We start from the raw sequence: 461,373 nt of genomic DNA, 5'->3' as shown, positions 1-461,373 counted from the left end.
TCGCCGACGACGAATGGTCGGCGTACGCCCAGACGCAGATTCGTGGCGTGGCACCCCACCCGGCCGAGAACCCTTTCGAACACGGTGCCTTCCCGGCGCAGCCGCCGTACGAGAACGCGGCTCCGCCGCCTCAGCCGTCACCGGTTCAGCCGGCGCAGGCATACGGCTACGGGTACGGATACGGGTATCCGGTGGCCGGTGGGGCGCCGGCTTCTCCGCAGTACCCCGCCGTGCCCGGCTACCAGTCCCCGTATACGCAGGGGCCGCCGCCGGAGTCGAGCGCCACATCGGCGATCCTCGCCACCGTGTTCGCCGGCCTCTTGCTCGTGAGTTGCTATGGATCTCTCATCGGCATCGCTCCGCTGATCTTCGGAATCATCGGCATCAACAAGAGCAACGCGGTGGCCAAGCACTGGTACGTGGGTCAGCGCGAGGCCGCCTACGCGGCTGTCGAATCCGCCCGCAAGATGTCGATGTGGGCCTGGATCAGCATGGGAATCGGATTCCTGGTCGAACTCGTCGCGGTCCTGGTGATCGTCGCAGTAGCTGTCAATGCCGGCTGACGAGGGCCTCGCCCGGCGTCGCGGTGAACCCGCGCCGCAGACGATGTCCCCCGATCGTCCGCTTGGGGCAGATTGTGACATGATCGCCGGATGACGGGTTTCGGGAGTGAGTCACAGTACGGGCACGGCGCGCAGGGCTATCCGCCCCATATGGGCGCCGCACCGCAAGTGAATCCGTATGCGGGGGCTCCGCAGGCGCCGTACCAGCAGGGATGGTACCCGCAGCCCGGCCCGTACCCCGGCGCTCCGGGCGGACCCGTCTCGCCGCAGATGATGCCGCACGATCAGCGAATGAATCCGGTCGTGCCTGCGATGTTCGTCGGTGGTGCGCCCTACGGGATCGATCCCGCGACGGGGATCCCGTACTCCGACAAGTCGAAGGTGGCTGCCGGGCTGCTGCAGTTGTTCTTGGGCGGGTTCGGCATCGGACGCTGGTACATCGGCACCCACGGCGTCGCCGCGGGACAACTCGTGCTGTGGTTCCTGGCGTTTGTGACGTCATTCATCTTCGGTATCGGACTGGTGCTCTTCGTCGGTCTCGGAATCTGGGTGTTGGTCGACGCGATCATGATCTTCACCGGGTCCGTTCGCGACGGCGACGGGCGAGTGCTCCGATAGCGGAAGCCCCATTTCGGCGCGCAGCCGCCGTTCCTTCCGCGGTCAGCCGTCGGCCATCCGCGCCATCGCGGCGTCCAACGCCCGCTCGGCCTCTTCCCGCGGCGTCCCGCCACCCACGGCGAGCGAGATCAGCGCGCCTCGGGCGACGAGATCGTGCGCGCCGGTCAGGTGCCCGGCGATCGACAACATCGCGAGGCCGTGCACGGTGCTCCAGGCGACGCCGGATCGGATGAGAAGCGCGGCGTCGTCGGTCTCCGGGGTCGCGACCCGCCGGATCGTCTCGGCCATCACCCCGAATGCCGCGCGCCCCATCGGGGAGTCGGTTGGATTCCCGTGCTGCAGCAGCGCCTTCCGTTGCGAGGCCGCCCACTCGGGCGAGGAGTACTGGAACATCAGGGTGTAGAGCAGCGGATGGTCGGTGGCGAACTGCAAATAGGCCAGACCTTGGCACATGAGGTCGGTCAGCGGTTCGTCGGTGCGGCCGGCGGCCGAGAGCGCATCGCCGAACTCCGCGAATCCGCGCTCGCAGACCTCGGCGGCGACGGCCCCGATGCTGCCGAACCGCGAGTACACGGCCATCGTCGAGGTGCCTGCCTCCTGGGCGAGTCTGCGCACGGTCAAGGCTTCGACACCCTGTTCTGTCACCAGTCGGTAGGCGGCCGCGGACAGAGTCTCGCGCACGGGATCGGGACGTGCCTCTTCACTATTGCTCATAACAGCGTTATTATCGCCGTATAACAATGTTATAGGCAACCTGGAGGTGACGGGAATGACCACGAACCGATTTCTCGACGGCGAGTACGCACCGGTCCGCGCCGAGCTGACCGAGCACGCGCTCCCGGTGACGGGAACGCTGCCGGACTGGCTCGACGGCCGGTACCTGCGCAACGGTCCCAACCCGATCGCGGACGTCGACCCCGACACGTACAACTGGTTCACCGGTGACGGAATGGTGCACGGCGTCCGGCTCAGCGGCGGCGACGCTCTCTGGTACCGGAACCGCTGGGTCGATTCGCCCGCCACCGAACGCAGACTGAGCAGGCCCGCACCCGACTCGGCCGGCCGGGCCTTTCTGCACGGCCTCGGCGCGAACACCAACGTGATCGGGTTTCAGGGGCACACCCTGGCGCTCGTGGAGGCGGGGCTGCCGTGCGCGGAACTGTCCGAAGAACTCGACACTCTCGGTGTCTGGGACTTCGACGGCACGGTCCGCAGCGGCTACACCGCGCACCCGCTCGAAGATCCGGCGACCGGAGAACTGCATTCGGTCAGCTATCACTTCGGGCTCGGGAACAAGGTCCGATACTCGGTGATCGGGGTCGACGGTCGCGAACGCCGCCGCGTCGACATCACCGTCGGCGGCAGCCCGATGATGCACGCGTTCTCGTTGACCGAGTCGACGGTGGTGATCTACGACCTTCCGGTCACCTTCGACGTGGAGACGGCGGCCTCGTCCGCCGTTCCGCGCAGGCTCCGGCCGATCGCCGAACTCGCGATGTCGGCAGTCGTGGGGCGAGTGCCGATGCCCCACCTGCTGTCGGAGCGTCTGCCGCGGAATCGGGCAGGGTCTCTGCCGTACAGCTGGGACCCCGACTACCGACCTCGGGTAGGGCTGATGCCGCGCGAGGGCGGCGACGCCGACGTCGTCTGGATCGACGTCGACCCGTGCTTCGTGTATCACCCCATGAACGCGCACGAGGAGAACGGTGCCGTGGTGATCGACCTCGCGGTGCACGACCGCACCTTCGATCGGGACCGCACCGGGCCCATCGACGGCGGGCACCGCATGGAGCGGTGGACCCTCGACCCGCTGCGCCGGACCTGCCGTCGGGAGCAGCTGTGGGACGCCGCCGTCGAGTTCCCCCGAGTGGACGACCGCTTCGTGGGCCGGGCCCACGACTGCGGGTGGGTCGTCGGAGACGAGGGCGGCGGGCTCTTCGGTTCGCTGTTGGCCCGGATGGGCGGCAGGCTCGGCGAGCCCGTCGTGCGCAGGTTCGGCGACGGCGTGTTCGCCGGCGAATTCACCTTCGTGCCCCGGAGTTCCGACGCCGCACAGGGCGACGGTGCCGTCATCGGACTGGTGACCGACATGGCGAACGAATCGACACGGCTCGCCGTCCTCGACGCGCAGACACTCGAGGACATCGCGTACGTGGACCTGCCGCAACGCGTGCCCGCGGGCTTCCACGGGAACTGGCTGCCCACCGCGTCTTCCTGAACGGGGTCCGCGCGGCCGGGCCGCCGCCTATCCTGGCGCGCATGGCATTGCGAGTCGTGGAATGGTCGACCGGAACCGTGGGCAGGCACGCGATCGCCGGCATCGACGCGCATCCGGACCTGGAACTGGTAGGTGTGTGGGTGTCGGACCCGGCCAAGGTCGGAGTGGACGCCGGGCGGCTGGCCGGTCTCGACCGCGACCTCGGAGTCGTCGCGACCTCGGATCGTGACGCGCTGCTGGCGCTGCGTCCCGATGCGATCGTCCATACGGCGATGACCGACGATCGGGTGGCCGAGGCGATCGCCGACCTCACCGCCTTCGTGGCCGCCGGAATCAACGTCGTCTCCTCCGGGCCGGTGATCCTGCAGTACCCGTACGGTGTCCTGCCCGATGCGATGGTGCAGTCGGTGGTCGACGCCGCCCGGACCGGCGGCGCGAGCCTGCACGTCAACGGCATCGATCCCGGATTCGCGAACGACGTCCTGCCGCTGTCACTCACCAGTCTGTCGCAGGAGATCGACGAAGTCCGATGCCTGGAGATCGCCGACTACTCCACGTACCGGCAGCCGGTGGTGATGGGGGAGTTGTTCGGCTTCGGCAAGCCGATGGACGATCAGCCGATGCTGTTGACGCCCGGAGTGCTGTCCCTCGGCTGGGGCAGCGTGGTCCGGCAGATCGCCGCGGGCCTGGGACTGACGCTCGACGAGCCGCTCGTCGAACGCCATGAGCGGATCGCCGCCGACCGAGACTACGAGACGGTGTCGGTGCCGATTCCGGCGGGCACGATGGCCGCCCTGCACTTCGAGGTGATCGGTCAGGTGGACGGCGTCGACCGAGTCGTCCTCGAGCACTACACGCGCACGCATCCCGAACAGTGTCCGGACTGGCCGCGTCCGGCCGACGGCGACGGCTGCTACCGCATCGTGGTGAGCGGCGAGCCGGAGATGAGGGTGGAAGTCGCGCATCACGCGCGCCACGGCGACCACAACGTCTCCGGCATGATCGTGACCGCCATGCGGTTGGTGAACTCGGTACCCGCCGTGGTGGCCGCCGAGCCGGGGCTCGTCACGGCGCTCGACATGCCGCTGGTGACCGGACGAGGGCTGGTGAGCCGGGGCTGAGCGGGCGTCACACCGGCCAGTTGTGCACCGGCTCGCCCTCGTGCATCAGCGTCGCGTAGTCGCGGACCATTCCGCGCAGAGCGGCCGAGCGCGACTCGCCGGCGTCCTCGCGGGCCCGGACCGCCGCTCGTTGCCAGACCGATCCGGACTGACGTGTGGCGGCGCGCCCCTCGATCACTCCCAGATAGCGTCGCCTGGCCCGATCGGAGACCCCGTAGGCGATGAGTCCGCGTTCCGCGATCGGCAACAGGCGACGCAGGACCAGTTCGTCGGGTCGTACCCATCCGATGTTCGGCCAGTACAGCTGTGCGCCCAATCCCCAACGCGCTCCGGCCGCGAGGTTCTCCCTGGCGGCGTCGAAGGACATCTGTGACCACACCGGCAGTTCGCTCTCGACGAGTCCGCGCACCAGACCGTAGTAGAACGCGGCGTTGGCCATCACGTCGACGACGGTCGGACCGGCCGGCAGCACCCGGTTCTCGACGCGTAGGTGCGCGCGGCCGTCGATGACGTCGTAGACCGGCCGGTTCCAGCGGTACACGGTGCCGTTGTGCAGGCGGAGCTCCTCGAGTTCCGGAATGCGGCCGGCGTCGAGTTCGACGAGCGGATCGACGTCGGTGGACACCGGGAGCAGAGCGGGGAAGTATCTCGTGTTCTCGGCGAACAGGTCGAAGATGGTGTTGATCCAGCGTTCTCCGAACCACACCCGCGGCCGGACCCCCTGGTTCCTGAGTTCGAGGGGCCGGGTGTCGGTCGCCTGCTCGAAGACCGGGATGCGCGTCTCGTGCCAGAGCGCCTTCCCGTCGAGGAACGGTGCGTTGCCCGCGATCGCCACCTGCACGCCCGCGATCGCCTGCGCGGCGTTCCAATGGGTGGCGAAGTCCTCGGGCGCCACCCGCAGGTGCAGTTGCAGAGAAGTGCACGCGGCCTCGGGGAGGATCGAGTCGCTGGTGGTGGCCAGGCGTTCGGCGGGTCCGCCGATCACCATCGGGACGCCGGTGATGTCGAGCTCCAGATCCTCTCCGCGTGCGGCGAAGATCTGCTCGTTCAGCAGGCTGTAGCGCGGGTTGGTGGAGATCCACTGGTGCGCGAAGTGCTCGCGGCCGAGAGTCGGCAGCATGCCGACCATCAGGAGATGATTGCCGGTCGAGGCCGCGCGTGCCTCCGCGCGGTTCAGCGATGCGCGCAGCCCCTGCTCCAGCCCCACCGTGTCGGCGCCGACGAAGGGCCGGGGCGAGACGTTGATCTCGATGTTGAACTGGCCGAGTTCGGTCTGATAATCCGGATCGGCGATCGCATCGAGCACCTCGGCGTTCGCCATCGCGGGCTCGGCGTTCTCGTCGATCAGATTGAGCTCCACCTCCATGCCGAGCAGCGGCTCGGGTGGCCGGCCGTGATCGGTGAACAATCCGTCGGTCAGCATCCGCGCGATGGCCTCGGTCCCCCGGGACACCTGCGACCGGAAGCGCACGCGATCGGCTCCACTGAACTTCTGATGGCTCACTTCGGCGCCCATGCGGCAATCGTGCCGGAGACGGCCCCGGTGCGCGAGGGTTCGGGCCATTCGACCGCTGACTACAGTGTTCGCATGGCACCCGAGATGACCGCCGACCTGCACACCCACACCGCGTTCTCCGACGGCACCGACACTCCGGAGGAACTGCTCGCGGCCGCACGGGAGGCGGGCCTGCGGACGATCGCACTGACCGACCACGACACGGCGGCCGGCTGGGACGAGATCGCGGCCCGGGTTCGGTCGGGGATGCGCGTGCTGCCGGGCGCGGAGTTCTCGACCAAGCATCCGCGCGAGGACGGGAGCCTGGTGTCGGTGCATCTGCTCGGCTACCTCTTCGATCGCGACGACGCGGGGGTCGCCGGCGAGTGGCAGCGGATGAAGGACGAGCGCGCGGGCCGCGGTGCGCGGATCGTGGAGAACCTCGTGACCGCCGGTTACCCCATCACGCTGGCGCGCGTGCGGGAGATCGCCGGAGTCGGCAGTATCAGCCGCCCGCACATCGCGAGGGCGTTGATGGAGGCGGGAGTCGTCGCGTCGGTCGGGGAGGCCTTCGATGAACTCCTGCACGACGGCAGTCCGCACTACACCGCGCTGCGGTCGACCTCCCTGGTGGAGGGAGTCGAGATGATCGCCGCGGCGGGCGGTGTCCCGGTGATCGCTCATCCGCGTGCCCGGGCCGCGGCGACGGTGTTGACCGCCGACGTGATCGAGTCGCTGGTCGCGGTCGGACTCGCCGGCCTCGAGGTCCGCCATCCCGACCACGACGATGCGGCGCGCGCCGAACTGGCCGACATCGCGTCGAACCTGGGACTGCTGGCGACGGGCTCGAGCGACTACCACGGCGCCAACAAGACCCTGCGGATCGGTCAGGAGCGGACCGACGACGAGGTGGTGGAGCAGATCGTGGAGCGCGGAACGGTGGCACCCTTCACCGCGTGACGGCGCCGTTCACCGTGTGACGGGGGCCGCGGGCGGGCGGTCCGGGGAATGGTCGCCGGCTCGTCGGCGTTGGTGATGCCGTGGCACCACGAGACAGAGCTGATCCGGCGCAGACACGCGCGGCCGTCCTCGCCGTCGCGGACTGGCTGCGCGACGAGACCGCGCCCGCGCCGGGGCGGTCGGCGCTGGCCGCGGCCGTGCGGCTCACTGCGAGGACCGTCGCGCAGGAGGCTCCCGGCAACTCGGTGGAACTGCGCGTTCCTCCGTTCGTCGCGGTCCAGTGCATCGAAGGGGTGCGGCACACCCGCGGCACCCCGCCGAACGTGGTCGAGTCGTCGCCGCGCGAATGGCTGCTGCTGGCCACCGGACTCCTCGACTTCGACGACGCGCTCGCCGCGCACCGGATCAGCGTCTCCGGACACCGCGCCGGCGACGTCGCGAGCAGACTGCCGGTGGTCCCGCTGAACTAGCGGCTCCCAGCGCGGCGCTGCAGCGCGCGCCGCGCTGGATTTCGAGTTGTCCCGAGCGAAGCCGTAGACTGTGGTAACGGTAACGCCCGCCCAGCCCACGAAACCGGAGCGTATTACGTGACCGAGATGTCGATTCACTCTCCGAACCTGCTGAATCAGACCGGATGTGGCGGACCGTCGCACCCGAGCCCCGATGCGGATCAGCCCGAGAACGAGCCCCGCGAGGAATGCGGTGTCTTCGGTGTCTGGGCACCCGGGGAAGACGTCGCGAAGCTGACGTACTACGGCCTCTACGCTCTTCAGCACCGCGGTCAGGAAGCAGCCGGCATCTCCGTCGGAGACGGCTCGCAGGTACTGGTCTTCAAAGACCTCGGGCTGGTGAGTCAGGTCTTCGACGAGCAGACCCTTGCCTCGATGGTCGGTCACGTCGCCGTCGGTCACTGTCGGTACTCGACCACCGGATCGACGACGTGGGAGAACTCCCAGCCGATCTTCCGCAACACCGCGGCCGGCAGTGCCGTGGCGCTCGGTCACAACGGCAACCTCGTGAACACGGCCGAACTCGCCGAACGGGCACGGGAGTTCGGCATCTACGGCAGCGGGCCGCACGGCACGGCCACCTCCGACTCCGACATCCTCGGCGCATTGCTCGCGCACGGCGCGACCGACAAGACGCTCGAGCAGTCGGCGATGGAACTGCTGCCGACTGTCAAGGGCGCGTTCTGCCTCACCTTCCAGGACGAGAACACGCTGTACGCGGCACGCGACCCGCACGGGGTGCGGCCGCTCTCGCTCGGCCGCCTCGACCGCGGGTGGGTCGTCGCCTCCGAAACCGCGGCGCTGGACATCGTGGGAGCTTCCTTCGTCCGCGACATCGAGCCGGGCGAACTCCTGGCCATCGACGCCGACGGCGTCCGCAGCCGGCGCTTCGCAGAGCCGACCCCTGCCGGATGCGTTTTCGAGTACGTCTACCTGGCCCGGCCCGACAGCGTCATCCACGGACGTTCGGTGCATTCGACGCGAGTGGAGATCGGACGCCGGCTGGCCCGGGAACGTCCGGCCGAGGGCGACCTGGTAATCCCGGTCCCCGAGTCGGGTACGCCCGCGGCCGTCGGTTACGCGCAGGAGTCGGGCATCCCCTACGGGCAGGGCCTGATGAAGAACGCCTACGTGGGACGCACCTTCATCCAGCCCTCGCAGACCATCCGCCAGCTGGGCATCCGCCTGAAGCTGAACCCGTTGCGCGAAGTGATCCGGGGTAAGCGGCTCGTCGTGGTCGACGATTCGATCGTGCGCGGCAACACCCAGCGCGCGCTCATCCGGATGCTGCGCGAGGCCGGCGCCGCCGAAGTCCACGTGCGCATCGCCTCTGCGCCGGTCAAATGGCCGTGCTTCTACGGGATCGACTTCGCCTCGCCCGCGGAACTGATCGCCAACGGCTCGGACTCCAAGGAAGCGATGGTCGAGAGCGTCCGCCAGGCCATCGACGCCGACTCGCTCGGGTACATCAGCATCGACGAGATGATCAACGCCACGGAACAGCCGCGTGCCCAGCTCTGCGCCGCGTGTTTCGACGGCCGCTACCCGATCGCGCTGCCGCAGGAGACGACGATGGGCAAGGCCGTGCTGGAGAGCATGCTCAAGGGCTCGATGAACGGCGCCGATCCGCTGACGGCGTCGAATGACAACGTCAGCGCAGTGATGCGGCCCTGACCTTCGGCGCCTCGCAGCGCTCCCGGATCCCCTCTGCACTCAGGTACCGTGAGTGCGTCCCACCGCCCGAACGGCTGACTGTCAGCTGCAGAATTTCAGGAGAATCAAGAATATGACCGACGGGTCTGTCGACAAGCCGACGGCCGGCGCATCTTATGCGGCAGCGGGCGTGGACATCGATGCCGGCGAACGCGCCGTCGAACTCTTCGCACCTCACGCGAAGCGCGCGACCCGTCCCGAGGTCCTCGGCGGGCTGGGCGGCTTCGCCGGCCTGTTCTCCCTGAAGGGCGACTACCGCGAGCCCGTTCTCGCGGCCTCGAGCGACGGCGTGGGGACCAAGCTGGTCATCGCACAGGCCATGGACAAGCACGACACCGTCGGGCGCGATCTGGTCGCGATGGTCGTCGACGACCTCGTGGTCTGCGGCGCCGAACCGCTGTTCCTGCAGGACTACATCGCCGTCGGCAAGGTGATCCCCGAGATGGTCGCCGACATCGTCAAGGGCATCGCCGACGGCTGCGTCGACGCCGGATGTGCGCTGCTCGGCGGCGAGACCGCGGAGCACCCGGGTGTGATGGAGGACGGTCACTACGACATCTCCGCCACCGGCGTCGGTGTGGTCGAGGCCGATTCCATCCTGGGGCCGGATCGTGTCCGCGCGGGTGACGTGGTGATCGCGATGGGTTCGTCCGGCCTGCACTCGAACGGCTATTCGCTGGCGCGGAAGGTGCTGCTCGACTGGGGGCACATGGATCTGGCCGGTCACGTCGAGGAGTTCGGTCGGAGTCTCGGTGACGAATTGCTCGAGCCGACCCGCATCTACGCCAAGGACTGCCTGGCACTGGCTGCCGAGAGCGACGTCCGCACGTTCGCGCACGTCACCGGCGGCGGCCTCGCCGACAATCTGGCACGCGTGCTTCCGGCGGGCCTGTCCGCTGAGCTGGAGCGCAACACGTGGAGCCCGGCCCCGATCTTCTCGTTGATCGCCCAGCGCGGCCGAGTGGAGCGGGCCGAGATGGAACGCACCTTCAACATGGGCGTCGGCATGGTCGCCATCGTCGCTCCCGAGGACACCGACCGTGCGCAGGCGATCCTCACCGCACGTCATGTGGACAACTGGGTGCTCGGCACCGTCAAGCGCGGCGAACCCGGGGCTCGCGGCTCGGTGGCTCTGGTCGGCGATCACCCGAGGTTCTGAACCCGGCGCCGGTCCGGCGGATGGTTGTGAGGAACGGCACTTCATATGTTGACGCCGTTAACCTAGCGGGTTAGTCTCGCGTTGTCAGTGTAAACATCTTCTGGTGTTCCCCCGTGCCGTCGGTGTCGATCGCAGGCGGTGCTGCGCTGACGGGATCCGCACGCACTCGACCGTCAACAGATGGAGATCGACGATGCCCGACCTTCCCCAGAACCGCCGATTCGACCTGGTGCTCTTCGGCGCCACCGGATTCACCGGTGAACTCACCGCGGAGTACCTCGCGGAGCATCTGCCGGACGGGGCGCGGTGGGCGCTCGCCGGCCGGAACCGGGACAGACTCGATGCCGTCCGAACCCGCTTGGCGGCGATCGCTCCCGCGGCCGCCGAGCTCGAACTGCTCATCGCCGACACCACCGACCCCGAATCGTTGCGCGCGGTGGCCGAATCGGCTCGGGTCGTCATCACCACCGTCGGCCCCTACCTCCAGCACGGTGCGCCGCTCGTCGCAGCGTGCGCGGCCGCCGGTACCGACTACGTCGACCTCGCCGGTGAATCCGAATTCCTCGATCGGATGTACATCGCTCATCACGCCACGGCGGTCCGGACCGGTGCCCGTCTGGTGCACGCCTGCGGATTCGACTCCATCCCGCACGATCTCGGTGCATTCTTCACGGCCAAGCAACTGCCCGACTCCGCGCCCGCGGCCGTCCGCGGTGTGGTCCGCAGCAATGCGATGATCTCCGGCGGGACGCTGCACTCCGGACTCGGTCAGATCGCGCGGCCGCGGCAGATCCGTCGGGCCGCGGCCGACCGTGCCAGGCTAGAACCGCCGACGGTCGGGCGCCGCGCACGGGTGCGGGCCGGCGCTCCCCGCAGGGACGGCGTGCTCGGCCTCTGGCTCCTGCCACTCCCGACGATCGATCCCCAGATCGTCAAGCGTTCGGCCGGTGCGCGCGATGAATACGGGCCCGACTTCACGTACTCTCACTACGCGGGTTTCCGCAGGCTGGTGATGCTCGCGGCCGCGGCCCTCGGCGTCGCGACAGTCGCCGTCGCCGCGCAGATCCCGCCGCTGCGCCGCCTCATCGGCGCCTGCCTTCCCCAGGGCAGCGGACCGTCGCCGGCTCGCCGCGCACGCTCCTGGTTCTCCGTCGACTTCATCGGTGAAGGCGGTGGCCGGACGGTTCACACGCAGGTGCGGGGCGGCGACCCCGGCTACGGTGAGACCGCGAAGATGCTGGCCGAATCGGCCATGTGCCTGGCCTTCGACGACAATCCGAAGGTGAGCGGCCAGGTCACCACGGCCGCGGCGATGGGCGACAACTTGGTGCGGCGCCTGACCGATGCCGGGATGACCTTCGCCGTTCTGGACACCGACGGCGCACCGGTCGACGGGGTGCGATCGTGAGCTGGTCGACCGCGGACATCCCGTCTCAGTCCGGTCGGGTCGCGGTGATCACCGGGGCCAACGGCGGACTCGGGCTGGCCACCGCTCGAGCGCTGGCCGGGAAGGGCGCCCATATCGTGATGGCAGCCCGCAACCAGAGCAAGGCGCGCGACGCCGAGGAGACGATCCGGCGAGCCGCACCCGGTGCGTCGGTGGAGATCGTTCCCCTCGACCTCGCGTCGCAGGCGTCGGTGAAGCAAGCCGCCGAGACGGTCCTGGCCGGTCACGACCGCATCGATCTGTTGATCAACAACGCCGGAGTGATGGCGACACCGGAAGGCCGGACGGCCGACGGTTTCGAGACCCAGCTGGGCACGAATCATCTCGGACACTGGACGTGGACCGCGCTTCTGCTCCCCGCGGTGCGCCAGGCTCCGGCCGGGCGGGTCGTGACGCTCACCAGCATCGCCCAGCACCAGGGCGGCAACCTGGACCCGGCCGATCCGCATCTGCACCGCCGCTACCGTCCGTGGAAGGCGTACGGCAACTCCAAGCTTGCGAATCTGCACTTCGCGATCGGCCTCGACCGCAGGCTGCGCGCCTCCGGCGACCGGGCAATCGCGCTGTCGGCGCATCCGGGTCTCACCGACTCCGAACTGCAGTCCACCACCCATGCCTCGGGAGGCGGGGGAATCGCTGGGTGGCTCGGTGATGTGGGAGCCGACCTGGTCGGGATGACGACCGACCGCGGTGCGCTCAGTCAGTTGCGGGCCGCCACCGATCCGACGGCGCGCGGCGGAACCCTCTACGGTCCGGCCTTCGTCTCCTTCGGTCCGCCCGTGCGCAAACCGCTCTTCCCGTTCGGCGTCGACGCCGGGATCCGCGCACTGTGGGAGATCTCGGAACGCGAGACCGGGGTGCCGATCCGGCTGTGAGGCCGGTCGACACTCCGGCGGGTCCACTCACACCGGTCGCCGTGACCGAGGGTCTGCGCCGACGGTCAGCCCCATCTCGGCTCCCGCGGCGAGGATCGTCTCGAGGCCGAATGCTTCGACCGGTCCGACGACGCCCGGCTGCTCGCCGTGGCCCGAAGCGAGACGGTCGGCCGCCCACGCCATCAGCTCAGCGGTGAGGTCGTAGACGTTCGGGCCAGTGGCGTGGACCTCGGCCAGCACGGCGCCGCCGCGGTCGCGCGCCACCGCGACGGTGTGCGCGCCGCTGCGGGAACGCTCGGCGGCGTCCGGACCGCCGGGCGCTCCGCCGGAGCGGCCGGTCACGGCGGCGACGAGTCGTCGGCCGGGTTCGATGCGGACCGCGGTGTTCACGACGGCGGACAGCAGGCTCATGGCCCGGCTGAGCTCGGGGAACCAGCCGTTGTACACCTCGACGGATTCGAGGTGCGGAAACGCCGGAGGCAGGAACAGCACCTCGGTGCCGGTGGCGAGCATCGCCGCCTTGCGGCGAGCGCCGGCGTCGAAGGTCAGCACCCGGCTCGCGGCCCGCTGGTCCTCCAGCCGCCCGTTCTTCCAGACGGTGACCGGCAGCGTGATGGCGTCCGACATCGTGGCGCGGGTGCCGGAACTGAGACCGCGCCCGCGGCGCAGTGAGCCGTCGACGAAGTAGCCGATGTCGAGCGACCGCGCGGAGTCGCCGGCCTCCCGGGCGGCGACGGCTCCGGCCAGGACCCCCGGTACGTAGTCGTTGCCGAAGGCCGGAACCATGACGGCGCCGGTCTTGCGGGCCACGGCGTCGTGACGTTCGTGGATCGCGCGCACGAATCCCACTTCGCCAGTGGAGTCGACGTAGTGGGCACCCTGCTCGGCTGCCGCACGTGCGGCAGCGAATCCGAGCCGCTCGAACGGTCCGACGGTGGTCACGAGCACGTCACCCGGTTCCACCAGAGCCCGCACGCTGTCGAAGTCGGTGACGTCGGCGACCTGGGTGTCGAGTCCGCCGAAGCGTTCGGCGGTGGCGGCCAGCGCCTGCGGCCGCAGGCCGGCGATCACGGGTCGGGCGCCGCGGCGGACGAGCGCCTCCACCGCCAGCCCGCCGGCATAGCCGGTGGCGCCGAGTACAACGATTCTTCCGGTCATGTGAGCCCTCCTCGGGGGGATGGTAGGTCGCGGTCATCCGCCGGCGCGGGTGAACCGGTCAACGAACGCCGATTCTCTTGAGGGTCTTCAGTGCGACCGTCAGCATCGTCGCCCACGCCCGGTGAGAGATGCCACGCGGGGGAGTGAAACCCAGAACTCGCTGGTGAGCGATGGTTTGCGCTTCGGTGTACTTGAGCAGGCCCTCGGATCCGTGCCTGCGCCCTACGCCGGAGTCACCCATGCCGCCCATCGGCGAGTCGATGCTTCCCCATGCCGCGGCGAAGGCATCGTTGACGTTCACGGTGCCGGCGTGCAGGCGTGACGCGACGGCATGGCCGCGGGCCGCATCGCGGCTCCAAACGCTGGCGTTGAGTCCGTACGGTGTGGCGTTCGCGCGCGCGATCGCCTCCTCGACGTCGCTGAAGGAGTAGATCGAGACGACCGGACCGAAGGTCTCGTGATCGTAGAGCGTCATCTCCGAGGTGACGTCGGTCAGAATAGTCGGCTCGTAGAACAGCGGTCCGAGATCCGGGCGGGCCCGGCCGCCGGCGAGGACCGTCGCGCCTTTCGCGACCGCGTCTTCGACGTGCGTTGCGACGGTCTCGAGCTGCGACTGCGTGGTGAGGCAGCCGACGTCGCTCCGGAAGTCGTAGTGTCCGCTGAGTTGCAGTGCGCGGGTGCGCTCGACGAATGCGGCGACGAATTCGTCGCGGACGCTTTCGGCGACGTAGAGGCGTTCCACCGACACGCACAGCTGACCCGTGGATGGGAAGCAGGCGCTGACGGCACCGTCGGCGGCACGGGCGATGTCGGCGTCGTCGAGCACGAGCATCGCGTTCTTCCCGCCGAGTTCCAGCGACGCTCCGATCAGTCGCTCGCCGGCCTCTCGCGCGATGTGCCGGCCTGCGGCGGTGGAACCGGTGAACATCATGTAGTCGGCGTTGCGCATCAGTGAGTCGCCGATGGAGCTGCCGCGTCCGACCACCATCTGCCAGAGGTCGTCGGGCAAGCCGGCCTGATGCATCAGATCGAGGGCCCACAGCGCCGTGAGCGCTGTCTGGGTGTCCGGCTTCTGCACGACGGCGTTGCCTGCGAGCAGTGCCGGGATCGCGTCTCCCGCGGCCATGCTGAGCGGGTAGTTCCAGGGCGAGATGATGGTGACCACGCCCTTGGGATGGCGGAGTTCGGTGGTCCGGGTCAGCAGGGGGATCGCGCCACGACGACGCGCGGGTGCGAGCAGTCGGCTCGCGCTTCGCGCGTAGTACCGGGCGGCGATGGCGATGTCGGTGACTTCGAGGAAGGCGTCGCGCCTGGTCTTGCCGCTCTCGGCTTGGATGAGGTCCATGACCTCGTTCCGACGGTCGAGGACGAGGTCATGGAAGCGCAGGAGAATTCGCTTGCGTTCGCTGACGGGAGTCGCGGCCCACGATGCCTGGGCGTGCCGGCCGCGGGTGAAGGCCTCGTCGACATCGGACGGCGTGGAGACCGGCAGGTCGGCGAGGGGCGCGCCGGTGTAGGGGATCGTCGTACCGACGCGCGCGGCTGTCGGAGCCGCCGCGATACGGCTCGTCAGGTGCGCGATGCGGGGCGGCGTCAGCGATGCGGGCAGTCCGGAACTGCGGGTTCGGACGTCGAAGGGGAAGATGAACGGACTGTCATCGGTGGGCTCCCATGAAGGTTATCGGTGTTAACATACGAGGGTAGCGATGGATGTTAGCACTGTCAACAAGGAGGGTGGGGCTGTGGCTGCTCCGGCGTGGAGAAGTCTGCGGCGCGGCACGTCGGGCGGCGTCGCGAGTCTGGTGGAACTCGGTGAGGGTCATGGGCTCGATCCGGCTGACTGTCTGCAGGGAAGCGGACTGCGAGAGAGTGACCTGCGTGTCGACGGGGCGGTGGTCCTGGCGGAGCAGGAACTGGCAGTGATCGCCAACATCGTCTCGCTGCTGAACGACCCGCCCGGTCTCGGCATCGAGGCCGGGCGGATGGTGAATCTGGGAAATCTCGGCATCTTCGTGTTCGCGATGCTCTCCAGCGAGACGCTCGGGGACGCGGTGGAGGTGGCGACGAGGTTCGCGAGTCTGACCAATACCTACTCCGACCTGTCGGTGACCTACGACGAGAGCGGCTCGGACGTCCGGCTCGAATGCTCGTTCGGCGACGTGCACGACGACGTCCGGCCCTTCATCCTCGAGCGTGATCTGACGGTCATCGCCGGTCTGGTGCCGATGGTGCTCGGCGACGTCGTCCTGCCGCGGGTGGAGGCGGAGGTCGATCGGGCGCGTGGGGCTCTCCTCGCCTCGGTGCTGCCGACGGAGGAACTCGTCTGCGACGCGGGACGCACGGCGCTCGTCGTGCCGCGCGAATGGATGAGCCGCGGCCTTCCCCACGCGGACGCCGAGACCGCACGCCGGTGCATCGCCCAGTGCGAGCAACAGCTCGAGCAGCGCCGCCTCGGTGCGCGATCGCTCGTGTGGGCGAGGCTGCACGCCAGTGACGAGCCGGTGCAGTCGCTGACCCGACTGGCCGGCGAACTGCACGTCGATCGCCGGACCCTGCAGCGCCGTCTCGCTCGCGAGGGCACCACGTTCCGGGCGTTGCTCGAGGAGTCCAGACGGATCCGCGCCGCCGAGGCGTTGACCGGCACCGACCGTCCGGTGGCGGAGATCGCGGCTGGGCTCGGAGACGCCGAGACCGCGGCCTTCACCCGCGCCTTCACCCGGTGGTACGGCGTCACGCCGACCCGCTACCGGGCGCGGAACGCGTGAGCTCGCCCGCGGAACCTGCGGGCCGGACCGCGGTGTGACGATCGGGGAGCACTTCGCGGACCATGAAGAACGCCGCCCGGACCACGGCTCGCATCGTCGTCGTCACGACGGGCCGCGGCTTCGGCAGGCCGAGCGCCTCGAGTACGTGGTCGTCGTGCAGAGAAAGAATGAGAGGCTTTGCGAGCCAACGGAACCCGCGCGGGAAGACCCGTTCGCCGAACTGTGCGACGAGGGTCTCGCTCACCCGGTGGCCGGCTTCGGAGGGAGCGAACCAGGCGGGGTCGGCCTCGTAGGCCCGCATCGCCCGGATCATGCCGTCCCATGTCTCGGGCATGTCTCGGACGCCCAGATACTCGCCGATCGTCCGCCAATGCCGCACCTGAGCTTCCTTCTCCACGTCGGTGAACCCGGGCGCGCCGACGATCTCGGTGAGGCATTCGATCTGCACGGTGAAGTAGGCGATGGTGTGGATGAAGGTCTCGTTCGACATCGAGTAGTGCCGCGCGTAGCTGTCGTGGATGCGCTTGATCTCGGCGGCGGAGCTGCGGGCCTGCGGGCTCCCCGCACCGTCGTACATCCATCCGGTGAGATAGCGGATGGTGTCGTCGGTGCGCCGGTCGCCGTGGTGATAGACCTTTCCCTTCCCGTCGCGATCGACGGCGGCGGCTCCTTCGAGCTCACCCATCACCCGCATGAGGGACACGGTGAACAGCAATTCGAGGAAGACCCGTTCACCGACGGGCGGAAGCAGCGACTCGAGCGTCAGTCGGACGATCCGTTCGCTGTCGGCGACCGGGTCGAGGGTCGCGATCTCGCGGCGTATCCATTTGCGGGGAACTGCTCGGCGGGTGTTCGTCATGTCAGTCGACGCTAGTGGCGGCCGGGGCGGCACTGAAGGCTGCGAGGCGACCGATATTTGATACTTTGCGACACTTCGTGACGCTCGCGGCGGTGCCACGGCCTGCGGTGGCCGGGTCAGGCACAGACGAGTCGAGACCGCGGCGATTGTTAGGGTTGTTGACTGTGCCGACCTCGTACCACCACGGTGACCTGCCCGCAGCGCTCGTCCGGGCGGCGGTGGAGATTCTGGAGGAGGGCGGTGCAGGCGACCTCTCGCTCCGCGCGGCGGCACGGCGCGCCGGCGTGTCGAACGCGGCACCGTACCGTCATTTCGCCGATCGGCGCGCCCTTCTGTCCGCCGTGGCCGCGGTGGGATACCGGGACCTGGCGATCGAACTGGCCGCAGTTCATCCCGCGCCCGCATCCGCGGACGATCTGGCCGACGTCGGGATCGCATACGTACGGTTCGCGCTGTCGCGGCCGGGCCTGTTCCGGGTGATGTTCGCCGAGCCGTGCGACCCGGCCGATGAGGAACGGACCTCGGCCGCCGAGACCATCAACGCGTACGTCGAATCCATCGTGGCGCGGGTCTTCCCCGATGCCGAGCCTGAGCCGATGGCCGTCGCAGTGTGGGCGCTCGTGCACGGCCTGGCGTTCCTGTATCTCGACGGCAAGTTCGATTCCGGAACGCCGGGCGACGTGGACGAGCGAGTGCGCGCGGCGGTTCACGCGGTGCTCTCGGCGACCCCGCGGACATGACGACCGCGCGGGTCGGCGCGACGCGAGAAACCCCGCGTCGCAGGACGACGCGGGGCTCTACGAATGTCAGGCCATCAGTCTGGGCATGAGCGCCCGGGCTGACCGCCCGTACGAGCGGGTGCGTGCGACAGCGCCGTCAGGCGTGTCGCCACTCCTCTTCACTGTTCCAGCTCTCGCTGTCCGACCACGAGTCGTGGGACTCTTTCCTGCCACCAGAGAGTTCACGCTGGAGACTATCGAAGTCGGTACTCGGAGCGGAGTACTTCAGCTGACGTGCAACCTTCGTCTGCTTTGCCTTTGCCCGGCCGCGGCCCATGTGGGACCCCCTCGCACAGTGACGGGGCGGCCATCGGTGTGGCGGCCCCGTTCTATTCGTTAATAGTTTTCGTACCGACAGTCTAGCGCGGAGTACGGATTAAGTCTCATCGCCTGACCGTCGAACATCGAAAACGCTCGAACCAGCGGCTTCCCGTGGCCGCACGTGTCAGCCGCGGCCCCGCAGACGGTCGACGGCGGCGCGGCCGGGCGGCACTTGGTCGTCGGGCGTGTACAGCACGGGGTCGATGCGGGCGGTCGCGGAGGTGTCGGGCGAGGCGGCATCGCCGACGACGAGTTCGGCGTCGGCCGGAACGTTGCGCTTCACCAGCGCGAGCGCGATGGGACCGTTCTCGAAGTGATCGACGACGGTGCCGACCCGGCCCACGGTCCGGCCGCCGGCGCTGACCTGATCGCCCGTCGCCGGGCGGTACGCGGAGCTGCCGTCCAGATGCAGCAGCACCAGCCGCCGCGGCGGGCGTCCCAGGTTGGCGACGCGGGCGACCGTCTCCTGACCGCGGTAACAGCCTTTGTCCAGATGCACGGCGCCGGCCTCGTCGGGGCCGCCGATCCAGTCCACCTCATGCGGAATCGTCCGCTCGTCGGTGTCGATGTGCAGGCGCGGTCGCAGGGCGTTCACCCGCAGCGCTTCGTAGGCCCACATGCCGGCCGGCGCGGCGCCCGCCTCGGTCAGCAGTCGCCACCACTCTCGGAGATCGGGTTCGGGGACGATGAGATCGACCACAGGTGTCGAGCCGTTCTCGCCGATCCGCGGCATCACGCGCCAGAAGCCGAGCGGCTCGTCGTCGTGACGGAGCTCGGGCAGGTCGCCGGCCTGGTAACGCTCGGCGTCGGGCGGGAGCGCGATCGCCTCGGCGACCGGGCCGGTGAGGATGTCGGGACCCAGCAGGGTCAGCACCGCCATGTCGGGGCGCGCCGTCGGCGTCACCTTGGCCCAGAAGACCATTCTGGTCAGGAATTCGGTGAGCGCCTGACCTCGCGCGGCCTCGGTGTCGATCCATGTGGTCTCGTCGATGTCGGTGAGGACGAAGTGGTCCTCCACCCGTCCGTTGCCGTCGAGCGAGAGGTCCTCGGCACTGCGCCGATCGCCGAGCGCGGTCAGATGCTGCGAGGAGATGGTGTGCAGCCAGGTGAGCCGCTCCGGGCCCGACAGTTCGATCACGGCGCGATCGGAGCGGTCGACAATGGCCGCGCCGCGTGTCGCCGCCCGTTGCTCGCCCAGCGGGTCGCCGTAGTGCCAGGCCACGCCGGGACTCGGGTCTCCCTCCGGAGTGGGGACGGCACTGGGATGCGAATTGAGGATCGGCGACACGGAGGTCATGTCCCGAGTGTACGAGGCCGCCCGCTGGTTCAGTCGATGACGGCAGAGGAGAATTCGGGTGGGTCGCCGAGGAAGGGCCGATGCGACGGGGGAGTGCTGCCATCGACGTCGGTGATCCCGTACTCCTGCGCGAGCTCCGCAGCCACCAGCACCCGCCCCGAGTACTTCATCCGGTCCCGATCGCGGGACAGTGCGTCGATCACGCGTCCCGGGAACTCCACCGACTCGGCGGTCGCGACCAGCCCGTCGTAGAGGTCGGGCCGGGCACTGAAGGCGGCCATGTTCACCTCGGTCTTGAGCAGCCCCATCCACAGCGAGACGACGGCGACGTCGAAGGGCTTGAAGTCGACAGCCATGTCGTGCGCCATCTTGTCGACGGCGGCCTTCCCGGAACCGTAGGCCGGACCGTGCATGTAGCAGGTGCCGCCGAACGAGGAGGTGTTGACGACGAGCCCGCCGCCGGACTCGGTGAGGAGCGGCGCCGCGTAGTAGGTGGCGACATAGGTGGAGCGCAGGCCGACGCCGTGCAGGCTCAGGAGGTCGAGTCCCTTGGTCCAGAACGGTCCCTTGTCGGTGAGCCCGGCGGGCAGGGCGATGGCATTGTTGACCAGGACGTCGAGCCGTCCGTGGTCGTTGCCGATCCGGTCGAAGAGGGCTTGGACCCGAGTGTCGTCGTCGTGGTCGACGGCCACCGCGATTCCCGTCCCGCCGCGCTCATCGATCTCAGCCGCGGTCTGGGTGATGGTGCCCGGCAGACTGGTCTGCCCGGCGGCCGTGGTGCGTCCGGTCACGTAGACGGTGGTACCCGGCTGTGCGAGCGCGAGGGCGATTCCCTTGCCCGCTCCCCGGCTGGCGCCGGTGACGACGACGATCCGTTCATTGCTCATCTGTCGGTGGTACCCGGTGTCGGACGCATTCGCCAAGGGATTCTCCCGATGAGCGGAATGTCGGCACGCAGATTCCGGCGCGCGGAATTCAGCCGGCCGCACGCCGTTCCATGACATCGTTGTCGCATGCAAGTCGTCCTTGTGTCGCCTGAGGGCGAGGTCGCTGACCCGGATTCACCCGTCCTGCACGCGGACGATCTCGGAATCGTGCACGGCGACGGGCTCTTCGAGACCATGCTCGTGCGCGAAGGGCGAGTCTGCGGGCTCGACCGGCATCTCGCGCGGCTCACGGCGGCCGCGCCCGTCGCCGGCCTGCCCGCGCCGGATCCGGGGCGAATCGAGGCGATGGTGCGCACGGGCGTCCGCGAGTGGCGGTCGGTCCATGCCGGTGAGGGCATGCTGCGGCTGGTGTACACGCGTGGACGCGAACACGATCCGTCGGGTGATCCGACCCTGTACCTGACGATCGCGCCCGTCCCGGACCGCGTCGAGTCCGCTCGGCGGCACGGCGTCCGCGCGCTGACGCTGCCGACCGCGTATCAACCCGGGCTCGCCGCCACGTCGCCGTGGCTGCTCTCCGGGGTCAAGTCGCTCAGCTACGCCGCCAACATCGCGGCCCTGCGTCACGTCCGCGGACTGGGCGTCGACGACGCGATCTTCGTCTCGGCGTCGGGCACGGTGCTGGAGGGTCCGCGCAGCACGGTGGTCGCGGTGATCGACGGCGCACTCGTGACGCCGCCGCGCGACGACGGCGTGCTGCCCGGAACCACACAGGACGCACTGTTCGAACTCGCCGAGAGCGAAGGGATCGGGACGGACCAGCGGCCGTTGACCGTCACGGAGGTGTACTCCGCCGACGAGGTGTGGCTGCTGTCGTCGGTCACCCTCGCCGCGCGTGTGCGCGAACTGGACGGGCGGGCCTGCGGAGCCGGATCGGTGATCGACGTCGCTGATCTGGTGCACAGGTCAGCGGGGTCATAGGCCCAAAGGCCGTTGCCTGCATCACGCACGCTTTACAACTGAACAAGGGCTACTACCGTGTGTAGTAACGCCCATCCTCGGGACGAATTGAGGTCGCAGTGAGTGTTGTAGACATATCCAGATGGCAGTTCGGTATCACCACCGTCTACCACTTCATTCTGGTGCCGCTGACGATCGGCCTCGCGCCGCTCATCGCGATCATGCAGACGGTGTGGCACCGCACCGGCAACGAGCAGTGGCTCCGGGCCACCAAGTTCTTCGGCAAGATCTTCCTCATCAACTTCGCCCTCGGCGTCGCGACCGGCATCGTGCAGGAATTCCAGTTCGGCATGAACTGGAGCGAGTACAGCCGGTATGTGGCCGACGTCTTCGGCGCACCGCTCGCCCTCGAAGGGCTGATGGCCTTCTTCCTCGAGTCCACGTTCATCGGTCTGTGGATGTTCGGCTGGGGACGGCTCTCGCGCCGGCTCCATCTGGCGTGCATCTGGCTCGTCGCGATCGGTGTCAACGCCTCCGCCTACTTCATCATCGCGGCCAACTCGTGGATGCAGCACCCGGTCGGCGTCGAGTGGGATCCCGAACGCGGACGGCCCGCGATGAACAACTTCATCGCAGTGATCACCAACAACACCACGCTCGTCGCGTTCCCGCACGTCATCATGGGCGCCCTGCTGACGGCGTCGACGGTGGTCGCCGTGGTCGGTCTCTGGTGGATGGCGCGCAACACCTACCGCGCGTCGAAGATCGAGGAAGCCGCCAAGATCGGTGACGAGTCGATCATCCCGGCGACCACGTCGCCGAGCCAGGTCGGTGCGTCGCCGGAGAAGCTCCGCCACGACAACGCCACCCTGTGGAGACCGGTGAGCATCTTCGCACTCTGGGTGATCATCGGCTCGGGACTGGGATTGTTCATCACCGGCGACATGCAGGGCCAGCTCATGTTCAAACAGCAGCCGATGAAGATGGCCGCGGCCGAGTCGCTCTGCGAGACCGAGACCGGAGCGTCCTTCTCCGTGCTCAGCATCGGACGGCAGAACAACTGCGACAACATCGAGCACATCATCACCATTCCGAACATGCTGTCGTTCCTGTCCGACCACAGCTTCGACTCCGAGGTGAAGGGCGTCAACGAGCTGCAGAAGCAGTACCAGGAAGCGCTGAACATGCCGGGCCAGAACTTCGCGCCCAACCTGTTCGTCACGTACTGGAGCTTCCGCGCCATGATCACCTGGGCGCTCGGCTCAGTGGTCGTCGCCTTCGGCGGACTGTGGTTCCTGCGGAAGAAGCGCACGGAGGTTCCGAGGTGGTTCGGGCGTCTGGCGCTGTGGACGCTGCCGACTCCGTTCCTGGCGAATGCGTCCGGCTGGATCTTCACCGAGATGGGCAGGCAGCCGTGGGTGGTCGTCCCCAACTGGGCCGACGCCGACGGAGATCCGCTCAGGATCCACATGCTGGTGCAGGACGGTGTCTCGAACCACACACCGCCCATGGTGTGGGCCACGCTGATCGGGTTCACGCTGCTGTACGGCGCGCTCGGGGTGGTCTGGTTCTACCTCGAACGGCGCTACGTGATCGAAGGTCCCAGCGACAAGGACGCCGCAGCGCCCGACGTCGGCTCGGACGACGACGAATCCGCCGAACTCTCGTTCGCGTACTAAGAGGAGCATCCGATGAGTCTTGAGAACTTCTGGTTTCTGGTCATCGCGGTCCTGTTCACGATGTACTTCGTCCTCGAGGGCTTCGACTTCGGCGTCGGCATGCTGATGTCCTTCCTCGGACGACGCTCCGAGCCGGACGGCGACAAGCGCAGGCGAGTGCTGCTGAACACCATCGGACCGGTGTGGGACGGCAACGAGGTGTGGCTGCTCACCGGCGGCGGCGCGCTGTTCGCGGCCTTCGGCGGCTGGTACGCGACGATGTTCTCCGCGTTCTACCTGCCGCTCTTCCTGATCCTGATCGGCCTGATCGTGCGCGTGGTGGCCATCGAGTGGCGGGGCAAGATCAACGACCCGCGCTGGCGCTGGTGGTGCGACTTCGGCATCGGACTCGGATCGTGGATCCCGGCGATCCTGTGGGGCGTGGCATTCGCGAACGTGGTGCGCGGACTGCCGATCGACGCCGACCACCAGTACACGGGCGGCTTCTTCAACCTGCTGAACCCGTACGCGTTGCTCGGCGGCGCGACCACCCTGCTGGCCTTCCTCACTCACGGTGCGGTCTTCGTCGCGCTCAAGACCGCCGGGCAGATGCGTGACGATGCGCAGACCTTCGCGGCCCGGCTCGCCGTGCCGACCGCCGTGGTCGCAGCGGTGTTCCTGATCTGGACGCAGCTGGCGTACGGGCACGCCTGGACCTGGGCGATCGTCGTGGTGGCCGCTGTCGCGGCGGTGGGCATGGTGATCGCGACGGCCGCACGGCGCGAGGGCTGGGCGTTCGTCGCCACCTGCATCGCCATCGCCGGAACCGTGGCGATGCTCTTCGCGTCGCTGTTCCCCGCGGTCCTGCCGTCCACCACGGACGCCGCGTACGACCTGACGATCGCGAACACGTCGTCGAGCCACTACACGCTGGTCATCATGACGTGGGCCGCGGCGATCATGACACCGGTGGTCATCGCCTACCAGGCCTACAGCTACTGGGTCTTCCGCAAACGGCTGTCGGTGGACCAGATCCCGCCGTCGGTGGGCCTGCCGCTGCAGAGCTCCGGTAAGTGACCGAGCCCCGGACCACGTCTCGTCGCCGCCCGCCGCTCGACCCGCGACTGCTCCGCGCGTCGCGGTCGGCGCGGCGGTACGTCGTGGCCTCGGCGGCGTTCGCGATCGGCAACGTCGTCGCGGTGGTCGCCTCGGCCATCGCCCTGGCCGGCCTGCTGTCGGAGGTGATCACCGATCCGGCGGCGCGCGGGTTCGCTGCTCAGTCGGTGCACCTCACGGTGCTCGCGGTGGCACTGACCGCCCGCGGCGCGATGAGCTACTTCGGTGATCGGGTGAGCCGGCGCGCCGCTCACGCGACCATCGACGAACTGCGCGTCGCAGCGCTCGACACTCTCACCGATCCCGGGCAGACGAGTCCGCGGCGGTTGCTCGACGAGCGCGAGCACGCGCTGACGGTGGTGCTGCGCGGACTCGACCGGCTCTCCGACTACCTGTCGGGGTATCTGCCGGCCCTGCTGTCGACGGTCGTCATCACCCCGCTCATCGTGGTGGTGGAACTGTGGACCGACCCGATCTCCGGCGTCATCATCATCGTGACCCTGCCGCTCATCCCGGTGTTCATGGTGCTCATCGGACTGGTCACACGAGACCGCACCCGGCGGAAGCTGGCGGCGATGAGCCGGCAGAACGCACAGCTGGTGGACCTCATGACCGGATTGCCGACGCTGCGTGCGCTCGGTCGTGCACAGGGGCCGGCGGGGCAGGTCGCCGAGCTGGGGGAGCGTCTGCACCGCAGCACGATGGGTTCGCTGCGGATCGCCTTCCTCTCCGGGGCCGTCCTGGAACTTCTCGCCACTCTCAGCGTGGCCCTGGTCGCCGTCAGTATCGGATTGCGGCTCGTCTTCGGTGAGATGAGCCTGTACGCGGGAGTGCTCGCATTGGTGCTGGCGCCCGAGGCCTACCTGCCTCTGCGCCAGATCGGCGCGCAGTTCCACAACGCCGAGGACGGTGTCGCGGCGGCGGATGACGTTCTCGATCTCATCGAGTCCGGACGCGCTGCTTCGCGTGGAACAGCGCGCGCAGCCGCGAGCGGCGAGGCCGAGGCGAGCAGTCGGCCCGGTGAGGTCGGCGTCACGGTAGAACTCGATCGGCTCGGCATCCGCGGCCGCGACGGCTGGGCGCCGCGGGGCTTGTCGGCGACGGCGCGGCCCGGAGAACTCACCGTCTTCACCGGCCCCAACGGCGCGGGCAAGTCGACCGTGCTGGCCGCGGTGCTCGGACTTCACACGCCCGACGAGGGGCGGGTGCTGATAGCCGGTCGCGACCTCGCCTCGCTCGATCGGGACGCCCACTACGGTCGGCTGGTGTGGCTGCCGCAGCATCCGGTGATCGTCCCCGGAACCGTGGCCGAGAACCTGGATCTGTTCGGCGAGCTGCCGAAGGAAGCCGTCGCCGAAGCGATGCGCGCCTCGGCCTTCGACGAGGTCCTCGCCGATCTGCCCGACGGAATGGACTCGGTGCTCGGCTCCGGCGGCGCCGGACTGTCGGCGGGCCAGCGACAGCGACTGGCGCTGACCCGAACGCTGGCCTCACCCGCGCCGCTGCTGTTGCTCGACGAGCCGACGGCGCATCTCGACGAGGGCACCGCCGGCCGGGTGATCGCCGCACTCGTCGACCGCGCGAGAGCAGGCGACACGGTGATCGTCGTCTCGCATCAGAAAGGCGTTCTGTCGGCGGCCGACGCGGTGGTCGACTTCGCGAAGGAGCTCTCCGATGGCCGCTGACCGCTCGCGCGATCCGATGCTCGCCGCCCTCGCCTTCGCCGGGATGCGCGGGCGCGTTCTGGTGATCCCGATCCTGCTCGGCGCCGCCGGAGCGCTCTCGGCGCTCGGGCTGGCGGCACTGTCCGCCTGGCTGATCACGCGCGCGTGGCAGATGCCACCGGTGCTCTACCTCTCTGTCGCGGTCACCGGGGTCCGGGCGCTCGGCATCTCACGCGGCGTGTTCCGCTACGTCGAACGGCTCGCCACGCACGACGTGGCACTGGCGGCGATGGCCGACGCACGCACACGGATGTACCGGGCGCTGGCGCAGGGCTCGCCGGGCTACACCGTCGGCCTCCGGCAGTCGGAGCTGATGGCGCGTACCGCCGACGACGTCGATGAGATCGGCAGTGCGGTGATCCGCGGGCTCGTCCCGATGGCGGTCGGGGCGGTGACATCGGTGTCGGCCGTGGCGATCATGGCCTTCGTCTCGATTCCCGCCGCGATCGTGCTCGCGGTCGCATTGCTGGTGAGCGGTGTGCTCGCGCCTTGGCTGGCCGCGCGCGGGGCGGCCGATAAAGTCGCTGCCGCGGCGCGCGCCCGCGACGATGTGGTCGAAGCCACGTCGTCACTGCTGTGGCACGGCCCGGAACTGGCGGTCGCGGGGGTGCGCCGATCCGTGCTGGGGACGGTCGCCGCAGCCGATCGCCGTGCCGCGGACGCCGAGAACGCCGGTATGCGCCGGCAGGCGGCGGCCCAGGCGGTGACGCCGATCTCGATGGGCGTGAGCGTGGTCGCTGCGGCGATCATCTCGGTGCAGCTGGCGTCCGGGCTTCCCGGATCGCTGGCCGACGTCGCGTCGGGCACGGGTGTGACGCCGATGGTCTTCGGCATCCTGTTGCTTCTGCCGTTGTCGTCGTTCGAGACGACCGCACCGCTCACCGAAGCCGGCATGGCGTGGGAGAGCGGCCGCCAGGCCGCTCGGCGGGTGCTGGCACTCGTCGACGGGGCATCCGACGGTGACCGCGAGGCCGCCGACCCGGTCGTCGACCCGCGTCCGGTGACTCTGGCCGCGGAGTCACTGCAGTGGGGATGGACCACCCCGCTGGGGGAGACGGACGACTTCCGCGTGGGCCCCGGGGAGCGTCGGGTGGTCGTCGGACCGAGCGGTGTCGGCAAGTCGACGCTGCTGATGACCTTGGCGGGGCTGCTCCCGCCGCTGTCCGGGACGGTGAGCGCCGGCCCCGGGGAACTACGCGAGCACGTCTGCTACTTCGCCGACGACGCGCACGTCTTCTCCACCACCGTCCGGGAGAACCTCCATGTGGCACGCGGCGACGTCTCCGACGACGAGATGCGCGCAGCGCTCGAGAGGGTGGGGCTGGGTGAGTGGCTCGGCGGTCTGCCAGACGGGTTGGGAGAGAAGCTGACCGGTGGGGGCGGAGCGTTGTCGGGCGGTCAGCGGCGCCGACTGCTGCTGGCGCGGGCCCTGCTGCACCCGGCTCCGGTGGTGCTGCTCGACGAACCGACCGAACACCTGGATGCGGGCGATGCGGAGCGACTGCTGTCGCTCATCTGCGGTGATCTCTTCGGCGAGCGCGCCGTGGTGGTGGTGACGCACCAGGACGTGTCACGGATCGACGTGCCGGTGGTGCGGTTGTGAGACCCGAGGGTCAGCCGACGACGCGGCGGAGCTTCGCGGACAGTCGCGGCGTCAGTTCGCCCTCGGCGTCGACGCGCTCCTCCACGTAGGCGAGGTCGCCGTCGGGGACCAACCCGAACAAGCGCTTCGCTCCGCCGGTGTGCGACCCGGTCTCGGAGCGGATGGTGACGTCGGTGGTGAGATTCCACGACGTCTGAGTGAGCGGACGGCCGTAGTAGAGCTCGATGGAGCCCTCGGCATGGGTCAGCAGCAATTCGATCTCGTCGTCCTCGCTGATCCGCCAGAAGCCGGACTCCCGGAGGTCGGGCCGCACGTACGCGCCGTCGTCGTCGATGACCCAGGATCGGGCCTGCCAGACGAGGTAATTGCCGCCGTCGTGCGAGACGATGATCTGCTGACCGAACTGATAGTCGTCGCCGGTCACCGGATCGTGCCCTTCGCCCTGTCCCTCCCAGACACCGACCATCGGCAGGAGAGCGAGCAGGCCGGAATGGAGATCGGGACCCTCGCGGAGGTTGGCGGTGTCCGGAGGAACGGGCAGATCGCCGACCGGCGTCAGGTTCTTACCTGCGGTCTGCTGAGCGCGTTGCTCGGCGTCGGAGATCGCTTCGTTCCCGGAGCGCGTCATGACTCGTCGTTGACCAGTCGGTAGACGGTGTACAGCGCGAACCAGATGATCAGCAGCGAGGCCAATCCGAGCAGGATTTCAAAGAAGAGGACCACGCTGCCGATAGTACCGCGCGCCGGTGGCGTCACCGAAACGAGTCGTCCGACTGCTTCCTAGATCACAGTGGTCGCCACGCTCGCCGAATAGTGAAATCCATCAGGTATCAATAGTGCCTCAATGAGTAATTGCCAGTCTGAATCGGGAGGCATAGCGTCGTAGGGGTAGCACTCGGACCGCCGGAACGGAACGCGTCCCGACGGCCGACCGACCGAGGAGGGCACCAGTGAGCGCCACCGTCTTCTGCGGAGACGTCGACGAAGCCGTGGCCGGCATCGCCGACGGGTCCACCGTTCTGATCGGCGGATTCGGACTGGCGGGTATGCCGTTCGATCTGATCGACGCGCTGATCCGGCAGGGGGCCACAGACTTGACGGTGGTGAGCAACAATGCGGGCAACGGCGACCACGGACTCGCCGCGCTGCTCGCGGCCGGCCGGGTCAGGAAGATCCTCTGTTCCTTTCCCCGGCAGTCGGACTCCTGGGTCTTCGACCGCCTGTACCGCGCGGGCGAGATCGAGCTCGAAGTGGTGCCGCAGGGCAACCTCGCCGAACGGATGCGGGCGGCCGGTGCGGGTATCGGTGCGTTCTACTGCCCGACGGCGGTCGGCACTCCGATCGCCGAGGGCCGGGAGACCCGCGAGATCGACGGTCGGACGTATCTGCTGGAGTACCCGATCAAGGGCGACGTCGCTCTGATCGGCGCGCACCGCAGCGACCGCGCGGGCAACCTCGTCTACCGGAAGACCGCACGCAACTTCGGGCCGGTCATGGCCGCGGCCGCCGCGACCACCGTCGTCCAGGTGGACGAGGTGGTGCCGGTCGGCGGCATCGATCCGGAAACCGTCGTGACGCCCGGCATCTACGTCGACCGGGTGGTCGCGACTCCCACTCGCCGATTCGCCGTGGAGGGCGCACGATGACCGATCGACTGATTCACGCTTCCGGGGCGCTTCGGATGGCCGACGCGCCGATGACGAAGGAGCGTCTCGCCGCGCGTATCGCCGCCGACATCCCGGCCGGCTCCTACGTCAACCTCGGCATCGGTCAGCCGACCCAGATCGCCGACCATCTCGACCCCGGCGCCGGAATCACCCTGCACACCGAGAACGGGATGCTCGGGATGGGGCCGCAGGCGACGGGTGACGATGTGGACCTCGACCTCACCAACGCGGGCAAAGTACCCGTCACGGAGTTGCCGGGCGCCTCGTACTTCCACCACGCCGACTCGTTCGCGATGATGCGGGGCGGTCACCTCGACGTATGCGTCATGGGCGCCTTTCAGGTCTCCTTCGGCGGCGACCTGGCGAACTGGAGCACCGCTGCGCCGGACGCGATCCCGGCGGTCGGCGGAGCGATGGACCTCGCGATCGGCGCCAAGCAGGTGTTCGTGATGATGACTCTGTTCGCCCGCAACGGTGATCCGAAGATCGTGCCGCAGTGCACGTACCCGCTGACCGGACTGTCGTGCGTCGATCGCGTCTACACCCCGGAGGCCATCATCGACGTCGGGGACGACGGCGCACAGATCGTCGAGACCTACGGTGTCGATCCCGTGGAGCTGCTGGACCGGTTGACGTAGCTCTCGTCGGAGAGTGCGGCTGTCCGCTCAGTTCGCGCGGGTCCGCTCAGTCGCTCACCGAGCGGAAGCCGCTCGCTTGAGCGGATTCCCATTCGCGTACACCGTAGGTCGGTAGGTGCTGCTGGAGGAGCCGCACCAGCGTGCGCTTCTGAAGATGCTCCCATCGCCATCGGACGACGCCGAGGCCCAAGCCGCGAAGAGCATCCTCTCTGATCTTCTCGCGGATCACGATGTCGCCCGCGTCCTCGTCCGTGTCGATGACCTCCCTGCGGTACTTGCCGAATCCGTCGAACTCGCCGATGACCAGTCCGTCCCAGTCGTAGTCGCAGATCGCGAGATGCCCATCGGGCAAGACGTACTCCGACTGCAGCTTCGGCGCGGGGACACCGGCTTCGATCATCTGTGCCCGGCTCCACGACTCCCCGGGGTTCGCTGACAGCCCGCTCGCGAGGCTCAGTGCGAATCTGGCTCTGGCGACACCGCGCCGGGGCATCGCGAGTCGTCGTTCCAGGTCGGCTCGGGACACTCCGGCGCGTAGCGCACCGTCGAAGACCGTCAGGATCTTGGCGAAGTCGGTCTGGCTGAGCGCGACGTCGACGGCGGTGCGGGGGAGATTCGTCAGGCGCAGTCGGCCGATTTCGATGACGTCGTCGTCGGCGACCAGACCCGAATGGATCATCCGTTCCCTGGTGCTGTTGCCGCCGCCGCTCCGGCCGTTGGTGAGGTGAACGAGCCGCCGATCGGGGAGCAGCAGGTCCAGCCCGAGGATCGCCGCGGCCGACTGATGGCTGACGACTCGACCGTCGCTTTCGCGACGGGCCGCTGCGGCTCCTGCCGCCAGACATCGGAACCGATAGTGCTGACGGGCCGCTGCGCTGGGCTCGGCGGGATACGCGCTCGCCAAGGCGAAAGCGCCGCGCCCGACGTCGTAGATCCGGCGTTCTCGACGGGCCTGTCTCAGCTCCAGCTCGGTGACACCGCAGTCGAGGGCGTCGGCACGCCAGATCAGTCCGTGTTCGTCGATAGGCCACATATGAATTGGACGCAGGCGCCGACGCATCGGTTCCGTTGTTCGCGACGTGGCGGGGTATTCGCTCAGTTGAGCGGTGAACGCGCGGTGAGGGAGCGAGCGTCGGCCGGTGAACTGAGCGGATGCTGCGTAGATTGCCGCACAGACGACGAGGCCCCGGTCAGCAGCAGCGGACCGGGGCCTCGTCGAACAGCTACGCGCGAATCACTTCGCGACGGTGACGTCCTGGTTGTGGACGCCCGGCCCCTCGGGCGAGACGGTCACGTCGCCGTTGCCCTGCGAGCTCAGCGCGCGCAGAGTCCAGGTGCCCGGGGCGGCGAAGAAGCGGAAGTCGCCGGTGGCCGAGGCGACGACCTCGGCGGTGAACTCGCCGGTGCCGTCGAGCAGACGGACGAAGGCGCCCGCGACGGGGTTGCCCGAACCGTCCACGACCTGACCGGTCAGGACGGTCTCCTTCTCAGTGTCGACGCCGGCGGGGAGGGTCTGACCCTGCTTGGGTGCTGCGCACATGTCACTAGTCCTCTCAGAGACTGTCGATGGGGGAGTTTGCGGGGCGGCTCAGCGCTCGATCGGAGCGCCGACCAGCGAGCCGTACTCGACCCAGCTGCCGTCGTAGTTCTTGACGTTCTTCTTGCCGAGCAGTTCCTGAAGGACGAACCAGGTGTGGCTGGAGCGCTCGCCGATACGGCAGTAGGCGATGGTCTCCTTGGCGTCGTCGAAGCCCTTGTCCGCGTACAACGCGGTGAGATCTGCGTCGGACTTGAAGGTCCCGTCCTCGTTGGCGGTGGTCGACCACGGGATGTTGATGGCGCCCGGAACGTGACCGCGCTGCTGCGCCTGCTCCTGCGGCAGGTGCGCCGGAGCGGCGATCTTGCCGGAGAACTCGTCGGGGCTGCGGACGTCGACGAGGTTCTTGGAACCGATCGAGTCGATCACCTCGTCGCGGAAGGCGCGGATCGAGTTGTCGGCGGCCTGGGCGACGTAGTCGGTGGCCGGGCGGGTCACAGCGTCGGCGCTGAGCGGACGGCCGTCGAGCTCCCACTTCTTGCGGCCGCCGTCGAGCAGACGGACGTCCTTGTGACCGTAGATCTTGAAGTACCAGTACGCGTACGCGGCGAACCAGTTGTTGTTTCCGCCGTACAGGACGACGGTGTCGTCGTTCGCGATCCCGCGCTCGCTGAGCAGTGCGGAGAAGCGCTCGGCGTCCAGGAAGTCGCGACGCAGGCCGTCCTGCAGGTCCTTACGCCAGTCGAGGCGGATGGCGCCCGGGATGTGGTTGCTGTCGTAGATCGAGGTGTCCTCATCGACCTCGACGAACACGACCTTGTCGGTGTTGAGGTTCTCTTCAGCCCAGTCAGCGCTGACGAGCACATCGGAGCGTGCCATATTTCGGTTCCTTTCGAAATGATCACCGCGCGCGGCGTGAGGCCGCGCCAGACGGCGAGTTCGTCGCACTGGGCGACGGGTGTTCCGGGCCGGGGACGGCGGTCGTCTGCGACGAGACGGTGGAGGATGCGGCTGAGATCGTCAGCGGTGCATCACACCCGGTGCGTCACCGGCAAGCGACAGCAGCAGTCGACGACGCGACAGAGGTCGATCGCCAGTCGGCGGGTGAGCATCAGCCCACGTCGGTGCTGCATGGACCCGACCCTACAACAGAAATCAGGGCCTGCTCGGGAGCGGTTTCGCGTAGTCGACGGCGCGCACCGACACCGGTCCGGTCTCGCTGACGGCCACAAGGTCGCTTCCCCTGCTCAGGGCATGTTTCGCGGTGGTTCCCCAGGCCATCTGGAGGGCCGGAAGAGTGGTTGAAAACCTTTTTAATACCGCTGATCGAAATTCCTCTGGGACGTCGGCGGAGTAGTGCTCCTCGGGTCCGGTGTAGAAGTCGGTGGCTTCGATGCGGACACGGCCGTCGACCACCGACACGCGAGCCTTCACGCTCACCTTGACCTTCGGCGCGGTGTACTTCGCGGCCGACGGGGGATAGCCGTTCTGCGTCTCCGGCGAGCCGGGCAGAGGGACGGTTCCGCTCAGCATGATGCCCTCGGTGCGCTCGAGCAGGCCGTCGCCCGGCCCGCCGCCGCCCACTTTGTCCTCGGGAGCCGGGGTATTGATGTAGAGATCGACGATCCCCATCAGCCGTCCGAGGGTGGGGGAGTTGATTCGTGTCTCGGTCCGCATCGACTGCGCCCGCAGCTCCGTCCGCGGGCCCAGATCGCCGGTGGGGCCGAGGTCGGTGCTCTGCAGCCGAGCGTCGACTGTCGAGGTGCACACCGGCACGCCGGAGCAGCCCTCGATCGGGACGCCGTCGGCGCTGATCAGCACCGAGCTGAAGTTCCCCTCAGAGCGGTGCGCGAGGAACGGGAAGCCGGCCATGATCACATCCGGTTCGAAGGGGACTCCGGGTGAGGCCTGGACGGCGCGTGCGAGGCGGTGCTCGGCGCGGGACGCCGCGAAGTCGTCGGCGATCAGCGCCAGGACGCCCACGACGACGAGGACGACTGCGATCCAGGCACCGATTTGCAGGTACCGGCGGGACGCGGGTTTCGGGGGGTCGTGGGCGGTGAGGAGCATCGGCGCTATTCTGTCATCTGATAACCGGGTGCTGCGACCAGCGTCGATCGACAGCCCACAGTGCTGAGGCCACGACGAGATCGGAGTGGTGTGTGGACCTGTTGCTGCTGACCGAAGAGCAAACTGCCGAAGCCGTCCTGGGATCGCTCTCCCTGCTGTCCCATCAGGTGGCCGTGCTGCCTGCCCAGACGTCCTCGCTGGTGCAGCTGGGCGAACCACAGGTGATCCTGGTGGACGCGCGCAGCGATCTCGCGGGTGCGAGAACCATGTGCCGGCTGGTGTCGGACACCGGCACCGCCCCGGTGGTGGCCGTCGTCGGCGAGGGCGGACTGGTCGCGGTGAACGCCGATTGGGGCGTCGACGACTTCCTGCTGCCGACCACCGGACCCGCGGAGCTCGACGCCCGGCTGCGCCTGGTGTCGACGCGCGTGACCGGTGGCGTGGACGAGCAGCCGGACAAGGTGACGCTGGGCGAGTTGGTGATCGATGAGTCCACCTACACGGCCCGATTGCGGGGCAAGCCGATCGATCTCACGTACAAGGAGTTCGAGCTGCTGAAGTTCCTCGCGCAGAACGCGGGCCGGGTCTTCACCCGGGCCCAACTGCTGCACGAGGTGTGGGGTTACGACTACTTCGGCGGCACCCGCACAGTCGACGTCCACGTCCGGCGTCTGCGAGCCAAACTGGGCAGTGATCACGAGTCACTGATCGGCACGGTGCGCAACGTCGGCTACAAGGCTGTGCGGCCGACGCGCCGGGGCGACCGCGACGCCGGCGACGGAGCCGAGCAGGGCGAGACAGAGCTGCACGACACCGAGCAGGACGAGACAGGGTAGGACGAGTGGTCGCCGGCTGCCGATACATTGGACTGTGATGAATGAGCAGATCCGGCACCGCGTCGTCTCCGACTCCCTGACCGCCGACGACTCGGCGTTCGCGCGCGAGGTGTGCGAACGCGCCGAACGCGTCGACGGTATCGCGCCGCTCGCCGAGCAGGCGCGCCTCGCGATCGACTCGGGGGCGGACCTGCATGTCCTCACCGATCATGGATACGCCAACGTCCTCGCGGCGCGCGACGGCGGTGCGGCGATGGTGGAAGCGGTGGTGGACCCCGACCACCGGGGCCACGGGGAGGGTCGTGCTCTCGTGGACGCCGCCCTGACCGCCGCCGGCGATCTGCCGGGCTCGGAACCGCCGCAGGTGTGGGCGCACGGCGACCTGCCCGCAGCCGCCGCCGTCGCCGCGGCACTCGGTCTGGTACGTGCCCGCGAACTGCTGCAACTGCGCAGGCCCGTGGCACAGCCGCTGCCCGATCTCCCCCGGCGCGAGGACATCGCGCTGCGTACGTACGCGGGACCGTCCGACGACGCGGAGATCCTCCGGGTGAACAACGACGCCTTCTCCTGGCACCCGGAGCAGGGCGGATGGACGCTGCGCGACATCGCCGCCCGCACCGGCGCGGACTGGTTCGATCCCGACGGTGTATTCCTGGCGTTCGACGCCGCCGACCCGGACGTCCTGCTGGGATTCCACTGGACGAAGATCCATCCCGCCGCCGACGGAGCCGCGCCCCTCGGCGAGGTGTACATCGTCGGCGTCGACTCCGCCGCGCAGGGCCGTGGCCTCGGCGCGCTGCTGACGCTCGCCGGCCTGCGCTATATGGCCGACCTGCGCCCCGGCGGCCGCGGGCTCGACGAAGTGGAGTTGTACGTCGAGGGCGACAACTCTGCGGCGTTGCGCACGTATTCGCGGCTCGGATTCACCCGGTACACCGCCGACATCGCCTATCGCCGGGGCTGAACCCGGCGTCAACCAGCCGTTCATTTTCGTGCCCGGACTGTTACCCGGGCCGTCACTCGCCGGTCGCTCTGTCCTAACCGGGCGTCGATAGTTTCGCCTCGATACCTGAACAGATCGAAAGGCACCCCGACTCCCATGAGCGCGTCACCGAAGCTCGTCCGCACCGCAGGCGCCGCCGTTGCCGGCATCGCCGCGGCCTCCCTCGTCCTCACCGCGTGCGGTGACGGCGACTCCTCGTCCGGCACCGTCACCGGTGAAGGGTCCACGGCCCAGCAGAAGGCCATGGAGCACTTCTCGCAGGTCCTCACCGACAACGGCGGCGTCATCCTCGACTACACGGGCTCCGGCTCCGGCGACGGAATCAAGAAGTTCATCTCGGGCGACGTCGACTTCGCCGGCTCCGACTCGCCGCTCAAGCCGGCTGAGGCCGCCGACGCCAAGAGCCGGTGCTCGGGCAACGAGGCCTGGCACCTGCCGCTGGTCGCGGGGCCGGTCGCGATCGCGTTCAACCTTCCCGGTGTGGAGAAGCTGAACCTCAACGCGCCCGTACTCGCGAAGATCTTCGACTCCAAGATCGCCAAGTGGAACGATCCCGCGATCGCCGCGCTCAACCCGGGCGTCAAGCTCCCGGCCACGACCATCGTGCCGGTGCACCGCAGCGACAGCTCCGGCACCACCGACAACTTCACGCGCTACCTGAACACCGCCGCACCGGCCGACTGGCCGTACGAGCACAGCAAGGAGTGGGCCGGCCACGGCGGCTCGGGTGCCTCGAAGTCGACCGGCGTCGGCGACACGGTCAAGAAGACCGAGGGCTCGATCAGCTACGTCGAGTGGGGTTTCGCCACCGAGAACGAGCTGAGCGTGGCGGCCGTCGACTTCGGCGCCGGACCCACTCAGCTGACCAAGGACACCGCCGCGAAGGCTCTCGACGCGGCTCAGTTCGTGGACCCGTCCAGCAAGAACCTGGTGGTCGACACCGACGCCCTCTACCGACTCAAGGAGACCGGCGCCTACCCGCTGGTGCTCACGACCTACGAGATCGTGTGCTCCACCGGCTACTCGGACTCGGCGGTCTCCGACAACCTGAAGTCCGCGTTCACCACGATCCTGGACAAGGGCCAGGACGGCCTCGACAAGCTCGGTTACGTCCCGCTGCCTGAGGCCTTCCAGGCCAAGCTGCGCGGAACGATCAACGCGCTGTGACTCGTTCGGACACTCCCGTGACCTCCCGCGCAGATGCCGACGGGGACCCGGCCGTGTCCGAAACGCCCGTGGCCGGCGGAACCCCGTCGCCGCGGGCGGCCGGTGAGCGATTGCTGACTGCCGAGTCGGGCCCCGCGCCCGGCTCGGCGGTCAGCCGTCTCGGCGACCGCGTCATGTCGTCGCTCGCCACCGGCTCGGGCCTGTTGGTCTCGATCGTCATCGGGCTGATCGCGCTGTTCCTGCTCGTTCAGGCGGTCCCTGCGCTCGCGAAGAACACCGTCGGCTTCTTCACATACACCGGGTCGTGGGTGGTGGCGGGCAGTGAGATCGAGTTCGGCATCCCTCAGCAGCTCTACGCGACGGTGCTGGTGTCGGTGATCGCACTGGTGATCGCGATGCCCGTGGCGCTCGGCGTGGCACTGTTCGTCAGCGAGTACGCGCCCAAGCGGCTCGCGACGGTGATCGCGTACGTCGTCGACCTGCTGGCCGCGATCCCGTCGATCGTGTACGGCCTGTGGGGAATCCTGGTGCTCGGTCCGGCGATGGTGGGGCCGAACCAATGGCTGGTCGATCACCTCGGCTTCCTCCCGTTCTTCCGGCAGCCGGCGAACGTCGCGAACATGTCGACCGGCGGCACCCTCCTCACCGCGGGCATCGTGCTGGCGATCATGATCCTGCCGGTGATCACCGCGGTCACCCGCGAGGTCTTCGCGCAGACGCCGCGAAACCAGCGTGAGGCCGCCCTGGCCCTCGGCGCCACCCAGTGGGAGGTCGTGCGATACGCGGTCCTGCCCTTCGGCCTCTCCGGCTACATCAGCGGCGCCATGCTCGGACTGGGCCGTGCGCTGGGCGAGACGATGGCGCTGCTGCTGATCATCTCCACGGCCGGACCGATCAACTTCAACCTGATGGAGAGCGGTCAGACGCTGGCGACCGTGATCGCGAACAACGCGGCCGAATTCGACTCGCCGATCAAGACCGGCGCCTACATCTCAGCCGGTCTGGTCCTGTTCGTCTTGACCTTCCTCGTGAACGCCGCGGCCCGCGGTGTGATCGCGCGCAGGGTTCGAGGCTGAGGAATCACGATATGGAACTGACACAACTCTCGCCGCGCCGGAAGGTCGCCGACACGACCGTGCGCGGCGCGGTGATCGCCGCGGTGGCCGTGGCGGTGCTTCCGCTCGGCTGGCTGGTGTACACGCTGATCGCCCGCGGCATCGGACCGGTGCTCGACATCGACTGGTGGACGCGATCGGAACGCTACGGCGGCGCGGCCAACGCGATCGTGGGGACGCTCGTACAGACGGCGATAGCGGCGGCCGTCGCGATCCCCTTGGGCGTGCTCGTCGCCGTCTATCTCGTGGAGTACGCGGACACCGGGAAGAGGCGCGGACGGTTCTCGCTCGTGCGCGTCACCACCTTCATGGTCGACGTGCTCTCGGGTGTGCCGTCGATCGTCGCCGCGTTGTTCATCTACGCGGTCTGGCGGACCACCCTCGATCTTCCTCGTTCCGGCTTCGCGGTGGCGCTGGCGCTGGTGCTGCTGATGGTGCCGCTGGTGGTCCGGTCCACCGAGGAGATGCTCAAGATCGTCCCGCAGGACCTTCGCGAGGCCGCATACGCGCTCGGCATCCCGAAGTGGAAGACGATCCTTCGGGTGGTGCTGCCCACGGCGATGTCGGGGATTATCACCGGGATCATGCTGGCGGTGGCCCGCGTCATGGGCGAGTCGGCTCCGGTGCTGATCCTGGTCGGCGCCACCCGGGCGATGAACCCGAATCCGTTCTCCGGCAACCAGCAGTCGTTGCCGCTCATGATGCTGCAGGAATACAACAAGGGGCCCAGCGGCTACGAGACCGTCTGGGGCGCCGCGCTGACGCTGGTGATCGCCGTCGCGATCGTCTACGTGCTCGCACGAGTGCTGTCACGGTTCACCGGGCCCCGAATGGAGAGAAGCTAGACATGGCCAAGAGTCTGACCATCGAGGATCTGAACGTCTACTACGGCGACTTCCACGCCGTGAAGGATGTCTCCCTGACGATCGCGCCGAAGTCGCTGACCGCCTTCATCGGTCCGTCGGGATGCGGTAAGTCCACCGTCCTGCGCACACTCAACCGGATGCACGAGGTGACGCCAGGGGCGTACACCACCGGGTCGGTGAAGCTCGACGAACTCGACCTGTACGGCAGGGGCGTGGACCCGGTGGGGGTGCGCACCACCGTGGGCATGGTGTTCCAGCGGGCGAATCCGTTCCCGACCATGTCCATTCGCGACAACGTGGTGGCGGGGCTCAAACTGGCGGGCGTGCGTGACAAGGCCAGACTCGACGACGTGGCCGAGGCCAGCCTGCGCGGGGCCAACCTGTGGAACGAGGTCAAGGATCGGCTCGACAAGCCGGGCGGCGGACTGTCCGGCGGCCAGCAGCAGCGGCTGTGCATCGCGCGGGCCATCGCGGTGTCACCGCAGGTGCTGCTGATGGACGAGCCGTGTTCGGCGCTCGACCCGATCTCGACCCTCGCGATCGAGGATCTGGTGGCCGAGCTGAAGAACAATTACACGATCGTGATCGTCACGCACAACATGCAGCAGGCGGCGCGGGTGAGCGATCAGACCGCGTTCTTCAATCTCGCCGGTGCGGGACGGCCCGGGGAACTGGTGGAGGCCGGCGCCACCGCCGACATGTTCTCGAATCCGGTTCGGAAGGAGACCGAGGACTACATCTCGGGACGGTTCGGATGACGGTGCGCGTGCGCGCCCGGTGCGGCTCTCGAGGCAGCATCCCCCGGATCTGACATCGACCGGTCGGATCTCACACCGACGGATGCGACGGCGACCCCGGCCACTCTCCGCAGAGAGTGGCCGGGGTTGCCTTTTGCCTAGCCGGTGACTACGGTCACCACAGAACAGTTTCGATCAATTGATCAACTTCGAGGGCAGATGGCGCGACTGACGGTGGAACAGCGGCGCGAAGCAGCGATCGACGCAGCGATGCGGGTGATCGCTCGCGACGGCGTCGAAGCCGCCACTACGCGTCGGATCGCTCTGGAGGCCCAGGTCGGACAGTCGAGCCTGTTCTACGCCTTCGCATCCCGCGACGATCTGCTCGCCGCGGTCGTCGAGACCGGGATCGCGCAAGAGCTGGCCGGCATGGGCGAATGGCTCCGCGAGGCGTCGGCGATGTTCACCACCTCCCAGATGAACATCGCGGATGTCGCGCGGGCCGCATTCGACTCCTTCATGCACGACCTCATCGAGAATCGGGACCGCGAATACGCGTTGGTGGAGCTGGCGCTCTACGCCCGACGAACCGAAGGTCTGGAGCACCTCGCCGAGAGTCTTTACCGCGGCTACAACGAGCTCGTCTCCGGACTGCTCGTGGTCGCGGCCGAGACCACCGGTGTCACGTGGACGCTCCCGGCCGAGGAATTGGCCACGATCGTCGTGGCCATGACCGACGGCATGACTCTCAGCTATCTGTCCACCGGCGACCGTGAAGCGGTCCGACGGATCGCGGACGGCGGTGTGCAGCTGCTGCTGGGTTACGTCGCGCAGTGACCCGTGCGCTGCGGGAGCGCCGGGAGAAGAACAGAATCGGGGATCAGATGTTCTCAGGAAGACGCGCGTTGCGCCGGACCGCGGCCGCGGTCGCCTCGGCGACCGTGCTACTCGCCGCGGTCGGGACGGTGGGCGAATCCGCCGCGGCACAGCCAGTCCACGTCGGCGGCGGGGTGTCGCAGGCGTATCTGACCGACGCGCGGCCGGGTACCGCGCTGACACTCGTCGACGACGCGGGCAATCGTGCGGGCTCGGGCGTCGCCGATTCGCTCGGATCGTTGATCGTGCGCGACCTGCAGCCGGGGCGCTACCGCTTCGTCGGGGCCGGGATCAAGAGCGCGCCGGTCGAGGTGACCGGCAAGGACTCTCCGCCGCCCGCGCCGTCGCTGTACGGGCAGACCCTTCACGAAGGGCTCAACTACATCACGATGCGCGACGGCGTCTCGCTCGCCGCCACGGTTCGGCTGCCGTACGGCAAGAAGCTCTCGGACGGGCCCTTTCCGACCGTGATCGAGTACTCCGGCTACCAGAACGCCGCACCGGACGACCTGGTGGTCGGCGCGGTCGGGGAGAAGGTCGGCCTGAAGGACCCGCAGGCCCCCGACACCTCCGTGATCGTCGGCTCGACGCTGGCGACGCAGATGCTCGGCTTCGCCTCGGTGAGCCTTCAGATGCGGGGAAGCGGTTGCAGTGGAGGAGACTTCGGCCTCTTCGACGATGTCGCGGCGTTCGACGCGTACGACGCGATCGAGACCGTGGGACGCCAGCGATGGGTGTCGGGGCATCGGGTCGGCATGGTCGGCATCTCGTTCTCCGGCATCTCGCAGATGTTCGCCGCGGGTACGCGACCACCCCATCTGGCCGCGATCGCGCCGATGAGCACCACCGATGACCTGTACTCCACCGGTCTGCCGGGCGGCATCTACAACAAGGGTTTCGCGAACTCCTGGCTCCGCGAACGGGTGCAGCAGGCGCAACCCGGGCCGGCAGGCGGACAACCGTGGGTGCGGGCGCGCATCGAGGGCGGCGACAAGACCTGTGCGAACAATCAGAAGCTCCGCCGTCAGACGCAGAACGTGTTCAAGCTGATCCGCGACAACCCGACGCGTGCGGCGAAGGTGTACCAGGAACGCTCCATCCCGGACTGGGCCGACCGCATCGACGTCCCGGTGTTCCTGGTCGGTGCCGCACAGGACGAGCAGACCGGACCCAACTGGGTCAATCTGATCAAGCATCTCGATCACAACCCGAACGTCTGGGTCAACATCATCAACGGGCATCACTTCGATTCGCTCGGACCGCAGATCCTCTCGCGCTGGGCGGAGTTCCTGCAACTGTTCGTCGCGAACCAGGTGCCGCACACGCCGCCCAACATGCAACCGCTGGGCACCGTCGTGTTCCCGGCGGCCACCAATGCACCCGGCCAGCAGATCCCGCCGGTGCGCTTCAGCGATTCGCGCACCGTCGCCGCTGCGAAAGCTCGTTTCAAGGCGCAGACGCCGCGACTGTGGGCACTCTTCGACAACGGCGGTGGCGCAGCCGGTCCCGGCGGGCTCTCGTCGGCGTGGCAGCGATCGCTGTCCGCGTGGCCCACGAGCACCGAGCGGATGTTCCTGAACGACAAGGGCCGGCTCGGTTCCCGGCCCGCCGGCGGAACCGTGTCGTTCGCGCCCAATCCGCTCAACCGGCCGCTGAACACGCTCAAGAACGCCTCCACCGACACGGCGGCGGCATGGGGCATCCACCCGGACTACGACTGGCGGCCCGCACCGGGCCGCAGCGGGCTGGGCTTCATCAGCGCTCCGCTTTCCCGTGACAAGGTGGTTCTCGGGAACGGTTCGGTGACCCTCCGGCTGAAGAGCACGGCGAAGGTCACCGATCTGCAGGTCACGGTCTCTGAGGTGAACGGCAGGGGACAGGAGACATCGGTCGGGACAGGTGTGCTGCGCTCGAGCTTCCGCGGCGACGGCACCGCCCCCGATTTCACCACTCAGACTCCGCTGGCCGACGGATTCAACCAGATCACGATCCCGATCAACCCGTTGATGCACGGGTTCCGAAAGGGCTCACGGATCCGGGTCACGGTCTCCGCACCCGGCGGTGACCTTCCCTCATGGCAGTTCAGCACGCCTGCCACCGGCGGCAAGGTGATCGACACCGTCGACCTGAGCAAGTCGTACGTCACGATCCCGGTGATCGCGGGCGAGGTGCCCGGCGCCGGACCGGATTGCGGCTTCCTGCGCGGTTCGGCCTGCCGCGCCTACAAGCCGGCCTTCAACGGCGGCTGATCGCGCGGAGTGCATTCGTGCGCGAAAGCGCCCTCCGGCTCCGCTGATGCGGATCGCCGGAGGGCGCTTTCGTCGGGTCAGCTCGCCTCGAGCAGTTGTTCGGGAGTCTTCCCGGTGGCTTGGAAGACGACGCGGCGGGCGATGAGGACCGCGTGGTCGGCGAACCGCTCGTAATAGCGGCCCAGGAGAGTGACGTCGACCGCTGCGGCGACACCGTGCGACCACTCGCGGTCCATCATGACGGTGAACAGATGGCGGTGCAGATCGTCCATCGCGTCGTCGTCGTCCATCAGGGTCAGCGCGTCGTGGTAGTCCTGGTTCTCGAGCACGCGGCGTGCGTTCTGCGCGAGCTCGACGGCGAGCCGGCCCATCTCCTCGAAGTACCCCGCGACCTCGTCCGGCAGGACCTTGGCGGGGTGGCGGCGGCGCGCGACCTTCGCCACGTGCAACGCCAGCGCCCCCATCCGGTCGATCTCGGACACCAGCTGGAAGCCGCTCACCACCGAGCGCAGATCACCCGCGACCGGCGCCTGGAGCGCCAGCAGCTGAAACGCCTGATCCTCTGCCTCGGCCGACTTCTCGGCGACCGAGTCGTGGTTGGAGATCACTTCTTCGGCCAGTTCGAGATCGCCCTCGAGCAGTGCCTGGGTGGCCTGAGCCATCGCCGCACCCACCTCGTCGACCATGTCGCCGAGAGCCTTGTTCAGTGCAGCCATCTGCTCCTGATAAGCGTCACGCATGCAACCCAGCTTACGTAAACCGGCCGGCCTCGCCCTTCACCGACGGTGAAGTCGGCGTGAACACTCGGCGCGCAGGTTGTCGCAGCGGTGGCCGACGGGCTACGCGCAGGTCGTGTCGCCTGCGTTGGTGACCGAGAGGTCGTTGGGCAGGTCGCTGTTATCGGTGTTGGCCGGCAGTTCGCCGACGGAGAGCACCGAACCGGCGGTCGGGACCGAACCGATGGTCTGCGTGCCGCCGAAGTCGGACCCGACGATCACCTCGACGCCGGCCTTCACCGTGCTGTCCTCCTGGATCTGCGCTCCGGGGAACATCTTCGCGATCGTCGCCGCGGAGTCCTTCTCGCCCGGACCGTAGCGGACGACCGTGTCGGTCCGCTTCTCCGAGGAGTCGGCGATGCCGGACACGTCGATGCCCTGACGGACCAGTTCCTCCATCACGGACCCCGCGACGCCCGACTCGTCGGTGCCGTTGAGCACGCGCACGCTCATGTTGGACGCGTGCTGAGCGGTGAGTTCGGTCCTCGGCGCCGGGGGCTTCGGGGAAGCGGAGGGCTTCTTGGTGCTCGACGGCTTGGCCTTCTTCTCGCCGGGCAGCGGCTTGTCGTCGATGATCGCGTTGAAGATCGCGTCGATGTCGTCCATCCGCGGGATCTCGTTGTTCTGTCCGTCGGTGGACGTGCCCGAGGTCGGAATGGTCAGGAACGTGACACGCCCGGCTTCCATGCCCTGCATCGACTCGGCGAGCTGGATCAGCGAGTCGGTGTCGACGTTGTCGACGTAGCTGTTGGCGATGAACGAGCGCGCCACCTTGTTGAGCTTCGACGGGTTCGACAAGACGTCGCCCGACAGCGACGACCGCAGCAGCGACGACATGAACAGCTGCTGCCGCTTGATGCGACCGTAATCGCCGTTGCCCTCCGCGGAGATGTGCCGAGCGCGGACGTAGTTGAGGGCCTGGCGGCCGGTGAGCTTCTTGGTGCCGGCCTTCTTGAGGATGGTCCCCAGCTCGTAGTCGTAGAGCGGGACGGTCGAGCACACCTGGACTCCGCCGACCGTGCGGACCACGTCCTCGAACCCGGAGAAGTCCATCGCGATGAAGTGATTGATGTTCAGCCCGCTGATCTGCGTGAGCGTCTTCACCAGGCAGTTGGGGCCGCCGTCGGCGTAGACGCCGTTCAGCTTCACCGAACTCGCGGCCTCGAGCGTCCCGGAGTACTTCTGCGTCGAGTTGTCCCAGTTCTGGCATTCGGGACGGTCGACGGCGAGGTCGCGAGGCCACGACACCGCGACCACCCGGCTGCGGTCGGCGGGGATGTTGACCAGCAGGACGGTATCGGAGCGGGCGCCCTCGACGACGTCGGCGTCGCCCGCGCCCAGCTTGGAGTTCTTTCCCGCGCGGGTGTCGGTGCCGACGATCAGGTACGTCTCGTCGCCGGTCTGATCGCCCGGTTTGCGGACGTTGGAGTTCTCCGGGTCCAGGGCGTTGACGATGTTCCAGCCGCCGTTGATGCTGCGCATCATGTTCCATGCGTAGCCGGTGCCGACCAGCGACAGCACGCAGGCGAGGCCGAGCAGGATGCGCCCGGTGTTGGTGGCGATTCGCGTCGTGCGTTCCTTGCCGGTGGGCTTCGTCCGGCGACCGCCGCGCACGCGGGACAGCGCCGCGGTCAGATCGGGAGTCGGTTCCAGCGGGCGCTTGCGAGTCGGTTCGCCGTTGCCGGGATCGGTCGGCGCGCCGCTCGCGGCGGCACCCGCGGCGGCCGCCGGGCTGCGAGGAGGCGCTGGCGCCGGAGTGGCAGCCGGAGGCGGGGGGACGGACGGGCGTTGCGCTCGGGACTCCTGAGACAAGCGCGCGGCCGTAGTGGTGTCTGAGAGGTCGACCGCCGACGAATCGGCGACCGGCGGGATCATCGCCGTGACCTCGGAGGCCGTCGGGTCGTCAGTGCTCGTCCGGGACGGCTGTGCGGGCGGGGCCGGCGGCTGCGGACGTTGTTGCGGCGCCGGGCGAGGGCTCGGCTGCGCGCGGCGCGGGGGCTGCGGCTGTGCGGCCCGTGCCGGCCCGGAGGCGGTCTCGTCCACCCCCATCTGCTCCATCAACTGGCGGACGGTCAGCCGGCCCCGCGGACGGACGTATCCCTCGCGGGACGACGGCTCCCGCAGACCCTCGGCGCGCTGACCGGCCGCACCGGGCTGTGACGGAGCGGCGTCGCCGAACCGTTCGCGGAAGTCGTAGGCACCGGATGTCCGGCCCGCCCGACGGGGTCGCCGGGGCTGTGCCGACTCGTCGTCATCGGGCTCGGGAGAGCCTGGGCGGTCAGAACTCACAGTGCTTCTTTCGTATGCGGCAGTGGTCTCGCAGTGGTCGCCGGGCAGGCCCGGAGTGCACACGCCACGCGTGCTCGGCACATCTTAATGCCGAGACCTGAGAACTCTCTGCGGTGCGCCCCGTCGGCGAGGGCTCAGCCGCCCGAGTGCATGATCTCGGCACCCTCGGGGACGACGTCCTCTTCGGGGTCGTCGAGCCATCCTTCGGGCAGCGCCACCGACGCGGGCGAACCCTGGCGGCCCCGCGGGCCATGACCGTCAGCGGGAAAGGGGACGTCGGAGGGCAGCTCGGCGACGAGTTCGCGCAGGTCGTCGAGGGTTTTCACCAGAGAGAGCGAGGAGCGCAGGTCGGAGCCGGCTGGGAAGCCGCGCAGATACCAGGCGACGTGCTTGCGAATCTCCCGCATGCCCTTGTCCTCGCCGTGGTGCGAGGCGAGCAGTTCGCCGTGCCGGATCATGATTTCGCCCACTTCGCCGAGGTCGGGCGGAGTGGGCGCATTCACACCGGCCAACCGTGCTGACAGCTCGGCGAACAGCCACGGGCGGCCGAGACAGCCGCGGCCGATGACCACGCCGTCGCAGCCTGTCTGCTCCATCATGCGGACGGCGTCCTCGGCCTCGAAGATGTCGCCGTTGCCGAGCACGGGCACGGTGGTGACATGCTCCTTCAGGCGCGCGATCTCGTCCCACGCCGCCGTGCCCGAGTAGCGCTGCGATGCGGTGCGGGCATGCAGCGCCACGGCTTGGGCGCCTTCCTCGGCGGCGATCCGTCCGGCGTCGAGATGCGTGTGGTGCTCATCGTCGATGCCGATGCGGAACTTGACGGTGACCGGGATGTCGGTGCCCTCGGTGGCGCGCACGGCGGCGGCGACGATGTTGCGGAACAAGCGTCGCTTGTAGGGGATCGCCGACCCGCCGCCCTTGCGGGTGACCTTCGGGACCGGGCAGCCGAAGTTCATGTCGATGTGGTCGGCGAGATCCTCGTCGACGATCATCTTGGCCGCGCGGTAGGTGTATTCCGGATCGACCGTGTAGAGCTGCATCGATCGCGGTGACTCGCTCGGATCGAAGGTCGTCATGTGCATCGTGACCGGATGCCGCTCCACGAGCGCCCGCGCCGTGACCATCTCGCAGACGTAGAGGCCGGAGACGGTTCCGGTCCGTGCGAGTTCGAGCTCACGGCAGAGCACGCGGAAGGCCACGTTGGTGACGCCGGCCATCGGTGCCAGCACCACCGGGCTGTTCAACTCGATCGACCCGATCCGCAGCGGGGTGCGATCAGTGGACGGACGCTGGAGAGACGACGGCGCACCGGCGCCCTCGGAGGTCTCCGAAGGCGCCGGTGCAGTCAGTGCGGTGGTACTCAGGATGCTTGCTTCTCCCGCTTGGCCGCCTCGCGAGCGAGCGCGCGGTCGCGCATCTCCTCGAAGCGGGTCGCGTCCTTGTCGAGCTGGTCGAGGAAGGCCGCGAGCTCGTCGCGGGTCTTCTCGCCGGCGGGGCTGAAGTCGTTTCGCTCGAAGACGTTCCATTTCCGGAGAACCGGCTGGACGACCTCTTCGAGGTGCTGGCGCAGATCGTAGATGCCGTGCTTGGCCATCAGCACGCCGTGGCGCCGGAAGTTCGGCATACCCGCTCCGGGCATCTGGAAGTTGGTGACGATGTCGGTGACCGCGCGCAATGTCTGGTCGGGCGCCAGATCCATGCCGGCCCCGCAGATGTTGCGGTAGAAGATCATGTGCAGATTCTCGTCGGCGGCGATGCGCTGCAGCATCCGGTCGGCGATCGGATCGTTGCACGCCTTACCGGTGTTGCGGTGGCTCACGCGGGTCGCGAGTTCCTGGAAGGTGACGTACGCGACCGAGTGCAGCAGCCCGATCTCCTCGCCGTTCGCCTTCATCTCGTCGGCGCGGTCCGCAGCCGCGAGCATCGGATCGTAGCCGTTGGTCATGTGGATCATGCGCGCCTCTTCGAGGGCCACCGGGTCGACGCCGCGGGTCACGACCAGGTAGTCGCGCATCACGATGCCGTGACGGTCCTCCTCGGCGGTCCAGCGACCGACCCAATGGCCCCAGGCGGAGTCCATCGAGAAGTTCTCGGCGATCACGCGGTGGTACGAGGGCAGGTTGTCCTCGGTCAGCAGGTTGGTGATCATCGCGGCCTTGGCGACCTCGTCGAGCTGCGAGTCCTCGGGCTCGTAGTCCCTGCCGCCCAGAGCCGCGTAGTTCTTGCCCTCGTCCCACGGCACGTAGTCGTGCGGGTTCCAGTCGCGTGCCGTCTTGAGGTGGCGATTGACGTTGGCCTCTGCCGTCGGCTCCAACTCCTTGAGGAGTTCGAGTTGTGTGAGTTGACGTGCCATCGGTGTTCCTCTGGTCGGGTTCAGGTCGTGTCGGGTCGCGGCCGAGCACCGCCGCGACGTGCCCGACATGCATATTCGGACTCCAGGCTACGTCACATGGACGCATGCCCCAAGTCTCCGCGCGCCCTGTGGGGGCGCTGAGAAACCGCAGCCCTCGGTGCGTAGATCGTCTGCCCGGGGCAGATCCGTTAACGTGCGGCCCGGTGGGTTACGTCACCGTAGGTTACCGCGAGGTCGGTAGTGAGGAGCGGTCGAAACGCCGGTCACCGCCGACCGAACATCGGGCCGGTCTTCTCCAGCCACCGGCGTCCGGCGTCGTCGAGCGTGCCCAGTTCGGCGGCGCGGTCACACCACGCCAGAGCCATCTGAGCGAACTCCATCGGGTTGTAGATGTCCTCCTCGCAGCTCCACAGCCCGTCGCCCGCGTAGGTGAGGATGGTGATGTTGGTGGCCGTGAACACCGAACCGTCGCCCGGATCGATCATCGGGTTGTCGATCTCGCAGATCACTCGGCCGGTCGCCGGATCGGCGACGTGCCAGAGCGACGGGTACTCGGCCATGTGGCTTCCGGGGAACGAGTGCATCGTCTTGTTCACCCAGGTGCGGATCGCCTCGCGGCCGTCGAATCGGCCGTAGGCGTGCTCGATGTACGTCGCGTCGACGGTGAACTGATCGGCCCATCGATCCCAGTCCTTACTGATCGCCACATCGGCGACGGTCTGCTGGAACTGAGCGAACGCGGTGTCGAGCTCGTCTGCGGAGAAGGATGCGGTCATGTCGGCCGATGGTAGGGGCGGGCCGCGGCGGACGGCCGTCATTCGGCGGGGATAGGCGCACATCTGATCTCCACGCCGCGCAGGTAGCATTCGGCGCGAACGGCAGTCACCTGGTGAAACGGCGGAGGAATGTTCGGAATCGGCGACGACATCGCGGGCTACCGCGTCCAAGCGGTGCTCGGCGCCGGAGGGATGGGCGAGGTCTATGAGGCGGCCCACCCGCGCCTGCCGCGCAGCGATGCGATCAAGGTGCTCCGGTCGGCACACGGCTCCGATCCGGTGGTGCGCCGGCGGTTCGAACGCGAGGCCGATCTGATGGCGCCGTTGACGCACCCGAACCTCGTGCGCGTCTACGACAGGGGCGGATTCGGCGACGTCCTGTGGATCGCGATGGAACTCGTGCCGGGCACCGATGCGTCGAAGATATCGAAGGCGTCGCCCGCCGGGATGGATCCGCGGCTGGTCGTCAACATCGTCAACGGCGTGGCCGCCGGCCTCGACGTCGCCCATCGTCACGGTGTACTCCACCGTGATGTGAAGCCCGCGAACATCCTGATCACCCCCGGCGGAGATCCGGTGAACCCGGAGGCGGTCAAAGTGACCGACTTCGGCATCGCTCAGGCGCTCGGCGAAGCGGGAGCGGGACTCACCAGCACCGTAACCACGGTCGGCACCATGCGGTACTGCTCGCCGGAACAGATCGACGGCCGCCGGGTGGACGCCCGCAGCGACATCTACTCGCTCGCGGCCACCACGTTCGAACTGCTGACCGGCAGCGCACCGTACGACTCGACCAGTCTGCAGGGACTGATGACGGCACATCTGTTCGCCGAACCGCCGCGGGCGTCCGAGCGGACGCGCTCGCTGCCGCCGGCCGTCGATGACGTGTTGCGAGCGGGCCTCGCGAAGGATCCCGCCGCCCGGCCACCGACGGCGACGGCTTTCGCCCGCGCGTTGTACTCGGCGTTCACCGGAGGACCGGTGAATGTGACGCCCAGCGGTCCGATGTTCGCGAACACTCCCGGTGCACCCGTCCCCGGACCGCACCGGGCGGGTGGCCCGTCCGGCCCGGCACCGGTGCCCACGGGGAGCCCGGACCGCTCGCACGGGGATCACTGGTACCGGCGGACTCCCGCGCTCGCGACCGTCGCGGTCGTTGCGGCACTGGCCCTGGGAGTGGGTGGAGCGTTCGCGTGGAACAGTGCGTCGGGCCTGTCGACACCGTCGTCACCGGAGGCGAAGATGACCGCCGAGGGCGTCGACCTGTCGTGGCCGGCGGTGAGCGGGGCCGAGCAGTACCTGATCAAACAGGACGACGTCGTCATCGACGTCACCGACGACAATTCCTATGTGGTCCGGTCTCCGGTCCCCGGCGAGCACTCCTACTCGGTGGCGGCCCGCTCGACGTCGTCGGGCGGTTCGGCGTTCTCCGACCGGGCCGAGCTGACGGTCACCCAGACGTGGGGCGAGTTCCTCGACATGGCGAAGCTCTATCCGGAACTCGTACCGGCCACCCCGGTGAATTCGAACGGCTTCGAATCGCTCTGGTGCCGCGGACTGGGGCCGTACCCGGTGGACGACGACCAGAAGACGTCCCGGCCGATCGTGTGCGACAAGATCGACGGCGCCGATCGGCAGTACTCGGTGCAGATCGCCGCGTACGCGAACAGTGATGATGCGGGGACGGCCGCCGTAGGCCAGTTGCCGATCACGGCTCCGACCGACTTCGGCTTCAAGACCGCCCAGGGCACCAAGGGGCGGCTCTCGACGGGCGTGCAGAGCTCCGAGGCGAGAGCGGTATTCGTCTATTCCAGTTCGGACGATCCGCGCGCGCGTACCTACGTCGAGGTGGCCGTGCCGGACTCCAAGGACCCGAAGCAAGCGCGGGCGATCATGGAAAGGCTGCCGTTCTGATGAACGAACCGAGCGCACCCGGACGTGCCCGGACACCCGCCAGGCCCGTGCTGATCATCGCCGCGGTCGCCGTGCTGGTGCTGCTGGCATCGTTGTTCGCCGTGCGGGCGATGCTGGGCGGTTCGGCCCCGGACGCACCGGGCGGACTCAGTCTGTCGGCGGACGGCGGCCAGGTGAAAGCGGTCTGGAACGGCGTCTCCGGTGCGGACGAGTATCTGCTGATCCGGGACGACGGGGTGGTCGTCTACTCCGGGCCCGACACCACCGCGGTCGATCGGACCGCGGGCACCGGCGACCATCGCTACCGCCTGCGCGCCGCGGATTCGGGCCGGTGGTCGGCCGACGGTGCCGAGAGCAAGGTGACGGTGGTGTCCGGCTGGGGCGAGCTCGGCCCGCTGGCCGCACAGTTCCCCCGGCTGCTTCCGCAGACACCCGAGGCGACGGGATGGCAGGACCTCACCTGCCGCTCGATGGTCCGGGCGATGCCCGCCGAGCGCGGCCCGTCGAACACCGGATCGGGGCGAGCGCTGGTGAAGAGCCGCATGCACTGCTTCAACTCGGAAATGGTGATCCAGCCGGCGTGGATGACGTCGAAGGACGCCACCGACCAGGTGTTCACAGACATCTCGAAGAACGCCTCGCCGGAGTCGATCGGCTGGCGTCACGGTACCGGCTACGTGGTCGAATCCGAGCATGCGGCGTACCTGCGTCTGGCCGACCGCGACGACGTCGTGTTCACCGTTCTCCTCGACCGGGGCGGCAGGAGGGAACTGCTCGACGTCGCCAACCGACTGCCGATCGACGAGTAGCAGTCCGGCCGCGGTCGGTGATCGGGCAGGCCCCGCCCGGGCGGCGCCTGCCTTCGTGCACGCACTGTCGGTCCACGGCGCTACTGTGAATAAGCACCTGTGAGAACCCGTTTCAGGCGCTCGGGAACAGTGGAATACAGGACAGTGGCATACAGAACAGTGGCAGACACGGACTGTGGCAGACACGGACTGTCATACAAGGATTGGGGGCCGTCGTGCAGAGGTTGAGCGGTCTGGACGCGTCGTTCCTCTACTTGGAGACGCCGTCTCAGGTGATGAACGTCGCCGCCATCGTGGAGGTGGATCCCTCGACCATCCCGGGCGGATACACGTTCAATTCGCTGCGGCTGGAGATGGAGCGCCGGGTCCGCGGTCTCCCGATGCTGCGCCGCCGGCTCGCCGACTCGCTGACCAATGTGGACCACCCGGTGTGGGTGGAGGACGAAGACTTCGACATCGAGCGGCACGTCCACCGGATAGCGGTGCCCGCACCCGGAGGCATCGAGGAGATGGCGGCCCTCTGCGGGCACCTCGTGGCCCAGGTGATGGATCGGAAGAAGCCGCTGTGGGACCTGTGGGTTCTGGAGGGATTGTCCGAAGGGGCGATCGCGCTGGTGCTGCGCATGCACCACGCCTGCGTGGACGGTGCCACCGTCGCCGAGATCCTCGGCGAACTCGCGACGTCCACTCCCGAACCATCCGCGCTGGACGCTGCTCGGGTGAAGGAGAGCGCCGGAGGCGCCTCGCGACCCGGCATGGCTTTCGGCGGTGCGGTCAACTTCTTCGTGCAGCGTCCGATCGCAGCGATGAAGCTGATCCCGAAGACGCTCCCGGTGCCGTTCGAATGGTTCAAACGAGTACGGTCCGGCGACGGCATGCCCGCACCCTTCCTCGCTCCGCGGACCCGGTTCAACGGGCCGTTGACTCCGCGCCGGAACCTGGCCTTCGCGCGGTTGCCGCTCGGTGACGTCAAGCGTGTCAAAGACCACTTCGGTGTCAAGGTGAACGATGTGGTGCTGGCGATGGCGGGCGGCGCGCTCCGCGAGTACCTCCAGACGCGCGGCGAACTCCCCGAGGAGCCGTTGGTCGGGCTCGTCCCGGTCTCGCTGCGCGGGGTCACCGAGGACGATCTCATCGAGACCGGCACCAACAAGGTCACCGGTATGTTCACCCGTCTCCCGACGTCGGTGGCCGATCCGGTGGAGCGCATTCGGCTGGCGGGCAAGTACGCCAGGCAGGCGAAGGGGCATCACCAGGGCATCGATGCGAATCTGCTGCGCGCATACGCGGAGTTCGCGCCGGGCAACACCCTCGGCGCTCTGATGCGCCTCTACTCCGACCGCCGTCTCTCCGGCCTGCACCCGCCGATCTTCAACGCGGTCATCTCCAACGTCGCGGGGCCGGACTATCCGATGTACCTGCTCGGCGCGAGAGTGAAGGCGGTGTACCCGATGGGGCCGATCTTCCACGGCCTCGGGCTCAACATCACGGTGATGTCGGTGGACGGCGAGCTGAATGTCGGGCTGCTGTCGTGCCCGGATCTCTCACCGGATCTGTGGGACCTGGTCCGCGGATTCGGGACGCAGCTCGAGGAACTGGTGGCCGCGGTCGAGGCCGATGCGAACGGCGATTCGTCCGACGACGGCCCGTCGGATACCGGCCGACAGAGCGAGTAGAACGAACCCTCACGGGAGACGGCAATGGAATTCGACGACGTGGTCAAGACGACGTTCGCAGCGCGCAGTTTCACCGACGATCCGGTTCCGGACGAGCGGCTGTCGGAGATCCTCGACATCGCGAGGTTCGCGCCGAGCGGCGGCAACCGACAGGGTGTGCGCGTGATCGTGGTCCGGGATCCGGGTACGAAAGCTCAGTTGGCCGAGTTGAGCAAGCCCGCGGCTCGGCGGTACCTGGCTCAGCGCTTCGCGGGAGAGAACCCGTGGAACCCGGTGCACCCGAGTGCCGTCACCGCGACCGATCTCGCTGAGACGCCCGGAGTCGACGAGTTCGTCGCGCCGATCGCGGCTGCGCCGGTGGTCTTGGTGGTGGCCGTCGACCTGGCGGTGGTGGCGGCCACCGATTCCGAACTCGACCGGGTGGGCGTGGTCTCCGGAGCGTCGGTGTATCCGCTCGTGTGGAACATCCTCACCACCGCCCGGTCGCGGGGATACGGCGGGACGATCACGACGATGGTCAGCGCGCAGGAGCCCGCGGTGCGCGAACTGCTTGGCATCCCCGAGACCTTCGCCGTGGCCGCCGCCGTACCGATCGGCCGGCCGGTGAAGCAGCTCACCCGGCTCCGGCGACGGCCGGTGAGCGATTTCGTCACCCTGGAGCGCTTCGACGGAACGGCTCTGGCCGGCCCGGCGGATCGGTGACCCCGCGACTCCCGCTCTGACTCGCGACTCCGCACGGCAGCCGATCGCACCGGGGAACGTGCGACGAGGGGCGCGCGGACATGCCGCGCGCCCCTCGTCGTCAGCTGGAACTAGTCGCTGCTGCCGCCGCCGAGCAGGCTGGAGAGGCTGCCCAGGTCGCTGGAGCCGCCGCTGCTGCCGCTGTCGCCGCCGCCGAGCAGACTGAGGATGAGGTTGATGATCTCCATGCGAATGTCCTTCCGAGACAAGTGAATTGGGAGGGTGAGGGCGATTGCGTCAATCGCCGACGGGTGTGACACTACGTACTCTCGCAGCAGTTAGTGAACTGCATCACGGAATGTTTCACGCGATCGGGCGACATATGGCGGCACGGAATCGACGTTTCGCGTGTCGGGCGTCCCGAATCTGGCTTCTGTCTGGGGCCTATCCTGGTGCGATGCGCGTGATTCACAGTGCCGACCCGGCGGAACCCGACCTCGCGGTCGACGTCTCGGGGTGTCCGACCGCCGGTGGGCCGCCGGTGGTCCTGGTACACGGAATGGGTGGCGACCACACCACGTGGCATTCAACGGTTCGCACGCTACGTGCCACCTGTCGTGCCACCGTGGCCGTGGACCTGCGCGGTCATGGGCGCAGCGGGCGCGCCGCGGACTATCGCCTCGACGACTTCGCGGCCGATCTCGGACGCGTGGTCGATGAACTGCGCCTGGTCCGGTTCGACCTCGTCGGGCATTCCCTGGGCGCGCACACCGCACTGCGCTATGCGATGAACCGGCCCGACCGCGTCCGTCGCCTCGTACTGGAGGAGATACCGCCGATGCCTCGCGATGAGGCGGATCTCGCCGAACAGATCGCACCGACCGCGACTCTGGGCGAGCGGATCCGCGGTGTCGGCGCGCTGCTCGCACGTCCGGGCCCGTTTCTTCGCTTCGACCGTTCGCTGCCCGACACCGTGCTGCGGCAGTTCGACGTCCCCGAACCCGAATGGTGGGCTCGGCTCAACACTGTGCCGGCGTCGGCATTGGTGATCTCCGGAGGCGCCCGCAGCTTTCTGCCGGGCCGGCATCTGCAGTCTCTCGCCGATGCGTTGCCGCGTGGCCGAATGGTCACGATCGATGCTGGGCACAGTGTTCACCGCGACCGCGGTCCGGAGTTCCTGTCCGCGCTGGTGGCGCATCTCGATGAGCCGGACGGGCAGGACTGACGCAGTCGGTGCGATCGAGCGATCCGAGTGTCAGCCGCGCAGGGCGGAGGCGAGGATTCCGGGAACCAGGGAGTAATCGAGCGTGTCGAGATCTGCATGAGTGTTGTCGTCGGACAAGTAGTTTCGACTCGCTGCGCTCGTTCAACCGGCCTGCGGGGAGGCCCAGGGTAATCGAGCGTGTCGAGATCAGCACGAGTGTTGTTGTCGGACGACTAGTTTCGACTCGCTGCGCTCGCTCAACCGGCCTGCGGGGAGACCCAGGGTAATCGAGCGGTCGGGGAGGCCGGGTCAGCCCTTGATCAGATCCGCGGCGCGTTCGCCGATGACGACCGTCGGCGCGTGGGTGTGGCCGCGGACGATCTTCGGCATCACGGAGGCGTCGGCGACGCGCAGACCCTCGACGCCGCGGACCTTGAGGTCGGGCGTCACGACGCTGGCGCTGTCCGAGCCCATCCGGCACGTGCCGGTCGGGTGGTAGAGCGTGTGCGAATGCCAGGTCAGCGCATCTTCGAGAGTGGCTTCGATGGTGTCCAGCTCCCGCTTCGGCTGCAGGAACCGGCCGATCTTCGACGCCAGCGGCTCCGACGTCGCGATCCGGTGGGCGGCGCGCAGACCTGACATCAGGGCCGCGCGGTCGGCGCCGTCGGCGTCCGACAGGTAGCGCGGGTCGATGAGGGCCTTGGCGGTCGGGTCCGACGACGCCAGTGAGACTGTGCCGCGACTGCGTGGGTCGACGAGGATCGGACCGAGACCGATGCCGTGACCTGGCGCGTCCCCGATGCCCTCGTCGTAGAACGGCGCCGGACCGAAGATGATCTCGATGTCGGGCAGCTCCAGGTCGGGGCGGCTGCGGATGAAGCCGTAGGCCTCACCGACATTCGAGGTGAGCATGCCGCGGCGGCGCGTCAGATAGTTGAGCAACTCCAACGGCTTCTCGGCGCCGTAGAGGGTGTCGGAGTCGACGGCGAAGCCGATCAGCGACATCAGGTGATCACTGAGGTTGCGGCCGACCTCGGGCAGATGCTGTGCCACGGCGATGCCGTGCGCGCGCAGTTGCTCTTGATCGCCGATGCCCGACAGCAGGAGAAGCTGCGGCGTGTTGATCGCGCCGCCCGAGAGGATCACCTCCTTGCGGGCGCGGACGGTGTGGGTGACGCCGTCCTTGAGGTACTCGACGCCCACTGCGCGCGAGCCCTCCAACAGCACCCGGGTTGCGTGCGCATCGGTGAGCACCGTCAGGTTCCGGCGCGACCGCGCGGGCTTGAGGTACGCGTCGGAGGCGCTCCAGCGCGACCCGTTCTTCTGGCACACCATCGTCTGCGTGAAGCCTTCCGGCTGAGGCAGATTGGCACGTTCGCGCTTGAATCCAGCCTGTTCGGCCGAGGCGAGGAAGTCGGACGTCCAACCGCGCGGGCTGCGCTGGTGGGCGACGTTGAGCGGCCCGTCGCGTCCCTCGTCGCCCTCGACGGCGCCCTCGATCGACTCGATGCGCTTGAAGTACTCGACGACGCTGGCGAACGACCATCCGTCGCCGGCCTCCAGCGCCCATGCGTCGTAGTCGGCGGCGTATCCGCGCACCCACATCATCGCGTTCATCGACGACGATCCGCCGATCATCTTGCCGCGCGGGAAGAACACCCGGCGGTCGCCGAGCTCTGGCTGCGGCTGGGTGAGGTAGTTCCAGTCGAGGTCGGTCTGGAACTGCTTGGAGAAGGCGGCGGGAATGCGGACGGACTGGCTCTTGTCCTCACCGCCGGCCTCGAGTGCGACCACCGTGTCGGCCGACCGCTCGCTCAGACGGGCAGCGACGACGGCTCCGGCGGAACCGGTGCCGACGACGACGTAGTCGGCGTCCATGGAAGTGGTTGTCATTGAGTCCCTTTCAGTCGAACGGTCAGCCGCGCAGGGCGGAGGCGAAGATTCCGGGCAGACGACTCGCCCGCGGATCGGCGGCGAACTCGGTGAGCCGCTTGCCGGTCGTCGCGGCGGTCTTGTTGTTCACGAACCATGGCGGCTTCGGCGACAGTGCGAGTTCTCCGCGGATCACCGATCGCGGGGCGGGGCGGAACGGCCCGCGGACCACGGTGCGCTCGATTCCGTCCATCAGCCAGGCGTTGTGCACCACGCCGATGCCGCTCTGCACGTCGTCGATGGTGTGGCCGGGGTACGCGCCCCACGACGCGGTCGGCGTCAGGTAACCGACGCCGGTCCAGGCGTTGATGGCGATGGTTCCGTAGTGGAGATCTTCGACGAGGTCGTCGAACGCCGCGCCGAGTTCCTTGACGCTGGCCGGCGCCGCGATGATGTTGACGCCGAGGGTGCCTGCGAAGACCTCGTTGGCCGTGCGCGCCGCGGCACCGGTGAAAGCCGCACCGGTGCAGGGGATCTCGACGACGCCGTAGACCGGTGAGAAGTACTCGCCGGACAGGATGGGTTCGGTCGCATCGGGGCGGACGTCGTCGACCAGCAGGCGACCGCCGCCCGGGCCCAGGCGTTCGGCGTTCGGGTACGACTCCAGCGCGCTCGCGACGCGGTCGTCGCTCCCGGGGTAGTAGGCGGCGCGCTCGGGTGCGGCGGCGATGGCGTTGCGCACCTCGGCGAGGAACCGGTCCTTCTGATCCCGGTCCGACGAGATGATGAGGGCCTGCGATGCCACGCAGTTGTATCCGCCGTTGTGCAGACGCTGAGTGGCCACGTGCTGTGCCTGGAACTTCAGGTCGGCGTTGCTCCACCGGCCGGGGATCACGATGGTGGGGGAGACTCCGCCCAGCTCGCTGGTGACCGGCTTGGTCAGCTTGGGGTCGCTCGCGCGCTTGCGCTCGACGGCCTCGTCCCCGACACCCCACACGATAGCGTCGTGGGTGCGTGCACTGCCGGTCATGTGCACGTGGTTCACGAGATCGTGCTGGACCAGCGCGCCGCCGACCTCGGCCCCGCCGGTGACGATGCGGACCGCGCCGACCTCGATCAGCGGGGCGAGGACCTTGCCGAAGACGGGAAGCAGCGGATCGGTGATCGGGTTGAGCTTGAGCACCACCACGCGGTTGTGGGCGATCAGCTCGTACAGCACGTCCAGCGGTGCGATCGACATGATGTTGCCTGCGCCCAGCACCACGCCGATGCCCGCGGTCCGCGACGGGTCGAGCTGCGCGAGCCCGGCCTCGGCCTTTGCTGCGGCGCGACTGACTCCCCGGCGCAGCCACACCTCGGCGCTGAAGCCGCTGAGCAGCAGCCCGTCGTAGACGCTGGTCGGCAGGACGTTGACGGCGACGCGGTCGCGGACGTCGTGGAACTTGACGTCGGCGAGCGGACTCCGGCCCTGTGCGAGGTGGTCGAGGGTGTCGGCGAGGACGCCGAGGCTGGCGGCCATCACATACGGTCCAGACATCCATTCCTCGCCGACCAGCGGCGAGTTCGGGTCGAGGCCCTTGATCTGCACGGCCGTGTCGACCCACTCCTGGGCGTGGGCGCCGGTCAGATCGCGCATGCGCATCAGGAGGTCGCGACGCTGCTCGAGCGTCGTCGTCGCCCAGCGGCGTTCGCCGTCGACGAGGTCGGTCAGCGCGGACTCGACCGCCTGCAGTTCGAGGTCTTGCATTTCTGCTCCATTCGCCAGGTGAGCGTGCACGCTCGGCAGTGATCGCTCCATTGTGTGAGTGGGGTCACCGACGGTGCCAGGTATGGCGGCACAGGGTTGATCCGGCCGACTTTGTGCCGGTGCACAATGGCCGCGTATCGTGGGTCACACTGCGATTGATTGGACGTGCACGCGTGAACTCCCCGACCACTCCGCGGTTGAACTCACCCGCGCTTCTGCTGCTCAGCGACGTCCCGCATCACCCAGGCCGACCGTTTCTACGTCGACGGCGGCCCGCTGGCGGAGGAGGAGTTGCGGGGCGCGTGCCGGGACAATCTGGCGGAGATCATCCGGGCGCTCGCCGGGGCGGAGCCGAACCTCAAGCCGGCGCTTGCGGTCGGCCGACTCAAAGCCGAGCGAGGGGTGCCCTTGGCGGCGCTGCTGCACGCGTTCCGGCTCGGCGGCCGACTGATCTGGGAACAGCTGACGGCGCTGTCGAAGGGGCCGGGTGACCCGGAAGTCCATGAATGCGCGACCCTGCTCTGGGAGTTGATCGACGCATTCTCCGACGCCGCGGTCGAGGCGTACCGGGACACCGAGACCCTCCTCGCGCACTCCGACGCGCAGGCGCGCTACCGCCTGATCAGGATGCTCTTCGACGACCACGCCGACGGTTCGGTGCGTTCGCTCGGTGCCCTGCGAACGCTCGGGGTGCCTGAGGACGGCGTGTTCCAGGTGGTGGTGATCATTCCGGCGGATCCGGGCCAGGCGCTGCCGGCACCGGTCACGTCATCCTTGCGCGACGCCGGGGCTCAGACGGTCTGGGACAGCCAGGCGGACGTGCACATCGGGCTGCTGCGCACCGCGTCGTCGCGAGAGGCGGTGCGGGCGGTCGACAGACTCGGGCAGGCAGTCGCCGGGCGGATCGGCGTCAGTGCCGAGTTCGGTACTCCGCTGGGGATTCCGGAGGCTCTCGGACAGGCGCGGCTGGCGGCGCGCAGCACGCCGCCGGGCACGGAGGGGCTGGTGCGGTTCGGCAGTGACCCGATGGCCCATCTGCTGGTGACCGCGTCCGGCGCGGCGCGAGTGTTCACCGAGTCGGTGCTGGGCGGTGTGCTTCGGCTTCCCCCACCCGACCGCGACGATCTGCTTTCGGTGCTGGCGGAGTGGTATCGCTGCCACGGGGCGGCCGGCGATGTCGCCGAGGCGCTCCACTGCCACCGGAACACGGTCCGCTACCGATTGCGCAAGGTTCGGGACCTCACTGGACGCGACGTGACCGACCCGGTGCAGTCGGCCGAACTGTACGCCGCCTTGCGGTCAGTTGAAGTGCTGGGGATCGTGGCAGATGAGTGACTGGCGCTCGCTCACCCGTTGTGGATCCGGCGCGGATCCACGCCGGTGCGTTCCCAGCCCTCGGCCGCCCACGGTGTGTACAGCATCCGAATCGGAAGCCGGTTGAACAACGGGTTCGCTGCGCGCATCCCCGCTGCGAAGCGATCGAAACGGCGCTGCTTCCGGTCGTCCCAGTCGAGTTCGCAGACCTCGCGCATCTGGCGGGGGAGGGTGCCGACGATGACGGTTCGTAGAAAGGCGTTGATCGGGGCGGAGATCACGCGCCACAGCGGCCGGGGCATCCAGCGCGGTCCGGGAACGCCCTTACGCAGGTACCCGGTGGCGTAAAGGATGGTCCTGGTGGGGACGAACTTGTCGCACATCGTCTCCCAATAGACGCAGAAATCCTCGTAGGTCTCCGGCTGGCTGCGCGCGGAGACGCCGTACAGCTGATACCACGTCTTGCCCTCTTCGAAGATCTGCTCCTTCTCCTCGTACGACAACCGCCGGATGAATGTGTCTGTGATAGTCAGGACTTGATCGACGAACGTCGCGTGCGCCCAGTAGTAGAGCTCGGGGTTCAGCGCGTGATACCGCGAGCCGTCGGGCACCGTTCCCTTGATGTCGCGGTGGAAGTCGCGGACCCGTCGGCCCCACTGGTGCGGCTGGTCGGAGTACACGGTCCGCATGATCGGCGGGCCTGTGCGCCGGGCGCGGCCGAGGAAGTCGGAGAAGATCACCGAGTGGTCTTCCACGCCCTGCGCGAGTTGTTCGATGCAGTTCTCCGTGCCGGCCAGACGCTGGAAGCCGAGGACTCCCCGGATGTCGCCGTAGAACTTCCACACCAGGGAGTCGGCGCCGAGGCGCAGATCGATGGAGTCGATGTCGACGTAGGCGGGTTCGGCCTCTCCGACGCCCGCCTCGAACACGTCCGGTGAGTTCATGCGGTCTCCTATGACGCGTGCGGCGTGATGACGTCGACTGTAGCGCCGCGTTGGAACAGATGTAAATATTTGTGTCAAAGTTTGCGAGGAGACCTCAGGGTTATCGAGCCGGGAGGCGCCGCAGGCGCCGAGCGTGTCGAGATGGGCGTGACTGTTATTGCCTGGCGGGTGGTTTCGACTCGCTGCGCTCGCTCAACTGGCCTGTGGGGAGACCTCAGGGTGATCGAGCGTGTCGAGATTGCGTGAGCGTTGCCTGGCGGGTGGTTTCGACTCGCTGCGCTCGCTCAACCGGCCTGTGGGGAGACGCCAGGGTTATCGAGCCTGTCGAGATGGGCGTGACTGTTATTGCCTGGCACGTGGTTTCGACTCGCTGCGCTCGCTCAACCGGCCTGTGGGGAGACCCCAGGGTTATCGAGCCTGTCGAGATGGGCCTGCGAGGCGACCCCAGGGTGATCGAGCGTGTCGAGATCAGCGCCGGGTCAGCAGGTCGTGGCAACGACGCAGGCGCTCGTGCCACCATCGAGTCCGCTCAGCGGACGCCAGCGGAAGGTCGATTCCCGGCTCCACACGTCGCGGCCGAACCGTGCCGTGTTCGATCCGGAACGACCGTGCGACGTCGCGGACGAAGAACTCGCCGGTACCCAACCCGCACGCGCGGTCGAGGTCCGGGAGTGCGGCGGCCGCTCCGATTCCGGCGGCCATGCCGACGGCGGTGTCGAGGGCGCTGGAGACGACCACGTCCATCGGGAGCCGTTCCGCCAACGCGACCAGCGCCCGCATACCGCCTAGTGGCGCCACTTTGAGTACGGCGATGTCGGCGGCGTCCAGCGCGGCCACCCGCATCGGATCGCCGGCCCGGCGGATGGACTCGTCGGCCGCGATCGGGACCGAGACGGCGCGGCGCACCTGCGCGAGTTCCTCGACCGTCGCGCACGGCTGCTCCACGTACTCCACGTCACCGATCGCGGCGACGGCCTCGATCGCCTGTTGCACGCTCCAGCCGCCGTTGGCGTCGATCCGGACGGTGCCGACGAGGTCACGGGCGGCCGCGACCCGCTCGACATCGTCGGCCAGACTCTGTCCCGGTTCGGCGACTTTCACCTTCACCGTGTCGACGCCGGGATACCGCGCGATTAGGCCGGCCACCTCCTCGGCGGGAACCGCGGGCACCGTCGCATTCACTCGCACCGAGTCGCGAACGGGCGCCGGCGGACCGAGGTAGGCGGCCTCGATGCCCGCCGCGAGCCAGGTCTTGGCCTCCGCGTCCTCGTATTCGACGAACGGGGCGAACTCGCCCCAGCCCGCGGGACCGGAGAAGATCAGCGCCTCGCGGACCTTGACCCCACGGAATCGGGTGTGCATCGGCAGCGCGACCACCTTGGCCGATTCCAGCAGGTCGTCGGCCGACGGCATGCTCGGCGGCGGCGGGTTCTTCGGCTGCAGCCGGAAGGTCGGCACACCCTTCTTCCGGTCGTCCGACGTACCGAACGGCGACTGCTTGTTACGGCCGGTTGGCGAGGAGAAGACCATGTCGGCCAGCGTATCGCCCGACTGCCCCTCGGTTCCGCGGGAAGTGTCGGGGAGACGGTTTCGGCTCGCTGTGCTCGCTCAACGAGCTTTGAGGGCGGACGCCGGCCTGAAGTGAGGGGACGTCCACGGCGTGCGACGGATTCGCAAATATGTCCCACGAACTATAGACACAGATCTACCTATTTGTTTCAATCGAGATATGGGCCGGATCACAACTGAGGCGGCCGGTATCGAGGAGGAACGATGGTTGCAGTGCTCGCCCAGCCGGAGGCCGGCAGCGATCTGAAGGCGGTGCCGCTCAGCGATCGCAATGGAGTGCTGGAGATCCTTCAGATGCGACGGGATCCGTTCGGCTACTCCGACCGCAAACGTCTGCAGTACGGCGACGTCTCGGGAATGAACGCCTTCGGCGTCCGCATCGTCACGTGCATGGGCGCCGAGGCGGCGAACGAGATCCTCATGAACAAGGACCGCGCGTTCGCGAACGCTCCGGCATGGAGCTACTTCATCGGACCGTTCTTCAACCGCGGCATCATGCTGCTCGACTTCGAGGAACACCGGAACCACCGGCACATCCTCCAGCAGGCTTTCACGCCCAAAGTCCTCAAGGGCTACATGGACGAACTCCAACCGATGGTGGCCGACCGCGTGTCCCGGTTCCCGACCGGCCGAGTGAAGCTGTTCTCCGAACTCAAAGCGCTCACGCTGGACGTCGCACTCGAAGTATTCCTCGGGCTCGAACTGCCGCAGCACGAGGCGGACCGGCTGAACAAGGCCTTCATCGAGACCGTCCGCGCCGGCGTCGCATACGTCCGCAAGCCGGTCCCGGGCGGTCGCTGGTGGAAGGGCGTCCGCTCGCGCAAGGTCCTCGAAGACTTCTTCTACGAGCACATCGCCGCCAAGCGGGCCAACGCGACCCCCGACCTCTTCTCCGTGCTCTGCCACGCCGAGGGCGACGACGGCGAGACCTTCACCGACGAAGACGTGGTCAACCACATGATCTTCGTGCTCATGGCGGCGCACGACACGTCGACCATCACGATGACCCAGATGGCGTACTGGATGGCGAAGTACCCCGAATGGCAGGAGAAGGCCCGCGCGCAGTCGTTCGAGTTCGGACCCGACCTCGATTACGCAGACCTGAGCGGGTTGACCGTCTTGGACTCGATCATGAAGGAGTCGCTGAGACTGTGTCCGCCGGTTCCGGCGCAGCCGCGCATGGCAGTCAAGGACACTCAGGTCCAGGGCTTCTTCATCCCGGAGGGGACGATGGTCTCGGTGCCGCAGCTGATCAATCACCGCGACCCGCAGTACTACACGCACCCGGCGATGTTCGACCCCGAGCGCTTCTCCGCCGAGCGCGCCGAGGACAAGGGGCACCGGATGGCGTGGATGCCCTTCGGCGGAGGCGTGCACAAGTGCATCGGACTGTACTTCGGCCAGATGGAGATCAAGACCGTGATGCACCACCTGCTCCGCGGCTACGAGTGGTCGGTCCCCGCCGCGTATCAGGTGCCGATGGATTACAGCGCCCTGCCGGTGCCGAAGGACAAGCTCCCGGTGCAGATGCGGAAGCGGTAGTCGTGCCTGCGACGCGAAAGGCCAGGATCACCGCCTCGGTGTCCGAACAGGAACGCGACATCCTCGACGCTGCGGCCGCGGAGTTCGCCGCTGTCGGCGTCCGGAAGGCGGGGATGGACGAGGTGGCGCGGGCCGCGGGAGTGAGCCGGTCGACGCTCTACCGTCGTTTTCCGAACAAAGAGGCGTTGTTTCGGGCGGTCGCGCTGGAGACCTTCGAGGCCGGCCTGTCACGTCTCGAGGAAGCCGTCGAGGGGATGCCGCCGCGAGAGGCGGTCGCCGAAGCCTTCGCGCGCGGGGCCGAGATGGTGCAGACAGATCCACTCCTGCGACGGGTGGTTCACGAAGACCGGACCGTACGCGAAGTGACCTCCGGTGTCAGCGCACTGTTCATCGAGATGGTCACCGCGAGGATCGCCGCGACCCTCCGTTCGGCCGGCGCCACGATGGCCGACGACGACCTGCTGCAGGCCGTGGAGATCCACGTGCGCGTCGTCATGTCGTATCTCGAAGTCCCAGCGAGCGACCCGGCTCACTCGACCTCCGACTACGCGCGTGCGGTGGCTCGCAAGCACCTCGCGCCGATGATCCACTGAGTACCCATCGGGCATCCGGCCGGATGCCGCCCCTCGACCCAGGAGCACCCATGTCTGTTTCGCTGACCAGCCGGTTGTCGCGTGATCGACGGCGCACGGCGCGTCTGGCCCGGATCCGCGCGCGGCTGGCGGGGAAGGTCGTCGCGATCACCGGCGGAGCACGCGGCATCGGCTTCGAGGTCGCGACTGAGCTCCTCGACGCGGGTGCGAAGGTGGCGATCGGTGACGTCGATGTCGATGCGGTCGGTAAGGCGGCGGCAGATCTCGGCGTGGAGGGAATCGAACTCGACGTCACCGACCGCTCGTCGTTCGAGAACTTCCTGGACACCGTCGCCGACCGGATCGGTCCCGTCGACGTGCTGGTCAACAACGCCGGAATCATGCCGGTGGGCCCCTTCCTCGACTACCGCGAGACGCTGATCCGGGCGACGCTCGACGTGGACCTGCTCGGGGTGATCCTCGGCAGTCAGGCTGCGGCGACTCGCATGGTGGCCCGCGGACACGGCCAGATCGTCAACATCTCGTCGGTGGCCGGACGTCTGCCCACACCGGGGTTGACGGTGTACAACGCGGCGAAGGCAGGCGTCATCGAGTTCTCGGAGGCACTCGATTCGGAGCTCGCCGGCCACGGTGTGCGGGTCGGAGTGGTGATGCCGACCTTCACCCAGACCGGACTCATCGACGGGCTCGCGACCAACTCGATGGTCACCTCCGTGAATACAGCCGTCGTCGCCGAACAGGTGCTCGCCTCCATCGCCGGCGTCCGGGTGCGTGCCGCTGCCCCGCGCTCCATGGGCTGGGTGAACGCCTACCCGATTCTGCCGCGGAGCCTGAAACGCGCCTTGCTGCGCACCACACGCTCGGGCGAGATCTTCATGAACCCCGATGCCGAGTCACGATCCGCTTACAGCAGACGGATAGGCCAGAGCTGAATCAGTACGCTCGACCGGGTGGGGTTCAGATCAGACGACCGCCTCAGACAATGGAGGCGCGCGCGCAGCGAACTGCGCAGTGCGCGTGACGATTTGGCGGAGGCCGAGGCGTCGGCCGGGTTGCGTTCGCGGATGTCGCGCCGCACGCGGTGGATTCTCGCGACGGTCGCCGTCCTCGCGCTCGCAGCTGCGGGGGCCGGAATCTGGTACGCAGCGGCAGCACCCCAGCGGTATTCGGACGAGGACTATCTGAAAGCGGCGACGGCCGAGGTGGAACTGCTGCTGGACGTCGACGCGAACGACCCCGCACGTGCCAAGCGCATCCTCGCCGGCGCCACCGGCTCCTTTCACGACGCCTTCGCGCAGTCGGCGGACGCCTACAGCTCATATGTCAAGGACTCCGGCGCCCACGGCCAGGGCCGCATCGACGCGGCCGCCGTGCAGTCCAGTTCGGCCGACGGCGCCGAGGTGATGGTCGCCGCCAGTGTCCAGGTCGGCGACCGTGACACCGAGCAGGACGCGGCCCCGCTGCAGAATCTGCGCCTGGTCGTCAGCCTGGTCCCCGAAGACGGAGACCTCAAGGTCGACGGGTTGGTGATGGTTCCGTGAACCGCTTCCTCACCTATCTCGAGAAGCCGATGTCGACGTGGGGAACGGTGCTCCGACTCGGCGTGACCGCCGTCGTCTTCACCGCGGGGTTGATCTTCTGTATCAGCGGACTCGACGACCACGCTGAACAGCGCGACGCCGCGCAGGCGCGGCAGACGCTGCAGGAGAAGGCCGGAACCATCGTCGCCGACGTCTTCTCCGTCGACTCGCGAACCTGGGCCGGCGACCGGAAGACCGCGCGCAGCCTGGTGGCGCCACCGCTGTCGATCGCGTCGGGCCCCGCACTGAACGGGCCTCCGCCCGACGGCACCGCGTCGGTGAGTTGGGTTCCGCAGAACGTCGCCGTCTCCTGGGCCGACGGTGACGCGGGAGAGGCGCTGGTGATCGTGCAGGTCACGGTGACCTCGCGCAGCGGGCACAGTGAGAGCAGAACCAAGGCGGTCCAGGCGTCGTACGTCCGCTCCGACGACCGCTGGCTGCTGAGCGGATTGGAGGAACTGCAGTGACCGACGACGCCGCCGACACCCGACGACTGCAGCAGGCCCGCGAGCGGTACGACCAAGCCGTCCGGTCGGAGCGGCAGGCGCGGGCGGCCGCTGAACCCGCGCTGGTCAGGCGCTCCCATCGCCGGGCCGCGGGGGTCCGATTGGCTGTGGTCGCCGCGGTGATCGCCGCGCTCGGACTCATCGGCGTGGGCTGGTGGGCGCACAGTTCGGCGGACTCGATGGCTACTTCGGCGAGCGAGGAGCAGGCGGCGCGCGAGGCCGCCGAGCACGCGATCGTCACGATGCTCACCTCCGATCCGGCGCACGCCGACCGATATGTCGGCGACATCCTGGCAGTCAGCACCGGCGACCAGCGGATCCGGATTCAGGGCGCCCGCGAGCAACTCCAGTCGACGGTGGCGTCGCAGCCGCGCCCCAGTTCCGGTCAGATCCTCTCCTCGGGCGTCGTGGGTACCGAGGACGGCAAGACGTCGGTGCTGGTGGTCGCGCAGGCCACCAGCCCGGAACTGATCGGCGGTGATCCGTCGCAGAGCCGGGTCGGCGTCAGCGTGACGATGGCCGAGGTCGACGGGCACTGGCTGGTGCAGCAGACGGAGGCGGTGTCCTGATGGGAACTCACTCGAGGGACGACGCGGGCGTGGGTGCCGTCGCCGAACCCGAGCGTCCAGCGGCCGGGTCGGGCCCCTGGTCGCGGTGGCGGGCGCAGGTGCCCGGTGACCGTCGGTGGCAGACGGCGTGGGCGCTGGTGACGGTCGCGGCGCTGGTGGTCGCGGTCGTCGGATGGATCGTCGGAGTGCAATCGCGTGCCGAACCCGCCGTACCGGACCATACGGCCGTGCGTGCGGCGTCCGAGGGCGTGGCGGCTCTGATGACCTTCACCCCGGACGACTCCGCCGCGCAGCGTGCCGAAGTCCAGAAACACCTGACCGGCGCGCTGGCCGCAGACTATGCTGCTCGCGGCCCCGACGTGGTCTTTCCCGACGCGGTCTCCGCGAAGGTCTCGATGCGAACCACCGTCTCGAGCGCGGCTCCGGGGGAGCGGCACGACGAACAGATGTCGGTGCTGGTGTTCGCCACTCAGGAAGTGACGGTGGGCAAACAACAGGACTATCCGACGAGAACGGGTATCGCACGATGGGCCACGGTCACTAGAGTGGGCGATGTTTGGCGGTTGTCGCGGGTGGAGAACGTTTCGCCGCAATGAGATTGGGATGTGACGCAGTGGTCGAGGCACCAGTGGTGGTCGTGGGGGCGGGACTCGGCGGGGTCCGCCTGGCGGAGAACCTGCGCAACGGCGGATACGACGGGCCGATCACGCTGCTCGGGGCCGAGCAGCATCCGCCCTACGACCGTCCGCCGTTGTCGAAGACCGTCCTCACCGGCGACGACGAACGCGTCGACCTCAAGCCCGCGGAGTTCTTCCGGGACTCGAACATCGATCTGCGCACCGGTACCCGGGTGGTCGCCGTCGACCCGACGTCCCACACGGTCTCCGTGGAATGCGACGGAACCGTCGCGCCGTTGCCGTACGGCACGTTGGTCCTGGCGACCGGGCTGGCCGCACGGCGCTTCCCGGGGTCGGAGGGCGTCGCCGGAGTGCACGTCATCCGGACCGTCGAGGACGCGCTGGCACTGCGGGCGGAAGCGACGTCGGCGAGCCGCGCGGTCGTGATCGGCGCCGGGTTCATCGGCTGCGAGGTGACCGCGAGTCTGCACTCGATGGACATCTCGGTGACTCTGGTGGAACCCACGCCGGCGCCGCTCTCGGGGCCGCTCGGCCCCCGGATCGGTGAGATGGTCACCCGCCTTCACGTGGAGGCCGGGGTCGACCTGCGGGTGGGCGTGGGCGTCGACGAGATCGTGACGGAGGACGGCCGCGCGGCGGGCGTCGTCCTGTCCGACGGCAGCCGGGTGGACGCGGATCTGATCGTGGTCGGCATCGGCGGCTACCCGGAGCTGGAGTATCTCGAAGGATCGGGTATCGAACTCGCGGACCGTGCGGCCGGAGGCGGCGTCGCGTGCGACGGTGTCGGCCGCACCGGGGTCGCGGACGTGTACGCCCTCGGCGACTGCGCCAACTGGCACGACGTGGACGGTCACGGCCACCGCGTCGAGCACTGGACCCACACGGTCGATCAGGCCGCGATGGTGGCCGCGCACCTGTTGGGTCACGCGATCCCGCATCAGACAGTGCCGTACTTCTGGAGTGACCAGTACGGGCTCAAGTTCCAGATGCTCGGCACGCCGCGCCCGGACGACGAGGTGCATCTGGTGGACGACGACGGCCGCAAGTTCTTGGCGTACTACAGCCGGGAGGGGCTGCTGACCGGCGTCGTCGGCGCCGGCCGAGTGGGCAAGCTGATGAAGGCACGACAGTTCCTGCTCACCCCTACGCCGATCTCCACGCTGCTCGGCGGATGAACGCCGACTCCGGTGCCTCTGAGATCGTCTCGGCCGTCGAGGCGCTCGGGGATCCGGAGCGCGCGGCGTCGTCGCAGCGATTCTTCAAGACCGGACCGGGCCAGTACGGAGAAGGCGATCGTTTCGCCGGTGTGCCGGTGCCGAAGCTTCGGGCCCTGGCCCGGAGTCTGCGTGGACTTCCGCGGTCGGTGATCGTCGACCTCCTCGGCGACCGGACCCACGAGGTCCGTCACCTCGCACTGTTGATTCTGGCCGACAACTACTCGCGCGAGAGCGGCGATCCCGAACGGTGGGTGGACGTCTATCGGGACGCCGTGCGCGGCGGTCGAGTGGACAACTGGGATCTGGTCGACGTCTCCGCGTACGCGATCCTCGGGGATCGGTGCCTGCGCTCGGGCGACTGGTCGGAATTGCTCGAGTGGGCAGCATCGGACGATCTGTGGCAGCGCCGCGCCGGTATCGTCGCGACGTTCGCGTTCATTCGGGCGGGGCGCTGGGAGCAGATCGAGGCGGTGGCTCCATTGGTGATCGACGACCGGCGCGATCTGATCCAGAAGGCGTTCGGCTGGATGCTGCGCGAGGCGGGCAAGCGCGCCGACGAGCAGACGCTGCTCCGCTATCTGGAGGTCAACGCCTCGTCGATGGGCCGTACCGCGCTGTCGTACGCCGTGGAACGACTGTCGACGGAACGCAGGGCTCACTTCCGCTCGCTGTGAGCGGGATCGGAACGCTACCCCTCACTCAGCGGCGGCGCGGCGCGGCGCACCCCGTCGTACCAGGAGAGCGAGGGCGATGAGCGGCACCTGCAGGGGCAGGCGGGCCCATGCGACAGCCTTCAGCGCCGGGCTCTTGTCGACCCACAGACGCACCATGTTCACGTTCGCGGGAAAGACGGCGATGAACAGCATCGCTGCCAGTCCAGCTGCGGTGCGTCGGGTACGCGGAGCGAGAACCGCTGCGCCCAAACCGATCTCGGCCATGCCCGAGGCATAGGTCCACGCGCGCGCGTCGCCGGGCACCTCATCGGGAACGATGGCGTCGAACGGCTTCGGCGCGGCGAAATGCAGTGCGCCGGGGACCAGCAGGATCAGCGACAGGACTCGGGCCAGACGTTCGTTCGTCATGGGCCGAGTCTAGTGCCTGACTCCGGCGGGCCGGTCGCGCGAGTCGGTTCCCCGCGAGTCAGAACTCGATCTTGAGCTTGTCTGCGGTGGGCCGGGCCTGGCAGCCGAGGATGTAGCCGTCGGCGATGTCGTCGGGATCGAGGGCGCCGGTGACCTCCATGTCGACCGTGCCCTCGACGAGCGTGCAGGCGCACGAACCGCACTCGCCCTCCTGGCACGAGTACGGCGCGTCGAGTCCGGCGGCCAGCATGATGTCGACCAGGGTGCGCGACCGCGGCCACGCGAGGGTGTGCGTCTCGCCGTCGAGTTCCACTTCCACTTCGGCGGCGGCTGCGGCCTCCTCGGCCGAGACCTCGCCCAGTTCGACGTCCGCGAACGGGTCGCCCGAGAGCGAGTTGTAGATCTCGACGTGCACCCTCTTGCTGTCGAAGCGGGCCTTGATCAGGGCGCTGTGGGCGGCGTCCATGAACGGGCCCGGCCCGCACATGTACGCGGTGTGCGTGGCCGACATCGGGGCGAAGAGCGTCGCCAGGGTGCGGTCGCTCGGCAGACCCTGTACCGATTCGAGCCAGTGCAGCACCGTCAGCCGGGCCGGGTACTTGGCCTGCAGCCGGCGCAGTTCGTCGGCGAAGATCACGTCGTTCTCGCTGCGGTTGGCGTAGAAGAACGTGATCTGACCGGTTCCGGTGAGCAGGGCGTGCTTCAGAATCGACATCACCGGGGTGACGCCCGACCCGGCTGCGATCAGCAGCAGCGGGGTGTGGAAGTTCGCCGGGGTGAAGACGCCCGAAGGCGGCAGTGCCTCGATCTGCGAGCCGGCCTCCAGGTTGTCGCAGATCCAGTTGGATCCGTAACCGTCGGCGGTGCGCTTGACGGTGACCTTCGGCAGTTTGTCGTGGCGGGGCGCCGACGACAGCGAGTAGCACCGCGCCACGGAACCGGTCTGATCGCTCGGGATCCGCAGAGTCAGGAACTGCCCGGGCAGGTAGTCCTCGAACTTCTCCCGGTGGGTGTCGGGGATGTCGAAGACGATGCTGCGCGCGTCGGCGGTCTCATCGATCACCTCGGAGACGGTGAGGATGGCGCTGCGCGCGCTGTGCGGGGTCAATTCGGTCATCGGTTGACTCTCTGTGGAATCGGGCCCGGCGCTCGGCCGTGGCAAAACTGAAACGTGTTCTATTTAGGATATCAGCGCTTCGAAGTCTGTCACAGACCTCGTTCCGGATGGCGGGAGCCGGGTGTGCGGCGGCGAGTCCGCCGGGGCGGTCGGGCTACGTCTGCGTGAGTGATGCGACCCCGTCGATCAGGATGCGGCTGCCCGATCGCAGCAGGTCGGTGAGGTCGGCCGACGGGTCCGGGAGCCATTGGTCGTATGCGGCCAGCGCGGTGCCCAGCGTCTGCCAGGCGATGGTCTGCGGAACGTGCGACGCGGGGGCGAGTCCGAGTCTGGCACCGCAGTGGTCGGCGATGACCTGTCGCCAGTCCTGGTACATCAGCATCGAGTGGGCCTGGAGCGCCGGTACGCCCAGGAGCAGTGCCATCCGGCGGCGATGTTTGTCGATCTCGGATGCCGGGACGGTGTTGAAGGCGATCAGCGCATCGCGGAGGGTGGCGCCGAGCGGGACGTCGTCGGAACTGTTCCGCAGAAGGTCCCGGAGACCGTCGAGGTGCTCGTTGAACTCACCCCAGGCCAGAGAGTTCTTGGACGGGTAGTAGCGGAACAGCGTGCGGCGGGCGATTCCGGCGGCGGCGGCGATGTCGTCGACGCTGGTCTCGTCGAAGCCGTGCTCGGTGAACAGATCGATCGCGATGGCGCTGAGTCGGCCGCGTGTGGTTGCGGCCGGCCGGCCGCCGAGCACTCCCGCACGCCCAGATCTGGTCATCGCTCATCATCTCCGATCCAAGAAACCGCCGGTCACGATCTTACGACGCACAATTCTCGCCAACCCCTAGAGATTCTGCACCCAGTGCCATTATGGTGTGAAGCGAACCACATCAGTACTCGTGAAGGAGGATGGTTCATATGGCCGATCAGGCGAATGCGACTCAGCAGGATCTCGTGGCTGAGTCTCTGGTGGAGGAAGTGTCCATCGACGGGATGTGTGGCGTCTACTGATGACGACGGCATCGACCACTGTTCCCGGCGGCCCTGCGGCCGCCGGGAGCGGTACCCCATTCGACGTATCGCGTGCGTGGCGGATGAATCCGAAAGTCGCTCTGCGACCGGAGCCGTTCGGCGCGCTGCTGTATCACTTCGGGACGCGCAAGCTCTCGTTTCTGAAGAACCTCGAGGTGGTCCGGCTGGTCCAGTCTCTGGACGACCACGACAGTGCCGACGCTGCGATGACCGCGACCGGCATCGGCGACGGCGATCGCCCGCTGTATCTGCAAGCCCTCTCCGCGCTGAGCGAGTCCGGAATGATCATCGAACGGCAGGCCCCGGACGCCGCCTCTCGACCCGCGCCGGCGCACCCGACCGAGGAGTGACCCTGTGACCACCCTGGAATCCCGCCCCGGCGCCGAGGCTCTCGGCATGCCGTCCCTCACGCCGCCGCTGACGGTGCCCGCGCCGCCGAAGGTCGGGCGCCTCGTCGACCAGTTCGAGCGGGGGCTGGACGCGCCGATCTGCCTCACGTGGGAACTGACGTACGCCTGCAACCTGTCGTGCGTGCACTGCCTGTCGAGCTCGGGCAAGCGTGATCCGCGTGAGCTCTCGACCGAACAGTGCAAGGCGATCATCGACGAGCTGCAGCGCATGCAGGTGTTCTACGTCAACATCGGCGGCGGCGAGCCGACCGTGCGGCCCGACTTCTGGGAGCTCGTCGACTACGCGACCGATCACCAGGTCGGCGTGAAGTTCTCGACCAACGGGTTGCGGATCACTCCGGAGGTGGCGGCGCGGCTGGCCGCGTCCGACTACGTCGACGTCCAGATCTCGCTCGACGGCGCCAACGCCGAGGTGAACGACGCCGTCCGCGGTCCGGGGTCGTTCGACATGGCGGTCCGTGCGCTCGAAAACCTCGCCGACGCGGGATTCCGCGACGCCAAGATCAGCGTCGTGATGACCCGTCACAACGTCGCGCAACTCGACGAGTTCAAGGCTTTGGCCGACAAGTACGGTGCCACGCTGCGCATCACGCGCCTGCGTCCCTCCGGGCGCGGCGCCGATGTGTGGGACGATCTGCACCCGCTTCCCGAGCAGCAGCGCGAGCTCTACGAATGGCTGGTGGCCCATGGCGACCGGGTGCTCACCGGAGACTCGTTCTTCCACCTCTCGGCGTTCGCCGGAGCGGGTGGCAGCGGTCTGCCGGGTCTGAACCTGTGCGGAGCCGGCAGGGTCGTGTGCCTCATCGATCCGGTGGGCGACGTGTACGCCTGCCCGTTCGCGATCCACGAGAACTTCCTCGCCGGAAACATCACCACAGACGGCGGATTCCAGGAGATCTGGCAGCGGTCGGAGCTGTTCACCGAGCTCCGGGAACCGCAGAGTGCCGGGGCATGCGCCAGCTGCAACCACTACGACGCGTGCCGCGGTGGATGCATGGCGGCGAAGTTCTTCACGGGACTGCCGCTCGACGGTCCCGACCCCGAGTGCGTCCAGGGCTACGGTGAGTCGCTGCTGGCCGGCGAACGGTCGAAGCCGACCGCCAACAAGGACCACTCCCGCGGGGTGCCGCTGACCTTGATGACGCGCCCGCCGTCGCGCGACTGCGACGAGAACCCGCTCGCCGGATTCATGCCGACCACCGCGACCGGCTGCTCGTCGTCGGGCTGCTCCTGAGCGATTGCCTTTTGCGCCAGTTGAGCGAGCGTCTTCCCCCCCAGGCTTGTTGAGCGAGCGAAGCGAGTCGAAACATCGGCGAGCTTCCAGCGGGCACGCGGGCGGTTTGCCGTTTCGACTCGCTTCGCTCGCTCAACTGGCCTGAGAAGGACGCTCGCTCAACTGGCCTGGGGGAGGCGCTCGCCCAGCAAGCCTGGGAAGGACGCTCGCTCAACTGGCCTGAGAAGGGCGCTCGCTCAACTGGCCTGAGAAGGACGCTCGCTCAACTGGCCTGGCGAGACGCTCGCTCAACAAGCCCGCCCAGCACAACGCGAACTCTCACATCATTCACAGCAGGAAAGAGACTGATCATGTCCAAGTTCTCCGAACTCATGGAGAAGAACCCGTGGCGTCAGAACCCGTGGTTCGAGACCATCGGCGAGGCGCAGCGTCGAGCCAAGAAGCGGTTGCCGAAGACGGTCTACTCGTCGCTGATCGCCGGCACTCAGGCCGGTATCACCGTCAACGACAATGTGGACGCCTTCGGGGAGCTCGGGTTCTCGCCGCACGTCATCGGGGTGAAGCCGGAGCGCAATCTCGCCACCCGCGTCATGGGGCAGGACCTCCCGTTCCCGGTGATGATCTCGCCCACCGGTGTGCAGGCGGTCAATCCCGACGGCGAAGTGGCGGTGGCGCGAGCCGCGGCCAACCGCGGAACCGCGATGGGACTGTCCAGCTTCGCGTCGAAGCCCGTGGAGGAAGTGACCGCGGTCAACGACAAGATCTTCTTCCAGATCTACTGGCTCGGCAGTCGTGAAGACATCCTGGCGCGCGCCGAGCGCGCCCGCGCGGCCGGCTGCAAGGGCCTGATCGTCACCACCGACTGGGTGTTCAACGTCGGTCGCGACTGGGGCAGCCCGGAGATCCCCGAGCAGGTCGACTTCAACGCCGTAGCCAAGCTGGCGCCTGAGATGATCACCAAGCCCCGGTACGCGATGAGCTGGTTCCGCGACGGCAAGCTCATCATCCCCGACCTGAGTGCGCCGAACATCGCGCACAAGGGCGAGCCGGGACCGACCTTCTTCGACGTCTACGGCCAGTGGATGAACACTCCGCCGCCCACCTGGGAGGACATCCAGTGGCTGCGTGAGCAGTGGGGCGGCGAGTTCATGGTCAAGGGCATCACCCGAATCGACGATGCGCGCCGCGCGGTCGACATCGGCGCCACCGCGATCTCCGTCTCCAATCACGGCGGCAACAATCTCGACGGCACGCCGGCCACGATCCGCGTCCTCGGACCGATCGCGGATGCGGTCGGCAACGAGGTCGACGTTCTGCTCGACGGTGGCATCCGCCGCGGCAGCGACGTGGTCAAAGCGCTCGCGCTGGGCGCCAAGGCCGTCATGATCGGCCGCGCCTACCTGTGGGGTCTTGCCGCCAACGGGCAGACCGGCGTGGAGAACGTCCTCGACCTGCTTCGCATGGGCGTCGACTCGGCGATGATGGGTCTGGGTAAATCCGACGTCGCCGATCTCTCGCGAGCCGACCTGATCATCCCCGAAGGATTCGAGCAGATTCACGGCGCGTGAGTCACGGGGCGACCCGTCGACGGCGATTCGGCCGGCGGCCCTGATCGGGGCCGCCGGCCGATCACATTCGCCGAGTCACCGTCGTCAAGTCATCGCCTGGCCGTCACGTCTTCGCGTGAGTGAACCGACCCCATACGGTGTCGACGACGCCGACCGCGGGCCGCGGCGTCACGCCCCGCGGCTTCTCCCGGCCCTTCGACGGCGGTGCGATCGCGGCAGCCCGTTCGGTGGCGGGCGGCGGGAACCTCCGCAGGAGCCGCTCGCGTCGCGACGGCTGCACGTTGGCGCGCATCACGTCGCCGCGGTAGTGAGCCACCACGCGCGGGTCCATCACGCGTCGCCACAGGGGAGGCATCAGTGCCAGCAGCAGCATCGCCGCGTAACCGGCCGGCATCTGCGGCGCGGTGTCGTACGACCGCAGCGCTTGATAGCGGCGCCGCGGATTCGCGTGATGGTCCGAGTGGCGCTGCAGATGGTAGAGGAACAGGTTGCTGCAGATGTAGTCGCAGTTCCAGCTGTGCTCGGGAAGAATCTTTCCCGGACGTCCGTTCTCACCGACGGGCCGGAGGAGTCCGTAGTGCTCGATGTAGTTGACGCCTTCGAGGATCAGTGCCGAGATGGCTGCCTGCAGGACGAACCAGGGAAGAACGCCGGGGCCGAAGGCGATCGCGACGGCCGCTGCCAGCACCGCGGTGAGCAGCCAGGTCTGGACGACGTCGTTGCGCAGCGTCCAGAAACCCTTGCCCTGCCGCCGGAGCCGGTCGCGCTCGAGCCGGATACCCGAGCGCAGCCCGCCGAAGATCGCGCGGGGCCAGAACGCCCACAGCGATTCGCCCAGCCGTGCGCTCGCCGGATCGCCGGGTGTCGCGACCAGGACGTGATGTCCGACGTTGTGCTCGATGTAGAAGTGCCCGTACGCGCTGGGAGCGAGCGCGATCTTGGCCAGCGACTTCTCCAGCCGCGGCTTCTTGTGACCGAGTTCGTGCGCCACATTGATCGCGATGGCGCTCGAGACCGCGATCGTCATCGACATGGCGATGCGCTCACCGGTGGCCATCGGCGCGTGCGCCAGACACCAGAAGCCGAAGAAGAATCCCGCGTACTGAACCGGAAGATAGGCGTACACGCACCAGCGGTAGTACGGGTCCGCTTCAAGACGCGCCAGAACCTCGTCGGGCGGATTCACTTGATCGAGCCGGACGAGTAGGTCGATCAGAGGAATCAGTACCACGAAAACGAGGAAACCGACGGCCCAGAAGATCCCCCACGACAGATAATGAACCAGCAACCACGCGATGCCGGGGCCGAAAGCCGCCACGATGCCGAGAGGCCAGAGATAGCGTTTGCGGTCGCGCCATCGGTCGGCCTGATCCGGTTGCCGCCCCTGTCGTCGCATACCCCTCGCCTCCCCACCGGTGCCCCCGACGGCCGGTGATTTCAAGACTTACTTCACATCGGCGTCGGATACTCGGATATCGACGAGGAAAGCAGGTTCGTTACCCGGTTTTCACGCCGATGATGACCGCAGGCACGGATCTGACAGACACCGTCTTCGCATGTCAGACGAATGAGACATGCTCGGCGGACGCGGCTGCGATCGAGTCAGACCTTCGAATGACCCATGTCGATCTGGAACTCGGCGCCGGTGACCGACTGGGCCGTCGAGAGGTACAGCACGGCGTCGGACAGATCGTCGAGGCTGGCGACCGGGTAGTGGCCGAGCATTGACGGGAAGTGCATTCCGTACTCCTCGAAGGCCTTCATCGCGGAGGTGTCTTCGAGCCCCATCGGGGTGTGCACCGCGTACGGGTGGACGGTGTTGACGCGGATGCGCTTGGGCCCGAGCTCCTTGGCGGCGGTCTGCGCCAGGCCGCGCAACCCGAACTTGGACGCCGAGTACGACGCCTGCACCGGCATCGCCTTGAGGCCGGCGACGGACGAGATGATGGTGATGCTGCCGCCGTTGCCCGCGTCCAGGATCGCCGGAATGGACGCCTTCAACGTCTTCCAGGTGCCGACCAGGTTCACATCGATCACATCGGTGAACTGCTCCTCGGACAGTTCCCACGTGAGGCCCCAGGTGAGAATGCCGGCGTTGGCCACGACGTGGTCCAGGCGACCGAACTGTTCGACGCCGTCGGCCACGAGCTGCTCCTGGAAGGCGAGGTCGCGGGTATCGCCCTGCCGCGCGAGGATCTTGCCGCCCGCTTCTTCGACGAGCCGGACGGTCTCGGCGAGGTCGTCAGCGGTCGACGGCGGGTAGGTCATGTGGTCGGCCACCGGGCCGGCGAGGTCCATGCCGATGACGGACGCGCCTTCGCGCGCGAACCGGACCGCGTGGTTGCGCCCCTGGCCGCGTGCGATGCCGGTGATGTAGACGACCTGACCGTCGAACTGTCCCATGCTGGTATGCCTCTCGTCACAATGCCCTGAGAGCCAAACTGTAACACGTTCTAGTCAATCGGAAACGGCCGGGACGCACGACGCCGGAGGGCGTGCGTCCCGGCCGTCGGGCCGAGTCGGAGTAGGTCTCAGTCCTGCCAGACCGTCGCCGGGTCGGTGGCCTCACGTGCGGGGCCGACGGGGGTCTGCGTGGCCGATCGCTGGAACCGCGGTGCCACCTGCGCCTGCGTGACGCCGTCGATCTCGACGAGCGTGCCGCGGGCGGCCAGGTGCGGATCGTGAGGAGCCTCGGTGAAGTCGAGGATCGGGGACGTGCAGGCGTCGGTGCCGTCGAAGATCGCCGCCCACTCGTCGCGCGTCTTGGTCTTGAACGTGTCGGCGAAGATCTGCTTCAGCTCGCCCCACTTCGCGGTGTCGAGCTGACTCGGCAGCGACGCCGGGTCGAGTTCGAGACCTTTCAGGAGTTCGGCGTAGAACTGCGGTTCGATGGCGCCGACGGCCATCCACTTGCCGTCGGAGGTCTCGTACACCTCGTAGAACGGGGCGCCGGTGTCCAGGAGGTTGACTCCGCGCCGGTCCTGCCAGAGTCCGGTGCCGCGGAAGGCCCACATCATCTGCCCGAGGACCGACGCTCCGTCGCACATCGCGGCGTCGATGACCTCGCCCTTACCTGAGGCGGCACGCTCGACCAGCGCGGCGAGGACGCCCATGACCAGGAACATCGAGCCGCCGCCGAAGTCGCCGACCAGGTTCAACGGCGGGGTCGGCTTCTCGTTCGGGCGGCCGATGGCGTGCAGCATTCCGGTGAGCGAGATGTAGTTCATGTCGTGTCCGGCGAGGTCGGCGCGCGGACCGTCCTGACCCCAGCCCGTCATCCGGCCGTAGATCAGCCCGGGGTTCACCGCGTGCAGATCGTCCGGACCGAAGCCGAGCCGCTCCATGACGCCGGGGCGGAAGCCCTCGATGACCACATCGGCTTTGGCGACCAGGTTGAGAATGGTCTCGCGATCGGCCGGGTTCTTCAGATTGGCTTCGATGACGCGGCGGCCGCGCAGCATGGCGTCGGCGTTCCGCTCCGGAGACGGCAGTTCGCCTGGCCGCTGGACGCGCACGACGTCGGCGCCGAGGTCGGCCAGCAGCATCGCGGCGTGCGGTCCGGGGCCGATGCCCGCGAACTCGATGACGCGGATGTCGGCGAGGGGGCCGGAACGTCCGGACGGCCGGCGGGTGGGAGTAGACACGGGGAGGACTCCGTTCACAGGTATCACCACGACCTGACGGCGTGGTCTGGGTCACGTGCGGTCGTCACTATACACGTGTACCGGATTCGCACTGATGGTGTCAGTGGTTCGGATGAGGCGCGCAGACCGGCAAAAGGGCCCCAACGGTTCCCTAGCCAGGGGGCACGTCGGTAACGTTGTCGCAATGACACCGGCGACCGAATTGGCGTCCCGGACGTGGCATGAACTGGTCGGGGCCGAGCCGACGTTAGTCGTGCCGGTCGGGGCTGTCGAACAGCATGGCCCGCATCTGCCGCTCGACACAGATGCGCGCATTGCAGACGCCGTGTCGCGCGAAGCGGTTGCCGCACTGGATGATTCGTCGGATGTTCTGGTGGCGCCGTCGATCTCGTACGGCGCTTCGGGCGAGCACGAGGGCTTCCCGGGGACCGTCTCGATCGGGCGTGAGGCCCTCCGACTGCTGGTTCTCGAGTACGGGCGCAGCGCGATGCGCTGGGCCGGTCGGCTGCTGTTCGTGAACGCCCACGGCGGCAACGCGCACGCGATCGCGGACGCCGTCGCGCGGTTGCGCTACGAGGGACGCGACGCGGCCTGGTTTCCCTGTGCGTTCCCGTCGGCCGACGCGCATGCCGGCCTCACCGAGACGAGCGTGGTACTGGACCTCGCGCCGGAGTCGGTCCGCCGGGACCTGCTCGCGGCCGGGAACACGGCGCCGATCGCCGAACTGCTCGATCCGATGCGAAAGGGTGGCGTCGCGGCCGTCTCGGCCACCGGAGTGCTCGGCGATCCCACTGCCGCGAATCCGGCGCTCGGTCGTCGGCTCCTTGCGGACCTGGCCGGGCAGTTGGCGGAATCGGTGCGTGCCTGGGACGTCGACGAGGCGGGGAGGCTTCGGTGACGCCACCGGTGAACGCCGACCTCCCGGTAGGGTTCCAGGTCCAGATCGATCCGCGCTGCGTTCGGCGCGGCGACCTCCGCAACCTGGTCGGCGGCTCGCCGCTGCGGGTGCTGAAGCTCTCGGATGCAGCGCTGGGGATGACTTCCGCGGACGGTCGGATCGAAGTCAGCGACGCCGGGACGCGCAGCCTCGCCCGAACCCTGCTCGACGCCGGAATCGCACACCCGCGCCCGATGGTCGGACCCAAGGAGTGCGAGGTCACGGTGGTGATCCCGGTGCGCGACAATCAGGCGGGTGTGGACCGACTCGTCGAAGCGCTTCCCGGGCTGCGGGTGATCGTGGTGGACGATGCCTCGTCGCGGCCGATGACTGTTCCCGACGACGAACGCCTCCGTGTGATCCGGCTGGAGGTGAACGCGGGGCCCGCGGCCGCGCGCAACGCCGGTTTCGACGCCGCCGACACCGAGTTCGTCGCCTTCCTCGACTCAGACACCCGCCCGTGCGGTGAGTGGCTGACGATGCTGCTGAGTCACTTCTCCGATCCCGCGGTCGCGATCGTCGCACCGCGGATCGTCGGACTCGGCGACACCGCGGGCCGCGACGGACGGACGCCGGTGGCGGCCTACGCGAACAGGTACTCCTCACTGGACATGGGGCCGAATGAGGGCCCGGTGCGGCCGGGCACTCCGATCGCGTACGTGCCGAGCGCGGCGATGGTGGTGCGTCGCGCCGCCTTCGCCCGGTTCGATGAGTCGCTGCGTGTAGCTGAGGACGTCGATCTGTGCTGGCGCACGCACGCGGCCGGTTGGGTGGTCCGATACGACCCGGTCGCGCACGTCGCACACGACCATCGGCAGTCGCTCCGGGCGATGCTCGACCGCCGTCGCTTCTACGGCACCGGCGCGGCTGAACTCGCGAGTCGGCATGATCGGTTGGCCGCTCCGGTGATGACGAGCATTCCGCTGGCGGTCGCGGTGGTGTCGCTGCTGACTCGGACCAGGATCGGCCTGGGAGTGGCGATGCTGGTCTCCGGCTGGATCTTCGGTCGCATCCGGAAGCCGCTCGCAGGCGTGCCGGCGCGTGACCTCATCGCAGCGCGCAACGTCGGCCGAGCGCTGGGCTACGGTGTCCTGCAGATCTGGTCGGCGGCCCTGCGTCACTACTGGCCGCTGTCGCTGCTCGGTCTGGTGGTCTCGTCGCGATTCCGACGGTGGTTCCTTGAGGCCGCGGTGGCCGAGGCTGCGGTGATGTGGTTGCGATCCCGGATCGCCGAGCCGTCGTCGCCGATGGTGGAACCGGTGGGGTACTCGGTGATCCGGCGGCTCGACGACTTCGCCTACGGACTCGGCCTGTGGCAGGGTGCGGTGACCAATCGCGACTGGTCGGCGCTGCGGCCTGTCGTCACCCGCTGACACGGACCGCGTGAGGCGATGAGCGGCCACCGGGCGCGTGCCGTCGAGACCGCCGACGTGGTCGTCGTGGGAGCGGGCAGCGCCGGGTGCGTGGTGGCCGATCGGCTGTCGCGCGATGCTGGCAGGAAGACCCTGCTTCTCGAGGCGGGGCATGCCCTACCTCCGCGTACGGCGGTGACCGCGATGAGCCGGCTGCCGATCGCGCCGGGAAGCGAGCGCGTGCGGCGAGTGCGGGAGCGGCGCGGACGCGATGTGGTGCGCGGCTATGGCGCCGGCGGGTCGTCCGCGGTCAACGGCGGCTATTTCCTGCGCGGACACCGCGACGACTATGCGGCGTGGCCGTGGCCGGCGAGCCGGATCGACGACGCCTTCGACGTGCTCGACGGCGGTGCCGCCGGGGGCGGGGTGATGCGCGTGCGGGAGGTTCTCGACGGCGAACTCGGTCCGGCGGGGTCGGCCTTCGAGACTTATTGGCGAACCCGCGTGGCCGCGGGACCCGAGGGCGCTTGGCCGGTGGTCGGCGTGAATCGGGTCCGCAGCAACAGCATCCGCGACGGGGGAGTGTTACGGCGGTGGACGGCGATGGATGCCTTCGCCCCCGCGGTCCGAGGCGGGAGCGAGGTGATATCGCTGGCCTCTGCGGGTGGACGGGTGACGGGAGTGCACACCGCCGCCGGGCGCATCGACGCCGCCACCGTGGTGCTCACCGCGGGCACGCTGGGCACGGCAGAGCTGGTGTTGCCGCTGCTGGGCGGGGAACTGTCGGTGTACGAGCATCCCGAATCGCTGGTGCGCTTCGCCGCTCGGCGCCCCCTCCGGACGCAGGTGCTGCTGCCGACCGTGGTGCACACCGCAGACGGCCTCGAAATCCGCTGCTACAGCGATGATTTCGCGTCGTTCATCGATGGGATTCCAGCCGGGGGCGTCCCGATCGGAGTCGCGGACATGACTCACGGCACCACCGGGCGCATCGGCATCGAGGGCGATGAGGTGGTGATCGATCTCGGTGTGCCCGACGCCGGCGGTCTCGAGCGGTTGTCGGAGGGAGTTGACGAGGTGCTGGAGATGCTGCACTCGCCGGCGTTCGACGGCCTCGTCGAGCCGGGATCGGTGACGGTGGATCCGGTGGTCGGGCTGTCGTCACATGCCTGGGGGACGCTCCCGCTGGGGGCGACCGTGGCACCGGACGGTTCCGTTCACGGCGTTCCCGGGCTCCACGTCGCCGACGGGTCGGTGCTGCCCGCGCCGCTGCGTTCGGGGCCGCACGCGAGTGTGATGGCGACGGCGGCGCTGATCGCCGAGGAACTGGTGGCGGGCGAGTCGGTCTGATCTGCCCGCGCCGAGTCGGGCGATCAGATGAAGTTCGTCGCGCCGCTTCCGGAAGGTCGGAGAAGGTCGGCACCGGATCGGCCGGAAACCGCAGTTCACGGGGGTTCTCTGCTGTAAAATCCGTTGGCCTGCCTGGTCAGCGCATTATCCGGCTGAACGACCGATTCTGATGGTCCACACCGGCCATTAGCGTCGGCGCGATGATGAGTGAGCGCGATTACCAAGAGCGGTCGCTGGCGGCGGTGATGAGCGGTGAGGCGAGGTGTGCCTTCCTCTTCGCACACTACGACGACAGCGTCTTCGACGCCTTTCACGCCATGGCGCATGCGAGCGGCGGAGCCATCGACATAGTCCTGTGCACCGAGTGCCCACGGGGTCGATGGGGCGAGTTCCGTCGACGATCGCTGCCGCCGGCGCTTCGCAACTCATTGCCGGTGAAGGTCGCGGCCAGATTCGTGGGCCGTCCGGTATTCGCCGAGTGGGACTACTACTGCGGACTCGCACTGACACCGGCCGAAGTGATCGACGTGCGCAGAGCCGAGCACGCCGCGGCGTGTGCAGCGGCGGGCGTACCGACGTTCGCCCTGGGCGATTACGAGGTGCAGTACTCGCGGTCGAGCCGCACGCGCTATCGACACGCGGTCGACGCGGCGACGGCACTGCTTCGGGATCACGATGTTCAGACGATCGTCACGCACCCCGCCTCCGCTCGTCATCCGGATCACCGACGCACGCATCGGTTGGCGCAGGAATGCCGCGAGCGCACCGGCGTCGATCTGGTGACGGTGTGCGAGCGGCCGTACACGGTGTGTTCGGAGGCCGACGGGTGCCGGGAGGTCGAGACCGACTCGGCGCTCGTCGCCTCACTGCTCCCGCTGGCGGATGAGGAGTGGGCGGGAAAGCTGGCCGCGACCAACGAGTACCGTACCCAGATCGGCGGACTCGAGAAGACCTTCGGATCGGCGTGGATGGACCGTGACCGACTCGGCGTCGAGTGCTATCACAGCCTCTGCGGCTCTCAGATCAGCGTGCGCCAGTAGTCCCAGAACTGGACGGTGATCATGGCGATCACGACCACGTAGTAGACGGGCAGCGCGATCCACAGCCACTCGCGGGCCGACCGGCCGCCGCGCGAGTCGGGCAGCACGCGCGAGATGCTGAGGATCAGCACCACCGGCATCAGCGTCCACACCACCATGCAGTACGGGCACAGCGCGTGAATGCGGTAGAGGCTCTGGAAGATCAAGTAGCCGACGAAGACCTGGCCGAGTGCCGAGACGACGGCCTGTCCGGCCCAGTACCAGCGTGGCAGTCGGACTCGTGCGATCGACAGCACGGCGGTCACCAGGATCACCGCGAAGGCGGGCAGGCCGAGCAGCGGATTCGGGAATCCGAAGAACTTGCCCTGATCGGTCACCATCACCGATCCGCACGAGATGATCGGATTGATGCTGCACGCGGGCGTGAACGACGGATCGATGAGCAGTTGGATGCGGTCGAGCGTCAGTGCGACCGCGGCAGCCATCCCGAGAACACCGCACACCAGCAGCACCCAGGCGGCCACCACGGGCACCGGGCGACGCTCTCGCCAGAAGCCCCGGGGGGCGGGCGGTGCGGTCTCAACGTCGCTCGCCGTGACTACGGGCGAACCGTCCTCGATCTCGGCCGGCGTCTCATCCGTCATGGCGGGCTACTTCGCGAGGGCCGCGTTGACGGCGTCGGTCAGGCCCTGCGGTCCCGCCTGCGGGTCGAACTGCTGTCCGTTGATGCGGATCCACGGAGTGCCCTGGAACTCGGGATTGCTTGTCGTGTCGGCGGTCTGCTTGGCCACCCACTGACCGAACTGGTTGTTCTCGATGCAGTCGGTGATGCCTTCCGCGCCGGCCTGCTTGGCGAGCGAGATCAGTTCGCTGTCCGGGAGTCCGGCGCCGCCCTCCTCGGGCTGGTTGGTGAAGAGGAGATTGTGGAACTTGAGCCAGATGCTCCAGTCGCCGTTCTTGGCGGTCGATTCGGCGACGCACGTGGACGCGTTCATGGCGCGGCTGGAGTAATTCGTGGTCGACATCCGGTCGAGGAATGCGATCGGGTGGTAGTCGACAGCGACCTGCGGGTTCTTCTCGAGTTCGGCGAGGGTGCCGCCGAAGCTCTGCTCGAAGGCACGGCACCCGGGGCACTGGAAGTCCTCGACGGTGGTGATGACGACCTTGGGCTCCGTGCCCGCCGGCGCACTGGTGATCCGGATGGAGCCGTCCGGCCGCATCACGGTGGGCGTGTCGGAACCGCCGGTGGTCGAGGCGCTGTCCTTGTTGTGGTTGATCGCCCAGAACGTGACGCCGACTGCGATGACGATCAGCACCACCGCCGCACCGATTTTGTAGATGAGGGAACGGCGGCGCTCGGCCTGCCGAGGATCGATGACGGTCCGGTTCTTCTGGGCCACGATTCTCTTCCTCCGCTATTGCTCAGCGAGTCTCCGGCCACCCTGTGTGTCCGGCGGTTACGAGTGCAACCCTACTGGCAGTCGACTGAGAAACTCATTACAGACCTGCGGAAAGGACCAAGGGCGTGCCTGATTCGGTCACTTCGGCGTCACCCAGGTGGTGATGTCGCAGTGGACCACCTCGGTTCCCGCAGTATCGAGGATCCGGATCGTGACCATCACTTCACGACCCTCGGTGATGGTCGAGAAGTCCACCGGTTCGGCCAACTCCGCGTGGGCGGTCAGTCGCGTGGTGGCCTTGGCGAGGTACTGCGTGCTCATCGCCTTGGGGATCCAGCGGTGCCCCGTCGGCACGGTGGCCTCCATCAACATCCCCATCGCGGTCTCGGCGAGATTGCAGGCCGCGATGGCGTGAAAGGTTCCGAGGTGGTTGTGAACGCCGAACCAGTTGGGCGCCGAGACACGGCAGTATCCGGGTTCCATCTCCTCGACGAGCGGGAGAATGGTGCCGAAGTACGGCACGCGCGCGACCATGCCGAGCGAGAACAGTGCGTTGCCGAGCCGACCACCGGGCAGACGCTTGCGGAGGGAGTACGTCGCACTGTTGGTGTTACCGGGAGTTGCAGTCATGAGTCCCGATGCTATCGGGCAGTCGCGCCGAGCGCGGCGTCGCGCAGTCCCTCATACGAGCTCCGCAACGCGGCTGCATACCGCTCGGGGTCGGGAATCAGATCGCGGTCGCAGAGAGCGGTGATCCCCATCCATTCACCTGCCACATTGTGGGCGTGTGAGAGGCCTGTGCCGTTGAGCGGACCGAAGACGACGCTGCACGCGCGGGAACGGCCGAAGAACTGCGGGTCGAAGGGCAGCCGAAAGCTGGTCATGACGGAGGTGTTGAACGGTTTGCCGTCGGGTTCCGTGCGCCTCGGATACCCGCGAGCGTCTTCCCTCAGTCTGCGCAACGCGCGGGCGACGAACCCCGGCGGCACATATCTCGCGGTGATGTCGTCGGCCGTGGCCTCGATCGGGTGACTCAGCCGCTCGCGTTCCCCGAGCACGGCGTCATGGACCGCTCGAAGCCGTTCGAGCGGGTCGACAACCGTGCTGTGCAGGTCCACCGTCATCATGACGAACCGGTTGTTGCCTTCGGTCGTGTCGTCTGACGCGAGCGAGCCGTCCGCGGTCTTCGGTCGCACGGTCATTGGAACCGAAGCGACCAGAGATCCCGCAGGTGTTGAACCGATCGCGTCGAGGTAGTCGTGCATCGCCCCACCGATCACGGTGAGGGCGATGTCATTGATCGTCGCCGAGCCGGCAGCACTGCGAATGTCGCGTACCTGCTGCCAGGGAAGGTGAGTGGCCACTACTGCCCGGCGCGGTCCGACGGGCCCATCGATCGGCGTAGGCGTCGGTTCCGAAGGAGGCAATGGATAGTCGGCGTCGCCGCGCGCCGACTCCAACTCGGCGAGAGTTCGGCGGTGTTCATCCGCCGCGCTGATGAAGTCGCCGACCGAGCGGCGGATCCGGCGGAGTATCGCGTGGCCGCGGTCGCCGGGGACGGAGATCGGGGCGAACGGTCCATTCGCGCCGGGGAGTTCGGAGCCGAACAGCGCGGCGTAGATGGTCTGCATCTCGATTCCGTCGGCCGCGGCGTGGTGCACGCGCAGCGTGATCGCGACGCCCGATCGCCTGACCGGGCCGAACCCGTCTGGGCAGGGAATGACGTGGACCTCCCACAGCGGTCGCGTCAGGTCCATCGGGGTCTCGGCCAATTCCCCGAGCAACCCGAGCACGCCGCTTTCAGAGACGGCAGGGTGAAGGAACACGTGGTGCTCGAATCGGAAGTCGTCGTCTTCGATCCACACGGGATAGTCGAGGTCGAGAAATGACCGCTTGAGACATCTGCGGAAGATCATCCCGGTGGTTCGAGCGCGGAACCAGTCCGTCACGGCCTCGGCGGGCAATTCCGTGGCAGGGTCGTCGACGACGAAGAATTGGGTGGCGACGTTCATTTGGCGCGACCGCGGTCCGTCCGTGTATACGAACAGGGCGTCTTTGGGTTGCAGACGTGCCATCGAGGACTCTTCCGATCGTGACGGTGGGGAGTCTGCGGACGTGGGCCCGGGGCGGAGAGCAGGCACGGCCGGTGGACTTGGGGCGATCGCCCGATGTTATCCGGCAGTGGTGCCGAGGATGGCGTTCCGGAGATCTGCGTATGCCGCATCGAGCGCTGACGCGTACTCGGACGGGTCCGGTACGAGATCGGTGTCGCACAGCGCCGTGACCCCGCACCAGTCGTCGCCGGCACCGTGCGCGTGGGAGATGCCCGTGCCGTTGATCGGCCCGAATCCCAGCCCGCAGGCCTGCCGACAGTCCAGGAGGCGGAGTTCGAACGGCAGCCGGTAAGCAGTCATCACCGACGTATTGAAAGGTCGGTCGTCGGGCTCGTCACGCCGTGGATAGCCGCGGGAGTCTTCTGTTCGTCGTCGCAGTGCCCGGATCAGGAAGCCGGGCGGTACGTAACTGACGGTCGCATCCGCGGATGCCTCGGCCCGGTGGCTGAGCCTGAGGCGCTCGCCCAGCACTGCGTCGTGGACCGCTCGCAGCCGGGCGATCGGGTCCGGTTGGGTGCTGTGGAGGTCGACCGTCATCATGACGAACCGGTTGTTGCCCTCACCATCGTCGTCGGTCACGGTGCCGTCGGCCTCCCGTGGCCGTACCGTCATGGGAACCGACGCCACCAGTGAGCCTTCCGGCGGGCTCCCGACAGCGCAGAGGTAGTCGTGCATCGCCCGGCCGATCACGGTGAGAACAAGGTCGTTGACGGTGGCCTCGCCGGCACTGCGGCGGATCTGTCTGACCTCCGTCCACGGCCAGTAGACGACGGCCACGCCACGCTTGGGGCCGACCGGACCGTCGATCGGGGTGACGGTCCGGTCTGTCGGCGGCACCGGGTAGTTTTCGGCGGCGCGCACCGTTGTTCTCTCATCGAGCGCGGCGCGATAGTCGCGAACGGCCCGACGGAAGTCAGTGATCGATCGAACCACCTGCGTGAGCGCTCCCGCCGCGGTGTGGCAGTCGGACCCCGGTAACAGCTCCCGTTCGGAGTTTCCGGCCGACGATTCCTGCCCGAAGAGACTGGCGAGGATCGCCTGGACGGCGATCCCGTCCGCAGCGGCGTGGTGGATGCGGACGGCCACGGCGAAGCCCTGGTCCGCTATCGGGCCGAATCCGTCGGGGCACCGGCTCACATGGATCTCCCACAGTGGACGGGACAAATCCATAGCGGATTCGGCCAGTTCTCCGAGGAACTCGAGGAAGCCGTCCGAGGTCATCGGGTCGTGCATGAACAAATGGCGATCGAGACGGAAGTCGTCGTCGTGCACCCAGACGGGGTACTCGAGGTCGAGCATCGACCGTCGGAGCCTGCGACGAAAGAGTGGCCCGCGCGTGCGTGCGGCGAACCACTCGTGCACGGCGGACTCCAGCGGCAGGTCGTGATCAGCGGCGCTCACGAAGAAACCACAGCACACGGTGATCTGACGAGATCGCGGTCCGTCGGTGTAGACGAACATCGCGTCCTTGGGCTGTAGGCGTTCCATCGTGGGACCTCGGTTCAGTGGCGCAGCAGTGCGCGGACGGAGTTCGCCGGAGCCCACCGAAACCAGTCCAGGTCGGGGTTGGCGATGACAGGACGGCGGCGCAATGCCGCTATGCCAGGCGACCGGGCCATCGTCATGAGGACGTGGTCGGCGGTGTCGAGCAGCACGGTGCGGAGCCTGCTGACGGGACGTTGGTAGCAGCCGACGTAGTCGACGACGTTCTTGCTGAAGCTGAGCTTGAATTGACCCACCCCGTGGAGTGGGTGCTCGGGTGTGTCGAGATGAGCGCGAGAGGGCGACCCGTACAAGTCGTACTCGGTGCAGCCGTTCTCGCGCGCCCACCTCATGATCTCCCATTGGACGGCGTGCCCGGCGCCGGTGGTCCCGAGGCCGCTCGAGGAACTGTCGTCCGATGCACTGCGCACGGAGGCGCCGGTCAGGTAGAGGGCGCGATGACCGAATCTGAGTGCGAAAGCCGTGGCGACCACCTCTCCTCGCCGGCGGGCGAAGAACAACTGACCGGCGCCGGACTTCTGCAGGTGCTGGTACGTCGTCGTCGCAGTGTGGAGATCGGGTATCCCGAATCGTCCGTTCGCGGTGGATCGGAGGAGATCGAAATTGATTCGGCAGTTCGCATCGGTCGCCTCGACCCGCTCCACCACCACATCCTCACGGGTCGCACGCTTGATCCATCGCCGGGCCCGCGTGCTGAATCTGGCCAGGACATCCTCGTCCGTGCCACTCAGATCGACCAGGATGGTGTGCTCGATGGTCCAGGTCATCGTCCGACTCAGACCGTGTGCGATCAGGGTAGCCTCAGCCTGCTCGGAGGCGGGAATATACGGATCGACGCGAATCGTCATCACGCCGAGTTCAGCAGCCAGCGGGGTGAGTGAATCGACGACGAGAACGAGGTCCTCGACCGAGGTGACACCCGGACCGGGGATCTGCCAGTAGTCGCCGAGCGTCGGGACAGTCGCGACCACAGCCAACACAGCCAGGTCGCCGACCATCAGATATTCGACGTGATGCCCTGCGAGCTGCTGGGTGTGTGCGAACGCGCGAGACCGGAAGACCGAACCTCCATCGGGGTTGGCGCGGATCAGGTCGTCCCATCGCTCGATCTCGCCGGCTGTCGCCTGTCTGGCCTCGCCGAGGGCGAACGTCGCGTTCTTCACATCTGTATCCGACTTACACATCCCGCGCTTCTCGGTGCTGCTCCTCTTTCTGAAAACGCATGAGAATGCAGCCTATCGCCGCCCTGGGTACGCGGTCAGTCGCACGTTCGGCCCAATTCCGTCCGCGGAGACGGGGCGGGCGCCCGGAGTTCAGTGGATGGTGTTCACGCAGGCGTCGGTGAGAACGGCAGCGTGATGACGGAGCTTGCCGAGGTAGTCGTCCAAGTCGCGCAACGCGCTGAGGTCTGCCGTCACGTTGATCGTCAGCCGGTCGCCGAGCGAGGTGACCACATGCTGCAACGTCATCCGATCGCCGATGTTGAGCCACATCAACTGGTCGATCACCGGATCACCGAGGAAGGTGGCGTCGACGAGATCGCTGCGGACGTTGGAGATCAGCGTGGCGGCGGTGCTCGCGGCCGGGGAATCGACGCCTGCTTCGGCGACGCCGGATCGCTGAGCCCGTTTCCTGGACAGACCGAGGACAGTCGGTGCGAGCCGAGTCTGCAAGGCGCGGAAGGCGATCGCATCCTCACTGCGGACCCGCGCCTTGGCAGCCGCGGTCGAGGCGTGTACTCGCCGGAGCCGCTCGATCGGGTCGGATTCGTCGCCGTGCAGTTCCACGATCTCCTCGGAGAACGAGTTGGCGTCAGCGGTCAGATCGTCGGCCTGGAAGGGCGACGCGGCGTACAGCGGCACCGCCGGCTCGCCGCCGTCGAGCTCCGTCAAGGTCTCGAACAGCGCCCGGCCGATGATCGCGGTGACCGCATCGTTGACGGTGGCTCCCGGAACAACGTCGCGGACCGCGCGGACCTCGCGCAGACTCAACGGCACCGAACCGATGTGAATCGGTCCGCGCAGGGCGTGGTTGAAGCGCGTTCCCCGGGGGAGTTCGACCGACTTCAGGTTGGCCGCGTGCCGTGACAGACCCGGCAGCGCCGCGAGATGACGCACCAGTGCGGCCGGGATCGACAGCGCCGATCTCAGGTTCCCGGGCGGTCGGTGGCCGGGGACGGCCGGAGCGGGCACCGGCTCGTCGCGCATCGCGCGGCGCATGACCGCGGCGATCTTGGTTCCGTCGCCGGCCGCGTGATGGGTGCGCAGCACCACCAACGTGACAGGTTCGGAGTAGTCGAGACCCATGCCGGTCACGCCGGTGATCACCGTCAGATCCCACGGCGGCCGCGACAGATCGACCGGCGAGGACACCAGTTCCGCCACGATCCGCTCCGCGCCCGCCGGCTCGCCGCCGTCGACGACCCGGATGTGCGCGGCGACGTCGACCGACGGATCCGTGACCCAGTGCGGCAGGGCGGCGTAGCCCCATGAGTGCCGCAACGTGCGGGTGAACATCGGCCAGCAGTCGAGTCGCTCTCTCATCCAGGCGGCGACACGGGAGACGTCGAGTGACTCCCCGGTGGTGGCGACGACGTCGCAGTGAATGACGGACGTGACGGCGGGGGTCAGAGCGACGGTGTCGCGGACGCTCAGCGGGACGGCATCATGAATGTCGGTCATGCAGACGACAATAGTGTCGTCTGTTCGGACTATGTCGAGAAGTGCGAGACGTCAGTCGCGAGTCACGCACGGGATCGGGCGCGTCGGCGGATTTGAGCTCATCGGCGGGGTGGTGCATACTATTCAGGTTGCCTCGCGTAGGGGCGAACAAACTTCCAGGACCGCAAAGCGCGGATCCGGGCGTGTAACGCGGGACCCACAGTGTGGGCTCGGATGAATTCTCATCCGGGGAACCGGACCGACACGCCCGACCGCGGGTGCCGGAGGCGAAGCCGACGAGAGTCGGCAGCCGGACGAGAGTCCGGCACCGTACAACGACAGTAGAACAGCGTCGATCCGCCAAATGTCAAGGCGTGGTCATGTGGCATCAGTTGCCGCCCGTGAGTGATCTCGGGTGTGGAGTCACGCGGTGTTGTGCTGTCGAGAGATGAACAGACGGAAGAGGACACAGCGTGGCGGGACAGAAGATCCGCATCAGGCTCAAGGCCTACGACCACGAGGCGATCGACGCTTCTGCGCGCAAGATCGTGGAGACCGTGACCCGCACGGGTGCGCGCGTGGTCGGCCCGGTGCCGTTGCCCACCGAAAAGAACGTGTACTGCGTCATCCGTTCGCCGCATAAGTACAAGGACAGCCGCGAACACTTCGAGATGCGCACGCACAAGCGACTCATCGACATCCTCGACCCGACGCCGAAGACGGTCGACGCGCTGATGCGCATCGATCTCCCGGCGAGTGTCGACGTCAACATTCAGTGACGGGGGATTGGATCAAATGAGCAATCAGAATGCAACCAAGGGCATCCTGGGCACCAAGCTCGGCATGACCCAGGTTTTCGACGAGAACAACCGGGTCGTCCCGGTGACCGTCATCGCGACCGGCTCCAACGTCGTCACCCAGCTGCGCACCGCAGACCGTGACGGCTACACCGCCGTTCAGCTCGCGTACGGCGCCGTCGACCCCCGCAAGGTGAGCAAGCCGGTCGCCGGCCAGTTCGCCAAGGCCGGCGTCACCCCGCGCCGCCACCTCACCGAGATCCGTGTCAACGACATCTCGGAGTTCGAGGTCGGCCAGGAGCTGGGTGCCGACATCTTCGCCGAAGGCGTGAAGGTGGACGTGACCGGTACTTCCAAGGGCAAGGGCTTCGCCGGTGTCATGAAGCGTCACGGCTTCGCCGGTCTGGGTGCCAGCCACGGTGCGCACCGCGTGCACCGTTCGCCGGGCTCCATCGGTGGCTGCGCCACGCCGGGTCGTGTCTTCAAGGGCACCCGCATGGCAGGCCGCATGGGCTCCGACAAGGTGACCACGCAGAACCTGACCGTCCACAAGGTGGACGCCGAAGCCGGTCTGCTGTTGATCAAGGGCGCGATCCCCGGCCGCAAGGGCGGCATCGTGGTGGTCCGCGACGCAGTGAAGGGTGGCGCCAAGTGAGCACCGAAACCGCAACCAAGCTGACGCTCGACGTCCGCAACGCCGACGGCACCACCAATGGCACCGTCGACCTGCCGGCCGAGCTCTTCGACCAGACCGCGAACATCGCGCTCATGCACCAGGTGGTCGTGGCCCAGCAGGCCGCCGCCCGCCAGGGCACGCATTCGACCAAGACGCGTGGCGAGGTCTCCGGCGGCGGCGCCAAGCCGTACCGCCAGAAGGGCACCGGCCGCGCTCGTCAGGGCTCGATTCGCGCTCCGCAGTTCACCGGCGGCGGCACCGTTCACGGTCCGCAGCCGCGTGACTACACGCAGAAGGTCAACAAGAAGGTCAAGGCCGCTGCGCTGCGCGGCGCCCTGTCGGACCGTGCTCGCAACGAGCGCATCCACGTGGTGACCGAGCTCGTCGCCGGCCAGACCCCGTCGACCAAGGCTGCTCGCGAGTTCCTGGCGAAGCTGAGCGAGCGTCGCAAGTTCCTGGTGGTGCTGTCCCGTGAGGACGTCACCGCGTGGAAGAGCGTCGCCAACCTGGGCAACGTCCTGCCGATCGCGCCGGATCAGCTCAACACCTACGACGTCCTCGACTCGGATGAGGTCGTGTTCAGCGTTGAGACCCTGAACGCCTTCATCGAGCAGAACCAGAAGAAGGAGGCCTAGGAATGGCTACGCAGGCAGACCCGCGTGACATCATCCTGGCGCCGGTGATCTCGGAGAAGGCTTACGGGCTGATCGAAGACAACGTGTACACGTTCCTGGTGCACCCGGATTCGAACAAGACTCAGATCAAGATCGCCATCGAGCAGATCTTCGATGTGAAGGTCTCCAGCGTCAACACCGCCAATCGTCAGGGCAAGCGCAAGCGCACCCGTTACGGCTACGGCAAGCGCAAGAACACCAAGCGCGCCATCGTGACGCTGTCCGCTGACAGCAAGCCCATCGAGATCTTCGGGGGAGCGGTCTCCTGACCGCCCGCGAAGAAGAGTAGGGACTAAGACTCATGGCAATTCGTAAGTACAAGCCGACGACGCCGGGCCGTCGCGGATCGAGCGGTGCCGACTTCTCCGAGGTCACCCGTTCGCATCCGGAGAAGTCGCTGGTTCGTCCGCTGCACAGCACCGGCGGCCGCAACGCTCACGGCCGGATCACCACCCGCCACAAGGGTGGCGGCCACAAGCGCGCCTACCGTCTGATCGACTTCCGTCGTAACGACAAGGACGGCATCAACGCCAAGGTCGCGCACATCGAGTACGACCCCAACCGCACCGCGCGCATCGCGCTGCTGCACTACGTGGACGGTGAGAAGCGCTACATCCTGGCGCCGAAGAACCTGAAGCAGGGCGACGTCGTCGAATCCGGCCCCAACGCCGACATCAAGCCGGGCAACAACCTGCCGCTGCGCAACATCCCGACCGGTACCCAGATCCACAACGTGGAGCTGCGTCCGGGCGGCGGCGCCAAGATGGCTCGTTCGGCCGGCGCCTCGATCCAGCTGCTGGGCAAGGAGGGTCCGTACGCGACCCTGCGCATGCCCTCCGGTGAGATCCGCCGCGTCGACGTGCGCTGCCGCGCCACCGTCGGCGAGGTCGGCAACGCCGAGCAGAGCAACATCAACTGGGGCAAGGCCGGCCGTATGCGCTGGAAGGGCAAGCGCCCGACCGTCCGCGGTGTCGTCATGAACCCGGTCGACCACCCGCACGGCGGTGGTGAGGGCAAGACCTCGGGTGGTCGCCACCCGGTGAGCCCGTGGGGACAGCCTGAGGGCCGCACCCGCAAGAACAAGGCCAGCGACAAGATGATCGTCCGTCGCCGTCGTACCGGCAAGAACAAGCGATAACTAGGAGGAGGTAAAAAATGCCACGCAGCCTGAAGAAGGGCCCGTTCGTCGACGACCACCTCCTGAAGAAGGTGGATGCACAGAACGAGAAGGGCACCAAGCAGGTCATCAAGACCTGGTCGCGCCGCTCGACCATCATCCCCGACTTCATCGGTCACACCTTTGCGGTCCACGACGGTCGCAAGCACGTGCCCGTGTTCGTGTCCGACTCGATGGTGGGTCACAAGCTGGGCGAGTTCGCTCCCACCCGTACCTTCAAGGGTCACATCAAGGATGACCGGAAAGCGAAGCGCCGGTAACCATGACTACTGAGACTGAAAACGCAGTGCAGAGTGCACGGGCGACCGCGAAGTTCGTTCGCGTGACCCCGATGAAGGCACGCCGCGTCATCGACCTGGTTCGCGGAAAGAACGTGGACGAGGCTCTCGACATCCTGCGGTTCGCGCCGCAGGCGGCCAGTGAGCCGGTCTACAAGGTGCTCGCCAGCGCGGTCGCGAACGCTGAGAACAACGTGGGCCTGGACCGCCGGACGCTCGTCGTCTCGGAGGCCTTCGCCGATGAGGGCCCGACCCTGAAGCGGTTCCAGCCGCGTGCACAGGGCCGCGCCTTCCGCATCCGCAAGCGCACCAGCCACATCACCGTGGTCGTCGCCGCTGCGGAGAACGGCGGACGTGCTCGTTCGCGCCAGCAGAAGAAGAAGGGAGCCTAAACAGTGGGCCAGAAGATCAACCCGCACGGCTTCCGGCTGGGCATCACCACGGACTGGAACTCACGTTGGTACGCCGACAAGCAGTACGCGGAGTACGTCAAGGAAGACGTCGCGATCCGCAAGCTGCTGAGCACCGGCCTCGAGCGCGCCGGCATCTCCAAGGTGGAGATCGAGCGCACCCGTGACCGCGTCCGCGTCGACATCCACACCGCTCGTCCGGGCATCGTCATCGGCCGCCGCGGCGCCGAGGCCGATCGCATCCGCGGCGACCTGGAGAAGCTGACCGGCAAGCAGGTGCAGCTGAACATCCTCGAGGTCAAGAACCCCGAGGCCGACGCACAGCTCGTCGCGCAGGGCGTCGCCGAGCAGCTCAGCAACCGTGTGGCGTTCCGCCGCGCGATGCGCAAGGCCATCCAGTCGGCCATGCGTCAGCCGGGCGTCAAGGGTATCCGAGTCCAGTGCTCGGGTCGTCTGGGCGGTGCCGAGATGAGCCGCAAGGAGTTCTACCGCGAGGGACGCGTGCCGCTGCACACGCTGCGCGCCGACATCGACTACGGGCTCTACGAGGCACGTACCACCTTCGGCCGCATCGGCGTGAAGGTGTGGATCTACAAGGGCGATATCGTCGGCGGCCGTCGTGAGCTGGCCGCAGCCGCGCCCGCCGAGGATCGTCGCGGACCGCGTCGTCCGAGCCGTCCGCGCCGCGACGCGCGTGGTGGCCAGGGCGGTCGCAGCAGCGACGCTGCGCAGGCTCCGGCCGCCGACGCCACCGCGTCCGCTCCGGCGTCTGCAGAGAACCAGGAGGGCTGAGGCCATGTTGATCCCTCGCAGGGTCAAGCACCGCAAGCAGCACCACCCCAGCCTGAAGGGCCGGGCCAAGGGCGGAACCAAGGTCACCTTCGGTGACTACGGCATCCAGGCTCTGGAAGGTGCGTACATCACCAACCGTCAGATCGAGTCTGCTCGTATCGCGATCAACCGCCACATCAAGCGTGGCGGCAAGGTCTGGATCAACATCTTCCCGGACCGCCCGATCACGAAGAAGCCCGCCGAGACCCGCATGGGTTCCGGTAAGGGCTCGCCCGAGTGGTGGGTGGCCCCGGTGAAGCCGGGCCGCGTGCTGTTCGAGATGAGCTACCCCAATGAGGAGACCGCTCGCGAGGCACTGCGCCGCGCACAGCACAAGCTCCCCATGAAGACCCGAATCGTGACCCGAGAGGAGCAGTTCTGATGGCACTCGGAGTCGCTGCTTCTGAGCTCCGTGAGCTCAGCGATACCGACCTGGTCGCGCGCCTGAAGGAGTCGAAGGAAGAGCTTTTCAACCTTCGCTTCCAGATGGCCACCGGTCAGCTCGACAACAACCGTCGTCTGCGCACCGTGCGCCGCGAGATCGCGCGTGTCTACACCGTGATGCGTGAGCGCGAGCTGGGCCTCGCGTCCGGACCGGAGGGTGAAGACGCATGAGTGAGGACCAGAAGGTGAACACCGAAGATCGCGCCAGCCGCAAGGAGCGGATCGGCTACGTCGTCAGTGACAAGATGACCAAGACCATCACGGTCGAGCTGGAGGATCGTACGCGTCACGCGCTGTACGGCAAGATCATCCGCACGACCAGCAAGGTCAAGGCGCACGACGAGGAGCAGATCGCCGGCGTCGGCGACCGCGTCCGGATCATGGAGACCCGACCGCTGTCGGCGACCAAGCGCTGGCGTCTGGTCGAGGTGCTCGAGAAGGCCAAGTAGGCCCGATCGGCGCTTCGCGTACGACGAACATACGACCGCCCGTCCCGGGATTCCGGGGCGGGCGGTCGTCGTCGGAGTGGATGATCGTTCGCGTCGATCTGGCGGCGCCGGCCGATACCGTGGTGCACTGTCGATATACTGCGCCGGGTACCGCTTAGCGGCACCGGGCATCGACAGCCGATTGCCGCAACCGACTAGTTAGGACACCATGCCGGACGCTGGCCACAGGCGTGACGACGAATCGAATGCTCTTCGAAGCGGCGCGGAGCCACTGACGTCTGGCTCGGATGAGCTGTCCGACGTGCCCGGATGGGGATCCGACGAAGACGATCCCGTCGCCGAACAGTTGCGGGCATGGCGCTCCGAACTCGGTACGGGGACGGCCGGACCCGCGCCGTCGGCTGAGCGGGCGACTCCGACCCCGGTCCCGCGCGACGAGCCGCAGGAGACGGTGCACGAGGCGCGTCACTCCACGCCGAAGGAGGAGTGGACGCAGAATCCGATGACGGCGCCGTGGCTGCTCAACGGACTCGGCTTCCGCAAGGAGGAGCCGGAACTGGTGGAGCAGCGGCCGCGCCGCGCGCCGCGGATGCCCGAGGGCCGCAGCGCCGCGTGGGACGTCATCTCCGCGCAACAGCCGGTGGTGAAGCCGGCCGAACCGGAGATCAGCCCGGAGGAGGCTGCGCTCTCCGCTGCCCGTACGGTCTCGTTTCCGGCGCTCGACATGGTGCCCATCGGGGAGAAGGCCGGTCCGGTCGAATACGCGATCGAGGTCGATGGCCTGCGCAAGGTCTTCAACGACATGGTCGCCGTCGACGATGTGAGCTTCAAAGTGCCCAAGGGCAAGATCGTGGCACTGCTCGGACCCAACGGCGCCGGGAAGACGACCACGGTGAGCATGCTGTGCACCCTGCTGCGACCCACCTCGGGTACGGCGACCGTCAACGGATACGACGTCCTCAAGGACGCGGCGCAGGTCCGGCGGTCGATCATGCTCACCGGGCAGTTCGCCGCGCTGGACGAGTCGCTGACCGGGCGTGAGAACCTCGTGCTGTTCGGCCGGCTGATGGGACTGCGGAAGCCCGCGGCTCGGGCCCGTGCCGACGAGCTGCTGGAGTTCTTCTCTCTCGTCGCGGCGGCCGACAAACGGGTGGGCCAGTACTCCGGTGGCATGCGGCGGCGCATCGACATCGCCTGCGGGCTCGTCACCGAACCGAAGGTGGTGTTCCTCGACGAACCGACCACGGGCCTGGATCCGCGCAGTCGGCAGGACGTGTGGGAACTGGTGGAACAGCTGCGCGATTCCGGCGTCACCATCTTGCTGACCACCCAGTATCTCGAGGAAGCCGACATGCTGTCGGACAACATCGTGGTCATCGACAAGGGCCGGGTGATCGCCGAAGGCACCTCGGACGAGCTCAAAGCAGCGACCGGTGCGGCCTACTGTGAGGTGACACCCGCGCACCCGGCGTACCTGCCGCGGCTGCGGGCCCGCCTGGCCGATCTGCTCGGCGCCAACGCCAAGGACGACGGAGAGACGATCTCCGTCCCGGCGCCCGACGGTCCGGACACGCTCGCCGAGGTGATCCGGCGGACCGAGGCGGCACGGATCCCGCTGGCCGACATCGCCTTGCGCCGGCCTTCGCTGGACGAGGTGTTCCTGGCGCTGACTGATCCGAACAAGGACCGGGGCGCCTGATGGCCCACGAGGCGACCGTCGCTCCGCGGTTGTTCGGTCCGGACGGCGCGACCGCGCAGATCAGTCCGGTCCAGCAGTGGTGGACGCTGACCGGACGCGGACTGCGCAAGGTGGTCCGCAACGGCGAGATCGTGCTCGCCTTCCTCTCGCCGGCGCTGCTGGCGCTGTGCTTCTATCTCCCGCTGCGCAAGATCATGAATGCGCAGATGGACATGAACTATGCGCAGTACCTGATGCCGATCATCTTTCTGCAGTCGCTGGAGTTCACTGCCTCGTCGGCGGCGATGCGCTCGTCCTTCGACGGCTCGGAGGGCGTCAACACCCGCTTCCGCGCGATGCCGATGCGACCCGCGGTGCCACTGCTGGCGCGCACGGCCACCAATGCCGTGCTTCTCACGGTCTCGCTCGTGTGCGCCACCGTCGCGACCCTCATCATGGGGTGGCGGCCCGGCGGGGGAGTCACCGGAACTCTCGCGCTCTACGGAATCGGGGCGTTGATCGGTCTGCTGCTGGCGACGGTGGCCGACGGCATCGGCCTGATCGCGGGCAGCCCGCAGGCCACCAGCCAGACGATGGGTCTGCCGACGCTGATCCTGGGCATGCTGTCGACGGGATTCGTTCCGGAGGAACGGTTCCCCGAGTGGATCCGGCCGTTCGCTCGAAACCAGCCGATCTCCCAGTTCGCGGGAGTGATGCGTTCGGCCGACGACGGCACGCTGACGTGGCACCAGTTGTTCCCGTCGGTGTGCTGGATGATCGGGCTCGCGGTGGTCGCGGCCATCCTCCTCGGGATCTACATGCGGAGGAACGCGCGATGACCGATCAGTCGAGCACGGCGCCGGGCGCCGGGGAGACACAGGAAGCGATGGAGTTCCCGCCGGTGCAGTCGCCCGCGGAGACATCGCTGCGCGCCTGGATCACGCAGTCGGCGATCCTGACCGGCAGGCAGGTGATGGTGCTGGCGCGAGACATTCCGACACTCACCCAGATCCTGCTGTTCCCCGCGCTGAGCATGATCATGTTCAAGGTGGTGCTGGGCGACGTGATCGGTCAGGCGACGGGACAGAACAGCGCGTACGGCACCGTGCCGCTGGTGGTCCTGGTGGCGGCGATGTTCGGTTCGGTGGCGTCGGCCACCCGGCTCAACGTGGAGCGGCGCAGCGGGTTGCTGAGCCGGTTGTACGTGATGCCGATCAACCGATCGGCGGATCTCGCATCGCGGGTGGCCGCCGATTCGGTGCGAGTCCTGATCACTTCGGCGATCCTGCTCGCGGCGGGCCATCTCATCGGATTCCGGTTCACGCAGGGTGTGGGACCGGCCGTGGGACTGTTCGTGGTCGCGATGGCCTACGGCGCCGCGTACGGGATGCTCGCGCTCGCCTTGGCGGTGAACGCCGCCCCCGGTGCGCCGCTGGTGCCCTATCTCGGACTGTTGTCGAGCCTGCTGATGTTCTTCAATTCCGGATTCTCGCCGGTGGAGGCGTACCCCGATTGGCTTCAGCCGGTGGTGCAGAACCAGCCGATGACGCCTGCGATCGAACTGATGCGTTCGCTCGCCGCGGGCGGGCCGCTGATGGACAACGCGATCAAGGTGGCGTGCTGGGTGATCGGCATCTTCGCGGTCACGATTTATCCCGCTTTGCGCGGGTATCGCAAGGCTGCGGTGGGACACTGAGCGGTGTCGTGAGACGCGAGGCGGCCGACTCCGGCCCGGGGGTGGAATCCAGGCGGTTTCCGTCTACGCCGTAGGCGGGCTTAGAATTGACCACTTTGGGTACGAATATTTACGAGGTGATGCGCTAGTGACGGGCGATGCTCATGAGACTGACGACACACGAACAACTGTTCGTGCGGGTCAGGATGATGCTGCGGCCGGCATGGGGGAGTCGGCGCCCGGGCAGCGGGGTGTGCCCGCCGGAGCGTTCCCACTCTCCGCAGCGCAGTTCGGGCTGTGGCTGTCGCAGCAGCTGCATCCCGAAGTGCCGATCAACATGGCGCAGTACGTGGAGCTGCGCGGTCAGCTCGATCTCGACCTGCTCGAAGAATGCCTGATCGCCACCGGCAAGGAGATCGGATCCGGCTACCTGCGGATCATCGACGTCGACGGCCGCCCGTACCAGCTCGTCGACCGCGACATCGAGCAGTCGCTGGTCCGCGTCGATCTCTCTGAACGCCCCGATCCGGAGGCCGCGGCGCACGAGTGGATGCGCGCCGAGTACACGGCGCCGATCGATCTCGAGACCGGTCCGCTCTTCTGCTGTGCGGTCATCACGATCGGCCCCGACCACCACTACTGGTATGCGCGAGTGCACCACGTGGCGCTCGACGGCGTGGGTGCCATCACGTTGATGACCCGCGTGGCGGAGCTGTACACGCAGGCGCTCGACGGCGCGCCGCTGCCGTCCGATCCGGCGGACCACCTGCGCGAGCTGTACGAGGTCGAGGACGCCTACCGGTCGTCGCGCCGATTCGAATCCGACCGCGAGTACTGGGCGCAGGTCGTCGACGACATGCCCGAACCCGAGTCGTTCGCTTCGCGTCACGCCGCGCCGCAGGCGCTGAGCACCGTCGCGAGCACTGCACTGCCGCGCGATCTGGCCGAGGCGATGACGACCGACGGAGCCTCCTTCGCACCGGTCACCATCGCCGCGTTCGCGGCGTACTTCGGCCGGCTGACCGGAACCGACGACGTCCTGCTGTCGCTTCCCGTCTCGGCGCGCACCACCGCGCTGATGCGCCGGGCGGGCGGCATGGTCTCGAATGTGGTGCCGCTCCGGATCGCCGTGCCCGCGGACGCCACTGTCGACGCCCTCGTCGAATCGGTGCAGGTCCAGCTGGTGGGCGCGCTCCGCCACCAGCGCTACCGCACGGAGGACATCCGTCGCGACGCCGGTTCGCTCGGCGCGGACCGCGCCTATTTCGGCCCGGTCGTCAACATCATGATGGGTCTGGGCGACCTGCGCCTGGGCGCCATCGAATCACGACTGCACGTCCTCTCGTCCGGTCCGGTCGACGACCTGATGCTCAACCTGTACGAGACGGGTACCGGCAGCACCCACATCGACTTCATCGCGAACCCGGCCCGATACACCGAGGCCGAGAACGAGCGTCACCACGCCCGCTTCGTGGACTTCCTCAAGCGTTTCGTGGCCGCCGGAGCCGACACCGCGATCGGCGACCTCGAGGTCCTCGGCGCCGGCGAGCGCGAATGGCTGCTCTCGCGCGAGGGCGGCACCGCCGCGGAGCCACGCGGTTTCGGCGACATCCTGGCCGCTTCGGCCGCGGTGTACCCCGACCGGGTGGCCGTCGAGTTCGGAGGCACCGTCTGGACCTACCGGGAACTCGACGAACGCTCGAACCGCCTGGCACGTGTCCTGATCCGGCGAGGGGTGGGACCGGAGAGCCTGGTGGCGCTGGCGGTCCCGCGCTCGCTCGAATCGGTGCTGGCGATCTGGTCGATCGCGAAGGCCGGAGGCGCCTACCTGCCGATCGATCCGGGCTATCCGTCCGACCGCATCGCCCACATGGTGACCGACTCCGGCGCGGAGCACGGTCTGACGACCATCGCGAACCGCGCCGCCCTCCCGGACGGCGTCGATTGGCTCGCGCTCGACTCGCTGGAGGCGACCACCCTCGCCGACGCGGAGTCGGCCGCGCCGATCACCGACGCCGAACGGCTCGCCCCGGTCCGGCCCGACAACCCCGCTTACGTCATCTACACGTCCGGTTCCACCGGACTGCCGAAGGGCGTCGTGGTGCCCAACCGCGGGTTGTCGACGCTCGCCGAGGACCTGCGAGTGGTGTACTCGGTCTCATCCGACGCCCGGGTTGCCCAGTTCGCCTCCCCGAGCTTCGATGCGGCATTCGGTGAGATGCTCGCCGCGTGGGCTCATGGCGGAGCTCTCATCGTCGTACCGCCGACCGTGACCGGCGGCGACGAACTCGCGGGACTGCTCGCGGCCGCACGCGTGACCACGCTGGTCTCGACCCCGCCCGCCGCGCAGACGCTCGACCCGACCGGCCTGGACTCGATGCGCCGGGTGGTGACCGGCGGCGACGTGCTGCCCGCCGAACTCGCGGCGCGGTGGGACGGCCGGTTGCGCAACGCCTACGGTCCCACCGAGACCACGGTGATCGTCACGATCACCGAGCCACTGGCCGCCGGGACGCCGATCACGATCGGCGCGCCGATGAGCGGGGTTCGAGCGCTGGTGCTCGACCACCGCCTGCGGCCGGCGCCGGTCGGTGTCGCGGGCGATCTGTACATCGCCAATCCCGGTACTGCGCGCGGCTACCACGCCCGCCCGTCGCTGACCTCCTCGCGCTTCGTCGCCGATCCGTACGGCCCACCCGGCAGCCGCATGTACGCCACCGGCGACGTGGTCCGGTGGACCGACGACGGCGAGCTCGACTACATCGGGCGCTCGGACTTCCAGGTCAAGATTCGCGGCTTCCGCATCGAACTCGGCGAGATCGACGCCGTGATGGAGAACTGCCCGGGCGTCGACTTCGCCACTACGCAGGTCCGTACCGGTTCAGCCGGTCAGCCACAGCTGGTCACCTACGTGCTGGCCGAGGACGGCGTGGATCTGGACCCGTCGGGTCTGCGGATCGCCGCCGGACAGGTGCTGCCCGAATACATGGTGCCCGCCGCGGTGGTCGTGCTCGACGAGGTGCCGCTCACGGTGAACGGCAAGCTCGATCGCGCCGCCCTGCCCGATCCCGACTTCAGCGCGAGCACGGCGGAGTACCGCGAGCCGTCGACCGAGCTGGAGAAGCGGATCGCCGAGGTCTTCGCCGACGTCCTCGGTCTCGACCGTGTCAGCGCCGACGCGAGCTTCTTCGAGCTCGGCGGCGACAGCATCATCTCCCTGCAGTTGGTGTCGCGGGCCAAGAACCTCGGCATCGTCTTCACCGCGCGCGAGGTCTTCGAACAGCAGACGGTGGCCGGTCTGGCCCAGGTGGCGCGGACCGCCGACTCGGCAGAGGCGGAGCTGACCGAACTTCCGGGCGAGGGCGTCGGGCCGATGCCGCTGACCCCGGTGATGCACCAGATGCTCGAACTCGGACGCTACGAGGCGTTCGCACAGGCGCTGACCCTCGTCCTCCCGGCGGGCGCGAGCGATGAGGGCGTCGCCGCCACCATCGCCGCCGTCGTGGATCATCACGACATGCTGCGCGCGGTGCTGCGCGCGGACGGCCCCGAACCCGTCATCGTCACGCGACCGGCGGGCAGCGTGGACGCGACATCGCTGATCTCGAACGTTCCCGCCCGGGGACGCGCCGGATCGGCCGAGCTCGCGGAGCAGATCGGCCGAGTCGCGGCCGAGTCGGCGCGCCGCCTGAGTCCGGACACCGGTGTCATGGCGCAGTTCGTCCGACTCACGGGATCGGGCGAGACCGACGGAGACCGACTGGTCGCCGTCGTGCACCACCTCGCCGTCGACGGTGTGTCGTGGCGCACGCTGGTCCCCGACTTCGCACTCGCGTGGGTGAGCGTCTCCGCCGGCGCGACCCCGTCCCTTCCGCCTGTCGGAACCTCGATGCGCCGATGGGCGCACGGACTCGCCGAGGCCGCCCGCCGCGCCGACCGTGAGGCCGAGCTCGAGCACTGGCGGCGGATCGTCGCGGACGGCGACCAGCCGGTGGGCCGGCGCCCGCTCGATCCGCGGGTCGATGTGGCCGCCACTGAACGGCGGCTCGAGGTCCGGCTCAGCCCGGAGACCACGAGAGCCGTGCTCGCGGTGATTCCGCGGCAGTACCGTGCGGGCGTCAACGACGGTCTGCTCGCGGCGCTGGCGCTGGCGGTCGCCGCATGGCGCGGCGCGGACGGGCGACGCAGCATGCTCGTCGATCTCGAGGGCCACGGCCGTGAGGAGTCGGCGGTGCCCGGTGCCGATCTGGCACGGACCGTCGGCTGGTTCACCAGCGTGTACCCGGCTCGGCTCGACGTCGGCGACGTGGATCTGGACGCCGCGTTCGAGGGCGGGCCGAGTACGGCGGCGCTGCTCAAGACGATCAAGGAACAGCTGCGGCGGATTCCGGGTGAGGGCGTCGGCTACGGCCTGCTGCGGCACCTGAATCCCGATTCGCGCGCCGAGATGATGCAATGGCACCGCCCCGAGATCGCGTTCAACTATCTGGGCCGGCTGTCGTCAGGTGAGATTCCCGCCGAACTGCGCGCCGTGGGCTGGCTGCCCGACGGCGAGATGCTCGGCGCGGGTGCCCAGCGTCACGAGGACATGCCGCTCTCGGCCGCGCTGACGATCGATGCGATCGCCGCCGAAGACGGAGACGGCGTCGCACTCACTGCGACCTTCAGCTACGCCTCGGAGCTGCTCAGCGAGACCGAGGTGGTCGAACTCGCCGATCTGTGGGCGCGCGCCCTCGACGCGATGGCATCGCTGTCGCAGTCGCAGACCACGGGCGGCTTCACGCCCGCGGACCTTCCCCTGGTGAACCTCTCGCAGGAACAGATCGATGCGTGGGAGCGCGACTTCGAGTCGCTGTCCGACATCTGGTCGCTCTCACCGCTGCAGGAGGGTCTGCTGTTCCACGCCGGCCTCGCCGAGCACTTCGTGGACGTCTACACCGCGCAGATCGTGCTCGACCTGAGCGGCGAGGTCGACGCCGAACGCATGCGCGCGGCGGGCCAGGCGCTCGTCGACCGGCATCCCAGCCTGCGTGCCGCCTTCGTCTACGACGACACCGGCGTCCCCGCTCAGATCATCGTCGACGACGCGCGGCTGCCCTTCGAGTCGACGGATCTGTCAGACCTCGACGAGCAGGAGGCGCAGCGGACGGCGCGCGATCTGGTCACGTCGGATCGGGAGACTCGCTTCCGTCTCGACCGGCCGCCGCTGATCCGGATGCGGCTGATCCGCTTCTCGGACGGCGCGTACCGTCTGGCGCTGACCAATCACCACCTCCTGCTGGACGGCTGGTCGCTGCCTCTGGTGCTGACCGACCTTCTGGCGCTGTACGGCGCCAACGGCAACGGCTCGGGCATGGCCGCCGCGCCGAGTTACCGCGCCTATCTCGACTGGCTGTCGGGCCAGGACCCGCAGGCCTCGCTGGACGCGTGGTCGCGGGCCCTCGCCGGCCTCGACGAGCCGACCGTCCTCGCCCCGCAGTCGAGCGAGCTCGCGATGCCGACGCCCGAGGAACTTCTTCTGGACCTCGACGAGGATGTCGAGGCGGCGCTCGCCGCCGCCGCCCGGACGCTCGGTGTCACGGTGAACACCGTGGTGCAGGCCGCGTGGGGTGTGCTCCTGGCCCGCCTGACCAGTCGCTCGGACGTCGTGTTCGGCGCCACGGTCTCCGGCCGGCCGCCGCAGCTGCCGGGCGTGGAATCCACCGTCGGTCTCTTCATCAACACCGTTCCGGTCCGGGTTCGGCTCGACCGCACCGAATCGATCCGCGATCTCCTGCGCCGGGTGCAGGTCGAGCAGGCCGACCTGCTCGACCACCACTACACCGGACTCACCGATATCCAGCGGGCGGCGGGTCTCGGCCCCCTCTTCGACACGTTGACCGTGTTCGAGTCCTACCCGATCGACCGCTCGGTGCTCGCCGACGTCGACGCGGTCGCGGGCATGAGAGTGGTGGACGTCGAAGTCAACGATGCCACCCACTACCCGTTGACACTGGTGGCGCTGCAGGACCCGCGACTGCGGTTCAAACTGAAGTTCCTGCCGACGGCGTTCAGCGCCGAGGCCGCCGACCGACTGCTGACGAGGCTGGTCCGGGTGCTGGCGACCGTCGCCGCGGACCTCGACCGACCGGTCGCGTCCATCGACGTCCTCGACGAGGGGGAACGCGCGGCCCTGGCACCGATGACCCGGATGCCGGCGTCCGTCTCGGACACCGGGTTCGACCTCTTCGACACGGTCCGCAACGAACACGCCGACCGCCCCGCGGTGCGGTTCGACGGCGAAGAACTGACCTACCGGGAACTGTCCGGCCGCGCGGCGCGACTGGCACGGGCACTGCTCGACCGCGGCGTCGGCCCGGAGAGCTTCGTCGCCCTCGCGCTGCCCCGTTCGCTCGACTCGGTGGTCGCGATGTGGGCGGTGCTCGAGTCCGGAGCGGCCTTCGTGCCGGTGGACCCGAGCTATCCGGCCGACCGCATCGAGCACATGCTGACCGACTCCGGTGCGAGTGTCGGCATCACCGTCGCCGCACACGCCGCCGATCTTCCCGATGAGAGCACCGACTGGCTCGTGCTCGACGACTCCGTGCTGCGGGTGGAACTGGTGGGCCGATCGGCCGAACCGGTCACCCCCGCCGAGCGCGGCGGGGCATGCCGCCCGGACCAGGCCGCGTACATGATCTACACCTCGGGCACCACGGGTCTGCCCAAGGGCGTCATCGTGCCGAGGCACGGTCTGGAGAGCTTCGCGCTCGAACAGCGCGAGCGCTACCGCGTCACGCCCGATTCGCGGGTGCTGCACGTCGCCTCACCGAGCTTCGACGCCTCCGTCCTGGAGTTCGTGATGGCCTTCGGTACCGGCGCGCTCCTGGTCGTCTCACCGCCGACCGTCTTCGGCGGCACCGAACTGAGCGACCTGATCACACGCGAATCACTGAGCCACGTCTTCCTCACACCGTCGGCGCTGGCCACCATGGACCCCGAGCGGTTGGGCGAGCGTCCCGAGATCCTGGTGCTCGGAGGCGAAGCCGTCTCCGACGACCTCGTCGCCCGCTGGGCTCCCGGCCGCCAGGTGTTCAACGCCTACGGTCCCACCGAGACCACCGTCGTGGCCGCCGGCACCGACGCGCTGGTCGCGGGACGCCCGGTGACCATCGGCGGACCGATCCGCGGCACCGGCCTGCTGGTGCTCGACGAGGATCTGCGTCCGGTGCCGGTGGGAGCGGTCGGCGAACTGTACGTGACCGGCGCCGGTCTGGCTCGCGGTTACCACGCGCAGGCGGCACTGACCGCCGCTCGTTTCGTGGCGAACCCGGTCGGTGCTCCCGGCGACCGGATGTACCGCACCGGCGATCTGGTGCGGCCGAACGCCGACCTCGAACTGGAGTACATCGGCCGTTCGGACTTCCAGGTCAAGGTGCGCGGCCTGCGCATCGAGCTCGGGGAGATCGACGCGGTCCTCGCCACTCATCCGGACGTCGACTTCGTCGCGACCCTCGGGGTGGACGACGAACGCGGACAGACACAGCTGGTGGCGTACGTGCGGCCGGTGGGCGGCCGCGACGTGGACACCGCCGAGCTGATCGACCATGCGGCCCGTTCCCTCACCGGATACATGGTGCCGTCGGCGATCGTGGTCCTCGACGAGGTGCCGCTGACTCCGGTGGGCAAACTGGACCGGCGTGCGCTCCCGAAGCCGGAGTTCGAGTTCGCGGTGTCCGAGTACGTGGCTCCGGTGACGCCGCCCGAGGAGATCGTGGCGGCGGCCTTCGCCGACGTGCTCGGCCTCGACCGCGTCGGCGCCACCGATGAGTTCTTCGACCTCGGCGGCAACTCGCTGATCGCCACGCGGGTCATCGCCCGGGTGAACGCCGAACTCGGCACCGACATCGGCGTCCGCGATCTGTTCGAGGCACCGACGGTGGCCGCACTCGCCCTACGCGCCGAACGGTCGGCCGCCGGGGCGGGCAGGCTCGCGCTCACGGCGATGGAGCGGCCCGCGCACATTCCGCTGTCGCTCGCGCAGCAGCGCATGTGGTTCCTCAACCGCTACGACCCGGCCTCGGGGAACTACAACGTTCCGCTCGCCATCCGTCTGACCGGAGAACTCGACGTCGACGCGCTGCGTGCCGCGGTGCGCGACGTGATCGAGCGCCACGAGTCGTTGCGGACGGTGTTCCCGGATTCCGACTCCGGCGCCTACCAACAGGTGCTCGACGCCTCGCAGGTCGCCTTCCGGCTCGATCCGATCGCGGTCTCGGAGGACGAACTCGCCTCGCGCGCACTGGAACTCGGTGCGACTGGCTTCGACGTGACCGCTCAGGTCCCGATCCGCACGGCGTTGTTCCGGATCAGCGACGACGTTCACGTCCTCGCTCTGGTGATGCACCACATCATCGCCGACGGTTTCTCGATGGCGCCGCTGGCGCGCGATCTGGTCATGGCGTACACCGCCCGGACCCGGTCGAGTTCACCCGGCTGGGCCCCGCTGGAGGTCCAGTACGCGGACTTCGCGATCTGGCAGCGCGCGATGCTCGGCGACGAGTCCGATCCGCACTCGGTCGCGGCCGCCCAGATCGGATTCTGGCGCGAGGAACTCGCCGGTGTCCCCGAACTCCTGGAACTTCCGGCCGACCGACCGCGGCCCGAGGTGGCCTCGGGATCGGGCGGGCGCACCCGCGTCCGGATCGACGGGGCCCTGCGCGCCCGAGTCGAAGACGCCGCACGGCGTCACGGCGCCACTCCGTTCATGACCCTGCACGCCGCGCTGGCCGTCCTGCTCGCACGCGTGTCGGGGGAGAGCGACATCAGCGTCGGCACCCCGGTCGCGGGCCGCGGTGAGCGGCTGCTCGACGACGTCGTCGGCATGTTCGTCAACACCCTCGTCCTGCGGACACGAGTCGACGGCGCCGATTCGTTCAGCGACCTGCTAGCGAAGGTCAAGCACACCGATCTGGAGGCCTTCGAGCACGCCGACGTGCCGTTCGAACGGCTCGTGGAGATCCTCAACCCGGCCCGATCCACCGCGCACGCCCCGCTGTACCAGGTGCAGTTCGCCCTGGAGAACTTCGAGACCCCGACAGTGGACCTTCCGGGCTTGACCGTGGAGGCCGAGGGCATCGAGACCACCGTCTCCAAGTTCGACCTCGAGGTCACCGTGACCGAGCGCGCCGCCGGCTACGACGTGACGTTCGTCTACGCGACCGATCTCTTCGACGAGGACACCGCCGCCGGGTACGCGGAGCGATTCGTCCGCGCCCTCGACGCGCTGATCGCGGCACCGGACCGGCCGGTCGGCGACGTGGACCTGTTGCGGCCTCGCGAGCACGAGTTGCTCGAATCGTGGACCGCTGGACCGCAGGCACCTGCGCGCGCGACGCTCGTCGAGCGGTTCGAGGAGCAGGCCGCCCGGACTCCGGACGCCGTCGCCCTGGTGACGGGCGATGAGGTCCTGACCTACGCGGAGTTCGCGGCACAGGTGCACCGCCTCGCGCGGGAACTCCTCGCGTCGGGCGTGCGACCGGGCGACCAGGTCGGTCTGGCGATGCGCCGGTCCCGTCACCTGGTGGTCGGCATGTACGCGATCCTGGCGGCGGGCGGCGCCTACGTCCCGCTCGACCCGGCCCACCCAGCCGAGCGCAACGCGCATGTGATCGACACCGCCGATCCGCGGCTGATTCTGACCACGTCCGCCGACTCGGCCGCGCTGCCCGTCGATCGCGAGCTGCTGCAGATCGACGGACTCGACCTGGGCGCACACCCGGACGGGCCGCTCACCGACGCCGAGCGCGGCGGTGTGCTGCGTCCCGAGTCGGCGGCGTACACGCTGTTCACCTCGGGTTCCACCGGGCTGCCGAAGGGCGTCACCGTGCCACATGCGGCGGCTGCCAATCAGCTCGACTCGATGCAGCGCGAATACCGTCTCACCGCAACCGATGTGGTGCTGCAGAAGACACCGATGACGTTCGACGCGTCCGTGTGGGAGTTCTTCTGGCCGCTTCAGGCGGGCGCACGACTGGTGCTGGCGGGGCCCGACGGTCATCGGGACCCGGCTCAGCAGGCGCAGTTGGCGGCCGAGCACTCGGTGACCGTGGTGCAGTTCGTGCCGTCGATGCTGCCGCTGGTGGTCGAGACCTTCGCCGAGCGCGCAGTGACCTCGTTGCGGCTGCTGTTCTCCGGCGGCGAGGTGCTGCCGGCATCGGTCGCAGAAGACGTCATGGAACGCCTGCGCACCGAGGTGCACAACCTGTACGGCCCCACCGAGTCGGCGATGCAGGTGACGCGCCGCGCGGCCGGTGCCGGAGCCGGTTCGGTGCCCATCGGTTCGCCCGTCGAGGGCGTGCGCGTGCACGTGCTCGACACCCGGCTGCGTCCGGTCCCGGTCGGCACGCCCGGCGAACTGTACCTCGCGGGCGCGCAGCTGGCTCGGGGCTACGCGGGCCGTCCCGACCTGACGGCCGAGCGATTCGTCGCCGCACCGTACGACGCGGCGGGCGAGCGGATGTACCGCACCGGCGACCTGGTCCGGTGGACCGCGGACGGCGAACTCGAGTTCCTCGGCCGCACCGACGACCAGGTGAAGCTGCGCGGCCTGCGCATCGAGCCGGGCGAGATCGAGGCGGCGCTGGCCGCCCATCCCGGAGTCGATCAGGCGGTGGTGACCCTGCACCACGGGGAGCACACCGGCGATGCGCTCGTCGCATACGTCTCGGCCGCTCCCGGTACCGAGCGGGTGACTCAGGAAGATCTGAAGTCTCATGTGTGCGCTCGGGTGCCCGGCTACATGGTGCCGTCGCTGTTCATCGTGCTCGACGAACTGCCCGTCGGTGCCAGCGGCAAGATCGACCGCCGTGCGCTCCCGGCACCGGAGCTGGTGCTCAGCGCCGGGGTGTACGTCCCTCCGCGCAACCCGGTCGAGGAGATCATCGCGACGATCTTCGCGGAGACGATCGGCGTCGAGCGCGTGGGTGCGACCGACGACTTCTTCGCCGTGGGCGGCAACTCGCTCGTCGCCACCCGGGTGATCGCGCGACTCAACGACGCGTTGGGCACCGACGTCGGAGTCCGCGAGATCTTCGAGGCCCCGACCGTCGCCGAACTCGCCGTGGTGGCCGAGCAGCGGACGGGTGCGGTACGGCCCAAGCTGGTGGCGCGCGAGCGCACCGAACCGGCACCGTTGTCGCTGGCTCAGCAGCGCATGTGGTTCCTGAACCGATTCGATCGGGATTCCGCGGCCTACAACATGCCCTTCGCCATCCGGTTGACCGGTGCGCTGGACGTGTCCGCGATGCGCGCGGCGATGCTCGACGTCTGCGAGCGTCACGAGGCCCTGCGCACCGTGTACCCCGATTCCGCCGACGGACCCCGACAGGTGGTGCTGCCGGTGCGAGATGTGGCGGCGACCGCCGACCTCGTCGAGGTGGCGGTCGCGGAGGCCGACCTCGAAGCGGAAGTCGTCGCGCTCGCGACGGCACCCTTCGACGTCACCGCCGCACCGCCGGTCCGCGTGCACCTGTTGGCCGTGGGCCCCGACGAACACGTCTTGGTCTTCGTCCTGCACCACATCGCCTTCGACGGGTGGTCGTCGGCTCCGCTGGCCCGCGATCTGATGATCGCGTACGTCGCACGGACCGCCGGACAGCCGCCGGAGTGGTCGCCGCTGCCCGTGCAGTACAGCGACTTCGCCGTCTGGCAGCGGGAACTGCTCGGCGACGAGAACGATCCGGCATCGCTGGCCGCGCAGCAGCTGGCCTACTGGCGCGCCGAACTCGCCGATCTTCCCGACGTGCTGGAGCTGCCGACCGATCGGCCGCGGCCGGCACAGCAGTCGTTCCGAGGCGGAGACGTCGCCTTCACCTTGAGCCCCGAACTGCATGCGGCGCTGCTCGAGGTGGCTCGCTCCACCGACACGACGCTCTTCATGGTGGTCCATGCGGCACTGTCGGCGCTGCTCGGACGACTCTCGGGCAGTGACGACATCGCGATCGGCACGCCGATCGCCGGCCGCGGTGAAGCCGCGCTCGACGATGTGGTCGGCATGTTCGTCGGCACCCTGGTGCTGCGCACGGAGATCGACGAGAACGCGGCCTTCACCGATCTGCTGGCGCAGGTGCGCGAGCGAGACCTGGGTGCCTTCACCAACACCGAGATCCCGTTCGAGCGTCTCGTGGACGCGCTCAACCCGACCCGGTCCGCGGCGTACCACCCGCTGTTCCAGGTCTCACTGTGGTTCCAGAACATCGCGCGCGCCGAGCTGGAGCTTCCCGGGCTCACCGTCTCCCCCGCCGAGTTCGAGACCGGTCTGTCGCGGTTCGACCTGCAACTCACCGTGACCGACCGGACCGACGCCGAAGGCGCGCCGGGGGAGATCGACGTGGTGCTCACCTACGCCGAGGATCTGTTCGACAGGTCGACGGCGGAGCGTTTCGGCGACCGATTCACGTCGGTGCTGACACAGGTGGCGGCCGATCCCGCGGTGGTGGTCGGCGACATCCCGATCATCGGCGACCAGGAGCGGACCCGGGTCCTGGAGACCTGGAACGCCACCGATCACCGGATCGAATCCATCGATGCGGACAGCGACACGCTCGTGTCCCTCTTCGACGCGCAGGTGGCGCGATCGCCCGAAGCCACCGCCCTCGTATACGAGGGCGAGCAGATCACGTACGCGGAGTTCGACGCGCGAGCCAACCGTCTGGCACGGCATCTCATCTCGATGGGTGTCGGTCCGGAGTCGTTGGTCGGCCTGTCGATCCGCCGTTCGATCGATCTGCTCGTCGGCATGTACGGCATCCTCAAGGCCGGCGGCGCCTACGTGCCGCTCGATCCGGACCACCCCGCGGAGCGCAACGGATACGTTCTGGAGAGCGCCTGCCCGGTGACGGTCGTGACCACGACCGCCGACTCCGGAGCGGTCCCCGCGGACGTGCCGACGCTCGAGATCGACGTCCTCGACCTGTCCGGCGTCGCGGGCACCCCGGTGACCGACGCGGACCGCCGTTCGCCGCTGCGCCCGCAGAATCCGGCGAACCTGATCTACACCTCCGGCTCCACCGGCCGTCCCAAGGGCATCGCGGTGCCGCATGCCGGTCTGGTCAATCAGCTGTGCTGGATGCAGGGCGAATACCAGCTGACCGCCGACGACGCGGTGATGCTCAAGACCCCGATGACCTTCGACGTCTCCGTGTGGGAGTTCTTCTGGACCCTGCAGACCGGTGCCCGCCTCGTCATCGCCCGTCCGGACGGCCACCGGGACCCCGAGTACCTGTCGACGCTGATGCGCGAGCAGAACGTCACCGTGGTCCAGTACGTCCCGTCGATGCTGGCGATGTTCGTGTCGAGCTCGTCCGCGCGGATCCCCGACACCGTCCGCGCCGTGATCGCGATCGGCGAGGCGCTGCCGATCGAGACCGCCGAGGCCTTCCGCGAACTCTCCGCCGCGCCGCTGGACAACCTGTACGGACCCGCGGAGGCGTCGCTGGCCGTCACCTACTGGCGTCACACCGAAGCCGACCAGGGCGTGGTCCCGATCGGCGTCCCGATGTGGAACACCCGCCTGTACGTGCTCGACTCGCGCCTGCAGCCGGTGCCTCCGGGCGTCGCGGGAGAGCTGTACCTGTCGGGCGTCCAGCTGGCGCGCGGCTATCACGGTCGTCCCGACCTGTCGGCGGACCGGTTCGTCGCCGATCCGTTCGGCGCCCCGGGCGAGCGGATGTACCGCACCGGCGACCTGGTCCGGCACCGCGCCACCCCGGACGCCGACGACGCGGGGGTCCTCGAGTACATCGGCCGCACCGACTTCCAGGTCAAGGTGCGCGGAAACCGCATCGAGCTCGGCGAGATCGAGGCGGCCCTGCTGTCCGCGCCCGGCGTCACGCAGGCGGTGGTGCTGGTGCGCCACGACCCGCACACCGGCGACCAGCTGGTCGGCTACGTGGTGGCGCCCGCGGACGTGACCGGCGAGTCGGTCGCGGCGCATGCGGCGGGATCGCTGCCCTCGTACATGGTCCCGGCGGCCGTGGTGGTGATGGACGAGTTCCCCCGGAACAGCAGCGACAAGCTGGACCGGAAGGCGCTGCCCGAGCCGTCCTTCGACCTGCTCGCCGCCGAGTACGTGTCTCCGCGCGACCCGGTCGAGGAGATCATCGCGGGCGTTTTCGCCGGCGTCCTCGGTCTGCCGCGGATCAGCGTCGAGGAGAGCTTCTTCGACGCCGGCGGCAACTCTCTGATCGCGACCCGAGTGATCTCGCAGGTCAGCGACGCACTCGGCGTCGACCTCGGGGTACGCGACCTGTTCGACGCGCCGACGGTCGCCCAACTGGCCGCCCGCGTGGAGCAGAGCGGGGGCGCTTCGCGGCCCGCACTGACCCGGGCCGACCGCGGCGACACCGCACCGCTGTCGCTGGCACAGCAGCGGATGTGGTTCCTCAACCGGTTCGATCCGGCCTCGCCGGCCTACAACCTCCCCCTGCCGGTCCGGATGACCGGTCCGCTCGATGAGCCCGCTCTGCAGGCCGCAGTCCGCGACCTCCTCGACCGGCACGAGTCGCTGCGGACCCGGTTCCCCGACTCCGACAGCGGTCCGTACCAGCAGATCCTGCCGGTCGGCGACGCGGTGCCCGACCTGCGCCCGATCGAGGTCACCCGGGACGGCGTGCAGCAGGCGGTCGCGAAGGCCGTCATGACCGGATTCGACGTCACCGCCGAGGTGCCGCTGCGGGTTCGGCTGCTCCGGGTCACCGACGGTGACCCGCGCGGCGAGCACGTGCTCGTCCTGGTGCTTCACCACATCTCCGGCGACGGTCTGTCGATGGCGCCGCTGGTGCAGGACGTGATGGTGGCCTACGGCGCGCGGGCGGCCGGCGAGCAGCCGGCCTGGGCGCCGCTGGAAGTGCAGTACGCCGATTACGCGATCTGGCAGCGCGACGTGCTCGGCGATCCCGCGGACTCCTCGTCAGTGGCCGCCGCCCAGATCGATTACTGGCGCGAGACCCTCGCCGGGCTGCCCGACCGCCTCGAACTGCCCACCGATCACGAACGCCCGCAGGTGCAGTCGATGCGCGGCGCCATCCATCGCACCCCGATCGGCGCCGAGCTCTACTCCGCGATCGGCGCGTACGCCCGCGCCCGGGGCGTCACGCCGTTCATGGTCCTGCACGCCGCCTATGCGACCGTCTTGGCCGGGTTGACGGGTACCGCGGACATCGCTGTCGGCACCCCCGTCGGCGGTCGTGGCACGCGTGCGCTCGACGACCTGATCGGCATGTTCGTCAACACGCTCGTGCTGCGCACCCGGGTGCGTCCGGACGAGAGCTTCGATGCGCTCGTGGCTCAGGTCCGCGCCGCGGACCTCGCGGCCTTCGAGCACGCCGAGGTCCCGTTCGAGCAGCTGGTCGAGGTTCTCGACGTCACGCGCTCCACCGCGCATTCGCCGCTGTTCCAGGTGGCGCTCGCACTGCAGTCCGAGGCCCCGACGAGCTTCGAGATGGCGGGGCTGGACGTCGAGGCCGTCGACGTCTCGACCGACACGGCCAACATCGATCTCCAGCTCACGGTGCGCGAGAACACCGAGGTCGGCGCCGAAGCCGTCTTCACCTACGCCGCCGATCTCTTCGACGAGCCGACCGTCGAGTCGTTCGGCGACCGCCTGGTCCGCATCCTGCGGGCAGCGGTCGAGGCTCCCGAGACCGCCGTCGGCGATCTTCCTCTCCTCGGCGACGCCGAGCGCGCCGACCTCGTGGACCGGCGCGGCGGGGACGCGGCGGAGCCGCGGACCCTCGCCGATCTGTTCGGCGCCACCGCCGGGCGGCACGCCGACCGCGTCGCTGTCGAGTTCGACGGGCAGAGCCTGACCTACGCCGAGCTCGCCGAGCGCTCCAACCGGCTGGCGCGACGGCTGATCGACCACGGTGCCGGCCCCGACACGGTGGTCGCCCTCGCCATGACCCGATCGATCGACGCGATGGTCTCGATCTGGGCCGTGGCGGCCGCCGGAGCGGCCTACCTGCCGATCGATCCGAAGCTGCCCGCCGACCGCATCACGCACATGGTCTCCGACTCCGGCTCGGTGATCGGTCTGACGCATTCGGCCACCGCCGACACCCTGCCGTCGCAGGCGCGGCCGGTCGACGGCTGGACCCTTCTCGACGACGCAGCGCTGGCGGAGGATCTGGCGGGCCGCTCGGGCGCACCGCTCACCGATGCGGACCGGCGTGCGCCGCTGACCGTCGACGACCTCGCCTACGTGATCTACACGTCCGGCACCACCGGTCTGCCCAAGGGCGTCGCGGTGCCGCACCGCGGGCTGTCGACGCTGGCCGACGACGTCGTCGGGTACTACGAGACCTATCCGGGCGCGCGGATGCTGCAGTTCGCGGCGATCAGCTTCGACGCCGCCGTCGGCGAGATCCTCGCGACCTTCTGCGCGGGTGCGACGATGGTCATCGCCCCGACCGACCTCTACGGCGGTGCCGAACTGGCGGGCTTCATCCGCGATCAGCGGATCACGTCCTTCGTCGGCGCGCCGAACGCGGTGCAGACGGTCGACGCGAGCGAACTCGACCTGGTGACCCGCGTGGTGGTGGGCGGCGACGTGTGTCCGCCGGAACTGGTCGCCCGCTGGGGCGGGAGGCTGCGCAACGCGTACGGGCCCACCGAGACCACCGTGATCGTCACGATGACCGATCCGCTCGCCGCGGGCGAGCCGATCACGATCGGCTCGGCGATGAGCGGCGTGCACACCCTGGTTCTCGACGACCGGCTGCGGCCGGTCCCGGTCGGGACGCCGGGCGAGCTGTACATCACCAACGCCGGCCTCGCGCGCGGCTACCTCGGCCGGCGCGGTCTCACCGCCGAGCGGTTCGTCGCGAACCCGTACGCGGTGGGGAAGCGGATGTACCGCACCGGCGACGTGGTGCGCTGGACCGCAGACGGCGAACTCGCCTACATCGGCCGATCCGACTTCCAGCTGCAGATCCGCGGCTTCCGCGTCGAACTCGGCGAGATCGACGCCGCGCTCACCTCGCACCCCGACGTGGCCTTCGCCGTCACGTTGGGTGTCCCCGGACCGGCCGGCGACACCGTGCTGGTCGGCTACGTCCAGCCGGTGGCCGGAGCTGTCGTCGACACCGATGCGCTGGCGGCGCACGCCGCGCACCGGCTGCCGCCGTACATGGTCCCCGCGGTCATCATGGTGATCGACGAGGTGCCGTTGACCCCGATCGGCAAGGTCGACCGCAAGGCGCTGCCCGCACCGGAGTTCACCCGCGCGGCGGTTCACGTCGCGCCGGTGGGCGAGGTGGAGGTCGGCGTGGCCGAGGTGGTCGGCCGGGTGCTCGGTGCCGAGCGCGTCGGCGCCACCGACGACTTCTTCGACCTCGGCGGCAACTCGCTGATCGCGACGCGCGTCGTCGCGCAGATCAACGCCGAGTTCGGCTCCGACCTGGGAGTGCGGGATCTTTTCGAGGCACGGACCGTCGCCGAACTCGCCACCCGCGTGTCTCGAGGCTCGGCCGACGGCCGCCCGGCGCTGACGCCGCGTGAGCGGGCGGCGCGGGCACCGCTGTCTCTGGCGCAACAGCGAATGTGGTTCCTCAACCGGCTCGACCCCTCGTCGGCGGCGTACAACATCCCGCTGGCGGTCCGGCTCACCGGTGAGCTCGACGCCGATGCCTTCGGCGCCGCGCTGGGCGACGTGGTCGCGCGGCACGAGACGCTGCGCACCGTCTACCCCGATGCGGGGGACGGCGGGCACCAGCAGATCCTCGACGCGGAATCGGCGGGACTGGACCTGATCCGTGACCGGGTCGGCCCGGACGAGGTGGCGGGCCGCGTCGCGGCGCTGGCCACCGAAGGCTTCGACGTGACCGCCGAGGTCCCCATCCGCGCCGCTCTGCTGCGGGTGGCGGAACCGGGCGAGGACGTGACCGATCACGTCTTCGTGCTGGTCCTGCACCACATCGCGTCCGACGCGTCGTCGCTGGCACCGCTGGTCCGCGACGTCATCACCGCCTACACCGCCCGCGCAGCGGGTCACGCCCCGGACTGGGCGCCGTTGCCGGTGCAGTACGCCGACTACGCGATCTGGCAGCGTGAGCTCCTCGGAGACCTGGACGACCCGCACTCGCGCGGTGCACGCCAGCTGGCCTACTGGACCAAGGCGCTCGCCGGGCTCCCCGATCAGCTCGACCTGCCCACCGACCGGTCGCGCCCGGCGCGTCCGTCGATGCGCGGTGGCCGTGTGGAGTTCACCATCGACGGTGAAGTGCATCGCGCGGTCACCGAGATCGGTCGCGCGCACGGCGCGTCGACGTTCATGGTGATGCATGCGGCGCTCTCGGTGCTGCTGGCCCGACTGTCGGCCACCACCGACATCGCGATAGGCACCGCGGTCGCCGGCCGCGGGGAACCCGAACTCGACGGGCTCGTCGGCATGTTCGTCAACACCCTGGTCCTGCGCACCGTGGTGGAGCCCGAAGTCGACTTCGCCGGTGTCCTCGCTCAGACGCGCGCCACCGACCTGGCCGCGTTCGGGCACACCGAACTGCCCTTCGAGCGTCTGGTCGAGGCGATCAGCCCCACCCGCTCGCAGTCGCACCATCCGCTGTTCCAGGTGGCGCTCGACTTCCAGAATGCGGGCGAGGTCGCGGTGGAGCTGCCGGGCCTGGCCATCGCGCCGGAGCAGATCAGCGCCGACGTCGCGAAGTTCGACCTGCAGCTGACGGTCGCCGAGACCGTCGACGAATCGGGTACTCCGGCCGGGATGCGGGCCTCGTTCGACTACGCCACCGACCTCTTCGACGCGTCGACCGTCCAGGTCTTCGCGGAGCGGCTCGTGCGCATCCTGTCGACCGTGGTCGTGGACCCGACGGTGCCGATCGGCGACGTCCCGATCCTGTCGCCGACCGAGAGCGACGAGTTGAGCGCGGTCGCCGGCCCGGCGTCCGTGGCGCCCCGCACCTTCCCGCAGATCCTGGCCGACGCCGTCGCCGACGATCCGAACCGGATCGCGGTGGAGGAGGGCTCCGCGGCGCTCACCTATCGTCAGCTCGACGAGCGGTCGAACCAGCTGGCCCGGCTGCTGGCCGAGCGCGGCATCGGCACCGGCGATTACGTCGCGGTCGCCATGCCGCGATCGATCCGCACCGCGACTGCCGTCTGGGCGATCGTCAAGACCGGCGCGGCGTTCCTGCCGATCGATCCGAGCTATCCGGCCGACCGCATCGCGCACATGCTGACCGATTCGGGTGTACGGATCGGTCTCACGACGTCGACCGAGCGTCCCGAGCTCTCCGGTGAGGTCGACTGGATCGTCTTCGACGAGATCGATGCGCTGCTGGCGGCCGAGTCGGTCGCCGAGGTGACCCCGGTGCGCCGCATGCGCGTGGACTCGCCGGCCTACGTCATCTACACCTCCGGGTCCACCGGTCTGCCCAAGGGCGTCGTGGTGACCCATCGGGGACTGGCGAACCTGGTCGCGGAGCAGCGCGCGCACATGCAGCTGGTCCCCGGCTCGCGGTCGCTGCAGTTCGCGTCACCGAGTTTCGACGCCTCGGTGTTCGAGATGATGATGGCCTTCGGCAGCGCGTCGACGATGGTCGTCGCGCCCGCGGGGCTGCTGGGCGGCGTGGAACTGTCGGACTTCCTGCGCGCGAACCGGGTGACCCACGCCTGCATCACGCCGGCCGCGCTGGCCGCGGCCGATCCGCAGGGACTGGACGACCTGCGCGTGCTGGCCGTGGCGGGCGACGCCTGCCCGCCCGAACTCGTGGCCCGCTGGGCACCCGAGCGCACCATGCTGAACCTGTACGGACCCACCGAGACCACCGTCTGGTGCACGGTGTCCGAGCCCCTGCGTGCGGGTGCGCCGATCACGATCGGCGCACCGACGCGCGGCTTCCGGCTGACCGTGCTCGACGGCCGCCTCCGGCCGGCTCCGGTGGGAGTGGCCGGTGAGCTCTACCTCGCCGGACCGGCCTTGGCCGCCGGCTACCACGATCGCGCCGGGCTGACCGCCGAGCGATTCGTCGCGAACCCGTTCAGCGAGGGCGAGCGGATGTACCGCACCGGCGACGTGGTCCGGTGGACGCGCGACGGGCGGCTCGAGTACGTCGGCCGCTCGGACTTCCAGGTCAAGGTCCGCGGCTTCCGCATCGAACTCGGCGAGATCAGCGGCGCGCTCTCGTGCCACGACAGCGTCGGATTCGTCACCACGGAGGGCGTCACCGCACCCGACGGCGGCACCGCGCTGGTGTCGTACGTGCTGCCCGCTCCCGGACACGTGGTCGACGAGGTCGCGCTGAAATCGTTCGCGGCGGAGTTCCTGCCCGCGTACATGGTTCCCGCTCAGGTCGTCGCACTCGACGAGGTCCCGCTCACGCCTGCGGGCAAGCTGGACCGCCGGGCACTGCCCGCGCCGTCGTTCACCATCGAGGAGGGCGACTACCAGGCGCCCCGCAGCCTCACCGAGGAGATCGTCGCAGGCGTCTTCGCCGAGGTCCTCGGCCTCGAGCGCGTCAGCGTCAGCAGCGGGTTCTTCGACCTCGGCGGCAACTCGCTGTCGGCGACGAAGGTCACCGCGCGCGTCGGCGCGGCGCTCGGCGTGCGCGTCGGGGTCCGCGACCTGTTCGACGCCCCGACGGTGGCCGAGTTCGCCGCCCATCTGGAGACGGCGACCGCCGACGAGCGGCCTCCGCTCACGGCCCGCCCGCGTCCGGATCGGATTCCGCTGTCGCTGGCCCAGCGCCGGATGTGGTTCCTCAATCAGTTCGACACGGAGTCGGCCGCGTACAACGTGCCCCTGGCCGTGCGGTTGAGCGGCGAACTCGACGTCGCCGCCCTCGAACAGGCAGTGGAGGACGTGCTCGCGCGTCACGAGGTGCTCCGCACCGTGTACCCGGACTCCGCCGACGGTCCCTACCAGGAGATTCTCCCGGCCTCTCGCGTGGACATCACGCCGATCCCGGTGACCGAGGCCGAGGTCGTCGCGCGCGCGGTCGACCTGATCTCCGAGGGCTTCGACGTGACCGCGCGGCCGCCGGTGCGGATCGCGCTGCTGGAGCAGAGCCCCCGCGAGCACGTGCTCGTGGTCACCATGCACCACATCACGGCCGACGGTGCGTCGGTCGCGCCCCTCGCCCGCGACATCATGGTCGCGTACACCGCGCGTGCCGCCGGTGCGGCGCCGCAGTGGTCGCCGTTGCCGGTCCAGTACGCCGACTACGCGCTCTGGCAGGGCGAGACGCTCGGCGACGTGGACGATCCGGAGTCACTGCTGGGGCGCCAGCGCGATTACTGGACCGATCGCCTCGCCGGTCTGCCCGAGGTGCTGGACCTGCCGATGGACCGGCCGCGTCCGGCGGTCCAGTCGACGGCCGGTGCGGGCAGCCCGTTCACGATCGACGCCCGCCTGCACAGGCGGCTCCTCGAGGTCGCGGAGGCGCACGACGCGACCCTGTTCATGGTGCTGCACGCGGCCTTCGCCGCGCTGCTGTCCCGGTTGGGCCGCGAATCCGACATCGCGATCGGCACGCCCGTGGCCGGGCGCGGCGAGCAGTCACTCGACGAGTTGGTCGGCGTGTTCGTCAACACCCTGGTGCTGCGTACCCGCGTCGACGGCGGTGCGAGCTTCGCCGACCTGCTGGCGCAGGTCCGGCAGAACGATCTCGCCGCGTTCACCCACGCCGACATGCCCTTCGAGCAACTCGTCGACGTGCTGGCGCCGTCGCGGTCGACGGCGGTCTCGCCGCTGTTCCAGGTGATGTTCACCATGCAGAACAACGCCCCGGCGAGCTTCGACCTGCCGGGTCTGTCGGTGAGCGGACTCACCTCCGACTTCGATGTCGCCAAGTTCGATCTGCAGCTGACCGTGACCGACCGGCGGGACGCCGACGGGTCGCCCGCCGATCTGCCCGCGACGTTCAGCTACGCCACGGCGCTGTTCGACCGGACGACCGTCGAACGCTTCGCCGAGGCCTACCTCGCGGTCCTGCACGGGATCTGCGACGACGCCGACCGCATCGTCGGCGACGTGCCCGTCACCTCCGCGCAGGACCGAGCCGACCTGGCCGCGGTCAACACGACCGCTGCTCCGGTGGAACCGGGCACGCTCGCGGGAGTGTTCGCCGCGCAGGCCGCGCGCACTCCGGACGCCACGGCGCTGGTGTTCGGCTCCGGCGCCTCCCGGCAGAGCCTCACCTACGCGGAGTTCGACGCCCGGACCAACGCGCTCGCACGGATGCTGATCGACGCGGGCGTGGGACCGGACGTCCCGGTGGCACTCGGCCTTCCGCGGTCGCTGGAACTGCTCACCGCGATGTACGCGATCGTCAAGGCCGGCGGCGCCTACGTCCCGGTCGATCCCGACCATCCCGCCGAGCGCACCCTGTACGTGCTCGACTCCGCCTCGCCCGCCGTGCTGCTGACGGCGTCGGACACCGACCTTCCCGCGCCCGACGGGTTGCCGGTGTGGACCGTCGACACGGTGGACCTCGACGGATGGTCGACAGCGCCGATCACCGATGCCGAGCGGTCGGCGCCGCTGCGCGGGACGAACACCGCGTACGTCATCTACACCTCCGGTTCCACCGGCCGCCCCAAGGGCGTCGCGGTGCCGCATTCGGCGATCGTGAATCGCCTCGCCTGGATGCAGCACGAGTACGCGCTCACCCCGGACGACGTTGTGGCGCAGAAGACCCCCGCGACCTTCGACGTGTCGGTGTGGGAGTTCTTCTGGCCGCTGCAGGTGGGCGCGTCGCTCGTCATCGCGCAGCCGGACGGGCACCGCGACCCGCTGTACCTCGCCGAGCTGTTCGAGGCGGAGTCGGTCACCACCGCGCACTTCGTCCCGTCGATGCTGTCGGCGTTCACCGGGGCGGTGGCTCCGGGATCGGTCGGCTCGCTGCGCCAGGTGTTCTGCTCGGGCGAGGCACTGACGCCGCGGGCCGCGCAGGCCTTCGCGGCGTTGAGCGATGCGCGTCTGCACAACCTCTACGGCCCCACCGAGGCGGCCGTCGACGTCACCTACCACGAGGTCACCCCGGCCGACACGGCCGCCGTGCCGATCGGCGCCCCGGTGTGGAACACCGGAGTCCACGTCCTCGACGACCGTCTGCATCCGGTGCCGGTCGGCGTGGCAGGCGAACTGTATCTCGCCGGCGTGCAGCTGGCGCGCGGTTACGTGGGACGCGCGGACCTCACCGCCGACCGCTTCGTGGCGAACCCGGCGGCCGACGGGGAGCGGATGTACCGCACCGGCGACCTGGTCCGATGGGTCCGGACCGACGGCGGGCTGGAACTGGACTACATCGGCCGCACCGACTTCCAGGTCAAGCTTCGCGGTCTGCGCATCGAGCTCGGCGAGATCGAGGCGGCGCTGCTCGATCAGCCGACGGTCGCGCAAGCCGTCGTGGTGGTGCGCGAAGACGTTCCGGGCGCACAGCAGCTCGTCGGCTACGTCGTCGGCGACGTCGCGTCCGGTGAACTCGATGTCGACGCTCTCACCGAGGCGATCTCGGCTCGCCTGCCGGAGTACATGGTGCCCACGGTGCTGATGCCGCTCGACGAGTTCCCGTTGAACGCCTCGGGCAAGCTCGACCGCAAGGCGCTGCCCGCGCCCGACCGGACCGAGTCGGTCACGCAGTACCGCGCACCGGCCGACCGTGTCGAGACCGTGCTCTGCGATCTGGTCGCCGAACTGCTCGGTCTCGACCGCGTGGGTGTGGACGACTCCTTCTTCGCGCTGGGCGGCGACTCGATCATGGCCATTCAGCTGGTCTCGCGCGCCAAGCGCGAGGGCATCGTCCTGCGTCCGGCCCAGGTCTTCGAGCACCGCACCGTCGCCGCGCTGGCGCGGGTGGCCGCCGCCGAGGCCGCAGCCGGCCTGGACGAGCTGCCGGGAGGCGGGGTCGGCGAGGCACCGCTGACGCCGATCATGCACTGGATGATCGAAGACCTCCGTGCGTACGACGAGTTCTCCCAGGCCGTGCTCCTGACGCTCCCCGAGTCCGTCGAGGAGTCGGATCTGGCGGCCGCGATCGCCATGCTGCTCGACCACCACGACGTCCTGCGCGCCCGCCTCGTCACGAGTACCGGAACCGCTGCCGACGCCACCGGTCTGTCCATCGGCCCGGTGGGCTCGGTTCCGGCGGCCGGACTGCTGACCCGCGTCGACGTCGACGCCGCTCCCGGAACCGAGGCCTTCGCCGCGGCCGCGGAGGAACAGATGCGCCGCGCCGGTGCCCGGCTCGATCCGCGGTCCGGCGTGACGACCCAGTTCGTCTGGCTGCACCGCACCGACGGCGGGCGCGACCGTCTGCTGGTCCTGGCCCACCACCTCGTGGTGGACGGTGTCTCGTGGCGGTCGCTGGTTCCCGACCTCGCGCTGGCCTGGTACCGCGTCACCGAGGGGGCCACGGCGGAACTGTCGCCGGTGGCGACGTCGTTCCGCCGCTGGGCCCACGCCCTCGCCGAGGCCGCACCGTCGCGGGCCGGGGAACTCGAGTTCTGGCGTTCCACTCTGACCGGCGACGATCCCGCGCTGGGTGCGCGGTACGCCGACCCCGAGATCGACACCGTCGAGACCGTCGATGACCTGCGGATCGAGTTGCCGCCGCAGATCGCCGAGGCCGTCCTCGGCCGGGTACCGGGAACGGTCCACGGCTCGGCGACCGACTCCCTGATGACCGCGCTGGCACTGGCCGTCGCGGCGTGGCGAGCGGCGCGGGGAGTCCACGCCCCGAGCGCACTCGTCACGCTGGAGGGGCACGGCCGCGAAGAGCAGGCCGTCCCCGGCGCCGACCTGTCCGGCACGGTCGGCTGGTTCACCAGCTCGTACCCGGTGCGCGTCGACCTCTCGGGACTCGACGTCGACGACGCGCTGGCCGGTGGTCCGGCGGCCGGCGCCGCGCTCAAGCGGGTCAAGGAGCAGTTGCGCGCGGTGCCCGACAACGGCATCGGCTACGGCATGCTGCGCTATCTGACCGAGGAGGGGCGCTCGGCGCTCGCCGGACTGCGCACGCCGCAGATCGGCTTCAACTACCTCGGCCGCGTCTCCGCGGGCACCGGGACAGTCGACGACGCCCCGTGGCAGCTCGACGGCGACTCCGGAAGCCTGGGCGGCACGCGTGATGCCGCGATGGCCCTCCCGGCCGCGCTCGACATCAACGCCTCGGCGGTCGACTCCGCCGACGGCACGCGCCTGGGCGCCACTTTCTCCTACGCCACCGGTGTCTTCACCGCCGAACAGGTCCGCGAGATCGCAGATCTGTGGGTGGAGGCGCTCACGGCTCTGACCCGGTACGCGGACGCGCCCGGTGCCGGCGGTCTCACCCCGTCGGATCTGCCGCTGGTGCGGCTCGACCAGCGAGCCGTCGAGGCCGTCGAGGAGCGTCACGGCGACGTGGCCGACATCTGGTCGCTCTCGCCGCTGCAGGAGGGACTGCTCTTCCACGCGCAGTTCGCGGGTGACGAACTCGACGCCTACATGGTGCAGACCGTCCTCACGCTGGAGGGCGTGGTCGATCCCGCCCGCCTCCGCGCGGCGGGCGAGGCACTGCTGCGCAGGCATGCGAACCTCCGGGTCGCTTTCGACTCGATCGACGGACTGCCCGTCCAGGTGGTGCCCGCGGCCGTGAGGCTGCCGTGGGCCGAGGTGGACCTCCGGGCCGCCGCGGACCCGCAAGCGGCCTTCGACGATCTGCTGGCCGCCGACCGCCGGCGCGGCTTCGACATGGCGACGCCGCCGCTGCTGCGGTTCACCCTCGCCCGACTGGGCGAGTCCGACTACCGGATGCTCTCGACCAACCACCACGTCCTGTTGGACGGCTGGTCCACACCGCTGCTGCTCAAGGACCTGCTGTTCCTGTACGCGGCCTCCGGTGACGGCTCGGCGCTGCCCGTCGTCGGCGAGTACCGCGAGTTCCTCGTGTGGCTCTCGCACCGCGACCACCGGTCGTCGCTGACCGCCTGGGCCGCCGCGTTCGACGGACTCGACGAGCCGACACTCGTCGCCGGCGAGGCGACGGCGGCATCGGCCGACTCCGCCGACACCGAACGGCTGCTGCCCGCCGGGTTGACGTCCACCCTCGGCGCACTGGCGCGGGCTCACGGCATCACCCTCAACACCCTCGTCCAGGCGGCGTGGGGTCTGGTGCTGTCGGCGCAGACCGGTCGCAACGACGTCACCTTCGGTACCACCGTCTCCGGCAGGCCCGCGGACCTTCCGGGCGTGGAATCGATGATCGGCCTGTTCATCAACACCCTGCCCGTGCGTGTCACGGTGCGTCCGGGGGAGTCGGCGCAGGAGTTCCTGCGGCGCCTGCAGGCCGAACAGGCGGCACTGCTCGACCACCACTACCTGGGTCTCTCGGAGATCCAGCGCGCGGTGGGCGCGGGCGCGGGATTCGACACGCTGAGCGTCTTCGAGTCGTACCCGGTCGATTCCGAGGCCCTCGCGCAGGCCGCCGACATCGACGGCATGCGGGTCACCGGACTGCGCGGCATGGACTCCACCCACTACCCGCTGACGCTGGTGGCGAGTTCAGCCGACCGTCTCCACCTGCAGCTCAAGTACCTGACCGATCTGTACGACGCCGCCGCGGCGGAGACCGTGCTCGACCGCGTGGAGAGGGTGCTCACCGCATTCGCCGAAACGCCGGAGGCACCGATCGCGTCGATCGGCGTGCTGAGCGACGCCGAGCGTTCCGACGTGCTGGGACTGGGCTTCGTGCCCGGTGTCGCGCCCACGGCCGACACGCTGGCCGATGCGTTCGCCGCGCAGGCGGCGGCCCACGCCGACCGGACCGCCGTGGTCGCGGGCGGCGAGCGGCTGACCTATGCGGAACTGGCCGGACGGGTCGACCGTCTGGCCCGGGTGCTCATCGCCGAGGGCGTCGGGCCCGAGTCGCTGGTCGCGGTCGCCATGCCGCGGACGGCCGACCTGGCCGTGGCGTTGCTCGCGGTGGTCACCGCGGGCGGCGCATACGTGCCCGTCGACGTCACGTACCCGCAGGACCGGCTGTCGTACATGCTCGCCGACGCCCGTCCGACGGTGGTCGTGTCCACCGCCGCCGACGCGGAGTCCCTGCCCGCGCACGAACTGCCCGTCCTGCTGCTCGATTCGCCGGACCTCGCCGAGCGGATGGCGGCGCAGCCGGAGGGCCCGGTGACCGACGCCGACCGACTGGCACCGCTGCGCCCGCAGCATCCCGCGTACGTCATCTACACGTCGGGGTCCACCGGGCGACCCAAGGGCGTGGTGATTCCCCACGTCGACGTGCTGACGCTGATGGCCGACACCCAGCTCGACTTCGGCTTCGACGAGACCGACGTGTGGACCATGTTCCACAGCTACGCCTTCGACTTCTCCGTGTGGGAGCTGTGGGGCCCGCTGCTGCACGGCGGCGCCCTGGTGATCGTCGACTACCTGACCTCGCGTTCGCCGGACGAGTTCCTCGAACTGCTGCGTCGCGAGCGCGTCACGGTCCTCAACCAGACGCCGTCGGCCTTCTATCAGCTGGCCGAAGCCGACCGCGTAGCGGGCGCGGGGGAGGAGTCCGTTCCCGATCTGGCGCTGCGCTACGTCGTCTTCGGCGGCGAGGCGCTCGACCTCGCGCAGTTGGAGCGCTGGTACGAGCGGCACGACGACCAGGAGGTCGCGCTGGTCAACATGTACGGCATCACCGAGACCACGGTGCACGTCAGCTATCTGCCGCTCGACCGCGAGTTCGCCCGCGCGTCCAAGGCCAGCGTCATCGGGCGCGGACTGCCGGGCATGGGCGTCTACGTCCTCGACTCCCGGCTGCAGCCCGCACCGGTGGGCGTCGTCGGCGAGATGTACGTCCACGGCGGCCAGCTGGCGCGCGGCTATCTCGGCCGTCCCGACCTGTCGGCCGAGCGATTCGTGGCGGATCCGTTCGGTGCGCCCGGCGAACGCATGTACCGCTCCGGCGACCTGGCCCGCTGGAACGCCGACGGACAGCTGGAGTATCTGGGCCGCAGCGACTTCCAGGTGCAGTTGCGCGGATTCCGGATCGAACTCGGTGAGATCGAGTCCGCGCTGATGCGGTATCGCGGTGTGGCCGCCTCCGCGGTGGTCGTGCACACCGACGAGCACACCGGCGACCGCCTCGTCGGCTACGTGGTGCCCGAGGCCGGCGCCCACGTGGAGCCCGGCGCGGTGCTGGACCACGTCAGCGGATTCCTGGCCGCGTACATGGTCCCGTCGACGATCGTCGTGCTCGACGAGTTCCCGCTGACGGCCAACGGCAAGCTCGACCGCCGAGCGCTGCCCGCCCCCGACACGGCAGGTGCCGCGACGGAGTTCGTCGCCCCGCGCGATGCGGTCGAGCAGGCGATCGTCGACGTCTTCGCCGAGGTGCTCGGAGTCGACCGCGTCGGCGTTCACGACGGCTTCTTCGATCTGGGCGGCAACTCGCTGGTCGCGACCCGGGTGGTGGCGCGCGTCAACGCGGCGCTCGACGCCGAGTTCGGCGTGCGGGACCTGTTCGACGCGCCGTCGGCCGCCGAGTTGGCCCAGTGCTACGAGCGGACCGGCCGGACCGCCGAGCGCCCGGCGCTGGTCGCCGGGCCGCGACCGGACCGGGTGCCGCTCTCGCTGGCTCAGCAGCGGATGTGGTTCCTCGCGCAGTTCGACCCGTCGTCGCCCGCATACAACATTCCGATGGCGATTCGCCTCACCGGCGATCTCGACGTGGATGCCCTCGCCGCCGCGATCACCGACGTGCTGGAGCGGCACGAGTCGCTGCGCACCCGCTTCCCGGACTCGGCCGACGGGCCCTACCAGGATGTGCTGCCGACCGCGGCGGTCCCGGTGGACCTGACACCGGTCGCCGTCGACGCGGCGGATCTGCTTCCCGCGGTCGCGGACGTCCTCGGCTCCGGCTTCGATGTGACGGCCGCTCCGCCGGTGCGGGTGCGGCTGCTCCAGGTGGCCGACACCGACGTCGCCGAGCACGTGCTGGTGATGGTGGTCCATCACATCAGCGCCGACGGCATGTCGATGGCACCGCTGGCGCGGGACGTGATGGTGGCCTACACGGCGCGCGCCGCGGGCGAGGCGCACGGCTGGTCGCCGCTGGAGGTGCAGTACGCCGACTACGCCGTCTGGCAGCGGGCGGTCCTCGGCGACGAGAACGATCCGGAGTCGGTGGCCGCGCGGCAGATCGGCTTCTGGCGGAGCGAACTCGCCGGCCTGCCCGACGCACTCGACCTGCCCACCGACCGTCCGCGTCCGGTGGAGCAGTCGATGGCCGGAGCCCGGCACGTGTTCGAGATCGGCGAGGACGTGCGCCGAGCGGTGGCCGACCTGGCGGCCGCGCATCGTGCGACGCCGTTCATGGTCGTGCACGCGGCGCTGGCGGTGCTGCTCTCGCGGCTGGCTCGGGAGACCGACATCGCCGTCGGCACTCCGATCGGCGGCCGCGGCGAGGCCGCGCTCGACGATCTCGTCGGCATGTTCGTCAACACCGTCGTGCTGCGTTCGCAGATCGACGGCGACGAGACCTTCGCCGGATTGCTCGATCGCGTGCGCCAGTCCGACCTCGCGGCGTTCGGGCACGTCGACGTGCCCTTCGAGCAGCTCGTCGAGGCGCTCAATCCGGTGCGCTCGACGTCGCATCACCCGTTGTTCCAGGTCTCGCTGTCACTGCAGAATCAGCAGCGGGCCGAGCTCGAACTGCCCGGGCTCACGGTCGGTGCGCTCGACCCGGGCGTCGAGGTGACTCAGTTCGACCTCGACCTGACACTCGGCGACGCCGTCACCGAGGACGGCGAGCCGAATGGGATGTACGCCTACTTCGTCTACGCCACCGAACTGTTCGACGCCTCGACCGTCGCGACGATCGCCGAGAGGTTCGTCCGGCTGCTGACGTCGCTGACCGCCGATCCCGAACAGCGGGTGGGCGACGCGGCCTGGCTGTCGGAGGCAGAGCGCGCCGCGGTGCTCGCCGACGGCGCGGGCCCGGCCGTCGAGGTCGCCGAGCGGACTCTGCTGGCGCGCTACGAACGTCAGGTGGCCGCCACCCCGGATGCGGTCGCGGTCGTCTACGAGGGCCGCGAGATCAGCTACCGGGACTTCGACGCGCAGGCCAACCGCTGGGCGCGCCGGCTCATCGGCGCCGGCGTGGGACCGGACACGGTGGTCGCGATCGCCGTGTCGCGGTCGGTGGAGATGCTGACCGCGATGTACGCGGTCGCCAAGGCCGGCGGCGCCTACGTCGCGATCGACCCGGAACAGCCGCGCGAGCGTTCGGCCTACGTGCTCGACTCGGCCGAGCCGGCCGTCGTGATCTCCACCGAGGCCGACCGCGGGGCACTGCCCGACGGCGTCGAGCCGATCCTCCTCGAGGACGAAGCGGTCGCGGGTCTGTCGCCGGAACCGGTGACCGACGCCGACCGGATCGTTCCGCTGCGCGGCGACCACCTCGCGTACCTGATCTACACCTCCGGCTCCACCGGCCTCCCCAAGGGCGTGGCACTCACCCAGCAGGCGATCGCGAACTACCTCGCGTGGATCGTCGACCGGTACTCGCTGGACGAGTCGTCCCGAGTGGTGCAGAAGGCTCCCGCGACCTTCGACGTCTCGGTCTGGGAGACGTTCGCGGTCACCCAGGTGGGCGGTCGCGTCGTCGTGGCCGCTCCGGGCGGACACCGCGACCCGGACTATCTGGCCCGACTCATCGCCGAGCAGCGGGTCACCGTCGCGGAGTTCGTTCCGTCGCTGCTCAGCGCGTTCCTCACCGCGGGCCACGCATCCGCACTCGACTCGCTCGAGTACGTCGTGGCGGGCGGCGAGGAACTGTCGGCCGGACTCCTGAAGGAGTTCACCGCGGCCACCGGCACCGTCATCGACAACACCTACGGTCCGACGGAGACCACCGTCGGCATCCTGTTCGAGCCAGCGGTCCAAGCGCTCGGCGAGGTCGCGACGGTGCCGATCGGGCGTCCGTCGTGGAACGCCGGCGCTCTGGTGCTCGACGACCGTCTGCACCCGGTTCCCGTGGGCTCGGCGGGCGAGCTGTACCTGACCGGCGTCCAGTTGGCCCGCGGGTACCTCGGCCGCCCCGATCTGACGGCCGAACGGTTCGTGGCCGATCCGTTCGCGGCCGACGGCACCCGGATGTACCGCACCGGCGATCTGGTGCGATGGAACCACGCCGGACGGCTGGAGTTCCTGGGGCGCACCGACTTCCAGGTGAAGCTGCGCGGCCTGCGCATCGAGCTGGGCGAGATCGAGGCGGCGCTGGCGAGCCACCCCGAGGTGGACCAGACGGCCGTGATCCTCCATCACGATGACCACGTCGGCGATCAGCTGGTCGCGTACGTGGTCGCAGCCGGCGTCGAGGCTCTCGACGCGGGCGAACTGAAGACGTACCTCGGGACGCGACTGCCCGCGTACATGGTGCCCGCCGCATTCGTCGCGCTCGACGAGATGCCGCTGGGCGCCAGCGGCAAACTCGATCGACGCGCTCTCCCGGCGCCGCACCTCGAGGCGGACGCGGGCGAGTACGTGGCTCCGCGGTCGCCGGTCGAGGAGGTCGTCGCGGGAGTGGTGGCCGAGGTGCTCGGCCTCGATCGGGTCGGCGTCACCGACGACTTCTTCGCGCTCGGCGGCAACTCGCTGGTCGCCACCCGGGTGATCGCTCGGGTCAACGAGGCTCTCGGCTCCGACCTCGGCGTGCGCGCCCTGTTCGACGCACCGACCGTCGGCGGGCTCGCCGAGACGGCCGAGCGGACCGGCACCGGCCGGACCCGCCCCGCACTGGCGCCGCAGCCGCGCCCGGAGCGGATCCCGCTCTCGCTCGCGCAGCAGCGCATGTGGTTCCTGAACCGGTACGACCCGGAGTCGGCGGCGTACAACGTCCCGCTGGCCGTGCGATTGTCGGGCGAACTCGACACCTCGGCGATGGCTCAGGCCGTCCGGGACGTGGTGATCCGGCACGAGTCGATCCGCACGGTCTTCCCGGCCGGAGACGACGGCCCCTACCAGTCGATCCGGCCCGCCGACGAGGTCCTCGGCGACCTCGCACCGGTCGACGTGGCCGCCGGCGAGATCGCCGGTGTCGTCCGAGACTTCGCGCTGGCGCCCTTCGACGTGACGGCTCAGGCCCCGCTGCGCGTGGCCCTGTACCGGATCGCCCCCGACGAGCACGTGCTGGCGTTCGTGGTCCACCACATCGTCGGCGACGGCTCGTCGACGGCGCCGCTGGCACGTGACGTCATGGTGGCGTACCTGGCGCGCTCGGCGGGCTCGGAGCCCGGCTGGGCGCCGCTGCAGGTCCAGTACGCCGACTTCGCGATCTGGCAGCGGTCGCTGCTGGGGGCGGAGGACGACCCGGCGTCGCTGGCGGCACAGCAGGTGCAGTACTGGCAGAGCACGCTCGCGGGCCTTCCCGAGGTTCTCGACCTGCCGACCGACCGGCCGCGTCCGGCGGACCGGTCGCAGCAGGGCGCGAGCGTCGGCTTCGAACTCGACGCGCGGGTCCACGACGGCCTGCGGAACATCGCGTCCGAGGGCGGCGCCACCATGTTCATGGTGGTCCACGCGGCGCTGGCGACACTGCTCGCGCGACTGTCGAGCAGCTCCGACATCGCGATCGGCACGCCGATCGCGGGCCGCGGTGAGCGCGCCCTCGACGATCTGATCGGCATGTTCGTCAACACCCTGGTGCTGCGCACCCAGGTGGAACCGGACGCCGGCTTCGCCGATCTGCTGTCGCAGACCCGGGGTGCCGACCTCGGTGCCTTCGCCAACGCCGACCTGCCGTTCGAGAGGCTGGTCGACATCCTCGATCCGGTGCGCTCCAGCGCGCATTCGCCGCTGTTCCAGGTGGTGCTGTCCACCGAGGACATCGGCGAGGAGCGGTTCGAGCTCCCGGGGCTCACGGTCACCGGGCTGGCCGACGACACCCACGTGGAGAAGTTCGACCTCGAACTGTCGTACCGTGAGCGCTTCGACGACGACGGTCGTCCGGCCGGGCTCGCGCTGACCTTCGGCTACGCCACCGACATCTTCGACGAGAGCTCCGTCCGGGCGTTCAGCGACCGCCTCACGCGCATCCTGGCCGCGGTGGCTGCGGACGCCCGGGTGCGGATCGGCGACATCGAACTCCTCGAGGACGCCGAGATCGAGGCGCTCGCACCGGTCCGCGGCGCCGCACCGGCCGGACCGGCGACCCTCGCCGAGATGCTCACGTCCACGGCCTCGGCGAACTCCGCGTCCACCGCACTGGTGCTCGGCGACGAGGCCATCGGCTACGCCGAACTCGACGAACGCTCCAACCGGCTGGCGCGGGTGCTGATCGCCCGCGGCGCGGGCCCGGAGACCGTGGTCGCGCTCGGCATGGCGCGCTCGATCGACTCCGTCGTGGCCATGTGGGCCATCGCCAAGTCCGGCGCGGCCTTCCTGCCGGTGGACCCGGGATACCCGGCCGACCGCATCGCACACATGCTGACCGATTCCGGTGCGGTCCTGGGCGTGACGACATCGGCCTGGCGCGACGCCTTCGGCTCCGTCGGCCGATGGCTCACACTCGACGACGCGGACACCGCGAGCGCGGTGGACGCGGCCTCGGCCGCGGCGATCACTGATGCCGAGCGCACAGCCGCGCTGCACGTCGCGCAGACCGCCTACCTCATCTACACCTCCGGCTCCACCGGTCTGCCCAAGGGCGTCGCGGTGACCCACGAGGGCCTGATGAACTTCGCGACCGAACTGCGGGAGCGCTGCGGAACCAGGCCGGGTTCGCGGGTCCTGCACTTCGCATCGCCGAGCTTCGACGCGTCGGTGCTGGAGTACCTGCTGGCCTTCGGGGCCGGTGCCACCTTCGTGATCGCACCGACCTCGGTGTACGGCGGCGACGACCTGGCCGAGCTGCTGCGGCGTCACGATGTGACGCACGCCTTCATCACTCCGGCCGCGCTCGCCTCCGTCCACGAGACGGGCATGGACCAGCTGGAGATGATCGGCGTCGGCGGCGACGTCTGCCCGCCCGAACTGGTCGCCCGCTGGGCGCCCGGGCGCCGCATGTTCAACATGTACGGTCCCACCGAGGCGACTATCTCGGTCACGATCGACGGGCCGCTGCAGCCCGCCGAACCCGTCACCATCGGGTCGCCGAACCGCGGTGTGGAAGCACTCGTGCTCGACGCCCGGCTGCGGCCGGTGGCCGTCGGCGTGCCCGGTGAGCTGTACGTGGCGGGGCCGGCTCTGGCGCGCGGCTACCACGATCGACTCGGTCTGAGCGCCGAGCGATTCGTCGCGAATCCGTACGGCGGGAACGGGGCGCGCATGTACCGCACCGGCGACCTCGTTCGCTGGGTCGAGGCTGAGCGCGGACTGTCCCTGGAGTACCTCGGCCGCTCCGACCAGCAGGTCAAGGTCCGCGGCTTCCGTATCGAACTCGGCGAGATCAACGCCGTGCTGGCCGCCCACACGGCGGTGGAGTTCGTGCACACCAGCGGTCACGTCACCGACGGCGGCGACACCCTGCTCGTGTCGTACGTGCTGCCCTCGAACGGCGAGGAGCTCGCAGTGCGTGAACTTCTGGCGTTCGCCGGCGAGCGGCTGCCGGGCTACATGGTGCCCGCCGCGATCGTGATTCTGGACGAGATTCCGCTGACCCCCGCGGGCAAGCTCGACGTCCGGGCGCTGCCCGCCCCCGAGATCACCGAGACGGCCGGAACCTATGTGCCGCCGCGCACCCCGACCGAGGAGATCCTCGCGGGCGTCTTCGCCGAGGTGCTCGGCGTGTCCCGCGCCGGATCGACCGACGGGTTCTTCGATCTCGGCGGCAACTCGCTGTCGGCCACGCGCGTCACGGCGCGCGTCAACGCGGTGCTCGGCGCCGACCTCGCGGTTCGCGACGTGTTCGACGCACCGACGGTGGCCGGTCTGGCCGCGCTGATCGACGCCCGGCGCGGCTCGGGAGCGGACCGCCCCGCGCTGGTCCCGGTCCATCGCCCGCACCGGATCCCGTTGTCGCCGGCGCAGCGACGGATGTGGTTCCTGAACCAGTTCGATCCCGAGTCGGCCGCGTACAACATCCCGCTCGCGGTGCGTCTGACGGGCGAACTCGACGTGGACGCGCTGCGTGCGGCGATCGCCGACGTGGTCGCGCGGCATGAGACGCTGCGCACGGTGTACCCGGCCGTCGGCCGCGAACCGCATCAGGTGATCCTGCCCGCCGACACCGTTCCCGATCTGCCGGTGATCGAGGTGTCCGCCGACCGGATCGTCGACGAGGTGACCGCGTTCGCGGCCCGCGGCTTCGACGTCACAGCGGCGCCGCCCCTGCGGATGGAACTGCTGGAGGCGGCACCCGACGAGCGCGTGCTAGTGGTCGTGATCCATCACATCTCCGGCGACGGCTCGTCGACTGCACCGTTGGTGCGCGACGTGATGGTCGCGTACGCCTCCCGTGCCGCGGGCATGGCGCCGCAGTGGACGCCGCTTCCGGTGCAGTACGCGGACTTCGCCGTCTGGCAGCGGGAACTCCTCGGCGATGAGCGCGACCCGCAGTCGCGTGCGGCACGTCAGCTGGCCTTCTGGACCGAGGCACTCGCCGATCTGCCCGCGCAGATCGAGCTGCCCGCCGATCGGCCGCGCCCGCGCGTGCAGTCGCTCGACGGCGGCGCGGTGGCGGTCACCGTCGACGCGGACACCCACCGCGGCCTGATCGAGGTGGCGCGGGATCGCGGGGCGAGCGTCTTCATGGTCGTCCACGCCGCGCTGTCGGCGCTGCTCGCGGGGCTGTCGGGGTCGTCGGACATCGCCGTCGGCACCCCCACCGCGGGCCGTGGAGACGCCGCGCTCGACGATCTCGTCGGCATGTTCGTCGGCACCCTGGTGCTGCGTGCCCAGGTGGAGCCCGGCATCACGTACGCCGAGTTGATCGACCAGGTTCGCGAGTTCGACCTGGCGGCGTTCGGCAACGCCGACATCCCGTTCGAACGTCTGGTGGAGGTTCTCGATCCCGAACGGTCGACCGCGCACTCGCCGCTGTTCCAGGTGATGCTCTCGTTCCAGAACCTCGAGCGCGAAGACCTGGAACTGCCGGGCCTGACGGTCTCGGCGGTCGGCTCGGGACCGGAACCGGCGAGGTTCGATCTGTCGATCGGCGTCGAGGAGGGATACGCCGACGACGGCAGCCCGGCGGAGATCGCGGTCTCGTTCGGCTACGCGACGGCGTTGTTCGACGAGTCCACCGTGCGCGGTTTCGGCGACGCCTTCGTCCGGGTGCTGCGGGCACTGGTCGCCGATCCGGACGCGGCGGTCGGCGATGCGCCGCTCGCCGGCGAGGACGACCGTTCGGCACTCGCCGCGGTCAACGCCACCGGGCACGATCTCGTCCCCGCGACGCTCGCGGACCTGTTCGACGCGCAGGTCGCGCGGACGCCGGACGCCGAGGCACTGGTCTTCGAGGGCCGACGACTGTCGTACGCGGACTTCGACGCTCAGGCCAATGCCCTGGCGCGGAAGCTGATCGACGCCGGTGTGGGACCGGACGTGCACGTCGCCCTGGCGGCGCGCCGCTCGCTCGACCTGCTGGTCGGCATGTACGCGGTGATCAAGGCGGGCGGTGCGTACGTGCCGGTCGACCCGGACCACCCCGCCGAGCGAACTCAGTACGTCCTCGAATCGGCGGCACCGCAGGTGGTGCTCGCCGGCACAGGCGTGGACCTCGAGGTGCCCGACGGTGTCCCGGTGTGGACGCTGGGTGCGATCGACGTCGACGGCTACCCCGACGGTCCGGTGACCGATTCCGAACGGCTCGCACCGTTGCGCGGAACGAACATCGCGTACGTGATCTACACCTCCGGGTCCACGGGGCGCCCGAAGGGCGTCGCGGTCCCGCACTCCGGTGTGGTCAACCGGCTCGCGTGGATGCAGTCGGCCTACCCGCTGACCTCGGACGATGCGGTGGTGCAGAAGACGCCGTCGACCTTCGACGTGTCGGTGTGGGAGTTCTTCTGGCCCTTGCAGGTCGGTGCGTCCCTGGTGATCGCCCGGCCGGACGGCCATCGCGACCCGCAGTACCTCGCCGATCTCATCGAGGCCGAGTCGGTGACGACTGCGCACTTCGTGCCGTCGATGCTCTCCGCGTTCACCTCGCTCGTGGAGCCCGGTCGGGTTCCGTCGCTGCGGCAGGTGTTCTGCTCGGGTGAGGCGCTGACCCCGCAGGCCGCACAGGCCTTCGCCGCGCTGAGTCCGGCGCGACTGCACAACCTGTACGGTCCCACCGAGGCGTCGGTGGATGTGACGTTCCACGAGTACACCGCCGCAGACACCGTGACCGTGCCGATCGGCCGGCCGGTGTGGAACACCCGACTGCACGTGCTCGACGCACGCCTGAACCCGGTGCCGATCGGGGTGGCCGGTGAGCTGTATCTGGCGGGCGTGCAGTTGGCCCGCGGTTACGTCGGACGCCCGGATCTGTCGGCGGACCGCTTCGTGGCGGACCCACATGCGCCGGGCGAGCGGATGTACCGCACCGGTGACCTCGTCAAATGGGTGCGGACCGCGGACGGTGAGGGCATCGAGTTGGTCTACATCGGGCGCACCGACTTCCAGGTGAAGCTGCGCGGACTGCGGATCGAGCTCGGCGAGATCGAGTCGGTCCTGCTGGAGCAGCCGGGTGTGGCACAGGCCGTGGTGCTGGTGCGCGAAGACATCCCCGGCGCTGCGCAATTGGTCGGCTACGTGACGGCCGCTGCGGGGGAGAGCCTCGACGTCGACGCGCTCACCGCGGCACTGTCGGTGCGGTTGCCGGAGTACATGGTTCCCGCGGTGCTCATGGTGCTGCCGGCGTTTCCGCTGAACGCCTCGGGCAAACTCGACCGGAAGGCGCTGCCTGCACCCGACACGCAGTCGCGGTCGCAGACCTACCGTGCGCCCTCCACCCACACCGAGGCGGTCCTGGCGCAGCTGATCGCCGAACTCCTCGGCGCCGAGCGAGTCGGTGTGGACGATTCGTTCTTCACCCTCGGCGGCGACTCGATCATGGCGATCCAGCTCGTGTCGCGGGCCAAGAGCGCGGGGATCCTGCTCACGCCGAGGATGGTCTTCGAGCACCGCACGGTGGCCGCGCTGGCGGTGGCCGCCGAGGCGGCGGAGCTGGTGACCCTCGACGAGTTGCCGGGAGGCGGGGTCGGCGACGTTCCGATGCCGCCGATCGGCCGGTGGATGATCGAGCACGGGCGCAGCTACTCGCGGTTCTCGCAGGCCGAAGTGTTGGCGCTGCCGCGCACCGCCGCGTTCGAGGATCTGACCGCGGCGCTCGGCGCGGTCGTCGACCATCACGACATGCTGCGTGCCCGTCTGGTGGACGCCGACGGCGTCACCTCGCTGCACGTGGCGGAGGCCGGGTCGGTCGATCCGTCCGGCATCCTGACGCAGGTGCGGTACTCGGGAGAGTTCACCGCCGCGGCGTCCGCCGCACTCGAGGCGGCCGGCACCCGGCTCGATCCATGGGCCGGCCGGATGGTCCAGGCCGTGTGGCTGGTCGGCGACGACGCCGACGGGCTCGGCCACCTGCTCGTGGTGGTCCACCACCTCGCGGTCGACGGGGTGTCGTGGCCCATCCTGGCCGCCGACCTCACGGTGGCCTGGGGGCGCATCGCGAGCGGAGAACCGGTGCAGTTGCCCGAGGTGGGAACCTCCTTCCGGCGCTGGATGCACGGACTCGCCGACCTCGCCTCGACCGACGATGCGGCCGATCGCGCCCACTTCTGGGAGTCGGTGCTCGAGGGCCCCGACCCGGATCTGGGCTCGCGCCCGCTCGACCCGGCGCTCGACCTCGTCGAGACCGTGGAGGAGTTCCGCGTGGTGGTTCCCGACGACGTCACCGACGCCGTTCTGAACCGGGTGCCCGAGGCCTTCCACGGATCGGTGGACGATTCACTGCTGACGGCGCTGGCCCTGGCGCTGGTCGCCTGGCGAGCCGAACGCGGTGTCGACGAGTCGACGGCACTGGTGACGCTGGAGGGCCACGGCCGCGAGGAGCAATTGCTCCCCGGCGCGGACCTGTCGCGGACCGTGGGCTGGTTCACCTCGCAGTATCCGGTCCGGCTCGACGTCTCCGGCATCGACCTGGACGACGCCTTCGCCGCGGGACCCGAGCTGGGACGGGCGGTGAAGGCGGTCAAGGAGCAGTTGGCCGCCGTACCCGATCGAGGCGTCGACTACGGTCTGCTGCGCAGGATGAACCCGGAGACGGCGGCACGTCTGTCCACGCTGCGCACACCGCAGATCGGGTTCAACTACCTCGGACGGCGCGCCGGCGAGACACCGCAGGCAGCCGAGCAGCGGGGCGAGGCCGTGAATCTCGGCGGCACGCGCAACCCCGACATGGTGGTGCCTGCGCTGCTCGACGTGAACGCGGTCGCGGTCGGTTCGTCGCTGACGGCCGACTGGGCGTACGCCGGTGGCGTCCTGACCCGCGACGAGGTGGCGCGCCTGGCCGATCTGTGGGTGGCGGCGCTGACGGCTCTCGCGCGGCACACCGACCGGGCCGACGCGGGTGGGCACACCCCGTCGGACTTCGACCTGGTGTCGGTGAACCAGCGTCAGATCGACGCCTGGGAGAGCGCCTACGGCGGCGTCGACGACGTGTGGTCGCTGTCGCCGCTGCAGGAGGGTCTCGTCTACCAGTCGCAGATCGCGACCGACGACGAGGACTTCTACCAGGTCCAGATGGTGCTGAAGCTCGGTGGCCGGGTGGACGCCGACCGGCTCCGCGCTGCGGGGCAGGCGATCCTGGACCGCTACCCGAACCTGCGCGTGGCCTTCAGCTACGACGCGGGTGTCGCGGCACAGGTGGTGCTCGACGGAGTGGAACTGCCCTTCCGATCGGTGTCGATGACGCAGGTGCCCGAAGCCGAACGGGATGAGGCGCTGCGGCGTCTGCTCGACGACGACCGGCGGAGCGGATTCGATCTGTCCCGGCCGCCGATGCTGCGCTTCACCCTCGTCGAGATGGCCGACGGCGATCACCGGCTGGCGGTCCTGGTCCATCACGCACTGGTCGACGGCTGGTCGACGCCGCTGTTCCTGCGGGAGCTGTTCGTGCTCTACGCGACGCACGGCGACGCGACCCACCTGCCGCCCGCGCGGTCGTACCGGGACTTCCTGGTGTGGCTCTCGAAGCAGGACCGCGCACAGTCGCTGTCGGTGTGGCGGGACGTCCTCGACGGCGTCGACGAGCCGACCCTGGTGGTCGGCGACGCGGTCGACCACGGATCGTCGTCCCGTGAGCTCGCGGTGACGCTGGACGCCGAACTGTCGCAGCGACTCAACGCCCTGGGCCGCGACCGCGGGTTCACGATGAACACCGTGGTGCAGGCGGGATGGGCACTCGTGGTGTCGGCGCTGACCGGACGCGACGACGTCGTCTTCGGCGCCACCGTCTCGGGACGGCCACCGCAGCTCGACGGCGTCGAGGAGATGATCGGCCTGTTCATCAACACCCTGCCGGTGCGGGTTCGCATCCGCGGCGGGGAGCGGCTCGAGGATCTGCTCGCACGCATCCAGACCGAACAGACCGATCTGCTCGACCATCACTACGTCGGCATGCCGGAGATTCAGGCGGTCGCCGGGCCGGGCGCCGGGTTCGACACCCTCGCGGTGTTCGAGTCGTACCCCGACGTCGAGGCGGGCGAGGGCGGCGACATCGACGGAATGACGGTGGAGGGTCTGACGGGCACCGACACGGTCCACTACCCGCTGGCGCTGGCCGCGGAGTACACGGACTCGCTGGTGCTGCGGCTCAAGTACCTCGACGGCGCCTTCTCGCCGGAGCGGGCACAGGGCGTGATGGACGTCCTGGTGGGGGCGATCACCGCGTTCGCCGAGCAGCAGACGGCGCGAGTGGTGGAGCTGGACCTGATGGACCCGGCGCAGCGCGCCGCCCTGGTGCCGGCGACCGGACGCGCGGCCTACCCGTACGCGTCGATGGCGGACATGTTCGCCGCCGCCGCGGCGGTCGACCCGGACGCGCTCGCCGTCGTCGCGCGGGAGCGCTCGGTCACGTACCGCGAACTCGACGAGTACTCCAACCGGCTGGCCCGCGAGCTGATGGCACGCGGCGTCGGTACCGAGGACGTCGTGGCGATCGCGATCGGCCGCTCGGTGGAGTCGGTGGCCGCGGTGTGGGCCGTCGTCAAATCGGGCGCGGCGTACCTGCCGGTGGACCCGAACTATCCGACCGACCGCATCGAGCACATGCTCACCGACTCCGGATCGGTCCTCGGGCTCACCGTGACCGCGCATCGGGGCGGCCCGAGCGGCGGACTGGAGTGGATCGTCCTCGACGATCCCGCGCACCACGCGCAGATCCAGGGCCGGCCGGCCGGTCCGGTCACCGACGAGGTGCGACTGCGGCCGATCCGGCCGGAGACCGCCGCGTACATGATCTACACGTCCGGGTCGACGGGTATGCCGAAGGGCGTCGTGGTGGTCCATCGGGACGTGGCCGGATCGGCGCAGGACGCGCGGGTGCGGATGGCGATCGCTCCGGGCGACCGGATGCTGCACGTCATCTCGCCGAGCTTCGACGGTTCGGTGGGCGAGTACCTGATCGCGTTCGGCGCGGCCGCGACAATGGTCGTCGCCCCGCCGGAGGTGTTCGGCGGAGCCGAACTCGCCGACCTCCTGCGCGCCGAGCGGGTGACCCACCTGCTGATGACTCCGGGTGCGCTGGCCTCGGTGAACCCGGCCGGACTCGACGATCTCCGCGTCGTCGCGGTGGGCGGCGAGGCGTGCCCGCCGGAGCTGGTGGAGCGCTGGGCGCCGGGACGCCTGTTCGTCAACGTGTACGGCCCCACCGAAGCGCTGGTCTGGTCCAACTGGATCGCCGTGGAGGCCGGGCAGCGAGTCACGATCGGTGCGCCGCGTGCCGGTTTCGGGGCAGTGGTGCTCGACGCGAACCTGCGGCCGGTGGCCGCGGGCGTGGTCGGCGAGCTGTACCTGATGGGGCCGGGTCTGGCGCGCGGCTATCACCGGCGCCCGAGTCTGACCGCCGAGCGGTTCGTGCCGAATCCGTTCGGAGAGCCGGGTGACCGCATGTACCGCACCGGCGACGTGGTCCGTTGGATTCCGGGCGGCGAGCTGAGCGGAGACGAGTGGGTGCTCGACTACGTCGGGCGGTCCGACTTCCAGGTCAAGATCCGAGGGTTCCGCATCGAGCTCGGCGAGATCGAGTCCGCGCTGAGCGCGCACCCGAGCGTCGACTTCGCACACGTCATCGGCGTTCCCGGACCGGGCGGACAGACCGTGCTGGCCGCCTACGTCCTGCCCGTGGAGGGGGCGGCGGTGGATCCCGACGCCCTGTCCGAGTTCGTCGCCCGCACGCTGCCCGCGTACATGGTTCCGGCGGCGGTGGTCGCGATCGATCACGTGCCGCTGACCGGTGCGGGCAAGATCGACCGGAAGGCTCTGCCGGTGCCGGAGTTCGCCGAACGTGCGCCGTACGTCCCGCCGTCCACGGACGAGGAGCGGATGCTGGTGGACGCGTTCGAGCGGGTGCTGGGCACCACCGAGGTCGGAATCGACGACGGCTTCTTCGATCTGGGCGGTCATTCGTTGCTCGCGACCAGGCTCGTCGGTCTGATCAGCGACGAACTCGGCCTGCGGGTGCCGATGCAGTGGATGTTCGCCGATGCGACACCGCGCCGGATCGCCGAACGGCTCTCGGAACTCGACGCCGAGGACACCGGTGACGATCTGCAGGTGCTGCTCCCGCTCCGGACCGAGGGCCGGGCCGCCCCGCTGTTCTGCGTCCATCCGTTCATCGGCCTGTCGTGGTCGTACGGCGGGCTGACCGGATACCTCCCCGACCGTCCGGTGTACGGCATCCAGTCGCCGGTGCTGTCCGGCGGTGAGATGCCGCAGACCGTGGAAGAGGTGGCGGCGCTGTACCTGGCGAAGATCCGCGAGGTGCAGCCGGAGGGTCCGTACCACCTGCTCGGCTGGTCGCTCGGCGGTGTCATCGCGCACGCGATGGCCGTCGCACTGCGGGCCGACGGTCAGCAGGTGGCGACCCTGGCGATGCTCGACAGCCACCTGTCGCTGTCGGAGGTCGGTGAGGCAGCCGCCGCGGACAACATGGGCGAGGTGCTCGCCGGACTCGGCTTCGATTCGTCGATGCTCGCCGGACTCGAGGGTGTCAGCACCGAGCGGTTGTTCGAACTGCTTCCGCAGATGCCGGGCCTGCCGCCCTCATTGGTCGGCAAGGACCTGCGGGCGATGCTGCCGGACACCGATCTGGTGGCGCGGCAGATCGAGTCGTACCGCCCGCAGCTCTTCGACGGCCGGGTGGACTACTTCGCGGCGCGTCAGGGCCGGCTGCGGCGGGACGATCCGAGCGAGGACTGGACCGATGCGGCCGAGGCGATCGTGGTCTTCGACGTGGACGCGAGCCACAACGACATGACCACACAGCACGCGCTGGCACAGATCGGGCCCATCCTGGCACGGCTGCTGGAGGGACGCCCGTGAGACGAGTCCGCCGGGGATCGTGACCCGATCCCCGGCGGCGCCGCTCGGATTCAGACGCGGGCGGTGTCGCTCGGGTCGTCGCTTCGGAAGATCCGGCGGAACGACATCGTCCCGGTCTTCGCGTCGTACGCGCGGGTCGGCAGCCAGGTGAACAGGTGCAGGACCCGGTTGTTCAGCACCTGCAGGCGGCTCTTGCGGGCTTCGCCGTGCAGCCCGTGGATGCGGTAGGTCTCCGGCAACTGCCGCATGTACCGGCCGTAGGAGCGCGGGCTGCTGCGGAAACGGCGTGCCGAGCTGTCGGCGGCCATGCCGACGATGAAGGCGATCCGGTAGCCGGCCTCCCGGCAGCACAGCGACAGATCCAAGTCCTCGTACACGTCCGGGCGGTCGGAGACGGCGTCCCGGATCGTGGGCCACACCGCGGTGCGCAGAACGCTGTTGCCGCCGGTGGCCATGTGCAGACCGACGATTCCGCGCGGGTCGTCGGACTTGGCCCGCACCCGCGCGATGAGCCGCTGATTCGACTTCTCGAAGGTCTTCTTGAACGGAGAGTCGAACGGGGTGAGGGGGCCGGTGGCGAGCACCACGTCGTCGGGCATGTCGGCGAAGAACTCCCGGATGGAGCGGGCCCAGCCGGGGTGCGGAACCGTGTCGGCGTCCAGGCGCGCCGTCAGTTCACTCGTCGAGGCCTCGAATCCGGCGTTGCGCGCGAATATCAGTCCGGGGCGGGTCTCGCTGACCAGACGGATCCGCGGCTCCCGCGCGCTGAACTCGCTGACGATCTCGGCGGTGCGGTCGGTCGAATCGTTGTCGACCACGATGATCTCGTTGAGGTCCTCGATCTGTTCGCAGAGACGGGTCAGCGTCTGCGCGATCGAATCCTCCTCGTTGAGCGCCGGAACCATGACGGAGAGAGTTGGGTGAGTCACAGAGCCGAACCCTACCGCCCAATGCGGACAGTTCGGAGTTTGTCGGCGGACAGATCTGGGTGTGTCGGCGTTTCAGATGAATCTGCGATCAGATCCGTCGAATCGGACGCGCTACCCGCCCCAAGTCGTGTGTGATCTATATCGCAGACTCAACGCTCGCGATGTGGATCGGAAGCTGTAACAGAATGATCGGGGTCGGCCGATAGTCCGTTCAGCTGACAGATTGAAGGCGCCGCTCTTCAACGCCCGTGCCGTGGTACGCGTTGAGCCAGCGGATGGCCGAAGAGACGATGCGAAGGTCCTCATGGGGCCCGACGGTGCGGAGGCGATAGGGGAGAAGGTTCATGAGCGCGGCGAACAGCGCGGCGTTCGCCGAGTGGTCGGAGTAACCGCCGGCCTCGAGGCGGCAAGCGATCTCGTCCGCGAGTTCGGCATAGGTGACCGGCTTGCCCGCGAGGCGGACGGCGACGAGCCGCGGCATCGTGATGCTGCGGTCTTCGATGCGTTCGAGCAGATCGCTACTCATGGTGATCACCTGTACTTCTCTAGCTGCCGCTGTGGTCGTGCGTTTGAATGAGTATGTCCTGCTGACAACGGTCCGCGATAGGGGTTAGTTCCCAGAACTGCTCGCGATCGGTCCGAACGTATGTGCAGGCGGTGCGGTTTGCCGCTGTTTTTGCAGGTGAGCGCGGTGCTGCGGGGCCTCTGTGGCCAAAGTTGCAATTGTTTAACAAAGCACATCGCAGCGCGCGCCCGGCATGTTTTTGCGGAATCGGCCGCCGGGCTGCGATTATCGTCAGGTGTGACCGGTTGACTGGCCGGAGGATGAGGCCCGCCGGGCTCTGCTGTGTGGGCCGCCGCACCGGACTGCGGCGGCCGGAAGGAATGAGTGATGACCAACCCGTTCGACGATGAAGACGGCCGGTTCTACGTTCTGGTGAACGCGGAGAACCAGCATTCGCTGTGGCCGACGTTCGCGGACATCCCGGCCGGCTGGACCAAGGTGTTCGGCGAGGACAGTCGAGAAGCGTGCCTGGAGTACGTGGAGAAGAACTGGACCGACTTGCGCCCGCAGAGTCTGATCGACGCGATGGAAGCAGACCAGAAGAACGCCTGACCGGCCCGTTCGGGCGACGTTTCACGCTTGGGGAAACCGCGGTCTCGCCGGGTCGGGAGAGGGAGCGATGCCGGCTAGTCGATCGGTGCCGTCGGTGTCGGCGCGGATGCAGGCGACCGGCACCACCGTATTCGGCTTCACCTATCTCGGGATCTTCTTCCTCGCGCCCAGCGATCTCGACCGCTACTTCGCGCTCACCGGCCACTGGTGGCGGTGGCTGGGCATCGCCGTCGTCCTGGCTTCCGCGCTCGCCGTCGTCGCCGTCGGGGTCACCCGCCGGATCGATCGGCTCGAACCGGTGGCCGTCGGCTGTGCCCTCGCCTTCCTGGCGCTGATCGCCGCCTGGTTCGCCGGGTGGGACGGGCACGTGGGCCAGGTTCCGGCGAACGGGTTCGATCACGGCATCGTCTTCATCCCCCAGATCGCGAGCTGCCTGCTGGTGTTGTGCGGCAGGCTCGGCTTCGCGGTCGCGAACCTCGTGGTCGCCGGCGGGCTCAGCCTTCTCGTCGCCTCGATCGCCTCGGGGGGCGTGGCCTGGGTGGACCTCGCCGCGGGACTGTGGGTTCTGGCCCTCGCCGGAATCTATCTGGGAATCTGCTGGGCGGTGATGAGCGCAGCGCACCGGTTCGACGAACAGCGGCAGGAGGCGGCCGCGCGAGCCGTGGCACTGCTGCGGAGCAACGTCCGCGACGCCGAACGGCGCCGGATCGACGCGATGGTGCACGACCGCCTCATCGCGCTCCTGACGGCTCTGCGACCCGGGCCGCTGTCCGTGGGCTTTCGGCAGAACATCTCGGGTGTGCTCGACGAACTCGCGAACTGGTCGACCGAGGTGGAGCCGGGCGCGGAGCGGATCCGGGCGACCGAGTTCCTGCAGCGACTGCGTCTGTCCGTCGACGATCTCGGTTCCGGGGTCGAGGTGGAAGCCGTGGTCTCCGCTCCGCCGGGCACCGAGTTCCCGGCCGCGGCGGCCGACACCGTGATCGAAGCGGTCGGGGAAGCGGTACGCAACTTCCATCGGCACGCCGGCCCCGAGGCGTCCGGCGCCGTGCTCTGCGGCGTGGGGCCCGACCGGATCAGCGCGGTGGTCGTGGACGACGGAGTCGGATTCGACCCGGAGGCGATTCCTGCGCACCGCATCGGGGTGGCCCTCGGGATTCTGGAACGGATGCGCCAGCTCGACGGCGGCACCAGCCGGGTGGTCAGTGCTCCGGGCGCCGGAACTCGAGTGGAACTCGGCTGGGCCGATCCGGGCGCTGACCGGTGAGCGCCGCTGTGGAGCCCAGGAGAACGATCACCGAACCTGCGGTGCGTCGTGCGCCGATGGTGGTGGTGTTGGCCGGATACCTCGTTGCGCTGGGCATTCTGATGGCGGTCCGCGGTGCGGTGGAACCGCGGGGCTTCGCGTACTGGGTCGGCGCCGGCTGCGGGCTGGCGCTCTACACCGCGGCTTTCGCGGTGACGCTCTCTCCGCCCCCGGGGCGATTCGGCCGTCGCCCGGCACTGGTGGCCATCGGTCTGACACTGGTGGCGCAGGCGGTGGTGTGGGTGGCCGTCGCGGCCGACGGTGTCACCGACGCCCGCGCATACCTGCCGATGTTCGTCACGGCCTTCGTGGTGGAGACACTGCTGGTGTTCCGCAGCCGGGCCGTGATCGCCTGGGTGGGTGCACTGAGCGGCATCGCCCTCGGTCTGGTGCTCGGCGCGGTCACCGGCGCGACCCACTGGTGGAGCACCGTCCAGACCACGACGGCGGTGCTCCTCGCCGCAGCCACGGCGGCCACGGCGATGCTGTCTCCGCTGTTCCGGGAACTCGACGCGCTGGCCGCCAGACACGAGCGCGCCTCCGACGAGGAGGGCGCGGGGAAGGCTGCGCTCCTGGCGCGTGAGGAGCGGATCGCGCGAATCGACGGGAGGGTGCGTCCGCTGCTGGAGAACGTGCTCGACGCCGATCGGGTCACCGGAGCCGACGTCCGGACCGCACGGCTGATCGAGGCCCTCCTGCGCGACGGCATCCGAGCGCCGTCATTCGACACCTCCGAGGTCCGCAGGGCGGTGTGGCGCGCGAGAGACCGCGGCGTGTCGGTGACCCTGCTCGACGACGGTGGCCTGAGCGAGGTGGCCGTCGACGACGCCGCAGTGATCCTGGCGCAGGCCTCGACGGTCCTGTGCGCCGATCTCGACGCATTGTCCGAAGGCGAGGTGGTGGCCCGCGTGGCGCCGCCCGGCCGCTGCCCGGTGGCATCGGTGACGGTGGCGCACGGCGGCACTCGGCGGCGGGTCGAGTTCAGCGGCGGCCGCACCCGGGTGGTGGAGTCGTGAACGAACTCCGGATGCGGCGCGGCGCCGCGGTCTGCATGGCGATCACGTCGCTGTTCGTGCCGACCCTGATGCTCGCGTACTACGACCAGGTGGTGGTCCTGGTGGAGGCGTGGTGGCTCCCGGTCAGCATCTCGCTCGTCGGCGGATCGGCGATGGCCCTGCTCCTTGACGCGTCGTTCGGGAACGGGCGCCGCGTAGGTCCGCTCTCCCTGCTCCTCGGCGTCGCCAATGCGGCCGCCGTGGTGCTGTGGCTCGTCGCGTGGAAGGGCGGTGCGGCGCCGTCGACGTACGGGTCGCCGCCGATCTGGCCCGCCAACACCGTGGTCCTGCCCGCCGTGGTGATGGCGACGGTGTACCGGCCCCGGGTGACGGTGACGTATACGGCATTCGTGCTGATCCTGCTCGCGACCGCGCAGCAGTACGTGAAGCAGGGGCAACTCGGCACCATCGGCTATGCGAACTCGTTGCTGACCGCCACACTGGTCGGTGTGTTCCTCACGGTGGAGTACTCGATGATGCGTGCGCTGCGCGAGACCGATGCGCGCCGGGACCGAATCCTGGCGGCGAGTGCGAATGCCGCGAGTCGAGCCGCCCGTACGGCTGAGCGAGAGCGGCTCGACGCGGTGGTGCGCGACGGAGTGGTCGCGATGCTCAGACTGGTGTCGGAGAACCCGGTCGACGCCGAGACGAGGAGGGAGGCGGCCACGGCTCTCGCCGACCTCGACGGCCGTTCGGCCCCCTACCGGCCGCCCCTGCACGTCTCGGCTCGCGAGTCGGTCCTCCGGCTGCGAGAGGCGGTGAACGCGATCGGCGACGACACGATGATCGACCTCCGGGTCGACGATCCGGAGATCGAGTACCCGCACGTGCTCGTCGAGTCACTCGTCGACGCGGCCGCCGAAGCGGTCGCCAACGCGGTCACCCATGCCGGGCCGGGATCCTCGCACGCACTCGTCGGTGTCTTCGACGCACACCTCATCCGTCTCCGGATCGTCGACGACGGCGTCGGCTTCGATCCGGACCGCGTGCCGCCCGACCGTGCGGGCATCGAACTCGGAATCCTCCGCCGCATGCGCGAACAGCCCGGCGGCGGCGCCTGGATCGATTCCTCGGCGTCCGACGGAACGATGGTGTCGCTGGAATGGCGCAGGCCGTGACCGCGACGGTCCGCCGCGCTCCGCACCCGTCCGGCGATGCGCGGCCCGGCCGGGGACCGGAGACCATGGCGGAGATGCTCGGTCTCGGCCGCCCCGGACTGCGGGTGGCCGTGGGAGCGGTGATGGTCGCGTACGTGGTGGTGGAACTGTTCCTGCCACGGCTCGACCTCAGCTTCGCACAGCTCACTGCGATGGTCGTCGGATCGATCGGTCTGGCCGCATCGTTGTGTCTGGCGACCTGCGGTGTGGACGACCCGCTGTCGCGGCCGGCGGCGATCGTCGTGGTCTGTCTCGGCGCGGCCTCGGGCGCGGTGGTGTGGTGGTCGATTCCGGTGGGACCGGCCAACTGGGTGCGCCCCAGCGCGCCGATGATCGCGTACGCGGTCGCGATGTGTCTGCTGATCGTGCGCGGCCGGGCGAGGTGGGCGTGGTTGGGGTTCGTGCTGGTGATCGGACTGTCGTGGGTGGCGGTGGCGGCGTGGGGCTGGCGTCCGGGCACGGCGGTCCCGGTGGCGCTGCGCATGCTCGCGGCGATGGTGCCGGCCTCGCTGATGATGCTCTACGTCCGGCCGCTGCTGGCGTTCGCCCGCGTGCTCGACCGCCGCGAGGTCGCGGCCGTCCAAGCGAGCGCCGCCCACGAGGCGACGCTGATTCAGCGGCGCGCGCAGCTCGACGCCCTCAACGAGGAGGTCCGGCCCTTTCTGGAACGACTCTCCGTCGGTGACGGGTTCTCGCCCGGCGAGGTGATGCGGGCGCGACTGGTGGAGGCCGAGCTGAGGGATGAGGTCCGCGGCCGAGGCTGGATGTCGCAGCCGGTGCGGGACGCCGCGGCTGCGGCGCGGGAGCGCGGTGTCGATGTCCGGCTGTTCGACGACCGGCGGGTCGACGCGCGGGGCGGGGTCGCCGACGGCCCCCTCCACGCCGAACTCGTCGCGGTGCTCACCCGGGCGCGGCGGGGCGGGGTGACCGCCCGTCTGCTTCCCGCCGGCCGGGACGTGGTGGCGTCCATCGGCGAATCCGACGGCACCCGTACGCGGCGGCGCGTGTGCGCGGTCTCGACCGCCGGTGAACTGGCCTGGAGAGACGACACCGGCGGCGCATCCTCGGACTGAGGAGCGCCGCCGGTGCGGAGACTGAGTCGAGATCCCCGGTCAGTGCTTGGGCATCATCGAGGTCAGCGTGGTGACCGAGGCGCCGGCCAGCTTCCACTGTCCGTCCTGCTTCACCATCGCGAGCTGGATGTCGACCGGTGCCGGAGCGTGCGGCGACTTGACGGCGGTCACGGCCACCGCCTTGTTCTCACCGTCGGCCTTGACCGACTTCACGGTGTAGGCGTCGGGGGTGTAGCCGGCCGGACCGGAGGCCTTGGCGAAGGCGTTGAGCGCCTCGGCCGACCCGGGAGTCGAGGTGTCGACCACCTTGGAGAGGTCGTCGATCGAGGTGTTGCCGTCGACCGCGGTCCGGATGATCTCCTGTGCCTTGGCGTTGTCGAGGCCTTCGACACCGGCCATGGCGCTCGATTCGACGCTCGCCGACTGCGAAGCGGAGGCGGTGCTCGCGGTGTCGTCGTCGGAGTTCGAGCATGCCGCCAGCAGTGCGGTGGTGGCGGCGACGGCCGCGAGCGCGGCGGCGGGGCGACGGAGGTTTCGGATGGCGGTCATGGCTCTCCTAGTGGTCAGACGGGATTATTTAGGCAAGCCTAACAGCAGATGTCGCCGTCAGGGTGCCGGGGTGAGCACGGTCGCATCGTCGAAGGTCATCGACAGGTCGGCCACCGACGACGCCATCAGCGCGCGCCGGGACAGATCCAGGCGCCGCAGTTCGTCCGCGATCGGGTGGTCGCCCAGTGTCAGGCGCGCGCCACCCAGTCGGGTCCTGGTTCCCGAGGTGGAGGTCAGACGCCACGGGGTCCGGCGCGCGACGCCGTCGAGTTGCGAATACGCCTGCAGAACGGTGTCGCGCGCGCTGTCGGGAACCGGGACGCCACGGCTCACGGTGAGGTCGGCGATGAGCCTGCCCTCCTGGCTGACGCGTCCGTGCTTCACCGCCGAGTCGTGGTCGACCTCGAAATCGGCGAGGATCTTCGGGAAGCCCCAGATCCCGCGGCCGGCCGCCAGAGTGAACTCGCCGTCCACCGGCAGATCGTGGATCAACGCATGGGCGTCGGCCGACGCCAGGGATCGCATCGCGGACAGCGTCGAGGCCTGCCGCCCGGGCGGCTGCATGAGGAAGCAGACGCCGAACTCGTTGTACGGCCCGAGGTCGCCGTCCCGGTAGTCGACGAAGACGAGCATGCACAGTGCTCGTCCGCGGCGCACCTGCAACGGTGCCAGGTCCAGGTCGCCGCGGCGGCGGACGGCGGCGCGCACGGCTTCGGTGTCGGCGGTGAACCCGGCGACGAAGCAGCGTGCCGACCGGATCCGTACGGGCATCTCGACGTCGACGCCCAGAACGTCGTGAACTCGCATGTCAGTCATCTGTCTCACGCTACGTCGTGAGTCTGGCGTTGCGGGTGAGTTCCCTGGTGAAGGAGATGGCGCATGTCACGGACTTTGGTCCCCCGAACGAAGGAACACCGAGATCTTGTCGGAGGCGTTCGATACTTTGAAGACGTCCGAGATGTTCGTATCGGACAGGGGATGGGGAGATGACGAAGCACATGGACGACGACGGCGGTCCGGGGACGCCCGAGTCCGGGATCGTTCGCGTCGGGATGGTCGACGACCACCAGTCGCCGGTATGGGGGATCGAAAGGATTCTGGAGCGTCAGGACGACCTCGAACTCGTCGGCTCCGCACCCACCGTGGCCGAGCTCCTGGACAAGGCGACGGATCTCGACGTCGTGATCCTCGACCTGCGTCTCAATGACGGAACCACCCCGCGGGAGAACGTCAGCACGCTCGCCGACCACGGCATCGTGACGGTCGTCTACACCTCCGGTGAGCATCCGGACCTGCTTCGCTCGGCTGCGCGCGCGGGGACGCTCGCGGTGGTTCTCAAGTCCGCCTCCGAGGAGGAGATCCTCGCCGCGATCCGCGCCGCGGCCGGCGGCGAGGAAGTGCTGACCACCGAGTGGGCGGCCGCCATCGACGGTGACCCGAACCTCGATGCCGTCGACCTGAGTCCGCAGCTGCAACGAGTGCTGACGCTGTACGCGTCCGGCGGGACGTCGGTCAGCGTCGGACAGGAGTTGGGTGTCACACCGGACACGGTCAACGAGTACCTGAAGCGGATCCGGCAGAAGTACGCCGATGCGGGCCGTCCCACGCGCACCAAACTCGACCTGTTCAAACGTGCGGTCGAAGACGGCTGGCTCCCGATGCCGCTCCGGGACTCCTGAGGGGCCTTCTCCGCTGCTCACATGCCGTGCGTCACAGCGCGCGGAACGCCCGAAGATGTCCCTATTTCTGGGTCTACCGGGGCGGCGACGCCGTTCGTAACGTTGATTGTGAGCCTGGGCGATTCCTGTTCAGGTGCCAACCACAGCCGGTCGGGGATTTGACAGGAGGATCGCCTGTGAGCGTTGCCGAACTCGAGGTCGGAATCAACGATGGGCGGGTGCCCCGCATGACGGCGCCGGTGGTCGATGCAGCAGTACTGCCGCATCTGGTCGTCGCACCTCCGTCGCGACCCGCACTGTCGACACGTGAGGTCGAAGTGCTCCTCGCGTGGATGGCGGCGGAGTCGAAAGAGGACGCCGCGAACAAACTCTTCATCTCTCAGTCGACCGTGAGCACGCATATTTCGCGGATTCGTGCCAAGTACGCGGCCGTCGGCCGCCCGGCACCGACGAAAGCGCACCTTCTCGCTCGCGCATTGCAGGACGGGTATACGACACTAGAGGAGTGGTGACCCGGACTTTCATCAGAAGTCGCCGCCCGCTGTCCGGATCTCCGGACGGCGGGCGGCGACATTCGATGGGAACGGTTCTCGGCGGCGACCCCCAGCGTGACCGCGTCCGAACCTCCCTGGCCAGGTTCGTCGGAATCGGCTATCTCATCTACGCGGTGATCGCGCTGCCGCAGATGGCGTCTGAAGCCGATGGACGGCTGCCGCAGTGGTACCCGGTGGCCGCCGCCCTGCTCGCCTTCGGCCCGGGCTTCGCACTGTTGGCGGCCTCGCTGGTGAGAGCCTGGCATCGCGGCATCGCGGCCCTTGCACTCTCGTGCGCGATCGGCCTGTTCGCCGCGGCGGTGCTGTGGCTGGCGCTGTGCCGCGCCGAGACACAGAGCCCGGCGTTCTGGATCCTCGACTTCGCCGGCCTGGTGGGCATGGCAGCGGTCCTGGTGCGGCCGGTCCGCGAGGCGATCGCGCTGCTGGCCGTCGCCAAGCTTCTGGGTGCGATGGTCGCGGTCTGGTACGTCACCGGCGCCGATGTGTGGTCGGCGGTGGAGGAGGCGCTCTTCGGGATCGTGTTCACGTCGGTGTGTGTTCTGTTGGCCCATCGGGTGCTGCGGCTCGGCGCGGAACTCGACGAGTCCCGATCGAAAGCCGAATCGGCAGTCGCTCAGGGAGTGGCAGAGGTGGAGGCGGCGCGGGTCGACGCCCTCATTCACGACTATGTGCTCTCGACCTTCGTCGCGGTGGCGGCCGACCGGGACGACCCACGAGTGGCCGACCAGGCCGCCGGTGCACTCGAGGCGCTGGACCGGCTGGCCGATGAGGCGGGAACGCCCGACGACGTGGGCGCCAGGGAGGCGGTGGCCCGGCTGCGGGCGGTGATCGCGCGGATCGACGGCGATCTGCCGGTGACGGTCGAGATCGACGACCACGCGATCGCCTGTCCCGACACGGTGATCTCGGCGTTGGCCGAGGCAGCCGCCGAGGCCGTGCGTAACAGCGTCGTCCACGCCGGCGCCGCGGCTGCGACGGCGGTGTTCATCGGAATCGGGCCCGACCTGATCCAGATCGTGGTGACCGACGACGGGGTGGGCTTCGATCCCGAATCGGTGTCGGCGGACCGCCTCGGGCTGGCGCTGAGCATCCGCCATCGCGTCGGCGTGCTCCGCGGTGGAGAGGCCGTCGTCGTCAGCAGGCCGGGACAGGGCTGCACTGTCCGTCTGCGCTGGTCACCGGCGGCGGTGAGCGTCGGATGACCGCGCCGGATCGGGTTGCGGCAGACCGCGCCGCCCAGCAGGGGAGTGCCGACGTCGCGACCGTGCTCGGTCTGCGGAGCCGGGGCGCGGCGCTGGTGGTGGCCTGTGCTTGGACGGCGTTCGCCGCACTCGGTCTGAGCAGCGGCGACGTGCGGGCGCCGGCCGCGTATGTCGGCGGGTTCGTGATCCTGGGCGTCGGCTGGGTCGCCGGACTGCGCTCGCCGTCCGACCCGATGCGGCCGTGGCACGCGGTCGGCGTGGCGGCGTCCGGCGTGGCCGCGTCCGGGCTGTCCGTCTGGGCGGCCGAGGTGAGCGACCGTGCGGCAGTCTTGTCACTCGGCGGCGCCGTGGCATTGACGTCGCTGGTCCTCGCGGTGCGCGGGCAGATCGCGATCGCGTGGGCGGGCGGACTCCTGGGCGTGCTCGCCACGGCCGTGGCGGCCCAGGCTCGCGACATCGACTTCGTGACGGCGGCGCAGATCGCGGTGCCCGGGAACATCGGGATACTGGCAGCGGCCACCTTCTTCGCGATGATCATCCGGCCACGCGTCCGGCAGATCAGCGCCATGCGCAGGCTGCGAGAACGGGGCCTGCGAGAACGGGGCCTGGGGGAACGGGGCGGGGCGGACGGGGAGCCCCTGGCGGTCCGCGGCGACCGCATCCGACAGTTGCAGGACCGGGTGCGGCCGCTGCTCGAGCGCATCGCCTCGGGTGAACCGCTGACCGACCGGGAAGTGGCGATGTGTCTGCTCGTGGAGGCCGGCTTGCGCGACCGCATCCGGGCTCCGGGGCTCGATGTCCCCGAACTGGCCGAGGCCGCGTGGCAGGCGCGAGCACGCGGCGTCCGCGTGCTGCTGCTGGACGACCGGAAGGCAGCGCCGGTCCTCGACAGCACCGTGCTGCACGACGTCCGGCAGGCCGCCGTCGGGGTGCTGACGGGGGCGCGCGCCGGCGCGCAGGTCACGGTGCGGCTCCTGCCCGAGCGGCGAGACCGGTACGCCACGATCGCCGTCGCCGAGGACGGTTCCGCCCGCAGGATCGACTTTCCACCGGAGCCCGCCGAAGGCGGACGGCCGGCACGGTGAGCACTCGCAGGCGAGGTTTCCCCAGGTCCCGGCGCTGAACTGATTTGGCTGCAGCAGGGGGATCGGCCTACACTAGAGCGGTTGCCTGCGGCGTGTGCGCCGCGAGTCGAGCCGCGAACCCACTGCGGCGTCCTCCGGAATCCGGGGAACGCCCAGGCAGGCGCGGGTTTCGATGGTGACAGACCGTGTGCGTCGGGTCGGAAATCCGGCGGACATAAGTATCCAGGTCAAGGAGACTACGCAGTGATTCAGCAGGAATCGCGGCTGCGCGTGGCCGACAACACCGGTGCGAAGGAGATCCTCTGCATCCGTGTTCTCGGTGGATCGTCGCGGCGCTACGCCGGCGTGGGTGACGTCATCGTCGCCACCGTCAAGGACGCCATCCCCGGCGGAAACATCAAGAAGGGTGAGGTCGTCAAGGCCGTCATCGTGCGCACCGTCAAGGAGCGCCGTCGCCCGGACGGCTCGTACATCAAGTTCGATGAGAACGCGGCCGTCATCCTCAAGAACGAGAGCGACCCGCGCGGTACCCGCATCTTCGGCCCGGTCGGCCGCGAGCTGCGTGACAAGCGCTTCATGAAGATCGTTTCGCTCGCACCGGAGGTGATCTGACCCATGAAGATCCATAAGGGTGACACCGTCATCGTCATCGCGGGCAAGGACAAGGGCGCCAAGGGCAAGGTCATCGAGGCCTACCCGAAGCGCGAGCGCGTGCTCGTCGAGGGCGTCAACCGCATCAAGAAGCACACCAGCGCCTCGGCGAACGAGCGCGGTGCGGAGTCCGGCGGCATCGTGACGCAGGAGGCTCCGATTCACGTCTCGAACGTGATGATCGTCGACGCCGACGGCAACCCGACCCGCGTCGGTTACCGCCGCGACGAGGAGACCGGCAAGAACGTCCGCATCTCCCGCAAGACCGGGAAGGACATCTGATATGACCACTTCTGAGAAGGTCCAGCCTCGCCTGAAGCTCAAGTACCGCGAGGAGATCAAGGGCAAGCTGAACGAAGAGTTCAACTACGCCAACGTCATGCAGATCCCCGGCGTCGTCAAGGTCGTCGTGAACATGGGTGTCGGCGACGCCGCCCGTGACGCCAAGCTGATCAACGGTGCCGTCGCCGACCTGGCGCTCATCACCGGTCAGGCTCCGGAGATCCGCCGCGCCCGCAAGTCCATCGCGCAGTTCAAGCTGCGTGAGGGCATGCCGATCGGTGCGCGCGTCACCCTCCGCGGCGACCGCATGTGGGAGTTCCTCGATCGCCTCGTGTCGATCGCCCTCCCGCGTATCCGCGACTTCCGCGGTCTGAGCGACCGCCAGTTCGACGGCAACGGCAACTACACCTTCGGCCTCAACGAGCAGTCGATGTTCCACGAGATCAACATCGACTCGATCGACCGGCCGCGTGGCATGGACATCACGGTCGTCACCTCGGCCACCACGGACGACGAAGGCCGTGCGCTGCTTCGCGCTCTGGGCTTCCCGTTCAAGAGCAACGACGCAGCCGCGAACTGAGATAGGGACAACTGAGATGGCAAAGAAGGCTCTGGTCAACAAGGCCAACAAGAAGCCCAAGTTCGCAGTCCGGGGTTACACCCGCTGCAACAAGTGCGGACGCCCGCACTCGGTGTACCGCAAGTTCGGCCTGTGCCGCGTCTGCTTCCGCGACATGGCGCACGCCGGCGAGCTGCCGGGTGTGCAGAAGTCCAGCTGGTGACTTCCCGCCGATAGGCATGTGACGAGGACCCGTCTCCTTCAAGGAGGCGGGTCCTCGTCCGTTCTGCGGCGCGGCCGAGGGTGAATGTCCGCTGCCGTGCCCGCGCGAGTGGCAGGATTCGACGCATGTGCTTCAGCGCGACTGCGAGTTTCGTGGGCGCCGGTGTGATCACCGCGGTGGGCGCCACCACCCTGTGCCTGGTCCGGGATGTGCGGCAGCTGCCCTTCGCGGCGCTGCCGTTGCTCTTCGGGGTGCATCAGGCGCTGGAGGGATGGACTTGGCTGGCGCTCGGCGACCGCAGCGAGGCGCTGAACTCCGGCGCAGGCGTGCACATGTGGGTGATGTTCGCGTGGGCCGTGCTGCCTGCCTACATCCCGTGGGCCGTGTGGCTGATGAATCGGAGCCACACCGGCGCCGGTTGCAGACGGTTCCGCTGGGAGTCGGCGCGGTGCTCGCGGTGTACATGCTGTATCTCGCGATCCAGCCCGGTATCAGCGTCGCGGTGGTCGACGGCAACCTCGACTACCGGCTCGGCGTCCCGTTCAGTGCTGCCTGGCTGGCCGTTCCCTATGTGTTCGCCACCTGCGTCGCGCCGATGTCGAGCTCGCACCGCTACGTCGTCGCGATGGGAGCGGGCAATCTCGTCGCGATGAGCGTCGCCGCGGTGATGAACGCCGCGGGATACGCCTCGATCTGGTGCACCTTCGCCGCATTCCTCAGCTTGATCGTGTTCGCACACTTCGCGGTGGAACAGCGGAACCGCACGCTCGCCGCGTAGCGTCCAGACACCGATGGCCCCACCGTGTTCGGCGAGGCCATCGGGTTCGGGACGGGATGCGGCGCATCCGTGGTTCACAGGGTCCGGCGGATGTCGGATGAGTCCGATCTCGCAGCCGGTCCGGTCAGGTGCACTGACAGCGTACGGCGCGTCGGCTCCGACCGCAGGCTAATGCGATTCGGACGGGGTGCGCTTGCGCCCGGCGAGCAGGTACACGGTGGGCAGGAGCCCCGCGGAGTTCACTCCGCCGAGCACCACGGTCCAGACCAGTTTCGGGCCGTTGACCTGGCTCTTGTCGCGTGACCGCAGATCGCGGATCGCCCAGACGCGCAGGCCCGCGTCGACCGCGGCCATCGAGATGATCCCCGCACGTGCGGCGGGTGAGAGTTCGGCCCACTTCTTCCTCATGTCTCCAGTCTGCCAGGCTCCGCGGACCCGCGGAGCCGGCGACGGGGATTCCGCTGCTCACCAGGCGCGGTGCCTGCGCTAGATTCACCTCGGGCTGATCGGGCCTCGGACGCCTCACGCGTCTGCCGCATGCAGGTCGAAGACGGACTCGGAGGTGGTCGATGTCGGTGTGGCTGTCCTCGAACCTCGACAACGCCGCGTCGCTGGTCCACCACGGCGGCGAACTGGCGGGGATCGTGGCCTTCGCGGCGTCCGGTGCGCTGCTGTCCGTGCGGCGCGACCTCGACGTCGTGGGCATCGTGCTGCTGGCCGCGGCGACCGCGCTCGGCGGAGGCATCATCCGCGACGTGATCATCGGGAAGACGCCTCCGACGGCCTTCACCGACCTGCGTCTGGTGGCAGTGGCCGTCGCGACCGCGCTCGTGATCTTCGTGTGGCACCCGCCGGCCCGGCTGACCCGATGGCCGCTGGAGGTGGCCGATGCGGTGGGTCTCGGCCTGTTCGCGGTCACCGGCACCGTGACCGCCTACGAGCACGGGCTCAGCGCGCCCAGCGCGGCGATGCTCGGTCTGACGACGGCGATCGGCGGCGGCATCATCCGGGACGTGCTCTCCGGATCGGTGCCCGCGGTGCTGCGGTCAAACGAGCATCTCTACGCGATTCCGTCGCTGGTCGGCGCGGCGGTGACGGCGCTGCTCCTGCACCTCGGCGTCTATCGGCCGTGGGTGGGGTTGCTGTGCGCGGCGCTGGTGACCGTGGTTCGTCTGGCGTCGCTGCGCTACGGCTGGCACGGTCCGCGCCCCTGGTACACCAAGACGGCGCGGCGGGACGATCGATGAGCACCGGAATGAAACGGCCGTGCGGTTCACGCCGCGGCATCGGACGTGGCACGCTCGAAGGTGTGGATTCCAAGCAGAAGCGCGCGACGGTGATCACCGTCTCCGACCGGTCGTTCGCCGGCGAACGCGAGGACGTCTCCGGTCCGCTGGCGGCCGATCTCCTCGGGGAGGCGGGCTGGAGCGCCGAGGTGATCGTCGTCCCCGACGATCGCGACGCGATCTCGAGTGTGATCGTCGAAGTGGTGGAGGCCGGTTCGGGTCTTGTCGTCACGACCGGCGGCACCGGCGTCTCGCCCCGCGATGTGACGCCCGAGGCCACGGCACCGCTGCTGACGCGTGAACTGCCCGGCGTGGCAGAGGAGATCCGGCGGGTCGGCATCGCGGCACTGCCGCACGCGATGCTCTCCAGGGGCGTCGCGGGCATGCGGCGCGGTTCCCTCGTGGTGAATCTGGCGGGGTCGACCGGCGCGGTGCGCGACGGTGTCCCCGTGATCGTGCAGATCGCCGAGCACGCCGTCGCTCAGGCCGCCGGAGGCGATCACCGATGATCGTCCTCGCCCGGATCAGTGACGTCGACCTCGACGTCGCGGCCCATGTGAACGCCGTAGCGGCACCGGATGCGGGCGCCACCGCGCTGTTCGTGGGGACGGTGCGCGACAACGATCCCGACGCGCGCGGGCAGGTAGTGGAACTGGAGTACAGCGCTCACCCCGACAGCGAGCGCATCCTGCGCGAGATCGCGGAGCGCGTCGACCGACCCGGAGTGCGGATCGCGGTCAGCCACCGGGTCGGCCGGCTGCCGGTCGGCGGCGTCGCGATCGTCGCAGCGGTCTCGTCGGTGCATCGCGGTGACGCCTTCGACCTCGATCGCGATCTGGTGGAGACGGTGAAGGCCGAACTGCCGATGTGGAAGAAGCAGATAGAGAGCGACGGCTCGCACACGTGGGTCGGCTTGGGCCGGGTCGCGACATGACCGGCCGCGAGCTCGTCGATCGATTCGGCCGCGTGCACCGAGATCTCCGGATCTCCCTGACCGACCGGTGCAACCTCCGGTGCACCTACTGCATGCCCGCCGAGGGCGTGCCGTGGATCCCGCGTCCCGAACTGCTGACCACCGACGAGATCATCCGTCTGGCGTCGGTCTTCGCGTCGCTGGGGATCGTCGAGGTACGGCTGACCGGGGGCGAGCCGCTGCTTCGACCCGACCTGGCGGACGTGGTGCACCGGCTCTCGGCGATCGAGGGCGCGGACGGACCGCTGCGCGTCTCCATCACCACCAACGGGATCGGACTGGACACGCGGGCTCGGGAACTGGCCGATGCGGGTCTGGAGAGGTTCAACATCAGCCTCGACACGCTGCGACCGGACCGGTTCGCGACGCTGACGCGCCGGGACCGGCTCGACGACGTGCTCCGCGGAGTCGCCGCCGCACAGGTCACCGGCCTCACACCGCTCAAGATCAACACCGTCGCGATGCACGGCGTCAACGACGACGAGCTGACCGACCTCGTCCGTTTCGCGCGCGAGCACGGCGCTCAATTGCGATTCATCGAGCAGATGCCGCTCGATGCCGGGCACACCTGGTCCAGGGCGCAGATGGTCACCGGTGACGACATCCTCGCGGCCTTGTCGGCGGAGTTCGCCCTCAGCGCGTGCGACGACCGCGGCTCGAATCCGGCACAGCTGTACACGGTCGACGGCGGGCCCACCACCGTCGGGGTCATCGCCTCGGTGACCGCGCCGTTCTGCGGTTCATGCGACCGGGTGCGACTCACCGCCGACGGACAGCTCCGGAACTGCCTGTTCGCACGCGGTGAATCGGATCTGCGCGCGCTGCTGCGTTCCGGGGCACCGGACGAACGGATCGAGTCGGCCATCCGCGAGTCGGTGACCGCGAAGCTCGCCGGACACGGCATCGACGATCCCGGCTTCCTGCAACCCGACCGTCCGATGTCCGCGATCGGCGGGTGAGCCGGAGCCGGTGCCGTCAGCCGCCGGCGAAGGGCGGCAGGACGTCCACGGTGGCGTCGGCCGCCGCGACCGTCTCGTCGGTGGCGCGGACCCCGTCCACCAGGATCGAACAGCAGCTCAGCACTCGCTCGAACTCGGGGCCCAGTTCTCCGGACAGCCGAGCCTTCAAGTCGCCGACCGCCGCGGAACCGTCAGCGGTCTGCTCCGAACGGCCCGCGGCCTCCGCGGCTCCCGCGAAGTAACGGATGATCATTCGGCCGATCTCTTCTCCACCAGTTCGTGCACCCGTGCGGCCGCATCCTCTGCCGACATGCCGTTCGCGACGGCGAGGCCGATCAGATAGGTCGTGATGGGGCCGGCCGGGCGCAGGATCGAGTGAGCGACATCGCGGGTCACATCCAGCAGCAGCGCGGTGGGCACCTCGGCCTTATTCAGACCCAGGGCCGGGGCGAGTTCCTGCGCCCAGCGGTCCAGTCCGGGGGGATAGGCGGTCACGATTCGTCCTCCGTATCGACGGTTCGGGTGGTCAACCGATAATCGCGCACGTCGTCCCAGGTGTCGAGGTCGATCGCGGCGCCAGCTCGGTCGACCACCGTGCGCAGCGACAGCCCCGCGGTCAGCGCCCGCATCGACGCGTCGCGCGCACTGGTCAGCGCGGCGACCGCCCGGCGAAGCGACGCCGTCCGGTACCGTCCCGCCAGCCACTGGATCCGGCCGTCGGCGTCTTCCAGGACCACCGCGTCGTCCACGGCGGCGAGAGCGACGTCCCGGAGTTGCGCGACCACCGCCTCGGCTCGGGGCAGGTCGCAGGCGAGCAGCCACACCTCGGCGCTGTCGCCGACGGCCCCGAGTGCCGCGGCCAGTCCGGCCACCGGACCGCCGAACGGGGGATCCTCCCGGATCACCTGCACACCCGGCCGGCCCACGCTCTGCGGTCCGACCGCGATCACCGGGTCAGCGCCGGCGAGTGCGTCGTACACGGCGTCGATCAGCGTGCGCCCGCCGATGTCGATGCTCGCCTTGTCGGCACCGCCCATGCGGGCGGCACGACCTCCGGCGAGCACGATGGCCGCGGTCATCGCACCCAGTCGCCGCTCTTGCCGCCGGTCTTGCGCACCAGCCGGACGTTCTCGATCTCGACCGATTTGTCGAGGCCCTTCACCATGTCGACGAGCGCCAGCGCGGCGACGCTGACGGCGGTGAGCGCCTCCATCTCCACCCCCGTGCGATCGGCGGTGCGGACCGTCGCAGAGACGGTGACGCCGTCGTCGACGATCGCGAGGTCGACGGCCGCGCCGTGCACGCCGATCACATGGGCCAGCGGCAGCAGTTCCGGAGTGCGTTTGGCGGCCGAGATGCCCGCGATGCGCGCCACCGCCAGCACATCGCCCTTAGGGACCGCGCCGTCGCGGAGGGCGGCGACGATCTGCGGCGAGCACCGGACGAAGCCCTGCGCGGTCGCACTGCGGACCGTCGGATTCTTCTCGGTCACGTCGACCATGCGTGCCTGGCCCGCATCGTCCAGGTGAGTGAAGGGGCCGCCGCTCATGACAGCACCATCACGGTGACGGGATCTCCCTCGAATATCTCCACCACGTCCGCGGGCACGATCGCCAGCGCGGAGGCGTCGGCGAGCGAGGACACCAGGTGTGAGCCACTGCCGCCGCGGGAGGCCGGCCGGACGGTCTGTGCGTCGGCCACCGCGGGAAGGATCTGGACCCGGTCGGCGCGGCTGCGCCAGCCCGTCGCGGCTCGCCGGACCACGCGCGGCCGATCGAGGTCGGTGTGCCCGGCCATCTTCCGCAGGGCCGGCCGCACGAACATCTCGAACGACACCGCGACGCTGACCGGGTTGCCGGGCAGGCAGAACACCGGGATTCCCGTGCGTTCGGCGCTCGGGCCGCGCACTCCGAGCAGCCCGAAGCCCTGCGGTTTGCCGGGCTGCATCGCCACGGTGGTGAACTCGATGCCGCCCACCCCGTTCAGGACCGCTTTGACCACGTCGAACGCGCCGACGCTGGCGCCGCCGGTGAGGACGACCGCGTCCACGTCCGGATCGGCGAGAGTCCGCCGGAGGGCTTCCTCGTCGTCCTCGACGGTCGCCGTCCAGCCCACTTCGGCGCCCGCCTCCGTCACCGCGGCCGACAGCAGCACGGAGTTGGATTCCGGGATCTGCCCGCGGCGGGGCGTCTGCGAGGGTTCGACGAGTTCGGTTCCGGTCGAGATCACCGCGACCCGGGGCCGGCGGTAGGCCAGGACCCGGTCGTGTCCGGCCGACGCGATCGCCGACACCTGCCACGGGCCGAGAACCGTGCCCGCCGAAACGGCGACGGCGCCCGCCGGTGCGTCCTCGCCGGATCGCCGGATGTGGGCGTGCGGTTTCGGTTCCACCGTGACGGTCACGCTGTCCGGGGGCGTCGCCAGGATCTCGGTGCCGAGGTCCGTGTGCTCCAGTGGGACGATCGCGTCGGCGTCGGTGGGAACCGGCGCGCCGGTCATGATCCGGACGGCCTCTCCGGCGCCGATCGGCGGGTCGTCCGGACTGCCCGCGGGAACGTCGGCGACCACCTTCAGCGTCGCGCCCACCGCTGCGTCGACGCGCCGGACGGCGTAACCGTCCATCGCGGAGTTGTCGAACAGCGGGACCGGCCACCGGTTGGTGACGTCCTCGGCGAGGACGAGCCCGGCCGCACTGTGAATGGAGAGGATGGTCGCGGGCAGGCGCGACACGGTTGTCTGAATCCGGGAGCGGTGCTCGTCGACGGTGATCACTCGGGACTCCGGTCCGCACGCAAAGGCATGGCCTCAGCCTATCGGCTCGGGATCGGTCGGGTGCGCAGCCCGGGAGCGCAGGCGCCGGTCGCGGTCGGCGGAAGGCCCGGGCGATCGCGAGTCCTCAGATGCGCAGCGCAAGGCGAGCGAGCTGCCGCAGATGCGTATAGGTTCAGTCGTTATGACCGTGTTTCGGATTCGGGAAGCCGCGGACCTCCTCGGCGTCAGCGACGACACCCTCCGCAGATGGATCGAACAGGGCCGGATCGCATCGGGGACCGACGACTCGGGCCGCGCCACTGTCGACGGCGCGGACCTCGCAGGCTTTCTGGCCTCCGCGGAATCGGGGCGCCACGATCCGGTGACGCGCGGCACCAGCGCCCGGAACCGCTTCGTCGGGATCGTCACACATGTTCAGTCCGACCCGGTGATGAGCCAGGTGGAGATGCGCAGCGGCCCGCACCGGGTGGTGTCGCTGATGTCGACCGAGGCGGTGAGGGAACTCGGATTGGAAGTGGGCTCCCTTGCGACCGCGACGGTCAAAGCGACGGCGGTGGTCGTGGAGACCCCGTCGGGAAGGAGTGCCGTCTGATGAAGAAGTTCGTGGCCGCAGTGCTCGGACTGATGCTGCTGGTAGCCGGATGCAGCAGTCAGGAGCAGGCGTCGGCCGGTGCCTCGGCGCCGATCAGGATCTTCGCCGCGGCCTCGCTGCAGGGATCGTTCGACGAACTGGCCAAGTCCTTCACCGCGGCGCACCCGGAGTACTCGGTGGCGCCGATCGTGTACGACGGCTCGCAGGCCCTCGCGACCCAGATCGTGGAGGGCGCCGACGTCGACGTCATCGCCTTCGCGGACCAGTCGAGTCTCACGCCGGTCACCGACGCCGGTGTCACCGACGCGGGCACCGTCTTCGCGACCAATACGATGCAGATCGCCGTCGCGCCGGGCAACCCGAAGCACGTCACGAGCCTGGCCGACCTGACGAAGCCCGGAGTCACCACCGTGCTCTGCGCTCCGGAGGTGCCCTGTGGCGAGGCCTCGCGCAAGCTGCTCGCCGCCGCGCACGTCGACGTCTCGCCGGTCAGCGAGGAGACCAACGTGACCTCGGTGGTCAACCGCGTCGAGGCGGGCGAGGCCGACGCCGGTCTGGTCTACAAGACCGATGTGGCCGCCTCGAACGGCAAGCTGATCGGCATCACTCCCGCCGACGTTCAGGTCGCGGTCAACCGTTACCCGATCGCGGTGTCGAAGAAGGCTCCGTCGCCGGCGGCCGCCGCTGCCTTCACCGCCTACGTCCTCTCGCCCGCGGGACAGAAGATCCTGGCGAAGTACGGTTTCGGCGCGCCGTGACCTGTTCCCGGCCCGAGGCCGCCACGTCGCCACCGAGGCCCCGGTGATGCTGCCGAAGGCGCTGTACGTGCCCGCGTTGGTCGCGCTGGCTCTGTTGGTCGCGCCCATCGTCGGGTTGATCTCGCGGGTGCGGTGGGAGACGCTCGGCGCCGACCTCTTCTCGTCGGCATCGCTGACGGCACTGTGGCTGTCGCTGGTCACCGCGGCCTGTGCGACCGCCGCGTGCGCTGTGATCGGCACCCCGCTGGCCGTGGTGATCGCCCGCGCGCCGCAGCGCTGGGCGTCGGTGCTGCGAGCGACGGTCCTGATCCCCCTGGTGCTGCCGCCGATGGTCGGCGGACTGGCGCTGCTGTCGTTGCTGGGCCGGTCGGGGCTGGTCGGCAAGCCGGTGTTCGAGGCGACGGGCTACAGCCTGCCGTACACCACCGCCGCGGTGGTGGTGGCGCAGACGTTCGTCGCCATGCCGTTCTACGTCATCGCGGTCGAGGGCGCGCTGCGAACCGCAGGCGACGGCTACGAGCAGATCGCCTCGACCCTCGGAGCCGGCCGTTGGCGCGTGCTGTCGCGGATCACGCTTCCGCTCGTGCTGCCGGGTCTGGCCGCCGGTGCGGCGCTCGCCTTCGCACGCGCGCTCGGCGAGTTCGGGGCGACGGCACTGTTCGCGGGGAACTCTCCGGGCGTCACCCGGACCATGCCTCTGGCCATCTACACCGCCTTCAACGGGGTGGGCGTCACGCAGGATTCGGCGGTCGCGCTCTCGTTGCTGTTGCTGGTGAGTACCGCGGTGATCGTGCTCGGGCTGCGGTCGTGGCGAACGGACGCGGTCCGGTGAGCGGGCAGCCGCTCACCGCGCGCATCGAGATCCGCCGAGCGCAGTTCACCGTCTCGGCCGCGTTCGAGGTGCCGGGCGGGGAGTGCCTGGCGGTACTGGGACCGAACGGTGCGGGCAAGTCGACGCTCCTGGGCGCGCTGGCGGGTCTCATCCGGCCGACCGCGGGCGAGATCCGCCTGGGTGGACGAGTCCTCGACGGCCGCGGCCACGTCCCGCCCGAGCAGCGCAGAGTGACCTTGCTCGAGCAGAAGCCCCGGCTCTTCCCGCACCTGTCGGTCGTCGACAATCTGGCCTTCGGGCCGCGTGCCCAGGGCCGATCCCGGCGGCAGGCGCGCGCGGTCGCTGAGGGCTGGCTCGATCGGATCGGTCTGCCCGATGCGGGCGGGTGGAAGCCGCATCGCCTCTCGGGCGGCCAGCAGCAGCGGGTCGCGATCGCCCGCGCGCTCGCCGCCGAACCCGAGGTGCTGCTGCTCGATGAGCCCTTCGCCGCGCTCGATGCGGCCAGCGCTCCGCAGATCCGGCGGATGCTCTCCGACGAGCTCGCGCGCACGGCGACCACCAGCGTCCTGGTGACACACGAGTTGGCGGACGCGTGGCAGTGGGCGAGCCGGTGTCTGGTGATCGAGTCGGGCACCGTCGTCGAGGAGACGACGCCGGCGCAGATGGCCGCGGCGCCGGCTCATCCGTTCAGCGCAGCCCTGGCTGGATACGCGGTGGTGCACGGCGTCTGGAGTGAGGGCGCCCTGGTGACCGGGGACGATGTGCTGCCGGCGGTCGCGGTCGAGGACGTCGCGGACGGGGCCCGGGCGTTCGGGATCGTGGTTCCGCACGAGGTCACGGTGTCCCGGACGTCGGGCGCGGTCCGGAGCCGGGTGCGTTCGGTGTCGGTGCACGCGGGCCGGGTACTCGTCGAGAGCGACGGAGGTCTGGTGGCGCAGACTCCGGTGGGTGTGGTGCCGCCAGGTGTCGGAGAACAGGCGTGGTTCACCCCGACCGGGATGCGGGTTCGGCGCTTGCGCACGCCCGATGAGATTTCGGCTCCCGGACGGGGCTGTGAGCCCCGTCCGGGAGCCGAAATCTCCGCCGGCCCGCCGAGGTCAGCGCAGGGCGACGGTCAGCAGGACCGCTGAGTCGTCGTCGGCGACCAGTCCGTGCCGGGTCGGGGGAATATCGGTGAGGGCGCCGGCGCCCCCTTCCCAGTCGCCGTCCTCACAGGTCAGCCGAACGCGGCCATGGAGGACCTGGAGGGTCGCCTCGCCGGGACTCTCGTGGTCGGACAGTTCGGCGCCGGCGCGAAGCGCGATCACGGTGTGCCGCAGCCGGTGGTCGCTGTGACCGCGCACCGTGCGTCCGGCGCGGCCGGAGTGCGCTTCGCGCGCCTCGGACAGGAGTTCCTCGACCACTTCGGGTAACGACACCGCGCTCATGCCGCCGCCTCCGCCCGCTCACGCTCGGCCTCACTCTTCGGGATGCCGAAGACGGTGAACAGACACGCCGCCGCCGCGAAGGCCACCAGGAGCCCGAGGCCGATCGTGTACGAGTGCTCCACCGCGTTGTAGGTCGCGCCCATCACCAACGGCGGGAAGAAGCCGCCGAGGCCACCCGCCGCACCGACCAGGCCGGTGACCGCGCCCACGCGTGCGGGCGGTGAGGCCAGCGACACCCAGGCGAAGACCGAACCCGATCCCATGCCCATCATCATCGCCATCAGGATGAAGTCGACCGCGGCCAGCCCGCTGCCGAGGTCGGGCTTGGTCATCATCCACACGGCCAGCACTGCGGCGCCGCCGCACGAGATCGCGGTGATGATCCGCGGCCCGAACTTGTCGGAGAGTGCACCGCCGACCGGTCGCATCACCACCGCTGCGATGGCGAATCCGGCGGTGCGGGCGCCGGCCGACTTCAGGTCGGTGATGTCGTAGACGTCGTTCAAGTACGTCGGCAGGTAGGTGGAGAAGGCGACGAATCCGCCGAACGCCGCCGCATACAGGAAGGACATCTGCCAGGTGATCGGCAGCTTGAGAGCGCCGACGAGCTTCGGCACCGCCGACTCGGTGTTCGGCTCCCACGCCGGGGCCTCGCGCATGAACATCCAGCAGGCCACCGCGACCACCACCAGCGCCACCGCGATGATGATGTGCGTGGGGAAGTAGCCGAACCATTCGCGGAACCGCGGCGTGAAGAACGCCGAGAGCGCCGTCCCGCCCATCCCGGCGCCGAAGACGCCGGTCGCGAAACCGCGGCGACTGGGTTCGTACCAGCTGTTCAGGAACGGGATGCCGACGGCGAAGGTGGTGCCCGCTATGCCGAGGAAGAAGCCGATCACCAGCAACATCGGGTACGACTTCAGCTCACCGGCCACCGCCACCAGCATCACGAAGGGCGCCGAGATCAGCAGCAGCGCGGTGAACATGATGCGGCCGCCGTAGCGGGGCGTCAGCACGCCGACGACGATCCGGCCGAGGGAGCCGACGAGGATCGGCACCGCGACGAGCACGGACTTCTGCGTGGAGTCGAGATCGAGTTCGTTCGGTCCGGCGTAGAACACGCCCAGCGGAGCGATCAGGTTCCAGGCCCAGAAGCTGATCGCGAAGGCGACGGTGGCGAGAACGAGATTGCGGGTCTGGGCCGATTTGTCGATTGTCACGGGCGCGGTCATTCAGTCACGGTCCTTCACACCGATGGGAGCCCAGCCGCGGCGGCTCGGCGCGTTGCCCGGGGCCGGGCGCGTGTCTTTGCTGCGGTAGACGATGTACGGGCGGAACAGGTAGTGGATGGGAGCGGTGAAGATGTGGACCAGCCGCGTGAACGGCACCAGCATGAACATGACCATGCCGATCACGACGTGGATGTGGAAGCGCAGCGGGGCCGCCTCCATCGAGGAGATGTCGGGCTGGAAGTAGAAGACCGAGCGGAACCACGTGGAGACGGTCTCGCGGTAGTTCACGCCCTCGCCGTGGGGATCGATCATGCCGACGAGGGTGATGTAGCTGCCAGCGACCAGCGCCGCGACCAGGACCGCGTACATCAGCTTGTCGTTGCGCGTCGTCGCCATGAACACCGGACCGGTGGTGCGCCTGCGGTAGATGAGGATGCCCACGCCGAGCAGGGTCGCGGCGGCGGCGATGATGCCGCCGACCGCTGCCACCCAGTGGTACATCGTCTCGGTGATCCCGACCGCGTCGGTCCACGACTGCGGGATCACCAGACCGATGGCGTGGCCGGCGATCACCGCGAGGATCCCGTAGTGGAACAGCGGCGAACCGAACCGCAGCAGCCGGGACTCGTAGAGCTCCGACGAGCGGGTGGTCCAGCCGAACTTGTCGTACCGGTACCGCCAGATGGTTCCGCCGATCACGCTGATCAGCGCGATGTACGGTAGGACGCCCCACAGAAAGATGTTCATCGGTATGCCTCTTCGCCGGAGTCGGTGAAACCGTTGCTGGTGAAGTCGTCGGTGGTGAACAGGGGAAGCAGTCGCGCGTCGTACGGCTCGAGGCCGACGGTCTCGACGGCGCGCTCGGGACCGGCCATCGCGAGTGCGGATGCACGGTCGGGCGGCGACTGTCCGGGAAGCGTCGCGCAGACGGCGGCCAGCACACCCGCGTACGGGGAGCCCGCGTCGACCAGCGACAGCCGGATCAGTTCGAGGGACGGACGGTTCTCGGTCAGGACCTGAACGCCGCGTTCGGGGTCCGCGAGCGCCGCGAACTCCAGGACCACCGGCAGGTGGTCGGGCAGTTCGCCGTGCAGATCCACCACGAATCCGCTGTCGCGGTAGAGCTGTTTGAAGTCGGTGAGAACCGATCCGCGACGCCGTGTGTCGCCGGCCGACCAGTAGGACAGGTACAGCGTCTGCTTGCGCGAGAGGTCGAAGACGTCGGTGTAGTGCTGCGCGAGTTGCGAGGGGTCGGCCGATGCGGCGTGATCGAGGAACCCGCGCAGGGCGTCGGCGGACTCACCCGCGGCCGTCTCGTCGAGCGCCGACCTCATCAGGTCGATGCGGCCGAAGAACTCGGCGTCGGGGTAGCCGAGACTCCACGCGGCGATCTGATGCACCACGCGGGCATCGGTGCGCGCGGCGGCACGTCGGCGGGGCAGCAGCCTCATGATCCGGACCCGTGCTCGGCGGACTGCTGCGGGAACATGCCCTCCGGGACGCCGTTTCCGTCCCAGTTCAACAGGTTGGTCCGACCGCGCAGAGTCGCGTCCCCGGCGGGCATGTCCGTGGTCTGCCGCTGCTTGAGCGCCTGGAAGGTCTCCACCGACACCGGGATCGGCCGGCCGCTGGCCTCGCCGAAGGAACCGGACTCGTACATGCCGGGTCCGCCCTCCTGATCGAGGGAGCAGGCCATCTCGTCGAGCTTGACGGCCTGCTCGTGATGGGCGGTCGGAATCACGTAGCGCTCGTCGTACTTGGCGATCGCCAGAAGCCGGTACATCTCGTAGACCGATTCCTCGGTCATGCCGACTGAGCCCGGGATGAGCGGGTTGGTCTCACGGCCGAGGTTGACGTCGCGCATGTACGCGCGCATGGCGGCCAGTTTCCGGAGCACGTCCTCGACGACGCCGGTGTCGCCCGCGGTGAACAGTTCCGCGAGATACTCCACGGGGATGCGCAGAGAGTCGATGGCGCCGAAGAGATTGCCGTGATCCTCGCCGTCGTGTCCCTGCTCCGACAGCAGGTCGACGATCGGCGACAGCGGCGGGATGTACCAGACCATCGGCATCGTCCGGTACTCCGGATGCAGGGGCAGTGCCACCCGGTACTTCTTCGCGAGCGCGTACACCGGCGACCGGCGCGCGGCGTCCATCCAGTCGTCGGGGATCCCCGCGGCGCGGGCCTGCGCGATCACCTCCGGATCGTCGGGGTCGAGCATCAGATCGAGTTGGGCCTCGTAGAGGTCCTTGTCGTCGGGAACCGACGCCGCCGCGGTCACGGCGTCGGCGTCGTAGAGGAAGATGCCGAGGTACCGGAGCCGTCCGACGCAGGTCTCCGAGCACACCGTGGGCTGACCCACCTCGATGCGCGGATAGCACAGCGTGCACTTCTCCGCCTTGCCCGAGCGGTGGTTGAAATAGATCTTCTTGTACGGGCAGCCGGTGATGCACTGGCGCCAGCCGCGGCAGCGGTCCTGGTCCACCAGGACGATGCCGTCCTCCTCGCGTTTGTAGATCGCACCGGACGGGCACGACGCCATGCACGCCGGATTGAGGCAGTGCTCGCAGATGCGCGGAAGATAGAACATGAAGGTCTGCTCGAAGGAGAACTGGATCTTCTCCTCCGACTCCTTGCGGATCTTCTCGACGATCGGGTCCAGATCGCCGTACTCCGTCGACCCGCCCAGGTTGTCGTCCCAGTTGGCCGACCACGTGACCTTGGTGTCCTCACCGGTGATCAGCGACTTCGGCCGTGCGACCGGGAAGTCGTCTCCCAGCGGGGCGTTCACCAGCGTCTCGTAGTCGTAGGTCCACGGCTCGTAGTAGTCGCTCAGCGTGGGCTGGACCGGGCTGTGGAAGATGGTGAAGAGCTTCTGCAGGCGCCCGCCGGTGCGGAGCCGCAGATCGCCCTTCTTATTGAGGTGCCATCCGCCCTTCCACTGCTCCTGGTCCTCGTACCGCCGCGGATATCCCTGGCCGGGACGGGTCTCGACGTTGTTGAACCACACGTACTCGGTGCCCGCACGGTTGGTCCACGCCTGCTTGCACGTGACCGAGCACGTGTGACAGCCGATGCACTTGTCGAGATTCATCACCATCCCGACCTGAGCCATGACTCGCATCAGTAGGTCACCTCCTGGCTGCGCTTGCGGATGGTCGAGACGATGTCGCGTTGATTGCCCGTCGGCCCGAGGTAATTGAACGCGTACGTCAGCTGCGCGTAGCCGCCGATCAGATGTGAGGGCTTCACCAGCAGACGGGTCGCGGAGTTGTGGATGCCGCCGCGGCGTCCCGTGGCCTCCGACTTCGGGACGTCGATGGTCCGCTCCTGGGCGTGGTGGACGTAGCAGACCCCGACCGGCATGCGGTGGCTGACGATGGCGCGTGCGACGTAGACGCCGTTGGCGTTGACGCACTCGATCCAGTCGTTGTCGTGCACATCGATCGACGCCGCGTCCTCCGGCGACAGCCACGCGGTGGGACCGCCGCGCGAGAGCGAGAGCATGAACAGGTTGTCCTGGTACTCGGAGTGGATCGACCACTTGTTGTGCGGCGTGAGGTACCGGACGGTGATCTGCTTGCTGCCGTCGGGCCCGAGCTTCGGTTCGCCGAACAACCGATGCATGTCGAGGGGCGGCCGGTAGATCGGCAGCGCCTCCCCGATGTCGAGCATCCAGTCGTGGTCGAGGTAGAAGTGCAGACGCCCGGTGAGCGTGTGGAAGGGTTTGTCGCGCTCGATGTTCACGGTGAACGGCGCGTACCGTCGTCCGCCGCTCTCCGAACCCGACCACTCGGGTGAGGTGATGACCGGCACCGGTGCCGACTGCGTGTCGGCGAAGGTGATGCGCTTCTCCTCCGAACCCTCCGCGAGATCGGCGAGGCGCTTGCCGACGCGGCGTTCGAGTTTGGTGAAGCCGTCCACGGCCAGTTCGCCGTTGGTGGTACCGGAGAAGGTCAAGATCGCTTCGGCGAGCTTGGCGTCGGTGTCGATGGCGGGACGTCCGACGCCCGGTCGGTCGAAGTCCGGCCCGCTCGCGCCGTCGCCGGGCCGGGGCGGCATCACTCCGTTGGACGCCGCCAGTTTGGGGATCTGCGAGGCGATGTCGTAGTTGACGTCCTTGACGGTGAAGCCCAGCTTGTCGGCGAGCGGCCCCACGGTGGCCAGCTTGTCGGCGATGGCCGTGTAGTCGCGTTCCACCACCTGGAACGAGGGCATGTTCGCGCCGGGCATCGCCGGTGCGCCGTCGCGCCAGTCCACCACCCGGCCGTGCGGCTGCGCGGTCTCGCCGGGGGTGTCGTGCTGGGCGGCGGTGGCGACGAGGTCGTAGCGGGTGCCCAGGTGGGTCCGCGCCTGCCGGGACAACTCCGCGGCCAGCAGGTGGAACAGGTCGAAGTCGCTCTTGGCCTCCCACGGCGGATCGATCGCCGGACTGAAGGCGTGGACGAACGGGTGCATGTCGGTGGAGCTGAGGTCGTGCTTCTCGTACCAGGTCGCTGCGGGCAGCACGATGTCGCTCAACAGCGTCGTCGACGTCATGCGGAAATCAGCCGACAGCAGCAGGTCGAGCTTGCCCTCGGGCGCCTGCTCGTGCCACTTCACCTCCCGGGTCCTCGGGGCCTCGGGATTCTCGCTGCCGAGCACGTTGTGATGGGTGCCGAGCAGGTGGCGCAGGAAGTACTCGTCGCCCTTGGCCGACGAGCCGAGCAGATTCGACCGCCACAGCACCAGCGTGCGCGGCCAGTTCTCGGGTGCGTCGACGTCGCTGATCGCCGGCGTCAGCCCGCCGTCGACCAGCTTCCCGGCCACGTACGACGCGGGATCGGTCGCGTCGCCCGACTCGACCGCCGAGCGGGCGGCGTCGGCCACGTCGAGCGGGTTGTCGGAGAACTGCGGATAGAAGGGCATCCATCCCAGCCGCGCCGACTGCGCGATGGCGTCGGCGGTGTGCATTCCGTCGAGCGTGCCCGATGACAGCGGTGAGGTCAGGGCCGACGTGGAGTAGCCGTCGTTGCGCCACTGGTCGGTGTGCATGTACCAGTACGAGGTGCCCGGCTGGGTACGCGGGGGACGGGTCCAGTCGAGGGCGTTGGCGAGTGAGATCCAGCCGGTGATCGGACGGCACTTCTCCTGGCCCACGTAATGGGCCCACCCGCCGCCGTTGCGGCCCATGCAGCCGGTGAGGATGAGCATGGCCAGGATCGCCCGGTAGGTGGCGTCACCGTGGAACCACTGGCAGATGCCCGCACCCATGATGATCATCGACCGGCCGCCGGACTCCTCGGCGTTGGTGGCGAACTCCCGGGCGATACGGATCGCGGATTCAGCTGGGACGCTGGTGATCTCGGCCTGCCACGCGGGCGTGTAGGGACTGGAGGCGTCGTCGTAGCCGGTGGGCCACTGGCCCGGGAGGCCATCGCGGCCCACCCCGTACTGGGCCAGCAGCAGATCGTAGACGGTGGTGACCAGACCCCCGCCGAATCGCCGTGCGGGCACTCCGCGGGTGATGACCGAGCCGCTGCCGTCGGGGGCGTCGAAGGAGGGGAACGAGACCTCGACGGCCTCCGCGCCGGTTTCGCCGAGCAGGGTGAGCCGTGGGGTGACACCGTCCAGATCGAGGTTCCACCGGCCTTCGCCGGACGGTGAGTACCGGTCGCCCAAGGTGCCGTTCGGGACCATCGGCTCGCCCGTCGCGTCGTCAATCAGGACCGTCTTCCAGACGTCCTCGGTGGGGCCGCTCGCCGGGTCCGGTCGCAACTCCTCGGAGGTCACGAACTTGCCGGGGACCAGCGTGCCGTCGCGCTCGTCGAGATGGATGAGGAAGGGGAGGTCGGTGTACTTGCGGGTGAAGTCGGCGAAGAACGGGGTCGGTCCGCCTTCTCGGCCGACGTAGAACTCCTTGAGGATCACGTGACCCATCGCCATCGCGAGCGCCGCGTCGGTGCCGGCCTGGGCGGGCAGCCACTCGTCGGCGAACTTGGAATTGTCGGCGTAGTCGGGCGAGACGCTGACCACCTTGGTGCCGCGATAGCGGACCTCGGTCATCCAGTGGGCGTCGGGCGTCCGGGTCACCGGGACGTTGGATCCCCACATCATCAGGTACGACGCGTCCCACCAGTCGCCCGACTCGGGCACATCGGTCTGGTCGCCGAACACCTGCGGGCTGGCCACCGGGAGGTCGGCGTACCAGTCGTAGAACGAGGTCATCACGCCGCCGATGAGCTGTATGAACCGCGTTCCCACGCAGTGGCTCACGATCGACATCGCAGGGATCGGGGAGAAGCCCGCGCAGCGGTCGGGGCCGTAGGTCTTGATGGTGTGGACATGCGCCGCGGCGGCCATCTCGATCGCCTCGTCCCACGTGACGCGGACCAGACCGCCCTTGCCGCGAGCCCGCTGGTAGGAGCGCCGGCGCAGCGGGTCGCCGACCACGTCGGCCCACGCGAGCACGGGATCGCCGGTGCGGCGCTTGGCCTCCCGGTACATCTCCAGGAGCACTCCGCGCGCATAGGGGTGGCGGACCCGGGTGGGCGAGTAGGTGTACCAGGAGAACGAGGCGCCGCGCGGACAGCCGCGCGGCTCGTACTCCGGCCGGTCGGGGCCGACCGACGGATAGTCGGTCTCCTGTGTCTCCCAGGTGATGATGCCGTCTTTGACGTACACCTTCCACGAACACGAGCCCGTGCAGTTCACCCCGTGGGTGGACCGGACGATCTTGTCGTGACTCCAGCGGTCGCGGTAGAAGATGTCGCCCGCACGACCGCCGTCGCGGAAGACCGCGCGTCTGTCGTCGGTCTCATCCCATTTGGTGAAGAAGCGGCCGACGTCCAACAATGCTTGTGCTGCCGGGCCCTGAACCGAGTCAGACGCTGTCATACGGCTCACTGTAAAACGGGATGTGATGCCGCGCCGGGCGAATTCGGAGGGCGCCGAATTCTCGCGACGCACGGCCGGACGATCCGGGTACGACGGCCATGTGATATGAGGACCAAAGTCTCTAGCCGGACATGCGCGCGCCGCGGGTCAGAGATGAGCTCTCGGCCCGCCGCGGTCGATTTGGGTTCTGCCAGCGCGTTCACTACACTGTTTCAGGTTGCCTGGGTGAAGTGTGCCCCCAGGGCCCACAACTTCATACAGCTTGACGGTGCCGGTGAAAAGCCAATGGCATCTTCAGGCGTTGAACAATGCACAACTATCCACTTCGTGGAAGGCCCACCAGTGCTGATCGGCAGTGATGCCGGTGACACCGCTGTATGGGAACCGCTACGAGAAAGGTTGACGGTCAACCATGACCATGACTGACCCGATCGCAGACTTTCTGACGCGTCTGCGTAACGCCAATTCGGCGTACCACGACGAGGTTTCGCTGCCTTCGTCGAAGATCAAGGTGAACATCGCCGAGATCCTCAAGCGCGAGGGCTACATCACCGACTACCGCGTCGAAGACGCCGAGGTCGGCAAGAAGCTCACCGTGACCCTGAAGTACGGCCCCAGCCGCGAGCGCAGCATCGCCGGCCTCCGCCGCGTTTCGAAGCCGGGTCTGCGTGTGTACGCAAAGTCCACCAACCTGCCCAAGGTTCTGGGCGGCCTCGGCGTGGCCATCATCTCCACGTCGTCCGGTCTGCTCACCGACCGCCAGGCAGCAAACCAGGGCGTGGGCGGCGAAGTCCTCGCTTACGTCTGGTAGGGGAGCGTAGAGAATGTCGCGTATTGGTAAGAATCCCATTGAAATCCCCGCCGGCGTCGATGTCGCGATCGACGGCCAGGACGTCAAGGTCAAGGGCCCGAAGGGCGAACTGAGCCTGACGGTCACCTCGCCGATCGCGGTGGCGAAGGAAGACAACGCCATCGTCGTCACCCGGCCGAACGACGACCGCGAGAACCGTGCCCTGCACGGTCTGAACCGTTCGCTGCTGAACAACCTCGTCGTCGGTGTGACCCAGGGTTACACCACGAAGATGGAGATCTTCGGTGTCGGTTACCGCGTCCAGGCCAAGGGCAAGGACCTCGAGTTCGCCCTCGGCTACAGCCACCCCGTGCCGATCGAGGCTCCGGAGGGCATCACCTTCGCGGTGGAGTCCCCGACCAAGTTCTCGGTCTCGGGAATCGACAAGCAGCTAGTCGGCCAGATCTCGGCGAACATCCGCCGCCTGCGTCGTCCGGACCCCTACAAGGGCAAGGGCATTCGCTACGAGGGTGAGCAGATCCGCCGCAAGGTCGGAAAGACGGGTAAGTAAGCCATGAGTGAAACAGCAACCGTTCGCAAGCCCATCGGCAAGGACGTCTCGACTCGCCGTCGCACCGCGACCAACCGTCGTCACTTCCGCCTGCGCAAGAAGATCAACGGCACCGCCGAGCGTCCGCGCATGGCCGTCAAGCGCAGCAGCCGTCACATCCACGTCCAGGTCATCGACGACCTGACCGGTCGTACCCTGGCCGCCGCCAGCAGCATCGAGGCTGACGTGCGCGCCGCCGGTGGCGACAAGTCGGCTCAGGCCGCCAAGGTCGGCGAGCTCGTCGCAGCCCGCGCCAAGGCTGCAGGCATCGAGGCCGTCGTCTTCGATCGCGGAGGCAAGGCGTACCACGGCCGCATCGCGGCTCTGGCCGACGCCGCCCGCGAGGGAGGACTGCAGTTCTGATGATGACCACCAAGATGATTAACGGAGGCGACCTCTGATGCCCGGACGTCAGCGTGATGGCGGCAACGGACCCGCCGGAAACAACAACAACGACAACCGCGGTGAGCGCCGCGGCCGCGGCGATCGTCGCGACAACCGCAACCGCGAGCGCGAGGAGAAGAACCACCTCGAGCGCGTGGTGACCATCAACCGCGTGTCGAAGGTCGTCAAGGGCGGTCGTCGCTTCAGCTTCACCGCTCTCGTGGTGGTCGGCGACGGCCAGGGCATGGTCGGCGTCGGCTACGGCAAGGCCAAGGAAGTCCCGGCGGCGATCCAGAAGGGCGTCGAAGAGGCTCGCAAGAACTTCTTCCGCGTCCCGCTGATCGCGGGCACCGTGACCCACCCGGTTCAGGGTGAGGCCGCAGCCGGTGTCGTGATGCTCCGCCCGGCCAGCTCGGGTACCGGTGTCATCGCGGGCGGCGCCGTGCGTGCCGTCCTGGAATGCGCCGGTGTCACCGACGTTCTCGCGAAGAGCCTCGGCTCGGACAACGCGATCAACGTCGTCCACGCCACGGTCGCCGCACTCAAGATGCTGCAGCAGCCTGAAGAGGTCGCTGCTCGTCGCGGGCTGACCGTCGAAGAGGTCACCCCCGCCGGCATGCTGCGCGCACGCGCGGCCGCCGCAGCGAACAAGGGAGCATAAGCCATGGCTGAGCTGAAGATCACCCAGATCAAGGGCACCATCGGTACCAAGAAGAACCAGCGTGACAGCCTGCGCACCCTTGGGCTCAAGGGCATCCGCCAGACGGTCACCCGCGAGGACACCCCGATCAACCGCGGCCTCATCAACGTGGTTCGTCACCTCGTGACAGTCGAAGAGGTTTAGTCATGACCATCAAGCTGCACCACCTTCGCCCCGCTCCGGGCGCGAAGACCGAGAAGACCCGCGTGGGTCGCGGTGAGGGCTCCAAGGGTAAGACCGCCGGTCGCGGCACCAAGGGCACCAAGGCGCGCAAGAACGTTCCGGCCCGCTTCGAGGGCGGCCAGATGCCGATTCACATGCGCCTGCCGAAGCTGAAGGGCTTCACCAACCGCAACCGCGTGGAGTACCAGGTCGTCAACGTCGGCGACATCTCGCGGCTGTTCCCGGAGGGCGGCACCATCGGCGTCGCCGATCTGGTCGCCGCGGGCGCCGTCCGCAAGAACCAGCTCGTGAAGGTTCTGGGCGACGGTGAGCTCACCGTGAAGGTCGACATCACCGCCGACAAGTTCACGGGCTCCGCTAAGGAGAAGATCGCCGCTGCCGGCGGCACCGCGACGCAGGCCTGAGCCTTCGCCGCATGCAGAACTGCCGAACCGGTCAGGTGTTGCGACGCACGACTATTGAGTCGTTGCGCCGCTCACCTGACCGGTGGCGGTTCTGGGGCTGTTAAAGTTTCACCGAGGGCGTCCGGCTGAGGACGCCCCGGTCATTTCCGAGTCGACCGCCAATGCACGATGAGGCGCACGTGCCCACCGAGTCTGCGGTGCTATAGGAGGAGTTAGTGCTTTCCCCCCTCGTGGCGACCTTCAGGACGCCCGACCTGAGGAAGAAGATCTTCTATGTCCTCGGCATCCTCATCCTGTACCGTCTCGGCACGACGCTCCCGTCGCCCGGCGTGGACTTCAAAGAGATCGAAAGCTGCGTCGATGCGGCCAGCCGCGGCGACTCGGGCCAGATCTACTCGCTGATCAACATGTTCTCCGGCGGCGCACTGCTGCAGCTGTCGGTGTTCGCGATCGGCATCATGCCGTACATCACGGCCAGCATCATCGTTCAGCTGCTCACCGTCGTCATCCCTCGGTTCGAGCAGCTGCGAAAAGAAGGCCAGTCCGGCCAGACCAAGATGACGCAGTACACCCGCTACCTCACGGTGGCGCTGGCACTGCTCCAGTCGACGGGCATCGTCGCGCTGGCGGCCACCGGCAACCTCCTGCCGTCGAACGGGGCCGACTGCAACGCAGACGCAATCCTCAACGACACCAGCGTCTTCGGCCTGTCGATCATCGTCCTGGTGATGACCGCGGGCGCCTGTCTGGTGATGTGGTTCGGCGAGCTCATCACCGAGCGCGGTGTCGGCAACGGCATGTCGCTGCTGATCTTCACCGGCATCGCCGCCCGCATCCCGGCTGAGGGCCGGACCATCCTGCAGCAGCGCGGCGGCCTGGCCTTCGGCCTCGTCTGCGTGGCGATCGTGCTCATCCTGGTGGCCGTGGTGTTCATCGAGCAGGGCACCCGCCGCGTGCCGGTTCAGTACGCCAAGCGCATGGTGGGCCGCAAGATGTACGGCGGTTCGTCGACGTACATGCCGATCAAGGTCAACACCGCGGGCGTCATCCCGGTGATCTTCGCGTCCTCGTTGCTGTACATCCCGCAGTTGATCATTCAGCTGACGAACAGCAACGACGGCGAGGCCGCCGGCTGGAAGCTGTGGCTTCAGGACAACCTGATCAACCCGTCCAGCTGGTTCCACATCGTCACGTACTTCCTGCTGATCATCTTCTTCACGTACTTCTACGTCGCCGTCACGTTCAACCCCGAAGAACGAGCCGACGACATGAAGCGGTACGGCGGCTTCATCCCGGGCATCCGCCCCGGCCAGCCGACCGCTGACTACCTGAGCTACGTGCTCAGCCGGATCACGCTGCCCGGCTCGCTGTACCTGGGCATCATCTCGATCCTCCCGAACCTGTTCATGGACATCGGCGGCGGCAGCGCCTCGAACATCCCGTTCGGCGGTACCGCGCTCCTGATCATCGTGGCCGTCGGCCTCGACACGATCAAGCAAGTGAACAGCCAGTTGATGCAACGCAAGTACGAAGGGTTCCTGAAGTGAGACTCGTCATCCTCGGACCGCCCGGAGCGGGCAAAGGCACACAGGCCGAACTGATGTCGGAGGCCCTCGGCATTCCGCACATCTCGACCGGCGACCTGTTCCGCGCGAACATCTCGCAGGGCACCCCGATCGGCGTGGAGGCCAAGAAGTACCTGGATGCGGGCAATCTGGTCCCGCCGGAGATCACCATCAACATGGTTCGCGAGCGGGTCGCGGAGCCGGATGCGGCCAAGGGCTTCATCCTCGACGGCTTCCCGCGCTCCACCGAGCAGGCGGTCGCGCTCGAGGGCATTCTCGACGATCTGTCGACCAAGCTCGACGGCGTGCTGTCGTTCAAAGTCGATACCGACGTGGTGGTGGAGCGGATGCTCGCCCGCGGTCGCGCCGACGACACCGAAGAGGTCATCCGCAACCGCATGGCCGTGTACGACGCGGAGACCGCGCCGCTGCTCGACCACTACGCCGGTCAGGTCACGGAGATCGACGCCGTGGGCTCGGTCGACGAGGTCCACCAGCGCGTGCTCGCGGCTCTCGGCAAGGCCTGATCCACCGGTGGGTTTCCGCAAGCCGAAGGCCGTTCCGTTTCGGAGCGCGGGCGAGCTGGACGCGATGGAGGCGGCGGGCGCCGTGGTCGGCGCCGCCCTCGTCGCTGTCCGGTCCGCGGCCACCGCGGGGATGAGCACCCTGGATCTGGACGAGATCGCCGAATCGGTGATCCGCGACGCGGGTGCGGTGCCGTCCTTCAAGGGCTATCACGGCTTTCCCGGCTCCATCTGCAGCTCGGTCAACGAGGTTGTCGTGCATGGCATTCCGTCCAAGGACGTGGTGCTGGAGCAGGGTGATCTGGTATCGATCGACTGCGGCGCCATCCTCGACGGCTGGCACGGCGACTCCGCGTGGACGTTCGGCATCGGCGAACTCTCCGCCGCCGACGCCGAACTGAGCGAGGCGACCCGACTCTCGATGGAGGCGGGGATCGCTGCGATGGTCCCCGGCAACCGCCTCACCGACGTCTCACACGCGATCGAGAACGGGACGTACGCGGCGGCCGCGAAATTCGGCCGCGAGTTCGGGATCGTCGCGGGATACGGGGGACACGGCATCGGTCGGGAGATGCACATGGACCCGTTCCTGCCCAATGAGGGCAAGCCGAATCGCGGGCCGCGGCTCGTGGTCGGATCGACTCTGGCGATCGAACCGATGCTCACCCTCGGCACGGCGGACACCACGGTGCTCGAGGACGATTGGACCGTCGTCACCGACGACGGCTCACGGTCGGCCCACTGGGAGCACACGGTCGCCGTCACCGAGGACGGTCCGCGAATCCTCACTCCGCGCCCCGCCTGACGCGTAGTCATCTCTGACAGTGCCGCCGACCGTTCGGGTCGGCGGCACAGTCGTCTGCTCAGTGGTTTCGACACGCTCGGCGCCAGGGCGCCTCGCGGCTCAACCAGCGGGCGGGTGGGCACCGGCTCCGGTCCTTATCGCTGGTTGGGCGAGCGGTCCTGTCGCTGGTTGAGCGAGCGGTCCTATTGCTGGTTGAGCGAGCGGAGCGAGTCGAAACCCCCGTCACACCCACTGCGACCGGCGTCGGCCTCGCAGACCTCCGCCGATGCGGTCGACCGCCAGCGCGCCGCACCGACGGCGAGCACGACGAAGGTGAACCACACGTACGCGTCGCCGACGATGCTCTGCCACCGACTCCAGCCGAGTTCGGTGTCGTGACCGCTCGGCAGGAGCCAGTGCGGGCCCACTGCGAAGATCACCGCCGCCAGAACGGTGGCGGCCACGAGCATCCCTCCGAAGCGTCTGGTCCAGATCGCGTAGACCGCGATCAGAAGCGCCGGCGCCACCCAGGTCCAGTGATGCGACCAGCTCACCGGGGACACGAGCAGTACCGCTGCGGCGTTGACCAGCAGCGCGGTGGCCTGCTGCCCGGCCGCCAGGAGGCGGCTCATCCAGACCGCGGCGAGCACGACGGCGACGACCGACAGGACGAGCCACGCGGCGGTCGAGACACTGTCGCTCATGCCGAACCGGAACACTGCGCCCTTGATCGACTGATTACCCGCGTAATAGGCCGCGCCGATGCGTTCGGTCTCGCCGAGAGTGTGAAACCAGTACTTCGCCGAATCGGCGGGCATCACGAGCCAGGCGACGGCGACGGCGCCGACCGTCCCCGCGACCATCGTCGCCGCCCCGCGCCAGTCGCGGCGAAGGAGGAAGTAGAGCAGGAAGCCTGCCGGCGTGAGTTTGATCGACACCGCGATGCCGATGAGGAGCCCGCGGGGCCACTTCGGATTCCGGCAGAGGACGTCGAAGGCGATCAGCGCCATCAGGACGGCGTTGATCTGTCCGTAGCTCAAGGTCTGCCTGACCGGTTCGACGAACTCGGCGATCGCGGTTGCGCCGATCACCAGTGTGGCGCGGTCGATGCGGTCCAGCTTCGGTGCGAGCCGAGCCAGGACCAACCAGAGCGTCAGTGCGACCGCCGCGAGAGTCAGCGCGAACATCACGGCGTCCGCGGCGGACGTCGGCAGCATCGCGAGCGGACTGAAGACGATCGCCGCCAGCGGGGGATAGGTGAACGGCAGGGCGTGCCCGTCCACCAGAGGCGTGGGGCCGTACAACGACTGACCGTCGAGCCACAGCCGTGCGCCCATCCGGTACACGTGCAGATCCAGGTAGCTCTGCCAGCGAATGCCGATGACCGTGCTCAGCGCGAGCAGCCCCACTGCGAGGCCGAGAAGGCGACCGTGCCGGGCGGTGATCGTTCGGCTCAGCGGGTTCGGCACCGCGTCAGCGTATCAGCGCCGCGGGGGAGTGGATCGAGCCGAGGCGGCGGGCGGTGTCGCCGATCTAGACGTCGAGGATCAGCGTCACCGGGCCGTCGTTGACCAGATCGACGTGCATGTGTGCGCCGAAGCGTCCGGTCTCGACGGTCGCGCCGAGCGCGCGCAGGGCGTCGACCACCTCGTCGACCAGTGGTTCGGCGACCGGACCCGGGGCGGCCGCACTCCACGACGGTCGCCGGCCCTTGTCGGTGTTCCCGTAGAGCGTGAACTGGCTGATCACCAGGATCGGGGCGTTCAGATCCGCCGCCGAGGCCTCGCGGCGGTCGTCACCTCCGTCGAGGATCCGCAGACGCCAGATCTTGTCGGCGAGCTTGGCCGCGGCGGCCCGGTCGTCGTCGTGGGTGACGCCGACCAGTGCGACCAGACCGAGTGCCCCGCCGGACAGGTCGAGGGCGCCGACGGTCTCACCGTCGACGGTGACGGACGCGGAACTGACGCGCTGGATCACGGCCCGCATGTCAGAGCAACTCGTACACGCCGGACACCGATGCGCCGACCCGCCGTTGGCCCCCGGCGCCTGCCGAGGCTCCCATCGCCGCGACACCGAGGTCGATCCGCAGTCCATGGCAGCGCGCGGACGTCTCACCGAGGCCGCAGACCGCCACGGTGCGGCGCTCACTCACAGATTCTCGACGCTGTCGCGCATCACCATGGCCGTCAGCCATCCGACCACCGAGACGACGATCGCGCCTAAGATCGCCGCCCAGAAGAAGCTGTCCACCACGAGACCGTGGTGGAAGACGTTGTGGGTCAGCCAGCTCGTGATCTCCAGCATCAACGCGTTGATGATGATGTGGATGAGGCCGAGCGTGAGGATGTACAGCGGAATCGAGAGGATCTGGATGATCGGCTTGATGAAACCGTTCACGAGCCCGAAGACCACCGCGACGAAGAAGACGATGCCGACCTTCGCCCACCACGACTCGATGTCGCCGAACTCGAAGTGGACGCCGGGGACGATGAGGGTGGCGATCCACAGGGCCACGCCGGTCAGGGCGCTGCGGATGAGGAATGCACGCATGCCTCCAGTGTGGCACGCCGTTTGGAACGAACGCCGCAACTGGCGTAGACTCGATCGTCGGTGCGTCGTGCGGTCACGCATGCCCACGCCCGGTGCCTCACAGCACCGGACCGGGGTGACCGTTCGATAACGCCACCGTAGCGGATAGACGAAGCTGGAGTCGGCGGACACGGTAAGGCCGGTCGCCGGAGAATCGCGGAGGATATGGCGAAGAAAGATGGGGCCATTGAGGTCGAGGGACGCGTAGTCGAGCCCCTGCCCAATGCGATGTTCCGCATTGAGCTGGAGAACGGACACAAGGTCCTCGCCCACATCAGTGGCAAGATGCGGCAGCATTACATCCGCATCCTGCCTGAGGATCGAGTCGTCGTGGAGCTCTCGCCCTACGACCTCGGCCGCGGACGCATCGTCTACCGGTACAAGTAACCCTCGTACGGGCGGTGCCGGAGCGATGCGTCGCTTCGTGGTGCCCGGACACCGTGCTGCCGAGTCCTACGGCGGCACGCCACAGGAGAACAAAGGGAGAAGCTGACGTGAAGGTCAAGCCGAGCGTCAAGCCGATCTGCGAGAAGTGCAAGGTGATCCGCCGTAACGGTCGGGTCATGGTGATCTGCGACAACCTGCGTCACAAGCAGCGTCAGGGCTGATCAGCTTCTTCAGGTCGCTTGAAGACACATAACTGAACATCGTTATCGAAGAACTCCCAGAACCAGCATTCGCAGACGCGCGGATGCCGACCCCCGGTGCAGAGGCCGGGGCCCGGCGCAGAGTCCGGGGCGGGCTGGGAGCAGACCTCTGAATATGTAAGGAATCGCCACATGGCACGTGTTGCAGGTGTGGATCTCCCCCGCGAGAAGCGGCTGGAGATCGCGCTCACCTACATCTACGGGGTGGGTCGCACCACCTCGAAGGAAATCCTCGCCGCCACCGGCCTCTCGGCCGATCTGCGCGCCAAGGACCTGACCGACGCAGACGTCGCGAAGCTCCGCGAGTACATCGAGTCCTCGGTCAAGGTCGAGGGTGACCTGCGCCGCGAGGTGCAGGCCGACATCCGTCGCAAGATCGAGATCGGCTGCTACCAGGGTCTGCGCCACCGTCGCGGCCTGCCGGTCCACGGTCAGCGCACCAAGACCAATGCCCGTACTCGTAAGGGCCCGAAGAAGACCATCGCCGGGAAGAAGAAGTAATGCCCCCCAAGTCACGTAGCGCAGGCCCGAAGAAGGGCACCCGTCGTCGCGACAAGAAGAACGTTCCGCTGGGCCACGCCCACATCAAGTCGACGTTCAACAACACCATCGTCTCGATCACCGACCCCGAGGGCAACGTGATCAGCTGGGCCAGCTCCGGCCACGTCGGCTTCAAGGGCTCGCGTAAGAGCACCCCGTTCGCCGCGCAGCTCGCTGCCGAGAACGCTGCCCGCAAGGCGCAGGAGAACGGTGTCAAGAAGGTCGATGTGTTCGTCAAGGGACCGGGTTCGGGTCGCGAGACCGCCATCCGGTCGCTGCAGGCCGCCGGCCTCGAGGTCGGCACCATTTCCGATGTGACCCCGCAGCCGCACAACGGCTGCCGTCCGCCCAAGCGGCGCCGGGTCTAGCGGGACCCGGAATAGAGACAGAAGGAAGTAGAACATGGCTCGCTATACCGGCCCCGCAACCAAGAAGTCCCGTCGTCTTCGCGTCGATCTGATCGGCGGAGACCAGGCGTACGAGCGTCGCCCGTACCCGCCCGGCCAGCACGGTCGCGCGCGGATCAAGGAGACCGAGTACCTGCTCCAGCTGCAGGAGAAGCAGAAGGCCCGCTTCACCTACGGCGTCATGGAGAAGCAGTTCCGCCGCTACTACGAGGAAGCCAACCGTCGCTCGGGCAAGACCGGCGACGTGCTGCTGCAGATCCTCGAGTCGCGTCTGGACAACGTCGTGTACCGCGCCGGACTGGCCCGGACTCGTCGTCAGGCCCGCCAGATGGTCAGCCACGGCCACTTCACCGTGAACGGTGTTCGCGTGGACGTGCCCAGCTACCGCGTCAGCCAGTACGACATCATCGACGTCCGTCCGAAGTCGCTGCAGACCACGCCGTTCCAGATCGCCAAGGAGACCCTGGGCGATCGTCCGACCCCGGCCTGGCTGCAGGTGGTTCCGTCGACTCTGCGCATCCTCGTGCACTCGCTGCCCGAGCGCGCACAGATCGAGGTTCCGCTCACCGAGCAGCTCATCGTCGAGTACTACTCCAAGTAGTCTCACCCGAGCTTTCGCGAAACCTACTGAGCAGCATCAGCTGCCCGGTCCACCTCGACGCCGTCAAATAGTGGGCGGCCGAAGGAGAATCCCACCACATGCTCATCTCACAGCGACCCACTCTGTCCGAAGAGGTCATCGCCGAGAACCGCTCGAAGTTCACCATCGAACCCCTCGAGCCGGGCTTCGGCTACACCTTGGGCAACTCGCTGCGGCGCACGCTGCTGTCGTCCATCCCGGGCGCGGCGGTCACCAGCATCCGCATCGACGGTGTCCTGCACGAGTTCACCACCGTTCCCGGCGTGAAGGAGGATGTCACCAACATCATCCTGAACCTCAAGGGACTGGTCGTGAGCTCCGAAGAGGACGAGCCGGTCACCATGTACGTCCGTAAGCAGGGCCCGGGCACCGTCACCGGTGCGGACATCGTTCCGCCTGCCGGCGTCACCGTGCACAACCCGGACCTGCACATCGCGACCCTCAACGACAAGGGCAAGCTCGAGATCGAGCTGGTCGTCGAGCGGGGCCGCGGTTACGTGCCGGCCGTGCAGAACAAGGCCACCGGCGCCGAGATCGGCCGCATCCCGGTCGACTCGATCTACTCGCCGGTCCTGAAGGTGACCTACAAGGTCGAGGCCACCCGTGTCGAGCAGCGCACCGACTTCGATCGGCTGGTGCTCGACGTGGAGACCAAGAACTCCATGACCGCGCGTGACGCCCTGGCGTCGGCCGGCAAGACCCTGGTCGAGCTCTTCGGCCTGGCTCGGGAGCTCAACGTCGAGGCCGAGGGCATCGAGATCGGCCCGTCGCCGCAGGAGGCGGATCACATCGCCGCGTTCAGCCTGCCGATCGAGGATCTCGAGCTGACCGTCCGTTCGTACAACTGCCTCAAGCGCGAGGGTGTCCACACCGTCGGCGAGCTGGTTGCGCGCACCGAGTCGGATCTACTCGACATCCGCAACTTCGGCCAGAAGTCGATCGACGAGGTCAAGGTGAAGCTGCACAGCCTGGGTCTGGCCCTCAAGGACAGCCCGGCGAGCTTCGACCCGTCGCAGGTCGCCGGCTACGACCCGGCCACCGGCACCTGGTCCGATGATGCGTCGTTCGGCGACGACGGTGGCGAGGATTACGCCGAGACCGAGCAGCTGTAGGGCTCGCAAAGAACCACCTGGTTTTTCCAGACCAACGGACTTCCGGTCGCGAGATCGTGAGTCGCTCCTAGGAGAAAGACATGCCCAAGCCCACCAAGGGTGCCCGCCTCGGCGGGTCGGCCAGCCACCAGAAGGCGATCCTGGCGAACCTCGCCACGGCTCTCTTCGAGCACGGCCGAATCACCACCACCGAAGCCAAGGCGAAGCGGCTGCGTCCGTACGCCGAGAAGCTGATCACCCACGCGAAGGCCGGCCAGCTGGCCAACCGTCGCGAGGTCATGAAGGACATCCGCGACAAGGATGTCGTTCACACCCTGTTCGCCGAGATCGGCCCGCACTTCGCGGAGCGCAACGGCGGATACACCCGCATCATCAAGACGCTGCCGCGCAAGGGCGACAACGCCCCGATGGCCGTGATCGAGCTGGTGCAGGAGAAGACGGCGTCGTCGGAGGCCAACCGTGCCACCCGCGCCGCCGCGTCCAAGGCCAAGGCGGCCGAGGAGGCTGCTCCGGCAGAAGCCGCTGACGAGGCTCCGGCCGCCGAGGCCGCTGCCGACGAGGCACAGGACCAGTAGCCGCTTCGCTCGCCGGTGACCTGACGGTCGCCGCCGAGCGAGAGGTGACACTCCATGACGACACAGCCCGTCCCCATCATCGATGGGGACGGGCTGTGTCGTCTTCGGCTGCTGATCGGCTACGACGGCACCGACTTCTCCGGCTGGGCCACGCAGCCCGGTCGACGGACGGTCTGCGAGAGTCTCGAGCAGACGCTGAGCACCGTGCTCCGCGCGCCGATTCGGCTGACTGTCGCGGGCCGGACCGACGCCGGTGTCCACGCCGCCGGGCAGGTGGCGCACTGCGACGTCCCCGTCGCGTCGTTGCAGACCAGGTCCATCGACGGGGACCCGTCGCGACTGGTTCGCAGGCTCGCCAAGATGCTCCCGGACGATGTGCGGGTGAAGCGGATCGAGACCGTTTCCGCAGACTTCGATGCGCGTTTCTCCGCACTGGCGCGCACGTACGAATACCGGCTCACCGACGCCGCGTGGGGCGCCGAGCCGACCCTCGCCCGCACCACCGCCGATTGGACCCGGCCCCTGGACGTCGAGGCCATGAACGCGGCCTCGGCGGCTTTGGTCGGGCTCAACGACTTCGCGGCCTTCTGCCGCTACCGGCCGGGCTCCACCACCATCCGCGAACTCCAGCGCTTCAGTTGGCGGCGAGACGGCGACGTGCTGGTCGGCACCGTGGTGGCCGACGCCTTCTGCTGGTCGATGGTCCGGTCCCTCGTGGGCGCGGTGGCCTCGGTCGGCGACGGTCGCCGCGGCGTCGACTGGTGTGCCGGGCTGTTGTCTGAGCGCGCACGCTCCGCGCAGGTGCCCGTGGCGCAGGCCCGTGGCCTGTGCCTGACGAGCGTGAGCTACCCGCCGCCCGAGGAGTGGGCGGCGCGCAACGAACGGACGCGGGACGTCCGCGACGCCGGTGATCTCGGGTGTGCGGGTCCGGTCGTGGAGTAGTCCGCCGCGCCCTCGGTCACCCGCCGGTTCTGCGCCGCGGGGGATTGGCGAAGTCGTCGGCGACGGTGGCGGCCAGTTCGACGAACGACCGGCGGGTGGACTTGCTGAGGAGTTCCAGATCGATGTCGGCGCCTTCGGCGAGGTGATCGTCGAATCCGATGGTGTGTACCGCCCGGCAGCGGGTCAGGAAGTGTTGTGCGAGCTGGTCGACGTCGATGGTCGACGAACCCGGTCGGGATGAGCTGAGCACCACCACGCTGTGCGGGATGAGGTGGCCGTAGCCGTGTCCGACCAGCCAGTCCAGCGTGGAACCGGCGCTGCGTGCTCCGTCGAGTGCGGGAGAGGAGACCAGGACCAGAGCGTCGGCGGTGTCGAGGACGCCGCGCATGGCGTCGGCGCTCATTCCGGTGCCGCAATCGGTGAGGATCACGTTGTAGAAGCGCTGGAGAATGTCGACGACGCCGAGGTACTCCCGTTCGCTGAACGCCTCGGCGGCAGCGGGGTCGCGTTCTGAGGCCAGCACTTCGAGCCGGCTGGGGGCTTGCGAGGTGTGCGCCCGGACATCGGAGTACCGGTGCACCGCGGTGTCGGCGAGCAGGTCGCGGACGGTGGAGGCGGTCTGCTGCGGAATGCGCTGCGCGAGGGTTCCGAGATCCGGATTGGCGTCCACCGCGATCACCCGGTCGCCGCGGAGCGATGCGAACGTGGAACCGAGTCCGATCGTCGTGGTGGTCTTGCCCACGCCGCCCTTCAACGACAGCACCGCGATGCGGTAGTCGCCGCGAATCGGGCGCCGGAGTCGTTCCAGCAGCTGCTGGTACTCGATTTCGGCGGGCGACTCGCCGGGGTTCACCAACCCGGCGGTCACCGCGTGCACGGCGCGCCGCCATCCGCGCACGGGGGCACGCCGTGCCTTGCGCAGGATCGCGACTTGATCCAGGGCTGGACCGGCGGGCGGGAGCGGTGCGGCCGGTGCGGCCGGGACGAACGCGCTGACGGGCGGCCCGAGCGGCGCGGGTGCCGGTGGCACCGGATACGGCATCGGTGCGGGATGGACCGTCGCGTCGATCTCCGGTGCGGCGCGCAGCGGTGCAGCCTCATCGGGCTCTGCGGAGGCGTGCTCTGCGGAGACGGGCGGCGAGAGACCGATGATCGCGGACAGATCGATGTCCGGCCGCGGTTCGTGCGGCTGATGGTCGAGCCAGGGCGGAGTGTCGCTCATCTGGACTTCTGATGGTGTCATGTGTCCCCCTCGGGTCGCTCGCAGCGACGATGCTGCGGTCGGGGTGGAACGTTAGACGTCGCCGACCCAGACACGCCCGCGTTCGAATCGATGGAACCGAAAACGAGTCACGCGCGTCTAAGTCACATGGCAGAAGAGAATCGACATCAGGGTTCCGACACGGAACCGGCGGGGCTGACCACTGTCGCATCGAGATCCGGGGCCATCTCCGTCACGTGCACGGCCGCGGGACTGCCGGTGGGGATGACTATTTCGTCTCGGGCGATGCGGCGGTCTCCGGCGGCACTGGCGCGCGAGATCATGGCGCTGTGCACCCTCGCGAGCACGACCGCGGGAGTGCAGGCCAGGCACCGGTTGCGGGGGCGCGGTGTCGATGAGGAGGCACTCGATCTGCTCGGGCTGCCGTCACGCAAGGAGCTGGTGAACGCCGAGGCGGCAGCGGATGCCTCGAGTGCAGGACGGAATCGGTGAACCCCGAGATGGACGCCGTCGCCGATCGGGCGCAGCGGCAGCTGGGGGCGCTGGAGGACGTGCACCGGAGACTGCAGCAACTGCGCGCGACCGGAGTCGGCGACGACGGTCGCGTGCGCGTGACGGTGAACGGCAACGGAGCCCTCATCGAGTTGGAGATCGCCGCCGGCGCCGGCGGCGGAAAGGGCGCACGACTGTCGGAGGAGATCGTGGGTGCGGCAGTGCGCGCCGCGACGGATGCCTTCGCCGAGCGCAGCGAGATCATGCAGTCGTTCTGCGGCGAGTTCGCCGCACTGACCGGAGTCGACGACTCCGGCGCGGCGGTGGAACCGAACCGGGATCCGGTGCGTCCAATTACATGAGGGCTCGATTCTTCAAGCATCAGGGGGAGACGTGAACGAGACGATGGTGCACCCGGAAGCGGTGCAGACGTTCGGCGCCACATCGGCGGCGCTGGGAACGGCGACGGCCACTGCCGGAGCGTTCGACACGGCGGCGGTGGGGGCCGCAGTGACGGCGGTATTCGGTCTGATCGGGCAGGAGTTCGCCGCCGCCTACTCGGTGGCACAGGCCAATCACCTCCGCGGAGTCGGGCTTCTCGCCGCCGCGCATGCGGCGACCGCAGCCGCGGTGTCGGCCGGAATCGCCTCGTTCTCCGACGCCGACGGCACCGGTGCCTGCGGGGTCCGAGTGTGAGCCGGCACCGAACCTCCGACGATGCGGGGCCGGCGTCCGGACCGGATGCCCACACGTGCGGGAGCCCCGAGGTGGCCACCGCGGCGGACTGCGGCGCGGGGGACGCGCTCGCGAGATTCGGGATCGCGCCGGTTCAGGCACCGTTGAACGTGCACCTGCCGGCGAGCCTTCCCGAGTTGCCGGTGCTGCCCGCGATCGATCCGGCGATGTTGCTGAAGCCGATCACCGATCTGCTCGCGACATTCGGTACCGGAAGGCTCGGCGGAATCGGGAACCCCGCAGCCGCCCACAACGATCTCGCCGGCCTGCTCGACGGCGGCGTGACGCTGCTGCTCAACGCTGCCCGTTCGGTGGATGGCGGATGGGTGGGACAGGCTGCGACATCGGCGGTCACGGCTGCGTCGCGGTCGGCGTCGGAGTCCGGCATGCTGGCGACGCAGGGAGCGGCGATCTCTGCCGATCTGCAGGCCGCGGCAGCGGTGGTGGCCGCCGGTCTGACTCAACTGCAGGGAGTAGTGGTGAAGACGGCAGGGGCGCTCGCCGCCGCACTGCCGACGCTGGCGACCCCACCCGGGCAGCTCGCGGCGCTCGGGATCGCGGCGGAGGGGCTGGCAGAGGGGCTCTCGGTGGTCGCGGCCACTCGCACTCAGCTGGCCGGTCCCACGGCGCACATGGCGGCGAACGGCAGGCCGATACCGGTCACCGCGGTGCCGGGGCCGGGCGGCGACGGATTCGCGGTGGCGGCGAAACTGCTGGAGTCGGCGCTCCCGATGGTCCAGGCGGGAACGACTCTCGCTACGAAGCTCTTGGCGGGTACGGGGTCGGACGGCGCACCGGAGGTCCCGGCTCCGAACCCGAACCACCGGGATGCGCTCGGAACCCCCGCTGCCGTGCCCGCACCCTGTCCGTCGGCCTGCGACCGCGGACCGACGACGCCTGGGGCAGCGTCGGCCGGATCATCCGGTGCTGGAGCGCCGGCGGTCGGAGGCGCGGGTGCCGGTGGACCGGCGGTCAGACCGGCAGCCTCCGTTCCCGGCGCCGCTGTGAGTGCGATGACCGCCTCGGTCGCCGCGGAACCGGTGTCGCTGGCCGATCGGCCCATGACCACCAACGCCGCGGTGGTCGGGGCAGCGCAGGCGACTGTGTCAACGGACTCGGCGGCGGCGCCCGCCGTGCCGCTGGCACCGGTCGTGCCGGCCACGGCACGTCAGTCCGCGGACGGACCGCGGATCGTGCCCGCCGCCGTAGCGCCTGAGCCCGCTAGCAGCGAGGCGGTGGACCGGGACTGGCTCACGGCCATGACCGCGGAGTCGCTTGACTTCGACGTGGCGCTGGAGTTGGGACTGGGCGGCCAGAAGCTCGCCGGATCGGTGTGATCCGGGGATCGAGAAGAACACCAAGGAAAGGACTGCGACATGCAGGCTCTCAAACTCGACGTCGCCGCCGGACAGGCCTCGGCGGCGTCGATCAAAGGAGTGGTGGACGAGATGCAGCGCATCGTCGGCCAGATCCAGAAGTCGGCGGTGAACGGCAAGTCGGGCTGGGACGGCAAGGCGTCCACCGCGTTCGAGACCACGCATACCGATTGGCACGGGGTCGCGACCAAACTGCAGGGCGCGCTGGACGAGATCGAGTCGAAGCTGACCGCCGGCTTCCGCGGTTACGACGACGAAGACGTGACGGTGGCGGGCCAGCTCACCGGCCTGCAGGGACATCTGTCGTTGTAGCGGGGCCGCCGCGGGGGAGCGGTGGCGCGGCTCGCTCGTCGCAGACGCACGAGCTCGACGCGCATATCTTCGACTGACACATCCGATTCAACACACTCACAGGGGGATGACATGAGCAACGGACTCATTCGGTACGACTTCGCAAGTCTCGGAACGCTTTCGGGCGACCTGCGTGGACAGTTTCAGCGGTTGGAAGAGCTGTCGGGTCAGCTCAAGCGCCAGGTGACGGCGCTCGCCGCGCACTGGGACTCGGGAGGCGCCGCGTCGTACCAGCAGGCGCAGGGCAACTGGGATCGGATCTTCGCCGACGCGCGCGCTCGGCTCGACTCGCTCGGCACGGGAGTCGCGAAGGCCGCCACGCATATGCGGGAGACCGACGTCCGGGTGGGCAAGACCTTCGCGGTGTGAGACACGGTCGCCCCGGGCGGCAGCCGCATCGGCTGCCACCCGGGGCGGACACCGAGCGAGGACGGTGCCTGATCGGTCAGTCTCCGGTGTGGCCTCGCAACAGCTCGGCGAAGGGAGTCACCTCGCCGAGGTCGTTCGCCCCCGCCGATCGACGCGGCCGGGTCTCGAGGTCGGTGGGGCCGCCGAATCCGGCGACCGCGGACGCACCGACGAGCCGCTGTGCCAGCTCGCCGGCGGCGCGGCGGACTCGGTCGCCGAGCTCGCTGCTGCCGAAGTCCTCGGTGGCGGCGAAGACCGCGGTCGGCACCGTGTCGGCCCGCAGGTAGCTCATCAGCGGGCGCACGGCGTGATCGAGGACCAGACTGTGCCGCGGAGTGCCCGCCGTTGCCGCCACCAGCACCGGGACGCCGGTCATCGCGTCGGGGTCGAGCACGTCGAAGAACATCTTGAACAGTCCGCTGTAGGAGGCGGTGAAGACCGGGGTCACGGCGACGATGCCGTCGGCGGCGGCTACCTCGTCACGGGCGGCGCTGACCTCCGCTGTCGCGACACCGGTGGTCACCGTGGTGGCCAGACCGGCGGCGAGCGGCGCCAGCTCCAGAACCCGCACGTCGACGCTCTCGCCCCGGGCGGTCACTCCCGCGGTGACGGCGTCGGCGATCTGGTCGGCCAGGAGCCGCGTGGACGACGGCGTCGAGACGCCGGCGCTGATCACGAGGAGACGTCGCGCCATCTCAGTTCTCTCCCTTCGCCGCCGCGGTCGCGACGGATGCGGCCGGAGTGACCCGGCGGTGCGGTGAGCCCGGGCCGGCGGCCACCAAGGACTCGTGGGTGGGCGGATCGGAGGGCACGTGGGCGGGTCGGCGGCGGTCGAATTCCGCACGCAGGACCGGCACCACCTGAGTGCCCAGGATCTCGATCTGCTCGAGCACCTGCGGCAGGGGAAGTCCGGCGTGGTCGACGAGGAACAGCTGCCGCTGGTAGTCGCCCGCGTAGTCGGCGAATGAGAGGGTCTTGTCGATCACCATCTCCGGCGTGCCGACGGTCAGCGGGGTCATGTCGGTGAAGTCTTCGAGCGACGGACCGTGGCCGTACACGGGCGCGTTGTCGAAGTAGGGACGGAACCGGCGCTTGGCCTCGTTCTCGGTGTCCGCCATGAAGACCTGACCGCCGAGACCGACGATGGCCTGATCGGCGGAACCGTGGCCGTAGTGCTCGAAGCGGCGACGGTACAGGTTCACCATCTGCTCGGTGTGCTCCTTGTTCCAGAAGATGTTGTTGTGGAAGAAGCCGTCGCCGTAGAACGCGGCCTGCTCGGCGATCTCCGGGGAGCGGATGGAGCCGTGCCACACGAATGGCGGAGTGTCGTCGAGGGGAGCGGGTGTGGAGGTGTAGCCCTGCAGCGGCGTCCGGAACCGGCCCTCCCAGTCGATGTTCTTCTCCCGCCACAGGCGCCGGAGGAGGTGATAATTCTCGACGGCGAGGGGGATGCCCTGGCGGATGTCCTTGCCGAACCACGGGTACACCGGACCGGTGTTGCCGCGACCGAGTGTCAGGTCCGCCCGGCCTCCGGACAGGTGCTGAAGCATCGCGAAGTCCTCGGCGATCTTGACCGGGTCGTTCGTGGTGATGAGCGTGGTCGCGGTCGACAGCCGCAGTTTCTCGGTGCGAGCCGCTATCCAGCCGAGCATGGTGGTCGGCGAACTGGGGACGAACGGCGGGTTGTGGTGCTCACCCGTGGCGAACACGTCCAGACCGACCTCCTCGGCCTTCAGAGCGATCGCGGTCATCGCCTGAATCCGTTCGTGTTCGCTGACCGTGGTGCCGGTGGTGGGGTCGGTGGTCACGTCACCGACGCTGAAGATTCCGAACTGCATCGAACGCTTCCTTCCTGGTGGGTCCGCTCGCCGCGGCTTTCACACAGAGTAACCGGACCGTGGTCCGGTTAATTCCCGACCCTCGTTCCGCGTGCCGCTGGACGGTCGGGTCCGCCGCCACCGATTAGTCTTCCTTTGCGGCCGCCCGGCCGACACCACGTGCACAGACGGAAGGTCCTCCATGTCCGCAGAAGGGTCGACACGCGCGATCGTCGCCGCCCTGGCCGCCAACGCGGGAATCGCCGCGGCCAAGTTCGTCGGCTTCGCGATCACCGGTTCCTCATCGATGCTCGCCGAAGGCGTCCACTCCGTCGCCGACACGTCGAACCAGGGCCTGCTTCTGCTCGGCCAGAAGAGCGCGGCGCGCAAGGCCGACGAACTGCATCCGTTCGGGTACGGCCGCAGCAGGTACTTCTACTCGTTCATCGTCGCGCTCGTGATCTTCACCCTCGGCTCGATGTTCGCGCTCTACGAAGGCGTCGAGAAGATCCGCCACGCGGGCGATCACGGGCTCGACTCACCACTGGTCGCGGTGGTGATCCTCCTGGTCGCGATCTGCCTCGAGGGCTACAGCTTCCACACCGCCCGGAAGGAGTCCCGGCCACTCAAGGGCGGGGCGTCCTGGTGGCAGTTCATCCGCACCTCGCGCAATCCCGAACTGCCGGTGGTCCTGCTCGAGGACAGCGGCGCGCTGATCGGTCTGGTGCTGGCGCTCGCGGGCGTCGGGCTGACGATGATCACCGGTGATGCGATCTGGGACGGCATCGGCACCCTCTCGATCGGCGTACTGCTCGGCCTGATCGCGATCGTCCTGATCGTCGAGATGAAGAGCCTGCTGATCGGCGAGGGCGCGACCGAGGCCGAGTCGGCGACGCTGCGTTCGGTGATCCCGGGGCAGGACGTCGATCGCGTCATCCATATGAAGACGCAGTACCTCGGACCCGAGGAACTCCTGGTGGCGGCGAAGATCGCGATCGCGCCGGGTCTGGGGGCGGTCGAGATCGCTCGGGCGATCGACGGGGCGGAGGCCCGGGTGCGGGCCGCGGTGCCGCAGGCCCGGGTGATTTACCTCGAACCGGACATCGACAGGGGTGAGAACGCTTCGTGACCAACTCCTGACCTGGATGCGGCCTACGGGAACGCGTCGATGCGCTAGCCTCTGAAACCGCAATGAATGTGGAGGGGATCACATCGATGGTGTCAGCTCGGGCGAGGCCACAGGGCTACTCGACGAGGGCGCACACCCTGGCGCAGGCACCACGCCCCGACCGTTCATCCCGCAGCGGAAACCCCGCGAATCAGCAAGGAGAACCTACGTGACCACTTTCTTCGGTCGTGTGAAATCGGTCGAGCAATCGATGGCCGACACCGACGAGCCCGAAACCAAGCTCCGGAAGGACCTGACGGCCTGGGACCTGACAGTCTTCGGCGTCGCCGTGGTCGTCGGCGCCGGCATCTTCACCCTCACCGCACGGACGGCCGGCAACGTCGCGGGCCCCTCGGTGTCTCTGGCCTTCGTCCTCGCCGCGATCGCCTGCGGTCTGGCAGCTCTCTGCTACGCGGAGTTCGCCTCCACGGTCCCGGTGGCGGGATCGGCCTACACGTTCTCCTATGCGACCTTCGGTGAATTCGTCGCCTGGATCATCGGTTGGGACCTCATCCTGGAATTCGCGCTCGCCGCCTCCGTCGTGGCGAAGGGCTGGTCGTCGTACCTCGGCAACGTGATCGGTGCGGGCAACAACGTCTTCGTCATCGGCGGGCACACCTACGACTGGGGTGCGGCGGTGCTGATCGCGGTGCTCATCACCCTGCTGGTGCTCGGTACCAAGCTGTCGTCCCGGGTCTCGGTGATCATCACCGCGATCAAGGTGGCCGTGGTGCTGCTCGTGATCATCGTGGGCGCCTTCTACATCACCGGCAAGAACTACTCGCCGTACGTGCCGCCGGCCAAGCCTGGCGAGTCGACCGGGACGGGAATCCATCAGACGCTCTTCTCGTGGGCCACCGGTGCCACCGGCAGCCAGTACGGCTGGTACGGACTGCTCGCCGCCGCGTCGCTCGTGTTCTTCGCGTTCATCGGCTTCGACGTCGTCGCGACCACGGCGGAGGAGACCAAGGACCCGCAGAAGTCGCTGCCGCGCGGCATCCTGGGATCGCTGGCCATCGTCACGATCCTCTACGTCGGCGTTTCGCTGGTGCTCACCGGAATGGTTCCGTACACCGACCTCGCGGATAAGAAGCTGCCGAACGGGACGGTGGAATCGTCGACGCTCGCCACGGCCTTCGAGGCGCACGGCATCACCTGGGCGCAGTGGGCGATCAACATCGGTGCGCTGGCGGGTCTGACGACAGTCGTGATGGTGATGCTCCTCGGACAGACCCGAGTCGGTTTCGCCATGGCCCGCGACGGACTGCTCCCGCGCGGACTGGCCAAGACCGGCAGCCGCGGCACGCCGGTGCGCATCACCCTGATCGTCGGCGTGGTCTCCGGCGCGCTCGCCTTCTTCTTCCCGATGGGCACGCTCGAAGAGATGGTCAACATCGGTACCCTGTTCGCGTTCGTCCTGGTGTGCGTCGGTGTCGTGGTGCTGCGTCGCACCCGGCCGGATCTCAAGCGCGGCTTCTCCGTGCCGTTCGTACCGCTGGTGCCGATCCTGGCGGTCATCGCCTGCTTCTGGCTGATGATCAACCTGTCGATCGAGACCTGGCTGCGATTCCTGGTCTGGATGATGATCGGCATCGTCGTGTACCTGACCTACGGTGCAAAGCACTCCGTGCTCGGTATGCGTGAGCGCAAAGAACTGCCCTCCTACGACACCGTCACCCCTGATTCGGCCGACCGGCCGGACGGTGGTCCGACCGGCAGTGCGTGAGCGCGATAGCGTAGAAGGACCTAGGGCACTGGTACCGGCCGCCGAATCGGCGGCCGGTACCGTCGTTCACGATCAAAGATGTCAATCGAGAGGGACCAGATGACCGCGCCTTCCAGCGCTCTGACCACCGAAACCCGCAACGGCGTCGAGTTCAGGGTCGCCGACCTCTCCGAGGCCGAGTACGGCCGCAAGGAGATCCGCCTCGCCGAGCACGAGATGCCGGGTCTGATGGAGTTGCGCCGCGAATACGCCGACGTCAAGCCCCTCCAGGGCGCGCGCATCTCGGGGTCGCTGCACATGACCGTGCAGACCGCCGTCCTCATCGAGACGCTCGTCGATCTGGGCGCCGAGGTCCGCTGGGCCTCGTGCAACATCTTCTCCACCCAGGACCACGCGGCCGCGGCCGTCGTCGTCGGCCCGTACGGAACCGTCGAGGAGCCCAAGGGCGTGCCGGTCTTCGCCTGGAAGGGCGAGACCCTGGAGGAGTACTGGTGGGCGGCCGAGCAGATGCTGACCTGGCCGGACGTCGACGGCGAGCCGCGGCGCGCCAACATGATCCTCGACGACGGCGGCGACGCGACCATGCTGGTCCTGCGTGGCGCGGAGTTCGAGAAGGCCGGCGTCGTTCCGCCCGCCGACGACAATCACCCCGCCGAGTACAAGGTGTTCCTGGAACTGCTGCGCCGCTCGCTGGCCGCAGACCCGGGCAAGTGGACGGCGATCGCCGAGTCGGTGCAGGGCGTCACCGAGGAGACCACCACCGGTGTGCTCCGTCTGTACCAGTTCGCCGCCGCCGGTGAACTCGACTTCCCCGCGATCAACGTCAACGACTCGGTCACCAAGAGCAAGTTCGACAACAAGTACGGCACCCGCCACTCGCTGATCGACGGCATCAACCGCGGCACCGACGTCCTCATCGGCGGCAAGAAGGTGCTGATCTGCGGCTACGGCGACGTCGGCAAGGGCTGCGCGGAGTCGCTGGCGGGGCAGGGCGCCCGTGTCCAGGTCACCGAGATCGACCCGATCAACGCACTGCAGGCGATGATGGACGGCTACGACGTCGTCACCGTCGATGAGGCGATCGGCAACGCGGACATCGTCGTCACGGCCACCGGCAACCTGGGCATCATCACCTTCGAGCACATGAAGAAGATGAAGAATCAGGCGGTGCTGGGCAACATCGGTCACTTCGACAACGAGATCGACATGGCCGGACTCGAGTCCGCCGAAGGAATGACGCGGATCAACATCAAGCCGCAGGTGGACCAGTGGGTGTTCCCCGACGGCCACAGCATCATCGTGCTGTCCGAAGGGCGACTGCTGAACCTGGGCAACGCCACCGGCCACCCGTCGTTCGTGATGAGCAACAGCTTCGCCAACCAGGTGATCGCTCAGATCGAGCTGTGGACCAAGGGCGACGAGTACGACAACGAGGTGTACCGCCTGCCCAAGCATCTCGACGAGAAGGTCGCGCGCATCCACGTCGAAGCGCTCGGCGGCAGCCTGACCAAGCTCACCAAGGAGCAGGCCGAGTACATCGGCGTCGACGTCGAGGGCCCCTACAAGCCCGAGCACTACCGCTACTGACGCACCGAACCGGCTGGATGCACCGCACCGCCGCCGGTCGGGGAGCCGAGCTCTCCCGACCGGCGGCGGTCGTTCGTTGCGGCCGGCTCCGGACTACCCGAGCTGTGCGAGAACGGCGTCGACGGCCGCGTCGCCGTCGGCCCACGACCAGGTCGACATCCACTGTGCTTGCACGAGTTCGCCGTAGACGCGGTAGACGGCGTATTGCAGGTCGGCGTCGCGCTCGTAGGTGTCCACGGGTCGGTCGGCCTCGGCCTCCGCGCGACCGCTGGCGCGGCCCATCGCGACTTCCGGCGGAACTCCGAGGAGCAACTGGTGGTCGGGAACCGGGAGTTGAAACCGTCGGAACTCCAGGTCGGCGACCCAGTCGACGACCTCGGACGCGGCGCCCGCACCCAGGCGCGCGGCGCTGTAGGCCGCATTCGACGCGGTGTAGCGGTCGCAGATGACGAGGTCGTTCCCGGCGAGGGCGTCGTGCAGTTGACGCCGTGCCGCGGCCCGGTCGAGGGCGAAGAGCAGGGCCATCGCGTAGACGCTGTCCCGGAGATCACCGTGCCGTCCGTGCAGCGCCTCCGAGGCGATGTCCGCGGTGATCGATTCGCCGTAGCGGGGGAACGCGAGCGTCCGGACCGACGCGCCACGGTCGATCGCAGCGGCTTCGAGGCGTCCGACGATGGTGCGTTTGCCCGCACCGTCGAGACCTTCGACAGCAACCAGAATGCCCACGCGGACAGTCTAGGCAGTCGCCTGCGCCACGTGGATGCGGCGCGCCGCACGCCGTCCGGACCTGCGCGGCAAGGCGTGTCGCACCGCGCTATCCGCGGCAGAAGTGACACCATGGCAGGCATGAAGCCACGCATCCTGGTCGTTGACGATGACGCCGCTCTCGCCGAGATGCTCACGATCGTTCTGAAGAACGAAGGCTTCGAGCCGTTCGTCGTCGGAGACGGGACGCAGGCGCTGACCGCGGTGCGCGAGGTTCGACCCGACCTCGTCCTGCTCGACCTGATGCTGCCGGGAATGAACGGCATCGATGTCTGTCGGGTGCTCCGCGCCGACTCCGGTGTGCCGATCGTGATGCTGACCGCCAAATCCGACACCGTCGACGTGGTGCTCGGCCTGGAATCCGGTGCCGACGACTACATGGTGAAGCCGTTCAAGCCGAAGGAACTCGTCGCGCGCATCCGAGCCCGGCTGCGGCGCACCGAGGACGATCCGGCCGAACTCCTGGCGATCGGTCCGGTGGAGATCGACGTCCCGGCGCACAAGGTCACCCGCGACGGGGTGCCGATCTCGCTGACTCCGCTGGAGTTCGACCTTCTGGTGGCGCTGGCGCGCAAGCCCCGTCAGGTGTTCACCCGTGACGTCCTCCTCGAACAGGTGTGGGGCTACCGGCATCCCGCCGACACTCGTCTGGTGAACGTCCACGTCCAGCGGCTGCGCGCCAAGGTCGAGATCGATCCGGAGAACCCGGAGATCGTGCTCACCGTGAGAGGGGTCGGTTACAAGGCCGGTCCGCCGTGATCGGTGGCCGCCGGATTCACCGGGGGCCGATCGAACGCCTCATCACAGCGGTCCGGCGCGCCGCGGCGACCGTCGGACGGGTGGCCGGACAGATCTGGCGCCGCTCGGTTCAGACGCGAGTCATCGTCTCGACGCTGGTTCTGTCCTTCGTGGTCTTGCTGATTCTCGGTTTCGTCCTGATCAGTCAGATCACCGGGCGCCTGTTGGACGCCAAGGAGGAAGTCGCCACCGACGAGATCGCGCGGATGCGCGCGGTGGTGGAACGGGTGCTGAGCAGCGGGGAATCGAACACCGCTGTGCAGAATCGGCTGGCCCGAGCGCGATCGTTGCTCACCGACCAGGACACCGAGTCGCCGCAGACGTCGTCGGTCGCCGGCTCGTTCGACTCCGTGCTCGTGGTTCCCGGCGAGCCGAACGAGCAGGAGATCGCGGTGGGGCCGGTGCGCGACGTGCCGACCGCCCTGCGCAAGATGGTGGCCGGGGGCCAGGTCGCCTTCCAGTACACATCCATCGATCAGGCCGGGGACACCGTCCCCGCGCTGGTGATCGGCTCCCCGGTGGAGAGCCCGATCCAGGGGCTGGAGATCTACCTCGTATTCCCCCTGGGCACCGAGGAGAACACGGTGTCGCTGGTGCGCGGAACGCTGCTGACCGGTGCGGTGGTGCTGCTCGGTCTGCTCGCAGCGATCGCCTGGCTGGTGACCCGACAGGTGATCGCACCGCTGCGGTCGGCGACCCGGATCGCCGTGCGTTTCGCCGACGGCCGTCTCTCCGAGCGGATGCCGGTGCACGGCGAGGACGAGTTCGCGCGGCTGGCGGTCTCGTTCAACGACATGGCCGAGAGCCTCTCCCGTCAGATCAACCACCTCGAGGAGTTCGGCGGGCTGCAGCGGCAGTTCACCTCCGACGTCAGCCACGAGCTGCGAACGCCGCTCACCACGGTCCGGATGGCCGCCGACCTTCTCTACGACAACCGCGAGGGCCTAGACCCGGTGCAGCGCCGTTCGGTGGAACTGCTCGACAAGGAACTGAACCGGTTCGAGACGCTGCTGACCGAGCTCCTGGAGATCTCGCGTCACGACGCGGGGATGGCGGAGCTGGCGGCACAGAAGCTCGACATCGCGGTGCCCATCGACGCGGCCGTCTCCACGGTGGCTCCACTGGCCGCCGAGACGGGCAGCGACCTGATCATCGACATGCCGACGGAGCCGGTGATGGCCGAGATCGATCCGCGCCGGGTGGAGCGGATCCTGCGTAACCTGCTCGCCAACGCCATCGATCACGGCGAGCACAAGCCGGTCACGCTCACCATGCGCTCCGACGGCGACGCGGTGGCGATCACCGTCCGCGACCACGGGATAGGCCTGCGTCCGGGAGAGGAGAAACTCGTCTTCAACAGATTCTGGCGATCGGATCCGTCGCGTGTGCGGCGCTCGGGCGGCACGGGCCTCGGCCTGGCGATCAGCATCGAGGACGCCCGTCTGCACCAGGGCCGACTGGAGGCCTGGGGAGCGCCGGGGGAGGGCTCCTGCTTCCGCCTCACGCTGCCACTGGTTCGTGGCCACAAGCTCCTCGGCAGCCCGCTGCCGTTGAAGCCGATCGGGGAGACGCCCCGATGAGGCGGGTCGCGGTGCTGGTCGCGCTGCTGCTGTCCGCGACGATGGTTCTCACCGGATGCGTCGACATTCCGGACTCCTCGTCTCCGCAGCCCATCCAGGCGTTCGACCGCAAACGGCCGACCAACATCGTGCCCTCGCCCCGACGGGGCGACGACCCGGAGACCGTCGCGCGCAACTTCGTGAAGGCGATGTCCGACCCCACGGCCGGGCATCGGGCGGCGCGCAAGTTCCTGACCGCGGGCGCCAGCCAACGATGGGACGACCAGGGAGACATGACCGTGGTCCGCGACGTCGGCGTCACCGTCGACGAGCGCACCGACGACGCGGTCCGACTCCGGGTCACCGGCGAGAAGACGGGAGTGCTGTCGCCCGGCGGCACGCTCCGGCCCGTCACGGGCGACTGGGTGATGGCGCTGTCGCTGGAGCAGAGCGGCGGGACGTGGCGGATCAGCGGCGACCCGCCCGTGGGATCGGTCACCGACTCGTCGCAGTTCCTCACGGCGTATCGGCAGGCCGACCTGTTCTTCCCCGATCGCACGCTGAGCCGGCTGGTGGCCGACCCGCGCTGGCTGTTCGGTCCCGAACTCGATGCGAGCGTCCTGGTCAACCGGCTGCTGGCGGGTCCGGCGCCCGAACTCGCCGGTGCGGTGAGCCAGGGAGCGGCGCGCGGCAGCGCCGCCGCCGGACCGGTCACCACCAAGGGCGACGTCGTGACGGTTCCGCTCGGCAACGTCGCCGACGGCGACCAGAAGGCGCGAACCACTCTCGCGGCGCAGATCGTCTGGACCCTCGATTACGCCGGGTTCTCGGGCACGTACCGGATCACCGCCGACGGCGCTCCGCTGGTTCCCGGCCGCGACGAGGGCTGGCACACCGCCGATGTCAGCACCTTCGAACCCGAGCCGGAGAAGCGCGCCGTCGACCCGGTGCACCTGGTGCGCGACGGGGGCCTGGCCAGGCTCACCGGGAACCGGGCGGTACCCGTCGACGGCGCACTCGGCGCCGCCCACGACCTCCAGTCGGCGGCCATCTCCGCGGATATGAGCCGAAGTGCCGCCGTCGCCGACCGCGGCGGCCGCCGAGTGCTGCTGGTGGGGCCGTACGGCGGCGATGCCGTGGAGGTGGCCGCGGGCGCCTCGGTGACGACGCCGTCCTTCGGGCCGGATCCCGCCACCGGATACGCGGTGGTCGACGGCCGTCCGATCCATTGGATGTCGGACGGCGACGGCACGCGGATCGAGTCCATCGACACCGCGGAGGTCCGCGCGGTGGCGCCGGGGCCGATCACCGGTCTGCAGGTCTCACCGGACGGCGTGCGCGTGGCCCTGGTGGTCGGCGGCCGGCTCCTGCTCGCCGTGCTGTCCGTGAACGATGTCGGCGTGCCGGCACTGACCGGCGTCTACCTGCTCGCGCCGGAGGTGGCGGGCACCGGCATCGGTATCGCCTGGTCGTCGTCGAAGACGATGTACTTCGCGGTGAACGGCGGCGACAGCCCGGTGTGGAAGGCGTCGATCGTCGGCACGCAGCCGGTCGCGATGGTCAGCGGCAACCTCAAGCCGCCGCTGGTGGACGTCGCGGCATCGTCGACCACGGTGTACGTCTCGGACAATCGCGGTATCCAGCAGATCGGCACCGGCCAGATCCGGCCGGATCAGTACTGGACCGCGCTGGGCCCCGATGCCGGACCGGGAACGAGGCCGGTGATCCCCGGCGGCTGACCGGCGGTCGCTGTGGAACAACCGGGTGACAGTCCGGCATCGCAGGAGGACGATGCTCGGGCATGGCGGGTGATCGGGCACGCTCCCGAGCCGTGTTGGCGGCCTTGGCGGACCTCGCGGTGCCGCGGGAGTGCGGAGGGTGCGGGCGCCCGGGAACGCCGTGGTGCGACGCTTGCCGGGCTCGACTCGACGATGTGCCGCGGCAGCTGTCTCCGCGTGTGGATCCGGGTGTGCCTGTATGGGCGATGGCCCGGTACGGCGGACCGATGGCGTCAGCCGTCGTGAACCTCAAGGAGCATCGCCGACGCGATCTCGCGCCCGTTCTGGGCCGCGTTCTGGCCGACGGGATCCTCTCGCTCGCACAGTGGGGTGACTTGCCCGCCTCCGATCGACTCGCACTCGTCCCCGCACCCACGCGGGCGTGGGCGGCCCGGAGCAGGGGAGGCGACACCGTGACCGCGCTCGCCCGCGAGGCCGCGGACGTCCTCGGCGGCCGCGTCCGAGTGGTGCCGGCGCTGGTGACCGCGGCCTGGACGCGAGACTCGGCGGGGCTGGGGGCCGGGGCGCGCGGCGCGAACCTCGCGGGAGCGGTGCGATTGCGCCGCCCACTGCCGTCTGCGCTGGTCGGCGCCGGTGCCGGGCCCGCCGTACCGGTGGTGGTGGTCGACGACGTCCTCACCACCGGCGCGACCGTCGCGCAAGCGGTGAGACGCCTTCGGCGTTCCGGTGCCGCTGTGACCGGAGCGGTGGTTCTGGCGGGTGCATGATCGGCAAAACGTGGCCGGAACCGAAGTTTGCGGATACCTTCGGAAGTGGCAGTGATGAACATCGAGTGCCGGGAGGTGAGGAAGCCTTTTCCACCGCGCCGATGTGTTCACGAGCGCGGTAGATCCTCCGCTTCAGCTCAGCGGGTCACTGCCCATCGCGCCAAACCGCTACCTGAATGTGGTTGCGCGACTAGCGAATTGGTACCCCGATCCGGTCTCGATTCCGGACGGGAGCAACCTGAGGAGGATGTCGATATGACGGTCGTTCACCGCAAGGGACAGCGCGAGTCGAAAGCCGCACCCGCTGAACGCGTCGACCTCAAAGCCGCTTTCGAGCTGCCGTCCACCGTCGACACGTCGGACGCGGGCGAGTTGAAGGCGGAGCTCGTCATGAGTGGCCGGAACGTGGAGATACCGGATCACTTCCGGGTCTACATGAGCAGCAAGCTCTCCCGGCTCGAGCACTTCGACCCCACGATCTTCCGCTTCGAAGTGGTCCTGTACCACGAACCGAATCCACGGCAGTCCAAGAGCGCCGAGATCGTCGAGATCACCGGCCGTGGCCGCGGTCCGGTGATCCGCGCACAGGCCGCCGGCGAGAACTTCTACGCCGCCAGTGAGCTGGCCTTCGACAAGCTGCACAAGCGGCTGCGCCGCGCCAAGAGCCGGAAGCGGATCCGCAAGGACGGGATGCACCGTCCCACCTCGCTCGCCGAGGCGGCGGCCGACGCGCCGCACCTGCTTCCCGAGACGCCTGCGCCGTCCCCGGATCCGTTCGAGGACAGTGTCGAGGACCACTCGCCCGGTCAGGTGGTGCGCGTGAAGGATCACCCGTCGTCGCCGATGTCGGTGGACGAGGCGCTCTACGAGATGGAACTCGTCGGTCACGACTTCTACCTGTTCCATGACTGCGAGACCGACAAGCCGTCGGTGGTCTATCGCCGTCACGCATTCGACTACGGACTCATCAGGCTCGCCTGAGGTCTCGTCCCAGCAGCGGTGGCCGTCGCCCTGACCGGGTGGCGGCCACCGTCGCGTTCACCCACGCGTCGCCGAGCGCGTCAACAATCGTTGACGTCATGTGCGATGCAGTGCCGGTCGGACATGCCTGCATACGGCGTCGTCGACGACGGACCCGTACCATGGACCGAGGTCTGTCCGCCACGTCGACGGTTCGGCGGGGCGCGACGGTGAATCGAAACGTGAACCCAGAGGATTGCCGGTGCTCAACAAGCTGCTCAGACTGGGCGAAGGCCGCATGGTCAAGCGCCTGGACGCTATCGCGACGAGCGTCGAGGCGCTCTCCGACGAGATGGAAGCGCTCTCAGACGACGAACTGCGGGGCAAGACCGTCGAGTTCCGCGAGCGGCTCGAGGGCGATGAGACACTCGACGATCTGCTGCTCGAGGCCTTCGCGGTGGCTCGTGAGGCCGCGTGGCGCGTCCTCGACCAGAAGCACTTCCACGTGCAGATCATGGGTGGCGCGGCGCTGCACTTCGGCAACATCGCGGAGATGAAGACCGGTGAGGGCAAGACGCTGACCTGTGTTCTCCCGGCGTACCTGAACGCGCTGAACGGCAAGGGCGTGCACGTCGTCACCGTGAACGACTACCTCGCCAAGCGCGACGCGGAGTGGATGGGCCGCGTGCATCGCTTCCTCGGTCTCGAGACCGCGGTGATCCTGACCGGCATGTCGCCCGATCAGCGTCGTGAGGCGTACGCGGCCGACATCACCTACGGCACCAACAACGAGTTCGGCTTCGACTACCTGCGCGACAACATGGCGCATTCACTCGAAGACCTGGTGCAGCGGGAACACGCCTACGCCATCGTCGACGAGGTCGACTCGATTCTCATCGACGAGGCCCGCACCCCGCTGATCATCTCGGGCCCGGCCGACTCGTCGAGCAAGTGGTACGCCGAGTTCGCGCGCATCGCGCCGCTGCTGGAGAAGGACGTCCACTACGAGGTCGACATCAAGAAGAAGACCGTCGGCGTCCACGAGGCCGGTGTCTCCTTCGTCGAGGACCGGCTCGGCATCGACAACCTCTACGAGCCGGAGAACTCTCAGCTCGTCGGCTACTTGAACAACGCGATCAAGGTCAAGGAGCTCTTCCACAAGGACAAGGACTACATCGTCCGCAAGGGCGAGGTGATGATCGTCGACGAGTTCACCGGGCGTGTGCTCGACGGCCGGCGCTTCAACGAGGGCCTGCACCAGGCGATCGAGGCCAAGGAAGGCCTCGAGATCAAGGCCGAGAACCAGACTCTCGCCACGATCACCCTCCAGAACTACTTCCGCCTGTACAAGAAGCTCGCAGGCATGACCGGTACGGCCGAGACCGAGGCCGCCGAGTTCCAGCAGATCTACAAGCTGGGCGTGGTGCCGATCCCGACCAACCGTCCGCTGATCCGCAAGGACCAGACCGACCTGATCTACAAGACCGAAGAGGCCAAGTTCTACGCGGTGGTCGACGACATCGCCGAGCGCAACGCCAAGGGCCAGCCGGTCCTGATCGGTACCACGAGCGTCGAGCGCTCGGAGTACCTGTCGCGGCTGCTGACCGAGCGGGAGATCAAGCACACCGTCCTCAACGCGAAGTACCACGAGCAGGAGGCACAGATCGTCGCCGAGGCCGGTCGGCTCGGGGCGGTCACGGTGGCCACCAACATGGCCGGCCGAGGCACCGACGTCGTATTGGGCGGCAACCCGGACGTCATCGCCGACACCCGGCTGCGCAAGGCGGGACTCGACCCCGTCAACACTCCCGAGGAGTACGAGGCGGCGTGGGACGAGGCGATCGAGATCGCCCGCACCGAGGCCGCCAAGGAGGCCGACGACGTCCGTGAGGTGGGCGGACTCTACGTCCTCGGCACCGAGCGTCACGAATCGCGCCGCATCGACAATCAGCTGCGTGGCCGGTCCGGCCGCCAGGGCGACCCCGGAGAGTCCCGGTTCTACCTCTCCCTGGGCGACGAACTGATGCGGCGGTTCAACGGCGCCGCGCTCGAGACCATCATGGCCCGCCTCAACCTGCCCGACGACGTCCCGATCGACGCCAAGATGGTCACCCGCGCCATCCGCAGTGCGCAGACGCAGGTGGAGGAGCAGAACTTCGAGATCCGCAAGAACGTCCTCAAGTACGACGAGGTGATGAACGAGCAGCGCAAGGTCATCTACGGCGAGCGCCGCGAGATCCTCGAGGGCGAGGATCATCGGGATCAGGTGCGCGAGATGGTGCGCGACGTGGTCGGTGCCTACGTCGACGGTGCCACGGAGGTCGGATACGCCGAGGACTGGGACCTCGAGACGCTGTGGGAGGCGTTGTCGAAGCTGTACCCGATCGCGCTCGATCCCAAGCGGGTCGTCGGCGAGAACGAGTACGGCGAACGCGACGACATCTCCCGCGAGCAACTGCGCGAGGTGCTGGTCGACGACGCGCTCGCCGCCTACGACCGCCGCGAGAAGGAACTGGCGGAGATCGCCGGCGACGGCGCGATGCGTCAACTGGAACGGTCGATCCTGCTCACGGTCATGGACCGCAAGTGGCGCGATCATCTCTACGAGATGGATTACCTCCGCGAGGGGATCCACCTGCGGTCGGTCGCTCAGCGCGACCCGGTGGTGGAGTACCAGCGCGAGGGCTACGACATGTTCCAGGGCATGTTGGAGGGCATGAAGGAAGAGGCCGTCACCTACATCTTCAACGCACAGGTGGAGACGCAGGCCCCGGCTCCGGCGCTGGGCACGTCGGTCAGCGACATGCTGGCCGGAGCGGCCTTCGGCGGCGACGAGGCCGCCGACGGCGCCGAACCGGCGATGACCTACAGCGGGCCGTCGGAGACCGGCGACGCGGAGGTGCTCTCCGAGGTCGAGGAGCACGCCTCGGGAACTCCGTCGGAGGTGCTCGGCAGCCGTCGCGAACGGCGCGCCGCCGCCCGTTCGGGCGCCAAGCCGTCGAACAAGCCTCCGAAGTCGCGCAAGAAGCGCTGACGGTCACACTCCCGCGCCGGACGGCGAGACCAGGATCTTCACGGCGGTCTCGTTGCGGTGCAGCAGGGTGTCGTAGCCTTCGGTGACCAGATCGGCGAGGTCGATCTTGCCCGTGATGAACGGGGCGAGATCGATCTCGCCGCTCTCCACCAGCGCGATCGTCTCGGGATGAGAGTTCACGTAGGCGATGGTGCCGCGCAGGTCGATCTCCTTCAGCACCAGCTTCTGCATGTCCAGTCCGGCGGGGCTGCCCCAGATCGACACCACCACGACGACCCCGGTCGGCTTCACGGCATCGAGCAGGGTGTCGAACGCGGGCTGAACCGATGTGCATTCGAAACCGACGTCCGCGCCGCGTCCGGAGGTGAGCTCCGATACCCGAGCGACCACGTCCTGCGCCGCGGGATCCAGCACGTGATCGGCGACTCCGGTGTCCGCGGCCTTGGCTCGGCGCAGCGGGCTCGGCTCGCTGATGATCACCGAGATGCCTCGCGCCCGGCAGATGGCCGCGGTGAGCAGTCCGATCGGTCCGGCGCCGGTGATGAGCGCGATCGCACCCGACTGCGCGCCGCTGCGCTGTACGGCGTGGAAACCGACCGCCAGCGGCTCGATCAGCGCGGCCTGGTCGAGCGGTACCGATGCGTCGATCCGATGCACCCACCTCCGTTTCACCGCGATCTTCTCTGCGAGTCCGCCACCGCAGCCGCCCAGTCCGATGAAGTTCATGTCTCGCGACAGGTGGTAGTCGTGGCTGTGCGGACCGGTATCGACGTCGTCGGCGAGGATGTAGGGCTCCACGACCACGTGATCGCCGACCGCCAGATCGGTCACGCCGTCGCCCACCTCCGAGACGACGCCCGACATCTCGTGTCCGATCGTGACCGGAGCGCTCTCGCCGCTGATCGGCTGCGGATGTCCGGCCGGCGGGATGAAGATCGGGCCGTCGGCGTACTCGTGCAGGTCGGTGCCGCAGATGCCGCACCAGGCGATGTCGATGCCGACCATGCCGGGCCCGACCTCCGGCGGGTCGATCTCTTCGATGCGGACGTCTCCGCGGTCGTAGTAGCGTGCGGCTCTCATCGGTGCTCCTTCTGAGCGTCGGAACGGGAAGTGTGGACTGTGATGTGAGTCACCTGCCCGGAAACGAGCGTGCGCCCACCGCCGGCGGGGCGCAACGGTTGCAGGGGGTTGCAGCGGACGGGGGTCGGCCGTGCTCTCGGCGCGTCGCGGAACCGAACCCGCCCCGGGTGCGTCCGATAGATATGACGGTGAACACACTCGGGGGTAATGGGATCGTCGACCGGCCGGCGCCGCCGGTTCGGAACGGCGCTGAGCGGACGGATGCGGACCGTGCCGGTGCAGCGCGGTCGGCGACGGTGTACGCGTTGCAGCAGATGCTGGAGGTGCTCGACGGTCGCCGACCGGTGGACCATCTGCTGCGCACGGTCTCGGCCGAGGTGCAATCGCAGGTGGGCTCACTGCTCCAGCATCGGGCCGGGCCGTCGGGGAGTGCTGAGACGGCGCGGCTGCTGCGAGTCCACCTGCAGATCGGTGGACCGCGCCAGGCCGCCTACTTCGGCACCTTCGTGCGGGGACGCCGAGTGCGTGCGGTGGCCGGCCGCATCGAGATCCGGTCGGTGCCGTTGCCGTCGCGGGGCGGACCGCGCCGGATCGCGGAACGCTGGGTGATCGTCGAGTTCGCGATCGTCTGAGGCCGTGGTGTGAGGCCGCGCCGGCGATGATTCCGCGGACGCCCGCGATCGGCATAAACTCGACGCATCATGGTGAATCGGCTGTCGCCGGACGAGGCGATGTTCTACTTCCTGGACGGGGCGGGGACGACCGCCCACCTCGGAGCGCTGTTGATCCTCGACCCGAGCAAGCTTCGGAAGGACGACGCGACCGGGATCGACTACCACTCGCTCGTCTCGCTGGTGGAGAACCGACTGCAGGCGGCACCCCGGTACCGCCAGGTGATCACCGAGGTGACGCTCGGGCTGGCGCGTCCGGTGTGGGTGGACGACCGTGAGTTCGACATCAACTACCACATCAGATTGTCCGCGCTGCCGCAGCCGGGTGACTCCGAACAACTGCAGGAGTTGGTCTCGCGGCTCATGTCGCGCCCACTCGACCGGACCCGGCCGCTGTGGGAGATGTACCTGATCGAGGGACTCAGCCGCGGCCGGTCGGTGATCCTGACCAAGACGCACCGCTGTCTGCTGGGCGGCACCGGCAACCCGGAATTGAGCGAGGTGATCTGCGACGACGTCGCGGACGCCGCCCCGATGGCGGAGGATCTGTGGATGCCGCGGCGGCCGCCCGGAGCGGCCTCGTTGACCGTCGGAGCGCTGGCCGAGGCGATGGCCCGGCCCGGTGAGATGGTCGACACCCTGCTGCGCGGCAACGGCCCGGTCGCCGATCTCTGGTCGGTGGCCGACAAATCGGTCCGTCTGGTCGGCGACGCCGTCTCTCAGATGGTCAACTCCGCCCCCGACAGCCCGCTGAACGCGGTCACCACGTCGTCGCGGCTGTTCGCCTTCTCGTCGGTGTCCCGCCGCGATCTCGAGGCGGTGGCGAACCGTTTCGAGTGCTCGTTCAACGACGTGGTGCTGGCCATCATCACCGGCGTGCTGCGCCGGTGGTCGCTGTCGATCAAGGACACCGTCGGCCACGGCGAGACGATGCGGGCCACCATGCCGCTCGCGGCTCGCGATCCGGACACCGTCGAAGGAGAGCCGAGCGGCTCGTGGATCGTGGTCGGCGGGACGGAGTTCGTCACCGACCTGCCGGTGGGGGAGGACGCACCCGCCGTCCGGCTGATGCAGGTGGCCGGTCTCGCGAATCGCTACTCCCAGTCCACACGGCGGATGTCGCAGGGGCTGCGCCCCCTGCTTCCGGAGTTCGGGCTGGTGCCCTTCGCCGACCGGTCCACGCGGGCGTTCGCGGGCCTGTTCCAGCGGTCGTACAACGTGCCGATCTCGATGAGCGCCAAGCGGATCGGCCGCAAGTTCGTCGGCGGGATCCCCATCACCGGAATCTTCACCATTCCGACGCTCGCCGCGCAGAGAGCTCTGGGCATCAGTGTCAACGAGTACGCGAACCAGGTGCAGTTCGCCTTCATCGCCGACCGGGCCGTGGTGGTCGACCTCCCCGCCATGGCCGAATACGTCACCGAGTCGCTGGACGAACTGCTTGCGAGCGGGCAGTCGTACGACGGTTCCCCGGACCCCGGCAACCGGTGACGACAGGGCCCGCCGACCCTCCCGACCCCGATCGAAAGGCATCTCATGCGCGTCTATCTGCCGGCCACCCTGGCGATGATCGAACGGCTGGTGGCCGAACCCGGCCGGGCCTTCGAACCGGTCGGAGGCACCGGTTTCGCGCTGACACCGGCGCTGCGCGAGGCGTATGTGGCCGGTGACGACGAGGAACTGTCGGAGGTGGCGCTCCGGGAGGCCGCCCGGGCGTCGCTGCGACTGCTGGCCGTCGACGACTCGGAGCTTCCGGTGCGCCGGGTGGTGGTGGTCGCGGACGCCGAGGCGACGCCGCGTCCGGATCTCGACGACGCGGTGGTCAGGGTCGCCGGAACGATCCCGCACGGCGACATCGTCGCCGTCCACGTCGACGGTTCAGACGCCGAGAACGCAGTGCGGGCGGCGGTCGAGGTGATCGACCGCGCCGACCTCGGCGATGAGGACGGCGAGCTGGCGGTCGGAGACGTGGAGGACCACGACCTCGGCTGGTACGCCACGCAGGAACTGCCGTTCCTCCTGGAACTTCTCTGAAGTCCCCGAAGACTTCTCCAGAGAACTTTTCAGTACCGGACGAGAACTGTCCGGAATGCTTGTGAGTCTGAATGGGCGAGGAACACCGACCCCAGGAGGACACCATGTACGCACCGGCCCGAGACGACGAACTCACCGGCCTCATCAACTACGCCGATCAACAGCTCGGAGCGCTGCGGGCCGCGGCGTTCGGACTCACGGAGGCTCAGGCCCGACAGACGCCGTGTCGCAGCGTGCTCTCGATCGGCGGACTCATCAAACACATCGAACGCGGTCTACGCGGGGCCGCAGCGCAGTTGAACGGCACCGCCGGCGAACTGGTGCTCGACGAGGCGGCGTTGGCCGAGTACATGGGGAGCTTCGCGCTCACCGACGACGAGACTGCGGCCGGGATCATCGAGCGGTTCGACGCCGCGCGCGCCGAGTTCCTCGAAGCGATGCGGAGCAGCGATCCCGACGGGGAGGCGATGGCGCCGCCCGCGCCGTGGGCGGGTGTCTACGAGTCGCGGCCGATGAAGAATCGGTACTACATGTGCCACCAGGTGGAGGAGTACGCCCGGCATGCCGGGCACGCCGACATCATCCGCGAGCAGATCGACGGAATGTCGGTGGCCGCGCTGGAGATGACGCTGGCCGGTGCGCCGGCCAATCAGTTCTTCACGCCGTACACACCGGCCCCGGGGACGCTGCTGGCCTGATCCGCGACGCGACTGACGTGCGCTCCATTCGCCCTCGGCGCCCCGAAACGCTAACCTACGGAATCGTAAGTTAGGTGTTCCGGGGCGGCCCGGAACCGGGCGGAGGAGGCGCGCGATGGCGTGGCGTGAACGATTCGAGGCACCGGCGGCCGACGTGGCGGCCAGGCACAAGCGTGCCCGGCTGCTTCGAGCGGCCTTCGCTCGCGTGACCACCCCGCTGTTGCCGGACGACTACCTGCACCTGGCCAATCCGCTGTGGTCGGCGAGGGAATTGCGCGGCAAGGTGGTCTCGGTGACCGAGGAGACCGCGGACAGCGCGACCATCGTCATCCGGCCGGGCTGGGGCTTCTCGTTCGACTACCACCCGGGCCAGTACATCGGCATCGGCGTCCTGGTCGACGGACGCTGGACGTGGCGTTCCTACTCACTGACCTCCGAGCCGGAGTCGTCGCGCGCGCAGCGGACGGTATCGATCACGGTGAAGGCGATGCCGGAGGGATTCCTCTCGTCGCATCTGGTGAAGGGGCTGGCACCCGGCACCGTGGTGCGCCTGGCGGCGCCCGCCGGTGAATTCGTCCTGCCCGACCCGCTGCCGGAGAAGATCCTGTTCGCGACCGCGGGCAGCGGTCTGACGCCCATCATCTCGATGCTGCGCACGATGCGCCGACGCGCTCAGCGCGCCGACGTCCGGCTGATCCACTCGGTTCCCACGGAGGACGATCTGCTCTTCGGCGACGAACTCCGGCGGATGGCCGACGAGGGCCTGATCGACCTGCACCTGCAGTTCACCCGCACCGACGGCAAGGTGACGCCGGCGCAGCTGCGAGCGCTGTGTCCGGATTGGGCCGAGCGCGCCACCTGGGCCTGTGGTCCGGGCGGGTTCCTGGACATGCTCAGCGAACAGTTCGACGAAGCGGGTATTCAGGAGAATCTGCACATCGAGCGGTTCGCGCTGGAACGCGGTGCTCACGGTGCCGAGGGCGGCGTCGTCACGTTCGGCACGCCGGATCGGCAGATCGAGGTCGACGGTGCCACGACGCTTCTCGAGGCCGGCGAACAGGCGGGCGTGCTGATGCCCTTCGGCTGCCGCATGGGGATCTGCCAGAGCTGCGTCGTGATGCTCGACAAGGGGTGCGTGCGTGATCTGCGGACGGGCGTGGAGCACGTGGAGGGTGAGCGCATCCAGACCTGCGTGAGCGCCGCGGCGGGAGACTGCACGCTCGACGTGTGAATCGGTGCCTATGACGTGGACCACGTCGTCGCGGGGTGGACAGCCTACGGAACCGTAACCTACGCTTACGTAAGTTACGAAGTCGTAGGCAACGAGGAGTGGCATGGCGATCTCCGACATCCCCGAATACGCCCATCTGACCGACGCGGACGTCGAAGAACTGGGTGCGAAGCTCGACCAGATCCGCGCGGACATCGAAGCCGATCGCGGTGAACGCGACGCGCGGTACATCCGCAACACGATCGCATTCCAGCGGACGCTCGAGGCCGCCGGTCGCGCGCTGACCTTCGGTGCGCGCAATCGGGCTCTGTGGTGGGCCGGGGCGTCGGCTCTCGGAGTCGCGAAGATTGTCGAGAACATGGAGCTCGGGCACAACGTGATGCACGGGCAGTGGGATTGGATGAACGATCCCGAGGTGCATTCCACTTCGTGGGAATGGGACAACACCGGACCCAGTGCTCACTGGAAGCACACGCACAACTTCATCCATCACAAGTACACCAACGTGCTCGGCATGGACGACGATGTGGGCTACGGCCTGCTCCGCGTGACGCGCGACCAGCGCTGGCGGCCGTTCAACCTCGGCAACATCGCCTACAACACGGTCCTGGCGCTCGCTTTCCAGTACGGTGTCGCCGCGCAACATCTCGAGTTGGGACGCAAGCGCCGGACGCAGGAGGAGAAGGACCAGTTCCGGAAGGACCTGCGCGACGTGGGCGTCAAGATCGGGCGCCAGGCGGGTAAGGACTACGTGGTGTACCCGGCGCTCGTCGGGGCCGTCACCCGCTCGCGCTCCGGGGCCCGCAAGGCCTTCACCGCGAATGTGATGGCCAACGTGATCCGCAATGTGTGGTCGAACGCGGTCATCTTCTGCGGGCACTTCCCGGACGGTGCGGAGAAGTTCACCAAGCAGGACGTCGACAGCGAGACTCGCGGTGAGTGGTACCTGCGCCAGATGCTCGGAAGCGCCAACTTCCGGTCGGGCCCGGTCCTGGCCTTCATGAGCGGGAACCTCTCGTACCAGATCGAGCACCACATCTTCCCCGATCTGCCCAGCAATCGGCTCGCGGAGATCGCGGTGCGGGTGCAGGCGCTGTGCGCGGAGTACGACCTGCCGTACACGACGGGTTCGTTCCCCGTGCAGTACGCGAAGTCGTGGCGCACCATCGCCAAGCTGTCGTTGCCGAACAAGTACCTCTCGGGCACGGTGGACGACGCTCCGGAGACCGCCTCGGAGAGGCGGTTCAAGGAGTCCGAACAGGTGCGTCTGGTGTCGACGGTCGATCCCGCGACCGGACGTCGCCGGGGCCTCAAGACTGCGATCGTGAGCCTGAATGAGCGCCGGAGGAGCCGCCGCGCACCCGCGCGGGCATAATGTGATCGATGGCGATTTCAGATATCAATGAGTACGCGCACCTGACGGACGCCGATGTCGAGGCACTGGGTGCGGAACTCGATATGCTGCGCCGCGAGATCGAGTCGAGTCTGGGCGAGCAGGACCGCCGCTACCTGCGGCGGACCATCTACGCCCAGCGCGGACTCGAGGTCCTGGGCCGGCTCGCACTGCTCGGCAGCCACCGCCGGTCGCTGTGGCTGCTCGGCACCGGCGCACTGTCGGTCGCCAAGATCATCGAGAACATGGAACTCGGCCACAATGTGATGCACGGCCAGTGGGACTGGATGAACGATCCCGAGGTGCACTCCACGACGTGGGAGTGGGACATGGTCTGCGCCTCACCTCACTGGAAGCACTCCCACAACTACATCCATCACAAGTACACCAACGTGATCGGCATGGATCACGATGTGGGTTACAAGATCCTCCGGGTGACGCGCGACGAGCCGTGGGAACCCCGCCGCGCGTTCCAGCCGCTGTTCAATCTCATGCTCGCCGCCACCTTCGAGTGGGGCATCGGCCTGCACGACCTCGACCTCAAAGAGGTCATCGCCGGCCGCAAACCGATGGAGCAGGCGCGTCCGGAGATCGAATTGTTCGCGCGCAAGATCGTCCGGCAGATCGGCAAGGACTACGTCCTGTTCCCGGCGCTGTCGGGCCCCAACTTCACGCGCACGCTGACAGCGAATCTGACGGCCAACCTCATCCGGAATCTCTGGGCCTACGTGGTCATCTTCTGCGGGCACTTCCCCGACGGTGCGGAGAAGTTCACCGTCGAGACACTCGAGGACGAGACGTCCGGCCAGTGGTACCTGCGCCAGATGCTGGGGACGGCCAACTTCGAGGCCGGGCCCGCGCTGGCCTTCCTCAGCGGCAACCTCTGCTACCAGATCGAGCATCATCTGTACCCCGATCTGCCGAGCAACCGGATGGCCGAGATCTCGGTGCGGGTGCGCGAATTGTGCGAGAAGTACGACCTGCCGTACAACACCGGTTCGCTCACCATGCAGTACCTCCGTACGCTGCGGACCATCAACAAACTCGCGCTGCCGGACCGCTTCCTCATCGCGACCAGCGACGACGCGCCCGAGACCGCCTCTGAGCGCCGGTTCGACGGACTGCCGAAGCTCGGCGGCGGGCTCAAGACCGCGCTGGCGCAAGTGCGCGCCAGGCGACGGAGCCGCCGGCGCACCGAACGGCGCCGCTGATGCCGCACGGCTGGCCGCCGTCCGCGGTCAGCCCTCCGGCTGCTGAACCGGTGTCTCGTCCGCAGCGGTGGACGTCGCGGACCTGAGCAGTTCCCGCACGGCCATCGCCCGCCGATGGGAGCTGCCGGTGAGTGCGTCGAGCGCACATTCGGGATCGGCCGGCGGGCCGAGGTGGGTGCAGCCGCGCGGGCAGTCGTCGATCGCGTCGCGCAGATCGTCGAAGGCGTCGACGATCTGATCCGGCGTCACGTGCGCGAGGCCGAACGAGCGGATGCCCGGGGTGTCGACCACCCAGCCGCGCGGCGGCGCCCCGGGGGATTCTCCGGGCAGCGGCAGTGCCACCGATTGTGTCGACGTGTGGCGGCCCTTGCCGACGCCGGACACTTCGCCGGTGGCCCGGTCCGCATCGGGGACGAGCCGGTTGACGAGAGTCGACTTGCCGACGCCGGAGTGTCCGATGAGGGCGGTGAGGTGACCGTCGAGGGTGTCCCACAGGGGACCGAGGTCGTCGTCGCGACCCGCCGTCACCACCGGCAGTTCGAGGTCGGCGAAGTGTGCGGCGAACTCCTCTGGCTCGGCGAGATCTGACTTGGTCAGACACAGGATCGGCGACAGTCCGCCGGCGTACGCCGCGGCCAGGGCGCGTTCGACGAAACCGGTCCGGGGCGGCGGGTCGGCCAGCGCGGTGACGATCAGCAATCGGTCGGCGTTGGCGACCACGATCCGCTCGTACGGATCGTTGTCGTCCGCGGTGCGGCGGAGCACCGTGCTGCGGTCGTCGACCCGGACGATGCGGGCGAGCGTGTCGGGGCGGCCGGAGAGGTCGCCGACGACACCCACGCGGTCGCCGACCACGATCGGCGTCCGGCCGAGTTCGCGGGCGCGCATGGTGACGAGCGGGCGGGAGGGATCGCCGTCCAGAACGCAACCCCAGCGGCCGCGATCCACCGAGACCACCATGGCCGTCTCGGCGTCGTCGTGCGCCGGACGGTTCTTGGTGCGCGGCCGACTGCCCTTGCCGGGCCGGATCCGTACGTCGGACTCGTCGTAGGTGCGGCCGCGAACCGTTCCCGCCCGGGTGCTCACGATGCGGTCCCCGCCATCGCCTCCCACATCTTCACGAAATCGGGCAGGGTCTTCGCGGTGGTCTCGACGTTCTCGACGGTGAGACCGTCGACGCGGAGGCCGATGAGGGCGCCCGCCGTGGCCATGCGGTGGTCGGCGTAACTGTGCCAGAGTGCGGGTTCCAGGTCGGCTGCCTCGCGCCCGGTGATGACGAGGCCGTCGTCAGTCTCCCGGCACTGCCCGCCGATGCGGTTGATCTCGGTGCTCAACGCGGAGAGCCGATCGGTCTCGTGGCCTCGGAGGTGGGCGATGTCGCGCAGTACGGAGGTGCCGTCGGCGAGCGCGCACAGGGCGGCGACCGTCGGAGTCAACTCGCCCACCTCGTGCAGATCCACCTCGATCGCCCTCGGGCGGCCGTTGCCGCGGACCGTGAGGAGGCCGTCGGGCGCGTGGACGACCGAAGCGCCCATCCGTTCCAGAATGCCGACGATCGCGGACCCCGGCTGGGTGGTGGTGGCGGGCCAGCGCGGCACGCTGACCCGCCCGCCGGTGGCCGGTGCGGCCGCGAGGAAGGCGGCAGCGTTCGACAGGTCCGGCTCCACTGTCCAGTCGACGGCTGTGACGGCCGTCGGCGCCACCCGCCAGCGGGTGGCCGTCGCATCGAACTCCACTCGGACGCCGGCCTTTTCGAGCATTTCCACGGTCATGTCGATGTGCGGCATGGACGGCACCGGTGCCCCGGAGTGGGTGATCGAGATGCCGGATTCGAAACGGGCGGCCGACAGCAGAAGACCGGAGACGAACTGGGACGAGGCCGATGCGTCGATGGTGACCGGTCCGCCCGGCACCCCGCCCCGGCCGTGAACGGTGAACGGCAGCCCGTCGCCGTCGATCTCGGCGCCGAGCGCACGGAGCGCGTCGAGGACGGTGCCGAGCGGTCGGCTGCGCGCCTGTTCGTCGCCGTCGAAGGTCACGTCGCCGGTCGCGAGCGCCGCCACCGCGGGCAGGAAACGCATCACGGTCCCGGCCAGGCCGCAGTCGATGGAGCCGGCATGCAGGGGACGCGGAGTGATGTCGACGGTGGTCGGGTCGTCCGGGTGGCAGTCGACGCCGACCCCGATGGCGGCGAGTCCATCGAGCATGAGGTCGGTGTCGCGGGATCGGAGGGTGCCGGTGATGCGGGACGGGCCGGTGGCGAGCGCGGCCAGGATGAGCGCGCGATTGGTGATGGACTTGGAGCCGGGGAGGTCGACCACGGAGTCGACGGGGCGGTCAAGGAAGGGCGCGACCCAATTGCTCATGGGTTTCAGTCTCTCACGTCGTCAACCGCGCACGTCCCGGCGCAGCGGATGGTCCGCGGGGATCTCGACCACGATCAGGCGGCGCCCATCGGGATCGGCCACGGTCATCTCGATCAGGCCCCACGGTTTGGTCTCCGGTTCGGCGACGATCGGGACCTGTTCGGCGGCGAGGGCCTCCCGGGTGGCGGCGATGTCGCGGACTTGCAGCCACAGCACGTCACCGGTCTCGCCGGCGGCGGTGGCGGCCATGTGCGCGGGAATCTCGATCAGACCCGTGCCCGCGTGGAAGACGGTGCCGCCCGGGTACTCGCGGGCCACCGCCAGTCGCAGTCGGTCGCGGTAGAAGGCGGTCAGCGCCTCGGGGTCGGGTGAGATCAGCAGGGTCCGGCTCGAAAGGATCTCCATGGCTCCACCGTAGTCGTGGGGCCTACCCTGGTCGCATGCCCAAGGCCCAGTTCAGCGCCGGAATCCTGCTCTACCGCCGTCGGCCGGCGGGATTCGAGGTGCTGCTGGTGCATCCGGGCGGCCCGTTCTTCGCACGCAGGGACGACGGTGCGTGGTCGATCCCGAAGGGGCTGATCGACGAGGGCGAGGAGCCGCTCGCGGCCGCCCGCCGCGAGTTCGCCGAAGAGACCGGTCGGCCTGCGCCCGACGGCCCGGCAATCGACCTCGGCGAGGTCCGACTGCGCAGCGGCAAACGCGTCGTCGGCTTCGCACTCGAGGGCGATCTCGACGCCGGCGCCATCGTGAGCAACACCTTCGAGACGGTGTGGCCGCCCAAGTCGGGCCGGGTGCAGGAGTTCCCCGAGATCGACCGTGGGGAGTGGTTCGGGGCTGACGCGGCGCGGATCAAGCTCAACGCCGCCCAGGCGGTGTTCGTGGAGCGGTTGGCCGAGGCGCTGAGCGTATGACGTCCGCGGCGCCGGTGACGTCGATCCCTCCGTCGGTGAGACCCGGCAGCCACGGGAGCCGAATCGGTGCGCGGATCTGGCGTCCGGTCCGCAGGTCGTACTCGCCGTAGGCGGGTTCGTCTCGCCCGGATACCACGAGCACTTTGGCTCCGCTCACGAACATCCTGGTCGTCGAGTGGGCGCCGGGGAGTTGCCAGACCTTGTCCGGCGCCGCGGGTTCTCCGGACACCGGTGACCGGTACACCCCGTTGTCCGAGCCGATGAGGTACACATCGTGGTCGAGACGGGTGAAGGCCTGAACATGGCCGCGCAACGGATGATCCGGCCCGGCCAATTCGCGAGACACCGTTCGCCCGGTTTCGGGATCGATGGACATCAGTAGCGGGCCGGTGTCGTCGTCGATCGGTTTCAGCAGCGTGATGAGGTCGCGACCGTTCGGGGCGCAGACCGCCGGCAGTCGGGTGAAGACATCCGCAGGCAGGTCGACCGCGACGCTCGCGCCAGGTTCGCCGAGGCGCCGGAGCTGGACGCGTGACGAGGGGCGTCCGGTCTCGGTGGTGGCCGCGTACCAGCCGTGTTCACAGTGCGCGACCATGGCGAGCCGGCCCGGGATCTCGGATCCGAACGGCTTGCGGTGGGGATCGACGAGCACGTACCGGGTGGTGTCGAAGGTGTTCCACATGACGGCGTGCCCGGTGTCGGGGTCGGTTGCGGAGCCGACGATGCGTCGGCGGCCTCCGGGGCCGGTCACGGTCTTCTCCCCGGGCCGCAGCACCACGGCACCGCTTCCGGCGATGCCGAAGATCCCGTCGCCGAGCCGCGCCACGGTCGAGTCGTACTCGCTGCCGCCGGTGATCCGGCCGACCTCGTCGCCTTTCGCGTCGAACGCGACGATCACGTTCGCGGCCGAGGTCGGGTTCGGCAGAACCACCTGACCGACGGAGATCGCCGCGATCGCGGTCGGCGGGAGTTCGCCCATGTCGGGCGGTGCCGCGGTGCACGAGGCTACGCCCGAGACCGTCGCGATCGCGACCGAGGCGAACAGGGACCGTCGTCGAAGGCGCATGCGACATTCTTAGCCTGTCGGGCAGAACGCCGCGATCAGATCCGGTTCATCAGGTCGCCCAGTCGGTCGATCGCCAGGGCGAGATCCTCTTCGGACGCCGCGTAGCTGAGCCGGACGAAGCGCTCCGCTCCGGCGTCGCCGAAGTCCTTGCCGGGGGTCAGCGCCACGTGGGCCTGCGCGAGGGCGGTCTCGCAGAACTCGCTGGACGTGAGCCCGGTGCCCGACACGTCGAGGTAGACGTAGAAGGCGCCGTCGGGCCGGACCGGCACATCGAGACCGATGCGCTCCAGCCCGTCGAGAACCAGTCGGCGACGTGCCCGGAACTGAGCGCGACGGTCCTCGGCCACTGCGAGGGTCTCGGGCTCGAAGCACGTGAGCGCGGCGACTTGAGACGGTGTCGGCGGGCAGATGTAGTAGTTCTGGGCGAGCCGCTCGGCGACGGGGATCATCGCCTCCGGCACGATGGCCCATCCGAGCCGCCAGCCCGTCATACCGAAGTACTTCGAGAAGCTGTTGATCACGATGGCGCCCGGGTCGTCGGCCGCGACACTGCGGGGCGGCCCGTCCGGCCCGTCATCGGCCAGGCCGAGGTAGATCTCGTCGACGATGCGCCACCCTCCGCGTTCGGAGACCGTTCCGCACAACTCGACCAGCTCGGTGTGCGGCAGTGACGTACCCGTGGGATTCGACGGAGTCGCCGCCATCACCCCGCGCGTCTCGGGGCGCCATCGGTCTGCCACCGTTTGCGCGTCGAGCTGGAAACGCGTCGCCGGCGAGGTCTCCAGCAACCGCACTCGGCCGCCGAAGCTCTCGGCGAAACGCCGGTTGCACGGGTACGAGGGGTCGGCCACCAGCACCTCGTCACCGGGATCGATCAGGGCCGCGCAGGACAGGAGCAGCGCCGCCGAGGCACCGGTGGTGACCACGACGCGTTCCGGCGCCACTCGTGCACCGAAGTGCTCGGTGGTGAATCCGGCGATCGCCCGCCGCAGGTCGTCGAGGCCGAGAGCACCGGTGTAGGGGAGGGGCCGCCCGTCGCTGATGCGCCGGACCTCGCGCAGAAACGCCGGAGGCGCTCCGAAATCGGGTTCACCGAGATTGAGCTTCACGACGTGATGCCCCTGTGCCTCGAGCGCCGCGGCGTGCTTGCCGAATTCCATCGCGTAGAACGGGCTGACGGCTTCGGCGCGGCGGGAGAACTTCATACCGTCGATGCTATGCGGCGCGGTCGGCACACCAGAATCCCCGCGCACCGGTCGGCGTCGTGCGCGCGCCGGTGCGCGGGGAGTCCGGATCGATCCTCGGGCTATCGGGGTGCGGGGCTCACTCGGGAATCCAGTTGAACTCGTCCGGGTTCGGGCCGCGGCGACGGTCGGCGTTGAGCGAATCGATGCGGGACATCTGCTCGTCGGTCAGTTCGAAGTCGAAGATGTCCCGGTTCTCGACGATCCGTGACGGGGTGGTCGACTTCGGAAAGACGATGTTGCCGAGCTGGACATGCCACCGCAGCACCACCTGCGCGACCGTCCGGCCCGTCTGCGCCGCGATCGCCTTCAACTCCGGGTCGTCGAGAACGTCGCCCTGGGCGATGGGCGACCACGCTTCGGTCTCGATGCCCTTGGACGCGTTGTACTCGCGCAGTTCGGTCTGAGAGAGGTACGGGTGGACCTCGATCTGATTCACCGCGGGCACCACCTCGGTCTCGGCGAGCAGTCGCTCGAGGTGTCCGATCTGGAAGTTCGAGACGCCGATCGCACGCGTCTGTCCGTCCTCGTAGAAGCGCTCCATGGCACGCCAGGTATCGGTGAAGTCGCCGACCGCGGGCATCGGCCAGTGGACCAGATACAGATCCATCGGGCCGATGCCCAGTGCGTCGATGCTGCGCGCGGTGGCGTCGCGAGCCGCCTCCGGATCATGCGCGTTGTTGTTGAGCTTGCTGGTCACGAAGATCTCGGCGCGGTCGAGCCCGGACTCTCGGACGGCCTCGCCCACCTCGCGCTCGTTGCCGTACATCTGGGCGGTGTCGATGTGGCGATAACCGGCTTCCAAGGCCGTCAGGACGGCCTCCTTGGTGTCGGCGGGTGCGATCTGGAAGACGCCGAACCCGAGTTGCGGAATGCGGACGTCGTTGTTGAGGGTGATCTCCGGAATCGTGTTCTCTGCCATTCAACGACCAACGCCCGCGGGCCCTCTCGGTATTCCACCGGTCCGGGAGGACCCTGAACTTTCCCTGGTATCGGCGGTCGAGGGGTGACATATCGGCCGGGAGCGACCACCGTGGAGTCATGAGTACAAACCTGGAACCCCGGAAGTCCAACAGCACGTCGGTCTGGAAGATCGTGCTGATCGTCATCGCCGTGCTGATCGCCCTGTCGATCATCGGCCCGCTGCTGAAGGCCGCGTTCTGGGTGGTCCTCATCGGGCTGGCGATCGTCGGCGCGGGAGCGCTCTTCTTCGGCGGCCGCAAGTCCTGACGCCGCCCCGTACGAACGCCCGCTATTTCGGTTCGAAGACGTACTTCCCGCGAGGGTGCGCACCGAGCAGTTCGTCGAAGGCCTCGGCCGCATCGTCGAACCCGAAGGTGCGGGCGATATCGACAGTGATCCGTCCGGAAGCGGCGTCCTCGAGGAGCGGCTCGACTGCCGCACGGCGATGGTGGCGACTCTGCTCGCTGCTTCCGTCGACGACGACGATGCCGTCGTCGACTCTGCCCCACGCGGCAACGCTCACGATCCGGTGCGGCGCGACGAGGTCGAGGGAGACGTCGATCGCCTCGTCGGTGCCGACGGTGTCGATCACCCCGGTGACGCGCTTGCCGTCCCGAGCCTCGGTGATGGCCTCGGCCAGTCCCTCTCCGTACGCCACCGGGACCGCGCCCGACTCGCGCAGATGATCGTGGTTGCGGTCGGAGGCCGTGGCGATGACCGTGGCTCCGGCGGCCACCGCCTCGCTCACGACGATCGACCCGACCGCACCGGCGCCACCGTGAACCAACAGGACGTCGTCTCCGGTGACACCGAGGGTGGCGAGCGTGTCGACCGCGGTGACGCCGGCCAAGAGCAACGACGACGCCTCGGCGAAGCCTAGATCGGCCGGCTTGCGGTGGACGCGATCGGCGTCGGCGAGGACGTACTCGGCGAGTGCGGCCGCCGCCGGGTAGACGACCACCTCGTCGCCGGCTCGGTATCCGGACTCCGCGCCCGCGGCATGGACGACGCCCGCGACCTCGGCGCCGAGCGACAGCGGGAGCTTCTCGGGTTTGGTGCCCATGACGCCGCGCACGAGCTTCACGTCGTACGGGTTGAGACCGGCGGCGCGCACGGCGACGACCACGTCGGTGGGGCCGGGGGAGGGGACGTCGACGTCGGTCACCGCGAGGACGTCGGCCGGGTCGCCGTAACCGGTGGCAATGATCTTCTTGGCCATGTCTGCTCCAACTCTCTTGTGTGTCAATCGGATTCGGCCCTGATCGTGCGGCCGGCCCGCCCTTCGCGCGCCTGGTGGGCGAAGGGCTCGTGCATGCGGGCCCTCGAATCCATCATGCCAACCGTGCCCCGGCCCGCAAACGATGCTCGCGGCGATCGCGGAACCTGTTCATCGTCGGCCTCGCGAGTTAACGTGTACTGCACGTCACACTAAAGAGGTTCGTGGATCGGAGACGGTGATGAGTCAGCGACGGGTCGACCACGAGGTGGTGATCGTCGGAGCGGGCTTCGGCGGCATGGGCGCGGGAATCGAGTTCAAACGGCTCGGCGTCGACGACATCGCGATCCTCGAACGGGAGGACGACCTCGGCGGCACCTGGCACGTGAACCACTATCCGGGACTGGCCGTCGACATCGCATCGGTCACCTACTCGTACTCCTTCGAACCCAACCCCTACTGGTCGCGGCTGTTCGCGCCCGGAGCCGAACTCAAGAGGTACGCCGAACACGTCGCCGACAAGTACGACCTCCGGCGCCATATGGAGTTCGGGGCGGTCGTCGAGCGCGCCGACTGGGACGAGGCGAAGGAGTGCTGGGCCGTGCGCACCGCCGACGGTACAGTCCGCACGGCCCGGTACCTGGTGACCGCGACCGGGTTCCTCTCGCAGCCGCACACCCCCGACTTCCCGGGGATCGACACCTTCGCGGGCGACATCATTCACACCACGGCGTGGCCCGACGGATACGACTTCGGCGGCAAGCGCGCCGCGGTGATCGGGACCGGTGCCACCGCGGTGCAGTTGATTCCCGAGATCGCCCGCACGGCGCGCGAACTCACTGTCTTCCAACGGACGCCCATCTGGGTGGTGCCGAAGATCGACTTTCCGATCCCGCGTCCCGTGCAGCATCTCTTCGCCCGGATCCCGTTGGCGCAGAAGGCGGCCCGCGCGGTCAACACCTCGCTGCTCGAGGCGTTGATGGTATTCGGGGTGCTGCACTACCGGCAGGCCAAGCCGGGCAATCGGCTCGCGGCGCTGCTCGCGAAGACCCACATGCGGCTGCAGGTGCGCGACGAGGCGATCAGGAGAGCGTTGACGCCGCATTACGACTTCGGTTGCAAGCGGCCGACGTTCTCCAACACGTACTTCCGCGTGTTCAACCAGCCGACCGTCCATCTCGAGACGGCCACGATCGATTCCGTCGTGCCCGGCGGAATCGTCCTGGCCGACGGACGGCGGGTCGACGTCGACACCCTGGTCCTGGCGACTGGGTTCAACCTGTGGGATGTGAACTTTCCCGCGTTCACGATCGTCGGCCGTGACGGCCGCGATCTCGGGAAGTGGTGGCGCGAGGGCAGGTTTCAGGCGTACGAGGGGATCAGTGTTCCGAAGTTCCCGAACTTCCTGACGCTGAACAGCCCGTACTCGTACAGCGGATTGTCGTACTTCACCACCATCGAAGGCCAGATGAAGCACATCGCGAGGCTGTTCGGGGAGATGCGCCGCCGCGGTGCGACTCGCTTCGAGGTCACGGAGCGGGCCAATGCCGAGTTCCTCGACCGCGCGACCCGAAACCTCGCATCGTCGGTGTTCTACGCCGGTGATTGCTCCACGTCGCGCAGCTACTACTTCAACCAGCACGGTGAGGCGACGCTCCTGCGGCCCAACGCGACCCTGACGACGCTGTACGAGCAGGCCAACTTCCCGGTCAGTGATTACGTGTACTCGTGATCTCGCGGCACCGGTGGGGGAGGGGTATCGCCTACGTCCGTCAGACCTGACCCGGCGATCATAGGGCGTCCAGAACGCTCGATGACCAAGTGGCGGCGATCGAGCAGGCCATGACCCGGGCTGAGGCCTCCGAGACACAGCCGGTGGTCGTCGTGGCGCACAGCGGAGCCAATTCTCCGATGAGCCTTGTGCTCGATCGCCATCCCGGACTCATCGGCCGGGTGGTGTGGGTCGACAGTGGGCCGGTCGCCTCCGGCAGCGTCTTCGCACCGGATGCGTCCGACGACTCGGACGAGCTCCCCCTGCCGCCCTTCGACGTGCTCGGGCAGCAGGCCAATCTCGAGGGCCTGAGCCCCGACGCTCTCGACCGTTTTCGAGTCAGGGCAGTGCCGGAGCCCCGGTCCGGTGCTGCGCGGGCGCGTGGAACTCACCGACGACGCGCGTCTGGCGGTCCCGGCCACTCTGGTGTGCTGCTCGATTCCGGCAGCGCGGATCATGGAGTCGGCCGAAGCGGGTCACCCGATGTTCGCCGAGGTGTTGAACCTCGAGAACGTCGACTTCGTCGACCTGCCGACCGGACACTGGCCGATGTGGAGTCGTCCCGGCGACCTCGCGCGCATCCTCGCCGCGGCGGCTGCCCGACTACCGCTCAGCGCCCGTACCGCTCGCGGTACTCGTCGTGAATCGAATCGGCGCGCTGGATCCTGACCTTGTCGAGCAGCGCCGGGTCGAGGCCGTTGTTGACCAGCAGATGTCGGCGGTAGACGCGGCTGAGCGCCACCTGGAAGTACAGGAACGGGATCAGTAGCAGAACCACCATTCCCAGCTTCACCCACAGCATCCCCGGAATGAACATGAAGGCGACGAACAGGGGGATCACCGGCAGCAGCCCGCGGATCACGTAGCGACGGATATGTCCCGGACCGGTGAGGTCCTCGACGATCCAGTCCCGCATCGATCCGGGCAGCGGTCGGCCGAGCAGATAGCCGATCTTCTGCAGGAATCCGGGACGTTCAGGGCTCATGGCCACCGACTATCCCACGGTTCCGACGGGTTCGAGAAGTTCGGGACCGTCGTTTGCGACACGGTTCACCAGGCTCGACACCTCGCGGATCTCGATCGCCTCGGCCAACTCGGCGGCCGGCGGCGCCAACAGATCGGGATCCGCGCGGTGATCGGGATCGAGCCAGGCGTCCCAGAACTCCACCGGCATGATCAGCGGCATTCGGTCATGGACTTCGCGCAACGGCCCCACCGAGTCGGTGGTGATGATCGTCGTACTCGAGATCCACTGCGAATCGTCGCCGGCGGCGCGGGCCTGCGCCGGCCGCCACGCCGCCCACAGACCGCCCATGAACAGGCGGGTGCCGTCGGCGGGCGTCATGTAGAACGGGACCTTGGTCGGTTTGCCGTTCGCTCCCGGCGGACCGGGCTTCCACTCGTACCAGCCGTCCATCGGCACCAGGCACCGCTTGCCTCCCAGCGACCCGCGGAAGGCCGGTTTGTCGGCGAGGGTCTCGGCGCGTGCGTTGAACAGCAGCGGCCCCTTGCCCAGTTCCTTCGTCCACGACGGCACCAGGCCCCACCGCATCGCCCGCACGCGCCGCGCGGGGATGTCGTCGGGCCGACCGTGCTCGTGGCGTTGCACCACCGTCATCACCGTCGTGGTCGGCGCGACGTTGTACGACTCCCGTACCGTGTCCGCAGGCACCTCGTTCACCGCGTCGATCTCGGCGGCGAGTCTGGCCGGGTCGGTGGTCACTGCATAGCGTCCGCACATCCTTCAATGCTGGCACGCCGGAACAAACTGCGCGGACGGGTTGTTGACCGAGTCGATGAGCGAACGACCCGACTCGGGTGGACGGACTGAAGGAGGTGGCGCAGGCGTGGCTGCAGCAACCCTGGACCGTGGTGCGACCGTGCGTGGACGGCCGGAGGGCGCCCGCGCGGCGCGTGGATCGCTAGACTTGGTGGAGCACATTTCCGGCGAAGGGAAGTTCGTGTCATCTGACAGTCCAGCACCGGCCGAGACGCCCGAGCAGCTCACCGAGCGGTTCGAGCGGGACGCGTTGCCCCTCCTCGACCAGATGTACGGTGCCGCGCTGCGCATGACGCGCAACCCGGCCGACGCCGAAGACCTGGTGCAGGAGACCTACATCAAGGCGTTCTCGGCGTTCGCGTCGTTCCGCGAGGGCACCAATCTCAAGGCCTGGTTGTACCGGATCCTGACGAACACCTACATCAACTCCTACCGCAAGAAGCAGCGCCAGCCGGCGCAGTATCCGACCGACGAGATCACCGACTGGCAGCTCGCGGCCAACGCGGAGCACACGTCCACGGGTCTGCGTTCGGCGGAGATCGAGGCGCTCGACGCGTTGCCGGACGACGAGATCAAAGAGGCGTTGAGCAAGCTGCCGGAGGACTTCCGGATGGCCGTGTATTACGCCGACGTCGAAGGGCTCCCGTACAAGGAGATCGCCGAGATCATGGACACCCCGATCGGCACCGTCATGTCGCGTCTGCACCGCGGCCGCCGCCAGTTGCGCGATCTGCTGGCCGACGTCGCTCGGGAGCGTGGTTTCGGACGGACCAGCGAGGTGGCGAAATGAGTGGCGCCGGCGAGAGTGAATTCGAGAACCTGGACTGCTCCGCGGTCCTGGCAGACATCTGGCTTCTCCTCGACAACGAGTGCGACGCCGGTGCGCGCGAGCGACTGGAGGGCCACGTGAACGCGTGCCCGTCCTGCCTCGAGCACTACGGGGTGCAGCAGCAGCTGAAGGAGCTGATCAGCCGCAAGTGCGGCGGGGACCACGCCCCGGACGGTCTGCGCGAACGGCTCCGCGTCGAGATCCGCCGATCGGTGAGTATCCGGCAGACGACGTACCGCGTCGAGTCCGACTGACACCGCGCCAGAACAGACGAAGCGGCCCGGATCCCCTCGAGGAGCCGGGCCGCTTCGTCGTCGTTGAGTGCGACGACTCAGGCGTTGGGACGCTTGCCGTGGTTGGCTGCGTTCTTCTTACGACTGCGCTTCTTACGTCCGCGCTTACCCATGACGGACCTCCTTAGATCGTGCGGGCCGGTATGCGACGACGATTATTTCACGTCGCCGGGCGCGGACGTTAATCACGACGACAAGCGAACGCGCCGAACGGCCGCTCGGTTACCATGTCATCCATGGCGGAAGACGTGGTCAATGAAATCGTTGCGACTGTCCTCGAGGTCTCGGCGCAAGCCGGTCAGCGGGTCGACGTGGGCGACACCCTCGTGCTGCTCGAGTCGATGAAGATGGAGATCCCGGTGCTGGCCGAGGACGCCGGCGTGCTCTCCGAGGTCAAGGTCAACGTCGGCGACGTGATCCAGGCCGGCGACATCATCGCCACCTACGAGAAGGACTGACCACCGTTACGGGCCGCCGCACCGATTCGCTCTGAACCGCGCCCATGGCGACACTCACTGATCTCCTCGCCGAGCACACGACGCTTTCCGCGGCGGCCGCCGAGCACCTCCAGCGGCTGGTGGCCGAATGGCAGTTGCTGGCCGACCTCTCCTTCGCCGACTACCTCCTCGCGGTCCGCGATGAGGACGGTCGTGCGGGCGGAGAGCCCCCGAGCCTGGTCTATGTGGCTCAGGTGCGGCCGAACACGGCGTCGACGGTGTTCCCCCGGGACGAGGTGGGGCATCGGGTGGACCGGCCGGCGAGTGCCCAGGGCGCCAACCCGCTGATGGCCGCGGCGCTGCGGTCGGGGGTCATCGAGCGCGAGGGCATCGCCACCCGTTTCGGGAACGTGCTCATCGAACGCACCGCCATCCCCGTCGGTTTCGACGGCGAGGTGATCGCGGTGCTCGGCCGCGCCGGCGACGCCTCCGATCCGCGTCCGCCGTCACCGCTCGAATCCGCGTACCGCGACGCCGCCGAGGCGCTCTGCCGGATGGTCGTCGAGGGTGCCTTTCCGCTCGACGAGGCCAATACGCTCGGACTGTCGACGCCGCGGGCGGGTGACGGGTTCATCCGCATCGAGGTCGACGGCTCGGTCACGTACGCCAGCCCCAATGCACTGTCGGCCGTGCACCGGATGGGCTGGACCACCGACCTCGGCGGCTCGCGCATCGCTGAGGTTCTCGCCGCCCTGCTGACGGATCCCTTCGAGTCTGCCGATGCCGAGGCGATGATCGCCGCGGCCGCCGGAACCCCCGACGGCGCCTGCCTGCCCTCTCCGGATATCGCGCTGCGGATGGAACTCGACGCGCGCCGTGCCACCGTGCTGCTGCGGGCGGTGCCGCTCCGATCGGCGGGGCAGTCGCGGGGAGCGGTCCTGCTGATCCGCGACGTGACCGAAGTGCGCAGGCGCGATCTCGCGCTCATCAGCAAGGACGCGACGATCCGCGAGATCCATCATCGCGTCAAGAACAACTTGCAGAGTGTGTCGGCGCTGCTGCGCCTGCAGGCGCGCCGTTCGGGCAACCCGGAGACCACCGCGGCCCTCGGAGAAGCGGTACGGCGCGTCTCGTCGATCGCGCTGGTGCACGAGATGCTCTCCGGCAGCGTCGACGAAGAGGTGGACCTCGACACCGTGGTCGACCGACTGGGGTCGTCGCTGGTGGACGTGTGGCTGCCCGACGGCGGTACGCGCGTGACGGTGCGGCGGGAGAACCGACTCGGAGTCCTGCCCGCCGATCTGGCCATGCCTTTGGTCATGGTGCTCACCGAGGTGATCCAGAATTCGATCGAGCACGGCTTCGCTCCTGGCCAGGACGGTGCGGAGATCGTGGTCGGCGCGATCCGCGACGTGCGCGACCTGCAGGTGACGGTCACCGACAACGGGTGCGGTCTGCCGGAGGGGTTCGATCTGGCGGCTTCGGACCGGCTGGGACTGCAGATCGTCCGGACTCTGGTGTCCAACGACCTCGGCGGGCAGATCGAGATCGCACCGGTGCCGGAGACCGGCGGCACCCGGGTGCGGCTCGACATTCCCCTGCACTGAGGAGCCCCGCTGAGGACCGACCTCCACTGAGGACATGGACGCGACCACGAAGGGAGCCCCCGGTCTCGGACCGGGGGCTCCCTTCGTGAACTGGGTCGCGTCAGACGGCGCTGCGGGCGCGGGTACGCGCGTTGCGGCGCTTGAGCGCGCGACGCTCGTCCTCGCTCATGCCGCCCCAGACGCCGGCGTCCTGACCGGTCTCAAGGGCCCATGCCAGGCACTCAGCGGTCACCGGGCAGCGCTGGCAGACCAGCTTCGCATCAGCAACCTGGGCGATCGCCGGGCCCGACGTGCCGACCGGAAAGAACAGCTCCGGATCCTCGTCACGACAAATAGCCTTGTGGCGCCAGTCCATTACGTACTCCTTCTAAACCTGCGGCGTTGTCGCGCACGCATGCGTGATCGTCAAAATTCGACTTGGGCTGCAATACCGAATTCACCTGGCTTGGGGCGCAGGACGTCGCTTGGCAGGGGGTGGGTGATTGCGTCAACAACTGTTGTACTACTGTGCATCGCCGCTTGGCTATAGCTGCGCGGCGAATGCCGGATAGATCACAACAGGTTGGCAAGCGGCCCAACACGTGCTTACCGGCCAGTAGCGCAGGGGTTAACCGGCCTTCTGCGCCGCCACCACATCCAGTACTGCGCGACGGTAGCCGAACTCCATCTTGTCGTAAACGCCCAGGTAGTCGCCGTCCATCTGGACGTCGGCCGGCTCGGGTGAAGTGAATCGGACCCATTCCACATCGTCGTCGCGATACAGATGGTGAGCCCTGGGTTCGGTGCCGGCCAGGAGGCGAGCGCCGAGCACCACATTCCGTGCCACGGAGACCGACGTGGCGGCGAAGATGCCGAGTCCGTGGTCGAAGTCGGTGTGTGGATTCGTCCGGATCTCCCGGGTGCCGAAGTAGGTCCACGGGCCGGTATTGCTGACGAAGCCGAACCGCACGCCGTCGATCGCGGGGCGTCCGGGGACTTCGACGGTGAACGTCGGGGGAGTGATGGAGGGTTTCACGAACGAACTGACCGTGGTCCGGAAGTAGCGACCCGCGGTCGCCTTCTTGCCCTTGTGTCGCAGTTCCTCCATCCGGCGGACGACGATCGCGTCCATGCCCATACCGGCGTTGAAGAGGAACCAGCGGTTGAGTGTGTGGCCGAGGCTGATCGAGCGGCGTTCGCCGCGGTCGAGTATCGCCATGAGTTGCGCGGTCGCGGTCAAGGGGTCACGGTCGATCCCGAGGGCCCGCGCGAAGACGTTGGCGCTTCCTCCGGGAACGACGCCCAGAGCCGGCAGGCTCGAAGGAGGGCGGGACAAGGAGTCCGGGGAGCCGAGGATGCCGTTGGCCGCCTCGTTCACCGAGCCGTCGCCGCCGTGCACCACCACCGCGTCGTAGCCTTCGGCGGCCGCGCGCGCCCCGAGTTCTCCGGCGTGGCCGCGATGTGTGGTGTGTTCCACATCGACGTGATATCGGGAATCGAGAGTGTTGGCCAGCGCGTCACGTCCCTCAGCAGTCGTGAAGGTGGCGAACGGATTGGTGATGAGCATGACGCGCACGAGGCATCACACTATCGGGCACGAGCCCGATTCACGAGTCGGGGGTGCTCGGCCATACCCTGGAGTAGTGAGCAGTTCTGATCCCATCCGCCGAGTTCCCGGCGTCCCGAGCACCCTCCGCTGGGCGGGCTACGTGACGGCGGTCCAGGGTGCACTGGGTCTCATCGTCGCGGTGGTCCTTGTGATTCGCGAGATGGCAGGGCACCACGAGGCCGCGATCAGCGGGTACGGCACCGCCGCGTGGTTCGCGGCGATCGGCGGCGGCGTCTTCGCGGGAGGCCTCGCCCTGACTCGCGGACGGCGCTGGGGTCGCGGGGTCTCGTTGATGGCGCAGATTCTGCTGTTGCCGGTGGCCTACACCCTCATCACCGGCAGCGGACTTCCCCTCATCGGGGTGCCGGTCGCGATCGTCGCGCTGGCGGTCCTCGTGCTGCTCTTCGCGCCGGCGTCGCTCACCTGGCTGAATGCGGACGATCTGCCGCCGGACGCGTGAGCCGGACGTGTGACCCGGACGCCTGATCCCGGTGGTATGAGGGACGCCACCGTATGGTGGTGGCCATGACGCGCACCCTTGCCATCGCGAATCAGAAAGGTGGAGTGGCGAAGACCACCACCACCGCGTCGATCGGCGCCGCCCTGGCCGACGAGGACGTCTCGGTTCTCGTGGTCGATCTCGATCCCCAGGGCTGCCTCACTTTCTCGCTGGGGCACGACCCGGATCAGCTGACCAAGTCGGTGCACGACGTGCTGATCGGCGCCGAGGACATCGCCGACGTTCTGCTCGATACCGACGACAATGTGACCTTGTTGCCCGCCACCATCGACCTCGCCGGTGCCGAAGCGCTGCTGTTGATGCGGCCGGGCCGCGAATACGCGCTGAAACGGGCCTTGGCGGAGGTGGCGCAGGATTACGACGTGGTGCTCATCGACTGCCCGCCGTCGCTGGGGGTTCTGACGCTCAACGGACTCACCGCTGCCGACGAGGTGGTGGTCCCGCTGCAATGTGAGACGCTCGCGCACCGCGGCGTCGGACAGTTGCTGCGTACCGTCACTGAAGTTCAGCAGATCACCAATCCGGACCTCAAGATGCTCGGTGCGGTCGCGACCCTGTTCGATGCCCGGACCACCCACAGTCGCGACGTGCTGTCGGACGTCTCGGACCGCTATGCGCTGCCTGTGCTGGACCCGCCGATCCCGCGGACCGTCCGCTTCGCCGAGGCCTCGGCCTCCGGTGCGTCAGTGATGCGCGGGCGGAAGAACAAGGGCGCCACCGCGTACCGCGACCTCGCCGACAACCTTTGGCAGTCGTGGAATGGTGCCGACGTCCGGACGTATGAGTTGGAGATCTAGCGAGGCGAACTGTCGGTCGATTGGTTCGGGAGTTCTGTCAGACCCCCTTGGTAGTGTTCGGATAGGTCAAGAAAACATGGTGTGACCAGCTGAAACACTCGGGGGAGGTGGCGGCGATGAGCGATTCGATCACTGATTCGGTCGCGACTGTCGTTGCCACAGGTGCGCTGCCGGACCAGCCCGCGGAGTTGTTGGCGTTGATCGATGCCGCGGCGGTCAAACTCGCCGAGACCTCGCTGTCGCCGGAGACCGAACCGGAACTGCTGGCGCACACGCAGACCGCCGAACGCATTCGGCGACGCTGGGACGGCGTCTCCGCGGCGCTGCTGGTGGAGGTCTCCGACCGCAACGCGCACCGCACCGCCGGCTATCTGAATCCGCATCAGTACCTCTCACAGGGCTTGCGGCTGGGAACCCGGGAGGCGGGTCGGCGGTTGCGGATGGCTGAGGCGATCGGCGAGTTCTCGAACTTTCAAGGGCAGACGCTGCCTCCCCGGAAGCCGGCGACCGCCGCCGCGGTCGCGGCCGGGACTGTCGGCGCCGAACACGCGTTGGTGATCTCGGCCGTTTTGGCGAAAGTGCCCGGCTGCATCTCGCCGGAGGTCAAAGCCCGTGCGGAGGCCGAACTCGCTCAGGCTGCCGTCGGGTTGAATCCGGATGATCTGGGCAAGGTCGGTGACCGCCTGCTCGCTCACCTGGACCCCGACGGGCAGGAGAGCGATCACGTCGACCGGCAACGCCGACGCGGAATCACCATCCTCCCGCAAGACCGACAACTCATGAGCAAAGTCCGCGGCGCCATGACCCCGGAACTACGCGCCAAGTTCGAAGTCATCCTCACCGCCTGGGCCGCACCCGGCATGAACAACCCCGCCGACCCCGACTCCCCGACTGGAACCATTGACGCCGAGAGCATCGACGTTGAGGTTCTGGCGGCGGCGCGGGGTCGGGATCTGCGCAGTGCCGCTCAGCGCACGCATGATGCGTTGCTGGCGTTGTGTGATTACGTTCTCGCCCACGGCGGACTCGGTGCACCGAGTCGGATACCGGCGGAGTTGGTCATCACCGTTACCGATCAAGAACTCGCCGCCCACGCCGGAATCGCCCTGACTGCCACCGGCACCCGGGTGCCGATCGGCGAACTCGTCCGGCTCGCCGCCGACGCCGTGCCGCACCTGGCGGTCTTCCGGAATCACACCAGCGAAGTCCTCTACCAAGGCCGCGGTGCGCGGTGTGCGAGTAAGGCGCAGCGGTTGGCGTTGTTCGCCCGCGACCGCGGCTGCGCCGCACCCGGCTGCGACCGCCCCTTCGCCCAAACTCAAGCCCATCACGCACCGGACTGGGTCACCCCGGCCGGGCGCACCGACATCGATGCTCTCGGCGCCGCGTGCGGGCGCCACAACCGCGCCGTCGGCACCAAACGCGGACAGTGGGAGACCATCATCCTCCCGGATGGGCCCGATGCCGGACGCATGGCCTGGCGACCAGCCACCACCGAACACCCCTGGCGCCTGAACCCCATCCACCACGCCGGACAACCGAAGAATCGGCACCCGCCGGACTCAGATGGAAGACGGTCGTCGCGTCCCGCAATTCGCAGTGCAGAGGACAGCGGCCCTGTCACACTCAGCGCAATGCGACGACCTGCGTGCCCCGCTGCTCGAGGATCGTATCGCCGAGCACGCGCAGCGCCACCGGTCCGACCACCTGACCGCGATCCACCGGAATGCTGAACTCCTCGTGGCCGTCGAACACGCGGCGCACGCTGATGGCCCCGGGCATCGGCACCAGCAGTTGCCCCGCCATCACCGCCCCGGGTCCGATGGCATCTGTCACCTGGAACATCGGGTTTCCATTCGAGGCGTCCAGTACCACGGTGGCCTTGCCGGTCCAGAACGAGACGACACCCTGATCGATGATCGGATCGCTCCGCTCGGGAACCTGGGCGTCACCGGCCACCGGGTGTTCGCTTCGGCTCTCGGCTTGCGGTGTGAACAGGCGCAGACGCGGTCCCTGCGGGGCGCCGACGGAACCGGACGGGTCGGCGCCGCCGTCGTAGACCACGATCGTGGAATCGGTCGCCGCCACCACTCGGGGAGCGGGACCCGCAGCCGATGTGGTGATCAGGGTCGAACCCCACTGGCGGATCTTCTCGTCGCTGGTCAGATTCGAACTGAGCACCGTCAGCCGGTAGCCGGGATCGTCATCGCATCGCTCCACGATCGCCACCCGATCCGCACCGGAGACCGCAGAGTACAGCCGGCAATGCGTCCGGTCGGGCGCCACGTCGGGGTTCACCGGTGCCGTGACACGCCCGTACTCGATCCCGCGCACCAGATTCGAACCCCACGTCTCGAGGCGCGTCGGGCCGTACAGGAGGGCGTAGCCGGTATCGATGGAGAGGTGGACGGTGTCGTCGGCGTCACTGGTGCGGGCGGCGTGACGAGCACCGTCGGAACCTCGCAACGATGTGACCTCGCTGCAACCCCGGCTGTTCCGGTACACCGCGAGCACGTCGTTGTCGCCGCCGGTCCATCCCGCGGCCGCTGCGCACAGCGGCAGATTCCGCCGGTAGCTCCAGAGGTCGGTTCCGTCGCTCAGCCGATGCGCGACCACCGTGCCGCCGGACGCGGTCACCAGGGAGTCGCGGGTGATCTGCGGGACCGTGGTGACGTCCGACTGCGCGGACCAACGGACCGAGACCTCGCGCGGAACATTCTCAGCCGGCAGCTGGACCGGGGCGGGTGTCGTCGCGGTCACCGACTCGGTATGGCGGGCGGGGCTGGTCCACCAGACGGCGACACCCGCCGCGACCACGATCGCCGCGATCAACGCGGTCACGATGAGGTCGGTGCGGGTGCGCCGTTCGGGTTTGATCCGTCCCATTCTCGCGAGGGTATGCGAAAAGCGTCCGGGCGGAGCTACTCGGCCGCTGCCGCGGGCGCTGCGTCGCGCGAAGCGCCGTCACTGCCCTCACCGGACTTCGCACCACCGCTGCGACGACGACGGCGGCGGCGCGGCCGCTTGGCCTCACCATCGGCCTCCGGCTGCTCGGTCGAGGCGGTGGGACTCTTCTCCGCCTGCTCGGCGTCGTCCGCCGATGATGCGGTCGTGGCGCCCTCGGCGCCGGCGGGCTTGCCGCCCCTGGTACGGCGCCGCTCACGCTTGGGACGATCGGCGCGCGGCGCGCGCGGCTCCCGCCGTTCGTCGGACGAACGCTCCGGGGCGCCGATACGGCCGTTGGCGTCCGCGGGGATGCCCAGATCCTCGCGCAGATGCTCGGAGGTGGAGTAGGTCTCCGCCGGGTCGGGCATGCCGAGGCCGAGCGCCTTGTCGATCAGCTCCCAGCGATGCAGCTCGTCCCAGTCCACAAGGGTGATCGCGATGCCGGTGCGCCCGGCGCGCCCGGTGCGTCCGATGCGATGCACGTAGGTCTTGTCGTCGTCCGGGCACTGGTAGTTGATGACATGGGTGACGTCATCGACGTCGATGCCGCGCGCCGCGACATCGGTGGCCACCAGTACGTCGATCTTGCCGTCACGGAACTTGTTCAGCGCCTTCTCACGGGCCACCTGGCCGAGGTCGCCGTGCACCGCGCCCACCGAGAAGCCACGCTCGGCGAGGTCGTCGGCCACCTTCTGCGCTGTGCGCTTGGTGCGGGTGAAGATCATCGTCGCGCCACGGCCCTCCGCCTGCAGCACGCGGGCCACCAGTTCGGCCTTGTCCATTGCGTGGGCGCGGTAGACGTACTGGGTGGTCCGCTCATGCACCGCGGAGTCGTTCGCGTGCTCGGCGCGGATATGTGTCGGGCGGTTCAGGAAGGTCCGCGCCAGGGTGACGATCGGACCCGGCATGGTGGCCGAGAACAGCATCGTCTGCCGGTCGGTGGGCAGGGCTCCCATGATCCGCTCGATGTCCGGAAGGAAGCCGAGGTCGAGCATCTCGTCGGCCTCGTCGAGCACGAGCACTCCGACCTTGCCGAGGACGAGGTGTCCCTGCTGCGCGAGGTCGAGGAGGCGTCCCGGCGTGCCCACGACGACGTCGACGCCGGCCTGGAGTTCGGCGATCTGCTGCTCGTAGGGGCGGCCGCCGTAGATCGACGTGATCTTCATCGGGCGAACGGTGCCGTTCGAGAGCGTGACGTCGACGCCCTTGGCGGCGGTCTCGAGGTCTTCGGTGACCTGGACGCAGAGTTCGCGGGTCGGCACGATGACGAGGGCGCGCGGAGTGTTGTCGAGTGCGCGCAGGCCGGTCGCCTCGGCGTTGGCGAGCCGGTGCATCAGCGGGATGCCGAACCCGTAGGTCTTGCCCATGCCGGTGCGCGCCTGACCGATCAGATCGGAGCCGGCCAGCGCCAGCGGCAGGGTGAGTTCCTGGATCGCGAAGGTACGGGTCTTGCCGTCGGCCTCGAGGGCGGCGACGATCGCGGGGTCGACGCCGAGTTCGGCGAAGGTCGGGGCGGTGTGCTCCTCGTCGACGATCGTCGTCTGGACGTCGTCGGTGGCTTCGCCCACCGTGGGATCAATGGTCATATGCAGTTCAAGCCTCTCGCGGGTGTTCGCGCACGCACACAAGAGAGGCCACGGGGTCCTGATCGTTAGTCCGGACCCTCGGCGGCCGGGCCCGGAGGCCCTTCGCAGGTGCGCGCTCAATGTCCGACGGGCCGCTCGAAGTGGCCGCGCGGTGCCCATGAACGTGCATTCGGCGAGCGGAACGGCGACTCGTCTGTCTCCGAGTGTACCGCCTTGCATACTCTGACTTGCATGTCGAACAACGCAGCGGCCATTCGCAAGCTCTACGAAGTCCTTCTCGCGGGCGAGTTCGCCGCGTGCTATCGCCTGATCGAAGAGTCCGCGATGGCGCCGACGACTGCCGACCGCATCGCAATCGCGCGACTGATCGCGGCCGAGATGGGCCACTTCGAGGTGTTGGCCGAGCAGATCCGCTCCGACGGCGGCGCACCCGAGGAAGCAGTGGCCGCGCACGCCCGGGTGTTCGACGAGTATCACCGCGTGACGACACCGACGTCGTGGCTCGAGGTGCTGGTCAAGATGCACGTCGGTGACGGTCTGGCCGCCGACTTCTACGCCGAGATGGCCGATGTGATGCCCGAAGAGGTGCGTCCGACGATGAAATCGGTGATGGCCGAGACCGGTTCGTCACAGTTCGCCGTCGACCAGGTGCGGGCGGCGGTCGCCGCCGATCCGGCCGTGGCGTCGCCGCTGGCGCTGTGGGGCCGTCGATTGCTGGGTGAGGCGATCACGCACATGCAGTGGGTTCTCGCCGAGGAGGAAGACGTGATGGCGCTGCTCTTCGAAGGTGATGCGACGCTTGCCAACGCCGCCGCTTTCTTCGACAACATGGCGGCTCGCCACGGGCAGCGCATGGCCGAGCTGTCGCTGGCGTGACGAGTAGGATTCCGGAGTTATGAGCGTTGAAGTCAAGATCGGTATCGAGAACAGCCCGCGCGAGTTGGCATTCACCTGCCCGGACAAGGCCGATGACGTGTACGCGGCCGCCGACCGCGCGCTGAGCGGAACCGACGCCGTGCTGTCGCTGACCGACGACAAGGGATCGCGCGTGCTGGTCCCGGCAGCCAAGATCGCCTACGTGGAGGTCGGCAGCGCCGAGAACCGACGGGTCGGCTTCGGGGCGGCCTGAGCTCGATGAGCGGAGTCGACTCCGACCGACTCAGGGCGTTGCTCGACGATGCGGTGACCGGTCCGGACTCCGACCGGGTGCCGGGCGTCGTCGCCTCGGTGACCGACGCGAGGGAGACGGTCTTCACCGGCGCGGCGGGGAGCACGAGCGTCGCCGACGACCGCCCGATGACGGCCGACACGGTCGTCGCCCTGTACTCGGCTAGCAAGCCGCTGACCGGCACGGCCGTGCTGCAGTGCGTCGAGGAGGGGCTGATCGACCTCGACGCGCCGGCTGCGCAGTACGTGCCGGAGATCGCCGAGATCGGCGTGCTGGACGGTTTCGAGCCCGACGGGAGTCCGCGGATCCGTTCGGCAGCGACGCCGGTCACCACTCGGATGCTGCTGCTCCACACGGCCGGATTCGCCTATCCGTTCTTCGACGAGAACTACCGCTCCCTGGTGCGGCAGGGCCATTACCCGGATGTGGTGACGGCGACGCGTGCGTCACTGATGACGCCGCTGCTGTTCGACCCGGGTACGCGCTGGAACTACGGATCGAACATGGACTGGGCCGGGCTCGTGGTCGAAGCAGTACGCGGCGCACGGCTGGGGGAGGTTCTCGCTGAGCGGGTCTTCGCCCCGCTGGGCATGGACGATTCGGGATTCCTGCTCACCGATGCCATGCAGGAGCGCCGCGCCGCCGTGCATCTGCGCAGGCCGGACGGTTCGCTCAAAGCCACCGGCATCGTCATGCCGCAGAACCCCGAGGTCCAGATGGGTGGTCAGGGCCTGTACTCCACAGTTCCGGACTACATCCGATTCCTCCGCATGTGGCTGCGCGGCGGGGCGGGCGACGGTGGGCGCGTGCTCCGCAGCGACACTGTCGAGTGGGCGGCTCGCAACGGTCTCGCCGAGGGGCAGCGGGTCACGGCGTTGCGGGGCGTCGACCCGGTGATCACGCACGACGCCGAGTTCTTCCCGGGTCTGCCGAAGTCGTGGGCCTACACGTTCATGGTGAACGACGACGCTGCGCCGACGGGCCGGAGTGCGGGTTCACTCGCCTGGGCCGGCCTGGCCAACCTGTACTTCTGGATCGATCGGTCCGCGGACATCGCCGGGATGTGGGCCTGTCAAGTACTGCCGTTCGCAGACCCCGCCGCCCTGCGCCACGCTCTCGACTTCGAGAGCGCCGTCTACCGGTCCGTGTAGACGGACCGGTTCTCGGAAGTTCTCAGTCGTCGCCCGGAGTCTGGCGGGGAATGCCGGCCAGACCGCCCCAGAGCAGCGCCGCGGTGATCTCCACCGCGCTGGCCTTGTCGATGGGGCGGCTCGCGTCCACCCAGTACCGAGCGTTCACGACACTCGCACCGACCAGTCCCGCGGCGAGCATCCGGGACCGGTACGGATCCATCCCCGAATCCTGCATGACGAGACCGTGGACGGCGTCGACGCAGGCCTCGGTGGCGCCTTCCACACGCCGGATCACGGCCGGGTCCATGGCGTCGGAGGCGAAGATGAGGCGGTATCCGGAGTTGTCGTCGTCGATGAAGTCGAAGAAGGCCTCGACAGCCGCGAGGACACGACGGCGGTTGTCGACGGTGGTCAGCAGCGCCCGGTTCACGTCGGCGACGAGCTTCTCCGCGTGCGAATCGACCACGGCGATGTAGAGGTCGAGCTTCGACGGGAAGTGCTGGTACAGGACCGGCTTGCTCACACCGGCGTGAATCGCGATCTCATCCATTCCGGCGGAGTGATAGCCGCGCTCGACGAAGATCTCACTGGCGGCGTCGAGAAGCTGGCGGCGGCGTGCACTTCGCGGAAGGCGCGTGCTCGAGCGCCCGGCTGCGGCCGGAGCCGACGTCTGGGAACTGGGAGACGACATCCCCAAAGGATACTCGGAGCGCTTCAGATCACACTCATCCGGATCGCGGCCGAGGGTGGATGCGAGGTGAGAGGGGGCATCTATGAGAAAGTTGTGGCGTGACCGGTACACCAGACAACGGGGCGCAGCGTCCCCGCCGCCCGCGGCCCGACCAGCCGCTGCGTGCCCGCTGGGATCCGATCTCCGACAGCGGACGGTCGCGCTCCGAGCGGGTGGAGCGGCGCAAGCGCAGCACCCTGGGGCGGTTCGTCAGCACATACGGCTGGCGCGCCTACGCCATTCCGGTGCTGGCCGTACTCACCGTGGTGCTGCTTGTGATGACCGTCCGCAACGACGGCGACACCGCGGTCGACAAGACCGCCGCTACCGGTGACGACGTACGCAACACCCACGTGCAGGACGAGACGACGCCGATCGGCGCCCCGACCGGGCAGATCCAGGAGGCGGCGCTGCCCGCCGGCGCCCTGCCCGGAGGCGGTCCGTTCACGCGCAAGGGAGACGAGGTCTACCGCGTGGTGCGCGGCACCGGCGACAAGCTGGGCACGGCCAAGCAGGTCTACACGTACACGGTCGAGGCGGAGAAGGGACTGTCGCCGCAGGACTACGGCGGCGACCAGGCCTTCGCGAAACTCGTCGACACGACGCTGGCGAACAAGAAGAGCTGGATCGGTGACGGCCGCGTCTCCTTCCGCCGCATCGACACCGGCGAGCCGGACCTACGGATCTCGCTCACGTCGACCGACACCGCCCGCGAACTGTGTGGATATCAGATCAAGCTGGAGACCTCGTGCTTCTATCCGCCCGACAAGCGCGTGGTGATCAACGAGGCGCGGTGGGTGCGCGGCGCGCAGGCCTTCCAGGGCGACGATCTGACGTACCGCCAGTACCTCATCAACCACGAGACCGGTCACGGCATCGGATATGAGAAGCACCAGCCGTGCAAGGAGAACGGTGCGCTCGCGCCGATCATGATGCAGCAGACCTTCGGTACCGCGAATGCGCAGATCATGGCGCTCGACCCGGACATGGAGGCCGACCGTACGCTGGTCTGCAAACCGAACGCCTGGCCCTTCCCCGCGAACTGACCACCGCCCGCTGACGGGATGGCTGGAACGTATTCGGGATCGGAGACGGAGGTCTGAAGAATGTCGCCCTTGCCGCCACTGGTGGAACCGGCAGCCGAACTGAGCCGGGACGAGGTCGCGCGCTACAGCAGGCACCTCATCATCCCGGACGTCGGCGTCACCGGGCAGAAGCGGCTGAAGAACGCCAAGGTGCTGGTGATGGGCGCGGGTGGGCTGGGGTCTCCGACTCTGCTCTACCTCGCGGCGGCCGGAGTCGGCACCATCGGCATCGTCGACTTCGACGTGGTCGACACGTCCAATCTGCAGCGCCAGATCATTCACGGGCTGGGAGACGTCGGCCGACTCAAGACCGAGAGCGCGCGCGACTCGATCGCCGAACTGAACCCGTTCGTCGACGTCCGGCTGCACAACCGGCGGCTGGAGGCGAAGGACGCGGTCGACCTGTTCTCGGAGTACGACCTGATCCTCGACGGCACCGACAACTTCGCGACGCGATATCTGGTGAACGACGCCGCGCTGCTGGCCGGGAAGCCCTACGTGTGGGGATCGATCTACCGGTTCCAGGGGCAGGTGTCGGTGTTCTGGGAGAACGCTCCCGACGGTCGCGGCGTCAACTATCGCGACCTCTATCCGCAGGCGCCGCCCCCGGGCTCGGTGCCGTCCTGCGCCGAAGGCGGCGTTCTCGGAGTGCTGTGCGCGTCGATCGGCTCGATCATGGCGACCGAGGCGGTGAAATTGATCTGCGGCATCGGTGAACCGCTGCTCGGCAGGCTGATGGTGTACGACGCGCTCGAGATGACCTACCGGACCGTGCGCCTCCGCAAGGATCCGCAGGGACGGCCGGTGACCGCACTGATCGACTACGACGAGTTCTGCGGCGTGGTGACCGACGAGGCCGCTGCGGCGGCCGCCGGGTCCACCCTCACCCCGGCGCAGGTCGACGCGGCGCTGCGTTCGGAGGCGCCGCCCGCGCTGATCGACGTCCGCGAGCCGGTGGAGTTCGAGATCAATCGCATCGCGGGCGCACAGCTGATCCCGAAGGGAGAGATTGTGTCGGGACGTGCAATTGGAGACCTGCCGCACGATCGGCCGATCGTGCTGTATTGCAAGACCGGAATCCGATCGGCGGAGGCGCTCGCCGCACTCAAGAGATCCGGGTTCGACGACGCCGCACACCTGCAGGGCGGCATCGTGGCGTGGGCCGCGCAGATCGATCCGACCATGCCGGTCTACTGAGCGCGGCTGTCACAATCGGCGACATGACCAGGCGACCGAGAGCACTGCTGCCCGCCGCGTTCAACACGGCGGCGGTGGCTGCGGCCGGGGTGGCGACGGGCCTGATGGCTGCCGTCCCGCTGTGGTTCCTCATCCCGGTGCTCGTGCCCGGCCTCGACCCGCTGTGGACGTACATCGGGGCGTGCGTGCTGGTCGTGGCCGGGTCGGCGGCGGCGATCGCCGTTCGGCTGACCGGTACCGCGCGCATGCTGGCAATGGTCTTTCCGCTCGGCTTCGCTCTGGCGTGTGCGGTGCCGCCGGTGGTGAGCGAACTGGTGCAGAGCCTCTGACTGGACCGGTGTCGCTGCCCGGGAACGTCAGGCGTCCTGGGTAATCTGACGGACGTGACCATGATTGTCGAGCCGCCCGAACAGGTGTTGACCACGTTCGGCCTCACCGCGCATCCGCCCATCGCGATGGACGGCACCGGATGGCGCGTCGGCGAGGTGGTCCTGACGCTGGTTCCCGATCACGCGCGCGCCGCATGGTCGGCGACCGCGCGAGAGAACCTGTATGTCGAGGGAATGCGGATCGCGCGGCCCATCCGCGCCACCGACGGCCGTTACGTGGTGTCCGGCTGGCGGGCCGACACCTATGTCGCGGGCAGTCCCGAACCCCGGTACGACGAGGTCGTGGCGCTCGCTGACCGGCTGCACGCGGCGACGGCCAAACTCGAACGACCCCGCTTCATGCTGCAGCCGCCCGCGCCGCCGTTCAACGACGTCGACGTCTTCGTCGCGGCAGACAGGGCCGCCTGGGAGGACGTTCCGCTGCGGACGGCACGCGCCGCGGGAATGCCGGAGCCGACGAGCGAGGACGGGGAGCGCAGTCTCGCCGAACTGAAGATCCTCGGGAGTCTCCGCCGACCCGTCGACCTGCCGTCTCAAGTGGTGCACGGCGACCTCTTCGGCACGGTGTTGTTCGCAGGTGCCGCAGCGCCGGCGATCACGGACATCGTTCCGTACTGGCGTCCCGGGTCGTGGGCCGCGGCCGTGGTGGTCGTCGACGCGCTCGCATGGGGCGGTGCCGGCGAGGACCTGGTGGAGCGGTGGTCGAATCATCCCGAGTGGCCGCAGATGCTGCTGCGCGCGGTCATGTTCCGGCTCGCCGTCCACGGCATGCATCCGCGGTCGACCGCCGGTGCGCTGCCCGGACTTCTCAGGGTCGTCGACCTCGTCCGGATGATGGTTTAGTCCGGAACTCCCGTCGGTCCCGGACCGTCGGGGCGCATCCGGTGCGACTTCAGATCGATGCGGTCGTCGACGATTCGGATGCCTTCTTCGCGCAGTCGAGTCAATTGCCGCGCACGCAGGCCGGGCGATGGACGGCCGGAGGCCGGAACCACCCGATGCCACGGCAGGTCTGCCGAGTCGGTCCGCATGATCCACCCGACGATGCGCGGGCTGGACAGTCCCGCGGCGGCGGCGAGGTCGCCGTAGGTGCTCACCGCTCCGGGTGGGATGGCGGCGACGAGGGCCCGTACCGCCTCCACCTGATCCTCGGTGACCGCGGCCACGGCTACAGCAGGTCGCGCACCAGCGCGGCGCAGAAGTCGGGGACGAGGAACGGGATCATGTGCTCGGTGTCGACGCGGTGCACCGTCACCGTGTCCGCGCGCTCGGCGGCGCAGGCGGCGAGGAACTCCTGCCGGACGAAGGGCGGCTGCACCCGCTCGGCGACCACGACGTGCGTCGGGATGCCGGCGGGCGGGAGACGGAAGGCGCCGCTCATCTCGCTCCACGCGGTCGCGGCGGCCGGGGCCGACACTCGCCAGGCCACGCGTCCGCCGGCCGCCGGAACCAGATGTTCGGCGATCTCGGCGTCGAGCACGTCGGCGGGCACCGCACTCCAGCCCTCCATCCGCTTGGCGGCTCTGGCGTCGTCGGCGTCCTGGTAGCCCCAGTTCGCCATCGACGTCTCGGCGATGAACCGGGCCCGTTCGGGGTCGAGACCTTGGGCCGGATCGAGCAGGACGAGGCCGCGAAACGCATCCGGCCGGCGCTCGGCGAGGGCCAGGCTCACCGCGCATCCGAAGGAGTGGGCCACCGCGACGACTGCCTGCCCGACGGGGACATGAGCGTCGAGGGCCGCGCCGAGCGCATCGGCGTGTTCGATGATGCTCCACGGCGGCTCCCAAGGGCTGCGGCCGTGACCGAGCAGGTCGGGCGCCACCACCCGGGTGCCGGGCAGGTGGTCGGCGGCCATCTGCTCCCAGCGGCGCCCGTGCCCGGTGAGGCCGTGAACCGCCAGTACCGCAGGCGCGCCGGGATCGTCGGTACCGAACAGGTGCGTGTGCAGCGTGCGCGTCGGCGAGGCGGGTCCGGGCATGCCTCGACTCTAATGGGGACTTCCGCCACCGGGACTGTCGGAGGCGCGTGCTTCCATAGGTTCATGACCCGTCCCAGCACCCGACTCGTCGCCGCGCCCGCCCCGGCGGACGGCGTGCGGTCGTGGCCGGCGTCGGCGTCGGCGGTGATCGGGGGACGGCACCGCGCCGATCCCTCGCGGCCCTGGCGGCCCTGGCGCGTGCACGGCGGTCCGGGAACGGGCAAGACGTCGCTGATCGTCGACGCGGCGGTGGCGCGGCTGCTCGACCCGGAGGTACACCCGGAGTCGGTGCTGGTGCTGGCGGCGAATCGTCGGGCCGCCGGTGAGCTGCGGTCGGAGATCACCCGGCGTGTGCTCTCGGCAGGCGGGAGTCTGGGCGGGGCCCTGCGGGAGCCGCTGGTGCGGACGGTTCACTCGTACGCCTTCGCGGTGCTGCGGCTGCAGGCGTCGGCGCACGGCAATCCACCGCCGCGGCTGATCACCGGATCGGAGCAGGACGTCATCCTGCGCGAACTGCTCGCCGGCGATGTGGAGGACGGTGCCGAGTACTGGCCGGAATGGCTGCGACCGGCGCTGACGACCGACGGTTTCGCGCAGGCCCTGCGCGACCTGATGATGCGGGCCGCCGAACGCGGGTTGGGACCGGACGATCTCGCCGAGCTCGGACGCCGGCACAACCGGCCGGAGTGGGTGGCCGCGGGACATGCCTTCCGCCAGTACGAGGAGGGAATGCTGCTGCGCGGGGCGGTCGGGCTCGATGCACCCGAGGCGAGTGTGACCGCGGTCGACGCCGCCGAGCTGATCGGTTCCGCGCTGTCGGCGTTCGCCACCGACCCCGAGGTCCTCGCCGGACAGCGGCAGCGCATCCGTCATGTCCTGGTCGACGACGCCCAACACCTCGACCCCCAGGCTGCGTTCCTGGTGCGCTTGATCGGGACCGGCGCCGACTCGACGGTGGTCACGTCGGACACCGATCAGTCCGTGTTCGGGTTCCGCGGCGCGGATCCGGCGTTCGCGGACGGGCTCACCGAGGACGATCCGGAACGAGACGTGGAGTTGACGACCGACTACCGGGGTTCGCCCGCGGTGAACGCGGTCGGCCGCGCGCTCGCGCTGCGGCTTCCGGGGAGCCGGCCCCACGGCTATCCCGAACCGGCCGACCGAGGCGATGACGCGGCCCGCCGTGGACACGCCGACGTCCGGGTCTTCTCGTCCGCAGCGAAGGAAGCGACGGCGGTGGCGGACATGATGCGGCGCGCCCACCTCTTCGACGGGGTGCCGTGGTCGGAGATGGCGGTCGTGGTGCGGTCGGTGCCCAGAGCGCTGCCCGCGCTGCGGCGGGCGTTCTCCTCGGCGGGGGTGCCGATGGCCACGCCCGCCACCGACGTCCCGATCCATCGGCAACGTGCGGTCGTGGCGTTCATGTTGATTCTCCGGGTGGCTGGGGGCGGGCCGCCGCTGGACGCCGACGAGGTGGTGTCGTTGCTCACCGGACCGGTCGGATCCGCCGATCCGTCCGGTCTGCGTCGGCTCCGCAGGGGAATCCGGCGCATCGACGAAGCGCGCGGTCGAGATGCCGATTCGTTGAGCTCGCTCGCCGCGGCCCTGGGCGATGCCGACCTGATGGACGTCTATCTGGCCGGTCTCACGGACTTCGAGGCGATCGCTCTCAAGCAGGTGCGCAAGGCGGTGGACGCCGCGCGAGCGGCGGAGGCGGCAGGCGTCGGCGTGGAGGAGACTCTGTGGCGCGCCTGGCGGGCCAGCGGACTCGAGCGGAGGTGGACCGCGCAATCGCTGCGGGGCGGACGCGGCGGCGACCAAGCCGACCGGGACCTGGACGCGATGCTCGCCATGTTCGAGGCGGCGGGGACCTTCGCCGACAACCTTCCGGCTGCCGGGGTATTGGGCTTCGTCGATTACCTCGGCCAACTCCAGATCCCGCGCGAGTCGCGGATCGCGGTGTCGGGCACGGAGGCGGTCGCGGTGGTGTCGGCACACGCCGCGACCGGCCGCGAATGGGAGGTGGTCGCGGTGCCGGGTGTGCTCGACGGTCTGTGGCCGTCGCTGCGCAGCCGGGGCAGCGTGCTGGGGACACCCGCGTTGATCGACCTGTTGAGCGGAGTGGGCGCCGACGCCGTCGACACCATCGCGCGCGGTTCGGTGATGCTCGCAGACGAGCGGCGACTGCTGCTCGTGGCATGCAGCCGGGCACGGTCGCGGTTGCTGGTGACGGCGGTCGAGGACGGCAGCGGCGACGCATCGCCGTCGCGGTTCGTCCCCGAACTGGCCGACGCGGTCGGCGGCTACGGCGCCGACGCAGACGGCGGCGAAGACGCCGACGAGGAAGTGCCGATCGATCCCGGTGTCAGGCGCGTGCTGTCGCTGCCGTCGCTCGTCGCCGAACTGCGGGCGGTGGTGGTGTCCGGCGCGGATGCCGACGGCGGACCCGACGAGCGGACGCGAGTGGCGGCGGCGCTGCTCGCCGATCTGGCTCAGGCCGGGGTGCCGGGCGCGGCTCCGGCCGACTGGTTCGGTCTGATGGGACCGAGCACGCAGAAGCCTCTGTGGACGGCGGACGACGGTCCTCGCATTCTCTCGCCGTCCAACGTGGAGGCCTTGACCAAGTGCTCGCTTCGATGGGTGCTGGAGCGGCACGGCGGGCGTGACGGCGACGCCGAACAAGCGGTCACCGGAACTCTGGTGCACACGCTGGTGCAGGCGGTGGCGGGCGACATGGATCGCGCAGAGGTCACCGAGGCACTGCACGAGGTCTGGGGGAGGGTGTCGTCTCCCGCCCAGTGGTACAGCGCGCGCGAGTTGGAGCGGGCCGAAGGCATGCTCACCAACTTCCGCGACTGGCTGCGGCTGTCCCGGGCCGAGCTCACCGAGGCCGGTGTCGAGGTGGAGGTGGACGCCACGCTGCCCGCGGGCGTCGACGACGAGGGGAACGCGCTGCTGCCGGTGCGGTTGGTGGGCCGCATCGACCGGCTGGAGACCGACGGCTCGGGTCGGCCGGTGGTGGTCGACGTCAAGACCGGTAAGACGCCGATCCGCGCCGCCGATGCCGAGATCCACCCGCAGCTGGCGTCCTACCAGTTGGCGTTGAAGCTGGGAGGGGTCCGGGCGAGCGCAGCGACGGGGAATGACCGGGCGAGCGCAGCGACGGGGGTTGCCGCTGACCCCGGTGGCGGTCGGCTCGTGTACGTCGCGAATGCGAACAAGACCACCGGTGCGGCCGAGCGTGTGCAGCCGCCGCTGACGCCGGAGCAGGTGGAGGAGTGGATCACGGTGGTTCGGGAGGCCGCGCGGGCCAGCGTGGGACCGGTCTTCGCAGCGACGCCGAACAGCGGGTGCGGACACTGTTCGCTGTCGCAGTCGTGCCCCGCGCAGCTGCGGGGGAAGGCGGTCATCGATGACTGATTCGTTGGTCCGGGAAGAGAGGTCGAGGCGGGCGCCGAGGATCGGGGCGCGGTCGCTGGCATCCGCCTTGGGACTGCCGCCGCCGACCCCGGAACAGGTGGAGGTGATCGAGGCTCCGCTGGAGCCGATGCTCGTGGTGGCCGGCGCGGGTGCGGGAAAGACCGAGACCATGGCTTCCCGCGTGGTGTGGCTGGTGGCGAACCGGCTCGTGGGACCGGAGGAGGTGCTCGGCCTCACGTTCACCCGCAAGGCGGCGAGCGAGCTCGCCGCCCGAATCCGACGCCGGCTGTCGATGCTCGCGGGGAGCCCGGCTCTGCTCGAATGGGATCCGGGCGGCGAGTTGGCGAGCCGGTTGCGCAGCGCGGACGCGGAGGTGAGCACGTATCACGCTTATGCGGGCCGTCTCATCGCCGATTACGGGCTGCTGTTGCCCGTGGAACCCACGGCCACTCTCCTCAGCGAGACCGAACTGTGGCAGTTGGCGTTCTCGGTGGTCGCGTCGTGGCCGGGTGAGCTGAAGACCACGAAGGTTCCCGCGTCGGTAACGGAGGCGGTGTTGCGCCTCTATTCGGAGATGGCAGAGCATCTGGTCGGCGTCGACGATCTGCGGGCGGCGGGTACCGACCTGTATCGCTTGGTCGACACCCTCCCGAAGGGGCCGGGGCAGCGCGCCGAACCCAACAAGAAGCTCCGCGACATCCAGGCGGTCATCGACGAACGCCGGGAGTTGATTCCGCTGGTGTCGGCGCTCCGCGAGGCGATGGCGGCGCAGGGTGCGCTTGATTTCGGCAGTCAGATGTCGCTGGCCGCCCGACTGGTGTCGGAGCATCCCGAGGTCGTCGACGCCGAGCGCGCCGGTATCAAGGCGGTTCTGCTGGACGAGTACCAGGACACCGGCCACTCACAGCGGATTCTGCTGTCGGCGTTGTTCGGCGGGCATTCGGTCGGCGGCAGGCGGGCGATCGCGGTCACGGCCGTCGGCGATCCGATCCAGTCGATATACGGCTGGCGTGGTGCCTCGGCAGCCAACCTCCCGCGCTTCGCCCGCGACTTCCCGCGCCCGGACAGCAGGGACGCTCATCGCCGGGAGCTGCTGACCAGTTGGCGGAACTGCCGCGGCGCTCTCTACTTGGCGAATCGGACCTCGGAGGAGTTACGACGCCGAGGCGTGCCGGTGAGCGTCCTGCGAGCCCGTCCCGACGCGCCCGCGGGCACGGTTCGCCTCGCACTCACCGAGACCGTCGTCGAGGAGCGATCATGGATCGCCGACCGCATCGAGGACTACTACACGTCCGCTCAGCGGGACGGGGTCGCGCCGCCGACCACCGCGATCCTCGTGCGACGCAACGAGGATTCGGCGCCGCTCGCCGCGGAACTCGAACGGCGGGGCATCCCGGCCGAAGTGGTCGGCATCGGCGGACTGCTGCACGTTCCGGAGATCACCGACATCGTTGCGACGCTGCGACTGATGGCCGATCCGATGGCCGGCACCGCCGCGATGCGACTGCTCACCGGTGCACGATGGCAGCTGGGGGCGGCGGACCTCGCCGCACTGTGGCGCCGCGCGCGCGAGCTCGCCGCGGGCATCGGTGCGCCGACCACCGGTGCCGTCACCAGCCGAGAGGCGCTCGACGAGGCCCTGGACGCGGCGTTGCCGGGCGAGGCCGTCGACTCGGCGGGACTGTGCGATGCGCTCGCCGACCCGGGCGACGCCTCCCGCTACAGTGCGGCCGGATACGAACGGATCACGACCTTCGGCAGGCAGCTCGACGGATTGCGACGACGGATCGGCCAACCGCTGCCCGAGCTGGTGGCCGACGTCGAACAGACGATCGGCGTGGCGGTGGAGGCGCAGATCCGTGCGCGCCGGATGCGCGGCGAGGTCACCGGGCGTGAACACCTCGACGCCTTCGCCGAGTACGTGACCCACTACGCCGAGCGTCCGGGGGCGACTCTCCCCGGGTTGCTCGCCTTCCTCGACGCCGCCGAGACCGTCGAGAAGGGACTCGAAGCCGGGCAGGTGGAAGTGGCGCAGCAGCGGGTCCAGATCCTGACCGTGCATGCGGCGAAGGGCCTCGAATGGGATGTGGTGGCGCTGCCGCACGTGGCCGAGCGGATCTTCCCGAGTGGAAAGGCGGAGACCACCTGGCTCGGCTCGGCGCGGGAACTGCCCGCGGAGTTGCGCGGAGATCTCGCACGCGATGGTGACGAGGGCTTCCCGCCGCTCGACCTCACCGACGTCGGCGACCGCAAGGAACTCGAGGCGGCGATCGACGCGCATAAGGAGGCGATCGGCCGACGGCGGCTCGAAGAGGACCGTCGCCTGCTGTACGTCGCGCTCACCCGCGCCAAGCACACACTGCTCGTCTCCGCGCATCACTGGTCGGAATCGGGAGACAAGCCGCGCGGTGGTTCGGAGTTCTACACCGAGCTGGCCGAACTCGTCGCCGACGCCGCGGCCGGCCGTGCCTCCGACGAGGTGGAACCCTCGGGCTTGCACATCGACGTCGATGCGCCGCCGCCCGCACCGGATGCCGCCAACCCTCTCACCGAGCAACAGATCAGCGTCGCCTGGCCGGTGGACCTCCTCGGCGACCGGCGTGCTCCGATGATCGCGGCCGCCGAACTGGTCGACGCCGCCCGCGCCGAGCGGGCATTATTCGCCGTCGCCGATACCGAGCCGGCGGATGCGGACGCGCGCGAGTGGCAGCGCGAAGTGGCCGTCCTGCTCGAGGAACACGCGCGGGCGGGGGAGACGACGGTGGACGTGGAACTGCCGGGACACCTCTCGGTGAGTCAATTGGTGGAACTCGACTCCGACCAGGAGGCATTCGCGGCCCGTCTCCGGCGGCCCGTCCCGTATCGCCCCAACCCCATGGCACGACGCGGTACGGCGTTTCACGCCTGGGTCGAGCGCAGGTTCGGCGCCACGCGGCTGCTCGACGTCGACGAGCTTCCGGGAGCCGCCGACGCGACAGCCGGACCCGCCGAGGACGATCTGGATCTGTTGCGCAGCCGGTTCCTCGCCTCCGAGTGGGCCGACCGCACGCCGCTGGAGGTGGAGGTCGGCTTCGAGACGGTCATCGGATCGACGGTGGTCCGCGGGCGGATGGACGCGGTCTTCGCAGACGGCGACGGCGCGTTGATCGTCGACTGGAAGACCGGCGCCGTACCCGAGCCGGCGCGGCGCAAGCCACTGTTCGTTCAGTTGGCCGCCTACCGTGTCGCGTGGTCTCAGCTGTCGGGCATCCCCCTAGAGAAGGTGCGGGCGGCCTTCGTCTACGTGCGGCACGACTTCACTCTGGAACCGGCCGATCTCCCCGGCCCCGATGAACTCGCGCGGATCCTCGCCGACCCGGGCGCATCGTGACCGCTGCCATCGTGACCGCTGACCGTCGGCGGTCCGGTCCATGCAGTAGCCTCCCATGCGTGATGTCACAGTCGGCGCGGGCGAGGTGGAGTTCCCGTGCGTGAGCGGTTACGGCGGCGCCGCGGCGGCGGCCTGGTGGACGAGCCGGACTACGCGCTCGTCGGCGTCGTCCGGATCCCGGAGCATGAGAAGAGCCCGGCGCGGGCGATCGGCAGGCGCGTGGCGTGGGCTTTGACCGCGCTGCTCGTCTGCTCGGTGGTGGTCTATCTGGATCGCGACGGATACCACGACGCCCGTGACGTCCCGATGAGCTATATCGACGCGCTGTACTATTCGGCGGTCACCCTGTCGACCACCGGTTACGGCGACGTCACTCCGATCACCGAGTCGGCACGACTGGTCAACATCGTCTTCATCACCCCGCTGCGCGTGCTGTTCCTGATCGTGCTGATCGGTACGACCCTCGAAGTCCTGACCGAGCGTTCGCGGCAGGCGATCAAGATTCAGAGCTGGAGGAATCGGGTGCGCAACCACACCATCGTCATCGGCTACGGCACCAAGGGGCGCACCGCGATCGACGCGGTGATCGCCGACGGCGTCAAGCCCGCCGAGATCGTCGTGGTCGACAAGGACCCGAACGCGCTCGAATCGGCGAGTGCTCACGGTCTGGTCACCGTCCGCGGCGACGCCACCAAGTCCGACGTGCTGCGGCTCGCCGGCGTCCAGCACGCCTCCGCGATCGTGGTGGCCGCCAACCGAGACGACACCGCGGTGCTGGCGACGCTGACCGCACGCGAGATCAATCCGCGCGCCAAGATCGTCGCGTCGATCAACGAGGCCGAGAACACCCACCTGATGCGGCAGTCGGGCGCCGACTCCGTCGTGGTCTCGTCGGAGACCGCCGGTCGTCTCCTCGGCATCGCCACCATCACCCCGTCCGTGGTGGAGGTGGTGGAGGATCTGCTCAGCCCAGAAGAGGGTTATGCGATCGCCGAGCGTGAGGTGGAACCGTCGGAGACCGGCGGTTCACCGGCGCACACCAAGGATCTGGTCCTCGGTGTGGTGCGCGACGGCAAGCTGTACCGGGTCGGAGACGAACGCGTCGAGGAGATCGAGGTCGGCGACCGACTGCTGTACGTCCGCCAGGGCGGATCGGTCTGATGGCCTCGTTCGAGCTCGTCGAACCGCCGCTGCTGTCGCGGGCGGAGATCGACCGCGCCGACCAGGTGCGCAAAGACCCGGAGCGTCTCGCTGCGGGATGGGCGCAGGCGCGCGTCCTGCCGGTGGACCACCGCGGCCGCTATCCGGTCACCGACCGCGGCGCGCTGCGATGGGCGCGGGCCGCGGATTACGGTGCTGAACCGGTCGCGGGAGCGGTCTTCCTGGGGGTGGCGGACTGCGATCTGTGGGCCGTTCGGGTGGATGAGGTTCACGAGCCGGTGGCCGATCCGCGAACAGGCGCCCATCTGCTCTCCGCCGACGAGGCGGGACTGCTGGCGACAGCGCTGGGGGTGCTGAACTGGCACCGCACCGCGCAGTTCTCGCCGGTCGACGGCCGCCCGCTCGATCTCGTGCAGGGCGGTTGGCTGCGCCGCGACGGCGGTTCGGGTGCCGAGGAGTATCCGCGCACGGACCCGGCGGTGATCATGCTCGTGCACGACGGAGCCGACCGTGTCCTTCTCGGCCGGCAGGCCGTGTGGCCCGACCGTTGGTTCTCCACGCTGGCGGGTTTCGTCGAGCCGGGAGAGTCGCTGGAGCAGTGCGTTCGGCGCGAGGTGTTCGAGGAGGCGGGGATCCGGGTCCACTCGCCGCAATACCTGGGCTCGCAGCCGTGGCCGTTCCCGAGGTCGCTGATGCTGGGTTTCGAGGCGCTCGGCGACCCCGCCGAACCGCTGACCTTCCGCGACGGCGAGTTGGGCGACGCGAAGTGGTTCCACCGGGACGAGGTGCTCGAGGCGCTGGCGCGCGAAGACGACTGGGGCGCCGACAACCCCGGCTCGCGGCTGATGCTGCCGGGATCGGTATCGATCGCACGGAGCCTCATCACCGGTTGGGCTCGGGCACCGAGGCGCTGATACCCCGCGCCTCCGACGACTCCCGGAATGTGCTGAGATTGCGGCATGAGTGATGCGGCAGCGAACCCGGAACTGACTCTGTACACCACCTCCTGGTGTCCGTTCTGCAACCGGCTGAAGGCCGGTCTGGAACGCAACGGCGTGGAGTGGACCGAGATCGACATCGAGGCCGACCCGGACGCCGCCGAGTTCGTCGGCAGCGTCAACGGCGGCAACCACGTCGTTCCGACCGCTCTCTACGCCGACGGGTCTACGGCGACCAACCCGTCCGTCGGCGAGGTGATGAGCAGGCTCGGCAGGCTGTAGGACGGCCCAGCGCGGGGGCTCGGGCCGCCGGCCGGGCTCCCACGACACCGAGGAACCGGCTCTGAACTGCGGAGACGAGCAGTGTCGCAGGGGCATGAGAACGTAGTAGGCATGACAGTGATCGGGCATCCAGCGGCGGAAGGCGGAGTCACCTCAGGCCTTGATCCAGAACAGCTCGAAGCGGTTCTCGCGCCCCGAGGACCCGTCTGCGTGCTCGCCGGCGCGGGTACCGGTAAGACGCGCACCATCACCCGCCGGATAGCGCATCTGGTCGACTCCGGTCAGGTGAACCCCGAGCAGGTGCTGGCCGTCACGTTCACCGCGCGAGCGGCCGCGGAGATGAGGGAACGGCTGGAGTCGCTCGGCGTCGCCGGACCCGGCAACCGGATCGCCGCCCAGACCTTCCACGCCGCCGCCATGCGCCAGCTCCGCTACTTCTGGCCGATGGCGATGGGCGACATGCGCTGGGAACTGCTGGAGCACAAGTTCCGGATGGTCGGTAGAGTCTCGCGCGAATTGGGCCTCGACGTCGCCGACCGCGATCTGCTGCGGGATCTGGCGTCGGAGATCGAATGGGCGAAGTCGTCGGGTCTGGGTCCGGGGCAGTATGCGGAGGCGGCGCGACGTACCCACCGCGACCTTCCGGCCGACCCTGCGACGGTCGCGCAGGTGTTCTCCGCGTATGAGGCGGCCAAAGTCGCGCCGAACGGCGACCGACTGCTCGATTTCGAGGATCTGCTCACCTTCACCACCACGATCCTGCGGTCGGACCCGTCGATCGCAGAAGAGTTCCGGTCCCGCTACCGCAGCTTCGTGGTGGACGAATACCAGGACGTCACTCCCATCCAGCAGGACCTGCTCGACGCATGGCTCGGCGGACGCGACGACCTCACCGTCGTCGGCGACGCGAATCAGACCATCTACAGTTTCACCGGCGCGACGCCGACGTACCTGCTCGACTTCACCCGCCGGTACCCGGAGGCCACGCTGGTGCGACTGCAGCGCGACTACCGCTCCACTCCGGAGGTGGTGAGTCTGGCGAACGCGGTCATCGGCAAGGCCCGCGGCCGCATCGCGGGCACGCGGCTCAAACTCGTGGGCCAACGGCCGTCGGGACCGGAACCGGTCTTCGCCGGATTCGACGACGAGATCTCCGAAGTGGTCGGAGTGGTGGCGAAGATCCGGTCGTTGATCCGCACCGGTGTCCCGGCCTCGGAGATCGCGGTGCTCTACCGGGTCAACGCTCAGTCCGAGGCCTACGAGGAGGCGCTGTCGGAGGCGGGGATCGACTACCAGGTCCGCGGCGCGCAGAGCTTCTTCGAGCGGCCCGAGATCGTGGCGGGGATGCGGCGCCTGACGTCTCTGGCGGCGGGGGCCGCATCCCCGCCGATGGCGCCGGTGGACGCCGTGCGGCATGCGCTGCACTCCGTCGGGCTCACCGAGTCCGAGCCGAAGGGCGCCAACGCGCGTGCGCGATGGCAACAGCTGCTGCGTCTGATGGAGATCGTGGAGTCGATCGCCGGGGAGTCACCAGAACTGGACTTCGCCGGACTGGTGGCAAGGCTCGAAGAGCGGTCGCGGATGCGACACGCGCCGGTCGGTGCGGGCGTCACGCTGTCGTCGATGCACGCGGCCAAGGGCCTCGAATGGGATGCGGTGTTCCTGACCGGACTGCATGAGGGATCGATGCCGCTCGGGCGTGCGTCCAAGACCACCGAAGAGGTCGAAGAGGAGCGCAGGCTCTTCTATGTGGGTGTCACGCGGGCACGTGAACACCTCCACCTGTCGTGGAGTCTTTCGAGAGGCGAGGGGCGGGGCGCCAAGCGTCGGCGTTCCCGATTCCTCGAGGCACTGGTGCCGAATCCGGCCGCCGACCTCGATCCGCTGCCCGAGCGCCGCGACCCCGATCCCGACGTCCTCGCCGCGCTGACCGCCTGGCGCAAGGACTTCGCCGAGTCCGAGGGTATCTCGGCGGTCAACGTGATGAGCGTGTCGATGATCCGCTCGATCGCCACTGCGGTGCCGACTTCGATCGACGAGCTGGCGAAGGTGCGCGGCTTCGGAGCGGAGCGGGCAGACGTGATCGGGGCGCGGATCCTTGACGTGATCGATGCCGCCCTCCCCGGGCGCCGACGCGGCGAAACCGCAGGTAGAAAATAAGTTGTGCGCCGTTGGCGGCGCGCATACAGTACAGAAGTACATCACGCGGTGCGGAGATCCTCTGTGCCGTCCGGAGCCGCACGAGAGAAGGGAATCGACCAGTGAACTGGCAGACAGTACATCTCGCTGCAGCGGCAGCGCCCATGGCGCGAGCGCGCCGGCGATTCCCAGTGGCCCCCGTGGACGGCGATCCGACGTCCTACCGAATGTCTCACTCCTAGAGACCAGCGGAACCTTCGAGGCCACGGCGAATCGCGATAGCGAACCCCGTGGCCTTTCTCATCGCACCACCACGAGTAGGCCCGGGTTCATCAGACCAGCATCTGCGAACGAAAGCCGACCTACTTTGTCTACCTTGACCATTCCCCGAATAGAACTGCCCTGCCAGTCCACCGACTACGACGCCGACCTGTGGTTCGCCGACCGACCGGACCTCCTGGAGGAGGCGAAGAGCCTGTGCCGACAATGCCCACTGCGGACCCAATGCCTCGAGAGCGCGATGGAGCGCGAAGAGCCGTGGGGAGTCTGGGGTGGGGAGATCTTCGAGCGCGGTGTCGTCATCGCGCGGAAGCGGCCCCGTGGCCGTCCGCGGAAGAACGCGGCCGTCGCATGATCGTCGCGTTGCCGCTCAGCTCGCGAGGCCGGGCACCCATTCGTTCAGAATCGCGCGATACGGTGCCTCCGCGTCGAGTTGAGCGGCGATCCCGACACATCCGATGAGGACACGGAAGACCATCACGTACTCGCGTGGAACATTCAGATTCCGCGACGTCTTGTAGACGTCGCCGTTGATGTCGGTGGCCATCCCCGCCGCGCGCTGCAGCCACTTGCGCGTGAAATGGAAGGTGTCGCTGTACAGCGGATCCACGTACGGCTGCAGGTAGTTGGCGAGGTCCTCCGGGCTCACGCGGTCGGCGTGCGAAGCCTGAATGAAGTTGGCGGCCACCATTTCCTCGCGCAGTTCGTCGTACCGCCTGTCACGCGCGAGGGCCAGAATCGGGCCCGTGTTCGCAGGCAGCCCGTCCGGGTAGTGCCCGACGGCACCGAAATCGAGGATCCCGAAACGCCCGTCGTCGAGAACGTAGAAGTTTCCGGGGTGCGGATCACCGTGCAGCATTCCCACACGCGCAGGCGAGCTGATCTCAAAGGTCGTCATCTTGGTGGCGGCGTCGTTGCGCTGCTCCTGCGTGCCCTCGACGATCAGCTTCGACAGCCGGGTGCCGTCGATCCACTCCGAGACCACGACCTTCGGCGCACTCGCCACCACCTTCGGAACCAGGAAATCCGGATCGCCGTCGAAGGCGCGGGCGAACGCCCGCTGGTTGTCGGCTTCGGTGATGTAGTCGAGTTCGTCCTCGGTCCGGTCGATGAGCTCGTCCACCATCGCCTTGACGTCAGTGCCGGGCGAGAGCTTCTGAATCAGTCCCGACATGCGGCTCAGGGTCTTCAGATCGGCCTTCAGGGCATGGTCGGCGCCCGGATACTGGACCTTCACCGCGACCTCGCGGCCATCGGACCACACGGCCTTGTGAACCTGGCCGATGCTGGCGGAGGCGGCGGGCTCGTCGCTGAACTCGCGGAATCGTTCGGGCCAGCGGGTGCCGAGCTGCTGATCGAGCACCTTGTGCACGGATTTGGCGGGAAGCGGCGGCGCTTCCGCCTGCAGCTTGGTCAGCGCTTCCCGGAAGGGCTCACCGAATTCGTCGGGGATCGCGGCCTCCATGATCGAGAGCGCCTGTCCCACCTTCATGGCCCCGCCCTTGAGTTCCCCCAGGACCGCGAACAATTGCTCGGCGGTCTTGTTCATCAACTCGGCGTTGACTTCTTCTCGGCTCTTGCCCGCGATCCGCTTGCCGAACCCGGCGGCAGCGCGCCCGGCCATGCCCAGGGGGAGTGCGGCCAGTTTCGCGTTGCGACGACCCTGGCCGCGTGTGATCTCGCTCAATGGTGTCCTTTCGCCGCGTGATCGAGGATAGTGGAAACCGTTTCGCCCGGTGCACCGCCGCATCGCACGAAGCATTCGCAGCGCGGATGCACCGGTGCCGGGGCGAGCGTCATCCCGCACGGCAGCGGCCGGAACTCGAGCCGCTTTCCGGCCACCGCCGGCGGCGCCGGATCCGCGGCTCGCAGTGCCGCGCCGATCTCGCCGATCTGCGCGTGCGCCATCGCCACCGTCGCCAGACGGGTCGCGGTCCCGCCGGCGCCGGCGACCCCCTGCAGGGTGGCGGCGAGCACCGGCCATCCGGGATCGACGTCGGTGCGGTGCAGCTCGAGGCACCGCAGGCAGCTGGTGGCTCCCGGCAGCACCAGCGGCCCGACGACCCCCACGTCGTCGTGGATGTGCACCGCGAGGTGGGGGATCCGCGCAGACATCAGCGGCTCGTACACGGCCGGGTCGGGAACCGGCTGGTCGGCGAGAACCACCAGCTGCGGCCGGGGCCCGGGACCGCCGAGCGGACCGCGCGGATCGCAGACCTCGGTCCGGTGTCCGTCGAGCGGCAACCCGGACAGCAGCAGCCTGGCGATTTCGCCGTGACCGACGATGCCGATGGCGAGGCGTGCGGATGCAACAGTTTCGGACTCCACCGCCTTGCCCGCGGCGACCAGCCGGTCGAGCATCTCCCAGAACCTCGACGCCGAGAGACCAGACGACCGCAGATCACGGCGCAGATGGCGGTAGCGCTGCGGCGTCCGGAGGCGTTGCAGAAGCGCCGCGACCGCAGCCGTCGACACTCCGCGACCGAGTTCCACCGTGAGCGCGGTCAGCGGGTCGGAGCCGATGTGCAGCCGGCCGTCGGGGCGGATGAGGACCGGTGTGCCGGACGTGAGAACCGGGAGCGCGTCGCGTGCGGGCATGACGACCACGCTGGCAGCGCAGCCGGTTCTCGGCGAACCCGAATTCCACAGGTTCGACGAGCTCTGGAATCAGCGCTGGTCGGAACCCTCGCCGTCGCCGCCGGAAGCTCGGCCGTCGTCGCCTGGCTCGGCGTCACCGTCGCCGCTCTCGGCAGTGAACTGGCGCTCCAACTCGGCGATGGCGTCGTCGATACCGGAGACGTCGCCTCCGACGATTCGGTCGATGAAACCCGCCGGATTGTCGAGGTCGTCGGCGTCGGGAAGCAGGTCCGGATGGCCCCACACACCGTCGCGCGTCGCGATGTCCGACGCCTCGGTGAGCGCCCGCCACAGGGCGGCCGCCTCACGCAGTTTGCGCGGACGCAGATCCAGACCGATCAACGTCGCGAAGGTCTGCTCGGCGGGACCGCCGGACGCGCGGCGCCTGCGCATCGTCTCACTGAGCGCGGCCGTGCTCGGAATCCGGTCTCCGAGCGCATTCGACACCACCAGCTCCACCCAGCCCTCGACGAGTGCGAGCAGCGTCTCCAGACGGCTGAGCGCCGCCTGCTGCGCCGGGGTCGTCTCCGGTTCGAATGAGGCGGCCGAACCCATCAACTCCTCGAGCTTGCCCGGATTGGAGAACAACTCCTGCGGGTCGATCTCCGTCGCCAGATTCTGCAGTCCGCCGAGGTCGATGCGGATGCCGCGGGCGTACTCCTCCACGGTCGCCAGCAATCGCTGCTTGAGCCACGGAACGTGCGCGAACAATCGCACGTGCGCGGCTTCCCGCGCCGCGAGGAAGACGACGATCTCCTGCGCGGGCAGATCGAGTCCCTCGGCGAATCGCGCGATCGCCTCGGGAAGCAGCACCCCGAGACCGTCCGGCGCCAAGGGCAGGCCGATGTCGGTGGAGGTCAATACGCCCCCGGCCAACTGCCCCAGTCCCTGACCCAGCTGGGTCCCGTACATCGTGCCGCTGAGCTGGCCGATCATCGCCATCATCGGGCCGGCGAAAGCCTTCGCCTCCTCGGGCAGACCGGCGTCCATCGTCTTCGACATCTGCTCGGCGATCGGATCGCACAGCGTCCGCCACGTCGGCAGCGTGTTCTCCAGCCAGTCCACGGGCGTCCACGCCGCCGTCGAACGGATCCCCGCGGGCATCGCGGTCTGCTCATCGAGCCAGACCTCCGCCAGCCGGACCGCGTCCGCCACCGCCTGGTGCTCCTTCTCGAGCATCGGAGTGAACGAGCCGATCTGCCTGCGCGCCAGGTTCGCGGCCACGTCGTAGTTGACGGGACCGGAGCCGCCGCCGGCCATGCCCGCGCCCATGCCGCTGAACATGTTCCCGAGTTGACTGAACAACTGACCCAGCTGCGAGGGATCGACCGCGCCGCCTTCGCCCAGCGGGAATCCGAAGGGGTTCGACGGGTCGCCGCCCGGCGTGCCGCCGCCGCTCTGGCCACCGTTGTTCTTGTCCGGGTCGTTCTTGTCCCGGTCGTTCGACGACGAGAACCCGAAGGGCAGATCATTCATACCTTCAACGGTACCGGGCCGAAGCTCGGCACATCTCCCGTCGCTGCGCTCGCCTGTGTGATCTCCCGTCGCTTCGCTCGCCTGTGTCATCTCCCGTCGCTTCGCTCGCCCGGCACATCTCCCGGCGCTGCGCTCGCCCGGTCACCTGCGGGCTCCGCGAATCGGGCTGCATTACCCTGGGCCGGGTGACCATCAAGCCCGCCCATCGCCGTATCGCCACGATCACCGTCGGCGTGGTAGTCCTCCTGGCGTTCGTCATCGCAGGCATGACGCTTCGGGTGCCGTATGTGGCGCTCGGGCCCGGCCCGACGGTCAACACGCTCGGCGACGTGGAGGGCAAGCCCGTCGTCGAAGTGACCGGAGCGGTGGACCCGGACCCGAAGGGCAATCTCAACCTCACCACGGTCTCGCTCCGCGACGGACTCTCGCTGTTCCAGGCGCTCGGAATGTGGGCCTCGGGTACGTACGAACTGCAGCCGCGTGAGCTGTACTACCCGCCCGACCAAACGGTGGAACAGGTGCAGCAGCAGAACACCGAGCAGATGAGCGGCTCGGAGACCAACGCGACGATGGCCTCGCTGAACTACCTGCACAAGCCGGTCGCGATCGGCGTCGGCGCCGTCGCGAGCAAGGGGCCGGCCGATGGCAAGCTCGCTCCGCGCGACCGCATCCTCACCCTCGACGGCGTCGCGATCGACGGGCCCAAGGCACTCGCCGACGTCCTCGCCCGGCACAAGCCCGGCGACGAGGTGGAACTGACGGTCCAGCGCGGACCGCAGCGACTGACCCAACAAGTCAAGCTCGGGGCCCGCCCGGACGATCCCGCCAAGGCCTTCCTCGGGGTGACGCCGCAGATGATGGCAGCGGACCCGAATATCAACATCGTGTTCAACGTCGGCGACATCGGCGGACCGTCGGCAGGTCTGATGCTGACCCTCTCGGTGATCGACCACCTGACGCCCGGCGACCTCTCACACGGTCAGTTCGTCGCGGGCACCGGCACCATCGACCCGAACGGCAAGGTCGGCACCATCGGCGGCATCCCGCACAAGATCAAGGCGGCCCGAGACGCCGGAGCGACGGTGTTCCTGGTTCCGGCCGGCAACTGCGATGCCGCGAAGTCCGATGCGCCCGACGGCATCGAACTGGTCAAGGTCGACACGCTGACCGACGCGGTGAACGCGCTCGACACCCTCGGCACCGACAAGGCCCGCCCGCACTGCTGAATCGGCACTGCTGAATCGGTCAGCCGTGCAGAGTCTCGGCGAGAGCGTCGAGCAGATTCGGTGCGATGTCCGGGTGAGTCTGCAGATCCCCCGACTGCTGCTCGCCCTCTCGGAGCGCGAGCAGCGCCACCCGCTGCCCGGTGCGGAGCACCCCCGCCGCGAGCCGTGCCGTCTTCCGCTCGGGATGGCTGTGAGCGGCTCGCCGCGCCGCCTCGTCGGCGGCGTCGGGATCGGCCAGCAGCGGTTCCAGCGCCGCGTCGAGATCGGCCTCGGCGTCGGGCGGCAGCAGGGTGATCTCGGTGACGACCGCCGAGCCCACCACTTGCTCCGGCCACGCGACGGTGGTCAGCAGCTCTTCGAGGTCGGCGGTGCTGGTCTCCTGCACCACCGGGCTCAGAGCGGAGTCGTCGCCGGGATCGACGAGGCCCGGCGCCTGGGACGCGAGCACCGCGGTCGGTACCAGGGCGAACAGTGTCGGCGCCGAGCCCCAGGGCAAGTCGGAGGCGTAGGCGAGGCACTGGGCGAGGGCATTGCCGAGATCGGCTTGGGAGAAGCCGGCGCCTGCGGAATCATCGGAAGACGTCACGCGCCCATTGTGCAGCCTGGACGGTTGCGGCGGAGAACGGAGCCGACTCGGGCGAATCGGTAAGCTGGTCGGCATTGCTGTCGCACGCGCGCGAGCAGAGACGAATCAGGGAGCTTATACAAGTGGTGAGCATGACCGGATCGGGCGGACGGCCGACGTTGTCCCGGAGGGCGAAGATCCTGATCGGGATCGGTGTCGGACTGCTGATCCTGCTGTTGGTGGGTCCGCGAGTGGTCTCACTGATCACCGACTGGCTCTGGTACTCCGACCTCGGGTACTCCGAGGTGATGTCCACCATGCTCACGACGCGTCTGGTGACCTTCCTGGTGGTCGCGGTCGTGGTCTCGGCGATCGTCTTCGGCGGCATCTTCGCGGCCTACCGTGCACGTCCGGACTTCGTGATGCTGGCGAGCCCCACCGACCCGCTGGCGCGCTACCGGACGGCGGTGGGCATGCGGCCCAAGCTGTCGGTTCTGGTGCCGTCGGTGTTCATCGGCATCGTGGCGGGTCTCATCGCCCAGGGCTCCTGGGCCACGGTTCAGATGTTCATCAATCGCGAACCCTTCGGGATCAAGGATCCTCAGTTCGGCCTCGACATCGGGTTCTACTCGTTCTCGCTGCCGTTCTTCCGGATGATGCTCGACATCATCTTCATCTCGCTCGTCATCGCGTTCATCGGGAACCTGATCACGCACTACGTCTTCGGCGGACTGCGGCTCGGCGGCGGCGGACGTCGCGGATCGTTGACGCGGGCGGCACGCATCCAGTTGGCCGTGATCGCCGGACTGTTCATGATCGCGAAGGCCATCGGTTACTGGTTCGACCGATACGACCTGCTCAGCAGTGACCGGCGCGGCGACATCTTCACCGGCGCCACCTACACCGACATCAACTACGTGCTGCCGTCGAAGCTGATCCTGATGGCGATCGCGATCGTCTGCGCCATCGCATTCTTCGCCGCGATCGCCCTGCGCGACCTGCGCATCCCGGCGCTGGCCGCGGTGCTGATGCTGCTCTCGGCGCTGGTGATCGGCGTCGCGTGGCCGGCGGCGATGGAACAGTTCGCCGTCAAGCCCAGCGCCGACACGAAGGAAGCCGAGTACATCGAACGCAACATCGCGGCGACCACCGAGGCCTACCGGATCCGCAACGGCAAGGACGTCGTCTACGACAACGACTGGGCGCGCAGTCCGGCGAATCCGGCCACCGTCAACTCCGACGCGGCGACGCTCTCGAACATCCGCATCCTCGACCCGGCGGTGATGTCGACCGCGTTCTCGCAGCGGCAGGCGCTCAAGAACGTCTACGGCTTCCCCTCGCAGTTGGCGGTGGACCGCTACCCGGTCACCCAGGACGGCGAGACCCAGCAGCGCGACTTCATCGTCGCCGCGCGCGAACTCGATCCGTCGCGCCTGAGCGGCAACCAGAACAACTGGCTCAACAAGCACACCGTGTTCACTCACGGCAACGGGTTCATCGCCGCGCAGGCCAACAAGGTCGACGAGGCACCCAACGGCGACACCAATTCCGACTCCGGCGGACTCCCGGTGTTCCTGGTCTCCGACGTCAACACGGTGAATACACCCGAGTACAAGGCGACCGCACCGATCAAAGTTCGTGAGCCGCGCATCTACTTCGGCGAGATGATCGCGAAGGTGAACCCCGACTACGCCATCGTGGGTACGGGCGGCTCGGACGAGGGCCGCGAGTACGACGGGGACAACGAGAACTACCGCTACCGCGCCGATTCCGGCGTTCCCCTCAGCAACTGGGGTACGCGTCTGCTGTACGCGCTCAAGTACGGCGAGCGCAACTTCATCCTGTCCAGCGCGGTCGGCGACCAGTCGCGGATCCTGTACGACCGCGATCCGCGCGACCGGGTCAAGAAGGTGGCGCCGTGGCTGACCACCGACTCCAAGACCTACCCTGCGGTCATGGCCGACGGCTCGATCAAGTGGATCGTCGACGGCTACACGACCCTCGACAACTATCCCTACGCGCAGCGCATGGCCTTGCAGGCGGCGACGGCCGACTCCCGTCAGTCCGACGCCGGGCCGACCGGGCGCGCTCAGCCCGACCGCGAGGTCTCGTATGTGCGCAACTCGGTGAAGGCAACCGTCGACGCCTACACCGGCAAGGTCGAGCTGTACCAGTCCGATGACACCGATCCGGTGCTCAAGACATGGATGAAGGCGTTCCCCGGCACGGTCAAGCCCAAGTCGGAACTCGACAAGCGGCCCGACCTGCGCGCCCACCTGCGTTACCCGGAGGACATCTTCAAGCTGCAGCGCGAGCTGCTCACGAAGTACCACGTCAACGACGGCACCACGTTCTTCAAGTCGAGCAACTTCTGGACCGTTCCCGCGGACCCGACCGTCGACAAGAGCACCGCTCCGCAGCCGCCGTACTACTTCACCGCGTCGGCGCCGGGCAACGAGGCGCTCTCGCAGTTCCAGCTGACATCGGTGATGACCGCGCTCGCGCGGCCGAACCTCGCGGCGTACATGACGGCGGCATCCGACCCGGACGGATACGGCAAGATCACGGTCAAGACGTTGCCGACCACGACCCAGTCGGTGGGTCCGCAGCAGGCGACCGAGGCGATGAAGAACAGCCCGTCGAGCACCCGTGACCGTCAGCTCGTGGAGAACTCCAGCCTGGTGACCTACGGAAATCTGCTCGCACTGCCTGTCGGCGACAACGGAATCCTCTACGTGCAGCCGATGTACAACCAGGCCAAGACCGGGGACTCGGCGATCCCGAAGCTCTACCGCGTACTCACGTACTACAACGCGGCGGCGGGCAAGGAGAAGGCGAACGCCGGCTATGCGCCGACCGTGGCCGAGGCACTCCGCCAGGTCGGCATCGATCCGAGTGCGGCGACGGAGCCGGAGATCGAGGGAGGGTCGAGCACGCCTGCGCCGCAGAAGCCCGCGCCGAACACCCAGCAGCCGTCGAGTAGCGGCGGCGACGACGCCGCGCGCGACGCGGTGGTGAAGGAGCTCGGCGAGGCGCTCGAGGAGATGCGCAAGGCGCAGTCGAGCGGCGACTTCAAGGCCTACGGCGACGCCCTCGACCGGCTCAACAAGGCCGTCAATCAGTACGAGGCCCTCGGCAACTGAGCCGCGCATATTCGCAGGAATGCCGGCCGATCGGGAATCCGATCGGCCGGCATTCTGCTCGGCAGGGCCCCGCGTCCAGGATCAGGGACGCACTTTGGCCAGATAGCGGGCGATCTCGTCGGGTGTGTTGTCGGGCATCACCGGCGAGTGATGCAGCCGCCTGACGAGGAAGGTGAAGATCATCGCGGAGAAGATCAGGCAGCCGAGTGCGAGCACTCCGTAGGTGATGTTGGTGGGCTTGTTGTCGGGGAGGTCGGCCAAGGTGATGACCCACAGTGCTGAGAAGGCGCCGCCGACCATCAACAGGACGAAGGCCACCAGGCCCATCCAGTGGTTGCCGTGGCCGCTCCTTCTGATCGAGTGATTCGCCATGACTGATCCTCCTAGCTCGTCTGATGATGAATGCCCTGGTAGAGCACCCTCTATCTACCCTCACCATAGCTCACGAGGTGACAAATATCACATGAAGAATCTGGCTAGCTCGTTTGTCACATACGGTGTCCAGGAGTCGTCGTTGCAGGTGCAACCGACTTACGCTCGGCAGGTCGGATCGTCGGGATTCCGTCAGTCGTGTAGGAAGGTCGCGAATGCCACCCCTGAGCCGTCTGGTGAAACTGCAGCTGGTCGTCGTGATTCTGCTGGGTGTCGGTGCGTCGATCTTCGCGGGCATCCGGTTCGCGCGAATGGACCAGGCGCTCGGACTCAGCGGCTATCGCGTGGTGGTGCACATGCCAGACAGCGGTGGCATCTTCCCCGAAGCCGAGGTGACGTATCGCGGGGTCCCCGCCGGTCGCGTCAGCGATATGCGCATCGTCCCCGGTGGTGTCGATGTGGAGCTGACCCTCGATTCCGGCCGGTCGTCGATTCCGGCGTCGTCGGTGGCGGCGGTCGCCAACCGGTCCGCGATCGGGGAGCAGTTCCTCGACCTCCAGCCGCCGTCGGGCGCCGGTCCGTATCTGCGCGACGGCTCGGAGATCTCTGAGGTCGAACTGCCTCCGGCGGTGCAGGACGTCGTCTCGTCGGCCATCGACCTCACCAAGACGATTCCGGTCGATTCGCTCCAATCCGTCGTTCGCGAACTCGGCAGGGCGTTCAACGGCAAGGGGGAGGATCTGTCGCGACTGGTCGATTCGCTGGACACCCTGTCGAAGGATGGACTCAAGAGTCTCGACGACACGATCGGCCTCATCAAGAACTCGAACGTCGTGCTCAAGACTCAGGACGAGCAGTCCGACGAGATCCTCGAATGGTCGCGCGGACTCGACAAGGTGTCGGCGCAGCTCGCCTCGTCCGATCCGGCTGTGCGGCGCATTCTGACCGACGGGCCCCGTGCGGCCTCTGCGCTGTCGGAGTTCCTCGACGAGAACGGGGCCGACACCACCAAGCTGATCGGGCAGCTCGGCGGCACGGTCCACGAGATCGCGCCGGCGTCCTACGTCACCGGCATGACCTTCGCGATGCTGTCGAGCCTGTCGGCCAGCAGTCACGCCACCTCGTCGCCCGACGGATCGATCCGTTTCGGCATCGTCCTGGAGACCGGCAATCCGCCGAGCTGTACTCGCGGCTACGAGTCGACGCAGGCGATGATCGCGCGGATCAAGCGTGAGAAGCCCGACTTCGACATCAACTACGACGACTTCCCGTTCAACACCGAGGTCGGGTGCACCGTGCCCGCCGGAAATCCGACCTCCGTGCGTGGCGCCGCGCGGGCACCGCTGGCGAATCCGAACATCGCGCAGCCGTGGGACGGCAACGCCAAGAAGGACCCCGACAAGCTCAATCTCAATCCGCTCGCCACCCAGCTGGCGGCGCTGATGGGCGTGCATCCGCGCTGAGCCGAGCCCTGCCGGTGGCGTCGATCACCTTGGGATTTCATCGATTTGCCTTCGCTGTCGCGGCGTGTGTAACGTAGTCGATGCAACGCGGGGTGGAGCAGCTCGGTAGCTCGCTGGGCTCATAACCCAGAGGTCGTAGGTTCAAATCCTGCCCCCGCTACTAGAAGGAAGACCCGCACCGTCACGGTGCGGGTCTTCTTGCATCCCGGGTGCGGCCACGGTAGTCGGGCTTCAACCCTTCAGCCCCCTTCAACCCCTCGACGCGACTCGACTCCGCCGCGGGGGCGGGTGGTCGAGGCGGTCTCGGGGATCGGGTACAGTGGACGAGTACGAGTTCGACGGCCAGGATTCAACATCATCGTCCTGGAAGTCGAATCTTACCGACGCGGGGTGGAGCAGCTCGGTAGCTCGCTGGGCTCATAACCCAGAGGTCGTAGGTTCAAATCCTGCCCCCGCTACCGAACCGAGGAGACCCGCACCGTGAAGGTGCGGGTCTCCTCGCATTTCACGCGGCATTAGGCTGGACGCATGCACAGTCTCGGTTCCACCCTTCCTCGCCGCGGTCTCAACGCGCGACAACTGGAGACGGTGGGAAGGCTTCTCGACGCGGGCCTGTCGCTGCTCGAGGAGTCGGCCTACGAGGATCTGACGCTTCGGCTCATCGCCGCCGGAGCGAATGTCTCGCCGGCGACCGCGTACACCTACTTCTCGTCGAAGGACCACCTGTTCGCGTCCCTGTTCTGGCGGCAGGTGGCGCAGGCCCCGGAGCCGGAGCTGTCGGGCGAGGCCGCCGACCGCCTGCACCAGACCGTCCGGTACATCGCCGACGTGGTCGGAGCGTCGCCCACGGTCGCCGAGGCGGCCACCAAGAGTCTGCTCGCCGTCGATCCGGACGTGGCGCGGATCCGCGTCGAGATCGGCACCCACTGGTACGGACTGTTCACGCGCGCCCTGGGCGAGGATGTGGACCCGGCGGTCTTGCGAACACTCATGTTCACCTTCTCCGGTGCTCTGCTGGAGGCGGGGATGGGCGTCATCACCTATGACGACCTGTTCGACCAATTGGATTCGGCGGTGACGGTGATCGCCCGCGGCAACGTCTGACCGCGGCCGCGACGTGCATGCGGTTCAGTCGGGTTGCCGCTGCCCCCGCCACCACCACACCACGACCGACGTCACGACGGCGATGATGAGCGCGATGTCGACGTCCGGGCGGGCGAGTGCCTCGGCGGCGGTCTGGAGCCGGTCGGCGACGCCGGAGCCGGCCTCGGGATCGGCCAGCCCGACGAAGCCGTCGGTGATCCAGTACGCGCAGCCCGCCGCGATGAGCAGCAGGCCGGTGAGCACCGAAGTGCTGTGCCACGACCGGCCGAGGAAGGTGAACTCGCGACCGCGCAGCAGCGCGCGGCCGCGTTCGCCGAACCGCTGCCACACGAGAGCGATCGTGAACATCGGCGCGACGATGCCGGCTCCGTAGACCGCCAACAGGACGCCGGCGCCCGCGATCGCCCCCTGAGCCGCGGCCAGCGTGAGGACGGCGCCGAGGATCGGGCCGGTGCAGAATCCAGCGGCACCGGAGGCCGCTCCGAGAAGCAGGCAGCGGACCAGGCCCGTCCGGCGTTGCGCGGCGCCCCGCAATCCCTCGATTCCGGGCACCCGGCCGGCGATGTCGAACCCCCGGCCGAACATCGCCAGCAGGCCGAACGCCACGAGTACCGCGGAGGTGAGGGCGACCACCGCCGAACGATGCTCGGCGAACAACCGACCCAGCGCACCGACGCCGATCCCGACGGGTACCAACGTCGCGACGAGGCCGAGGTAGAAGACCAGCGAATGGATCACCAGCCGCGGCCCGGAACCGGCGGTCGATGCGAAGAAGGCGGGCAGGAGCAGAGCACTGCACGGGCTCAGCAGACTGAGCGCGCCGCCGACGAAGGCGGCTGCGAGTCCCACATTCATGGCTGCACGGTCACCTCAGCGTCCGGCGGCGTCGAGTTCGCTCCGCAGCTTGTCGGTGAAGACCTTCGTCGGCTGCGCCCCGAGGATCGGCTGGCCGCCGAGGATGAAGGCGGGCGTGGAATAAGTGCCCGCGGTGAAGCCGTCACTCGCCTTGTTCCGTACCGCCGACAAGACGGTGCGCGACTCGTAGTCGGTGCGGAAGCGGCCGGTGTCGAGCCTCAACTCGCCGGCGAGGGCGAGCAGTGCGTCGTCGGAGAGCGCGCTCTTCGGGCGCGGCCGGCCGTCGGCGAACAGAGCGGCATGGAACTCGCGCAGATGCCCCTGGAGCGCCGCGGAGTAGGCGGCGCGGGCGGCGCGTTCGGACTCATCGCCGAAGATGTTCATGTCCCGGAGTTCGATGCGCAGATCGCCGGCGTCGGCATAGGGCAGGAGTGCCGGGAGCGTGTCGTGCGACCACTTCGCGCAGTACGGGCACTGGTAGTCGGTGAAGACCACGAGACCGACGGGTGCGTCGACCGGACCGAAGGTCATCGGATCGGTCGGATCACGGTCCTCCCATTCCGAGCGGACCGGCGTCGATGCGGCACTGCCTGCCCGGTCGGCGGAGCCGTCGACCCCGTGCGAGGAACGGATCACCACGAAGGCGATCGCGGCGATGCCCGCCAGCACCGCGACGATCGGCACCAGCCGCGACCGGCGGAGCGATGTGCGGTCAGGGGCCATGCGTGCACCATAGCAACGACGCGGGGGCTCGGCGCCGGGAGACGGGGCGCGGCCGGGCCCGGGCGATCTGCGAGACTTGTGCGATGAATCTGACTCTCACCGCTCAGGTGGCGCTGATCGCCGCGGGTGTCATCTTTCTGTGGGCGCTGTTGCTCGGCGTGTGGAAGTACGCCGCCATCATGCGGAGCGAGACCGGACAGGCACACGTATACGTCGACATCGCTCACCGCGCCGCACTCATGTACTCCTTCGCCACCGCCTTGCTGGCTGCGTTCGCGCAGTTCAGCGCGTGGTCGACGGCGGTCAACATGGTCGCGCTGATCGTCGTCCTCGTCTTCTTCGTCGGTGCGATCGCGTCCTACTGCCTGCACGGACTGCGACGCGACACCACCAACCAGTTCCACCCGGCGTCGCCGTCGCTGACCGCGTCGATGGTCGCGCTGATCATCGGCGAGGTGGGCGGCAGCGCGGTGATTCTCGCGGGCTTCATCGTCGAGCAGGCCGGCACCTGGGGCTGAGTGTCCCGAGTGGCGTTCCGGTGCGATCGGCGGCGCGTCAGATCAGATCGAACGTCTGGTTCTGGTGTCCGACGGTGGTCCGCCAGCCGAGATCGTGGTCGATCCGATGCCGCATCGACTCCGTGGCGTTGGGTTCGCCGTGAACCAGGAACGTCCGGCGCGGCGCCTCGTCGAAGCCACGCATCCATCGGATGAGCTCGTCGGAGTCGGCGTGCGCCGAGAGCATGTGCAGGTTCTCCACCCGAGCGTGCACCGGCAGCCACTCGCCGTACAGCTTGAGGAAGCGTGCCCCGTCGGCCAGCGACCGCCCGCGGGTGCCGACCGCCTGATAGCCGACCAGGACCACCGTGTTCTGTGAGCCGCCGACGAATGCGGCCAGATGGTGCAGGACGCGGCCGCCGGTCGCCATCCCGCTCGCGGAGAGAATGACCTTCGGGCCGTGGTCGGCGGAGATCTGTTTGGAACGTTCGGGGTCGCGGACGTACTCGGCGATCGCGAACATCTCGTCGACGTGTGCCGCGTCGAGCCGATGTGCCGCCGGATGCGAGCGCATCAGTTCGCCTGCGTTGATCGCCATCGGGCTGTCGACGTAGACCGGCACCCGGGGCAGCAGCCCGTCCCGCTGCAGAGTCCAGAGGTGATAGAGGATCGTCTGTGTCCGACCGACCGCGAACGCGGGGATCACGACGGTGCCGCCGCGGTCGACTGCCTCGGTGATGATGCGCAGTAGTTCGGCGGCCGGGTCCGCGTGGTCTCGCACGCGATCGCCGTAGGTGGACTCGCACACCAGGTAGTCGGCCCGGGGCACCGGCTCGGGATCGAACATCAGGGGGTCGTCGTACCGGCCGAGATCGCCGCTGAACGCGACGGTGACGCCGCCCCACTCCACCTCGACGGTGGCGGCGCCGAGGATGTGGCCGGCGCCGCGGAACAGCGCTCGGACCTCGCGGGTGGGGGAGAACGACTTGTCCGCGGCGCGGGTGTGGAACTGGGCCATGGTCTGTTCGACGTCGGTGACGTCGTAGAGCGGCCGTGCCGGGGAGTGCCGCGTGGCCCGGTGCTTGTTGGCCAGCATCGCGTCGCGTTCCTGCAGATGGGCGGAGTCGCGGAGGATGATGTCGGCCACGTCGCGCGTGGCGGGGGTCGAATAGATCGGACCGCGGAAGCCGTCGCGGATCAGGCGCGGCAGGTATCCGGTGTGGTCGAGATGAGCGTGGGTGACGATCACCGCATCGAGTGCCTGCGGATCCACCGGCAGCGAGCGCCAGTTGGTCTCGCGCAGGTTCTTGATGCCCTGGAAGAGCCCGCAGTCGACGAGGATCATCCTCCCGTCGCGCTCGAGGAGATGCTTGGAACCGGTGACGGTTCCCGCCGCTCCGAGGCTGGTGAACGAGAGCGTCGACATCCGGTGGCCTCCTCTGATCGCCTTCACCCGAGCCTAGGCCGTGCCGGCCGCGTGGGTCCGGCGACACCGCGAGGCCGGTCGCTGCGACAGCGACCGGCCTCGTCGGAGAGCGCGGTTCCCGGTTGAGGGGTGTGGGCGTACTTAGAGGTACGCGCCGCAGACCGGCCAGGCGCCGGGGCCCTGGGTGGCGAGCACGTTCTCCGCGACGCGGATCTGCTCCTCGCGGGACGCGTTGTTCGCGCTGCCGGTGCCGCCGTTGGCCTCCCAGGTGGACTGCGAGAACTGCAGACCGCCGTAGTAGCCGTTGCCGGTGTTGATCGACCAGTCGCCGCCGCTCTCGCACTGAGCGACCGCGTCCCAGTTGTGGCCGGTGTCGGCCGAGGCGACGCCGGCGGCCAGGGTCAGCGGGGCGATGGTCAGGGCGCCGGCGATCGCGGCGCGGGTTGCGAGCTTGGTAAGGCTCATCAGGCATTCCTCCTTGGGCGCAGCCCTCGAAAACGGGCTGCGTTCGTGGACGGAAGAGACGCTACGTCGTGAAAAACGTGAGGTCACACCGCGAAGCTGTGGTCGGAGACACAATCCGCTTGCTCTTGCAAGCGTGTGATTCTCAGCAAGATCCCAGGTGGGAGCGAGGATTCCGCTGTTATCTTTCCGTGATCAATCCGAGACCAAGTGTGACCGAGTCCACGCTGCAGAAGTGACTCCGGTCACCGGATTGCTACCGTTGTCCAATGGCCACCTACGCAGAAGTCTTCGCCCGCAGCATCGACGATCCCGACGGATTCTGGCTCGACGCGGCGGCGGGCATCGACTGGATCAGTCCGCCGACCAAGGCTCTCGACGATTCCCAGCCGCCGATCTACCGATGGTTCCCCGATGCCACGCTCAATACCTCGGCGAACGCGCTCGACCGTCATGTCTCGGCGGGCCGCGGCGATCGTGACGCGCTCGTCTGGGACTCCGCAATGGTGGGCGAGAAGCGGACGTACACCTATGCCGAACTGCTCGCCGAGGTGTCCCGCTTCGCGGGAGTGCTCGCCGCGCAGGGCGTGGCCAAGGGCGATCGCGTCATCGTCTACATGCCGATGATCCCGGAGGCCGCGATCGCGATGCTCGCCTGCGCGCGGATCGGAGCCGTGCACTCGGTGGTGTTCGGCGGGTTCGCCGCACCGGAGTTGGCCACGCGCATCGACGACGCCGAGCCGGTCGCGATCGTCACCGCGTCGGGTGGACTGGAGCCGGGCCGGACCGTCGAGTATCTGCCGATGGTGCGGGATGCGCTGGCGATCGCGGTGTCGGCGCCGGAGACGGTGATCGTGAAGGACCGACCGCAGGTGGCCGGATCGGCGGGGGACTACGGGTGGCTCGACTGGGACCAGCAGATGGCGACCGCGCGCCCGGCCGACGCCGTCGAGGTGGCCGCGACCGACCCGCTCTACATCCTGTACACCTCGGGAACCACGGGGAAGCCCAAGGGCGTGGTGCGCGACAACGGCGGTCACGCGGTGGCGCTGCACTGGTCGATGCGCAACGTGTACGGGGTGTCGCCCGACGACGTGTGGTGGACGGCCTCCGACGTCGGCTGGGTGGTGGGCCACTCGTACATCGTCTACGGTCCGTTGCTGCTCGGAGCGACGACGGTGATGTACGAGGGCAAGCCGGTCGGGACACCCGACGCGGGGGCGTTCTGGCGCGTCATCTCCGAACACGGAGCGTCGGCGCTGTTCACCGCTCCGACGGCGATCCGCGCGATCCGCAAGGCCGATCCCGAGGCCGCTGAACTGGCCCAGTACGACATGTCGCGGTTCAAGACCCTCTTCGCGGCGGGCGAGCGACTCGATCCCGACACGTTCGAATGGGCCTCGGAGAAGCTCGGCGTCCCGGTGGTGGACCACTGGTGGCAGACCGAGACCGGCTGGGCGATAGTGGCCAATCTGCGTGGACTCGAACCCATGCCGCTCAAGCCCGGGACTGCCACGGTCCCGGTCCCCGGGTACGACGTGCAGGTCGTCGACGCCGATGGCCGCCGTCTCGGACCCAACGCCGAGGGCAACATCGTCGTGAAGCTGCCGATGCCGCCCGGCACGCTCGCGGGGCTGTGGGGCGACGAGGAGCGGTTCCGTTCCTCATACCTCAAGGCGTTCCCCGGCTACTACCTGACCGGCGACTCCGGCTACATCGATGAGAACGGGTACGTCTACGTGCTGGGACGATCGGATGACGTCATCAATGTCGCCGGGCACCGGCTCTCCACCGGGAGCATCGAAGCGGTGGTCGCCGCGCATCCGGCCGTCGCGGAGTGCGCGGTGGTCGGCATTCACGACGACCTCAAGGGACAGCGGCCGAGCGGATACGTGGTGCTCAAGGCCGGTGCCGACATCGACGAGGACCGTCTCCGCGCCGAACTGGTGCAGATGGTCCGCGACGAGATCGGCGCCGTCGCCACCTTCCGCGACGTCACGGTCGTCCAGGCTCTGCCGAAGACCCGGTCGGGCAAGATCCTGCGTAAGACCATGCGGCAGATCGTGGACGGTGAGGAGTACGCGGTGCCCTCGACCATCGAGGACCTCTCAGTGCTCGAGGCCCTGGTGGATCAACTCGGGCACTGATCACGCCGGATGCGGTGCCGGGCAGTTCGGTGTCGGCGCCGCACCCGCGAAACGGTCCTGCGTCCAGGCGATGAGCGACCCGACGGCGGGCGAGTCGTCGTCGATGAGCGTCATGTGCCCGAGCCCCGGGTAGGTGCGGTATTCGAGATCGCTGCCCGCGGCGCATTGGTCGGTGACGTACTCGTTCTGCGACGCCGGAGCGATCACCTCGTCCGACAGTCCCTGGGCGATGAGCGTGGGCCGCGGCAGCCGCGCGCTCGGCGTGTTCTCGGCGAGTCGTGCGCCCAGCGGACCGGACGTCGGGGTGCGCGTGTAGAAGTCGTGGCCGAGAATGAGCGCCTCGGCGAGCGAGACGGGCATCGTGGGCGACCACAGACAGCGCGCCGCCATTCCGCGCATCGGGAGGCGGGCCTGCGTCTTGATGTAGTCGGCGTAGCGGACGTCCGGGTAGGTGCGGGTGTACGCGTCCATCACATACGACGCCAGCAACGCGCCGCCCGCCATCGTCTCCAGCCCGGAGGCGAGAGCCCGCAGATTCGATGCCGGTGCGAGCGCCGCGGTGGCGATCACGCCGGCGTCGGGTGCGTACGACGGAGCCAGCAGTTCGGTCCACAGTGCAGCGTGTCCGCCCTGGGAATGGCCCCACACCACCGTCGACCGAGTCAATGACGCCCCGGGCAGAGCGCGGGCGGCCCGGATCGAGTCCAGTACCGAGCGCGCCTCACCCCGGCCGATCACATACGGCGACGGTCCCGGAGTACCCATCCCGATGTAGTCGGCGGCCACCAGCGCCCAGCCCCGCCCGACCACCGCGTTCAGGCCCGGCAGGTGTGCCAGCGGTGTCGAGGTCATCGACGGGGCGCAGTTCTCGGCGACGCCGGACGTCCCGTGGGCCCACGCGATCAGCGAGTGCGGACCGGGACCGTCCGGAACGACGACGAGACCGCTCGCCAGTGCGGGCCGGTCGCCGCGCAGGGTGGAGTAGAGGATGCGCCACGCGTGAGCGCCCGGCGGGATGCCCGCGGCGGTCGGCTCCGACTTCAATAGGGTCCCCGGCCGCACGCCGGCGGGAAGCTCGGCTCGATAGAACGCGCCGGGTTCCTCAGCGGTGCCGCGGACGACGAATGTCGCGATCACCAGCGGCACGGCGACGATCGTCGCGACCGCTGCCGCGGCCGTCCGCAGCGCGATTCTCGCGGTCCGCTCCCGGCCGGGTTCGGCCGCGGCGGTCCGGCCGCGGATGCCGACGAGCAGCTCGGCCGGACCGCGCCACACCAGCGCCAGCCCGACGGCCTCGACGACGATGAAGATGCTCACACCCGGCCACGACACGGCGAGCACAGCGGTGGCGATACCGGCTGCGCCGAACAGCACGTCGGCGAACCACGCGGGGCCGCGGCGCGCGGCGCGCACCCATCGGCCCACGCCCCACACCGCGAGTGCGATCGCCGCGGCCACCGCGATACCGAAGATCGACAGACTCCGCCAGATCAGCAGCACGGTACCGACCAGCGGCAGCAGGACTGCGACGGCGAGCCGGAGCGGTTCCCGGCGAGTCTGGGATTCGATGAGGTCGACGAGTCCGGCCACGATCAAGCCGATCGCCAGTGCGGCGGCGGTCCACGGCACGCTCGCGAACGGGCGGAGCACCAGCAGGACGCCGACGGCGATGGATGCCAGAGCGAGGAGCAGGCGCCCGGCTCTGGCGGCAGTGGTCATCTCATCAGCGTAGGAGGCACTGTGCGGCGCGGAGAGGTTTCGACGCGAGCCCGCTCAGCCCAGAACACCGGGTCGGAGCAGCGTGCGCATCACCCGGAGGGTGTCCTCGGTGGTCAGGTCGGCTGATCGCACCTGCTCGACGATCACGGCGTTCACCGCGCCGATGAAGCCGGTCCACAGCAGCGGGTCGGGCCTCGCGGTGAGCAATCCGCGCTCGGCGCCCGCCGCGCTGATCGCGTCGAGCGAGGCACCCCACCGGGTCCGGCGCTCAGCGCGGTGTTCCTCGAACCCGGCGCTCACACCCACTGCCTCGACGAAGCAGATTCGGGTGAGCCGAGGGTCCGCGCCGAAGAATTCGACGAATGCCCGGATCCCTGCGTCGAACACCGCCTCGATCTCCGCGGCGGTCTCGAGTGACCGTTCGACGGCTTCGATGACGGCCGTGCTCGCCGCGTCCTCGGTCTCGTCGTAGACCGTGCGGAGCAGATGCTCGCGGTCGCCGAACTCCTCGTAGAACTGTCGGGATGACAGAGCGGCGTGCCGACAGACCGCTGACACGGACGTCGCCGCGTAGCCGTCGGTGCCGAACAGCGCGATCGCCGAATCACAGAAGCGTCGACGCCGATCGCGGCGACGGTCGTGCATCGACTGGCCGCGATAGAGCCTGGGTTCGGTCACCGGTCCAGGCTAGCGGTCGAGCCCGGACCGGATGCCGCTAGCGCTCCGCGCCCAGAGGTTTGCCGAACAGTGCCGCCAGCCCGGCGCCCACCGCTGCCGAGAACGTCGGCCACCATCGCGGCCGCGACGTCATGGTGAGGTCGTCACTGGTCCGGCAACCCTGTGCGGCCGGCTTGCCGTCGAGCCGATCCTTCAGCCACAACAGTGCCAGCGGCGCACCGGAGACCTCGGCGATGAGATGTTCCGACAGGTGGTCGCGGGTGTAGGTCACCCGAGCACCCGGGCGGCGGCAGTACTGACCGACGAGCCGATCCACCTGGCCCACGGGGATGATCTCGTCGAGGGCGGAGTTCCACATGTACATGGGCATGTCGGGCAGGCTCTTGCCCATCCGGGTGTCGTCGAAGACCCGACGCACGGCGGGTGCCCGCAGCGCGCCGCCCGGTGCGCGGATGAACCCGATGTTGTTCAGGAACGGGAAGGTCGCCGCCTGATACTGCACGCAGAGGGGACCCTTGAGTGCCAGCACCGCCCGGCCGAGCGGGTCGAGGTGAGAGTTCATGAAGGTGCGGAAGTAGTCGTACTCGCGGGTGAGTCCGACCACCGCGCCGAGCACGAGGCCGCTGGTCACGTTGTTCTGCGCGGCTTTGAGGACCACCTCGAGATCCGCGGGGACTCCCCCTTCTGCGGCGCCCACGATGTTCAGTTCGGGGGCGTACGTCTTCTTGAGTTCAGCGGTGTGCCCGGTGACGATGGCGCCGCCGGAATAGCCGTACAGGCCGATGGGTGAGGCATCGGTGATCGACGACGGCGCGAATCGCTTGGCGGCACGGAGACTGTCGAGGGTGATGCGGGCACCGAGTGGACCGGCGCCGTAAGCGTGGTTGGGGCCTTCGTGGTCAGGAAGCACCACCGCGTACCCCTGGTTCAGAAAGCCCTGGGCGATGAGCAGTTCGGCGGGAGCGACCACCTGACCCAGAAGGGGGCCGGCGTTGAGGTGCTGGACGGCGTACGACGTCGCGCAGTAGCCGGCGGTCGAATCCTCGGCGATCTGCATGGAGACGACCTTGCGCGGGCCGGTCGTGGTGCCGCGCGGCTTGAGGATCGTGGTGACTGCGGGGATCGCCCGGCCGCGGGTGTCGGTGGACCGGAAGGTGAGCTGCCACGCGTCCACGTTGATGGGAGCGACTCCGAAGTTCGCGGGGGTGATCCGCCGGGCACGCAAGATCTCACCCGGAGCGGCGGCGGCGACTTCCCGGGCCGGAGGTCGGTAGAAGGCGGGGTCGAGCTCTTGTGGCAGTGGAACGAGCGGCGCCTGCGTCACGGCCGGGTCGGCGTGGGCGGGCGCGACCGGTGTCCCCGCCGCTGTCGCGACGACGGCCACGGCGCTCAGCGCAGCGGCGAGGAATGTGCGTGTTCTCAATTCGACCCCCGTGTGAAACGTTCTTATTTCAAAAGTTTCGCTGAGAGTACACGGGGGTTGCCCAGATCACAATGGATCGTCGGGAAGTGGGAGGTCACCGGGGCGGGTGAGAGGTCGGTGGGCGGTCTCGATGCGCGTCGTCACTTCGTTCCTCCGCTTACTCGACGGTCCTGCAGGGTGGAGTGGTGGGTGGACGTGTGTGGGTAGGCGGTCTCGATGCGCATCGTCACTTCGTTCCTCCGCTTACTCGACGGACCTGCAGGGTGGTGCTTACTCGACGGTCCTGCAGGGTGGTGCTTACTCGACGGTCCTGCAGGGTGGTGCTTACTCGACGAGCAGGCGGGGTGGTGCCTAGTCGAGGGGCCGGCGGGGTCGCGGGGGCGGCCTGGGGACGGGTCAGGGGCGGGGGATTCGCTCGGAGCCCTCGATGAGGACGCCGCGGCGTGAATCCCCCGCCCCTGATCGTGCGACGGGAATGCAGAGCCTACGGGCTCGGCCTGATCACTTCAGTTCGGCACTGCTCTTCCCGAGAATGCGCCGGGCGATGATCAGCTGCTGAATCTGCTGCGTTCCCTCGAAGATGTCGAGGATCTTCGAGTCGCGCGCCCACTTCTCGAGCAGGGTGCGCTCGGAGTAGCCGTAGGTGGACGCGAGTTCGACGGCCTTGTTGGTGACGTCGGTGCCGGTGCGGCCCGCCTTGGCCTTCGACATCGACGCCTCCAGCGAGTTCGGCATCTTGTTGTCGGCCATCCACGCCGCGCGGATCGCGAGCAGGTATGCGGCCTCGTAGTCGGACTCCATGCGGATGAACTCCGCCACCGCGGCCGGCTGGTCGGCGGCCGGACGGTCGTAGTCGATTTCGAGGCCGGCCTCCTCGAGGAGCTTGCGGAGTTCCTCGAGTGCGGCGCGCGCGACGCCGACAGCCATCGCGGCGACCATCGGCCGCGTGTTGTCGAAGGTCTGCATGACCCCGCCGAAGCCCTTCTTGACGTCCACCTCCGGCGAACCGAGCAGGTTGGTGGCGGGAATCCGGCAGTCCTCGAAGCGGATCACGGCGGTGTCGGACGCGCGGATGCCGAGCTTGTGTTCGAGCCGGACGATGGTGACGCCCGGGTTGTCCCGAGGGACGACGAAGCTCTTGATGGCCGCGCGCCCCAGGCTGCGGTCCACCGAGGCCCACACCACGATGTGGGTGGCGCGCGAACCCGCGGTCACGAAGATCTTCTCGCCGTTGATGACGTACTCGTCGCCGTCGCGCGTCGCGGTGGTGGTCACCGCGGCCGAGTCGGAACCGAAGCTCGGCTCGGTGATGGCCATCGACGCCCAGACCTCGCCGCCGAAGCTCTCGATCTGTTCGTCGGTGGCGACAGCGGCGATGGCCGCGTTGCCCAGTCCCTGATACGGGATCGAGAGCATGAGCCCCACGTCGCCGTACGACGCCCACATGGCGTTGAGGACCGACTGCATGTTGCCGCCGTTGGCGTTGTAGCCCTCCGGTCGCTGCTTGTTGGCGTCGCCGCGACCACCCGCGGCGCCCGCACCGGCCTGGCCGGCGGCGGCGAGACCGTTGTAGAGGTTCGCCAGAGTGTCCAGCTCCACCGGGTACTCGTGCTCGGCGAGGTCGTACTTGCGCGAGATGGGCCGGAAGATCTCCAGCGCCGCATCGCGCGCCTGCTCCACCGTGGGCTGCAGCTTCTTGGGCAGTTCGAGATTGATTGCCATGATGTCGACTCCTGAAACTCGTCTCGCCGTCAGAGAACGACGATGCCCTCGCCGATGCCCGCACCGCGCAGGTCGCGGTACCACCGCTCCACCGGGTGCTCCTTGGTGAAGCCGTGGCCGCCGAGCAGCTGCACGCCGTCGAGGCCGATCTGAAGGCCCTTGTCGATGGTGAGCTTGCGCGCCAGCGCCGCCTCGCGGGCGAACGACAGACCCTGCTCCGCACGCGAGGCGCCGCGGAGGGTCACCAGTCGCAGGCCGTCGAGTTCGGTCGCCATGTTCGCGACCATGAACGCCACCGCCTGGCGGTTCGAGATCGGCTCGCCGAAGGCCTCGCGTTCGTTGACGTAGGGGATCACGTAGTCGAGCATCGCCTTCGCGGTGCCGGCGGCCAGTGCCGACCAGCCCAGGCGCGACAGGCGCACCACGTCGCGGTACGCGGCCGCCGCGTCGTCTCCCTCGACCTCGCCGAGGAGGGCTGTGGCGGGAACGGCCACGTCGTCGAGCAGCAGCCGGCCCATTCCGGCTGCGCGCAGGCCCATGCCCGGATCGGCTTCGATCACCAGACCCTGGCTGTCGGACTCGACGATGAACAGCGCCGGACGGCCGTCGAGCTGCGCGCCGACGATGAACAGTTCCGCGCTGCCTGCCGCGGGGACGAACGACTTCACGCCGGAGAGACGGAACCCGCTCGGCACGCGCTTGGCCTTGGTCTGCAGGTCGAAGGCGTCGAACAGCGGGCGCGGCTCGGCGATGACGACCGCGGACGACGGTACGTTCTCGCCCGCGAAGTCGGGAAGGTAGGTGCGCTGCTGGCCGTCGCTGCCGAAGTTGGTCAGGGTGGTCGCGACGCCGCTCGGCGCCAGAAGGGGCAGGGCCAGTCCCATGTCGCCGTACGCCATGGCCTCGGCGACGAGCGCGTTGGTGACCACACCGCGTTCGGTGGCGGCTCCGTCGAAGGCCTCCGGAACGTTGATCATCGTGATGCCGAGTTCCGCCGAGCGCTTCAGGATGTCCTCGGGAGTGGTGGCGGCGTTGTCGGCGTCGTATGCCGCCGGCCGCAGGATCTCGGTGGAGAAGTCGCGGACGGTCTCCGCGATCATCTCCTGCTCTTCGTCGGGGTTGAGGTTGAAGAATCCCTTCGACGAGGTGGCCGGACGCTCCGGCTTTCCGCTGCTCGCGACCTGGGTGAACGCGCGGTTGGCCGCTCCGAGGGTCTTGAATCCGGTCTTGGTGGCGTGGAAGGCCACCCGGTTGATCGGCTCGCGCAGGTGGTACTTCTCGGCGATGTCGGAGCCCGTGATGGTCGTGAGCAGGCGCATGGCCGCACCGATCGGAGTGCGCTTGTGCGGCTGCGCGCCGACGGACGAGGTGTCGCGGGGTTCGGTGTTCGTGGTCATTTCCTCACCAGATTCTCGAAGCGGATTGTCGCGATGGAGTTCTTACTCCGTAGTAAGGAGTTACCTTACTCCTCGGTAAGAAGGTTGTCACGCCTCCGGCACGACTATCGTCGGAGCCATGCGCATCACCCATTTCGGCCACTCCTGCGTACTGCTCGAGATCGATCGCACCCGGGTGCTCTTCGACCCCGGAAACCTCTCGTCGGGATTCGAGACGCTGACCGGGCTGGACGCGATTCTCATCACCCATCAGCACCCCGACCATGCGGATCCGGCGCGGCTGCCCGCGCTGGTCGACGCCAATCCACAGGCGGTCCGTTACGCCGACCCGCAGACCGCGGCCCAACTGAACGAGAAGCGGGACGCCGGCCAGTGGTCGGTGATGGCGGCGGGGGAGCAGACGCGAATCGGTGCGCTGACCGTCCGCGGCACCGGCGGCAGACACGCCGTGATCCACCCGGATCTGCCGGTGGTCGACAACATCGCGTACGTGGTGGACGCCGCCGACCGTCCCGGCGCCTTCATGCACCCCGGCGACAGCCTGTACATCCCGTTCGAGCGGATCGACGTTCTGGCCCTGCCCGCGGCCGCGCCGTGGCTCAAGCTCAGCGAGCCCGTCGACTACCTGCGCGCGGTCGCGCCGCGGCGGGCCTTCCCGATCCACCAGGCCGTCCTGTCCGATGCCGGCCGTGCCATTCACAATGCGCGGATCGACGAGATGAGGCCGACGGGCACCGAGTTCTCCGTGCTGGAGTCCGGGGTGCCCGTCGAACTGTGACCGCCGCCGCGGCCTGAATCACCGCCGCGTGGTCACTGTGTCGGCAACGGACTGTAGAAGACCAGCCCGTTGCCCTTGTTGTCGTAGACCACCGCACGCCGCTCGTGCGCGTCGTTGTACGCCTGGGTGACGATGCCGCCGCCGCTCGCTTCGACGGCCTTCGCGGCCGCGTCGACGTCGTCGGTCTTGATGCCGACCACAACCTGACCGTGGATCGGGTGGTCGACGGCCGTCGCGAGTGCGACGGTGACTCCGCCGCCGTCGAGGGCGGCGAAGTGTGCGCCGTCGCGGAACTTCAGAGCCATTCCCAGCGTCTCGCTGTAGAACTTGATCGATTCGTCGAGATCGTCGGTCGACAGGACGATCATCTTCACTTCGTTGCTCATGGCGCCTCCGCATTCAGTTCTCGGAGCGGGATGTCGCTCCATCGCGGAGGCTACCGGCGACTTCCTTGTGCCGCAGGAGTATTCCGGCGCGAACGCGGAGTCACGCGCGGAGGATCACGTCCCCAGGGCTGCCAGAGTCTCCCGCTGCAGCAGACCGTTCGTGGCCACGGCGCTTCCGCCGCCCGGGCCGGGCCTGCCGCCCAGATCGGTGAACTCGCCGCCCGCCTCGCGTACCAGGACATCGAGTGCCGCGAGATCCCACAGGGAGACCTCCGGTTCGGCGGCGATGTCCACTGCGCCCTCGGCGACGAGGCAGTAGTTGAAGAAGTCGCCGTAGCCGCGCACTCGCCAGACGCTGTCGGTGAGCGCGATGAATCGGTCGCGGATGCCGCGGTCGGCCCAGCCGGACAGGCTGGAGAAGGCCAACGACGCCGAGCCGAGGTCGTCGACCTTCGACACCGAGATCGGCCTGGGCTCGCCGCCGTCGAGCGACGCGAAGGCGCCGCCGCCCGCCGCCGCCCACCAGCGCCGGTTCAACGCAGGCGCACTCACCACGCCGACCGACGGCACGCCGTCCACGAGCAGGGCGATGAGCGTGGCCCAGACGGGAACGCCGCGGACGAAGTTCTTGGTGCCGTCGATCGGATCCACCACCCATTGCCGCCCGGTGAGCAGCGGGTCGCCGCCGAACTCCTCGCCGAGCACGGCGTCGGCGGGTCGGGCCTGGGCGATGCGGTCGCGGATCATCCGTTCGCACGCGAGGTCGGCGTCCGACACCGGGGTGAGATCGGGCTTCGAGTCGACGTGCAGATCGAGGGCGCCGAAGCGGGAGAGCGTGAGGTCGTCGGCTGCATCGGCCAGATCGAGTGCCAGCTGAAGATCTGCGCCGTGACCGGCGTCCGAGAGGGTAGCCACGGCATCCGAGGCTAGCACCGGTGGCCGATGCGTCCGGCCGTGCGACATCCGTCTCTTCCCGATGCCGTCCGGCGGTACTCTCGGGCCATGCCTGTGTGGATCAGCGTCGTGTTCATCCTGATCGTCGCGACGTCGCTCGTCGCGATGCTGATGCAGCGCCGTGGGCGCCGGATGTTCGGAGGCGGCGTCGACGCGGCCTCCGGCTATGTGGAGGGCACGCTCACGGTGACCGGGCTCGGCAGGCAGAACGAGCCCGACAAGAACGGGAGCCGGTACTGCACCATCAGCGGCACCATCATCGGCCCGCAGATCGCTCCCACCGAGGTGTACGGCACTCAGGTGCTCGGCGCCGACGACGTCGCGCCGACGGTGGGCGCGTCGATGCCCGTGGTGTACCGGCCCGGCAAGGTCGACTCCACGTGGCGGTTCGGGGTGCTCGGCGACTGACCGCGGTCGGGCGTCCGCGGCCAGAGGGTAACCTGGTTCCTCGTGCACCCCGATGTCTCCGCTGATCTCGAATCGCTCGACGCCACCCTGACGACCGTCGAGAAGGTGATGGACCTCGACGAGCTCCGTCGCCGAATCGACGAGCTCGAGATGCAGGCTTCCGACCCCGACCTGTGGAACGACCAGGAGCACGCGCAGAGCGTCACCTCCGAGCTGTCGCACGCGCAGTCCGAACTCCGCCGGGTCAGCGAGCTCCGGTCGCGCCTCGACGATCTCCCGGTGCTGTACGAGCTCGCGGAGGCGGAGGAGGGCGACTCGGCCGTCGCGGCTCTCGAGGACGCGGAGACCGAGCGAGCGGACCTGCGCCGCGACATCGAGGCCATGGAGGTCAAGACCATGCTCGCGGGCGAGTACGACCCCCGCGAGGCGCTGGTGAACATCCGCTCCGGTGCGGGCGGAGTGGATGCGGCGGACTGGGCGCAGATGCTGATGCGCATGTACATCCGGTGGGCCGAGCAGCACGGGCATCCGGTCGAGGTGTACGACACCTCGTACGCGGAGGAAGCGGGCCTCAAGTCCGCGACCTTCGCCGTCAAGGCGCCGTACATGTACGGAACGCTGTCGGTGGAGCAGGGCACCCACCGCCTGGTGCGGATCAGTCCGTTCGACAACCAGGGCCGCAGGCAGACCTCGTTCGCCGAGGTCGAGGTGTTGCCGGTGGTCGAGACCACCGACCACATCGACATCGACGAGAACGACGTGCGGGTGGACGTGTACCGCTCGTCCGGCCCGGGCGGACAGTCGGTCAACACCACCGACTCCGCGGTGCGGCTGACGCACGTCCCGACGGGCATCGTCGTGACATGTCAGAATGAGAAGAGCCAGCTGCAGAACAAGGTCGCCGCGATGCGCGTGCTGCAGGCCAAACTCCTCGAACGCAAGCGTCTGGAGGAGCGTGCGCAGATGGACGCGCTCAAGAGCGACACCGGCGCCAGCTGGGGCAATCAGATGCGCTCGTACGTGCTTCACCCCTACCAGATGGTGAAGGACCTGCGAACGAACGTGGAAAGCAACAACCCGTCTGCGGTGCTCGACGGTGATCTCGATCAGTTCATCGAAGCGGGCATCCGCTGGCGGATGAACGAAGGCGAGTGATCGTATCGATTCCGTTCCCACCTACCTGGTAGATCGGCTCGGGCTGCCGAGCTGGCTGCAGTCCTGGGAGAAGTGGCTCGCAGTCGACTTCGTCGGCATCCTGCTCTGGATCATCGGCGGGATCCTGGTCATCCGGTTCTTCCGATGGGGTGCCGGCCGGTACAGCAAGCGGGTGCTGCGGCAGTTCGAGTCCAGCGACGACATCGTGCAGTCCGAGGACATGAAGCACCGGCGGGCACTGGTGGACGTCGTGACCTGGACGTTGGTAGCGCTCACCGTTGCCGCGGTCACGATGCACATCCTGGGGATGTGGGTCGCGAAGAGCAGCCTCGTGGGGCTGAGCGCGGTGGTCGGTGCGGCGCTGGGCTTCGGCGCGCAGCGCGTGGTGCAGGATCTGCTGGCCGGCTTCTTCATCATCGCCGAGCATCAGTACGGCTACGGCGACGTCGTCAACCTCTCGGTGACCGGCGGCCTCGAAGCCGAGGGCACCGTCGAGGATGTGACGCTCCGCGTCACCCGACTCCGGAACACGGACGGCGAACTGCTCATCGTGCCGAACGGTCAGATGATCAAGGCCGCGAACCTGTCGAAGGACTGGGCGCGGTCGGTGGTCGACGTGCCGGTGCCGCTCGACGCCGACATCAACGAGGTCAACACGGTCCTGCGCGAGGTGGGACAGACCTTCTACGACAACCCGCGGTGGAACCGGTTGCTGCTCGACGCGCCGACCCCGCTGGGCATCACCAACCTCGAACTCGACTCGGCGACCGTCCGGATGGTGGCGCGGACGCTTCCCGGCCAGCAGTTCGAGATCGGCCGCGCGCTGCGCGGCGACATCATCTACGGCCTCGCGCGCCACGGGATCTTCGTCCAATCGGTGCAGCAGCAGTCGGCGGTCAAGACCGCCGGGGACGAGGCCGCCCAGACCGGAGGCGGGGTGAGCGATGAGCACTGAGGAACGGCCGGCCGACACCGCCGCTCACACGACCGTCGCCGAGGCCGCCGCAGCTCCCGAGCCGTCGGCGATCGTGAAACTCGCGCGGCGCATGCGGCACGTCTATCACACGCGCATTCGGACGACCACCGTCGTCCTGATCCTCATATGGTTCGCGCTGCTCGGCTTCTACGGGTTCAGTTCCGAGCACTACGCCACCGAGCCGAGGGTCCCGCAGGGCACGCAGGTGCAGCAGCCTGTCGAGCCGACGACGTCGCAGCCCAGCTACACCTCGCAGACCCCCACGTCCTCGACCGTCGAGTCGTCGACCGAACCGACGCAGACCGAGACTCCCACCACGGAGACCGGACGGGGCACCGAGGGCACCGGCCGTCAGACCGGGCGGGCCACGCCGAGCACGCCGGCCGGGGAGCAACAGCAGCAGCAACTGCCGCAGGCGCCGAATGGAACCGTGCAGCCGACCTCCCAGCCCGGAGCCAGTGCGGGCGAGTAGTCCTGACCGGTCAGTACACTTGGCTACCGTGATCAAGCTGACGAATGTGACGATGCAATACGCAGCGTCTTCTCGCCCCGCGCTGGACGATCTGTCGCTGGAGGTCGAGAAGGGGGAATTCGCCTTCCTGATCGGTCCGTCGGGTTCCGGTAAGTCGACCTTCTTCCGGCTGCTGCTCAAGGAGGACAAGCCGACGTCCGGCGACGTGTACGTGGGGGATTTCCACGTGAACAAGCTCCGCAGCCGGGAGGTCCCGAAGCTCCGTCAGTCCATCGGCTGCGTCTTTCAGGACTTCCGCCTGCTGCAGCAGAAGACGGTGGCCGACAACGTGGCCTTCGCGCTCGAAGTGATCGGCAAGCCCGCGTCCACGATCCGGGAGGCGGTACCCGAGACCCTGGAGTATGTGGGTCTCTCGGGCAAGTCGGACCGGATGCCGCACGAGCTGTCCGGTGGTGAGATGCAGCGGGTGGCGATCGCGCGAGCCATCGTCAATCGTCCGGCCCTGCTCCTGGCCGACGAGCCCACCGGAAACCTCGACCCGGAGACCAGCGAGGAGATCGTCGAGGTTCTCGACCGTGTCAATCGCGGCGGCACCACCGTCGTCATGGCCACTCACGACCGCCACATCGTCGACGCGATGCGGCGCCGCGTGGTGGAGTTCGACAACGGGACCCTGGTGCGCAACGACGAGCACGGCGTCTACGGCATCGGCTGACACTTGACCTTCCACAGGCGGGAAACCAAAGGCATCACATGCGCTTGAACTTCATCTTCGGCGAGGTCTTCAACGGCTTCCGCCGCAACATCACCATGACCGTCGCGATGGTGCTCACCACGGCGATCACCCTCGGCATGCTCGGCGGCGGTCTGCTCGTGATCCAGATGGCCAACAAGAGCCAGAAGATCTTCCTCGACCGCGTCGAGATGCAGTTCTTCATCAACGACGCGGTCACCGCGAAGGATCCGAACTGCCTCGAGGCTCCGTGCACCACACTGCGCACCGACCTGGAGTCGGAGCCGGGAGTGGCGTCGGTGACGTTCATCAGCCAGGAGCAGGCGTACAAGACGGCCAAGGAGTCGTGGGAGAAGGACTCGCCCGAGCTCGCCGACTTCATCCGCAAGGAGGCGTACCAGGGAGCGCTGCGCGTGCGGATGGCCGATCCCGACCGCTTCGGCGCGGTGCTCGACAAGTACTCGCGGGCCGAGGGCGTCGACGGAGTCCTCGATCAACGTGACCTGGTCAAACGTATCTTCAGCGTGCTCGACGGGGCTCGCAACGCGGCCTTCGCCATCGCCGCGGTCCTGGCCGTGGCCGCGATCCTGCTGATCGTCAACACCGTGCAGATCGCGGCCTATACGAGACGGACGGAGGTGTCGATCATGCGGCTGGTCGGCGCCACCAGGTGGTACACCCAGCTGCCCTTCCTGCTGGAGGCGGTGATCGCCGCGGTGGTCGGAGCGCTGCTGGCCATCGGCGGGCTGTTCCTGGCGAAGATATTCTTCTTCGACAAAGCGCTCGAAGACCTCTACGGTGTGAACATCCTGGCGCGCATCACGTCGGCGGACGTGTGGTTCGTGTCGCCGTGGCTGCTGTTGTCGGGCATCGTGCTCGCCGGCGTCACCGCGTACGGCACCTTGCGCGTCTATGTCCGTGAATGACGACTACATGAAGAATTCGGAGGTCTGCCGTGCCCAGGGATAAGGGTAAGTCGGTGATCGCGACGAACCGGAAGGCTCGGCACAACTACACGATTCTCGAGACCTTCGAGGCGGGGATGGTTCTCCAGGGGACCGAGGTCAAGGCGCTGCGCGAGGGCAAGGCGTCACTGGTCGACGCCTTCGCGACGATCGACGACGGCGAGGTATGGCTCAACGCCGTGCACATCGCCGAATACGGCAGCGGCACCTGGACCAACCACGCCCCCCGACGCAAGCGCAAATTGCTGATGCACCGTCGTGAGATCGACGGGCTCATCGGCAAGCTGCGCGACGGAAATCTGACGCTGGTTCCACTGTCGATGTACTTCTCCGACGGTTACGCAAAGGTGGAGCTGGCGCTCGCCAAGGGCAAGCAGGCGCACGACAAGCGCCGCGACATCGCCGAGCGGACCGCCAAACGCGAGGTGGAGCGGACTCTCGGCCGGCGCGTCAAGGGAATGTAGCGGTTGGCGGTTCCGCGCAGACTCTCCGGCATCGCGCTGACGCTTGTGGTCGCGGCGCTCACGGCCGCGGGCTGCGCCGACCGGGCACCGCAGGCGCAAGCGGTTCCCGAGGTGGGCTGGCTCGTCGCCGACCATTCGTGCGCGCCAGATCGGGTGCGGGCTCAAGCCGACGCTGTGGTGCGCACCGGTCTGCGCGACGTGGGGTTCCGCGAGTTGTTCATCGATTGCAATGACGAGGATCGCGCCCGGATCGACGCCGACTCGGGCGTTCGCGCCGATCTGGCCTCGCTCGGACTGCACATGCATCCGCTCCCGTCCGCGCAGCGACGCACGGCCGTCGACGCCGCGGCCGCTACTCCGTCCGGGCTCCGGACGGCGGTGACGCGGCGGGTGATGAGGGCCGAGCCCCTGGTGGTGACCGGAGATCTGCCCGCCGTGCCCCGTGGCACGGTCGAGATGCTCCGGAACCCGGAGATCGGTGAGTTGGTCCGCGATCGCCGTGCGGCACCGGGCGCCGAGGTGAACGGCGATCCCGAGACGTACTCGCGGGCGATCGGTGAGCGGGGACTGCTGGTGTCGTTCACCAACACCGGACCCGTCGGCCGTGACATGTCGATCCCGATCGCCGATCTCGGCCTGGCCGGCGACGACGTGGTTCCGGCGCGTGAGGTCTGGTCCGGACGCCGCATCAAGGCCGAGGACGGGGAACTCACCATTCGGGTAGGAGCGGGCGACGCGGCACTGCTGCGGATCGGCTGAGCGACCCGAATGACGTCGCGACGAATACCGGGATGATTCTGTCGTCTCCTTTGGTTATGATTAGGTGTCCGCCAAAATCTGGAGGGCACCCCCTCGGGGCCGATCGGTTTCGACTACGTGCATCGAGGTGGGGGAAGCGTGTCGGTGCAGGCTAGAGACCACCGTAAGCGTCGCAGCAACCAATTAAGCGCCGATTCCAATCAGCGCGACTACGCTCTCGCTGCCTGATCAGCGAGGCTAGTCTGTCGGCCCGGTTCTAAGTTCCCGGAACCGGATGCCGGCATCAGCTAGGGAACTCACTGTCGCCGCCGGTCGCAGGCGTCGGCAGGACATCCAAAAGCGACTGGGATCGTCATCCCGGCTTGTTCGCGAGACCGGGAGATCCGAGTAGAGACACAGCGGACTGCACACGGAGAAGCCCCACTGAAGTGACGGAGGACCCGGGTTCAATTCCCGGCGGCTCCACGAGGTAAGGCCCCCGGTCGTCACCGACCGGGGGCCTTACTCATATCCGGCAGCTCATATCCGGCAGATCGCTAGGCTGCGTTGATGCAGATCACGAAGTGGATCGGGACCGCGAGCTGGTGGGTATTCGTCGTCGCTCGTCTCGTGGGAGAGATGGGAGAGCCGGTCGCCGGGACATCGCGCGATTTCGTCGGCTTCCTGCGGGTCGGCGGTGGATGGACCGCGTACACGCCGCTCACCGATGCGATCGCGACGAGGAACGTCGACACCGCCGCACCGAATGCGCTGATGCTGATCTCGCTGATCGCACTGGCAGTCACGGTGGATGCGGGAGTGGTGCAGGCCGTGCTCAGTCGCCGTCTGCTCGTCGGCGTGATCGCGGTCGCGGCGCCGGTCGTCGGAGGTGTACTGGTCCTGTGGGCTCTCTACCACCGGACTGGGGCCGCAGGCGCAGTGCAACTCTCGTCGCTGTCGGTATTCGCCCTGATACTGACCGCCGTGGCTGTTCGCGGTCTCGGTACACAGCTCGGTGCGTATGGGAATCGGGCCGGGGCCGCGGCGCAGGCCGGACGAGGAGCGGACTCGACCGGCGGAGGATCCGCCTGACGGGGACGTCGTGTTCTTGCAGGTCGGCGACGGTGTGGTCGAGAAGACAGTGCGGTGGCTGCTCGTGAGTTGCTCTGCCGGCCCGTGTCTCGGTTGACTTGAGAGATGCGCAGAATCGCCGTGGGCGTCGTCCTCATCCTGCTCGTCGCGCTCGCTACAGCGTGCGGAAGTGACCCGTCGCCGGCTCAGCGGCTGGCGGACGCGCTGAACGGCCGCGACATGACCGCCGCCGCCTCGGTGACCGACGATCCGGCGTCGGCAGAGAAGGCGTTCACAGCCAGCTTCGACGGGATGGGCGAGGCCAAGGTTCACGTGAGTGTCGGCGGCGAGGACGACGACGAACTGAACTGGTCGTGGTCGCTGCCGCACGGCCGGACCGTCGACTACACCACATCGGTCGCGGAGACGGGCGGCAAAGTCCGCTGGACGCCGCAGCTGATTCATCGAGACCTCAAGCCCGGCGCTCGTCTGCTCTACAGCGATGACAAGACCTACGACGTCCCGGTCGTCGACCGGTCCGGTCGCGACCTCCTCACCTGGCAGGAGGTCACGGTGGTCTCGCTCGCCCCGGATCGGTCCGGGTCTGCGGAGGCACTCGCCGCGCGACTGCGGCCGGTGGCGCCGACGGTCACCGCAGCATCCGTTCGCGCAGACGTCAAAGGAAAGAAGGAACCGACCACGATCGTGACACTGCGCGCCGCGGACGCGAAGAAGGCCGGGGACCTCGCTTCCATTCCCGGCGTCACAGTCCGCAAGGAGGGACGCCTGCTCACCGCGTCGAAGGACCTGCGCTCTCCCGCGGTCGCCGGCCTCGAGGAGCAGTGGCGGAAATCGATCGACGCGGCGGCCGGCGCCACCGTGGCGATCGCCGACGCCGAGGGGAACCCGATCGGGCGCGTGAAGACATTCGACGGCCGGACTCCCGAGCGGGTGGAGACCACTCTCGACGTCGCCCTCCAGCGTGCGGCGAATGCCGCGGTCGCCACTTCGCGTCGCCCGACGATGCTGGTCGCGATCCGGCCGTCGACCGGAGGGATTCTGGCGGTGGCCCAGAACGAGGGAGCCGACCGGCAGGGGCCGGTGGCGTTGAGCGGTCTGTACCCGCCGGGCTCCACGTTCAAGACGGTCACCACGCTGGCCGCACTCGATGCCGGCGTCACGAAGCCCGATGCGATACTGCCGTGTCCCGGAAAGAAGCGGATCGGCGATCGCGTCATTCCGAACGAGAACGAGTTCGATCTCGGTGCCGTGCCGCTGCACACCGCGTTCTCGCGCTCGTGCAATACGACGATGGCGGCGCTGTCGGCTGAGTTGTCCGATACCGCGCTCACCGACACCGCGCGCTCGCTCGGGCTCGGCGTCGACTACACGATCCCCGGGCTCACCACCGTGACAGGCGCGGTCCCCGCAGCGAAGACCACTGCGGCGAAGGTCGAGAACGGGATCGGGCAGGGCACGGTCACCGCCTCGCCGTTCGGCATGGCGCTCGCGGAAGCGAGCCTCGCCGCGCGTCACACCGTCACGCCCACGTTGATCCAGGGACGCGCCACCGGGGAGAGTGCACGGCCGTCGGAGATCTCGGCGTCGGCGGCCGCCGCACTCCGGACGATGATGCGCGAAACCGTCAGTTCCGGCACGGCGACCGCCTTGCGCGACATTCAGGGGCTCGGAGGCAAGACGGGGACGGCCGAGTTCGGCGACAACACCCACTCGCACGGCTGGTTCGCCGGCATCGACGGCGACCTCGCCTTCGCGACCCTCGTCGTCGGCGGTGACAGCTCGGCGCCCGCGGTGCAGGTGAGCGGCGAGCTCCTGCGGGCGGCGAAAGCGGATCTGCCCTGACCCGGAGAAGCGAAGTGCCCCGCCGTGGGCGGGGCACTTCGTCGAATCGGAGGGGCGCTTACTGAACGCCGGAGAAGACGGTCTTCAGAAGCTCGAACACGTGAGGATGCTCAACGATTGCCGTCCACAGTGCTGCGTCCATAGGTATCTCGCCTTTCTAAGGGGATTCGAGGCTTACATCCCCACTTTACGTGGTCATTGCGAATGCCGTTTCGCGAAGACGCGCAGCGCGTCCAAATAGCCCGGTGAGTACACCGAAGACGGCGCGAACCTGGTGCGTGCCGCGACACGGAAATCGTCTCGGTACTCGATTCCCTCCCGCGTGATGCTGTGCGTGGCGTCGTCGAACCGCTTCACGGTCAGCAGATCCGGCCGGACGGTGCGGCGGTAGACGGACTCGGTCTCGTCCACGTCGACGGTGCGGTCGTCGCCCCCGAGCACCAATAGGAGCGGAACTGCGATGCCCGGCAGGGACGCCGTCGCATCCGACCGGAGGTTGCGTTCGGCGAACCCCCACTGCGCGGGGGTCATCGGCTCCGGATCGATCCCGGAGCGCCGGTACGCGGCGTACCCGGCACCCTCTTCCAACAGGCGCACCCGCTGGGCCCGGCGTGCCAGTTCCGCCGACGCCTCCGGGGCCGGGGCGCCGTGTGCGGACAGGTCGGACCGCAGCGCGAACTCGTGCTGCCGGAGCCAGTTGACCGCCGGCCCCACCAGGACGGCGAATCGCAAGTCGTTGCGCGCCGCGAGCACCTCGGGCACCACCCATCCGGCCTGTCCGTCGCCCCAGACGCCGATGCGGGTGGTATCGATGTCGGGGCGCGTGTAGGCCCACGAGACAGCGGCCTCGACCTCCGTCTCACGGTCGTGCATCGATTGGTCGAGCCAGTCTCCGGGCGCGCCGCCGACCCCCGGTTTGTCCCACGACAGCGTTGCGAATCCGGCCTTCGCGTACGCGTCCCAGAGCGGCTTGTAGGTGTCGTCGCGACTGGCGTTCGCCGGCCCGTCACCGTGGACGAACACCACGAGCCCGTGCGGTCCCTCGCTGTTGACAGGCGTCGCGAGCACCGCGTGCAGTTCGCCGCGGGGACCTTCGATCGTGACCCGTTCCTCGTGGATCGCGAAATCGCCCGCCACCAGGATCCACACGGTACCGCCGAGGACGAGCGCTGCGATCGTGCCGAGCGCCGCCAACGCCAGCTTCTTCCTGCGGCTCACTCAGGCGAGTCTAGACGGCGGTCGCCGCGCACTCGAAGGCCCGACCGTCGCGTGGACGGTCGGGCCTTCGAGAGCGGGTGGCCTGCGGGCGGCGTCTACGCGTCGGGCTCGCCGAGCACCGTGTAGTCGCCGTCGGCGTAGTGCTGACGGACGCGCTTCTTGTCGAACTTGCCGACCGAGGTCTTGGGAACCTCGGTGACGAACGACCACCGCTCGGGGATCTGCCAGCGCGGGATGCGGTCCTCGAGGAACTTGCGGTGCGCCTCCACGTCGGCGTCCGCTTCATCGCGGACCACCGCGAGCACGAACGGCCGCTCGTCCCACTTGGCGTCCGGGACGCCGATGACGGTCGCTTCCACCACCGCCGGATTCGACGCGATCACGTTCTCCAGTTCCACCGACGAGATCCACTCGCCTCCGGTCTTGATGATGTCTTTGGCGCGGTCGACGATCGTCATGTACCCGTCGGGTGTGATGGTCGCGACGTCGCCGGTGCGCAGCCAGCCGTCGTCGAACTTCGACGGATCGGCGACGTTGCCGTCGGGCTGGTAGTACGAGCCGGTGATCCACGGGCCGGACACCTCCAGTTCACCGCGAGCCTCGCCGTCCCACGGCTGCTCCTGGCCGTCGTCGCCGACGATCCGTGCGGCGACCGGAGCGGGGAAGCGGCCCTGGGTGACCCGATAGGCGAATGCGGCGTCCTCGTCCTCGACGCCGGCCGGGGGCCGGGAGATGGTCCCCAGCGGGGAGGTCTCGGTCATGCCCCAGGCGTGCACGATCTTGACGCCGTAACCGTCGAACTTGGTGATCATCGACGGCGGGACCGCCGCACCGCCGACGACCACCTCGCGCAGGTGGGTGATGTCCTGCGGCTTCGCATCGAGCAGTGCCGACACACCCTGCCAGATGGTCGGCACCGCGGCGGCGAGCGTCGGGCGGGTCTCGGCCATCATCGCCAGCAGCGGCTCCGGCTGCAGGAAGCGGTCGGGCATCACCAGGGTCGCGCCGGCCATCATCGCCGCGTACGGCAGCCCCCACGACATGACGTGGAACATCGGGACGATCGCGAGCATCGTGTCGTGATTCGACAGACCCATGCCGCTCGTCGACGTCCCGAGGAGCGAATGCAGGTAGATGCTGCGGTGCGAGTAGACGACTCCCTTCGGGTCGCCGGTGGTACCCGAGGTGTAACACATGACGGCGGCGTCGGTCTCGTCGAGCTTCGGCCAGTCGTAGGTCGTCGGCTCGCCGGCGATCAAATCGTCGTAGGCGTGCACGGTGACGCCTTCGGGTGCGGTCAGCGACTCGACGGGGCCGTTCGCCACGACGACGTGCTTCACATTGGGTGTGCCGGCCAGATACTGCGACAGCATCGGCGCGACGGACGCGTCGACGAAGATCACCTTGTCGTCGGCGTGATTGATGATGAATACGGCCTGCTCGGGCGAGAGTCGCAGGTTCAGGGTGTGCAGAACGGCGCCCATCGACGGCACGCCCGCGTACAGCGCCTGATGCTCGGTGTTGTTCCACATGAAGGTCGCGACCCGATCGCCCCTGGCGACGCCCAGCTTGGTCAGCGCGTTGGCGATCTGTGCGCCCTGGTCGCCGATGTCGGCGAACGAGGCCTCACGGGTGCCCTCTCCGGTCCAGGTGATCACCTTCGCCTCGGGGAACACTCGACGGCTGTACTCGACCAACCCCGAGATCAACAGATCTCCGTGCTGCATCGTCGTCTGGACCATGTGCTGTCTCCTTCACGCTGTTCGCACGCGCAGTGCCACCGGAATGTCGATGATGTGAATCGGTTCACTCTCGTGATCGATTGTTCCCCGAACTACAGTCAAATTATGCATCATTTCGTTCGAATGATGCAGAGGCGGGAGATTGACGGTGATCGATCCGGAGGTCGTCCTCGACGCGGCGCGTGAGGTCTTCATCGCGGACGGCGGGATCGAGGTCGGGGAACTGGCTCAGACGGTGGGTGTGAACCGGACCACACTCTACCGTCGATGGGGTGGGCGCGACGGCTTGTTGGCCGAGGTCATCTGGTCGATCACCGAGCCGACGATCGCCGCCGCCGCACGGCGCGCACCTGGTCGCGGAGCGGAGAAGATCGCGAGAACGATGGGGGAGTTCGCCGCCATCGTCAACGGCTCGGTGCATTTCGGAACGTTTCTGCGACGGGAGCCCGAGCGGGCGCTCCGACTGATGACCACGCACGCCGGTGGCGTCCAGCCGCGCATCGTCGGCAAGATCCGCGAACTGGTGCAGGCGGAGATCGATGCGGGGGAGATGTCCTCGCCGCTGCCGATCGACGATCTGGCACTCATCCTCGTCCGCATCACCGAGACGTTCGTCTACACCAATCTCATCACCGGTCGCGAGCCGGACGCGGCGAAGGCGTCGCAGGCCTGTGCCGCCATTCTCGGCGTCGGACTGCTATCCGACGACCCGAACGAAATCACCTGAGAGCAAGGAGATCACAGCCATGTCGACAATCCTCGACACCTTCCGTCTCGACGGCAGGGTCGCCCTCGTGACCGGCGCGTCCAGCGGACTCGGCGTCGGCTTCGCGAAGGCGCTCGCCGACGTCGGCGCCGACGTGGTCCTGGCCGCGCGGCGCGCGGACCGCCTCGCCGACACCGAGGCCGCGATCGAGGGTATGGGACGGCGTGCGCTCGCCGTCACCACCGACGTCTCCGACCCCGAGCAGTGCACCGCCGCGGTCGACGCGGCGATGGCCGAGTTCGGGCGCGTCGATGTGCTCGTCAACAATGCCGGCGTCGGCTGGTCCGCGCCGGCGCTGCGCGAGAAGCCCGAGGACTTCCGCCGGGTGATGGAGATCAACGTCAACGGCTCGTACTGGATGGCCCAGGCGTGTGCCCGGGTGATGCGGCCGGGCAGTTCGATCGTCAACCTCGCGAGCGTGCTGGGACTCACCTCGGTGCTGATGCCGCAGGCCGCGTACTCGGCCAGCAAGTCCGCGGTCATCGGTCTCACCCGCGACCTCGCGCAACAGTGGACTCCCCGCAAGGGCATCCGGGTGAACGCGCTGGCGCCGGGCTACTTCGAGTCGGAGATGACCGGCGAGTTCGCCGAGGGCGTCCTGGACGAGTACGTGGTTCCGCGCACGCTGTTCGGCCGGATCGGGAATCCGGGGGAACTCGACTCCGCCCTGGTCTTCCTCGCCTCGGACGCCAGCAGTTACATCTCGGGTCTCACGCTGCCCGTGGACGGTGGGATGCTGACGAACTGACGGTCCGGCCAGACTCGGCGGGCCAGCGCTCGCTCAGCGGACGCCGTGGTCGGCGAGCGCCGCGACGATCGTCGGGACGTGACTGGTGGACGGGTCCTTGGTGGCCGTCGCGAGCTCCAGGTCGCCGTCGGTTCCGAGGCGCACCAGTTCGGCGAGCGCGTCGGCCTGCGGTCCCGGCTCGTCCAATTCCGCTCGATAGCGTGCGGAGAACGCGTCGTACTCGTCGGGGTGCGCGTGATACCACTTGCGCAGATCGTTCGACGGGGCCACCTCTTTGAGCCAGCGGCCGATGCGAGGGTCGTCCTTGTGCACTCCGCGCGGCCACAGTCGGTCGACGAAGACGCGGTGGTCGTCGGGGGCGTCGTAGACGCGGGCGATGGAGACGGTCACGTGGGTGTCCTTTCGCCGGTGGTGATTCCGACGTTACGCCGTCGTGCCCGCGACCGAGCGACGGTCGGCGGCCAGTGCGTCGGCGACGAACCGCAGGGCGCTGCCCTGCCAGAGCCCGATGTGGTCGAGCATCGGATGGCCGCCGTCGGGCACCGCGAGGTATTCGGCGTCGAGTCCGCGGGCCGCGAGCTCGGCGATGCCTTTCGCGGTGCGCCGGGCCCGCGTGACGGTGTCGGCCTCGCCGTGCACGGCGCGAACCCGTGCGCCGGGGTGGATCTGCCGCCAGTCGGCGAACTGCCACCACGGCGCGAGGGCGAGGATGTCGGTGACCCGCTCGTCGTCGCCCAACTGCGCGGCGATCCGGCCGCCCATCGAATGGCCGATGACGGCGATCGGGACGCCCGGGTAGTCGGCCGCGAGACGGTCGAGAGCGGCCCGGGCGTGGGGCATCGGGCTGGCCTGTCCGCCGTTCCAGCCGTAGACCCGGTACTGCGCCTGACGGACGCGGACCCGCGTGCCGAAACGCATCTGGATCGACGCGGTGAACGGGTACATCCGCAGCGCCGAGCCCTGAGCTCGGGAGAAGGGCCGGTAGCTGAAATCGGTTCCGCCGGGGAGCACGAGAACGGCCAGTTCCGGATCGCGGACGGCGGCGCGCACCGGTGTCAACAGCATGTTCGCCAACTGCAGCATTCGCCCAGACTATCCGGAGAAACCGGTGGCAGAATCGACGGCATGGCACACCCGAGAGCAGGAACGCCCGCGACCGCAGACGACCTCATCGACGTGGCAGCCGTCGAACGCGCCTACTACGACATCACCCCCGATCCCGCGAACCCCGACCAGCGAGTGGTCTTCGGCACGTCCGGGCATCGCGGATCGAGTCTGGACGGCGCGTTCAACGAGGCGCACGTGCTGGCGATGACGCAGGCCATCGTCGAACACCGGCGGAAGGCGGGCGTCACGGGGCCGGTGTTCATCGGCTTCGACACGCACGCGCTGTCGATGCCCGCGTGGCGGTCGGCGCTGGAGGTGCTCGTCGGCAACGAGGTCACCGTGTTCACCGCCGACGGTGACGAGTTCACGCCGACGCCCGCGGTGTCGCGCGCCATCCTGCGGTTCAACTCGGAGGAACTCGGGGCGGTGGCCGACGGGATCGTCGTCACGCCGTCGCACAACCCGCCCGCCGACGGCGGATTCAAGTACAATCCACCCAGCGGCGGACCGGCCGACACCGACATCACCTCGGCGATCGCGGCCCGGGCGAACGAACTGCTGGCGGACGGGCTGTCGGGCGTCCGGCGGGTGCCCTTCGAGCGAGCGCGGCGGTCGGAGCGGGTGATCGACTACCCCTTCCTGGGCGAGTACGTCACGGCGCTCGGCGAGGTGGTCGACATGGACGCGATCCGCGCCGCCGACGTCCGGATCGGCGCCGACCCACTCGGCGGGGCATCGGTGGCCTACTGGGGCGAGATCAAGGACTACTACCGTCTCGACTCGATGACCGTGGTGAACCCGAAGACCGACCCGGCGTTCGGTTTCATGACGCTCGACACCGACGGCAAGATCCGGATGGACTGCAGCTCACCCAATGCGATGGCCTCGCTGATCGCGGCGCGAGAGTCGTACGACATCGCCACCGGCAACGACGCGGACGCCGACCGGCACGGCATCGTCACCGCCGACGCCGGGCTGATGAACCCGAACCACTATCTGGCGGTGGCGATCGACTATCTGTTCACTCACCGTGAGGAATGGAGCGAGGCGGCGGCCGTGGGCAAGACCCTCGTCTCGTCGTCCCTGATCGATCGGGTGGCCGCGGGTCTGGGCCGCACGCTCGTCGAGGTGCCCGTCGGATTCAAGTACTTCGTCGACGGTCTGCTCGACGGCACCATCGCATTCGGCGGTGAGGAGAGTGCCGGAGCCTCGTTTCTGACGGTGGCCGGCCGCCCGTGGTCGACGGACAAGGACGGCCTCATCATGGATCTGCTCGCCTGCGAGATCCTGGCCGTCACCGGGCGCACTCCATCGGAGCGGTACCGCGAACTGGCTGAGAATTACGGTGAGTCCGCTTACGCGCGCATCGATGCGCCGGCCGATCGAGAGCAGAAGGCGCGGCTGGCGGCGCTGTCGGCCGACCAGGTGCACGCCGACGTGCTGGCCGGCGAGCCCATCACCGCGATCCTCACCGAGGCACCGGGCAACGGCGCGCCGATCGGGGGACTCAAGGTGACCACGGAGAACGCCTGGTTCGCGGCGCGTCCGTCGGGGACCGAGGACGTGTACAAGATCTACGCGGAGTCGTTCCGCGGCGCCGACCATCTCGCCGAGGTGCAGTCGGAGGCGCAGTCGCTGGTCGATTCGGTGCTCGGCTGATCCTGGACGGGTCCCGCTAAGGTCGACATCGTGACGAACGGTGACAAGCCCCGCGAGAACCCCGACTACCAGCCGCAGTCCGCCGGCCCGTCGTCGTATCTGTTCATCGGGATCGGACTGCTGGTGGTCGCAGCGCTGGTGATCGGCGGCTTCATCTGGATGACGCACAAGACGTATCCGCCGGTCGACGACAAGGTCCTCGCCGAGAACGCCTCGTTCATCGTCGGAGAGAAGACGGCTCCGGAGACCATCGACGTGTTCGAGGACTTCCACTGCGAACACTGCAAGAAGTTCGAGCAGCAGTCGGGCGCCGCGATCCAGCAGGCCGTCGTCGACGGCAGGATTCGCGTGCGCTACCACATGCTGAACTTCCTCGACAAGGATTCCGGGTCGGGCGACTACTCCTCGCGGTCGGCCGGTGCCGTCCTGTGCGTCGCGCGCAACGACGGCCGCGACGTCTTCTGGAAGCTGCATTCGCAGCTGTTCGAGAAGTCGGGAGACGACCTGACGAATAAGCAGATCGCCGACCTCGCCGCCGCCGACGGCGCCGGTGCGGCGACGCGCGACTGCATCGCCTCCGGACGACTGGTCAACGAGGCGCGGGCGATGTCGGACGCGTCGAAGCAACAGCTGAGCAACTCCACCGAGGGGCAGGTCGCCACCCCGACTGTCCTGCTGGCCGGCAAGCAGGTGGAGAACATCATGGACGGCACCGCATGGCTCGACAAGATCATCGCGGGCCAGAAGCCCACCGGGTAGCGTCGGCCGGCAAGTGCCGCCGACCAGCCGATTTGGCCGGGTGATGCGCGTGCGGTAACTTAGCTAGCGCACTCGGAGAGGCAAACGATCCGGTGCGCACAAGTGAACACGGGGCTATGGCGCAGCTGGTAGCGCACCACACTGGCAGTGTGGGGGTCAGGGGTTCGAGTCCCCTTAGCTCCACAGAGTAGAACCCGCTCGGACCCCGGTCCGAGCGGGTTCTGCATTCTGCGATCCTTCGCTCTCCGCAGTGCTCAGAATGGCCAGTCCTGGAACCTGACACTCGAGCGCGGAGAACGCTCGGCCGTTGTGGGATCTCAACCGACAAGCGCCGTGATCGATACCGTCGCTCGTCGGGTCCCGCTCAGCGAGGTCGAGGCGGCATGGACGGATACTGGCGAGACTCGGCGGATTGTCATCGTCCCGTAGCGGCTTGTCCGACGCTGGTGCCGGCCGGCAGGGGGCCGCCGAGCGAGACGAGCATCCCAATGCGGCCTCCGGCGTCAGGGGTCAGTCTCGCCTGCGGCGTCGTGTAGGGACTGGGTCATCTTCTGTAGCGCACGAAAGACGGCGGCTCGTTCGGCCTCATCGAGGCCTATGAGCATTCGGTTCTCCACTGCGCGGATTGCTGAGGATGCAGTCTGCAGTCTGCGTCGTCCGCGGGTGGTGAGGCGTGTGGGCAGGGCTCTGCCGGTAGGTGCGGCGCTGGCTCTGGTGACGTATCCGTCACGTTCGAGTGTCTGAAGGAGGACGTTCATTGCTTGTCGTGTCACGAACGCGCCGCGAGCGAGTTCGGAGTTGGACAGGCCGGGTCGTTGTCTGAGTAGTTCCAAGCAGGAGTAGTAGGTGACATTCATGCCGAGTGGGCGCAGAACTTCCTCCATCGCGGCCCGCAGGGCGCTGGAGGCCTCTTTCAACGCATAGCCGACGGAGGCCTCCAGATCGATCCCTACACCCTCTTGACTCATGTCAATATAATGACATAACGTGTTGAGTGTCAGAAAATTGACATACATTGAAGGAGTAGCTGTGCCTGTCACTGGACCCGATTTCGTCTCGCTGCAGACCCGTGACCTCGACGCCTCCCGGGCGTTTTACGAGAAGTACTTAGGCCTGGTCCGGTCGCCGGCCGGCCCTCCGCATGCGGTGGTGTTCGAGACGACGCCGATCGCGTTCGCGTTACGTGACCTCGTTGCCGGTACCGACCTCGACGCGGTCCCGCAGCCGGGAATCGGCGCGGCGATTTGGCTGCATGCCACTGGCGTCCAGGAGATCCACGACTCGTTGGTCGCCGACGGACACACAATCGTGTCCGAGCCGATCGATGGTCCGTTCGGCCGGACATTCACCTTCGCGGACCCTGATGGCTATCACATCACTTTGCACGATCGTGCCTGAACCGCGGCGCCTGATCTCTGGTGCGATAGTAGTGCCCCATAGAGTGGTGTAACTCGGTGACCAGGACCGTAGCCGGCAGCGCGTGGCTGTCGGCATGCAAGCGGTCACCGTGTGATCCTTCGAGTCAACCTCTCACAGAATCCTCGAATGGAGTCATCACGATGACCGCACCCCACATTGTCGATCCTGCCGGCTTGTTAAGCCAAGCCCTCGGCGATGCATCACCGGATCTGATGCGCGAGCTGCTGCAGACGATGATCAACACCCTGCTCTCCGCTGACGCCGACGCCGTCTGCGGCGCCGAATGGGGCCGCCGATCCGACGACCGCACCAACTACCGCAACGGCTACCGCCACCGACCCCTCGATACCCGCGTAGGCACGATCGACGTCGCCGTGCCCAAACTCCGGTCGGGCACCTACTTCCCCGAGTGGTTGCTCGAACGGCGTAAACGCGCCGAATCCGCGCTGATCACCGTTGTCGCGGACTGCTACCTCGCCGGGGTCTCGACCCGCCGGATGGACAAGTTGGTCAAGACCCTGGGCATCGATTCGTTGTCGAAGTCGCAGGTCTCCCGCATGGCCGAAGACCTCGACGAACAGGTTGCCGCGTTTCGTCATCGCCGTCTCGACGAGGCAGGACCGTTCACGTTCGTCACCGCCGACGCGTTGACGATCAAGGTCCGCGAGAACAAGCAGGTCGTCAAAGCCGTCGTCCTGCTGGCTACCGGCGTCAACGGTGACGGTCATCGTGCGGTGCTCGGCATGCAGGTCGCGACCAGTGAGACCAAAGCCTCGTGGAACACCTTCTTCGCCGACCTCGTGGCCCGCGGCCTGGGCGGAGTTCGCCTGGTGACTTCCGATGCCCATGCCGGGCTCATCGAGGCGATCGCAGCGAACCTACCGGGAGCGGCCTGGCAGCGCTGCCGCACCCACTACGCCGCGAACCTGATGGCGGTGTGCCCGAAATCGATGTGGCCAGCGGTCAAAGCCATGCTGCACAGCGTGTACGACCAGCCCACCGCGGACGCCGTCCATGCCCAGTTCGACCGGCTCCTGGAGTACACCGAAGACCGACTACCGCAGGTCGCCGAGCACCTCGGCGATGCTCGCGAGGACCTCTTGGCGTTCACCTCGTTCCCCGACGACGTGTGGCGACAGATCTGGTCCAACAACCCCACCGAGCGACTCAACCGCGAGATCCGCCGCCGCACCGACGTCGTGGGCATCTTCCCCAACCGCGACGCCATCATCCGGTTGATCGGCGCCATCCTGGCCGAACAGACCGACGAATGGGCCGAAGGCCGCCGCTACCTCGGCCTGGAAGTCCTCAGCAGGTGCCGACTCACCCTGACCGCCGACCCCGACTCCAACTCGCCGACGGAGGTGAGTACCGATCCGTTGATGGAACTACCCGCCTGATCACCAACGAAGGATCAGAAACCAGTTACACCACTACCCGAGACTTGACCGGTGCGATCGGGCGCTAGGTGCTGGATGGGCTCGTGGCAGGCGGGTCCGGGACTTTGGTGGTCGAGTCGGCCCGCCGAGGCCTGCCGTTACGCCGTGCGGCGGCGCTGACCGCCGCGTCGACGTACGCTGCGCATGTGCGCTCTCCGATTCCCGACTATCTCGCCGAAGCTCTCGGTTCGGTCGAGTTCGACCAGTCCGGCGCCACCGCCGACTACATCCCGAACTGGCCGACGCCGACCCCGACCGGCTGGCCGTGTCGTTCTGCACCGAGGACGGCCGCCGCTACTCGCAGGGCGACGCCGACGTCGAGTTCAGCATTCAGTCCATCTCCAAACCGTTCGTGTACGCGCTCGCCCTGGCCGATCGGGGATTCGACGAGATCCTCGCGAAAGTGGGAGTGGAGCCTACCGGCGACGCCTTCAACGAACTCTCGCTCGAACCCGGCACCGGCCGCCCGCTGAACCCGATGATCAACGCCGGCGCCATCACCGTGCACACCCTCGTCCGACCGCCGGGCGCGACGCCGGAAGCGCGCAACGAGCGGATCGTGGACGGGCTCAGTGCCTTCGCCGGGCGTCGCCTGCGTGTGGACCAGCGGGTGTACGAGTCGGAGATCTCATGCGCCTACCGCAACCGGGCGCTGGCGAACATGTTGCGCGCCAACGAGATCATCGATGAGGGGCCGCTGGTGGCCGTCGCCGGATACACGCGGCAGTGTTCGTTGTTGGTCACCGTCGAGGATCTGGCGATGATGGCGGCGACGCTGGCCAACAGGGGCGTCAATCCGGTGACGGGTGCGCCGGTGGTGCCGGCCGCGGTGGTGCGCCAGACGTTGAGCGTCATGGCCACGTGCGGAATGTACGACGGCGCAGGCGACTGGATGACCCGCGTCGGGATCCCGGCGAAGAGCGGCGTCTCGGGTGGTCTGATCGGCGCACTTCCCGGTCAGGCCGGCATCGCGACCTTCTCTCCTCGGCTCGACCGGCACGGCAACAGCGTGCGCCGCGTCGACCTGTTCCGGCGGTTCACATCCGATATGGGAATGCACCTGATGGAGGTGCCGCCCGCGGGCCCGTCGGTGGTGCGCAGTCGCCGCGAGTTCGGTCACGGACCGTCGGGTGTCGAGGTGGTGTCGCTGCAGGGGGAGATCCGTTTCGCCGGCGCCGAACGCATCGTCCGGGAGTTGGCGGACGCGCCGCCGACGCGCAAGCGGGTCGCGATCAACCTCATGCGGGTCAGTTCGGTCGGCGACGTGGGACGCCGCATGATCCTGGAGGCGGTCCGCAGACTGACTCTCGACGGCCACGACGTCTACCTGATCGATCCCGACCGCGTGTTGCCCGATCCCGACCCCGGTGAGGGCGGCAGGGTGACCGTGGTGAGCGGCCGCGACGACATCCGGCGCCTGATGAGCAAGTGAGGCCGATCCGGACCCCTGCTCGTCCCGTCGCGGCAGGCAACTACGCTGTGCGTCGACAGTATTGTTCCGGCCGTCGTCGCGGCGGCCCTGCGGTTTGGAGTACTTGTGAATCTCATCGGCGTTATCGGCGGCGGAACCATGGGAGCTGGCATCGCTGAGGTGTGCGCGAAGGCCGGCAGCGACGTGCTGGTGCTCGAGACGAAGCAGGAGTTCGCCGATGCGGCGGCGGAGCGCATCGCGAAGTCGATCGGGCGCGGTGTCGCCAAGGGCAAGATCTCGCAGGAGGACGCCGACGCGGCCATCGCACGCGTGAAGGTCACCCTCGACGTCGACGAGTTCGCCGACCGCGAACTGGTCATCGAAGCGGCACCCGAGGTCGAGTCGATCAAGCACGACATCTTCGCCAAGCTCGACGCCGTGGTGAAGCCGGAGGCCATCCTCGCCACCAACACCTCGTCGATCCCGATCATCAAGATCGCCGCCGCCACCAGCCGTCCCGAGCGCGTCGTCGGCGTCCACTTCTTCAACCCGGTCCCGGTGATGCCGCTGGTGGAGATCATCTCCGCGCTCACCACCGCGCCGGAGACCGCCGCCGCGGTCACCGACTACGCCAAGAACGTGCTCGGCAAGACCACCGTGCAGGCCGGCGACCGCTCGGGCTTCATCGTCAACGCGCTGCTGATCCCGTACCTGTGCCAGGCGATCCGGATGTACGACTCGGGCTACGCCAGCGCCGAGGACATCGACGCCGCGATGAAGGGCGGCTGCGGTTACCCGATGGGCCCGTTGACCCTCTGCGACACCGTCGGCCTCGACATCTGCCTGGCCGCCGCCGAGTCGCTGTACGCGGAGTTCGCCGAGCCGCACTTCGCGCCGCCGGCACTGCTGCGCCGCATGGTCGACGCCGGCCGTCTCGGCCGCAAGAGTGGCCGCGGCTTCTACGACTACAGCTAGCCGATACCCGCACGGAACCCCTCGGCCGGAATCCCGGCCGAGGGGTTTCGTCGTATCCGGGCAGCTTTGGCGCCCGACAGTCTCTGCGCCAGACCGTCTCAGCGACCGCCGGCCTGCAGCCGGAGTCCGGACAGCAGCAGGTCGAGGCCGGCGCGGAACTGCTCGGCGTCGTCGTGCACGGCGAACTCGTCGACGGTGTAGTGGATGAACGGATACCGATCGGGGTCGAGGGATCGCCACTGGTCGGCGAAGTGCTCGATGTACTCCGAGCGGCTCATCGTGCCGTCGAGCACGGCCGCGGGCGGCTGCTGTCCGAGGTCGGTGGCCGTTCCGATGACGAATCCGAGAACGGCTGAGACACCGTGGAAGGTCTCTCGCGGCCCGAGGCCCAGCCGCATCACATGACGGCCGAGCCGCTCGTACATCTGCAGTCCGTTGGGCTGGGTGCCGGTGTCGCGCATCAGGTATCCGCCCAGCCAGGGCCGGTCGACCACGGTATCGAACAGCGCGACTGCCACCGCCCGGAGGTCGGCGATCGGATCGTCGGTGTCGTCGAAGTCATTGGTCCGGGTGAGCACCTCGCCGAGCACGTGGTCGGCGGCCCGGTCGAGCAGTTCCTCCTTGCTCGAGACGTACCAGTAGATGCTTGCGACGCCGCCGCCCAGGCGTGCCGCGAGCGCGCGGAAGGTCAGCGCGGACTCGCCCGACTCGTCGAGCAGTGCGACGGCCTCTCCGATCACCGTGTCCATCGAATGGGAAGCGCGGCGGCGACCTGCTCGTCGCTGCGGGCGGTCGTGCTCGGGAACAGTCATGAATCCTCCTCTCTTGCATCCTATCGAACGCCGTTCTATTGTATCGAACAAGGTTCGATAACCGAACATCGTTCGATAAGGAGGTGTCTCATGACTGACGTCGCCGAGACCTCGCGCTCCGGGACCGCACGATCCCGGACCTACACATCCGTCCGTGCCGCCTGGATGCCGATGGCCGCCCTGTGCCTGGCGTTCTTCGTCGAGATGGTCGACAACACGTTGCTCTCGATTGCACTGCCGACCATCGGGCGTGATCTGGGCAGCGGCACCACCGCACTCCAATGGGTCACGGGCGCCTATTCGCTGACCTTCGGGGGTCTGCTGCTGACCGCCGGATCGATGGCCGACAAACTGGGGCGACGACGGGTTCTGCTCGTCGGGCTCGCCGCCTTCGGCGTGATCAGCCTCGGCGTTCTCGCCGTCTCCTCGACGCGCGAACTGATCGCCCTTCGCGCGCTGCTCGGCGTCGCCGCTGCCGCGATGGCCCCGATCACCAACTCGCTGGTCTTCCGCCTCTTCGACGACGCGGCGCTCCGCATGCGCGCGATGACGCTGATGATCGTCGTCGGCATGAGCGGCTTCATCCTCGGTCCGGTGCTGGGCGGAACGGCGCTGGCACACGTCGGCTGGGAATGGCTTCTCCTGGTCAACGCCCCGATCGCGCTGATCGCGTGGATCGGTGTCCGGCTCGGGGTCCCCGCCGACGATCCGCAGGATCTCACCGGAGATCGTCTCGATCTGCCGGGCGCGGCCCTGAGCATTCTCGCGATCGGTCTCGGTTGCTACACCCTCACCGCGGGTGTGGAGCACGGCTGGACGTCCGGCCCGGTATGGGCGTCGGCGGTCGGGGCGGCGGTCGCCCTCGGCGCCTTCGTGTGGCATGAGCGCCGCACCTCCGAACCGATGCTCGACCTCGGCGTCTTCGCCGACGGCACCGTGCGGGGAGCGGCGATCGCGCAGGTGGGTACGTCGATCGCGATGGCCGGTGTGATGTTCGGCCTGATTCTGCACTTCCAGTACGCATACGGATGGAGTCCGATGCGGGCGGGACTGGCGAACCTGCCCCTCATCATCACGATGATTCTCGCGACCCCGCTCTCGGAGTACCTGGCGAAGAGATTCGGCCATCGGATCGCGTGTGTGATCGGCGCCGGATTCCTCGCGGGCTCGCTCGCCGGAGTCGCGTGGGCCGTCGACCACGGTTACCCCGCGATCGCCGTCTTCATGGTGACGCTGACGATCGGTCTGCGGACGGTGATGACGATCTGCGCGGTGGCGCTGGTCGGAGCGATGCCGAGCAACCGGACGTCGATCGGCACCGCGCTCAACGACAGCGCGCAGGAGATCGGCACCAGCGTGGGCACTGCGGTGATCGGCACGATGATCGCCGCGCTGGTCACGACCAGTCTGCCGCCGGGCGTGTGGGGCAGCGACCTCGTCGCGTCGTTCTTCCGCGGCGAGCGCATCGCATTCGCGGTGCTCGCGGTGGTGGTCGGGGTGGTCTCCGTGTGGGGCGCGTTGGCGTTGACCGATTCGCGAGCCACCGACGAGCACCCGTGAGCCGCCCCGTCGAGCGCGCGCCCGCGGATGCGACGATGGACCGATGACCGCAACGCTCGTCGCCAAGGAGGTCTCCGGTGGGTACGCCCATCGGGTGCTGTTCGATCATCTCGACCTCACGGTGGCGCCCGGCGATGTGGTCGGGGTGGTCGGCGCCAACGGTGCCGGGAAGACGACGCTGCTCCGCATCCTCGCCGGTGATCTCGCACCGTTGGAGGGAACGGTGGTGCGGGCGCCGTCGGACGCCTTCGTGGGCTGGTTGCCTCAGGAGCATGAGCGGGTGCCGGGGGAGACGGTGGGCCAATACGTGGCCCGACGGACCGGTTGCGCGGCGGCGACGGCCGCGATGGACGCGGCCGCGGCGGCGCTGGCCGACGGGACCGGGGACGAGGCCTACTCCGCGGCCCTGGATCACTGGCTCGCGACCGGAGCCGCGGATCTCGACGAACGCCTGCCCGCGGTGCTCGCCGAGCTGGGATTCGACACGACCGCCGGCGCACCCGAGTCGGCGCTGATGACCGGTCTCTCCGGAGGTCAGGCCGCGCGCGTGGGCTTGGCGGCGTTGCTGTGCTCCCGCTTCGACATAGTCCTTCTCGACGAGCCCACCAACGATCTCGACCTCGACGGACTGGCCCGGCTGGAAGAGGTCGTCGCAGGCATGCGCGGCGGCGTGGTCCTTGTGAGCCACGACCGGGAGTTCCTGTCGAGGAGTGTGACCCGCGTCCTGGAACTCGACCTGGCACAGCACACGAACACCGTTTTCGGCGGTGGATACGAGAGCTACCTGGAGGAACGGGAAGTGGCGCGCCGGCACCGACGCGAGGCCTACGAGGAATACGCCGAGAAGAAGGCCGACCTCGTGGCACGGGCTCGGACGCAGCGGGAGTGGTCGAGCCAGGGCGTGCGGAACGCGATGCGCAAGAATCCCGACAACGACAAGGTGCGTCGCAAGGCGGCCACTGACTCGAGTGAGAAGCAGGCGCAGAAGGTACGGCAGATGGAGAGCCGGATCGCGCGCCTCGAAGAGGTCGTCGAGCCGCGCAAGGAGTGGGTTCTCGAGTACTCCATCGGAGCGGCGCCGCGGTCGAGTTCGGTGGTGTCCACTCTCAACGACGCCGTCGTCCGGCAGGGCGAGTTCGTCTTGGGGCCGGTGTCACTGCAGGTGAACGCCGGTGAGCGCATCGGCATCACCGGTCCCAACGGTGCAGGGAAATCGACGCTGCTGGGGTTGATCGTGGGGCGCATCGAGCCGGGCTCCGGCACCGCCGCCCTGGGCGCGAATGTCGCCATCGGTGAGGTCGACCAAGCGCGTGCGCAGTTCTCCGGACCGGAGCTGCTCGCGGACCGCTTCGAGGAACTGGTCCCGGAGTCCACGACCGAGGAGGTGCGGACGCTGCTGGCGAAGTTCGGACTGCGCGCCGATCACGTGGGGCGTCCGACCGCCGACCTCTCGCCCGGCGAGCGCACCCGGGCGGCGCTCGCGTTGCTGCAGGTCCGCGGCGTCAACGTGCTGGTGCTCGACGAGCCGACCAACCACCTCGATCTGGCCGCGATCGAGCAACTCGAATCAGCGCTCGACAGCTACGACGGCGCACTGCTGGTCGTGACCCACGACCGCCGGATGCTGGAGAACGTCCACGTCGACCGCCGTTGGGACGTCCAGGACGGTCGCGTCCGCGAACTCTGACGGACGTGCTGCGGAGATCAGTCGTGAGAGCCTCGCCCGAGGGCGATCTTCCCTCGACGGCCCGCGACACGCATGATCTCAGCAGTGGCTCAGGGCTCCGCGCGCAGACGCTGCTCGATCCTCTCCACCTTCTCGGTGAGCTGACCGGAGAATCCTTCGCGCATGTCCGCTTTCAGCACCAGACTCACGCGCGGACTGTGCGCGGCCACGGCCTCGCAGGCCGCTTTGATGACGGCCATGCACTCGTCCCAGTCTCCTTCGACGGTGGTGAACATCGAGGTCGTCTCGTTGGGAAGGCCGGAGGCGCGTACCACCCGGACCGCCTCCGCGACGGCCGCGCTGACCGATCCGTCGGGGTCGTCACTGGTTCCGGGAGCGATCGAGAAAGCGAAGAGCATGGCCTCAGGCTACGCGCCCGCCCGGGCGCGGAGCGCCCGTCGAATACCACTGTCCACCGCGGGGGAGTCGTGGACAATCGGGAGCATGAGCTACACGTTGGCGTTCTGGTCGGGAGGCGATTCCGCGGACTGCGGCGAGACCTACAACAGGTTGAACAGCGGTGAGAGGGTCGCGGGCGTCCGCCCCGTCGACGCCGCGGCCGTCGAGAGCGCCATCGGAGACCTCGACCGTTGGTCTCGCAATCAGAACATGCTCTACCCGCCGGGAGGGACGGCCGCGGACGGACCGGCCTTCGACGTCTTCATGGACGATCAACTCGTGGTCTTCACCGGCTACGGCGTCGAGCCGCACGACATCAACGTGGTGATCGACGTGATGCGCTCGCTCGGCTTCCGGCTGTACGACCCGCAGACCCTGGAGCGGTTCGAGTAGCTCGGGACGCGTCCGGCCGACGCGATCGGTACGGTACGAGCGGTGAACACCTGCACCCGTCACCCCCGCATCCTGTTGATCCGCCACGGGGAGACCGAGTGGTCACGGACGGGCAGGCACACCGGGCGCACCGATATCGGATTGACGCAGACGGGAGAGGTGCAGGCGAGCGCGCTGGCGGGCATCGCCCAGCGTCTCGGGTTGGAGGATCCGTACGTCGTCTCCTCGCCGCGCCGCCGTGCCCGGCGCACGGCGGAACTGGCCGAGTTGGCGCCCGACGAGGTCGGCGAGGACTTCGCCGAATGGGATTACGGCGACTATGAGGGGATCACGCGGTCGCAGATCCGCGCGGAATACGAGCCGGACTGGTCGATCTGGACGCATGGAGCGCCCGGAGGTGAGTCGGTCCAGGAGATGACGCAGCGCGTCGATCGGGTAGTGCGGTACGTCGAGGCCGAACTGGTCCGCCGTGACGTGGTGGTTGTTTCGCACGGGCACTTCTCCCGGTCGTTCATCTGTCGCTATCTCGGCTGGCCGATCGTCTACGGCGCGGCCGTCGACCTGCGCCCGGCGGGATCGGCACTGCTCGCGGATGTGGAGGGCGAACGACGCATCGAGTTGCTCACGGGCCCGGCCGGCGCGTGACTCGGGCGACCCGCACCGACGGCACAAAAACAAGCGCTTGTGACTTTTTCTTCGTGAGGTTACGGTGATCCACATCACGCACCACCGCGGCGGCGCCGCGCGAATCGATGGGATCGTCACATGGACAACGGCATCGGCAACTGGCCCACCCTGCACCGGGTGCGGCATCCACACCGCGTCGCACTGATCGACGCGACGACCGGCGCCGAGTACACCTTCGAACAACTGGATCTCCGGACCAACGCTCTGGCCGACGCCTTGCGCTCGCGCGGCATCGGCCGAGGAGACCGGGTCGCCCTCCTCACTCTCAACAGCACACACATGCTCGAGGTGGTCCTCGCCGTCGCCAAACTCGGTGCGGTGGCCGTACCGATCAACTGGCGCCTGCAGGCCCCCGAAGTGCAGTACATCCTCAACGACTCCGGTGCCCGCCTCCTGTTCGTCTCACCCCAGACTGCGGCTCTGGCCCGTGCCGCGGCCGAGGGAACCGAGGTGTCCGGCATCGTCGAGATCCCGTCGGGCGAGCAGCGTGCCGCCGGCGAGCCCTCGGAGTACGAGGCACTCATCGCCGAGGGCAGCGACGAGCGGGTGCCGGTCGACGTCGCCGCCGACGACCTGTCGATGCTCATGTACACCTCGGGGACCACCGGCTTTCCGAAGGGAGCGATGCTCACCCACGCCAATCACCACTGGAACGGCATCAACAACCTCACCGCCGGCGACGGCGTCGGACCGCGCGATGTCAACATCGCCTCGGCGCCCCTGTTCCACATCGGTGCGCTGGGTGTCATCACACTGCCGTTGCTCTACATCGGGGGAACCACCGTGGTGCTGGAGACCTTCACTCCCGACGCGTGGCTCGACGCGGTCGCGAAGCATCGGGTCAGCGTGGCGTTCGCGGTGCCCGCGATGTGGGCCGCGATCGATGCCTCGCCGGCTGTCGAGACCGCGGATCTGAGCTCACTGCGGTTCGGCATCTCCGGTGGTGCGCCGTGCCCGGTGGTGCTGATCGAGAGTCTCACGCGGCACGGCGTTCGGCTCTGCGAGGGTTTCGGGCTCACCGAGACCTCTCCGAACGTCTGCGTTCTGGAGGTCGACGAGGCCGTCGCGTACGCGGGATCGGTCGGCAAGCCGGTGCTCCATGTGGAGATGAAGGTGGCCGACGGTGAGGGAGACGAGGTGCCGCCGGGCGTGATCGGCGAGCTTCTGGTTCGCGGTCCCAACGTCTTCGTCGGCTATTGGAACAAGCCCGAGGCCACGGCCGAGGCGCTGCAGGACGGCTGGTTCCACACCGGCGATCTCGCCACCTGCGACGAGGCGGGGTACTACCGGATCGTCGACCGGAAGAAGGACATGATCGTCACCGGCGGAGAGAACGTCTACGCCTCGGAGGTGGAGCAGACGATGTACCGGCATCCGGCCGTCGCGGAGGTCGCGGTGATCGGCCTGCCCGACGAGAAATGGGGCGAGTCGGTGACCGCGGTGGTCGCCGCCAAACCGGGGTCGGAGGTTTCCGAAGCGGAGCTGATCGCCTGGACCCGCGAGCGGATCGCCCACTTCAAGAGCCCGCGGGCGGTGCACTTCGTCGACGTGCTGCCGCGCACAGCCACCGGAAAGGTGCTCAAGCGTGAACTGCGTCTGCGCTGGAGCGGCGACGAATCCGCGGTGCGGCGGTGACCGGAGACGCCGATCTCCACGATCACTGGCGGAGCGTGTCACGGGTGGCGGCCCCGCGGTGTCCCATGGGTGTCTGATCGAGAACAACACCTGGGAGGTCGTCATGAAGATCGTGATCGTGGGAGCGGGGTACGCGGGGACGATGGCCGCGAACCGGTTGGCGCGACGGGCGCGCGGCGCTGAGATCGTCGTCGTCAATCCGCGCCCGGAGTTCGTGGAACGCATCCGACTGCACCAGGTGGTCGCGGGCAGCGGGACCGCGGCCCGCCCGTTGGCCGAGATGCTCGACGATTCGGTGACGACTCGGATCGCGGCGGTGACGAAGATCGCGGACGGTTCGGTGGCCCTGAGTGACGGCGGCGCGCTGGAGTTCGACCGTCTCGTCTATGCGGTCGGCGGTGCACCGAGCGCTCCGGAGGGAGCCGTGGACGTCGGCGCGCCCGAGTCGGCTGCCGTGGCCGCCGAACGACTGCGCTCCCTGCCGGACGGGGCCGCGGTCGACGTCGTCGGAGGTGGGCTGACGGGGGTGGAGACCGCGACGGAGATCGCAGCTCGGCGCCGCGACGTGCGGATCCGGCTCTTCAGCGATGCGCCGATCGCCCGATCGCTCGGCGCGAAGGCCCGAGCGCAGGTCGCCGAGGTGCTCGCCGGGCACGGCGTCGAGGTGGTCCGACAGCGGTGGTCGGGCGGACGGGACGCGGCGCTGACGGTGTGGGCCAACGCGAGCCGGGTGGGCGAACTGGCTCTCCAGAGCGGGCTGGAGGTGAACGACGCCGGCCGTGTGATGGTGGACGATCATCTGCGCAGTGTGAGCGATCCGCGGGTGATCGCGGTCGGCGACGGAGCGGCGGTTCCGGGATCGCGCATGAGTTGCCAGGCGGCGATTCCGCAGGGGGCGTACGCCGCGGATCTGATCGCAGCCGACTTCACGGGCCGGTCGCACAAGCCCTATTCCGTCGCGTTCGTGGCGCAGTGCGTGTCGCTGGGCCGCTCCGACGGCGTGGTCCAGAGGGTGCACCGCGACGACAGTCCGGCGAGCCTCTGGCTACGCGGGCGCACGGCCGCGGCGATCAAGGAGCAGGTGTGCCGCAGCACCGTGCACACCGTCCGCGCCGGACGGTACTCGTGGAAGCCGGGCGCGGCATGAGCGCCGCCGAGCCACCCGGAGTCGCGGAGTTCACCCAGCACCGTCCCCTGCTGTTCTCGATCGCTTACGAGATCCTCGGGTCCGTCGCCGACGCGGAGGACGTACTGTCCGAGAGCTGGCTGCGCTGGCAGGAAGGCGACCGGTCGGAGGTCGAGAACCCGCGCGCGTACCTGGCGCGGATCGTGACCCGACAGGCGCTGAACGCCGCGCGGGCGTCGTCGCGACGACGCGAGACATACGTCGGTCCGTGGCTGCCGGAACCGCTCGAGTCGACTGCCGAGGACTCCGGACTCGACCACGTCCTGTCCGGGGAAGCCGTCACGACCGCGATGCTCCTCGTCCTCGAGTCGCTCACTCCCGACGAGCGCGCGGTCTTCGTGTTGCGCGAGGTCTTCGACTTCGGGTACGCCGAGATCGCCGACGCGATCGGAAAGTCACAGCCCGCGGTCCGGCAGATAGCGCATCGCGCACGAAACCACGTCCGTGCCCGACGCCCCGCCGCGGTCGCCGACCCCGAGGATGCGCGGGCGGTCGCCGAGCGGTTTCTGACCGCGGCCGCCACCGGCGATCTCCAGGAACTCATGGACACGCTCTCTCCCGGTGTGGTGTACATGGGCGACGGTGGCGGCGTCGTGGCGGCGGCGCGCCGGCCGATCGAGGGTGCGGCCCGGGTGGCGCGGATGGCGGCCGGACTCTTCGCCAAGGCACCGACCCTGGGTGAGGTGGGGATGCGGATGACGGTCGTGAACGGCATGCCGTCGTTGGTGGTGACGATCGACGGGGATCTCGACAGCGTGGTCTCGGTCGAAGTGACGGGAGAGAAGGTGACGGCGGTGTACGCGGTGCGGAATCCGGTCAAACTCGACGGGCTCCGCTGACTCGCATCGTCGCCGCCCGCCCGCACGATCCGTACGCTGGAGAGGGTGTTAGAGATCCTCTTCATCCTCGTCATCGCGCTGATCGCCGTCGGAGTGTTTTCGATGATGCGCAACCGCACCGTCACCGCCCAATCCGGACGAGTCTCTCTCGACGACGCCAAGGCCGATGCGCGGCAGGCGATCGAACGACTCGGCGGCCAGGTGTACTCGCTCGACCCGGGCGACGACCCGGCTGCCAAGCAGGCACTCGCCGACGCGGGCGAGCGGTTCACCGCGGCCGGCTCGCAGATCGAGCAGGCGTCCAGTCCCGCTCAGGCCGGACTCGCCAAACAGACCGCTGTGGAAGGCCTGTACTACATCCGAGCGGCCCGCACCGCGCTGAAACTCGATCCGGGTCCCCCGATCCCCGAACTCGAGGGTCAGCGCGCGGCCGGATCGGTGACCGAGGAGCGGTCGGTGGAGTTCGACGGCCGCACCGTCGAGGCGTCGCCGCAGCCGTCCAGCCAGACGCCCAACTACTATCCGGGCGGTCGCGTGGCGGGACGCCCGGTGCCCGCGGGCTGGTACTCCGAGCCGTGGTGGCGTCCGGCGCTCATCGGCGGTGCGTGGGGCGTGGGATCGGCGCTGCTGTTCAGCTCCTTGTTCTCCGGAATGGCGGGTGTCCCGCACGGGGTCGCCGACGCCGATATGGCCGGCGGCGACTACTCCGACGGCGGCGGCGACAGCGGGGACAGCGGCGGCGACAGCGGGGACAGTGGCGGCGATTACGGGGACGGCGGCGGCGACTTCGGCGACGGCTTCGGTGGTTTCGACGGCGGGGACTTCGGTGATTTCGGGGGCGGCGACTTCTTCTGACCGGCAGCTGATCGCCGGTCGGCGCCCCGCGTCGGGCCGCTGGTGCCTGAGGGCGGTGCCGTCGGCATTACCATCGAGACATGCTTGATGGGCTTCGGTCAGCGGACATCCGGATGGTCGTCGCCGACATGGACGGAACGCTGCTCGACGACGCCGGCCGGGTTCCCGACGCCTTCTGGCCTATCCTCGACGAGTTGACCGCGCGCGGTATCGCGTTCGTCCCGGCGAGCGGTCGGCAGTACTACACCCTCGAGGAGATCTTCGCCCCGCACCGCGGCACGCTCTCGTACGTCGCCGAGAACGGCAGCATGGTGATGCACGACGGCAGGCTGTTGACGTCGTCGACCATCGATCCCGCGCTGGTCGCCACGGTCATCGGCACCGTCCGCGAGGCCGATCGGCACGGGCGTGACCTCCGACTGCTCGTGCACCGGACCGACGGAGCCTTCATCGAGTCCGACGACGCCGAGTTCGTCGTTCACGCTCGCCGGTACTGCGTCCGGCTGGAGCATGTGGTCGATCAGTCCCAGATCGACGGCGATGTGGTCAAGCTCGCGATCTACGACTTCGCCGACGCCGAGTCGAGCGCCGCTGAACTGTTCGCTCCACTGGTCGGCGACCACAAGCTCGCGGTGTCGGGGAGCCACTGGATCGACATCACCGCACCGGGGACGCACAAGGCCACCGGTGTCCGGGAACTGCAGGCTCTTCTCGGCGTGGGCCCCGAGCACACGGTCGTCTTCGGCGACTACCTGAACGATCTCGAGATGCTCGACGCCGCACGGTGGTCGTTCGCGATGGCCAATTCACACCCCGACGTGCTCGAACGTGCGCGGTTCCGGGCTCCCAGCAACGTCGACGCAGGCGTGGTCACGGTGCTCCGACAGATGCTGGCCGGACGGTGAGGTCCGCGCATCGGCGGGAGATCGCGCTCGCGGTGACGCTCTCCGGAATCGCCGGTTACCTCGACGCGGTCGGCTTCTTGGAACTCAAGGGATCGTTCGTGTCGTTCATGAGCGGCAACACCACCGAACTCGCCACGCAACTCGGCACCGGTCGCCTCGGCGGTGCGGGCACCGTGGCATCGATCCTCGCCATGTTCTTCTGCGGTGCCGTGATCGGTGCGATCGCCGCGAGGTTCTGGGACGGCCGGACCACCGTTCTCCTCACCACCACCGTTCTGCTGGCGACGAGCGCCCTGGCCTGCGTGTTCGTGGCTCCGTCGTCCGCCTTCGCGATCGGACTGCCCGCGGCGATGGGTGCGATGAACTCCACCTTCCTGAGGAAGGGCGAGGTGAGCATCGGCCTGACCTACATGACGGGGACGCTCGTGAAGGCCGGACAACAACTCGTCGAGGCGTTCACCGGCGGTCCCCGCATGCTGTGGCTCCGGAACCTGTCCCTGTGGTTCGCGCTCGCCGTCGGCGGAATGATCGGAGCGGCCACCCATGATCTGACCGGGCCGACCTCGGCCGTGTGGATCTCCGTCGCGGCGATGCTCGTCGTCACGGCCGCGACCGTCGCGGTGCGGCGACGGACCGGGAGGTTCGGAGTGCCGAGTGCCGGGCGCGCGGCGCGCGAGACCCACGTCGTGCACGATCCGCCGAGCCCGGACGAGGTTTCGTAGCATGAGTGGCATGTCATCGGACGCCGCAGACCTCGCCGCGAGACTTCTCGACGCTCACGTCGATTACGAGCGCCGCCGGCTCACCGACTCCGTGGCGTTCGCGGCGCTGGTGGAGGAGGAGATCACGGCGTTCCTCGACGCCGCAGACCAGTTGCCGCTCGAAGAGGCCGTCTCCCGCGATCTGGTCAAGGCCGTCGCACGCAAGTACGCGATCGCATTCCCGGTCGACGGCGCCATCCCCGGTCTCGTCGGCACCGTCGCCTCACGGATCTACGATTACTCGACTGGCGACGACACCCGGCTCGGTGACGTTCTCGAGAGGCGCCGTTACGAGGAACTGGCGGCCGGCGTCGCCGAGTTGGGTCTGTCGCGGCGGATGCTCAAGCGCGTCCTCGACAGTCCGGCGACCGAGGATGCGTGCGTGGAGGCGATCCAACGGGCGGTCGACTCCTCCCGGATGCCCGGCCCGGTGGCGGCCGTCGTCGATTCGATGGTCGAGCGAATCGCGAGGCGCTGCGCCCGCACGGTGCTCGCAGCCAACCGCGCCGAAGCCGATCATCTCGTGCTCGACGCCGCTCGCGAGGTATGGCTGGCCGGCGCCGATCAGAGCGTCGGTGATGTGCGCGACGTGCTGAGCAGTTCGGATGTCGAAGACGCAGTGGTGCTGGTCTTCGAGTTCTGGCGCACGTTCCGCGAGACGCCGTTCTTCCGAGCGATTCTCGACGAGGGCGTCGACGAGGTCTTCGACACGTACGGCACCACCTCGCTGTCGGATCTGCTCGACGAGTTGGGCGTGGGGCGCGACGACCTGGTGGAGGAGGCGATGCGGTTCGGTCCGCCCGTCATCGCACGGATCGACGCCGACGGGTTCGTCGAGGCGGCTCTGCGCCGCCGGTTGAGCCCGTTCTACACCTCTGCGGAGTTCGCAGCGCTGGTCGGCCGCTGAGGCAGCGTCCCGCGTCAGAGGATCTGCGACAGGAACGTCTTCAGGCGGTCGCTGCGCGCATCGGTGAAGATCTGTTCCGGTGCCCCGGTCTCCACCACCATTCCCTCGTCCATGAACACGACGTGGTCGGAGACGTCGCGGGCATAGCCCATCTCGTGCGTCACCACGATCATCGTCATGCCCTGTTCGGACAGATCGGTCATCAACGCGAGCACACCCTTGACCAGCTCCGGGTCCAAGGCGCTGGTGGCCTCGTCGAAGAACATGATCTGCGGATGCATGGCCAGGGCACGGGCGATGGCCACGCGCTGCTGCTGTCCGCCCGAGAGGGTCGAGGGCCGCGCGTCGGCCTTGTGCGCCAATCCCACCGACTCGAGTTGGGCGATGGCGAGCGCCCGCGCCTCGTCCTTGCCGAGGCCGAGCAGTTTGCGCGGACCGAGTTCCACATTCTGCGCCACGGTGCGGTGCGGGAACAGATTGAACTGCTGGAACACCATGCCGATCCGGCGGCGCAGTTGATCCGGGTCCTCCTTCAAGACGCTGCGGCCGTCGATCAAGATATCGCCCTGTTGCGGCTCGTGGAGCCGGTTGAGGACGCGCAGGAGCGTGGACTTGCCCGATCCGGACGGACCGATGACCGTGGTGGTGGTACCGGCCTCCACATGGATGTCCACGCCGCGCAGGACGTGGTTGTCGCCGAAGCTCAGGTGCAGGTCCTGCCCGGTGAGGGAGACCGCGGCACCGCGATCGACGAGGGGATGCGAGTTCGCCACGATGCTCACGCCTTTCCAGTGCGCAGACGGTTGTCGATGTAGTTGACGAGGTGGGTCAGCGGCACCGTCATCACGAGATACAGCAGGCCTGCGGCCAGCAGCGGGGTGAGATTGCCGCTGTTGGCATTGAAGTCCTTGCCCACGGCGAACAGTTCCCGCTGCGTCAGCGTCAGACCCAGGAAGTAGATCAGCGACGAGTCCTTGATGAGCACGATGAACTGGTTGACCAGAGCCGGAAGGACGCGTCGGACGCCCTGGGGGATCACTACCAGTCGCATGGATCGGCGGTAGGAGAAGCCGAGCGCCCGCGCGGCCTCCATCTGACCCGATTCCACGCTCTGGATGCCGGATCGGAAGATCTCGCCGATATAGGCGGCGGCGAGCAGGGCGAGGGCCACCGAGCCGAGCCAGAAGGGATTGCCGCCGGTCAGGTTCTTCACCACCGGCCCGAATCCCAGGCCGACCATCAGAATGACGACGACGGCGGGCAGGCCGCGGAAGATATCGGTGTAGACGCGGGCCGGCCAACGCAGCCACCGGCTGCGCGACATCCCGGCCATCGCCAGGAGCATGCCGCCGACGGTGCCCAGGATTCCCGACGTGATCGCGATCTTCAGGGTGTTCGGCAGACCGGTCTTGATCAGTTCGGGCAGTGCCTTGGTGAACTGTTCACCGCTGAAGAAGGTCTCGCGCAGTTGCTGCCACGTGCTCTTCGGCGCGGCGTCGGCGGCGTCGGCTTTCGGCTTGCCCTCATTCGCCTTCGCGATCGCTTCGAAGTCGGGCAGCACCGGCTTCGGCGCGGCCTTGGAGCCCGGCTTCCAGCCGTCCGGAAGCGGTCGCGGCGCCCAATCGCTGTACAGGCGAGCCCAGGTGCCGTCCGCGATGATCGCGTCGAGCCCGCTGTTCAGCGCGTCGACGAGCGGTTGATTGCCCTTGGCGACGGCCCACGCGGTGAAGTTATTGATGCTGAAGGTGTTCTCCAGGATCTTCATTCCGTCTGCGGCCTGAACGGTGCCCTCGGCCTGCTGGCTCGGGGCCACCCATGCGTCGATCTGACCGGATTTCAGGTTTGCGTATGCGGTCGCATAGTCCGGGAACTTCACCGCGCTCAGCTTGAGGGTGTTCGTGACGTAGTCGTCCTGAACCGTGCCCTGAACGACGCCGATCCGGGTGCTCGGGTTGAGATCGCCGAAGCTCTGCACCCGGCCGTTCGCCGGGCCGGCCAGAGCGAAGTAGCCGAAGTCGTAACCGTTGGTGAAGTCGACGGTCTGGCGACGTTCGTCAGTGGTGGTGATCGACGACGATCCCACGTCGTACCGGTGCCCGGCGACCTGGGCGAGCAGGCCGGAGAACTCCGTGCCGATGAATTCCACTTTGAGACCGAGCTTGGCGGCGATCGCCTTGAGCATCTCGTTGTCCATGCCCGTGTACTGCTGCTGCGAATTCACACAGATACTGGGCGGCGCATCCGACAGCGTGCCGACCACCAGGGTTCCGGGCTTGATGAGGCCGAGCCTGGAGGTGTCGATCTCGTCGAGCGGCCGAGTCGACTCGGTGGTGAACCGGTCGGGGGCCGCAGCGGCGCTGGCGAGATTCGTCGGTGCGGCGGAGGCGCTCTCCACGCCGGGAGGTGAGCAGAGTCCGGAATCGTCGCTGGACGCCGAACTGGAGCAGGATGCCAGCAGCGCCACCAGCAGAGCGACGGCCAGCAGCGGCAGCCAGCGCCGGCGGGCTGCGGAAAGCAGAGTCATGATTGGACAGGGTAATCCGGCGCGCTGCTGATTCCGCAATTAAAACCACGGGGTGAGAAAACTCGGCCGCGGTGTAACGGACGGATCGGACGCCGATCGCAAAACGCCCCGGACCGGTCAGTGAGACCTGGTCCGGGGCGCTGTGGCCGACGCGTCGGCGAGTGTCAGTTCGCTGCTTCGTACGCCGCGATGATGTCTGCCGGAATGCGGCCGCGATCACTGACCGTGTAACCGTTGTCGGACGCCCACTGGCGGATCACGCGGGTGTTGGTGCGGCCACGTGCGGCGGTCGGCGCGGCGCGGCGAGCGGCGGCGCGACCGCCGGTGACACGAGATGCGGCGATGTACGTGGCGACGTGGTTGCGGAACTCTTCGGCATGCTCGGGGGAGGTGTCGAACTCGTAGTTCTTACCGTCCAGACTCCAGTGGACGGTTTCGTACTCGTCGAGTTCTGCGCCGTCGATATCGTCGACGATCTGGATCACGGTCTTCTTGGCCATCTGTGGTCCTCCGGTTGATTCGAGCCCGCCGCGCATGTCCTCACCCGAGTGTGCCGCGGCGTTTATCTGCGCTCAGCGTACACGTATTCAACGGGTCGGGACCACTGGTGAGGAATTGCGATTATCGACCGTCGGGCTATCGGCGTCGGAATCCAATCCGAGCAGTGATGCGGGGGCGCGTTCATCCGCCCTAATCGCACTGTATCCATTAGCGGTAATCGCGAATCCGGTGCCGGAACTGGACTCTACGCAGTAGAGGTCGTCGGAATCGGTGAGACAGGCGAAACGGTCGACATTGATCGCACGACCGGAGCCGAGGATGCGTGACCGGAACAACACCGGATAACTGTTAGCGCACGCGCCTGCTTTCGGTCCGTTGGCGTCGAGCACCACGTAATCGGCCTGCCAATCGCACTCGGCGGTGGCGTCGGCGGCGCGTTTGGCGCCCCGGACGTGCTCGCCGACGCACACCAGAGCATCGGCGCCGTTGTTGCCGGTGGAGCATCTCACGCCGCGGTCCGGCGTCGAGAAATGAAAACCGGAGACATCGGACGTCCGGCCGTCGGCCGAGGTGGCGCCGACCTGGAATCCGGAATTGCTGGCTCGAGGCGCCGCCTTGATGACGCGTTCATAGCTCCACGGAGCCTCCGTTCGGCGGATGCCGACCGTGCGGGACGCGGATGTCGGCGAGAGCGAAGGCGCCGGCGATTCGGTGCTCGGCGCATTCGTGCCCGGGATCACGATCTTGCTGGGTGATGCGTCCGTGCTCAGCAGCGAACACGACGTCAGGACCGAGACGCCGAGGCATACCAGGGCGACGAGGGGCAGGCGTGTTCGAGGTCCGTACCCTTGCACTGTGGCGACTCCCAAGATCGTGTTGTTCTACGTCTTCGCTCCGCTGCCGGACCCGGAGGCGATCCGACTCTGGCAACAGAGCGTCTGCGAGGCCTCCGGACTGCGCGGCAGGATCATCGTGTCATCTCACGGCATCAACGCAACAGTGGGAGGTGACATCCGCGACGTCAAACGTTATGTCCGTGCCACCCGGAGCTATCCCGCATTCAAAGACGCCGACATCAAATGGTCGGACGGAACAGGCGATGATTTCCCGCGCCTGAGCGTGAAGGTGCGCCCGGAGATAGTGACCTTCGGCGCCGCCGAAGAACTGCGTCTGGACGATCACGGTGTGGTCGGCACCGGTGTGCGTCTGGCGCCGGAACAGTTGCACGAGCTCGTCGACCGGCGCGGTGACGAAGTGGTCTTCCTGGACGGCCGTAACAAGATCGAGGCGCAGATCGGCCGATTCCGGGATGCGGTGGTCCCCGACGTCACCACCACGCGGGATTTCCTTCCGCTTCTGGAAAGCGGTGCGCTCGATCATCTCAAAGGCCGGCCGGTCGTCACATATTGCACCGGCGGTGTCCGCTGCGAGGTGCTCAGCGCATTGATGAAAGCTCGTGGATTCGACGAGGTGTATCAGCTCGACGGGGGAATTGTCCGCTACGGAGAACAGTACGGCGACAGCGGTCTGTGGGAGGGCTCACTCTACGTTTTCGACAAACGCATGAGAATCGACTTCAGTCCGGAAGCGGCGGTGATAGGGAAGTGCCTTCGCTGCGGTACTCCGACGAGCGATGTCGCCAATCTGCCGGACGGCGACGGTCGCGATCTGGCGGTGCTCTGCGCCGACTGCCGCGGTGAGCAGACGACGTGACCGCATCCGCCGCACCGGTCGTGGTGCTCGCGGGATTCCTCGGCGCGGGCAAGACCACGCTCCTCAACCATGTTCTCCGGCACGCGGGTGGCCGGCGGATCGGAGTTCTCGTCAACGACTTCGGGTCCATCAACATCGACGCTCTTCTGGTCTCCGGACAGTCGGGCGGCACGCTCAGCCTTGAGAACGGATGTATGTGCTGCACTACCGATGCGTCGGATTTCGCCGAGACACTCGCCGGCCTGACCGCCCCGGGAAACGGCATCGACGCGGTCTTGATCGAGGCCAGCGGAATCGCCGAACCCAAGGCACTGATCCGGATGGTGCTGTCGGCGCGAAGCTCCACCGTGGCGTACGGCGGCCTCGTCTACGTCGTCGACGCCGCTCACTACGACGACACGATCGCCGAACACCCGCAACTCGGTGAGCATCTCGCGATCGCTGATCTGGTGGTCTGCAATAAGATCGATCTGCTCGCCGGCCAGGACGCCGTGCAATCGCTGATCGCGCGGCTTCGAATGATCAACTCCACCGCTCCGATCCTGCCGGTGGCGGACGCGGCGGTGGACCCGGAACTCTTCTTCGAGCCCGCTGCGGAGATCGCCCGAGACGACGGTCCTCGTCAGTTGAGCTTCGATGAACTGCTCCTCGCCGACGACCACGACCACCCCGACGGCCACGACCACGGTCACGATCATGTGCACGCCGGTTTCGAGTCAGCGGCGCTCGAGACCTCCGCGCCGGTGGACCCTCGGCGCCTCGCGCAGTTCCTCGAACGACCGCCCGCCGGCGCTTACCGGATCAAGGGAACGGTGCTGGTCGATCTCGACGGGCACCGCGACACCGCGTACACGGTTCAGGCTGTCGGAGGCTTCGTCCGAGTCGACGCCGGCTCGTGGCGCGGACGGACGCCGGGTACGTCACTCGTCGTCATCGGGGCGGGGCTCGATGCGGCGGCCACCCGCGAAGCACTCGACGGTCTCGTCGCGCCCGCCGATCCCGACGATGTGAACGGAATCCTCCATCTGACGCGTCATCTGGTCACAGCAACCTAACGATTCCCGGTGAGATCCGAGCCTGCGTTTGCCGTCTAGCCTCAAGCACTGGTTCACTGTTACCAAAGTTGTCTGTGTGACAGATGGTGTTTGGATCCTCGGAAGGAGAGTGGTGTGTGCGCCTCGTGCCCGCACACCCAACCCGCCCATGAATGCTGTACGTTTCCGCCGGCGTGCGCTGATCGCGTCGTCCGTCCTCGCGTCGTCTGTCCTCGTCGGAGGACTGCTGACGGTCGCGCCCACCGAAGCGGCGCCCAAGACCGCGGCGCCCAAGAGTGGTGAGTTGGCGGGCAAGACGGTGTTCCTCGACCCGGGCCATCAGGGATCGGCGGCGGGCCACGATCTGGCGAAGCAGGTGCCGGACGGGCGCGGCGGCAAGAAGGACTGCCAGACCACGGGTGCCACCGCGGTCACCGGCAAGGCCGAGCACACGATCAACTGGGACGTCTCCCAGCTGGTGAAGGCCGCACTCGAGAGCAAGGGTGCCCGCGTGGTGATGAGTCGCAACGACGACACCGGCTGGGGCGGTTGCGTCGACGAGCGGGCGGAGGCCGCGAGCCGGTCGGGCGCCGCGCTGGCAGTGAGCATCCACGCGGACTCGACGAGCACCGGTGCCGATTCCAGCAAGACCGGCTTTCACATGATCGTGCCGACGCTGCCGATCCCGGACAAGACCGTCGACTCGGTGCAGTCGGGCGAGGGCCGCAAGGCGTCGAACACCCTGCGTGACGCTATGAAGAAGGCTGGCTTCGCCCCGGCCAACTACCTGGGCGCTGTCGACGGAATCGTGACGCGGCCGGACATCGCCGCGGTCAATCTCACGCGCGTGCCGGCGGCCTTCATCGAGATGGGCAATCTGTCCGATCCGGCCGAGGCGGCCGTCCTGTCGTCCCCGCAGGGGGCCACCAAGTACGCGGTCGCGATCACCGAGGGCATCTCGGCCTACCTCGACGGACACGCGGCCGCGGCCAATCCGACCGCACCGGCTCCGGACCCCGGTGCCCAGCCGAGTGCACCGGCAGCCGAGAGCCCGTCCGAAGGCACCGACCTGTCGGGGCTGAGCGGAGTGGAGGCGATCGGCCCGCTGATCGACAAGCTCGCCAAGGCCAAGAGCCCGCAGGAGGCGCAGCGCATTCTGATGACCGACGGCCAGGACGTCTCGGCCAACGTGCTCAAAGCGATCCTCGCGGTGGTCTACGCGGTGTTCGGCGGCAAGCTCCCGATCTGACGAGTGGACTAAGGTTGTGTCATGGGTCTCATGACATCGCTGAAACTTCCCAGCCTGCAGTCCGTCCGGGAGCTGTTCGTGGTGCCGACTCCCGTGCCCTCGCTTCATGATCGCAAAGTGCTGATCACCGGCGCCGCCAGCGGCATCGGCCGCGCCACCGCGCTGGCGGCCGCCGACGCCGGGGCGCAGCTCGTGCTCACGGACATTCAGGCCGACGCTCTCGACGCGGTGGTCGCGGAGATTCTCGATCGACGGGGCACCGTTCTCTACCACCGTGCCGGCGACGTCTCCGACTACGAGTGGGTGGCGGCGTTCGCGCGGGGCGTCGACGCGGAGGTCGGCGTGATGGACGTCGTCATGAACGTGGCGGGCGTGTCGGCGTGGGGGACGGTCGAGCGCTTGGAACACCGCCATTGGAAGAAGATGGTGGACGTCAATCTGATGGGCCCCATCCACATCATCGAGTCGTTCGTGCCTCAGATGGTCCGCCGCGGCACCGGCGGTCACCTCGTGAACGTGTCGTCGGCCGCCGGGCTGCTGGCACTGCCGTGGCACGCCGCCTACAGCGCCAGCAAGTTCGGTATCCGGGGCGTGTCGGAGGTACTGCGATTCGATCTCCGACGCCACAACATCGGAGTCTCGCTGGTGTGCCCGGGCGGTGTGGCGACTCCCTTGGTCGAGACCGTCGACATCGTCGGTCTCGATCGCGGCAACACCGCCATCCAGCGCGAGATCGCGGGTTTCCACAAGATCGCGGTCACGCCTGAGAAGGCGGCATCGGCGATCCTCCGCGGAGTCACCCGCAACAAGTTCATGGTCTACACCTCGTTCGACATCCGGTTCGGCTACTGGTGGGCGCGGAAGTTCGCGCTTCCCTACGAGGTGGTGATGCGCATCGCGAACAACCGATTCGACTACTTGGCGCGCCTCAGCGACCTCGCCTCCGCGGCAGGTGCCGCGGACCGGACCGGAACCGAGGCGTCGCGGCGCGCTGAGTGAGCGCGCCGGACGGGGTGCTGGTGGTCTCGGCCACCCGCGCCGAGGCCGCGCATGTGCCGCCGGGGGCCGATCTGCTCATCACCGGTATCGGGAAGGTTCGCGCGGCCAGCAAGGTGACGCACCGGCTGGCTGTCGGTGACTACCGCCGGGTGATCAACATCGGCACCGCGGGGGCGCTGCGCGACGGGCGCACCGGACTCTTCACACCTTCGCGAGTCATCGAGCACGACATCAGTGCCGCGGATCTCGCCGCAATGGGCTATCACACGGTTGACGAATGGGACGTGGCGGGCGGCGACGGCAGCGTGCTGGCTACCGGGGACACATTCGTGAACGATCCGCTGCACCGGGACCGGCTCGCGTTGCGGGCCGATCTCGTCGACATGGAGGGCGCGGCGATCGCTCACGTCTGCGCCGAGTACGGACTGCCTCTCCGCGTGGTCAAGGTCGTCACAGACAATGCCGACGACTCGGCGTTCGACTGGCCGCGGGCCATCGCGGCCGCGGCACGCGACCTCGGCGACTGGCTCGACGGAAGTCGGTTCGGCGAGATCTGAGGTCTCGACGCCCGGCCGGCTCGGGGCCGGTATCGACTCAGCGCTCGTCGGCGCCGGCCGTCAGGTCCTCGATCTGGCTCTTGTCCCGCAGCTGGCCCGCGGTGCGACGCGGACGGCCTTTGGGATCGCGCGGCGGGATGGTCTGCGGCGCGGCGCGGCGACGGGGTGCGTCGGCGGCTGCCGGCGAGGCGGCCGGAGCCGGTCGGGGCCGGGGCGCCGGGCGAGTCGGGGACGGAGCGGGGCTCTGCGCCGCTGCCGGCCGTCGCTGAGCGGCCGCGGGATCGGCGGAGGGCTTGGCGGCGGGCCGGGCGCCGGCAGCGCGCTGGGGCGCGGGCTTGGCCGGTGCGGCCTTCGACGCAGCAGCGGTTCGGGGGGCTGCGGGGGAAGTGGCTGCACGCTTGGTGGCCGCGTCCTTCGCGTTCGCGGAGCCCTTCGGGGCCGCCGCCGCGGCGGGCACTCGCTTGGTCGCGGCAGTTCTGCTCCTGGTCTCGCGCGTCGCTGCGTCCTTGGGCTGTGTGCCGGCCGCCGCGTCTCTCGTGGCCGTGCGTTTCGTCGCAGAGGTGCCTGCCGCACCGGTTCGCCGCGTTGCGGATGCCTTGGCCTGAGCGCCGGCCGCCGCCGGAGTGGCGGCGCGCTTGGGGGAGCCGGTCTTGCCCGAGGACCCGGAGCGGGGTGCGGTCTTCTTCGCGGGGGCGGCCCGCCGACCGGACTCGGCGGTGGTCGGACGCGACTTCCCGGTGAACTTGCCGAACACGGCCAGGCCCTGGGGGCGAGCCAGGAGCAATCGCGCCACCACAACGGCCAGGGTCAGGACGAAGGCCAGCAGGATCCATGGAAAGCTCGTCGCGATCGGCAGGATCACCTTCAGGACGATGTCCCGCATGCCCTGCGCGCTGTCGGAACTCAGGGTGTAGAGGGTGACGATGCCGACCACGAACGCGACCAGCGGCGGTTGTGCCGCCGCGGTGAACAGTGCTCGTTGCCGCACGCACAGTGCGGCCAGAACGCACCCGAGCAGGTAGCACACCTTGAACGCCCGGCCCAGTGACGATGACGTATCGGCGCTGATGACGGCGCCGAGAGTCGTGGCTCCGACGGCGATCAGAACGGCGCCCCACCAGGGCACACCCCGGATGGTGGGCAGGACGGACCGCTCGTCGGCGGGCACGGCAGAGCCGGCTAGCAAGCGCGAAAACACAACTAAACGGTACCGTTAACTCCGCCGATCGCCGTGATCCGAAGCCGTGAGTTTCCTGAATCTATCGGCTCGGTGATATTGATCTCACCACCGAATCGACGGGGCTGATCCCGTCGCTGACCCGCACCGACGGGTTGGCGGTACCCGAGAGGGCTTCCAGATCTACGAGCTTGCGGGCGGTGACTCCGAGGCGACTGTCGATGGCTCCGACCGTCGAGTTGTACGACTCCACGGCCCGGCGCAGGGACGCACCGGTCTTCTCCAGGTGGCCGAGCACTTGGTCTATCCGCTGGTACAGCTGGCGACCGAGAGCATGAATGGTCTCGGCGTCCTCGGCGAGCGCATACTGACGCCAGCCCAGGGCGACGGTTCGCAGCAGGGCGATCAGGGTGCTGGGCGTGGCGAGCACCACGTCACGGGAGAACGCGTAGTCGAGGAGCCCCGGGTCGCCGCGCAGCGCAGATTCGAGAACCCCGTCGCCGGGCAGGAACAGAACGACGAATTCCGGCGACACGGGTTGTGCGGACCAGTACGACTTCGCGGACAGCACGTTCACGTGCGCCCGCACGGCCTGCGCGTGCCGGGCGATGACCTCGCGGTTGTCGGGGACTGCGCCGGAGGTCGATTCCAGGTACGCGTGCAGCGGCACTTTGGCGTCCACCGCGATCCGTCGTCCACCGGCGAGTTGAACCACCAGGTCGGGTCGCACGGCCCGGTCGGCGTCCGACTGCCCCTGTACCTGCGTCGCGAAATCGCAGTGCCGCGACATCCCGGACAGTTCGACGATTCTTTCGAGTTGGATCTCGCCCCAGCGGCCGCGAACGTGCGGTGCGTGGAGTGCACTTGCCAACTGGCTGGTCTGCTGGTGCAGTCGCTGCGAGGTCGCGTGCACTCCGCGCATCTGTTCGGCGAGGCCGGCGTAGGCGTGGGCACGTCCGGCCTCGCTCCGCCGCAGTTCCTCCGACAGCCGTCCGAGTGTCTCGCGCAGCGGACCCACCACGAGGTCGACCTCCGCGCCCAGCGACGGCCCGGGACGTTCGCCGCCGGAGTGATGTCCGCCCGTCGCCGTACCGCGGGCGAACCACCCGAGGAGTGCGCCGACGATGAGACAGAGCGGGCCGATGATCGCTGCTGGTGTCATGCCGCCATCTTGGCGCGAGCCTCTGACATCGATCCCGGGCGTCGATCCCGGCCTGGCAGCTCCCCGACGGCTCGAGGCGCACGGGCTACTCGTCGTCCGGACCGCGGCGTCGGTGGCCGGCTCAGTCTTCGAGGTCGGGCGGCGGCTCCTCACGAGCGAGAAGGTTCCGCTTGAGATCGAGCCCGTAGCGGAACCCGCCGAGACCGCCGCTCGTCCTGGTGACGCGGTGGCAGGGAACGAACAGGGCGGCGGCGTTGCGCACACAGCATTGAGCGGCGCCGCGGACCGCTGCCGGACGCCCCGCGCGTTCGGCGAGCTGACCGTAGGTGACCGGGTATCCCGCCGGCACCAGCCGCAATGCCGACCACGCCGCGGCGATGAACGGGCCCGCGATCTGACGCACCGCGACACCGGACGGAGCGGCGAAGTCGCCGTCGTAGTAAGCGGTCACAGCGTCGGCGACCGGGCCCGCCGGGCGCCGGCTGAGCTGACCACCGCGCAAGGCGGGAGCGATGAGCCCGGCGAGATACTCGGCCGACTCGGTCCAGCCGGCGGCGTGCACGGTGTCCGCGTCGTCGTACAGGACGGTGAACGGGCCGTCGGCGGTGGCGACGGTGGTCCAGCCGAGGGCTGGGGCTGTTGGCATGGTCATCGGACCTCCCGGTGTCGGCCGGCGAGGTGATGGACTCGCCGGGATCAGACTGACGTCTACTGAATTGGACGCACCGCACCGTGGTTCGGTTCCATTCCCGTCTCCCGGCGCGTACGACAGTCGGACGACCCCTCGCGCGGCGGACCGCGGATGTCGGAGGCGTATGTGAAGATTGGCGCGTGAGCGACCGAAACGACGAATCTTCGCCGGAACCCGACACCGGGACGAGCGACCGCGCCGACGCAGCCGCCGCGGAGCCGACCCCGGAGCGATTGCTGAACCCGGTCACCGGCAAGCCCTATCCGACGCGCGGCAGGGTGTTCCTGACGGGCCTGCGGTCCTCGTCCATCGTGTCCTTGCAGATGCTGCTGGTGATGGTGTTCCTGTTCGCGCTGCTGTGGGTGATGTCCAAGCTCTGGGTGATCCTGCTGCCGGTGATCCTCGGTATCGTCGTCGCGACGGTGCTGTGGCCGCCTGTCCGATGGCTGCTCTCGAAGCGGGTGCCGCCCGCGGCGGCGACCCTCGTGGTGCTGCTGGCGGCGATCGCGGTCATCGGCGGCGTCATCGGCGGCATCGTGCCGTCAGTCATCGACCAGGCGCCGCAGCTGGCCGATCGCGCCGTCGACGGTGTGCATCGGGTTCAGGAGTGGATCCAGGGTCCGCCGCTCAACGTCGGCGACGATCAGATCAATGCTCTCGTCAACGAGATCACCAGCAAGCTGCAGAAGAGCGCGACCACGATCGCCTCGGGTGTGTTCAGCGGAGTCGGCGTCGCGACCTCGGTGCTGGTGACGCTGTTCACGACCGTCGTCCTGGTGTTCTTCTTCCTCAAGGACGGGCCCAAGTTCCTGCCGTGGCTCAACCGCACGATGGGGGCCGAGGGGGCCGTTCACATCAGCGAGATCCTGCGGCGGATGTGGGAGACGCTGGGCGGCTTCATCCGAACCCAGGCCATCGTCAGCTTCGTGGATGCGGCCCTGATCGGCATCGGCCTGGTGGTGCTCGACGTGCCGCTCGCGGGAGTGCTGATCGTCATCACGTTCATGGGCGGATTCATCCCGATCGTGGGTGCCTTCGTCGCCGGTGCGCTCGCGGTGCTGATCGCGCTCGTGTCGAACGGGCTCACCTCTGCCCTGATCGTGCTCGGAATCATCCTGGCGGTGCAGCAGTTGGAGGGCAATGTCCTCTCGCCGTGGCTGCAGGCCAAGTCGATGAACCTGCACGCGGTCATCGTGCTGCTGTCGGTGACGTTGGGCGGCAGTCTCTTCGGCATCACCGGAGCGTTCCTCGCGGTGCCCGCGGCGTCGTGTCTCGCCGTCGCCCTGAGGTACATCCTCGAACAGATCGGCAGAGCCGCGGGCGATGAGATAGCCGCTGAAGACGAGGCGGCCCGGGCGGCGCAGCAGGAGTCCCGCAAGCGCAGGCGCGGGCCGGGTAGGTCGGGCGCGCAGACGCAGATAGACTGACCTCCCGTGAGTCTTACCCTCGGAATCGTCGGCCTGCCCAATGTCGGAAAGTCGACGCTCTTCAACGCCCTGACCCGTAACGACGTGCTCGCCGCGAATTACCCGTTCGCCACCATCGAGCCGAACGTCGGTGTCGTGGAACTGCCCGACGCGCGGCTCGACCGGCTCGCCGAGATCTTCGGCAGCGAACGGATCCTCCCCGCCGTCGTGTCTTTCGTCGACATCGCGGGAATCGTCAAGGGCGCATCGGAGGGCGAGGGCATGGGCAACCAGTTCCTCGCGAACATCCGCGAGGCCGACGCCATCTGCCAGGTGGTCCGCGTGTTCTCCGACGACGACGTGGTGCACGTCGACGGCCGCGTCGATCCGCGCGCCGACATCGAGGTCATCGAGACCGAACTGATCCTGGCGGACATGCAGACTCTCGAGAAGGCGATTCCGCGTCTCGAGAAGGAGGCGAAGAAGAACAAGGACCAGGCGGAGTCGCTCGACGCGGCCAAGAAGGCGCAGGCGGTTCTTGACAGCGGCAAGACGTTGTTCTCGGTGAAGGACTCGTTCGACCTGTCGTCGGTGCGCGAACTGCATCTGCTGACCGCCAAGCCGTTCCTCTACGTCTTCAACGCCGACGAGGCCGTTCTCACCGACGAGGCACGCAAGCAGGAACTCCGCGACGCCGTCGCACCGGCCGACTGCGTCTTTCTGGACGCCAAGGTCGAGAGCGAACTCCTCGAACTCGAGGAGGAGGACGCTCAGGAACTCCTCGACTCGATCGGGCAGGACGAGCCCGGTCTGCGTCAGCTCGCCCGCGCCGGTTTCCACACGCTCGGTCTGCAGACCTACCTCACCGCCGGTCCCAAGGAGGCGCGCGCCTGGACCATCCGCCAGGGCGACACCGCGCCCAAGGCCGCGGGCGTCATCCACACCGACTTCGAGAAGGGCTTCATCAAGGCCGAGATCGTGTCGTTCACCGACCTCGACGCCGCCGGCTCGATGAACGCGGCCAAGGCCGCGGGCAAGGTTCGCATGGAGGGCAAGGACTACGTGATGGCCGACGGCGACGTAGTCGAGTTCCGGTTTAACGTCTAGCGATAATGACGGGCAGTCCGGTTCGCTGGTGACACCCTCGGGTCACCAGCGTCGATCTCGGCTGGGGCGACCCACCCACGCAGGCACTCGTTCCCGACACCGTCCTTCCAACTGAAGAGGATGCGGCATCAAGCCCGGGGGCGCTGCACCTTCTGTGCGGCTTGCCCGGGTCCTCGACCACCATGAACATGGTTGAGGACGTCTACGCCGAGTGACGATCCGAGTGATGAACGGAGAGCAGATGACCGAGACGATGCGTGCCCTTGTGTCCGGACGCGGACCCGAGTGGATTCTCGCCGATGCGGCGCTTCCCGAGCCCGGTCCGGGCCAGGTGCTCATTCGCAACCGCGCCGCGGCGACCAACAACGCCGATCTCCCGATGCTGGCCGAGGCCGACCCCACCAGAGGCGGACACGGCCGTGAGTTCATCGCCGGATTCGAGTACGCGGGGGAGATCGCAGCTCTCGGAGAGGACGCCGGCGACTGGCAGGTCGGGGACCCGGTGATGGGCACTTTTCCGTCCGCGTTCGCGGACTACCTGATCGCGGACCACCGCTTCGTGCTGCCCCGTCCCGAGGGGTTGGCCGCGGACATCGCCTGCGCGTTGCCGACAGCGCTCCTCACCGAGTTCGGTGCTCTCACTGTCGCCGGGTTCGTGCCGGGGCGAAGCGTTCTCATCACGGGCGCGACCACCGGCATCGGCCTGGTCGGCGTGCAGATGGCGAAGGTGCTCGGCGCTTCCTCGGTCGTCGCGACCACACGTACCTCCGGCAAGCGTGAACTTCTCGCCGGTCTCGGCGCGGATACGGTGATCGTCACCGGCGACGAGGACCTGACTCAGGCAACACTCGCCGCGACCGGCGGCAAGGGCGCCGACGTCGTCCTCGACCATGTCGCCGGCGAGACCTTCGCGCAATGCCTTCCCGCGACCGCCGAGGACGGTCACGTCGTCAACATCGGTCGCCTCGCAGGTCCCGCGTCCACGATCGACCTCGACGCGTTGTCCTACCGGCACCTGACCGTCCACGGCGTCTCGTTCGGGTTCTCCCGCGACTGGGAGACCGTGCCGATCCTCGAAAGTCTGAGCGCTGACGTGCTGCCCGCAGTCGCCCGCGGCGAGATCCAGCCCGTCATCGACTCCGTCGTGGACGTCGCCGACTTCCAGCAGGTCGCAGAACGGCTTCGTTCAGGGAAGGCGGTCGGCAAGGCCGTCCTGGTATTCGGCTAGATGTGGTGCGCCCGATGACCTCGTCACGTGAGCAGCACTCGACCCGCAACGGAAGTCGTCCGGCATGACTGAGGTCGTCGTCAGCGGCAGGCTGATCTGCGGCGATGACGCGCAGACCGCGATCGTCGAGCGACTTCTGCCGCGACATGTCGAACTCACCCGGGCCGAACCCGGATGCGTCGCGTTCTCGGTGCTGCCGACGTCGGAGCCGGGCGTGTGGGCGGTCGACGAGACGTTCGTCGACGCGGCGGCGTTCCGAGCGCACCAGAGGCGGGTCGCGTCGAGCGAGTGGGGCCGGATGACCGCCGGAATCGAGCGCGTCTACACGACCCAGGGCAGCTGAGGCGGACCGGCACATCGACCGTCCTCGCGCCGTCCAGGGCCGTCGATCGGCGTGGCTGCTGGCATATCGGCCTTCTTCCTGGTAGTTAGTTGCGATGACAGAACAAGAATCGTCATTCAGCCGGACCGCACTCTTCTCCGCCGCAGCGCGCGCAGCGCACGCGCTCGTCGACAGCCCACCGCACTTGCTCGTGGACGACGCCGCTCAAGAACTGTGTCGGCTGACGAGTCCGTCGCCTCTCGATTTCCAGTTGGCGCAACCCGAGGCGCCCATCCTCGCCGCCGCGCGCCTGACCGCGTGCGCGCGATCTCGCTACGCGGAGACGTTGCTCGCCGAGACGGGAAACGACCAAGTCGTCGTGGTCGGCGCCGGTCTGGACGCCACTGCGCTCCGGCTCCCGACCGGCAGACACCGGGTGTGGGTGGTGGACCGTCCGGGAGTGCTGCAGTGGCGGGCGCGGCTGTTCGCACAGGCCGACCTCGCGGACACCGCGACAAGCGTCGCCGCTGATCTCGCCGACGGTCTGCGAGTAGGCGATCTCGAGAATGCAGGAGTCGACCTCACCCGCCCTGTCACCGTGCTCTGGCTCGGTGTCAGCATGTACCTCGCACCCGATGAGTGCCGCAGGTTCTTCGGCGACGTCAGCGCGCTGGCCGACGGATCCGCGCTCGTCTTCGACTACCACCTGAGCCGGGAACTGCGCGACGACGCCGGCCGCGACTACGCATGTGCGGTCGCGGCGATGGCGGGCGCGAGCGGTGAGCCGTGGCAATGCGCGGCGTCCCCGGACTCGGTCGCGCGATGGCTCACCGAGCACGGGTGGCGGGTGGAGGCCGATATCGACGAAGCGGACGCGACCGACGACGGCTTCTTCGACCGGCAGCAGTACTTGTCGCCGATGCGGCTGGTACGCCTCGTCCACGCGGTCCGGTGACGGTCCCTCGCGCCGCGTGACCTCAGTTGATGATCTCGCTGCCGCCGTGTTCGAGAGTCGCGGCCAGCCGCTCGCGCCAGGTTCGGAGCTCGTCCGCCGTGAGACGCTTCCAATCGGTGACCTCGCCGACCACGCGAAGCGGGTGGACGCTGCGATACGACCGGGTGGGATTGCCGGGGAATTTCTTGTCGGTGACATTCGGATCGTTCTCGAAGTCGCCGGTCGGTTGCACGAGGTAGACCCGTGGTTCGCCGTCGCCGACCGCGAGTTCGGCAGCGAGGCCGGCGCCGTCTTGCAGCGCGGTGAAGTAGATGTGGTTCATCACCACTTCGGGACGGTAGTTGGACCGGAACCCGGCGGTGAGGTGGTCTCCGATGTCGAGGTCGGCCTTCGTCCCGTGAAAGAACGGTCCCTCGTCCAGCACGTCGTTCACCGAGTCAGGCTACCCGATCCGGTGCTGCCCGACTCGGTGGCTGACGGGCCGCGCTCAGCGTGCCGCGTCACCGTCGCTCCGCGACCTGTCGGTGCAGCAGGCTCGGCCACAGTGCCATCTCTGCCGGTGTGCGTGCCACGGTCAGAGTCGCGTGCGGCAGCAGGTCGACGAGCGCCTCCGCGGTCGACAGCGGATGTCCGGCGTCGTCGGTCCACGCCAGAATCGAGGTCGGGACGTCGATCGCCGCGACGTGAGCGGGCGAGGGGAGGTCGCTGAGGGCGGCGCCGCGCAGAACGGCCGGCAGCAGGTCTGCGGCGACGGCCGGCACCGTCTCGCGGGTGCCCGCGAGCGCCGGGGGCCGGGGTGCAGTGCGTCCCGCGTCGATGAACGCGTCGATCCCCTCCGTCTCGACGGTGTCGGCGGCTGCCCGATACATCTCGGCCATCGCGGGCCGGCTGTCCCACGCGGTCGGTGGGATCACCAGCGTGAGCCCGGAGAAACGACCGGGATCGAGGACGGCGGCGTGCAACAGAGTGCCGGTGCCCATCGACGGCCCGACACCGTGCACCCGCTCGCCGGGGAACCAGGAGTCGAGCAGCCGCAGCAGGTCGTCGGCCAGCACCGGCCATCGATGGTCGCGGGGCTCCGGCCGCCCGGTCGACCGACCGTGCGCCCGCGCGTCGTAGCGCAGGAGGCGAGTGCCGCTGAGGCCGCGGCCCAGGTCGAGCCCCAGCGTCCGGTCGCGTGAGCGACTCGATGTGAGGCCGTGCAGCTGGACCACCGGCCACCCGTGCTCATCACTGAACTCGACGTCGAGGTCGGCTCCCGGAACGGTGAACGTCGTCATGGCTCTCCTCTGGGATTGCGGCCGCCGCGATGAGGGGTAGCGTAGCCGCTCATGCGGCTCACCAACGTCGGCCACCTCCGTCTCCCGTTCGGGCGACTGTACGGCTACGACGTCGCCGTGTCCGCTCCGGGAGACGACCTGCCGCTCTCTTTCGACCAGCGCAGGCACGTCGGTGCCGGCGACCGTCCGGGATCGTGGATGGCGCTCTCGTTCGAACTCGCCGAGACGATTCCGCGCGACCGCCTCGCCGACGCCTGGCTGCGGGTCGTCGACAGGCACGGGACGCTCCGGACGGTCGTCGTCGACGGGGGCGAGGGACCGCGCCTGCGTGAGGTCCGCATCGGAGCGGGAGCGTGGATCGAGCATCCGGTGGCTCCCGGCCAAGCCGTCAACGACGCGCTCCGGTCGGTGCTCGACGCGCACTGCAGGCCCTACTCGCGACCGTCCCACCGCCTGTGCGTGCTGGAGAAGGCCGCGGGTCCCACCGTGGTCGTGGCCGCCGACCACGCGCATGTCGACATGTGGTCGATGCTGGTGGTGGCGCGCGACCTGCTCGCCGCACTGGCCGGCTCGCTCGACGGCGAGGTGCCCGCGTTCGTCGAGCACACTCGGGCGATGGCGAACCGGCCCACGGCTCCGTCCGACGTCCGGACGCGATGGGCGCAGATCCTCGCCGCCGGCGGCGACGTGATGCCGCGCTTCCCGTTGCCGCTGGGCACGGCGGAACCGAGCGCCGAACGCGTGGAGGTCCGCGACGTGTTCGACGTCGACGACAGCGCCGCGTTCTCGGCGCAGGCTCGGGCCGACGGCGTGTCCACGCTCTCGGCCGCGGTGTCGGTGATGACGTCGGTGACGCGGGAACTGGCGGGAACGCCACTGCGCGCCGTGTTCCCCGTACACAGCCGCTACGACGCGGCCTGGCACGAGTCGGTCGGCTGGTTCATCACCAACTCCGTCATCGAATCGTGCGACCCCGCCCCGTCGGCCTGCGCCGAAGCCGTCCGCGAAGCGGTCCGCCTCGGATCCTGGCCGCTGCGAGAGATTCTGGAACCGTGGGGCGGTGACATGCCCGAGGCACCCGGGATGTTCGCGGTGTCGTGGCTCGACCTGCGCCGGCTGCCGGTTCGGATCGATTCGGCGCGGATCGACGCCCAGTACGTGGGCGCCGTGATCCGAACCGACGGTGTGATGCTGTGGTTCATCCTCGACGAGGCCGGCCTGCATCTGAGGTGCCGCTATCCGGACACCGCGGAGGCCAGGACCAACGTCGGCGGGTGGCTGGATCTGCTCGTCGCGCGCCTGCAGGAGAGGTCACGATCGTCCGCGGGCGACGTGCTGCGCGTGAGCGGTCGGACATTCCGCATTCAGCGGGCGCGACGGTCGGACGTCCCGGCGATCGTCGACCTGCTCTCCGACGACGAGATCGGGCGCGATCGCGAAGGCGCCGAACTGGAACGGTACGAAGCGGCGTTCGACGTCCTGATCCGAGACCGCGCCCACTACCTCGCTGTGGTCCGGGACGAGCGGGATCGGACCGTCGCGACGATGCAACTGACGGTGATCGGCGGCCTCTCGCGCGGCGGCACCACGCGGCTGCAGATCGAGGGTCTCCGCGTCGCCGAATCGGAGCGCTCCCGCGGACTCGGGACTGCGATGCTCGACTGGGCGCACGCCCACGGTCGCGCGCACGGGGCACACCTGGCCCAACTCGCCACCGATGAGGCGCGCATCCGTGCGCGTGCCTTCTACGCCCGGGCCGGTTACCGGGCCGAGCACGTCGGTCTCAAACGAGAGCTCTGAGCCGTCGGGGCCGGTCAGGTGAGGGCCTGCGCCAGGCCGACGAGGATGCCCTCGGGCCCGCGTATGTAACAGAGCCGGTAACTGTCCTCGAACCGGACGATCTCGGTGCTGATGATCTCGGCGCCGTGCGGACGCAGGCGCTCCAGCGTCTCGTCGAGATCGTCGACCGCGAACATCACGCGCAGGTAGCCGAGTGCATTCACCGGAGCCCTCCGGTGATCGGCGACGACGTCCGGTTCGATGAACCGCGACAGTTCGAGCCGACTGTGCCCGTCGGGGGTCGCCATCATCGCGATCTCCACCCGCTGCTCGCCGAGACCGGTCACCCGGCCCGCCCAGGGACCCTCCACGACGGTCCGGCCGTCGAGCGACAGTCCGAGGGCGCTGAAGAACTCGATGGCCGCGCTGAGATCTTCGACGACGATGCCGACGTTGTCCATCCTCACGGGCACGCACTCACTGTACCGAGATCCGTCCGCGATGTTGAGCCAACGAGCACCCGCCGCCGGCGACCGGAGGACATACTGCTTCAGTGATGTCAGTGAAGCGCACTCGTCTCCTCGCCGTGTCGGTCGTCGTGCTCGCAGCGGTCGGGCAGTTGCTGGCCGGCCCGGGCCGCAGCGATGCGGCGCCGACCGGCTGGAAGTACACGATGGTCGGGTTCAGCAACGGCACCGACCGAGCCATGGACGTGTACGGGTCCAGCGACGGCACACAGTTCAAGCCGGTGCGGAAGGGGGCCTACCGTCCGCCGACCGGCCGGGTCCGCGACCCGAGCGTGTTCCGGAACACCGACGGCATGTACTACGTCACGTACACCACCGCAGACGGCGCGAACATCGGCTTCGCCCGCAGCCGTGATCGGGTGAACTGGACGCCGATCGGCAACTATCCGGTCCCGTTCTGCTGCGCACTGCTTCCCGGGACCGGCGACGGCACCGGGTCGATGAACATTCCGGGATCGTCGGGTTCGGCCGCGTTGAAGAGCGCTCCGTCACTGTCGCCCTTCACGACGAAGGCGTGGGCGCCCGAATGGTTCGTCGAAGGCGGGCGGGTCCACGTCGTCCTGTCGATGTCCACCGGCGGCGGCTTCGTGCCCTACGTCATGACCGCTTTGGAGCCGTCTCTGCGTCTGTGGAGCATGCCGGTGCCGATCGCCGGCATCGGCGCCGACCACATCGACACCACCATCGTGAAGGTCGGGGCCACCTACCACGCCTTCACCAAGAACGAGACGCACAAGTACGTGCAGCACGCGGTGTCGTCGAAGCTCGCCGGGCCGTACCGGTTCGTGGCACCCGGCGATTGGGGTTCATTCGTGGAGGGACCCGCGGTGACGCAGTTGCCGAACGGCGCCTGGCGCATCTATCTCGACGCGTACAAGGCGGGGAAGTACGTCTACTCCGACAGCACCGACGGAATGCGCACGTGGTCGCCCGTCAGAGAGCTCCCCGGCTTGTCCGGCTCGGTCCGGCACTTCGGTGTGATGCGCGAGCGGGGCTGACGTGCCGACAGCGACCCCGAGGCCCCCGACTACGACCTTCGCGATCTCGCGGGCGACGCAGCAGCGCTCGTGCGGGCGCTCGGAGCGGACAACGCGCACATGGGTGGGCTGGGTGTCGGTGGCATGGTCGCCCAGGTCGCGGCACTCGACTTCCCGGATGTGTTCACCGCGCTCACCCTCGTCGGCACCAGGGCGGTCGCGCCGGGTCCGGTCGACGACGATCTGCCCGATCACGACGCGAACGTGATGGCGGCGCTGTTCTCGCGACCGAGCCCGGACTGGGCCGATCGCACGGCCGTCGTAGCGCATGCAGCCGAGAGCGCGCCGCTCCTTCACAACGACCCGGATCAGGCAGGCCGTCTCGCCGGTCGGATCTGGGATCGAACGCCGTCGAAGGCTCCTGCCGTGCACATGGCGAACCAGCGCGGCACCGTCTTCGCCCGGCTCGACTGTGCACCGCGCTGGCGTGAGCACCTCGGCGAGATCCGGATGCCGACGCTCGTCGTCCACGGCCGGCTCGATCCGTTCTTCCCGGTGGGCAACGGTCGAGCCCTGGCCGCGGAGATACCCGGCGCACGGCTGCTCATCCTGGACGACACATGGGTACCGGACTGCCCGAGCAGGCGAGCGGCGAGGTCGCTGCCGCGATGCTCGATCTCTGAACCCCGGCCGGCCGTCGGTCAACCGACGCGCCGGACCAGCCAGTCGACCAGCGGCCTCGTCTGACGCCAGTCCTTCCGAACCCGGTCGACCAGTGCGGGGGAGTGGATCACCTCGTCGAAACCGTAGTCACGGCTCACGGTCAACGACCGGTACCGCAACAGGTCGATCCGCGGGTGGTCGGCGCTCCAGCCGCGCGGCGAGGTCTTGACACGGTCGCCGCCCACCTCCCACCCCTTGCGTTCCAGGGTGCCGACGATCTTCTCGAGCTCGGCTCCGTGGAGGTCGTCGTCGATGGCGCGGCGAATGGCGGCCAGAGTGTCGGCGTCGGCGTGATAGAAGCCGGCGGCCACGCGCACTCCCGGGGCCGAGATCTGGACGTAGTAGCCGGTCGCGGGTCCGACCGCCACGAACGCGCCCTGATGGGTCTTGTACGGGGTCTTGTCCTTCGAGAACCGGACGTCCCGATACGGGCGGAACACCTTCGCCGGACCGAACTCGTCGGCGAGTTCGTCGGTCAGCGCGACCATCGGCGCGGCGACGCTGGACTGGTAGACGTCGCGGTGTGCTTCCCAGAACACTTTGCTGTTGTCGATCTCGAGATCGTCGTAGAAGTCGAGCGCAGCCTCGGGGAATCCGGTGAAGCTCATGGGTCGAGCCTACCGAGGACCCTGCGGCTGTCCGATTGTGACGAGGGTCAAAGGACGTCGTAAATTGTCCCCCTGAACGGTGTGACGCTGGAAGGGGTGACCGAATGACGGTGGCGAGCGAAGAACGCGCTCCCGACGAGGGATATCAGCGCGGACTGACCGCGAGTACGGTCCAGATGATCGCCATCGGCGGTGCCATCGGCACGGGCCTGTTCTACGGCTCGGGCGGAGCGATCGAGAAGGCCGGGCCGGCGCTGCTGCTCGCCTACGCGCTCGCGGGCCTCGCGATCTTCATCGTGATGCGCGCACTCGGCGAACTGCTGATCTACCGGCCGGTGTCCGGCGGCATCAGCGAGTACGCCGACGAATTCCTCGGGCGGTTCGCCGGCTTCAGCCAGGGCTGGACGTACTGGGCGGTGTGGACCACCACCTGCATGGCCGAGATCACCGTGGCGGGTAAGTACGTCAACTACTGGTGGCCGGCGATCCCCGGCTGGGTGACCGCGCTGACGGTTCTCGTCATCCTGTTCGGCGCGAACCTGATCTCGGTCGGCCTGTTCGGCCGTGCCGAGTTCTGGTTCTCGGCGATCAAGGTGACGGCGATCCTCGGCATGATCATCGTCGGCATCGGAGTCCTGTTGCCGATCGCCGGCTTCGGTCCGGCCGAGGGGCCCTCGGTGACCAACCTCTGGAACGACGGCGGGTTCTTCGCCACCGGTTTCACCAATGCTCTGCTGAGCCTGCAGATCGTCATGTTCGCCTACGTCGGTGTGGAACTGGTCGGCGTCACCGCGGGTGAGGCGGAGAACCCGAGGGTCACTCTGCGCAAGGCCATCAACTCGGTGCCCTTCCGCATCGGCATCTTCTACGTCGGTGCGATCCTGGTGATCCTGTCGGTCCGCGGATGGCGGAACTTCCACGCCGGAGAGAGCCCGTTCGTCGCGGTGTTCCAGTACATCGGCCTGCCCGGCGCGGCCGGTCTGGTCAACTTCATCCTGTTGACCGCGGCGCTCTCGTCCTGCAACTCCGGCATCTACTCCACCGGCCGGATGCTCCGTTCGCTGGCACAGCGCGGCGACGCGCCGCACGGTCTCGACCGCTTGTCGAGCCGGAAGGTGCCGGTGGCCGGAATCGTGCTCAGTGCCCTGGTGATGGTCCTCGGCGTGGTCGTGAACGCGATCGACCCCGATCACGCGTTCTCGTACATCACCTCGGTCTCGACCGTCGGGATCATCGTCGTGTGGTCCACCATCCTGATCTGCCAGATGCGGTTCCGGGCGAAGGTCAAGAGCGGAGAACTGCCCGAATCCGATTACCGGGTGCCCGGAGCGCCCTACACGACCTGGGCGGCACTGGCGTTCCTGGCGTTGGTCTTCGTTCTGCTGTTCTTCACCGAGGACGGACGGATCGCCCTGATCGTCGGCGCCGTCTGGTTCGCCTGCGTGGTGATCGGCTACGTGTTCTGGTCGCGGATGCCGCTGCGGGAAGAGCCCGTCGAGACCGAGAGCCGCGTCGAGCGACGATGACGGCCGATTTCCGGATCGATCCGGCCGGCCCGAGCGCGCCGACGCGATAGGGTTGGGGACGTGTCCAGGTTCAGTCCCCTCGAGTGGCCGGTGTTCCGGCAACTGCGGTCGGGTGACGTGCTGGGCCGAGGCCCCGCGGTGGAGTCGCCGCGCACCAAGGCGATGCAGTCACGCACCGCCACGGCGGACCGGATGGCGCAGAGCGTCTGCCCGTTCTGTGCGGTCGGGTGCGGTCAGCGGGTGTACGTCAAGGATGAGCGGGTCATCGCCATCGAGGGCGATCCGGATTCCCCGATCTCGCGCGGGCGACTCTGTCCGAAGGGGGCGTCGAGCGAGCAATTGGTGAACAACCCGCTCCGGCAGACCACGGTCCGCTACCGCGCCCCGTACGCCACGCAGTGGCAGGACCTGGATCGGGACACCGCGATCGACATGATCGCCGACCGCTTCCTCGAAGCCCGTCGCAGGCACTGGCAGGACGTCGACGAGCACGGAAACCCCTTGCGCCGCACCATGGGTGTGGCCTCACTCGGCGGGGCGACGCTAGACAACGAAGAGAATTACCTGATCAAGAAGCTCTTCACCGCCGCGGGCGCGATTCAGATCGAGAATCAGGCGCGGATATGACACTCCGCCACGGTTCCCGGTCTGGGAGCCTCGTTCGGCCGCGGTGGTGCCACCCAGTTCTTGCAGGACATGGCCAATGCCGACTGCATCGTGCTCATGGGCGGCAACATGGCGGAAGCGCATCCCGTCGGATTCCAATGGGTCACTGAGGCGAAGGCGCGCGGTGCCCGCGTGATCCACGTCGATCCGCGTTTCACCCGCACGTCGGCGGTGGTCGACAAGCACATCTCGATCCGGGCGGGATCGGACATCGTGCTGCTGGGTGCGCTGATCAACTACATGATCACCCGCGAGCGCTACTTCCACGAGTACGTCGTCGCGTACACCAACGCGGCGACTCTGGTGAGCGAGGACTACCGGGACACCGACGACCTGGACGGTCTCTTCTCCGGCTTCGACGAGGAGTCCGGGACCTACGATCGCGCCACCTGGCAGTACACCGGCGGGCGGGACGAGACGCTGCAGGATCCGCGCACCGTGTTCCAGATCCTGAAGCGGCACTACTCCCGCTACACCCCGGAGACGGTGACGCAGATGTGCGGCATCGCCGAAGCGGAGTTCGAGTACCTCGCACGGTCGCTGGCCGACAACTCGGGCCCCGAACGCACCGGATGCTTCGGCTACGCGACCGGGTGGACTCAGCACACGATGGGCGCCCAGGTGATCCGCACGGCTGCCATTCTGCAGTTGCTTCTCGGCAACGTCGGACGTCCCGGTGGCGGAATCATGGCGTTGCGCGGTCACGCGAGCATCCAGGGCTCCACGGACATTCCGACGCTGTTCGATCTGCTTCCCGGCTACCTGCCGATGCCGTCCGCGGGCAAGCACAACACGTTCGACGACTACCTCGCGACGGTGCGGCCGGCGTCCGGCAAGGGATTCTGGGCGTATGCCGAGGACTACGCGGTGAGTCTGCTCAAGGCGTGGTGGGGTGAGGCGGCGACCGCCGAGAACGACTGGTGCTTCGACTATCTGCCGCGGCTCACCGGACCGGCGGGCACATACCAGACCGTGGTGGAGATGCTGGAGGGCAATGTCGACGGTTACTTCATCGTCGGTCAGAACCCCGCCGTCGGATCGGCCAACAGCCGTCAACAGCGGATGGCGATGTCCAAGCTCAAGTGGCTGGTGGTGCGTGATCTGAACATGATCGAGAGCGCCACCTGGTGGAAGGAGGGGCCCGAGATCGACTCGGGCGAACTGAAGACCGAGGACATCGCCACCGAGGTCTTCTTCCTGCCGGCCGCCACCCACGTCGAGAAGGCCGGCTCGTTCACTCAGACGCAGCGCATGGTGCAGTGGCGCCACCAGGCGGTGGCCCCACCCGGCGACGCGCAGAGCGAACTCGACTTCTACTACGAACTCGGCAGGCGCATCCGGGAACGCGTGGCCGACTCGACCGACCCGCGCGACCGTCCCCTCCAGGATCTGACCTGGGACTACCGCCGCAACGAACACGGTGACGTGGACCCGGAGGCGGTGCTCGCCGAGATCAACGGCCGTCATCTGACGGGGCCGAACGCCGGCGAACCGATCGACTCCTACACCGAGTTGCGTTCCGACGGCTCCACGATCTCCGGGTGCTGGATCTACGCGGGCGTCTACGCCGGCGGGGTCAACAGGGCCGCGCGGCGCACCCCCGGCGGCGGTGGCGGTGTGACGCAGTCCGACTGGGGCTGGGTGTGGCCGTCCGACCGCCGCATCCTCTACAACCGGGCGTCGGCCGACCCGCAGGGCCGGCCGTGGAGCGAACGCAAGAAGTACGTCTGGTGGGACGCCGACGCCGGACGGTGGACCGGATCGGACGTTCCGGACTTCCCGATCGACCGCGCGCCTGGGACGGTGCCGCCGGAGGGGGCGATCGGTGCCGACGCCATCGGCGGCGACGACGCGTTCATCATGCAGGCGGACGGGAAGGGCTGGTTGTTCGCGCCGAACGGTCTGGTCGACGGTCCGATGCCGACGCACTACGAGTCGCAGGAGTCGCCGGTCCGCAACGCCCTGTATCCGCAGCAGCAGTCGCCCGCCAGGGTGATGCTCCCCCGCGAGGACAATCTCGACGCGCCGAGTGCCGGCGACCCGGGCGCCGGCGTCTACCCGTACGTCTTCACGACGTACCGGCTCACCGAGCACCACACGGCGGGCGGCATGAGCCGATGGTCGCCGTACCTCTCCGAACTCCAGCCGGAGATGTTCTGCGAGGTCTCTCCGGAACTGGCCGCCGAATGCGGGCTGACCGCGCAGGGATGGGCGACGATCGTCTCGCCGCGCGGTGTGATCGAGGCCCGGGTGCTGGTCACCGACCGGATGCGGCCGCTGGAGATCAACGGCCGCGTGGTGCACCAGGTGGGTCTGCCGTATCACTGGGGTGTGGGCAACGACGCGGTGGTCAGCGGTGACGCCGCCAACGACCTCGTCGGTGTCACGATGGATCCGAACGTCTTCATTCAGGAGTCGAAGGTGGGTTCGTGTGCGGTCATCGCGGGGCGTCGTCCGCGCGGTGCCGCCGCCGATGCGCTGGTGCGCGACTACCAGCGACGGTCCGGGGCCACCGTCGAGACGGACAACAGCCGTCTCACACCGCGAGAGGAGCAGTGATGGGCCAGCTGACCGGACCGACCGATCCGAGCGCTGATGCGCACTGGCATCCTCACGAGGACCGGCGCGGCTTCTTCACCGACACCTCGATCTGCATCGGCTGCAAAGCCTGCGAGGTGGCGTGCAAGGAGTGGAACGGCAACCCCAGAGACGGTGACCTCGAGTTCACCGGAATGTCGTACGACAACTCCGTGTCTCTCGGTGCCAGCACGTGGCGGCATGTCGCCTTCGTCGAGCAGGACGCGGACCGCATCGCCACGGCACGAGCCTCGGGCGCAGGGCTGGCGGACCTGGGTATGCCGCAGGTCCGCGGTGCCGACCCCCTCGACCCGCCGGCGCCGAGTTCGCCGTCACCGGACACGACGCCGCCGGACACGCCGGAATTCCGATGGCTGATGTCCTCAGACGTCTGCAAGCACTGCACGCACGCCGGTTGCCTCGACGTGTGCCCCACCGGCGCGATGATGCGGACGGAGTTCGGCACCGTGGTGGTGCAGGCCGACATCTGCAACGGCTGCGGCACCTGCGTGGCCGGCTGCCCCTTCGGGGTGGTGGAGCGCCGCAGCGACGGCACGGTGGCGCCGACCGTCCGCGAGGGCGACCGCAAGGGTGAGCAGCCCGAGATCCCGAATCGGGGCGTCGCCCAGAAGTGCACGCTGTGCTACGACCGCCTGCGAGACGACCAGACGCCCGCCTGCGCACAGACGTGCCCCACCACGTCGATCTCCTTCGGCCGGCGCACGGACATGGTGGAGCGAGCGCACGAGCGAGTGGCGCAACTGCACGCCGAGGGGATGATCGAGGCGCGGCTGTACGGCGCCAACGAGGACGACGGCGTCGGCGGCACCGGGTCGGTGTTCCTGCTGCTCGACGAGCCGGAGGTGTACGGACTGCCGCCCGACCCCCGCGTGTGCACCGCCGATCTGCCCCGGATGTACCGGCGTGCCGGTGCGGCGGTGGCCGGGATGGTGGGCGCCGCCGTGCTGTCGTTCCTCGGCTCGCGAAGGGACCGGCGACCGTGACGAGTTCCGAATACGGCCAGTTCCGTCCGCCGCGTCCGCAGCGTCCGCAGCGGGGGAGGCGTCGCGGGGGCGGCGGTCGCCGCGGCGACGAGTTGATGGTGCCGCAGGCGCAGGTGGAGCATCTCGATGAGAACGGCTACTACGGGCACCCCGTCGTCAAGGCGCCGCCCTGGGAGACGCCCGTCGGTGCGTATCTGGTGCTCGGCGGGATCGCCGGCGGCTCCGGACTGCTCGCCGCGGGTGCTCAGCTCACCGGACGGAAGGTGTTGCGCCGCAATGCGCGACTGGCGGGGCTCGGCGCCGCGGGGGCCGGAGCTCTGGCGCTCGTCGCCGATCTAGGTCGGCCGGAGCGGTTCCTGCACATGATGAGGACCTTCAAGGTCACCTCGCCGATGAGCGTCGGCTCATGGATTCTGATGGGGTACAGCGGGATGATCGGGGTGGCCGCCGCGTCGGAGGTCGACGCTCTGACGGGTGATCGGCTGCCGCTCGGCCGGCTCCGACCGCTGCTCCGGGCACTCGAGGGCCCGGCGGGACTGGGGGCGGCCGCGATGGGTGCCCCGCTGGCCGCGTACACCGCGGTCCTGCTCGGCGACACCGCGATGCCGACGTGGAATGCGATGCACCGGGATCTTCCCTTCGTGTTCGTCAGTTCCGCGAGCTTGGCCGCGGGCGGTCTCGCACTGATCACCACGCCCGCAGCGGAAGCGGGACCGGCCCGCAATCTGGCCGTTCTCGGTGTGATCGGCGACGTCGCGGCGACGCGGCTGATGGAGCAGCGGATGGACCCGGTGGCCGCCGAACCCCTCCACCACGGCGGGCCGGGGAAGCTGATGCGCTGGGCCGAGCGGCTCGCGGTGGCCGGCGGCGTGGGCGCGCTGATCGCGGGCGGTCGGCAGGGCCGGGGCCGGCGGGCGCTGGCAGCGGCGGCCGGTGGAGCGCTGGTCGCGGCGTCCACGTGCACGCGGTTCGGCGTCTTTCATGCGGGCCTGGAGTCGGCGCGCGATCCGCGCTACACGATCGAACCGCAGAAGCGCAGGCTCGCGGCCCGCCGTGCGGCGGGGGTGACGGGAGACTCGATCACCGGACTGTGATGCCCGGCACTCCGCCGGCCACGGTGTGCCCGATCACCGGATGGCCGGGCACTTCACCGACCACCAGCAGACCGCCGGAGGTCTGGGCGTCGGCCAACAGCAGCAGATCGTCTTCGCTCACCCCGGCGCCCGCGCCGAGGTGCGGGCGCACCCAGTCCAGGTTGCGTCGCGTCCCGCCGGAGACGTAGCCGTCGCGGAGGGCTTCGAGAGCGCCGTCGAGTACCGGCACCGCCGAGGCCTCCACCACGGCGCTCACGCCGGACGCGCGGCACATCTTGTAGAGGTGGCCCAGCAGACCGAAGCCCGTGACGTCGGTGGCGGCCTGGACGCCGTTCGCCACGGCGGCGTCGGCCGCATCGCGGTTGAGTGCGGTCATCGACGCGATCGCGTTGGGAAACACCTCGCCGGTCCGCTTGTGCCGATTGTTCAGCAAGCCGACGCCGAGGGGTTTGGTCAGCGTGAGGGGGAGCCCCGGCTCGGCGGCGTCGTTGCGCAGGAGACGGTCGGGGTCGGCGACGCCGGTGACCGCCATGCCGTACTTGGGCTCGGGGTCGTCGATGGTGTGACCGCCGATCACCGGGCATCCGGCCTGGGCGCCGACGTCGAGCCCGCCGCGCAGCACCTCCGTCAGCAGTTCCATCGGCAGCACCTCGCGAGGCCAGCCGACCAGGTTGATGGCCACCACCGGCCGCCCGCCCATCGCGTAGACGTCCGACAGGGCGTTGGCCGCGGCGATCGCGCCCCAGTCGTAGGCGGAGTCGACGACGGGAGTGAAGAAGTCGGCGGTGGACAGCACCGCCAGACCGTCGGCGACGCGGACCGCGGCGGCGTCGTCGCCGTCGTCGAGACCCACCAGCACATCGGGGGATCGCTGTCCGACGAGGCCCCGCACCGCGTCCTCCAACTCGCCCGCCGGGATCTTGCAGGCGCACCCTCCGCCGTGGGCGTAGTCGGTCAGTCGCTTAACCTGAGTCACACGGCCGAGCGTAGACGGCTATGTTGGTCTGCGGAGGCGTCTGGGTTCCTGGTGGGCCCCCCGGTCTTCAAAACCGGTGAGGTCGAGTATCTCGGTCTGGCGGGTTCGATTCCCGTCCGTCTCCGCCAAACTCTCTCGTCGAGTGACCAGGAGACTGAGTGAATCAGGTTGCGCCGCAGCACGACCCGCGCAGATTGATTCCGCGCACGGATGCTCTGCTGGCGTTGCCGGAGGTAGCGGCGGCTCGTCGGCGCCTGTCGGCGGACACAGTCGTCGAGCGTGTCCGCGCGATACAGGAGAGGGCACGCCGAGGTGAGTTGCCGCCGCAGAAAGTGGCTGCCGCGGTGATCGCCGACCTCACCCGAGCGCGGGCTTCGGCGCAGACGCCGGTACTCAACGCCACCGGCGTCGTGGTCCACACCAATCTCGGGCGCGCCCCGCTCAGCCGGGCCGCGGTGTCGGCGATGGTCGATGCCGCCGGCTACGTCGATGTGGAACTGGACCTGGAATCGGGGGTCCGCGGCAAGCGGGGCGCTCGGACCCGCTCCGCGTTGCTCGCCGCGTGCCCGGCGGCCGGTGACGCACTGGCGGTGAACAACGGCGCGGCGGCACTGGTGCTCGCGACCACGGCGCTGGCCGCCGGCCGTGAAGTCGTCGTCTCCCGCGGTGAACTGATCGAGATCGGAGCCGGGTTCCGGCTGCCCGACCTGATCGCGTCGACCGGGGCCCGGCTCCGCGAAGTCGGCACCACCAATCGCACGCATCTCTCCGACTACGCCGACGCGATCGGTCCGGATACCGGGTGTCTGCTCAAGGTTCACCCCAGCAACTTCACGGTGTCCGGATTCACCTCGGCCGCGCCGGTGAGCGAGCTGGCGCAGGTGGCGCGGGACCGGGGCGTGCCGCTCGTCGTGGACGTCGGCTCCGGACTGCTGGCGCCGGATCGGACATTGCCCGACGAACCGGATGCGGCGACGATGCTGAACGACGGTGCGGATCTGGTGACCGCGAGCGGCGACAAACTGCTCGGCGGGCCGCAGGCCGGACTGGTCCTGGGGCGGGCAGATCTGGTGCAGCGGCTGTCGCGGCACCCGCTGGCGCGTGCGGTGCGGATCGACAAGCTGGCGTTGGCCGCGCTCGAAGCGACGGTCGCCGGACCCACCGCGCCGGTGGTCGAATACCTGCACGCCGACCCGGAGCGTCTGCGGGCGCGAGCGCAGGCGCTGGCGGCGGCAGTGGACGGGACCGTCGTCGAGCACGACGGCCGCGTGGGCGGCGGCGGTGCTCCGGGAGTTCCGCTGCCCGGCTATGCGGTCCGGCTGCCGGAGTCGATAGCCGCGCGGCTGCGGACCGAGACGCCGTCGGTGCTGCCGCGCGTGCACGACGGGTTCACACTGATCGACCTGCGCTGCGTTCCGGAGGCGGACGACTCGCGGCTCGCCGAGGCCGTCCGCGCCGCCATGCGGGCGGACTGACCGCAGTGTTCGTCGTCGCAACCGCGGGACACGTCGACCACGGCAAGTCGACTCTCGTGAAAGCGCTGACCGGGATGGAGCCGGACCGCTGGGAACTGGAGCGGCGGCGCGGTCTCACGATCGACCTGGGTTTCGTCTGGACCGTGCTGCCCTCGGGTCGGGAGGTGGGCTTCGTCGACGTGCCGGGCCACGAGCGGTTCCTGACGAACATGCTCGCCGGGCTGGGACCGGCCCCCGCCGTGTGCTTCGTGGTCGCCGCAGACGAGGGGTGGCGCGAACAGTCCTCAGATCACCGTGATGCGCTCGCCGCGCTCGGCGTCGACCGCGGACTGATCGTGGTGACCCGGACCGATCGGGCGTCGGCGGACCGGATCGCCGAGGTCACCGCGCAGGCGCGGCACGAATTGGCGAACACCGGACTCGCCGACGCCGAGGCGGTCGCCGTCTCGGCCCGTGACGGCACCGGGCTCGACGATCTGCGCGGCGCGCTGGACCGGATGCTCTCGGCACTGCCGCAGCCGCGGTCCGGACGAGTACGGCTGTGGGTCGATCGTGCATTCACCGTCACCGGCTCGGGCACCGTGGTCACCGGGACACTCGAGGCCGGGGCACTCGCTTCGGGCGAGCGTCTGGACCTGTTCGGCAGAGACGGTCGTCGTGAAGTGACCGTCCGCGGACTCCAGTCGCACGGCAGGCCGCTCGACGCCGCGCGGCCGGTGAGCCGTACCGCGGTGAACCTGCGCGGCGTCGCCCACGATGCGATTCACCGCGGCGACGCACTGCTCACTCCGGGCGCCTGGCCGGTGACGACTCTCGTCGACGTCTGCCGTGTGGGGCCGGGGATGGGCCCGCGGGAACTTCCGGAGTGGCTCACAGCGCACATCGGCACGGTGGCGGTGCCGGTGCGCGTGCGCCCGCTCAACGGCGACCACCTGCGCCTCACCCTGGCGAGGGGACTCCCGCTCCAGCGGGACGACCGCCTGGCGCTGCGCGATCCCGGCGCGGGACGGATCCTCGGCGGCGTGCGGGTACTGGACGTCGATCCGCCCGAACTCGTCCGGCGCGGCGACGCGCGACGGCGGGCGGGAGCGCTCGCCGGTCTGGCACAGGACGCCGCCGCCCTCGCCGAGGTGCAGCGGCGGGGCGCCGTCCGGCGTACCCGACTCGACGACCTCGGCCTGGAGACCGGGGTGGTGCCCGACGGGGTCGAGGCGGTGGGCGAGTGGTGGGTGACGACGCGGCTGATGCATCACTGGCAGATGCGACTGCGTAGCGCGGTCACGGAACTGCATGACCGCGACCCGCTGGCGGCGGGACTGTCGTACGGCGCGGCGCGGGATCTGCTCTCGTTACCCGACCCGGCGCTGCTCGGCGCTGTGGTCGACGGGGCCGGCGTGGCGGCCCGCGGCGGTCTGCTGTCGCTTCCGGAGCGCAGGTCCGATCTCGGCCCCGCCGAAGCGGGCGTCTGCGCACTCGAGAAGCGTCTCGCGGCCGATCCGTTCGCGGCTCCGGAGGCCGACGACCTGGCGGCTCTGGGGCTGGGCGTGCGCGAACTCGCCGCCGCCGACCGCGCCGGGAGGCTTCTCCGGCTCGGCGACGGGCTGGTATTGCTGCCCACCGCGCCGGCGCGGGCGATGCGCGAACTGGTCCGGCTGCCGCAGCCTTTCACCACCTCGCAGGCGCGGCAGGCACTGCGCACCTCGCGCCGTGTCGCGATCCCGCTGCTCGAGAACCTCGATGCGCGCGGCTGGACGCGGCGGATCGACGCCGGGCACCGCGAAGTCGTGCGCCCGTCCGGCCGACAGGCGGCGGAGACGGGGTGACAGCAGAAAGATGACTGGCGCACCCGGGGAGAGGTTTCGGGTGCGCCAGTCGGCATTGCGTTCAGCTCTTCCAGGTCAGGTGACCGCTTGAGATCACTTGACCTCCGAACGCAAGATTCGGTAGATGCCCAGGGTGATGGGGATGCCGATCCAGATGGCGTGAGCCACCAGGAAGTGTGCCCATTCGGCTCCCGTCGGCCAGGAGTCGGACATCAGCGGGCCGGACGATGTGCTCGTGCTGATCCAGTCGCCCACATGGTGGTCGCGCAGCGCCGGAACCAGTTCCAGAACCAGGCCGATGGCGTTGGGCAGGACGAAGTAGGCGACGATCGCGGCCGGTGTGTTCAGGAACAGCGCGGCGAAACCGAAGCCGAGGAGGAGACCAGTGATCTGGAGGATCACCGCGCCGGTCAGCCCGGCGGCCGGGAACGACCACGAACCGTTCGGGTCGCCGTATGCGGCGCCGACGATCACATTGCCGATGGCGCCGACGATCAGGGCGAAGGCGACCGCGGCCAGTGCGGCGACGAGCGAGGCCACCAGCTTGGCGACCACGATCCGTTCACGTCGCGGTTCCATGGTGAAGGTGATCAGGGCGCCGCGCTGGCTCCACTCGGAGGTCACCAGCAGAATCGCCATCACCGGCAGCAGGAAGCCGGTCGGGGTGTTCATGATGCCGAAGAAGTCGGCGAAGCCGGCGCCGTCACCGTTGTCGGTGGAGTTGCCGGTGGTGATCAGCATGACCACCATGATCACGACCGAGATGAGACCCATCGACGCGATCAGCCAGAAGCCGGCGCGGGTGTCGACGAGCTTGCGCAGTTCGACGCGGATCAGGCGGCTGAGCGGGATCGGCTTGGCCGTCTGATCGACGGCCGCATACGTGGTGGTCATCGGAAGACTCCCTGGTTGACGGGCTGCTCACGCTGGGTCTGCTGCGTGAGCTGCAAGAACATCGCCTCCAAGCCGGTGTTGTCGCCCGGCCGCAGCTCCACGAGGTGGATCTGGGCGTCGAGCGCCACCCGGCCGACGACGGTCGGTTCGGCTTCCACGTGGAAGCCGCCGTCGGCAGCGGGGTGCGCGACCACCTGGGCCGCGGCCAACGCGCGCCCGAGCGCGGCGTCGTCGACGGCCTTGACTCGGGTGCCGGTGCCCGCGAGCAACTGCTCCTTGGTGCCCTGCGCCACGATGCGGCCCTGCCCGATGACGATGAGATCGTCGGCGATGATCTCGATCTCGTGGAGCAGGTGGCTCGACAGCAGGACGGTGCCACCGCGGTCGGCGTAGTTGCGCAGCAGGGTGCGCATCCAGTGGATTCCCGCGGGATCGAGGCCGTTGACCGGCTCGTCGAGGATGAGTATCCGCGGATCGCCCAGCAGGGCGTTGGCGATGCCGAGCCGCTGGCGCATGCCGAGCGAGTAGTTGCGGACCCGGCGCCCCGCCTCCTGCGGCGTGAGGCTCACCAGGTTCAGGACCTCGTCGATGCGGCTGCGGTCGAGGCCCATGGTCATCGCGGACAGGCGCAGGATCTCGGCACCGGTCCGGCCTGCGTGCTGGGCGGATGCGTCGAGCAGGACTCCGACCTGAGTCGCCGGATTGTGGATGTCGCGGTACTCGACGCCGGCGATGGTCGCAGATCCGGCCGTGGCCGGAGTGAGTCCGGCGATGATCCGCATGGTGGTCGACTTGCCCGCGCCGTTGGGCCCGAGGAAGCCGGTGACACGGCCGGGCTTGCAAGCGAACGAGACGTCGTCGACGGCGACGTAGTCGCCATATCTCTTCGTGAGGTGCTCGACGGTGATCATGACTGACGATTCTGCTCTGAACCGGCGGCGGGCACATCAGTCCGCCGACTGATTCCGGGTCAGCCGAAAGTAGGGTATGACCCTGACCCGGCGCACTAGGGAGCACCGCGGGCGGCGGGATACGGTGACACACGTGCACCCCGACGACTATCAGCCACAGCTCACGTGGCGCAGCCATGCGTGGCGGCTCGCGGTGGTGCTCGCCGTCTCCGGACTGGTCTGGGGCACGCGGGCCGGCTACCAGTGGCAGTACGCGAGGTGGTGGTTCGCGGCTGATCTGCTCCTCGGCGTGCTGTCGTTGATCGCGGTGCACTGGCGTCGGAGGTATCCGGTCGCGGTGGCGATGGCGACCAACGTGGCTTCGACGGTGTCCGCGTCGGCGGCCGGACCGTCGATGCTGGCGCTGGTCTCGCTGTCGACCCGGCGACGGTGGCGGGAGATCGTTCCGGTCGCGGCGGTCGCGATGGTGTGTTCGCTGTTCTCGCAGCTGTGGCATCCACCCGACGAACCCGAGCCGACCGTCATCGACTACTTCGTCGTCGCGGTGATCCTGCTGCTCACGATCGCGTGGGGCCTGTACCTCGGATCGCGGCGTGAACTTCTCGCCTCGTGGCGGTCTCGGGCCAAACTGGCCGAGGCGGAACAGGAGGCCAGGGTCCGGCATGCGAGGGCCACCGAGCGCGGCCGGATCGCGCGCGAGATGCACGACGTGCTCGCTCACCGGATCTCCACCGTGCACATGTACGCCGGAGCGCTGGCATTTCGCGACGACCTGCCGGCCGATCAGGTCCGCGATGCGGCGCGGACCATCGAGCAGATGTCGGCGACGGCGCTGACCGAGTTGCGCGAGGTGCTCGGTGTGCTCCGCGACGATCCCGGTGACGCGTCGCCCGAGCAGCCTCAGCCCGGAGCAGCCGACATCCCCGACCTCATCGACGAGAACCGCGGGCACGGAATGAATCTCGCCTTCGACTGCGACGCCGACCTGGCGGCGATCCCCGACGGGGTGGGGCCACGCTCTACCGCTGTGTGCAGGAGGGTGTCACCAATGCGCGCAAGCACGCTCCGGCGACAGCGGTCGCGATCGGCCTCGACGGTGCACCCGACCGCGGTGTCGACCTGGTGGTGAGCAACCCGCTGCCCATCGGCGACCACAAGTCGAGAGTGCCGGAGTCCGGCTTCGGACTCGTCGGTCTCGCCGAGCGGGTGGAGCTTCGCGGCGGGCGGCAGTCGGCGCATCTGACGGCCGACGGCCGGTTCGTCCTGCGGGTGTGGCTACCGTGGCAGACATGACGTCTCGATTGATGATCGTCGACGACGATCCGCTGGTCCGGTCCGGGCTCCGGCTGCTGGTCGGCGGCGACCCCGGTCTGGAGGTGATCGCCGAGGCAGGAGACGGCCGAGAGGCACTGGCCCGGTACGCGGCCGATCCGGTCGATCTGCTGTTGATGGATCTGCGAATGCCGGTGATGGACGGTATCGACGCGACCGCCGCGTTCAAGGCGGCACCGAATCCGCCCGCCGTCATCGTGCTCACCACCTTCGACGCCGACGAGTACGTGGTCCGAGCGCTGGCCGTCGGCGCCGACGGGTTCCTGTTGAAGGACACGCCGCCGGCGGAGATCATCACGGCGATCGGACGGGTGCTGGCTGGGGAGCCGGCGCTGAGCCCGTCGGTCACTGCGGCGCTCATCAAGCAGGTCGTCGACGGCCGGGACGGAAACCGGGAGTCCACGGCCCGGGAGGCGGTGGACGCGCTCACCGGTCGTGAGCGAGAGGTGGCCGTCTGTCTGGCTCGGGGCGCGTCGAACGCCGAGATCGCCTCGGAGCTGTACATGTCGGTGGCGACGGTCAAGGCCCACATCTCCCGGATCTTCACCAAACTCGACGCCGCCAATCGGGTGCAGGTCGCGATCCGGATCCACGACGCCGGACTCACCTGAGCCGGCGGAGTAGGGTCGGGGACCATGAACATCGGGGACACCGCACCGGATTTCGAGCTGCCCGACCAGAACGGTCGACGGCGACGGCTCTCCGAACTGCTGGCCGACGGGCCGGTCGCGCTGTTCTTCTATCCGGCGGCGTTCACCCCGGGCTGCACGAAGGAGGCCTGCCATTTCCGGGACCTCGCAGCGGAGTTCGCTGCCGCGGGAGTGCAGCGGATCGGGATCAGCCGGGATGACGTCGCGAAGCAGAAGAGCTGGACCGACGAGCACACCCTCGACTACCCGTTGCTGGCGGACGTCGACGGCGCCGTCGCCGCCGCATACGGTGTCCGGCGTGGATCGCTGCTGGTGAAGGTCGGCATGCCGACCAAGCGGGTCACGTTCGCAATCGGCTCCGACGGAGTCATCGCCGACGTGATCGCGTCGGAGATCAACATGAACGTGCACGCCGACCGCGTGCTCAAGGCCCTGGCGCGGTAGCCGATCAGGGCGGTTACCGGCGCTCGGCTCGGGGACCCGGGCGTTCGGCCGGGCGGGGACCTGTGGCGGCGAGCGCCGCGTAGAAGAGAAGCAACGACGACGCGGCGGCGAAGTTCAGCCGGAGGTCGCGGGCCCGGACGTGTGCTCCGACCGCGAGGCAGAAGTACACCGTCAGCATGACCGCCGTGAAGCGGGCCAGCATCGGGAACCTCGGGGCCGCGGCGAGTCCCGCCGCCGACGCGGCCTTGACCACCGGAAACACCCACCGTTGGTCCGCGGGATAGCCCACGTCGTCCAGACATCGCGCGACGTAGGGGATCGGGCCGAGGCAGATGATCGCGTCGGCGGACTGGCCCGCTGCGGCGAGCCGATACACGAGGGGATCCCGGAGCAGATCGGTCGGCACGTTCATGTCAACCGATCGTACGGTCGGCGAGGATGGACGACAATGGTGAGATGACTGATTCCGCTGTGTCCTCGTCCGTCTCCGACGGCGTCGGCGTCCTCACCCTCGACGACCCCGACCGCCGAAACCCCTTGTCACTGGCCACCATGCGGGCTGCCACCGAAGTCCTGCGCACTTTCGGCGAGAACCCGGAGGTGCGGGTGATCGTGATCAAGGCGCACGGTCCGGCGTTCTCCGCCGGCCACGACCTGTCGGAGATGGTCGAGCGCACGGTCGACGACGAGCGGGAGATCTTCGCGGCCTGCACCGACCTGATGACGGCGGTCCACGACGTTCGCCAGCCGGTGATCGCCCAGGTCCAGGGAATGGCGCTCGCAGCGGGCTGCCAGTTGGTCGCCACCTGCGATCTCGCGGTGGCCGCCGACAGTGCACGGTTCTCCACGCCTGGCGTCCGCATCGGGCTCTTCTGTTCCACTCCGATGGTCGCGCTCAGCCGTGCCGTCGGGCGCAAGCGCGCCATGCACATGCTGCTGACCGGCGACATGGTCGATGCCGCGACCGCCGTCGAATGGGGCCTGGTCAACACCGCCGTGCCCGCCGCCGATCTGGAGAGCACCGTCGCGGAGCTGGCCGGGCGGATCGGCCGGTTCAGCGGCGACACCCTCGCCATCGGTAAGCGGGCCTTCTACGACCAGATCGATCGCACCGAGCCGGAGGCGTACGCCGCGATGACCGAGGTGATGGCGACCAACGCCGTCACCTGTGATGCCCAGGAGGGTATCTCTGCGTTCCTGGGCAAGAGGGATCCGGTGTGGCGGTCGTAGACGGCGCCACCGTTCAGCCGGACGACGCTCCTCGCGCGGACCCCGCGTACCACACCGGGCCGGTGAGCAGCCAGATCGCGGTGATGACGCCGAGAGTCTTGAACAGACTGAACAATTCGTCGCGCTGGCCGGCGTCGGCGACCGTGAAACCGAGGACGAGCACCACCGCTCCGGCGATCGCGGCGGCGGCGAGCCAGCGGCCGAACTCGGCCCACTCGTGCCGGAGCCGTACCGGTCCCCGCTTGGGCACCGGGACGGGTGCCGGGCCGTCGGCGTACCGGTGCGCGAACCTGACATCGGCCCACCGGATCAGCCGCGGTCCGAAGACGACGGTCACGCCCAAGTAGATCGGCGCCAGCCGGTGGGCCAACCCGACGTCGCCGCCGGAGTGGAGGTCGAGTGCCACGGCCGCGAGGACCGCGACGTCGAGCCCCGGGACGGCCGCCAGTACCAGTGTCGAGAGGCGCTGCGCGCGGACCAGGTAGCGCAACGACAGTCCGTCGGCGACGAGTACCCAGAAGCCGACTTCACAGCCGGCGATGGTCAGCAGTACCGGGTCGGTCAGATCGTTCATGCGTTCAGCATCGGGCGGATCGCCCGAAGGCACATCCCTCATCCGGCTCGTCGGCGTCATCCCTTCGGCGGACCCGAAGCCCCGCGACGTGTGCTGTAGTGATGTCTGATGATGTCGATTCCCAGATTCTCGTCGACGACGGTGTCGGCTCTCGGCACACTGGTCGTCGGTCTGCTGCTGTGGGTCAGTGGGGCGTTCACGCTGATCCAGGGCTGGGGCGGGCATTCGGCTCCGGTCAAGATCGCGATCCTGGTGGCGGCGTTCGTCGTTCAACTCGCGGCGCCTCGCCGACCGTCGGCGGCGCTCGCGATCATGGTGGTTCTTATCGCGCTCGACCTTCCGTCGGGTGCGTCCCTTCCGCTCTGGATCTCCTTCACCGACGTCATCTTCGCGGTCATGACGGTCGGATCCGCGCGGTTGCGCAGGTTCGTCGGTGTCGCCTGCTTCGCGGTGACGGTCGCGGGTGCGGTGGCTGTGGCGCTCGCGGCGGATCCGCGGGCCGGTGTGCTGGTGGGCCTGCTCGGAGTGGCCTTCCTCGTCTCGCCGCTGGGCTACGCGCAGTCGGTGCACGCCACCATCCGGGCGGCGCGGGCCGAACAGTCGGCCGCCGCAGCCGAGCACGCCGCGGCGCTGGCGGAGGAACGTCGCCGGGTGTCGCGGGAACTGCACGACACGGTGGCGGGCCACGTGTCGGCGATCGCGATCCTGGCCGAGGCCGCACGTGAGGCACCGGACCCGAAGCCGGTGATCGCCTCGATGCGCTCCAACAGCCTGGCGGCGCTGTCGGAGCTGCGGGAGATGATCGACGTGCTCGCCGCCGACGGCGATGACACTCCGACTGTCCGCTGGTCGTCACTCGCTCCGTTCGTGACGGCGGCGGAGGCGGTCGGCTCGGCCGTCGAGGTGCACGGCGACACCGAAGGTCTTCCGCTCGCGATCGAGACGGTGTTGACCCGGATCGCGGGTGAGGCGCTGGCGAACGCGACGCGCCACGAGCCGGGACAGCCCGTCGCGGTGCAACTGGTCTCAGCCGGAGACCTCGTCGAGATGACGGTCAGCAACGGTCTCACGGACGGACGTGCGATGGCGCGCGGCGAAGGCGACGGATCGGGAGGAAATGGGTTGCGCAACATGATGATTCGCGCCGAGAGCATCGGCGGGTCCGCGACCGCCGGTGTGGAGGGTCGACGATGGGTGGTCCGCGTGCGGGTGCCGGTGGTGCGGGCGTGAGCCGGACGCGAGTGGTCCTGGCCGACGATCACGCCGCGGTCCGAGAAGGCCTGCGGCTGGTGTTGGAGTCGTCGGGAGAGATCAGCGTGGTGGGCGAGGCGTCGAACGGTGCCGATGCCGTCGACGCGGCCGAGAGGCTGCGGCCGGACGTGGTGGTGATGGACGTCCGCATGCCGGGGACGGACGGAATCGCCGCCACCGCCGAAGTCATGGCGCGTACCGACGCGGCCGTCCTCGTCCTGACGACCTTCGACATCGACGAATACGTGCTCGGCTCACTGGCGGCCGGAGCGAGCGGGTTTCTGCTGAAGTCGGCGTCCGGCGCGGAACTCGTCGACGGTGTCCGACGTGTCGCGCAGGGCGACGCGGTGCTCGATCCCGCGGTGACCCGGGTGGTGGTGGACGCGATGCGATCACGTCCCGCCGAGCCCGCTCCGGATCTGAGTGACCTCACCGAGCGGGAGATCGAAGTCCTCGGCGGTCTCGGCGCCGGACTGTCGAATGCGCAGATCGCCCGCCGCCTGATGATCGGGGAGGCGACGGTGAAGACCCACGTCTCGCGGGTGCTGATGAAGCTGGGCGTGCAGTCGCGGGTGCAGGCCGCTGTGCTGGCGGCACGATCGGGCATCGAGTTGTGAGGCGGCGGCTTTGTCAGAGGGCGGCGGTATGATTCGAACATAGAAGCACAGCAGGAGTGTTCTCGGGCACTGTGCAGGTGGAGGGGGGTGGGTTCGATGGTCGCGTCAGAAGTGCTGCCGGACGATCCGGCCGCCCTCGCCCGCCTGTTGGAAGCTGCGGCGACCAAGTTCGCGTCCCTGCCACTGTCCGCGGTCCCAGAAGACACCCTGCTGGAAACCGTCGAGACATTGGAACGTACTCATCGTCGTCTCGACGGTGTGGACGCCGCGGTGTTGGTGGAGGTCTCCGACCGGGCCGTGTATCGCAAGGCGGGGTATTTGTCGGTGCATCAGTATTTGGCGCAGGGGTTGCGGCTCGGTGACGGTGCCGCCCGCCGCCGACGTGTCAGTGCCGCCGGGATCGGACGGTTCACCGACCTGCAAGGCCAGACCCGCGAACCGGTACTGCCGGCGACTGCTGTCGCGGTGGGCGAGGGTGCGATCGGTGCCGACCACGTCCGCGAGATCGACGCCGTCATGGACAAGATCCCCACCGCCATCGACGCCGGCACCCGAGCACGCGCCGAGGCGCAGCTGGCGTGGGTCGCGCGCGAGTTGAGTCCGGCCGGTGTCCGCACCGCCGGCATCCGACTGCTGGCGCACCTGGATCCGGACGGGACCGTCACCGACGAACGCGACCGCAAACGCCTGCGCGGCTTCACGATCCTGCCGCAGGATCTGCGGCTGATGAGCAAAGTCCGCGGGTATTTGACCCCGGCGTTGCGGGCGGAAATGGAGGCGGCACTGCCGTCGTGGGCGGCGCCGGGGATGAACAATCCCGACGACCCGGATTCCCCGTCGGGGACGGTGGAGTCGGCGGACCCGGCCGCTCTGGCGGCCGCGGTGGAGCGTGATACTCGCACGCCGGGGCAGCGCACCCATGATGGTCTGCAGGCGCTGCTGCGCGCCTCCCGCACTGGTGTTGGGGGTGGTCGGCGGTCGGGTGATCTGGTCGTCACCGTCACCGACCGGGAGTTGGCCGAGCGGGCGGGGGTGGCGTTGACCGCGACCGGGACCCGGGTGCCGGTGGCGGAGTTGATCGAGGTCGCCGCCGCCGCGACTCCGCATCTGGCCGTCTTCTCCGGTCATACCGGACAAGCCCTCTACCTCGGTCGGGGACGGCGGCTGGCGTCGCGGGCGCAGCGGTTGATGCTCTTCGCCCGCGACCGCGGCTGCACCGCCCCCGGCTGCGACGCCCCGTTCTCCCGGACGCAGGCCCATCATTTCCCGGACTGGGCCGACGGCGGCCCCACCGACATCGACCACCTCGGGGCGGCGTGCGGGCGTCACAATCGCTCCGTCGGACCCCGCCGCGGGCAATGGCAGACGATGATCCTGATCGACGGTCCCCATGCCGGCCGCGTCGCCTGGCGACCCAGCGGCGGGAGAACGCGGCCCGGGTGGCGGATCAACCAAATCCACCACGCCGAACTCCTCCCGGACCACCGACCCCAGCCGCCGCCCGAACCCAGCGAATCTCGCATCGAGAACTACCTCGACACACTCCTGGCCGCCTGACCGGACACACCGGCCCGGAGCACGGAAGTGCGGTGGCCGTCAGCTGACGAGCTTCAGCCCTATGACGCCTCCGACGATGGCGATGATGCACACGATCTTCGCGATGCTCGCGGTTTCGGTGCCGGTGATCATGCCGAAGACGACGGCTCCGGTGGCGCCGATCCCGACCCATATCGCATACGACGTTCCGGTCGGCAGTTCGCGCATCGCGTAGGCGAGGCCGCCCATGCTGATGACGAGCGCGACGAAGAAGACGATGGTGGGGATGAGGCGGTGAAGACCTTCCGACCGTCCCAGGGCGGTGGCCCACACCGCTTCGAAGACGCCGGAGAGGATCAGAACGAGCCAGTGCATGAGTGCTCCTCGTCCACCGTCTTGTCGCAGACCGGGTACGGCGGGCTCGTCCGGGCGCCCCGCCACGGGGTGTCGCCACGAAGGCTACCCACCCGGTCGCACGACGGCCAGACGCCGATGACGGATGGAGACCACGACCACACCGAACGGTGTCCCGTCCCAAAACGCGAGTGTCTAGAAATCTCCGTTGTCACGCCGAAGCGACCGGATCGACTCCACCAACTGACGCGCCTGGGCGCTGGTCATTCCGACATGGGAGAAGACGCCGTTGTTCAGCACTGCCGTCGCCTTTTCGACCAACTCCCGGCCGTCATCGGTGATCGACACGAGTGTGGTGCGGCCGTCGCTCGGGTGCGGTATCCGCTTCACCAGCCCGGCGTCGGCGAGGCGTGCGATCGCGTGGGTGGCCGAGGAGACGTGCACCTGAAGCCGGTCGCTCGCCTTGGAGATCGGCAGTTCGCCGTGCCGGGTGAAGGCCAGCAGCCGCAACAGCTCGAAACGGGAGAAGGTGAGGCCGAACGGTTTGAGCTCCTGCTCGACGCGCGCGAGCATGATCTGGTGCGCGCGCATCACCGACGTGACGGCCTCCATGCCGTCGGCGATGTCGCCGCCCCAGCCTGCGTCTTCCCAGTTGCGGCGGGCCAGGGCGATCGGGTCGCGCTCGTTCGACTCATGATCCACCCCGGCCACACCACTCCCATCGTCTACGGCTGCGCCGAGCTCGAGATCAGCGCAGGGTTTCGATTATCGCACTGAAGTCGAGATCGCTGTGCTCGGCGGCGAAGGCGTCGTACAGTTCGGCCGCGTGTGAGCCGAGCGGTGCGGTGGCGCCGGTGGTCGACACGGCGTCCATCGCCAGGTGCAGATCCTTGTTCATCAGCGCGGTGGCGAACCCCGGCCGGAAGTCGTTGGCTGACGGTGCCGTCTCGACCGGCCCGGGCACCGGGCAGTTGGCCGAGAGTGCCCAGCAGTTGCCGGTGGCACCGGTCACCACGTCGTAGAGCGCCTGATCCGAGAGCCCGAGCTTCTCCGCCAGAGTGAACGCCTCACCGACCACGATCTGCTGCACGGCCAGGATCATGTTGTTGCACAGCTTGGCGGCCTGGCCGTTGCCCGGTCCGCCGCACGGCACCACCTTGCCCGCCATCGGCGTCAGGATCGGCTGCGCCGCGGCCAGTGCCGCGTCGTCGCCACCGACCATGAAGGCCAGGGTTCCGGCCGCCGCTCCCTTGACCCCGCCGGAGACGGGGGCATCGAGCTGCATCATGCCCGCGGCGACAGCGAGATCGTGTACGGCACGCGCGTCCTCGACCGAGATGGTGGAACTGTCGATGAACAGCTGACCCGGCGTCGCGTGCGGCAGCACGGTGTCATACACCGCCCGCACTGCTGCGCCGCTGGGAAGCATGGTGATGACGACGTCGGTTCCGGCGACGGCCTCCTCCGCCGACTTCGCTGCGCGGACACCGTCGGCGACGGCCGCTTCCAGCAGTTCGGGGACGAGGTCGAAGCCGACCACCTCGTGTCCGCCCTTGACCAGGTTGGCGGCCATCGGTCCGCCCATGTGACCGAGTCCGAGGAAAGCGATCGTGCTCATCGGTTGCCCTTTCCGGCGGTGACCCGCTGCGCCTCGGCGCGACCGATCACCATCCGCATGATTTCGTTGGTTCCTTCAAGAATGCGATTCACCCGCAGGTCGCGGACGATCTTCTCGATACCCGTCTCGTGCAGGTATCCGTAGCCGCCGTGCAACTGCAGCGCCTGATCGGCGACGGTGAAGCAGCTCTCGGTGACGAATCGTTTCGCCATCGCGCACAACTCGACCTTGTCGGGATCGTCGGCGTCGAGTGCCTCGGCCGCCCGCCACAGGAGCAGTCGGGAGGCCTCCAGAGAGGTCGCCATCTCGGCGAGCGTCGCCGATATGGTGGGTTCGGCGATCAGCGGCTTGCCGAAGGCCTCACGCTCGGTGGCGTAGACGAGCGCCTTGTCGTACGCGGCTTGCGCACCGCCCATCGAGCACGCGGCGATGTTCAGCCGCCCGCCGTTCAGGCCGTTCATCGCGATCGAGAATCCCGTGCCCTCGCCGTCCGGGCCGCCGAGCATCGCATCGGCGGGGACCCGGACGTCGTCGAAGATCACCTGGGCCGTGGGCTGGTTGTGCCAGCCCATCTTGGCCTCAGGCGGACCGAAGGACAGCCCCGGCGTGCCCTTCTCGACGACGAACGTGGAGATTCCGCGGGGGCCGGCGTCACCGGTGCGCGCCATCACCACGTAGACGTCCGAGACACCGCCGCCGGAGATGAACTGCTTGCTGCCGCGAAGCACGTATTCGTCGCCCTCGCGGCGGGCCGACGTCGACAGCGCCGCGGCATCCGACCCCGCGCCGGGCTCGGTGAGGCAGTAGCTCGCGATGTGCTCCATCGACGCCATCTTCGGAACCCAGCGCTTGCGCTGCTCCGTGGTGCCGTAGGTGTCGACCATCCACGTGCACATGTTGTGGATCGACAGGAACGCCGCGGTCACCGGATCGGCCTTCGCCAGTTCCTCGAAGATCCGCACACCGTCGATCCTCCGCAGGCCGGAGCCGCCGACGTCCTCCTTGGTGTAGATCGCGGCCATCCCGAGCGAACCCGCCTCGCGCATCTCATCGATCGGGAAGTGCTCGGTGGCATCCCATTCGAGAGAGTGCGGGGCGAGCCGCTTGCGGGCGAAGTCGCGGGCCGCTTCGACGACGATCCGATCGTCGTCGGGCAATTTCGGATAGGGCATGTCGTTACCTGATACGCCTGTTCTCTCGTTCCGCGACGGGCCTCAGTGCATGGTCGGGATGGAGAACTCGGCGCCCTCCTTGATGCCCGACGGCCAACGTGAGGTGACCGTCTTGGTCTTGGTGTAGAACATGATCGACGCGGGGCCGTGCTGGTTGAGATCGCCGAAGCCGGAGCGCTTCCAGCCGCCGAAGGTGTGGTACGCGACCGGCACCGGGATCGGCACATTGATGCCGACCATGCCGACCTCGACGCGCGAGGTGAAGTCGCGCGCGGTGTCGCCGTCGCGGGTGAAGATGGCCACGCCGTTGCCGTACTCGTGCTCGGTGGGCAGCGCCAGCGCCTCCTCGTAATCGTGCGCGCGGACGATGGTGAGCACCGGGCCGAAGATCTCGTCGGTGTAGATCGACATGTCCTTGGTGACGTGGTCGAAGAGGGTGGGGCCGAGGTAGTAACCGCCTCCGAGATCGGTGCCGTTGAACGAGGCCTCGGTGGCGCCCTTGCCGCGACCGTCGACGACGAGTTCGGCACCCGCGGCGACGCCCTGCTCGATGTAGTCCACCACGCGATCACGTGCGGCGGCGGTGATCAGCGGACCGTAATCGGCCTTGGGGTCGTGGCTGTGACCGACGCGCAGCGCTTCGACCCGCTCGACGAGCTTGGCGCGCAGAGCGTCCGCGGTCGCGTCTCCGATCGGGACGGCCACCGAGATCGCCATGCAGCGCTCGCCGGCCGAGCCGTAGCCGGCGCCGATGAGGGCGTCGACGACCTGGTCGAGGTCGGCGTCCGGGGCGATGATCATGTGGTTCTTGGCGCCGCCGAAGCACTGGCTGCGCTTGCCGTTGGCGGCGGCCGTCTCGTAGATGTACTGCGCGATGTCCGACGACCCGACGAAGCCGACGGCCTTGACGTCGGGGTTCACGAGCAGTGCGTCCACGGCGGTCTTGTCGCCGTGCACCACCTGGAACACACCGTCGGGCAGGCCGGCTTCGGTGAACAGCTCGGCGAGGCGGACCGGAACGGACGGGTCGCGCTCCGAGGGCTTCAGGATGAAGGCGTTGCCGCAGGCCAGGGCGGGGCCGGCCTTCCAGAGCGGGATCATGGCGGGGAAGTTGAACGGGGTGATGCCGGCGACCACGCCGAGCGGCTGCCGCATCGAGTAGACGTCGATGCCGGTGCCCGCGCCCTCGGTGTACTCGCCCTTGAGGAGGTGGGGGATGCCGACCGAGAACTCGATCACCTCGAGTCCGCGCTGCACGTCGCCGCGGGCGTCGGCGACGGTCTTGCCGTGCTCGCTCGAGAGCAGCTCGGCGAGCTCGTCCATGTTCTGGTTCACCAGCTCGATGAACTTCATCATCACGCGGGCGCGGCGCTGCGGGTTCATGGCGGCCCACGTCTTCTGGGCCTCTTTGGCGGTGGCGACGGCGGCGTCGACTTCGGCGGCGGTGGCCAGCGGCACCGTGGCCTGAACCTGACCCGTGCTGGGGTCGTAGACGTCGGCGGTCGCGCCAGTCGCGGCGACGTGTGCGCCGTTCAGGTAGTGATCGATGGTCCGCAGTGCAGTCATGCGCCGTCCTTCCAGAGGCATCCGTTCGTGACGTGAACCACGATATACTTGGACATCCAAGTAATTCAAGAGGGAGCCGGACATCTGCAGGTCGGCGACGGTTTCAGTGGGGAGTCAGCATCCTCTCCACTGCGGTTCGCGCTTCTGCGCGAAGGCCGTGACACCCTCGCGGAGATCCTCCGAGACGAGGACGGTGTCGAGGACCGCGAGGCTCTCGTCCACGGCCCGGACCGTGTCCGGCTGCGATTCGGATCCGGCCATCGCCGCCAGTGAGGCGCGAACGGCGACCGGTGACGCGGCCAGGATCTCCTCGGCCACGGCGCGGGCGGCGGACATCACTTCACCGTGCGGTGCCACCCTCGACACCAGGCCGTACGCCAGCGCCTCCGCGGCGTCGATGCGGCGTCCGGTGAGGATCATGTCGCGGGCGAGGGCGGGCGGGACGACGCGGGGGAGGCGGACCAGCCCGCCGGCCGCGGCGACCAGACCGACCTTCACTTCGGGCAGACCGAAGGAGGCCTCCTCGTCCGCGACGATCACATGGCAGGCCAGGGCGATCTCGAGCCCGCCGCCGAGGGCGAAACCGTTCACCGCGGCGATCACCGGCTTGATCCGGTCGCGCCGCGCGGTGAGCCCGGCGAAGCCGTTGGCGGGCATCGCGAGGCCTCCTTGGGCGCCGGCGCTCAGATCGTTGCCCGCCGAGAACGCGGCCGAGCCGGCGCCGGTCAGGATCGCAACCCACAGATCGGGATCGGCGAAGTACGCGTCGAAGACGGAGTCCAGTTCCGCGTTCGCCGCCGGATTCAGCGCGTTGCGGACCTCGGGCCGGTTGATCGTCACCTCGAGCACCCGTCCCTCGCGCCGGACGAGCAGATGCTCGTACCGCTCGGCGAATCCGACCGCCGCGCGCGGATGGCGCGCATCGAGGACGTCGCGTGTGCGTGCCGCGTGGTTCTGGTTCGTCGACGCGCGGACGAAGATCGGCGTTCCGATGGGGTCGTCGTCGGCGCGCAGCAGATCGAGCAGGCCGGGGTCGTCCACGGCCGCGACGAACCGGGCGCCGTCGCCGAGCCGGCCGACCACGGTGGCTCCGGGGGCCTCGCCGTCGGGATCGATGACAGCGAACGACTCGATCGTCGCCGGGCCGTTCGGATAGTGCGCCACCCGCACCGACGGTGCGGCGTCCAATTCGCGTTGCAGGTCGGCGGAGGTGCTCGGACGCCAGGGAGCGGGGACGGACGAGTACACGCCCACCGAGTACTTGCTCAAGACGCCGCCGTTGGCTGCGACCAGGCCGAACGAGCCGGGCTCGCGCCGCGCCCGCGACACGATCTCCGCGATGCCGTGCATCGAATAGTTGTTGCCGGGCCCGCCGAAGTAGGGGAGCCCGCCGGTGACGGTCAGTCCACGGGGGTCGTCGGGCGAGAGTCCGAGCTCGTCGATGACGTGCGAGACCGCGACCGGGAAGCAGCTGTACAGATCGAAGTGCGCGACGTCGTCGACATCGGTGCCCGCCAGGCGCAGTGCCTCCCGGACAGCGGCGACCGACGCGGGTCCGCGGGAGAGGTCCGGCCGGGTCAGGAGCGGCTTCTCCCGCAGGTCGGCGTGGCCGTGGACGAAGACCCAGCGGTCGGCGGGGATCCCCGCCGACCGGGCGGCCGCGACGGACATCAGTACCGCGGATGCGGCCTGGTTGACGTGGTCGCGAGCCACCATTCGGCGCGGGTAGGGGACCGAGACGCGGCGGTTGCGGTCGGTGACGGTCGCCAACTCCTCGGCGGTGAACTCCTCTCGGGCGGCGGCGAAGGGGTTCCGCGCCGCCACACGCGTCATCGGTGCGAACAGCTCGCCCATCGACCGCGCGTACTCGGCGGCGCCGAGTACGAGACGGTGGCGCCGCGCGTTCTCGACGATCGAGTACTGGGAGATGGGGATGACGACCCCGTGCTTCACCTCGTCGATCGAGGTGAGGCCGCCGATCGAGTAGCCACGGTCCTCCAGTTGCCCGCCGACGGTCTCGCTGAAGTCCGGTGCGGTGCCCGAGCGCTGGGCGTGGCGGACCGTCGACATCACCTCGGCCCCGAACAACACCACCGCGTCGGCACGCCCGGCGGCGATCTCGGCGCCGAACTCGTTCACCAGATGCTGCGGGCTCTGCCCGCCGGTCACCTCTTCGACGGCCCTGCGCGGATCCATGCCGGTGCGGCGTGCCACCGCGCGCGGCATGTTGTCCGGCCGGCCGAAGGGCGACGACGACGCCGGGCTCGACCGCTCGAACGATCGGACCGCCACCACGGTGTCGACGAGGCGTGCCACGTCGTCGGCCCCGGTGTCGGCGAGCGCCGCGCTCACCGCGCGGGCCGCGAGGTCGGCCTCGGAGAGGCCCGCGTAGTCGGCGTCGTCGATGCGTTCGGCTGCCTGGCCGACCCCTACGATGACCGGTGTGGTGGGTGGAATGTCATCGAGGCGGTACACGCACTCCGGCCGGGACGCGGATGCGCCGGGAGTGGGCTGTGCGGGTGTGGGGGCACTGGACACGGGTGGAGCCTTTCCGGCGCCGCGGCCGCGACGCCTGACACTGCACCGCATTATGCCCACGTTGCCATCGAGCGATGGCGAGGAGGTCTCGTGAGCGCGTTGACGCCGCCCGACGCGGCGATGTACTGGCGATCGTTGACCACGGCGAACGATCAGTTCCTGTTGTATGCGTTCGACGCGCCGGACGACCCGTCGGCCGATCCGTTCGCCGAACTCGCGCCCCGCGCGTCCGAGATCGCAGACCTGCGTCTCGGCGTCGCCCGCGTGCCGTGGGATCTCGGGTATCCGCGCTGGCGCGCGTCGCGTCCCCGTCCCGAGCAGTTCTGCCGACACCCGGCCACCACGTGGACCGAATGCCTGGCCGCCCTGGGGCACCTCATGGCGAGCGGCGACCGCACCGCCGGGCCGCTGTGGCGGTTGCATCTGTTCGAATCGCTCACGGATGTGCCCGACGCCGACGGCCCGGCCAACATCGTGGTGCTCCAGATCTCGCATGCGCTCGGTGGCGGGCGGCGGGTCTCGGCGATCGCACGACGGTTGCTGACGCAGGGTCGGCCCGACCGGGTGCGCAGCGGCGCGCCGCTTCCCTCCGCCGTGGCCTCGGCCGTGGCCGCCGCCGCGGGCGCCGCGGCCATTGCGCCGCGACTGGCGACCGGAACCGTCGCCGGTGCGGCCGCGTGGATGCTCCGATCCCGTTGCGGCACAGCGGAAACACCGGGCGCCGACGTGATCGAGCCGACCGTGCTCAATCGTCCGGATCCCGGCGCGGTGGAGCTGCGGACGGTGACGCTGCCGCGATCGTCGGTCCGGCGGCTGGGATCCTCGGTCACCGTCGGGGCACTGGTGGGGCTGGCCGAGGTGCTCGGGCGCTTCGGCGGGACGAGTCCTGACGGCCGGGTGGTCGCAGAGGTCGCCGTCTCCCGTGAACCGGCGACCCGAGAACCGGTGGCTCGGCGCCGGAACGACTTCTTCTCCGTCGGCGTCGATCTGCGCCCCGACCTCGATCGGCGTGCTCGATCCGAGGCGATCGCGAGCCAGCTCGACGCGGCGCGGCGGCGAGACCGTTCTGCGGCCGCCCGCGTCGACCGCTGGGCGGCAGACCGCGCTCCGTCGGTACTGGGATCGCTGGCCGTCCGGCTCTCGTCCGCGGCGCCGGTCCCGGAGCGGGTGGCGGGTGCGACCGTGGTCTCGTCGGTGAACCGCGGCGACGGCGACCTCCGGCTGGCGGGCGGTCGAGTGCTGTTCACCGCGGGGTTCCCGGCCTTGTCCGCGGTCCACGGACTCACCCACGGCGTGCACGGAATCGGTGCGACGGTGACCGTGTCGATCGCCGCTCGCGGAACCGCCGCGCGGACCGTCGACGAGTACGCCGCAGCCGTGCGCGCGGCCTTCGGAGGAAGCCCGGCGACGCCACCTTCGCACGCGTAGCATTCGCATATGACTGCTTATGTGACCCAGAACCCCGCCACCGGCGTCGTGGAGCGCGAGTTTCCGACGATCACCGACGACCAGATCGATCCGATCCTGGAACGCGCCGAGAAGGCATATCGCCAGTGGCGGCAGACTCCGATCGAGCAGCGCGTACAGATGCTTCGCGACACCGCCGCGGCGTACCGCGACCGGGCGTCCGAACTGGCCGCGGTCATCACGAAGGAGATGGGGAAGCCGACCAAGCAGGGTCTGGGTGAGCTCGCACTGACGGCGATGATCTACGACTGGTACGCGGACAACGGCCCGGCTCTGCTGGAGACCGAGCAACTCGATCCGCAGGGAGCCGCGGAGTCGATCGTCACCCGCACGCCGATCGGCCCGATCCTCGGCATCATGCCGTGGAACTTCCCCTACTACCAGGTGGCCCGGTTCGTGGCTCCGAATCTGTTGCTGGGCAACACGATCATCCTCAAGCACGCCCCGATCTGCGCTGCGTCGTCGGAGCTGATGGAACAGATCGCGCACGCCGCCGGGGTTCCCGCCGACGCCTACATCAACGTCTTCGCGACCAACGAGCAGATCGCGACGATGATCGCCGATCGCCGGTTGCAGGGCGTCTCACTCACCGGATCGAGCCGCGCCGGGGCGGCGGTCGCGGAAGTCGCGGCGCGCAACCTCAAGAAGTCGGTGCTCGAACTCGGCGGATCGGACCCGTTCATCGTGCTCGACACCCCGGATGTCGCGGCGCTGGCCGCCGGCGCCGCAGCCATGCGGACGATGAACGCGGGCCAGGCGTGCAATTCGCCCAAGCGGTTCATCGTCGATGAGTCGATCTACGACGACTTCGTCACGAACCTGACGGCGGCGATCTCCGGGCTTGCGGTGGGCGATCCGGCCGAGGACGGGACCAAGGTGGGGCCGCTGTCGTCGGTCACCGCGCGTGACAACGTGGTCAAGCAGGTCTCGCAGGCGGTGGAGCAGGGCGCGACGCTGCACACCGGCGGAGAGGCCCTCGACGGGCCGGGCGCGTTCATGGCTCCCGCGGTCCTCACCGATGTGACGCCGGAGATGGATGCGTACCGCGAGGAGATCTTCGGCCCGGTGGCGGTGGTCTACAAGTTCTCGTCGGTCGACGAGGCCGTCGATCTGGCCAACGACGTCGAGTACGGACTCTCCGGTTCGGTGTGGAGCTCGGACGTCGAGGCCGCGCAGGCCGTGGCCGACCGGCTCGATGTCGGCATGGCGATGGTGAACGAGCACGGGACCTCGCTGCCCGGCCTGCCCTTCGGCGGCGTCAAGCAGTCGGGGTACGGCCGTGAACTCGGACAGTGGGGTCTCGGCGAGTTCGCCAACGTGCGGTTGCGCCGGACCGCGAAGTAGCTCAGGAGCGACCGGGGTACCGGCTGACGGCGTCGTCGGTCGGGTCCCCGGGAAGCTGCGGCCGCGTCGGTGTCTGCGGGGTCGCCGCGGTTCCGGCGCGGGTGAGGCGCTTGGGGAGCCGGTCGGCCAGCCCGCCGATCGGTGCCACGGACGCATTGAGCAGTTCCACGACCTCGTTGAGGTGGTCGACGGTCTCCTGCATCGCAGCGAGATTCGGCGGCAGCGAGGCGAGCGTCTCGGACAGCTCGGTGAACTTGTCGAGCGGTCCGCCCGGAGCGATCAGCTTCTCGAGGGCACCGTCGGCGCCGAGCAGTTGATCGAGCAGGCCCTCGTCGCCAGCGGCGCGGTCGAGCACGCCGCCGGGCTGGGACAGCTTCTCCAGCACACCGTCCGGAGCGGTCAGCTTGTCGACGATGCCGCCCTCGGATGTCAGCCGCTCGAGGATGCCCTCGTTCTCGGTGAACTGGTCGACCACGCCGCCTTCCCGGGTGAGCCGGTCGAGCGGTCCGTCCTTCGCGGCCAGCCGCATCAGGATCCCCTTCTCGTCCGTCATCTGGTCGAGCAGGCCACCGCGCTCGGTCAGCTTCTCGAGCAGACCGTCCGGAGCGGTGAGACGGTCGATCACGCCGCCCGGCTGGATCAAGCGGTCGAGGGGGCCGCCGTTGGCCAGAATCCGGCCGAAGGGGCGGTCGGGGCTCAGCAGATCGGCCACCTGGCTGAGGATCGCGAGCGGAGCCCGGACAGTGGCGATCTCGCTGTTCTCGTCGATTCCGAGCATCGAGTTCACCTCGGACTCGATGCTCTCGGCGGTGAGCCGCGCGACGTTGACGACCGACTCGACCGTGGAGAGTGCGATACCGGCCGTGGCGAAGCCGAGACGCAGTGGCAGCTTGACGGCCATCCGGACTTCGTTCGCGCTGCTATTCATGGTCGACGATTGTAGCGCTCGTCATTTCCTGGCAGCCGCCTTCGCGGCCTTCTTGAAGTCCCGAACCCGCTGGAGCGACTCCGGATCGGTGACATCGGCCACGGAACGGTATCCCTTGCGGCCGTAATCACCGGTCACCTTGGTCCACCCGCGCGGTTTCACGTCCAGTTGCTTGGCGAGCAGGGCCACGAAGATCTTGGCCTTCTGCTCGCCGAAACCGGGCAGCGCGCGGACACGCCCGAACAGTTCTTCGCCGGTACGGGCAGTGGTCCAGAGGGCGGCGGTGTCGCCGTCGTACTCGTCCACCACCGTTCGGGCGAGCTCCTGGATCCGGCCGGCCATCGACCGCCCGTAGCGGTGTATCGCGGGCGGAGTGGCGCACAACTCGGCGAAGGCCTCCGGGTCGGCGTGGGCGATCGCCACCGGATCGAGGGTGCCGAACCGCTCCAGGATCTTCGCCGGTCCGGCGAACGCCCGCTCCATCGGAAACTGCTGGTCGAGCAGCATGCCCGTCACGAGTGCGAAGGCGTCCGTGGATAGCAGTGCGTCCGCGACCGGGTCCTGGGCGATCTGGAGGTCAGCCATGCCGCTCATGCTAGTCGCCCGCGGTCATCGGCACGCCGGTCGTCGGCGAACTCCGAGACCCTCTCCGGCGGCGCCCCGGTCGAAGTCCCGGCGCTCGCGGCTCCCGGCTGGCACACTCCCAAGCATGCGTACTGCAGACTGCTCAGCCAGGAGATCGGTTCGGGGAGTACGGCGCCGGGGGAGGGCGGTCGCGGCGGCGGGCGCGAGCGCGGCGGTGCTGGCCGCCGGGTGCGTCGCCGTCCCGCAGGCGCACGCGTCGCCCTACGGCGCCGAGTACGTGCGGTCCATCCGGTGCGACAGCGCCAATCCGTGGCCCGGTGCGCGGCTGCGGATCGTGGTCGATGTGTACACGGGCGGCCCGTTCCCGACGGACGGACTGCCGGGGCCGGCCATCACGCTCTCGTCGAACAATCCGGGCGGGGTGGGTCCGGTGCTCGAGCTGACGATGCTCACGACTGTGACCTGGCGCAACCTGTCGACCGGACGGACCGGCACCGTGCGGGTGCCCACCCGCGCGCACACCGCCGACTGGGACGTCGTGCTCCACCCGGGTCGCGGCGCCGTGCGGTTCACCGTGCATCAGAAGATCGGGGCGATGGCCTTCAACCCGATGGTGAATCCGCAGTACTCGTCGTGCACCGGAACGGCAGTCGCATGACCGCGTCGGAGACCGGGCGCACAGACGTCCCGCTGATGCGAGTCCTCGGAGTCTCGACCGCCGCAGCGGTCGGCGGCTTCCTGTTCGGTTTCGACAGCTCGGTCATCAACGGTGCGGTGGACGCGATCCAGGGCGAGTTCGGGCTGTCGGACCTGGTCACCGGCGTCGCGGTCGCCATCGCCCTGGTCGGTTGCGCGCTCGGGGCGTGGTTCGCGGGCGGACTCGCCGACCGGTGGGGCCGCAAGAAGGTGATGCTGCTCGGTTCGGCCTTGTTCATCGCCTCGTCGATCGGCGCCGGTCTCACTCAGACGGTGTGGGATCTGATGCTCTGGCGGCTCATCGGGGGTCTGGGCATCGGCATCGCGTCGGTGATCGCTCCCGCGTACATCGCCGAGATCGCGCCCGCCCGGTTCCGCGGCGCGCTCGGTTCGATGCAGCAGCTCGCGATCACGCTGGGCATCTTCGCGGCGCTGCTGTCGGACGCGGTGCTCGCCGACAGTGCCGGCGCCGCCGCCAACACCCTCTGGCTGGACATCGAGGCGTGGCGGTGGATGTTCCTGGTCGGTGTGGTGCCGGCCGTCGTCTACGGCGTGCTGTCGCTGACGATCCCGGAGTCGCCGCGCTATCTGGTGGTCCGCGGACGTGACGGCGAGGCCTCGCGGATTCTCGCTCACGTGACCGGGGAACCCGATCCGGACGGCCGGGTCGCGGAGATCCACCGCACTGTGAAGCTCGAGTCCGCGGCGTCGATGCGCGACCTCGCCGGGCCGGCGTTCGGTCTCCACCCGCTGGTGTGGGTCGGTATCTGGCTCGCCGTGTTCCAGCAGTTCGTGGGCATCAACGCCATCTTCTACTACTCGACCACCCTGTGGCAGTCGGTCGGCTTCTCCGAGTCGGCGTCGTTCGTCACCTCGGTGATCACGGCGGTCATCAACGTGGTGATGACCTTTGTGGCGATCGGCTTCGTGGACCGGGTGGGACGCCGACTGCTGCTGCTCTTCGGCTCCGTGGGCATGTTCGTGGGGCTGGTGCTGGCATCGGTGGCCTTCACGCAGGTCTACGACGCCGTCGACGATTCGGGCGATACGGTCTCGCGGCTCCCGACGAGTTGGGGCGTGCTGGCACTGATCGGCGCGAATCTGTTCGTCATCGCTTTCGCCGCCAGCTGGGGACCGGTGATGTGGGTGATGCTCGGTGAGATGTTCCCCAACCGCTACCGAGCGGTGGCTCTCGGTCTGTGCACCGCGGTGAACTGGCTTTCCAACTTCACCATCTCGCTGCTGTTCCCGGCCGCGATGGGCTGGGTGGGCCCGGCCTTCGTCTACGGCTTCTTCGCGCTGTGCGCCGGGATCTCGTTCTTCTACGTGCGCGCGAAGGTGCCGGAGACGAAGGGCATGGAATTGGAGGAGATGGGCTGACTCAGAACAGTCCGCCGAGGAAATTGTCGACGGCGGCCTGCTCCTGACGCTTGCCCGCCGACTCGTCGCCGGTGAGATACGTGCTCATCTTGACCTTGTTGCTCGAGAGCTGCGCCTGGGTGACGTACCGCAGCGATGCGGGCACCACGACGCTCTCGTCCACCAGGCGCTGGCTCATGAGGATCGGGCGGTTGAAGCCGCGCGCCGGGATCGCGAGCGACTTGCGCAGCGATGATGCGAGTGCGGCGTTCGACGCGAGCGGCTTCGAGACCAGGTCGGCCAGCTGCGTGCCGCCGATCTCTTTGATCAGCGCCGAAGTGCACAGCTTCTGAGCCTTCTGGACCAGGGCTTCGCCGCGCGGGGTGAGGATCGTGCCCAGGTCCTCGGTGCTCTGAGAAGCCAGGGTGTAGAGGACGTCGGCCACCACGGCCGTCGGTACCGCCGAGGACGACGGACTCAGGCCGGCGACCACGTCGTCGTAGCCGGCCGGAATGCTGGTCGCGGCGGCGCCGCGGAAGTCGAGCTCACCGGTCTGCCACGCGGTCGCGTTGCGGGCCAGCGACGTGGCGGCTGCGGCGCCCTGCGTGGAGCCGACCACCGCCCACTTCGGCGACAGCGAGGACGAGCCCACGTCGGCTCCGGCACGGACCGCGTCGACGATGTTGTGCGCGGTCGCGTCGACGTCGGAGTACTGCGGTGAACCCGGCGCGCCGACGGCCGCGTAGTCGGGGGCGATGACGGCGTAGCCGCGACCGAGCAGATGGCTGAGCGTCGAGCGGTCGTCGGCATCGCGCTTGGCCGACGGGGCACATGAATCGTTCCAGCCGTCGGAGCCGTGGGCCCAGACGACGACCGGCCAGCCGGCCGCCGGCGCCTTGCCCCGGGGCTCGAGCAGCACAGCCGTGGACAGATGCAGACGCTCGTCGGCGCCGATGGACCAGTAGCTGTACTGCTGGCCGGCGGCGGCACCCGGCACCAGCGCCCGGCCGTCGATGGTCCGGTTGGCGAACACCGATCCCGCGGTCTGGCCGCCGGTGGGGGCCGGGGCGTCCTCCGGATCGGCGACGGCGAGTGCGCCGGTGACGCCGCCGACCGTCAGCGCGGCTGCCGCGGCGGTCACGACGAGGGTGCGGGCGAGCCGCTTCCGGGCGGTGATCATTATTCGGTCCTTTACGACGGGCCGCCGGGCTGCGGCGGAGTGAGAGAGTGCCGGTGCGGCCGGCACAGTAGGGATCGGCGTCAGTCCTGAACTGGTCAGTTCTGGACTGTGCCGAGCGCGGGCAGGAAGAAGCAGGTGCGGTCGGCGGTGGTCGTGGTGCCGAAGACCGCCGAGAGGATGTGGCCCTTACCGGTGTCGACGCGGGCCAGACGGACGCCGTGGAAGTTCTCGGTGTCGGTGAGCAACTGCTTGAGCGGTCCGGCGGACGCCGCCTCCGACAGCGGCTTCAGATCGGCCAGGCCGCCCTTCATGGTGGTGGTGTTGAACCACGCGACGCGGAACTGGTCCGAGTCGGGCTTGCCGGGCGGCACCAGTGCGAAGGCCGTCTGATCCTCACCGATCGCCGTCAGCAGTTCCTTGCTGTCGGCGGGCAACAGCGAGGTGAGCGCAGTGAGCACCCCGGTGCGGTCGGCGGCGACGGTGGGCCACGGGCCGGGTGCCGCCAGAACCGGGGCGGTGGTGAGTCCGAGCGGGTTGTCGGGGGTGGGCTCGGCGCACAGCGGAGCCACGGCGGGGGACAGCAGGGACGTTCCGGTGACCTTCTGCAGCACGGTCAGCACGTCGGCGGCGGGAGCCGGTGCGGGCGCCGCGGGGACGGTGGCTGCGACCGGGGCGGGCGTCTGCGGGTCGCTCTGTCCGAGCCTGCCCAGACCGAGCTTCTCGAGGCCGGCGCCGTCGAGACCGATGCCGTTGAGAACACTCGCGCTGTCCAGGTACTTCGACAGATCCAGCCGGCCGTCGGAGGAGAGGATGGCGGTGATCGCCTCGACGGCCTTCTCGTCGCCGCCGGTGGCCTTGAGCTTGCGCAAGAGATCGGCGAGCGCGGCGTCGCCCGGAATCGTCGGCAGGGTGCGCACCTGATCGGCCTGCGGTGCGGCCGTCTGCGGTGCGGTGGAGTCGGGTGCCGACGGTGCCGTGGAGTCGGGGACTGTGCTCTGCGGGGCGCTCGTCTCGGGGACGGCGGTGCCCGGAGTGCTCGCCTCGGGCGACGGTGCCGCCGGATCGGCCCCGGCGGCGGCCGGCACAGCGAGTGCTGCGGCGGCGACTGCGAGCCCGGCGATGCCGAACCGCATCGATCGGTACGTGCGTGGACTCACTGGCTTACCTCCACAACTGCGCAACGGCCACGGCGGCCGTGACCGCTGTGGCTGATGTGACTAAAGTTTCTTAAGTTAATAATGAGAATCAACCGCTGGATTTCTCAAGGAGCGAGTCCGAGTCGTTACCTGGATGCGACCCTTTGGAGATGTCGGAGCTGTTGCGCCACAAAGCTTTTCGTTGCCATAGCGATGTCCGTCACAAGGTGCGGCGGCGCCCCCGAAACCGATCAGAGCCCCGGACCTCCGATGGTCCAGGGCTCTGATCGAACTCGGGTCGAGGGGCTCAGATGATCGCGGTGCCGATCGTCGGAGCGATCATGCATGAGACGTTCTTGCCCTTGATCTTCGTCGTCACGGTTCCGTAGATCGTCGACACGATCCGGCCGCGGCCGGTGTTGGCGATGCCGGTGAACGTGCCGGGGCCATTGGTGGCGTTGATCTTCGGATTGGGCAGCAGCGCCTGCTGTCCGGTGCGGCCGTTGTCGATGTTGAGCCAGGTGACGAAGAGCTTCTGTGCCGACTTCACCGCGGGCCCGGTGCCGAGGCTGGTGTAGACGTAGCCGGCCTGGCCGCGCTTCGGGCCGGGTGCCGGTGCGGCCTGCGGTCCGGCCGTCACCAGGGCCATGCCGACCGAATTGCCGCCGCCGGGCATGCAGCCGAAGCCCAGGGTCGGATACAGGAACTGCTGGATCCGCGGCTTGCCGGGGCCGGTGGGGATGTCGGGCGCGTCGCTCTTCTTCTTCTCGGCCGCGGGGGTCGCCTCGTGCGACAGGGTCTTCGCGGCCTCCTTGGCCCCGGGCTCGCCCAGGAAATCAATCAGCGAGCGCCAGACGTCCTGCGCCTCGGCGGGTACGGCCGGGTTGTCGGCCAGCTTGCGGACCTGGGCCAGGAGCTCGGTGTTGACCTTGCCGTCGGAGTCGCGGGTGGCGGCGGAGCCGATCAGGGCCGGAGTCAGTGCCCCGAGGGATTCGAGGACCTTGGGCTCCACGGTGGGCGCGTGAGCGGCGTCCGGGATCGGAAGCTCCTGCTGCGCGGCCGGAGCGTCCTTCGCGGGCTCGGCCGATGCGGTCGACGGGACGAGCAGAGCGGGGGCGATGACTGCTGCCGCAGCGACGGCTGCGGCGGTGCGGCGGGAGCGCGCGAGTCGCACGGCTGAATCCTCTTCGGTCGACGAACAGTTGTCTAGTGAGGCGAGTGTAGCCACAATCCCATGAAACTACTGAGACGTGTGTGAAAATTGTTACACAAGAGGTTGGAGGGGTTTTGGCTGCGGATGCCCTCCGAATGCGGATACGCACCGTCAACTGGTTAGATTCGCCTCAGGTGACCAACAACTGGCCCGCAGGCGAAATCTGTGGGCTTCTCTATCGAGGGGACGTGGGTTAGCAGATGGCCTTCTTCGGCAACGCGCGCTTCGGCAGCGCGCGGCGCAACCGCGCCGTCGTGGCGGCGGCACTGGCAGCCGTGCTGGTGGCGACGTCGGCGTGTACCTCCGGATCGGGTGGTGCCGACGAGGTGACGTTGTTGACGCACGACTCGTTCGAACTGCCGCAGAACCTGATCGACCGGTTCGAGAAGCAGACCGGTACCGAACTCAAGATCGTGCGTTCGGGCGATGCCGGGCAGCTCTCCTCAGTGGTGTCGCTGACCCCGGGATCGCCCAAGGGCGACGCCGTGTTCGGTATCGACAACACCTTCGCGGCCCGGCCGATCGAAGCCAAGGCGCTCGACCCCTACACCTCGCCCGCCGCGGTCGACGGCTCGGCGAAGTACGACATTCAGGGCGCGCCCGGGCAACTCACCGCCGTCGACCGGGGAGACGTGTGCCTGAACGTCGACGATGCCTGGTTCGACAAGCACGGCATCGAGGCGCCCACGTCTCTCGAGCAGCTCACGCAGCCCCGGTACCGGGACATGGCGGCTCTCCTCGACCCGTCGACGTCGTCGCCAGGGATGGGCTTCCTGCTCACCACGATCGGGCGGTTCAAGGGCGGAGTGGACGACTACTGGCGCGGCTTGGTCGACAACGGCGCCCAGATCGTCTCCGGGTGGGAAGTGGCCTACAACCAGTTGTTCAGCGCCGGCGCCGGGCACGGCGACAAGCCGATCGTGGTGTCGTACGCGTCGAGTCCGGCCGCCACGCCGGGTACCAGCGCACTGCTGAACGCGTGCTTCGCGCAGGTGGAGTACATCGGCGTCCTGCGCGGTGCGGCGAACACCGCGGGTGCGCGCAAGCTCGTGGACTTCATGCTGACCCCGGAGGTGCAGGCCGCGCTGCCCACGGCCATGTACGTCTATCCGGTGCAGAAAGACATCCCGCTGCCCGCCGACTGGCGGCAGCGTGCGCCGATGCCCGCGTGGACCGTCACGATGTCGCCGGAGTACATCGACGCACACCGTGAACAGTGGCTGAACGAGTGGCGCGCCACGGTCAAGCGCTGACCGTGTCCGCGCCGGCGCGCCGGACCCCGGCGCCGATTCGCCGCACGTCGACGGCCGCTCGGGTCGCGACGGTCGTGCCCGCGGCGTTCATCGTGGTCATGTTCGTATGGCCGCTGGTCACCCTGGCCCGGCGGGCGGTGGCCGATGACGACGGTGCGGGCTTCTGGCAGTTGATCGACCGTACGGCTGGCTGGCATCTGCTGGCGGTCACCCTCGCCCAGGCGGCGGCGTCGGCGGTCCTGACAGTGCTGATCGCGGCGCCGATCGTGTGGCTCGTGGCCACCGTGGACCTGCCGGGCACGGCGATCCTCCGGGTGATCGTGACGGTCCCGTTCGTCCTGCCGACGGTGGTGGTGGGGGTGGCCTTCCGGGCGCTGCTGACCGGGCCGCTCGGCTTCCTCGGCGTCACCGACGGGTGGGCGGCGATCCTGCCCGCCCACATCTTCCTCAACGTGGCGGTCGTCGTCCGTGTCGTCAGCGCCGCCTGGCAGCAGATCGACCCGAGGACCGTCGAGGCCGCGCGAACCCTGGGCGCGACCGCGCCGCGGGCCTTCTGGGACGTGGTGGTTCCGCGGATCGCGCCCGCGCTGGCCTCGGCCGCGGCGCTGGTCTTCCTGTTCTGCTCCACCAGCTTCGGCGTCGTGGTGGTCCTCGGCGGCGGCACCGCCCGGACACTGGAGACGGAGATCTACCAGCAGGCGATCGGGTACTTCCGCATCCCGGAGGCGGTGGCGCTCTCCCTCCTGCAGATCGTGGTGGTCGCCTGCGCGCTGCTGCTGACCCGAGCGGTCGGCGGATCGTCCACCGTCGGCGCCGGTACGGCTCCGGCCGCAGGCCACCGGCGACGGCCCCGCGGGATCCGCCTGCCGGCGGCCCTCCTCGCACTCGCGTGGACCGCCCTGTGGCTTCTGCTGCCCCTGGCGGCGCTGGTGCTCTCGTCGCTGCGCCCCGCGGGTGCCTGGACCCTCGACGGCTACCGCGGCCTAACCGATGGGTCCTACGGCGACTCGGCGTTGTCGGCGATGCGCTACTCCGTCACGAGCGCCGGGGGAGCGACCCTGTTGGCGGTGGTGGGCGGGCTGCTGATCGCGGTCCCGGTGACCCGCGGAGGGGGCCTGCCCGCCCGCTTCACGGCGCTGCTGGCCGTACTGCCGCTCGGTGTGAGCGCGGTGACCCTCGGATTCGGCTATCTGCTGGTGATCGGCACCCTGCCCGTTCAGGTGGTGCAGTCGCCGCTGGTGATCCCCGCCGTGCAGGCGCTGCTGGCGGTGCCGGTGGTGGCGGGGATCATGATTCCCGCGCTCTCCCAGGTGCCCGAACGGCTCCGCGACGCCGCGCGCACGCTCGGAGCACGGCCGTGGCGGGTGCTCCTGTCGGTGGATCTGCGTCTCACGGCGCGGTCGCTGTGCGCCGCGGCCGGTTTCGCCTTCGTGATGGCGATCGGCGAGTTCGGTGCCACCACCTTCCTCGCCCGCGCCGACACCACCACCCTGCCGGTGCTCATCGGATCGCTCATGAGCCGCCCCGGAACCGCGAACCTCGCCACGGCGATGGCCGCATCGGTGCTGCTGGTGGCGGTCAGTGCCGCGGTGATCGCGGCGATAGAGGCCATCGTCGGGACGCGCTCACGCACGGACGGAGAGGGATAGATGCTGACCGTGGAGGGAGCGACCGTCCGGTACGGGCGATTCGAGGCGCTGGCCGGTGTGCAGTGGTCCGTGGGCACCGGAGAGTCCACGGTGACCGCTCTCCTCGGTCCCTCGGGCTGCGGCAAGTCGACGTTGTTGCGCGCGGTGGCCGGCCTCGAACCGCTGGCAGCCGGATCGATCTGCTGGGACGGTGTCGATCTGGCGACGACGGCACCGCATCGCCGCGACTTCGGCGTCGTCTTTCAGGACGGTCAACTGTTCCCCGGCCGTACGGTGGCGCAGAACATCGCCTACGGTCTCGCTCGGCGCCGTGTCCGCGGCCGCGCCGCGGCCGATCGGGTCGCGGAGATGCTGAGGCTGGTGCAACTCGACGGATTCGGCGATCGGCCGGTGTCGGCGCTCTCCGGCGGTCAGGCGCAGCGGGTGGCGCTGGCGCGGGCGCTGGCCCCGCGACCGCGGCTGCTGCTGCTCGACGAGCCGCTGGCCGCGCTCGACTCGCAACTCCGCGAATCCCTCGCCGAAGCGATCGGCGGCATCGTGCGCCGAGCGGGCACACCGACGGTCCTCGTGACACACGACCACCGCGAGGCGGCGCTGGTGGCCGACACCGTGTCGGTGATGCGCGACGGCGACATCGTCCAGACCGACACGGCGTCGCGGCTGTGGCGCCGGCCGGTGGACGAAGAGACCGCACGGTTCCTCGGCGCCCGGGCCAGTGTCCCGGGCACCGTCCGGGACGGTGTTCTGACGACCGCGCTCGGCGACGCGAGGCTGACCGGCAGCGCGGACTTCGGCGAACTGCGAGACGGCCCCTGCACGGTGGCTCTGCGTCCGGAGGCCGTCAGCGTCCGACCGGATCCGGAGGGCGATGCGGTGGTGGAGCATGCGGCCGCGCTGGTCGCCGGATGGCGCGTCCGCATCCGGATGGGCGACGAGGTCTTCGAATGCGTCGGCGATCGGCCGGTGCGCCCGGGAGCGCGGGTACGGCCGACCCTGGAGCCCGGCGCGGTGGCGGTGATCGGACGATGACCGGCGATGTCCTGGTGGTCGCGGGCGCGGTCCTCCACCGATCGCGGGTGCTCCTGGCGCAGCGTGACTATCCGGCCGAGGTGGCCGGTCTCTGGGAGCTGCCGGGCGGCAAGGTGGAATCGGGCGAGACGCCCACGCAGGCGCTCATTCGTGAACTGTGTGAGGAACTCGACGTTCGGGTTTCTGTCGGGGCGCCGCTGGCCGACGTCGTGACACCGCGCGAGGGGCTGAAGTTGGTCGCGCACCGTGCCCGGATCGTCTCCGGGACACCGCGCGCGGTGGAGCATCGCGCCATCGCGTGGGTCGACGCGCAGCGGCTGGCGGAGCTGGACCGCAGTGGTCAGATCGTGCCCAATGACATCGGCTGGATCCGGGAACTCACCGCAGAACTGCAGGTCAGGCCGCTCTAGCCTTCTTGAGTGCCTTGTTGGCCTGCTTCTTCGACAGGTGATCGCAGTCGATCTTCTTCATCCGATGGATGACGACCGGGCAACGGAGGCAGCGCGTCGATTTCTTGCAGCACTTCTTCTTCGGCTTGAGCTGCGCCACCTTCGCCGGCGAGGTCTTTCCCATAGCAAGACTTTAGCGCAGCCTAACCATATTCACGCAAGCTCTCGTCGCGACCTCGGCTGAGGTTGCCGTACCCTTAACGGGTTGATCTGGCGCGGCCGAACAGGAGTCGCTCCGCAGATCGAGTGACCGGCTCCGCCATCGGCCGCCGGATACCGCACCTGAACAGATACGAAAGAGACCTTAGTGAGCGCAGTCACCAACTTCCGCAACGTCGCGATCGTGGCGCACGTCGACCACGGCAAGACCACACTGGTCGACGCGATGCTGCGTCAGTCCGGAGTGTTCGGCGAACGTGCCGAACTGGTGGACCGCGTCATGGACTCCGGCGACCTGGAGCGCGAGAAGGGCATCACCATTCTCGCCAAGAACACCGCCGTGCACCGTCGTCAGCCCGACGGCAGCGAGTACGTCATCAACGTCATCGACACCCCCGGTCACGCCGACTTCGGCGGCGAGGTGGAACGCGCGCTCTCGATGGTCGACGGCGTGGTGCTGCTGGTGGACGCCTCCGAGGGGCCGCTGCCGCAGACGCGTTTCGTCCTGCGCAAGGCGCTCGCGGCGTCGCTGCCGGTGATCCTGGTGGTCAACAAGACCGACCGACCCGACGCCCGGATCGGTGAGATCGTCAGCGAATCGCAGGACCTGCTCCTCGACCTCGCCTCCGACCTCGACGACGAGGCCGCTGAGGCCGCGGAGCTGGCGCTGGACCTGCCGGTGCTGTTCGCATCGGGTCGCGCGGGTGTGGCGAGCACCGACATGCCGGAGAACGGCACCGTTCCGGCGGGAGACAACCTCGACCCGCTGTTCGACGTCCTGATCAACAATGTCCCGGCGCCGAAGGGCGATCAGGACGCACCGCTGCAGGCGCATGTCACCAACCTCGACGCATCGCCGTTCCTCGGTCGCCTCGGCCTGGTCCGCATCCACAACGGCACCCTCCGCAAGGGTCAGCAGGTGGCCTGGATGCGTGAGGTAGACGGCGAGCAGGTCGTCGAGCGCGCCAAGATCACCGAGCTGCTGGTGACTCTCGGCGTCGACCGCGCACCGGCCGAGGAAGCCGTGGCCGGCGACATCGTCGCCGTCGCGGGCATGTCGGAGATCATGATCGGCGACACTCTCGCCGACCCCGAGAACCCGGTCGCACTGCCGCGCATCACCGTCGACGAGCCCGCCATCTCGGCGATCGTCGGCACCAACACCTCGCCGCTCGCCGGCCGCGTCAAGGGGCACAAGCTGACCGCCCGCATGGTCAAGGACCGCCTCGACTCGGAGCTGATCGGCAACGTCTCGCTGCGCGTGCAGGACATCGGCCGCCCCGACGCCTGGGAGGTCCAGGGCCGTGGTGAGCTGGCGCTCGCGATCCTCGTCGAGCAGATGCGCCGTGAGGGTTTCGAGCTGACCGTCGGCAAGCCGCAGGTGGTCACCCGCAAGGTCGACGGCAAGACATACGAGCCCTTCGAGCACCTCACGATCGACGTCCCCGAGGAGTACCTCGGCGCGGTTACGCAGCTGCTCGCCGCACGCAAGGGCCGGATGGACCAGATGAACAACCACGGCAGCGGCTGGGTCCGCATGGAGTTCGTGGTCCCGTCTCGCGGTCTGATCGGGTTCCGCACCGACTTCCTGACCGAGACCCGCGGCACCGGCATCGCCAATGCCGTCTTCCACGAGTACGCGCCGTGGGCCGGCGAGATCCGCGCCCGCCACACGGGTTCGCTGGTCTCCGACCGTGCGGGCACCGTGACCCCGTTCGCGATGATTCAGCTCGCCGACCGCGGCACCTTCTTCGTCGATCCCGGCGACGACACCTACGAGGGCCACGTCGTGGGAATCAACCCGCGACTGGAGGATCTCGACATCAACGTCACCCGCGAGAAGAAGCTCACCAACATGCGGCAGTCGTCGGCCGATGTCATGGAGACCCTGGCCAAGCCGATGCAGCTCGACCTCGAAGGCGCCATGGAGTTCTGTGCGGCCGACGAGTGCGTCGAGGTGACGCCCGAGGTGTGCCGGGTGCGTAAGGTCAACCTCGATGCGTCGACCCGCGCGCGTGAGCGTTCGCGTGCCAAGGCGCGCGACGCGAACGCCTGAGGGGCCTGACGCCGGACCGTCGACTGGAGGAGCGAGAGGGAGTGCGGATGAGGACCGTGCGGACGCGCATCACCGCGATCGCAGTGACGGGGCTGATCGGCCTCTCAGCGACCGCGTGCATGGCGGATCCGCCGCCGCCGGTGCGGGAGACGCTGCCGACGCACACTCCGAACGAGTACCCCGACGAACGCACCGTCACGGTCGCGACCGACAGCATCGGTTCGGGTTTCAATCCGCATCTCGGAGCCGACCAGGGAACGGTCACCACGGCGATCGCCGCGATGACCCTCCCGAGTCCGTTCGTTCCGGTGAATACCCAGGACGGCGTCCAGTGGCGGATGAACGACGCACTGCTGACCTCCGCCGAGGTCACCTCGTACGACCCGTTCACCGTCGAGTACAAGATCGTCAACGACGCCCAGTGGTCCGACGGGCTGCCGGTGACGGGCGACGACTTCCACTATCTGTGGGAGCAGATGTCCCGGCAGCCCAACGTGATCGGCCCGGCGGGCTACCGCGCTATCTCGGATGTGCAGACCTCCGGCGGCGGCAAAGTCGTCACCGTGACCTTCAACAACGCCTACCCCGCGTGGCGCGAGCTCTTCGACAACCTGCTGCCGAGCCACACGCTGCGGTCGGACCCGACCGGCTTCCAGGTCGGCATGGACAAGGGAAAGCCGGTCACGGCGGGCCCGTTCCAGATCTATTCGATCGACCGGGCCCGCGACGAGGTCCGGCTGATCCGCAACGACCGCTACTGGCGCAAGCCGCCGGAGGTGGACCAGGTGGTCCTCCGAAAGGCGGGCACGCCGCAGCAGATGGCGCAGACCATCCGCAACGGCGACTCCACTCTCGCGGCGCTGCCGAGCGGAGCGGCGTCGGCGGCCGAGCTGGGCGCCATCCCCGGGGTGGTCAGCAGCCGGCTGCCGACCACGAGGGCGCTCGCGGTGAATGCGAATTCGCGGTCGGAGACCATGCGCTCGCAGCAGGTCCGCAAGGCGGTCCTCGGGATGCTCGACGGACGGCTGATCACCGCCGCGGCGGCGGGGGAGACGGTGGTGACACCGTTCGCGAACACCGTGTACGCGCCGTCCGATCCCGGGTACACCCCGGTGGAGAGGCCACGGCCGACGCAGGATGAGGTCCTCGCCCTGCTCGCATCGGCCGGCTACCGACCGGGCGTGCCCACGCCGCGTCCGGCACCCGCCGATCCGTCGGCGTCGAGCACCGCGTCGCCGACCACCCCGGCTGCTCCCGCACCCGCCGACGTCCCGGGACTGCCCTACGGTGTCTCGCCGATTCAATCGAACGGAACCGACCTCGTGGTGCGGATCGGCGCCACCAACACCGACCAGCGCACGATGTCGGCGGCGGAGACGATGGCCGATCAGCTTCGGTCCCGGGGAGTGCGGGCCAGCGTGATCGGGATGTCGAACACCGAGCTGTACGGGCAGGCGCTCACGTCCGGCCGCGTCGATCTCGTCGTCGGATGGACCGGTGTCGGCGGTAGTCCGGCCACCGAGCTCGCCTCGCAGGTGGCCTGCCAGGCTCCGCCCAAGGGCACCGAGGCCGGTGCGCACACGGTGGAGCCCGAGCACGATCAAGCGGCCGACGAGACGGTGCTGCCGACGGTGCCCTCCGGTGCGCCGAGCAGCACTGCGAAGCCGGAGGCCAACGTCTCCGCCGACGAGAGCTACACCGGGAACATCTCCGGGCTGTGCGATCCGACGTTGATCGCGCTGGCCGACGCCGCGATGAGCTCCGAGGACCCGGCACCTGAGCTTCAGGAGGCCGAGGGGCTGCTCGCCGATCAGGCGGTGTACCTGCCGATCTTCCAGGACACGATGTTCTCCGCCGTCACCGACCGCATCTCGGGCGTCTCGCTGGACGGCCCGATGCAACTCGGTGTCTTCGGCGGAGCCGACGGATGGGTGATTCAGTGACCGAACGGGCTCGTCTGCTGCTGCTGCACGCACATCCGGATGACGAGACCATCATGACCGGGGGAGTGATCGCGACGTATCTGGCGCGCGGCGTCGACGTCCGGGTGCTCACCTTCACCCTCGGCGAGGAGGGCGAGGTGATCGGTTCGCAGTGGGCCCAACTGGTCGCTGACGGCGGCGCGGATCAGCTCGGCGGCTACCGGATCGGCGAGTTGCGAGCAGCACTGGCCGAACTCACCCCGCCCGGCGTCGTGGCGCCCGCACCGCGGTTCCTCGGCGGCGCGGGGCGCTGGCGCGACTCCGGCATGGCCGGGACGCCCTCCGCGGAGCATCCGCGGGCGCTGTTCCAGGCCTCCCTCGACGAACTCGCCGGCCAGCTGGCCGACGAACTGGTCGCGTTCGCACCGCAGGTGATCGTCACGTACGACGCCGCGGGGACCTACGGGCACCCCGACCACAAGCGGGTGCACGAGGTGGCCGCGGCCGCGATCCCCGTTGCGGAGTCGAGGCTGGGACGGCCGTTCAAGGTCTACGAGTCAGTGACGCAGCGGTCGGAGCTGGAACGCGGTCTGGCCGCCGTCAGCGAGGTCCCGGCCGGTTGGCGGATGCCCGAGCCCGGCGAATTGCCGAGCTACCCGGACGATCAGGTGACCGCCGCCGTCGACGTCCGCGAGGTGCTCCCGCGCAAGGTGCGTGCCCTCGCGGCTCATGCGACGCAGGTGACTGTGGCGCGCTCGCGCACCGAGTACGCGCTCAGCAACAACATCGTTTCGCCGGTGCTGCCGACGGAGCACTTCATCCGCGTCGACGCGGGCCGAGTGGCTGGACGGATCGAGACCGACCTCTTCGAGGGAGTGTCGCTGTGACCATCGGAGATCGCCTGGAACTGGCCGTGCTCACGGTCAGCGGCTTCCTGCTCGGCATCCTCACCGCGGCCTTTCTGCTGATCCGGATCGGCGCCTGGCCCTTCCCGGTCACCGCGCTGATCGCCGGCGTCGCGAATGTGCTGATCCTTCGCCTCGCCGAGTCGTACACCAAGTCGGCGTGGCAGTACGCACCGCTGATCGCGTGGACCTTCGTCACCGCGATGGCGATGCTCCCGGTGTTCGGCAACGGCTCGTTGATCGGCGACTGGCGCCTGCTGCTGCTCCTGGCGTGCGGGCTGGCGGTGCCTGCCTTCTACGCCTCGACGTCGCGGGTCCGGAATCTATCCCAGTCCTGATCCGGCCCAGTGCTGATCCGGCCCAGTCCTGATCCGCTCCGGAGCCGAGCCGGTGCCCCGTTGGACGGCGGCCGCCGGGGTCGCCGAATGCGACGTGGTTAACATCGGAGAAGTGACCACATCTTCCAGCGGATCCACGGGCGACGGACAGACGCCCCCGGCGTCGGCCATGCGTCGTGCCCTGCGCCGCGCACGTGACGGCTCGGTGCTCAACGTCGATGAGGCCGCGGTCCTGCTGGCGGCCAGGGGCTCCGACCTCGACGCACTCTGCGAGGCGGCCGGCCGCGTGCGGGACGCGGGTCTGGACGCCGACGGCCGCAGCGGCCAGATCAGCTACTCGCGCAAGGTCTTCATCCCGGTGACGCACCTGTGCCGCGATCGCTGCCATTACTGCACCTTCGTCACCGTGCCGGGAAAGCTGGCCCGCGAGGGCCGCGGCGCCTACATGGAGATCGACGAGATCGTCGAGGTGGCGCGCCGCGGCGCCGAGCTCGGCTGCAAAGAGGCGCTGTTCACCCTCGGCGACCGGCCGGAGGATCGATGGCCGGAGGCCGCCGCCTGGCTGGACGAACGCGGTTACGACTCCACTCTCGACTACGTCCGCGCGGCGGCGATCCGGGTGCTCGAGGAGACCGGGCTGCTGCCTCATCTGAATCCCGGCGTGATGAGCTGGGAGGAGATCAACCGGCTCAAGCCGGTGGCGCCGTCGATGGGCATGATGCTCGAGACCACTGCGCGCCGACTGTTCACCGACAAGGGCGAATGCCACTACGGCAGCCCGGACAAGGATCCCGAGGTCCGGCTGCGGGTCCTGACCGACGCGGGCCGCCTCTCGGTCCCGTTCACCACCGGCATCCTGGTCGGGATCGGTGAGAACCTCACCGAGCGCGCCGAGTCGATCTTCGCGATCCGGAAGTCGCACAAGGCATTCGGACACATCCAGGAAGTGATCGTCCAGAACTTCCGCGCCAAGGCCGATACGGCGATGCGCGGGGTACCGGACGCGGAGATGTCGGAGTTCCTGGCCGCCGTGGCCGTCGCCCGTCTCGTTCTCGGGCCGGGAATGCGGATTCAGGCGCCGCCCAACCTGGTGTCGGCCGACGAGTGCCGGGCACTCGTGGCCGCCGGTGTGGACGATTGGGGCGGCGTCTCGCCGCTCACCCCCGATCACGTGAATCCGGAGCGACCGTGGCCGAACTTGGACACCCTCGCCGAGATCACGGCGTCCACCGGATACCGGTTGGTGGAGCGGATCGCCGCGCAACCGAAGTACGTCAAGGCCTCGAACCCCTGGATCGATCCGCGGATCGGACGGCATGTCGCCGCCCTCGCGGATCCGGTCACCGGTCTCGCGGCCGATGTGAAACCGGTCGGGCTGCCGTGGCAGGAGCCGGACGACGACTGGGACTCGTCGGGTCGCATCGACCTCAACTCGGCGATCGACGTCGACGGCCGCAACACCGACACCCGCAGCGACATCGACAACGCGTTCGGCGACTGGGACACCATTCGCGAGCAGGTGCTGGCGCTGGGCGGAGGGACCGGGGCGCCCGAGCACTTGGCGTCCGACGTGGCGGCGGCGCTGCGCCGGGCCGAGAACGATCCTGCCGGACTGTCGGACGACGACTACCTCGCGCTCGCCGAAGCCGACGGTCCGGGACTCGACGCGCTGGCCGCTCTGGCCGACGCCATCCGCGCGGACGTGGTCGGAGACGACGTCACCTACGTCGTGAACCGGAACATCAACTTCACCAACATCTGCTACACCGGCTGCCGGTTCTGCGCCTTCGCCCAGCGTAAGGGCGACGCGGACGCCTTCACCCTCTCGACCGCAGAGGTGGCCGACCGCGCCTGGGAAGCGCACGTGGAGGGGGCCACCGAGATCTGCATGCAGGGCGGCATCGATCCGGAGCTGCCGGTCAGCGGGTATGCCGACCTGGTGCGCGCGATCAAGGACCGCGTGCCCGGGATGCACGTACACGCGTTCAGTCCCATGGAGATCGTCAACGGCGCCTCGCGCGGCGGCGAGTCGATCCGCGACTGGCTCTCGGCGCTCAAAGAGGCCGGTCTCGGCTCGATCCCCGGCACCGCGGCCGAGATCCTCGACGACGAGGTCCGCTGGGTGCTGACCAAGGGCAAGCTCCCGACCGCATCCTGGATCGAAGTGATCACCACCGCGCACGAACTCGGCATCCCGTCGAGTTCGACGATGATGTACGGCCACGTCGACTCTCCGCGCCACTGGGTCGGCCACCTCAACACCTTGCGCGGTATCCAGGACCGCACCGGCGGATTCACCGAGTTCGTCCCGCTGCCGTTCGTGCACCAGTCGTCGCCGCTGTATCTCGCGGGCGCGTCGCGTCCGGGGCCGACGCGGCGGGAGAACCGTGCGGTCCATGCCCTCGCGCGGCTGATGCTGCACGGCCGGATCGACCACGTGCAGACCAGTTGGGTCAAACTCGGTATCGAGGGGACCCGCGTGATGCTCCGCGGCGGTGCCGACGATCTCGGCGGCACGTTGATGGAGGAGACCATCTCGCGTATGGCGGGCAGCCAGCACGGTTCGGCGAAGACGGTCGCCGAACTCCACGAGATCGTCACCGCGATCGGTCGCCGCCCGCGGCAGCGGACGACGGAGTACGGACAGGTGTCCGCGCCGCTGCTGGGAGTCGGACTGGCCTGAGCCGTCCCCGGATCGTCAGCGACGCCCGAACAGTCGTGCCAGCAGTCCCGGCTCGTCCGGGTGGCCCGGACAGCGCTGAGATGCGGGCACACCGCGCATGACGCGGTCGACATGGCGGCCGCAGCCCTTCCACGTCGTCTTTCCGCAGGTCTTGCAGGTCGCGCGCTGGCACATGGTGATACTCCTGGGTTCGGTTCGGATGTGGTGGGTGTCTCGTGAGGCCGGTCAGGCGCTCTGGCTCGCCCGCAGGGTGAGCAGGCCGCCCGACAGGTTCGCGGACGGCAGGCCCGCGGCGCGCAGCACGCGGTACGCGAGATACGACCGCATGCCGCTGGCACAGAGCACCCTGATCGGCCGTCCGGCAGCGGTCGCACGGATCTCGTCGAGACGCTCTCGGACCTGCGTGTGCGGGATGCACAGTGCGCCCGGAACGGGATCCTCGGACTGCTCGTCGGCTCCGCGGACATCGAGCAGCAGGTGGCCCGGTTCGTCGATCTGGTCGGCGTACCACAGCTCCAGGGAGCCGTTCACGACGTTCTCGGCGATCATTCCCGCGAGGTTCACCGGATCCTTCGCCGAGCCGAAGGGCGGCGCGTACGCGAGGTCGAGGTCGATCAGGTCGGGACCGGTGAGCCGGGTGCGGATGGCGGTCGCGAGCACGTCGATGCGCTTGTCGACGCCGTCGGCACCCACCGCCTGAGCGCCCAGGATGAGGCCGTCGTCGGACCGGATGTGCATCAGCAGGTGAATCTGTTCGGCGCCGGGGAAGTAGCCGGCGTGGCTTCCCGGATGGAGGTGGACCGTGCGGTAGTCGATGCCCGACCGGTCGAGTGCCGCGCGATTGGCCCCTGTCATCGCGGCGGTGAGCCGGCCGACGCGGACGATCGCGGTGCCCACCGGCTGGGGAATCGCACGTGCTGGATCGGGGTCGAGGATGTGGTCGGCGACCAGGCGACCCGCACGGTTGGCGGGGCCGGCGAGGGCGACCGGCCGGCGCAGTCCGGTGACGGCGTCGGTGCTCACCGTCGCGTCGCCCACGGCCCAGATGCGGTCCAGATTGGTCCGGCCGTGCTCGTCGACGATGATCGCGCCGCGGTCGCAGGCCACTCCCGCGGTCTCGAAGACCTCGGTGTCGGGGCGGACGCCGACGGACAGCACCACGATGTCGGCGTCGAGCCGGGATCCGTCCGCGAGGACCACGGTGTCGGCCTCGTCGCCGTGTTCGATCGCGGTGGCGCCGATCCCCGCGTGCACGGTGACGCCCATCGCACGGAGTTCGTCGTGCACCCCAGCGGCCAGTTCGCTCTCGAGCGGAGGAAGAACGTGTGATGCCAGTTCCACGACGTCCACGCGCAGCCCGCGCATCCGCAGGCCTTCGGCGGCTTCGAGTCCGATGAACCCGGCGCCGAGGACCACGGCGCGGGCGGCCCCGGACTCCACCTCGTCGCGCATCCGCGCGGCGTCGCCGACGGTACGCAGCGTTTGAACACGGGACGAGTCGAGACCCGGCAGCGGAGGCCGCAGGGCTTTCGCGCCGGGGGAGAGGATCAGCGCGTCGTAGTTCCAGACGGTGGTCGTGCCGTTGTGGCGAACCTGCACCGTCCGTTCCCGAGGGTCGAGGCCGATCACCTCGTGCCGGACGCGCACGTCGATGTCCAGGGCACTCTTCAGAGATTCGGGCGTCTGGACCAGGAGGGAGTCCTCGTCCTCGATCTCCCCGCTGACGTAGTACGGGAGGCCGCAGTTGGCGAACGACGGATGATCGCCGCGCTCGAAGACGACGATCTCGGCGTCCTCGTCGCGGCGCCGGGCCCGTGCCGCTGCGCTCATCCCTCCGGCGACGCCGCCGACGATCAGAATTCTCACCGTGCACTCCTTCGTGTCCTGGTACCCCCTGGGGTATGCGGACGATCATACCCCAGGGGGTATGTAATCGGCGGTGGCGACGGTCACGATGGGGCGGTCCTGCGGCGCAAGGGCGGTGGGGTCGCGCTGCAGGTCGCCGGTTTTCATCAGCGTGCGCAAAATTCTGTGCAGGTGACGCGGATGCGGGTGCCGAGTGCCGGGGTCGACGATCGGAGGTGAAGTGCGACAGTGGATACTCTTAGAGTCGACACGATTCCTCTGCGCTCATCAGCCCTGAGTGCGGGGTGGGAAACGTGCAGTGAAGGAGAAGCGTAGTGACGTACATCATCGCTGAGCCCTGCGTCGATGTCCTCGACCGGGCCTGTGTCGAAGAGTGCCCGGTGGATTGCATCTACGAGGGCGGGCGCATGCTCTACATCCAGCCCGACGAGTGCGTCGACTGCGGTGCGTGTGAGCCCGTCTGCCCGGTGGAGGCCATCTTCTACGAAGACGACGTGCCCGACGAATGGGAGCCGTACGTGAGCGCCAACGTCGACTTCTTCGAAGAGCTCGGATCGCCCGGCGGTGCCAGCAAGGTCGGCAAGACCGCGTTCGACCCGGCATTCGTCAAGGCACTGCCGCCGATGGGCGAAGAGGGCTGATCGACCGGTGAGTGCCGCGCCCGGTTCCAGCAGCCTGCCGACCAGTCGTCTGCGGCCGGTGAGTTCCGGTCTGCCCGACTTCCCGTGGGACACCATCGCCGACGCCAAGGCGCTGGCCGGCGCGCACCCCGGGGGCGTCGTCGACCTGTCGGTCGGCACCCCCGTCGATCCCGTCGACCCGGTGATCCGGGAGGCTCTCGCGGCGTCGTCGGAGTTCCCGGGCTATCCGGCGACGGTCGGCACTCGCCGACTCCGCGATGCGGCAGTCGGGGCGCTGAGCCGCCGGTTCGGGATCGCCGGACTCGACGAGTCGTCGATCCTGCCGGTCGTCGGCACCAAAGAGGTGATCGCCGGGCTGCCGTCCCAGATCGGTGTCCCCGCCGGTGAACTGGTGGTGATCCCCGAGGTCGCGTACCCGACTTACGAAGTGGGTGCGCTGCTGGCCGGCGCCGAGGTGCTGCGGGCCGACACGGTGGAGGCGATCGGCGATCGCGAACCCGCGCTGATCTACCTGAACAGTCCGTCGAACCCGACCGGGCGCGTGCAGAGCGCGCCGGAGCTGCGAGCCGTGGTCGACTGGGCGCGCGAGCACGGCGCGGTGGTGGTGTCCGACGAGTGCTACCTCGGTCTCACGTGGGAGGGCTCGGCGTATTCGGTGCTGCATCCCGAGGTGTGCGGCGGCGACCACCGCGGGCTCCTCGCGGTGCACTCACTGTCGAAGGTCTCCAACCTGGCGTCGTACCGGGCGGGCTTCCTCGCCGGTGATCGCGACCTGATCGCCGAACTCCTCGCGGTGCGCAAGCATGCCGGCATGATCGTGCCGTTCCCGATCCAGGGAGCCACGGTGGCCGCGCTGAACGACGACGTGCACGTCGACGCTCAGCGCGAGCGCTACCGTGTCCGTCGCGACAAGCTGCGAACCGCTCTGCTCGGCGCGGGCTTCTCCATCGACCACTCCGAGGCGGGCCTGTATCTGTGGGCGACGCGCGGCGAGGACTCCCGCACCTCCCAGCGCTGGCTCGCCGAGCGCGGCATCCTCGTGGCACCCGGCGACTTCTACGGTCCCGCCGGAGCCCAGCACGTCCGTATGGCTCTGACCGGTACCGACGAGCGCATCGACGCCGCCGTGGAGCGCCTCTCGTAGGATTCGCCGCGGACTGCATGGATCAGCCGCCTTGCCAGGCCAGTCGGGCATGGGTCGGCAACTTCTCCCACGCTAGTCGAGTAGCCGCGGCGCCCAGCGCCGCGGCGTATCGAGACAACCACCCACGATCACCGCAGACCCTTCGAGAACGCGCTCTCGAATTCCCCGACCCGACATGAACAGCATTGCCGCAGGCGAGCCGACAGTCACTTCTCTCCCCGTCGGCCGCAGTCTCCAGGGACTGAGCTCGCATGCGAATCCCCGATACGCGCAGACTGCTTGCACAACTGTCTGGGCTGTATCGGGGATTCGCACGCGGTGGCCGGGTTCGGATCAGTTGTGCGCGTGCAGCGCCTCGTTGAGTGCGATGCCGTCGCCCTGCTTCGCGGTCACCTCGACCGCACCGGTGGTGCTGTTGCGGCGGAACAGCAGGTTCGACTGTCCGGCCAGATCGCGGGCCTTGACGACGGAACCGTCCGGGCCGGTGACCTTGGTGCCGGCGGTGATGTAGAGGCCCGCCTCGATGACGCAGTCGTCGCCGAGCGGGATCCCGCAGCCGGCATTGGCGCCGAGGAGACAGCGCTTGCCGATGGTGATGATCTCCTTGCCGCCGCCGGACAGCGTGCCCATCGTTGAGGCCCCGCCGCCGATGTCCGAGCCGTCGCCGATGACGACGCCTGCGGAGATGCGGCCCTCGACCATAGAGGTGCCGAGGGTTCCGGCGTTGAAGTTGACGAAGCCCTCGTGCATCACGGTGGTGCCGGGCGAGAGGTGGGCGCCGAGACGGACGCGGTCGGCGTCACCGATGCGCACACCCTTGGGCGTCACGTAATCGACCATGCGGGGGAACTTGTCGATCGAGTACACGGTCACCTGGCCGCGGGCGCGCAGCCGGGCGCGGGTGGCCTCGAAACCGTCGACGGCGCACGGGCCGAAGTTGGTCCACACCACGTTGCTCAGCAGACCGAACTGGCCGTCGAGGCTGGCCCCGTGCGGCTGGATCAAGCAGTGGGAGAGCAGATGCAGTCGCAGGTACACGTCGTGGGCGTCGACGGGAGCGACCGACAGGTCGGCGATGACCGTCCGGACCGCGACGGTGCGGACGCCGCGCGCCTCATCCGTTCCGACCAGCGGGCGCAGGTCGGCGGGCACGTCGTCGCCGGTCAACTCGGTGGATCCGGTGGTTCCGGGGTCCTGGGTCAGTTCGGGGGACGGGTACCACGTGTCGAGGACGACGGCTGATCCGTCGTTGTCCCACACGGTGGCGATTCCGATGGCAGCAGCACCTTGAGTAGTCACGGCCATGAGTCTATCGAGCGTGGCGTCGCCGCCATGCACGCGCAGTAGACGCGACGCCCGGCGACGCAACCCCCGTCCCGGACCGGGGTTCTGTCGCCGAAGGTCGCGTCTGCGGTGCTCGGGCGGCGCCCGGCCTACGATGGACAACCGTGAGCACTTCGAGGCTGGACCTGACCGCCGATCCCATCGAACTGACCGCCGCGTTGGTCGACGTCCCCAGTGTGAGCCGCGACGAGTCGGAGATCGCCGACGCAGTGGAGGCCGCCCTCCGCGCACAGACCGACGGCTTCGAGGTGATCCGCCACGGCAACTGCGTCCTCGCGCGGACCGATCGCGGCAAGCCCACGCGGGTGATCCTCGCCGGTCATCTCGACACCGTGCCGATCGTCGACAACGTCCCCTCGCGCCGGACCGTCACCGACGAGGAGGGCGACGTGCTGCACGGCTGCGGCACGGTGGACATGAAATCGGGCGACGCGGTCTTCCTCCACCTGGCCGCGACCCTCGACGATCCCGCACACGATCTGACGCTCATCTTCTACGACTGCGAGGAGATCGCGGCGGAGTTCAACGGGCTCGGCGCCATCGAGCGCGAGCTGCCGGAGTGGCTGACGGGCGACGTCGCGATTCTCGGGGAGCCGACCGCCGGGCAGATCGAAGCCGGTTGTCAGGGCACCCTGCGGGTGCGGTTCACCGCCACCGGAATCCGCGCACACTCCGCGCGGGCGTGGATGGGCGACAACGCGATTCACAAACTCGGCGCGATGCTGACCACGCTCGGCGGGTATGAGCCGCGGCGTGTCGACATCGACGGCTGCGAGTATCGGGAAGGACTGTCCGCGGTCGGGATCCACGGGGGTGTCGCGGGCAATGTGATCCCCGACGAGGTGTACGTCGACGTGAACTTCCGCTTCGCGCCCGACCGCACACCGGAGCAGGCCTTCGACCACGTCCGAGAGGTCTTCGCCGCCGACCTCGCAGACGGGACGCTGACCGCGGAGGTCACCGATTCCGCGGCGGGAGCGCTTCCGGGGCTGGCTCATCCGGCAGCCGCCAAGCTGGTTGACGCCGCGGGCGGGCGGTTCCGGGCCAAGTACGGCTGGACCGACGTGTCACGGTTCGCGGCGCTGGGCATCCCCGCCGTGAATCTCGGTCCCGGCGATCCGAGCCTGGCGCACCGGGTGGACGAGCGCGTCCCGGTGGAGCAGATCACCGAGGTCACCGACATTCTGCGCACGTATCTGACGTCCGGCGCGGACTCACCCGAACAGTAGGGCCGCGCCCAGATCGACCACTCCCGCGAACCGCGCCTCTGGGTCGTCGGTGACCGGCCCGAGTTGCTCGAACAGCTCGCTCGAGATGGACCCGAGCAGCAGATTCCACACGGTCAGCGTCCGCGCGAGGACCGCCGGATCGGTGTTCGGCGGAACCGCGGGGTCGTCGGCGAGCCTGCGGAGAGCCCGCACCGACGCCGACTGGACGCGGTCGTCGGTGCCCGCCACCGCAGGGATCGAGCCGAGACCGGCGACGATGCCGGCGAGCGCCCGCAGAGGTCGTTCGCCGGCGGGATTGGTCCGGTGCGCCGGCGCCCGATAGCCCGGCACCGGGGAGCCGTAGAGGAGCGCGTACTCACTCCGATTGCGCAGGGCCCATCCGCGCAGCGCTGTGGCGAATGCTCCGAACCGACTTCGGGGGCTTCGCTTGTCGACGAGGGCGGCGTCGATCTCGTCGGCGAGGTCGGTGTAGGCGTCGACGATGAGCAGGGTCAGCAGGTCGTCGCGGTCCCTGACATACCGATAGAGCGCCGAAGGGGTGATCTCCAGGTCCCGCGCGACGGCGCGCAACGACAGGCCCGCCGCGCCGTGTTCGGCGAGATGGCGGCGGCCCACGACGCGGAGGCCGCTCTCGATCGCCGCGCGGCGACGTGCGCGCCGCCCGTTCTGCTCTTCGTCGTCACTCATGACGTGACATCGTCGCATGCCCACCTCGCCCGGATTAGAGAACAGTGTTCTTGATTCTAGGGCGGGACAGGATTATCGTGACTGAACGACCGAGAACAGTGTTCTCGAATTAACTCGATGACGGAGGTTCCGATGTCCCTGCGAGAAACTACTGACCCGGCGGCGTCGGGAGGCCGCCTGCGCTCGGCCTTCAACGCGGCCATCGGTGGTCTGGTGCGGCTCGGTGCGGCCCCGCGGGACTGCTGCGAACTGCTCGTGCCCGGGCGAGTATCGGGGCGGGTGACGGCCCGGCCGGTCAACGTGCTCGACGTCGGGGGTGAGCGCTACCTGGTCGCACCACGCGGTGTCACGCAGTGGGTTCGGAACGTGCGCGCAGGCGGCGCGGCGACACTCCGGCGCGGGCGTCGGCGGGAGGCGGTGCTCCTGTCCGAGGTCGACGACGCACTCAAGCCGCCCTTGCTTCGCGAATACCTGCGGCGGTGGGGATGGCAGGTGAAGGGATTCGTCGACGGGCTCTCGGCCGAGTCCTCCGACGTGGAACTCGCCGCCGCCGCTCCGCGGTTTCCGGTCTTCGAATGCCGACCGGCGCACACTCCGTGAGCGCCGCGTCCTGACCGGGTGACCGTCGGAGGTGGTTGCTAGGGTCGCGACATGACCGACCGACCCGCACCCGATGCGCAGGGCGCCGACGCGCCCGTTCCGACGTGGAGGTCCGACACTCCGGACCCGGCCGACGGGAGTCTCCGAAACGTCGGCGCCGCGCAGGTGCGCGTCGAAGAGGGCGTCGAGGTGGTCCCCTCCGACCGATTGCTGCTGGAATGGATCGATCCGCGCGACCCCCGCCGTGCCGAACAGCGGATGATCCGCGACTCCTGGCGGGTGCAGCGCATCCAATCGGAGTTCGTCGCAGGCTTCGACGCGCTCGAGAACGTGGCCGAGGCGGTCACCGTCTTCGGTTCGGCACGCGTCAAGGAGCGGACACCCGAATACGAGTTGGCGCGCGAGCTCGGCCGCCGGCTGGGGCACGAGGGCTTCGCGGTGATCACCGGAGGCGGTCCCGGCGCGATGGAGGCCACCAACCGCGGGGCGTACGAGGCGGGTGCGCAGTCGATCGGTCTCAACATCGAACTGCCCTTCGAGCAGCACACGAATCCGTGGCTGACGTTGACGATGAACTTCCGCTACTTCTTCGTCCGCAAGACGATGTTCGTCAAGTACGCCCAGGCCTTCGTCTGTCTGCCCGGCGGATTCGGCACGCTCGACGAGCTCTTCGAAGCCCTCACGCTGGTCCAGACCAAGAAGGTGCTGCGGTTCCCGATCGTCCTGATAGGCCGGGAGTTCTGGGGCCCACTGGTGGACTGGCTCCGCGGAACGCTCGAGGCGGGCGGCAAGATCTCGCCGGGTGACGTGGATCTGCTGCATGTGGTCGATACCGCGGCCGAGGCGGTCGAGATCGTCGTGCGGGCGGCGCGGTCATGAGCGCGATCTGCGTGTACTGCGCCTCCGGCCCGGTCGATTCCGCGTATCTGGCTCTCGCCGCCCGTACCGGTGAGGCCATCGCCGCCGCCGGGCACACCCTCGTCTCCGGCGGCGGCAACGTCTCGATGATGGGTGCGCTGGCACGCGGCGCGCGCGAGGCCGGCGGTCGTACCATCGGCATCATTCCGGAGCATCTGATGGCCAAGGAGGTGGCCGACCTCGACGCCGACGAGTTGATCGTCACCGACACCATGCGCGAGCGCAAACGCCTGATGGATGAGCTCTCGGACGGATTCATCACCCTGCCGGGCGGAATCGGCACGTTCGAGGAACTCTTCGAGACATGGACGGGAGCCTATCTGGGCGTGCACGACAAACCGATCGTGCTGCTGAACCACGAGGGCTTCTACGACCCGCTCATCGGCTGGCTCGACGATCTGGCGGCTCGCGGTTTCGTCGCCGACCAGGCACTCGGCAAACTGAAAGTATGTGCAACCGTGGGTGACAGTATCGCGTATCTGACCACCCGGTAGGGTTGCGGCGTTCACCTGAAGGGCGAGGAGTGAGGCAGTCGATGAGCACGAGCGTTCCGAACAAGGTCGGTATCACCGATATCGTGCGGGGAGTCGCGAGAATGGTGCCCGACCTGCCGTCGATGGCCACCCACGTGCCGGGCATGGTGGTCCGGCCGCCCACCGCCAAGCGGACCATCGGACAGATCTTCGCCAAGCGCGCCGCGGCTCACCCCGATCGGCCGTTCATCCGCTGGCAGGGCGAGTCGATGACCTACGGCGAAGTGAACCGCCAGGTCAATCGGTACGCCGCCGTGCTGAGCGAGCGAGGTGTCCGAACCGGCGACGTGGTCGGGATCCTAGCGAAGAACAGCCCGACCGACCTGATGGTGATCCTCGCGGCGCTCAAACTCGGCGCCGTCGCCGGAATGCTCAACTACAACCAGCACGGCGAGGTGATCGATCACAGCATGAAGCTGCTCGACTCCGCCGCTCTGATCTACGACCCCGAGTGCGCTGACGCCTTCGCCTCGATCAGCCCCGAGCGGCTGCCCGAGCACGTTCTGGACTTCGCGGCGCTCGACGCGGCGGCCGCCGACAAGCCGGACACCGACCCGGCCGTCACCCGAGACCTGCCGGCGTCCACCACCGCCTTCTACATCTTCACCTCGGGTACCACGGGGTTGCCCAAGGCCAGCGTGATGAGTCACAACCGCTGGCTGGCGAACTACGACGGCATCGGCGGTCTGGCCGTTCGCCTGCGCCCGTCGGACACCATGTACGTCTCGCTGCCGCTCTATCACAACAATGCGCTGTCGGTATCGCTCGGCGCGGTGCTCGCCGCCGGCGCGTGCATCGCGATCAGCAAGCAGTTCTCGGCGTCGCGGTTCTGGGACGACGTGGTCACGAACCGGGCGACGGCGTTCTGCTACATCGGCGAACTGTGCCGCTACCTGCTCGCGCAGCCGAGCAAACCCACCGACCGCCGGCACTCGGTGCGGGTGATTGTCGGCAACGGCCTGCGGCCGGAGATCTGGGATGAGTTCACCGAGCGCTTCGGAATCGACCGCGTCGTCGAGTTCTACGGAGCCAGCGAGCTCAACCTCGCGTTCGTGAACGCCTTCGACGTCAAGCGGACCGCCGGATTCTGCCCGCTGCCGTTCCGGGTCGTCGAATACAACGACGACGGCACCGCCAAGCGTGACGCGGACGGGCGCCTGCGCAAGGTCCCGAAGGGGGAGCCGGGACTGTTGATCGCCGAGATCAGCGACCGAGTGCCCGTCGACGGCTACACCGATTCCGGCGACACCGAGAAGAAGATCATCCGCGACGCCTTCAAGAAGGGCGATGCCTACTTCAATTCCGGCGATCTGGTGCGTGAACTGGGGTTCGCGCACATCGCGTTCGTCGACCGCCTGGGCGACACCTTCCGGTGGAAGGGCGAGAACGTCGCGACCACCGAGGTGGAGGGTGCCGCCGACGGAGTCGACGCGGTGGCGCAGTCGGTCGCCTACGGCGTGGAGGTGCCTGGATGCGACGGCCGCGCCGGGATGGTGGCGGTCCAATTGCGCGACGGTGCCGAATTGGATCCGAAAGCCTTCGCTGACGAACTCTACGAGGCGCTGCCGGGGTACGCGGTGCCGTTGTTCGTCCGCTTCGTCCCCGAGATCGAGACCACATCCACCTTCAAGAACCGCAAGGTGGAGTTGCGGAAAGAGGCGTACACCGACACCGGTGACGACGAGGTGTGGGTGCTCTGCGGCAAGGCCGACGGCTACGTTCCGTACTACGACGGTTACGCCGCCGACGTCGCGGCTGCGAAGGTCCCGCGCTGAGGCGCGAGCGTCGGGTCCGGCGCGCGAGGCGCGTGAGACGCACCGTAGGCTGACATCGTGAGCACTGCCCGTCCGGCCGCGACCCTCTGCGGCCGGCCCGTCGCCACCGACCGTGCGCTCGTGATGGCGATCGTCAACCGCACTCCCGACTCGTTCTACGACAGGGGCGCGACCTTCGCCGACGATGCCGCCAAAGCGCGGATCGACGAGGTCGTCGCGCAGGGCGCGGACGTGATCGACGTCGGGGGAGTGAAGGCCGGTCCCGGCGAAGAGGTCGACGCGGCCACCGAGGCCGAGCGCGTGGTGCCGATGATCGCGTGGATCCGCCGCACCCATCCCGACATCCTCATCAGCGTCGACACCTGGCGTGCCGAAGTGGCCGAACGGGCCTGTGAGGCCGGTGCCGACCTGATCAACGACACGTGGGCGGGCGTCGATCCGGCGCTGGCCGCGGTGGCCGCCCGGGCCGGTGCGGGACTGGTGTGTTCGCACACCGGCGGTGCGCGCGTGCGCACCCGACCGCACCGAGTGGCCTACCGGGACGTGGTGGCCGACGTCGTCGCCGAGGTCACCTCGGCGGCCGAGCGCGCCCGGCGGGCCGGGGTGCGAGAAGACGGCATCGTGATCGACCCCACGCACGATTTCGGCAAGAACACTCACCACGGTCTCGCGCTGCTGCGGAACCTGGACCGACTCATCGACACCGGATGGCCGGTGCTGATGGCGTTGAGCAACAAGGACTTCATCGGCGAGACGCTCGACGCCGAACTCGGCGATCGAGTGGCGGGAACCCTCGCCGCCACCGCACTCGCGGCGGCCCAGGGCGCGCGGATGTTCCGAGTCCACGAAGTGGCCGACACTCGCCGCGTGGTCGACATGGTGGCCTCGATCGCCGGCACTCGGCCACCGGCCCGGACGGTGCGAGGACTGGCGTGAACCCGGGACATGAGAGCGCGCCGTGGGTCGACCGCGGCGAGGGCGAGGCGCGCTGGTCGCACACGCACACCTGGGACCATCCGGAGTGGGACGTCGACGAGTTGGTGGCCGCGAAGAACGGCCGGACGGTCTCGGTGGTGCTGCCGGCGCTGAACGAGGAGGAGACGGTCGGCGGAGTCATCGCCTCCATCGCGCCCCTGCTGGACTCGCTGGTGGATGAACTGATAGTGCTCGACTCCGGCAGCACCGATCGGACGGCCGAACTCGCCGGTGCGGCGGGCGCGCGAGTGGTGAGCCGCGAGGAGGCGATCCCGGGCGTGCCCCCGGTAGCCGGCAAGGGCGAGGCGCTCTGGCGCTCGATCGCCGTCACCACCGGCGACATCATCGCCTTCGTCGACTCAGATCTGATCGATCCGGACCCGATGTTCGTGCCCAAGATGATCGGGCCGCTTCTGGCCGACCCGGAGATCCACCTCGTCAAGGGCTATTACCGGCGTCCGCTGCGCACCGGTGACACCCAGGAGCCGGGGGGCGGCGGCCGGGTCACCGAACTGCTGGCCCGACCGCTGCTGACCGCGCTCAAACCCGAGCTCGGGGAGGTGTGCCAGCCGCTCGGCGGCGAGTACGCCGGCACCCGGGAGCTTCTGGCCTCGGTTCCGTTCGCCCCGGGCTACGGCGTGGAGATCGGGTTGCTGATCGACACATACGACCGGTACGGACTGGCGGGCATCGGCCAGGTGAACCTCGGGGTCCGCAGTCACCGCAACCGGCCGCTCCACGAGTTGTCGGTGATGAGTCGACAGATCGTGGCCACACTCCTCGACCGCTGCGGCGTCGCCGACTCCGGAGTCGGTCTCACCCAGTTCGTCCCGGAGCCGGACGGCGGGTTCACCCCGCACACGACGCAGCTTCAACGCGGGGAGCGGCCACCGATCCGAGACCTCGATCTCTCGCTACCCTGAACATCGTGGTGACTATCGGGCTCTATGTGATGGGCGTGGCCGTACTGGTCGCGCTGATCTTCGCCGTGGTGTGGTTCGTCTTCGGCCGAGGCGAGGATCTGCCGCCGGTGGAGAAGGGGACGACGCTCACCCGCCTGCCCCGAGCGGGCATCACCGGCGACGACGTGCGTGCCGTGCTGTTCCAGCAGACCTTCCGCGGTTACAAGGTCTCCGAGGTCGACTGGGCGCTGGAGAAGCTGGCCCGCGAGATCGACGAGCTGCGAGCCGTCGTCCACGACCTCCAGGCCCGCGATGCGGTGGATTCGGCGGCGACCGACACCGGGCCGATACCGGTCGCCGATCCGCCGGACGGTCCGGGCCGCGGACGGTGACCGCACTGCCTCGCCGGACTGCCCGGAGTGCACAGGTGTGCGCCAAGTATCATGAGCGTGACATCGTGAAATCCACGTGAAGGGAGCACGACACATGGCGGCGATGAAGCCACGTATGGGGGACGGTCCGCTTGAGGCGGTCAAGGAAGGGCGTGGGATCGTCGTCCGGATCCCGATCGACGGAGGAGGCCGTCTCGTCGTCGAACTGAACGACGAAGAGGCTTCGGCGCTGGGCGAGGCGCTGCGCGAGGTCACCGCCTGATCGAGGCCCGAGGTCCGCGGTGGGAGACCGCGGCCGAACTCCTGGCCTGTCCGATCTGTTCGGACGGCCTGTTCCCGGCGGGCGCATCGCTGCGATGCGCCGCCGGGCATTCCTTCGACATCGCCCGGCAGGGCTATGTGTCTCTTCTGACCGGCAAGGGCAGTGCCCACCGCTCCGACACCGCCGACATGGTCGCGGCGCGCAACCGGGTCTTCGACGCGGGACTGTACGCGCCGATAGTCGCGGCCGTGGCCGAGCGCTGCGCGCACTCGCGAGTGATCGTCGACGCCGGCGGCGGACCGGGACAGTACCTCGAAGCGGGGCTGACCGCCGCCGGCGACCACGCCGTCGGCATCGGCGTCGATCTCTCGAAGTTCTGCGCGCGAAGCGCCGCGCGGCGTCATCCCGCCGTCCTCTCGGTGGTGGCCGACCTGTGGGCCGGGCTGCCGCTGCGGGACGGCGTCGCCGACACGGTGCTCTCGGTGTTCGCGCCGCGCAACGCATCCGAGACCGCACGTGTCCTCGGCAGCGGTGGTCGTTGGGTGGTCGTGACACCCGGCACGGGCCACCTGGCCGAGATCGTGCGGCCCATGCAGATGCTCTCGGTGGGACAGGACAAGACTCGCCGGCTGGCCGAGGACTTCGGCGACCGCTTCGGTGAGGTCGTCGAGCAGCGGGTCCAGTCGCAGGTGCGCCTGAGCGAATCGGCCCTCACCGACATCGCGGCGATGGGCCCGGCGGCGTTCCACCGGACACCCGAACAACTCGCGGCCGCGGCCGCGGAACTGGCCTCGGGCGGTCCGGTGACCGCCACCCTGGACGTGACCGTCACCGTGGCCCGTCGCCGGTGATCCGGCCCGTGCGCGTCTGTGCCGAACAGCCGATCTGCGAGGCCGGGTGGTCGGGTGAGCGGCGGCCGGATATGTTTGATCGGTGAGATCACAACCGCATGTTCTCGGAATCGTCCTCGCCGGCGGTGAGGGAAAGCGGCTCTATCCGCTGACCGTGGACCGGGCCAAACCCGCCGTCCCGTTCGGCGGCTCCTACCGGCTGATCGACTTCGTGCTGTCGAATCTGGTCAACGGCGGGTACGAACGGATCTGCGTGCTGACGCAGTACAAGTCGCATTCCCTCGACCGGCACATCTCGCAGACCTGGTGGTCGTCGGGATTCCACGGAGAGTTCATCACACCGGTTCCGGCTCAGCAGCGGCTCGGACCCCGCTGGTACACCGGCAGCGCGGACGCGATCTACCAGTCGATGAACCTCATCTACGACGAGGAACCCGACTACATCGTCGTCTTCGGTGCCGACCACGTCTACCGCATGGATCCGGCGCAGATGGTCCAGTCGCACATCGAGACCGGCGCCTCGGTGACGGTCGCGGGCATCCGCGTTCCGCGCAGTGAGGCCCACGCCCTCGGCTGCATCGACGCCGACGGTGACGGCAAGATCACCGCGTTCGTGGAGAAGCCCGCCGATCCGCCGGGCACGGCGGACGACCCGGACGTCACCTTCGCCTCGATGGGCAACTACGTATTCACCGCCGAAGCGCTGGTGGAGATGCTGAAAACCGATGCCGCCGACGGAGATTCCGATCACGACATGGGCGGCGACATCATCCCCGCCTTCGTGGCGCGGGGCGAGGCGTACGTCTACGACTTCGACGACAACGTCGTGCCCGGCCAGACCGAGCGCGACCGCGGTTATTGGCGCGACGTCGGCACCCTCGACTCGTTCTACGACGCGCACATGGACCTGGTCTCGGAGAACCCGGTGTTCAACCTCTACAACAAGAGGTGGCCGATCCGGGGTGAGACGAGCCACCTGCCGCCCGCCAAGTTCGTCCGCGGCGGCACCGCCAACGATTCGGTGGTCGGCGCCGGGACCGTGATCGCCGGCGCGACCGTCCACGGCTCGGTTCTGTCGACCAACGTCTACGTCGGCGAGGGCGCGGTGGTCCAGGGCAGCGTCCTGATGCCGGGAGTCCGTATCGGCAAGAACGCCGTGGTGCGCAACGCCATTCTCGACAAGAACGTCAGGATCGTCGACGACGGTCAGCTCGGCGTCGACCTCGACCACGACCGGGAACGATTCGTCGTCTCGCCCGGCGGCGTGGTCACAGTCGGCAAGAACACCGTCGTCGACTAGGCCGCGGCGGCCCGATCAGGCGGTGGTCGCCAGCGCTGCGGCGCCGAGTTCCACCAGCCCGGGCACCGACTCGGCGTCCACCTCGGAGGGCAGGTCGCCCACCGGCCACCACGCGAGGTCGACCGACTCGTCACTGCGCACGATCGGCGGGAGCGAACCGTCCGCCTCACGGTCCGCGACGGCGGCGAACCGGACGTCGAGATGTCTGGTGGGTACGCCCAGCGAGCACGTGATCGGATGGGCGTGCAACTGCACCGGCCGGTCGGACAACGTCAGCGAGGACAGTCCCGACTCCTCGAGCCCTTCGCGCAGAGCCGCCTCGGCGAGCGTCGCGTCCTGCGGCTCGCAGTGTCCGCCGAGCTGAATCCATTTGCCGACCCGCGGGTGCAGGGTCAGCAGGACGTGCGTCAGATCGGCGTCGAAGACGATCACCGAAGCGGTGAGATGTCCTGCGGCGCAAGCTCTTCGGCAGGCATCGTCGGTGGCGGCCAGAAACGCGAGGTACGCGTGCCGGATGGAGTCCTGATGGGGATCGGGCGCGGTCCACGCGGTCAGCGACTCGACCGCGGACGCGTGCAGCGCGCTCACAGCTCGACGACCATCGAGTCGACGTCGGCGGGCTCGCGCAGACCGGCCTCCTCGGCGGGGTGGCCGATGGCGACGGCCCCGAGGGGCTGCCAGTGGGACGGCAGGTCGAGCTCGCGTCGCACCACCTCTGCGGCGAAGATCGTCGACCCCACCCAACAGCTGCCGATGTCGCGGACCGACAGAGCCACCAGCAGTCCCGCCACGGCGGCCCCGCCGGCGACGGTGAACATGGTCTTCTCGCACGCATTGCGCCGTGCGTCCGGGTACTCGTGCATACCGTCGCCGGTGACCACGGGAATCACGAGTTCGGGCGCGTCGTACAGGATCTGGCCGCGCCGAATGCGCTTGGCCGTCGATTCCGGCGTCTTTCGGTCCGCGGTCAGATCGGCGCGCCAGGCTTCGGCCATCGCATCGAGCAGGCGACGCCGGCGATCGTCGTCGCGGATCCACAGGAAGCGGATCGGATGCGTGTGATGAGGGGCGGGCGCCGTCAGCGCCTCGGCGAACGCGGCCCGCATCGACTCCTCGGCGACTTCCCGTTCGGCGAACCGCCGGATCGACCGGCGGGTCAGCAGAGCCTGCCGACGTCCGAGGGCGACTGCCTCTTCGACACCGAGCCGGAACATGTCGTCGTCGAGATCCCGGACCAGGTCGCGCGCGCCGGTGCCGTCGTCGACCGGCGTCATGCCGCGCACCACCGCCACCGGCACTCCGTCGAGTTTGCCCTTGACCAGGTCGGCGGCCGCCGCGAGTTCGTCGGCGACGGCGATGTCGGTCACCTGGAGGGTGTTGCCGTAGGGGTCGACGACCCCGTCGTAGCCGTGGCTGACGGCGATGCCCGAGGCGCCGATCGCGACGTCGGTCTGACCGGTCCGCCAGGCACGGCCCATCGTGTCGGTGACGATGACGGCGACCCGGAGCCCGAATTCGTCGGCCAGACGCGCCCGCAGCCGGGCGGCACTGGCGTCCGGATCCAGGGGCAGCAGCGCGATCTGATCGGTGCGGACATTGGACCCGTCGACGCCGGCGGCCGCCTGCACGAGACCGTTGCGGTTCGCGGTGATGAGCGTGCGGTTGCGTCGAGCCACGACGCGCACCGTCTCGTCGTCGATCAGCCTGCGGCGGAAGGCGTCGCGTTCCTCGGGGTCGGTGGGCGCGGCGACCATCCGCCCCTCGGTCTTGGAGAACACCTTGCTGGTGACGACCAGCACGTCGTCGTCGACGATCCACGGTGCGGCGGCGATGATCTCAGCTGCGAGATCGCTTCCGGGCCCGAACTCGCCCAGACCGGTGACGGGAAGGATCTGCAGCCCGGCGGCCGCGCGGTGGTCGGGCGTGCGCGAAGGCTCCGCGCCGGTCACGGCGTCTGCACTCCGACGAGGGCGCACGCGGCGCGGATCATCTCGGCGGTGGCCGCCGGATCGGTCATCAGCAACGGCGCCGACCCGACGGCGATGCCGTCGACGTGCGCCTCGTCGCCCTCGGCGATGAGCCAGCCGTCCAGGATGCCGTTGCCCGCGCGGGCGCCGAAGTGCTCGGCGATGCCTTGGGCCGAGGTCTCCACGCCGATCACCGACAGACAGCGGTCGGCCATCCCGCGCAGCGGCTTGTCGTCGATCACCGGGCTGATGCCGACCACCGGGGCCGACGTGGTGCGCAATGCGCCGCGGATGCCGGTGACCGAGGTGATGGCGCCGATGCTGACCACCGGGTTGCTCGGCGCCAGCAGGACGACGTCGGCCTCGGCGATCGCCTCCAGCACACCCGGCCCGGGCTTCACCTCGTCGAGACCCACCTGGGCGAACCCGTGCGTGGCAACCTGGGCGCGGTGGCGCACCCACCACTCCTGGAAGTGGATCGCGACCCGCTCGCCGTCCTGTCCGCCGGGCTTGTCGATCACGACGTGCGTCTCGTGGCGTTGGTCGGTGGCGGGGAGCAGTTCCACGCCGGGCTGCCACCGACGGCACAGGGCGGCGGTGACGTCGGAGAGAGGGAACCCGGCTTCGAGCATCTGGGTCCGGATCAGGTGGGTCGCCAGATCACGGTCGCCCAGACCGAACCAGTCGGGGTCGGCGCCGTAGGCGGCCAGTTCCTCTTTGGCGTTCCACGTCTCGTTCCTGTGCCCCCAGCCGCGCTCGGGGTCGATGCCCCCGCCGAGGGTGTACATACACGTGTCGAGGTCCGGGCAGATCCGGACGCCGTGCATCCAGGCGTCGTCGCCCACGTTCACCACGGCCGTCACCGTGTGCGGCGTGGCCGGATCATCGGGGAGCCGGGGGAACGGGGTGCGTCCGAACAGTTCGCGTGCGCCCTGGAGAAAACGGGCGCCGCCGACGCCGCCTACGAGTACCGTCACCTTCACAGACGTCCACTGTAATGACCGCACGCGCGGTTCCGCGCGGCGGCGACACCCTGACGGCGCGACACGCCGTAGGACTATGTCATTCACCTGGTAGGCGCGGTTTTGTCCGACCTCGGTGATAGAAATGAATCTTCGCCTTCCGCTTGACCGCGGCGGTACTCAGCGTGTCTAATCACAACAGTGTCATTTGAATCGTCGGGGGACATTCTTCAGGCACATCGACCGGATCGCCGATCCGGTCGCGGGGTGGAATCAAGTCTGCGAGCTGGGAGGTGCCGGATGACTTTGGATACGGGCGATGGTGCTGACCCGATCAGTGAGATCAGCGCGATTGAGATCAGTGAAGTCCACGCGAACCGCCATCTGTCGGTGGTAGCGAACGAATTCGAGGAACTGTTCGACGCCGTCGAGGAGCAGTGGCAGGACCGTGCGCTCTGCGCACAGACCGACCCTGAGGCGTTCTTCCCGGAGAAGGGCGGTTCGACGCGCGAGGCCAAGCGCATCTGCCAGGGCTGTGAGGTCAAGGCGGAGTGCCTGGAGTACGCGCTGCACAACGATGAGCGTTTCGGCATCTGGGGCGGTCTCTCCGAGCGCGAGCGACGCCGTCTGAAGCGCGGAATCATCTGACGTCGTGATCGTCTGACGTCGTACGCCCCTGGCCGACCCCTCTCGTATCGGATCCTCCCGCCGATCGCGACGAGGGGTCGGGGCGTCTCCGGCGGCGTGCTCGCCGGCGTCAGCCCCCGTTCAGTCCTCGTCGGGGCCGTCCTCGACGGTCTCCTCGTCCACTCCCAGATAGGTCGCGACCTGCTCGATGAGCACCTCGCGCAGGATCTCGGGCAGTTCCTCGGCGTCATGCGCACGGAGTTCGAGCGGGCGCCGGAACAGGATGATCTGCGCCCGGGTGGGACGGCCGGCCACGTCGATGCCGGCCGGGATCAGCCGGGCCAGCGGCACCTGGCCGTCGGCGGTCACCTCGTCCGGCCATTCCACGGGGCCGTCTCCGCGCGGGAGCATCCGCGGGATGTCGTCCACAGCGACGTCCAGCCCGGTCAGGTGGGTATGCCACCGGCTGTCGATCTCGGCGAAGGCCTCCACCGCCGCGGCGTCGAACAGGTCGGCGCGCGTGCGGTGTCCCGGCATCGAACTCGGCATGAGCGGGCCGCGCAGACCGCGGCCGCGGCGGTCGCGCAAACGGCGGGGAGGAGGCGCGAGCAGGTCGCGACCGGACCGCAGCGGAACGAGTCGATAGCCCATACCGCACACCTTAGTGTCCCGGCTCCGCACGGCCGGCGCGTCGCTCGTGGGCACGTCGACCGGGTCCGCATCGGATGTGCGTGTCGATTGTCCGCGTCCGGCGTCGAGGCGATAGGCTGAGCGGCGTGAGTGTCCCTCGTCAGTGCTGCAGGCCCGGCTGTTCGCGTATCGCCGTGGCGACCCTGACGTTCGTCTACGCCGAGTCGACCGCTGTCATCGGCCCGCTGTCGGCGTCCGACGAACCCCACTCGTGGGACCTGTGCTCCCAGCACGCCGATCGGATCACCGTGCCGGTCGGGTGGGAGATGATGCGGAGCGAGCGCGGGTTCGCGCAGCCCGCCGAGGACCAGGAGCTCACGGCACTGGCCGAAGCGGTACGTGAGGCCACCGCCACCTCGCCCCGCGTGGGTTTTCTCGCCCATGCCGAGTTCGACGACACACCCCGCGGCAGGCACCGCGCGCAGCAGCGGTCGGCAGCCACCCCCGCGGCGACGCCGCGGCCGGGCCGTCGCGGTCATCTGCGGGTACTGCCCGACCCGGTCGACTGAGCTTCGCGCGACCACGATCACGCTCGCGACCGCTTTCCGGCCGGGCGAATACTAGGCTGTGATTCATGTCTGCGTTGACTACTGACCTCGACGACGTCGACGGTCTGCTCGCCGCCGACCGCGATGGTCTGCTGCGGGCCGCCGCCATGGCGGGTGCGCAGGTGCGAGCGGTGTCCCAGGCGCAGTCGGAGGGCGCGCTGGCACGGCTCGCCGACCTGCGACCGCGCGCTGTCGTCGTGGTCACGGGAGCGTCGGCCACCGCTCGGCGCGCCACCGATCTGGTGGTGGCGACCGTCGCGGCCCGTTTCGACGTGCCCCTGGTCAGCGTGCCGACTCTGCCCGGCTGGATCGGTCCGCTCGACGTGGTCGTGATCGCCGGGCACGACGCGGGCGATCCCGCACTCGCCGACGCCGCGGTGCGTGCGCTGCGCCGACGCGCCGAACTCGTCACCGTCGTACCGGTGGAAGGGCCGCTCCGCGAGGCGATCGGTGCCCAGCCGATCGTCGACCTGTCGCCTCGGCTCGTCGTCGATCCGCGCTTCGGCTTCTGCCATTTCGTCGCGGCGCTGACCGCGGTGTGCGTCGCCTTGTCCGCCGTCCGGTTCGCGCCTGCTCCCCCCGATCTCGCCGATCTCGCCGACCGGTTGGACGGGGAGGCCGCAGCTGACCATCCGGGCCAGGAGAGCTTTCACAATCAGGCCAAGCTCCTGGCCATGCGTGTCGCGGACCGGTCGGTGGTGTGGGCCGGTGACACGCCCGGGGCGAACGCCGTCGCCGCTCATGCGTCGGCGGTCGCCTTCAGCGTCGCGGGCACGGTGTCGAGCGCCGCGTCGGAGACCGTTCTGGCAACCGGGCTGCTCGACGGCTCGAACCGTCCGGCACCGGTCGACGACATCTTCTACGACCCGGAGATCGACCCGCCGCGGTCGGCCGCGATCCGCGGGATACTGTTCACCACTGCTTCGCGGCGCTGGTACGCGCAGCAGCGCAATGCCGGGCGCGCCGAGATCGACGTGCTGGCGGAGCATCCTGCGGGGTCCGACTCGGGCGCCGGGGAACCGGATCAGGGATCGGTGGCCGCGACGAGCGATCTGTTCGCCGACGCGCCCGCGGATCTGGGGGAGTACCTGGTGCTGGCGCTGCGCGTGGAACTCGCGGCGGTGTTCGTTCGATTGATGGGAGAAGCGGCCTGATGAAGCTGCTGGCTGGAGTGGTGCGGCCGTATGCGTGGGGATCGCGTACCGCACTCGCCGAGTTGCGCGGCACGCCGAGTCCTTCGCCGCACCCCGAGGCCGAACTCTGGTTCGGTGCGCATCCGGCTTCGCCCGCGCGGATCTGCGGCGAGGTGGAGGGTCCGCAGGACCTGCTCGGCGTGATCGAGGCCGATCCGGTGCGCGAGCTCGGCGCCGAGACCGCCGACCAGTTCGGTTCCCGCCTGCCGTACCTGCTGAAGATCCTCGCGGCCCAGGAGCCGCTGTCGCTGCAGGCGCACCCGAGTCTCGAACAGGCAGTCGCCGGCTTCGAACGCGAGAACGCCGCGGGCCTGGCGCTGGACGCGCCCGACCGCAACTACCGCGATCCGTCGCACAAACCCGAACTGGTGGTGGCGCTGACGGAGTTCGACGCGCTCGCGGGGTTCCGCGATCCGCACGTCACGGTTGAGATCCTGAAGGCTCTCGCCGTACCCGCCCTGGATCCCTATCTGGGCATGCTGGTGGAGCAGCCGGACGAGACCGGTCTGCGAGCGGTCTTCACCACGTGGCTGACCCTGCCCGAGGCGGTCATCGGTGCGCTGGTCCCCGAGGTGCTCAACGGCGCGGTGCGCGTCCTGGGCGGGGACGACGACCGCTTCACCCTCGAACTGCGGTCCCTGCTCGAGCTGGGAGAGGCGTACCCCGGCGATCCGGGCGTGCTCGCGTCGCTGCTGTTGAACCGGATCCGGTTGCAGCCCGGTGAGGGAATCTATCTGTCCGCGGGCAATCTCCACGCCTACCTGCACGGGATGGCGGTGGAGCTGATGGCGAACTCCGACAACGTGCTGCGCGGCGGGCTCACCCCCAAGCACATCGACGTCCCGGAACTGCTGCGCGTCCTCGACTTCCATCCGGTGTCGATCGACGCCCTGATGCCTCAGGTGCGGAGCCTCGGGACCGAGCGCGTCTATCTGACCCCGGCGCCCGAGTTCCGGCTGTCGCGGGTGGAATTGGACGGCACCGGGCTGCACGCCGCGCAGTCGATCAGCTTCGAGATGGCGGGTCCGCAGATCCTGGCGGTGATCTCCGGCCGGGTGGCCGTGGAGGGGAGCGGCGGCGAACTGTTGAAAGCCGGTCCGGGCGATGCGGTCTGGCTGTCGGCGGCCGATCCGGACGTGGTGGTGCGCGCGATCTCGTCCGGTGCCGTCTTCTTCCGTGCGATGGTTCCGGCCCTGCAGCACTGACCGTCCGCGGCTCGACCGCAACGGAGTCAGTCGAGTTCGGTGAGGCTTCGTTCGGCGGCGGTGGAGACCGGGCGCACCGGGACGGTGCAGCCGAGTCCGGATGCGAGGAGGAGTCCGCTGCCGGGATCGTGACGCAGGGTGGGCTCGCGTCCGCCGCGACCGTCGTCCAGGCAGTCGTGCCTGCGCAGCAGGGTCGCGCCGGGCGGAACCTCGTGCCCGCCGGCGCGGGTGTCGTCGAACAGCACGTGCGGAGCGGTGGGTCCGCGGTCGTTGACGGTGATCCACCGCTCGCCGACTGCATCCGCCAATCGCCGCCAGCGCTGGGGAGTGTCGGATACGACGGCCACCGACATCCCGATCGCAGCCAGTCGCGCCGCCACTTGTCGTGCGAGCCGGTGGTCGCCGCAGATCGTGCTCGCGGCGACGCCGGGACCGGCCAGGCGAAGCGCCACGGGCGCGCCGGATGCCGCGGCGCCGACGAGCTGACCGTCACCGGCGCAGGGAACGGCCACCGAGCGGCAGATCTGTTCGGTGGCGGCCGGCGGCACCGGCGCGGCCCCGCTGCCACGAGAACCGCTGCCACGAGAACGGTCGTCTCGACGATCCTCCGGTGGCGCAGCGATCGGCAGACCCGCGGCGAGCGCGCCGCGGTCGGAGGCGTCGACCGGGACCAGATCGTGACAGCCGTCGCGATCGGAGGCGTGTGCGCCGTTGTCGCGCACCGTCGCGGTCAGCCGCGGACCGGACCGGTCGGCCGTGAGGCTCAGCGTGACGGTCGTCGACACCGCCTCGCTCGAACCCGGAGCGGCCAGCAGCGCGGACAGCGACTCCGGAGAGGTCCCGGCCCATCGGTGGACGGCGAATCGGAATCCGTCGACGTGTGCGCCGAGCGCATCGGACGTCGCGCGCTCGACGGGAGCCCCCTCGGTCAGTCGCATCGTCAGGTCGGTGATCTCGGCAGCGGTCAGCGGACGAGTGGGGATGCCGGAGTCGGCGAGGCGAGCGCGCAGCCGGCGCAGGCACCACAGCGCCGTACGCAGCATCCCGGCGGGCCCGTCACCGCGCATTAGGACCGCCTGCGGACAGTCAGCGGGCCGGATTCGGACCACCAGGTGCACGCTGCGGTGGGTGGGAATTCGCAGTCCGCCGAGCAGCGTCCGATACGCGCCGGCCGCGATGCCGTCGTCCCAGCTGCGCATGGTGTGACTGACGACGTCGATGGCCCAGGGCGCGGCGTCGTGGGCCGACATCGCTGAGAGCACTGCGGGCAACAGACGCGGTGGTGTGGCCCGGGGTGTTCCGACCACCACCGGCGCCGGTTCGTCGGGGGCGATCGCAAGCACCCCGATCAGACTGTCGCCGCAGCGGCGCAGTGCGATGAAACCGTCGTCGGCGGGCACGTCGAACGGTGCCCGGACCTCCCATGGCGCGGTGCGACGCACCAGCATCCTCGCTTGCACTGAGTGCTCCCCCCGAACACGGACTTCGCGAAATCGCCGTGGGACGAGGCTAACCCGCGTCTAACCTCCTTGCGGGGGAATCGATCGGGGGGATTGATGTCACGTCACATCACGACGCGCGCGCAGATCAGCGGGTACCGCTTCGGGGTGGCTCGGGCCGAACACGCGCTCGTGCGCCGCGACGTACGGATGACGCACGATCCGATGCGCGCGCAGTCGCGGGCGCTCGTCGCCGGGACGGTGCTAGCGGTCCTGGTGCTCGCCGGCGCGGCGATCTACGGATTCGTCCGACCGCAACCCGACGTGCGCGATGCGCAGATCGTGGCCGTCGACGGCGGTGGGATGTACGTGCTGATCGACGGCGTGATGCATCCGGTGCCGAACGTCGCGTCGGCCCGGCTGATCCTCGGTCGGCCGCTGCCGGTGCGGCGGGTGAGCGAGCGGTCGTTGAGTCGCTTCCCGCGCGGTGCGGCCGTCGGCATTCCGGACGCACCGGGTGCGCTCGATCGACCGGCGGTGGCCGGACGGTCGACGTGGACCGTCTGCGAGGACGCCGAGGGCAGCGCAGTCGTGGTCGGCGACCTCGCGTCTGCCGCCGAGACGATCGACGCCGATCTCGTGCAGCACGCGGGAGTCGAATGGCTGCTGTACCGGGACCCGACCGGCAGCGGGACCTCCGTTCCGGTCCGGGCCCGCGTCGACCGGTCGCGGGTGGAGTTGGTCCGTGCGCTGGGACTGGAGGGGCGTGAGCCCAGGACGGTGGGGGCGGGACTGTTGAACACCTTCACCGCGCGGCCCGATCTGCGCGTGCCGGAGATCCCGGATCGCGGGTCACCGGGCGTTCTCGGTCTGCCGGTCGGTTCGGTGGTCGCGACCGCCGGCGTCGACGGAACCCTGCGCTATCAGCTCGTTCTCGCCGACGGAGTGCAGCCGCTGTCCGAGCCTGCGGCCGAGATGATGCGACTGACCGACCCGTCGGCCGCGGACGGAGTACGGCGAGTGGCGCCGGCCGCGGTGGCGGCGCTCACGGTCCGCGAAGTGGTGCCCGTCGCGCATTTCCCGCACGCGGCGCCTCGGTTCGGCGACCCTCCGTCGGTGCTGTGCCATCGCTGGAGCCGCGACACCGAGGGGGCCGCGACGGCGGCGCTTCTCGGAGCGCGCCGACTGCCGGTGCCCGACGGCGCCAGACCGGTGCTTCTGGCTTCGTCGGACGGTCGGGGACCGGCGCTCGACCGGGTCTATCTGCGGCCGGGGACGGGTGAGCACGTGGTGTTGACCGGCGTGGACCCGCGGTCGCCGCGCGCGTCGACGCCGTTCTATGTGAGCGATGCGGGCGTGCGCTATCGGTTGGCGGGCGCGGGGATCGGCGAGATCCTCGGGTTGCCGGAACCGGTGCGGGCGCCGTGGCCGATGATCGCGCTGCTGCCGTCGGGTCCGGAGCTGAGCCGGGAGGCCGCGGCGGTCACCTCCGACGGCGTCAGCTCCCGTTGACGAAGCGGCGCACCATCGCCTCCCAGTCGTCGGCGATCTCCTCGCATGTCATGCCGACGACGTCGAGAAGATGGCGCACGGTCAAGGCCATGAGCGGTGCCTGGACGGCGTGGGCGGTGACCTCCAGCCTGCCGTCGATGCCCATTTCGGCCAGGAGCATCCGCACGTGGAGCGTCGACATCGCCCAGACCGGATGCGATAGATGGTCGGGCTGGTCGGCACCCGCCTCCAGCAGGATGTCGAGGTGGTCGACGGTCATCTTGAGTCGCGCGCGGCCGTAGGCGATCAGCCGGTCGAGCGGGGGAGCGCCGGGCCCGAGAGGTTCCGGTCCGGAGAGGAAGGCCTGCTGGAGGTCCGACTCCGAGTGGTCGAGGAGGGCGAGCATCAGTCCCGTCCGGTTGCCGAAACGGCGGAATACCGTGCCCTTGCCGACGCCGGCGGCACGGGCCACCGCTTCCATCGTCACCGCGGACGCGCCCTGACTGTCGATCAGCGATTTGGCGGCCGCCAGCAGCAGCCGACGATTCCGTGCGGCGTCGGCCCGCTCCGGCGACGCAGCGGGCGCGTTCGCCACGTGCAGTTCAAGGGGGCCGGGGCCGTCGGGGAGCATGAGTCGACTGTAAAGCATGTCGGCGTTGTCGTGATTGCGGACACCGGAGGCCGATCCGCGCGCGACCAGCACTTCCATGCTGTGTCCGTCATCACGGCCGGCACCGGGAATCACGGCGGACCGTGGTCCGTTTCACTGGAGGTATCCGTACGTACGTCAGGAAGAGTGTCGCTCCATGTCTGAAGGCAACATCACCATCGCAGTTCTCGTCGGCAGCCTCCGCTCCGGCTCGCACAACCGTGCGCTCGCCGAACTGACCGCGGCCAATGCTCCCGAGGGGATCTCGTTGAAGATCGTCGAAGGTCTGGGCGAGGTGCCGTTCTACAACGAGGACATCGACACCCCGGATGCGATCCCGGCCGCCGCGGCCTCGCTGCGCGATCAGGTGGCGTCGGCCGACGCCTTCCTCTTCGTCACCCCCGAGTACAACGGCACGATGTCGGCCGTCCTGAAGAACGCCATCGACTGGCTGTCGCGTCCCTACGGCGCCGGCGCGCTCGCCGGGCGTCCGGCCGGCGTCATCGGCGCCGCACTCGGCCGGTACGCGGGCACCTGGTCCCGTCAGGACACGCGCAAGTCGATCGGCGTCGCGGGAGCGAATGTGGTCGAGGCCGTCGAGATCGGTATCGGCACCGGCGCGCTGGGCGACGAGGGCGTGGCGACCGCTGAGACCGCCGAGCAGTTGGCCGAGGTGATCCGGGTACTGGCCGACGCGGTCGCCGTCGCCGCCTGATCGACGCTCCTCCGGCGGGGCCGGCCGCGGATGTCCGCGGCCGGCCCCGCCGTCTGTGTCGAGCCGTCTGCGGCCGGGCTGCCGGCGATGTCGGACCCCGGTGGTGAACTGTGTGTGCAAGGGGCCGCACGGTCCCGGCCGAAGGCGCCGAATCGGCGTCCGCCGGCCCGTCTCGGGCACGCGGATTCGAGACACGCCGGACGCGCCGAGACACGCCGGTCCGCCTGTGGACAACTGTCACGCGACCTGGGAGTTTCAAGAATGTTATTCACAAGTTCTTGTGGTCTAGGAAAACATCAGACACTAGGTGTAGTGTTTGGGGTGTCCGGGGGGCGGACGGCAATCGACCGAATTACGGCGGTGTCGTTCACTGCGAAAGCAGGAGATCCGGTCAGAGAAGTCAAGCAAGTCGCTCGCAGCAGATCATTCATCTCAAGGGAGTTCATCGATGGCCATCACCGTCTACACCAAGCCCGCCTGCGTCCAGTGCAACGCGACCTACAAGGCTCTCGACAAGATGGGCCTGGAGTACGACGTCGTGGACATCAGCCAGGACGACGAGGCTCGCGATTACGTGATGGCGCTCGGCTACCTTCAGGCGCCGGTCGTCGTGGTCGGCGACGAGCACTGGTCGGGTTTCCGTCCCGACCGCATCAAGTCGCTCGCCACCAACGCGGCCTGACGGAGGCGAGCCACATGGCCGCCGACACTGAAACCCGAAATCCGCTCATCGTCTACTTCTCGTCGGTGTCGGAGTACACCCATCGCTTCGTTCAGAAGCTGGGGCTCCGCGCGGTCCGGATCCCCCTCATCGACCGCACGTCGTCGTTCCGAGTGGACGAGCCCTACATCTTGATCACGCCCACATACGGGGGCGGGAAGATCAGCGATGCGGGCAGCGTCACCGCTCACGCGGGCGGAGGCTACGTGCCCAAGCAGGTCATCAAGTTCCTGAACATCGAACAGAATCGGTCATTGATCCGCGGCGTCATCGCCGGGGGCAACACCAACTTCGGCGAGGAGTTCGCTCTGGCGGGCGACATCGTCTCGCACAAGTGCCAGGTGCCGTTCCTCTATCGCTTCGAGTTGATGGGAACCACCGACGACGTCGAACGGGTGCGCGCGGGCCTGGCTCAGTTCGCCGCGAGTTCCGCGTTCACCGGCCGGGCCGCCTGACGGCCCGCGCTCACCAGTTTCCGGACCACCAGTTTCCGTCAAGTACGCAAACTTCAGTTTCACCAGGGAGAAGCAGTGTCGCCCACCGCAGTTTCTGTCAGCGAATCCACCGTCTCGGCGAGCAAGTCGGGGGTGCACACGGGTCCGGCCGGCCACGAGCCGGGCGACCTCGACTACCACGCGCTCAACGCGATGCTCAACCTGTACGACGCGGACGGTCGGATCCAGTTCGACAAGGATCGTGAGGCCGCCCGCCAGTACTTCTTGCAGCACGTCAACCAGAACACGGTGTTCTTCCACGATCTCGACGAGAAGCTCGACTATCTCCTCAAGGAGAACTACTACGAGCCCGAGGTCCTCGCGAAGTACGACCGCGAGTTCGTGAAGTTGCTGTTCGGGCACGCCTTCGCCAAGAAGTTCCGGTTCCCGACCTTCCTGGGCGCGTTCAAGTACTACACCAGCTACACGCTCAAGACGTTCGACGGAAAGCGCTACCTGGAGCGTTTCGAGGACCGCGTCTGCATGGTGGCGCTGACGCTGGCCGACGGCGACACCGCGCTCGCGCGCAATCTGGTCGACGAGATCATGGACGGCCGGTTCCAGCCGGCCACGCCGACCTTCCTGAACTCGGGCAAGAAGCAGCGCGGCGAGCCGGTCTCGTGCTTCCTGCTGCGCATCGAGGACAACATGGAGTCGATCGGCCGATCGATCAACTCCGCGCTGCAGTTGAGCAAGCGCGGCGGGGGCGTGGCGCTGCTCCTCAGCAACGTCCGCGAGCACGGCGCGCCGATCAAGCGCATCGAGAACCAGAGTTCCGGTGTCATCCCGATCATGAAGCTGCTGGAGGACTCGTTCAGCTATGCCAACCAGCTCGGCGCGCGTCAGGGCGCCGGTGCCGTGTACCTGCACGCGCACCACCCCGACATCTACCGCTTCTTGGACACCAAGCGTGAGAACGCCGATGAGAAGATCCGGATCAAGACGCTGTCGCTGGGCGTGGTGATCCCGGACATCACCTTCGAGCTCGCCAAGAACAACGACGACATGTACCTGTTCAGCCCGTACGACGTGGAGCGCGTCTACGGCAAGCCGTTCGCGGACGTGAACGTCACCGACGAGTACCACGCCATGGTCGAGGACCGGCGGATCCGCAAGTCGAAGATCAGGGCGCGGGAGTTCTTCCAGACGCTCGCTGAGCTGCAGTTCGAGTCCGGCTACCCGTACATCATGTTCGAGGACACGGTGAACAGGTCGAACCCGATCGAGGGCAAGGTGACGCACTCCAACCTCTGCTCGGAGATCCTGCAGGTCTCGACCCCGTCGGAGTTCAACGAGGACCTCACGTACTCGCATGTCGGCAAGGACATCTCGTGCAACCTCGGATCGATGAACATCGCCAAGACGATGGACTCGCCGGACTTCGGCCAGAGCATCGAGACCGCGATCCGCGGACTCACCGCCGTCGCCGATCAGACGTCGATCGAGTCGGTGCCGTCGATCAAGCGGGCGAACGACGAGGGTCACGCCATCGGCCTCGGCCAGATGAACCTGCACGGTTACCTGGCTCGTGAGCGGATCTTCTACGGCAGCGAAGAGGGCATCGACTTCACGAACATGTACTTCTACACGGTCCTGTTCCACGCCATCCGCGCGTCGAACAAGATCGCCAAGGAGCGCGGGACGGCGTTCGCCGGCTTCGAGAAGAGCACGTATGCGACCGGTGAGTTCTTCGACAAATACATCGACCAGGTGTGGGAACCGAAGACTCAGAAGGTGCGCGACCTGTTCGCACGCGCGGGCCGTGACGGCGAGAGCGCGCAGCTGTTCGAGTCGGGCATCCACATTCCGACCCAGGACGACTGGCGTGAGCTCAAGGCGTCGGTGCAGCAGTACGGCATCTACAACCAGAATCTGCAGGCGGTGCCGCCGACCGGTTCGATCAGCTACATCAATCATTCGACCAGCTCGATTCACCCGGTCGCGTCGAAGATCGAGATCCGCAAGGAAGGCAAGATCGGCCGCGTCTACTACCCGGCTCCGTACCTGACGAACGACAATCTGGAGTACTACCAGGACGCGTACGAGATCGGTTACGAGAAGATCATCGACACGTATGCGGCCGCGACCCAGCACGTCGATCAGGGTTTGAGCCTGACGCTGTTCTTCAAGGACACCGCGACCACGCGGGACGTCAACAAGGCGCAGATCTACGCGTGGCGCAAGGGCATCAAGACGCTGTACTACATCAGGCTCCGTCAGATGGCGCTCGAGGGGACCGAAGTGGATGGCTGCGTCAGCTGCATGTTGTGAGCTGTTGTCGCACAACGAGATCCAGTCGCCGACTACACCGAATGAGGAATGACGATGACATCGACTAGTCCTGCCGAGGGCGCACCGGTCAAGCTGGTGAACCGGGTCTCGGCCATCAACTGGAACCGAGTCCAGGACGACAAGGACGCCGAGGTCTGGGACCGACTGACCGGCAACTTCTGGCTGCCGGAGAAGGTGCCGGTGTCCAACGACATCCAGTCGTGGGGAACGCTGACCGACTACGAGAAGACGCTCACCATGCGCGTCTTCACCGGGCTCACCCTGCTCGACACCATCCAGGGAACCGTCGGCGCCATCGCGCTCATCCCCGATGCGCTGACCCCGCATGAGGAAGCGGTGATGACCAACATCGCCTTCATGGAGTCGGTGCACGCCAAGAGCTACAGCGCGATCTTCTCGACGCTGTGCTCCACCAAGGAGATCGACGAGGCCTTCCGCTGGTCGGAGGAGAACGAGTATCTCCAGCGCAAGGCGCAGATCGTCATGGATTACTACCGTGGCGACGATCCCCTCAAGCGAAAGGTGGCCTCGACTCTGCTCGAGTCGTTCCTGTTCTACTCCGGCTTCTACCTGCCGATGTACTGGTCTTCGCGCGCCAAGCTCACGAACACCGCCGACATGATCCGGCTGATCATCCGCGACGAGGCCGTCCATGGCTACTACATCGGCTACAAGTACCAGCGCTCACTGGAAGTGGAGACGCCGGAGCGTCGTCAGGAGCTCAAGGACTACACCTTCGAGCTGCTGTTCGAGCTCTACGACAACGAGACCGACTACACCGAGGCGCTCTACGACGAGGTCGGGCTGAGTGAGGACGTCAAGAAGTTCCTTCGGTACAACGCCAACAAGGCCCTCATGAATCTCGGCTACGAGGCGATGTTCCCGAAGGACGAGACGGACGTGAACCCGGCGATTCTGTCGGCGCTGTCGCCGAACGCCGACGAGAACCACGACTTCTTCTCGGGATCGGGCAGCTCGTACGTGATCGGCAAGGCTGTCAACACCGAAGACGAGGATTGGGACTTCTGACCTCTTGCGGCCGGTCCGGCGCCCGTCAGCGCCGGCCGGTCAGCACGTCGTAGTACGTCGTGAGGTCGTCGAGGGCCTCGCCGACCTCGGTCAGCGGCACCCCGGTGGCGCGCAGCGCCTGCCGCAGGGCCGTCGGGTCGAGGTCGGAGAGCGGGTCGACGGCGGGAAACGACGGGGGAGCGGGCGGCAGACGGTGGTCCCCGTAGGGGTCGTCGGCGACGAGCGGATCGTCGTCGCCCACCGCCGCGTGTCGGTCGCGGTCGCCGTCCTGCACCACCGCCAGCAGTTCGGGCAGGTCGGTGCCCATCACTGTCAGCAGCGTGGTGGGACGCCGGTCGATCTCCGCCGCCACCTCGAACGACACCGCCAGGACATGGGTGCATCGGGGAGCGTCGTCGGGACAACTGCAGTCGGACGTCACGTCGGCCGGCTCGGTGGGTGCGATCAATTCGCCGAGTCCGGTCGGTTGCTCACCGCGGGCGAGGTCGAGCAGGTCGTCGGTGCTGCCCGTTCGGCGCAGCAGTTCCACGACGGTGTCCGGGTCGACGGTGCGCATCTCGAGCCGGACGTCGAAGGGGTCGAGTTGGCTGCCGCGCACCGAAGCCGTCACCACACCGTGCCCGATCCGAAGACCTTCGACGTGCCGCTCTCGGAAGTATCGACGGGCGCCGGTGATGCGGCGGTGATCGGCACCCGACTCCACCACGCCGACGAAGGCGCGCGACCAGCCGGTGATGCCGTAGCCGCGGACTGCGGCCTTCGTCCGCCGTCTGCCGGGACTCATGGACGCTCCGATCTCATTCGGCGACAGCCTCCTCGCGCAGAGCCAGCAGATCCATCAGGGTGTCGTCGTCGAGCTCGGTGAGCCACGACTCGCCGGTGCTGACCGTCAGGCGCGACAGTTCCCGCTTCGCCGCGACCATCTCATCGATCCGTTCCTCCAGCGTTCCGACGCACACGAACTTGCGGACCTGCACATTGCGCGTCTGCCCGATCCGGTAGGCACGGTCGGTGGCTTGATCCTGCACCGCCGGATTCCACCATCGATCGGCGTGGATGACATGATTCGCCGCCACCATGTTCAGGCCCGTTCCGCCGGCCTTCAGTGTGGCGAGAAGCACCGGCGGACCGTCCTCGGCGGCGAACCGCTCGACCATCTCGTCACGCCCGTTGCGGGTGACACCACCGTGCAGGACCGGCACTGCGGCGCCGAGGACCGGTTCGAGCCAGGTCGAGAGCAAGTCGGCGAACGCAGCGAACTGGGTGAAGACCAGCGCGCGGTCGCCCTCGGCGATCAGCGTGGTCAGGACGTCGACGAGGAGTTCGACCTTGCCGGATCGATGGCGGCCCCGCCGCAGCATGGCCGAGCCGTCGTCGAGGTAGTGCGCCGGGTGATTGCAGATCTGCTTGAGCCGGGTCAGGGCAGCGAGGACCGTCCGACGGCGCGGGCCGCTCTGCTGGGTATCGGCGAGTGCCTCATGCAATTCGTTCAGAACGGCTTGATACAGGCCTGCCTGCTCACTGGACAGGTTGGTGCGGACCATCAGTTCGGTCTTCTCCGGGAGATCGGGAGCGATGGTCGGATCGGTCTTCTCCCTGCGCAGAATGAACGGCTTGGTCACGGCCGACAGCCGGGCGACGGCTCGCGCGTCCCGGTCGCGCTCGATGGGTTCGGCGAACCGGGCCCGGAACTTCGAGGCGGTGCCGAGCATGCCGGGATTCACCAGATCGATCACGGCCCGCAGGTCCTCCAGCCGATTCTCGACCGGGGTCCCGGTCAACGCGACTCGCTGGGCGGCCGAGACGGCGCGCAGCGCCTTCGCTGCCGCAGTGTGCACGTTCTTGACGTGCTGAGCCTCGTCGACGACGAGTTCCTTCCATGTCAACGCCGCCAGTGAATCACGGTCGCGCGCGAGAGTCGCGAACGTGGTGAGCACCACGTCGGCGCGGTTCTCGGCGATCCGCTCCGTCGATCGGCCGGTGCCGTGATGGACCACCACCCGCAGATGCGGCGCGAACGACGACAACTCCCGTTGCCAATTGCCGATGACCGACATCGGGCACACCACCAGAGCCGGATCCGATTCCGGGTCGCGCTCGCGGCCGGCGGTGAGCAGCGCGATCACCTGCACGGTCTTGCCCAGACCCATGTCGTCGGCGAGGACGCCGCCTGCCCCGATGGCGCCCAACGCGGTCAGCCACTCCAGTCCGCGCTGCTGGTAGGGACGAAGCTCGGCGCGTAGGCGCGACGGCGGGGGCATCGACGGCGGCACGATGGTCCCGCCCGCGGCGATGTCGTCGAGCCAACCGAGGCCGGAGACCGTCCTGACCGGAACCGGAAGGGTGTCGTCGCGCTCGGTCACCAGAGCCAGGAGATCGGCTATCGTGGGCGCCTGGTCGCCGGGCGCCAGCGCACGTTGGGCCGCGACGAAGGCCGCGGCGCGGCCCAGTGCGGCGCCTTCGGCGCGGAGCCACGTGCCGCGGAGCCGGACGAGATCGCCGCTCTGCTGAGCGAGTTCCTCGATGTCGGACGATGACAGCTCTCGGGAGCCCGGGGCGTCGCCGAGAGCGAGCCGCCACTCGAAATCCGAGATCTCGTCGAGGCCGACGAATCCGGGCCGGGCTCCGCCGCCGGGAGTCTGTTGTGAACGGATCGACAGCGAGGGGGTGACGGCCGCGATCGACGACGGCAGAAGGACGTTCACGCCCGCCGCCTGGAGGTCCGCGGCACCGCGGGCGAGGAGTTCGTCGACCACCGCGGTCGTGAGCAGATAGTCGAGGCTGTGCGGATCGGCTTCGGCGCGGCTCAGCTCGCCGAACGCGCCGACCGCTGTCGCGAGCTCGGTGGTGACGGCATCGAGTTCGTGCGCATCGAGGCGGTGCGGGACCACCGGGACGAGTTCACCGCTCGGACTGCGGACGCAGACCTCGAGGCGCCAGCGCACCTGCTCCGGCGCCATCGGCGGCTCGTCGGGCTCGTCCGGAGGCACGTGAAGGCGCATCACCAGTGCGGGGCGTCCCGGACCGGCGGTGCCGACCCAGTCGTGCCAGGCCTGTGCGCTGCGCGGTCCGATCTCGGCACCGAGATCGGTGGGCGCTCGTTGCGCCAGACCGGCGATGAGCGGTATCGGCGACGTCACCTCCGCTGCCGCGAGGAGCCGGCGGCACTCGTGGTCGACGGCCTCGGCGACGAAGTCGGTGACAGCTCCCCGGGTGGCCAGCGCGGGCGGCGCCGAGTCCTGTGCGATCGACAGCCAGCTGTGCCACGCGGCCCCGGGTACCGGGATCCAGCGCACCTCGTACACCCCGCCGACCAGACAGGTGCTCGGCGCGACGGCGCCTGACGCGATGTAGCGGCGTACGCAGGCGAGGAGGTGACGGTAGTACGCGATGTCGCCGCCGACGCGGAGATGTGCGCAGCGATCGAGGAACTCGACAGCCGACGCCATGCCGAGTCCGCATGCCGGAAGGAACCGGCGCGTGCCGTCGGGGCCGGCGATCTCCACTGTGTGCCGCAGCCGCTTGCGTGACACGAGATCGGTGAGCGCCGCGGGGACCTCGACCGCGTCGCCGAAGACGGTGCCCGGCTCGGTCGGCGCATCGGGCCACACGGCCATCCCGAGCCCGGGAACCCAGCGGATGCGCAGCGGTGCCCGGCTGTGCTGCTCGGCCACGGCGATCGCTGTCATGGCACCAGTTGTAGCTCAGCGGTACGACATCGGCGATGTCGGGAGCGCCGCGAGGCCCGGACCGGCGGAATCAGCCCGCGGAACTGCTGTTGAGGGAGACCTTCACGTCGTTGAGCACCAGCCACGCCGCTGCCAGTCCGGACGTGCCGTACCAGACGGTGTCGTCGACGGAGAGGACTCGGTTCCAGGTGGGCGCGCCCATGTCGAGCCAACGATCGCTGAGGAGGACGCGCTTGCCGCGCTCCAGACCCTCGGGCCCCTCGTAGCTCACATAGATGAGGTCGGCGTCGGCGTCGGTGAAGTTGGCGTCGGTGGCGGGCACCGCCTCGGGCGTGCGCTGGGCGGCGGGCCGGGCGACCCCGATCGTCGCCATGATCTGCGCACCGAAGGAACCGGTGCCCTCGATCATCTCCGCGTCGGGAGTGAAACGGACCAGCGAGACCTCGCTGTGGGGTGCGTCCATCACGCGTCCCACGCGGTGCGCCTCGGTGGTGAATTCGTCGAGACGAGCATTCGCCGCCCCGGTCCGGCTGACGCCCGCCGCGACCGCGCGGAAGGCCGCCTGCCAGTCGGAGGCGGGATCGACGGTGACGATTCGGGCCGTGCCGAGCGCGCCGGTACCGCGCAACGCGTCGAGGCGCTGCCGCGTCTCCGGCGAGGTCAGGACCACCTGGGGGGCGGCGGTGCGCACGGCCGAACTCGCCGGTGCGTCGCCGAGCGCCGGAACCGAGGCCAGTTGCGGGCCCAGATAGGCCGGGACCGACCCGGCCGGCGCGGTCACACCCGTGACTTGAGCGCCCATGCCGAGCGCGCACAGCGCGTCGAGGAGAGCGGGATCGGTGACGACGATCCTGGCCACGTCTGCGAGGCCCGGGTCGGGTGCGGTGGGAGCCAGACAGGTCTTGGCGTAGTCGCGGCCCGGATTCACGATGTTCACCTCGGCGATCCGGGTCACCGTCGTGGAGATGACCGAGCCGTCGGGCGTGCGCAGGACGTCGTCGTCGGCGGCACAGGCGCCGAGGCCGACGGTCAGCGCGACCGCCGTCGCCAGGGCACCGGCGCAGCGCCGCTGGGAGCGGGCAAGCATGGAGAACACCCGCCTACGCTAGCATCGGCGGCTCGCCGTGAAATGGGGCTACCTGCGGCGACGAACGCGGTCTATCTTGGTAATACGACAGATCGTAGGACCCGGTCGGAACGGTGCGCCGGTCTGGTTTACGATCAGTACGTAGCGCTAGCGCCAGAGTTGGCACGACAGCAGAGTTTTGGGCCGGCAGGCCCGGTGCCCGCAATCGGCGCCGAGGAGGAGGAATCTGTGACCGCGGTAGACCAACCGACGACCCGGGTGGAGGCGGAGCGGCCGTATCCGGCCCGCGTCCAGCCCAAGGGCTCGTTCTTCTACAAGCTCATCACGACGACCGACCACAAGCTGATCGGTCAGATGTACATCGCCACCTGCATCGGGTTCTTCCTGGTCGGCGGTCTCATGGCGTTGTTGATGCGTGCCGAGTTGGCGCATCCGGGGCTGCAGTTCCTGTCGAACGAGCAGTTCAACCAGCTGTTCACCATGCATGGCACGGTGATGCTTCTGATGTACGCGACCCCGATCGTGATCGGTTTCGCGAACTTCGTCCTGCCTCTGCAGATCGGCTCGCCGGACGTCGCCTTCCCCCGCCTGAACGCGCTCGGCTACTGGCTGTTCCTGTTCGGCAACCTGGTCGCGCTGGGCGGCTTCCTCACTCCGGGCGGCGCCGCCGACTTCGGCTGGACCGCTTACACCCCGCTGACTGACGCCGTTCACGCTCCGGGCGTCGGTGCCGACCTGTGGATCATGGGCCTGGGTGTCGCCGGTCTGGGCACCATCCTGGGTGCGGTCAACATGATCACCACCGTCGTGTGTCTGCGCGCACCCGGCATGACCATGTTCCGCATGCCGATCTTCACCTGGAACATCCTGGTGACGAGCGTTCTGATCCTGCTGATCTTCCCGCTGCTCACCGCGGCGCTGATGGGTCTGGAGGTGGACCGGCAGTTCGGTGCGCATCTGTACGACCCGGCCAACGGCGGCGTGATCCTGTGGCAGCACCTGTTCTGGTTCTTCGGTCACCCCGAGGTCTACGTCATCGCCCTGCCGTTCTTCGGCATCGTGTCCGAGGTGTTCCCGGTGTTCTCCCGTAAGCCGCTGTTCGGCTACTCGGGCCTGGTGTACGCGACGCTGGCCATCGCGGCGCTGTCCGTCGCCGTCTGGGCGCACCACATGTACGTGACCGGATCGGTCCTGCTGCCGTTCTTCTCGTTCATGACGTTCCTGATCGCGGTTCCGACCGGTGTGAAGTTCTTCAACTGGATCGGCACCATGTGGAAGGGCCGAATCACCTTCGAGACACCGATGCTGTTCGCCATCGGCTTCATCGTCACCTTCCTCTTCGGTGGTCTGACCGGTGTTCTGCTCGCCAGCCCGCCGCTGGACTTCCACATCTCCGACACCTACTTCGTGGTGGCGCACTTCCACTACGTGCTCTTCGGCACGATCGTGTTCGCGACCTTCTCGGGAATCTACTTCTGGTTCCCGAAGATGACCGGTCGCATGCTCGACGAGACTCTGGGCAAGTGGCACTTCTGGCTGACCTTCATCGGCTTCCACGTCACCTTCCTGGTCCAGCACTGGCTGGGCAACGAGGGCATGCCGCGTCGTTACGCCGACTACCTGCCGTCGGACGGTTTCACCACGCTGAACATCGTCTCGACCGTCGGCGCGTTCATCCTCGGCCTGTCGACCCTGCCGTTCGTGTGGAACGTCTTCAAGAGCTACCGCTACGGCGAGGTCGTGACCGTCGACGACCCGTGGGGCTTCGGCAACAGCCTCGAGTGGGCCACCAGCTGCCCGCCGCCGCGGCACAACTTCACCGAGCTGCCGCGCATCCGTTCGGAGCGCCCGGCGTTCGAGCTGCACTACCCGCACATGGTCGAGCGCATGCGCGCCGAAGCCCATGTCGGCTGGGGCAGCAGCAACCAGCACTGACGTCGCGACAGCGACCAGATCAGGCCCGTCCGAGTTCGCTCGGACGGGCCTGATCGTCGTTGGTGGACCTGCCTGGGAGCGAGTCGTCGGTGGCGGCCATAATTGCGGTGTGGAAACGAGCGATGCGAAGCGCACCATTCTGATCACCGTCAGCGGACCCGACCATCCCGGCGTCACCTCCTCCCTGATGGGGGCGTTGTCGTCGGTGGGCGTCGATCTGCTCGACGTGGAGCAGGTCGTGATTCACAACCATCTGACCCTCGGTGTACTGGTGACCGCCGACGGCGATGTGGAGGACCTGCAGGACGCGGTGTCCGCGCAGATGGCCGACCGCGGCATGCACGTCGATGTCGACCTCGATCCGCACGGCAGAGAACAGGCCGCCTCCACTCACGCCGTCGTGGTCCTCGGCCGCCCGATCTCCGCGGAGGCCTTCCAGGCCGTGGCCGCCGAACTGCATCGTCAGGGCGCGAACATCGACTCCATCCGCGGAGTGGCCGACTACCCGCTCACCGGCCTGGAGCTGATGATCAAGGCCGTCGACACCGAGGACTCCGACGCGGCCATCCGCGAGGGGCTGGGCGCGGTGTCGGCGAAGTACCCGATCGACGTCGCGGTCGAACGCGGCGGGCTGGCGCGGCGTGCCAAGCGCGTCATCGTCTTCGACGTCGACTCGACGCTGATACAGGGCGAGGTCATCGAGATGCTCGCGGCCAAGGCCGGCCGCGAAGCCGAGGTCGCGGCGGTCACCGAGGCCGCCATGCGCGGGGAACTGGACTTCGCCGAGTCGCTGCACGAGCGGGTCAAGGCACTCGAGGGCCTCGACGCGGAGGTCATCGACCGGGTCGCGTCGTCCCTGGAACTGACTCCGGGCGCGCGCACCACCATTCGCACCCTGAACCGCCTCGGGTACCACTGCGGTGTGGTCTCCGGTGGCTTCCGCCAGGTGATCGAGCCGTTGGCCGGAGAGCTGGAACTCGACTTCGTGCGCGCGAACACTCTGGAGATCGTCGACGGCAAGCTGACCGGTCGGGTGATCGGAGAGGTGGTCGACCGAGAGGGCAAGGCTCGCGCGCTGGCCGCCTTCGCCGAACAGATGGGCGTCCCGATGGAGCAGACCGTCGCGGTCGGCGACGGTGCCAACGACATCGACATGCTGACCGCCGCCGGCCTGGGCATCGCATTCAACGCCAAACCCGCGCTCCGCGAGGTCGCCGACACCACCCTCGACCATCCGTACCTCGACGCCGTGCTGTTCATGCTCGGCGTCACCCGCGACGAGGTGGAGGCGGCTGACAGTCGCGACGGCGTGGTGCGACGCGTGCCGATCGACTGATCGGATGAGCGTCTCCGTCACCGATCAGTACCGGCGCCTGGTGTCGTACCAGGGTGCCTACGACGATCCCGAGGACCCGCAGAACGTACAGGCCATGCAGATGGTCCTGCACATCGAGAAGAAGGACCCACCCGAGCGCCATTCGCTGCTGGTGTCGGCGGCTCGAGCCGTCGTCCTGCTCTGTCTGGACCCTCGTGTCGCGGCGGGCGGGGAGTGGGCCGCACCGATGGACGCCTGGTGCGATGCCCGGATCCGCAAGATCGCCCGACGCGCACGGGGTGCCCAATGGGAGGCGGCTCAAGGCGTACCGGGAGTCACCGCGACCGTGAGCGGCGTGCAGGCTCGGGCGTATGTGCCGAGCCGCATCGGCGACGTCGACAAGCGGATCGCGAAATTGCAGATCGGCGGCACCGAAGTCGACGGCCCGCTACCGGGCGACGACGCGCCGGTGGACGGTTCCGCCGGCTTGCTCCTCTGGGTCAATCCGGGCCTCGAGATGACGGTGGGGAAGACGGCGGCACAGGTCGGTCACGCGTCGATGCTGGGAGTCCGCCTGATGTCGGAGACGCAGACCGCGGACTGGTATGCGGAGGGCTGTCCTCTGGACGTCCGCCTGCCGGGACCGCAGCACTGGGCCCGTCTCGTCGACGCCGCCGCGGCCGGCGACGCCGTCCCTGTGCAGGATGCCGGTTTCACCGAGATCGCGCCGGGGTCGATGACCGTGATCGCCGAACTCGCTCGGCCGTGAGCTGTTCGGCTCCGCCGCACGGCGGTCGGAGCCGAACAGCTCAGACGCTCGGGGCCAACTTCTCCACCGTGCCGAACCACACGTCGCGGTCGCCCGCGAGCGGGGCGAGGATCAATTCGTCGGCGCCGATACGCTCGGCGAACCGATCGAGTCGGCCCAGGACGTCGTCGGGTGTGCCGACCGCGGCGAGCCGAAGCATCTCGTCGACCTGAGCGCCCTGCGGTCCGTCGAGCAGAGCGGCGGCGTCCGCGTCACTCAGGTGACGTCCGCGGTTGAAGAGGAACTTGATCCGCTGCAGTTTCGCCGATCGGAGCTGCTCGTAGGCGCGGTCGGCGTCGTCGTCGGCGATGACGGTCGCGGCCGCCATCACGTACGGCTCGGTCTGTCCGCCGTCGGGCAGCGGTGCGGGCCGGAAGTCGCGCACGTAGAGTTCCACCGCCCGTTCCAGGGCCTGCGGCGCGAAATGCGAGGCGAAGGCGTAGGGGAGACCGAGGGCCGCGGCGAGCTGAGCGCCGAACAGTGATGATCCGAGGATGTAGAGCGGGACACCGGTGCCCGCGCCCGGGGTCGCGACCACACCGTGGACCGAGGAACCCGCGAAGTAGCGCTGGAGCTCCACGACGTCGCCCGGGAAGTTCTCTGCGGCCGCGGGAGTGCGTCGGAGCGCGGTGAACGTGGCCTGATCGCCGCCCGGCGCGCGCCCGAGGCCGAGATCGATGCGGCCGGGGTGGAGCTCGGCGAGGGTGCCGAACTGCTCGGCGATCGCCAGCGGCGAGTGGTTGGGCAGCATCACGCCGCCGGCGCCGAGACGGATACGGGAGGTGTGGGCCGCCATGTGCGCGACGAGGACCGCGGGCGCTGCGGACGCGATGGCCGGCATGTTGTGGTGCTCGGCGTACCAGATCCGCCGGTAACCGGTCCGGTCCGCGAACTGCGCCATCCGGAGCGAGTGCGCGAGGGACTGGGCGACGGTCTCGCCGGGGCCCACCTGAGCGAGGTCGAGGAGGGAGAACGGGACGCGGGACCGCGCGGCGCGGGAATCGGCCGGCGAGTCTGAGGGATCGGAAACAGCGTCTGAGGGATCGGAAACGACGGAATCGGTCACTGATGGTTCAGCGGTGCGGGGCGTCTTTGTATTCCGCCGCACCGGCGATGTGAGGCATCCGGCACCATGGAGACGTGACCGAACTGATTGCTGACCCCGACCTGCTCATCGATTTTCGCGACGTCTCCCTGGTGCGTGACGGCAAGACGCTCGTCGGCCCGGTGAACTGGCAGGTGGAGCTCGACGAGCGATGGGTGATCATCGGGCCCAACGGCGCTGGGAAGACGTCGCTGCTCCGGATGGCCGCGGCCATGGACTTCCCCACCCGCGGTGAGGCGTTCGTGGTGGGCGAGCGGCTGGGCCGCACCGACGTGCGTGAGCTGTCGACCCGGATCGGCATGGTGAGTTCGGCGATGGCGGCCCGGGTGCCGGGCGACGAACTCGTCTCCGACCTGGTGATCTCGGCAGGCTATTCGGTGCTGGGCCGCTGGCGCGAACAGTACGACGAGATGGACCGGGCGCAGGCGGCGGACATCCTGGAGTCGATGGGCGCCGAACACCTCGCCGATCGCACGTTCGGCACGTTGTCGGAGGGCGAACGCAAGCGAGTGCTGATCGCCCGAGGTCTGATGACCGACCCGGAACTGCTGCTTCTGGACGAGCCGGCCGCTGGACTCGATCTCGGCGGGCGCGAGGAACTCGTCGACCGGCTGAGTGTGCTCGCATCCGATCCGGATTCCCCGGCGCTGGTGCTGATCACGCATCACGTCGAAGAGATTCCGCCGGGCTTCACGAACATCATGATGCTGTCCGAGGGCGCCGTGACCGCACAGGGTCCGCTCGACGAGGCGCTCACGGCCGAGAACCTCACGGCGACCTTCCGCCAGAACATCGCGCTCACCCGGGACGACGGCCGTTACTTCGCTCGTCGCGCACGCCGAGCGGGCGGTCACCGTCGCGGGGAATGACCCGACCGGGCCGCCGAATATCGATGCGGCGTTTCTTGGGTATGCGAGTATTGAATCCGGCCGACCGAGCGTAAGTTCGGTCGCAGATGATCGCTCAGTCGAAGGAACGTGCATGTTTGCTGAAGAAGGTTCGGCCCCGGTGCCGCTGCGGGACGCCTCCACGGTCGTCCTCGTCCGAGACTCCGCCGACGGCATCGAGATCTTCCTCCAGCGCAGGGTCAAGCAGATGGCGTTCGCCGGCGGGATGACGGTGTTCCCCGGCGGCGGTGTCGACGATCGCGACCGCGATGCGGAGATCGCGTGGGCGGGCCCGGACGTGGACTGGTGGGGCGAGAAGTTCGGCACCGACGTCGAGACCGTGCGGGCGCTGGTGTGCGCCGCGGTCCGCGAGACCTTCGAGGAATGCGGGGTGCTCCTTGCCGGGTCGGCCGACGCCGTCCATCCGGACCCGGCGAGCCTGGCGGGTGAACGCGCCCGCCTGGTGAACAAGGAGATCTCGTTCGCACAGTTCTTGAACGAGCACGCACTGGTGCTGCGCACCGATCTGCTCGCGCCGCTGTCGCACTGGATCACCCCCAAGAACGAGGTTCGCCGCTACGACACCCGCTTCTTCCTCGCGGAACTCCCCGCCGGGCAGAACGCCGACGGCGAGACCTCGGAGGCGGCCGCTACCGAGTGGCAGACCGCGGAGCGAGCGCTGGCCGACTGGGAGGCGGGGCGGCACTTTCTGCTCCCGCCCACGTGGTCGCAGCTCCGAGAGGTCGCCCGGTACGCGACGGTCGCCGAACTGATGGCCGCCGAGCACGTCATCGCGCCGGTGGAACCGGCCATCGCCGACCCGGCAGGACTCCAGGGGCTCCGCTTCGCCGACTCCGACGAGTACCTCGCCTCGCTCGCCGACGGCCGGATGGAACGGCTCGGGGACACCGCGTCGTAGCCGGAGAGGGGCGCGGCATCCGGCGCGGGTGCTACTCGCCGGCGAGTCCGTCTCGGTCGGCCCACTCCAGCAGGGGGTCGAGCCGGAATGCGCGGTCGTCGATCGCGCGGTGAAGGTCGCCGAGTTCGGCGTAGCGGGCGGGCATCGTCGCGACGGTGAAGTCGTCCGGCTCGGCGTCGTCGATCTCGTCCCAGCGCAGCGGCGCCGAGACCGTGGCGCGGGCGTTCGCGCGGATCGAGTACGCGGCGGCCATCGTGTGATCCCTGGCGTTCTGGTTGAAGTCGATGAAGACGGCGTCGGGATCGCGGTCCTTGCGCCACCACGTCACCGTGGCGTCGCCGGGCAGCCGTCGCACCACTTCGGCACCGAAGGCGTGTGCGGCGCGGCGCACGTCGCCGAATCCCCACTCGGGTTCGATGCGAACGTAGACGTGCAGTCCGTGCCCGCCGGACGTCTTCGGGAATCCGCGGATGCCGAGTTCGTCGAGTATCTCGTGGACCACGTGCGCCACCCGGCGGACGCGGGCGAAGTCCGCGCCGGGCATCGGATCGAGGTCGATCCGCCACTCGTCGGGCTGTTCGACGTGCGAGCGCCGCGAGTTCCAGGGGTGGAACTCGACAGTCGCCATCTGTACGGCCCAGAGCACCGCCGCGGGCTCGGTCACGCACAGTTCGTGGACGGTGCGCGAGTACCGGGGGAAGAAGATGTCGACGGTCTGCACCCAGTCGGGCGCACCGGCTGGGAGCTTCTTCTGGTGGACCTTCTTCTCCGCCGTCCCGCGAGGGAAGCGGTGAAGCATGCACGGCCGTTCGTACAGAGCGCGGGTGATGCCGTCCGCGACGGCCAGGTAGTACCTCGCGAGGTCGAGCTTCGTGAGTCCGGCATCGGCGAAATAGACACGGTCGGGGCTGCTCACCCGCACGTCGCGAACCGACCCGTCGGGCCCGGGAACCTGCAGTACGACGGCTTCGTCACCCATGCGGCAACACTAATCCCTCTCGGGAGGGTTCAGGTGTCACATGCTTACCGCCCGGTTGGGTCGACGACCTGACTTACCGGTAGCCTGCCCTCATGGCTGAGTTTGTGACGCTGGAGACGTCCGAGGAACATCCGGGCGTCGGGACGATCCTGCTGAACCGTCCGCCGATGAACGCGCTGAACCGTCAGGTCCAGAATGAGCTCGCGGCGGCCGCCGACGAGGCGAGCGTGCGCGACGACGTCAAGGCCGTCGTCATCTACGGCGGGCCCAAGGTGCTGGCGGCGGGCGCCGACATCAAAGAGATGAACGATATGTCGTTCTCGGACATGCAGAAGGTCGCCGGACGTCTGCAGCGGGCGCTGGGGGCGATCGCCGAGATCCCGAAGCCGACGGTCGCGGCGATCACCGGTTACGCGCTGGGCGGCGGACTCGAGGTGGCGCTGGGCGCCGATCGGCGCATCGTCGGCGACAACGCCAAGCTCGGCGTGCCCGAGGTGCTGCTCGGAGTGATCCCCGGAGGCGGCGGCACGCAGCGGCTCGCGCGGCTGATCGGTCCCTCGCGGGCCAAGGACATGATCTTCACCGGTCGGTTCGTCGGTGCCGAGGAAGCTCTGCGGATCGGTCTCGTCGACCAGGTGGTGGCACCCGACGACGTGTACGACGAAGCGCTGAAGTGGGCGGGCCAGTTCTCCGGAGCGGCTTCGGCCGCCCTCGCCGCCGCGAAGACCGCCGTCGACTCGGGTCTCGAAGTGGACCTGGCCACCGGACTCAAGATCGAAGAACAGGCTTTCGCGGCCCTGTTCGCGACGCAGGACCGCACCATCGGCATGGAGTCGTTCGTAGCCAACGGCCCGGGCAAAGCCGAATTCACCGGAAAGTAGGGAAAGACCCGACAATGACCGCCATCGACGACCAGAACCCCGCCGATCCGTCCCCCACGGGCGTCGACGCCGCCGATCAAGTGGACCCGGCACCCAATCCGCATGCCACCGCCGAGCAGGTGGAGGCCGCGCTGAAGGACACCAAGCTCGCGCAGGTCCTCTACCACGACTGGGAAGCCGAGACGTACGACGAGAAGTGGTCGATCTCCTTCGACGAGCGCTGCATCGACTACGCCCGCGGTCGTCTCGACAAGATCCTTCCCGATGCGCCGCTGCCGTACGGCCGGGCCATGGAACTCGGTTGCGGCACCGGCTTCTTCCTGCTGAACCTGATGCAGTCGGGTGTGGCGGAGAAGGGCTCGGTCACCGATCTGTCGCCGGGCATGGTGAAGGTGGCGCTGCGCAACGCGGAGAACCTCGGCCTGGACGTCGACGGCCGGGTCGCCGACGCCGAGAGCATCCCGTACGAGGACGACACCTTCGATCTGGTCGTGGGCCACGCGGTGCTGCATCACATCCCCGACGTCGAGAAGTCGTTGCGGGAGGTGCTGCGCGTGCTCAAGCCCGGCGGCCGCTTCGTCTTCGCCGGCGAGCCCTCGACGTACGGTGACTTCTACGCCCGGTGGATGAGCCGCGCCACCTGGTGGGCCACCACCAATATCACGAAGTTCGGGCCGCTCAAGTCGTGGCGCCGGCCGCAGGAGGAACTCGACGAGAGCTCGCGCGCGGCGGCACTGGAGGCCGTCGTCGACATCCACACCTTCTCGCCCGAGGATCTGGAGCGACTGGCGACCAGCGCGGGTGCGGTCCAGGTCGAGTCGGCCGCGGAGGAACTCGCCGCTGCCATGCTCGGCTGGCCGGTCCGGACTTTCGAGGCCGCGGTGCCGCCCGAGAAGCTCGGCTGGGGCTGGGCGGGCTTCGCGTTCGGCGGCTGGAAGCGCATGACCTGGCTCGATGAGAACGTCCTCCGCAAGTTGGTTCCGCCGAAGTTCTTCTACAACGTTCTGATCACCGGAGTGAAGCCGGAGAAGTAGGGCACCCTCCGCAAACGATCGACGCACCGCTCGGCATCGGCGACCTCCTCCGCGAGGGGCCGGAGCCGGGCGGTGATCGCTATGGCGGCCCGGCGCCGTCGAACACCGCCACCCGGAAGTCGGTCATCAGCCGACGGCAGCGCGTGTAGAAATCCCGCCTCGTGGTGCCTATCGCGCGCAGCGCCGGCCCGTGGTCCAATGCCACCACCGCGATCACGACGGTCGCGAAGGTCTGCCACGCGCCGCCCGCCGGCCTGCGCGCCCATCGCGGTGCGGGCGCGAACGCCTCGCGCAACCGGCGTTCCTGGAAGCGGACGTGGTGGCGTTCGTCGTCCAGGATCCGCGACGAGACCTCGCGCAGCAGAGGGTCGGACGATGCGGCGAGCGCGCCGTAGTATTCCAGTGCGATGAGCTCGGCGGTCGCCAGTACCAGCAGTTCGCTCCGCAGTCCGAGGGCGCGCCGCGTCGCGACGAACACGCGGTCGGACCAGTGCCCGGCGATCGTCGGCGCCCCGGCTGCCCGAAGCAATTCGGCCAGCATGCGCGCGTGGTTCTGTTCCTCGGCGACGAACATCCGAACCGCCGCGGCGTAGTCGGGATCGCCGGTTGCTTCCGCAAGCCGGATCAGCGCAGCGCCGTCGCCGCTCTCGCCCACCTGGAACCGTTGCAGACTCCGGATCACCGGTGACGGGAGTCGGCTGCCGGCTCGCCAGTCGGGGTCCGGATTCTGCTCCCGGATACGGGACCGTGTCACGAACTCCTCGCTCCATGTCATGGTGCCGGTTATACCGGTTATCGCACCGACTAGGGTTGCGCTGTGGGTTACGAGTTCAGCATCGACGACGTCGACTACCTGCGTTCCCGGTACGGCGACAAGGCCCTCCAGAACGCGTCCGCGATGGCCCTGACTCCTGATTCGCTGCTGCGTGAGATGCCCGATCTGCGCTCCCGGTACGGCGACCGCGCGCCGGCGCTCGTCGAGACCGTCCTCAATCGCCGTAGGGCCGCCGGACGGTTGGCTCACGCCGATCAGCTGCTGGCGAGCGACACCGCGGTCCAGCAGGCCACGGCGGCGGCCGTGGCCGAGCACCGGGCGGCCGACATCGCGGCGCGCTATCTCGGAGCCGTCGTGCACGACGTGACCTGTTCCATCGGATCGGAGATGATGGCGCTGTCGGTGACGAGCGGCATCGCCGGTGTGATCGGCAGTGACGTCGATCCGGTCCGGTTGGCGATGGCCGACCACAACATGTCCCTGGGCGACGAGCGGCGCTCGCCGTGGCTGCTGGCGCGCGCCGACGCCCTCGCGCCGGTGTCGAACGCTGACGTGGTGATCGCCGACCCGGCGCGCAGGAATGCGCGTGGCCGAACCTTCAAGCTCGACGAACTCGATCCGCCGCTGTTGGAGTTGCTCGCGGTGTACGCCGGACGCGAGCTGGTCGTCAAATGCGCCCCGGGGCTCGACTACCGACTGCTGCGCGATCGGTTCGGTTTCGAGGGCCAGGTCCAGATCGTCTCGCTCGACGGCGGCGTCCGCGAGGCATGTCTGTGGAGCGAAGTGACGCAGCCGCGCCGCCGAGCGACCGTCCTGCGCTCAGCCGGCCGAGACTACGAGATCACCAGTGCCGATCCCGACGACATCGATCCGCCGGGAGTCGACGAGTGGATCATCGATCCGGACGGCGCGGTGGTTCGCGCCGGTTTGGTGCGGAACTACGCCCACCGACACGGGCTGCGGCAGTTGGACCCGCAGATCGCGTACCTGACCGGTGGCCGTGTGCCCGCGGGGGAGCGCGGCTTCCGGGTGCTCGACCAGCTGGGGGTCTCGGAGAAGAACCTTCGGGGCGCACTGGCGGCGCACGACTGCGGGAGTCTGGAGATCCTGGTCCGGGGGCTCGACGTGGACCCCGACCGTCTGCGAAAGCGGCTGAAGCTCAAGGGCTCCCGACCTCTTGCGCTGATCATGACGCGCATCGGTCGGTCGGGGACCGCGTTCCTGTGCGAGCCGGGTGTCCGGCGCTAAGACGTCGACTTCGGGCTGTAGTAGTACACGGCGCCGATATTGGTGGCGACCGCCAGGCGGCCGGTCGGCGAGACCGCGACGCCCGTCGCGAATCCCTTGGCGTCCGGCATCGGCAGTGTGCGTTCGGTAGCGCCCGAGCGTGTGTCGATCTCCATCAATTCGAGGTTCTGGTCGGCGCCGGTGCGGACCACCGTCCACGCGGTGCCCGCCGCGGTCATGCTCGACAGTCCCGTCGTCTGGAGGTCGTCGCGGCGAACGACTTCTTCGGCCCTGTCGCCGGCGTCGCGCAAGATCACCAGCGGGGCGCCGATGGTGCCCGCCGGGATGATCAGTCCGTCGGGAGAGACGGACATGGTGCCGAACCCGTATCCGCCGTTGTCGTGGGTCCACTTCACCGCGCCGTTGGACGCGTCGAGTGCGTTGATCCGGCCGTCGCTGCTGAAGGCGTAGACGGTCTTGCCGTCGGCCGACACGGTGGGAGGGCCGACCACACCGCCGGGAAGATCGGTGGCCCACTGGTCGGTGATCGCCTGGTGGTCGCCCTGGCGGGCGTACGAGAGCGCCTTCACCTGCGACGATTTCGCGCCCTGCGGGAAGAAGTTGAGGAAGAGGCGCTGGTGCGCCCAGTCGACGGCCGGGGGCGCGGAGATCGCGCATCCCGGCCCGCCGCTCACGCAGTCGCCCAGCCCGGTCAACGGGTCGGCGGCGGGCGCCGACCAGAGCTCGGCCTGCGGCATCGCGAGATCGCCGTTCTGTGAATTGAGTATCGTCACCTGGCCGAGCGACGTGGTCACCAGCACGTGGCCGGGGCCGACGAACTTGGCCGACGTCGGTACTCCGGCCACGTCCTTGCGCCAGCGGATCGCTCCGCCGCCGGTGAGCGCCAGGAACCGGCCCGGCTCTCCGATGTACGGCTGCGAGAACTGATCCACGACGGCCGCGTTGCCCCAGAAGCCGTCGGCCATGCGCTTGCAGAAGTTCTTCCGTCCCGCTCGCGAGTCGAGCACCAGGAAGTTGCAACCGACCGGCGTCCGTGCGCTGACGACGACGTCTCCGCCGCCGTTGAGGGTCACCGGACTGGTCACCGGGCCTCCGGTGGGCCGGGTCCACGACAGTTCGAGGTCGGCCGGCGGTCGTGCGAAGCTGTAGTTCGAGTTCGCATTGTTGCCGCCGTACGACGACCAGCCCGCCGCGGGCACCGACCGCACGTCCAGGTGACCGTCGGAGCAGGAGGCGACGATCAGCGCGGTCAGCGCCCCGAGAACGGCGGTGCGGAGGATCGCGCGCATACGTCGGCGTGCGGCCTGGGTCATCGTGCTCCGATCTGGTCGAGATGCGCGACTGCCGTCGCGCCCGCGCACGACTCTATCGTGTCGTGTCACCAGGCCAATCGTCCGCTGGCGGAGGTCTGTCGGAGACCGTCGTTTACTGTGTGTCTTCATGACCACGATGTGGAACGCCTCCTATCGTTCACGCTGGCGTGCCGGACGCCGCCGCGACCCGCAGCAGGTTCGTTTCCTGACGATGGACTCGCTGCGCTGGGTGAAGCGCAATCGCGCGTGGACACCGTGGTATCTCGTGCGCTACTACCGTCTGGCCAGGTTCCGGATGGCGAACCCGCACATCGTGCTGCGCGGCATGGTCTTCCTCGGCAAGAACGTGGAGATCCACGCGACGCCTGAACTGTCGCGGATGGAGATCGGGCGCTGGGTGCACATCGGCGACGGCAACTCCATCCGCTGCCACGAGGGCAGCATGCGCATCGGGGACAAGACCGTCTTCGGTTGCAACAACGTCGTCAACTCGTATCTCGATCTCGAGATCGGCGGATCGACGCTGATCGCGGACTGGTGCTACATCTGCGACTTCGACCATGTCACCGACAATCTCGACCTGCCGATCAAAGACCAGGGCATCGTCAAGGGACCGGTGCGAATCGGCCCGGACACCTGGATCGCCGCCAAGGTGACGGTGCTGCGCAACACCACCGTGGGGCGTGGCTGTGTGCTCGGTGCCCATGCGGTGGTGCGCGGAGTGATCGACGACTACGCGATAGCCGTCGGGACGCCCGCCCGCATGGTGAAGAACCGCAAGGAGGCGTGGGAGGCCGGCGCCGAGCAGCGCGCCGAACTCGAACGCGCCTTGGCCGACATCGAGCGCAAGAAGGCCGCCGCCCGGGGCGAGGACACCAGCGCAGAGTAGCGCCTCGGCCGATCCGGGGTCGGCTCACCGCGGCTGCCGATCAGCCGCCGGAGGTCAGCCGGCCGGAGCCACCGGAACCGGTTCGACGGAGGTCTCCGGCTGGGCGGCCGGGGCCTCCGCGGACGGAGCGTTGGGCGCAGCGGTGGTCGGCGGCGGCGTGCGCGCCTCACTCCAGACCCCGCCCGAGCGGCTCACCACGACGACGGTGCCGTCGGGTTCGGTGATCTCCAGCCGCTCACTCTGCGGCAGCCAGCGCACCGAACTCGACGACGGGAAGCTGCCCCGGTAGACGACCTCGGTCGAGGTCGCGTCCCGGATCGTCACCGCGCCGCCGTCGTCGTAGAACGCGAACTGTCCGGACGAGGTGAGCGTTCCGCCCGGCGGAAGTTCGGGGGTGGCGCTCGGACTGTCGGTGGTGGACGGCTGCGCCGGCTTCGACTCCGACGACCCTGGAGCGGTCGACGGGGACTCAGACGTGGAGGGGGCCGCGGAGCTCGACGGGGCTGCGGAGGTCGAAGCGGTCGCGGAACCGCTCGGGCTCGCCGTGGGTGCGGCCCGCGAGACGGATGACGGCGAGAGACACTCGAAGTAGGGCAGTGCCGGTGGGAGAAGTCGCGCGGCGTGGAACTGGACTTGGACGGTCAGTGTCCGCTGCGACGGGAAAAGGTAATCGTAGGCCCGCAGGGAAATGGTTAGAACGGTGTCGCCGCCGCCGAAGAGCAGGTCCCAGAGCCAAGTCCAGAAGCTGCCCCCTGTGATGTCCTTGGTGATGGTCGAGTTCGCGGGGTAAGCACTGGTCAGGAAAGTGTCAGCCTCGGTGGACGAGCCTTTCGTCACCGACAGGACGAATTTCCGGTTCGGGTCCGGCTGTGCCACGTTGGGCCAGCTGAATTGCACCGATTTCGAGAGTCCGAATCCAGGATTCGAGGCGGTACAGGCCAGAGAGATGGGGTCGGCCTCCCACCCGGTGGCCAGCGCGCCGGTTGCGGTCGCCTGGTCTGACTGCGCGGCTCGAGCCGGCCCGGAACCGTGTATGCCGGAGGCTGCGACGGCGATGACGGTCACCGCCGCGGTGCCGGCGAGCAGCCGATGAGCGATCTTCGTGTTCCGCCACCCCCGCGCGGGTGCGAATGCGATAGCCAGCAGGGCGGCTACCGCGAGGGCCTGGAGGGTGAGGGTGAGCGGGTTGGCGAGCCACGATGCGACGTACCCGAGGATCGGCACAGTGAAGAGAACGCGCCGTGCGTCGGCGACGATGTACCGGTTCGGGTCGGGCGCAGAGTTCGCATCGCCCTGCATCGTCAGTTCAGCGGACGCCGAGGACTTCGCGTCGACGGATACTACGCGATGGGTGACGCGTGTGCCGTCGTCGCGCACGACCGTGGCGACGTCTCCGGGCTCGAGGCGGTTCGCGTCGATGGTCTTCGAGATGCCGAGGGATCCCACGGGAATGGTCGGCGCCATCGATCCGGTCTCGAAGATCAGCGGCCGGATACCGAAGATCAGGGCCACGACCGTGGCGAGGAGGCAGAGTGCACCGAGAACCGCGCCCACGGTGAGCGCGCGATCGGCGAGGCGCCGAGGCCCGGCCGGCCTGGTCGGCGTGGCGGTTATCGGTTGAGTGGGGGCGTCGTCGTTCACGTGGCTATCCCGTCGCATCGAAGAAGAAGACGACGCTGCCTGCAGACCCGAGGTTGAGGCCCGCGTACTGCGCCGGCGTGTCGGTCCGGAGTGTGAGCTGCATGCACAGCCGCTCGCTGCTGCCGACCGCCAACGGCCGCGGGGGTACGCCAGTGAATTCAGTCTTCGCCGTGGAGACGTTCTGTGCCGAGACGAGGGTGGCCGATCCCGACGGACACACCGTGCCGGTCGACGTGCTGCCGACGGTGGCGTTCGCGGCGACGACTGTTGATTTCAGTGTCGTCCACCGGCCGACGTCGGTGGGCGGTGTGCCGGAAGTGCCGGTCGCCTGCACCGAGGGGACGTACGTGAGCGCGACCGAGCCGACATTCTGGACGTCCACCATTGCAGCAGTCGTGTAGGCCGGGAGCAGTGTTCCCGGGAAGGTGAGGGTCGCGGTGTGTGACCCGTTCGCCTCGATCTTGAGGACCCCGGTCGTGAACGTTCCCGACAGTGTCTGGGAGGTGGTGGACCACAGCGCCGAGGTACCTATCGCGCCGGTACCCAGGAGCACGCCGCACGCGAGCAGCGCGCGGACCCTCTTCGAGGTGACCGCCGTCTTCCATCCGGGTCTCACGATTCTGGCTCCTTCGAGGAAGGTCGCTCGGGAAGGGGATCGTCGGCACTGGCGTCGGCGATCGGCTGGGTCTGCGCGTCGCTGTGCACGGCGGCGAACGTCTCGGTCGGAGTGTCGTCCGCCGGCCCCGCGGCCGCTTCGGCGGCGGCTTTGTCACGGCGCTCCTGTCTCCAGTCGGTGTAGAACTGCCACGCGCCGTAAGCGAAGAGCAGTCCGGCGAGGACGAACACCGTCAGGGTGCGTTTGGCGCCGCTGAACCAGGTGTTGACATAGCCCAGAAGCGGAACCGAGTACCAGAGCACTCCGCGGACCTGCACCGGCCGGACCGGTGGGTCGACGGCGCTGTTGGCGTCGCCCTTGGTGATCAGCCGCGGCTGACCGGACGGCGACTTGTCGAATCCGACCACTCGGTGGGTCACCACACCGGGCTGTCCCGACTTCACCTGATAGGTGACCACATCGCCGACCTCGATCGACGAGAACGGACGCGGCTTCACCACGATCAGCGTTCCCGGCGGATAATCCGGCCGCATGGACCCGGTGAGTACGGAGTACGGCCGCGCCCCGGCGACCTTCGGTATCACGATGGTCGTGAACAGCACGGCGAATGCCGCGATGAGAAGAATCCAGCTGACCGTCTGCCACAGAATGTGCAGTGCTCGCTGACGCGGTGTGCGCTCCACCTCCGCCGAGCCGCCGGTCTCGGTCCGAGCCGATTCGTCGCCGGTCACGGGTTCTGTCCCGGCCGCAGCTGTCCGACGGAGAAGTCGAAGTTGATCTGATACTGGGCGGGCTGGGTGCCGGTGACGGACTTCAGCTGGGCCTGCACGCACCAGGTGCTCTCGGCGCCGACGTCGAGCACCTTCCAATCCGATGACGACGGGGACGTCAGCGCGATCGCCGTGTGCGGACCCGTGGTGTCGGTGGCGGGAAAGGCCCCGCTCAGATCCCCCGTGCCGCCGGGGCAGCCACCGACCGAACCCGACAGCCGTACCGTGACCGCCGAACCGGAGGACGTGATCGACGGCCCGGCGCTCGCGAGCAGGAACTTGATCCGCGTGGAACCGGTGTTCTTGATCTTCAGCGGCGCCTGCGTGAAGTTGCCGACCGCGATGTTCGTCCCCTGCAGTGCGGGGAAGGTGTGGGACGACGCTCCGTCGCCATGTGCATCGAGGCCGATGGTGCCCGTCTCGATGGTGCCTGGATTCCGAGTCTCCTCATCGGCCCACAGAGCCCCGGTGGTGTACACCGATCCGAAGATCAGTGACACCACCAGGACTCCGAGGGCTCCGAGCAGCAGTCTGCGCTGGGTCACGGTCCGGGGTTTAGCTCAGCGATTCTCCGTCAGGACGGCCGGACCTGGTTGAGTGTGATCTTCATATTGCTGACCTGCACCGAGGCGTTGGTGTCCTCGGTACCCGGTGTCGATTCCTTGAACTCGACCTGGACGGTCACGGGGAGCTCCTGCCCGTTCGTGACGTCGATCGGCGTGGTGGTGGTGTCGGTGCCGTTGACCGAGGTGGTCACGACGAAGTTGTCAGACGGCACGTTGGTGGTGCCGAGGTTCACGCCGAGCGTGGCCTTCATGTTCTTACCGGTCGCCGTGACAGTGCAGTCACCGGAGTACTTCCAGACGTCGCCGGGAACCATCAGGTCTTCGAGGGGATTGATCGCGCTGCCGCCGATCATGGTCGGCGAGACGTCGGTCCAGGTGCCGCCGGTGCCGCAGTCGAGCCCGAAGTCGCCGGTCGTGATGTTGCCGCCGACGATGTCCTCGGTGTCGTTCCACAGTGCGTACGATCCGACTCCGCCGAGCAGGAGGATCGCCCCCGCGCCGACGGCCAGTGCACCTTTGGTCTTACGGTTCATATCTCTTACCTCTGGTCGCGGTGGTCATCGTCGACGCCACCGAACTCGAAATTCGTGACGTTGTGCCACTGACCAAGTAATCGCAGACGTCCGAATAGGCCGTTACCTTCTGTAATCGAACCGTTATGCGCATCGGGCATGTCGTCCACAGGCGCATGGGCCGAAAGGCCTCGATCAGGGCTGCGACGGGTCTCGATCGGGCATCGGGCGCATCGGAATGTCCGGACGGCCGAGGTCACGCGGCGGGCGTCGGCGCGCAGCCGCGTACACCGATGCGGTGCGCTTGGCGATCGACTGCCAGGTGAATTCCTCGCCCAGCCGGGTACGGGCGCGACGGGCGCGCTGCTGCGTCGCCGCCGGGTCGTCCAGGGCCTCGCAGACGGCGACGGCGAGTCCCTCCGGATCGAAGGGGTCGAAGGTCCAGCCCGTCTCGCCGTCGGTCACCGCTTCGCCGAGCCCGCCCGCCGTGGACGTGATCAACGGGATGCCGGTGGCGGCTGCCTCGAGGGCGACGATGCCGAACGGTTCGTAACGGCTCGGCAGGACGATCGCGTCGCAGCGGTGCATCAGTTTCAGCAGGCCGTCGTGGTCCTGCCGTCCGACGAAGTCGACCGCGGCCGTCACCTGATGTTCGAGGGCCAGCTGACGCAGCCAGCCGATCTGGGTGCCATCGCCCGCAACCGTGAGGTGCGTGCCGGGGTGCGCCCGCCGGATCACCGGGAGTGCCTCGAGCAGATCCTGCACGCCCTTCTCGAACTCGAGCCGACCGGCGAAGAGCAACTCGGGCGGACCGCTGCGCGGGCGTCGATCCACGAACCGCCAGGTGCCGACGTCGATTCCGTTGTGGATCACGGTGATCGGCGCCAGGTCGGGGCCGAAGAGAGTCGCCACCTCCTCGCGCATGGACGCCGAACAGGTGATCAGCGCGTCGGAGGCATTGGCCAGCCACCATTCGACCGAGTGAACCTGCCGGTTGATGTGGCCGGCCACCCATCCGCTGTGCCGCCCGGCTTCGGTGGCGTGAAGAGTCGAGACCAGCGGAACGTCGAAGTACTCGGCCAGCGCAACCGCGGGGTGGGCCACCAGCCAGTCGTGCGCATGCACCACGTCCGGCGGCGGGCCGTCACGCAGGAGGCGCAGGCCGGCGCGGACGAACCCGTGGCCCATCGCCAGCGTCCACGCCATCATGTCGGCGCCGAAATCGAACGCCGGCGGGTCTTCGGCCACCGCGATCACACGGACGCCGTTCACGACGGTGTCGGTGGTGGGATGGGTCCGGGCGTCGGTGCCCGACGGCCGGCGGGTCAGCACCGTCACCTCGTGGCCCAGGCCGGCGACGGCCTCGGTGAGATGGTGGACGTGGCGGCCGAGGCCCCCGACCACCACTGGCGGGTACTCCCAGGAGACGATCAGCACACGCATCAGAACCCGCCTTCGCGGCTCGGCAGACGGCGGGCGTCGAGTGCGCCGAACAGATTGTCGGCGCGGCGCCACCCGGCGGCCAGCCCGGCGGCCCGCTGCTCCTTGCCCGCATCGGAGGCCTCGCAGATCTCTCGCGTGGCGTGCGCATGCTTGTACGCGCGGTCCTGGGCGTAGCCGGCGGCGGTGTCCTTCGAGATCATGAACGGCCAGTCGGACTGCACCGTCAGCAGCGTCTCGCGCAGAATCTGGTCGGCTACCTCGTCCCGCACGTCCGGAATCCCGTGACCGCCGTCGAGCCGCTTGTCGAGGGAATCGAGCGCGGTCGCGGTGACCTCCTCGTTGAGCCGCACCAGGTGCTGCACCTGCGGACCCTCCCAGACGCGCCAGTCCTTGCCCGAGCCCCACGACGAGTCGTCGATCCGGACCGGGTCGCCGACGAATCCGTTCCGCCGGGCGGTGGCGAGCGATCCGACCGTGATGCCCGACTCGGGCAGCCTGCGCATGAGCCGCTCGAGCCACACCGGTCCCTCGTACCACCAGTGGCCGAACAACTCGGTGTCGAAGGCGGCGACCACGTGTGCGGGGCGGCCGATCCGGTCCGACTCGGCGATGAGCCGTGAGCGCACGCAGTCGATGAAGTCGTCGACGTGCTTGTCGATCACGGGGTTCACGAGCGCCGGATAGTAGGGCTTCTTGGCGTCACCCGGCACGTTCTTGCCGGTGACCCGAACGGGTTTGAAACCGGTCAGGTGATCGTAGGTGTGGAAGTCGCGGTAGTTCGCGTGCCCGGGGTAGCCGGACTTCGGCGACCACACGCGGTAGCTGACGGTCAGATCGCGTCCGAACGCGACGACGTCGGAGTCGCCCACCGGGCGGCCGAGCGCCGTGTCGCCGTGCAATGTGGGGCCGTCGACCATGAAGTGGCCTACGCCGGCAGCGGCGTACTCCTGCTCCATGCCCGGCGTGTACGCGCACTCCGGCGCCCAGATGCCCGACGGCTGCGTGCCCCAGCGCAACCGCGCGTCGGCGAGACCCTCCCGGAGGGAGAACTGCCGGAGTCGTCGGTCGAGCAGCGGCTGGAAGGGATGGGCGAGCGGTCCGCCGAGCAGTTCGATCACCCCGGCGGAGACGAGCGGACGGATCTGCGGGCTGCCGCCGTGCCGCCACTGCGACTCGAAATCGGCCAGTGCTCCGGCGGCCGCACGGAACTCGCGGTGGCCCATCGCACGACGGTCGGCGTCCGGTGAGGTCGCGGCCTCCATCGCGCGCAACTGCCAGTCGGCCAGCCACTCGTACATCGACGTGGCGCAGTGCGGGTCGTCGAGCTGCGCGGCCAGCACCGGGGTGATGCCCAAGGAGATCAGGTCGGTGTATCCGTCGTCGGCGAGGCGTCGCAGGGCGGCGAAGACGGGCTGGTAGCAGTGTGCCCACGACTGGTACAGCCATTCCTCGCCGACCGGCCAGCGGCCGTGATTGGCCAGCCACGGCAGATGCGAATGCAGCACCAGGGTGAACTGGCCGGGTACCTTCTCGGCGCGCGGTGCAGCGGCGGTCGTGCTCATCACGGCTCCAGATCGAGGGTCGTCAGCGGCGCACGGCCACGGCGAGCAGGTCGAGACTCGCGTCGATGTCGGCGTCGTCGGCGGAGAGGATGTCGAAATCGGAGGTCGCCACCGCGGCGACGTCCGCGGCCAGGTCGGCGGGCCACTCGTCTCCGGCGAGTGCGCGGTCGATCTGGGCGTCGATGATCGATCCACCCCATTTCGCGTCGAGGTCGCGCAGCGCCGGGCCGTGGTGGACGCCGAGCATCTGCCGGACGTCGAAGGCCGCCGCGCCGGCGTCGGCGGGCCCGTTCGGCGCGGCCGCTCCGGTCAGCAGTTCGGTCAGTTCGGCCGCGCTGAGCTCCCGGGTGTGGAACGGGTTCAGCGGAGTGTCGCGGCCGGGGGAGAAGGTGATGCGGTTCGGGGTGCTCATCAGGAGCACCCCGCCCGGGCGGAGAACGCGGTGGCACTCGGCGACGAAGGCGCTCTGGTCCCACAGATGTTCGATCACCTGGAAGTTGACGACCACATCCACCGATCCGTCGGTCAGCGGGAGGTCGATCAGATTGCCCCGGTGGACGACCAGTTCGGGGTACCGGCGGCGTGTGTGCTCGACGGCCTGCTCGTCGTAGTCGACGCATGTCACCGACTTCGCGCGCGCGGCGATCATCGACGCGCCGTAGCCCTCACCCGATCCGGCTTCGAGGACGTCGCGGCCCGCGCAGTGGTCGAGGATGTACTCGTAGGCCACCTCGTGCCTGCGGAACCAGTAGTTCTCCGCGGCGATTCCGGGTACGGTGCGTTCACCGGTGAGCGCGAGCTGATCGGACTGCGGTGTCGCCTGGTAATCGGTCACCGCCACGACCTTAGTACCCGTGCGGGTGGGCGCCTGCATGCGGGAAGTGATCGGTGCCATGTTCTCGTCGCCGAGTACCAGCCGCTAAAGTGATGAGTGAACCATGGCCTTACCGGCCGGTAAGTTGCCGAACCCGATGCAGGAGGTCGACGTAGACCCATGACGAATATTGTCGTTCTGATCAAGCAGGTTCCCGACACGTGGTCCGAGCGCAAGCTCGCCGATGGCGATTTCACGCTCGACCGGGAAGCCGCCGACGCAGTGCTCGACGAGATCAACGAGCGCGCTGTGGAAGAGGCGCTGCAGATCAAGGAAGCCAACGGCGGCGAGGTGACGCTGCTGTGCGCCGGTCCCGAGCGCGCCACCGACGCCATCCGCAAGGCTCTGTCGATGGGTGCGGACAAGGCCATCCACATCAAGGACGACCTGATGCACGGCAGCGACGCGGTCCAGACCGCCTACGTTCTGGCGTCGGCGCTGGGCACCATCGAGGGCGTCGAGATGGTCATCGCGGGCAACGAGGCCACCGACGGTCGCAGCGGTGCTGTGCCGGCGATGATCGCCGAGTACCTCGAGCTGCCGCACCTGACCCACCTGCGCAAGCTGGAGATCGACGGCGAGACCCTGCGCGGTGAGCGGGAGACCGACGAAGGCATCTTCAACGTCGAGGCCACCCTGCCGGCGATCGTCTCGGTCAACGAGAAGATCAACGAGCCGCGCTTCCCGTCCTTCAAGGGCATCATGGCCGCCAAGAAGAAGGAAGTGAATGTCGTGACCCTCGCGGAGATCGGCGTCGAGGCCGACACCGTCGGTCTGTCCAACGCGGGCAGCACCGTCACCGGCGTCACCCCGAAGGCCGAGAAGACGGCCGGCGAGCGCGTCACGGACGAGGGCGACGGTGGCGTCAAGGTCGCCGAGTTCCTGGTCGCGTCGAAGATCATCTGATCGCGCCCACCACTTCATCTGGCGAACCCATAGACATTCAGGAGAACAATCATGGCTGAAGTACTCGTGCTCGTTGAGCAGGACGCCGAAGGTGGGCTGAAGAAGGTCACCAGCGAGCTCATCACCGCGGCGCGCGCCCTCGGCACCCCGTCCGCTGTCGTCGTCGGCAAGCCGGGCTCGGCTGCCGGCGTCACCGCGGGTCTCACCGAGGCCGGCGCCGAGAAGATCTACGTCGCCGAGTCGGACGACGTCGCGAACTACCTCATCACCCCCAAGGTCGACGTGCTGTCGCAGCTGGCCGAGGCGAACGGCGCCGCAGGCGTCCTCGTCGCCGCCACCGCGGACGGCAAGGAGATCGCCGGCCGTCTGGCCGTGCGTCTGGGCTCGGGTCTGCTGACCGACGTCATCGAGGTCAAGGAGGGCGGCGCAGGCGTGCACTCGATCTTCGGTGGCGCGTTCACCGTCGACGCGCAGGCCGGCGGCGACACCCCGGTCATCTCGGTGCGCCCCGGCGCCGTCGAGGCCGCGCCGGCCGCCGGTGCGGGCGAGGTCGTCGAGGTCGAGGTTCCGGCTCAGGAAGGCGGTGTGAAGATCACCGGCTTCGCGCCGAACGTCGGCGGCGACCGCCCCGAGCTCACCGAGGCGTCGATCGTCGTCTCCGGTGGCCGCGGTGTCGGTTCGGCCGAGAGCTTCTCGGTGGTCGAGGCACTGGCCGACTCGCTCGGTGCCGCTGTCGGCGCATCGCGTGCCGCCGTCGACTCGGGCTACTACCCGGGCCAGTTCCAGGTGGGTCAGACCGGCAAGACCGTGTCGCCGCAGCTGTACATCGCCCTCGGCATCTCGGGCGCGATCCAGCACCGTGCCGGCATGCAGACCTCGAAGACCATCGTGGCCGTCAACAAGGACGAAGAGGCCCCGATCTTCGAGATCAGCGACTTCGGCATCGTCGGCGACCTGTTCAACGTCGCCCCGCAGCTGACCGAGGAGATCAACAAGCGCAAGTGATGCGCTGATCTTCGCGTAAGCGTCGAGATCGCCCCGCCGCACCCCGTGCGGCGGGGCGATCCGCATTTCCGCGTGAGCCGAGCACGACAGGAGTTCACCCGCAGTGTCCGGACACGTCACGTCGCATTGCCGGGGACGTTCAACGACGCGCCTTGACTGCGAGGCATGACAGTAACGGACGTCTCCACCGGATTCCCGTCTCCGATCCTCGCGCGACCGGTCCTCGCCGGGGGCGACTACCAGGTCCTGATCTCCGAGAACCCCTCCGACATCGACGACGCGCAACGACTCCGATACGAGGTATTCAACGGCGAGCCCGGCTACTCCGACGCCATCGGCGACGCCGATTCGGGCCGCGACGCCGACGCTTTCGACGAGTTCTGCGACCACATGCTGGTCCGTCACATGCCGACTGGGGCACTCGTCGGCTGCGCCCGGGTGCTGCCGCCGCCCAGGGCGATCGCAGCCGGCGGCTGGTACTCGGCCGGTGAATTCGATCTCGGAGAGCTCTCGGAGATCCGCGGCGAGACGGTCGAGATGGGCCGCGCGGTGGTCGATCCGGGTCACCGCAGCGGTTCGGTGACGGCGATGCTGTGGGCCGCCGTCCTGAGCTACCTCGAGGAGGGCGGCTACCGGTATCTGATGGGTTGCGTATCGGTGCCCCTGGAATCGGCGATCGGCCGCGGTCGGGAACTGCGCGGGATCCGCGACCTCGCCCGCGACAGGCACCGGGCGCCCTGGCAGGTGTACCCGTACCGGCACGTGGAGGTCGACGGAGCCAGGCTCGACGATCTGGAGCCTCCCGCCGTCAACCGGCTGCCCGCACTGTTGCGCGGCTATGTCCGCCTCGGTGCCCGCGTGTGCGGGGAGCCGGCGTTCGACGAGGTGTTCGACGTCGGTGACTTCCTCACCGTCCTGGATCGCCACAACGGCGACCAGCGGTACACCGACCGTCTCCGGGGTGCCATGACCCGGCTCGGCGCCGACGGGAAGTAGGCGCCGTGGAGTCCAGTCCGTGGATGCCCGTCAGTCCGTGCGGTGTGCACTGCGTACACACGCACACGCCCCCGGTGTCCCGGCTGCGAGCGAGCGTGCGGCTCACGTCGTTCGCTGTCGTCGGCGTGACGATCCTGCTCTTCGGACTGCTGACCGTGGCGTGCCCGCGCGGGCTGCGGCACCGGTACTGGCGCGCCGGCGCCCGAGTGACGCTGCGCTCGATGGGGGTGCTGCTCGAGATCGACGATCGCCGTCCGTCACATGCGCCTCGGTTGCGCGGCGCGCTGATCGTCGCGAACCACATCTCTTATCTGGACATCGTCGCGATCGCATGTGTGGCGCCCGCGCGTTTCGTGGCGAAGAGTGAGGTGCTGGCGATGCCGGGCTTCGGTCCGATCGCCCGCCTGTTCGGAGTACTGGCGCATCGGCGCGGGGATCTGCGCCGGCTGCGGCCGATGATTGACAGGGTCGGCGGCATTCTCGACGCCGGGCGCCGTGTGGCCGTGTTCCCCGAGGGCACCACCTGGTGCGGGACCGCGTCCGGCCGATTCCGTCCGGCGTTCTTTCAGGCGGCCGTCGATACCGGCGTCCCGATTCTGCCGGTCCGACTCTCGTACACCGATCGCGGTTCACGGACCACCATGCCGGGATTCCTGGGCGAAGACACCGTCGCAAGCACGCTGTCACGTATCGTGCGATCGCGCCATCTCACCGTCACGATCACGATCTTCGACCTGCAGATGCCTGCAGGGGATCGACGCGGTCTGGCGGCCGCGGCCCAGCGACTGATTCTGCCGGCGGAGCCGATCTCGGCGATGCGGGAACTGGACGTGGATCTGTCCGGTCAGCCGCCGGTGCCGACCGCGGCCTGACGCCGACGGGTCGGCAGCCGCATCGCCGGACGCACTGTGACCGCGGGGCCATGGGCGCGGCAAGGCGCTTCCAAGGACCGCCCCGGAACCTGTTCTCGTCAATCTCAACGAACGAGGTCAGGACTAATGGAACACATTGATCGAGTTTCCCGGCGCGGCCGGGACCTCTCCCAGACGATGACGACCGCGGTGGTCTGCGCCGCCACCGCGATGCTGATGCTCGACATCGCCGTGGTGAACACCGCCCTTCCCGCGATGGCGCGCGAGTTCGATGCCGGCATGGCCTCGCTCAAGTGGGTGGTCGACGGCTATACGCTCGCACTCGCGACTATCGTGCTCAGCGCCGGTGCATGGTCGGACCGCTACGGGCGACGACGGGTGTTCATCCTCGGCACCGTGGGATTCACCGGGGCGTCGATCCTCTGTGCGGCCGCTGTCGGCATGCCGATGCTGATCGTCGCCAGGGTGGTGCAGGGGCTGGCCGCCGCGCTGTTGTTCGCCTCGTCGCTCGCTCTGCTCGCCGGCGCGTTTCCCCGGCGGTCCGATCGGGCGCGGCCGCTCGCGGTGTACGGCGCGACCATCGGCGCGTCGTTCGCGGTCGGTCCGCTGCTCGGCGGTCTCCTCACCGAATTGCTCGCCTGGCGATCGATCTTTCTCATCAACGTGCCGGTCGGCCTCGTCATCCTGGCGGGGGTGCGCCACGTCGCGGAGTCGCGCAGCAGCGCGCCCCGACGCGGCGACCGCCGGGGACAACTCGCAGTGGTGATCGGACTGGCCGCGCTCACCTACGGCCTCGTCGAGGCGAACGAGCGGGGCTGGACCGATCGCGCGACGGTGGCCGCCTTCGCCGTCGCGGTAGCGGCTCTCGCAGGATTCATCAGTGTCGAAAGGAGAGTAGACCAGCCGATGCTGCCCCTGGCGATGTTCGCGAATCGCTCATTCGCCGGCGCACAGGTCGCGGTCTTCGCGATCTCGGCGTCGATGTTCGCGGTCTTCGTGTACGTCACTGTCTACTTGCAGGGTGTCCTCGGCATGTCGCCGATCGGCGCCGGGCTCGTGTATCTGCCGGGAACTGTGGTCATGCTGGCCGTCGCCGGTGTCACGGACCGTTTCCTGACCTCTGTTCCGCCCGGCCGGGCCCTCGCGCTCTCGCTGGTGGCGGTCGCGGTCGGGATGGCGATGATGACGCTCGGCGGTGTGCACAGCAGCGGTCTGGTGATGGTTCCCGGATTCGTCGTCGCGTGCATCGGCGCCGGGGTGTTCAATCCGGTGATGAGCGGTGTCGTGCTCAGTGAGAGCCACGGTGACGATGCCGGACTGGCCGCGGGAATCAACGACGCCTTTCGGCAGTCCGGGATCGCACTGGGTGTCGCTGCGCTGGGAGCCCTGTTCCCCGCGCGGTCCGTCCTGGCGGGCGGATCCCCGGCGGAATTCGTCGACGGTCTGCGGCTGGCACTGTGGGTGAGCTGTGGGACGGCTCTCGTGGGAGCGGCAGCGGCCGCAGTGTGGATCAGGCAGGCGCGATCGGATGCGACGCCTGCCGAAGCCGACGACCGCCCGCGCGTCGCATTCTAGAATCGACGGGATGAGCTGGGGCTGTGATGCTTGAGTACCGGGTGCTGGGGCCACTCGTCGTTCGGCGTGACGGCATGCCCGTCGACCCCGGGTCGCCCAAGCAGCGCGCGGTCCTCGCGGCGCTGCTGCTGGCCCGTGGCGCCGTCGTTTCGACCGATCGGCTGGTGCACGCGGTCTGGGGAGACGATCCGCCCGCGGCGGTGGCGACCAGTCTGCAGGCTTACATCTCGAATCTCCGCAGACTGCTGCGTGACGCATCCGGTGCGTCTCCGATCGAGCGGGTCAGTCCCGGCTACCGGTTGGCGGTGGGCCAGGATCGGTTCGATCTGCTGGAGTTCGGGCGACTGGCCGGCGAGGCGCGCGATGCGGTCGACGCGTTTGACTGGGAGACCGCGCTGTCTGCCTCGACAGCCGCTCTGGCGCTCTGGAGGGGGCCGTTGCTGGAGGAGTTCGAGGACCGCGATTGGATCGAAGTGGAGTCGACGGCGCCGACCGAGCTGCGGCGTGCGGCCACCGAGGCTCAGATCGCGGCGCTCCTTGCGCACGGCGATGTGGCGACCGCACTCGTCGCCGCGACTGAGTTGTGCCGCCAGGACCCGCTCCGGGAGCGGAGCGTCTGGCTGCGGATGGTCGCACTGTATCGCGACGGTCGGGCCGGGAGCGCTCTCGAAGCGTACGCGGCGTATGTCCGCGATCTCGACGTGGAACTCGGCCTCGACCCGAGCGCTGAACTGCGTGAGCTGCAGGGTGCGGTGCTCAGGCACGACCCCGAGCTGGCAGCCTGGCCGCTGACTCCTCGCTGGACCGGCGCCCGGCCGGTGTCGTCCCCGGAACCGCGAGCCGTCCAGCCCGTCGAGACGCAAGAGCTCGCGGGCGAGGTGGCCCGCGATATCGGGGCGCCGCTCGTCGGGAGGGAGGATGCGGTGCGCGTGCTCCGCGAATTGCGTACGGCGGGCACCGGCACCCGCTGGCTGATCCTGTCCGGACCCGCCGGCATCGGCAAGACTCGTCTGGCCGAGGAGGCGGTCCACCTCGCCGAGGCGGCGGGGGATCGGGCTGTGTGGGTGCGCTGCCCGGACACCGAGGGCGTTCCGGCATGGTGGCCCCTGCGCCAGCTCTGCCGCGCGTTGAACGCGGACACGGATCTGCTGACGGTCTCCGACGGCGCCGACGCCGACGCGGCCCGTTTCGAGGTCTACGACCGCGTGCAAGCCCTCCTCGAACACGAGAGCGCGACGAAACCGCTGACGATCGTCGTGGACGATGTCCAGTGGGCCGATGCGATGTCGCTGGGACTGCTCCGCTACCTTGCGCCGGTACTTCGGGATGCGCCGGTCACCGTCGTCCTGACACTGCGGGAGGAGGAGGCGACCGACGCCGCGCAGTCGCTCCGCGAGGCCGTCGCACGATCAGGCGGCCGACTGCTCGACGTGCCGGAGCTGTCGCGCGAGGCGGTCGGTGAGCTGGTGCGGGCGGTGGCGGACACCGATTTGTCGGCCGCCGAACTCGACCAGCTGGTGGCCCGGACCGGTGGCAATCCGCTGTATGTGACCGAGTATGCCCGGCTGCCGGAGGAACAGCGCCGCGACGTGATCCCGGCGGCGGTCAGATCGGTGCTCGGTCGCCGGCTGGCGACACTCGATCCGACCGTCCGCGAGGTCATCGGCCACGCCGCGGTGATCGGCGAGGAGATCGACATAGCGATGTTGTCGGAACTGACCTCCCGCAGCGTCGACGCGGTCGCCGACTGTCTCGACGAAGCCGCGGACGAGCGGATCGTCGTCCCCTTGCCGAGCAGCGGTGGACTGACCTTCGCCCACGCACTTCTGCGCGACGAGGCCGAGACGATGTTCGCGCCGCTGCGCCGTTGCCGGATCCATCTGCGGGCCGCCGAACTGCTCGCGGCGCGGAGCGGCCCGGAGATGAGCGCCCGCCGCGCAGCGCACCTGCTCGACGCGTTGCCGGTGGCCGAGGTGCCCGACGTGGTCGCCGCCTGCCGGGAGGCGGCGCACGATGCGGCGGTCCGCTGGGACTCGGAGAGCGCAGCGCACTGGCTCAGCCGCGCGCTCCGGACACACGAGACACTGGCGGGTCCGGAAGCGTCGGTCGACGAGCGGGACGCGCTGCTTACGGGCATGCTGCACGCGCAGGTCCGCGCCGGACGGGCTCAGCTCGTCCTGGACACGGTCGAGGCCATGCTGGTGCGGGCGATGCGTGACGGGAGCACTGTCACGGTAGGGCGTCTCGCGGGTGTTCTACTGCGTGCGGGCGGTGGTTGGCCGTGGATCTCGCCGACCGCCGAGACCGGGTCGCTGCACGAGGTCCTCACCGCAGCGGTCGACATCGTCGACGGCGACTCCATAGCCTTGGTTCGAGTGCTGGGAGCGCTCGCGATCGGACACTGCTATCACCGGGACGCCTCGGTGCCTGCCGGGCTTCTGGAGCGAGCCGCCGAGGTGGCCGCTGCGGTCGGCGATCCCGATGTGATGGCCGACGCGATTCTCGCGCGCCTCATCACCTACTCCGGGGTCTCCGGACGCGCGGCCGAGCTGATCTCGCTGGCCGATGACCTGACCGCGCTGCCTCACGCGGATGCCGAACTCGACGAGGTGATCGCGGGTTCGGTCGTGACGATGGCCGCGATGACGCTCGGCGACATCCCGCAGACGAAGGCTCGTCTGCGTGCGGCGATCGCAGGCAGTGAGCGCATGCGACTGCCGGTCCTGCGCGCGCAACTGCGCTGGATGGAGGCCGCGCTGGCGGTCTGGCACGGCGACTTCGCGCTTGCCGAAGAGCACTTCCGGACCGCCCTCGCGGTCCATCGGCAGACGGAACTGTATGTTGCGGGCTCCGGGGCGCTCGCGCTGATGGCGACGGCGAATCAGCGGGGCGTGTTCGACGACGTCGTCGATGAGGTGCTCGGCACCGGCGGCGGGGACCGCATGGAATGGGTGCGGACGGTGATGTCCGCGGCGCCCGACAATCGGGTATCGACGCTGCTGGCCGCGGGTGTGGCGACCGTGGCCGTCGAGCACGGCGACGCCGCGCTGGTCCAGTCGATGATCGATCTCTGGCGGGCGGACGACCGCCCGATGATCTGGACGTCGCTCGCGCAGGCCGTGGTGCTGGCGAATCTCGTGGTCGAGGAGCGCTTCGTCGACGACGCGCGGGCGTTCATCGATGTGCTCGCCCCCTACGCGGGGCATATCGCGACGGTCGGTCAGGTCGGTTGCGTCGGCCCCGTCGACCTGGCGCTCGCCGGCCTCTACGACCTGATCGGTGACGATGCGGCCGCGGACGCGGCGCTGGGTCGCGCACGAGCGCTCTCGATCGCCGGGGACAGCCGGCCCGGGCTGCTGCGCTGCCGCCTCTTCGAAGCTCTGCGGGCACCTGACTCGGCCGACCGTGCGAGGGAGATCGCGGCGATCGCCGCGCAGGCCCGTGCGCTGGGCCTCCAGGCAGTAGCCGACGTCGCGCACGCCGCCGAGCGGAGGACGAGTGTGCCAAGGGCAGTCCAAGAAGGATGCAAGCGCACTGAGTGACAGTCGGTTCGGGACAGGTGCGGATCCCCGCGCCGCCGTGAACCGGGAGACATGCCATGACCTCACACGCCATCGATCGCGCCGACATCGCCGACCTACGAACGCG

Annotated in this window: 414 protein-coding genes, 4 tRNA genes, 1 other RNA gene, 4 pseudogenes and 1 riboswitch (2 of these 424 cut by a window edge); of the genes and pseudogenes, 270 read left to right on the top strand and 153 right to left on the bottom strand. The window is 68.7% G+C overall.

Features of this window, described 5'->3' with window-relative positions; all coding sequences use genetic code 11:
- Window positions 1-563 carry the 3' portion of a hypothetical protein gene (locus tag ACK8HH_RS14960; RefSeq protein WP_278124901.1) on the top strand. Its footprint begins 76 nt before the window's first position, so the window shows 563 of its 639 coding nt (coding positions 77-639); the start codon falls outside the window, past its left edge; it ends in the stop codon at window positions 561-563.
- Window positions 564-653: 90 nt separating this feature from the next.
- A complete protein-coding gene (locus ACK8HH_RS14955; RefSeq protein ID WP_278124900.1) occupies window positions 654-1,181 on the top strand; it encodes a TM2 domain-containing protein in 528 nt (175 codons plus the stop codon).
- A gap of 42 nt (window positions 1,182-1,223) precedes the next feature.
- On the opposite strand, the gene ACK8HH_RS14950 is transcribed toward ACK8HH_RS14955, so the two are convergent.
- Complete coding sequence (locus ACK8HH_RS14950; protein WP_062365982.1) at window positions 1,224-1,895, bottom strand: TetR/AcrR family transcriptional regulator; 672 nt, start codon at window positions 1,893-1,895, stop codon at window positions 1,224-1,226.
- Window positions 1,896-1,950: 55 nt separating this feature from the next.
- Here ACK8HH_RS14950 and ACK8HH_RS14945 point away from each other — a divergent pair, with 55 nt between their 5' ends.
- Window positions 1,951-3,399, top strand: a complete 1,449-nt coding sequence (locus tag ACK8HH_RS14945) for a carotenoid oxygenase family protein (RefSeq protein WP_278124898.1) — start codon at window positions 1,951-1,953, stop codon at window positions 3,397-3,399.
- Window positions 3,400-3,440: 41 nt separating this feature from the next.
- Window positions 3,441-4,520 (top strand): diacylglycerol kinase, encoded by a 1,080-nt coding sequence (locus tag ACK8HH_RS14940; RefSeq protein WP_039867120.1) that lies wholly within the window; start codon window positions 3,441-3,443, stop codon window positions 4,518-4,520.
- A 7-nt stretch (window positions 4,521-4,527) separates the two neighbouring features.
- Here ACK8HH_RS14940 and ACK8HH_RS14935 read toward each other — a convergent pair whose 3' ends face one another.
- On the bottom strand, window positions 4,528-6,036 hold the full coding sequence (locus tag ACK8HH_RS14935) for a glutamate--cysteine ligase (protein ID WP_278124896.1): 1,509 nt from the start codon (window positions 6,034-6,036) through the stop codon (window positions 4,528-4,530).
- A 72-nt stretch (window positions 6,037-6,108) separates the two neighbouring features.
- Between ACK8HH_RS14935 and ACK8HH_RS14930 the strand changes: the two genes are divergently transcribed.
- The 6 genes from ACK8HH_RS14930 (at window position 6,109) to ACK8HH_RS14905 (ending at window position 12,678) form a co-directional block, all read left to right on the top strand.
- Window positions 6,109-6,975: a PHP domain-containing protein gene (locus ACK8HH_RS14930; RefSeq protein ID WP_101841659.1), complete on the top strand. Its 867-nt coding sequence runs from the start codon at window positions 6,109-6,111 to the stop codon at window positions 6,973-6,975.
- A gap of 80 nt (window positions 6,976-7,055) precedes the next feature.
- Entirely contained in the window at window positions 7,056-7,445 is a 390-nt protein-coding gene (locus tag ACK8HH_RS14925) for a sterol carrier family protein (RefSeq protein WP_006895739.1), read from the top strand.
- A 126-nt stretch (window positions 7,446-7,571) separates the two neighbouring features.
- On the top strand, window positions 7,572-9,158 hold the full coding sequence (purF, locus tag ACK8HH_RS14920; RefSeq protein WP_375003669.1) for an amidophosphoribosyltransferase: 1,587 nt from the start codon (window positions 7,572-7,574) through the stop codon (window positions 9,156-9,158).
- A gap of 112 nt (window positions 9,159-9,270) precedes the next feature.
- Window positions 9,271-10,356, top strand: coding sequence for a phosphoribosylformylglycinamidine cyclo-ligase (gene purM, locus ACK8HH_RS14915; RefSeq protein WP_006895737.1), 1,086 nt, complete (start codon window positions 9,271-9,273; stop codon window positions 10,354-10,356).
- A gap of 193 nt (window positions 10,357-10,549) precedes the next feature.
- Entirely contained in the window at window positions 10,550-11,764 is a 1,215-nt protein-coding gene (locus ACK8HH_RS14910; RefSeq protein ID WP_006895736.1) for a saccharopine dehydrogenase family protein, read from the top strand.
- Window positions 11,761-12,678, top strand: a complete 918-nt coding sequence (locus tag ACK8HH_RS14905; protein ID WP_006895735.1) for an oxidoreductase — start codon at window positions 11,761-11,763, stop codon at window positions 12,676-12,678. Before ACK8HH_RS14910 ends, ACK8HH_RS14905 begins: the two co-directional genes overlap by 4 nt.
- 27 nt (window positions 12,679-12,705) lie before the next feature.
- Here the strand turns inward: ACK8HH_RS14905 and ACK8HH_RS14900 are convergent, their stop codons facing one another.
- Both ACK8HH_RS14900 and ACK8HH_RS14895 read right to left on the bottom strand, forming a co-directional pair.
- Entirely contained in the window at window positions 12,706-13,836 is a 1,131-nt protein-coding gene (locus ACK8HH_RS14900; protein WP_006895734.1) for a saccharopine dehydrogenase family protein, read from the bottom strand.
- A 58-nt stretch (window positions 13,837-13,894) separates the two neighbouring features.
- Window positions 13,895-15,481: a succinic semialdehyde dehydrogenase gene (locus ACK8HH_RS14895; protein ID WP_411815889.1), complete on the bottom strand. Its 1,587-nt coding sequence runs from the start codon at window positions 15,479-15,481 to the stop codon at window positions 13,895-13,897.
- 97 nt (window positions 15,482-15,578) lie between these two features.
- Here ACK8HH_RS14895 and ACK8HH_RS14890 point away from each other — a divergent pair, with 97 nt between their 5' ends.
- Complete coding sequence (locus ACK8HH_RS14890; protein ID WP_278124892.1) at window positions 15,579-16,601, top strand: AraC family transcriptional regulator; 1,023 nt, start codon at window positions 15,579-15,581, stop codon at window positions 16,599-16,601.
- Here the strand turns inward: ACK8HH_RS14890 and ACK8HH_RS14885 are convergent.
- Complete coding sequence (locus tag ACK8HH_RS14885; RefSeq protein WP_278124891.1) at window positions 16,567-17,460, bottom strand: oxygenase MpaB family protein; 894 nt, start codon at window positions 17,458-17,460, stop codon at window positions 16,567-16,569. The two genes, ACK8HH_RS14890 and ACK8HH_RS14885, sit on opposite strands and share 35 nt — an antisense overlap.
- Before the next feature lie 164 nt (window positions 17,461-17,624).
- Between ACK8HH_RS14885 and ACK8HH_RS14880 the strand changes: the two genes are divergently transcribed.
- A complete protein-coding gene (locus ACK8HH_RS14880) occupies window positions 17,625-18,200 on the top strand; it encodes a TetR/AcrR family transcriptional regulator (RefSeq protein WP_278124890.1) in 576 nt (191 codons plus the stop codon).
- A 136-nt stretch (window positions 18,201-18,336) separates the two neighbouring features.
- Here the strand turns inward: ACK8HH_RS14880 and ACK8HH_RS14875 are convergent, their stop codons facing one another.
- The 3 genes from ACK8HH_RS14875 to ACK8HH_RS14865 form a co-directional block, all read right to left on the bottom strand.
- Window positions 18,337-18,516 carry a DUF3073 domain-containing protein gene (locus ACK8HH_RS14875; RefSeq protein WP_006895729.1) on the bottom strand — a complete coding sequence of 60 codons (180 nt, stop codon included), beginning with the start codon at window positions 18,514-18,516 and terminating at the stop codon, window positions 18,337-18,339.
- A 168-nt stretch (window positions 18,517-18,684) separates the two neighbouring features.
- The gene (locus ACK8HH_RS14870) at window positions 18,685-19,857 is read right to left on the bottom strand and encodes a YgfZ/GcvT domain-containing protein (RefSeq protein ID WP_278124888.1); all 1,173 of its coding nucleotides are present in this window, start codon (window positions 19,855-19,857) and stop codon (window positions 18,685-18,687) included.
- Window positions 19,858-19,886: 29 nt separating this feature from the next.
- A complete protein-coding gene (locus tag ACK8HH_RS14865) occupies window positions 19,887-20,744 on the bottom strand; it encodes an SDR family NAD(P)-dependent oxidoreductase (protein ID WP_039867115.1) in 858 nt (285 codons plus the stop codon).
- Between the two features lie 126 nt (window positions 20,745-20,870).
- On the opposite strand from ACK8HH_RS14865, the gene ACK8HH_RS14860 reads away from it, so the two are divergent.
- From ACK8HH_RS14860 to cydC, 5 genes are all read left to right on the top strand, one after another.
- The gene (locus ACK8HH_RS14860; RefSeq protein ID WP_006895725.1) at window positions 20,871-21,725 is read left to right on the top strand and encodes an aminodeoxychorismate lyase; all 855 of its coding nucleotides are present in this window, start codon (window positions 20,871-20,873) and stop codon (window positions 21,723-21,725) included.
- A gap of 98 nt (window positions 21,726-21,823) precedes the next feature.
- Complete coding sequence (locus ACK8HH_RS14855; RefSeq protein WP_006895724.1) at window positions 21,824-23,383, top strand: cytochrome ubiquinol oxidase subunit I; 1,560 nt, start codon at window positions 21,824-21,826, stop codon at window positions 23,381-23,383.
- Window positions 23,384-23,395: 12 nt separating this feature from the next.
- Entirely contained in the window at window positions 23,396-24,439 is a 1,044-nt protein-coding gene (gene cydB / locus ACK8HH_RS14850; RefSeq protein ID WP_278124884.1) for a cytochrome d ubiquinol oxidase subunit II, read from the top strand.
- Window positions 24,436-26,163, top strand: coding sequence for a thiol reductant ABC exporter subunit CydD (cydD, locus tag ACK8HH_RS14845; protein WP_278124882.1), 1,728 nt, complete (start codon window positions 24,436-24,438; stop codon window positions 26,161-26,163). The genes cydB and cydD overlap by 4 nt, the downstream gene beginning before the upstream one ends.
- Window positions 26,153-27,805, top strand: a complete 1,653-nt coding sequence (gene cydC / locus ACK8HH_RS14840) for a thiol reductant ABC exporter subunit CydC (RefSeq protein WP_412475301.1) — start codon at window positions 26,153-26,155, stop codon at window positions 27,803-27,805. The genes cydD and cydC overlap by 11 nt, the downstream gene beginning before the upstream one ends.
- Window positions 27,806-27,815: 10 nt before the next feature.
- On the opposite strand, the gene ACK8HH_RS14835 is transcribed toward cydC, so the two are convergent.
- The gene (locus tag ACK8HH_RS14835) at window positions 27,816-28,433 is read right to left on the bottom strand and encodes an FABP family protein (RefSeq protein WP_006895720.1); all 618 of its coding nucleotides are present in this window, start codon (window positions 28,431-28,433) and stop codon (window positions 27,816-27,818) included.
- Between the two features lie 322 nt (window positions 28,434-28,755).
- Here ACK8HH_RS14835 and ACK8HH_RS14830 point away from each other — a divergent pair, with 322 nt between their 5' ends.
- On the top strand, window positions 28,756-29,451 hold the full coding sequence (locus ACK8HH_RS14830; protein ID WP_006895719.1) for a 3-oxoacid CoA-transferase subunit A: 696 nt from the start codon (window positions 28,756-28,758) through the stop codon (window positions 29,449-29,451).
- Between the two features lie 50 nt (window positions 29,452-29,501).
- Window positions 29,502-30,110, top strand: a complete 609-nt coding sequence (locus ACK8HH_RS14825; RefSeq protein WP_411815888.1) for a 3-oxoacid CoA-transferase subunit B — start codon at window positions 29,502-29,504, stop codon at window positions 30,108-30,110.
- Between the two features lie 46 nt (window positions 30,111-30,156).
- On the opposite strand, the gene ACK8HH_RS14820 is transcribed toward ACK8HH_RS14825, so the two are convergent.
- The 4 genes from ACK8HH_RS14820 to ACK8HH_RS14805 form a co-directional block, all read right to left on the bottom strand.
- Window positions 30,157-31,143, bottom strand: coding sequence for a hypothetical protein (locus tag ACK8HH_RS14820; RefSeq protein ID WP_062365943.1), 987 nt, complete (start codon window positions 31,141-31,143; stop codon window positions 30,157-30,159).
- Between the two features lie 201 nt (window positions 31,144-31,344).
- The gene (locus ACK8HH_RS14815; protein WP_045538354.1) at window positions 31,345-31,650 is read right to left on the bottom strand and encodes a DUF1416 domain-containing protein; all 306 of its coding nucleotides are present in this window, start codon (window positions 31,648-31,650) and stop codon (window positions 31,345-31,347) included.
- A 48-nt stretch (window positions 31,651-31,698) separates the two neighbouring features.
- Window positions 31,699-32,526: a sulfurtransferase gene (locus ACK8HH_RS14810; protein WP_006895709.1), complete on the bottom strand. Its 828-nt coding sequence runs from the start codon at window positions 32,524-32,526 to the stop codon at window positions 31,699-31,701.
- Window positions 32,527-32,802: 276 nt separating this feature from the next.
- Window positions 32,803-33,717, bottom strand: coding sequence for a DUF2993 domain-containing protein (locus tag ACK8HH_RS14805; protein WP_412475300.1), 915 nt, complete (start codon window positions 33,715-33,717; stop codon window positions 32,803-32,805).
- Window positions 33,718-33,809: 92 nt separating this feature from the next.
- Here ACK8HH_RS14805 and ACK8HH_RS14800 point away from each other — a divergent pair, with 92 nt between their 5' ends.
- The 8 genes from ACK8HH_RS14800 (at window position 33,810) to ACK8HH_RS14765 (ending at window position 42,566) form a co-directional block, all read left to right on the top strand.
- Complete coding sequence (locus tag ACK8HH_RS14800; protein ID WP_346075111.1) at window positions 33,810-34,553, top strand: response regulator transcription factor; 744 nt, start codon at window positions 33,810-33,812, stop codon at window positions 34,551-34,553.
- Window positions 34,554-34,590: 37 nt separating this feature from the next.
- On the top strand, window positions 34,591-35,517 hold the full coding sequence (mshD, locus tag ACK8HH_RS14795; RefSeq protein ID WP_278124870.1) for a mycothiol synthase: 927 nt from the start codon (window positions 34,591-34,593) through the stop codon (window positions 35,515-35,517).
- Between the two features lie 135 nt (window positions 35,518-35,652).
- On the top strand, window positions 35,653-36,723 hold the full coding sequence (gene pstS, locus ACK8HH_RS14790; protein WP_045539831.1) for a phosphate ABC transporter substrate-binding protein PstS: 1,071 nt from the start codon (window positions 35,653-35,655) through the stop codon (window positions 36,721-36,723).
- 53 nt (window positions 36,724-36,776) lie between these two features.
- On the top strand, window positions 36,777-37,799 hold the full coding sequence (pstC, locus tag ACK8HH_RS14785; RefSeq protein WP_412475299.1) for a phosphate ABC transporter permease subunit PstC: 1,023 nt from the start codon (window positions 36,777-36,779) through the stop codon (window positions 37,797-37,799).
- 11 nt (window positions 37,800-37,810) lie between these two features.
- The gene (gene pstA / locus ACK8HH_RS14780; RefSeq protein ID WP_006895703.1) at window positions 37,811-38,683 is read left to right on the top strand and encodes a phosphate ABC transporter permease PstA; all 873 of its coding nucleotides are present in this window, start codon (window positions 37,811-37,813) and stop codon (window positions 38,681-38,683) included.
- Window positions 38,684-38,685: 2 nt separating this feature from the next.
- Entirely contained in the window at window positions 38,686-39,462 is a 777-nt protein-coding gene (gene pstB / locus ACK8HH_RS14775) for a phosphate ABC transporter ATP-binding protein PstB (protein ID WP_412475298.1), read from the top strand.
- A gap of 198 nt (window positions 39,463-39,660) precedes the next feature.
- On the top strand, window positions 39,661-40,278 hold the full coding sequence (locus ACK8HH_RS14770; RefSeq protein ID WP_006895701.1) for a TetR/AcrR family transcriptional regulator: 618 nt from the start codon (window positions 39,661-39,663) through the stop codon (window positions 40,276-40,278).
- Between the two features lie 47 nt (window positions 40,279-40,325).
- Window positions 40,326-42,566, top strand: coding sequence for a CocE/NonD family hydrolase (locus ACK8HH_RS14765; RefSeq protein ID WP_222110971.1), 2,241 nt, complete (start codon window positions 40,326-40,328; stop codon window positions 42,564-42,566).
- A gap of 77 nt (window positions 42,567-42,643) precedes the next feature.
- Here ACK8HH_RS14765 and phoU read toward each other — a convergent pair whose 3' ends face one another.
- The 5 genes from phoU to ACK8HH_RS14740 all read right to left on the bottom strand — a co-directional run bounded on the left by phoU (window position 42,644) and on the right by ACK8HH_RS14740 (window position 48,763).
- On the bottom strand, window positions 42,644-43,306 hold the full coding sequence (gene phoU / locus ACK8HH_RS14760) for a phosphate signaling complex protein PhoU (protein ID WP_006895699.1): 663 nt from the start codon (window positions 43,304-43,306) through the stop codon (window positions 42,644-42,646).
- Window positions 43,307-43,405: 99 nt separating this feature from the next.
- Window positions 43,406-45,631 carry an LCP family protein gene (locus ACK8HH_RS14755; protein WP_412475297.1) on the bottom strand — a complete coding sequence of 742 codons (2,226 nt, stop codon included), beginning with the start codon at window positions 45,629-45,631 and terminating at the stop codon, window positions 43,406-43,408.
- Window positions 45,632-45,765: 134 nt separating this feature from the next.
- Entirely contained in the window at window positions 45,766-46,899 is a 1,134-nt protein-coding gene (dusB, locus tag ACK8HH_RS14750) for a tRNA dihydrouridine synthase DusB (RefSeq protein ID WP_197462897.1), read from the bottom strand.
- 95 nt (window positions 46,900-46,994) lie between these two features.
- Window positions 46,995-47,987, bottom strand: a complete 993-nt coding sequence (locus ACK8HH_RS14745; protein WP_006895696.1) for an acyl-ACP desaturase — start codon at window positions 47,985-47,987, stop codon at window positions 46,995-46,997.
- Between the two features lie 263 nt (window positions 47,988-48,250).
- On the bottom strand, window positions 48,251-48,763 hold the full coding sequence (locus ACK8HH_RS14740; protein WP_412475296.1) for a nuclear transport factor 2 family protein: 513 nt from the start codon (window positions 48,761-48,763) through the stop codon (window positions 48,251-48,253).
- Between the two features lie 129 nt (window positions 48,764-48,892).
- Here ACK8HH_RS14740 and ACK8HH_RS14735 point away from each other — a divergent pair, with 129 nt between their 5' ends.
- The 5 genes from ACK8HH_RS14735 (at window position 48,893) to ACK8HH_RS14715 (ending at window position 55,068) form a co-directional block, all read left to right on the top strand.
- Window positions 48,893-50,677 (top strand): protein kinase domain-containing protein, encoded by a 1,785-nt coding sequence (locus ACK8HH_RS14735; protein ID WP_412475295.1) that lies wholly within the window; start codon window positions 48,893-48,895, stop codon window positions 50,675-50,677.
- Window positions 50,677-51,486 (top strand): hypothetical protein, encoded by an 810-nt coding sequence (locus ACK8HH_RS14730; RefSeq protein WP_412475294.1) that lies wholly within the window; start codon window positions 50,677-50,679, stop codon window positions 51,484-51,486. The genes ACK8HH_RS14735 and ACK8HH_RS14730 overlap by 1 nt, the downstream gene beginning before the upstream one ends.
- A gap of 215 nt (window positions 51,487-51,701) precedes the next feature.
- The gene (locus tag ACK8HH_RS14725) at window positions 51,702-53,162 is read left to right on the top strand and encodes a WS/DGAT/MGAT family O-acyltransferase (protein WP_412475293.1); all 1,461 of its coding nucleotides are present in this window, start codon (window positions 51,702-51,704) and stop codon (window positions 53,160-53,162) included.
- 24 nt (window positions 53,163-53,186) lie between these two features.
- Window positions 53,187-53,864: a nitroreductase family protein gene (locus ACK8HH_RS14720; protein ID WP_006895691.1), complete on the top strand. Its 678-nt coding sequence runs from the start codon at window positions 53,187-53,189 to the stop codon at window positions 53,862-53,864.
- 436 nt (window positions 53,865-54,300) lie between these two features.
- Complete coding sequence (locus ACK8HH_RS14715; RefSeq protein WP_412475292.1) at window positions 54,301-55,068, top strand: alpha/beta fold hydrolase; 768 nt, start codon at window positions 54,301-54,303, stop codon at window positions 55,066-55,068.
- A 288-nt stretch (window positions 55,069-55,356) separates the two neighbouring features.
- Here ACK8HH_RS14715 and ACK8HH_RS14710 read toward each other — a convergent pair whose 3' ends face one another.
- Both ACK8HH_RS14710 and ACK8HH_RS14705 read right to left on the bottom strand, forming a co-directional pair.
- Window positions 55,357-56,940: a GMC family oxidoreductase gene (locus ACK8HH_RS14710; protein ID WP_062365929.1), complete on the bottom strand. Its 1,584-nt coding sequence runs from the start codon at window positions 56,938-56,940 to the stop codon at window positions 55,357-55,359.
- A 22-nt stretch (window positions 56,941-56,962) separates the two neighbouring features.
- A complete protein-coding gene (locus ACK8HH_RS14705; protein ID WP_412475291.1) occupies window positions 56,963-58,666 on the bottom strand; it encodes an aldehyde dehydrogenase family protein in 1,704 nt (567 codons plus the stop codon).
- 291 nt (window positions 58,667-58,957) lie between these two features.
- On the opposite strand from ACK8HH_RS14705, the gene ACK8HH_RS14700 reads away from it, so the two are divergent.
- Entirely contained in the window at window positions 58,958-60,001 is a 1,044-nt protein-coding gene (locus ACK8HH_RS14700; protein ID WP_412475290.1) for a PucR family transcriptional regulator, read from the top strand.
- An 11-nt stretch (window positions 60,002-60,012) separates the two neighbouring features.
- On the opposite strand, the gene ACK8HH_RS14695 is transcribed toward ACK8HH_RS14700, so the two are convergent.
- Together ACK8HH_RS14695 and ACK8HH_RS14690 are read right to left on the bottom strand one after the other, a co-directional pair.
- A complete protein-coding gene (locus ACK8HH_RS14695; RefSeq protein ID WP_412475289.1) occupies window positions 60,013-60,924 on the bottom strand; it encodes an oxygenase MpaB family protein in 912 nt (303 codons plus the stop codon).
- A gap of 468 nt (window positions 60,925-61,392) precedes the next feature.
- The gene (locus tag ACK8HH_RS14690; RefSeq protein WP_006895682.1) at window positions 61,393-62,454 is read right to left on the bottom strand and encodes an o-succinylbenzoate synthase; all 1,062 of its coding nucleotides are present in this window, start codon (window positions 62,452-62,454) and stop codon (window positions 61,393-61,395) included.
- A gap of 243 nt (window positions 62,455-62,697) precedes the next feature.
- Between ACK8HH_RS14690 and ACK8HH_RS14685 the strand changes: the two genes are divergently transcribed.
- Genes ACK8HH_RS14685 through ACK8HH_RS14645 form a run of 9 tightly spaced genes read left to right on the top strand, consistent with a single transcriptional unit; the run spans window position 62,698 to window position 69,812 of the window.
- On the top strand, window positions 62,698-64,035 hold the full coding sequence (locus ACK8HH_RS14685; RefSeq protein ID WP_062365917.1) for a cytochrome P450: 1,338 nt from the start codon (window positions 62,698-62,700) through the stop codon (window positions 64,033-64,035).
- Window positions 64,036-64,037: 2 nt separating this feature from the next.
- Window positions 64,038-64,628 carry a TetR/AcrR family transcriptional regulator gene (locus tag ACK8HH_RS14680; RefSeq protein ID WP_006895680.1) on the top strand — a complete coding sequence of 197 codons (591 nt, stop codon included), beginning with the start codon at window positions 64,038-64,040 and terminating at the stop codon, window positions 64,626-64,628.
- Window positions 64,629-64,678: 50 nt separating this feature from the next.
- Complete coding sequence (locus ACK8HH_RS14675) at window positions 64,679-65,560, top strand: SDR family NAD(P)-dependent oxidoreductase (protein WP_062365916.1); 882 nt, start codon at window positions 64,679-64,681, stop codon at window positions 65,558-65,560.
- An 18-nt stretch (window positions 65,561-65,578) separates the two neighbouring features.
- Complete coding sequence (locus tag ACK8HH_RS14670) at window positions 65,579-66,169, top strand: hypothetical protein (RefSeq protein WP_006895678.1); 591 nt, start codon at window positions 65,579-65,581, stop codon at window positions 66,167-66,169.
- Complete coding sequence (locus tag ACK8HH_RS14665) at window positions 66,166-66,675, top strand: hypothetical protein (RefSeq protein ID WP_006895677.1); 510 nt, start codon at window positions 66,166-66,168, stop codon at window positions 66,673-66,675. The genes ACK8HH_RS14670 and ACK8HH_RS14665 overlap by 4 nt, the downstream gene beginning before the upstream one ends.
- Window positions 66,672-67,283 carry a hypothetical protein gene (locus ACK8HH_RS14660; RefSeq protein WP_006895676.1) on the top strand — a complete coding sequence of 204 codons (612 nt, stop codon included), beginning with the start codon at window positions 66,672-66,674 and terminating at the stop codon, window positions 67,281-67,283. Before ACK8HH_RS14665 ends, ACK8HH_RS14660 begins: the two co-directional genes overlap by 4 nt.
- Window positions 67,283-67,879, top strand: a complete 597-nt coding sequence (locus ACK8HH_RS14655) for a hypothetical protein (RefSeq protein ID WP_278124836.1) — start codon at window positions 67,283-67,285, stop codon at window positions 67,877-67,879. Before ACK8HH_RS14660 ends, ACK8HH_RS14655 begins: the two co-directional genes overlap by 1 nt.
- Before the next feature lie 17 nt (window positions 67,880-67,896).
- Window positions 67,897-69,096, top strand: a complete 1,200-nt coding sequence (locus tag ACK8HH_RS14650) for an NAD(P)/FAD-dependent oxidoreductase (RefSeq protein ID WP_278124834.1) — start codon at window positions 67,897-67,899, stop codon at window positions 69,094-69,096.
- Entirely contained in the window at window positions 69,093-69,812 is a 720-nt protein-coding gene (locus ACK8HH_RS14645) for a DNA alkylation repair protein (RefSeq protein ID WP_006895673.1), read from the top strand. The genes ACK8HH_RS14650 and ACK8HH_RS14645 overlap by 4 nt, the downstream gene beginning before the upstream one ends.
- A 21-nt stretch (window positions 69,813-69,833) precedes the next feature.
- On the opposite strand, the gene ACK8HH_RS14640 is transcribed toward ACK8HH_RS14645, so the two are convergent.
- The 3 genes from ACK8HH_RS14640 to mftR all read right to left on the bottom strand — a co-directional run bounded on the left by ACK8HH_RS14640 (window position 69,834) and on the right by mftR (window position 72,103).
- Window positions 69,834-70,220, bottom strand: a complete 387-nt coding sequence (locus ACK8HH_RS14640) for a hypothetical protein (RefSeq protein WP_006895672.1) — start codon at window positions 70,218-70,220, stop codon at window positions 69,834-69,836.
- Between the two features lie 58 nt (window positions 70,221-70,278).
- Window positions 70,279-71,337 (bottom strand): ferredoxin--NADP reductase, encoded by a 1,059-nt coding sequence (locus ACK8HH_RS14635; RefSeq protein ID WP_006895671.1) that lies wholly within the window; start codon window positions 71,335-71,337, stop codon window positions 70,279-70,281.
- Window positions 71,338-71,491: 154 nt separating this feature from the next.
- Complete coding sequence (gene mftR / locus ACK8HH_RS14630) at window positions 71,492-72,103, bottom strand: mycofactocin system transcriptional regulator (RefSeq protein ID WP_006895670.1); 612 nt, start codon at window positions 72,101-72,103, stop codon at window positions 71,492-71,494.
- 140 nt (window positions 72,104-72,243) lie between these two features.
- Here mftR and mftA point away from each other — a divergent pair, with 140 nt between their 5' ends.
- The 4 genes from mftA (at window position 72,244) to mftD (ending at window position 75,569) form a co-directional block, all read left to right on the top strand.
- Entirely contained in the window at window positions 72,244-72,336 is a 93-nt protein-coding gene (mftA, locus tag ACK8HH_RS14625; RefSeq protein WP_101841532.1) for a mycofactocin precursor MftA, read from the top strand.
- Window positions 72,336-72,707, top strand: a complete 372-nt coding sequence (gene mftB, locus ACK8HH_RS14620) for a mycofactocin biosynthesis chaperone MftB (protein WP_006895669.1) — start codon at window positions 72,336-72,338, stop codon at window positions 72,705-72,707. The genes mftA and mftB overlap by 1 nt, the downstream gene beginning before the upstream one ends.
- A 4-nt stretch (window positions 72,708-72,711) precedes the next feature.
- Window positions 72,712-74,001 carry a mycofactocin radical SAM maturase gene (gene mftC, locus ACK8HH_RS14615; protein ID WP_006895668.1) on the top strand — a complete coding sequence of 430 codons (1,290 nt, stop codon included), beginning with the start codon at window positions 72,712-72,714 and terminating at the stop codon, window positions 73,999-74,001.
- A 350-nt stretch (window positions 74,002-74,351) separates the two neighbouring features.
- Entirely contained in the window at window positions 74,352-75,569 is a 1,218-nt protein-coding gene (gene mftD / locus ACK8HH_RS14610; RefSeq protein ID WP_222111227.1) for a pre-mycofactocin synthase MftD, read from the top strand.
- Window positions 75,570-75,672: 103 nt separating this feature from the next.
- Here mftD and ACK8HH_RS14605 read toward each other — a convergent pair whose 3' ends face one another.
- From ACK8HH_RS14605 to ACK8HH_RS14595, 3 genes are all read right to left on the bottom strand, one after another.
- Complete coding sequence (locus ACK8HH_RS14605) at window positions 75,673-76,965, bottom strand: alkane 1-monooxygenase (RefSeq protein WP_006895666.1); 1,293 nt, start codon at window positions 76,963-76,965, stop codon at window positions 75,673-75,675.
- A gap of 206 nt (window positions 76,966-77,171) precedes the next feature.
- A complete protein-coding gene (locus ACK8HH_RS14600; RefSeq protein WP_006895665.1) occupies window positions 77,172-77,972 on the bottom strand; it encodes a mycofactocin-coupled SDR family oxidoreductase in 801 nt (266 codons plus the stop codon).
- Window positions 77,973-78,100: 128 nt separating this feature from the next.
- The gene (locus ACK8HH_RS14595; RefSeq protein ID WP_278124825.1) at window positions 78,101-79,213 is read right to left on the bottom strand and encodes a CaiB/BaiF CoA transferase family protein; all 1,113 of its coding nucleotides are present in this window, start codon (window positions 79,211-79,213) and stop codon (window positions 78,101-78,103) included.
- A 184-nt stretch (window positions 79,214-79,397) separates the two neighbouring features.
- Between ACK8HH_RS14595 and mftE the strand changes: the two genes are divergently transcribed.
- The 4 genes from mftE to ACK8HH_RS14575 all read left to right on the top strand — a co-directional run bounded on the left by mftE (window position 79,398) and on the right by ACK8HH_RS14575 (window position 83,892).
- A complete protein-coding gene (gene mftE, locus ACK8HH_RS14590; RefSeq protein ID WP_039867067.1) occupies window positions 79,398-80,111 on the top strand; it encodes a mycofactocin biosynthesis peptidyl-dipeptidase MftE in 714 nt (237 codons plus the stop codon).
- Window positions 80,108-81,523, top strand: a complete 1,416-nt coding sequence (gene mftF / locus ACK8HH_RS14585) for a mycofactocin biosynthesis glycosyltransferase MftF (RefSeq protein ID WP_278124821.1) — start codon at window positions 80,108-80,110, stop codon at window positions 81,521-81,523. Before mftE ends, mftF begins: the two co-directional genes overlap by 4 nt.
- A gap of 18 nt (window positions 81,524-81,541) precedes the next feature.
- Window positions 81,542-82,852 carry a mycofactocin system GMC family oxidoreductase MftG gene (mftG, locus tag ACK8HH_RS14580; protein ID WP_062365902.1) on the top strand — a complete coding sequence of 437 codons (1,311 nt, stop codon included), beginning with the start codon at window positions 81,542-81,544 and terminating at the stop codon, window positions 82,850-82,852.
- A gap of 200 nt (window positions 82,853-83,052) precedes the next feature.
- Window positions 83,053-83,892 carry a PIG-L deacetylase family protein gene (locus ACK8HH_RS14575; protein ID WP_006895660.1) on the top strand — a complete coding sequence of 280 codons (840 nt, stop codon included), beginning with the start codon at window positions 83,053-83,055 and terminating at the stop codon, window positions 83,890-83,892.
- On the opposite strand, the gene ACK8HH_RS14570 is transcribed toward ACK8HH_RS14575, so the two are convergent.
- The 7 genes from ACK8HH_RS14570 to ACK8HH_RS14540 all read right to left on the bottom strand — a co-directional run bounded on the left by ACK8HH_RS14570 (window position 83,871) and on the right by ACK8HH_RS14540 (window position 91,590).
- Window positions 83,871-84,536 (bottom strand): vitamin K epoxide reductase family protein, encoded by a 666-nt coding sequence (locus ACK8HH_RS14570; RefSeq protein ID WP_006895659.1) that lies wholly within the window; start codon window positions 84,534-84,536, stop codon window positions 83,871-83,873. The two genes, ACK8HH_RS14575 and ACK8HH_RS14570, sit on opposite strands and share 22 nt — an antisense overlap.
- A 6-nt stretch (window positions 84,537-84,542) precedes the next feature.
- The gene (locus ACK8HH_RS14565) at window positions 84,543-85,292 is read right to left on the bottom strand and encodes a DsbA family protein (protein ID WP_006895658.1); all 750 of its coding nucleotides are present in this window, start codon (window positions 85,290-85,292) and stop codon (window positions 84,543-84,545) included.
- Between the two features lie 138 nt (window positions 85,293-85,430).
- Complete coding sequence (locus ACK8HH_RS14560; RefSeq protein ID WP_278124815.1) at window positions 85,431-85,922, bottom strand: hotdog fold domain-containing protein; 492 nt, start codon at window positions 85,920-85,922, stop codon at window positions 85,431-85,433.
- A gap of 11 nt (window positions 85,923-85,933) precedes the next feature.
- The gene (locus ACK8HH_RS14555) at window positions 85,934-87,367 is read right to left on the bottom strand and encodes a wax ester/triacylglycerol synthase domain-containing protein (protein ID WP_006895656.1); all 1,434 of its coding nucleotides are present in this window, start codon (window positions 87,365-87,367) and stop codon (window positions 85,934-85,936) included.
- Window positions 87,368-87,463: 96 nt separating this feature from the next.
- A complete protein-coding gene (locus ACK8HH_RS14550) occupies window positions 87,464-88,894 on the bottom strand; it encodes a wax ester/triacylglycerol synthase domain-containing protein (RefSeq protein WP_278124812.1) in 1,431 nt (476 codons plus the stop codon).
- Window positions 88,895-88,908: 14 nt separating this feature from the next.
- The gene (locus ACK8HH_RS14545; RefSeq protein ID WP_231875644.1) at window positions 88,909-90,072 is read right to left on the bottom strand and encodes a lipid II:glycine glycyltransferase FemX; all 1,164 of its coding nucleotides are present in this window, start codon (window positions 90,070-90,072) and stop codon (window positions 88,909-88,911) included.
- Between the two features lie 150 nt (window positions 90,073-90,222).
- Window positions 90,223-91,590, bottom strand: coding sequence for a wax ester/triacylglycerol synthase domain-containing protein (locus tag ACK8HH_RS14540; RefSeq protein ID WP_278124808.1), 1,368 nt, complete (start codon window positions 91,588-91,590; stop codon window positions 90,223-90,225).
- Window positions 91,591-92,042: 452 nt separating this feature from the next.
- Here ACK8HH_RS14540 and rpsJ point away from each other — a divergent pair, with 452 nt between their 5' ends.
- The 15 genes from rpsJ (at window position 92,043) to ACK8HH_RS14465 (ending at window position 144,165) form a co-directional block, all read left to right on the top strand.
- A complete protein-coding gene (gene rpsJ, locus ACK8HH_RS14535; RefSeq protein WP_003938093.1) occupies window positions 92,043-92,348 on the top strand; it encodes a 30S ribosomal protein S10 in 306 nt (101 codons plus the stop codon).
- A 16-nt stretch (window positions 92,349-92,364) separates the two neighbouring features.
- Window positions 92,365-93,021 (top strand): 50S ribosomal protein L3, encoded by a 657-nt coding sequence (gene rplC, locus ACK8HH_RS14530; RefSeq protein ID WP_006895652.1) that lies wholly within the window; start codon window positions 92,365-92,367, stop codon window positions 93,019-93,021.
- Window positions 93,018-93,677 (top strand): 50S ribosomal protein L4, encoded by a 660-nt coding sequence (gene rplD / locus ACK8HH_RS14525; RefSeq protein ID WP_006895650.1) that lies wholly within the window; start codon window positions 93,018-93,020, stop codon window positions 93,675-93,677. The genes rplC and rplD overlap by 4 nt, the downstream gene beginning before the upstream one ends.
- 2 nt (window positions 93,678-93,679) lie before the next feature.
- The gene (rplW, locus tag ACK8HH_RS14520; protein ID WP_006895649.1) at window positions 93,680-93,985 is read left to right on the top strand and encodes a 50S ribosomal protein L23; all 306 of its coding nucleotides are present in this window, start codon (window positions 93,680-93,682) and stop codon (window positions 93,983-93,985) included.
- A 32-nt stretch (window positions 93,986-94,017) separates the two neighbouring features.
- The gene (gene rplB / locus ACK8HH_RS14515) at window positions 94,018-94,854 is read left to right on the top strand and encodes a 50S ribosomal protein L2 (protein WP_006895648.1); all 837 of its coding nucleotides are present in this window, start codon (window positions 94,018-94,020) and stop codon (window positions 94,852-94,854) included.
- A gap of 17 nt (window positions 94,855-94,871) precedes the next feature.
- Window positions 94,872-95,153 (top strand): 30S ribosomal protein S19, encoded by a 282-nt coding sequence (gene rpsS, locus ACK8HH_RS14510; RefSeq protein WP_006895647.1) that lies wholly within the window; start codon window positions 94,872-94,874, stop codon window positions 95,151-95,153.
- A gap of 2 nt (window positions 95,154-95,155) precedes the next feature.
- A complete protein-coding gene (gene rplV, locus ACK8HH_RS14505) occupies window positions 95,156-95,563 on the top strand; it encodes a 50S ribosomal protein L22 (protein WP_006895646.1) in 408 nt (135 codons plus the stop codon).
- Window positions 95,564-95,566: 3 nt separating this feature from the next.
- Window positions 95,567-96,373 carry a 30S ribosomal protein S3 gene (gene rpsC, locus ACK8HH_RS14500; RefSeq protein WP_006895645.1) on the top strand — a complete coding sequence of 269 codons (807 nt, stop codon included), beginning with the start codon at window positions 95,567-95,569 and terminating at the stop codon, window positions 96,371-96,373.
- Window positions 96,374-96,377: 4 nt separating this feature from the next.
- Entirely contained in the window at window positions 96,378-96,794 is a 417-nt protein-coding gene (gene rplP, locus ACK8HH_RS14495) for a 50S ribosomal protein L16 (protein WP_006895643.1), read from the top strand.
- Window positions 96,794-97,027 (top strand): 50S ribosomal protein L29, encoded by a 234-nt coding sequence (gene rpmC / locus ACK8HH_RS14490; protein ID WP_006895641.1) that lies wholly within the window; start codon window positions 96,794-96,796, stop codon window positions 97,025-97,027. Before rplP ends, rpmC begins: the two co-directional genes overlap by 1 nt.
- Complete coding sequence (gene rpsQ / locus ACK8HH_RS14485) at window positions 97,024-97,305, top strand: 30S ribosomal protein S17 (RefSeq protein WP_006895639.1); 282 nt, start codon at window positions 97,024-97,026, stop codon at window positions 97,303-97,305. The genes rpmC and rpsQ overlap by 4 nt, the downstream gene beginning before the upstream one ends.
- Before the next feature lie 208 nt (window positions 97,306-97,513).
- Window positions 97,514-99,004 carry an ATP-binding cassette domain-containing protein gene (locus ACK8HH_RS14480; RefSeq protein WP_045536400.1) on the top strand — a complete coding sequence of 497 codons (1,491 nt, stop codon included), beginning with the start codon at window positions 97,514-97,516 and terminating at the stop codon, window positions 99,002-99,004.
- On the top strand, window positions 99,004-99,822 hold the full coding sequence (locus ACK8HH_RS14475) for an ABC transporter permease (protein WP_006895637.1): 819 nt from the start codon (window positions 99,004-99,006) through the stop codon (window positions 99,820-99,822). Before ACK8HH_RS14480 ends, ACK8HH_RS14475 begins: the two co-directional genes overlap by 1 nt.
- Window positions 99,819-100,679 (top strand): ABC transporter permease, encoded by an 861-nt coding sequence (locus tag ACK8HH_RS14470; RefSeq protein WP_006895635.1) that lies wholly within the window; start codon window positions 99,819-99,821, stop codon window positions 100,677-100,679. Before ACK8HH_RS14475 ends, ACK8HH_RS14470 begins: the two co-directional genes overlap by 4 nt.
- 202 nt (window positions 100,680-100,881) lie before the next feature.
- Complete coding sequence (locus ACK8HH_RS14465) at window positions 100,882-144,165, top strand: non-ribosomal peptide synthase/polyketide synthase (protein ID WP_412475288.1); 43,284 nt, start codon at window positions 100,882-100,884, stop codon at window positions 144,163-144,165.
- Between the two features lie 50 nt (window positions 144,166-144,215).
- On the opposite strand, the gene ACK8HH_RS14460 is transcribed toward ACK8HH_RS14465, so the two are convergent.
- Window positions 144,216-145,094 carry a glycosyltransferase family 2 protein gene (locus ACK8HH_RS14460; RefSeq protein WP_278124796.1) on the bottom strand — a complete coding sequence of 293 codons (879 nt, stop codon included), beginning with the start codon at window positions 145,092-145,094 and terminating at the stop codon, window positions 144,216-144,218.
- Window positions 145,095-145,305: 211 nt separating this feature from the next.
- On the bottom strand, window positions 145,306-145,620 hold the full coding sequence (locus ACK8HH_RS14455) for a hypothetical protein (protein WP_156150513.1): 315 nt from the start codon (window positions 145,618-145,620) through the stop codon (window positions 145,306-145,308).
- A 366-nt stretch (window positions 145,621-145,986) separates the two neighbouring features.
- Between ACK8HH_RS14455 and ACK8HH_RS14450 the strand changes: the two genes are divergently transcribed.
- The 5 genes from ACK8HH_RS14450 to ACK8HH_RS14430 all read left to right on the top strand — a co-directional run bounded on the left by ACK8HH_RS14450 (window position 145,987) and on the right by ACK8HH_RS14430 (window position 150,802).
- Window positions 145,987-146,211 (top strand): MbtH family protein, encoded by a 225-nt coding sequence (locus ACK8HH_RS14450; protein WP_006895631.1) that lies wholly within the window; start codon window positions 145,987-145,989, stop codon window positions 146,209-146,211.
- Between the two features lie 67 nt (window positions 146,212-146,278).
- Entirely contained in the window at window positions 146,279-147,478 is a 1,200-nt protein-coding gene (locus tag ACK8HH_RS14445) for a sensor histidine kinase (RefSeq protein WP_278124791.1), read from the top strand.
- Window positions 147,475-148,533, top strand: a complete 1,059-nt coding sequence (locus ACK8HH_RS14440; protein WP_278124790.1) for a hypothetical protein — start codon at window positions 147,475-147,477, stop codon at window positions 148,531-148,533. Before ACK8HH_RS14445 ends, ACK8HH_RS14440 begins: the two co-directional genes overlap by 4 nt.
- Complete coding sequence (locus tag ACK8HH_RS14435; RefSeq protein ID WP_278124788.1) at window positions 148,530-149,690, top strand: ATP-binding protein; 1,161 nt, start codon at window positions 148,530-148,532, stop codon at window positions 149,688-149,690. The genes ACK8HH_RS14440 and ACK8HH_RS14435 overlap by 4 nt, the downstream gene beginning before the upstream one ends.
- Window positions 149,675-150,802, top strand: coding sequence for a hypothetical protein (locus ACK8HH_RS14430; RefSeq protein ID WP_278124786.1), 1,128 nt, complete (start codon window positions 149,675-149,677; stop codon window positions 150,800-150,802). The genes ACK8HH_RS14435 and ACK8HH_RS14430 overlap by 16 nt, the downstream gene beginning before the upstream one ends.
- A 39-nt stretch (window positions 150,803-150,841) precedes the next feature.
- On the opposite strand, the gene ACK8HH_RS14425 is transcribed toward ACK8HH_RS14430, so the two are convergent.
- Together ACK8HH_RS14425 and ACK8HH_RS14420 are read right to left on the bottom strand one after the other, a co-directional pair.
- Window positions 150,842-151,351 (bottom strand): hypothetical protein, encoded by a 510-nt coding sequence (locus ACK8HH_RS14425; protein WP_006895626.1) that lies wholly within the window; start codon window positions 151,349-151,351, stop codon window positions 150,842-150,844.
- 57 nt (window positions 151,352-151,408) lie between these two features.
- Window positions 151,409-152,167 carry an acetoacetate decarboxylase family protein gene (locus ACK8HH_RS14420; protein ID WP_278124784.1) on the bottom strand — a complete coding sequence of 253 codons (759 nt, stop codon included), beginning with the start codon at window positions 152,165-152,167 and terminating at the stop codon, window positions 151,409-151,411.
- A gap of 170 nt (window positions 152,168-152,337) precedes the next feature.
- On the opposite strand from ACK8HH_RS14420, the gene ACK8HH_RS14415 reads away from it, so the two are divergent.
- The 9 genes and pseudogenes from ACK8HH_RS14415 to ACK8HH_RS14375 all read left to right on the top strand — a co-directional run bounded on the left by ACK8HH_RS14415 (window position 152,338) and on the right by ACK8HH_RS14375 (window position 158,364).
- The gene (locus tag ACK8HH_RS14415; protein WP_411815631.1) at window positions 152,338-153,030 is read left to right on the top strand and encodes a response regulator; all 693 of its coding nucleotides are present in this window, start codon (window positions 152,338-152,340) and stop codon (window positions 153,028-153,030) included.
- A 227-nt stretch (window positions 153,031-153,257) separates the two neighbouring features.
- A complete protein-coding gene (locus ACK8HH_RS14410) occupies window positions 153,258-153,542 on the top strand; it encodes a LuxR C-terminal-related transcriptional regulator (RefSeq protein ID WP_085950743.1) in 285 nt (94 codons plus the stop codon).
- A 65-nt stretch (window positions 153,543-153,607) separates the two neighbouring features.
- Window positions 153,608-154,786 (top strand): sensor histidine kinase, encoded by a 1,179-nt coding sequence (locus ACK8HH_RS14405; RefSeq protein WP_278124781.1) that lies wholly within the window; start codon window positions 153,608-153,610, stop codon window positions 154,784-154,786.
- Entirely contained in the window at window positions 154,783-155,871 is a 1,089-nt protein-coding gene (locus ACK8HH_RS14400) for a hypothetical protein (RefSeq protein ID WP_278124779.1), read from the top strand. The genes ACK8HH_RS14405 and ACK8HH_RS14400 overlap by 4 nt, the downstream gene beginning before the upstream one ends.
- Before the next feature lie 243 nt (window positions 155,872-156,114).
- A complete protein-coding gene (gene rplN / locus ACK8HH_RS14395) occupies window positions 156,115-156,483 on the top strand; it encodes a 50S ribosomal protein L14 (protein WP_006895620.1) in 369 nt (122 codons plus the stop codon).
- Between the two features lie 3 nt (window positions 156,484-156,486).
- Window positions 156,487-156,804: a 50S ribosomal protein L24 gene (gene rplX / locus ACK8HH_RS14390; protein WP_006895619.1), complete on the top strand. Its 318-nt coding sequence runs from the start codon at window positions 156,487-156,489 to the stop codon at window positions 156,802-156,804.
- Between the two features lies 1 nt (window position 156,805).
- Window positions 156,806-157,384 (top strand): 50S ribosomal protein L5, encoded by a 579-nt coding sequence (gene rplE / locus ACK8HH_RS14385; RefSeq protein WP_006895618.1) that lies wholly within the window; start codon window positions 156,806-156,808, stop codon window positions 157,382-157,384.
- A 16-nt stretch (window positions 157,385-157,400) separates the two neighbouring features.
- Window positions 157,401-157,586, top strand: a complete 186-nt coding sequence (locus ACK8HH_RS14380; RefSeq protein ID WP_006895617.1) for a type Z 30S ribosomal protein S14 — start codon at window positions 157,401-157,403, stop codon at window positions 157,584-157,586.
- A gap of 125 nt (window positions 157,587-157,711) precedes the next feature.
- Window positions 157,712-158,364, top strand: a pseudogene (locus ACK8HH_RS14375) (DUF6629 family protein).
- A 168-nt stretch (window positions 158,365-158,532) separates the two neighbouring features.
- Here the strand turns inward: ACK8HH_RS14375 and ACK8HH_RS14370 are convergent.
- Complete coding sequence (locus tag ACK8HH_RS14370; protein WP_006895614.1) at window positions 158,533-158,772, bottom strand: hypothetical protein; 240 nt, start codon at window positions 158,770-158,772, stop codon at window positions 158,533-158,535.
- Between the two features lie 161 nt (window positions 158,773-158,933).
- On the opposite strand from ACK8HH_RS14370, the gene ACK8HH_RS14365 reads away from it, so the two are divergent.
- Genes ACK8HH_RS14365 through moaA form a run of 4 tightly spaced genes read left to right on the top strand, consistent with a single transcriptional unit; the run spans window position 158,934 to window position 161,582 of the window.
- Window positions 158,934-159,611, top strand: a complete 678-nt coding sequence (locus ACK8HH_RS14365) for a trimeric intracellular cation channel family protein (RefSeq protein WP_006895613.1) — start codon at window positions 158,934-158,936, stop codon at window positions 159,609-159,611.
- The gene (locus ACK8HH_RS14360; protein WP_006895612.1) at window positions 159,608-160,159 is read left to right on the top strand and encodes a molybdenum cofactor biosynthesis protein B; all 552 of its coding nucleotides are present in this window, start codon (window positions 159,608-159,610) and stop codon (window positions 160,157-160,159) included. Before ACK8HH_RS14365 ends, ACK8HH_RS14360 begins: the two co-directional genes overlap by 4 nt.
- Entirely contained in the window at window positions 160,156-160,584 is a 429-nt protein-coding gene (locus tag ACK8HH_RS14355) for a molybdenum cofactor biosynthesis protein MoaE (RefSeq protein ID WP_045537144.1), read from the top strand. Before ACK8HH_RS14360 ends, ACK8HH_RS14355 begins: the two co-directional genes overlap by 4 nt.
- Window positions 160,581-161,582, top strand: coding sequence for a GTP 3',8-cyclase MoaA (gene moaA / locus ACK8HH_RS14350; RefSeq protein ID WP_412475287.1), 1,002 nt, complete (start codon window positions 160,581-160,583; stop codon window positions 161,580-161,582). The genes ACK8HH_RS14355 and moaA overlap by 4 nt, the downstream gene beginning before the upstream one ends.
- A gap of 16 nt (window positions 161,583-161,598) precedes the next feature.
- On the opposite strand, the gene ACK8HH_RS14345 is transcribed toward moaA, so the two are convergent.
- From ACK8HH_RS14345 to glp, 5 genes are read right to left on the bottom strand one after another with little or no spacing between them, the layout of a single operon-like run.
- Window positions 161,599-161,835, bottom strand: coding sequence for a MoaD/ThiS family protein (locus ACK8HH_RS14345; protein WP_006895609.1), 237 nt, complete (start codon window positions 161,833-161,835; stop codon window positions 161,599-161,601).
- Window positions 161,832-162,077 carry a DUF6457 domain-containing protein gene (locus ACK8HH_RS14340; RefSeq protein ID WP_082083889.1) on the bottom strand — a complete coding sequence of 82 codons (246 nt, stop codon included), beginning with the start codon at window positions 162,075-162,077 and terminating at the stop codon, window positions 161,832-161,834. Before ACK8HH_RS14340 ends, ACK8HH_RS14345 begins: the two co-directional genes overlap by 4 nt.
- Window positions 162,074-162,661, bottom strand: a complete 588-nt coding sequence (locus ACK8HH_RS14335; RefSeq protein ID WP_045537148.1) for a molybdenum cofactor guanylyltransferase — start codon at window positions 162,659-162,661, stop codon at window positions 162,074-162,076. Before ACK8HH_RS14335 ends, ACK8HH_RS14340 begins: the two co-directional genes overlap by 4 nt.
- The gene (moaC, locus tag ACK8HH_RS14330) at window positions 162,658-163,131 is read right to left on the bottom strand and encodes a cyclic pyranopterin monophosphate synthase MoaC (RefSeq protein WP_006895606.1); all 474 of its coding nucleotides are present in this window, start codon (window positions 163,129-163,131) and stop codon (window positions 162,658-162,660) included. The genes ACK8HH_RS14335 and moaC overlap by 4 nt, the downstream gene beginning before the upstream one ends.
- The gene (gene glp / locus ACK8HH_RS14325; protein WP_045537150.1) at window positions 163,128-164,354 is read right to left on the bottom strand and encodes a gephyrin-like molybdotransferase Glp; all 1,227 of its coding nucleotides are present in this window, start codon (window positions 164,352-164,354) and stop codon (window positions 163,128-163,130) included. Before glp ends, moaC begins: the two co-directional genes overlap by 4 nt.
- Before the next feature lie 181 nt (window positions 164,355-164,535).
- On the opposite strand from glp, the gene ACK8HH_RS14320 reads away from it, so the two are divergent.
- Genes ACK8HH_RS14320 through ACK8HH_RS14305 form a run of 4 tightly spaced genes read left to right on the top strand, consistent with a single transcriptional unit; the run spans window position 164,536 to window position 167,666 of the window.
- On the top strand, window positions 164,536-164,946 hold the full coding sequence (locus ACK8HH_RS14320; RefSeq protein ID WP_062365884.1) for a TOBE domain-containing protein: 411 nt from the start codon (window positions 164,536-164,538) through the stop codon (window positions 164,944-164,946).
- Entirely contained in the window at window positions 164,946-165,704 is a 759-nt protein-coding gene (modA, locus tag ACK8HH_RS14315; RefSeq protein WP_412475286.1) for a molybdate ABC transporter substrate-binding protein, read from the top strand. The genes ACK8HH_RS14320 and modA overlap by 1 nt, the downstream gene beginning before the upstream one ends.
- 46 nt (window positions 165,705-165,750) lie before the next feature.
- A complete protein-coding gene (locus ACK8HH_RS14310; RefSeq protein ID WP_045537156.1) occupies window positions 165,751-166,536 on the top strand; it encodes an ABC transporter permease in 786 nt (261 codons plus the stop codon).
- Entirely contained in the window at window positions 166,533-167,666 is a 1,134-nt protein-coding gene (locus tag ACK8HH_RS14305; protein ID WP_375003752.1) for a sulfate/molybdate ABC transporter ATP-binding protein, read from the top strand. The genes ACK8HH_RS14310 and ACK8HH_RS14305 overlap by 4 nt, the downstream gene beginning before the upstream one ends.
- On the opposite strand, the gene ACK8HH_RS14300 is transcribed toward ACK8HH_RS14305, so the two are convergent.
- The 6 genes from ACK8HH_RS14300 to ACK8HH_RS14275 are packed head-to-tail and all read right to left on the bottom strand — an operon-like array spanning window position 167,634 to window position 176,071.
- Entirely contained in the window at window positions 167,634-167,963 is a 330-nt protein-coding gene (locus tag ACK8HH_RS14300; protein ID WP_006895600.1) for a cupin domain-containing protein, read from the bottom strand. The two genes, ACK8HH_RS14305 and ACK8HH_RS14300, sit on opposite strands and share 33 nt — an antisense overlap.
- Window positions 167,960-169,195: an MFS transporter gene (locus ACK8HH_RS14295; protein WP_412475285.1), complete on the bottom strand. Its 1,236-nt coding sequence runs from the start codon at window positions 169,193-169,195 to the stop codon at window positions 167,960-167,962. Before ACK8HH_RS14295 ends, ACK8HH_RS14300 begins: the two co-directional genes overlap by 4 nt.
- Complete coding sequence (gene narI, locus ACK8HH_RS14290) at window positions 169,196-169,942, bottom strand: respiratory nitrate reductase subunit gamma (protein WP_412475284.1); 747 nt, start codon at window positions 169,940-169,942, stop codon at window positions 169,196-169,198. It lies immediately after the preceding gene.
- The gene (gene narJ / locus ACK8HH_RS14285; protein ID WP_006895597.1) at window positions 169,939-170,646 is read right to left on the bottom strand and encodes a nitrate reductase molybdenum cofactor assembly chaperone; all 708 of its coding nucleotides are present in this window, start codon (window positions 170,644-170,646) and stop codon (window positions 169,939-169,941) included. Before narJ ends, narI begins: the two co-directional genes overlap by 4 nt.
- Window positions 170,643-172,319, bottom strand: a complete 1,677-nt coding sequence (gene narH / locus ACK8HH_RS14280; protein ID WP_062365880.1) for a nitrate reductase subunit beta — start codon at window positions 172,317-172,319, stop codon at window positions 170,643-170,645. The genes narJ and narH overlap by 4 nt, the downstream gene beginning before the upstream one ends.
- Window positions 172,319-176,071: a nitrate reductase subunit alpha gene (locus ACK8HH_RS14275; protein ID WP_412475283.1), complete on the bottom strand. Its 3,753-nt coding sequence runs from the start codon at window positions 176,069-176,071 to the stop codon at window positions 172,319-172,321. Before ACK8HH_RS14275 ends, narH begins: the two co-directional genes overlap by 1 nt.
- Before the next feature lie 412 nt (window positions 176,072-176,483).
- On the opposite strand from ACK8HH_RS14275, the gene rpsH reads away from it, so the two are divergent.
- The 9 genes from rpsH (at window position 176,484) to map (ending at window position 182,036) form a co-directional block, all read left to right on the top strand.
- Window positions 176,484-176,882: a 30S ribosomal protein S8 gene (gene rpsH / locus ACK8HH_RS14270; RefSeq protein WP_006895594.1), complete on the top strand. Its 399-nt coding sequence runs from the start codon at window positions 176,484-176,486 to the stop codon at window positions 176,880-176,882.
- Window positions 176,883-176,895: 13 nt separating this feature from the next.
- Window positions 176,896-177,432 carry a 50S ribosomal protein L6 gene (rplF, locus tag ACK8HH_RS14265; RefSeq protein WP_045537169.1) on the top strand — a complete coding sequence of 179 codons (537 nt, stop codon included), beginning with the start codon at window positions 176,896-176,898 and terminating at the stop codon, window positions 177,430-177,432.
- Between the two features lie 3 nt (window positions 177,433-177,435).
- Window positions 177,436-177,834 (top strand): 50S ribosomal protein L18, encoded by a 399-nt coding sequence (gene rplR, locus ACK8HH_RS14260; protein ID WP_006895592.1) that lies wholly within the window; start codon window positions 177,436-177,438, stop codon window positions 177,832-177,834.
- Window positions 177,835-177,871: 37 nt separating this feature from the next.
- Window positions 177,872-178,516, top strand: coding sequence for a 30S ribosomal protein S5 (gene rpsE, locus ACK8HH_RS14255; protein ID WP_006895591.1), 645 nt, complete (start codon window positions 177,872-177,874; stop codon window positions 178,514-178,516).
- 3 nt (window positions 178,517-178,519) lie between these two features.
- Window positions 178,520-178,699 (top strand): 50S ribosomal protein L30, encoded by a 180-nt coding sequence (gene rpmD, locus ACK8HH_RS14250; protein WP_006895590.1) that lies wholly within the window; start codon window positions 178,520-178,522, stop codon window positions 178,697-178,699.
- Between the two features lie 2 nt (window positions 178,700-178,701).
- Window positions 178,702-179,142, top strand: a complete 441-nt coding sequence (gene rplO / locus ACK8HH_RS14245; RefSeq protein ID WP_006895589.1) for a 50S ribosomal protein L15 — start codon at window positions 178,702-178,704, stop codon at window positions 179,140-179,142.
- A gap of 215 nt (window positions 179,143-179,357) precedes the next feature.
- The gene (gene secY / locus ACK8HH_RS14240; protein WP_006895588.1) at window positions 179,358-180,689 is read left to right on the top strand and encodes a preprotein translocase subunit SecY; all 1,332 of its coding nucleotides are present in this window, start codon (window positions 179,358-179,360) and stop codon (window positions 180,687-180,689) included.
- Window positions 180,686-181,234 (top strand): adenylate kinase, encoded by a 549-nt coding sequence (locus tag ACK8HH_RS14235; RefSeq protein WP_006895587.1) that lies wholly within the window; start codon window positions 180,686-180,688, stop codon window positions 181,232-181,234. The genes secY and ACK8HH_RS14235 overlap by 4 nt, the downstream gene beginning before the upstream one ends.
- 7 nt (window positions 181,235-181,241) lie before the next feature.
- Window positions 181,242-182,036, top strand: coding sequence for a type I methionyl aminopeptidase (gene map / locus ACK8HH_RS14230; protein WP_412475282.1), 795 nt, complete (start codon window positions 181,242-181,244; stop codon window positions 182,034-182,036).
- A gap of 182 nt (window positions 182,037-182,218) precedes the next feature.
- Here map and ACK8HH_RS14225 read toward each other — a convergent pair whose 3' ends face one another.
- The 4 genes from ACK8HH_RS14225 to ACK8HH_RS14210 all read right to left on the bottom strand — a co-directional run bounded on the left by ACK8HH_RS14225 (window position 182,219) and on the right by ACK8HH_RS14210 (window position 184,565).
- Entirely contained in the window at window positions 182,219-183,484 is a 1,266-nt protein-coding gene (locus ACK8HH_RS14225; protein WP_412475281.1) for a glycosyltransferase 87 family protein, read from the bottom strand.
- A gap of 64 nt (window positions 183,485-183,548) precedes the next feature.
- The gene (gene dtd / locus ACK8HH_RS14220; RefSeq protein WP_006895584.1) at window positions 183,549-184,001 is read right to left on the bottom strand and encodes a D-aminoacyl-tRNA deacylase; all 453 of its coding nucleotides are present in this window, start codon (window positions 183,999-184,001) and stop codon (window positions 183,549-183,551) included.
- A 1-nt stretch (window position 184,002) separates the two neighbouring features.
- Window positions 184,003-184,167: a hypothetical protein gene (locus ACK8HH_RS14215; RefSeq protein WP_156150438.1), complete on the bottom strand. Its 165-nt coding sequence runs from the start codon at window positions 184,165-184,167 to the stop codon at window positions 184,003-184,005.
- Window positions 184,164-184,565, bottom strand: a complete 402-nt coding sequence (locus ACK8HH_RS14210; RefSeq protein ID WP_412475280.1) for a phage holin family protein — start codon at window positions 184,563-184,565, stop codon at window positions 184,164-184,166. Before ACK8HH_RS14210 ends, ACK8HH_RS14215 begins: the two co-directional genes overlap by 4 nt.
- 204 nt (window positions 184,566-184,769) lie before the next feature.
- Here ACK8HH_RS14210 and infA point away from each other — a divergent pair, with 204 nt between their 5' ends.
- The 8 genes from infA (at window position 184,770) to truA (ending at window position 189,467) form a co-directional block, all read left to right on the top strand.
- A complete protein-coding gene (gene infA / locus ACK8HH_RS14205; RefSeq protein WP_005187701.1) occupies window positions 184,770-184,991 on the top strand; it encodes a translation initiation factor IF-1 in 222 nt (73 codons plus the stop codon).
- A gap of 107 nt (window positions 184,992-185,098) precedes the next feature.
- Window positions 185,099-185,212: a 50S ribosomal protein L36 gene (rpmJ, locus tag ACK8HH_RS14200; RefSeq protein ID WP_009679193.1), complete on the top strand. Its 114-nt coding sequence runs from the start codon at window positions 185,099-185,101 to the stop codon at window positions 185,210-185,212.
- A 171-nt stretch (window positions 185,213-185,383) separates the two neighbouring features.
- Window positions 185,384-185,752, top strand: a complete 369-nt coding sequence (gene rpsM, locus ACK8HH_RS14195; RefSeq protein WP_006895582.1) for a 30S ribosomal protein S13 — start codon at window positions 185,384-185,386, stop codon at window positions 185,750-185,752.
- The gene (gene rpsK, locus ACK8HH_RS14190) at window positions 185,752-186,159 is read left to right on the top strand and encodes a 30S ribosomal protein S11 (protein WP_006895581.1); all 408 of its coding nucleotides are present in this window, start codon (window positions 185,752-185,754) and stop codon (window positions 186,157-186,159) included. The genes rpsM and rpsK overlap by 1 nt, the downstream gene beginning before the upstream one ends.
- Window positions 186,160-186,193: 34 nt before the next feature.
- Window positions 186,194-186,799: a 30S ribosomal protein S4 gene (rpsD, locus tag ACK8HH_RS14185; protein ID WP_006895580.1), complete on the top strand. Its 606-nt coding sequence runs from the start codon at window positions 186,194-186,196 to the stop codon at window positions 186,797-186,799.
- 98 nt (window positions 186,800-186,897) lie between these two features.
- Window positions 186,898-187,950 carry a DNA-directed RNA polymerase subunit alpha gene (locus ACK8HH_RS14180; RefSeq protein WP_006895579.1) on the top strand — a complete coding sequence of 351 codons (1,053 nt, stop codon included), beginning with the start codon at window positions 186,898-186,900 and terminating at the stop codon, window positions 187,948-187,950.
- Window positions 187,951-188,030: 80 nt separating this feature from the next.
- Complete coding sequence (gene rplQ, locus ACK8HH_RS14175; protein ID WP_045537180.1) at window positions 188,031-188,525, top strand: 50S ribosomal protein L17; 495 nt, start codon at window positions 188,031-188,033, stop codon at window positions 188,523-188,525.
- A 54-nt stretch (window positions 188,526-188,579) separates the two neighbouring features.
- Entirely contained in the window at window positions 188,580-189,467 is an 888-nt protein-coding gene (gene truA / locus ACK8HH_RS14170) for a tRNA pseudouridine(38-40) synthase TruA (protein ID WP_412475279.1), read from the top strand.
- A gap of 16 nt (window positions 189,468-189,483) precedes the next feature.
- Here the strand turns inward: truA and ACK8HH_RS14165 are convergent, their stop codons facing one another.
- A complete protein-coding gene (locus tag ACK8HH_RS14165) occupies window positions 189,484-190,710 on the bottom strand; it encodes an AAA family ATPase (protein ID WP_412475278.1) in 1,227 nt (408 codons plus the stop codon).
- A 243-nt stretch (window positions 190,711-190,953) separates the two neighbouring features.
- On the opposite strand from ACK8HH_RS14165, the gene ACK8HH_RS14160 reads away from it, so the two are divergent.
- From ACK8HH_RS14160 to ACK8HH_RS14135, 6 genes are all read left to right on the top strand, one after another.
- Window positions 190,954-191,181: a hypothetical protein gene (locus ACK8HH_RS14160; protein ID WP_231650027.1), complete on the top strand. Its 228-nt coding sequence runs from the start codon at window positions 190,954-190,956 to the stop codon at window positions 191,179-191,181.
- Window positions 191,178-191,543 (top strand): YbaB/EbfC family nucleoid-associated protein, encoded by a 366-nt coding sequence (locus ACK8HH_RS14155; protein ID WP_006895574.1) that lies wholly within the window; start codon window positions 191,178-191,180, stop codon window positions 191,541-191,543. Before ACK8HH_RS14160 ends, ACK8HH_RS14155 begins: the two co-directional genes overlap by 4 nt.
- Window positions 191,544-191,574: 31 nt before the next feature.
- Window positions 191,575-191,877 (top strand): hypothetical protein, encoded by a 303-nt coding sequence (locus ACK8HH_RS14150; protein ID WP_278124724.1) that lies wholly within the window; start codon window positions 191,575-191,577, stop codon window positions 191,875-191,877.
- Complete coding sequence (locus ACK8HH_RS14145; protein ID WP_231875641.1) at window positions 191,874-193,253, top strand: hypothetical protein; 1,380 nt, start codon at window positions 191,874-191,876, stop codon at window positions 193,251-193,253. The genes ACK8HH_RS14150 and ACK8HH_RS14145 overlap by 4 nt, the downstream gene beginning before the upstream one ends.
- Window positions 193,254-193,292: 39 nt before the next feature.
- Window positions 193,293-193,604: a WXG100 family type VII secretion target gene (locus ACK8HH_RS14140; RefSeq protein ID WP_006895571.1), complete on the top strand. Its 312-nt coding sequence runs from the start codon at window positions 193,293-193,295 to the stop codon at window positions 193,602-193,604.
- A gap of 111 nt (window positions 193,605-193,715) precedes the next feature.
- Window positions 193,716-194,012 (top strand): WXG100 family type VII secretion target, encoded by a 297-nt coding sequence (locus tag ACK8HH_RS14135; protein WP_006895570.1) that lies wholly within the window; start codon window positions 193,716-193,718, stop codon window positions 194,010-194,012.
- 76 nt (window positions 194,013-194,088) lie between these two features.
- On the opposite strand, the gene ACK8HH_RS14130 is transcribed toward ACK8HH_RS14135, so the two are convergent.
- On the bottom strand, window positions 194,089-194,745 hold the full coding sequence (locus tag ACK8HH_RS14130) for a CE1759 family FMN reductase (protein WP_278124715.1): 657 nt from the start codon (window positions 194,743-194,745) through the stop codon (window positions 194,089-194,091).
- A gap of 1 nt (window position 194,746) precedes the next feature.
- A complete protein-coding gene (locus ACK8HH_RS14125) occupies window positions 194,747-195,889 on the bottom strand; it encodes an LLM class flavin-dependent oxidoreductase (protein ID WP_346075005.1) in 1,143 nt (380 codons plus the stop codon).
- Window positions 195,890-196,070: 181 nt separating this feature from the next.
- On the opposite strand from ACK8HH_RS14125, the gene ACK8HH_RS14120 reads away from it, so the two are divergent.
- The 3 genes from ACK8HH_RS14120 (at window position 196,071) to ahcY (ending at window position 200,349) form a co-directional block, all read left to right on the top strand.
- A complete protein-coding gene (locus tag ACK8HH_RS14120) occupies window positions 196,071-196,997 on the top strand; it encodes a cation diffusion facilitator family transporter (RefSeq protein WP_278124711.1) in 927 nt (308 codons plus the stop codon).
- A 250-nt stretch (window positions 196,998-197,247) separates the two neighbouring features.
- Window positions 197,248-198,762, top strand: coding sequence for an amino acid permease (locus tag ACK8HH_RS14115; protein ID WP_260868598.1), 1,515 nt, complete (start codon window positions 197,248-197,250; stop codon window positions 198,760-198,762).
- A 99-nt stretch (window positions 198,763-198,861) separates the two neighbouring features.
- On the top strand, window positions 198,862-200,349 hold the full coding sequence (ahcY, locus tag ACK8HH_RS14110) for an adenosylhomocysteinase (RefSeq protein ID WP_412475277.1): 1,488 nt from the start codon (window positions 198,862-198,864) through the stop codon (window positions 200,347-200,349).
- 93 nt (window positions 200,350-200,442) lie between these two features.
- Here ahcY and ACK8HH_RS14105 read toward each other — a convergent pair whose 3' ends face one another.
- The gene (locus ACK8HH_RS14105) at window positions 200,443-201,075 is read right to left on the bottom strand and encodes a dTMP kinase (RefSeq protein ID WP_412475276.1); all 633 of its coding nucleotides are present in this window, start codon (window positions 201,073-201,075) and stop codon (window positions 200,443-200,445) included.
- A gap of 111 nt (window positions 201,076-201,186) precedes the next feature.
- On the opposite strand from ACK8HH_RS14105, the gene mtrA reads away from it, so the two are divergent.
- The 6 genes from mtrA to secA all read left to right on the top strand — a co-directional run bounded on the left by mtrA (window position 201,187) and on the right by secA (window position 209,971).
- Entirely contained in the window at window positions 201,187-201,873 is a 687-nt protein-coding gene (gene mtrA, locus ACK8HH_RS14100; RefSeq protein ID WP_006895563.1) for an MtrAB system response regulator MtrA, read from the top strand.
- Window positions 201,870-203,492, top strand: coding sequence for an MtrAB system histidine kinase MtrB (mtrB, locus tag ACK8HH_RS14095; protein WP_006895562.1), 1,623 nt, complete (start codon window positions 201,870-201,872; stop codon window positions 203,490-203,492). The genes mtrA and mtrB overlap by 4 nt, the downstream gene beginning before the upstream one ends.
- The gene (locus ACK8HH_RS14090) at window positions 203,489-205,210 is read left to right on the top strand and encodes an LpqB family beta-propeller domain-containing protein (protein WP_412475275.1); all 1,722 of its coding nucleotides are present in this window, start codon (window positions 203,489-203,491) and stop codon (window positions 205,208-205,210) included. The genes mtrB and ACK8HH_RS14090 overlap by 4 nt, the downstream gene beginning before the upstream one ends.
- 62 nt (window positions 205,211-205,272) lie before the next feature.
- Entirely contained in the window at window positions 205,273-205,977 is a 705-nt protein-coding gene (locus ACK8HH_RS14085) for a ComF family protein (protein ID WP_006895560.1), read from the top strand.
- A gap of 255 nt (window positions 205,978-206,232) precedes the next feature.
- Window positions 206,233-206,958: a ribosome hibernation-promoting factor, HPF/YfiA family gene (gene hpf, locus ACK8HH_RS14080; RefSeq protein WP_006895559.1), complete on the top strand. Its 726-nt coding sequence runs from the start codon at window positions 206,233-206,235 to the stop codon at window positions 206,956-206,958.
- A gap of 241 nt (window positions 206,959-207,199) precedes the next feature.
- Entirely contained in the window at window positions 207,200-209,971 is a 2,772-nt protein-coding gene (secA, locus tag ACK8HH_RS14075) for a preprotein translocase subunit SecA (RefSeq protein WP_412475274.1), read from the top strand.
- A 3-nt stretch (window positions 209,972-209,974) separates the two neighbouring features.
- Here the strand turns inward: secA and ACK8HH_RS14070 are convergent, their stop codons facing one another.
- Complete coding sequence (locus ACK8HH_RS14070) at window positions 209,975-211,051, bottom strand: 2,3-butanediol dehydrogenase (protein WP_006895557.1); 1,077 nt, start codon at window positions 211,049-211,051, stop codon at window positions 209,975-209,977.
- 182 nt (window positions 211,052-211,233) lie between these two features.
- On the opposite strand from ACK8HH_RS14070, the gene ACK8HH_RS14065 reads away from it, so the two are divergent.
- From ACK8HH_RS14065 to ACK8HH_RS14035, 7 genes are all read left to right on the top strand, one after another.
- A complete protein-coding gene (locus ACK8HH_RS14065; RefSeq protein WP_260868579.1) occupies window positions 211,234-211,683 on the top strand; it encodes an Rv3235 family protein in 450 nt (149 codons plus the stop codon).
- A gap of 69 nt (window positions 211,684-211,752) precedes the next feature.
- Complete coding sequence (locus tag ACK8HH_RS14060; RefSeq protein ID WP_006895555.1) at window positions 211,753-213,213, top strand: wax ester/triacylglycerol synthase family O-acyltransferase; 1,461 nt, start codon at window positions 211,753-211,755, stop codon at window positions 213,211-213,213.
- 45 nt (window positions 213,214-213,258) lie between these two features.
- Complete coding sequence (locus ACK8HH_RS14055; RefSeq protein ID WP_006895554.1) at window positions 213,259-213,756, top strand: DUF6912 family protein; 498 nt, start codon at window positions 213,259-213,261, stop codon at window positions 213,754-213,756.
- Window positions 213,757-213,860: 104 nt separating this feature from the next.
- Complete coding sequence (locus ACK8HH_RS14050) at window positions 213,861-214,454, top strand: DUF664 domain-containing protein (RefSeq protein WP_039867081.1); 594 nt, start codon at window positions 213,861-213,863, stop codon at window positions 214,452-214,454.
- Window positions 214,455-214,569: 115 nt separating this feature from the next.
- Complete coding sequence (locus ACK8HH_RS14045) at window positions 214,570-215,685, top strand: ferredoxin reductase (protein WP_006895552.1); 1,116 nt, start codon at window positions 214,570-214,572, stop codon at window positions 215,683-215,685.
- A gap of 103 nt (window positions 215,686-215,788) precedes the next feature.
- Window positions 215,789-217,060, top strand: a complete 1,272-nt coding sequence (locus ACK8HH_RS14040; protein ID WP_006895551.1) for a fatty acid desaturase family protein — start codon at window positions 215,789-215,791, stop codon at window positions 217,058-217,060.
- Between the two features lie 8 nt (window positions 217,061-217,068).
- On the top strand, window positions 217,069-218,289 hold the full coding sequence (locus ACK8HH_RS14035) for a fatty acid desaturase family protein (RefSeq protein WP_006895550.1): 1,221 nt from the start codon (window positions 217,069-217,071) through the stop codon (window positions 218,287-218,289).
- A gap of 27 nt (window positions 218,290-218,316) precedes the next feature.
- On the opposite strand, the gene rsgA is transcribed toward ACK8HH_RS14035, so the two are convergent.
- From rsgA to ACK8HH_RS14020, 3 genes are read right to left on the bottom strand one after another with little or no spacing between them, the layout of a single operon-like run.
- Window positions 218,317-219,375, bottom strand: coding sequence for a ribosome small subunit-dependent GTPase A (gene rsgA / locus ACK8HH_RS14030; RefSeq protein ID WP_006895549.1), 1,059 nt, complete (start codon window positions 219,373-219,375; stop codon window positions 218,317-218,319).
- Window positions 219,372-220,655, bottom strand: a complete 1,284-nt coding sequence (gene aroA / locus ACK8HH_RS14025; RefSeq protein WP_412475273.1) for a 3-phosphoshikimate 1-carboxyvinyltransferase — start codon at window positions 220,653-220,655, stop codon at window positions 219,372-219,374. Before aroA ends, rsgA begins: the two co-directional genes overlap by 4 nt.
- A gap of 21 nt (window positions 220,656-220,676) precedes the next feature.
- Entirely contained in the window at window positions 220,677-221,060 is a 384-nt protein-coding gene (locus ACK8HH_RS14020) for a VOC family protein (RefSeq protein ID WP_006895547.1), read from the bottom strand.
- 35 nt (window positions 221,061-221,095) lie between these two features.
- On the opposite strand from ACK8HH_RS14020, the gene ACK8HH_RS14015 reads away from it, so the two are divergent.
- Window positions 221,096-221,566, top strand: a complete 471-nt coding sequence (locus tag ACK8HH_RS14015; RefSeq protein ID WP_006895546.1) for an NUDIX domain-containing protein — start codon at window positions 221,096-221,098, stop codon at window positions 221,564-221,566.
- Here ACK8HH_RS14015 and ACK8HH_RS14010 read toward each other — a convergent pair.
- The 3 genes from ACK8HH_RS14010 to ACK8HH_RS14000 all read right to left on the bottom strand — a co-directional run bounded on the left by ACK8HH_RS14010 (window position 221,511) and on the right by ACK8HH_RS14000 (window position 224,798).
- Window positions 221,511-222,632: a hypothetical protein gene (locus ACK8HH_RS14010; protein ID WP_006895545.1), complete on the bottom strand. Its 1,122-nt coding sequence runs from the start codon at window positions 222,630-222,632 to the stop codon at window positions 221,511-221,513. The genes ACK8HH_RS14015 and ACK8HH_RS14010 overlap by 56 nt on opposite strands.
- A gap of 35 nt (window positions 222,633-222,667) precedes the next feature.
- Window positions 222,668-223,837 carry an aminotransferase class I/II-fold pyridoxal phosphate-dependent enzyme gene (locus tag ACK8HH_RS14005; protein WP_006895544.1) on the bottom strand — a complete coding sequence of 390 codons (1,170 nt, stop codon included), beginning with the start codon at window positions 223,835-223,837 and terminating at the stop codon, window positions 222,668-222,670.
- A gap of 118 nt (window positions 223,838-223,955) precedes the next feature.
- Window positions 223,956-224,798: an aldo/keto reductase gene (locus tag ACK8HH_RS14000; RefSeq protein WP_006895543.1), complete on the bottom strand. Its 843-nt coding sequence runs from the start codon at window positions 224,796-224,798 to the stop codon at window positions 223,956-223,958.
- Window positions 224,799-224,917: 119 nt separating this feature from the next.
- Between ACK8HH_RS14000 and ACK8HH_RS13995 the strand changes: the two genes are divergently transcribed.
- Entirely contained in the window at window positions 224,918-225,106 is a 189-nt protein-coding gene (locus tag ACK8HH_RS13995; protein WP_039867048.1) for a hypothetical protein, read from the top strand.
- A gap of 22 nt (window positions 225,107-225,128) precedes the next feature.
- Here ACK8HH_RS13995 and ACK8HH_RS13990 read toward each other — a convergent pair whose 3' ends face one another.
- On the bottom strand, window positions 225,129-226,058 hold the full coding sequence (locus ACK8HH_RS13990; RefSeq protein WP_006895542.1) for a quinone oxidoreductase family protein: 930 nt from the start codon (window positions 226,056-226,058) through the stop codon (window positions 225,129-225,131).
- A gap of 238 nt (window positions 226,059-226,296) precedes the next feature.
- Between ACK8HH_RS13990 and ACK8HH_RS13985 the strand changes: the two genes are divergently transcribed.
- Together ACK8HH_RS13985 and ACK8HH_RS13980 are read left to right on the top strand one after the other, a co-directional pair.
- Window positions 226,297-227,787, top strand: coding sequence for a flavin-containing monooxygenase (locus tag ACK8HH_RS13985; RefSeq protein ID WP_006895541.1), 1,491 nt, complete (start codon window positions 226,297-226,299; stop codon window positions 227,785-227,787).
- Window positions 227,788-228,192: 405 nt separating this feature from the next.
- A complete protein-coding gene (locus tag ACK8HH_RS13980; RefSeq protein ID WP_231875640.1) occupies window positions 228,193-228,495 on the top strand; it encodes a hypothetical protein in 303 nt (100 codons plus the stop codon).
- Here ACK8HH_RS13980 and ACK8HH_RS13975 read toward each other — a convergent pair.
- Together ACK8HH_RS13975 and ACK8HH_RS13970 are read right to left on the bottom strand one after the other, a co-directional pair.
- Window positions 228,437-228,811: a DUF5313 family protein gene (locus ACK8HH_RS13975; protein WP_045537954.1), complete on the bottom strand. Its 375-nt coding sequence runs from the start codon at window positions 228,809-228,811 to the stop codon at window positions 228,437-228,439. The genes ACK8HH_RS13980 and ACK8HH_RS13975 overlap by 59 nt on opposite strands.
- 9 nt (window positions 228,812-228,820) lie before the next feature.
- On the bottom strand, window positions 228,821-229,567 hold the full coding sequence (locus ACK8HH_RS13970) for an SOS response-associated peptidase (RefSeq protein WP_006895538.1): 747 nt from the start codon (window positions 229,565-229,567) through the stop codon (window positions 228,821-228,823).
- Between the two features lie 55 nt (window positions 229,568-229,622).
- On the opposite strand from ACK8HH_RS13970, the gene ACK8HH_RS13965 reads away from it, so the two are divergent.
- Window positions 229,623-230,396 (top strand): sigma-70 family RNA polymerase sigma factor, encoded by a 774-nt coding sequence (locus ACK8HH_RS13965; protein ID WP_411815630.1) that lies wholly within the window; start codon window positions 229,623-229,625, stop codon window positions 230,394-230,396.
- Window positions 230,393-230,689, top strand: a complete 297-nt coding sequence (gene rsrA, locus ACK8HH_RS13960) for a mycothiol system anti-sigma-R factor (protein ID WP_045537950.1) — start codon at window positions 230,393-230,395, stop codon at window positions 230,687-230,689. The genes ACK8HH_RS13965 and rsrA overlap by 4 nt, the downstream gene beginning before the upstream one ends.
- Before the next feature lie 77 nt (window positions 230,690-230,766).
- Here the strand turns inward: rsrA and ACK8HH_RS13955 are convergent, their stop codons facing one another.
- Window positions 230,767-230,841, bottom strand: a complete 75-nt coding sequence (locus tag ACK8HH_RS13955; protein ID WP_371865352.1) for a 50S ribosomal protein bL37 — start codon at window positions 230,839-230,841, stop codon at window positions 230,767-230,769.
- 123 nt (window positions 230,842-230,964) lie between these two features.
- Between ACK8HH_RS13955 and ACK8HH_RS13950 the strand changes: the two genes are divergently transcribed.
- Both ACK8HH_RS13950 and ACK8HH_RS13945 read left to right on the top strand, forming a co-directional pair.
- Entirely contained in the window at window positions 230,965-231,186 is a 222-nt protein-coding gene (locus ACK8HH_RS13950) for a biotin/lipoyl-binding carrier protein (protein WP_006895535.1), read from the top strand.
- A 44-nt stretch (window positions 231,187-231,230) separates the two neighbouring features.
- A complete protein-coding gene (locus ACK8HH_RS13945; RefSeq protein ID WP_062365830.1) occupies window positions 231,231-232,772 on the top strand; it encodes a sensor histidine kinase in 1,542 nt (513 codons plus the stop codon).
- Window positions 232,773-232,872: 100 nt separating this feature from the next.
- Here ACK8HH_RS13945 and ACK8HH_RS13940 read toward each other — a convergent pair whose 3' ends face one another.
- Both ACK8HH_RS13940 and ACK8HH_RS13935 read right to left on the bottom strand, forming a co-directional pair.
- Window positions 232,873-233,127 (bottom strand): WhiB family transcriptional regulator, encoded by a 255-nt coding sequence (locus ACK8HH_RS13940; RefSeq protein ID WP_006895533.1) that lies wholly within the window; start codon window positions 233,125-233,127, stop codon window positions 232,873-232,875.
- Between the two features lie 252 nt (window positions 233,128-233,379).
- Window positions 233,380-234,327, bottom strand: coding sequence for a diacylglycerol/lipid kinase family protein (locus tag ACK8HH_RS13935; RefSeq protein WP_006895532.1), 948 nt, complete (start codon window positions 234,325-234,327; stop codon window positions 233,380-233,382).
- 67 nt (window positions 234,328-234,394) lie between these two features.
- Between ACK8HH_RS13935 and ACK8HH_RS13930 the strand changes: the two genes are divergently transcribed.
- From ACK8HH_RS13930 to ACK8HH_RS13920, 3 genes are all read left to right on the top strand, one after another.
- Window positions 234,395-234,820 carry a hypothetical protein gene (locus ACK8HH_RS13930; RefSeq protein ID WP_039867043.1) on the top strand — a complete coding sequence of 142 codons (426 nt, stop codon included), beginning with the start codon at window positions 234,395-234,397 and terminating at the stop codon, window positions 234,818-234,820.
- A gap of 65 nt (window positions 234,821-234,885) precedes the next feature.
- A complete protein-coding gene (locus tag ACK8HH_RS13925; RefSeq protein WP_039867080.1) occupies window positions 234,886-235,677 on the top strand; it encodes a ParA family protein in 792 nt (263 codons plus the stop codon).
- Window positions 235,678-235,793: 116 nt separating this feature from the next.
- Window positions 235,794-237,410, top strand: coding sequence for an HNH endonuclease signature motif containing protein (locus tag ACK8HH_RS13920; RefSeq protein WP_346074964.1), 1,617 nt, complete (start codon window positions 235,794-235,796; stop codon window positions 237,408-237,410).
- Here ACK8HH_RS13920 and ACK8HH_RS13915 read toward each other — a convergent pair.
- Together ACK8HH_RS13915 and ACK8HH_RS13910 are read right to left on the bottom strand one after the other, a co-directional pair.
- Complete coding sequence (locus tag ACK8HH_RS13915) at window positions 237,304-238,563, bottom strand: hypothetical protein (RefSeq protein WP_062368010.1); 1,260 nt, start codon at window positions 238,561-238,563, stop codon at window positions 237,304-237,306. The genes ACK8HH_RS13920 and ACK8HH_RS13915 overlap by 107 nt on opposite strands.
- Window positions 238,564-238,598: 35 nt before the next feature.
- Window positions 238,599-240,209: a DEAD/DEAH box helicase gene (locus ACK8HH_RS13910; protein WP_006895522.1), complete on the bottom strand. Its 1,611-nt coding sequence runs from the start codon at window positions 240,207-240,209 to the stop codon at window positions 238,599-238,601.
- 231 nt (window positions 240,210-240,440) lie between these two features.
- On the opposite strand from ACK8HH_RS13910, the gene ACK8HH_RS13905 reads away from it, so the two are divergent.
- From ACK8HH_RS13905 to ACK8HH_RS13895, 3 genes are read left to right on the top strand one after another with little or no spacing between them, the layout of a single operon-like run.
- Entirely contained in the window at window positions 240,441-241,085 is a 645-nt protein-coding gene (locus ACK8HH_RS13905; protein ID WP_006895521.1) for a ferritin-like fold-containing protein, read from the top strand.
- Window positions 241,086-241,104: 19 nt separating this feature from the next.
- Window positions 241,105-241,338, top strand: coding sequence for a DUF3107 domain-containing protein (locus ACK8HH_RS13900; RefSeq protein ID WP_045539973.1), 234 nt, complete (start codon window positions 241,105-241,107; stop codon window positions 241,336-241,338).
- Window positions 241,339-241,343: 5 nt separating this feature from the next.
- Window positions 241,344-242,528 carry a serine hydrolase domain-containing protein gene (locus ACK8HH_RS13895; RefSeq protein ID WP_062368009.1) on the top strand — a complete coding sequence of 395 codons (1,185 nt, stop codon included), beginning with the start codon at window positions 241,344-241,346 and terminating at the stop codon, window positions 242,526-242,528.
- A 22-nt stretch (window positions 242,529-242,550) separates the two neighbouring features.
- Here the strand turns inward: ACK8HH_RS13895 and ACK8HH_RS13890 are convergent, their stop codons facing one another.
- Window positions 242,551-243,201 carry a TetR/AcrR family transcriptional regulator gene (locus ACK8HH_RS13890; RefSeq protein WP_006895518.1) on the bottom strand — a complete coding sequence of 217 codons (651 nt, stop codon included), beginning with the start codon at window positions 243,199-243,201 and terminating at the stop codon, window positions 242,551-242,553.
- Between the two features lie 98 nt (window positions 243,202-243,299).
- Here ACK8HH_RS13890 and ACK8HH_RS13885 point away from each other — a divergent pair, with 98 nt between their 5' ends.
- The 4 genes from ACK8HH_RS13885 to ACK8HH_RS13870 are packed head-to-tail and all read left to right on the top strand — an operon-like array spanning window position 243,300 to window position 246,754.
- Entirely contained in the window at window positions 243,300-244,286 is a 987-nt protein-coding gene (locus ACK8HH_RS13885) for a DUF3152 domain-containing protein (protein ID WP_045539968.1), read from the top strand.
- A gap of 60 nt (window positions 244,287-244,346) precedes the next feature.
- Window positions 244,347-245,522, top strand: a complete 1,176-nt coding sequence (gene moeZ, locus ACK8HH_RS13880) for an adenylyltransferase/sulfurtransferase MoeZ (RefSeq protein ID WP_346074958.1) — start codon at window positions 244,347-244,349, stop codon at window positions 245,520-245,522.
- Window positions 245,523-245,545: 23 nt separating this feature from the next.
- Window positions 245,546-245,851 (top strand): hypothetical protein, encoded by a 306-nt coding sequence (locus tag ACK8HH_RS13875; RefSeq protein ID WP_346074956.1) that lies wholly within the window; start codon window positions 245,546-245,548, stop codon window positions 245,849-245,851.
- Between the two features lie 60 nt (window positions 245,852-245,911).
- A complete protein-coding gene (locus tag ACK8HH_RS13870) occupies window positions 245,912-246,754 on the top strand; it encodes a TIGR02569 family protein (RefSeq protein ID WP_346075158.1) in 843 nt (280 codons plus the stop codon).
- Here the strand turns inward: ACK8HH_RS13870 and ACK8HH_RS13865 are convergent.
- On the bottom strand, window positions 246,751-247,077 hold the full coding sequence (locus ACK8HH_RS13865; protein ID WP_346074954.1) for an MGMT family protein: 327 nt from the start codon (window positions 247,075-247,077) through the stop codon (window positions 246,751-246,753). The genes ACK8HH_RS13870 and ACK8HH_RS13865 overlap by 4 nt on opposite strands.
- Before the next feature lie 2 nt (window positions 247,078-247,079).
- Window positions 247,080-247,889: an alpha/beta hydrolase gene (locus tag ACK8HH_RS13860; protein ID WP_346074952.1), complete on the bottom strand. Its 810-nt coding sequence runs from the start codon at window positions 247,887-247,889 to the stop codon at window positions 247,080-247,082.
- A 63-nt stretch (window positions 247,890-247,952) separates the two neighbouring features.
- Between ACK8HH_RS13860 and ACK8HH_RS13855 the strand changes: the two genes are divergently transcribed.
- The 7 genes from ACK8HH_RS13855 to ACK8HH_RS13825 all read left to right on the top strand — a co-directional run bounded on the left by ACK8HH_RS13855 (window position 247,953) and on the right by ACK8HH_RS13825 (window position 259,833).
- Window positions 247,953-251,309, top strand: coding sequence for an ATP-dependent DNA helicase (locus tag ACK8HH_RS13855; RefSeq protein ID WP_346074949.1), 3,357 nt, complete (start codon window positions 247,953-247,955; stop codon window positions 251,307-251,309).
- A complete protein-coding gene (locus ACK8HH_RS13850; RefSeq protein ID WP_346074947.1) occupies window positions 251,302-254,679 on the top strand; it encodes an ATP-dependent helicase in 3,378 nt (1,125 codons plus the stop codon). Before ACK8HH_RS13855 ends, ACK8HH_RS13850 begins: the two co-directional genes overlap by 8 nt.
- A gap of 96 nt (window positions 254,680-254,775) precedes the next feature.
- Window positions 254,776-255,840, top strand: a complete 1,065-nt coding sequence (locus tag ACK8HH_RS13845; protein ID WP_006895509.1) for a potassium channel family protein — start codon at window positions 254,776-254,778, stop codon at window positions 255,838-255,840.
- Window positions 255,840-256,754: an NAD(+) diphosphatase gene (gene nudC / locus ACK8HH_RS13840; RefSeq protein WP_346074944.1), complete on the top strand. Its 915-nt coding sequence runs from the start codon at window positions 255,840-255,842 to the stop codon at window positions 256,752-256,754. The genes ACK8HH_RS13845 and nudC overlap by 1 nt, the downstream gene beginning before the upstream one ends.
- A gap of 45 nt (window positions 256,755-256,799) precedes the next feature.
- On the top strand, window positions 256,800-257,060 hold the full coding sequence (locus ACK8HH_RS13835; RefSeq protein ID WP_006895507.1) for a mycoredoxin: 261 nt from the start codon (window positions 256,800-256,802) through the stop codon (window positions 257,058-257,060).
- Window positions 257,061-257,171: 111 nt separating this feature from the next.
- A complete protein-coding gene (locus tag ACK8HH_RS13830) occupies window positions 257,172-259,220 on the top strand; it encodes an ATP-dependent DNA helicase UvrD2 (protein WP_346074941.1) in 2,049 nt (682 codons plus the stop codon).
- A gap of 346 nt (window positions 259,221-259,566) precedes the next feature.
- Entirely contained in the window at window positions 259,567-259,833 is a 267-nt protein-coding gene (locus tag ACK8HH_RS13825; RefSeq protein WP_006895505.1) for a WhiB family transcriptional regulator, read from the top strand.
- Between the two features lie 15 nt (window positions 259,834-259,848).
- On the opposite strand, the gene ACK8HH_RS13820 is transcribed toward ACK8HH_RS13825, so the two are convergent.
- From ACK8HH_RS13820 to ACK8HH_RS13810, 3 genes are all read right to left on the bottom strand, one after another.
- A complete protein-coding gene (locus ACK8HH_RS13820; protein WP_006895504.1) occupies window positions 259,849-261,165 on the bottom strand; it encodes an ABC1 kinase family protein in 1,317 nt (438 codons plus the stop codon).
- Window positions 261,162-262,076, bottom strand: coding sequence for a hypothetical protein (locus tag ACK8HH_RS13815; protein ID WP_006895503.1), 915 nt, complete (start codon window positions 262,074-262,076; stop codon window positions 261,162-261,164). Before ACK8HH_RS13815 ends, ACK8HH_RS13820 begins: the two co-directional genes overlap by 4 nt.
- Before the next feature lie 69 nt (window positions 262,077-262,145).
- A complete protein-coding gene (locus tag ACK8HH_RS13810; RefSeq protein WP_045539002.1) occupies window positions 262,146-263,591 on the bottom strand; it encodes a zinc-dependent metalloprotease in 1,446 nt (481 codons plus the stop codon).
- A 185-nt stretch (window positions 263,592-263,776) separates the two neighbouring features.
- Here ACK8HH_RS13810 and ACK8HH_RS13805 point away from each other — a divergent pair, with 185 nt between their 5' ends.
- Window positions 263,777-264,817, top strand: coding sequence for a PDZ domain-containing protein (locus ACK8HH_RS13805; RefSeq protein WP_346074936.1), 1,041 nt, complete (start codon window positions 263,777-263,779; stop codon window positions 264,815-264,817).
- A gap of 19 nt (window positions 264,818-264,836) precedes the next feature.
- On the opposite strand, the gene ACK8HH_RS13800 is transcribed toward ACK8HH_RS13805, so the two are convergent.
- Window positions 264,837-265,403, bottom strand: a complete 567-nt coding sequence (locus ACK8HH_RS13800) for a PPA1309 family protein (protein ID WP_006895500.1) — start codon at window positions 265,401-265,403, stop codon at window positions 264,837-264,839.
- Between the two features lie 131 nt (window positions 265,404-265,534).
- On the opposite strand from ACK8HH_RS13800, the gene ACK8HH_RS13795 reads away from it, so the two are divergent.
- Entirely contained in the window at window positions 265,535-268,525 is a 2,991-nt protein-coding gene (locus ACK8HH_RS13795; protein ID WP_156479471.1) for a UPF0182 family protein, read from the top strand.
- A gap of 81 nt (window positions 268,526-268,606) precedes the next feature.
- Here the strand turns inward: ACK8HH_RS13795 and ACK8HH_RS13790 are convergent, their stop codons facing one another.
- A complete protein-coding gene (locus ACK8HH_RS13790; protein ID WP_006895498.1) occupies window positions 268,607-268,897 on the bottom strand; it encodes a hypothetical protein in 291 nt (96 codons plus the stop codon).
- 215 nt (window positions 268,898-269,112) lie between these two features.
- Between ACK8HH_RS13790 and ACK8HH_RS13785 the strand changes: the two genes are divergently transcribed.
- From ACK8HH_RS13785 to ACK8HH_RS13770, 4 genes are all read left to right on the top strand, one after another.
- Window positions 269,113-270,360 carry an MCE family protein gene (locus ACK8HH_RS13785; protein ID WP_062368004.1) on the top strand — a complete coding sequence of 416 codons (1,248 nt, stop codon included), beginning with the start codon at window positions 269,113-269,115 and terminating at the stop codon, window positions 270,358-270,360.
- An 86-nt stretch (window positions 270,361-270,446) separates the two neighbouring features.
- A tRNA-Met gene (locus ACK8HH_RS13780) sits at window positions 270,447-270,520 on the top strand.
- Between the two features lie 224 nt (window positions 270,521-270,744).
- Window positions 270,745-270,818, top strand: a tRNA-Met gene (locus ACK8HH_RS13775).
- A gap of 70 nt (window positions 270,819-270,888) precedes the next feature.
- Window positions 270,889-271,464, top strand: coding sequence for a TetR/AcrR family transcriptional regulator (locus ACK8HH_RS13770; RefSeq protein WP_006895496.1), 576 nt, complete (start codon window positions 270,889-270,891; stop codon window positions 271,462-271,464).
- 24 nt (window positions 271,465-271,488) lie between these two features.
- Here ACK8HH_RS13770 and ACK8HH_RS13765 read toward each other — a convergent pair whose 3' ends face one another.
- Entirely contained in the window at window positions 271,489-272,319 is an 831-nt protein-coding gene (locus ACK8HH_RS13765; protein WP_045538997.1) for a cytochrome c biogenesis CcdA family protein, read from the bottom strand.
- Window positions 272,320-272,334: 15 nt separating this feature from the next.
- Entirely contained in the window at window positions 272,335-273,042 is a 708-nt protein-coding gene (locus ACK8HH_RS13760) for a DsbA family protein (RefSeq protein ID WP_045538995.1), read from the bottom strand.
- An 83-nt stretch (window positions 273,043-273,125) separates the two neighbouring features.
- Here ACK8HH_RS13760 and ACK8HH_RS13755 point away from each other — a divergent pair, with 83 nt between their 5' ends.
- The gene (locus tag ACK8HH_RS13755; RefSeq protein ID WP_006895491.1) at window positions 273,126-273,560 is read left to right on the top strand and encodes a hypothetical protein; all 435 of its coding nucleotides are present in this window, start codon (window positions 273,126-273,128) and stop codon (window positions 273,558-273,560) included.
- Window positions 273,561-273,597: 37 nt separating this feature from the next.
- Here the strand turns inward: ACK8HH_RS13755 and ACK8HH_RS13750 are convergent, their stop codons facing one another.
- A complete protein-coding gene (locus tag ACK8HH_RS13750; protein WP_412475272.1) occupies window positions 273,598-274,965 on the bottom strand; it encodes an MBL fold metallo-hydrolase RNA specificity domain-containing protein in 1,368 nt (455 codons plus the stop codon).
- A 141-nt stretch (window positions 274,966-275,106) separates the two neighbouring features.
- A complete protein-coding gene (locus tag ACK8HH_RS13745; RefSeq protein WP_006895487.1) occupies window positions 275,107-275,430 on the bottom strand; it encodes a transglycosylase family protein in 324 nt (107 codons plus the stop codon).
- Between the two features lie 266 nt (window positions 275,431-275,696).
- Here ACK8HH_RS13745 and ACK8HH_RS13740 point away from each other — a divergent pair, with 266 nt between their 5' ends.
- Entirely contained in the window at window positions 275,697-277,574 is a 1,878-nt protein-coding gene (locus tag ACK8HH_RS13740) for a propionyl-CoA synthetase (protein ID WP_222111170.1), read from the top strand.
- Here the strand turns inward: ACK8HH_RS13740 and ACK8HH_RS13735 are convergent, their stop codons facing one another.
- The 5 genes from ACK8HH_RS13735 to ACK8HH_RS13715 all read right to left on the bottom strand — a co-directional run bounded on the left by ACK8HH_RS13735 (window position 277,575) and on the right by ACK8HH_RS13715 (window position 284,513).
- A complete protein-coding gene (locus ACK8HH_RS13735) occupies window positions 277,575-279,293 on the bottom strand; it encodes a lipase family protein (protein WP_412475271.1) in 1,719 nt (572 codons plus the stop codon).
- 54 nt (window positions 279,294-279,347) lie between these two features.
- Window positions 279,348-279,971, bottom strand: coding sequence for a TetR/AcrR family transcriptional regulator (locus ACK8HH_RS13730; protein ID WP_278124613.1), 624 nt, complete (start codon window positions 279,969-279,971; stop codon window positions 279,348-279,350).
- 37 nt (window positions 279,972-280,008) lie between these two features.
- Window positions 280,009-281,394, bottom strand: a complete 1,386-nt coding sequence (locus tag ACK8HH_RS13725; protein WP_006895481.1) for a lipase family protein — start codon at window positions 281,392-281,394, stop codon at window positions 280,009-280,011.
- A gap of 501 nt (window positions 281,395-281,895) precedes the next feature.
- The gene (locus ACK8HH_RS13720; RefSeq protein ID WP_006898279.1) at window positions 281,896-283,116 is read right to left on the bottom strand and encodes an acyl-CoA dehydrogenase family protein; all 1,221 of its coding nucleotides are present in this window, start codon (window positions 283,114-283,116) and stop codon (window positions 281,896-281,898) included.
- 29 nt (window positions 283,117-283,145) lie between these two features.
- Complete coding sequence (locus ACK8HH_RS13715; RefSeq protein WP_278124610.1) at window positions 283,146-284,513, bottom strand: acyl-CoA dehydrogenase family protein; 1,368 nt, start codon at window positions 284,511-284,513, stop codon at window positions 283,146-283,148.
- Between the two features lie 118 nt (window positions 284,514-284,631).
- Here ACK8HH_RS13715 and ACK8HH_RS13710 point away from each other — a divergent pair, with 118 nt between their 5' ends.
- Complete coding sequence (locus tag ACK8HH_RS13710; protein WP_278124608.1) at window positions 284,632-285,291, top strand: MBL fold metallo-hydrolase; 660 nt, start codon at window positions 284,632-284,634, stop codon at window positions 285,289-285,291.
- 32 nt (window positions 285,292-285,323) lie between these two features.
- Here the strand turns inward: ACK8HH_RS13710 and ACK8HH_RS13705 are convergent, their stop codons facing one another.
- Together ACK8HH_RS13705 and hisN are read right to left on the bottom strand one after the other, a co-directional pair.
- The gene (locus tag ACK8HH_RS13705; protein WP_412475270.1) at window positions 285,324-285,677 is read right to left on the bottom strand and encodes a VOC family protein; all 354 of its coding nucleotides are present in this window, start codon (window positions 285,675-285,677) and stop codon (window positions 285,324-285,326) included.
- 114 nt (window positions 285,678-285,791) lie between these two features.
- Window positions 285,792-286,592, bottom strand: coding sequence for a histidinol-phosphatase (hisN, locus tag ACK8HH_RS13700; RefSeq protein WP_006898283.1), 801 nt, complete (start codon window positions 286,590-286,592; stop codon window positions 285,792-285,794).
- Window positions 286,593-286,679: 87 nt separating this feature from the next.
- Here hisN and ACK8HH_RS13695 point away from each other — a divergent pair, with 87 nt between their 5' ends.
- The 11 genes from ACK8HH_RS13695 (at window position 286,680) to ACK8HH_RS13645 (ending at window position 295,476) form a co-directional block, all read left to right on the top strand.
- Window positions 286,680-287,039 carry a hypothetical protein gene (locus tag ACK8HH_RS13695; protein WP_051999706.1) on the top strand — a complete coding sequence of 120 codons (360 nt, stop codon included), beginning with the start codon at window positions 286,680-286,682 and terminating at the stop codon, window positions 287,037-287,039.
- 42 nt (window positions 287,040-287,081) lie between these two features.
- Window positions 287,082-288,194: a peptide chain release factor 2 gene (gene prfB / locus ACK8HH_RS13690; protein WP_006898285.1), complete on the top strand. Its 1,113-nt coding sequence runs from the start codon at window positions 287,082-287,084 to the stop codon at window positions 288,192-288,194.
- A 25-nt stretch (window positions 288,195-288,219) separates the two neighbouring features.
- The gene (locus tag ACK8HH_RS13685) at window positions 288,220-289,149 is read left to right on the top strand and encodes a mechanosensitive ion channel family protein (protein WP_045538593.1); all 930 of its coding nucleotides are present in this window, start codon (window positions 288,220-288,222) and stop codon (window positions 289,147-289,149) included.
- Complete coding sequence (locus tag ACK8HH_RS13680) at window positions 289,139-289,642, top strand: hypothetical protein (RefSeq protein WP_006898287.1); 504 nt, start codon at window positions 289,139-289,141, stop codon at window positions 289,640-289,642. Before ACK8HH_RS13685 ends, ACK8HH_RS13680 begins: the two co-directional genes overlap by 11 nt.
- A gap of 28 nt (window positions 289,643-289,670) precedes the next feature.
- Complete coding sequence (gene ftsE / locus ACK8HH_RS13675) at window positions 289,671-290,357, top strand: cell division ATP-binding protein FtsE (protein WP_006898288.1); 687 nt, start codon at window positions 289,671-289,673, stop codon at window positions 290,355-290,357.
- 38 nt (window positions 290,358-290,395) lie between these two features.
- Entirely contained in the window at window positions 290,396-291,301 is a 906-nt protein-coding gene (ftsX, locus tag ACK8HH_RS13670) for a permease-like cell division protein FtsX (RefSeq protein ID WP_006898289.1), read from the top strand.
- A 29-nt stretch (window positions 291,302-291,330) separates the two neighbouring features.
- Window positions 291,331-291,804 (top strand): SsrA-binding protein SmpB, encoded by a 474-nt coding sequence (gene smpB, locus ACK8HH_RS13665; RefSeq protein ID WP_006898290.1) that lies wholly within the window; start codon window positions 291,331-291,333, stop codon window positions 291,802-291,804.
- 3 nt (window positions 291,805-291,807) lie between these two features.
- Window positions 291,808-292,563 carry a hypothetical protein gene (locus tag ACK8HH_RS13660; protein ID WP_062367803.1) on the top strand — a complete coding sequence of 252 codons (756 nt, stop codon included), beginning with the start codon at window positions 291,808-291,810 and terminating at the stop codon, window positions 292,561-292,563.
- Between the two features lie 95 nt (window positions 292,564-292,658).
- Window positions 292,659-293,031: a transfer-messenger RNA gene (gene ssrA / locus ACK8HH_RS13655) on the top strand.
- Between the two features lie 81 nt (window positions 293,032-293,112).
- Window positions 293,113-293,634, top strand: coding sequence for a hypothetical protein (locus ACK8HH_RS13650; protein ID WP_006898292.1), 522 nt, complete (start codon window positions 293,113-293,115; stop codon window positions 293,632-293,634).
- 105 nt (window positions 293,635-293,739) lie between these two features.
- The gene (locus tag ACK8HH_RS13645) at window positions 293,740-295,476 is read left to right on the top strand and encodes a penicillin-binding transpeptidase domain-containing protein (protein ID WP_412475269.1); all 1,737 of its coding nucleotides are present in this window, start codon (window positions 293,740-293,742) and stop codon (window positions 295,474-295,476) included.
- Between the two features lie 195 nt (window positions 295,477-295,671).
- Here the strand turns inward: ACK8HH_RS13645 and ACK8HH_RS13640 are convergent, their stop codons facing one another.
- Window positions 295,672-296,694, bottom strand: coding sequence for an alpha/beta hydrolase family protein (locus ACK8HH_RS13640; RefSeq protein WP_412475268.1), 1,023 nt, complete (start codon window positions 296,692-296,694; stop codon window positions 295,672-295,674).
- Window positions 296,695-296,789: 95 nt separating this feature from the next.
- Window positions 296,790-298,436 (bottom strand): long-chain fatty acid--CoA ligase, encoded by a 1,647-nt coding sequence (locus ACK8HH_RS13635; protein ID WP_412475267.1) that lies wholly within the window; start codon window positions 298,434-298,436, stop codon window positions 296,790-296,792.
- Between the two features lie 148 nt (window positions 298,437-298,584).
- Here ACK8HH_RS13635 and ACK8HH_RS13630 point away from each other — a divergent pair, with 148 nt between their 5' ends.
- Window positions 298,585-299,163, top strand: coding sequence for a QsdR family transcriptional regulator (locus ACK8HH_RS13630; RefSeq protein ID WP_006898296.1), 579 nt, complete (start codon window positions 298,585-298,587; stop codon window positions 299,161-299,163).
- Between the two features lie 19 nt (window positions 299,164-299,182).
- A complete protein-coding gene (locus tag ACK8HH_RS13625) occupies window positions 299,183-299,950 on the top strand; it encodes an SDR family NAD(P)-dependent oxidoreductase (RefSeq protein ID WP_045538586.1) in 768 nt (255 codons plus the stop codon).
- 33 nt (window positions 299,951-299,983) lie between these two features.
- Here ACK8HH_RS13625 and ACK8HH_RS13620 read toward each other — a convergent pair whose 3' ends face one another.
- Window positions 299,984-300,340, bottom strand: coding sequence for a DUF488 domain-containing protein (locus ACK8HH_RS13620; protein WP_062367801.1), 357 nt, complete (start codon window positions 300,338-300,340; stop codon window positions 299,984-299,986).
- Window positions 300,341-300,373: 33 nt separating this feature from the next.
- Window positions 300,374-301,033 carry an alpha/beta hydrolase gene (locus ACK8HH_RS13615; RefSeq protein ID WP_062367800.1) on the bottom strand — a complete coding sequence of 220 codons (660 nt, stop codon included), beginning with the start codon at window positions 301,031-301,033 and terminating at the stop codon, window positions 300,374-300,376.
- 42 nt (window positions 301,034-301,075) lie between these two features.
- On the opposite strand from ACK8HH_RS13615, the gene pgm reads away from it, so the two are divergent.
- The 3 genes from pgm (at window position 301,076) to ACK8HH_RS13600 (ending at window position 303,658) form a co-directional block, all read left to right on the top strand.
- Entirely contained in the window at window positions 301,076-302,716 is a 1,641-nt protein-coding gene (gene pgm / locus ACK8HH_RS13610) for a phosphoglucomutase (alpha-D-glucose-1,6-bisphosphate-dependent) (RefSeq protein ID WP_062367799.1), read from the top strand.
- Window positions 302,717-302,746: 30 nt separating this feature from the next.
- Complete coding sequence (locus ACK8HH_RS13605; RefSeq protein WP_412475266.1) at window positions 302,747-303,475, top strand: DsbA family protein; 729 nt, start codon at window positions 302,747-302,749, stop codon at window positions 303,473-303,475.
- Between the two features lie 110 nt (window positions 303,476-303,585).
- Window positions 303,586-303,658 (top strand) — tRNA-Ala (locus tag ACK8HH_RS13600).
- Between the two features lie 320 nt (window positions 303,659-303,978).
- Here ACK8HH_RS13600 and ACK8HH_RS13595 read toward each other — a convergent pair.
- A complete protein-coding gene (locus tag ACK8HH_RS13595; RefSeq protein WP_412475265.1) occupies window positions 303,979-304,443 on the bottom strand; it encodes a MarR family winged helix-turn-helix transcriptional regulator in 465 nt (154 codons plus the stop codon).
- Window positions 304,444-304,504: 61 nt separating this feature from the next.
- Between ACK8HH_RS13595 and ACK8HH_RS13590 the strand changes: the two genes are divergently transcribed.
- From ACK8HH_RS13590 to ACK8HH_RS13575, 4 genes and pseudogenes are all read left to right on the top strand, one after another.
- Window positions 304,505-304,873, top strand: a complete 369-nt coding sequence (locus ACK8HH_RS13590) for a VOC family protein (protein WP_006898276.1) — start codon at window positions 304,505-304,507, stop codon at window positions 304,871-304,873.
- A 161-nt stretch (window positions 304,874-305,034) separates the two neighbouring features.
- Window positions 305,035-306,294: an IS256 family transposase gene (locus ACK8HH_RS13585; protein ID WP_412475264.1), complete on the top strand. Its 1,260-nt coding sequence runs from the start codon at window positions 305,035-305,037 to the stop codon at window positions 306,292-306,294.
- Window positions 306,295-306,479: 185 nt separating this feature from the next.
- Window positions 306,480-307,765, top strand: a pseudogene (locus tag ACK8HH_RS13580) (glutaminase).
- 105 nt (window positions 307,766-307,870) lie between these two features.
- Window positions 307,871-308,719 carry a 3-hydroxybutyryl-CoA dehydrogenase gene (locus tag ACK8HH_RS13575; RefSeq protein WP_006898273.1) on the top strand — a complete coding sequence of 283 codons (849 nt, stop codon included), beginning with the start codon at window positions 307,871-307,873 and terminating at the stop codon, window positions 308,717-308,719.
- A 98-nt stretch (window positions 308,720-308,817) separates the two neighbouring features.
- Here the strand turns inward: ACK8HH_RS13575 and ACK8HH_RS13570 are convergent, their stop codons facing one another.
- Window positions 308,818-309,531 (bottom strand): TetR/AcrR family transcriptional regulator, encoded by a 714-nt coding sequence (locus ACK8HH_RS13570; protein ID WP_006898271.1) that lies wholly within the window; start codon window positions 309,529-309,531, stop codon window positions 308,818-308,820.
- 90 nt (window positions 309,532-309,621) lie between these two features.
- Between ACK8HH_RS13570 and ACK8HH_RS13565 the strand changes: the two genes are divergently transcribed.
- Complete coding sequence (locus ACK8HH_RS13565) at window positions 309,622-311,091, top strand: MFS transporter (protein ID WP_412475263.1); 1,470 nt, start codon at window positions 309,622-309,624, stop codon at window positions 311,089-311,091.
- 43 nt (window positions 311,092-311,134) lie between these two features.
- Window positions 311,135-312,778 carry an ABC-F family ATP-binding cassette domain-containing protein gene (locus ACK8HH_RS13560; RefSeq protein WP_412475262.1) on the top strand — a complete coding sequence of 548 codons (1,644 nt, stop codon included), beginning with the start codon at window positions 311,135-311,137 and terminating at the stop codon, window positions 312,776-312,778.
- Window positions 312,779-312,867: 89 nt separating this feature from the next.
- On the opposite strand, the gene ACK8HH_RS13555 is transcribed toward ACK8HH_RS13560, so the two are convergent.
- A complete protein-coding gene (locus ACK8HH_RS13555) occupies window positions 312,868-313,176 on the bottom strand; it encodes an MTH1187 family thiamine-binding protein (protein WP_006898265.1) in 309 nt (102 codons plus the stop codon).
- An 85-nt stretch (window positions 313,177-313,261) separates the two neighbouring features.
- Between ACK8HH_RS13555 and ACK8HH_RS13550 the strand changes: the two genes are divergently transcribed.
- The 9 genes from ACK8HH_RS13550 (at window position 313,262) to ACK8HH_RS13510 (ending at window position 321,384) form a co-directional block, all read left to right on the top strand.
- Window positions 313,262-313,609 (top strand): hypothetical protein, encoded by a 348-nt coding sequence (locus ACK8HH_RS13550; protein WP_006898264.1) that lies wholly within the window; start codon window positions 313,262-313,264, stop codon window positions 313,607-313,609.
- Between the two features lie 42 nt (window positions 313,610-313,651).
- Window positions 313,652-314,254 carry a histidine phosphatase family protein gene (locus ACK8HH_RS13545; RefSeq protein WP_062367793.1) on the top strand — a complete coding sequence of 201 codons (603 nt, stop codon included), beginning with the start codon at window positions 313,652-313,654 and terminating at the stop codon, window positions 314,252-314,254.
- Between the two features lie 120 nt (window positions 314,255-314,374).
- A complete protein-coding gene (locus ACK8HH_RS13540) occupies window positions 314,375-315,931 on the top strand; it encodes an acyl-CoA synthetase (RefSeq protein ID WP_006898262.1) in 1,557 nt (518 codons plus the stop codon).
- A gap of 103 nt (window positions 315,932-316,034) precedes the next feature.
- Window positions 316,035-317,078: an NAD(P)/FAD-dependent oxidoreductase gene (locus tag ACK8HH_RS13535; RefSeq protein ID WP_062367791.1), complete on the top strand. Its 1,044-nt coding sequence runs from the start codon at window positions 316,035-316,037 to the stop codon at window positions 317,076-317,078.
- Complete coding sequence (locus ACK8HH_RS13530) at window positions 317,075-317,956, top strand: RNA polymerase sigma-70 factor (RefSeq protein WP_062367809.1); 882 nt, start codon at window positions 317,075-317,077, stop codon at window positions 317,954-317,956. Before ACK8HH_RS13535 ends, ACK8HH_RS13530 begins: the two co-directional genes overlap by 4 nt.
- Before the next feature lie 45 nt (window positions 317,957-318,001).
- A complete protein-coding gene (locus ACK8HH_RS13525; protein ID WP_412475261.1) occupies window positions 318,002-318,811 on the top strand; it encodes a DUF1542 domain-containing protein in 810 nt (269 codons plus the stop codon).
- 80 nt (window positions 318,812-318,891) lie between these two features.
- Window positions 318,892-319,716 (top strand): Cof-type HAD-IIB family hydrolase, encoded by an 825-nt coding sequence (locus ACK8HH_RS13520; protein WP_260868928.1) that lies wholly within the window; start codon window positions 318,892-318,894, stop codon window positions 319,714-319,716.
- Entirely contained in the window at window positions 319,713-320,438 is a 726-nt protein-coding gene (locus ACK8HH_RS13515; RefSeq protein WP_062367788.1) for a YoaK family protein, read from the top strand. The genes ACK8HH_RS13520 and ACK8HH_RS13515 overlap by 4 nt, the downstream gene beginning before the upstream one ends.
- 10 nt (window positions 320,439-320,448) lie before the next feature.
- Window positions 320,449-321,384, top strand: a complete 936-nt coding sequence (locus ACK8HH_RS13510; protein WP_062367808.1) for a hypothetical protein — start codon at window positions 320,449-320,451, stop codon at window positions 321,382-321,384.
- 14 nt (window positions 321,385-321,398) lie between these two features.
- On the opposite strand, the gene ACK8HH_RS13505 is transcribed toward ACK8HH_RS13510, so the two are convergent.
- The 4 genes from ACK8HH_RS13505 to ACK8HH_RS13490 all read right to left on the bottom strand — a co-directional run bounded on the left by ACK8HH_RS13505 (window position 321,399) and on the right by ACK8HH_RS13490 (window position 325,263).
- The gene (locus ACK8HH_RS13505) at window positions 321,399-322,166 is read right to left on the bottom strand and encodes an amino acid ABC transporter ATP-binding protein (protein WP_412475260.1); all 768 of its coding nucleotides are present in this window, start codon (window positions 322,164-322,166) and stop codon (window positions 321,399-321,401) included.
- Complete coding sequence (locus ACK8HH_RS13500) at window positions 322,163-323,908, bottom strand: ABC transporter substrate-binding protein/permease (protein ID WP_222111724.1); 1,746 nt, start codon at window positions 323,906-323,908, stop codon at window positions 322,163-322,165. The genes ACK8HH_RS13505 and ACK8HH_RS13500 overlap by 4 nt, the downstream gene beginning before the upstream one ends.
- Before the next feature lie 164 nt (window positions 323,909-324,072).
- Entirely contained in the window at window positions 324,073-324,408 is a 336-nt protein-coding gene (locus ACK8HH_RS13495; protein WP_006898253.1) for a histone-like nucleoid-structuring protein Lsr2, read from the bottom strand.
- Between the two features lie 87 nt (window positions 324,409-324,495).
- Window positions 324,496-325,263, bottom strand: coding sequence for a hypothetical protein (locus ACK8HH_RS13490; protein WP_006898252.1), 768 nt, complete (start codon window positions 325,261-325,263; stop codon window positions 324,496-324,498).
- A gap of 1 nt (window position 325,264) precedes the next feature.
- Between ACK8HH_RS13490 and ACK8HH_RS13485 the strand changes: the two genes are divergently transcribed.
- From ACK8HH_RS13485 to ACK8HH_RS13465, 5 genes are all read left to right on the top strand, one after another.
- Window positions 325,265-326,122, top strand: coding sequence for a rhodanese-related sulfurtransferase (locus ACK8HH_RS13485; RefSeq protein WP_045538322.1), 858 nt, complete (start codon window positions 325,265-325,267; stop codon window positions 326,120-326,122).
- Window positions 326,119-327,177, top strand: a complete 1,059-nt coding sequence (locus ACK8HH_RS13480; RefSeq protein ID WP_062367785.1) for a CobW family GTP-binding protein — start codon at window positions 326,119-326,121, stop codon at window positions 327,175-327,177. Before ACK8HH_RS13485 ends, ACK8HH_RS13480 begins: the two co-directional genes overlap by 4 nt.
- 148 nt (window positions 327,178-327,325) lie before the next feature.
- Window positions 327,326-328,405 carry an N-acetylmuramoyl-L-alanine amidase gene (locus ACK8HH_RS13475; RefSeq protein ID WP_412475259.1) on the top strand — a complete coding sequence of 360 codons (1,080 nt, stop codon included), beginning with the start codon at window positions 327,326-327,328 and terminating at the stop codon, window positions 328,403-328,405.
- Between the two features lie 21 nt (window positions 328,406-328,426).
- Window positions 328,427-329,404, top strand: coding sequence for an SDR family oxidoreductase (locus ACK8HH_RS13470; protein WP_006898248.1), 978 nt, complete (start codon window positions 328,427-328,429; stop codon window positions 329,402-329,404).
- Window positions 329,401-329,961, top strand: a complete 561-nt coding sequence (locus ACK8HH_RS13465; RefSeq protein ID WP_006898247.1) for a nucleosidase — start codon at window positions 329,401-329,403, stop codon at window positions 329,959-329,961. Before ACK8HH_RS13470 ends, ACK8HH_RS13465 begins: the two co-directional genes overlap by 4 nt.
- A 37-nt stretch (window positions 329,962-329,998) precedes the next feature.
- On the opposite strand, the gene ACK8HH_RS13460 is transcribed toward ACK8HH_RS13465, so the two are convergent.
- The 3 genes from ACK8HH_RS13460 to ACK8HH_RS13450 form a co-directional block, all read right to left on the bottom strand.
- Window positions 329,999-331,129: a DUF6542 domain-containing protein gene (locus tag ACK8HH_RS13460; protein WP_062367783.1), complete on the bottom strand. Its 1,131-nt coding sequence runs from the start codon at window positions 331,127-331,129 to the stop codon at window positions 329,999-330,001.
- A 91-nt stretch (window positions 331,130-331,220) separates the two neighbouring features.
- A complete protein-coding gene (locus ACK8HH_RS13455) occupies window positions 331,221-332,300 on the bottom strand; it encodes a DNA recombination protein RmuC (RefSeq protein WP_412475258.1) in 1,080 nt (359 codons plus the stop codon).
- Between the two features lie 121 nt (window positions 332,301-332,421).
- On the bottom strand, window positions 332,422-332,952 hold the full coding sequence (locus ACK8HH_RS13450) for a methylated-DNA--[protein]-cysteine S-methyltransferase (RefSeq protein WP_062367781.1): 531 nt from the start codon (window positions 332,950-332,952) through the stop codon (window positions 332,422-332,424).
- Window positions 332,953-333,131: 179 nt separating this feature from the next.
- Here ACK8HH_RS13450 and ACK8HH_RS13445 point away from each other — a divergent pair, with 179 nt between their 5' ends.
- The 5 genes from ACK8HH_RS13445 (at window position 333,132) to ACK8HH_RS13425 (ending at window position 338,009) form a co-directional block, all read left to right on the top strand.
- Entirely contained in the window at window positions 333,132-334,418 is a 1,287-nt protein-coding gene (locus tag ACK8HH_RS13445; protein ID WP_006895777.1) for an AI-2E family transporter, read from the top strand.
- 6 nt (window positions 334,419-334,424) lie between these two features.
- Window positions 334,425-335,504, top strand: a complete 1,080-nt coding sequence (ychF, locus tag ACK8HH_RS13440; RefSeq protein ID WP_006895779.1) for a redox-regulated ATPase YchF — start codon at window positions 334,425-334,427, stop codon at window positions 335,502-335,504.
- Window positions 335,505-335,730: 226 nt separating this feature from the next.
- On the top strand, window positions 335,731-336,732 hold the full coding sequence (locus ACK8HH_RS13435) for a quinone oxidoreductase family protein (protein ID WP_278124539.1): 1,002 nt from the start codon (window positions 335,731-335,733) through the stop codon (window positions 336,730-336,732).
- Window positions 336,733-336,796: 64 nt separating this feature from the next.
- Window positions 336,797-337,075 carry a putative quinol monooxygenase gene (locus ACK8HH_RS13430; RefSeq protein ID WP_062367780.1) on the top strand — a complete coding sequence of 93 codons (279 nt, stop codon included), beginning with the start codon at window positions 336,797-336,799 and terminating at the stop codon, window positions 337,073-337,075.
- A 94-nt stretch (window positions 337,076-337,169) separates the two neighbouring features.
- Window positions 337,170-338,009 (top strand): class I SAM-dependent methyltransferase, encoded by an 840-nt coding sequence (locus ACK8HH_RS13425; RefSeq protein ID WP_222111729.1) that lies wholly within the window; start codon window positions 337,170-337,172, stop codon window positions 338,007-338,009.
- A 22-nt stretch (window positions 338,010-338,031) separates the two neighbouring features.
- Here ACK8HH_RS13425 and arr read toward each other — a convergent pair whose 3' ends face one another.
- Window positions 338,032-338,442: an NAD(+)--rifampin ADP-ribosyltransferase gene (gene arr, locus ACK8HH_RS13420; RefSeq protein WP_222111730.1), complete on the bottom strand. Its 411-nt coding sequence runs from the start codon at window positions 338,440-338,442 to the stop codon at window positions 338,032-338,034.
- A gap of 67 nt (window positions 338,443-338,509) precedes the next feature.
- Complete coding sequence (locus ACK8HH_RS13415) at window positions 338,510-339,289, bottom strand: alpha/beta fold hydrolase (protein ID WP_222111731.1); 780 nt, start codon at window positions 339,287-339,289, stop codon at window positions 338,510-338,512.
- A 51-nt stretch (window positions 339,290-339,340) separates the two neighbouring features.
- Here ACK8HH_RS13415 and ACK8HH_RS13410 point away from each other — a divergent pair, with 51 nt between their 5' ends.
- A complete protein-coding gene (locus tag ACK8HH_RS13410) occupies window positions 339,341-341,089 on the top strand; it encodes a GNAT family N-acetyltransferase (RefSeq protein WP_412475257.1) in 1,749 nt (582 codons plus the stop codon).
- A gap of 14 nt (window positions 341,090-341,103) precedes the next feature.
- Here ACK8HH_RS13410 and ACK8HH_RS13405 read toward each other — a convergent pair whose 3' ends face one another.
- Window positions 341,104-341,529, bottom strand: a complete 426-nt coding sequence (locus ACK8HH_RS13405) for a VOC family protein (RefSeq protein ID WP_346076243.1) — start codon at window positions 341,527-341,529, stop codon at window positions 341,104-341,106.
- Window positions 341,530-341,624: 95 nt separating this feature from the next.
- Here ACK8HH_RS13405 and ACK8HH_RS13400 point away from each other — a divergent pair, with 95 nt between their 5' ends.
- A complete protein-coding gene (locus ACK8HH_RS13400; protein WP_412475736.1) occupies window positions 341,625-342,593 on the top strand; it encodes an arabinofuranosidase in 969 nt (322 codons plus the stop codon).
- A gap of 12 nt (window positions 342,594-342,605) precedes the next feature.
- Window positions 342,606-343,255 (top strand): annotated as a pseudogene (locus ACK8HH_RS13395) (alpha/beta hydrolase); the annotation flags it as partial.
- A gap of 18 nt (window positions 343,256-343,273) precedes the next feature.
- Here the strand turns inward: ACK8HH_RS13395 and ACK8HH_RS13390 are convergent.
- Window positions 343,274-343,903, bottom strand: coding sequence for a DUF2461 domain-containing protein (locus ACK8HH_RS13390; protein ID WP_006895793.1), 630 nt, complete (start codon window positions 343,901-343,903; stop codon window positions 343,274-343,276).
- Between the two features lie 104 nt (window positions 343,904-344,007).
- Here ACK8HH_RS13390 and ACK8HH_RS13385 point away from each other — a divergent pair, with 104 nt between their 5' ends.
- From ACK8HH_RS13385 to nrfD, 4 genes are read left to right on the top strand one after another with little or no spacing between them, the layout of a single operon-like run.
- Entirely contained in the window at window positions 344,008-345,429 is a 1,422-nt protein-coding gene (locus ACK8HH_RS13385; RefSeq protein WP_006895794.1) for an amino acid permease, read from the top strand.
- A 60-nt stretch (window positions 345,430-345,489) separates the two neighbouring features.
- A complete protein-coding gene (gene fdnG, locus ACK8HH_RS13380) occupies window positions 345,490-348,654 on the top strand; it encodes a formate dehydrogenase-N subunit alpha (protein ID WP_412475256.1) in 3,165 nt (1,054 codons plus the stop codon).
- A complete protein-coding gene (locus ACK8HH_RS13375; protein WP_006895797.1) occupies window positions 348,654-349,676 on the top strand; it encodes a 4Fe-4S dicluster domain-containing protein in 1,023 nt (340 codons plus the stop codon). Before fdnG ends, ACK8HH_RS13375 begins: the two co-directional genes overlap by 1 nt.
- Entirely contained in the window at window positions 349,673-350,770 is a 1,098-nt protein-coding gene (gene nrfD, locus ACK8HH_RS13370) for an NrfD/PsrC family molybdoenzyme membrane anchor subunit (RefSeq protein ID WP_006895798.1), read from the top strand. The genes ACK8HH_RS13375 and nrfD overlap by 4 nt, the downstream gene beginning before the upstream one ends.
- Here nrfD and selD read toward each other — a convergent pair.
- Window positions 350,757-351,746 (bottom strand): selenide, water dikinase SelD, encoded by a 990-nt coding sequence (selD, locus tag ACK8HH_RS13365; protein WP_006895799.1) that lies wholly within the window; start codon window positions 351,744-351,746, stop codon window positions 350,757-350,759. The genes nrfD and selD overlap by 14 nt on opposite strands.
- Window positions 351,747-351,778: 32 nt before the next feature.
- Here selD and ACK8HH_RS13360 point away from each other — a divergent pair.
- From ACK8HH_RS13360 to selB, 3 genes are all read left to right on the top strand, one after another.
- Window positions 351,779-351,874: transfer RNA gene (locus ACK8HH_RS13360), tRNA-Sec, on the top strand.
- Between the two features lie 30 nt (window positions 351,875-351,904).
- Window positions 351,905-353,221, top strand: a complete 1,317-nt coding sequence (gene selA / locus ACK8HH_RS13355; protein WP_412475255.1) for an L-seryl-tRNA(Sec) selenium transferase — start codon at window positions 351,905-351,907, stop codon at window positions 353,219-353,221.
- 5 nt (window positions 353,222-353,226) lie between these two features.
- Entirely contained in the window at window positions 353,227-355,044 is a 1,818-nt protein-coding gene (gene selB / locus ACK8HH_RS13350; RefSeq protein WP_006895801.1) for a selenocysteine-specific translation elongation factor, read from the top strand.
- Between the two features lie 93 nt (window positions 355,045-355,137).
- Here selB and ACK8HH_RS13345 read toward each other — a convergent pair whose 3' ends face one another.
- The gene (locus tag ACK8HH_RS13345) at window positions 355,138-355,938 is read right to left on the bottom strand and encodes an ABC transporter permease subunit (protein WP_006895802.1); all 801 of its coding nucleotides are present in this window, start codon (window positions 355,936-355,938) and stop codon (window positions 355,138-355,140) included.
- Complete coding sequence (locus ACK8HH_RS13340) at window positions 355,935-356,849, bottom strand: ABC transporter ATP-binding protein (protein ID WP_045538289.1); 915 nt, start codon at window positions 356,847-356,849, stop codon at window positions 355,935-355,937. The genes ACK8HH_RS13345 and ACK8HH_RS13340 overlap by 4 nt, the downstream gene beginning before the upstream one ends.
- Window positions 356,850-356,925: 76 nt before the next feature.
- Between ACK8HH_RS13340 and ACK8HH_RS13335 the strand changes: the two are divergent.
- The 3 genes and pseudogenes from ACK8HH_RS13335 to ACK8HH_RS13325 all read left to right on the top strand — a co-directional run bounded on the left by ACK8HH_RS13335 (window position 356,926) and on the right by ACK8HH_RS13325 (window position 359,275).
- Window positions 356,926-358,142, top strand: a pseudogene (locus ACK8HH_RS13335) (sensor histidine kinase).
- Window positions 358,139-358,792 carry a response regulator gene (locus ACK8HH_RS13330; RefSeq protein ID WP_039867204.1) on the top strand — a complete coding sequence of 218 codons (654 nt, stop codon included), beginning with the start codon at window positions 358,139-358,141 and terminating at the stop codon, window positions 358,790-358,792. Before ACK8HH_RS13335 ends, ACK8HH_RS13330 begins: the two are co-directional and overlap by 4 nt.
- Window positions 358,793-358,816: 24 nt before the next feature.
- Window positions 358,817-359,275 (top strand): peroxiredoxin, encoded by a 459-nt coding sequence (locus ACK8HH_RS13325; protein ID WP_412475254.1) that lies wholly within the window; start codon window positions 358,817-358,819, stop codon window positions 359,273-359,275.
- 13 nt (window positions 359,276-359,288) lie between these two features.
- Here the strand turns inward: ACK8HH_RS13325 and ACK8HH_RS13320 are convergent, their stop codons facing one another.
- Window positions 359,289-359,681 carry a DoxX family protein gene (locus tag ACK8HH_RS13320; protein ID WP_372452519.1) on the bottom strand — a complete coding sequence of 131 codons (393 nt, stop codon included), beginning with the start codon at window positions 359,679-359,681 and terminating at the stop codon, window positions 359,289-359,291.
- A gap of 50 nt (window positions 359,682-359,731) precedes the next feature.
- Between ACK8HH_RS13320 and ACK8HH_RS13315 the strand changes: the two genes are divergently transcribed.
- Window positions 359,732-360,505, top strand: coding sequence for an enoyl-CoA hydratase (locus ACK8HH_RS13315; protein ID WP_052692412.1), 774 nt, complete (start codon window positions 359,732-359,734; stop codon window positions 360,503-360,505).
- Between the two features lie 13 nt (window positions 360,506-360,518).
- On the opposite strand, the gene ACK8HH_RS13310 is transcribed toward ACK8HH_RS13315, so the two are convergent.
- Window positions 360,519-361,079, bottom strand: a complete 561-nt coding sequence (locus tag ACK8HH_RS13310; protein WP_412475253.1) for a hypothetical protein — start codon at window positions 361,077-361,079, stop codon at window positions 360,519-360,521.
- 108 nt (window positions 361,080-361,187) lie between these two features.
- Between ACK8HH_RS13310 and ACK8HH_RS13305 the strand changes: the two genes are divergently transcribed.
- From ACK8HH_RS13305 to ACK8HH_RS13295, 3 genes are all read left to right on the top strand, one after another.
- Window positions 361,188-362,309 (top strand): sensor histidine kinase, encoded by a 1,122-nt coding sequence (locus ACK8HH_RS13305; protein WP_062367765.1) that lies wholly within the window; start codon window positions 361,188-361,190, stop codon window positions 362,307-362,309.
- A complete protein-coding gene (locus ACK8HH_RS13300) occupies window positions 362,306-362,947 on the top strand; it encodes a response regulator (RefSeq protein WP_006895811.1) in 642 nt (213 codons plus the stop codon). Before ACK8HH_RS13305 ends, ACK8HH_RS13300 begins: the two co-directional genes overlap by 4 nt.
- Before the next feature lie 96 nt (window positions 362,948-363,043).
- A complete protein-coding gene (locus ACK8HH_RS13295; protein ID WP_412475252.1) occupies window positions 363,044-364,504 on the top strand; it encodes a DUF222 domain-containing protein in 1,461 nt (486 codons plus the stop codon).
- Between the two features lie 39 nt (window positions 364,505-364,543).
- Here the strand turns inward: ACK8HH_RS13295 and ACK8HH_RS13290 are convergent, their stop codons facing one another.
- From ACK8HH_RS13290 to ACK8HH_RS13265, 6 genes are all read right to left on the bottom strand, one after another.
- Entirely contained in the window at window positions 364,544-364,858 is a 315-nt protein-coding gene (locus ACK8HH_RS13290; RefSeq protein ID WP_045538303.1) for a DMT family transporter, read from the bottom strand.
- A gap of 10 nt (window positions 364,859-364,868) precedes the next feature.
- Window positions 364,869-364,933, bottom strand: a riboswitch (guanidine-III (ykkC-III) riboswitch).
- A gap of 99 nt (window positions 364,934-365,032) precedes the next feature.
- Window positions 365,033-365,548, bottom strand: a complete 516-nt coding sequence (locus ACK8HH_RS13285) for a MarR family transcriptional regulator (RefSeq protein ID WP_006895814.1) — start codon at window positions 365,546-365,548, stop codon at window positions 365,033-365,035.
- Between the two features lie 37 nt (window positions 365,549-365,585).
- Complete coding sequence (gene mmsB / locus ACK8HH_RS13280; protein WP_062367020.1) at window positions 365,586-366,455, bottom strand: 3-hydroxyisobutyrate dehydrogenase; 870 nt, start codon at window positions 366,453-366,455, stop codon at window positions 365,586-365,588.
- A complete protein-coding gene (locus ACK8HH_RS13275) occupies window positions 366,452-367,627 on the bottom strand; it encodes an acyl-CoA dehydrogenase family protein (RefSeq protein ID WP_062367018.1) in 1,176 nt (391 codons plus the stop codon). Before ACK8HH_RS13275 ends, mmsB begins: the two co-directional genes overlap by 4 nt.
- 42 nt (window positions 367,628-367,669) lie before the next feature.
- Window positions 367,670-369,193: a CoA-acylating methylmalonate-semialdehyde dehydrogenase gene (locus ACK8HH_RS13270; RefSeq protein ID WP_006895817.1), complete on the bottom strand. Its 1,524-nt coding sequence runs from the start codon at window positions 369,191-369,193 to the stop codon at window positions 367,670-367,672.
- A gap of 114 nt (window positions 369,194-369,307) precedes the next feature.
- Window positions 369,308-371,731 carry an acetyl-CoA acetyltransferase gene (locus ACK8HH_RS13265; protein WP_231875701.1) on the bottom strand — a complete coding sequence of 808 codons (2,424 nt, stop codon included), beginning with the start codon at window positions 371,729-371,731 and terminating at the stop codon, window positions 369,308-369,310.
- A 90-nt stretch (window positions 371,732-371,821) separates the two neighbouring features.
- On the opposite strand from ACK8HH_RS13265, the gene ACK8HH_RS13260 reads away from it, so the two are divergent.
- Together ACK8HH_RS13260 and ACK8HH_RS13255 are read left to right on the top strand one after the other, a co-directional pair.
- Window positions 371,822-373,159 (top strand): hypothetical protein, encoded by a 1,338-nt coding sequence (locus tag ACK8HH_RS13260; RefSeq protein WP_412475251.1) that lies wholly within the window; start codon window positions 371,822-371,824, stop codon window positions 373,157-373,159.
- 9 nt (window positions 373,160-373,168) lie between these two features.
- The gene (locus tag ACK8HH_RS13255; RefSeq protein ID WP_039867151.1) at window positions 373,169-374,542 is read left to right on the top strand and encodes an NAD-dependent succinate-semialdehyde dehydrogenase; all 1,374 of its coding nucleotides are present in this window, start codon (window positions 373,169-373,171) and stop codon (window positions 374,540-374,542) included.
- Window position 374,543: 1 nt separating this feature from the next.
- Here the strand turns inward: ACK8HH_RS13255 and ACK8HH_RS13250 are convergent, their stop codons facing one another.
- A complete protein-coding gene (locus ACK8HH_RS13250) occupies window positions 374,544-375,470 on the bottom strand; it encodes a hypothetical protein (RefSeq protein ID WP_045540711.1) in 927 nt (308 codons plus the stop codon).
- Between the two features lie 21 nt (window positions 375,471-375,491).
- Window positions 375,492-376,055: an HhH-GPD-type base excision DNA repair protein gene (locus ACK8HH_RS13245; RefSeq protein ID WP_039867210.1), complete on the bottom strand. Its 564-nt coding sequence runs from the start codon at window positions 376,053-376,055 to the stop codon at window positions 375,492-375,494.
- Between the two features lie 124 nt (window positions 376,056-376,179).
- Here ACK8HH_RS13245 and ACK8HH_RS13240 point away from each other — a divergent pair, with 124 nt between their 5' ends.
- Complete coding sequence (locus tag ACK8HH_RS13240) at window positions 376,180-376,713, top strand: hypothetical protein (protein ID WP_231875700.1); 534 nt, start codon at window positions 376,180-376,182, stop codon at window positions 376,711-376,713.
- Entirely contained in the window at window positions 376,710-378,131 is a 1,422-nt protein-coding gene (locus tag ACK8HH_RS13235) for a sugar porter family MFS transporter (protein ID WP_045540857.1), read from the top strand. Before ACK8HH_RS13240 ends, ACK8HH_RS13235 begins: the two co-directional genes overlap by 4 nt.
- Window position 378,132: 1 nt before the next feature.
- Here ACK8HH_RS13235 and ACK8HH_RS13230 read toward each other — a convergent pair whose 3' ends face one another.
- The 3 genes from ACK8HH_RS13230 to ACK8HH_RS13220 all read right to left on the bottom strand — a co-directional run bounded on the left by ACK8HH_RS13230 (window position 378,133) and on the right by ACK8HH_RS13220 (window position 381,600).
- The gene (locus ACK8HH_RS13230; RefSeq protein WP_062367012.1) at window positions 378,133-379,290 is read right to left on the bottom strand and encodes an alpha/beta hydrolase family protein; all 1,158 of its coding nucleotides are present in this window, start codon (window positions 379,288-379,290) and stop codon (window positions 378,133-378,135) included.
- Window positions 379,291-379,385: 95 nt separating this feature from the next.
- Window positions 379,386-380,447 carry a hypothetical protein gene (locus ACK8HH_RS13225; protein WP_412475250.1) on the bottom strand — a complete coding sequence of 354 codons (1,062 nt, stop codon included), beginning with the start codon at window positions 380,445-380,447 and terminating at the stop codon, window positions 379,386-379,388.
- Window positions 380,448-380,733: 286 nt separating this feature from the next.
- The gene (locus ACK8HH_RS13220; RefSeq protein ID WP_412475249.1) at window positions 380,734-381,600 is read right to left on the bottom strand and encodes a hypothetical protein; all 867 of its coding nucleotides are present in this window, start codon (window positions 381,598-381,600) and stop codon (window positions 380,734-380,736) included.
- Between the two features lie 239 nt (window positions 381,601-381,839).
- Here ACK8HH_RS13220 and ACK8HH_RS13215 point away from each other — a divergent pair, with 239 nt between their 5' ends.
- The 4 genes from ACK8HH_RS13215 to ACK8HH_RS13200 are packed head-to-tail and all read left to right on the top strand — an operon-like array spanning window position 381,840 to window position 385,980.
- Window positions 381,840-382,892, top strand: a complete 1,053-nt coding sequence (locus ACK8HH_RS13215; protein WP_006895828.1) for a thiamine ABC transporter substrate binding subunit — start codon at window positions 381,840-381,842, stop codon at window positions 382,890-382,892.
- Between the two features lie 2 nt (window positions 382,893-382,894).
- Window positions 382,895-384,541, top strand: a complete 1,647-nt coding sequence (locus tag ACK8HH_RS13210) for an ABC transporter permease (protein ID WP_006895829.1) — start codon at window positions 382,895-382,897, stop codon at window positions 384,539-384,541.
- Window positions 384,542-385,570, top strand: a complete 1,029-nt coding sequence (locus ACK8HH_RS13205) for an ABC transporter ATP-binding protein (protein ID WP_412475248.1) — start codon at window positions 384,542-384,544, stop codon at window positions 385,568-385,570.
- The gene (locus ACK8HH_RS13200; RefSeq protein WP_412475247.1) at window positions 385,567-385,980 is read left to right on the top strand and encodes a (deoxy)nucleoside triphosphate pyrophosphohydrolase; all 414 of its coding nucleotides are present in this window, start codon (window positions 385,567-385,569) and stop codon (window positions 385,978-385,980) included. The genes ACK8HH_RS13205 and ACK8HH_RS13200 overlap by 4 nt, the downstream gene beginning before the upstream one ends.
- On the opposite strand, the gene ACK8HH_RS13195 is transcribed toward ACK8HH_RS13200, so the two are convergent.
- Window positions 385,967-386,143, bottom strand: coding sequence for a hypothetical protein (locus ACK8HH_RS13195; RefSeq protein ID WP_006895834.1), 177 nt, complete (start codon window positions 386,141-386,143; stop codon window positions 385,967-385,969). The two genes, ACK8HH_RS13200 and ACK8HH_RS13195, sit on opposite strands and share 14 nt — an antisense overlap.
- A 183-nt stretch (window positions 386,144-386,326) precedes the next feature.
- Here ACK8HH_RS13195 and typA point away from each other — a divergent pair, with 183 nt between their 5' ends.
- The 5 genes from typA (at window position 386,327) to ACK8HH_RS13170 (ending at window position 394,082) form a co-directional block, all read left to right on the top strand.
- Window positions 386,327-388,234 carry a translational GTPase TypA gene (gene typA, locus ACK8HH_RS13190; RefSeq protein ID WP_006895835.1) on the top strand — a complete coding sequence of 636 codons (1,908 nt, stop codon included), beginning with the start codon at window positions 386,327-386,329 and terminating at the stop codon, window positions 388,232-388,234.
- A 47-nt stretch (window positions 388,235-388,281) separates the two neighbouring features.
- Window positions 388,282-390,177 (top strand): ABC transporter family substrate-binding protein, encoded by a 1,896-nt coding sequence (locus ACK8HH_RS13185; protein WP_412475246.1) that lies wholly within the window; start codon window positions 388,282-388,284, stop codon window positions 390,175-390,177.
- A complete protein-coding gene (gene mshB / locus ACK8HH_RS13180) occupies window positions 390,162-391,043 on the top strand; it encodes an N-acetyl-1-D-myo-inositol-2-amino-2-deoxy-alpha-D-glucopyranoside deacetylase (protein ID WP_412475245.1) in 882 nt (293 codons plus the stop codon). Before ACK8HH_RS13185 ends, mshB begins: the two co-directional genes overlap by 16 nt.
- Window positions 391,040-391,399 carry a hypothetical protein gene (locus ACK8HH_RS13175; RefSeq protein WP_045538231.1) on the top strand — a complete coding sequence of 120 codons (360 nt, stop codon included), beginning with the start codon at window positions 391,040-391,042 and terminating at the stop codon, window positions 391,397-391,399. The genes mshB and ACK8HH_RS13175 overlap by 4 nt, the downstream gene beginning before the upstream one ends.
- A 112-nt stretch (window positions 391,400-391,511) precedes the next feature.
- Entirely contained in the window at window positions 391,512-394,082 is a 2,571-nt protein-coding gene (locus tag ACK8HH_RS13170) for a bifunctional FO biosynthesis protein CofGH (RefSeq protein ID WP_412475244.1), read from the top strand.
- Window positions 394,083-394,097: 15 nt separating this feature from the next.
- Here the strand turns inward: ACK8HH_RS13170 and ACK8HH_RS13165 are convergent, their stop codons facing one another.
- Both ACK8HH_RS13165 and ACK8HH_RS13160 read right to left on the bottom strand, forming a co-directional pair.
- A complete protein-coding gene (locus ACK8HH_RS13165) occupies window positions 394,098-394,256 on the bottom strand; it encodes a hypothetical protein (protein ID WP_085950744.1) in 159 nt (52 codons plus the stop codon).
- A 51-nt stretch (window positions 394,257-394,307) separates the two neighbouring features.
- Window positions 394,308-395,948, bottom strand: coding sequence for an FAD-dependent oxidoreductase (locus tag ACK8HH_RS13160; protein WP_412475243.1), 1,641 nt, complete (start codon window positions 395,946-395,948; stop codon window positions 394,308-394,310).
- Window positions 395,949-396,262: 314 nt separating this feature from the next.
- Between ACK8HH_RS13160 and fdxA the strand changes: the two genes are divergently transcribed.
- Together fdxA and dapC are read left to right on the top strand one after the other, a co-directional pair.
- Complete coding sequence (gene fdxA, locus ACK8HH_RS13155; protein ID WP_006895842.1) at window positions 396,263-396,589, top strand: ferredoxin; 327 nt, start codon at window positions 396,263-396,265, stop codon at window positions 396,587-396,589.
- Window positions 396,590-396,596: 7 nt separating this feature from the next.
- Window positions 396,597-397,733 (top strand): succinyldiaminopimelate transaminase, encoded by a 1,137-nt coding sequence (gene dapC / locus ACK8HH_RS13150; RefSeq protein WP_412475242.1) that lies wholly within the window; start codon window positions 396,597-396,599, stop codon window positions 397,731-397,733.
- A 333-nt stretch (window positions 397,734-398,066) separates the two neighbouring features.
- Here dapC and dapD read toward each other — a convergent pair whose 3' ends face one another.
- Window positions 398,067-399,032 carry a 2,3,4,5-tetrahydropyridine-2,6-dicarboxylate N-succinyltransferase gene (gene dapD / locus ACK8HH_RS13145; protein ID WP_197462919.1) on the bottom strand — a complete coding sequence of 322 codons (966 nt, stop codon included), beginning with the start codon at window positions 399,030-399,032 and terminating at the stop codon, window positions 398,067-398,069.
- Window positions 399,033-399,181: 149 nt separating this feature from the next.
- On the opposite strand from dapD, the gene dapE reads away from it, so the two are divergent.
- Window positions 399,182-400,306, top strand: a complete 1,125-nt coding sequence (gene dapE / locus ACK8HH_RS13140; protein ID WP_062367004.1) for a succinyl-diaminopimelate desuccinylase — start codon at window positions 399,182-399,184, stop codon at window positions 400,304-400,306.
- On the opposite strand, the gene ACK8HH_RS13135 is transcribed toward dapE, so the two are convergent.
- Window positions 400,292-400,993, bottom strand: a complete 702-nt coding sequence (locus ACK8HH_RS13135) for a TetR/AcrR family transcriptional regulator (protein WP_412475241.1) — start codon at window positions 400,991-400,993, stop codon at window positions 400,292-400,294. The genes dapE and ACK8HH_RS13135 overlap by 15 nt on opposite strands.
- 117 nt (window positions 400,994-401,110) lie before the next feature.
- On the opposite strand from ACK8HH_RS13135, the gene ACK8HH_RS13130 reads away from it, so the two are divergent.
- The 10 genes from ACK8HH_RS13130 (at window position 401,111) to glgC (ending at window position 409,501) form a co-directional block, all read left to right on the top strand.
- Window positions 401,111-401,593 carry a nitroreductase gene (locus ACK8HH_RS13130; RefSeq protein WP_346076211.1) on the top strand — a complete coding sequence of 161 codons (483 nt, stop codon included), beginning with the start codon at window positions 401,111-401,113 and terminating at the stop codon, window positions 401,591-401,593.
- Window positions 401,594-401,644: 51 nt separating this feature from the next.
- Entirely contained in the window at window positions 401,645-402,472 is an 828-nt protein-coding gene (locus ACK8HH_RS13125) for a TIGR00730 family Rossman fold protein (RefSeq protein WP_006895847.1), read from the top strand.
- Window positions 402,469-403,005 carry a TIGR00730 family Rossman fold protein gene (locus tag ACK8HH_RS13120; RefSeq protein ID WP_006895848.1) on the top strand — a complete coding sequence of 179 codons (537 nt, stop codon included), beginning with the start codon at window positions 402,469-402,471 and terminating at the stop codon, window positions 403,003-403,005. Before ACK8HH_RS13125 ends, ACK8HH_RS13120 begins: the two co-directional genes overlap by 4 nt.
- Window positions 403,006-403,046: 41 nt before the next feature.
- Complete coding sequence (locus tag ACK8HH_RS13115) at window positions 403,047-404,819, top strand: long-chain-acyl-CoA synthetase (RefSeq protein WP_006895849.1); 1,773 nt, start codon at window positions 403,047-403,049, stop codon at window positions 404,817-404,819.
- A gap of 123 nt (window positions 404,820-404,942) precedes the next feature.
- The gene (folP, locus tag ACK8HH_RS13110) at window positions 404,943-405,755 is read left to right on the top strand and encodes a dihydropteroate synthase (RefSeq protein WP_231650164.1); all 813 of its coding nucleotides are present in this window, start codon (window positions 404,943-404,945) and stop codon (window positions 405,753-405,755) included.
- Complete coding sequence (locus tag ACK8HH_RS13105; protein WP_045538227.1) at window positions 405,752-406,717, top strand: glucosyl-3-phosphoglycerate synthase; 966 nt, start codon at window positions 405,752-405,754, stop codon at window positions 406,715-406,717. The genes folP and ACK8HH_RS13105 overlap by 4 nt, the downstream gene beginning before the upstream one ends.
- A gap of 5 nt (window positions 406,718-406,722) precedes the next feature.
- A complete protein-coding gene (locus ACK8HH_RS13100; protein ID WP_045538226.1) occupies window positions 406,723-407,088 on the top strand; it encodes a DivIVA domain-containing protein in 366 nt (121 codons plus the stop codon).
- A 94-nt stretch (window positions 407,089-407,182) separates the two neighbouring features.
- Window positions 407,183-407,350, top strand: a complete 168-nt coding sequence (locus ACK8HH_RS13095) for a DUF3117 domain-containing protein (RefSeq protein ID WP_006895853.1) — start codon at window positions 407,183-407,185, stop codon at window positions 407,348-407,350.
- Window positions 407,347-408,201, top strand: a complete 855-nt coding sequence (locus ACK8HH_RS13090; protein ID WP_412475735.1) for a putative RNA methyltransferase — start codon at window positions 407,347-407,349, stop codon at window positions 408,199-408,201. Before ACK8HH_RS13095 ends, ACK8HH_RS13090 begins: the two co-directional genes overlap by 4 nt.
- 82 nt (window positions 408,202-408,283) lie before the next feature.
- Window positions 408,284-409,501, top strand: a complete 1,218-nt coding sequence (gene glgC / locus ACK8HH_RS13085; RefSeq protein ID WP_006895855.1) for a glucose-1-phosphate adenylyltransferase — start codon at window positions 408,284-408,286, stop codon at window positions 409,499-409,501.
- A 15-nt stretch (window positions 409,502-409,516) separates the two neighbouring features.
- Here glgC and ACK8HH_RS13080 read toward each other — a convergent pair whose 3' ends face one another.
- From ACK8HH_RS13080 to cofD, 3 genes are read right to left on the bottom strand one after another with little or no spacing between them, the layout of a single operon-like run.
- Entirely contained in the window at window positions 409,517-410,089 is a 573-nt protein-coding gene (locus ACK8HH_RS13080; RefSeq protein ID WP_006895856.1) for an NUDIX hydrolase, read from the bottom strand.
- Window positions 410,086-411,450: a coenzyme F420-0:L-glutamate ligase gene (locus ACK8HH_RS13075; protein WP_412475240.1), complete on the bottom strand. Its 1,365-nt coding sequence runs from the start codon at window positions 411,448-411,450 to the stop codon at window positions 410,086-410,088. Before ACK8HH_RS13075 ends, ACK8HH_RS13080 begins: the two co-directional genes overlap by 4 nt.
- On the bottom strand, window positions 411,447-412,451 hold the full coding sequence (gene cofD, locus ACK8HH_RS13070; protein ID WP_045538222.1) for a 2-phospho-L-lactate transferase: 1,005 nt from the start codon (window positions 412,449-412,451) through the stop codon (window positions 411,447-411,449). Before cofD ends, ACK8HH_RS13075 begins: the two co-directional genes overlap by 4 nt.
- A gap of 363 nt (window positions 412,452-412,814) precedes the next feature.
- Here cofD and ACK8HH_RS13065 point away from each other — a divergent pair, with 363 nt between their 5' ends.
- Window positions 412,815-413,078, top strand: coding sequence for a WhiB family transcriptional regulator (locus ACK8HH_RS13065; protein ID WP_045538235.1), 264 nt, complete (start codon window positions 412,815-412,817; stop codon window positions 413,076-413,078).
- Between the two features lie 120 nt (window positions 413,079-413,198).
- Here the strand turns inward: ACK8HH_RS13065 and ACK8HH_RS13060 are convergent, their stop codons facing one another.
- Entirely contained in the window at window positions 413,199-413,708 is a 510-nt protein-coding gene (locus ACK8HH_RS13060) for a metallopeptidase family protein (protein WP_045538221.1), read from the bottom strand.
- A gap of 125 nt (window positions 413,709-413,833) precedes the next feature.
- Here ACK8HH_RS13060 and ACK8HH_RS13055 point away from each other — a divergent pair, with 125 nt between their 5' ends.
- The 3 genes from ACK8HH_RS13055 to manA all read left to right on the top strand — a co-directional run bounded on the left by ACK8HH_RS13055 (window position 413,834) and on the right by manA (window position 416,693).
- Window positions 413,834-414,256, top strand: a complete 423-nt coding sequence (locus ACK8HH_RS13055) for a DUF3499 domain-containing protein (RefSeq protein ID WP_085950745.1) — start codon at window positions 413,834-413,836, stop codon at window positions 414,254-414,256.
- 65 nt (window positions 414,257-414,321) lie between these two features.
- Window positions 414,322-415,449 carry a hypothetical protein gene (locus ACK8HH_RS13050; RefSeq protein WP_006895862.1) on the top strand — a complete coding sequence of 376 codons (1,128 nt, stop codon included), beginning with the start codon at window positions 414,322-414,324 and terminating at the stop codon, window positions 415,447-415,449.
- Window positions 415,449-416,693, top strand: coding sequence for a mannose-6-phosphate isomerase, class I (manA, locus tag ACK8HH_RS13045; protein WP_006895863.1), 1,245 nt, complete (start codon window positions 415,449-415,451; stop codon window positions 416,691-416,693). Before ACK8HH_RS13050 ends, manA begins: the two co-directional genes overlap by 1 nt.
- A gap of 26 nt (window positions 416,694-416,719) precedes the next feature.
- On the opposite strand, the gene ACK8HH_RS13040 is transcribed toward manA, so the two are convergent.
- Window positions 416,720-418,135: a type VII secretion protein EccE gene (locus ACK8HH_RS13040; RefSeq protein ID WP_412475239.1), complete on the bottom strand. Its 1,416-nt coding sequence runs from the start codon at window positions 418,133-418,135 to the stop codon at window positions 416,720-416,722.
- A 114-nt stretch (window positions 418,136-418,249) separates the two neighbouring features.
- Here ACK8HH_RS13040 and eccB point away from each other — a divergent pair, with 114 nt between their 5' ends.
- Window positions 418,250-419,644, top strand: a complete 1,395-nt coding sequence (eccB, locus tag ACK8HH_RS13035; protein ID WP_045537020.1) for a type VII secretion protein EccB — start codon at window positions 418,250-418,252, stop codon at window positions 419,642-419,644.
- Here eccB and ACK8HH_RS13030 read toward each other — a convergent pair.
- A complete protein-coding gene (locus ACK8HH_RS13030; protein WP_045537065.1) occupies window positions 419,631-420,254 on the bottom strand; it encodes a TetR/AcrR family transcriptional regulator in 624 nt (207 codons plus the stop codon). The two genes, eccB and ACK8HH_RS13030, sit on opposite strands and share 14 nt — an antisense overlap.
- Window positions 420,255-420,429: 175 nt before the next feature.
- Here ACK8HH_RS13030 and ACK8HH_RS13025 point away from each other — a divergent pair, with 175 nt between their 5' ends.
- The 5 genes from ACK8HH_RS13025 (at window position 420,430) to nrdF (ending at window position 425,523) form a co-directional block, all read left to right on the top strand.
- Window positions 420,430-420,987 carry an NAD(P)H-dependent oxidoreductase gene (locus ACK8HH_RS13025; protein WP_062366996.1) on the top strand — a complete coding sequence of 186 codons (558 nt, stop codon included), beginning with the start codon at window positions 420,430-420,432 and terminating at the stop codon, window positions 420,985-420,987.
- A 448-nt stretch (window positions 420,988-421,435) separates the two neighbouring features.
- Entirely contained in the window at window positions 421,436-421,669 is a 234-nt protein-coding gene (gene nrdH / locus ACK8HH_RS13020) for a glutaredoxin-like protein NrdH (RefSeq protein WP_006895868.1), read from the top strand.
- Between the two features lie 14 nt (window positions 421,670-421,683).
- Entirely contained in the window at window positions 421,684-422,163 is a 480-nt protein-coding gene (nrdI, locus tag ACK8HH_RS13015) for a class Ib ribonucleoside-diphosphate reductase assembly flavoprotein NrdI (protein ID WP_045537024.1), read from the top strand.
- Between the two features lie 75 nt (window positions 422,164-422,238).
- Window positions 422,239-424,473, top strand: a complete 2,235-nt coding sequence (nrdE, locus tag ACK8HH_RS13010) for a class 1b ribonucleoside-diphosphate reductase subunit alpha (RefSeq protein ID WP_006895870.1) — start codon at window positions 422,239-422,241, stop codon at window positions 424,471-424,473.
- 54 nt (window positions 424,474-424,527) lie between these two features.
- The gene (nrdF, locus tag ACK8HH_RS13005) at window positions 424,528-425,523 is read left to right on the top strand and encodes a class 1b ribonucleoside-diphosphate reductase subunit beta (protein ID WP_039867217.1); all 996 of its coding nucleotides are present in this window, start codon (window positions 424,528-424,530) and stop codon (window positions 425,521-425,523) included.
- Between the two features lie 25 nt (window positions 425,524-425,548).
- Here the strand turns inward: nrdF and ACK8HH_RS13000 are convergent, their stop codons facing one another.
- From ACK8HH_RS13000 to ACK8HH_RS12990, 3 genes are all read right to left on the bottom strand, one after another.
- On the bottom strand, window positions 425,549-426,307 hold the full coding sequence (locus ACK8HH_RS13000) for an SWIM zinc finger family protein (protein WP_006895872.1): 759 nt from the start codon (window positions 426,305-426,307) through the stop codon (window positions 425,549-425,551).
- 13 nt (window positions 426,308-426,320) lie between these two features.
- On the bottom strand, window positions 426,321-429,212 hold the full coding sequence (locus tag ACK8HH_RS12995) for a DEAD/DEAH box helicase (protein ID WP_412475238.1): 2,892 nt from the start codon (window positions 429,210-429,212) through the stop codon (window positions 426,321-426,323).
- 70 nt (window positions 429,213-429,282) lie between these two features.
- Window positions 429,283-430,299 carry an ABC transporter substrate-binding protein gene (locus tag ACK8HH_RS12990; RefSeq protein ID WP_412475734.1) on the bottom strand — a complete coding sequence of 339 codons (1,017 nt, stop codon included), beginning with the start codon at window positions 430,297-430,299 and terminating at the stop codon, window positions 429,283-429,285.
- Window positions 430,300-430,527: 228 nt separating this feature from the next.
- Here ACK8HH_RS12990 and ctaD point away from each other — a divergent pair, with 228 nt between their 5' ends.
- The 3 genes from ctaD (at window position 430,528) to ACK8HH_RS12975 (ending at window position 434,318) form a co-directional block, all read left to right on the top strand.
- Entirely contained in the window at window positions 430,528-432,234 is a 1,707-nt protein-coding gene (ctaD, locus tag ACK8HH_RS12985; RefSeq protein WP_006895875.1) for a cytochrome c oxidase subunit I, read from the top strand.
- A gap of 109 nt (window positions 432,235-432,343) precedes the next feature.
- Entirely contained in the window at window positions 432,344-433,570 is a 1,227-nt protein-coding gene (gene serB, locus ACK8HH_RS12980; RefSeq protein WP_045537029.1) for a phosphoserine phosphatase SerB, read from the top strand.
- A gap of 4 nt (window positions 433,571-433,574) precedes the next feature.
- On the top strand, window positions 433,575-434,318 hold the full coding sequence (locus ACK8HH_RS12975) for a peptidyl-tRNA hydrolase (protein WP_045537031.1): 744 nt from the start codon (window positions 433,575-433,577) through the stop codon (window positions 434,316-434,318).
- Window positions 434,319-434,358: 40 nt separating this feature from the next.
- Here ACK8HH_RS12975 and ACK8HH_RS12970 read toward each other — a convergent pair whose 3' ends face one another.
- Window positions 434,359-435,423, bottom strand: a complete 1,065-nt coding sequence (locus ACK8HH_RS12970) for an LLM class flavin-dependent oxidoreductase (protein WP_062366994.1) — start codon at window positions 435,421-435,423, stop codon at window positions 434,359-434,361.
- A gap of 74 nt (window positions 435,424-435,497) precedes the next feature.
- Here ACK8HH_RS12970 and ACK8HH_RS12965 point away from each other — a divergent pair, with 74 nt between their 5' ends.
- Window positions 435,498-436,331, top strand: a complete 834-nt coding sequence (locus ACK8HH_RS12965; protein WP_006895879.1) for an ABC transporter ATP-binding protein — start codon at window positions 435,498-435,500, stop codon at window positions 436,329-436,331.
- 112 nt (window positions 436,332-436,443) lie between these two features.
- Window positions 436,444-437,268, top strand: a complete 825-nt coding sequence (locus ACK8HH_RS12960; RefSeq protein ID WP_062366993.1) for an NUDIX hydrolase — start codon at window positions 436,444-436,446, stop codon at window positions 437,266-437,268.
- Between the two features lie 31 nt (window positions 437,269-437,299).
- Here ACK8HH_RS12960 and ligD read toward each other — a convergent pair whose 3' ends face one another.
- Window positions 437,300-438,247 (bottom strand): non-homologous end-joining DNA ligase, encoded by a 948-nt coding sequence (ligD, locus tag ACK8HH_RS12955; RefSeq protein ID WP_006895881.1) that lies wholly within the window; start codon window positions 438,245-438,247, stop codon window positions 437,300-437,302.
- Between the two features lie 92 nt (window positions 438,248-438,339).
- Between ligD and ACK8HH_RS12950 the strand changes: the two genes are divergently transcribed.
- Window positions 438,340-439,128 (top strand): enoyl-CoA hydratase/isomerase family protein, encoded by a 789-nt coding sequence (locus tag ACK8HH_RS12950; RefSeq protein WP_006895882.1) that lies wholly within the window; start codon window positions 438,340-438,342, stop codon window positions 439,126-439,128.
- A 14-nt stretch (window positions 439,129-439,142) separates the two neighbouring features.
- Window positions 439,143-440,162, top strand: coding sequence for a class I SAM-dependent methyltransferase (locus tag ACK8HH_RS12945; RefSeq protein ID WP_006895883.1), 1,020 nt, complete (start codon window positions 439,143-439,145; stop codon window positions 440,160-440,162).
- Between the two features lie 79 nt (window positions 440,163-440,241).
- On the opposite strand, the gene ACK8HH_RS12940 is transcribed toward ACK8HH_RS12945, so the two are convergent.
- A complete protein-coding gene (locus ACK8HH_RS12940; RefSeq protein WP_052692370.1) occupies window positions 440,242-440,916 on the bottom strand; it encodes a ferritin-like domain-containing protein in 675 nt (224 codons plus the stop codon).
- Window positions 440,917-440,979: 63 nt separating this feature from the next.
- Here ACK8HH_RS12940 and ACK8HH_RS12935 point away from each other — a divergent pair, with 63 nt between their 5' ends.
- A complete protein-coding gene (locus tag ACK8HH_RS12935; RefSeq protein ID WP_045537037.1) occupies window positions 440,980-442,185 on the top strand; it encodes a THUMP-like domain-containing protein in 1,206 nt (401 codons plus the stop codon).
- On the opposite strand, the gene ACK8HH_RS12930 is transcribed toward ACK8HH_RS12935, so the two are convergent.
- Complete coding sequence (locus ACK8HH_RS12930; protein WP_062366992.1) at window positions 442,182-443,498, bottom strand: PQQ-binding-like beta-propeller repeat protein; 1,317 nt, start codon at window positions 443,496-443,498, stop codon at window positions 442,182-442,184. The genes ACK8HH_RS12935 and ACK8HH_RS12930 overlap by 4 nt on opposite strands.
- 127 nt (window positions 443,499-443,625) lie before the next feature.
- On the opposite strand from ACK8HH_RS12930, the gene ACK8HH_RS12925 reads away from it, so the two are divergent.
- Window positions 443,626-444,387, top strand: a complete 762-nt coding sequence (locus ACK8HH_RS12925; RefSeq protein ID WP_045537040.1) for an acyltransferase — start codon at window positions 443,626-443,628, stop codon at window positions 444,385-444,387.
- Window positions 444,388-444,441: 54 nt separating this feature from the next.
- On the opposite strand, the gene ACK8HH_RS12920 is transcribed toward ACK8HH_RS12925, so the two are convergent.
- The 8 genes from ACK8HH_RS12920 to ACK8HH_RS12885 all read right to left on the bottom strand — a co-directional run bounded on the left by ACK8HH_RS12920 (window position 444,442) and on the right by ACK8HH_RS12885 (window position 452,392).
- Window positions 444,442-446,028, bottom strand: a complete 1,587-nt coding sequence (locus ACK8HH_RS12920; protein ID WP_062366990.1) for a S26 family signal peptidase — start codon at window positions 446,026-446,028, stop codon at window positions 444,442-444,444.
- Between the two features lie 4 nt (window positions 446,029-446,032).
- Window positions 446,033-446,644: a hypothetical protein gene (locus ACK8HH_RS12915; RefSeq protein ID WP_006895889.1), complete on the bottom strand. Its 612-nt coding sequence runs from the start codon at window positions 446,642-446,644 to the stop codon at window positions 446,033-446,035.
- The gene (locus ACK8HH_RS12910) at window positions 446,641-447,375 is read right to left on the bottom strand and encodes a signal peptidase I (protein WP_062366988.1); all 735 of its coding nucleotides are present in this window, start codon (window positions 447,373-447,375) and stop codon (window positions 446,641-446,643) included. The genes ACK8HH_RS12915 and ACK8HH_RS12910 overlap by 4 nt, the downstream gene beginning before the upstream one ends.
- Window positions 447,372-447,959, bottom strand: coding sequence for a hypothetical protein (locus ACK8HH_RS12905; protein WP_412475237.1), 588 nt, complete (start codon window positions 447,957-447,959; stop codon window positions 447,372-447,374). Before ACK8HH_RS12905 ends, ACK8HH_RS12910 begins: the two co-directional genes overlap by 4 nt.
- 29 nt (window positions 447,960-447,988) lie before the next feature.
- Window positions 447,989-448,513 (bottom strand): alternate-type signal peptide domain-containing protein, encoded by a 525-nt coding sequence (locus tag ACK8HH_RS12900; protein WP_006895892.1) that lies wholly within the window; start codon window positions 448,511-448,513, stop codon window positions 447,989-447,991.
- 174 nt (window positions 448,514-448,687) lie between these two features.
- A complete protein-coding gene (locus tag ACK8HH_RS12895; protein WP_006895893.1) occupies window positions 448,688-449,935 on the bottom strand; it encodes a glycosyltransferase family 4 protein in 1,248 nt (415 codons plus the stop codon).
- Complete coding sequence (locus ACK8HH_RS12890) at window positions 449,935-451,497, bottom strand: glycoside hydrolase family 57 protein (protein WP_062366984.1); 1,563 nt, start codon at window positions 451,495-451,497, stop codon at window positions 449,935-449,937. The genes ACK8HH_RS12895 and ACK8HH_RS12890 overlap by 1 nt, the downstream gene beginning before the upstream one ends.
- A 22-nt stretch (window positions 451,498-451,519) precedes the next feature.
- A complete protein-coding gene (locus ACK8HH_RS12885) occupies window positions 451,520-452,392 on the bottom strand; it encodes a class I SAM-dependent methyltransferase (RefSeq protein WP_375003903.1) in 873 nt (290 codons plus the stop codon).
- A 99-nt stretch (window positions 452,393-452,491) separates the two neighbouring features.
- Between ACK8HH_RS12885 and ACK8HH_RS12880 the strand changes: the two genes are divergently transcribed.
- The 7 genes from ACK8HH_RS12880 to ACK8HH_RS12850 form a co-directional block, all read left to right on the top strand.
- A complete protein-coding gene (locus ACK8HH_RS12880; RefSeq protein WP_045537049.1) occupies window positions 452,492-453,277 on the top strand; it encodes an electron transfer flavoprotein subunit beta/FixA family protein in 786 nt (261 codons plus the stop codon).
- A 51-nt stretch (window positions 453,278-453,328) separates the two neighbouring features.
- The gene (locus ACK8HH_RS12875; protein WP_006895905.1) at window positions 453,329-454,282 is read left to right on the top strand and encodes an electron transfer flavoprotein subunit alpha/FixB family protein; all 954 of its coding nucleotides are present in this window, start codon (window positions 453,329-453,331) and stop codon (window positions 454,280-454,282) included.
- A 165-nt stretch (window positions 454,283-454,447) separates the two neighbouring features.
- Complete coding sequence (locus ACK8HH_RS12870; RefSeq protein WP_346076240.1) at window positions 454,448-455,278, top strand: GNAT family N-acetyltransferase; 831 nt, start codon at window positions 454,448-454,450, stop codon at window positions 455,276-455,278.
- 23 nt (window positions 455,279-455,301) lie between these two features.
- Window positions 455,302-456,150, top strand: coding sequence for a lysophospholipid acyltransferase family protein (locus tag ACK8HH_RS12865; protein ID WP_412475236.1), 849 nt, complete (start codon window positions 455,302-455,304; stop codon window positions 456,148-456,150).
- A 126-nt stretch (window positions 456,151-456,276) separates the two neighbouring features.
- Window positions 456,277-457,725, top strand: coding sequence for an MFS transporter (locus ACK8HH_RS12860; RefSeq protein ID WP_006895909.1), 1,449 nt, complete (start codon window positions 456,277-456,279; stop codon window positions 457,723-457,725).
- A 26-nt stretch (window positions 457,726-457,751) separates the two neighbouring features.
- On the top strand, window positions 457,752-461,267 hold the full coding sequence (locus ACK8HH_RS12855; RefSeq protein ID WP_062366976.1) for a BTAD domain-containing putative transcriptional regulator: 3,516 nt from the start codon (window positions 457,752-457,754) through the stop codon (window positions 461,265-461,267).
- A gap of 56 nt (window positions 461,268-461,323) precedes the next feature.
- Window positions 461,324-461,373, top strand: the 5' portion of a protein-coding gene (locus ACK8HH_RS12850; RefSeq protein WP_006895911.1) for an FAD-binding oxidoreductase. It continues 1,321 nt past the right edge of the window; only the first 50 of its 1,371 coding nucleotides appear in the window; it begins with the start codon at window positions 461,324-461,326; its stop codon lies beyond the right edge, outside the window.

Origin of the sequence: Gordonia sp. LUNF6 (assembly GCF_047041125.1) — a bacterium.
Classification (GTDB): Bacteria; Actinomycetota; Actinomycetes; order Mycobacteriales; family Mycobacteriaceae; genus Gordonia; species Gordonia sihwensis.
This window is presented reverse-complemented; position numbering and strand designations above follow the sequence as displayed.

Coding starts and splice junctions, on each gene's coding strand:
- ACK8HH_RS13795 (WP_156479471.1), top strand. CDS start 265,535: ATGACCGGATCGGGCGGACGGCCGACGTTGTCCCGGAGGGCGAAGATC.
- ACK8HH_RS14805 (WP_412475300.1), bottom strand. CDS start 33,717: ATGCTCCTCACCGCCCACGACCCCCCGAAACCCGCGTCCCGCCGGTAC.
- ACK8HH_RS13985 (WP_006895541.1), top strand. CDS start 226,297: ATGAGTCAGCGACGGGTCGACCACGAGGTGGTGATCGTCGGAGCGGGC.
- ACK8HH_RS13235 (WP_045540857.1), top strand. CDS start 376,710: ATGACCGCGTCGGAGACCGGGCGCACAGACGTCCCGCTGATGCGAGTC.
- rplW (WP_006895649.1), top strand. CDS start 93,680: ATGGCTACGCAGGCAGACCCGCGTGACATCATCCTGGCGCCGGTGATC.
- ACK8HH_RS14675 (WP_062365916.1), top strand. CDS start 64,679: ATGTCTGTTTCGCTGACCAGCCGGTTGTCGCGTGATCGACGGCGCACG.
- ACK8HH_RS13950 (WP_006895535.1), top strand. CDS start 230,965: ATGGCGGAAGACGTGGTCAATGAAATCGTTGCGACTGTCCTCGAGGTC.
- manA (WP_006895863.1), top strand. CDS start 415,449: ATGAAGCTGCTGGCTGGAGTGGTGCGGCCGTATGCGTGGGGATCGCGT.
- ACK8HH_RS14550 (WP_278124812.1), bottom strand. CDS start 88,894: ATGGAACGCCTACAGCCCAAGGACGCGATGTTCGTCTACACCGACGGA.
- ACK8HH_RS14605 (WP_006895666.1), bottom strand. CDS start 76,965: ATGCGACGACAGGGGCGGCAACCGGATCAGGCCGACCGATGGCGCGAC.
- ACK8HH_RS13915 (WP_062368010.1), bottom strand. CDS start 238,563: ATGGGACGGATCAAACCCGAACGGCGCACCCGCACCGACCTCATCGTG.
- rplO (WP_006895589.1), top strand. CDS start 178,702: ATGACCATCAAGCTGCACCACCTTCGCCCCGCTCCGGGCGCGAAGACC.
- moaA (WP_412475287.1), top strand. CDS start 160,581: ATGACCGGCCGCGAGCTCGTCGATCGATTCGGCCGCGTGCACCGAGAT.
- ACK8HH_RS13970 (WP_006895538.1), bottom strand. CDS start 229,567: ATGTGCGGACGCTATGCAGTGACCACCGACCCGGCCAGACTCGCCGCC.
- ACK8HH_RS14180 (WP_006895579.1), top strand. CDS start 186,898: ATGCTCATCTCACAGCGACCCACTCTGTCCGAAGAGGTCATCGCCGAG.
- moaC (WP_006895606.1), bottom strand. CDS start 163,131: ATGAGCGGCGGCCCCTTCACTCACCTGGACGATGCGGGCCAGGCACGC.
- ACK8HH_RS14370 (WP_006895614.1), bottom strand. CDS start 158,772: ATGAGGAAGAAGTGGGCCGAACTCTCACCCGCCGCACGTGCGGGGATC.
- ACK8HH_RS13835 (WP_006895507.1), top strand. CDS start 256,800: ATGAGTGATGCGGCAGCGAACCCGGAACTGACTCTGTACACCACCTCC.
- ACK8HH_RS14870 (WP_278124888.1), bottom strand. CDS start 19,857: ATGACCTCCGTGTCGCCGATCCTCAATTCGCATCCCAGTGCCGTCCCC.
- ACK8HH_RS13750 (WP_412475272.1), bottom strand. CDS start 274,965: ATGTCGACGCTCTCGTTCACCAGCCTCGGAGCGGCGGGAACCGTCACC.
- rplE (WP_006895618.1), top strand. CDS start 156,806: ATGACCACTTCTGAGAAGGTCCAGCCTCGCCTGAAGCTCAAGTACCGC.
- ACK8HH_RS14690 (WP_006895682.1), bottom strand. CDS start 62,454: ATGGTCTTCTCCTCGCCAACCGGCCGTAACAAGCAGTCGCCGTTCGGT.
- ACK8HH_RS14875 (WP_006895729.1), bottom strand. CDS start 18,516: ATGGGCCGCGGCCGGGCAAAGGCAAAGCAGACGAAGGTTGCACGTCAG.
- ACK8HH_RS13940 (WP_006895533.1), bottom strand. CDS start 233,127: ATGGACTGGCGCCACAAGGCTATTTGTCGTGACGAGGATCCGGAGCTG.
- ACK8HH_RS14295 (WP_412475285.1), bottom strand. CDS start 169,195: ATGACCGCGCCCGTGACAATCGACAAATCGGCCCAGACCCGCAATCTC.
- ACK8HH_RS14450 (WP_006895631.1), top strand. CDS start 145,987: ATGACCAACCCGTTCGACGATGAAGACGGCCGGTTCTACGTTCTGGTG.
- ACK8HH_RS14810 (WP_006895709.1), bottom strand. CDS start 32,526: ATGGCACGCTCCGATGTGCTCGTCAGCGCTGACTGGGCTGAAGAGAAC.
- ACK8HH_RS14365 (WP_006895613.1), top strand. CDS start 158,934: ATGTCGGTGTGGCTGTCCTCGAACCTCGACAACGCCGCGTCGCTGGTC.
- ACK8HH_RS14345 (WP_006895609.1), bottom strand. CDS start 161,835: ATGATCATCCGTTACTTCGCGGGAGCCGCGGAGGCCGCGGGCCGTTCG.
- ACK8HH_RS14400 (WP_278124779.1), top strand. CDS start 154,783: ATGACCGCGCCGGATCGGGTTGCGGCAGACCGCGCCGCCCAGCAGGGG.
- ACK8HH_RS13760 (WP_045538995.1), bottom strand. CDS start 273,042: ATGGCCCCTGACCGCACATCGCTCCGCCGGTCGCGGCTGGTGCCGATC.
- ACK8HH_RS13240 (WP_231875700.1), top strand. CDS start 376,180: ATGCGTACTGCAGACTGCTCAGCCAGGAGATCGGTTCGGGGAGTACGG.
- mftG (WP_062365902.1), top strand. CDS start 81,542: ATGAGCGGCCACCGGGCGCGTGCCGTCGAGACCGCCGACGTGGTCGTC.
- ACK8HH_RS14740 (WP_412475296.1), bottom strand. CDS start 48,763: ATGACCGCATCCTTCTCCGCAGACGAGCTCGACACCGCGTTCGCTCAG.
- ACK8HH_RS13400 (WP_412475736.1), top strand. CDS start 341,625: ATGTCAGTGAAGCGCACTCGTCTCCTCGCCGTGTCGGTCGTCGTGCTC.
- ACK8HH_RS12990 (WP_412475734.1), bottom strand. CDS start 430,299: ATGCTTGCCCGCTCCCAGCGGCGCTGCGCCGGTGCCCTGGCGACGGCG.
- ACK8HH_RS12900 (WP_006895892.1), bottom strand. CDS start 448,513: ATGAACCGTAAGACCAAAGGTGCACTGGCCGTCGGCGCGGGGGCGATC.
- ACK8HH_RS12950 (WP_006895882.1), top strand. CDS start 438,340: ATGGCTGAGTTTGTGACGCTGGAGACGTCCGAGGAACATCCGGGCGTC.
- nrdI (WP_045537024.1), top strand. CDS start 421,684: ATGGCCGCCGACACTGAAACCCGAAATCCGCTCATCGTCTACTTCTCG.
- ACK8HH_RS14050 (WP_039867081.1), top strand. CDS start 213,861: ATGTACGCACCGGCCCGAGACGACGAACTCACCGGCCTCATCAACTAC.
- modA (WP_412475286.1), top strand. CDS start 164,946: ATGAAGAAGTTCGTGGCCGCAGTGCTCGGACTGATGCTGCTGGTAGCC.
- ACK8HH_RS13925 (WP_039867080.1), top strand. CDS start 234,886: ATGACGCGCACCCTTGCCATCGCGAATCAGAAAGGTGGAGTGGCGAAG.
- ACK8HH_RS13535 (WP_062367791.1), top strand. CDS start 316,035: ATGAAGATCGTGATCGTGGGAGCGGGGTACGCGGGGACGATGGCCGCG.
- ACK8HH_RS14600 (WP_006895665.1), bottom strand. CDS start 77,972: ATGGGACAGTTCGACGGTCAGGTCGTCTACATCACCGGCATCGCACGC.
- ACK8HH_RS13855 (WP_346074949.1), top strand. CDS start 247,953: ATGACCCGTCCCAGCACCCGACTCGTCGCCGCGCCCGCCCCGGCGGAC.
- ACK8HH_RS13755 (WP_006895491.1), top strand. CDS start 273,126: ATGAATCTGACTCTCACCGCTCAGGTGGCGCTGATCGCCGCGGGTGTC.
- ACK8HH_RS14055 (WP_006895554.1), top strand. CDS start 213,259: ATGCGCGTCTATCTGCCGGCCACCCTGGCGATGATCGAACGGCTGGTG.
- ACK8HH_RS14910 (WP_006895736.1), top strand. CDS start 10,550: ATGCCCGACCTTCCCCAGAACCGCCGATTCGACCTGGTGCTCTTCGGC.
- pgm (WP_062367799.1), top strand. CDS start 301,076: ATGGCACACCCGAGAGCAGGAACGCCCGCGACCGCAGACGACCTCATC.
- ACK8HH_RS14120 (WP_278124711.1), top strand. CDS start 196,071: ATGTCCGCAGAAGGGTCGACACGCGCGATCGTCGCCGCCCTGGCCGCC.
- ACK8HH_RS14380 (WP_006895617.1), top strand. CDS start 157,401: ATGGCAAAGAAGGCTCTGGTCAACAAGGCCAACAAGAAGCCCAAGTTC.
- ACK8HH_RS14070 (WP_006895557.1), bottom strand. CDS start 211,051: ATGAGAGCCGCACGCTACTACGACCGCGGAGACGTCCGCATCGAAGAG.
- ACK8HH_RS14655 (WP_278124836.1), top strand. CDS start 67,283: ATGGGAACTCACTCGAGGGACGACGCGGGCGTGGGTGCCGTCGCCGAA.
- ACK8HH_RS14335 (WP_045537148.1), bottom strand. CDS start 162,661: ATGACCGCGGCCATCGTGCTCGCCGGAGGTCGTGCCGCCCGCATGGGC.
- ACK8HH_RS14710 (WP_062365929.1), bottom strand. CDS start 56,940: ATGACAACCACTTCCATGGACGCCGACTACGTCGTCGTCGGCACCGGT.
- ACK8HH_RS14560 (WP_278124815.1), bottom strand. CDS start 85,922: ATGACTGCAACTCCCGGTAACACCAACAGTGCGACGTACTCCCTCCGC.
- ACK8HH_RS12885 (WP_375003903.1), bottom strand. CDS start 452,392: ATGGCACCGATCACTTCCCGCATGCAGGCGCCCACCCGCACGGGTACT.
- ACK8HH_RS13990 (WP_006895542.1), bottom strand. CDS start 226,058: ATGGCCAAGAAGATCATTGCCACCGGTTACGGCGACCCGGCCGACGTC.
- ACK8HH_RS13745 (WP_006895487.1), bottom strand. CDS start 275,430: ATGAGCCTTACCAAGCTCGCAACCCGCGCCGCGATCGCCGGCGCCCTG.
- ACK8HH_RS14360 (WP_006895612.1), top strand. CDS start 159,608: ATGAGCACCGGAATGAAACGGCCGTGCGGTTCACGCCGCGGCATCGGA.
- ACK8HH_RS14765 (WP_222110971.1), top strand. CDS start 40,326: ATGTTCTCAGGAAGACGCGCGTTGCGCCGGACCGCGGCCGCGGTCGCC.
- ACK8HH_RS13870 (WP_346075158.1), top strand. CDS start 245,912: ATGATTGTCGAGCCGCCCGAACAGGTGTTGACCACGTTCGGCCTCACC.
- ACK8HH_RS14885 (WP_278124891.1), bottom strand. CDS start 17,460: ATGACGAACACCCGCCGAGCAGTTCCCCGCAAATGGATACGCCGCGAG.
- dtd (WP_006895584.1), bottom strand. CDS start 184,001: ATGCGGGCCGTGATCCAGCGCGTCAGTTCCGCGTCCGTCACCGTCGAC.
- ACK8HH_RS14065 (WP_260868579.1), top strand. CDS start 211,234: ATGACGGTGAACACACTCGGGGGTAATGGGATCGTCGACCGGCCGGCG.
- ACK8HH_RS13290 (WP_045538303.1), bottom strand. CDS start 364,858: ATGCACTGGCTCGTTCTGATCCTCTCCGGCGTCTTCGAAGCGGTGTGG.
- rpsH (WP_006895594.1), top strand. CDS start 176,484: ATGACCATGACTGACCCGATCGCAGACTTTCTGACGCGTCTGCGTAAC.
- ACK8HH_RS14945 (WP_278124898.1), top strand. CDS start 1,951: ATGACCACGAACCGATTTCTCGACGGCGAGTACGCACCGGTCCGCGCC.
- ACK8HH_RS13710 (WP_278124608.1), top strand. CDS start 284,632: ATGCGCATCACCCATTTCGGCCACTCCTGCGTACTGCTCGAGATCGAT.
- ACK8HH_RS14825 (WP_411815888.1), top strand. CDS start 29,502: ATGACGAAGGAGCGTCTCGCCGCGCGTATCGCCGCCGACATCCCGGCC.
- ACK8HH_RS14415 (WP_411815631.1), top strand. CDS start 152,338: ATGACGAAGCACATGGACGACGACGGCGGTCCGGGGACGCCCGAGTCC.
- ACK8HH_RS14955 (WP_278124900.1), top strand. CDS start 654: ATGACGGGTTTCGGGAGTGAGTCACAGTACGGGCACGGCGCGCAGGGC.
- ACK8HH_RS12895 (WP_006895893.1), bottom strand. CDS start 449,935: ATGCGTGTGCTGATCGTCTCCTGGGAGTACCCGCCAGTGGTGGTCGGG.
- ACK8HH_RS13900 (WP_045539973.1), top strand. CDS start 241,105: ATGAGCGTTGAAGTCAAGATCGGTATCGAGAACAGCCCGCGCGAGTTG.
- ACK8HH_RS13615 (WP_062367800.1), bottom strand. CDS start 301,033: ATGCTGCAGTTGGCGAACATGCTGTTGACACCGGTGCGCGCCGCCGTC.
- mftR (WP_006895670.1), bottom strand. CDS start 72,103: ATGACCAGATCTGGGCGTGCGGGAGTGCTCGGCGGCCGGCCGGCCGCA.
- ACK8HH_RS13570 (WP_006898271.1), bottom strand. CDS start 309,531: ATGACTGTTCCCGAGCACGACCGCCCGCAGCGACGAGCAGGTCGCCGC.
- rplC (WP_006895652.1), top strand. CDS start 92,365: ATGAGCAATCAGAATGCAACCAAGGGCATCCTGGGCACCAAGCTCGGC.
- ACK8HH_RS13965 (WP_411815630.1), top strand. CDS start 229,623: ATGAGCGAACGACCCGACTCGGGTGGACGGACTGAAGGAGGTGGCGCA.
- ACK8HH_RS14835 (WP_006895720.1), bottom strand. CDS start 28,433: ATGACGCGCTCCGGGAACGAAGCGATCTCCGACGCCGAGCAACGCGCT.
- ACK8HH_RS14165 (WP_412475278.1), bottom strand. CDS start 190,710: ATGACACCATCAGAAGTCCAGATGAGCGACACTCCGCCCTGGCTCGAC.
- rsrA (WP_045537950.1), top strand. CDS start 230,393: ATGAGTGGCGCCGGCGAGAGTGAATTCGAGAACCTGGACTGCTCCGCG.
- rplQ (WP_045537180.1), top strand. CDS start 188,031: ATGCCCAAGCCCACCAAGGGTGCCCGCCTCGGCGGGTCGGCCAGCCAC.
- ACK8HH_RS13120 (WP_006895848.1), top strand. CDS start 402,469: ATGAGCGCGATCTGCGTGTACTGCGCCTCCGGCCCGGTCGATTCCGCG.
- ACK8HH_RS12870 (WP_346076240.1), top strand. CDS start 454,448: ATGACAGTAACGGACGTCTCCACCGGATTCCCGTCTCCGATCCTCGCG.
- rpsD (WP_006895580.1), top strand. CDS start 186,194: ATGGCTCGCTATACCGGCCCCGCAACCAAGAAGTCCCGTCGTCTTCGC.
- ACK8HH_RS13310 (WP_412475253.1), bottom strand. CDS start 361,079: ATGAACGATCTGACCGACCCGGTACTGCTGACCATCGCCGGCTGTGAA.
- ACK8HH_RS14060 (WP_006895555.1), top strand. CDS start 211,753: ATGGTGAATCGGCTGTCGCCGGACGAGGCGATGTTCTACTTCCTGGAC.
- ACK8HH_RS13500 (WP_222111724.1), bottom strand. CDS start 323,908: ATGACTCTGCTTTCCGCAGCCCGCCGGCGCTGGCTGCCGCTGCTGGCC.
- ACK8HH_RS13130 (WP_346076211.1), top strand. CDS start 401,111: ATGACGGAGGTTCCGATGTCCCTGCGAGAAACTACTGACCCGGCGGCG.
- nrdH (WP_006895868.1), top strand. CDS start 421,436: ATGGCCATCACCGTCTACACCAAGCCCGCCTGCGTCCAGTGCAACGCG.
- ACK8HH_RS13415 (WP_222111731.1), bottom strand. CDS start 339,289: ATGACGACGTTCACCGTTCCGGGAGCCGACCTCGACGTCGAGTTCAGT.
- ACK8HH_RS12865 (WP_412475236.1), top strand. CDS start 455,302: ATGCCCGTCAGTCCGTGCGGTGTGCACTGCGTACACACGCACACGCCC.
- ACK8HH_RS13390 (WP_006895793.1), bottom strand. CDS start 343,903: ATGAGCTTCACCGGATTCCCCGAGGCTGCGCTCGACTTCTACGACGAT.
- moeZ (WP_346074958.1), top strand. CDS start 244,347: ATGTCGCCCTTGCCGCCACTGGTGGAACCGGCAGCCGAACTGAGCCGG.
- ACK8HH_RS14130 (WP_278124715.1), bottom strand. CDS start 194,745: ATGGCGCGACGTCTCCTCGTGATCAGCGCCGGCGTCTCGACGCCGTCG.
- ACK8HH_RS14480 (WP_045536400.1), top strand. CDS start 97,514: ATGCCGGACGCTGGCCACAGGCGTGACGACGAATCGAATGCTCTTCGA.
- cydC (WP_412475301.1), top strand. CDS start 26,153: ATGGCCGCTGACCGCTCGCGCGATCCGATGCTCGCCGCCCTCGCCTTC.
- ACK8HH_RS13695 (WP_051999706.1), top strand. CDS start 286,680: ATGCCTGTGTGGATCAGCGTCGTGTTCATCCTGATCGTCGCGACGTCG.
- rplV (WP_006895646.1), top strand. CDS start 95,156: ATGACTACTGAGACTGAAAACGCAGTGCAGAGTGCACGGGCGACCGCG.
- ACK8HH_RS12975 (WP_045537031.1), top strand. CDS start 433,575: ATGAGCGTCTCCGTCACCGATCAGTACCGGCGCCTGGTGTCGTACCAG.
- ACK8HH_RS14015 (WP_006895546.1), top strand. CDS start 221,096: ATGCCCAAGGCCCAGTTCAGCGCCGGAATCCTGCTCTACCGCCGTCGG.
- ACK8HH_RS13385 (WP_006895794.1), top strand. CDS start 344,008: ATGACGGTGGCGAGCGAAGAACGCGCTCCCGACGAGGGATATCAGCGC.
- ACK8HH_RS13680 (WP_006898287.1), top strand. CDS start 289,139: ATGAGCACTGAGGAACGGCCGGCCGACACCGCCGCTCACACGACCGTC.
- narI (WP_412475284.1), bottom strand. CDS start 169,942: ATGAACATCTTTCTGTGGGGCGTCCTACCGTACATCGCGCTGATCAGC.
- ACK8HH_RS14820 (WP_062365943.1), bottom strand. CDS start 31,143: ATGTGGCCTATCGACGAACACGGACTGATCTGGCGTGCCGACGCCCTC.
- ACK8HH_RS13650 (WP_006898292.1), top strand. CDS start 293,113: ATGCAGATCACGAAGTGGATCGGGACCGCGAGCTGGTGGGTATTCGTC.
- ACK8HH_RS13540 (WP_006898262.1), top strand. CDS start 314,375: ATGGACAACGGCATCGGCAACTGGCCCACCCTGCACCGGGTGCGGCAT.
- ACK8HH_RS13215 (WP_006895828.1), top strand. CDS start 381,840: ATGGCCTTCTTCGGCAACGCGCGCTTCGGCAGCGCGCGGCGCAACCGC.
- ACK8HH_RS13315 (WP_052692412.1), top strand. CDS start 359,732: ATGACTGATTCCGCTGTGTCCTCGTCCGTCTCCGACGGCGTCGGCGTC.
- ACK8HH_RS13920 (WP_346074964.1), top strand. CDS start 235,794: ATGAGCGATTCGATCACTGATTCGGTCGCGACTGTCGTTGCCACAGGT.
- truA (WP_412475279.1), top strand. CDS start 188,580: ATGACGACACAGCCCGTCCCCATCATCGATGGGGACGGGCTGTGTCGT.
- ACK8HH_RS14575 (WP_006895660.1), top strand. CDS start 83,053: ATGATGAGTGAGCGCGATTACCAAGAGCGGTCGCTGGCGGCGGTGATG.
- ACK8HH_RS14695 (WP_412475289.1), bottom strand. CDS start 60,924: ATGAACTCACCGGACGTGTTCGAGGCGGGCGTCGGAGAGGCCGAACCC.
- pstS (WP_045539831.1), top strand. CDS start 35,653: ATGAGCGCGTCACCGAAGCTCGTCCGCACCGCAGGCGCCGCCGTTGCC.
- cydB (WP_278124884.1), top strand. CDS start 23,396: ATGAGTCTTGAGAACTTCTGGTTTCTGGTCATCGCGGTCCTGTTCACG.
- ACK8HH_RS13275 (WP_062367018.1), bottom strand. CDS start 367,627: ATGCCCTATCCGAAATTGCCCGACGACGATCGGATCGTCGTCGAAGCG.
- ACK8HH_RS14940 (WP_039867120.1), top strand. CDS start 3,441: ATGGCATTGCGAGTCGTGGAATGGTCGACCGGAACCGTGGGCAGGCAC.
- ACK8HH_RS14470 (WP_006895635.1), top strand. CDS start 99,819: ATGACCGATCAGTCGAGCACGGCGCCGGGCGCCGGGGAGACACAGGAA.
- ACK8HH_RS13195 (WP_006895834.1), bottom strand. CDS start 386,143: ATGGGAAAGACCTCGCCGGCGAAGGTGGCGCAGCTCAAGCCGAAGAAG.
- ftsX (WP_006898289.1), top strand. CDS start 290,396: ATGCGCTTGAACTTCATCTTCGGCGAGGTCTTCAACGGCTTCCGCCGC.
- ACK8HH_RS13470 (WP_006898248.1), top strand. CDS start 328,427: ATGGGTCTCATGACATCGCTGAAACTTCCCAGCCTGCAGTCCGTCCGG.
- ACK8HH_RS13520 (WP_260868928.1), top strand. CDS start 318,892: ATGCTTGATGGGCTTCGGTCAGCGGACATCCGGATGGTCGTCGCCGAC.
- ACK8HH_RS14635 (WP_006895671.1), bottom strand. CDS start 71,337: ATGACCGAATTGACCCCGCACAGCGCGCGCAGCGCCATCCTCACCGTC.
- ACK8HH_RS12880 (WP_045537049.1), top strand. CDS start 452,492: ATGACGAATATTGTCGTTCTGATCAAGCAGGTTCCCGACACGTGGTCC.
- ACK8HH_RS14210 (WP_412475280.1), bottom strand. CDS start 184,565: ATGCGTGCATTCCTCATCCGCAGCGCCCTGACCGGCGTGGCCCTGTGG.
- ACK8HH_RS14160 (WP_231650027.1), top strand. CDS start 190,954: ATGACTATTTCGTCTCGGGCGATGCGGCGGTCTCCGGCGGCACTGGCG.
- ACK8HH_RS13720 (WP_006898279.1), bottom strand. CDS start 283,116: ATGGCAATCAATCTCGAACTGCCCAAGAAGCTGCAGCCCACGGTGGAG.
- infA (WP_005187701.1), top strand. CDS start 184,770: ATGGCGAAGAAAGATGGGGCCATTGAGGTCGAGGGACGCGTAGTCGAG.
- ACK8HH_RS12945 (WP_006895883.1), top strand. CDS start 439,143: ATGACCGCCATCGACGACCAGAACCCCGCCGATCCGTCCCCCACGGGC.
- rplF (WP_045537169.1), top strand. CDS start 176,896: ATGTCGCGTATTGGTAAGAATCCCATTGAAATCCCCGCCGGCGTCGAT.
- mftA (WP_101841532.1), top strand. CDS start 72,244: ATGGCCGATCAGGCGAATGCGACTCAGCAGGATCTCGTGGCTGAGTCT.
- ACK8HH_RS13815 (WP_006895503.1), bottom strand. CDS start 262,076: ATGCCCGCACGCGACGCGCTCCCGGTTCTCACGTCCGGCACACCGGTC.
- ACK8HH_RS13510 (WP_062367808.1), top strand. CDS start 320,449: ATGTCATCGGACGCCGCAGACCTCGCCGCGAGACTTCTCGACGCTCAC.
- purM (WP_006895737.1), top strand. CDS start 9,271: ATGACCGACGGGTCTGTCGACAAGCCGACGGCCGGCGCATCTTATGCG.
- purF (WP_375003669.1), top strand. CDS start 7,572: ATGTCGATTCACTCTCCGAACCTGCTGAATCAGACCGGATGTGGCGGA.
- ACK8HH_RS13705 (WP_412475270.1), bottom strand. CDS start 285,677: ATGAGCAACGAAGTGAAGATGATCGTCCTGTCGACCGACGATCTCGAC.
- rpsS (WP_006895647.1), top strand. CDS start 94,872: ATGCCACGCAGCCTGAAGAAGGGCCCGTTCGTCGACGACCACCTCCTG.
- ACK8HH_RS13330 (WP_039867204.1), top strand. CDS start 358,139: ATGACGTCTCGATTGATGATCGTCGACGACGATCCGCTGGTCCGGTCC.
- ACK8HH_RS14950 (WP_062365982.1), bottom strand. CDS start 1,895: ATGAGCAATAGTGAAGAGGCACGTCCCGATCCCGTGCGCGAGACTCTG.
- ACK8HH_RS13715 (WP_278124610.1), bottom strand. CDS start 284,513: ATGACCACGAACACCGAACCCCGCGACACCTCGTCCGTCGGCGCGCAG.
- ACK8HH_RS13850 (WP_346074947.1), top strand. CDS start 251,302: ATGACTGATTCGTTGGTCCGGGAAGAGAGGTCGAGGCGGGCGCCGAGG.
- ACK8HH_RS14540 (WP_278124808.1), bottom strand. CDS start 91,590: ATGACCGACATTCATGATGCCGTCCCGCTGAGCGTCCGCGACACCGTC.
- ACK8HH_RS13305 (WP_062367765.1), top strand. CDS start 361,188: ATGATGTCGATTCCCAGATTCTCGTCGACGACGGTGTCGGCTCTCGGC.
- ACK8HH_RS14300 (WP_006895600.1), bottom strand. CDS start 167,963: ATGAGCGCGGTGTCGTTACCCGAAGTGGTCGAGGAACTCCTGTCCGAG.
- ACK8HH_RS14720 (WP_006895691.1), top strand. CDS start 53,187: ATGGAATTCGACGACGTGGTCAAGACGACGTTCGCAGCGCGCAGTTTC.
- pstB (WP_412475298.1), top strand. CDS start 38,686: ATGGCCAAGAGTCTGACCATCGAGGATCTGAACGTCTACTACGGCGAC.
- ACK8HH_RS13645 (WP_412475269.1), top strand. CDS start 293,740: ATGCGCAGAATCGCCGTGGGCGTCGTCCTCATCCTGCTCGTCGCGCTC.
- ACK8HH_RS14420 (WP_278124784.1), bottom strand. CDS start 152,167: ATGACTGACATGCGAGTTCACGACGTTCTGGGCGTCGACGTCGAGATG.
- nrdF (WP_039867217.1), top strand. CDS start 424,528: ATGACATCGACTAGTCCTGCCGAGGGCGCACCGGTCAAGCTGGTGAAC.
- ACK8HH_RS14020 (WP_006895547.1), bottom strand. CDS start 221,060: ATGGAGATCCTTTCGAGCCGGACCCTGCTGATCTCACCCGACCCCGAG.
- ACK8HH_RS14425 (WP_006895626.1), bottom strand. CDS start 151,351: ATGACCGCCATCCGAAACCTCCGTCGCCCCGCCGCCGCGCTCGCGGCC.
- ACK8HH_RS13410 (WP_412475257.1), top strand. CDS start 339,341: ATGCGGCTCACCAACGTCGGCCACCTCCGTCTCCCGTTCGGGCGACTG.
- rpsK (WP_006895581.1), top strand. CDS start 185,752: ATGCCCCCCAAGTCACGTAGCGCAGGCCCGAAGAAGGGCACCCGTCGT.
- ACK8HH_RS13810 (WP_045539002.1), bottom strand. CDS start 263,591: ATGAATGATCTGCCCTTCGGGTTCTCGTCGTCGAACGACCGGGACAAG.
- ACK8HH_RS13450 (WP_062367781.1), bottom strand. CDS start 332,952: ATGACCATGCCAACAGCCCCAGCCCTCGGCTGGACCACCGTCGCCACC.
- ACK8HH_RS14645 (WP_006895673.1), top strand. CDS start 69,093: ATGAACGCCGACTCCGGTGCCTCTGAGATCGTCTCGGCCGTCGAGGCG.
- ACK8HH_RS13635 (WP_412475267.1), bottom strand. CDS start 298,436: ATGGTCCAGACGACGATGCAGCACGGAGATCTGTTGATCTCGGGGTTG.
- aroA (WP_412475273.1), bottom strand. CDS start 220,655: ATGAGCAATTGGGTCGCGCCCTTCCTTGACCGCCCCGTCGACTCCGTG.
- ACK8HH_RS13095 (WP_006895853.1), top strand. CDS start 407,183: ATGGCGGCGATGAAGCCACGTATGGGGGACGGTCCGCTTGAGGCGGTC.
- ACK8HH_RS13295 (WP_412475252.1), top strand. CDS start 363,044: ATGGTCGCGTCAGAAGTGCTGCCGGACGATCCGGCCGCCCTCGCCCGC.
- rplR (WP_006895592.1), top strand. CDS start 177,436: ATGAGTGAAACAGCAACCGTTCGCAAGCCCATCGGCAAGGACGTCTCG.
- ACK8HH_RS13560 (WP_412475262.1), top strand. CDS start 311,135: ATGACCGCAACGCTCGTCGCCAAGGAGGTCTCCGGTGGGTACGCCCAT.
- ACK8HH_RS12860 (WP_006895909.1), top strand. CDS start 456,277: ATGGAACACATTGATCGAGTTTCCCGGCGCGGCCGGGACCTCTCCCAG.
- ACK8HH_RS14900 (WP_006895734.1), bottom strand. CDS start 13,836: ATGACCGGAAGAATCGTTGTACTCGGCGCCACCGGCTATGCCGGCGGG.
- rplX (WP_006895619.1), top strand. CDS start 156,487: ATGAAGATCCATAAGGGTGACACCGTCATCGTCATCGCGGGCAAGGAC.
- ACK8HH_RS13905 (WP_006895521.1), top strand. CDS start 240,441: ATGTCGAACAACGCAGCGGCCATTCGCAAGCTCTACGAAGTCCTTCTC.
- ACK8HH_RS13405 (WP_346076243.1), bottom strand. CDS start 341,529: ATGGACAACGTCGGCATCGTCGTCGAAGATCTCAGCGCGGCCATCGAG.
- ACK8HH_RS14730 (WP_412475294.1), top strand. CDS start 50,677: ATGAACGAACCGAGCGCACCCGGACGTGCCCGGACACCCGCCAGGCCC.
- ligD (WP_006895881.1), bottom strand. CDS start 438,247: ATGGGTGACGAAGCCGTCGTACTGCAGGTTCCCGGGCCCGACGGGTCG.
- rplB (WP_006895648.1), top strand. CDS start 94,018: ATGGCAATTCGTAAGTACAAGCCGACGACGCCGGGCCGTCGCGGATCG.
- ACK8HH_RS14115 (WP_260868598.1), top strand. CDS start 197,248: ATGGCCGACACCGACGAGCCCGAAACCAAGCTCCGGAAGGACCTGACG.
- ACK8HH_RS13790 (WP_006895498.1), bottom strand. CDS start 268,897: ATGGCGAATCACTCGATCAGAAGGAGCGGCCACGGCAACCACTGGATG.
- ACK8HH_RS13945 (WP_062365830.1), top strand. CDS start 231,231: ATGGCGACACTCACTGATCTCCTCGCCGAGCACACGACGCTTTCCGCG.
- mmsB (WP_062367020.1), bottom strand. CDS start 366,455: ATGAGCACGATCGCTTTCCTCGGACTCGGTCACATGGGCGGACCGATG.
- rpmD (WP_006895590.1), top strand. CDS start 178,520: ATGGCTGAGCTGAAGATCACCCAGATCAAGGGCACCATCGGTACCAAG.
- ACK8HH_RS14935 (WP_278124896.1), bottom strand. CDS start 6,036: ATGGGCGCCGAAGTGAGCCATCAGAAGTTCAGTGGAGCCGATCGCGTG.
- ACK8HH_RS13060 (WP_045538221.1), bottom strand. CDS start 413,708: ATGGGCTATCGACTCGTTCCGCTGCGGTCCGGTCGCGACCTGCTCGCG.
- ACK8HH_RS14040 (WP_006895551.1), top strand. CDS start 215,789: ATGGCGATCTCCGACATCCCCGAATACGCCCATCTGACCGACGCGGAC.
- mftB (WP_006895669.1), top strand. CDS start 72,336: ATGACGACGGCATCGACCACTGTTCCCGGCGGCCCTGCGGCCGCCGGG.
- ACK8HH_RS14815 (WP_045538354.1), bottom strand. CDS start 31,650: ATGTGCGCAGCACCCAAGCAGGGTCAGACCCTCCCCGCCGGCGTCGAC.
- ACK8HH_RS14745 (WP_006895696.1), bottom strand. CDS start 47,987: ATGGCACGTCAACTCACACAACTCGAACTCCTCAAGGAGTTGGAGCCG.
- ACK8HH_RS14125 (WP_346075005.1), bottom strand. CDS start 195,889: ATGCAGTTCGGAATCTTCAGCGTCGGTGACGTGACCACCGACCCCACC.
- ACK8HH_RS14865 (WP_039867115.1), bottom strand. CDS start 20,744: ATGAGCAATGAACGGATCGTCGTCGTCACCGGCGCCAGCCGGGGAGCG.
- phoU (WP_006895699.1), bottom strand. CDS start 43,306: ATGCGTGACGCTTATCAGGAGCAGATGGCTGCACTGAACAAGGCTCTC.
- ACK8HH_RS13135 (WP_412475241.1), bottom strand. CDS start 400,993: ATGAGTGACGACGAAGAGCAGAACGGGCGGCGCGCACGTCGCCGCGCG.
- mshB (WP_412475245.1), top strand. CDS start 390,162: ATGGGTGATTCAGTGACCGAACGGGCTCGTCTGCTGCTGCTGCACGCA.
- ACK8HH_RS14275 (WP_412475283.1), bottom strand. CDS start 176,071: ATGACAGCGTCTGACTCGGTTCAGGGCCCGGCAGCACAAGCATTGTTG.
- ACK8HH_RS13205 (WP_412475248.1), top strand. CDS start 384,542: ATGCTGACCGTGGAGGGAGCGACCGTCCGGTACGGGCGATTCGAGGCG.
- ACK8HH_RS14685 (WP_062365917.1), top strand. CDS start 62,698: ATGGTTGCAGTGCTCGCCCAGCCGGAGGCCGGCAGCGATCTGAAGGCG.
- ACK8HH_RS14010 (WP_006895545.1), bottom strand. CDS start 222,632: ATGCGCCTTCGACGACGGTCCCTGTTCGCCTCGGTCGCGATCGCGACG.
- ACK8HH_RS13250 (WP_045540711.1), bottom strand. CDS start 375,470: ATGAATAGCAGCGCGAACGAAGTCCGGATGGCCGTCAAGCTGCCACTG.
- ACK8HH_RS13555 (WP_006898265.1), bottom strand. CDS start 313,176: ATGCTCTTCGCTTTCTCGATCGCTCCCGGAACCAGTGACGACCCCGAC.
- ACK8HH_RS13435 (WP_278124539.1), top strand. CDS start 335,731: ATGAACGGAGAGCAGATGACCGAGACGATGCGTGCCCTTGTGTCCGGA.
- ACK8HH_RS14465 (WP_412475288.1), top strand. CDS start 100,882: ATGGGGGAGTCGGCGCCCGGGCAGCGGGGTGTGCCCGCCGGAGCGTTC.
- ACK8HH_RS14310 (WP_045537156.1), top strand. CDS start 165,751: ATGCTGCCGAAGGCGCTGTACGTGCCCGCGTTGGTCGCGCTGGCTCTG.
- ACK8HH_RS14770 (WP_006895701.1), top strand. CDS start 39,661: ATGGCGCGACTGACGGTGGAACAGCGGCGCGAAGCAGCGATCGACGCA.
- mtrA (WP_006895563.1), top strand. CDS start 201,187: ATGGCAGGCATGAAGCCACGCATCCTGGTCGTTGACGATGACGCCGCT.
- ACK8HH_RS13270 (WP_006895817.1), bottom strand. CDS start 369,193: ATGACTGCACTGCGGACCATCGATCACTACCTGAACGGCGCACACGTC.
- ACK8HH_RS13345 (WP_006895802.1), bottom strand. CDS start 355,938: ATGACCACCACGTATGCGGCCGTCGATCAGACGGCCAAGCCGATCCCG.
- ACK8HH_RS13770 (WP_006895496.1), top strand. CDS start 270,889: ATGCACAGTCTCGGTTCCACCCTTCCTCGCCGCGGTCTCAACGCGCGA.
- ACK8HH_RS14860 (WP_006895725.1), top strand. CDS start 20,871: ATGCAAGTCGTCCTTGTGTCGCCTGAGGGCGAGGTCGCTGACCCGGAT.
- ACK8HH_RS13030 (WP_045537065.1), bottom strand. CDS start 420,254: ATGCTCCCCGACGGCCCCGGCCCCCTTGAACTGCACGTGGCGAACGCG.
- ACK8HH_RS13200 (WP_412475247.1), top strand. CDS start 385,567: ATGACCGGCGATGTCCTGGTGGTCGCGGGCGCGGTCCTCCACCGATCG.
- ACK8HH_RS14735 (WP_412475295.1), top strand. CDS start 48,893: ATGTTCGGAATCGGCGACGACATCGCGGGCTACCGCGTCCAAGCGGTG.
- ACK8HH_RS13425 (WP_222111729.1), top strand. CDS start 337,170: ATGACAGAACAAGAATCGTCATTCAGCCGGACCGCACTCTTCTCCGCC.
- ACK8HH_RS13340 (WP_045538289.1), bottom strand. CDS start 356,849: ATGATCACCGTCGAGCACCTCACGAAGAGATATGGCGACTACGTCGCC.
- rpsM (WP_006895582.1), top strand. CDS start 185,384: ATGGCACGTGTTGCAGGTGTGGATCTCCCCCGCGAGAAGCGGCTGGAG.
- mftD (WP_222111227.1), top strand. CDS start 74,352: ATGTCCAAGTTCTCCGAACTCATGGAGAAGAACCCGTGGCGTCAGAAC.
- ACK8HH_RS14090 (WP_412475275.1), top strand. CDS start 203,489: ATGAGGCGGGTCGCGGTGCTGGTCGCGCTGCTGCTGTCCGCGACGATG.
- ACK8HH_RS12890 (WP_062366984.1), bottom strand. CDS start 451,497: ATGAGCACGACCGCCGCTGCACCGCGCGCCGAGAAGGTACCCGGCCAG.
- ACK8HH_RS13890 (WP_006895518.1), bottom strand. CDS start 243,201: ATGTCGTCTCCCAGTTCCCAGACGTCGGCTCCGGCCGCAGCCGGGCGC.
- ACK8HH_RS14000 (WP_006895543.1), bottom strand. CDS start 224,798: ATGGCAGAGAACACGATTCCGGAGATCACCCTCAACAACGACGTCCGC.
- ACK8HH_RS14140 (WP_006895571.1), top strand. CDS start 193,293: ATGCAGGCTCTCAAACTCGACGTCGCCGCCGGACAGGCCTCGGCGGCG.
- ACK8HH_RS13325 (WP_412475254.1), top strand. CDS start 358,817: ATGAACATCGGGGACACCGCACCGGATTTCGAGCTGCCCGACCAGAAC.
- ACK8HH_RS13185 (WP_412475246.1), top strand. CDS start 388,282: ATGAGGACCGTGCGGACGCGCATCACCGCGATCGCAGTGACGGGGCTG.
- eccB (WP_045537020.1), top strand. CDS start 418,250: ATGTCACGTCACATCACGACGCGCGCGCAGATCAGCGGGTACCGCTTC.
- ACK8HH_RS14705 (WP_412475291.1), bottom strand. CDS start 58,666: ATGCAAGACCTCGAACTGCAGGCGGTCGAGTCCGCGCTGACCGACCTC.
- ACK8HH_RS14930 (WP_101841659.1), top strand. CDS start 6,109: ATGGCACCCGAGATGACCGCCGACCTGCACACCCACACCGCGTTCTCC.
- ACK8HH_RS12925 (WP_045537040.1), top strand. CDS start 443,626: ATGACCACGATGTGGAACGCCTCCTATCGTTCACGCTGGCGTGCCGGA.
- ACK8HH_RS12995 (WP_412475238.1), bottom strand. CDS start 429,212: ATGACAGCGATCGCCGTGGCCGAGCAGCACAGCCGGGCACCGCTGCGC.
- mftE (WP_039867067.1), top strand. CDS start 79,398: ATGACACCGGCGACCGAATTGGCGTCCCGGACGTGGCATGAACTGGTC.
- ACK8HH_RS13830 (WP_346074941.1), top strand. CDS start 257,172: ATGACAGTGATCGGGCATCCAGCGGCGGAAGGCGGAGTCACCTCAGGC.
- narJ (WP_006895597.1), bottom strand. CDS start 170,646: ATGAGGCTGCTGCCCCGCCGACGTGCCGCCGCGCGCACCGATGCCCGC.
- ACK8HH_RS13245 (WP_039867210.1), bottom strand. CDS start 376,055: ATGGCTGACCTCCAGATCGCCCAGGACCCGGTCGCGGACGCACTGCTA.
- ACK8HH_RS13115 (WP_006895849.1), top strand. CDS start 403,047: ATGAGCACGAGCGTTCCGAACAAGGTCGGTATCACCGATATCGTGCGG.
- ACK8HH_RS13000 (WP_006895872.1), bottom strand. CDS start 426,307: ATGAGTCCCGGCAGACGGCGGACGAAGGCCGCAGTCCGCGGCTACGGC.
- ACK8HH_RS14135 (WP_006895570.1), top strand. CDS start 193,716: ATGAGCAACGGACTCATTCGGTACGACTTCGCAAGTCTCGGAACGCTT.
- ACK8HH_RS14475 (WP_006895637.1), top strand. CDS start 99,004: ATGGCCCACGAGGCGACCGTCGCTCCGCGGTTGTTCGGTCCGGACGGC.
- ACK8HH_RS13495 (WP_006898253.1), bottom strand. CDS start 324,408: ATGGCCAAGAAGACCGTGATCCAGATCGTCGACGATATCGACGGCGCA.
- ACK8HH_RS13550 (WP_006898264.1), top strand. CDS start 313,262: ATGAGCTACACGTTGGCGTTCTGGTCGGGAGGCGATTCCGCGGACTGC.
- ACK8HH_RS14005 (WP_006895544.1), bottom strand. CDS start 223,837: ATGAAGTTCTCCCGCCGCGCCGAAGCCGTCAGCCCGTTCTACGCGATG.
- ACK8HH_RS14320 (WP_062365884.1), top strand. CDS start 164,536: ATGACCGTGTTTCGGATTCGGGAAGCCGCGGACCTCCTCGGCGTCAGC.
- ACK8HH_RS13595 (WP_412475265.1), bottom strand. CDS start 304,443: ATGAGTCAAGAGGGTGTAGGGATCGATCTGGAGGCCTCCGTCGGCTAT.
- ACK8HH_RS13765 (WP_045538997.1), bottom strand. CDS start 272,319: ATGAATGTGGGACTCGCAGCCGCCTTCGTCGGCGGCGCGCTCAGTCTG.
- ACK8HH_RS13375 (WP_006895797.1), top strand. CDS start 348,654: ATGGGCCAGCTGACCGGACCGACCGATCCGAGCGCTGATGCGCACTGG.
- ACK8HH_RS13975 (WP_045537954.1), bottom strand. CDS start 228,811: ATGAGCCCTGAACGTCCCGGATTCCTGCAGAAGATCGGCTATCTGCTC.
- ACK8HH_RS13995 (WP_039867048.1), top strand. CDS start 224,918: ATGAGTACAAACCTGGAACCCCGGAAGTCCAACAGCACGTCGGTCTGG.
- ACK8HH_RS13585 (WP_412475264.1), top strand. CDS start 305,035: ATGACCGCACCCCACATTGTCGATCCTGCCGGCTTGTTAAGCCAAGCC.
- rplP (WP_006895643.1), top strand. CDS start 96,378: ATGTTGATCCCTCGCAGGGTCAAGCACCGCAAGCAGCACCACCCCAGC.
- ACK8HH_RS14445 (WP_278124791.1), top strand. CDS start 146,279: ATGCCGGCTAGTCGATCGGTGCCGTCGGTGTCGGCGCGGATGCAGGCG.
- ACK8HH_RS13025 (WP_062366996.1), top strand. CDS start 420,430: ATGTCTGAAGGCAACATCACCATCGCAGTTCTCGTCGGCAGCCTCCGC.
- ACK8HH_RS14045 (WP_006895552.1), top strand. CDS start 214,570: ATGGCGTGGCGTGAACGATTCGAGGCACCGGCGGCCGACGTGGCGGCC.
- ACK8HH_RS13735 (WP_412475271.1), bottom strand. CDS start 279,293: ATGACCACTGCCGCCAGAGCCGGGCGCCTGCTCCTCGCTCTGGCATCC.
- ACK8HH_RS13050 (WP_006895862.1), top strand. CDS start 414,322: ATGTCTGCGTTGACTACTGACCTCGACGACGTCGACGGTCTGCTCGCC.
- ACK8HH_RS13255 (WP_039867151.1), top strand. CDS start 373,169: ATGACTGCTTATGTGACCCAGAACCCCGCCACCGGCGTCGTGGAGCGC.
- ACK8HH_RS13475 (WP_412475259.1), top strand. CDS start 327,326: ATGAATGCTGTACGTTTCCGCCGGCGTGCGCTGATCGCGTCGTCCGTC.
- ACK8HH_RS14455 (WP_156150513.1), bottom strand. CDS start 145,620: ATGAGTAGCGATCTGCTCGAACGCATCGAAGACCGCAGCATCACGATG.
- mshD (WP_278124870.1), top strand. CDS start 34,591: ATGAATGAGCAGATCCGGCACCGCGTCGTCTCCGACTCCCTGACCGCC.
- ACK8HH_RS13230 (WP_062367012.1), bottom strand. CDS start 379,290: ATGATCACCGCCCGGAAGCGGCTCGCCCGCACCCTCGTCGTGACCGCC.
- ACK8HH_RS14570 (WP_006895659.1), bottom strand. CDS start 84,536: ATGACGGATGAGACGCCGGCCGAGATCGAGGACGGTTCGCCCGTAGTC.
- folP (WP_231650164.1), top strand. CDS start 404,943: ATGGCGATCGTCAACCGCACTCCCGACTCGTTCTACGACAGGGGCGCG.
- ACK8HH_RS13860 (WP_346074952.1), bottom strand. CDS start 247,889: ATGCCCGGACCCGCCTCGCCGACGCGCACGCTGCACACGCACCTGTTC.
- ahcY (WP_412475277.1), top strand. CDS start 198,862: ATGACCGCGCCTTCCAGCGCTCTGACCACCGAAACCCGCAACGGCGTC.
- pstA (WP_006895703.1), top strand. CDS start 37,811: ATGGAACTGACACAACTCTCGCCGCGCCGGAAGGTCGCCGACACGACC.
- ACK8HH_RS12855 (WP_062366976.1), top strand. CDS start 457,752: ATGCTTGAGTACCGGGTGCTGGGGCCACTCGTCGTTCGGCGTGACGGC.
- ACK8HH_RS14085 (WP_006895560.1), top strand. CDS start 205,273: ATGGCGGGTGATCGGGCACGCTCCCGAGCCGTGTTGGCGGCCTTGGCG.
- ACK8HH_RS12960 (WP_062366993.1), top strand. CDS start 436,444: ATGTTTGCTGAAGAAGGTTCGGCCCCGGTGCCGCTGCGGGACGCCTCC.
- ACK8HH_RS13530 (WP_062367809.1), top strand. CDS start 317,075: ATGAGCGCCGCCGAGCCACCCGGAGTCGCGGAGTTCACCCAGCACCGT.
- rpmC (WP_006895641.1), top strand. CDS start 96,794: ATGGCACTCGGAGTCGCTGCTTCTGAGCTCCGTGAGCTCAGCGATACC.
- ACK8HH_RS14355 (WP_045537144.1), top strand. CDS start 160,156: ATGATCGTCCTCGCCCGGATCAGTGACGTCGACCTCGACGTCGCGGCC.
- ACK8HH_RS13625 (WP_045538586.1), top strand. CDS start 299,183: ATGTCGACAATCCTCGACACCTTCCGTCTCGACGGCAGGGTCGCCCTC.
- ACK8HH_RS13895 (WP_062368009.1), top strand. CDS start 241,344: ATGAGCGGAGTCGACTCCGACCGACTCAGGGCGTTGCTCGACGATGCG.
- rpsQ (WP_006895639.1), top strand. CDS start 97,024: ATGAGTGAGGACCAGAAGGTGAACACCGAAGATCGCGCCAGCCGCAAG.
- ACK8HH_RS13875 (WP_346074956.1), top strand. CDS start 245,546: ATGACCAGGCGACCGAGAGCACTGCTGCCCGCCGCGTTCAACACGGCG.
- ACK8HH_RS14555 (WP_006895656.1), bottom strand. CDS start 87,367: ATGGCACGTCTGCAACCCAAAGACGCCCTGTTCGTATACACGGACGGA.
- nudC (WP_346074944.1), top strand. CDS start 255,840: ATGGCCTCGTTCGAGCTCGTCGAACCGCCGCTGCTGTCGCGGGCGGAG.
- ACK8HH_RS13910 (WP_006895522.1), bottom strand. CDS start 240,209: ATGACCATTGATCCCACGGTGGGCGAAGCCACCGACGACGTCCAGACG.
- ACK8HH_RS12875 (WP_006895905.1), top strand. CDS start 453,329: ATGGCTGAAGTACTCGTGCTCGTTGAGCAGGACGCCGAAGGTGGGCTG.
- ACK8HH_RS14640 (WP_006895672.1), bottom strand. CDS start 70,220: ATGACGAACGAACGTCTGGCCCGAGTCCTGTCGCTGATCCTGCTGGTC.
- ACK8HH_RS13455 (WP_412475258.1), bottom strand. CDS start 332,300: ATGACACCAGCAGCGATCATCGGCCCGCTCTGTCTCATCGTCGGCGCA.
- ACK8HH_RS14405 (WP_278124781.1), top strand. CDS start 153,608: ATGGGAACGGTTCTCGGCGGCGACCCCCAGCGTGACCGCGTCCGAACC.
- ACK8HH_RS13125 (WP_006895847.1), top strand. CDS start 401,645: ATGACCGACCGACCCGCACCCGATGCGCAGGGCGCCGACGCGCCCGTT.
- ACK8HH_RS13430 (WP_062367780.1), top strand. CDS start 336,797: ATGACTGAGGTCGTCGTCAGCGGCAGGCTGATCTGCGGCGATGACGCG.
- ACK8HH_RS14410 (WP_085950743.1), top strand. CDS start 153,258: ATGACGGCGCCGGTGGTCGATGCAGCAGTACTGCCGCATCTGGTCGTC.
- ACK8HH_RS13565 (WP_412475263.1), top strand. CDS start 309,622: ATGACTGACGTCGCCGAGACCTCGCGCTCCGGGACCGCACGATCCCGG.
- narH (WP_062365880.1), bottom strand. CDS start 172,319: ATGCGAGTCATGGCTCAGGTCGGGATGGTGATGAATCTCGACAAGTGC.
- ACK8HH_RS13785 (WP_062368004.1), top strand. CDS start 269,113: ATGCCACCCCTGAGCCGTCTGGTGAAACTGCAGCTGGTCGTCGTGATT.
- ACK8HH_RS14430 (WP_278124786.1), top strand. CDS start 149,675: ATGGCGCAGGCCGTGACCGCGACGGTCCGCCGCGCTCCGCACCCGTCC.
- rpsE (WP_006895591.1), top strand. CDS start 177,872: ATGCCCGGACGTCAGCGTGATGGCGGCAACGGACCCGCCGGAAACAAC.
- ACK8HH_RS13165 (WP_085950744.1), bottom strand. CDS start 394,256: ATGTGCCAGCGCGCGACCTGCAAGACCTGCGGAAAGACGACGTGGAAG.
- ACK8HH_RS13740 (WP_222111170.1), top strand. CDS start 275,697: ATGGCCACCTACGCAGAAGTCTTCGCCCGCAGCATCGACGATCCCGAC.
- ACK8HH_RS14715 (WP_412475292.1), top strand. CDS start 54,301: ATGCGCGTGATTCACAGTGCCGACCCGGCGGAACCCGACCTCGCGGTC.
- ACK8HH_RS12930 (WP_062366992.1), bottom strand. CDS start 443,498: ATGACCCAGGCCGCACGCCGACGTATGCGCGCGATCCTCCGCACCGCC.
- hpf (WP_006895559.1), top strand. CDS start 206,233: ATGACGGTCGTTCACCGCAAGGGACAGCGCGAGTCGAAAGCCGCACCC.
- ACK8HH_RS14035 (WP_006895550.1), top strand. CDS start 217,069: ATGGCGATTTCAGATATCAATGAGTACGCGCACCTGACGGACGCCGAT.